Raw genomic sequence first — 390,828 nt, forward strand, 5'->3', positions numbered from 1 at the left:
TCAGCAGCGGCATCATGGCAGCCATCCCAGCCAGCGCTGGCGGATGGTGCCGAGGATGCCCTTGGGGAAGAACAGCACCAGCAGGATGAGGGCGATGCCGACGATCAGCAGATAGGCCGAGGTGTAGCCGCTGGTGATGTCGACGACATAGTACATGAACAGCGTGCCGATCAGCGGACCGAGCGTGGTCGCAGCACCGCCGAGCAGCACCCAGAGCAGCGGCAGGATGGAATATTGCACCGAGGCGAAGGTCGAGCCGACATAACCGAACAGCAGCGCGTAGGCGGCGCCCGAAGCCGCGCAGATCGTGCCGGAGACGACGACCGCGGCGAGCTTGTTGGAAAACGTGTCGTAGCCGAGCATCTTGGTCCGCTCCTCGTTTTCGCGAATGGCGACCAGCACACGGCCATACCTGGAGCGGACGATAACGAGCGCCACCAGCAGCACTATCGAGAACAGGGCGAGCGCGCTCATGTAGCGCACGGTCGGGTCGGTGAGGCCGAGCGACGCATCGCCCAAAACAAGCACACGCGCCGACTGCGGCACGACCAGGCCCTGATCGCCGCCGGTCCAGGCCGCGAAATAGAGGATTATGAGATAGAACACCTGCGCGAACATCATGGTGACGATCATGAAGGCAACGCCGGAAGTACGCAGCGCCAGCACCCCGATCACCAGCGCGAGAAGCGCGCCGCATGCAAGGCCGGCGGCGAAGGCGGCCGGCACGCTCCAGCCGAGATGGATGACGGCAAGGCCTGCGCCATAGAGCCCAGCCGAAAAGAACATGGCGTGGCCGAGGCTGAGCAACCCGACATAGCCGAACAGCATGTTGTAGCCCATGGCGAAGACCGCCAGCACCATGATGCGGGCGAGCAGCCCGTGATGATATTCCGGCAGGACGAAGCTTAGGGTGAAAAGCAGCGCGATGACGCCCAGATGCAACGTATAGGCTTTTGCCGGTGAAGCCTCCTTCATCGCGATGCCGTTCCAAACAGGCCTTGCGGCCGGAACACCAGCACCATGGCAACCAGCAGCGTGGCGATGATCTTGGCGAGCGTCGGCGAGAAGAACACCGAGATGATGCCGTCCGACAAGCCGATGAGCACGGCAGCGACGACGGTGCCGCGCAGCGAGCCGAGCCCGCCGATGATGACGACGATGAAGGACAGCAGCAGCGGGTCCTGGCCCATCAGATAGTGCGCCTGGCTGATCGGGACGATCAGCACGGCGGCCACCGCCGCCAGCATGGCGCCGAGCGCGAAGACGCCCGCATAGACGCGGTCGACCGGAATGCCGAAGGCCTGCGCCGTCTCGCGGTCATATTGCGTGGCGCGCATGACGAGGCCGATTTTCGTACGCGTCAGCACGAACCACGTCGCGACCAGCAGGAGCGCCGATGCGGCGATGACTGACAGCTTGTAGCCGGAGTAGCCGAACCACGGCAAAAGGATGCGATAGCTGAAGGGCGGCTCCACCGGCCGTGCCTCCGGACCGTAGAAGGTCAGCGCCAGTTGCTGGATGATGTAGAGTATGCCGATGGTGGCGACGATGGTGGCTTCCGGATTGTAATTCAGCCGGCGCAGCACCAGCCGTTCGGAGACGAGCGCGATCAGACCGACGATCAGCGGCGCCAGCACGAGGGCGGCCAGGAAGCCGAGCGCCGGATGGCCTGATATCGCCGTGGAGATCGCCCAGGCAAGCACCGCGCCGAGCATGAAGAACTCGCCATGGGCGACATTGACGACGCGCATGACGCCGAATACCAGCGACAGGCCGAGCGCCGTCAGCGCCAGCACGGCGGAGGTGACGAGGCCTTCGAGGGCGGCGAGGAGGAGGTGGGGTCCGAAGGCCATTATGCGCTGGCAGGTGCGAGAAGCACCGCCCTCTGTCCTGCCGGACATCTCCCCCTCAAGGGAGGAGATTGGCTGTCACCGGCCTCACGCTCCGTTCTGCGGGGCGGCAAGAAAATAGGCGTCGATGAAGGAGTGACCTCCCCCTTTGAGGGGGAGATGTCCGGCAGGACAGAGGGGGGTGGCTCGAAGCGCACCACGGCTAAAACAGCTAAGCTCACAGCGCCTGGGTCGTGTAATCCCCTTCCGGCTCATAGAGGCCGTCCTCGATCTTGGTCTTGTGGACGACGTTCAGCCGGCCGCCTTCGACCTTGGAGATGTTCTGGATGCCAAAACACTGATGGATCTTGCCGTTGAAGGTCTTCGGCCCTTGCGGATGCTCGGGGCCCTCGGCGAACTCGGTCAAGGCCTCGGTCGCCTCGACCAGCTTGGAGCGGTCTTCCGGACCCTTGTAGCCGGCATCCTCCATCGCCTTCTTGACGACATAGAGCGTTTCCCAGCAGCCGAACATGTGCGCGGCGGTGGAGACATCCTTCGGATCGCCGACGGCAGCGCCATTGTCGTCGATGCCGACGGCGGCGCGATAGGCCTTCTGCGCGGCGGAATCGTTGGGCTGCGCGTAGCGCGGCGAGCCTTCCCAGAAATGGCTGCCGTCGAGGAATTCGAGGCCGGGGCTGTTGATGTCGGTGGCTTCGAGCGAATCGATGAAGCCGAACAGCTGCGGCCGGTTGGAGCCATAGAACTCGCCGAGTTCCTTGACGAAGGTGAGCACCGCCGGACCGACCATGACGTGGTAGATCACCTCGGTCTCGGCTGGGATCTGCGGGAAGTATTTGGTGAAGGACGATTCCGTCGGCGGGATGGCGATCTGGGCAATGACTTCGGCGCCTTGCGCCTTCAGCGCCGGCGGCAGGTAGTCGCGATGGTCGTAGCCGAAGGCGAAATCTGGGAATATCTGCGTCACCTTCTTGCCGGCATTCGCCGCGATCCACGGCGCCATCGCCTGGATCTGGCTCTTCACGTCGGTGATGCCAGGCTGGAAGACGTAGCGGTTGAGCTTGGTCGAGGCGACGTGGTGGCCTTCGCTGACGACGAAATAGGGCATCTTGGCCTCGCCGGCGGCCGGCGCCGAGCCGATGACGACATGCGAAAACAGCGTGCCGTAAACGATGTCGGTCTTGTGCTGGGTGGCGAATTTGCCGACCACTTCGGCGCCGCGGCCGGGATCGGTGCCGTCATCCTCGATGACCACCTCGACCGGCCGGCCGTTGATGCCGCCGGCTTCGTTGATCGCCTTGACCGCGGCGGCGGTGGTCCTCTCGTACCAGCGACCATAGGCGGCGCCGATGCCGGTGCGGTGGGACTGGAAGCCGATCTTTATCGGCGCCGAGCTTTGCGCCTGGCTGTAACGCACGAACCCGGGCGCGACGGCAAGGCCGGCGCCCGCGGCCAACCCCTTCAGCGCCGTGCGGCGGGTGAGACCGGTGTTGGAGAGATCCAAAAACCCATTCTTGTCAGTCACGGCAGTTCCCCTTGTTTTTGAGTTTTGACCAATGGCTGTAGCGAAGCGGGCCACTCTGGTAAGAGCGCCGAAATTGCATGTGTACAAACTAAATCATCAAAGCCCTGATGTGGCAAGCGGGCTTTCCCCAAGGATCAATCGACGCCATCGAGCCGGGCTTTTGTCTCATCCGACTGAAGGCGTGGCAAGTAACCACAGGCCGAAGACCGTATAGGCGATCATCAGCACGGTGAGCGGAAACTGGCTGAGCGCGGCGCGAGCGGGAACCGGGTGCAATCGCCAGGCGAGGCCATGGGCAATGAGCACGGCGAGCATGTGGCCGGCGATGATGACGCCGGCCTGGAGATTCCACAGCCACCATGCCGAGCCGGCGCCGGCGGCCACGCCGGCTTCGATCTGCATGCCGGCGGTGCCGAGCAGGTTCCAGCCCAGCGCAAACGGGTCGGAAAGAGCGGCGATGGCGTATTGGCCATCGACCAGCAGCGCCGTCAGGTAATGCGCGACATGGTAGGCGAGCGCGATCGGCACGATCGACCAGACCAGCAGCCCTGCGGCCTGACTGAGGGAATGCGGGCTGCCGGCAAGACGCTGGCCAAGCACAATCGCAAGGATGAATGCGGCCGCAAGCAGGACGAACATCAGCACCAGCCCGAAGGTGCCGATGCCGATCACCGCCGTGCGGCCTGGAAACTCCAGCGGATTGAGGCCGAACAGGCCGAACCAGAAGAAGGTTTTCGACAGGCCATCGAAGGAGACCGACGACAGCACAAGCAGCAGGAAAGCAATGCCGCTGAGCGACAGCGGCGCGGCATCGCTGAGCTTGGCGCCCGGCCAGCACAGACTGAGCCGACCGCCTTCACTGCGCTCGACTTCATTGCGCTGAAGGAGGGCGAATCGTGCAATCATGGCGAAGAAGACGGCCAGGAACTCGCCTCGCCGGCTCCAGTCGCGGTAGCCGAACACCAGCATGGCGGCAAAACTCAGCAGCCAATAGAAGCCGGCGGCCCAGGCGAGCCGCGCCGGGTCGTCGGGCGCCGGGTCGATCAGCTCGAACCAGGCGAAGGCGAAGAACAGCACGACGGCCGGCCAGCAGCCAAGCCACGGAGGCGGGCGCCATGTCTGCCGCTTGCCGAACAGGCGGGAAATGACACGCCAAGGCCCGTACCATGGGTTCAGCCATGACCAGAGATTGCCGAGCAGCCCCTGCAGCAAAACCAGCCCAACCCAGAGCAGCGTCCAGATGGCCAGCGGCATCGGGTTGGAAAGCGGATCGCGGCTGCCGAACAAGCCGGCCGCAACAAGAATTGCAAAGCCGGCAAAGGATATCAGGCTGACGATTGCCCGTGCGCCGTCGCCGAATGCGAAAAGCGGCAGGCGCCGCCGCCAGAAGTGGGCGGGAAAGTCTGACGGCAGCAGCGCCAGGACGAGAAAGCTGGCGGCAACGGCAAGCGCGCCGCCGGCGACGTAGTAGCCCGTCGGCAGAAGCAGGACGTGGCCGCGATCGGAGGCATGGGCGAAGGCGGGGGTGGGCGGGAGGAGGATCAATGAAGCCGCAAAGGATATTGCTATTGCCAAGCGGCAGCGCTCCACGGCGAAGGAACTCATGCTATCCAAGAGTTCCCTCGCCCCTCACACCTTGACCAGTTGCTCCACGCGGTCTTTCTCGCCAAATATACGCAAATAGCGTTCGATCTCTTTCTCGTCGCCGGTGCCCTTGGCTGGATTATCCGACAGCTTGACCGCCGGGCGGCCATTGGCCTCGGTGACCTTGCAGACCAGCGAGATGGCGTCGAGCCGGTTGGTGTTGGTCGGCGCGCAGCCTTCGAAATCATTGGTCAGGTTGGTTCCCCAGCCGAAGGACATGCGCACCTTGCCGCGGAAGTGGCGGTAGGTTTCCTCGATGGTCTCGACCTCGAGCCCGTCGGAGAAGATGAGCAGCTTTTGCCTGGGGTCCTTGCCCTTTTCACGCCACCAGGAAAGGATCTTCTCGCCGCCCTCGATCGGCGGCGCGCTGTCGGGACGAAAGCCGGTCCAGTCGGCGACCCAGTCCGGCGCATCGCGCAGAAACGAAGCGGTGCCGAAAGCATCGGGCAGCACGATCAGCAGATTGCCGCCATAGTAGCGCTGCCAGTCCTGCAGCACCTTGTAGGGCGACTGCTTCAACTCCTTTTCGGAATTGGCGAGGGCGGCGAGCACCATCGGCAATTCATGCGCATTGGTGCCGAGCGCCTCGAGGTCGTTATCCATGGCCAAAAGCACGTTGGAGGTGCCGGTGAAAGCCTCGCCGATGCCTTCCTTCAGCGCTTCGACGCACCAGCGCTGCCACAGGAAGGAATGGCGGCGGCGCGTGCCGAAGTCCGAAATGCGGATATCCGGCAGCGCTTTCAGCCGCTCCGTCTTGGCCCACATTTTGGCCTTGGCGCGGGCATAGAGCACGTCGAGCGCGAACGGGCCGAACGCCCGCATGGCCGCGCGGGATCGGAGTTCATTGATAATTGCCAGCGCCGGGATCTCCCACAGCGTCGTGTACATCCACGGACCGCTGAAAGTGAGCTCGTACTGGCCATCGCGCCTGGAAAGCACGTATTCCGGCAGCTGGAAATTTTCAAGCCAGGCGAGGAATTCCGGTTCGAAGATCTGCTTGCGGCCATAGAAGGTATTGCCGCCGAGCCAGATCATCTCTTTCTTGGAGAAGCGCAAGGTGCGGGCATGGTCGAGCTGATCGCGCAGCTCCGCTTCGTCGATCTCGTCGGCAAGGCGAACCGAAGTGGTGCGGTTGATCAGCGAGAAGGTGGTGTCGATCCTGGGATACATGCCCCAGATCATCTGCAGCATCAGCAGCTTGTAGAAATCAGTGTCGAGCAGGCTGCGGACGATCGGGTCGAGCTTCCAGGTGTGGTTGTAGACGCGCCGCGCTATATCGGTCTTAGTCATGTCTCGATGCCGCCTTCACTGCTCGCTCCTAGATCGGTTCAGTTTCTGGATAGAAACGCTGAACCGCTCTAAATTTGTTTTCACGCAATTCCGAACGGAAAACCGCTGCGCACTTTTCCTGGAATTGCTTTAGCGAAATGCCTCTTAGCATTGAATTTTTGAAAGCGCCTCCCGCTTTGCGGGCTGGCCCGACAAAAAGAAAAGCCGGCGGCAAGCATGCGGCTTCGGCAATCGCGGTCTCAGGAAGCGGTCTTGGCGCCGACCACTCGGAGCGCCGGGCGCTTCCGGCGGATGCCGATGCGGCCCGCCACCGGCGCATCGGCGCGGCCGTCGGCCTGTTCTTTCTCGGCAAACAGCCAGTCGATGAACAGCTGCACGATCGGTGCCGACCTCATCTCGTTGCGACAGACGACGTAGAAATCGTCGACCGCCGGCACCGACAGGCTGAACGGCGCGACAAGCAGTCCCCTGGCGAGCAGCCCGCTTGCAGTCACAGTATCGCCAAGCGCCACGCCGTGACCATGAACCGCCGCCTCACTCGCCATGCGCGCGTCGCCGAGATGGTGCCGGCGGCCGCGCTCCAGATCGAGCGCATCGGCGGCGGCCAGCCAGGTGTGCCACTCGCGGCCGTCGTCGCCATGCAGGAAGACGTGGTCGGCGAGATCGCGCACGGTGCGGATCGGACGGTTGTTGATCAGCGTCGGGCTGACCACCGGGAACAGTTCGAGACCCGACCATTTGCGCATCCAGCAATCGGTCCAGCTGCCGTCGCCATAGTGCACGCAGACGTCGATATGTGGCGCGCGGACGTCCTTGGCGTCATTGGACGGGATCAGCGTCAGCCTGATGTCCGGATATTGCGAGGTGAAGCTGCCGAGCCGCGGGATCATCCACAGCAACAGCAGCGCCGGCACGCAGGATACCGAGAGGGCGCCGGTGCTCGCCGGCCTTGTCATGCGCTGCGTGGCGGCGGCGATGCCGTCGAAGGCGGTCGACACCGCCGGCAGCAATTCGGCCCCGTGCGGCGTCAGCTTCACCCGCTGACCGGCGCGCTCGAACAGCTTGACGCCAAGCGACTGTTCGAGCGCCTTGATCTGATGACTGATGGCGCCGTGGGTGACGTTGAGCTCAGCCGCCGCCTTGGTCAGCGAGGCATGGCGCGCTGTTGCCTCGAAGGCGCGCAGCGGATTCAGGGGAGGCAGACGCTTGGCCATCGGAGCCTCAAAGGAGCACGATCCCGAAAAATGGAACAGGTCTACGGGTACGACCTGCTCAACATAATGTGAGATTTTCTCACAGCAAAGACACTAACAATATCAATTGATTTTTCAAAGCAGCTGCAAGACACTTTGGGTCGAACAGCATCAAGACGTGAAATCCGCAGGCAGCCGGCAGGACGGCGACCGTCATTGATGGCCGCTCCGCACCAGCCATGGAGGACCGACATGGGTTATGATCGCGGCAAGCTCGAAGCCTTGCGCCGCAAATATGGCGAAAGCCATGGCGGCGAGATGTTCGACCCCAAATTCCGGCGCGTCGCCGACAAGATCTTCTCCAAGAGCGGCACGCGGCTGGCGCCCTATTCCGGCATCCCGACCTTCCTCGCCGCGCCTTACCGGGAAATTGCCGCCGACAACCCTGATTTCGGCGATCTGCAGGTGGCGATGATCGGCGTGCCGATGGACCTTGGCGTGACCAACCGGCCGGGCGCCCGCTTCGGGCCAAGGGCGCTGCGCGCCATCGAGCGCATCGGCCCCTACAACCACGTGCTGGAATGCGCGCCGACACACGAGCTGAAGGTGGCCGACATCGGCGACGTGCCATTCCAGAGCCGCTACCGGCTGGAAACCAGCCATGACGACATCGAGCGTCGCACGAACCAGATCGTCGATGCCGGCGTAATCCCGCTATCGGTCGGCGGCGATCATTCGATCAGCCATCCGATCCTGAAGGCTGTCGGCAAAAAAGCGCCGGTCGGCATGATCCATATCGACGCCCACTGCGACACCAGCGGCTTGTTCGACATGACCAAGTTCCACCATGGCGGGCCGTTCCGCAACGCGGTGCTGGACGGGGTGCTGGATCCGTCGCGGACCATCCAGATCGGCATCCGCGGCTCGGCCGAGTATCTGTGGGAGTTCACCTACGAATCCGGCATGACCGTCGTGCATGCCGAAGAGGTGACCGGCCTCGGCATGCCCGCCATCATCGCGAAGGCGCGCCAGATCGTCGGCGATGGCCCGACCTATGTGTCCTTCGACATCGACAGCATCGACCCGGCATTCGCGCCCGGCACCGGCACGCCGGAAGTCGGCGGGCTGACGACGCGGGAGGTGCTTGAACTGCTGCGCGGCCTGAAGGGCCTCAACATCGTCGGCGGCGACGTCGTCGAGGTGGCGCCGCAATATGACGCGACCACCAACACGGCCCATGCCGGCGCGCAGGTGCTGTTCGAGATCCTCAGCCTGATGGTCTTCAGCCCGGCGATCTCAGGCAAGGGGGCCTGACGCATTCAGACCATGATCCCGACGGCGGACACCGGTTTGTTGCTCCGCTGACCTACAGATCATGTCCAATCAGAAGTTCCAAGGCGAGCGCCGCGCTGGAGCCGGCGGCCGCTTTCCAAACAAACAAGCTTCCAGCAGGGGAACGACAATGGCACTTCATATGAAGCTCAAATCATCCATCGCCGGCGTGCTGATGCTCGCCGGCTTTGGTCTTGCCACCCAGGCCGCCAATGCCGACGCGGTCGACGACATCACCAAGGCCGGCGCCATCAATGTCGGCATTTTCTCCGACTTTCCGCCCTTCTCCTCGGCCAGTGCCGATATGAGCATCAAGGGCTATGACATCGACGTGGCGCAGTATATTGCCGATTCCTTGAAGGTGAAGCTCAACCTGGTCAGCGTCACCGGCCAGAACCGCATTCCGTATCTTACCGACAAGCGCGTCGATGTCCTGATGAGCGTCGGCTACTCCAAGGAGCGTGAGCAGGTGATCGATTTCGCCGCCGCCTACGCGCCCTACTATATCGCCGTGATCGGCCCGGCCGCGCTCAAGGTCGAAGACAAGGACGACCTCGCCGACAAGTCGATCGCCGTCAACCGCGGCACGCTGGAAGATACGTCGCTGACCGAGGCAGCACCCGCCTCGGCCGATATCCGCCGTTTCGACAACTACAATTCCGTCATCCAGGCCTTCATCTCGGGCCAGACCCAGTTGATGGTCGTCGGCAACGATGTCGGCGCCCAGGTGCTCGCCCGCCAGGAGGCGCTGAAGCCGGAGCAGAAATTCCAACTCCTCACCTCGCCCTCGCATATCGGCCTCAACAAGAACGAGGATCGCCTGAAGCAGGCGGTCAACGACGCGGTCGCCAAGATGCTGGCCGACGGCAAGCTGGACGAGAGCTCGCAAAGCTGGCTGAAGACTCCGCTCAATCCCGACAACCTCAAGGATTGATCTCCGGGGTAGGGACCTATCATGGGCTACAGCCTCGACTTCGGCTGGCTAGCCGATGCCACAGGCGCGATCGCGCGAGGGGCGGCCACGACGATCCTTTTGATCGCGGTGACCACACTGGCGGGAACGTTCCTCAGCATCCTCGGCGCGGCAGGGCGGCGAAACGGGCCCCTGCTGCTCAAGCGGGCGATCGGCGTCTATGTCGAAATTATCAGGAACACGCCTTTCCTGGTGCAGCTGTTCTTCATCTTCTTCGGGCTGCCCAGCATCGGCATAAGGCTCGATCCGCTGCTGGCCGCCATGCTGGCAATGACGCTCAACATGGCGGCCTACACGATCGAGATCGTCGGCGCCGGGCTCGACGCGGTGCCGCGCGGGCAGACGGAAGCAGCACTGGCGCTTGGGCTCAGGCCACGTCAGGTGTTCGTCAAGATCGTGCTGCCGCAGGCGCTCAAGGTGATCTATCCGGCGCTGACCAGCCAGATCATCATCATGATGCTGGAGTCGGCGGTGGTGTCGCAGATCGCGGTGCGCGAACTGACCTACGAGGCCGACATGCTGCAGGCGCGCACCTTCCGCGCATTCGAGACGTATTTCGTGGTGACGATCGTCTATCTCCTTCTGTCGATGGGGCTGCGCCGGCTGCTGGTCAGCGGCGGCCGCCGCGCTCTGGGAGCCGGCGTGTCATGATCGAATTCACCTTCTGGGACATCGTCCGAAACCTTGTCCTCGCCGCGCGCTGGACGGTGCTTCTGTCGCTGGCGGCTTTCGTCGGCGGCGGCGTGGTCGGGATGCTTGTGCTGTTGTTCCGGATCGCCAAGAATAAATGGGCGCGGCGGCTTGCATCGGGCTACATCGCGCTTTTTCAGGGAACGCCGCTGCTCATGCAGCTCTTCCTGATGTTCTTCGGCCTGCCGATGCTGGGCTTGCGCATTGAACCGTGGACCGCCGCAGCGCTTGGCCTCACCTTTTTCGCCAGCGCCTATCTCGCCGAGATCTGGCGCGGCGGCGTCGATGCGCTGCCGCGCGGCCAGTGGGATGCCGGCGCCAGCCTCGGCCTCCACTATCTGCAGGAACTCCGGCTGATCATCCTGCCGCAGGCGTTCTCGATCACCCGTGCGCCGACTGTCGGTTTCCTGGTGCAGCTGATCAAGTCGACGGCGCTGACCTCGATCATCGGTTTCGAGGAACTGGTCAGGACATCCAACGCGATCAACAATGCGACCTTCCAACCCTTCACCGTCTATGGGCTGGTGGCGCTGATCTTCTTCGTCATGTGTTTTCCGCTGACGCAATATGCACGCAGGCTTGAACGCGCGGCGGCCCGCTGAGTCGCACCGGTCGACCGTCGGGATTCTGCTTCAATGCCCAAAGGAGAGCGGCGGCGCGATTCTATCGCGCCGCAGCCAGCGGGCCAGAAGCAGCGCCGCCACCACCGCCAGCCCTAACGACAGGCCGATCCAGATGCCGACGCCGTCGAGGCCGGAATAGAAGGCGAGCAGCACGCCCAGCGGCAGGCCGATACCCCAATATCCGATCGCGGCATAGATCATCGGCACCTTGGTGTCGTGCAGGCCGCGCAGCATGCCGGCGGCAACCGCTTGCGCGCCGTCGAAAATCTGGAACAGCGCGGCAAAGGCCAGGAACGACACGGCAAGCCCGATCACCCTGGCATTGGCCGGTTCACCAAGATTGATGAAGGCGCTGATCAGCAGCTGCGGCCACAGGATCATCACCAGCCCCATCAGCGCCATGAACGAGACGCCGATGACAAAGGCGGTCCAGCCGGCGCGGGAAACCCCTTCCGGATTGCCGGCACCATGTGCGAGCCCGACGCGCACCGTCGCCGCCTGGTTGAGACCGAGCGGCACCATGAAGCTGACCGAGGCGATCTGGATGGCGATGGCATGCGCCGCGAGCGATGCCGCGTCGATCAGGCCCATCAGAAGGGCTGCCGCGTTGAAGATCGTCACTTCGAAGGCGAGGAGACCGGCGATCGGCAGGCCGAGCCGCAGCAGGCCCTTGAAGCGCGGCCAGTCGGCCCGCCAGAAGCGCCCGAACAGCTGATAACGGCGAAACTTCGGCTCAAGCATCACCACCGCCGCCATGCCGACGAACATCAGCGTGCTGGACAGCGTGGTGGCGAGGCCGGAGCCGGCGATGCCCATCGAAGGAGCGCCGAGATTGCCGAACATGAACACCCAGTTGAAGAAGACATTGCAGGCGACGGCAACGAAGACGATGACCAGCGCCCAACCCGGCCGCTCCAGCGCCGAGATAAACGAGCGCAGGACGATATAGCCGTAGAAGGGCAGCACCGCCCATTCGAGCCAGCGCAGGTAGATGCCGGCCTGACGTGCCAGCGCCGGTTCCTGGCCCATGGCCAGCAATACGGCCTCGCCGTACCAGAGAAATATCCAGATCGGGATTGAGATAAGGATCGCCAGCCACAGGCCCTGCCGCACGGTGCGGCGCAGATCGCGCACCGAGTGACGACGGCGGCCGAGTTCCGTGGCGATCATCGGCGAGGTCGCCAGCATCAGGCCAAGCCCGAAGATCAGCGGCATGAAATAGAGGTTGGCGCCGAGCGCACCGCTGGCCAGCGTGTCCGGACCCAGCCGCCCCATCATCATAACGTCGGTGGCGGTCATCGCGGTCTGGCCGAGATTGGTGAGCACCATCGGCCAGGCGAGCGCCAGCGTCGCCCTGATTTCCTGACGCCAAAGATTTTCCGGCGCGCGAGCGCCGGCTTCGATCGCAGACATTTTTCGCCTATCCGATTGCGGCGCGTCGGCAAAAGGCCGGAAGCCGCGTCTCAGCGCGGAAAACAGCCGTGATCGGCCCGGATTCCGCATTAACAGCCCGGCTTGTCTACGAAATGGGCAGCTATGGCAAGAGGCTGACTCAGAGGAAGAGTTGAGCCAGAGCGTACGGTCTCATTCCGCCTATTTTGGCCCGCTTGTTTGGAGAGAGCGCAGAAGCCGCTATGGTTGCGTCGCTGACCTGACGAGCAGGCAAGATATCGGATTCCATCGAAAGGCATGCGGATGAGCGCGTTTCCCGAAATCTATCTGGTTCGGCATGGCGAGACGGAATGGAGCGCGTCGGGAAAGCACACCGGCCTGACCGACATACCGCTGACGCCGGCCGGCGAGGAGGCCGCCGGGCGGGTAGCTGAGCGGTTGCAGGGCCTTTCGTTCCAGGCTGTCTGGTCGAGCCCGTCGCAGCGCGCCTTCAAGACTTGTACGCTGGCCGGCTTCGGTTCGGCCGGCGTGAAGAAGGCCGATCTGGCGGAATGGGATTACGGCGCTTACGAGGGGCTGACCACAAAGCAGATCCTCATCGAACGCCCCGGCTGGCGTCTCTTTCGTGACGGCTGCCCTGATGGCGAGGCGGCAGAGGACGTCGGCGCAAGGGCGGATCGGATCGTCGACGAGTTGCGTGGCGTCAACGGCAATGTCCTGGTGTTTTCGAGCTCTCATTTCCTGCGGGTGCTGGCTGCGCGCTGGCTCGGCCTGCCGCCGCAAAATGGCGCTCTGTTCGTGCTGGATACCGCCAGCACAAGCGTACTCGGCTATGAGCACGACCTTAGCGAACCAATTATCCGGCGATGGAACCAGAGATAGCAGACGCTTTACAGGCTTGTTCGCGTCTATCTGATCGCGTCCAGCGCCTGCCTCTGCCGGTGCATCTCCAAAAACACACGATAGTCGCGGTCGAACCGGCCGGCGGCCGCCGAATTGGGCTCTCGCGTCTTGCCGCCTTGCTGCATGGCGACGCAGGCGGCGTTCAAATCGGGAAAAAGGCCAGCGGCCGTGGCGGCGATCATGCCGGTGCCGAGCAACACGGCCTCATCGGCCAGCGGCTCGACCACCGTGCAGCCGGTGGCGTCGGCATAAAGCTCCATCAGCAGCAGGTTCTTGGTGTGGCCGCCGGTGACATGCAGCGTGTCGATCAGATAGCCGTTCTCGTTCAGGGCTTCCAGCACATGGCGCACGCCTAGCGCAATGCTTACGGCGGTGCGCCAATAGAGCTTGCACAAGCTGTCGAAGGAGGAATCCAGCGTCAGCCCGCTGATGACGCCGACGGCATGCGGGTCGGCGAGCGGCGAGCGGTTGCCGTGGAAATCCGGAAGCACATGCAGCCTTGCCGCAAGACTGTCGCCCTCGACGGTGCGCAGTTCGGCAACGCGCCGAGCGATCCTGGCGTGCATGGCGGCATCCGGCTCACCGCCGGCGCCGTGCCAGCGGATGATGTGATCGAGCAGCGCGCCGGTGGCTGACTGGCCGCCTTCCGACAGCCAAAGGCTGGGGAGCGCAGCGCCATAATACGGGCCCCAGACGCCGGCAAAGGGTTGCGGGTCGGGCGACATCGCCATGACGCAGCTCGAGGTGCCGGCGATCAGCGCCAGATGCCGGCCGATGTTGGTTTCATCGCCGGCAAAGCCGCCGAGCACGCCGAGCGCGCCGGCATAGGCGTCGATGACGCCGGCGCCGACCCGGCATTTTTCGGTCAGGCCAAGCTCAGCCGCAGCTTCCGCACCCAGCAGGCCGAGATCGGCGCCGACCGGGCTGGCCTTGTCAGGCAGATTGCCATGCTCGAAAAGATCGCCGAGCCCGACCGCTTGGAAGAAGTCGTGCCGCCAGCCGGTCTCTTCATGCGCCAGATAGGTCCATTTGGCGGTCAGCGTACATTGCGAGCGGGCGAGCGAACCGGTCGCCTTCCAACTGAGAAAGTCGGCTAGGTCGAATAGATAGCCGGCTTCGTTCCATGTTCCGGGCAGGTTGCGCTTCAGCCACATCAGCTTCGGCGTCTCCATTTCGGGCGACATGACGCCGCCGATATAGTCGAGCACGGCATGGCGGCTTTCGGTGCATTCATCGGCCTCGGCAATGGCGCGGTGATCGAGCCAGACGATGGTGTCCCAGCGCCTGTCGCCCGACACCGAGACGCTGAGCTGGCCACCATCCTTGCCCCGCACCACCAGCGAGCAGGTCGCGTCGAAGGAGATGCCGACAATGTCCTCCGCTGCCGCGCCGGCTTTTTCGCGGGCGGCGCGCACGGCTATGCAGACCGCCGACCAGATATCCTGCGAATCGTGTTCGGCCTGGTCGGCCTTCGGCCGGTTCATGGCGATCGGGTGCTCGGCGCGACCGAGCAAGGTGCCTCCGGTGTCGAGAATGCCCGCACGGGCGCTCCCGGTGCCGACATCGACCGCGCAAACGAAACTGTTCGTCAAGGTGTTCTTGCTCTCGCTCCCAGGCCTGCAATCAGATCGGGCAATTGCAGCATGTCAGCGAATATAAAGTCCGGTTCACTCGACGCAAGCCGCGCTTTCAGTGCCGGGTTGCCGGCATGCGAACCGCCGGTGAAGGCAAGGACGCGCATGCCCGCCGCCCGTGCCGCCGCGACGCCGGCGGGGCTGTCCTCGACGACGAGACAATTTTGCGGGATTGCCCCCATGTTGGCGGCTGCGTGGAGAAAAAGGTCCGGCGCCGGCTTGCCCCGCGCCACCATGGCGGCGCTGAACAGATGCGGCTCGAGCAGCCCGAGCAGCCCGGTGACGTCGAGCGCATAGCGGATGCGGTCCAGCGTGCCGGAGGAAGCAACGCAGCATGGCATGGCGAGCCTCGGCAGAACCTGCCCGATGCCGGGAATCGGTTTCAGCTCCTCGCGAAATTTGCGCATCAGCTCGACGCGCATCTCGCTCAGGTGCTGGTCGGTGATATCAAGTCCGAAGTCGCGGCCGAGGATTTCGCGGACGTTTTTCATGCTCTTGCCGAGGAAATGCTCATAGGCGGCGTCCTCGCTGACACTGCCGCCGGCGAGCGTGATCATGCTAAGCAGCGCCGAAACGGACAGCCCCTCGCTGTCGACCAGCACGCCATCGCAGTCGAAAATGACCAGGTCAGGCGTCATGGGCATTGAGCCGATCTTAGAGATTTCCGGCGAGATAGCGCGTCAGTGTCGCGCGCGCACCATCGGCCCAGAGCGCCTTGAGCGCATGGGCGAAGGCCTCGACGAACGGCGCCGAGCGTCCGACCTCGCCATAGATGTCGTCCATCGCCAGCCAGGCGGCAGGCGCATCCTTTGCCGCCCTGGCGGTCGTCTGCAGCCGGTCCCAGCTCGGATCATTGGGTTCGATGACGGCGCCGCTATCTGAGGTGCCGAAGCAGTAGCGGCACCACAGCGCCGATTCCAGCGCCAGGCCGGCGACTCCCTTGCCAGCCTTCAGCCGGTCGGCGATGGTCGGGATGATGAATTTCGGCTGCCGGTTGGAGCCGTCGAGGCAGAGCCTGCGGATGGTGTCGCCGATCTTCGGATTCGAGAAGCGGTGCTCAATGAGTTGATAATAGTCTTCCAGCACGGTGTCCGGCACCGGCGGCACGGTCGGGATGATCTCGTCGTGCTCCAGTCTGTAGAGAAAGCCGCGCACCAGCGGCTCCTGCATTGCCTCGTGGACGAAATGGATGTCCATCAGCCCGGCCGGATAGGCGATGGTCGCATGACCGCCATTGAGGATGCGGATCTTCATCAACTCGTAGGGCGCGACATCACTGACGAACTGTACGCCGACCTTTTCCAGCGGCGGGCGGCCGTTGGTGAAATGGTCCTCCAGCACCCATTGCCTGAACGGTTCGCAGAATACCGGCCAGTTGTCGTCGATCCCGAATTCGCTCGAGAGAATGCCACGCTCGCGGTCAGTGGTGGCCGGCGTGATGCGGTCGACCATGCCGTTGGGAAAGGCAACGTTATCGCTCACCCAGGTCGCCAGATTCTCGTCAATCAGCCGGGCGAGGCCGATGACGCCATCAGCGGTGACATGGCCGTTGTGAGGGATGTTGTCGCAGGACATGATTGTGAAGGGCACGATGCCGTCGTCGCGGCGGCGCATCAGCCCGGCAAGAATGATGCCGAAGACAGTCTTCGGCGTTGCTTCCGGCTGCGCATCGGCGACGATGTCGGGATGGGTCGGGTTGAACACGCCCGACGCCGGGTCGATGAAGTAGCCACCCTCGGTGATGGTCAGCGAAACGATCCTTATCGCCGGATCGGCAAGCCGTTCTATGATCGCGGCCGCGTCGCCCGGCATCAGGAAATCGATCATGACACCGGTGACGCGGGCGCTCATGTGGCCAGAATCCTGCTCGACCACGGTGGTCAGCCAGTCCTGTTCCTGCAATTTGCCGCGGCCGACCTTTTCGCCGTCGAAGACGCCGGCGCCGACAAGTGCCCAGTCGTGGCCGACGCCCGCATTGAACAGATCGTCGAGATAGACGGCCTGATGCGAGCGATGGAAGTTGCCGACCCCGAAATGGACGATACCGGCCTTGAGCGCCGCGCGATCATATTTCGGGCCGGCGACCTCAGGCGGAAGCTTGGCGAGGATGGAGGAAGAGAGTTTCACGGTCATCTGCTTTACCCTTTAGCGGGACGGCTCTTCCCCCCGGTGGAGGAGACGGGGAGAAGAGCGCCTTCGCCCCCTCAACTCATCCACTGGCCGCCATCGACATTGTAGGTCTGGGCGACGATGTATTCGGCGTCGTCGCTGGCCAGGAACACCGCCATGCCGGTGAGGTCTTGCGCAGTGCCCATGCGGCCATAGGGCACGGCTTCGCCGACCAGCCTCTTCTTTTCGCCCTTCGGCCGGTTCTCGTATTTGGCGAACAGCGCATCGACATGGTCCCAGTGCTCGCCGTCGACGACGCCCGGCGCAATAGCATTGACGTTGATGCGGTGCTTGATCAGGTCGAGCCCGGCCGACTGGGTGAGCGAGATGACGGCGGCCTTGGTGGCGCAATAGACGGCAACCAGCGCCTCGCCGCGGCGCCCGGCCTGGCTCGCCATGTTGATGATCTTGCCGCCCTGGCCAGCCGCGATCATCGAGCGGGCGCCGGCCTGCAGCATGAACAGCGTGCCGGCGACATTGACGGAAAACAATCTGTCATAGCTCGCCTTGCTGATCTCGACGATCGGCGCCAGGTCGAACAAAGCGGCGTTGTTGATCAGAATGTCCAGCCCGCCGGCCCTTGTCTCGACCGCCTTGACCGCCGCCTCGATCGAACCGAGGTCGGTGACGTCCAGTTTCACAGCGTAAGCGTTGCCGCCGATCTCCGAAGCGGTCTTTTCGGCGGCTTCGAGATTGATGTCGCCGATGGCGACCATGGCGCCCTCGCGGACATAGGCTTCGGCGAACGCCCTGCCGATGCCGCGCGCCGACCCGGTGATCAGCGCCGATTTACCCTTCAGCCTCATTGCATCATCGCCTTTCCATCGGCGCCGAAGCGGTGCAGCTTGGTCTTGTCCGGCGTCAGATAGATCGTGTCGCCGTGATGGGCGGCCAGTTCGCCGTCGGCGCGCACCGTCAGCGGCCCGACACCGTCGGCCTGCACGTGCAAAAGCGTGTCGGAGCCGAGATGCTCGGCGACGCCGACCGTGGCTTTCCATTCGCCTGACGTCTTCGAGATGTTCATATGCTCGGGACGGATGCCGACGGTCTTGGCGCCATGTTTGGCCGCCGGCGCGCCTTCGATCAGGTTCATCTTGGGCGAACCGATGAAGCCGGCGACGAACAGGTTCTTCGGCGTCTTGTAGAGTTCCATCGGCGAGCCGACCTGTTCGATGTTGCCGGCATTGAGCACGACGATCTTGTCGGCCATGGTCATCGCCTCGACCTGGTCGTGGGTGACGTAGATCATCGTCGTCTTGAGCTGATGATGCAGTTCGCTGATCTCCAGCCGCATGGTACCGCGCAGCGCAGCGTCGAGATTGGACAGAGGTTCGTCGAACAGGAAAGCCGATGGCTGGCGCACGATGGCGCGGCCGATGGCGACGCGCTGGCGCTGACCGCCGGAGAGCTGGCCGGGGCGGCGATCGAGATAGTTGGTGAGGTTCAGGATGCGCGCCGCGTCCTTCACCTTCCGATCGATGGTCGCCTGGTCCTCGCCCGCCATCTTCAGCGGGAAGGCGATGTTCTTGGCCACCGTCATGTGCGGGTAGAGCGCATAGGACTGGAACACCATGGCCAGCTTGCGCTTGGCCGGCGCCTCGCCGGTGACGTCGCGGCCGTCGATGTTGATGGTGCCGGCGGTGGTATCCTCCAACCCGGCGATCAGTCGCAGCAGCGTGGACTTGCCGCAGCCCGACGGGCCGACGAAGACGACGAACTCGCCGTTCTCGATGACCAGGTCGATGCCCGGAATGATGATCGTCGACCCGAACGACTTGGAGACGTGCTTGAGCGTGATGTTTCCCATGGTTTCCTCCCCGAGCGGTTATTTTTCGCCAGATGCTTCGAGCAAAGTCGCTACTTCACGGCACCAAATGTCAGGCCGCGCACCAGCTGCTTCTGGCTGAACCAGCCCATGATCAGGATCGGCGCGATCGCCAGCGTCGAGGCCGCCGACAGCTTGGCCCAGAACAACCCTTGAGGGCTTGAGAAGGAACTGATGAAGGCGGTGAGCGGGGCGGCCTCGGTGGTGGTCAGCCGGATCGTCCAGAACGCCTCGTTCCATGCCAGGATGATGTTGAGCAGCATTGTCGAGGCGATGCCCGGCACAGCCATCGGCGTCAGCACATAGACGATCTCGTTCCAGAGCGATGCGCCATCCATGCGCGCCGCTTCCAGGATCTCGCCCGGGATTTCGCGGAAGTAGGTGTAGAGCATCCACACCACGATCGGCAGGTTGATCAGCATCAGCATGATCATCAGACCGATGCGGCTGTCGAGCAGTCCGGTATCGCGGAAGATCAGGTAGATCGGGAACAGCACGGCAACCGCCGGCATCATTTTGGTGGAAAGCATCCACATCAGGATGTCCTTGGTCCACTTGCCCGGCGAGAACGCCATCGACCAGGCCGCCGGTATGGCGACGAGCAAAGCCAGGATAGTCGAGCCGACCGACAGGAACACGGAGTTGAGGAAGAACTTGAAGTAGCCGCTCTGCGCCTCGACCGCGGTATAGCTCTCCGTGGTTCCCGACGGAAAGAGGTTGAAGCCCTGAATGGCCTCCTGCTCCGACTTGAACGAGGTGATGATCGTATAGAGGATCGGGAAGAAGATCAGCAGGGCGACGATCCAGGCGGCCGCGGTCGCAATCGTCTTGTGCTGGGTGCTGACTGCACGTGCCATCGTTTCCTCCCTTATTTGTCCAGGTTCTTGCCGACCGCGCGCATGGCGAAGAAGGCGACGATGTTGGCGAGAATGACGGCGAGGATGCCGCCGGCGGATGCCTGGCCGATTTTGAACTCCAGCAACGCCTTCTGGTAGACGAGGAAGGGCAGGTTGGTGGAGGCGTAGCCCGGGCCGCCATTGGTGGTGACGAGGATCTCGGCATAGACCGACAGAAGGAAGATCGTCTGGATCAGGATGACGACGGTGATGGCGCGCGACATATGCGGCAGCGTCAAATAGATGAAGCGGCTGATGAAGCCGGCCCCGTCCATCTCGGCGGCTTCCTTCTGCTCGCCGTCGAGCGACTGCAGGGATGTCAAGAGGATCAATGTCGCAAACGGCAGCCACTGCCAGGCGACGATGATGATGATCGCCAGCATGGGATACTGCCCAAACCAGTCGATCGGCTGCCCGCCGAAGAAGCGCGCAATGTCGGCAAAGACGCCGTATTGCGGATGCATGATCATGTTCTTCCAGACCAGTGCGGCGACCGGCGGCATGACGAAGAACGGCGAGATGACGAGGATACGGACGATGCCCTGTCCCCACATCGGCTGATCGATCAGAAGCGCCAGCAGGATGCCGCCGATCACCGTGATCAAAAGCACGCTGCCAACGAGGATAAGCGTGTTGAGGATCGACTGCAGGAATGCCGGATTGGAATAAAAAAGCGCGTAGTTCGAGAAGCCGACGAACCCGTCGCGGATCGGGTTGAGCGGATTGTACTGCTGGAAGGAGAACCACAGGGTGAATGCCAGCGGAACGATCATCCAGACGAACAGCAGCACCACGGATGGCGCCATCATGAAGCGGGCAAGCGAACGGGTCTGCTGAGTAGCCATGACGGTCACCCTTCAAAGGTCAGCCAAATTTTCAGAGTTTGAAGGTGGCCGCCCGAACTGGGATTCGGGCGGCCCCCTGCTGGTCAAGGTGGGGGCCGGCCACAATGGGCAACCGGCGTTCGGCACCGGGAGGAGCCTACTGAATATAACCGCCCTCGGTCATCGTTGCGGTGGCAGCGTCCTGGGCCTGCGTCAAGGCGTCGTCGACACTGGTCTGGCCGGCGAGTGCCGCCGAGAACAGCTGGCCGACGGTGGTGCCAAGGCCCTGGAACTCAGGGATGGCGACGAACTGGACACCGACATAGGGTACCGGCTTGACGGTCGGGTGCGTCGGATCGGCGGCGTTGATCGAGTCCAGCGTCATCTTGGCGAAAGGCGCTGCCTTCTGGTATTCGGGGTTGGCGTAGAGCGAGGAGCGCGTTCCGGGCGGAACATTGGCCCAGCCTTCCTTCGATGCGACGAGCTCGGCATAGGCTTTGCTGGTTGCCCAGGATACGAACTTCTGAGCGGCGTCAGCCTTCTGCGTGCCGGCAGGAATGGCCAGCGACCACGCCCAGAGCCAGTTGCCGCGCTTGCCCAAGCCATTGTCGGGCGCCAGAGCATAACCGACCTTGTCGGCGACCGTGGAGTTCTTCGGGTCTGAGACGAAGGACGCAGCGACGGTGGCGTCGATCCACATGCCGCATTTGCCCTGCTGGAACAGCGCCAGGTTTTCGTTGAAGCCGTTGGAAGACGCGCCCTCCGGGCCATTGGCCTTCATCAGGTCGACATAGAACTGCAGCGTGTTCTTCCACTCGGGCTGGTCGAATTGCGGTTTCCAGTTCTCATCGAACCAGCGTGCGCCGAAGGAGTTCGACATGGCGGTCAGGAAGGCCATGTTCTCGCCCCAGCCGGCCTTGCCGCGCAGGCAGACGCCGTTCACGCCATTGGCGCGATCGGTCATCTTCTCGGCGGCCTGCTTGATGAAGTCCCAGGTCGGCGCGTCGGGCATGGTCAGCCCGGCCTTCTCCATCAGGTCCTTGCGGTACATGACGAAGGAGCTTTCGCCGTAGAACGGTGCCGCATAGAGTTTGCCGTCGACCGAGAGGCCACCGGCGATGGCCGGGATGATGTCCTTGACGTCATAGTCGTCGCCGAGCTTGTCGAGCGGCAGCAGCCAGCTCTGCTTGGCCCAGATCGGAACCTCGTAGGTGCCGATGGTCATCACGTCATACTGGCCACCCTTGGTGGCGATGTCGGTGGTGACGCGCTCGCGCAGCACGTTCTCCTCGAGCGTGACCCATTGGAGCTGGATATCGGGGTTCTTGGCGGTGAAGTCGTCGGTCAGCGTCTGCATGCGGACCATATCGCCATTGTTGACGGTGGCGATGGTGATGGATTCGGCATGCGCGGCGAACGCAAGGGTGCTGGCCGACAACAGACCCAGGGTGAGCGTGCGAAGTTTCATCAAATTCCTCCCATAGACCAAGTGAGCATTTGCCTTGGCTGTGAGCAATTACTCATTTTGCGTGATTTATGTCAAGCCGGATTCGTTGCTGCAGCGCAGCACGAAAGCTCGTGCGGCATCCGGTTCCAGACGCATTCGGGGGTATTTGAAGACAGTGGGATGGCTATCGGCGCACGCGAAATGCCGGATTTCGGCGCCCACTTGATTGGACAATTGCCGACCTACTGGCCGGCAATCTCAGCCAGGATCCATTCGCGAAAAGCGCGGATCTTCGGCACGTTGCGCCGCGCCTGGGGATAGACCAGCCAGTAGGCGTGGCCGTCGTCGCCGACCAGATCGAAAGGCTGGATCAGGCGGCCATCGGCAAGCTCGGCCCTGAAGAGAGCGGCCGTCACGATCGCCACGCCCTGCCCGGCAATCGCGGCGTTTGCCTCATAGGCCTGCGCCCCCATGCTGGAGCCGGGGCGCTTGGCCAGTTCCTCGACCGGCAGGCCGGCGGCGATAAACCAGTCCCGCCACCAGATGTCGCCGGGATCGAGGATCGGCAGGCGCAACAGGTCGGCCGGCTCCTTCACCCCGCCGATGGTCGCCGCGAGTTTCGGGCTCAGCATCGGCGTGAAGTCCGCATTGAAAAGCTTGTGCACCTCCACGCCCGGCCAGTTTCCGCCGCCCGAACGGATGGCGATGTCGATGTCCTCGCGGGCGAAATCGACGAGGCGGTTCGATGTATCGAGACGCACGGCCAGCGACGGATGCGCGACCTGGAACGAGCCGAGATGCTGCGCCAGCCAGTTCGAGGCAAAGGTCAGCAGCGTCGAGACGCAGAGCATCCCATCGGCGCCGCTGCGCGCCGCGGCATAGGCTCCACCCAACAGGGCGAACGCCTCGCTGACCGCAGGCGCCATGCGTTGCCCGGCCTCGGTCAACTCGATCTGCCTTGGCCGGCGCAGGAACAAAGGCGCCCCGACGCGCTCCTCCAGAAGCTTGATCTGATAGCTCGCCGCCGCCTGCGTCATGCCGAGCTCGCCGGCGGCCTTAGTGAAGGAAAGATGCCGCGCCACCGCCTCGAACACCCGGATCGCCTGAAGGGGAGGGAGCTGGGAGACCTGCCGTGACTTGAGTTCGGGCATAAGCCCTCCTTATGGGCCGTGATCGACGTTTGATTGGCAGCAAGGCCCGATCCAGCCGATATTTGAGGTCGACGATCACTCTCGTCCAGAAATAACGAAGGCTGACGATCATGACCATTGTACAGGAAAAGCTATTTCTGACGCCAGGCCGAGGCTGGTTTTTGCGGCTGGCGCGTGGATTGGCACGGCCCGGAGCCAGGAAACGGGCTTATCTCGACATCAGGGAATTGCCGCCGCATCTGCAGCGCGACATGGGTTTTCTCGACGGCAACGATCCTTACGGCCGGCGCAAATAGCCTTGCTGGACTTATCCCTAATCAGCTGGCCGCCAGCAAGGCGGCGGCGGTCCGTTCGTCGGTGATGAGACCGTTGACCAGCCGCCGGTTTACAGCCGCAAGGATGCCCGGCAGTTTCCGCTCGCCCATGGCGAGCGCGATCACCAGCGATTTTTCACGCGACGGCAAAGATGCCGAGGACACTCTGTCATTGGTGATGCCCTCGATCATCCGGCCTTCGCGATCGAACACCCAGCCGACGATCTCAGCGACGCCGCCCGCTTTTTGCAGCGCCTTCAGTTCACTTTGCGAAATGAAGCCGTCCTCGTAAAGCGGCGCCTTTGGGCCGAGATCGCCGATGCCGACGAAGGTGACGTCGGCCTCCGCGGCAAGTGCCAGCGTCGGTTGGATCATCGGTTGGCTGAGCAGCATCTCGCGCTCCTCCGGCGAGGAGGCGATGACCGGCAACGGCATTGGGAAGGAGCGCGCCTTGACCCTGTCGGCCATGGTGAAGATGACGTTGTAGAAAGCGGCCGAACCGTCGGGCGAGATGTTACCAGTCAGCGACACCACCTTGTGCTGCGGACATTCCATCGGCGGCAGCTGCTCGATTGCCGCCTTCAGCGTGCGGCCGGTGCCGATCGCCATGACGATCGGCACCGGCGAGCGCAACCGTCTTTCGATTTCGGCAGCCGCCGCCACGGCGACGCCGATGGTGGAGGAGGAAGCGGGATCGCTCGGCACCACCTCGACCAAATCGAGCGCGAAGCGCGATTTCAGCCGGGCCGCCAGGTCGAGGCAATTGGCGATCGGGTGGTCGACACGGACCTTGATAAGTCCTTCCGACACCGCCAGCGACACCAGCCGCTGCGCCGTCTGTCGTGAGATGCCGAGCGTCGAGGCGATCTGGTCTTGCGTGTTACCGGCGACATAATAGAGCCAGCCGGCGCGCGCCGCGTCGTCCAGCCTGTTGCTGCCGCTCTCCTGCCGGGAATTCAACTTGCTGCCTCCCTGCCCCCGAGCATCGAGGCGGGAGCGCCTTACTTTTACGGCGAAATGCGCTTGTGCGCAATTGCCTACCGCCAGAGCAATTGCTTAGATAAACGCTGATGAACCTGTGGTGCTTCGAGTGGATGAATTTAGGCAAGCAATTTTTGAAGTCGGCAATTTTTGAACTCCCGCAATGTCGGTGCAGGCAGGCGCCGCGGTTTATCTCCCGACGCAAACCCTTTAAGGGATTCGGACAAAGGAGCCTCGCATGACGCCGAAAGCGGTTTTCTGGGACATGGACGGCACGCTGGTCGACAGCGAGCCATTGCACGAGGCGGCGCTGATTGCGGCGCTGCACAGCGTCGGCATCGCGGCGCCGGCCGACCTGCATGAGCGGGTGCTCGGCATTGCCGCATGGCCGGTCTACGAGATGCTGCGCGACGAGTTCGGCCTCGACCTGCCCTTCGATGACTGGATCGTGCGCAAATACGACCACTATCTGCCGATGGCCGAGACGCTGAAGCCGCGCCCCGGCGCGATCGAGATCTTCAACGAGCTGCGCGCGCTTGGCGTGGCGCAAGCGGTGGTGTCCAATTCCGACCGGCTGGTCGTCGACGCCAATCTGCGCATGGTCGGTCTTTTCTATCCCGGCATGAAGACGGTCAGCCGCAACGACGTGCGCGAAGGCAAGCCGCATGCCGAGCCGTTCCTGCGCGCCGCATGGCTGGCCGATGTCGATCCGGCCGATGCCGTAGCCGTCGACGACAGCGTGACCGGCGTCACGGCGGGATTGGCGGCGGGGATGAGGACGATCTTCTGGCCGGAAGTGCCTATGGAAGGGCCGCCGGGCGCGATCGTCATCAACAGCGCCGACGAGTTGCGGGCTGAGCTGGGCCTTTAGGCATCAGTTCCGGTAAACCGGCTCCTGCTCGTCGAGGATCGCCTTCAATTCGGAAAGGTGCCGCTCGGCCTGGCCGGGATAATCTTCCTGCTCCGTTGCTGCCTTCTCGGCGATTTCGTCCGACAGGACCCGCAGCGGTCGGCCGGTCCACAGCGCCTTGATGTAGGTCTCGGCGGCGCGTTCGAAATAGAACATGCGGTTGAAGGTGTCGGCGACGCTATCGCCGATGACCAGCACGCCATGGTTGCCCATGACCATTACCTTGACCTTCGGATCGGTAAGCAGCTGTGAGCAGCGTTCGCCCTCTTCCTCGAAGGCGAGCCCGCCATAATGGCCATCGACGACGTGACGGTTGAAGAAGATCGCCGAGTTCTGGTCGATCGGCGGCAACGTCGAGTCGGCGAGCGAAGCGAGCACCGTGGCGTGGATCGAGTGCACATGCATGACGCAGCGCGCATGACGCACATTACGATGGATGGCGCCATGCAGGCCCCATGCCGTCGGGTCGGGTGCATTCGGGCCGGAGAGCGTATCGGGATCGTTGGCGTCGATCAGCAGCAGGTCGCTCGCCTTGATGCGTGAGAAATGCACCTGGTTGGGATTCATCAGGAATTGCGAGCCGTCATCGTTGACGGCCAGCGAGAAATGATTGGCCACGGCTTCATGCATGTTGAGCCGCGCCGTCCAGCGGAAGGCGCAAGCCAGATCGACGCGCTCTTCGTGAAATGGCAGATTGGTTAGCGGTTCCTTCTGCAGGCGGGCGATGCTCATCGAAAACCTCCGTGAAAGAAGCAAGGATGCCGCGCGCCGCAGATGCGCGCAACCGGATTCGTTTGGTGCAGACGAGAGCTTTGCCTTACGCCGCAGTGCTTCTGGCGGCACCAACGCGCAGCCCGCCATGCTCGATTATGAAATCGATCACTTCCTGGAGTCCCTTGCCGCGCGACAGATCGGTGAAGCCGAACGGCCGCTTGCCGCGCATGCGGGCGGCATCGCTCTCCATGACATCGAGGTTGACGTTCACATAAGGGGCGAGATCGCTCTTGTTGATGACCAGGAAATCGGACCGGGTGATCGCCGGCCCACCCTTGCGCGGGATTTCCTCGCCTTGGCAGACGGAGATGACGTAGAGCGTCAGATCAGCGAGGTCGGGGGAAAACGTGGCGGCAAGATTGTCGCCGCCCGATTCGATGAAGACGATATCGAGATCCGGGAATTTTTTGGTCATCTCGGCGATCGCCTGCAGATTGATCGAGGCGTCCTCGCGGATGGCGGTGTGCGGGCAGCCGCCGGTTTCGACGCCCATGATGCGATCCTCGGGTAGCGCCTGAAGCCGGGCCAGCATCATGGCATCTTCCTTGGTATAGATATCGTTGGTGACCACGGCGATGGAGAACTCGTCGCGCAGCGCCTTGCAGAGCTTTTCGGTGAGCGTCGTCTTGCCGGAGCCGACGGGGCCGCCGATGCCGATGCGAAGGGGACCATTGGCTTGTGTCATCTAGCGAACTCCGTGATGGCAAGGACGGCGAAGCCGAGCCCGATCAAAAGGCACAGCGGCGAATAATAGCTGACATCGAGCCGGGCGAAGGGCTGTTCGGGCGCCAGCCGGCGCCACCACGGTGTAAAGCCGGCAATGCCGCGCGCCAGGAAGACCAGCGCGATGAGCAGCGCTGTCGCGGCGAGCCCAGCCTTAGGAAAGGGCGTGGCAAACACGCCTTCGAGCGCCATCGGCCACAGTGTCGCCAGGCCGAGACAGGCAGCAACGGCAAAGCTGGCGAAGGGCGCTGGCATTTCGTCGACGCCACGGAAGCCGACCACCGCGCGGGCGCAGGAGGCAGCGTCCCTGCCCGGCCAGATGCCGCCAATGCCCCAATAGACATGCAGCGCGGTGATCAGCAGCAGGACCAGCGAGAGGGCGAAAGCGAGGACGATCATGAGCGGCCTGCAGCAGACAGATGGCGTTTGCCAATGTTCAAATTCCAACCTCCACCATCTTCGTCGCGGTCAGGCCAGAACCGCAGTGTCTCGCCGTTGGCAAACCGAATTTCCGCCTGTTTCCGCAATCCGCGCAGCGACACGCTGATGACGGTCTTGCCGACCGACAGTTCGATTTCCTTGGCAATCCGGCGCGGATTGTCAGACCAACGCAGACAGTAACCGTTGGTTTTGCGTAGCTCCCAACAGGCGGAGGCAAGAAAGAGATCCCATTCTGCACGTCTGAAATGGCCAACTCGACGCTTGCCGCTTAGGCGTTTTGCATAGCGGTGCGGCGTTGTCGCGCCGAAGCCGATGTTGATTGTCGATCCGATCGAGTGCCCGACCACGCTGATGGGCGACAGACGAATGCCGTTAAATCTCTTGATGAGGCAGAGCCTGTTTGCACTAAGGCTCATGACCGGAACAGCCGCGAATACTGGGTTTCGTGCTTCATCGCCATGACATCCGAGACGAACGCGCAGCCGCCGAGATCATCCAGCGTCGAGCCGGCAGCACGGGCGGCGACGCCAAGCGCCAGCGGTTCGAAGCCGGCGAGCAGCGCGGTGGCGCCGGTCTGGCCGACGACGCCGAGCCGGATCGCGGCCTGGACCAGGTTGGAGAAGAAGGTCTGCAGGAAGGCGGCTAGCGCGTCCTGCAGGGCAATGGCGTTGCCGCCAGAAACGGCGCCGACGGCGATGCAATAGGCGCACTCGGCCGGCAGACGGTCCAGCACCTGACACGGCCACGCCGATGCCGCCTTCAGGAAGGCGGCACCCTGCAGCATGGTCTCGGCATGGCGCTCGCGCGAGCCGGCCAATGCCTCGGCAAGTGCCGCGATCTCATCGAGATCGCCGCCCTCGCGGGCGCGCCGCCAGCTTTCGGCAAACAGCACCGCGTCGTTCCAGCCCGAACCAAGCTCGACCAGTGTCTCCAGCCATGCGGCGAGGTCTTTGCTATTGGCAACCAGCCCGGCATGCACGGCTTGCTCGAGACCATGGCTGTAGGAAAAACCGCCGACCGGGAAGGCAGGCGACAGCCAGGCCATCAGCCGCAACAAAGCGACGTTGGAAGGCTGGTCAGTCATGGTCGTGCGAGTGGCTGTGGGAATGCGACTCCCCATGGGCGTGGGAATGCGCTTCAGCATGGCTGTGCGCATGCGCCTCGGCATGAGCATGGCCATGGCCGCCATGCCCGGAATAGGCGCCGCGCACCGGCTTGAACGGCTCGGAAACGTCGCTCACCGTGGCGCCCAGGCCTTCCAGCATCGTCTTGATGACATGGTCGCGCAGGATCAGGATTCGTTCCGCCTCTATGGCGGCGGCAAGATGGCGGTTGCCGATATGCCAAGCGAGTTCGGTGAGATGAACCGGGCTTAAGGCACGGATATCGTAGAGCGGTTCCTCGGCCGCAATAATCTCGATCTGGCGGCCATCCTCCAGCACCAGCCGGTCGCCATCGTTCAAGGCAACCGGCTTGGGCAGGTCGACCAGCACCTTGTCGCTACGGGCCGTTTCGATGGCGCGGCGGCGCAGATGCCGCTCGTCATGGGCCAGCACGGCACGGTCAAATGGCGTGACCGCTCCCGCTTGGCCGGCGGTGAGCACCGAGACGGCACGCGGGAATTTGGTGAAATCTGTGCGGATGTCGAGCTTCACGTAAACTGCCTTTCCAAAAAGCCTAGACCATCCCGAACATCGGCCCAATGCCGGCGCATGCCCCGAATTCGAATTCGGAAAGGATCATGCGCCAAATCAAGTTTCTACAGCGTCCTTTGCGCGTCCGAAAGGACACGCGGCGCTGTGGTCAAACGATCGTGTCGAAGAGCCGCAGGATAAACGATATCTGGTAGATGAGGGCGGCGGCGACAAAGGCGATGTGGAAGCGGCGATCGCGGACCAGTATCGCGACGACGCAAAGCGCGACGAACACCGGCGTGCGGAACAAATATTCAACGCCGAAACGAGCGAAATGCTCCGGCCCTTTCAGCAGCGTATCGACCACGTCAAGCAGATAGGTCGCCGCCAGCAAGCCGAAGAACCAGGCGCGGCGCGAATAGAAAAAATCCTCGTAGCTGGTGTAGTCCAGCATCGAGTCCGGAAACAGCAGCGCGCAGAGCAGGAACAGCGTGACGGCGTAGAAGATGATGAACAGGTACTTGCCGAAGGTCCAGGTCTCGATCTGGAACAGGCCGAACTCCCACCACCAGAAATGCACCAGCATCAAGAGCACCGACACAACCCAGGCCAGATGCACCGGATAGAGCCGGTATTGGCCCGGATGCTGGACGATGCGGGCCAGCCCCGACAAAAGACGCGTGACGCCAAGGCCGATCACCATGCCCATGACGATGCGGATGTGCGGGAAGATGTCGTGGGCGTAAGGGAGTTGCTGGTTCATTAGGCCCGGTGCGGCACGTTCCACGTCAGCTATAGCGCCGATGGATCAGAACAAAAAGTACCTCTGCGCCATCGGCAGCACGGTTGCCGGTTCGCAGGTGAGCAATTCACCGTCGGCGCGGACCTCGTAGGTTTCGGGATCGACCTCGACATGCGGGGTGGCGTCGTTGAGCACCATCGAATGCTTGCCGATGCCGCCGCGGGTGTTCTCGACGGCGACCATCTGCTTGTCGACGCCGAGCCGGCCGCGAAGGCCAGCATCAAGCGCCGCCCTGGAAACGAAGGTCACCGACGAATTGGTCATCGCCTTGCCATAGGCGCCAAACATCGGCCGGTAGTGCATCGGCTGCGGTGTCGGGATCGAGGCGTTGGGATCGCCCATCGGGGCGGCGGCGATCATGCCGCCGATCAGCACCATATCCGGCTTGACGCCGAAAAAGGCAGGGTTCCACAGCACCAGGTCGGCGCGCTTGCCGACAGCCACCGAGCCGATCTCGTTCGACAGGCCGTGCGCGATGGCCGGGTTGATCGTGTATTTGGCGATGTAGCGGCGGACGCGGAAATTGTCGTTGTCGCCGGTCTCCTGCGGCAGCGGACCACGCTGGCGCTTCATCTTGTCGGCGGTCTGCCAGGTGCGGATCGCGACTTCGCCGACGCGGCCCATCGCCTGACTGTCGGACGAGATGATCGAGAAGGCGCCGAGGTCGTGCAAAATGTCTTCGGCGGCGATGGTCTCCTTGCGGATGCGGCTTTCGGCAAAGGCGATGTCTTCGGGGATCGACGGCGACAGATGATGGCAGACCATCAGCATGTCGAGATGCTCGGCCAGCGTGTTGACGGTGTAGGGCCGGGTCGGATTGGTCGAGGACGGGATGACGTTGGGCAGGCCGCAAACCTTGATGATATCGGGCGCATGGCCGCCGCCGGCGCCCTCGGTGTGGAAAGCGTGGATGGTGCGACCCTTGATCGCCGCCACCGTGTTTTCGACAAAGCCGGATTCGTTCAGCGTGTCGGTGTGGATCATCACCTGCACGTCGTAATCGTCGGCGACCGACAGGCAGCAGTCGATTGCCGCGGGCGTCGTGCCCCAGTCCTCGTGCAACTTAAGCGAGCATGCGCCGCCCAGCACCATCTCTTCAAGCGCGGCCGGCAAGGACGCGTTGCCCTTGCCCGACAGGCCGATGTTCATCGGGAAGGCGTCGAAGGACTGGATCATGCGCGCCAGATGCCACGGTCCAGGCGTGCAGGTCGTCGCCAGCGTGCCATGCGCCGGTCCGGTGCCGCCGCCGAGCATGGTGGTGATGCCTGACATCAGCGCCTCCTCGATCTGCTGCGGGCAGATGAAGTGGATATGCCCGTCGAAGCCGCCGGCGGTGAGGATCTTGCCTTCGCCGGCGATGATCTCGGTACCGGGACCAATGATGATGGTGACACCATTTTGCATGTCCGGATTGCCGGCCTTGCCGATCGCGGCGATGCGTCCGTCCTTGAGGCCGATATCGGCCTTGAAGATGCCGTCTGACGCATCGACGACCAGCGCATTGGTGATGAGAGTGTCGACCGCGCCTTGCGCGCGGGACACCTGGCTCTGGCCCATGCCGTCGCGGATGACCTTGCCGCCGCCGAATTTCACCTCTTCGCCATGAAGGGTGAAATCCTTCTCGACCTCGATGAACAGCTCGGTATCGGCAAGCCGCACCTTGTCGCCGACGGTCGGGCCGTACATCTGCGCATAGGCGGCTCGGGTGATTCTAGCCATCAGTGATTGCTCCCGAAATAAGGCCCAAAACACAGCCGGTCGAAGCCCGGCCCCACATTGTCGCCATCCTATGGTCACGCAATGACCCGCTGAGCGACACCTTCCGATCCCATTTAGCGTTTGAGGTGGCCGGGTCACCCCAAAACGACCGTTTGCCAATCGATGGAAAGGAAGATCCATGCGCAAAACGATAAGTCTCGCAGCCGCCGCCACCCTCCTGCTCGCGACCGCTGCAAGCGCCCAGCAACAGCCGGCGCCGCAACCCGGCGAGCCGCCGGCTTCGCCCGCTCCCGCGGCGCCCGGCGCTCAGCCGGAAGCGCCGGCGATTCAGACCGTGAACGTCGTCGACATTGAGGAACTGCCCAAGGAAACGCAGACAAAGGTCAACGAAGTGATCGCCAAGCGCGGCGAGGACGGCCTGCAGAAATTGCGCAGCTCGATCGACGCGACCCCCCAGGTCAAATCCGCGCTCGAAGCCAAAGGACTCACCTCGGCGCAAGTGATCGCCGCCAGCATGGACACCAATGGCGCGCTGACCTTGATCACCAAGAAAGCGAGCTGACGATACGCTGTGGCGGGCCGGCACAAGGCCGGCCTGCCGCATCGGGGAGGGAACCTTCGCAGGGCAGAATACGTTTCGACTTTTTGGCGTAGAAGCGAGTCTCGAAAGAGGCTCTGAGAGCGAGCGATGGCGATCACCACCTTCCCTGAGACCAGATGGCTGCATATGATTGCCGCTACTGCGTTTCTCGCGGCGAGCGTTCCCCAGGCCGCGCTGAATGCACAGGGTCTGGAAGCCCCGGATACGGTCAACAAGATCATCGGCTCGGAGGTCGGCCAGGAAGAGACCAACACGGCTGTGGAAGCCGGCAAAGTCACCACGGCGATCGACCGGACGCGTGAAAACATCGGTACGGTGCGCAAAACATCCAAGCTCGACAAAGTCGATATCGTGTTCCTCACCGACGCCGCGCGCACGGAAGGCGGTCTGCCGCCGGCGATAGAAAGCAAGGTCGAGCAGCATCAGGACGACATTGCGGAACTGCGCGAGGAGATCGAGGCGAACGCATTGCTGTTCAACGCAATCGACTCTCGACGCGTGCTGACCGAAGACGTTCTCGCCGTGGAATTCGATGATCCTGGAAAGGTCGTCATCTACGCGGCGGCCAAGCCGCCCAGCTGAGCCGAAACTGCTCGACGCCTTGGATCTCACAGCGCGCCCATGATCTTCTGCTGGAACCCGTAGACCTCGCGCTTGCCGCCGAGCGGCACCAAAGTGACGTCGCGCTCCTGGCCGGGCTCGAAGCGCATCGCCGTGCCGGCGGCGATGTCGAGGCGCATGCCCCGCGCCTTGTCGCGATCGAATTTCAGCCCCTCATTGGTCTCGAAGAAGTGATAGTGGCTGCCGACCTGGACCGGCCGGTCGCCGCTGTTGGCCACTTTCAAGGTGACGGTCGGCTGGCCCTTGTTGAGTTCGATCTCGCCGCCTGCCGTGATGATTTCGCCCGGGATCATCGCCAGCCTCACAAGACGCCGAAGGCGAGACCGGCACCGACGGCAGCACAGGCGCCGCCAGCGGCGCGGGCAAGGCCCGGGAATCTGATGCCGAGGCCAAGACCGGCAGCGAGGCCGGCGGCATGGAGCAGCGCGGTGGCGGCGGCAAAGCCGGCCATATAGCCGAGCCCGCCGGCGTTTTCAGGCACCTCGGTGCCATGGGCGTGACCGTGGAACAGCGCGAACAGGCCGACGATGGCGATACCGGCCGAGACCGGAAGATCGACGGCAAGGGCGACCAGCAGTCCCAGCGCCACGACCGACGCCAGTATGCCCGGTTCGACGAACGGCACCGGCACCTGCAGCATGCCGAGCGCGCCGCCTGCCAGCATGACGGTGACGAAGGCGAGCGGCCAGGCGACAACCGCCTTGCCGCCGTTGAGCGCCGCCCACAACCCGACCGCGATCATAACTGCCATGTGGTCGAGGCCAGAGAGCGGATGCATGAAGCCGGCTGACAGGGACGCGGTCGTGCCGATGCCGACATGAGCAAAGGCGGGCATTGCGGCGGCGAAAAGCAGGATCGTCGAGAGAGACGTGCGTTTGATCATTGCGGGGACCATCGATATGCCTTCCGTTGTCAGGATCGTGCCGTCACGCGGCATTGCGGGCCGGGCTACAGCCTTCGGTCTTGAGGACGCGCTTTGTCGAGGCGGGATGTTTCGTCAGCATCGCTGCCGGCCGGATCGGGCGCACTGAAAAATTGCCGCAGCAATTCGGGCAGACGCCGCCCAGCACGTTTACCGCGCAATCGGCACAGAAGGTGCACTCGAAGGTGCAGATCAGCGCATCCGTCGCCTCAGGCGGCAGGTCCTTGTCGCAGCATTCGCAGTTGGGGCGCAGTTCAAGCATTTTCTTCTCCTACCTTATCGGCCCTCACCTTATCGGCTCGTGCACGGTCACCAGCTTGGTGCCGTCGGGAAACGTCGCCTCGACCTGGACGTCGTGGATCATCTCGGCGATGCCGTCCATCACCTGTGCGCGGGTGACGACATGGGCGCCGGCCTCCATCAGCTCGGCGACCTGGCGGCCGTCGCGGGCGCCCTCGACAACGAAGTCGGTGATCAGCGCGATCGCCTCCGGGTGATTGAGCTTGACACCGCGTTCGAGCCGCTTGCGCGCCACAATCGCCGCCATGGCGATCAGCAGCTTGTCCTTTTCCCTTGGCGTCAGGTTCATGCGTATCCCAGGAGTGACATAATCAGAATCAGAGTGACCATAATTTGGGCAGACCCGCCCGTCCGTTGAGCAATTCGACGAGCGGAACCAGCCGCTTGCGGAGCTGGTAGCCGTCCTCGGCAAACAGTCTCGCAAGAAGCTTGCCAGATTTCTTCACGCTCCAGACGCTGGCATCGCCCTGTCCGGCGATGATGTCCCGGGCCGGGTCGAGCAAAGCCTCCACCCGCGGCGAGATCATCAGCACCGTCGCCAAGGCGATGGCGCCGCCGGCCACGGCGGAACGGCCCAGAATGGCGGCAATGCCGGGCCCGATGCGGAAATCCTCGGCATGAACGAGCGCTCCGTCCTGACTGACCCGCCAGCGGTCGTGGAAGCTGCCGTGCGCCGCGCGTTCGCCCATGGCGAGGCGGCCGAAGACGGTCGCCTCGAGCACCAGCGCCTCGGCACCGGCGGCAAGCTCCAGGTCGAGCGTGCGGGCAAAGGCCGATCGATCAAAGACGATGGTTTCCTGCGGCAGCCAGGCGATGCGGCCGCCGGCGCCGACCGTCAGCTTCACCCGCACCTCGGCACGATCGGATGCGGCGCGGTAAACCTTCTCGCAGGCCTGGGTGGCTATGGTGGCGGAGGCGCCGGCGCCGACATCGACCGCCCAGCCGAGGCGGTCGCCGCCGGTCAGCCCGCCGGCGGTGTTGATCAGGACGGCTTCGAGCGGATCGGCCGAGACGGCCGGCATGCGGATCTTGGCGGAACCATCCTGATAAAGCCGCCGAAGACGCGTGCGGCCGCCATCCTTGTCACACGCAAGGCGCGCCGTTCCGGCGACGCGCTGGGCCGGCGGGACAAAGGTCAGGCCACGTTCGATCATATCCATGGTGCCAAGGTTAAGCACTCCGCCGGCTTTGTCGACATATAGCTTGTTGCTTGACAACGTTTCGGTTTCCATAGAGGAGCCGTCTTGGTACGGTCACACAGCGCCTGGCTGGATAAAAGGCGACGGTGACGATTTGAGCCTGGGGAAAAAGAGGCGCTGATCAGTTGGCGTCGAGAAACGACGAGGTTGGGGAAGGAACCGAATGGCTGACCAGCTGGCAACGGAAATCATCGCGAAGATCAAAGCTCATGCCGAGCCCGGTGGTGATGAAATCACCACCAGTACCGAACTGACCTCACTTGGCATTCATTCGCTGGAACTGACGGAGATCATCTTCGACCTCGAGGAACAGTATGGCATCGAGATCGAGATGAACACGGTCGATGCCTGGAGCAACCTGAAGAACGTCGGCGACATGGTCGAGGCGGTTCGCGCGCTGATCGCGAAAAAAGCCTGACTGAATGCACAAGCGCGTCGTCATTACCGGCATCGGCGGCCTGTGCGGGCTCGGCACCAATGTGCCTGCGATCTGGGGCGAGATGCGCTCCGGCCGCTCGGCCATCGGCCCGATCGTCAATTCGGAGCTGCATGACCTGAAGATCAGGGTCGGCTGCGAAATCAGGACGCTTCCCGATCACGGCATCGACCGCAAGCAGGTCGTCTCGATGGACCGCTTCAGCCTTTTGGCGACGATCGCCGCGCGGGAGGCCGCGCAACAAGCCGGGCTGAACCCGCACGCAGCCAACACCTACCGGATGGGCGCCATCGTCGGCGTCGGCGTCTGCGGCTGGGAGGCGATCGAAGAGAGCTATCGCGCCATCCTGCTCGAAGGCAAGAACCGCGCCGGCATCTTCACCGTGCCGAAAGTGATGCCGGGCGCTGCGGCCGGCCATGTCAGCATGAATCTCGGCATGCGCGGGCCGGTCTTCGGCATCACCTCGGCCTGCTCCTCGTCCAACCACGCCATTGCCTCGGCGGTCGACCAGATCAGGCTCGGCCGCGCAGATGTCATGCTCGCCGGCGGTACCGATGCGCCGCTGGTCTGGGGCATCCTGAAAGGCTGGGAGGCGCTGAGGGTGCTGGCGCCCGACACCTGCCGGCCGTTTTCGGCCGATCGCCAGGGCCTGGTGCTCGGCGAAGGCGCCGGCATGGTTGTGCTGGAAACCTACGAGCATGCCATGGCGCGCGGCGCCACGATTCTCGCCGAAATTGCCGGCGCCGGCCTTTCCGGCGATGCCTCCGACATCGTCGCGCCGACCATCGAAGGGCCGGAGGCGGCGATGCGCTTCTGCCTCGTCGATGCCAGGCTCAACCCGGAAGACATCGACTATATCAATGCGCATGGCACCGGTACCAAGGCCAATGACCAGATCGAGACGGCGGCGATCAAGCGCGTCTTCGGCGACCATGCCTCCAGGCTTTCGATCTCCTCGACCAAATCGATGCACGCCCACTGCCTCGGCGCGTCGGGCGCGCTGGAGCTGATCGCCTGCGTGATGGCGATCCGCGAAGGCATCGTGCCGCCAACGGCCAATTTTCGCGAAACCGACGCCGATTGCGATCTCGACATCACGCCGAATGTGGCGCGCGAGCGCAAGGTGCGCGCGGCGATCAGCAACGGCTTCGCCTTCGGCGGCACCAATGCGGTGCTGGCGTTCAAGGCGGTCTGACCGCAACCGGATCATCCAGATACGGCGAGACTTCTTGCCACTCGCCGCGACCGCGCGCTTGCGCGCGAAAAATCCCGCCCAGGAGTTTCGATGACCGACCTGTCCGCCTTTCCGATCGCCACGCGCTGGCCGGCCAGCCATCCCGACCGCATCCAGCTCTATTCGTTCCCGACGCCGAACGGGGTGAAGGTGTCGATCGCGCTGGAGGAACTCGGCCTGCCATACGAGGCGCATGCGGTGAACATCGGCAAAAACGAAAGCTGGACGCCGGAATTCCTGTCGCTGAACCCCAACGGCAAGATCCCGGCGATGATCGATCCGGACGGCCCGGGCGGCAAGCCGATCGGGCTGTTCGAATCCGGCGCCATCCTGCTCTATCTCACCGACAAGAGCGGCAGGCTGATCCCGGCCGACCCGGCGCGGCGTTACGAAACGATCCAGTGGGTGTTCTTCCAGATGGCTTCGATCGGGCCGATGTTCGGGCAGGTCGGCTTCTTCCACAAATTCGCCGGACGCGAAATCACCGACAAGCGGCCGCTGGTGCGCTATCGCGACGAATCGCGGCGGCTGATCGGTGTGCTCGAAACAAGGCTGAAGGGCCGCAGCTGGATCATGGACGACGATTACACCATCGCCGATATCTCGATGCTGGGCTGGGTGCGCAATCTGATCGGTTTTTACGAGGCAAGGGAACTTGTCGGCTTCGACGACTTTCGCAGTGTCGCAGCTTGGCTGGAGCGCGGCCTTGCCCGGCCGGCAGTGCAAAGGGGTCTTAGTATCCCCGCCCGGGGTTAGCTCAATCGGCCGCAGAATCGGCTAGGCCTATTTCGCCTTGGTTTTGGGTTTTGAGCCGCCCCTGCCCATGACGGAAGCGGCAAGGGATGCAGCGCTCCTGGCGGTGGCGACGACCGCACCGGCTGCGACATTGGCCGTCGTTTTGACCGTGCGCATTGCGCTGTCCGCCATCGAGCCGCCGCTTGCCGATTTCCTGGGCTTGGCAGGTTTTGCCGTGGTCTTGGCTGCGGTCGGTGTCACTTTCTTCGGTGCTGCCTTGCCAAAACTGGGCTTTGCCGCATCCTTGGAGCGGGCGGCGACCCCCGGGCCGGCGCCCGTCTTCGATTCAGTGGCCTTTGATCGGGTTGCCCTGCCCTTGCCGGGCGCAGGCTTTCTTGCCTTGGTTGCCATCGGAGTTGCCATGGGACAGTTTTCCTCATGTCAGCATCATTGCCGTATCTGACATAACGGGCGGAAAGTCCTAAGGTTCCGGCGGGCCGTCCTGCGCATCAGGATTGCTCGCCGATCTCCAGATCGGCGGGGCGGCGGCGGGCAAGCACGCGGTCGATATTAGGCATGTCGTTGAAGGCGATCCAGGCGCGGGCGTCTTCGTCGGAGCGGCCATGCTCATGCCATCGCTCGAGCAGCCGGCGCTCGAGCTCGGCGCGCGGCACATCGACGAAGATCGAGAAATCGAACAGCGGCGCCAGTCGCGACCATGGTTCTTCGTCAAGCAAGAGATAGTTGCCTTCGACCAGGATGAACTTGGTGTCGGCGGCGATGATCGAAGCGGCGGCGCGAGACAGCTCCATGCTGCGGTCGAACACCGGAATGGCGATGTCGGGCTCGGCCGCGCGGATGCGCTTCAGCAAGGTTTCGAAACCGGCAAAGTCAAAGGTCTCCGGAGCGCCCTTTCGCGCGCGCAGGCCGCGCTGCTCGAGCACGATATCGTCGTAATGGAACCCGTCCATGGGCACGATTTCGGCCGCGCCTTCCGGCAGCAGTTCATGCAGGCGGGCCGACAGCGTCGACTTGCCGGCGCCCGGAGGACCGGCGATGGCAACGACAAAACGCTGCGCCTTGCCGGCGCGCTTGAAGATGGTGGCGGCGAGATGAGCAATCTCGGACATGAATGATTCCGCAGGTGAGTTCCAGCAGCATTCTGGCGACAGTTCGCGGAAATTTCAAACGCGGACTGGCCGTCCGTTTGCAAATCGCAGTTTTGAGATTGGCCGAGACGATCCTTCCTTCGTCATCCTGGGGCGGAGCAAGGAGCGAAGCGACGCGGCGCAGACCCCTGGATCCATGCCGTGACATCAGGGCGCCGCAGCGGTGCAGAATTCTGTTCCGCCGCATTCCTCGGCTGATGTCACGGCATGGATCCCAGGGTCTCCGCGACGTCGCTTCGCTCCTGCTCCGCCCTGGGATGACGAAGGTGGCGAGCGCTCAAGCTGGAACCGACCTGCCAATCCGCAGGAAATCGCCGTCGAACGGTACGTCCCGCATCGAACCGTCGGCAGCTGCAATGCGCATCCGCCCCTGCGCGGTGGCGATGACGCGCGGCGGCTCGCCGCCGGCTTGTTGGGGCAAGGCGCCGATGACGTGGCGGAACGAGACGCTGCGGCCTTCGCCAAGAGCAAAGGCGGTTGCCACCCCCTCCCGCTTCAGCCAGTTATCACCCAGCGACGCGGCATGGCCGAGCGCCGTGCGGCCGTCCTCGATGCCGAGCACGCCGCGATGGCGGCCGCTCCACGGCGCGTAATCGCGCCCGCCATTGCTGATCCACAGCATGGTGACCGGCAGTTCGGCCGGGTTCTTCAGCACCACAACGAGATCGGCTTCCGCTTTTCGTGCCAGTGCGGTCCAGCCCGGCCCGCCATGGTCGGCCTCGACCAGCGTGACAAAATCCTCTCGGCTCTGGTCGATGCGATAGTCGGTCAGGTCGAGCGTGCCGCCAACGGCGGCGGGAAAACGCGTCAGGTCTGCAGCGCGGGCCGGATAGGCGAGCCGAAAACGGCCGCGGGCCGGGTCAGGCTCGAGCGGGTCGTCCGGCGTTGCCGCAAATCGCTTCGGCGAAAAAGCGAGCCTGCCGCCGTCCTTCATCACCGTCATCGGATGATGCGCGACGGAAATCGCGCCCGAACCACCGGAAAAGACATGTTCCTGATAGAGAAAGGGATGATCGTCGCGCAGGGTCAGGATCTTGTCGACCGTCGCGCCCATGACCAAGTGCCGCAGCCTGAAGACCGCGCGCCAGCCGTCGGCAGTCGCCTCGGAGGCGACGACATCCCAGGGGCTGTTGGCCGGCCAGCCATGCAGGGGTGCTTCCTCGACATCGCTGCGCGAAAACGGCGCGCAGAGAAAATCGCCGGACAGGCGAAGAGTGCCGGCGGGCAGGTCTTGCGGCAGCGTCTCGCGCGGCTCGTCGATCCAGGGCGCGCGATGCAGCGGTTTTAGCCGACGCCCGTCGATATCGACCGTCATGTCGGCGAGATGGCCGACGGTGAGATCGACCGTTACCGAAATGCCCTTTGCCTTGATCGTGAGCGTATCCATGGCGCACCTGCTGATTCTGCCGGCGCCAGCAAACCCGCTCGGTGCCGGTTGCGCAAGCGCAGTCCCTGGTATTTCGGTGCAGAGACCAGCGCAGCGCAGGCTCCGTCCTGGCATCTGTGGACAGGTGATAATCCTGGGCAACACCAGTGTTAACCAAATAGACGGCGCCATTGGGTTAGGCTAGTTTCCCAGTCGTTTCAGCAACAGCTTACCTTCAGAACAGTGTCCAAACCGCGCCTCTTTCCGTTCATCTCAAGATTTGTCGCGGCGTTTGCGCTGCTGGTGCTCGTCGCCGGCTGCGCGACGACGCCGACTGAAACGATGCTGGCGGTGCCGGCGCCGGCGCAGAAATATGCAGCTGTTGTCATCGACGGCAGCAGCGGCAAGACGCTGTTCGAGGCCAATTCGACGGCGCCGCGCTATCCGGCGTCGCTGACCAAGATGATGACGCTCTACCTGCTGTTCGAGGCGCTGGATCAGGGCCGCGTCAGCAAGACGACGCTGATCCCGGTCTCGGACAACGCCGCCAGGCAGCCGCCGACCAAGCTGCGCTTCAGGCGCGGCGAGACGATCGATGTCGAATCGGCGATCCGGGCGATCACCGTCAAATCGGCCAATGACGTGGCGGTCGCCGTCGCCGAATATCTCGGCGGCAGCGAACAGGCGTTCGCCGCAATGATGACGGCCAAAGCGCGCCAGATCGGCATGCGCAGCACCGTCTTCCGCAACGCGTCGGGCCTGCCGGACGCCGGCCAACTGACGACGGCGCGCGACATGGCGGTGCTCGGCACGGCGCTGCGCGCCCGCCTCCCGCAGCATTTCCACTATTTCTCCGAAAGCGACTTCATGTTCCGGGGCAGGCTGGTGCGCGGCCACAACGACATGCTCGGCCGCGTACGCGGCGTCAACGGCATCAAGACAGGCTATATCAGGGCCTCAGGCTTCAACATCGTCACCTCCTACGATGCCGACGGCCGCCGGCTCATCCTCGTGGTGATGGGCGCCGACAGCGCGCGCCAGCGCAACGACCACGTCGAGGCGCTGATCCAGCGCAACCTGTCACCGACGTCGAACACGACGACGCGGTTGCTGTATGCCGGGGAGCAGTGAGGGGTGGACGAAAATGCCAGGGCATTTCGAATGATGCACGCCCTGAGCCGACGAACCGCGCAGCGACCGAATGCGGCGCGAACCGATAGCCCAGAGCGCCGGGACAACTTTACGGCGCCTTGCCCGTTGAAGCCTGCGCCTGCTTCCGCTAAGAAGCCGTGGCTGGCCGGTTCACCGGCTGGTTCGTTTTCCGGATCGCCGGTCCTGAAGGCACCCGTAGCTCAGCTGGATAGAGCGCTGCCCTCCGAAGGCAGAGGTCACAGGTTCGAATCCTGTCGGGTGCGCCAGTTCTGCCACATTCCACCACGCCAACACCGAAAATTGCGCCAATCGCCGCCGGAACTACGCCCGTGCGAAGAGCTGGGAATAGCCCGAAGGCGAAAAAGCCTAGTAACGGCGGTGATCGGCGGTGAAAAAGTCCGAATCGCTCACGGTCGAATGACGTATTTGATATGAACCAAGCTGCACATAACAAGCTAGTCTCCTTTATCTGGTCGATCGCAGACGACTGCCTCCGCGATGTCTACGTCCGCGGCAAGTACCGTGACGTCATTCTGCCGATGGTCGTTCTGCGCCGCCTCGATACGCTCTTGGAGCCCACGAAAAAGACCGTCCTGGAGGAGGTGCGCTTCCAGCGCGAAGAGATGAAGGCGACCGAACTAGACGATGCCCCTCTGACGGCAGCCTCGGGTTACGTGTTCTACAACACCAGCAAGTGGACGCTGAAGCAGCTCTATGCCACAGCCACCAACAACCAGCAGATCCTGCTGGCCAACGTGGAAGAATATCTCGGTGGGTTCAGCGAAAACGTCAGAGAGATCATCGGTCGCTTCAAGCTGCTTGAGCAGATGCGGCATATGGCCAACAAGCAGGTGCTGCTCGACGTCCTCGAAAAATTCATCTCGCCCTACATCAACCTGACTCCCGAGAACGTCGAAGATCCTGACGGGAACATGATGCCGGGTCTGTCGAACCTCGGCATGGGCTATGTGTTCGAAGAGCTGATCCGCAAGTTCAACGAAGAGAACAACGAAGAAGCCGGGGAGCATTTCACCCCGCGCGAGGTCATCCACCTGATGACTCATCTCATCTTCGACCCGATCAGCGGCCAGCTACCGCCGGTCATGACCATCTATGATCCAGCCTGCGGCAGCGGCGGGATGCTCACTGAAGCGCAGAACTACATCAAGGATCTCGAAGGACCCATCGCCGCCACGGGCGATGTCTACCTGTATGGCAAGGAAATCAACGACGAGACCTACGCCATCTGCAAATCTGACATGATGATCAAGGGCAACAACCCGGAGAACATCAAGGTTGGCTCCACCCTGGCCACCGACGAATTCTCGAACCATCGCTTCGACTTCATGCTCTCGAACCCGCCTTACGGCAAAAGTTGGAAGAGCGACCTGAAGTACATCAAAGACGGCAACGACGTCGTAGACCCCCGCTTCCAGGTCGAACTGACCGATTACTGGGGCAAGGCGGAAACTGTAGATGCCACTCCGCGCTCCAGCGACGGGCAGCTTCTTTTCCTGATGGAGATGGTGGGCAAAATGAAGCCCATCGCCAACAGCCCCATTGGCTCACGCATCGCCTTGGTCCACAACGGGTCCAGCCTGTTCACCGGCGACGCGGGCAGTGGCGAATCCAACATCCGTCGCTACATCATCGAGAACGACATGCTGGACACCATTATCCAGCTGCCGAACAACCTGTTCTACAATACAGGCATCACCACCTACATCTGGCTTCTGACCAATGCCAAGCCCGAAGCGCGGCGGGGCAAGGTGCAGCTGATCGACGCCAATCTGATGTTCCGCAAGCTTCGCAAGAACCTCGGCGACAAGAACTGCGAGTTCTCGCCCAAGGACATAGAAGACATCACCGCCGCCTACCTCGCCTTCCAGCCCGTCGAACGCGAACTCGATGCCAACGGCAATCCGAACGGCATCGCGGTACAGATCTTCGACAACACCGATTTTGGCTATCACAAGGTCAGCATCGAACGCCCCGACCGCCGTCGAGCCCAGTTCAGCGCCGAGCGGCTGGACCCCCTGCGCTTCGACAAATCCCTGCGTGAACCGATGGAGCATCTGTGGGCCGAGCATGGCGATAGGGTCTATGAGCCCGGCATCCTGAAATCGCAGGCCAAGGCGATCCAGGCCTGGTGCGAGGAACAGGAGATTGCGCTGAATGCCAAGCAACGCGCAAAGCTGGTCGATATCGGCCTCTGGCAGCGCCAGCGTGAGTTGATCGGGGTCGGCCACCAGCTGTTGCAGGTGGTCGGCACCGAGGAAACCGCCGATTTCAACGCCTTCCGCGACCGGGTGGGCAAGATCCTCAAGACCCGCAAGATCAAGCTGTCGGCGACCGAGAAGAACGCGATCCTGAACGCGGTCAGCTGGTATGCCGACGATGCAGAAAAGGTGATCGACAGAAACCAGCGCTTCACCAAAGTCGAGCTCGAAGCCATGGCCGCGCGGCTGGGCTGCCACATCAACGAACTGGGCGACTTCGGCCTTTATACCCAGCCCGACGGCAGCTACCTGACCTATGAATCCAGCACCGACCTGCGCGACAGCGAAGCGGTGCCGCTGAAGGACAGTATCCACCGCTATTTCAAGGCCGAGGTGCAGCCGCATGTGGCCGAGGCTTGGATCAACCTCGACACAGTCAAGATCGGCTACGAGATCAGCTTCAACAAGTATTTCTATCGCCACAAACCGCTGCGCACCCTTGATGCCGTCACGCAGGACATTCTGGCACTGGAGCAAAAGGCCGACGGCCTGATCGCCGATATCCTGAGGGTAAAGCCTGCTGACCTGTCGGAGACTGTGTGATGAACATCGCGACACAAGTCCACCTTGAGGCGTCTCGACCTAGCGGGGCAGACTGGCTTGGGAACCTCCCGAGCACTTGGGCGGTCAAGAAGATGAAGTACCTGTTTCGCGACCACTCCCAAAAAGGCAAGCAAGACGCCGAGTTGCTTTCAGTTACCCAAAACCAAGGCGTTGTTCCTAGAAGCTGGGTTGAGAACCGGATGGTGATGCCATCTGGCAATCTTGAGAGCTTCAAGTTCATCGAGAAGGGCGACTTCGCCATCAGCCTTCGCTCTTTCGAAGGCGGGCTCGAATACTGCCATCACGACGGGATAATTTCTCCTGCATACACGGTCTTGAAGACATGGCATCCGGAACTTAAGCCCGGGTTCTACCGGCACCTTTTCAAAAGCGGAGTGTTTATCTCGGAGCTCCAGACTTCGATCGTTGGCATCAGAGAGGGAAAGAACATCAGCTTTGCGGAACTCTCGCATTCGCTGATGCCAATTCCACCCGTCTCCGAACAACGCGCCATTGCAGCGTTCCTAGATGAGAAATGCGCCAAGGTGGACGAGGCGGTGCGGATCAAGGAAGAGCAGATCGCGCTTCTGCGCGAGCGGCGGCAGATCCTGATCCAGCAGGCCGTCACCCGAGGCCTGAACCCCGATGCCCCCATGAAGGACAGCGGCATCGACTGGATCGGCCAAATCCCCGCACATTGGGAGGTGGTCAGGTTCAAATACCTTTTCATGCAAAGCAGGTTGCCGGTTCGAAAAGACGATGGCGTTGTGACTTCATATCGGGACGGTCAAGTAACACTGCGGGCCAACCGGCGCATGGATGGCTACACAGAAGCCATTCTGGAAGGCGGCTACCAAGGAATCAGGGTCGGTCAATTGGTTCTGAATTCGATGGATGCCTTCGAGGGCGCGATTGGTGTCTCTGACTCGGACGGAAAATGCACCCCTGAGTATGTTATCTGCGACCCGGTAGATGACAAAATCAATCAGTATTACTTCGCCTATCTTCTCCGCGAGATGGCCTTGGCAGACTACATCGAGGTGATTTGCAACGCGGTCCGCCAAAGGGCTGTGCGGATTCGGTTCAACAACTTGGCGACACGCTTCATGGTTCTACCGCCACCGGCGGAACAGACAGAGATTGTCGCGTTCGTCGAACGTGAAAAATCAAGAATTGCCGACGCCGTCGTCATCAAGCAAGACCAGATCGCAGCGCTCAGGGAATACAAGACCAGCCTGATCAACGCGGCGGTCACGGGCAAGATCAAGGTGGCGTAAGGGGGGATCATGGTCAGCAACACCAAGGAAGTGGCTCTGGAACAGGCGATCCAGCGTCACCTGACGGGCCTGACGACCGAGGGATTGGCAGGCCAGCCCGCGCCCGAGGGCCACGGCCCCTTCCGGCTGGGTTTGCCCTCCGATTTCGACGCCGAATACGCGCTCGACGCCCGGCTATTCTGGGAGTTCCTTGAAACCACGCAAGGGAAAGAGCTGGCCAAGCTTAAGGATCGCAATCCGGGCGACTGGCAGCGCAAGATCCTTGAACGCTTCGACCGGCTGATCAAGAAGAACGGTGTGCTCCATCTGCTCAAGAAGGGCCTTGCCGTCGATGACGCCTTCTTTTCGCTGATGTATCCCGCGCCGCTGGCCAGTTCAGCGGCCAAAGTACACGAGAACTTCGCGGCTAACATCTTCAGCGTCACGCGGCAGATCCGCTATTCGCAGACCAACCCAAGCGAAGAGATCGACATGGTCCTTTTCGTCAACGGGCTGCCGCTGATCACCGTCGAGCTGAAGAATGTCTGGACCGGCCAGACCGCGCGGTACCACGGACAGAAGCAGTATCGCGACGGCCGTGACGTGACCCAACCGCTGCTGCAGTTCGGTCGCGCGCTGGTGCATATGGCGGTGGATACCGACGAGGTATTCATGACGACCAAGCTCGCCGGGCCAGCGACCTTCTTCCTGCCCCTGAACAAGGGCCACAATGAGGGCGAGGGCAACCCGCCGAACCCGAACGGCCACAGGACCGCCTATCTTTGGGAAGAGGTGTTCAACAAGGAAAGCCTGGCGGGCATCATCCAGCATTTCGTGTTGCTGGAGGGGAGAGCGACCGATCCGCTGGCCAAGAGGACACTGGTCTTCCCGCGCTATCACCAGCTTGATGTGGTGCGCCGCCTGCTGTCGCACGCCGCCACGACCGGCGTGGGGCACAGCTATTTGATCCAGCATTCGGCGGGTTCGGGGAAGTCGAACTCCATTACCTGGACGGCCTATCAGCTGATCGAAACCTATCCGGCGAGGGCGGACATTCCGGGTGCGAAGGGGGTGGACCAGCCCCTTTTCGACTCTGTCATCGTAGTCACCGACCGGCGCTTGCTAGACAAACAGCTGCGCGAAAACATCAAGGATTTCTCAGAGGTCAAGAACATCGTCGCCCCGGCCCTGCGCTCGGCCGACCTGAAATCGGCGCTGGAGAACGGCAAGAAAATCATCATCACGACCATCCAGAAGTTCCCCTTCATAATCGAAGGCATCGCCGACCTGAGCGACAAGCGGTTCGCCGTGATCATCGATGAGGCGCACAGCGGCCAGAGCGGAAGCGCGCATGACAACATGAACCGCGCGATGGGCGCGGGTGACGCGGACCCGGACGAGGATGATCCGCAGGAGCGCATCCTTGCTGCGATGCAGTCGCGCAAGATGCGCGGCAACGCCTCGTACCTCGCCTTCACGGCGACGCCGAAGAACACCACGTTGGAGAAGTTCGGCGAGCGCCAGCCCGACGGCAGCTTCAAACCCTTTCACCTCTACAGCATGAAGCAGGCCCTCGAGGAAGGCTTCATCCTGGACGTCCTGGCGAACTACACGACGTACAAGAGCTACTACGAAATCCAGAAGTCGATCGCCGACAATCCGCTGTTCGACACCAAGAAGGCCCAGAAGAAGCTGCGGGCCTATGTCGAACGCAGCCAGCAGACGATCAACACCAAGGCAGAGATCATGCTCGACCATTTTATCGAGCAGGTCGTGACGCCCAAGAAGCTGCGTGGCAAGGCCAAGGGGATGATCGTCACCCAGAATATCGAGGCGGCAATCCGGTACTACAAGGCGGTGACCAAGCTGCTGACGGATCGGGGCAATCCGTTCAAGGCGCTGATCGCGTTCTCGGGCGAGAAGGTCGTCGATGGCGTGACCTATACCGAAGCCGAGATGAACGGCTTTCCCGAAGCGGACACGCGCGATCGGTTTAGGGAGGACGACTACCGGCTGCTGGTGGTCGCGAACAAGTACCTGACGGGTTTCGACCAGCCGAAACTGACCACAATGTTTGTAGATAAGAAGCTGCAGCATGTCCTTGCCGTGCAGGCGCTGTCACGGTTGAACCGCTCTTCACCGAAGCTGGGCAAGCGCACTGAGGATCTGTTCATCCTCGACTTCTTCAACGACGTGGCAGACATCAAGGCGGCGTTCGACCCGTTCTACACGGTCACCACCCTGTCGTCGGCGACAGACGTGAATGTGCTGCATGAACTGAAGGGGTCGCTCGACCAGGTAGGCGTCTATGAATGGCAGGAGGTCGAAGACTTCGTCGCCGGCTATTTTGCGGGCGAGAACGCACAGGCGCTGAGCCCGCTTATCGATACTGCGGCGGACCGTTTCAATCAGCTGCTGGAACTGCCGGAAAAGGACAAGATCGACTTCAAGATCAAGGCTCGGCAGTTCGTGAAAATCTACGGGCAGATGGCCTCAATCATGCCCTTCGAGGTTCTCGAATGGGAGAAACTGTTCTGGTGCCTGAAGTTTCTCGTGCCGAAGCTGAAGATCAAGGACCCGGACCAGGATATGCTCGACGAACTGTTGGAAGCAGTCGACCTGGCGTCCTACGGCCTCGAGCGGACCAAACTGAGCCATCCTATCAGTCTTGACGCAACGACTACTGAACTTGAGCCTCAGAACCCGAATCCAAGGGGGCACCGTGACGGCGACTTGGAAAGAGACCCCTTGGAAGAGATCGTGCGGAGCTTCAACGAACGCTGGTTCCAGGGATGGAGTGCCACTCCGGAAGAGCAAAGGGTGAAGTTTCTCAACATCGCTCAGAGCATCAAGGGGCATCCAGACTTTGAGGAGAAGTACCAGAACAACGCCGATCCGGACAATCGGGAGCTCGCGTTCGAAAAAATCCTAAAAGATGTCATGCTGCAAAGGCGAAAAGACGAACTGGAGCTATACAAGCTCTTCGCCAACGATCCCGCATTCAAAGCCTCATGGATCCAAAGCATGGAGCGCATTGTCGCTCAGCAAGAGCAAGATGTTTCAGCAGAGATGGAGTCAAGCGTATGACGGTCACTGCGACAATGCTCTTCGGGCAGCCGCAGCGCGAGATTGCAACGCTATTAAATGATCGTCTATCCAAATCAACACTCACCAGCATTGTTACGGGGTTCGCCACACCGGGCGGCTTAAAGGCAATTACTCCGCCGTTGATCGCACAGCAGGCAAGAGTTGATGCTTTTGTGGTAGGTGCCGCTACCTACCCGGCGTTTGAGGCCTTGGACGACCTCTTGGCGGCAGGCGTTCCAAGGGATCGCTTGTTCGTTCACCTGGGGCACAGTTTTGCGACTGGCACTCCCAAGAATCCTTTCGCACGCTACCATCCGATGCTTCACAGCAAGGTTTACTTCATGGAGCTTCCCGATGCCAAAGCATGTGCATTCATTGGCTCGCACAACGTCACGTCTTTTGCTCTCGGTGGGTTGAACGGCGAGGCCGGAGTAATGCTGGAGGGGGATGCCTCAGCACGACAGTTTGACGAAATACGAGACCACATCAAAGAAGCCAGATTGCAAGCTGTCCAGTACACTCCTGATATGAAGGAAGCTTATTCTTGGTGGTGGCGCGAGTTCATTGATGGTCTGAAGTCCGAGGTGCATCTGCCTCAGGATTGGACAACAATTAGAACAATCATGATCTTTTGCGAGACTAGCCGAGGATCTTACCCAAAGCCTGGCGAGCTTCTCTATTTCGAGATCCCCGACGGTATCGAGCAGATCGAATCTCTAAAGACGGAGGTTCACCTCTTCTTGTTTGACAACCTGCCATCCGATCCTTGGGCAGCCCTACAGACATCTTCCGTCGCGCAAGTGCGCCTAAAAGGCATAACTCGTGGCGTAGACAATCGCCAGGGTAACAGAGAACTGAATGCGAATTGGCGTATTGAGTCCATCCCCACCCCGCGCCTGCAGCAGGTAGCCGGAGGCACATTTCGGCCACATACCCGAGCCGGCCTGCAGCAGGTTCGCGCGGAGATACTGGATAAGGACCTTGACAGTTTTGAGTACGTTTTCGAACGCGAGCGGGGAGGCTGGGACCCTCAGTATTCTGCCGAGGAACAAATCGAAATGGCCGGTCCGATCTCAAGCGAAGTCGTTCTTGCGGAGGGAAGAGGCAATCGCAACCTCACTGGCTCGTGGCGGCTCGTGAGGGGACTGACCCCTCGGTTAGGGGTTGCAAAAGAGTTTGACCAAGAGGCGCTAAAGCTGGCGGCACCGGACTCGGGCTCGTTCATCCTCGTATCCTTGAGGAGACGCCGGAGGTGATGACCGCCGGGCAAAAGCTTCTGGCTCATTGTTCTCTGGCCGACGCTCAATGACGAGTTTGCCATTTCTCGGTGCTACGAGCACTTGCGGCGCGACGGTGGCGGTGCAGGGATGTCCGCTCTTGGTGTCTAAAACCCGAGACCGGACAGTCCGCCTACAGCCCAACATCGTCATTTAATGCCATTAGCTTAGATGGCTGTTCGTGACCTTTTGCGGGGAGCCATGAGGCCATTCATTGACCGGCGCAGTCTCTGATAAGATGGCGGCACCTGAGACAGCCCTGCCTGGAACCCAATCGGCCTCGAATGACTTGTTCGTGGATAGACCTCGAAGGGAGAAACCATTGTCCGCACCTGAGGAAATGGATGTCGTCCTCGAAAAGCTGCCTTTGAGGATCGGCGCCTATGTACCCGACGACTTGCTGGAAGACTGGTTCGCGCCGGGAACAGGCATGAACCCGGTCAGCAAGGAAGCGCTGGCGGCGGCCAAGACTTACGGATGGCGCTTCGAATGCGAGTTCAAGCACTATCCCGAACGGATGGAGGGCGTGTTCTGGAAGTGGGTGCCGGCGATCTGATCCGCGCAATTTGCATCGGCCCCTTGGCGCTTCAGTGATGAGGTTGCCGCGAAGCGTGATCGCTGTCTTGATCGCCTCAGCCGCCGCCTGTCGGCGTCGTCACCTTTCCGGTTCCGCCGCATTCGGGGCAGGTGCGGCCGTCGATCATGCCTGTCCCGGCGCAGCGGTGACACATATGCTCGCCGGCGCCAGGAATGCCTGCCGCGTCGGCATTGGCTTGATCTTCCGCAAGTTGCGCAGGTTTGCCTTGCAGCTTGCCTCGCAACCGGGCGGCGGTCTCGTCGACTTCAAGCGACGTGCTGCCGGGCAGACCTTCGCCGGATTGGCCTATGGTTTCGTTGCGCGGCCGGTCGTTGGTGCCTGTCGTTATCTCTGGTTTCTGAGCCATTTCAGTACTCTTTGCGGATTGCAGGCAGCTCTCAGTTCCTGCGGTTCGAACGCCTCAGCTCCGCAGATGTTCCGGGTGGCAATTGTCGCCGGCAGGCTTGGACGGACGTAGCAACAGCCAAGCGCATCCAGGCTGAAACGGCACGAGGCCGAGGAGGCGCTCAAGCAGGATTCCCATCAATGGCGCCGCGCCGCCTTTGCGCCAGCGCTACGACAGCCGCTCCGACCGCACTTTCACGTCGTCGCTTAGCTGTCGCACGACCTCGGCGGTCTTGCGGATGTCGGCTTCGTCGAGAGCGACCCCCATGGTCGAGGCGATCGCCAAGAGTTGGGCGTTCAGCTCACTGTGGCGCGCGTCGCCTTTGCGCGTCAGCTGCACAAGCTTCGAGCGCCGGTGTTTTGGATTGTCGATGAATTCGACCAGCCCCTCGGCGGCGCAACCGAGAAAGGAAGTCTGATCAAGATATTCATTCTGGCAGCCCCGCCATGCGATAGCCCTTCACGAAATGTCGCCGCAGGTCTTCATCACGGAAAGGCTGCGAAGCAGACCACTGCCGGATAGTAAAGTTCGGATTGTTCATCATGAACAACTGTGCTTCGGTCCGCGCCTCCTCTAAGCGTCCCAGTTGCGCCAAGCTCGCCGCAAGCAGGCGGCGCGATGTCGCGCGATACGTTTCGGGCCGGCGCAGCGTCTGGACCGCGGACGCGTAGTCACGAATCGCATATTGGGCCTGCCCCAGCATCCAGTAATACCAGCCGGGCGGGTGGGGATTGAGCCTGAGCGCCTTGCGTACGTGTTCGATGGCGTCGGCCGGTCGGCCGTTCATCACAATCAGATCTGCACGCATCGCCCATGCATCGGCATGGTTCGGGTCCAATTTGAGGGCAGCGTCGAACTCGGCATCCGATTCCGCCCAGCGGCGTTCATGGCCCAGTATGATGCCTAGCACCCATCGGTTCCCAGCATCGTTGGGGTCAAGCGCGACGGCCTTTTGCGCTTCCGCGATGGCGCTTGCGCGGTTTGGATCCGTTGCCTGGTCCCAGAATTCCCAACTTAGCCACAGGTTCAGGGCCAGCAAGCGCCGTGCCTCCGCGTAGTCCGGGTCGAGCGCGATCGCTCGCCGCAGCAGGAATATCGCTTCTCTCGCGGCGCTGGCCGTTTGAAGGCCCAAGGCCCGCGCTCGTACACAGAGGTCATACGCCTTCAGATTCGTAGGCCTATTGCGCGCTGGTGCGGCCGTCAGACGGCCCGCCAACGCTTCGACAATCTTCGCGGTCACCTCGTCCTGTACGGCAAATATATCTTCCAAGTTGCGGTCGAACCTCTCCGCCCAAAGGTGGTCCCCTTCGATTGCATCGATCAGCTGAGCGTTGATGCGAACCCGCCCTGCAGCACGGCGAGCGCTACCCTCCAGGACATAGCGCACCCCAAGCTCGCGAGCGATGCGGCGCACGTCCACGTGCCTGCCCTTGTATGCGAAACTCGAGTTGCTTGCGATGACAAACAGGCCGCTGGTCCTCGAAAGATCGGTGATCAGGTCTTCCGTCAAACCGTCAACAAATACCTCTTGCTCCGGGTCGTTACTCATGTTGGTGAACGGAAGCACGGCGATGGAAGGCTTGATCGGCAACGGGAGCGGCGCGTTTTCTCCCGACCCGTGATGCTCCCACATTGCCGAAGATTCGACGCGATAAACAGCTACCGGCTCTGTGACATTCTTGATCGTCTGCAGACCAAGCTCCTCAAACCCGCAGTCGAGACGCCGCTTGACCTGATCGTAGACATTACCGGAGACGCAGACTTCTCCCGGTCCAGCTATTCCCTGAAGACGCACGGCGACAATGACGCCATTCCCGTAGAGATCGCCGCCTTCCACGACGACATCACCTAGATTAATTCCGACGCGCAAAAGGATTTGACGACCCTCAGCGAGACCTTTGTTCGCTGCCGCCATGCGCCTTTGGAACTCGACGGCGCAAGTCACGGCGTTCACCGCACTGGCGAACTCGACCAGAACGCCGTCACCCATCACCTTGACGATCCGGCCTTGGTGTTGGCGGACAAGAGGCTCCAGAATTTCCTTGCGCCGCTCCTTTAGCGCGGCGAGCGTACCCCGCTCGTCTAGTTCGATGAGCCGACTATAGCCGACCACATCAGCAGCCATTATGGCTGCAAGACGGCGTTGGGCGCGTTCTTCGGCCATTTCGCACGAGCGCTTTCACAGAACGCAGTGTGCTGAATTCTATGCCGCCCATTTCAAAAGTCTATCAGGCGAGATCCGAATCCTAGGCGGCAAGCCTCCGCGTGTAAGCACCAGCCGATCGTCCAATTCGATGACTGTTGCTTAATCCCGCCTGCAAGTGTCCGAAAGGGCGCCAACTCCGGATTTCCCTTTATACAGCTCATCGAATGCGCTGACTTGTCAGGATCCAGGCGAGATCCCGTCAATGCGGAGGGCCCGTACCTCGATCGGAGAGGCCCTCCCTCTGAGTTCCAGCGTGCGCTCACTGTTCGGCAAGTGACGAGGCCCGCCTCTGGTCCACGCCGCCTCGGTGACCAGAAGCTCGCCGGGGCCCGCCTGAGATGCCAAGCGCGCCGCTACATTCACCGCGTCTCCCATTGCCGTGAAATCGGCGACCAATCCGTCCCCGACGGAACCGACGTAAGCCGTACCGGAGTGAACGCCGATGCCAATGGGCAACCAAGGTCCGCCGGGCTCGCCGGGCTCGCCGTGCCCGGTAGCCGAAAGCAGGCGCCGACCTGCCTCTACAGCGGCGGCGGGATGATCGGCGACGATGGCAGGAAGGAACAGGCCGATAAGCTCGTCACCGACTTATCAGCGCATCGCAGCCGATTAAAATGTCACTACCGGACTTGAAGAATCGGTTCATGAGCGACGCGAACTCGGCAGGCATCATCCTTTCGGCCATGCTCGTAGAGCCTCGAACATCAGCGAAAAGAAGCGATAGATCGATCTCGGCGCCGCCAGGATGGGTGCGGATAAACTCTTCGCACAGGTTGCAGAAACTTGGGTTTTTTCGAGAGGGTTTCCTGCCCCATTTCGAAGAGAGCGCGCTCATGAGCACCCCACCCAAGGGGAACAGGCACGTCTTGCACCGGGGAGATCCCGGCAGCAGCTTGAACTGCATCCGATCGGCATGAAGGGGTGACTGCGGGTCGGTCAGAAGGCCGCGCCACATCTCCTCGTGGGGGTTCTTGTCGCTTGCCATCGGGTCCCACCTAAGCGGAGTTATATTAGCACGGGAAGAGACGCTGGGCTTCTGAAATGACTGCTTTGGTCCGATCGCTTGCCACCCGCGCGATCGGGCAGGCAGAAGTGGGAGCGGCGCGTACCATGATTGACAAGACCAAGGAGCGCTTCGGCCTGAAGCCAGAGTACCTAGCCGCCGACAGCGTCTAGCCGCTGGCGAACGCAGCTCTGGAGACGCGCCGGGAAAGTCGGCTCCTGGCGCAACCTCGACCTACAGCGTGGTCAACCGCAACGTCTGCTATCGGGCCGCGGCGAAGATCACCCGCAACGGCCGAAATGGGCGCAAAGCAGACTTGCAGGGTGATCCGATCAGGCGGCAGTCAGTCGAGGCGATGAATCCGAGATTGCCGCCGCCTGCGGGGTGGCCGCTGGCATAAAGCGACCTCGGATCGGATGGGTCCGGCGTGAAACCCATGAAATCCTGCACCGGCGAAATGAGCTCTGCCTGTCCGTCCGGCCCCGTGCGGAAAAGTCCGTGGTGGGTTGCCATCAGAAGTTTTTGCGAATCTTCCCTGTCGACAGCTAGCCCGTTGATGTGAGTGCGCTCTTTCAGCTGCGAAACCGAAACAGGCTCGGCCCTGCCGCCGATGCTGTCAATGCAACCGCAAGCGCAAAGGCCGATCGTCTCATCTGATCAACCTCCGGCGTCGGCCGTTGCCATTGTTCGCATGATATCAGGACTGGGACTGCAGTGCATTGGACGCCTCTATGCAGCCCGACCCGTTTCGCCCATAGTCACGACCAAGGATTGCGCGGCTTTGCTCATCCGGCTTTGACTCCAAGCTCACAGGCCGACGCAGGGCGATTCCGTTTTGGTCTTAGCTCGCCGAGAAGATAACAGCACGCCGGCAACATGCACCGCGACTCCTCGATCGCAACCGCTAGAAGCGCTGTATCAACGTCTTGGGTCCGCTTTTGCACGGATTAGCCTCGATGTCGCAACCCGGCCAGTGTTACCGCGACCAGCCGGCGGACCGCGGCCTTGGATGTCAGGCTGTTGGCTGCCGTGAGGGCGTGGAGGCAATAGGTCGCAAGTTCGTCAGGCGCGACGTCGTTCCGGAGGTCGCCCATCGCTGCGCCCTCGGCCAGCAGATCGCGGATGAGCTGGTGGAGATGGTGCTGCGCCTTGACGACGTGTTCGCCTCGATGCAGGCGTGCGGCGAGTTCGGTGCCATGGTGCTTCTGAGAAATGAACGCGTAGGCCTCAAGTACGGCCTCCAGCCGCTCACCGGCGTCGCCAGCCTGGTCCCGGATTGCAATGAGATGTTCGAGGTGACCGGCGACTTGGCGTTCGTGCCAGGCGACGAGGATCGCTTCGACGTCCGGGAAGTATTTGTACAGCGTTGCGCGACCTATCCCAGTCTCCTCGGCGATTTTCGCCATCGTCACCGACAGCAACCCATGCTTGGCCACCAGCGCCCCCGTGGCGTCCAGGCTCGCGTCGCGTACGGCGCGGCGGTGCGCATCGATGGTTTCGTTCCATAGCTTCGGCATCACTCCAAGATACCTGACGGGACGACCTTGTCGAGATAAGAGACATTGTGACTTGTTATAGACACGTCGTATCGATAAAAATCGAGCTGTCATTAAAACGGCGACACCACACGACGGAGGGAACGCACATGGGCGACCCGCCTCCCTACCCCGGCGCGCCCCGCTGGGTGAAAATCACGGGGATCATCGCGATCATCCTGGTTCTGCTGGTTATCGCTGCGCTCTTCACCGGCGTCGGCGGACCCCACGGTCCCGGTCGGCACCTGCCGTCATCCTCCAGCGTTCCAGAGCCTGGCATGCAACAGCCATGATGATGACGCCCTGGCTCCGAAAGTTCGCGCTTATCGTGCATGTCACGTCCTCGGTCGGCACTCTCGGTGCGGTCGCCGGCTTCCTGGCTCTCGCCGTCGCCGGCCTGACCAGCCCAGATCCGCAGGTGGTGCGCGCCGCCTATCTCGCGATGGAGTTGACCGTCTGGTACGCCATCGTTCCGCTGGTCCTGGCCTCATTGGTTACCGGGCTTGTCCAGTCACTGGGCACTTCATGGGGCCTGTTCCGCCACTATTGGGTCGTGGCGAAACTACTGCTGAACGTGCTTGTCACCATCGTGCTGCTGCTTCAGCTGGAGCTGATCGGCTATTTGGCAGATGTCTCTGCAGAGACGATGTTATCCAGCGCGGATCTTCGGGGGCTGAGGTTCTCCCCTGTGATCCACGCCGCTGGAGGGCTGCTCGTCTTACTCGTGCCCGTGGTTCTGTCGCTGTACAAGCCGCGAGGCCTGACCCCCTATGGGTGGCACAAGCAACATGAGGGGACCATGGCTCCGCATCCATAGAGGCAGCCCGTCTAAACCGGCGCTCCGCTACATCGGAACAAAGTTTCCACGCTTCCCGTTACGCAGCATGTCATGCGTTGCACTCGTGCAGGTTCTTCGGCGGGCGAAGGCAGCCTTTTTCAGCTGCTTCGCTGCAGGTTTGCTTCTGAAATCTCCAGTCCGCATTGAGACTGCCGGCCTGCCCGGCTCGCGGATCCCTGACCGGTTGGACCGACCTCCAAAACCGCAAACGGATTCATGCCACGAGCCGGTGCCGAGACGAGACCTTGGCGCCGCGCGTCATTGTTCAAGCATTCAGGAGACAAATCATGACCACGACTAAACTTACGATCGCCACGGCAGCGCTGCTCTCGGAATTTGCCTCGGCGGCGTTCGCTCAGCAATCCTCCGACCAGCCTATGGCTTCGACGCCCCTGCCCGAGCAATGCGGTCAGGCTGAAGGCGCATCAGCGGGGCACACCATGCCAGGAATGGCCGGCATGGACATGTCGGGCATGGATGAAGCGCACAAGGCCAACATGGCGGCGATGATGAAGATGCATCCTGCCATGATGCAGGGCATGATGGCCAAAGACCCCGACGTCGCCTTCGCTTGTGGGATGATCGCGCATCATCAGGGCGCGATCGATATGGCTGAAGTCGAACTGAAGTATGGCGACAATGATGAAGCCAAGAAAATGGCTCAGACGATCATCGACGCCCAGACCAAGGAAATCGGCGAGTTCAAGCAGTGGCTTCAAGCCAACGCAAAATGATCGTCAGGAGACGTCGAAGGCGCGCTACTAGACTCGAACAAAGGACACCTTCCATGCATCACCTTACCCCCGAAATGAAAAGCTGCATTGACGAATGCCTGCGCTGTTATTCCGTGTGCCTTTCGACCGCGATGGGCCACTGCCTGGAACTAGGCGGCCAACACACCGAAAAGCGGCACTTCACGTTGATGATGGCGTGCGCCGAGGTCTGCCGGACATCGGCGCATTTCATGCTCATCGGTTCCGAGCACCACAAGCATACCTGTGGCGAATGCGCCGAGATCTGCAACGAATGTGCGGATGACTGCGAGCGCATTGGCGACATGCAGGAATGCGTCGAGGCCTGCCGTCGCTGCGCGGAGAGCTGCCGGAAAATGGCAGCCTAGAATTTCGTCTGAGGGCGCCCGGTTCAGACCGCGCGCCCTCCTTACTCATCTGAAGAAGACGAACTTGACCAGGGCAGCGATCACCAGCACGACCAGAGCGAGGAGAATGAAGCCTGCCAAGCCCATTCCCCACATTCCGCCCGACATCACCTGATCCATCATTGTCGCTCCTATTCCGCGGCCAACTTCAGCTCAGCGTCTGCTCTTGGCTCGTCGACCACACTCCGGCTCGGCAACCGCCAGCCCTTGACGATGCCGTAGACGGCCGGAATCACGACGAGCGTCAGGAGCGTTGAAGAAATCATGCCGCCGATCATGGGCACGGCTATCCGCTGCATGACCTCCGATCCGGTGCCCGTGCTCCACAGGATCGGTAGCAGGCCCGCCATGATGGCGACGACGGTCATCATCTTCGGACGTACGCGCTCGACGGCACCGAACATGATCGCCGCGTTAAGGTCCATCTTGGTCAAACTCCGCTTCCCGGCCGCACATCTGGCCCTCGCTTCGCTCCACGCGTTGTCGAGATAGATCAGCATGATGACCCCGGTTTCGGCTGCCACGCCGGCGAGCGCAATGAAGCCCACCGCGACCGCCACCGACATGTTGAAGCCCAGCCACCACATCATCCAAATGCCGCCGACGATTGCGAAGGGCAGCGACAGCATGACGATCAGTGTCTCGGTCAGCGCGCGGAAGTTGAGGTAGAGCAGCAGGAAGATGAGCGCGAGCGTTAGCGGCACGACGATCTTCAGCCGCGCCTGGGCACGTTCGAGATATTCGAACTGCCCGCTCCAGGCGACCGAATAACCCGGCGGCAGCTTCACCTCGGCGGCGACCGCCTGCTGCGCCTCGCTGACATAGCCGCCAAGGTCGCGGCCGGCGATGTCGACGAAGATGTAGACCGCAAGTTGTCCGTTCTCGGTGCGGATCGAGGTCGCGCCGCGCGTGAGTTCGACTTTGGCGACTTCTCCGAGTGGTACGAAGCCGCCGCCAGGCAGTGCGATCTGCACTTCGCGGGCGATCGCCCCGGGATCGCTTCTAAGGGCGCGCGGATAGCGGATGGCGACGCCATAACGTTCGCGGCCCTCGACAGTGGACGTGATCGCCTTTGCGCCGAGCGCCATGGAGATCACATCCTGAACATCGCCGATCGACAGGCCATAGCGGCCCAACGCGGTCCGGTCAGGGATGATATCAAGATAGTAGCCGCCAATCACCCGCTCGGCATAGGCGCTGGACGTGCCAGGCACTGCCCTGAGCACTGCCTCGATCTGGCGTGCGACATTTTCCATCTCGCCGAGGTCGGTGCCGTAGACCTTGACCCCGACGGGCGTGCGTATGCCCGTCGACAGCATGTCGATGCGGGCGCGGATCGGCATCGTCCAGGCGTTCGACACACCCGGAAACTGCAGCGCGGCGTCCATCTCGGTTTTCAGACTTTCCGATGTTATTCCGGGCCGCCATTCGGATTTCGGCTTGAGGTTGATGATCGTCTCGAACATCTCGGTCGGCGCGGGATCGGTCGCTGTCTGAGCCCGGCCCGCCTTGCCGTAGACGGACTCTACTTCCGGGAACGATTTTATGATCCGGTCCTGCATCTGCATCAGTTCCGCGGCTTTGGTGACGGACAGGCCCGGCAGCGTCGTCGGCATGTACATCAGCGTTCCTTCGTCGAGGTTCGGCATGAACTCGCTGCCGAGCTGACGAGCGGGCCAGACGGTCACTGCAAGGGCGACAATCGCGAGCAGGATCGTGAACGTCTTTGCCCTCAGCACGCCGGCGATGACCGGCCGATAGAGCCCGATAAGCAGCCTGTTGAGCGGGTTTCTGTGCTCCGGCACGATGCGGCCGCGCACGAGCATCACCATCAGGGCTGGCACCAGTGTCACCGAGAGCAGCGCCGCCGCCGCCATGGCGAAGGTTTTGGTGAAGGCGAGCGGACCGAACAGACGGCCTTCCTGGCTTTCAAGCGTGAATATCGGCAGGAACGAGACCGTGATGATGAGCAGGCTGAAGAACAGCGCTGGCCCGACCTCGGCTGCAGCCTTGATCAAAACCTCGATGCGGGGCTTGCCTGGAGGCGCCCGTTCCAGGTGCTTGTGCGCGTTCTCGATCATGACGATCGCCGCGTCGATCATCGCCCCGATGGCGATAGCGATGCCGCCGAGGCTCATGATGTTGGAGCCGAGGCCAAGCAGCTTCATGGCGGCAAAAGCCATCAGGATGCCGACGGGCAGCATGATGATGGCGACCAATGCGCTCCTCACATGAAGCAGGAACACGATGGTGACGAGGGCTACGACGATGCTCTCCTCCACCAGCGTCGACTTCAGAGTCTCGATCGCAGCCTCGATGAGCTTTGAACGATCGTATACGGGCACGATCTCGGTACCTTCAGGCAGGCTCCTTCCGATCTCAGCGAGACTTTCCTTGGCATTCTCAATGACGGTCAGCGCGTTCGCGCCGACCCGCTGCAGCACGATACCGCTCGCGACCTCGCCCTCGCCGTTCAGTTCGGCGATGCCGCGGCGCTCGTCAGGCACAATCTCGACCTTGGCGACATCGCCGAGCCTGAGCGGCACGCCGCTGACCGACTTCAACGCGATGCTTTCGATGTCAGACACACTCTTCAGGTAGCCGCGTCCACGCACCATGAATTCGAACTCGGAGATTTCAACCGTGCGGCCGCCCGTGTCCATATTGCTGGTGCGAACCGCTTCGCCGATTTCCGAAAGCGTCACGCCCTGAGCGCGCATCCGCGACGGATCGACCACGATCGAGTACTGCTTGACGAAGCCGCCGACGCTTGCGACCTCGGACACGCCTTCCGCCTTCGAGACTGCGAAGCGCACGACCCAGTCCTGCAGGGAACGGAGTTCCGCGAGAGACAGTTCTTTGGCAACGACCGCGTACTGGTAAACCCAGCCGACGCCCGTCGCGTCCGGTCCGAGCGCCGGGGAAACGCCATCGGGCAGACGGCTTGCGGCCGCGTTCAGATATTCGAGGACTCGGCTCCGCGCCCAATAGGGATCGGTGCCGTCTTCGAAGATCACGTAGACGAAGGACACCCCGAAGAAGGAGAAGCCCCTGACCACCTTGGATCTTGGAACGGTGAGCATTGAGGTCGTCAGCGGATAAGTGACTTGATCCTCGACCACCTGGGGGGCTTGGCCCGGATAATCGGTGAAGACGATGACCTGGACGTCGGAGAGATCCGGTATGGCATCGAGCGGCAAGGTCCTGATCGAGTAGATCCCCGCAATTACCGCCAGCGCGGTCGCAAAAAAGACGAGGACGAGGTTGCGTGCCGACCAGGCGATGAGCTTGGCGATCATGGCTGCGCCTCCGCAGGCGTCAGCGCGCTGAGCGCGGCTTTCAGGTTGCTTTCGGCATCGATCAGGAAGTTGGCCGAGACGACGACCTTTTCGCCTTCGGCGAGGCCCTCCATGATCTCGACCATACCGTCGCCTTGCATGCCGATCTTCACGTCGCGCGGCTCAAAGCTGCCTTCGCCCTTGTCGACGATCACAACCTGGCGGTCCCCCGTGTCGATAATGGCGCTGTCGGGCACGGTCACGGCAGGATCAGTGCCGCCCGTCGCGATCTCCACCTCGGCATACATGTTGGCAAGCAGCAGCCCCTCGGGATTGGGGAGTTCGATGCGAATCCTCGCGGTCCGGGTCTGCCCCTGGATTTCGGGGTAGATCAGACCGACCTTGCCTTCGAACACCTTGCCCGGAAGGCTGCGGATGCGGATGGTCGCCTCGTCCCCGATACGAACCGAACTCAACTCGTATTCCGGCACATCGGCCATCACCCAGAGGGTCGAGACATCGGCGATCCGGAACAGGGTCTGGCCCGCCTCCGCCATCATGCCGTCGACGGCCATGCGCTCCAGGACAACGCCGTTGCGTGGCGCCATCAGCGTCACTGAGATCGGCACCTTCTTCGACTTCTCGATCTCAGCAATCGCTTCCGCTGGAACGCCGAGATTTTCAAGACGCTGCAAGCTGCCCGCGGCGGCGTTGCGGTCTGAGCCGCCCTTCAGGTCGGCGGCATAGAGCGCACCTGCCTGGGCAATTTCCCTGGCGTAGAAGCGCACAAGCGGGCGACCTTTCTCGATAGCCTCCCCGGTCGTGATGTCAGCCACTTCCTCGATGAAGGCCTCCGTGCGGGTTGAGACCACTGTGACGCGTCGCTCGTCCAGCGTGACCGTTCCGGGAACCCGAACCGGACGCACGACGGCGCTCTTCGTGGCGCGTACCGTCTTCACGCCTGTCCGTTGCAGCCTTCCTGCCGATACCTTGACCGTCGAGCCGTCATGCGCTTCGCCTTCGAGGACGGGAATGTAGTCCATCCCCATGGAGTCCTTCTTCGGCACAGGAGACGTGTCCGGCAGGCCCATGGGATTGCGGTAGTAGAGAATCTTCCGACCACTCAGCCCAGTTGCTTCACCGCCGGCTGCTTTGATCTCAGGGCGAACCTCGAAGCTCACGTCTTCGCTCGCCAGGACCGCGACGAAATCCCGGCCGTCCTCGGTGCGTTTCGGCGTTGACGAATAGGCGGGATCTCCGTCGGGGTGACGGTAGTAAATGATGGGACCAAAGGGAACCGGACCGGCAGTCGTCGGCATCGATTCCGCGCTGAGCGGGCGCCCGATGGCCGTCTCGATCATTTGCACGACGTCCGAGACGGACAGATCATGCTGTCCGGCCGAGTATCCGCCCGCGCCAGCCCCGGCCGCCAATACGGCGAGGGTCAGGAATGAGCCGAACCTTTTCATTGGATGGCCTTGAATTCCAGGCGGCGCTCGACCGTTTCGGTCTCGCCCTGGACCTTCGCCGCGATGGAGAAGCGCCAGCCTCCAGCCATCATGAGGTTGGTCCTGAAGCGATAGGTGCCGGCCTCCTCGGATGGCAGCGCCGCGACCGGCGCAGTCATTGCCTCCATTCCGTCCGGAGCCATGTCCATCCTGGTGGCGAATACGACGGCGTTGTTCACCGGAGCGCCTGTCCTCTTGTCGAGGAGCCTGACGGCGACGACGGCACCGTCGCCTTCCTTGATCTCGTTCTTAACGAGCTGGAATTCGTAGTCCTCTTGCGCTGCTTTGGCCGCTTGGGAAGCTACGATGAAGGACGCGAGCGCCAGCATCGCGGCGCGTGGGAAAATTTTCGATTTCATGATCAATGTTTCCGCCTGACAGTGTTCCGCGCTTGCGCACGGCGTGGGCATGACAAACGCCACGCGAACGGCCCGTGCAGCATTAGTCCGCACGGATCCCGGCGCCAAAGGCGCCTATTTGCCAGTCAGGCTTTGGGTGGTCTCGGGGGCGGTTCGCCGATCAGTGACGAGAGGACAGCTTCCCTGCCGTCGAGGAACTCCACTCCGATCGGAGCTTGGACGACGAACGTCGGCGTTTCGGGAACCTGAACGCTGACGAGGCCCGACACGCACAGGACCGCGAGCGGGCAATCCTTGCCGCAGTCCGGCACCATTGGCTTGCCGTCCGGGCAGCAGGGCATGTCGTCCTGCATGATGGATAAAGGCGACCCGGCAACAGCGCCCGAAGTCGAAGCTCCCAAAGGCGCAAAGGCCAGCCCGAACACGGCCAGCAACAACAGCACCCTTCCGAAACCGAACGAATTCGTCATCGTTTACCTTTGGCACAGGCACCCACCGCGCGATAGTGTCTCGGGTGTTTATGACCTTCTTGTGAAATCGCACACAAGCGGTCGCCACTGACGCTTTTGCGCACGCTTTGATCGATTGGAGATTCGATTCGAAAATCGATACGACAGGTGATAGTCTCGTCTTGGATCCTCGGGAGGAGGATATGCGCGCCATTGCATTTTTTGCCGGCGTGTTGGTGGCTACGCCCTCGATGGCGGAGCAACTGGTCTTTTACACTGCCGATTTTCCAGATGCTACTTCGGTCCAGCTCAGCGTGCAGAGCAATAGCGTCTCGCAAGACGGGGACTATGACTTCGACGTCGCTATTGGTTTGGTCGAGACGGACGCGAGCGGCGCTGTAAGGTATGAAGACACCGGAAAGCACCGTGCACGCGTTCGCTGCAATTATCCCGCATATGTGGGTGTGGGGGCTCGGAAGTATCCCATGGCTCTTCCTCTGAACCGCTCCACACACGATGATTGGAAAGAAAGCCTCTGGATAGCATTCTGCGCGGCTCCCTCATCGTGACACCCGTGCACGCGGCATTGCCCGATCAGACCGCGGCCGCGGGTTGATTTTGCAACCCGCGGCGCTTGTTCCTGATCACTTGATACCGGTGACCGTGATGCGTCCGTTGACACGGTCGGCTGTGAACTCGATCGCCTGACCCGCCTTAACCTTCTCGATTATGCCGTCCTCCGCGACGACGAACACCATCGTCATTGCGGGCATGTCGAGGTTTGTTAGCGGCTCATGTTTGATCGTCAGCTTTTTCTGCTTGGCGTCGACCTTGATGACTTCGCCCTTCACGTATTCCTGAGCGAGCGCGCTCCCGCCGATGGCGAGCGCGAGTGCGAGGGCTGCGAATGCCTTTGCCATTAGCTTCATGGTTGTTTCCTTTGTGGTTTGGAGTTCAGTGGGCGACGCTGATATCGCCCTTCATGCCGGAATCGTAGTGACCCGGAATCAGGCAGGCGAACCCGAATTCGCCAGCGTTTGCGAAGGTCCAGACGATCTCGCCTCTGGCGCCGGGCGCCAAGCGGATCGAGTTGGGATCGGCGTGCTCCATCTCGGGGAACTTCTCCATCAGCGCCTTGTGCTCCATGATCCCCTCATGGACGTCCATGACGAACTCGTGGTCGACCTGGCCCTTGTTGACGAACTTCAGACGAACGGTCTCGCCCTGCTTCACCTTGAGCACGGCCGGTTGGAACATCATCTTCCCGTCGTCCGTCTCCGACATCGAGATGTTGACAGTCCGCTTTGCCTTGCCGGCCTCGCCAGGGCTGCCGATCGCCATTGTGGCGGCTTTGTCGCCATGGCCTCCGGCGTGGGTTCCACCGGCAAGAGCTGCTCCCGAACTGACCGCCATCAAAACGGCCGCTGCGATTATATGTTTCATGCTGCACTTTCTCTCGTTGTTGAGGTTGAGGGTTTCGGTTCTCATCCCTGTTTGCCGTGACCGCCGTGCGCTGCCGGGGCCATCGTTTTTGCGTCGCCTGATTTCGTCGGAGCGGGGACATCCCCCTTCCACTCGTAAGCCACGGTTCCCTCCGGATGCTGGTACCATCCCGGATCGGCGTAATCGTTCGAGGCGAGCCCCTCGCGTACCTTGACGACCGAGAACATGCCGCCCATTTCGATGGCGCCGAATTGGCCCCAGCCGGTCATCATCGGGATCGTGTTGTCGGGAAGCGGCATTTCCATCTCGCCCATATCGGCCATGCCGCGGTCACCCATCGCCATGTATTCGGGCTGGACCCGGCGGATCTTGTCGGTGACCTTCGAGTTGTCGACGCCGATGAATGTGGGCACGTCGTGGCCCATGGCGTTCATCGTATGATGCGACTTGTGGCAATGGATCGCCCAGTCGCCCTCGTATTTGGCTTCGAACTCGTACGCCCGCATGGCGCCGACGGGGATGTCGATCGACACTTCCGGCCACCGCGCCTCCGGCCGGACCCAGCCGCCATCGGTGCAGGTCACCTCGAAGTCGTAGCCATGCATGTGGATCGGATGATTGGTCATGGTCAGATTGCCCACGCGGACCCTGACCCGGTCGTTTTTCGCCACCGGAAGATGACTGATCCCCGGAAATACGCGGCTGTTCCATGCCCACAGATTGAAGTCCGTCATCTCCATGATGCGCGGGACGTACGACCCGGGCTCGATGTCGAAGGCGTTCAGCAGGAAGACGAAATCGCGGTCCACCCGCATGAACTTCGGGTCCTTCGGGTGAATGACGAAGAAACCCATCATGCCCATGGCCATCTGGACCATTTCATCGGCGTGCGGGTGGTACATGAAGGTCCCGCTCTTCACGAGGTCGAACTCGTAGACGAAGGTCTTGCCGGACGGGATTCCAGGCTGGGTAAGGCCAGTCACGCCATCCATGCCGTTGGGCAGGATCATGCCGTGCCAGTGGATGGTGGTGTGCTCGGGGAGCTTGTTGGTCACGAAGATGCGGACCCGGTCGCCTTCGACCGCCTCGATCGTCGGACCGGGGGATTGACCGTTATAGCCCCACAGATACGCAGTCGAGCCCGGCGCCAGCTCCCGCTCCACCGGCTCGGCGACCAGGTGAAATTCCTTGACGCCGTTGTTCATGCGATGCGGAAGGGTCCAACCATTGAGAGTGACCACCGGCTGGTAGTCGGGTCCGCTCGTCGGGAAGATCGGCGGCTGCATGTCCGGAGACTCCATGACGGCCGCATCCGGCAAGCCCATCGCCGAGGTCTTGGTCCATGCCGTGGCCCCGGCGAGCAAGGCTCCCGCGCCCAGCAACTGACGTCTTGAAAGCATTTTTCTTCTCCTTGAGTTCAGTGGCCTTCGGCGCCCGCTTCGGCTGCGGCCGGTGCGTCGCCGCCTTCGGGCGAGTTTGCGCCGCCACCATGGATGGCGGTTCCGAGATTGACGTCGGCCAGCCAGAAATTGCGCTTGGCGTTGAGGGAAAGCATGATCGCGCTGATTTTCGCGCGGGTGTCCGCGAGAAGTTCGAACGTGTTGGTGATCATGCCGTTGTAGGTGAGGACCGACTCCGCTTCGATCTTGGTACGAAGCGGCACAACGCTGTTTCGATAATGCCGTGCGATGTCGTAGGTCGAGCGGTAAGCATCATAGGCAGACCTCGCCTCGGATCGGATGTTGACCGCCTTTTCCGCCATCCGATTGGCAGCTTGCATGTAGGCAAGTTCGGCCTTGCGCATGCGTGCCTGGCCGGTGTCGAAAATCGGAATGACGAACTCAAGCTCGAGAGTGGGTGACACACTCGTCTCGGTTCCGCCCTCCTCCGCCTCCTCCGCCTCCTCGCGTTCCACCTCCACGCCGGAAAGCAGTTCCAGATCGCTGACGTAGCGCGTCGCCTCGGTCAGTCCATAGGATTTCGCCAGCGCCTCCAGCTCAAGCTTCGCGATCTCAAGGTCGACGCGATTTCTTAACGCCTCCACCTCGATCGCGCGCTTGGCCTTGGCGCCTTTAGGCAACCCTGGAAGCGCGTTCGGGACCGAATAATCGACGTCGGGTCCCCAAAGGCCCATGAGGCGGGTGAGCTCCTCCTTGGCGGTCCGCGCGGCGAGCCGCGCCTCCGCCGCCTGACCGGTTATCACGGCATAAAAGACGTGTTCGCGGGCCTGGCCGGTCTTTGTGAAAGCGCCCGTCTCGCCAAGTTTTTGAGCGAGTTCGGAGGCAGCATCGGCGGCGGCCTGCGCCTGATTCAAGTAGGAAACGCTTTCCCAGGCCGATACGGCGTTGATCCAGGCCCGCCGCGTGTCTGCGGCGAGCCGTAGCGTTTCCTCGGCGGCGCGGAGTTGAGCCTGACGGAAGCGCGCATCCGCGACTGCGACGCGCCGGTCACGGGTCGCCAGCGCGAGGATATTGCTGACCACCGCCCCTTCAATCGTCCGCACAGGATCGACGCCGATCATGCCGACTGAAATCGTCGGATTGACCAGCATCGATTCCTGCCACATGTCGGCCGCCGACAAGCCGATCTCAGCGTAGGCGGCCTGCAGGCCCTTGTTGTTGAGCAAGGCGACCTGCACCGCGACGTCTGGGCCGATCGTCTTCTTCTGGACGAGGCGCTTCACGCGCTCTGAGACCGCGCGCGCCTCCTCGCTGGACTGCACCCACACCGTTTTCTTGCCGGTTATGGATTCGGCGCGCGCCGCGACCGTCGTGAAGCCAGCCATGGGGTCGGAAATGCCGTCAAGGACACCGATGGTGGTGCATCCCGCCGAGATCAAGGGCATGGTTGCCACGGCAGCCATGGTCAGGAACCGCCGCTTCATGATCCGGCTCCCGGGTTTGCTGGGGCGCGCTCTTCATTGAGGCGCCGCCAGTTCTGCGGATCGACCGGTTCCCGGTGGTGATAGTCGGCGATGACCGGGTGGTACTGGGCATCGCGTATGCCCAGCACGGGATCGGCCGGATTGAAGGCCGGAAGAATATCCGGCGGCATGGTTGCCGCGCATCCGGAAACGAACAGCGATGCGAGGATCGCGAGACTGGCGATTTTCATTGTGGACCTAAGCTTGACGTGTGCGTTTGGCTGCGCCGGAACGGATTCCGGACGCTGCGCGCGAACGCCCCAGAGAGGCGCGTCAGCCCAGGTGTCTGGGAGGTCTTATATGCGCTGTGTACTCGCCGCCTGCCGAGGCTTCGGCAACGACGGCCGCAAAGCAACGGGAAACAACGCGCTCGAGGTCGGGGCAATCGACAGGCACGGCATGGGCCGGCGCGCAATGGACTTCGCAGCTTTTCTCGCTGGAATTCTTGGTACCGTGATCGTGCTCTGACATGTCTGAGTCGTCGGCAGCGGCGGCGTGGTCGTGACCGCTCATCTCGTGGTCTTCGGCAGGGAGAGTCATGCCCGCGTCGCTGTGAAAACCCGTGGCATTGGCCGTGGCAAACAAACTGGGCTGAAGAGCCGACATGACCAGGAACACGACCGCCAGCAGTGCTCGGAGCGGCATGTTTCCCAAGATCGAGATTCGACCAGGTTTCCTCATCGTGCCCTTCGGACAATTGTTCGCCTGATTTGTCAAGACAACCTGCGCCCATGTTGTTGCAGTGCAACCAAAAGTGAACGCAACTGCATGTCACGATCGCTGCATGGTCAGTTACATCAGGCCCAGCACCGCTCCGGCGACAGCCAGATAACGCGAGATCTTCGCGAGGGCGACGATTGCGACAAAGCTCCACAGCGGCTCGCGCAACACCCCCGCGACCACGGTCAGCGGATCGCCGATGATCGGCATCCAGCTTAACAGGAGCGACCATCTTCCATAGCGGCGATACCAACCCGTGGCGCGGTCGAGCGCCGTGGGGCGGGCGGGAAACCAGGGACTGTCGCGAAAGCGTTCGATCCCTCGACCAAGAGCCCAGTTCACCATCGAACCAAGAATGTTTCCTATGCTGGCGACAAGAACCAGCATTGCCGGCGAGAAGGAACCCGTCGCGAGTAGCCCTGCAAGGGCAGCCTCCGACTGCGCCGGCAGGATAGTCGCCGCGGTGAAGGCAGCAGCAAACAGACCGCCGTATACGGCAAACAGATCCATCTATGTTTTCGCTTTGCGGAAAAGCTTCAGGATTGCACATCGATCACGACCATCAGTCCGCCACCGCCCTTCTCTTCGACATTGTTGTTGGTCTTGCAATTCCCGATATGGAAGTGGATGAGCCGGCTGTACGAACATTGCAGGGTTCCTGTCGGCTGGCTGTCCAACTCACCTAGTCGGCGTCATCGACGCCTGGCGCTCGGCGACGACTGGAGCGACGGCGGTCTCCGGAAGCGCCGTCCTAGCGGCGAGCCCGGCGACGACAAGGACTACTGCAATGACGGGGACGCGCCTCACTGAACCGTGCCGCTTCCCGCAAGGCCGTCGATGATCGGGCAATCGGGTCGGTCATCGCCGTTGCAATGGTCGGCGAGATGCCGAAGCATGTCCCGCAGTCCGGCGAGTTCCGCAAGCTTACGGTCGATTTCGGCGAGCTTGGCTTCCGCTATGGCCTTCACATCCGCGCTCTCGCGCTCCTTGTCGCCGTAGAGCGAAAGGAGTTGCCGGCATTCCTCCACCGAGAAGCCAAGGCTTCGCGACCGCTGCAGGAAGCGCAGGCGATGCACGTCGGCCGTCGAATAGTCCCTGTACCCGTTGCCGGCACGATCAGGCCTGAGAAGGCCGATGTCCTCGTAGTATCGGATGGTCTTTGGCGGCAGGCCGGATTTTTCTGCAGCGGTTCCTATGTTCATGATCTAACCTCAGAGCTTCAAAGAACGAAGTCGTAGCGCGTTGCCGATCACGGAAACTGACGAAAGGCTCATTGCCGCTGCCGCGATCATCGGCGACAGCAGCGTGCCGAAGACCGGGTAGAGAATACCCGCCGCTACCGGTACGCCGAGCGCGTTGTAGACGAAGGCGAAAAACAGGTTCTCCTTGATGTTGCGGATCGTCGCCTGCGACAGCCGCCGCGCCCGGACGATGCCGTTGAGGTCGCCCCTGACCAACGTGATGCCGGCGCTCTCGACCGCGACGTCGGCGCCGGTCCCCATGGCGATGCCGACATCGGCCGCCGCCAAGGCGGGTGCGTCGTTGACGCCGTCGCCAGCCATCGCGACGCCTTCGCCCTTGGCACGCAGCTCGTCGATCAGCGTCTTCTTGCTTTCGGGCAGCATATCGGCCCGCACCTCGTCGATGCCGAGCTTCGCCGCGACCGCTTTCGCAGTGCGCTCGTTGTCGCCCGTCGCCATGATGATCCGGAGCCCGCTGTCATGCAGCGCGCGGATCGCTTCCACCGTCGTCGCCTTGATCGGATCGGCGACGGCGACGAAGCCGGCAAGCCTGCCGTCGACGGCGACCAGCATCGCGGTCTTTCCTTCCGAACGCAGCGCGTCGGCGCGGTCCTTGGACGCCGCGAGGCCGATGCCTAGATCGTCCATAAGCAGCGCGTTGCCGAGCGCGACAGCGCGCCCCCTGACGCTCCCCTTGACGCCCTTGCCGGTGACGGCCTCGAAATCCGCCGCGTCTTCGACGGTCGCGCCGCGCTCCCGCGCGCCATCGACGATCGCCTCGGCAAGCGGGTGCTCGGAACCCTTCTCGAGGCTGGCGGCAAGGCCGAGCAGTTCGGCCTCGTCAAAGCCATCGATCCCGAAGACGTCGGTCAGCTTGGGCTTGCCCTCGGTCAGCGTGCCGGTCTTGTCGACGATCAGCGTGTCGACCTTGGCGAAGCGTTCAAGCGCTTCCGCCTCCTTGATCAGCACGCCGGCCTGCGCGCCGCGTCCCGTCGCGGTCATAATCGACATCGGCGTCGCCAGCCCGAGCGCGCAGGGGCAGGCAATGATCAGCACCGAAACGGCCGAGACGATGGCGAAGACCATGCTTGGCTGCGGCCCGTAGACGGCCCAGACGATGAAGGCGACGATGGCGACGAGAACGACAGTGGGCACGAAGTAGAATGAGACGCGGTCGGCAAGGCCCTGGATAGGCGCGCGCGAGCGCTGCGCCTTGGCGACCATTTCGACGATGCGCGACAGCATCGTGTCGGCGCCGACTTTCTCGGCGCCGATGACCAGCGTGCCGTTCTTGTTGAGCGTGCCGCCGGTCACCGGGTCGCCCTTTGTCTTTTCGACCGGAACGGGTTCGCCGGTCAGCATCGATTCGTCGACCGCCGAACGGCCCTCAAGCACGGTGCCGTCGACCGGCACACTGTCGCCAGGCCGCACACGCAGCCGCTCGCCGGCCTTCACCTCGTCGAGCGGCACGTCTGCCTCCGAACCGTCCGCCGCAATCCGCCTGGCCGTCTTCGGCGCGAGGTCGAGAAGCGCGCGGATGGCCGAGCCGGTGCGCTCCCTTGCCTTCAACTCCAGCACCTGGCCGAGAAAGACCAGCGCGACGATTACCGCGGCTGCCTCGAAATAGACCGGGACCGTGCCGCCATGGCCGCGGAACTGGTGTGGAAAGAGATCCGGGAAAAGCGCCCCGACAACACTGTAGACATAGGCGGTGCCGACGCCGATCGAGATCAGCGTCCACATGTTCGGGCTTTTGTTGACGATGGATTCCCAGCCGCGATGAAAGAACGGGATCGCCGCCCAGACTACGACCGGCGTCGCCAGCGCCAATTCTATCCAGGCTGCCGGCTGCTCGCCGAGCCAGTCGCGGAACGGCAGGCCCAGCATCGGTCCCATGGTGATCAGAAGCAGCGGGATCGACAGCGCGGCGCTCACCCAGAAGCGGCGGGTGAAATCGACCAGCTCCGGATTGGGGCCCTGATCGCCTGTCGGCACGCCCATCGGCTCCAGCGCCATGCCGCAGATCGGGCAGGAGCCGGGCTTGTCGCGGATGATTTCTGGATGCATCGGGCAGGTGTACTGTGTGCCCTTGGGCATCGGCTCCGGCGCCGGCTGGCCGCTCTGATATTTCTGAGGATCGGCCTCGAACTTGCCCTTGCAGCCGGCCGAGCAGAAATAAAAACCCTTGCCTTCGTGGCGCGCGAAATGCTTCGCCGTAGCGCGCTCGACGGTCATGCCGCAAACCGGATCGGTCGCCTTCAGAAAGGCCTCTGGCTCCTTCATGAACTTCGTTCGGCATCCTTCCGAACAGAAATGATAGGTGTGGCCGCCGAAGGCCGCCGAAGGCTTTCCCGCCGCCGGATCGACCGTCATGCCGCAGACCGGATCGCGCACGACCGCGGCTTCAGCCGCGACGGAGCCGTGCGAGGAACAGCACGAGCCATGCGCTACGTCGGCGTGGGTGGCGTCATCGTGACGGTCGGTCATGGGGCACTCCAAAAAGGCAACTTCCCTTCCATCTACGGCTTCCAGTTACTGGAAGGTCAAGTGGTTTTCTGCAAAACGAAGCGTGGCCCGACAGCGGCCCCTACTGCGATCACCGCTCAGAACGACTGCGAGCGTCTCTATTCAATCTCGTCCGGCCTGGAACGTGGCGCTGCTGTCTGGCCAAAATCGCGCCATGAAGTCGAGGTTATATCCTCGTCGAGATCAGTATCGCTTCAAGATTGCTTGCATCCGAGCGATTTCTTCCATCTGCGACTGCACAATCCCCTCACACAGCTCGACTATTTCACGATCAGCGAGCGACGCTTGTTCGCACATCAGGATTGCCCCGGAATGATGCGGGATCATCGAGCGCAGGAACTCCTCATCGTCGACTGCGGCCTGGCTGCGCATGGCCGCGAAGCTAGCCACGAAAATCACGGCCGTGATCGCCACGACGACAAGGTTCATGCGGCGTGACGGAAACATGGAACGCATTGCCACGAGCATGACGATAGCCATCGGCGCCACCATCATAAGCGTCATGTAGACGTTGTTGATATTGAGGTAGAAGTGATCGAGCGTCGCGATCATCGTGTACATCACCAGATACATGATAACGAAATCAACCGCGAGTTCGAGCATCAGCGCCAGGTAAGAACCCCTTGTTTCATGGTCCTGCACGTGTTTCATCTCGGACCTCCTCAATGATCGCCAAGTGAAGAGCGCCGCTAGGCTGCTGCCTTCACTGGTTCAAAGGTGATATCGAGGACCGCGTCGAGCTGCCGATCCATGAAGCGCTCCGGGATGCTCTTCACGAGGAGATTGCGCAACGGAACAATGAGCGGATTGCGCCACTGCGCGACCCGCGCATAGAGGCGTGATTCGGCGGTTATCCTGCGCGCGCGGTCGACCCGTCGCGCATTGAACTCACGCAGTGCCTCGTAGACCGGCAGCCGCCCGAGCAAGGCAGCAATCACCGCGGCATCCTCAATGGCGAGACCGGCCCCTTGTCCGAGATCCGGCGTCACGGCATGAGCCGCATCACCGAGCAGCGCTACCTTGCCTCGAGTGAAGGACGACATTGGGTCGAGGTCGAGGATATCGGTCCAGACAAGCGAGTCCGGTGGCGTGCGGGCGAGCACCTCGGGAACGGGGTCGTGGAAATCGGCGAAGACCTCTCTCACTCCGTCGAGATCGAGGTTGGCCAGTTCAGGATCGTTCATCCTCTCCGCGCCGCAGCAGCCAAACCAATAGACCCTGTCGCCCGCCACCGATGACAAGCCGATTCGCTTCCCCGCTCCCCAGCTTTCGGTGAGGCGAGCGCGGTCCATGCCATTAGGCACCCCGGCCGAGATTGCCCGCCAGCACGTATAGCGCGCGAAATGCTCGCGTGACTCGGGAAAGAGTGCCTTGCGCACGGGCGAGTGAATACCGTCACATGCGAGCACAAGCTCGGCTTCGACCGTGTCCCTGTTGGCAAAGTCCAGAACGATGCGATCGCCTTCCTCGCGAGCCCCTACGCATTCCATACCTGTCCTGATCATTCCGTCCTGCAGCTCCGAAAGAAGCGCCTTGTGCAGATCACCACGATGGAGCACGACCATCGCCAGGTGGCCGTAACGGCGGCTCAATTCCACGAAGTTCGTGGACTGGAGCACATTTCCACTCTGGTCCAGGAGATCGAGTCGGTCGATCGGCTGTGCTTCCGCGACGACTGCATCGTAAAGGCCAAGCGTCCGCAGCGCCCGCAAAGCATTAGCGCTAAGGCTCAGGCCGGCACCGATTGGCTCAAGCTTATCCGCCCGTTCGTAGATTTCGACGTCCCAGCCGAGGAGACGCAGGCCGTGCGCCGCTGCCAACCCGGCTATACCCGCGCCGACAATGGTTGCGCGCTGTTTCTTGGGTTCTCGCGATCTCATCTATAAGTAACCCTATGCGCGACCAAGAGTTCCAGCTGCGTCTTGCCATGCCCGAAGCCTCGCCGCGCCGGTTGATGCCGCGGCCGATCTCGAGTTCGCCGTGCCGGAGCCGGGTTGGGACTCTTGCGGATCGCCGCGGTCAACCGGGCGCTTGCCCATGGTAGGGACCCGCTCATATGGATCGTGCGATCTGCAATCAGTCGTTGTGGTTTCGGCTAAGATCGTGACCTCTACGCCGAGACGTTCTAGATGTATCCGGCTTACTGTCGACGTTTGTGCCCGATCAAAGAGCGCTGCGCCAAGCGCGTGTTAACATGAAATGCAGTGAGCCGTTCTGGCTGGTTAGATACGTGGTCGTGAGCAGATAAGAAGAACGGTGATGAAATCCAGCCCCTCGGAACCAGTTGACCTAATTCAACGCCCTTCCCGCTTCCAGCGCCAACGGGCTCAAAGTCTCAACCAGCACTGTTTCTGCATCAGCCTCGACGCCAGCGAGTTGGAGCGCGCGTTCGGAGCGAACCCGGAGACGCGTGACGTCTATTCTTTGATGCTCAAAAAACAGCCGCATATGTTCGCCGCCTTGCCGGTGTTTGTGTCTCGGCATCATCTGGACCGCATGGCAGCGATCGTTCAGGCAGTACAGGCAGTCGTTGCATTGCCCGCGTATCGTGATCTCGTGCTCGCCGAAGCCCCGCAAATCGCACATTTCGACGCCGGCGGCGCGCGCGGCGTGTTCATGAGCTTCGATTTCCACGTGGCTGGCGGAGAGCCGCAACTTATAGAGATAAACACGAACGCAGGAGGCGCGCTTCTCAATACTGCGCTGGCGCGCGCTCAGCGGGCTTGTTGTACGGCGGTCGCAAGCATGACTCCAGATTCTGCCGCGCTCGAAGCGACGGAGCAAACCTTCGTCGATATGTTTGTCGCCGAGTGGCGGCTGGCCCGCGGTGAGCGGGTCTTGCGGCGCTTTGCGATCGTTGACGACGATCCCCAAGAGCAGTTCCTTTACCCGGAATTTGTCCTCTTCAGGCAGCTATTCCTTCGCCACGGTATCGATGCAGTCATCGCCGCCCCGACGTCGTTTCAATTGCAGAGCGGCGTCCTTTCGCATGACGGGAAGCCCGTTGACCTCGTTTACAACAGGCTCACCGATTTCATGCTGGATCAACCCGCGCATGCCCTGTTGCGCACCGCGTATCTCGAGGGCGCCATCGTTCTGACCCCCCATCCTCATGCACATGTCCTGTACGCCAACAAACGCAATCTCGTCGTGTTCAGCGATGCTGAACGCTTGCGGTCGCTCGGTGTTTCCGAAAACATTTTGCAGACGCTGCTAGGCGGGATTCCGAAGACCGAAATTGTCGATGCTTCGAAGGCGGATTCCTTATGGTCGCGGCGGCGGGGGCTTTTTTTCAAACCTGCGTCGGGTTTTGGGGGCAGGGCTGCCTACCGCGGCGACAAATTGACCAAACGGGCGTGGGGCGAGGTCCTTGCAGGCGAGTATGTCGCCCAGGCATTGGTCGCGCCGGGAGAACGATCGCTGGAGCGCGATCAACATGTGCGTCCACTCAAATTCGACGTGCGGAACTATGTCTATGACGGCGATGTTCAATTCGTCACGGCACGGCTTTATCAGGGACAGACGACGAATTCCCGCACCCCGGGCGGCGGTTTCGCACCGGTCTTCACCGACGCCGACGCCGGTACAGATTGCACTCCGGTCTGTCACCCGGCGCGGCCATGAGCACGAGGCGGCAGACGACGCCGGCAGAGCTGGAAATGCTCCAGCGCGAGACGTTCGACTATTTCCTCAATGAGGTGAACCCGGCCAACGGCTTGATCCTTGACAAGACCGCCCCGCATTGGCCCGCCAGCATTGCCGCGACAGGCTTGGCTCTGGCCTGCTATCCTGTCGGGGTCGAGCGTGGGTTTATAGCGCGCGGGGCCGCCGCGTCTCGAACGCTCGCTACGCTGCGCTTCTTCTGGACGAGCCCGCAGGGACCCGAACCCGACGCCACGGGATATCGCGGGTTCTATTATCATTTTCTGGACATGCAGACCGGCCGACGCGCTTGGCAATGCGAACTGTCGACGATCGATACCTCGTTCCTGCTGGCGGGCGCCTTGGCGGCGGCAGCCTATTTCGACGGAGACACGACCGAGGAACAGGAAATTCGCGCGCTCGCCGACGCGCTCTATCGCCGGGCCGACTGGCAATGGGCGCGAAACCAAGACGCGACGGTGACCCACGGCTGGACACCCGAAAGCGGTTTCATCAAGTACCGCTGGGAGGGCTACGACGAGGCGCTTCTGCTTTACATTCTGGGTCTCGGCTCTCCGACACATCCGCTGCCGGAAAGCAGCTACACGGCCTGGACAGCGACCTATCGGTGGGAAAGTTGTTACGGCTACGAGTATCTCTACGCCGGCCCTCTTTTCATACATCAGCTGTCCCATGTCTGGATCGACTTTCGCGGGATCCAGGACGTCCTCCTGCGTGAAAAAGGCATCGACTATTTCGAGAACAGCCGCCGGGCGACCTATGTGCAACAATGCTATGCGATGGAAAACCCGCGCAAGTTCGCAGGCTACGGCGAGCATTGCTGGGGAATTACCGCAAGCGAGGGACCAGGCCCGGCCACGCTTAAGCTGAACGGCGTCGAGCGCGTATTCGACGACTATGTCGGGCGCGGCGTGCCCTATGGGCCGGACGATGGCACTTTGGCGCCTTGGGCAGTCGTGGCATCCTTGCCATTCGCTCCTGAAATCGTGCTCCAGGCGATCGACTTCTGTATTCATCAGGCCAAGTTGAAGAAGTACAACAGGTACGGCTTCAAAGCGTCCTTCAATCCCACCCATCCGGGTGAGCCGGGCAATCCTTATGGCTGGTGGGTATCGCCATGGCATTTTGGACTCAATCAGGGGCCAATCGTGCTGATGATCGAGAATTATCGAACGGACCTACTGTGGCAATTGATGCGTGGCTGTCCTTACATCGTAGCTGGACTGCGCCGCGCGGGGTTCAGAGGCGGTTGGCTGAAGTGAGGCAAACAGAAAATTTCGGCGACCCACAGAACAGGTGTAGTATGACGAAACCGGGCTGCCAGTGTGGATGCCCGGAGATGCGTGGGATCGGACGATGATTGTCCGAACGCTATCGATATTGGAATGCACAACGTTGCTGGCGATGCATCGCCTGGCGCACTTGGCATGCGCGAAGAACGGACAACCGTACGTCGTTCCAATCTATTATGCTTATGCGGACAGCCATCTCTATGCGTTTTCGATGGTGGGAAAGAAGGTGGAATGGATGCGAGCCAATCCACGTGTTTGTATCCAGGTCAATGAGTGGGGCAAAGGGCGCGAATGGAAAAGCGTCGTTGTTGACGGACGGTACGAAGAACTGCCGGACCGGATCGGTCACGAAGCTGTGCGGGACCATGCGTGGTCATTGTTGAGCAAGCATTTCGATTGGTGGGAACCGGGCGGCCTCAAGCCAGTCATCCCTCCAATATCGGACCACTTGCCGCATGTATTCTACCGGATCCTTGTCGACCAGATGTCCGGGCGGGAAGCAAAGGAAACGAAATGATCGTCCGGGCGGTGGATGCATCAGCCCCGAGAAGAACAGGCTAAAAGCAAGGGAAGCTCAGCGGAACCTTTCCCTACATTGACAGCCTTCATGTTTGCCGCCTCTCTTGCCTGGTACGGATAGCAAACGATCGTTGCCACCTGCCGGACTATCCGCGTTCTTACATGCGGCTCACGGCAGGTGTTGATAGGTGAAATCGACGCGCACCGGAGCCTTGCGGCCCGGGATATTGACGTCGACCGCGATTGTCATATCGGTCCTTGCCGGGCAGATCGACGAAATTGCCACAGGTTACCGTCCCAGCGATCGTCATCTGTTCGAGATCGAAGTGGTTTTATCCCACGTGACCGAGCCCTGACACGGTGACAGTCACTTTGGCGTTTTCGACCCGTTCGCCGGTGCTCGCATCGAATACCGCAATGACTATGTGGCCTTGATTTCCCTCAAAAGCAGAAGTCATTCGCGGCAGCGCGGTGCGCGTCCCCCCGCTCTTTGGTGCCTCCGCCGAAATGCCGTGGAGTTTGATCTGGAACAAACCCGATCGCCGTCCTCTTGGTATGTTCAACTATTCCGGCGCCTGCGCGACGTGAAGAGAAGGATTGGATCTTTGGATTGGAAGGCCGCCCAGTTGCGGGTCATCCGCGTATGGAAAGGCTCACCGGCCTTCGACGTGCCTCGCTGGCTCGTCCTGTTGATCGCTATCGTCTTTTCTGCTTCCACGATCCTGCATGCCGGCGGCCGCGCCGATTCAGCCATGGCTGATGCCGGTCGCTTCGCAGTTGAATTTCGCCACGCCGATGCGGCGATGGAACATGGCCACCACGCGCCATGCGATCAAAAGGATCAGAAGAGCGCCGCCGGTCACTGCTGCGTTTCGGCCTCAGGCTGTTCGCTCTGCGTGCCTGTGACCATGCAAGTCCTGGCGGGCGTGACGCCAAGCGAGCCAGTTGCCGTCGCCCCGCTTTCCGTTTCTTCGCCAGGCGACGTTTCGATGATGCTGCGACCCCCAAAGCTCTCCGTGACCGCCTGAGCGCACGCGACCCTTGCGGTTCGTGCGCTCCGCTATCGGCCGATCAGGCCTTTCGAGTCACGAACGTGAGAGCTTTTGAAATGCAACAGATTTCCCGTCGCCAGTTTCTGGCATCAACGGCGGCTGCCGGCGTCGCCGGCGCAGCCTCGTCATTAACCGGCTTTCCAGGCATTGCACGAGCCGCTACCGCAACAATCATTCGCGCCGAATCCCGCGTCATCGACGTTGCGGGGCGGGCGGCCACCGTATTCGGCCTTGTCCAGCAGGACGGCACGCACGGGCTGGTCTCGCAAGCGGGTGAGGACTTCAACGTCCGCCTCGAGAACGCGCTGGATGCACCGACGCTCATCCATTGGCATGGCCTGACGCCGCCATTCGGCCAGGACGGAGTGCCGGACCTGCCGCAGCCGCTGCTGCAATCCGGCCAGGCCTATGACTACCGCTTCCCGCTCGAAACTACCGGCACCCACTGGATGCATGCGCATACGCTGCAGGAGCAGCAGCTTCTGGCGGCGCCGCTGATCGTCAACGATCCCGCGGAGGCGGGCCTCGACGAGCAGCCCGTCGTGGTGCTCTTCCACGATTTCAGCTTCAAGACGCCGGAGGAACTGCTTGCCGGACTGACCGGCTCGACCGGGAGCATGGCGGGGCACTCGATGAGTGGCATGAGCCACGACATGAGCAACATGAATGGGATGGAGCAGGGCGCGGCGACGCAGATGGCCTCCACCATGGATATCAATGACATCGAGTACGACGCGTATCTGGCGAACGATCGCACCCTCGACGATCCGCAGGTGTTTTCCGTCGAAAAGAGCGGAACGGTTCGGCTGCGTCTCATAAACGGCGCAACTGCCACGGCCTTCTGGATCGACACCGGATCGCTCGAAGGCGAGGCGATCGCGGTCGACGGCAACCGGGTTGTCCCAGTCCGCGGCCGCCGTTTCCCTCTCGGCATGGGACAGCGCATCGATATCCGTATCCGTCTTCCGCGCGAGGAAGGCGCATGGCCGGTGCTAGCTCTCAGGGAAGGCAGTGCCGAGCGCACCGGCTTCATCCTGGCGACAAAGGGCGGCGCGATGAAACGCGTTTCCTCGAAGGGTGACAAGGCCGAGGGTCCGCTTGACCTTGCGCTGGAGGCGAGCCTTCTCGCCACGAAGCCGTTCGCCGAGAAGGCGGCGGGCGCGAGCGAACCCGTCGTGCTCGGCGGCGATATGGCAAAATACGCCTGGACCATCAACGGCAGGGGCTGGAGCGACCACAGGCCGATCGCGGTCAACAAAGGGGACCGCGTCGAACTGGCCATCCGCAACGGCAGCATGATGGGCCACCCGATGCACCTGCATGGCCATCACTTCCAGGTCGTCGGGATCGACGGCCGCCGCTTCTCGGGAGCGGTGCGCGACACCGTCTGGCTGCCGCCGCAACGCGAGGTGACCGTCGCCTTCGACGCCACCAACCCGGGGACATGGGCCTTCCACTGCCACCACCTCTACCACATGGCGACCGGCATGATGACCGTCGTCCAGTACGCCGCCTGAGCGGCGCGAAGGAGAACCGATATGAGAACCCATTCAAGGATCAATGCTGGCGCGATTGCCGTAGCGGCCCCTCAACCGCTCCATACGGACCTGATACGCATCACCCGGCGCATGACATTGCTTGCGCTCGCGGCAGCGGCCGGATTTGCCGCCGTCGTTTCCTTCTCACCTCGGGCTGGCGCCGAATCCGCCGGGGCAGGCTTCGTCTACACGGCCGACGAGCATGGCGGCTCCGTCAGCCGGATCGCCCTTGACGGTGGCAAGGTCGACATCATCCCGGTCCCCGTCATGCCGCACAACGTCCAGTTCGTGCCGGACACGGGCATCTTGCTGATGGTTGGAATGCCTATGTCGGGCATGGAAGAAGGACATGGCGGCGATGGTCACGGCGAAGGGGAGGAGGAGCCGAAGGGCAGGCTGATCGTCATCGACACCGCCGGCTTCGCCTCGGGCCAGTCGGCCTCCATCGATGTCGGCGCTCATCCGGCTCACGTCATTGCCGATGCGCAAGGCAAGCGCGCCTTCGTGTCCAATTCCGAGGACAACAGAATCTCGGTGATCGACCTAGACACTGGGACGGCCATTGGGGCGGCCAGCACCGGCGACTATCCGCATGGCCTGCGCATGAGCCCTGACGGGAAGTCGATCTACGTTGCCAATGTCAAGGACGGCACGGTTTCGGTGATCGACACGGCCACGCTCGCCGAGACGGCAACGATCAAGGTCGGATCAGCCCCGGTGCAGGTTGGCTTCGTCCCCGACGGCAGCCGCGTCTACGTCTCACTCCGCGACGACAACAAGGTGGCGGTCATCGATACCGCCACGAAGGAGGTGACCGGGCGGGTCGAGGTCGGCCGGTCGCCGATCCAAGTGCACGCGACGCCTGATGGCCGTTCCGTCTACGTCGCCAACCAGGGCACGGATGCGGAGCCGGACGACACCGTGTCGGTGATCGACGTCGCGAGCGGAACGGTCGTCGAAACGATCCGTACCGGCGCGGGAGCCCACGGCGTTGTGGTCAGCGCCGACGGGGCGTTCGTCTTCGTCACGAACATCATGGCCGGCACGGTTTCGCAAATATCGGTCGAAAGCCAGTCGGTCGTCAAAACCTACCCGGTGGGCAAGGGGCCGAACGGCATCACCTTCCAGGCGCCGAAGCCGACACCTGCCAACGCCGGATGAACCAGATACCAAACCCACAGAGGAGAATGAAGCCATGACACGCTTAAGCAGAACCATATTCGCAACCGCGATGATCCTCATCCCGGCGGCGGGTATTGCCGAAGACGCCCACCACCCCGCCGGTACCCCCGAAAAGCCCTCCACCGAAGAGATCGCGCCCGCGCCACAGGCCAATGCCCCCGGAGGCGCCATGATGGGTGGAATGATGCCCGGCATGATGTCTGGAGACATGATGCGGATGATGATGGGCATGATGGGCGGTGGCATGATGGGCGGCGCCCAGCCGATGGCCGGCCCCATGGGGCAAATGATGTCGCCTGAGCATGTCGAAGGCCGCATCGCCTTCCTTCGGACAGAACTCAAAGTGACGGAGGCGCAAGAGACGCTGTGGCAGGCCGTCGCGGACGCTTTGCGCGCCAATGCCGGCGCGGCGAAGGGCATGATGCCCGGGATGGCCGGCGGGATGATGCCCGGCGCAAACATGCAGGGCGGCGCGATGCCCTCAGACGCCGAGCCTGTGTCACCGCTCCGGAGGATCGAGCTCCAGGAGAAAGTGCTGTCGGCGAGACTCGATGGCCTGCGAAGGCTGAAGACCGCGCTGGAGCCCTTCTATGCAACGCTGGACGACGCCCAGAAGGCCGTGGCCGACAAGCTCCTCGTACCGGCTCCGATGGGCATGATGTGAAACGACTGCGGCCGCGGCGGATAGGCTGCCGCGGTCGTGATCACATTCTTGCACCCGTCCTTTTAAGATCGCGAAGCCGTATTCCGCGACCGAGGACAAATCATGAGTGTATCGATCTCATTTCTTGGCGGTGCAAGTATGAACAAAGGCCACTGCCGACAAATTCGCTAACGACAAGGGTCCCCGGGAAAATGAACAAGCGCATCAAATCAGAAAGAAAACCCGACAAGCAATCCAAACAAGAGTTGATACAGATTGATACTTACTGGCGTGCGGCGAATTATCTGACGGTTGGGCAGATTTATCTGCTCGACAATCCTCTCCTTCGCGAACCCTTGCGCCTAGAGCACGTCAAGCCGCGCCTACTCGGCCACTGGGGGACTTCGCCGGGGCTGAACTTCATCTATGCGCACCTCAACCGCATCATACGGCTGCAGGATGCGAACGTGGTCTACATTTGCGGACCCGGCCATGGCGGTCCGGCGATGGTGGCGAACACCTATCTCGAAGGGACCTACAGCGACCTGAATCCCGACATCTCGCTCGACGAGCCCGGAATGCGGAAGCTCTTCCGGCAGTTTTCCTTTCCTGGCGGCATACCGAGCCATGCCGCTCCCGAAGTGCCCGGCTCCATCAACGAAGGCGGCGAGCTCGGATACGCGCTCTCGCATGCGTTCGGCGCTGCGTTCGACAATCCGGACCTCGTCGTTGCCTGCGTCGTGGGCGATGGTGAAGCGGAAACCGGACCGCTTGCGGCCGCCTGGCATTCCAACAAGTTCCTGAACCCGGAGCACGACGGCGCCGTGCTGCCGATCCTCCATCTCAACGGCTACAAAATCGCCAACCCGACCATCCTGGCGCGTATTCCCGAGGACGAGTTGCGCTCGCTTTTCGTCGGCTACGGCTACGAGCCGTTGTTCGTCGAAGGCGACGACCCGGCAGCGATGCATGAGCGGATGGCCGCGGTTCTGGACGCGGCAATGGGGCATATCCGGGCGATCCAGCAGTCCGCGCGCAGCGGTCAGGCCCGCGACGCGGGGCGTCCGGTCTGGCCGATGATCATCCTGAGGAGCCCGAAAGGATGGACCGGGCCCAAGGAGGTCGACGGCCTGAAGACGGAAGGATTCTGGCGCTCGCACCAGGTGCCGCTCTCGGGCCTCGCCGACAATCCGGACCATCTGAAGCTGCTCGAAGAGTGGCTGCGAAGCTATCGGCCGGAGGAACTGTTCGACGCCGCCGGCGCGCCGGTCGCCGAGATCCGTGCAACGGCACCTAGTGGAACACGGCGCATGAGCGCCAACCCGCATGCCAATGGCGGCTCCTTGCGCAAATCTCTCGAAATCCCCGACATGAAGTCGCATGCGGTCGACGTCCCCAAGCCCGGCGCGGCAAGAGCCGAAGCCACCCGAGTGATGGGGAAGTTCCTGCGCGCAGTGATGCAGGCAAGCGCGGCGGACCGCAACTTCCGCATCGTCGGGGCCGACGAGACGGCGTCGAACCGCCTACAGGATGTTTTCGAGGTTACCCAGCGCGCCTGGATGGAGACGATCCTGCCGGAAGACACCCAACTCGGCCGCGATGGCCGCGTGCTTGAAATCCTTTCCGAGCACACCTGCCAAGGCTGGCTCGAAGGCTATCTCCTCACGGGAAGGCACGGACTTTTTTCCTGCTACGAGGCTTTCATTCACATCGTCGATTCAATGTTCAACCAGCATGCGAAGTGGCTGGACGCCAGCCGCGACATTTCGTGGCGGCGGCCGATCTCCTCGCTGAACTATCTGCTGACCAGCCATGTCTGGCAGCAGGACCACAATGGTTTCAGCCATCAGGATCCCGGCTTCATCGATGTCGCGCTGAACAAGAAGGCCGATATCGTCCGGGTCTACCTTCCGCCGGACGCCAATACGCTGCTGTGCGTCGCCGACCATGTGCTCCGAACGTGGGATCGCATCAACATCATCGTCGCGGGAAAGGCGCCGTCCTGGCAGTGGCTGCCGCTGGCCGACGCGAGGGTGCATTGTGACGCCGGTATCGGAATCTGGGACTGGGCTTCCCACGCAGGCGAGCCGGACGTCGTGATGGCCTGTGCCGGAGACGTCCCGACGGTCGAAACCCTGGCTGCGGTAAGCATCCTGCGGCATCATATTCCCGACCTCGCCATCCGCGTCGTCAACATTGTCGACCTGATGACGCTGCAGCCTAAGGACGCACATCCACATGGGCTTTCCGATCACGACTTCGACGCGTTGTTCACGACCGACAAGCCAGTGATCTTCGCCTACCACGGCTATCCGTGGACGATCCACAGGCTGACCTATCGCCGGACAAATCACGTCAATCTCCATGTCCGCGGCTTCAACGAGGAAGGGACGACGACCACTCCATTCGACATGACCGTTCTGAACGGCCTCGACCGCTTCCATCTGGTGCAAAGCGTCATTGACCGCACGCCAAAGGCGCAGTCCGCCGGGATCGGCCTGAGAGGGTTGATGGAAACCAAGCTGATCGAGCATCACGATTACGTGCGTGCTCACGGGCAGGACATGCCGGAGATCCGTGATTGGAAGTGGGACGCGGCAGCGGGTGGATGACGCCATGGCCGACGCAATTCTCGTGCTGAACGCAGGATCATCGAGCCTAAAGTTCGCTGCGTTCGAGCGGCTTGCGGAGTTACCCGTGTTGATGCGTGGCAGCCTTACATCGCTGCAGAGCAAACCGCGAATGAGCGTCTCCAGTGCCGAGGACGAACAGACGACGCAGACGGATTTCGCAGATCGCCCGATTGGCACCGAAGAAGCACTGGAACTCATCCTTACCGAGCTTGACAGGTGCGGGCTGCTTCAATCCGTCAGCGCGGTCGGTCACCGGATCGTTCACGGCGGACGCGATTTCACTGCCGCGACGATCCTCGACCCGCCAACACTCGAGGCACTCCGCGCGCTTGCCCCTCTGGCTCCGCTTCATCAGCCGGACAATCTCGAAATCGTCGAGTTGGCTCGCCGCTTGCTGCCGAAGGCCGCGCAGATCGGTTGCTTCGACACCGCGTTTCACGCTGATCGGCCGCGACTGGCGACGCTCTACGCACTCCCGCGGGCGCTGACGGAGTCAGGCATCACGTCCTTCGGCTTCCACGGCATATCCTACGGCCATATCGCGTCGCAACTGCGCGAGCGTTATGGGCCGACTGCCGGCGGGCGTGCTGTCGTCGCCCACCTCGGCAGCGGGGCCAGCCTTTGCGCGATGCGAGAGGGCAAGAGTGTCGCGACCACAATGGGATTTTCGCCGCTCGACGGTTTGGTCATGAGCACGCGTTCTGGCTCGCTCGATCCGGGTGTCATCCTCTATCTGTTGCAGGACCGGAAGATGTCCGCCGACGAAATCTCGCGACTTCTCTACGACCGGTCGGGCCTGCTCGGGGTTTCCGGCATTTCCGGCGACATGCAACGGCTGCTCGATTTGGACGATCCGCATGCCGCGGAAGCGGTCGATCTGTTCGTCTACCGTGCCGGTCGCGAGATCGGCTCGCTGGCCGCCGCGCTGGGTGGACTGGACACATTGGTGTTCACCGCTGGGATAGGCGAGAATTCCCCATTGATCAGAGAGAAGATTTGCGAAGCCGCTGCCTGGCTCGGCGTGACAATTGATGCGGAGCGTAACCGCGAGGGGGACGAACGCATCGGCGCATCCGGCTCTGCGGTCGACGTTCTGGTTATCCCAACCGACGAGGAGAGAGCCGTTGCGGCGCAAATGTTGTCGGTAGCGCCATTGGAAGCCATTCCGAGACAACGAAATGAACGCAACCCAGCGCAATAGCCAGCGCATTCTTTGAGAGGGATTGAGACGTTGCAGACCACCACAGTAGACGTCGGCGGAATTGCCAGTGTCCTTGACCCACTTGCTGTCGAAAGGAAGCTACGGCAACTCCCAGGCATAAGGAACGCCAATGTGAACTTCGTTTCGGGCACGGCGACTGTGACCTATGATGAGGGTCGCACCAACGTCGAATCCATCCGTGACGCCGTCCTCGAATGCGGCTTCCATTGTCGCGGTGAAGTCGTGCCCCGTCACATGTGCGAGCCGGATTCCACGACTGTGCAACCCGCAAATCCCAAGGCGCCGGCTGCCCGCCACGAGCACGCGAGAGCCCCGAAACCTCAAGGGGGCGCGACGGCGGCTCACGCTCATCACGCGCCGCAGGGAAAGCCGGTTGCCGCGTCCGCGCATGATGAGATGGCGCATGAAATGGGCCACGGATCCGGCGACATGCAGGCCATGGTGCGCGACATGCGCAATCGGTTCTGGATTGCGCTCGCGTTTACGGTGCCGATATTCATCTATTCGCCGATGGGCGGGATGTTTGCCCCGCCTGCGCCGCCTTTCGGTCTGGACCTGGAACTGTGGCTGTTTTTGCTGGCCAGCGCCGCGATCCTGTATCCGAGCTGGCCCTTCTTCGTTGCCGCATGGCGGGCGCTCAGGAACGGCGTGCTGAACATGGCGGTGCTCGTCGTGCTCTCTGTCGGCACCGGCTACGTGTTCAGCGTCGGCTCGACGTTTTTCTTCCCCGGCGTGCAGTTTTATGAAGCCGTGGCGGTGCTGCTGGTCTTCATCCTGCTCGGCCATTGGCTCGAAATGCGGGCCCGTGCGGGCGCATCCGCCGCCATCCGCGCTCTTCTGGATCTCGCCCCGCCGAAGGCGACCGTGCTGAGGGAGGGCAAGGAGATCGAGGTTCCAACGGCGGACGTCCAGGTGAACGAGACGATCGTCATTCGGCCCGGCAACAAGATCCCGGTCGACGGCGAGGTCCTCGACGGCGAATCGCTTGTCGACGAATCCATGCTCACGGGCGAGTCGATGCCGGTGAAGAAGGCGCCGGGCGACCAGGTCATCGGCGCGACCATCAACAAGAGCGGCAGCTTCAGATACCGGGCGACCAAGGTCGGCGCCGATACGGCGCTCGCGCAGATCGTCAAGCTGGTGCAGGAGGCGCAAAATTCCAAGGCGCCTGCTCAGCTCCTGGCCGACCGCGCCTCTCAGTGGCTGGTTCTGATCGCGATCGTCATCGGCTTCGCGACCTTCGCAGTATGGTTCTGGTGGCTCGGCTCGCCTCTGCTCTTTGCACTGACCCTGACCATAACGGTGTTCGTCATAGCCTGCCCCGACGCCCTCGGGCTGGCGACACCGATGGCCGTCATGGTCGGTACCGGCCTCGGCGCAATGAATGGGATCCTGTTCAAGAACGCAGGGGCACTGGAGGACGCCACCAAGCTCGACGTGATCGTCTTCGACAAGACCGGCACGTTGACGATGGGCCAGCCGCGGGTGGTGGACGTCCTGGCGGCTGAGGAAAGATCACCGGAGGACGTCCTACGGACGGCCGCGGCGGTAGAGCGCGGGTCAGATCATCCGCTGGCCGTGGCGATTGTCGAACGCAGCGCCGGTCTCGACGTTCCGCAGATGCGGGCCTTTCTCAACCTGGAGGGAAAGGGAGCCCGGGCCGAGATCGAGGGCGAGGCGGTGTTCCTCGGCAACCGCCGGCTCATGGATGAGGAGAAAATTGATCTCGGTGTCCTCGCCAAGGAGGCGGATCGCCTCAAGGGCGCCGGACGCACCGTTGTGCACGTCGCGCGCGGAGGGCGGGTCCTGGGTCTCATCGCCATAGCCGACGCGTCGCGCCCGAGCGCAAGGGCGACCGTGGCCAAACTGCGCGAGCGCGGCGTGCAGGTTGCGATGCTGACCGGCGACAACGAAGGGACGGCGAAGCGTATCGCCGCCGAGTTGGGCATTGACATCGTCCTCGCCGATGTGCTGCCGGGGCAGAAGGCCGCGAAGGTCAAGGAACTGCAGGAGCAGGGCAAACGGGTCGGCATGGTTGGCGACGGCGTCAACGATGCGCCCGCCCTCACCCAGGCCGATGTCGGCTTCGCCATCGGCGCCGGGACGGACGTGGCCATGGAGAGCGCCGACGTAGTGCTGATGAAGAGCGATCCTTACGACGTCGTCGGAGCGATCGAACTGTCGCGCGCCACGCTGCGGAAGATGCACCAAAACCTGTTCTGGGCAGTGGCGTACAATGTCGTGGCATTCCCGATGGCTGCCGGGGTGTTCTACCCTTTGGTGATCAGCCCTGAGGTGGCTGCGTTGGCGATGTCCGGCAGTTCCGCGCTTGTCGCGGTGAATGGGCTGCTTCTGAAGCGGACGCGGCTCGAAGGCATCAAGACACCAGGGGCGGCGCCGATGTCGGCCGTCGATGCCCGCGAAATGGAGTCGCCTGCGGCATGAACGAAAGCGGTGCAACGGGAATGAACCGTCGCGCAACCGTAGCACTGCTGCTTGCCGTTTTTGCTGCTGCCGTGGGATATGGAGTGGTGCTGCCCGTGCTGCCGCTCCTCCTGGAGAGCTTTCTCCCGTCAGCATCTTTCAGCAGCATAGGCTGGCATAGCGGAGCCTTGACCGCGATCTACGCCGGGGCGCCGCTGCTGTTCGCACCGCTCTGGGGCCGCTGGTCGGATCGCCGAGGCAGACGATCGATTCTTCTCCTTGGCGTCGTCGGCTTCGGTGCAACTCTGGCTGTGACCGCATTCGCCCCGAGCATTGGATGGCTCTACACGGCCCGGTTCCTGAACGGCGCCTTCGCTGCAGCGATCTTGCCCACAGCGCAAGCATTTGTGGCTGACAGGGCTGTTTCCGATGGGTGGCGCGCCGAGCGTTTCGCCTGGCTGGGTATGGCGAGCATCGCCGGGTTTTTTGTCGGACCAATGCTTGGCGGCATCGTGCTCCAGTGGGGCAGCTCGGTTTCGAGCAACACGTCGACGGCGCAACTCATCGCGCTGCCGTTTCTGATCTCGGCCGGCCTGGCGCTTTTAGGCGCAGTCGGCCTTATCACGCTCGAACGGGGCTCCGAATCTCCCGCACAGCCGTCCGACAAGAATGAGACCGTTCGGCGCCGTGCCGCCACGTTGCAACTCCTCTTCCTAGCGGGTCTTGTCGCTGCTGGCGTCGCCGCATTCGAGGTCGTGCTCGCGCTTCGGGGGCGCTCCCTCGGCATGACGCCCTACCAGGTGGGCATCATGTTCGCCGAATGCAGTATGGTCATGTTCGCCGTCCAAGGCCTAGTTTTCTCGCCGCTTGTAGCGCCTTCGTCGACCGCGAAGCTGATTACGCCCACCCTTGTGATCATGGCGACGGGACTGTTCCTCGTCCCCTATGCCGAAACCTTTGCCGCACAATTAGTTGTAATCGGCTCAGTCGCGGCGGGTGCCGGCGTCCTGACCCCCACCTTGACCTACTGGACCTCGCTTGTTTCCGGCGGCGCTCAAGGAGCGGAACTGGGTCGCCAGGCAGCGGCCGCGAGCCTCGGGCAAACGGTGGTTCAGCAGCCGGTGGGGTTCTGTATGCGGCCGGCACCGCGCCGGAAATGGGATTTCTGCTTCTTGGCGGGCTCATCCTTGCCGCTGCGGCCGCAAGTCTCCGCCTTGGGCCGCGTCTGCTGGCTGCCGGCATCGACGCCAATGAGCACTGCGGCAGCGACAAGCGGCAGCGGCAGCCATTGACCTGCGTCAAAGAGTTGCGCCTGCGAATAGGCGATAGTGGCAAAATGTGAACGACTGGAATATGCCCCGTGCTCGCGCTGTTTTGGAGACTCTGGCCGCAAAGATGCCGACGCCCGCAAAGGGCATCCGGTATTGCCGTAACGCTTGGCATCGCGCTTTTCCTGATGCTGTCGGCTTCGGGAGTCCAGGCCGGCGGGCGGCACCTCGGGACCGGCTTGAGTTTCACGACCCCAGGCGTCGCCCTGTCGACGCTCCTCGTTGAAGAACCTGTTGAGGCGTCGTCGCCCAAGCTATCTCCTTCGTCTTTTGCGTTCGCCTCCAACATCGTTGCGGACCTAGACGGCGGGTGGTGCTGCGAAGATGCCGCCTATGGGCAAAGTACGGCTTGCTCCGGTGCAAGTTGTTTCGGATGCTCGCTGGCTGAACCTGTCGCGGCGTTCGACGTCCATCCTGCGGCAGGCACCTCTGTTCATGCCATTCCGCAGCAAGCGGTCATGTTCCCGACTGACCCCGATGCGGCCTTACGACCTCCTAGCCATTTCTCTGAATACTGATCAGCGAGATCGCCCGATCTCGCTGATCGATGCGAACTGTACGCCGAGGCACCTGGCGGCATCCTCCGGCTGGCTGATCATCGAAAGGAGTGTTCCTATGTCCGTCCATCATCACGAAGACCATCAGAACGAACCGCAAGGAACCTTCCTAGCGTCGCGGGCGGGGCTTGTCCTGCTCGGATTCCTGGCAATCGGCGGCTTCCTCCTGTTCACCGAACATCGAGCGCACCTGCTCGGAGCTCTCTTCTGGCTGCTACCGTTCGCCTGCGTGTTTCTGCACATGTTCATGCACGGCGGGCATGCCGGGCACGGAAGCCACCGCGAGCCCTCCGACAGGAGCCCATCATGAGCACCGGGATGACAGACTATGGATTATGGGGCCTGGTGATCGTCAATTCGGTCATCTTCATCCTGTTCGCCTACAGCTTCTTCAAGCCGGAGACGCCGCGCGACTGGCGCTCATTTGGCGCGTTCAGCGCATTCCTGGTTGCGCTGTTCACCGAGATGTACGGTTTTCCACTCACCATCTACTTCCTGTCCGGCTGGCTGCAATCGCGCTATCCGGGGGTAGAATGGTTCTCACATGATGCCGGACATCTTCTCGAGATGATGTTTGGTTGGGAGACGAACCCCCATTTCGGACCGTTCCATGTCCTGAGCTTCGTCCTGATCGGCGGCGGATTCTGGGTGATCGCCGCGGCTTGGCGCGTACTCTACGACGCTCAACAGCGCCGCACCCTGGCAACGACCGGGCCGTACAGCTACGTCCGCCATCCGCAATATGTCGGCTTCGTTCTGGTCCTGCTCGGGTTCCTGGTTCAGTGGCCGACGCTGCTGACACTGGCGATGTTCCCGGTACTGGTCGTCATGTACATAAAGCTGGCGCGCATCGAAGAGCGGGAGGCACTGGCCACATTCGGCGATGCCTACCGATCATACATGGAAGAGGTGCCAGGATTTATTCCGCGTTGGGATCGGCTAACGGGTGCCAGTCCAGCACCCCGCCACGGCGACAGATGAGAGGCCATCATGCAACCTGATCGGGCGTCCTGGCCACTCTCCTCGATCCTGCTCGCCGCCTTCGGAGTAGCACTGATCGGCATCGGGATGTTCTTCCTGGTGCTGCGTCCGCCGCTATTGCCAGAGGACATGCGCTTCATCGGCCTGTCGCTGGAGCAGCTTCAGGCCGAACAGCCGCGCATGGCAATCTGGCTGTTGCACGTTTTTCGCGTTCTGGGGGGATATGCGACCGCTGCCGGCTTGTTGACTGTCACGATTGCTGCAACATCGTTTCGGCAACATGACGGGGTGGCGGGCTTGGGCGCGACGGTCGCCGGTGCTGCCTCGATCGGATGGATGGCGATCGTCAACTTTGTCATCGCCTCCGATTTCAGGTGGGTGCTGCTGGCCATTGCCCTGCTTTGGGCAAGCAGCATTGCCCTGTTCTGGGTCGAGCGGAAAACTGCACTCGTGGGATCTGCAAAAGGTGCGGGTCGACCATGACGATCATGCGCGACAGCGTGTTCACCGCGAGAGCCCTGACCAAGACCTACGTCTCGGGCGAGACGGAGGTGCGAGCCCTTCGTGGCGTCGACCTCGACATTCCCGCCGGGGAGGTGGTCGTGCTGCTCGGGCCTTCCGGGAGCGGGAAATCGACGCTCCTCAATATCATGGGCGGGCTCGATCACCCCACCAGCGGCCAGTTGTTTTTCAGGGAACAGGAACTGACTAACCTCGACGACCGGGTCCTGACTGCCTACCGGCGCCAACACGTCGGCTTCGTGTTCCAGTTCTACAATCTGATCCCCAGCCTGACGGCGTACGAGAACGTCGCTTTGATAACCGAGATCTCCGACCATCCGATGACGCCGGAGGAAGCTCTGGCGCTGGTGGGACTCGAGCCGCGAATGCATCATTTCCCGGCACAGTTATCGGGCGGAGAACAGCAACGCGTTGCCATCGCGCGCGCCATTGCAAAGCGCCCGGACGTGCTGCTCTGCGATGAACCGACCGGGGCACTGGACTCAAAGACGGGTATCCGGGTGATCGAGGCGTTGATGAGCATCAACGCACAACTCGGCACCACCACTTTGATCATCACGCACAACGCCGTCATCCAGGAAGTCGCGAACCGCGTCATGTTTTTCAGCGACGGGCAGATCTCCAAGGTCGAAACCAAAGAAGCCCGACGTGCCGTCGCCGAATTGCAGTGGTGATGTAGATGCGCGCGCTCGATGTCAAGCTGCTTCGCGATCTTCGCCGTCTCTGGGCGCAGGCGCTCGCGATTGCACTCGTCGTCGGCGGCGGAGTGGCGACCGTTCTGCTCGCAGTCGGCTCCTACCGCTCACTCGAGGAGACAAGGACCGCCTATTACGAGCGCTATCGTTTCGGAGACGTGTTCGCAACGGCGCGGCGCGCGCCCAACGCACTTGTCGATCGGATCGCCGAGATTCCGGGTGTGGCGGCGGTCGATACGCGCATAACAAAATTTGCCCTCCTCGACATGCCGGGCCTGATTGAACCGGTCACCAGCATGGTCATCTCGCTGCCCGAAATCGGCGAGCCAGTGCTCAACCGCCTCTACATGCGGGCCGGCCGCACGCCGGAACCCGGCCGGCAGGAAGAAGTGGTGGTCAATGAGAGTTTCGCGGAGGCACATCGCCTCACGCCGGGATCGCGCTTCGCAGCGGTCCTCAACGGCCGCAAGCGCGACTTGACGGTCGTCGGGATCGCGCTCTGTCCTGAATATATCTATGCCGTCGGGCCGGGCGACATAATTCCGGATGGCCGCCGTTTCGGTGTCATCTGGATGTCCGAACGCACTCTGGCCAGCGTTTACGATCTCGAAGACGCGTTTTCCTCCGTATCGCTGCAACTGCTTCCGGGAACGCCGGAACGCGAGACGATGACGCGCCTCGACGCCCTGCTTGACCGTTATGGTGGGCGTGCCGCCTACGGGCGCAAGGATCAGACATCGCACGCCTGGCTCGATCACGAGCTCGACATGCTCGACAACATGAGCCGCACTCTGCCGCCGATCTTCCTGCTGGTTTCGGCATTCCTGGTAAATCTGACGCTCAGCCGTCTTGTCTCGCTCGAACGCGAGCAGATCGGGCTCCTGAAGGCCATTGGTTATTCGAATGCGAGCATCGTCCTGCACTACCTCAAGTTCGTCGGCATTATTACGGCGTTGGGCATCGCCATCGGCGGCGTGGTCGGCACGTGGCTCGGCGCGTATGTCACCAACATGTTCAGCGACTTCTTCCGATTTCCCTTCCTCCTTTTCGTCAAGACGCCGGATCTCTACGTCGTTGCGGCCGCGCTGAGCCTGCTCGCTGCTACAATCGGTGCGTTGCGCGCCTTGCGCGAGGTCGTCGCCCTGGCCCCGGCGGTCGCCATGCAGCCGCCCGCGCCACCGAGCTTTCGCCGCATGCTGCCCGTGGGCTTCGGTTTGGCGGGGCTCGTTTCGCAGCCGACGCGAATGATGCTCCGAAACGTTGGCAGGCATCCGATCCGCTCGGTTTTCACTGCTCTCGGCATGGCGCTGGCGACAGCAATATTGATCGTGTCGCTCTTTACCGGCGGATCCATGGAGCAGTTGATCGACGTCATCTACTTCCTGGCGGACCGCCAGGACGCAACGGTCAGCTTCCTGGAAAAGCGTCCGCAGGACGTTGCCTTCCAGATCGCAAGATTGCCAGGTGTGCTGGCCGCCGAACCCTATCGGGAGGTCCCGGTCCGCATTCGCAGTGGTCATCTCGAGCGCCGGATCACGATCCGCGCCCGGCCTCGCGACGCCGACCTCAACCGTATCATCGATACGAACCTGCAGCCGGTGTTGCTTCCGCAATCGGGTCTCGCCATTTCGAGCATGCTCGCCCAAGTTCTCGACGTACGAGTTGGCGACGTGGTCGAGATCGACCTGCTCGATGGCGCCCGGCGGACGGTTTCGCTCCCCGTCGCCACGCTGGTCGAGGACTATCTGGGCATCCGCGGCATGATGGATCAGCAAGCGCTGGCGGCACTTCTGCGCGAGGCCCCGGCGGCGGATGGCGTCAACGTCACGCTGGACCGGGGCATGCAGGATGCGTTCTACACCTCCGTCAAGGCCATGCCGGTCGTCAGTGGCTTGGCCTTGCAGACCGCCTCCCTCGCCAATTTCCGCGAGGTCGTAGCCCTGCTCGTCACCACGATGTCCGGCATCTACACGGGACTTGCGGCCGTCATCGCTTTCGGCGTGGTCTACAACAGCGCGCGCGTGGCGCTGTCCGAGCGGGCCCGCGAGCTGGCCAGCTTGCGGGTGCTCGGCTTCACCCGCGGCGAGGTTCGACGCATCCTGCTTCTCGAACTCGGCCTGCTGACGCTGATTGCGCAGCCGCCCGGCTGGGCAATGGGCTACGGTCTTGCCTGGTTCATGAAGACCAACCTGGCCGGCGAGCTAATGCGTATTCGCCTGATCGTCGAGCCCTCCACCTATGTTTTCGCCAGCGCGATCGTGATTGCCGCGGCCATCCTCTCGGCCCTCGTCGTGGGCAGGCGAGTTGGTCGCCTGGACCTGGTCGCCGTTCTCAAGACGAGGGACTGAAAGATGCGAACACCCTGGATGAAGCGAACCGCAAGTGCCGTCGGCCTCGGCTTGCTGGCAGCGGCGGTAGTCTGGTTTGCCTGGCCGCAGCCCATCCCGGTGGATATCGCCACGGTGGCCAGGAGCGTGATGGAAGTCACGGTCGACGACGAAGCGAAGACACGCGTAAGCCACGTCTACACGGTGTCGGCGCCGGTCGCCGGAAAGGTACTCAGAATCTCGCCGCCACGTCATGTCGGTGACCAGGTGACGCAGGACGATACCGTCGTGGCGGTGATGCAGCCGACCACGCCTGGTTTTCATGACGTCCGCACACATGAGGAGTTGCTGGCATCTCTCGGCGCAGCCGAGGCGGCTGTGACATTCGCTGCAGCGGAAGTGAAACGCCTCGAGGCGGCGCTTGCATTTTCGCGCACAGGGCTCGAGCGGGCCGAGAAGCTCGCCAAGACCGGGGCGATATCGCAGAACGTTCTCGACAAGGCGAGGTTCGACGTCGACGCCAACGAGGCCGCGCTGGCTAGCACGAAGGCGCAGGTTGAAGTTCGGAGCAATGAAAAGGCGATGATCGAGGCGCGTCTCGGCCAGCCCGCTAACGCGTCCTCTCAGGCCGATCCGGCCTGCTGTATCCAGCTTCGTGCCCCGGTGAGCGGTCGCATCCTGAAGATCGTTCAGGAGAGCGAGGGCATGGTGCAGGCGGGAGCGCCGCTCGTCGAGATCGGAGATCCGCTCGACCTGCAGGTTGTGGCGGACCTTCTCTCGACTGACGCCGTACAGATAAAGCCCGGCGCATCGGTCCTCATCGACGGCTGGGGCGGGCCGACGATCCAGGGCAAGGTGACACGCATCGACCCTGCTGGCTTCCTTAAGGTCTCTGCGCTTGGCATAGAGGAGCAGCGGGTCCACACGGAGATCGACTTCGTCGATCCTCCTGAAGCCTGGGCACGGCTCGGACACGACTATCGTGTGATTGTGCATGTGACGAACTGGCGTGACGACAACGCGCTCACCGTGCCCGTGGCAGCGCTGTTTCGACAGGGTGACGACTGGGCCGCGTTCCTTGTCAAGGACGGACGCGTCCGCACGACAGTCATCAAGATCGGCCAGCGCAACGATCGAGTAGCGCAGGTCGCGTCTGGTCTATCCGAAGGCGATCGGGTCGTGCTGCACCCGAGCGACCGAATAGTGGACGGAGCGAGAGTTCAAGAGCGCGCAAATCGCTAGCTGGCAATCAGCCCGCCTGTAGGCCCGCCGCTTCTAGACGGCTGCCTCAAAAGCCGCTCAAGCTAAAGCTGACAACCATCTCAGCCGCACCCGATTCAGGGTGTGCAACCCGACCAGCTACGCCTAATCGGTGCGCGAACGGCCGGTAGTGCCCGTGGAGGGGATAGATCAAACTGGAGACGCCGGACTTCGGAAGGTTGGAGAACCTTACCCAGCACTCCCGCTTCCCGCCGCAATAGCGCCTTGTTGGCTTCACACAACTTTACATTCGCCCACAACGGCCGAAACGTTGCGCTCCTAGTCTGGCCCAGTCGCGGCAGAGTCGCCGCCTTAGCGAAAGGACCAGCATCATGGAAACGAATCATCCGGAACCGGCCGGCCTCTCCGGCAACCAGCAGAGGAAGAGCTGGGGCAAGCGCATTGCCATCGGCGGCATTGCGATAGCGACGCTTGCTGGCGTCGGGATCGCCGGCGCGCTCAGCCAGGACTACGAGCGCATGCAGCGCTTCGGCATGGGCTGGGGCGACGGCGGGCCCGGCATGCACATGCAGGCCAATTTCCGCCACGGCATGGGGTTTGGTGGCCCGGGTTTCGGCGGGCACCACTTCGAGCGCATGCTCGAGGAGATTGACGCCACACCCGAGCAGGAAGAGAAGCTGGAGGCGATCATGGACAAACTTCATGACGATGTCCGCCCGATCATGCGCGGCTTTCGTGACACACGAGACGATGTCGCCAAGCTGCTTGGCGCCGCAACCGTCGACCGCGCGGCGGCAGAGAGCCTGCGCGCAGAACGCGTCACGGCGGTCGACGAGGCCTCGCGCAAGCTGACGACCGCCCTGCTCGACGCCGCCGAGGTGCTGACGGCCGAGCAACGCGCGGAAATGCTCAAGCATTTCGAGGATCGCGGCTGGCATCGCCGCTGGTAAGCTCCGGATCGGGACAGTCGAATCGAGGCAAATAACGCGCATGGCGGACCAGATTCTCATCGTCGACGACGATATTCGCCTGTCCGCCATGCTCGCCGAATATCTGGTGGGCAACGGCTTTCGCGTCCAAGCGGCGGCGACAGCGGGCGCGGGCATTGCCGAAATCGCGCGGCTATCGCCCGATGCCGTGATCCTCGACGTCATGCTGCCGGACATGGACGGCTTCGACGCGCTCAAGCGCATTCGTGCGACGTCTGATGTGCCAGTGCTGATGCTGACGGCGCGAGGCGACGAGACCGACCGCATCGTGGGGCTGGAGATCGGCGCCGATGACTATCTGCCGAAGCCGTTCAATCCGCGCGAGTTGCTGGCGCGACTGAAGGCAGTTCTGCGCCGCCGCAACGCCGGCTCGAATGCCTCCCCTCGCATCCTGCGCTTCGGGCGGCTGGAGATAGACTCCGCGTCTCGTTCGGTCCGCGTCGATGGGCGCGATTGTCCGATGACCAGCTACCAGTTCGACCTGCTGGCAGCGCTTGCCGAAAATGCTGGGCGCACACTGTCGCGCGACCAACTCATGAACATGGTCAAGGGCGAGGAGCTGGAAGCGTTCGACCGGTCGATCGACGTGCATGTCTCGCGCATCCGCGCCGCGATCGAGACCGATCCGAAACATCCTCGCCGCATCATCACGGTGCGCGGCGCAGGCTATGTCTTTGCCCGTTTCCAGGACCGTGACAAATAGGCCATGCGCAATAGTCTTTTCGTCAAGATCTATTTCACCGTGCTGGCCAGCCTCGCGGTCGTGGCTATCGCCAGCGCGGTCTTCGTGCGCATGGGCCAGGAACGCGAACATGTCGGCTGGAGCGGCCGGCGCGACGCCTTCATCGCGGCGATGCTGCCTGAGGGCGCCGACCCAGCCTTGCTACAGGCGACGGTCCAGCGGCTCTCCGCGGCCGTCGATGCCGACATCTCGGTCTACGGCCCGCAGGGACTGCTGCTTGCGTCGGCCGGCCGGCCGATCCCCGAGCACGAGATCGGATTTCACCGCAGGATGCATCCCGGCGGGTATCATTTGCTGGTCAGCCGGCTGCCGGACGGAAGGGTTGTCGCGGCGCGACCGAGAATGCCGTTCGGCCCGGCAGGTCGCAACCCCCTTGGCTATCTCGCGCTGATCGCCGCGGTGATTGGGCTTGCCGCCTTTCCGGTCGTGCGCCACCTTACACGCCGCCTTGAAGCGTTGCGCCAGGGGGTGGATCGCTGGGGTGAAGGCGCTCTCGACACGCGCATTGCTGTGCGCGGCAGCGACGAGGTAGCGGCGGTGGCGGCGAGCTTCAACCGCGCCGCCGAGCAGATCGAGCGGCTGCTTGCCGCGCATCGCTCGCTGCTTGCCAATGCCAGCCACGAGTTGCGTTCGCCGCTTGCGCGCCTGCGTATGGCGATCGACCTCGACGCAGACGGACAAGGCGGCCCGGTGCGCGACGAGATCGTGCGCGACCTCGCCGAGCTCGACGCGCTGGTGGAGGAAATCCTGCTTGCCAGCCGGCTCGACCATATCGAGAAGCTGGAACAGGTGGAGCCGGTGGATCTGCTGGCGCTCGTGGCCGAGGAAGGCGCGCGCTCCGGCGTCGACGTCTCAGGCGAACCCGGCATGGTGTCGGGCGACCCGACACTGCTCACGCGGCTGGTTCGCAATCTCATGCAGAACGCACAGAGGCATGGCGGTCCGCCGGTCAGCGCGCATGTGGAGACCGAAGGCGGCTCGGTGGTGCTCAAGGTGCGCGATCACGGGCCGGACCTGCCGGAAGGAACCGGCGAACGCGTTTTCGAACCGTTCTTCCGGCCACAAGGCCGCAGCGAGACGGCCGGCGGCTGGGGCCTCGGCCTGTCGTTGGTGCGCCAGATCGCCTTGCATCATGGCGCAACCGTGCACCATGAGTCACCATCCGGCGGCGGCGCCTGCTTCGTCGTCACGTTTCCGGCAATATCTTGATATCGTTTGAGCAGAAGCCTGCTCGTTGTGGCTATGAATGTCTGTGCATTGATCTGACGAAATTCAAGGCGTCGCAATTGCCACGTCGCTCACGCGCGCCTCGCTGCGCTACGGTGGTCTGCCCCCATTGAAGTGGTCCTCAATTAGACATGGCTTTTGAGAACCTCGCCGAGTTTGAGGAACGAGCTATGTCCGAAAAACCGGTAGCAGGCCATTACTCGGATAGAACCTGAAGAGTTTCTCGCTTTAGTATCTTCAACGTCCTTACGCTGGCGAGCTCAATTATTCCTTGCGTTCGGAACCGCGTTAAGCCGAAGCGGGCAAGCTTGCGATGCAGGGTTGCGCGTGAAATGCCAAGATTGGCCGCTGCGGCCGAGACGTTGCCATTAGCACGGGCCAGTGCGCGTTTGATTGCGCCGCGCTCCGCCTCGTCCAGATCCTGCGCGAGGTGGGGCCGAACCGCATATCAGGTCCGAAACGGGTAGCGGCTTGGCGAGACCATTTTGCGCAATTCCCAGCGCCAACCTCGCGGCACGTGTTGCCCCGACCACTAGATCATCGGCGTCAACCGCAAGCAGCGCACCGGCGGCTCGTTCGCCAACGGGCGCAAGCAGAATGCGCTCGTTTGGGAAAGCAATACGAAAAATCTCCGCTTCGATCCGACGCACCGTATCGACGACCACCAGCGAGATCAGGGCGACAAAACTCTCGGTCAAGTCGGCGCGGCAGGAGGAGACGTCCAGCGCCGCAACCAGATTGCCTTCGTGATCGAAGATCGGCGCCGTCGTACAACTGAGATCGGTGTTGCGTGTGAGAAAGTGCTGGTCGCGGTGAATGGTCAGGGCTCGCTGCTCGGCGAGACAGGTGCCAATGCCGTTCGTCCCTTCGCTTTCTTCGCCCCATAATGTGCCGAGCCAAAGCCCCCAATCCCGGAATGTCGCATCGTCGCCGGGGGCGCCTCTGCGCTCGACGGGAACGCCGTTGCGGTTCGCCAGAATAATGCAGCAGCCGGCACCACCGACCGCCATGAAGAGGCGATACAGGCTGGACTGAGCTGTGCGGATCAGCAATTCGACGCTCTGTCGGGCGCGGTTCAGCTCGGCGCGGTGAGCCGCTTGGGAGGCTTGTTCTGGGCTGGATCGAGGCGATGCAATCCGGACGATCGATGCCACGAAGCGACCAGCGCAGACTTCGCCGCGTCGTCCGAACGTATGGCAGCCATAATCCTGTCGGCATGATGCATGTTTACGGTTCCAGCCACGCGCTCCTCCCGAGCTGACCAGTCATCTGCGGCGCTACGCACCGTTCGATCAAATATTCTCGGTGATCTTTTCGCTTCGCCAATTCGAATTCAATTCGCCAAAAGGCAAAACAGCATGCCTAAGCCGCAAGCGCCATGATCTAGGTCAAAGCCCTGATTGGCAGGAAAAGCCAGATCCGGTGCTTCAGAGCTTGTTTTTAGCGGGACATCGGGCGGCCTCACCTGTCCGGCGTCGCGATCGAGTTGACTTCGGTGCAAGGCTTGTCCGCCGGATCGCACAGCACATCGATCTCGTATTCTGATCCGGCATGCTTGTCATGACGAATCAGAGGGGAGCATTCCGGACCTTTCATGGAGGTCCATTCTGGACACATAGGTCGCTCATCTCTCGGGACGGGAACGACCTGCCGATTCCTCCATTTCGGCCACATCCTATAAAGTCGGACGTCGAAGCCAGTCCTGCCCGCCCATCATGCTCACCTTCGCTCTCACCGATAGTCTGGAACCCAATCCGCCTCGAATGACTTGTCTGTGGTTAGATCTTGAAGGGAGACCCCATTGTCCGCACCACAGGAAATGGATGTCGTCCTCGAAAAGCTGCCTTTGAGGATCGGCGCCTACATACCCGACGACTTGCTGGAAGACTGGTTTGCGCCGGGAACGGGCATGAACCCGGTCAGCCCGGAAGCGCTGGCGGCCGCCAAGACTTACGGATGGCGCTTCGAATGCGAGTTCAAGCACTATCCCGATCGGATGGAAGGCGTGTTCTGGAAGTGGGTGCCTGCGATCTGATCCGCACAGGGCAGCCTGGATAGGAACGGGCAGGCCTCCTGATCTCCTCAGCCGCCGCCTATCGGCGTCGTCACCTTTCCGGTTCCGCCGCATTCGGGGCAGGTCCGGCCGTCGATCATGCCTGTCCCGGCGCAGCGGCGACACATATTCTCGCCGGCGCCAGGAGTGCCTGCCGGAACTTCGTCGACATTGGTCTGATCCTGCGCAGCTTGCTCGGGTTTGCCCTGCAGCTTGTTCCTCAACCGGGCGACCGCGGCCTCGTCGACTTCAAGCGACGTGCTGCTGTCGTCCGGCAGGCCTTCGCCGGTTTGGCCTATGGTTTCGTTGCGCGGCCGGTCGTTCGTGCCTGTCGTTATCTTTGCTTTCTGAGCCATTGCAGTACTCTTTTGCCGATTGCAGGCGCAGCTCTCAGCTCCTGCGGTTCGAACGCCTCAGCTCCGCAGAGGTTCCGGTTGGCAATCGTTCGCCGGCGGGGCTCGGACGGAAGCGGCAACAGCCAAGCGCATCAAGGCTGAAACGGCACACGATAGGGCGCTCATCGCTCAGGCATCGGAGGACGGGAATCCGCTTCAACGGCGCCGTGCAGCCTTTGCGTCAGCACAGCCGCTCCGACCGCACTTTCACATCGTCGCTCAGCTGCCGCACGATCTCGGCGGTCTTGCGGATGTCCGCTTCGTCGAGAGCGACGCCCATGGTCGAGGCGATCTCCATGAGCTGGGCATTCAGCTCGCCGTAGCGCGCGTCGCCCTTGCGCGTCAGCTGGACAAGCTTCGAGCGCCGGTGCTTCGGATTGTCGATGAATTCGACGAGCCCCTCGGCCGCAAGCTCATCCGCCAGCCGCTGCATGCGCTGACGGCTGGTGGGCCGCATCTGGGCGATCTGCGGTACGGTGAGCGGACCAAGCAGCGCGAGGCTGCGCATGAAGCCGAACGCACCGCCGCCCCAACTGGTGATGAGCCCTGTCTTCTGGCCGAGTGCCCGTATTCTGAAGAAGCACTGGGCCACTTCGAGCATCAGCTCGGTGATCGCCTCGGCCTTGCCGTCAACGACGGAGTCCGTCCCTGTTCTTGGGCCCAACTCAGTCCCGTGTCGTGCCGGCGCCATCGCTTCCGTTCCCTTTGTCTCTGACATTTCTGTTGGGTCAAGTTCCGCGATTGACACCACAGTTGTCAACTTCTAGAATGACACCTTAGTTGTCGTTTCTAGGCGGCTGTAGGGCTTCGTAGCCTAGGCACCTGCGGGAGCAGACATGGGAATGAACCCGGCTGGGCAAACCGACACCGGAACCGCAGGCGTCATCGCGAGACCGCCGCTGCTCTTTCTCGCTGCTTTTCTGATTGGCTTCGTGCTGGATAGCCTGCTGCGCTTGCCGTTCCCGATCCCCAGGAATGACTTGGTCACCTGGATCATCGGCGGCTCGCTGATGCTGATCGGATTTGCGCTTTTCGCCGCGGGCATTCGCAACTTCTCCCGCGCCGTGACGCCGGTGCCGACGAATGAGCCGACGCGCGTTCTGGTGACGACCGGCATCCACGGCTGGACGCGCAATCCGATCTACCTCGGCATGTTCCTCATCTATGGCGGCATCGGCGTAGCCGCGCAGAATGCGTGGATCCTTGTCCTCACGTTGCCTCTCGCAATCCTGATCCGCTACGGCGTCGTCGCCCGCGAGGAGGCCTATCTCGAGCGGCGCTTCGGCGATACGTATCGCGACTACAAGCAAAGCGTGCGGCGGTGGCTCTGAGCGTCGCAAGATGCTTGATCATGTTGCTGCCTGACCCCCAAAAACATGCCGAGCTGGTACTATTTTGTCGGCTGATGACGATCCAGAACAACGCTTAGGGATACCCAATGAAACTCGGCTTCATCGGCACAGGCGCGCTCACAGCCGCGATTGTCACCGGACTTAAATCCGCCGCGGACAATTCCGTATCGGTGCTCCTGTCGCCTCGTAATCAAGAAATCGCTGCCAGCCTGGCACTTCGCTACCGCGATGTACGCATTGCACCGGATAATCAGGCCGTCCTCGACAGTTGCGAGACGATCATGCTCGCGGTTCGGCCGCAGATTGCGCATGACGTGCTAGCAGGATTGCAGTTTCGTCGGGACCATCACGTCGTCAGCTTGATCGCCACCCTGTCGCGCGAAGAAATAGCCGCCTTGACCGCTCCTGTGGAGCACGTGACGAAAGCACTTCCCATGCCGATGATCGCTCACAGGCAGGGAGCGACAATCATCTGTCCGCACGATCGGCGCATGGCGGCGTTTTTCGGCCGGCTGGGAAAGGTGATCGAGGTCGATGATCCGAGCGAGTTCGACGCGCTGAGCGTCGTTACCGCGACATTTGCCAGCTATTTCAAATATCTCGACACCATCCATGGCTGGCTGAAACAGCATGGCGTCGCAGACGCGCGGGCGCACGACTATATCGCCACCATTTTCAAAGCGCTGGCCAACGCACCGGAAACGACGCCGGATACCGGCTTCGTGGATCTGGCGCAAGACTATGCAACACGCGGCGGGATCAACGAACAGGTTTTGCGCGAGCTCACGGCCCGGAACGTCTTCGATGCCTTCGCAGAAAGCCTGGATGGCGTGCATCGGCGTATCTCGGCAGGAGCAGCGCCACGCACTGGTCCTCCATCGTGACGATGACAGCCGGCCCTAGCGTAATCCTTCACACCAACGCGCCGGCGGTGGCGATGAAGCTGTTGCGGGACAAGCATCCGGGGCTTTCGGTCTATCCTTGTGACAGCTACGCCGGTCTGGCCGCCTTGATAGAACAGACAAACGCCGAGGTCGTCTACTCGGTGCGCTTCGACGGCACAGCGCGCTTTCCGCGTTCCGCTCTCCTGGCAAGCCCGACGGTGAAATGGGTGTCGGTCGGCGGGTCGGGGACGGATCATCTGGGTCCCTGGAACCCCGCAAAGGTCACGGTGACGAACGCCGCCGGGGTCGCGGCCGATATGATGGCCGAATACGCGCTGGGGGCGATGTGGTCCTTTTCGCTCGGTCTTCGAAATTTCGCCAGGCATCAGCGCGCCCGGACATGGACCGCCGGCACGGTCGAGCCGATCCAGGGCAAGACCTTGCTGCTGCTCGGCCTCGGCAGGACCGGGCAAGCATTGGCCCGGCGTGCCAAGGCCCTGGGGCTGACGACGCTCGGCGTGCGTGCGCATCCCAGGCCAACTACAGATGTCGACGAGGTTCATGGCATCGATGCGTTGCCGGGACTTTGGCGCCGAGCCGACTTCATCGCCTGTTGCGTGCCGTTGCTGGAGGCGACGCGCGGGTTGATCGGCGCTGCGGCATTTGCCGCGATGAAGCCGACGGCGGTGCTCATCGACGTTTCGCGTGGCGGCGTCGTCGAGGAGGCCGCGCTGCTGCCGGCGCTCGATGGCGGCCGCATCAAAGGCGCCGCGCTCGATGTCTTTTCGACCGAGCCACTGCCAGCGGATCATCCACTTTGGGGATATGAGAACGTGATCGTCACGCCGCATTGCTCGTCGGTCTATGAAGGCTGGGAGGAGAAGGCCCTCGCAATGTTCGCAGACAATCTCAGCCGCTATCGGCGCGGCGAAAAGCTGCTCGGCGTTGTCGATCCAATGCGCGGTTATTAGCGATGAAGTCTCCCTTCGGCGCCTCGATACAAGAAGCCGATATCGCGATCATCGGCGGCGGCATTGCCGGAGCGAGTGCGGCCTATGAGCTGGCGGCGGTCTCGTCGGTCATCCTGCTCGAACGCGAGAGCCATTGCGATTGCCATTCCACCGGCCGGTCGGCCGCGAGTTTTACGGAGAATTACGGCAACGGTATCATCCGACGGCTAGCGATCGCCAGCCGGTCTTTTCTCGAAGCGCCGCCCGAGGGCTTTTGCGATCATCCCTTGATGCTTGCGCGTGGGATGCTGACGATCGCGCGGCAGGATCAGCTGGGCCGGCTTGAAGAGGAACTCGAAAGGGCCAGGCAATTCGTGCCGTCGATCCATCGGGTCAGCCCCGGAGAGGCGTTGGCGCGCGTGCCGGTGCTGCGATCCGATTATGTCGCCGGTGCGATCGTCGAACCGGGTTGTCGCGAGATCGACGTCAACGAACTCCATCAGGGTTTCCTGCGCAACGCGCGCAAACGTGGCGGCCGGATCGTCACCAATGCAGGCGTCGAAGCGATCGAGCGGCACAAGGATCGCTGGATCCTGCAGACGAGCCAGGGACTGTTCGCCGCGCCGATCCTCGTCAATGCGGCCGGCGCCTGGGCGGACAGGATCGCTGCGTTGGCCAAAGTTGCCCCGATCGGTCTCGTGCCGAAGCGCCGCACCGCGTTCCATGTCGCGGCACCGGATGGCCTCTCCATTGCTGGATGGCCGCTGGTCAACGATGCCGGCGAGGAATTCTACTTCAAGCCGGATGCCGGCCGGATTTTCGTCTCGCCGGCGGATGCCACACCGAGCGAGCCGACGGACGCCTATCCCGACGATTTCGATGTCGCCGTAGGGGTCGATCGCCTGCAGCGCGACGACGATCGACGTGCGCCGGATAGAGCATCAGTGGGCGGGGCTGCGCAGCTTTGTGCGCGACGCCTCGCCGGTGGTCGGCTTCGATGCCGAGGCCGAGGGCTTCTTCTGGCTGGCGGGCCAGGGCGGCTATGGCATCAAGACATCGCCGGCGCTGGCCAGGGCATGTCGCGATCTGATCCGCACCGGACGCTTGCCGGATGAACTGTTGCGTCAAGGCATCGAGGCGGGCGATCTTGCGCCCGGCCGGATCGGGGCGACATCCGCGCAGGAGGAAAAAGCACCGTGAGCAAGGATGACCGCATGACGATCGAACGCTTCGAGAATGGCCCACGCTTCTGCCGCGTGCTCAGCCACAATGGCATTGTCTATCTGGCCGGCATGACGCCCGACGATCTATCGGGCGACACCACGCAGCAGACGCGCGACGTGCTCGCCAAGATCGACACCTATCTGGCGAAGGCCGACAGCGACAAGACCAGGATCCTGAGCGCCACGGTATGGCTGCGCGACATTGCCGACTTCGACAAGATGAACGCCGTCTGGGACGCCTGGATCGACAAAAGCGCCATGCCGGTGCGGGCAACGGTCGAGGCCCGGCTCGCCGGCGACGGCTATCGCGTCGAGATCATGGTGACCGCTGCAGCCTGAACTGCGATCTATTGGGGAAACGACGCCATGGCTCGAGACCTGACCATCGCGGTCTGCCAGACCGGCCCGATACAGAAAAGCGCGCAACGGTCCGAAACAGTGGACCGGCTGGTCGCGCTTCTGGAAAGAGCGGCGGCCGCCGGCGCTGAAATCGCGGTGTTTCCCGAACTGGCGCTGACAACCTTCTTTCCGCGTTGGCGGATCGACGACCAGGCCGAGATCGAGGTGTTCTTCGAGCCGGCCATGCCGGGCCGGCAGACGCAGCGCCTTTACGACGCCGCGGCGCGGCTCAAGATAGGCTTCGCGCTCGGCTATGCCGAGCTGACGCGCGTCGACGGGGTAACGCGCCGTTTCAACACGATGGGTCTGGTCGGGCAGGACGGCAGGCTTGTCGGGCGTTACCGCAAAATCCATGTGCCGGGATCAAGTGAGCCGGAACCGGGCACGACCGTGCATCTCGAACGCCGGTATTTCGAGCCCGGCAATCTCGGCTTTCCGGTCTTCGTCTATCGCGGCGTGCGCGTCGGCATGGCCATCTGCAACGACCGGCGCTGGCCGGAGACCTTCCGCATGCTCTGTCTCAACGGCGCCGAAATTGTCCTTATCGGCTACAATACGCCGCTGCTGCTCGATGAAGCGCCGGCGCTGGCGCATCTGCGCATGTTCCACAATCATCTGCCGATGCAGGCCGGCGCCTATCAGAACACGGTCTGGGTCGCGGCAGCGGCCAAGGCCGGCGTCGAAGACGGCCAGGCCTTGATCGGCGGCTCCTGCATCATCGCCCCGACCGGCGAAATTGCGGCGCAGGCGATGTCGCTCGACGACGAGGTGATCGTCCATCGCGCCGATCTCGACCTGATCGCCGTCTGCCGCAAGGTGAATTTCGACTTCGCCAGATATCGCCGGCCCGACCAATATCGGCTGATCGCAGATCAGGTTTGAGGTGACAGCCCTCGCTGGCGTCAGGAAACAGCAACGAGATGACCGTTGCCAAGATCCTTCAGTGCCAGTTTCGGCGGCTCTTCGCCGATTTTTCGAGTCGGGCTCGGGATCTCCTGGTCGAGACGCGCAAAACGCGGCCGGCGCCTTGCCGGATCGGGCACCGGCACGGCCTCGATCAAGCGCTTCGTGTAGGGGTGGCGCGGGTTCGAAAAGACCTGATCGCGGGTGCCCATTTCGACGATCTGGCCGAGATACATGACGGCGACACGATCGGAAATGTTCTCGACCACCGCCATGTCGTGCGAGATGAACAGATAGGCGATGGCGAATTCGCGCTGCAGTTCCTTCAGCAGGTCGAGCACTCGGGCCTGCACCGACACGTCGAGCGCCGAAACGCTTTCGTCGGCGATGATGAGCTTGGGCCTGAGCGCCAGCGCGCGGGCGATGCAGATGCGCTGGCGCTGGCCGCCCGAGAATTCGTGCGGATAAAGCTCCATCTGGTCGGCCGACAGGCCGACGCGTTCGAACAATGCCGCCACAAGTTGGCTGCGCTCTTCCTTCGAGGCGATGCCATGGATCAACAGCGGCTCGGCAACGAGGTCGCCGACGCGCATGCGCGGGTCGAGCGAGGCGTAGGGATCCTGGAAAATCATCTGCACGTCGCGGCGAACCGCCTTGCGCTGGTCACGGCCAAGCCCTGCCAGATTGCGCCCGCCGATCACGATATCGCCGTGGTAGGGCACAAGCCCGGCCAGCGCCTTGGCTGTGGTGGACTTGCCGCAGCCGGATTCGCCGACCAGCGCCAGCGTCTCGTGCGGCGCGATCGAAAAGCTGACGCCTTCGACGGCGTGGACACGGCGGTTCACCCTACCGAAGAAGCCGCCGTGCAGGTCGAAATGGACATGCAGATCGTTGACCACCGCCACGCTTCCGGGCATTTCCGCTTCGACGGATTGTTGTTCGGCGGATTTTTGGCGGCCGACGCCGGTACCAATGCGCGGCACGGCAGCGAGCAGCTCGCGCGTATAGTCGGCTTGCGGGCGAGCAAAAATATCGGCGGCCATTCCCTCCTCGACCATGCGGCCGTGCCGCATGATGACGACGCGATCGGCCATTTCGGCGACCACGCCCATGTCGTGGGTGATGAGGATGATGCTGGTGCCATGCTCGCGCTGCAGATCGCGCAGCAGTTCCAGCACCTCGCCTTGCACGGTGACGTCGAGCGCCGTCGTCGGCTCGTCGGCGATCAGCACATCCGGTTTCAGCGCCAGCGCCATGGCGATCATCACGCGCTGGCGCATGCCGCCGGACAGTTCGTGTGGAAACTGCTTCAGCCGACTTTCGGCTTCCGAGATGCGGACGGCCTGCAGCGCCTCGATGGCGCGCCGGCGCGCCTCAGCGCGGGAGAGGCCGGTATGGGCCTCGATGGACTCGACCAGCTGCCGGCCGATCGACAGCACCGGATTGAGCGAGGTCATCGGCTCCTGAAAGATCATCGCGATGCGGTCGCCGCGAATGCGCCGCATCCGGCGCTCATCGAGCCCAGCCAGATCGATGTCACCTCGATCGATATCGCGAAGCCGGATCGTGCCGGATTCTATCCGGGCGGCCGGCTGCGGCAGCAACTGCATGATCGCCAGCGCCGTCATCGATTTGCCGGAACCGGATTCACCAGCAATGCAAAGCGTCTCGCCGCGCGAAAGCGAGAACGATAGCTCTGATACCACCGGCCGCTCGCCATCTTCGCCACGCACGCTGACTGTCAAGCCGGAGATTTCCAGCACCGGCCCGGCCGTGGTCGAGACGGCCGGAGCGGCAGCCCCGGTCCGCTTGCTGGTTACGCCTTTGCTCATTCGAAGACGCAGCGCGGGAAGTAGAACGACACCACCCAGTTCGGCATATCGACGATCTCGCTGATCCGGAGATCGCCGCAGACCGAAACCAGCATGTAGGCCTCGACCGGGTCCATTCCGTAGCGGCCCGCAAGCATGTCGACCATCTGGGAGACCGCTTCCCTGGCGCCCGTCATCAGGTCCGGTCCGATGCCGGTCGTCACCTCATAGCCCTTGGCGTCGAGATGGCGCGTCACCGGGCCTGGTGTGGTGAAGCGCGGCGTCTTCAGCTGTGCATTTTTGACCAGGTCGAGTTTGAGCACGACATCCATCGGGCTTTCGATCGCCGTGCCGCACACTTCGCCGTCGCCTTGCGCGGCATGCGTGTCGCCGACCGAAAACAGCGCACCGGCCACCTCCACCGGCAGATAGAGCGTGGTGCCGGCCGCGAGATCGCGGATGTCGAGATTGCCGCCGACGCGCCTTGGCGGCACCACCGAATGGAGGCCCATTTCGGCCGGCGCGTTGCCGATGGTGCCGGCAAAGGGTTTCAGCGGCACGCGGGCTTGTCTGCCGAACAGCGCCGGTTCGAGCGAGGCGGCGTCGTATGTCCAGATGTTCAGCGCCGGCTCCGGAAAATCGTCGGCGAGCAGCCCGAACCCCGGAATGTTCGCCGTCCAGCCGAAGCCGGACGGCTTGAACATCTCGATCGTCACCTTCAGTGCATCGCCCGGCTCGGCACCTTCGACATAGATGGGCCCGGTGACGGGGTTCACCTTGGCGAAGTCGAGCAAAGCGACGTCGGCAACGGTGCTGTCGGCCTGAAGCTGGCCACCCGACGAATCGAGGCACTGGAACTCGATCGTCGAACCGGGCGCCACCCGCTCAGTCGGGACAAAGGAATTGTCCCAGCCGAAATGGTGATGGCGCCCATGGATGGTGTAGTCGCAGTTATTGCACATCGGTCACATACACATTCTCATAATTGATCGGGATATGGACGGGATCGACATAGAGATTGTCGGCGCCGCCCATCCGGGCCGATTTCATGGTGAAGCGCTGCTCGTTGAACACCGGCGCCCAGGGCGCGTCTTCCATGATCTTGCCGTAGATCGCGCTCCACATCTTGGCACGTTCGCCCGATTTGGCCGGATCGACGATCGAGTCGGCCTCCGCCGCCTTGGCGTCGAGATCCTTGTTGCAGTACCACGACCAGTTCCAGCCGCCCGGAACCGCGCCGGCGCAGCCGAGGATCGGCCCGTAGAAGTTCGACGGATCGGGGAAATCGGCGATCCAGGCCATGCCGCCGGACCAGATCATCGGCGCGCCGGCCTTGTCGCCGCCGGCTGCGATGACGTTCGCTTGCGCGAGCGACTGGATGCTGGCCTTGATGCCGACGGCCGCCAGATCCTGCTGGATCGCCTGCGCGATGCGCGGGTTGGGATCGGTGTTCATGGCGAACAGCTGCGTGTTAAAACCATCGGGATGACCGGCCTCGGCAAGCAAAGCCTTGGCCTTGGCCACGTCATAGGGGTAGCCCATGAATTCCTTGTCGTAGCCGGGCATCGACGGCGGCAGCGGCTGGTTGGCCGGCACCGCACGGTTGTTGATCAGCTGGACGATACGGTCCTTGTTGATGGCCATGTTGACCGCTTGCCGCACCTTCACATTGTCGAAAGGCGCCATGGTGGTGTTCATGGTGATATAGCCGGTGTGCAACTGGCCGCCCTCGACGACGCGGGCCTTCTGCTCGGGATCGGCCATTACTTCCTGGAACTTGGCCGGCGGAATGCCATCGCCGGGAATATCGATCTCGCCTTTCTGCAGGCGCAGCAGGGCGACGATCGGCTCCTGGCCGATCTCGAAGCTGATCCTGTCGAGATACGGCAGGCCCTTATGCCAGTAATCCGGGTTGCGCTCGAAGACGACGCGCTGACCGAGCGTCCATTCGGCGAACTTGAAAGCCCCGGTGCCGACCGGATGCTTGCCGAAGTCCGCGCCGTATTTCTCGACCTCCTCCTTCGGCACGACATGCGAGAAGTTGATGGCCATGACATGCAGGAAGGTGGCGTCGGGCCGGGCCAGTTCGAACTTGATCGTGTAGGGATCGACGACGGTGACGCCTGTCAGGCTTTCCGCCTTGCCGGCAGCGACATCGTCATGCCCTTTGATCGAGCCGAAGAAGCCGGCGCCCGGGCTCTGTGTCTTCGGATTGGTGACGCGGTCGAGCGAGTATTTCACATCATCGGCGGTCATTTCGCGGCCATTGTGGAACTTCACTCCGTGGCGCAGCTTAAAGGTGAAGGTCTTGCCGTCGGGCGCAATCTCGTAGCTCTCGGCGAGGTCGGGCCGCAGATTGGTGGTGCCCGGCTCGTAGTCCATCAGCCCGTCGAACAGGCTCTTGATCATCGACCAGTTCTGCCAGTCATAGCCGATGGCCGGATCGAGCGTGGCGACGTCGTCCTTGTAGGTGATGGTGATCGCGCCGCCCTGCTTGGCGTTCGGATCGACGGCGTCCTCGGCGCGTACGCTTGTCATGCCGAGCATCAGCGCGAGCGCCGACACCGCAACGGTGGAGGTCGAGAATTTCTTCATCTCATGTTCCCTTTCTCTGGTTGTTACCGGTCTTTTTTCGTTTTCATCTAAGCTTGATGCGCGGATCGATGAACGGTGCGACGGTGTCGGCCAGGAGATTGCCGAGCACGATGGCGAAGGCCGAAACCAGGGTGACGCCCATGATGATCGGAATGTCGACGCGCTGGATGGCCTGCCAGGCAAGCTGGCCGATGCCGGGCCAGCCGAACACGCTTTCGACCACCACGATGCCGCCCATGAAAATGCCGATGTCGATGCCGATCATGGCGATGACTGGCAGGATGGCGTTGGGCAGTGCGTGGCGGAAAATGATGGCGCCGCGCGCTAGGCCCTTGGCGCGGGCGGTCCGCATATAGTCCTGGCGCAGCACGTCGATCATCGACGAGCGCATCATGCGGGCGTACCAGCCGGCGCCGAGTATCCCCATGGTCAGCGAGGGCAGCACCAAATGGCGCCAGGTGCCGTAGCCGCCGATCGGAAACCAGCCGAGCCGGACGGCGAATATATAGAGGAGCAGCAGGCCGACCACGAATTGCGGCGCCGAGACGCCGACAAAGGACGCGACCATCAGTGTCTGATCAGTGGCGGTGCCGCGCCTGACGGCGGCGAGGAGCCCCATCGTCAGGCCGATCGCCAGCTCACAAAGGATGGCGCCAACCATCAAAAGCAGGCTTGCCGGCAGCCGCGAAACGATGAGCTCCGTGACCTCGGAACGCTGGATATAGGAGCGTCCGAGATCGCCGCTGAGCAGGCTTGTCAGATAGTGCCAGTATTGGATGACGAAGGGCTGATCGAGGCCGAGCTGCCGGCGGATGTTCTCGACCGTCTCGGGCGTGGCGCTGCGGCCCGCGATCTGGCGGACGGGATCGGCGGGCAGCAGATAGAGCAGCGCAAAGGTGATCAGCGAGACGCCGAGCAGGATGAGCACGGACTGGATGACCCGGCGGCCGAGATAGGCGATCATGCCCGGCCCTTTTGCGTCGGATCGAGGATGTCGCGCAGCGCATCGCCGATGAGGTTGAAGGCCAGCGCCAGCGCCAGGATCGCCGCACCCGGAAAGAAGACCAGCCAGGGCGCTGCCTGGAAATAGGTCTGGTTCTCGAAAATGATGTTGCCCCAGGATGCGGTCGGCGGCTGCACGCCGATGCCGAGATAGCTGAGCGTCGCTTCCAGGAGCACGGTGGTCGAGATGCCGAGCGTGCCCCAGACGATGATCGTCGGCAGCAGATGCGGCAGGATATGGCGAAACAGGATGCGTGGCGCGCTTGCCCCGATCGTACGTTCGGCGTCGATGAACTCGCGCTCGGCGAGCGAGCTTGTCTCGGTGTAGATGACCCGCGCGGTCTGCACCCAGTTCACCAGTGCAATCACCATGGCGACGATCCACAGGCTCGGCTGGAGCACCGCCGCCAGGCAGATGGCGAGCAGCAGCGCCGGAAAGGCCATCATCAGATCGGTGAAGCGCATCAGCGCGCTGCCGATCCAGCCGCGGAAATAGCCTGCGGTGACGCCAACCAGTGTGCCGATCAAAAGCGCCACGCCGTTGGCGACGATGCCGATGATCAGCGAGGTACGCGCGCCGAAAAGGATGCGGGTCAGGAGATCGCGGCCGAGCAGATCCGTGCCCAGCCAGAATTTGGCGTCTGGCGGCAACGGCGCGCCTTCAAGCGTCAGTCCGTCGAACATCTGCTCGTTGGGATCGTAACCGGTCAACCACGGCGCCAGGACGGCGGCGGCCACAACGATGGCAACGATCACAAGGCCGAGCAGCGCCAGAGGGCGTTTTATAAGCCGCCGCCAGACGCCGGCGCGTGGCTTGACCGGCATGAGCCCGGTTGCGGGGAGATCAGGCGCGATGGGACTGGTCATCGCCGCCTTCTTCCGTCATCGCCACGATCCTGCGCGCAGCCTCCTCGACGCTGATCTGCCAGCTCATCGCCAGCGACCGGAGCTGCGCATAGGCGCGGCCGTCCTCGGCGCCTTTCGACAAAGCCTCCACCGCGCGCACGATGGTCTGGCGCTCCGCGACGCGCAGGCGAAGCGACGATATCTCGCTTGCCAAGAGCTTGCGCGCCTCGAAACTCTGCCGCGCGATCAACAGGGCGCTGTAGACGCCGGCGTTGCCGACCGGCTTCAGCAACTGGGCGTCGGCCTTGTGCGACAGCGCCCACTCGATGCGGCCTGGCGCTTCGGAGCCGATGAGCGCCACCAGCGGCATCGGCGCCTCACCTGGCGCCCATGGGAATTGTTCGTCGAAGCCGAGATCGGCATCGAAGAAGACGAAGTCCGCCGCCAGCGCCTTGGCCGGCAGTTCCGGCCAGCAGCCGACCGTCTCGAGGCCGATGGCCGACAATTGCCGCGTGATCGCCTGCACCGTCGGATGCGGACGATGCAGGACAAAGGCCCTGGCGCCGCCGAGATTCGGGATGCGCGGGACCTTGCTCACGAGACCACCCTCAAGCGTGAGCGGCCGAACGTCTCGGTCCGGTCATAGCGGGACAGATAGGGATCGGGCACGACGCCCTTCGTCAGCGTGACGGTCTTGAACGCGGTGCCTTCGATGCGCCCGATCTGCACCGGCAAGGTGGCGTGCTGGGTCTGCGGATCGATGGAGATGTCGCCGAGCGGGGTTTGAAACGAGGTTCCAGTAAAAGCCTGGGGAAGATCCGGCCATTGTGCGCCGGGATTGCGGGCGAGAATTTCGGCAAGCGTCCGCACCGAGGCATAGGCCGCCGCCTCGAAGGACGAGGCAGGCATGATGGAGGGCGCGGAATCGCCCTGGCGATCCGCTGCCGAGACATCGTGAAAGTACGGCCCGACGGAAAGATGGCCATTGCCCGCGTCATTGAGCGCCGGCAACTCGCATTCGGTGAGATTGCATGACAGGATCGGGCAGCGCTCCGGCCTGAAATGCGGGTCGCGTTCGGCGAGTTCGGCATAGGCCGCGATGAATGCATAGGACGACGAGCCGATCAGATTGTTCAGGATGAAATCCGGCCGGGTCGCCTGGATCTCGGCGATCAGCCTCGAGACATCGGCCTCGCCGAGCGGCAGATAGCGCTCGCCCAAAACCTTGCCGCCGGCGTCGGCGATCAGGTCGCGGGCGACACGGTTGGTCTCCCAGCCCCAGATGTAGTTCGAGCCGAGCAGGAAACCGTTGGCGCCGAAGCGCGGCACGACATGGGCCAGCAGCGGAACGAGATGCTGGTTTGGGCAAGCGTGCATGTAGACGACATGCTCGTTTGCTTCGAAGCCCTCATAGGGACAGGCATACCAGAGCGTGCCGCCGGCGCGCTCGAGGATCGGGATGACCTCCTTGCGGCTCCACGAGGTGATGCAGCCAATGATGTGACGCGCGCCGCTGTTGGCGAGAATGTCGGCGCAGCCCGTCGCGTAGCCATCGATGTTGCCTTGCGGGTCGCGCTCCACCGGAACGAATTCGATCGGGATGGCGGGATCGGCGTTGATGTCGGCGATGGCCGTCATCGCACCGGAACGGCAGGATTCGGACAGCAGGCGGTAGTTGCCCGACCGCGAGTAAAGGATGCCGATTTCGATACGCCGTCCCAAGCAAATCCCCAAAATAACAATGCCCCGCAGCCGCCGCCGCGGAAGGCGAGGCATACGAGGCATTTTTGCCGCCCGGCGGTCGGAGCCGGTATTTTCCCCATCAGCGTATTCCGTACGGCGGGTCAGTCAAGCGGGAAAGTGAAGGCCGGGAAAGTGACCTGGTTGCGTCTGGTTGCGCGAGGGGCCTCGCCGAGAATTCGTCCTATCTCAGCGGTGGGCGCGTTTCTCGTCCGTCGCCGCCCGGTCGATCGCCAGCCCATTCGTCGACAGGGAGACACCAAATTTTTCGCCAGCGTCCTCGGCTGTATAGTATCCTAGGGCCACATCCCTCAGCACCAGTTCCGGATCGCGCTGCAATGGATCGCCATAGCCGCCGCCGCCCGGCGTGCCGACGCGTACGCGGTCGCCGGCTTTCAGCGCGATGTCCTGCTCCTTGGAGAGATGCGGCGGTACATGTGCCTCGCCATTGCGGAATACGGTCACCGTGTTGGGCGCACCGTCCTTGCCGCCGAGCGCGCCCTGTGGGCCGAAGCGGCCATGGTCCATGACGAAGGAGGCGCGGGCATCGCCGCGCAGGATCTCGACCTCATAGGCGAGGCCAAAACCGCCGCGATGCTTGCCGGCGCCGCCCGAGCCCTCGCGCAAGGCATAATGGCGGTAGAGCACCGGAAAAGCCTGCTCCATGATTTCGACCGGCGGCGATTTTGAAATGCCTATGGTCGAGCAGCCATTGGTCAGGCCATCATGATCGGCATTGCCGCCATAGCCGCCGCCAGAGATCTGGTACATGACGTAATCGCGACCGCGGGCCGGATCGTTGCCGCCGAGCGCGAAATTGCCGCTGGAGCCGGCAGGAGCCGCCGTCACCTTATCCGGCAGCGCCTGCACCATTGCCGCGAACACCGCCTCGGCGATGCGTTGCGAAACCTCGGCCGCGCAGCCCGACACCGGTCGCGGATATTTGGCGTCGAGAAAAGTGCCTTCCGGCCACTTGACGATCAGCGGCTCGAAGGCGCCGGCGCTGATCGGCACGTCGGGGAAAATATGGCGCATGGCGAGATAGACCGACGACAAGGTCGTCGCCAGCACGCTGTTCATCGGCCCGGCGCAAGGCTTCGACGAGCCGGAGAAATCGAAGCTGAGCGTGTCGCCCTGTTTCTCCACCGCCAGCGCAATGGTCAGCGGCTCGTTCACCACCCCGTCGGAATCCACGAAGGCCTGCGAGCGATAAATGCCGTCAGGAATGGCTGATATGTTAGCGCGCATCTGTTCGGCAGCGCGGCGGCGCAGTTCGGCGATCGCCTCGACAACTGTTTCATCTCCGTAACGATCCAGGATTCCAAAGAGCCGGTCCTGGCCGATCAGCAGTGCCGCCGCCTGCGCGCGGATGTCGCCGATGCGCTGGTCGGCGACGCGGATGTTGGAGCAGATGATGGCGTAGATCTCCGGGTCGAGCACGCCCTTCTTGAACAGTTTCACCGGCGGCAGCCGCAGGCCCTCCTGCTCGACCGCCGTTGCCGAGGCAGAAAAACCGCCCGGCACCGAGCCGCCGATATCGGGCCAGTGGCCGGTGTTCGACAGCCAGCAGAAAATCTTGCCATCCCGGTAGACCGGCATGGCGAAGCGCACATCCATCAGATGGGTGCCGCCGAGATAGGGGTCGTTGACGATGTAGATGTCGCCGGGCTCGGGCGGCAGGCAGCGTCCGCCGGCGATCATCTCGATCACCGTCCTGGTCGAATACTGCATCACGCCGACGAATACTGGCAGGCCCTGGCTGCCTTGCGCGATCAGTGAGCCGTCGACGGCCGAGTAGATGCCGTCGGAACGGTCGTTGGCCTCGGCGATCACAGGCGAAAAGGCGGCGCGCGAAAAGGTCAGGTCCATCTCGTCGCAGACCTGCTGCAGCGCCGCCTGGATGACCGAAAGCGTAATGGTGTCGAGTTTTGCCATCTCAGGCCTCACCGATGTCGATGATGATGTTGCCGTCGGCGTCCGAGCGCGCCCGGTCGCCGGGCTCGAGCACGGTGGTCGCGTCCATCTGTTCGAGGATCGCCGGCCCGTCGATAACCGCGTCGAGCGGCAGCTTCTCCCTGCTGTAGACCGGCGTGTCGTGCCAGCGCCCGCCATACCAGACCGGCCGGATTTCGCGCCGCGCTTCGGCCAGCGTTTTGGCGCGCCCTGCCGGGTCGATCAATCGCGACAGATCGATCGCCGGCCGCACGCCGGTCACCGAGGTGTTGAGGTTGACCAGATTGGCGCGGATTTCCGGCAGCTCGACCTTGAAGCGGGCGAAATAGGCCTTTTCGAACAGTTGCTGCAATGTTTCACGTGTCACCGCGGACGAAGGCAGCGGCACGTTGATGATGTGGGTCTGGCCAACGAACTGCATGTCGGCGGAATGGGTGACGCGGATCGTCTCCGGCTTCACCGCTTCCTTGCCGATCAGCTCCTCGCCTTCGTTTCGGTGCCGTTCCAATACAGCGTGAAATTGGTCTTCACCGAGCCCTGCGACCGGCTGGTTGACCGTGTTGACGAAATCGTGCCTGAGATCGGCGACAACGCAACCGAGCGCATTGGTGATGCCCGGCCGCGCCGGCACCAGCACTTTGGGCAGACCGAGCTCGCGCGCCAGCGCCGTCGCATGCAGCGGCCCGGCGCCGCCGAAGGCGAACAGCGCGAAATCGCGCGGGTCGTGACCGCGCGACACTGAGACCATGCGGATGGCGCCGGCCATCTTGATGTTGCCGAGCCGCAGCACCGCGCCCGCCGCCTCGACGCCGGACAGGCCGGTGGGGCGGCCGATCCTGTCCTCGAATATGCCGGTGACGTGTTCGACGGTGACCGGATTTTCGACCGCAAGCAGCTTTTTCGGCGCCAGCCGGCCGAGCACCAGATTGGCATCGGTGATGGTCGGCTCGCTGCCGCCGCGCCCGTAGCAGATCGGGCCGGGATTGGCGCCGGCGCTTTCCGGGCCGATCTGGATCAGGCCGGCCGCATCGACGCGGGCTATCGAGCCGCCGCCGGCGCCGACCGTGTGCACCGCCACCATCGGCACATGGATCGGCATCGCGTATTCGATCTCGATCTCGTTCGACACCGCCGGTTCGGCATTGCGGATCAGCGCCACGTCGGTCGAGGTGCCGCCCATGTCGTAGGTGACCAGGTTTTCGAAGCCGGCGCGTTTTCCCGTATAGGCGGCGGCGATGACGCCGGAGGCCGGACCCGACATGACGGTCTTGGCCGATTCACGTGTGACAAAGCGGGCCGAGATCATGCCGCCATTGCCGTTCATGATCAGGAAGTCGCGAGCGTAGCCTTGCGATCCCAATTCCCTACGCAGCCGTTCGACATAGCGCTCGAGGATCGGCTGCACCGAGGCATTGACCGAAGCGGTGACGCCGCGCTCGAATTCGCGTGCTTCCGACAGCAGCGCATGGCCTGTCGTGATGTAGCCGTTCGGCCAGAGCTCGGACGCGATTTCGGCCGCGCGCCGCTCGTGCGCCGGATTGGCGTAAGAGTGCAGGAAATGGATGACGAGGGATTCGCAGCCGGCCTCGATCAATTCTGAAACGGCCGCGCGCATCTCGGCTTCGTCGAGCGGGATGCGCACTGCGCCCGAGGCTTCCACGCGCTCCGACACTTCGAGCCGCAGATTGCGCGGAATGATCGGGACGAAGCTGCCTGTCATGCCATAGGGCTGCGGCCGCGTTCGCCGGCCTAGCTCGATGACGTCGCGAAAGCCGCGCGTGGTGATCATGCCGGTCTTGGCCAGCCGGCGTTCGAGCACCGCGTTGGTGGTGGTGGTCGTGCCGTGCACGATGAGGTCGATGCCGCGGATGGGGAAGCCGGTGGTACTGAGCGCCGAAACGACGCCGAAGGCCTGGTTGTCGACCGTGGTCGGGGTCTTGGCTATGTGGACCCGGCCGCCGTCCCGGCCGTCGATCAGAAGCAGGTCGGTAAAGGTTCCGCCGACATCGATGCCGGCGACGACGCTGCCCAGGGAATCCAGCGTCTGCGCCGAAAAATTCTCTTTCATTGTCGAAACCCGAAATATCAGGACTACTGATATGTGTCAGTTTGGAAAGGTGTTTCACGCTGGTGTCTTGACGCAAAGATCATTTGTATACTAATAAATTCGGGAGACAAGAGCTTACCGTGCAAACGGCACGCCGGGACCTGATCGGTTCGGGCGCGCAGGAGAAGGTTTGGCGTCAGCGCCCTCGGGTTGGCCAGAAGGTTAGGTTTGATGAACACCACATCCGCGCTCAACACCGCCGGCGCCCGGCCGCTGCAGTTCCCAATTCCGGCCAATGTCTATGCCGAAACCGTCGTCTCGGTGAAGCACTATACCGACCGGCTGTTTTCGTTCCGCATCACCCGGCCGCAGTCGCTGCGTTTCCGCTCCGGCGAATTCGTCATGATCGGCCTGCCCAACGCCGAAAAGCCGGTGTTCCGCGCCTATTCGATCGCCAGCCCTGCCTGGGACGACGAACTGGAATTCTTCTCGATCAAGGTGCCGGACGGCCCGCTGACCTCGCAACTGCAGAAGATCGAGATCGGCGACACCGTCATCATGCGGCAGAAGTCGACCGGCACGCTGGTGGTCGACGCGCTGACCCCGGCCAAGCGCCTTTTCATGATCTCGACAGGCACCGGCATCGCGCCCTTCGCCAGCCTGCTGCGCGATCCAGACACCTATGAAAAATTCGAGCAGGTGATCCTGACCCACACCTGCCGCGACAATGCCGAACTCACCTACGGCCAGGAGCTGGTTGCAGAGCTGGAGAACGATCCGCTGATCGGCGAGCTGACCGGCGGCCGCGTCACGCTCTACAATTCGACGACGCGCGAAACTTCCGAGCGCATGGGCCGCATCACCGCGCTGATCGGCTCGGGCAAATTCTATGCCGATCTCGGCATCGACAAGCTCGACCCTGAGACCGACCGCATCATGATCTGCGGGTCGATACATATGCTGAAGGACGTCAAGGAACTGGCCGAAAGCCTCGGCTTCCAGGAAGGCTCGCTGCATCATCCGGCGAGCTTCGTCGTCGAGCGCGCCTTCGTCGGCTGAGACGGCGGGGCGCTTCGGCGCCCGCCTCAAGCGGGTTTGACCATACGGTCAAAAATCTGCTGCTTTCGCGGCCTTTTTCAACTATGACCGCTTGAAGGACTCGTGAAGCGCTGCTTCGCGGGCTATTCTCGGTGGACGTCGCTGAACAAAGGGGCAGGAGATGAGCAGCACAATCCGCGAGGCCGATCTCGGTGCCGACAGGTTGGGCGCGTCCAAGGTCACGCCGCTGCCGGCGCGCACCGCCGCCAACGCGCCGGTGTCGCAAGCGCACGGCATTGGCCGCAATCCCGGCATGAAACTCGATCTCGGCTTCATGGAATCGATGCGCAGCGTCAACCGCTCGGCGCTGGAACGGCGTGTCGCCAGCCTGACCAAACGACGCTCGATCAAGGCCGACAACCAGGCGGCCTGGTTGCTGCGCGCCGTCGCCTGCATGGACCTGACCACGCTGAACTCGAACGACACCGACGAGCGCGTCCGCCGGCTCTGCGCCAAGGCGGTCAATCCGTTCCGCCGCGACATCGTCGAAGGCCTCGGCATTGCAGGTGAAAGGATCCGCCCGGCGGCGGTCTGCGTCTATCATCCCTTCGTCGCCACCGCCGTCGATGCGCTGCGCGGCAGCGGCATCCATGTCGCCGCCGTTTCCACCGCTTTCCCGCACGGCCTCACCCCGCTTTCGACGCGCCTGCAGGAGATCGAAGCCTCGGTCAGCGACGGCGCCGACGAGATCGACGTGGTCATTCCGCGCGGGCTGGTCTTCGGGGCGAAATGGCAGGAACTCTATAACGAGATCGTCTCGATGCGGGCCGCCTGCGGCGAGGCGCATCTCAAGGTCATCCTCGGCACCGGCGACCTCGCCACGCTGCGCAATGTCATGCTGGCGTCGATGGTGGCGATGATGGCGGGCGCCGATTTCATCAAGACCTCGACCGGCAAGGAAAGCGTCAACGCGACGCTGCCGGTCGGCCTTGCCATGGTGCGCGCCATCCGCGCCTATTTCAAGGAAACCGGCTACCTCATCGGCTTCAAGCCTGCCGGCGGCATTTCCACGGCAAAAGCCTCGCTCGACTGGCTGGTGCTGATGAAGGAAGAGCTTGGCCGGCGATGGCTGGAGCCAGACCTGTTCCGCTTCGGTGCGTCGAGCCTTTTGACCGACATCGAGCGCCAGCTCGAACACCATCTGACCGGTCACTATTCGGCCAATCATCGCCACGCGATGGCGTAGGGCGGACCTAGCTTTGAACGTAGAGTTCCGTCGCGCCCCCTCTGTCCTCCCCACTCGTGGGGAGATTGGCTGTCATCGGCGATTTCGCCAACTGCTGACGTTGCAGAATGGCCGCAGCCAAACATGAAGTCCGATCTCCCGCATTGTGGGGGAGATGTCCGGCAGGACAGAGGGGGGCGCGAAGGATCGCCTGCCTCGCTGAAGAGGAGCGCTCCATGAACATTCTCGAACACTATCACGCCATGGACTACGGCCCGGCGCCGGAAGCCCGCAACGAGGCCGACGCGTGGCTCGCCGCGCGCGATTTTTCCAAAGCGCTGTTCATCGGCGGCGACTGGAAGGCAGCCAGCGGCGGCAACACCTTCGACACCAGCGATCCCGCCTCCGGCAAATTGCTGGCCAAGGTCTCGGATGCCGGTGCTGCCGATATCGATGCGGCGGTTTCGGCCGCCACAAAAGCGCTGCCTAGATGGAGCGCCAGTTCCGGCTACAGTCGAGCCAAAGCGCTCTACGCGATCGGCCGCGCTATGCAGCGCCACCAGCGGCTGTTCGCGGTGCTGGAATCGATCGACAACGGCAAGCCGATCCGCGAAAGCCGCGACATCGACGTGCCGCTGGCTATCCGCCATTTCATCCATCATGCCGGTTGGGCGCAGGCGCTTTACAAGGATTTTCCGGATCAGAAGGGCGTCGGTGTCGTCGGCCAGATCATCCCTTGGAACTTCCCGCTCTTGATGCTGGCCTGGAAGATCGCGCCGGCGCTCGCCGCGGGCTGCACCGTGGTGCTCAAACCGGCTGAGTTCACGCCACTTACCGCCATCCTGTTCGCCGAGATATGTGAGCGCGCCGGCGTGCCGAAAGGCGTCGTCAACATCGTCCAGGGCGGGCCGGAGGCAGGTGCGGCCATCGTCAATCATCCCGGCGTCCAGAAGATCGCGTTCACCGGTTCGTCCGAGGTCGGCAAGATCATCCGCAAAGCCACTGCCGGGTCGGGCAAGAAACTATCGCTGGAACTTGGCGGCAAGTCGGCCTTCGTCGTCTTCGAGGACGCCGATCTCGACAGCGCCGTCGAGGGACTGGTCGACGGCATCTGGTTCAATCAGGGCCAGGTCTGCTGCGCCGGCTCGCGCCTGCTGGTCCAGGAAGGCATCGCCGAGGCCTTCATCGCCAAGGTCAAGACGCGGATGAGCCGGTTGCGTGTCGGCAGCCCGCTCGACAAGAACACCGATATCGGCCCGCTGGTCGACCTGACCCAGCTCGATCGCGTCAAGGGCCTGGTCGCCGAAGGCGCCAAGCAGGGCGCCGTCTGCTGGCAGCCGGACGTGGCTCTGCCGTCCTCCGGCTATTACCATCTGCCGACGTTGGCGACAGGCGTTTCGCCGGCCAACATCCTGGCGCAGGAGGAGGTGTTCGGCCCGGTGCTGGCGACCATGACCTTCCGCAACACTGAGGAAGCAATCGAGCTCGCCAACAACACGCGCTACGGCCTGGCCGCCTCGGTGTGGAGCGAGAACGTCAACCTTGCGCTGCACGTCGCGCCGCAATTGAAGGCCGGCGTCGTCTGGGTCAACGGCACCAATATGTTCGACGCCGCCTGCGGCTTCGGCGGCTACCGCGAAAGTGGTTTTGGCCGCGAAGGCGGGCGCGAGGGCATGTTCGAATACCTCTCGGCAAAACTGCCGGTCGGCCCGGTCGTCAAGCGGGCAACGGCTACGACCCAGCCTGTCGAGCGATCGGAAGGCGACGCCATCGACCGCACGGCAAAGCTGTTTATCGGCGGCAAGCAGGTCAGGCCGGACGGCAATTATTCGCTGGCGACAGCCAGTGCCAAGGGCAAGCTTGCCGGTGAGGTCGGTCTCGGCAGCCGCAAGGATATCCGCGACGCCGTCGCGGCTGCACGTGGCTGTAAGGGCTGGGCGGAGGCAACCGCCTACAATCGCAGCCAGGTGCTCTACTATCTGGCCGAGAACCTGTCCGGTCGTGCCGACGAGTTTGCCGCGCGTCTCACAGAGCTTACTGGCGCCACCGCCAAGGCCGCGCGCGAAGAGGTCGACCAGTCGATCGAGCGGCTGTTCCTCTATGCCGGCCTGGCCGACAAGTTCGAGGGCCGCGTCCACCAGCCGCCGGCCCGCGCCGTCACGCTGGCGCTGCACGAGCCGGTCGGTGTCGTCGGCATCGTGGCATCCGACAACGCGCCCTTGCTTGGCCTGATCTCGCTGCTCGCGCCGGCGCTCGCCATGGGCAACACTGTGGTCGCGGTGCCTTCGGAAAAATATCCGCTGCTCGCCACCGATCTCTATCAGGTCATCGAATATTCCGACATTCCGGACGGCGCCATCAACATCGTCACCGGCCGCAGCGCCGAGCTCGCCGGCGTGCTGGCGAGGCATGACGATGTCGACGGGCTCTGGGTATTCGCCGATGCCGAGACCTGCGCCAAGGCCGAAGCCGACTCTGTCGGCAATCTCAAGCGCGTCTGGACAGGCAACGGTCGCAGCCTCGACTGGGCGTCGGTAGAGGCCGCCGGCGATGCCCTCCTGCGCCGTGCCATCGAGGTCAAGAACGTCTGGGTGCCCTACGGCGATTGAACGGTCGCCTTGCGCGCTGCGTCGGACGAGAAGCATTCGGGCTTGACGGGCCAAAAGATGTTCATTACCGAGAAAAAACATTTGGCCTGCAGACGAACATCCGAATAGGCGGCATGTTTAGCGTCCGTCTGGCACATTGCGCCTTGGCCTTGAGCCGGTAAACCGGGCGATCGCGGACAGGCGAGGAGAAAAGCATGGCGGATCTGGCAGGCAAGATCGTTGTCGTCACAGCGGCGGCACAAGGCATCGGCCGTGCGAGCGCGCTGGCTTTCGCCAGGGCGGGCGCTGTCGTCCATGCCACCGACATCAACGAGGTGCTGCTCGCCGACTTAGGCAAGACGGCTGGCATCAAGACCCGCAAGCTCGACGTGCTGAACGACGAGGCCGTGACGTCGGCCTTCGCCGAGATCGGGGCCGTCGATGTGCTGTTCAACTGCGCCGGCTTCGTCCATTCGGGCTCGATCCTCGAGATGAAGGACGCCGATCTCGACTTTGCTTTGGATCTCAACGTTCGCTCGATGATCCGCACCATACGCGCCGTGCTGCCCGGCATGCTCGAGCGCGGCGACGGCTCGATCATCAACATGGCGTCGCTGGCGGGCTCGACCAAGGGCGTGCCCAACCGCTTCGTCTATGGGCTGACCAAGGCGGCCGTCATCGGCCTGACCAAATCGGTCGCCGCCGATTATGTCGGCAAGGGCATACGCTGCAGCGCCATCTGCCCGGGCACGGTCGAAAGCCCGTCTCTGGAGGACCGCATGCATGCGCAGGGCGACTACGAGGCAGCCCGCGCTGCCTTCATCGCCCGCCAGCCGATGGGCCGCCTCGGCACGCCCGAGGAAATCGCCGATCTCGCCGTCTATCTGGCCGGCGCCACCTATACGTCGGGGCAGGCTTATAATATCGACGGTGGCTGGTCGATTTAAGCTCACCTCAATCAAGGAGAGAATTCTATGAAACTGCTGCGCTATGGCGAGGCGGGGAGCGAACGCCCCGGCCTGCTCGATGCGGATGGGACGATCCGCGACCTCTCCGCCCATGTCACCGACATTGCCGGCAAGGCGCTCGACCCGGCATCGCTTGAGACATTGTCGAAGCTCGATCCGAAATCGCTGCCGGCGGTTTCCGGCAAGCCGCGCATCGGCGCCTGCGTCGCCGGCACCGGCAAGTTCATCTGCATCGGCCTGAACTATTCCGACCATGCCGCCGAGACCGGCGCCACGGTGCCGCCGGAGCCGATCATCTTCATGAAGGCGAGCTCGGCCATCGTCGGGCCTGATGACGACGTGCTGATCCCTCGCGGCTCTGTGAAGACCGATTGGGAGGTCGAGCTTGGCGTGGTTATCGGCAAGACCGCGAAATATGTTACCGAGGCCGAGGCGCTGGATTATGTCGCCGGCTATTGCGTCGCACACGACGTGTCCGAACGCGCCTTCCAGGCCGAACGGCAGGGCCAGTGGACCAAGGGCAAAAGCTGCGACACATTCGGGCCGATCGGCCCGTGGCTGGTCACCAAGGACGAGGTGAAAGACCCGCAGAACATCCCGATGTGGCTGAAGGTCAACGGCAAGACGATGCAGAACGGCTCGACCAAGACCATGGTCTATGGCGTCGCCTACCTGGTTTCCTATCTCAGCCAGTTCATGTCGCTGCATCCGGGCGACATCATCTCGACCGGCACGCCGCCCGGCGTCGGCCTCGGCATGAAGCCGCCAGTGTTCCTGAAGCCCGGCGACATCGTCGAGCTCGGCATCGAAGGGCTGGGCATGCAGAAGCAGACGTTCAAGGCGGATTTATAAGCGCTCTTCCTTCTCCCCTTGTGGGAGAAGGTGGATCGGCGCGTAGCGCCGAGACAGATGAGGGGTGCTGGAAGAAACGCGGCGAGAAAACATCGAAGGATTTTAGTCGCTTACGCCTTCAGTGTAGCGATCCTTCCAACACCCCTCATCCGACCGAGCTTCGCTCGGCCACCTTCTCACACAAGGGGAGAAGGGAAGTCGGCACCAGCTACTTCAGCACCTTCCCGTCGGCCGCAAACCGGTAGGTCTTTGCCGGATCCGGCGTCGCATAAAGCGTGGCTCCCGGTTCGGCGTTGTAGACGCCAAAAATGCGCACGGTGATCAGCCCGGCCTTCTCGCAGTCGAGATAGAGGTTGGTGTCGGCGCCGAGATGCTCGGCATGGACGACCGTGCCTTTCCAGGCGCCGGATTTCGCATCGACCGTCAGGTGCTCGGGACGGACGCCGATGGTCTTGGCCGTCTCACCAAGCTTGGCGCCGTCGACGAAATTCATCTTCGGTGAGCCGATGAAGCCGGCGACAAACTCATTCGCCGGCGAATTATAAAGCTCCATCGGTCCGCCGATCTGCTCGATCTTTCCGGCGTTGAGCACGACGATCTTGTCGGCCAGCGTCATCGCCTCGACCTGGTCGTGGGTGACATAGATCATCGTCGCCTTCAGCCGGCGGTGCAATTGGGCAATCTCCAGCCTGGTGTTGACGCGCAGTGCTGCATCGAGGTTCGACAAAGGCTCGTCGAACAGGAAAAGCTTGGGCTCGCGCACCACGGCGCGGCCGATGGCGACGCGCTGGCGCTGGCCGCCTGACAGCTCGGCCGGCCGCCTCGAGAGATAGGGTTCCAGCGACAGCATCGAGGAGGCGATGCCGATGCGGCGGTCGATCTCGGCCGCCGGCGTGCCCGCCTGCTTGAGGCCGAGGCCCATATTGTTCTTCACCGTCAGATGCGGGTAGAGCGCGTAGGTCTGGAACACCATGGCGATGCCGCGTTTGGCCGGCGGGGTTGCGGAGACGTCCGCCCCGTCGATCACCACGCGCCCCGACGTCGAATCCTCCAGCCCGGCGATGACCCTGAGCAGCGTCGATTTTCCGCAGCCGGAGGGGCCGACGAAGACGACGAATTCTCCGTCGGTCACTTCGAGGTTGATGCCCTTCAGCACCTCGACCGGCCCAAAGGCCTTCTTCACATTCTCGATGTTCAGTGAGCCCACGGCTTCGTCCCTGTTCTAGAGTTTGACTGGTCTAGAGTCTGATTGGGGCGCCGCTGCGCACGCTCTCGTCGGCGGCAAGGCAGACGGCGAGCGACTTCACCGCGTCGTCCATATGGCGGGTTAGATCAATATCCTCGCGGATCGCCTTGAGCAGAAAGGCCTGTTCGCGGTCGCAGAGATCCTGATGGCCGGGCTCACCTTCCATCGACAGCATCTCATCCGGCTTGGCGAACTTGCCGTCCGCGCCGGTCTGCGCACTGTGCAGGCGGATGGTCGAGGTCTTGGTGTGGGTGTCGATGTCGTCGGATTTGACGCCCTCCTTCATGACGATCGACACGCAGCCATTGGGCGAGATCACGTCCTTCACGAAGAAGGCGGTTTCCGAGATCATCGGCCCCCAGCCGGCCTCGTACCAGCCGACCGAACCATCGTCGAACAGCACCTGCAGGTGACCGTAATTGTACATTGTGGGCGCTATCTCGTCGGTCAGCCTCAGCCCCATGCCGCGCACCTCGACCGGCCGGGCGTCGGTGATCTGCAGCATGACGTCGAGATAATGCACGCCGCAATCGACGATCGGCGATGTCGTCTGCATCAACTGCTTGTGCGTCTGCCAGCTATGGCCGGAGGATTGCTGGTTGAGATTCATGCGGAACACGTAAGGGCCGCCGAGCTTCCGCGCCTCGGCGATCAACCTGATCCAGGACGGGTGATGGCGCAGGATGTAGCCGATCACCAGTTTTCTGCCGTTGGCCTTGGCCGCGGCGACGACGCGTTTGGCATCCGCGACCGTCGTCGCCAGCGGCTTTTCGACGAAGACATCGCAGCCGGCCTCCAACGCCCTCACCGCATAGTCGGCATGGCTGTCGGAATAGGTGGCGATGCAGGCGACATCGGGCCTTTCGTCGTGCAGCGCCTCGTCGAAGGAACGCCTGATGCCATAGCCTGAAAGCCCGGCCGGCAACGGCACGTCGGAACGGTTGACCAGAGCCGCGATCTCAAAGCCCGGATTGGTGTGATAGGCAAGCGCATGGCTGCGGCCCATATTGCCGAGGCCGCCGACGACGACGCGAAGAGGTTTTTCGGCGCTCACTTGACCGCTCCCGAAGTAATGCCGCGGATCAGTTGCCGCGAGAAGATGACGTAGAGGATCAGCACCGGCATGATCGCCAGCGACAGTGCGGCCAGGATAGCGTTCCAGTTGGTGACGAACTGGCCGAGGAACAGCTGGGCGCCGAGCGTCACCGTCTTGGTCTCCTCCGACGGCGCCAGGATCAGCGGGAACCACAGATCGTTCCAGATCGGGATCATGGTGAAGACCGCGACCGTCGCCATCGATGGCCGGACCAGCGGCAGCACCAGCCGGAAGAAGATGGTGTATTCTGACAGGCCGTCGATGCGCCCGGCATTCTTCAGATCGTCGGACACCTGCCTCATGAATTCCGACAGGATGAAGACGGCCAGCGGCAGGCCTTGCGCCGTATAAACCAGGATCAGCGCCGTCAGCGTGTTGACCAGCCCGCTCGCCACCATCAGCTGCAGGATGGCGACGGTGCCTAGGCGGATCGGGATCATGATGCCGAGCGCCAGGTAAAGCCCCATCAGCGAATTGCCGCGGAAGCGGTATTCCGACAGCGCGAATGCGGTCATCGCGCCGAACAGCAGCACGAAGAACAGCGAAGCGACGGTGACGACAAGGCTGTTCTGGAAATAGTGGATGAAATCGCCCTGCCCGATCACGGTGGTGTAGCCGATGAGGTCGAAGGTTTTCGGGGTCGGCGGCGCCAGCGGTGTACCGAAGATCGCGCCGCGCGACTTGAACGAATTGACGATGACGATGATCACCGGAAACAGCGCGATCACCGTGTAGGTCAACAGCACCGCATGGGCGCCGATGGTGCGGGGCAGGGACCTGGTTGCCGTGCTCATGTCTGGCGCCTCAGAACTGGTAGCGACGCAGGCGCGTCTGGACGAGGAACAGGTAGACGCAGACGCCGCCAAGGATGATCAGGAACATCATCGTGGCGATCGCCGCACCCATATTGGGATCGCCGACCTGCAGCTGGAAACCGAAGAAGGCGCGGTAGAGGAAGGTGCCGAGGATATCGGTCGAATAGTTCGGCCCGGCCAGCGCGCCTTGCGCGGTGTAGATCAGGTCGAAGGCGTTGAAATTGCCGACGAAGGTCAGGATCGAGATGATGCCGATCGACGGCAGGATCAGCGGCAGCTTGATCTTCCAGAACTGAGACATGCCGGTGACGCCGTCGCATTCGGCCGCTTCGATCACCTCCTCGGGGATCGACAGCAATGCCGCATAGATCAGCATCATCGGGATGCCGACGAACTGCCACACCGAGATCAGGCTGAGCGTGGTCAGCGCATATTGCTCCTTGCCCAGCCACGGCGTGAACAGGCTTTTGAGGCCGACAAGATCCATCAGATCCGGCGCCACGCCCCACAACGGCGACAGGATCAGCTTCCAGGCGAAGCCGACGATGACGAAGGAGAGGATCGTCGGCACGAAGATGGCTGTGCGGTAGAAGGCGGAGAATTTCAGCCGCGGGCTGGACAGCAGTGCGGCCAGCAGGACGCCGATCGGATTCTGCACGACCATGTGGATGATGAAGAACCAGACGTTATTCCGCAGTGCGTTCCAAAAATTGATCGACCAGTTGGGATCGCCGAACAGCCTGCGGAAATTTTCGAACCCGACGAAGACCTGAGCCTGGTCGATGTTGCGAAACAGCGAGAGCTGCAGCGTACCGGCCAGCGGCAGGATCATGATCGCCGTATAGACCAGCACCGCCGGCGCCAGGAAGACGACGATATGCCAGCGGAACGGTCGTTTCGGTGCTGCGGCCATGCGTTCGGTCCCCGCCGATCAGGTTCTTGCGATTGCTTTCAACGGCCGCGCTGCCCCTCGCTCTTACCCTCTCCCCGTGAAAGACGGGGAGAGGGGGGCGTCAGCGCCGGAGCTTCTCCCTTCTCCCCGACTCTATACGGAGAGAAGGTGCCGGCAGGCGGATGAGGGCGGCGCCGTCGGTCGCAGTCGATGCTATCAACAAAGCAGAGCCGTCCACTTGCAACGGCACTGCTTCCTACCCGAGCTCTTACTTCGCCGGCTTATACCAGCTGTCGAGGCCGTCCTGCAGCTTCTTGGCGGCAGCTTCCGGCGTGACGGTGCCGTTGATGACGTTGGCCGATTCAACCCACGTCTCGTTCTCGAGGTTCGGCGTGCCGCGCGACAGGATCTGGTAGGTCGAGCGGATCGTCGACTTGCACTTGTCGCGCCAGGAGACGAATTCCTGGGCAAGCGGGTCTTCCATCTTCACCGGGGTGGAGTTCAGGCTGAAGAAGCCCGGCAGCGCGTTGGCGTAGATGGTGGCGAAGTCAGGCGAAGCGACCCAGGACAGGAAGGTCTTGGCCGCATCGGCATTCTTCGAGGCTGCATTGAGGCCCATGCCGATGTCGGTGTGGTCGGAGATGTAGCAGGTGTCGCCGGCCTTCTCGACCGGCGGCGGAAAGGCGCCCATCTTGAACTGCGCCTGCGTGTTGAACAGGCCGATTTCCCACGAGCCGGCCGGGTAGATGGCGGCGCGGCCGAGCGTGAACAGGTTCTGGCTGTCCGGATAGGTTTGCGCCTCGAAGCCGTCGCCAAGATAGGGCTTCCACTTGGCAAGCTCTTCATACGGGGCGACCCACTGCGGGTCGGTCAGCTTCTGTTCGCCCTTGATCAGCGCTGTCCGGCCATCCTCGCCTTTCCAGTAGTTCGGGCCGATGTTCTGGTAGCCCATGGTCGCTGCTTCCCAGAGATCCTTGGTGCCCATCGCCATCGGGATGTAGGTGCCGTCGGCCTTGATCTTGTCGAGCGCGGCGAAGAATTCGTCGCGGGTCTCCGGCACCTTGATGCCGAGCTGGTCGAAGGCGTCCTTGTTGTAGATGAAGCCGTGGATGACCGAGGCCATCGGCACGCAGAACGTCGCCTTGCCGTCGTCGGTCTGCCAAGCTGACTTGGCCACCGGAGAGAAGTTCTCCATGCCAGGCAGCGCCGACAGATCGGCGAGATTGCCCTTCTTGAAGAGTTCCAGCGACTTGTCGAACGGGCGGCAGGTGATGAGGTCGCCCGCCGAGCCGGCGGCGAGCTTGGCGCCGAGTGCGGCGTCATATTCGGTCGGCGCCGACGGCGCGAACACCACCTTGATGCCCGGGTTCTTGGCCTCAAAAGCCGGAATCAGCTTGTCCTTCCAGATGGCAAGGTCGTCGCCGCGCCAGCTTTCGATGTTGAGCGTTGCGTCCTGGGCGTAGGCCATTCCGGCGGAGCCGAGAATGCTGGTGCCGAGAAGAAGTGCCGTCAGTAGTTTCGTTGTCATGCTCAGTCTCCCTGTTGACCTTTTTCAGGTTCGGTTTTGAGAACGGAGGCTTTCTGCCCCATGCTCCCCTCGATCGCGGAAAGCGCCGGGCGCAGCTTCTGGCCGGTTCCTTCCAGTATCTTCTCGGCCGCATCGGCGCTGGCGGCGCCGGCGGCGAGCAGAATGGCAGTCTTGACGCCGCCGCCGCTCTTCTCGAGCAGGCGCGCCGCATCGTCCCTGTCGCGCCCGCTGATGGCGGCGACGATGCGTGCGGCGCGGTCGCGCAGCTTGATGTTGTCGGCCATGAGGTTGACCATGTAGCCGTCATGCACATGGCCAAGATGGATGGCGGCCAGCGTCGACAGCATGTTGAGCGCGATCTTCTGGGCGGTGCCGGCGCCCATGCGCGTCGAGCCGGCGATCAGCTCGGGCGGCGTTTCGAGCAATATGGCGATATGGGCCAGCCGAAGCAGCGGCGCATCCTTGTTGTTGGCAATGGCGATGGTCGCCGCGCCGCGGCGCCTGGCGTCCCCGATCGCCCTGACGGCATAGGGCGTCGAGCCGCTGGCCGAGACCGCGATCAGGCAGTCGCCCTCGCCCAGGCCGGCAGCGGCAACCGCGGCCGAGGCTTCATCGGTGTCGTCCTCCGGCCCGCCGGCCAGTGTCTGGAACGCATCGTCGCCACCGGCGACCAGGATGGCGATACGGTCGCGCTGAATGCCGAAGGTGCCAGGCAGTTCCAGCGCATCGGCCAGCGCCATCAGGCCCGAGCTGCCGGCCGCCGCGTAAGCGAGCTTGCCGCCGCTCTTCAGCCGGCTGGCGATGATTTCGGCCGCTTTGGCGATGGCGGGAACGGCGCCGTGCACCGCCTTGGCGGCCTCGATCTGCGCGTTGGCCAAAGAGGAAAGGATGGCGTCAGGAGCCTGGATGTCCAGCCCCTCGGCATTCTGGTGAAGCGCTTCGGTGCGCGTTTCGGCCATCCGCTTTCCCTCCAATCCAGAAAACAATACCAAAAAAATACCACTTGTCCACATGCATTAGCGATTTCCCTGCCTCGGAACTGGCTTTCTGGCAAATTGCGCAGGTTTTTCAATCAACTACGGCTTAATCTTTTTGAAACGGAAATTAACCCTTGGCTATTGGTATTTTATTGGTATTATCCGCCCGGAGGAGAAATCGTGTGAATCTCGTGCTTGGCATCGATGGTGGCGGCACCAGCTGCAGGGCGGCCCTGGCTACAGTGGACGGCACCGTTGTCGGCCGCGCCAAGAGCGGTGCGGCCAACATTCGTACCGATCTAACCGGCGCCAGGGCCAACATCGTCGAGGCGGCAAAACAGGCCTTTATCGCCGCCGGACAAGACCCCGAAATGATCCCGCAGACCCCGGCCATCCTCGGCCTTGCCGGCGCCAATGTCGGAACCTACAGGCAGCAGCTCGAAGCAATCCTGCCGTTCAGTATCAGCCGTGTCGAGACCGACGCCGAGATCGCCCTGGAAGGCGCGGTCGGCTCCGGTGACGGCGCCATGGCCATCCTCGGCACCGGCACCGCCTATATGGCGCGCAGACAAGGCAAGTCGCGCGCCATCGGCGGCTGGGGATTCCAGGTCGGCGACCAGGGCAGCGGCGCCCGCATCGGCCGCGACCTGCTCGAACAGACACTGCTCGCCTATGACGGCATTCGCCAGGGATCGCCGATGACACAGGCCATACTCGCCATCTTCCGCGACAATCCCGAGGATTTGGTCGAGTTCACCACCAACGCCAAGCCCGGCGATTTCGGCGGCTTCGCGCCCAAGGTCTTCGAGCATGCCGAAAAGGGCGATGTCGTCGCCAACTGGATCCTCGACAAGGCGGTCGCCGATGTCGAGGCCGCACTTGGCGTGCTCGATCTCGGCAGCAACGATCCGCTCTGCTTGCTCGGCGGACTGGCGCCGCTCTATGCACCACGTCTGTCGGCGCGCTACCGGGCGCTGCTGAAGCCGCCGCTCGACGATGCGCTGGGCGGCGCGGTGCAGATGGCGGTTCGTGTATTCTCGAGGACTGCGGAGGCGGCACGATGAGCGAAGCCGCCGACCAGATCTTCGCGACCCTGAAACACTCGGCGCAAAGCGGCGCACCGCTCTATCTGCAGCTCAGGAAGAGCATCGAGGAGGCGGTCAATCGCGGCCTGATCGGACCGGGCGACGCGCTGCCTTCCGAGCGCGACATCGCCAGCAAGGCGGACATTTCGCGCGTCACCGTGCGCAAGGCGGTTCAGGACCTGGTCAAGGGCGGCATACTCGTCCAGCGCCACGGCTCCGGCACCTTCGTCGCGCCGCGCATGGAGCGCGTCGAGCAGTCGCTGTCGCGGCTGACGTCCTTCACCGAGGACATGGCGCGGCGCGGCATGGCTGTCCGTTCGGCCTGGCTCGATCGCGGCCTCTATGCGCCCTCGCCGGACGAGATGATGGTGCTTGGCCTGTCGTCGAACGAGCTGGTGGCACGCGTAGCGCGCCTGCGCATCGCCAACGATACGCCGTTGGCGATCGAACGCGCCGCACTGTCGGCCAGCGTGCTGCCGGACCCGGCAGGAATTGGGTCGTCGCTCTACGCTGCGCTGGAAACAACCGGCAATCGACCGGTTCGGGCGGTGCAGCGCATCTCCGCCGCCAATCTCGGCGACGATGACGCGCGCCTGCTCGAAGTGCCGCAAGGCATTGCCGGGCTGCACATCGAGCGAATTTCCTATCTGGCGAGCGGCAAGGTTATCGAATTCACCCGCTCCATCTACAGAGGTGACGCCTATGATTTCGTCGCCGAACTCCGGCTGAGCGGGCCGGGCGAAGAGGGCCGGCCATGAGCGCGACGAGCAGCCAAAAGGGTGACACCCATATGCGGCGCGAGATCGAGGAGATCCCGGAGGCCACCGCGCGCCTGCTCGACGGCTCGGCAGCGGTGCTGACGGAGGCCGGGCGCGGCATTCGCGAGCGCGATCCGCAGTTCGTCGTCACGGTGGCGCGCGGCTCCTCCGACCATGCCGCCACCTTCATGAAGTATGCGGTGGAGCTGACCGCCGGCCTCGCCGTCGCTTCGGTCGGCCCATCGATCGCCTCGATCTATGGCGCCAAGCTCAAGCTCGGCGGCTCGGCTTGCCTGGCGATCTCGCAGTCGGGCAAGAGTCCGGACATCGTCGCCATGGCGCAAGCCGCGAGAGCCGGCGGTTCGCTGACCGTCGCCATCACCAACACCGCCGATTCGCCGCTGGCGCGGGCCTCCGATTATGCGATCGACATTCTGGCCGGCCCGGAACGCAGCGTCGCGGCGACGAAGACCTTCGTCAATTCGGCCGTCGCCGGCCTCGCTTTGATGGCGCATAGCACCGGCGACGACAAGTTGCTGGCGGCGCTCGCCCGTTTGCCGGAACATTTCCGCAAGGCGATCGCCTGCGACTGGATGGCGCTGGCCAGCGCCCTTGAGACGCCGAAATCGCTGTTCATCCTAGGTCGCGGTCCGTCCGCTGCGATCGCCAATGAAGCGGCGCTTAAGTTCAAGGAAACCTGTGCCATGCACGCCGAGGCCTATAGTGCTGCCGAAGTGATGCATGGCCCGCTGGCACTGGTCGGGCCTGATTTCCCGGTGCTGGCGCTCGCCGCCCGCGATGCTTCCGAGCCGTCGATTGCCGAGGCCGCCGACAGCCTGGCGGCCAAGGGCGCGGCCGTCTTTGTGACCTCGAACAAGGCGAAAAGCGCTCAGCACCTGCCGCATGTCGCCACCGGCCATCCGCTGACCGACCCGCTGGCGCTGATCGTGTCCTTCTATGGCTTCGTCGAGGCCTTTGCCCGCCATCGCGGCCTCGATCCGGACACGCCGCCCAATCTGCGCAAGGTGACGGAAACCATATGAGCGACCGTTTTGCCCTGACTGGGGCGCGGATATTCGACGGCGAGGACTGGCACGACGATGCCGCGCTTGTCGTGCGTGACGGCCTCGTCGAAGCCATCGTTGCCGTCGGCGCCGTTCCATCCGGTGTCGAGCGTATCGAGACCGGCGGCGGCATGCTTGCGCCGGGCTTCGTCGACCTGCAGGTCAATGGCGGCGGCGGGGTCATGCTCAACGACCATCCTGATGTCGCCTCGATCGAAACCATCTGCCGGGCGCACGCGCCGTTCGGTACGACCGCGCTGTTGCCGACGCTGATCACCGACACGCCTGCCATCACCGCAGCGGCGGTTGCCGCCGGAGCCGAGGCCGCACGGCAAAAGGTGCCGGGTTTTTTGGGGCTGCATCTCGAAGGCCCGCATCTGTCGATCGCCCGCAAGGGCGCGCATGACCCGGCGCTGATCCGGCCGATGCTGGATGCCGACCAGGCGATGCTGATTGCGACGCGAAGAACTCTGCCGGTGCTGCTGACCACGATCGCGCCGGAATCCGCCGACACCGTGCGCGTTTCGGCGCTCGCCGAGGCCGGCATCGTCGTCAGCCTCGGCCATTCCGACACCGGCTATGCCAAGGCGCGCGCGTTCGCCGATGCCGGCGCAACAATGGTCACCCATCTGTTCAACGCCATGAGCCAGATCGGCAATCGTGAGCCGGGGTTGGCGGGTGCCGCCATCGATACGGACACATTGTTTGCCGGCATCATCGCCGACGGCATCCATGTCGATCCCGCCACCATGGCCATCGCGCTGCGCGCCAAGCAGGGTCCGGCAAAAATTTTCCTGGTCACCGACGCCATGGCGACGATCGGCACCGATATGACCTCGTTCACTCTGAACGGCCGCACCATCTACCGCAAGGACGGTAGCCTGCGGCTAGCCGACGGGACACTGGCGGGCGCCGATCTCGACATGATCTCCGCGGTGCGCTTCGTCCACCGCGTCGTCGGACTGGACCTGTCGGAGGCGCTGCGCACGGCTTCGCTCTATCCGGCGCAGGCGATCGGCCAGTCGCACCGGCTCGGGCGTTTTGCCAACGGCACCGCCGCCGATATCGTTGCGCTGTCGGACGAATTGGACGTCAAGGGCGTCTGGATAGAAGGCGACAGGGTTTTCGGGGTCGGCGCCAACTGGGTGTAACCTTAACGTCAGCCGGCTTTGGCCGGAGCGTAGAGGTCCTTGTAGGTTTCGCGCAGCAGGTTCTTCTGCACCTTGCCCATCGTGTTGCGCGGCAGTTCGTCGACGAAGATCACCTGCTTCGGGTGCTTGAATTTCGCCAGCCGCCCGGCGATGGCGCCGACGATCTCGGCAGCGGTGATGGTCGAGGCCGGCGTCCGCACCACGATCGCGGTGACGCCTTCGCCGAAATCCGGATGGGCAACGCCGATGACAGCGCTTTCGGCGACGCCGGGCAGCGCGTCGATTTCGCTCTCGACCTCCTTCGGATAGATGTTGTAGCCGCCGGAAATGATCAGATCCTTGCCGCGCCCGACGATGTGGACATAGCCGTCGGCGTCGATCAGGCCGAGATCCCCGGTGATGAAGAAACTGTCTTCGCGGAATTCCGCCTTGGTCTTTTCCGGCATGCGCCAATAGCCGCCGAAGACATTGGGGCCCTGCACCTCGATCATGCCGACCTCGCCCTGGGCAAGTGTTTCGCCGCTCTCGGGGTCGGCGATGCGCAGCGCGACGCCGGGTAAGGGGAAGCCGACCGTGCCGGCGCGCCGCTCGCCATCATAGGGGTTCGACGTGTTCATGTTGGTCTCGGTCATGCCGTAGCGCTCGATGATCGAATGGCCGGTGCGCTCGCGCCAGGCCTTGTGCGTCTCGGCCAGCAGCGGCGCCGATCCGGAAACGAACAGGCGGATGTTTTTCGCCGCTTGCCGATTCAAGCCGTCCTGCTGCAACAGGCGCACATAAAAGGTCGGCACGCCCATCAGCGCCGTGGCCCGCGGCAGCAGCGAGACGATGCGGGCCGGGTCGAACCTGGTTTCGAACAGCATCGAAGCGCCGGCCATCAGAATGACGTTGGTGGCGACGAACAGGCCATGCGTGTGGAAGATCGGCAGCGCGTGGATCAAGACGTCTGTGGCGGTGAAGCGCCACTGGTCGACCAGAACCCGCGCATTCGAGGCGAGGTTCTCATGGCTGAGCATGGCGCCTTTCGAGCGGCCGGTGGTCCCCGACGTGTACAGGATCGCCGCAAGATCGTCCGGCCCGCGCACCACGTCGCGGAAATCCGAAGACCGCCGCGAGGCCTGATCCAGCAACGAGCCTTCGCCATTGCCGCCGAGCGTGACTGCGACAGCGCCCGATCTCTCCGCCAAGGTCCCGATATCGGCTGCCCGTGCCGGATCGCAGACGACCAGCCGCGGCTCGGCATCGCCGAAGAAGTATTCGAGCTCGGTCAGCGTGTAGGCGGGGTTGAGCGGTAGGAAGACCGCACCGGCACGCAGGCAGGCGAGATAGAGCAGGAGCGCCTCGGGGCTCTTCTCGACCTGGACGGCGACGCGGTCGCCGGGTTCGATGCCCAATTGCAGAAGCGCATGTGCCAGTTGCGCGGACTGCGCCAGCATATCGCCATAGGTGATCGAGCGCCCGTCATCCGTCTCCATCAACAGACGCTCGGGTTCCGGCATGCGGGCGCGGAAAGCGTCGAACAAATGGTTGCTCACGCATCCCTCCGAGGCTGGGCAAGCGCCGGAAGCGGCGGTGCGGCCGGTCTCGCCGGTTTCGGCATCAGGCGGCGCACAGCGGGCGCGGCCGCCACATCGTTCCTGGCGGCGAACAGCTCGTGGTTCTTCTCGATATCGTCGAGCTTGTAGCGATAATTGACCATCAGGCCATGCGCCTGACGTAATGCGCGGGGCGACAGGTCGCCGAAAAGGTCGATGCGCTCCAGCCGCGCGCCATTGCCGAGATGGAACCGGGCGACCGGATCGATCACCTTGCCGGAGGCGGTGCGCGCTTCGAGGAAATACTGTGCCGCAAGAGGAAGCAGGGTCTGGCCCACGCGGTCGCGCACGGCAGCATCCGCGTGCCAACCCTGGTTGGCGACGAGGTCCAGCACTTCGGCGGCGGAGGGGATGGTTTCGGCCTGCTCGGCCAGCCAGCGGGCAAAGCCCGGCACCGGGGACAGTGTGACGAAATCGGTCAGGCCGGGAAGGTCGCGGCGCAGGTCCTCGACCACCTGCTTGATCAGGAAGTTGCCGAACGAGATGCCGCGCAAGCCCTCCTGGCAGTTGGAGATGGAATAGAACACTGCCGTCGTGGCCTGCCGTGGCTGCACAAGCGGCCGCTCGTCGGCAAGCAGCTCGGCGATTGTCGTCGGCATCGCCCGGGTGAGCGCGACCTCGACGAAGATCAGCGGCTCGTCACCGAGCTGCGGATGAAAGAACGCATAGCAGAGCCGGTCGTCGGGTTCGATCCGGCGGCGCAGATCGTCCCAGGTGTGGATGGCGTGCACCGCCTCGTAGCGGATGATTTTTTCCAGAATGTTGGCTGGCGTCGACCAGTCGATCCGCCGCAGCACCAGGAAGCCGCGGTTGAACCATGACGACAGGAGGTGCGTGAAGTCGGCATCGACGATGGCGAGATCGGGCGATGTGGGCAGCCGGGCAAGCAGATCCTGGCGCATGCGCACCAGCGTCTCGATGCCGCCGGGCGCCAGGTTCAGGCGGCGCAGAAGCTCCTGTCTTGCCGGTTCGGCGGCATCGTGCAGGGTAAGTGCCGAGCGATCGTCGGGCGCGGCGCGATAGGCATCCACCGCGGCGGCAAGCTTGGCATGATCGGTGCCGAAACGATCGCGCAGCACATGCAGGAAAGCCAGCCTTCCGTCGGCGCCGAGGGTGCGCCAGCGCTCAAGAATTTCCCGGGCATAGGCGACGCCCGATGCCTCGCCCTGGCTGGAAAGCAGACGGGCGCACAGACGCCCCAGGCTGTCGGCCGAGACCGGCTCGTCACCGCGAACGAGGTTCAGCATCATCCGGCCGCGATCGGCGATGGTGTTCAGCAGGTCAGCGAAGAAAGGGCTGCGGTTCATCGATCCGACCGTCGAAGAGGAGCCCTGCGGGAACGTCCGAAGAGGCATGAGGGTGAGACAGAGAATATGGATGTAGTTTCTGTTATGCCAATAAAATTGCCAAAAATGGACAAAGACATTTTTGGCTGGGGGACCGTATGTCACGAGCACAAGCGCACCGGCGTCGGCCAACGAATTCCTGACCGGCTGACGAGACGGCGCGTTCTGGTAACCACGCCGGCAGCGTCAGCCGGCCGCCCGGTCGGCCGCTGTCCTGATCGCCTCGATGTTCCCCCGATAGGCTTCAACGCTGCCGCCCTTGAAGATGGCTGCACCGGCGACCAGCACGCTGGCGCCGGCGGCGGTGACCAAAGGTGCCGTTTGCGGCGAGATGCCGCCGTCGATCTCGATCCGGATCGGCCGATTGCCGATCAGCGCCTTCACCCGCTTCACCTTGTCGACGACCCCCGGAATAAAGGCTTGGCCGCCAAAACCCGGATTGACGGTCATGATCAGGATCAGATCGAGCCGGTCGAGCACATATTCGACCGCCGATTCCGGCGTCGCCGGATTGAGCGACACGCCGGCCTTCTTGCCGAGGTTCCTGATCGTCTGCAGCGAACGGTCGAGATGCGGCCCGGCCTCGGCATGCACTGTAATGCCGTCGCAGCCGGCTTCGGCGAAAGCCCCCAGATAGGGGTCGGCCGGCGCGATCATCAGATGGCAGTCGAAGAAGGCCTTGGTGCGGTTGCGGATCGCCTTGATCACCGGTGGGCCGAAAGTGATGTTGGGCACGAAATGCCCGTCCATGACGTCGAGATGGATCCAGTCGGCGCCGGCCGCCGCCACCGCCTCGACCTCGTCGCCGAGCTTCGAAAAATCCGACGCAAGCACCGATGGCGCGATCAGGGTTTTTTTGCTCATGATCCGGCCTTTCCAGGCGCCCGTGGTTGCGGGCGCATCGTCTGGGTCGACTGCTAGACCATGATCCCGAAAAGGGGAAGCCGGTTTGTTCCTGGCGCGATGGCGTCAGATGTCGGCGCCAAGGCCCCGCCGGATTGCGCCGGCGGGGCCTTGTGGGTGCGAATGGTTAGTTCAATATGCTGTTGCGCGCCGGATTCTGCTGTCGTGGAATCCGTTGCTTTTGCCTCGGCACAAGCTGTTGCAGGATGTCCGGGTTCAAGAGGTTCGGATTGATCTCCAACCCCGGCCTTCTGCGGATCGGGGTGCATTCCGGAAACTGGCCGACCGTCCCGACCGGGCAGCGCCGGTTGATGATCGGTTGGCACCGGCCGTTGATCAGCCGTGAGCCAGGCGCACACTCCACCTGCGGCCGGCGGCATGCGCCTCTGATCACCTCGGTCCCGCGCGGGCAGACACAAGCGCCGCGCTTGTTGTGGACCTGGCCCCGGATGGTGCACTGTTCAACGGTCGGCTTCTTGACGATCGGCACGCAGGCCCTGCCCTGCAGTTCCGTCCGTCTCGGGCAGACGCAGTCGCCGTTCTTGGTGCGGATCTGACCGGGCAGCAGCTTGCACAGGCGTGCCGGCGGCTCGTCGGTCGACACGCACCTGCGGTTCTCCAGCTTGGTTCCGCGCGGGCAGACACAACGCCCGTCGGAGGTCCGGATCTGGCCCTTGAGCAGCAGGCAGCGCTCGTTCGGCTTCGGTATGATGACCGTGCCGTCACCCGACGAGCACTCGCCGTTGCGGAAAGTGGTGCCTTCCGGGCAGACGCACCGGCCGGCGTCGTTCATGACGAGGCCAGCCGAGCACTCCTTCTTCACCTCACGCTTGATGGTGAAGGGATGGCAGGCATAGGCCTTGCGATCGCCCTGCACATTGGCCGGGTCGCGGGAGAGCACTTCGCCCGCACCTCGCACCGGCGTGTCGGGGGACAACACGCCGACGCAGTTCTGGCCGCTGACGGTGCCCTGCAGATTGGCCAGGCGGCCGTCGTCGGGAATGATTACGGTCACACGGTGAACGTGGCTTTCCCCGGCGCCGAGCGTCAAATTGGCGATGCAGGACGCAGGCAAGGTCGCCGGTTCCGGATCGCAGCCGAAGGGCGGGTCGATCGATGTGATGGCAATGCGTTCCAGCCGGCCGAGGCCTTCGACGCCGATCGCATCACCGATGCGAACCGGACCGGAGAAGGCGTTTTGCCCATCGTTCGCGATGGTGATCTCGAACGAGCAGGGCCGGCCGATCCGGCACTCGGCATCACCGGTCTTCTCGACACGGATGGTCGAGACGCCGCCACCCTTGGCGCAGGCCCTGCCGATCGGATAGATGATGTCGTCTCCCGGCGCCGGGCCGTAGAAGCCGCGTGCGCAGTTCTCGAACGCGCCGTTGCCGGCAACCGTCACATCGAAGTGGCGGCTGGTTCCGGGCGACATGACGGCGCCAGGAATCTGGCACGACAGCGTATTGGCCGGAATCGGTCCGCACGCCCATTGCGCGCCGTCAGGGATGACGGTCTGGATCTGCACGGGCGCTCCGCCGGCGACCAGCGTCGCGGCATCGTTGACCCGCACCGGGCCGGTGGGGGGAGCGGTGCCGCTGCTGATGACGGTGATGCGGCATGTGACGGCCGCAGCACCGGCCAGCGCTCCGCCGCACACCTTGGTGATGCGCATGGCCGGCTTGCCGCCAGCGGGATGACGGATGCGTTGCTTGGCGCAGGCCCGGTTGTTGGTGAGGTCGCTCTCACCGGGGATGGCCTTAACCTCAGCGCAGTTCTCGACGGTGTCCGGACGGTAACCGGCCGGCATCGCCGCCTTGACGAAGATCGGCGTCGACGCGCCCGGCGGGAGCACGGTGCCGACATTGTCGCAACGGAACTGGCCGGGGCCGTTCGGTCCGCATGTCCAAGGCGGGGTAGGGCCGAAGCTCGATGATGCCGGCGCGCCGCCCAAATAGGTGTCGGTGACCGTCAGCGGCCCGTCATAGAGCACGCTGCTGTTGTTGATGATGTCGATCACGAAGGTGCAGACACCATCGGCCGTGCAGACCGGGGTGCGGGCACGCTTCTTCAGGATCAGATCGACCTTCTTTTCCACCGGTGGCCGGCAGTCGCGGTCACTGTCGCCACGCCGGCAGATCGGGATCGAGGCGCAGCCGCGGTCGTTTTGCTGGCTGCCGAACAGCGGCTTGCCGCTGGCCCCATAATTGTAGGCGGCACAGTTGCGCAAGACGCGGCCTTGCCAACCTGAGGCCGGCTTGAAGCCGAGCTTGAGGTCGACGGAGGCACCCGGGTTGAGCGTGGTCGCTGGATGGGTGCAGGTCATCGGGGTGGCCGCCGGCGCACAGGCCCAGGGCGCATTCGGTCCTGAATCGAGCGTGGAGCCGGCCGGCAAGATTACTTCGTCGAGAACGATCTTGCCGTGATACGGCCCGGCGCCGACATTGGTGATCCTGATGGTGAAGCCGCAGCCGCCACCGATCGTACAACGCGGGACATCGGCGCGTTTTTCGACTTTCAGATCCGGTTCCTTGTCCTTGGGCGGGCACCTCTTGTCACGTGGAATGACGATTTCGATCGTCTGCGTGCAGCACAGGCCCCAGCCCTCCTCCGGGCCGGCGTAGGTTTCGATGCCGGTGACGACGAGGTGGATGACGTCGCCGGGTGAGGCACCGACGATCTTCCAGTCGAGCACACCGCCGCCCGCCGGCACCAATTGCGTGTCGGGGATGATGGTGATCCCGGGTGTCGTCGTCCAAAGCTGCACCCATTTGCCACCCATCTCGGCGCCGACCGGCATGTGATAGATGAGGGCGCCGCCGCCGGGTACGCAATCGACCGTGCCTCGTTCCACCTTGAAGCAATCCTTGCCGGGAGGTGGTGGCGGCGGGTTGCATTTGGTCAAGTCGATCTTGATCGAGGTTTTTTCGCCGGTGAGGAAATTGCCGTCGTCCGGCTTGGCCGGGTCCTGCGACGGGATGATGGACCCGGTGCCGGGTCCGACAGTCATCTCGATCACGCCCTGATTGTCGGTGGTCGCCGGCGAGGCAAACGCCGCATGGTCGATCCTGGCGGTGATCTGTAAGGTAATGATGCGCTCGTTGGGGGCGCCGACGCCGTCGAGATCGGAGGCGGAGATCCGGAAATCGGAAACGTCAGCCGTATCGTTCGGGTTTGCCGACGTGCTGATCGAGGCACCGGGCAGCGGTCCGCCCGACGCATCCGTGCCGTCGCCGGACACATGCACACCGACGATCCGCAGGCCATGCGGAAGCTGGTCCTTGAAGTCGATCCTGGCCTTTTCCAGAGCGGCCGCGAGGCCTGGGTTGGCAAAAGCTTGCGGCTTGCCGCGCAGGCCGAAGCTCAGGGAATATACGACATAGTCGCAGCCTCGTTGTCTGCCTTTCTTGGTGAAGAAAGGCACGACCTGGCCGGGCCGCGGATTGACGATACGCGGATTGTCGAGGTCGAGCCCGAAATCCGGACTGGCGGTTTCGAGCGGACCGGGACGGGCGGGCTTGTCGATGTCGGTCTGGCTGGTCTGGACCGGAACCACGTCCTGGGCGAAGCCTTGCGCCGGGGCCAGCATGGCGACCGCGATCCCCGCTGCCATCAGCCAGCGCGCACCGCGCCTGGCGAGTGACGGCGGTTTCATGATCGTCGCAAGCGGGGAAATTGAAATGCTCATCTCCCCCTCCTCAACGTTCGCAGCTGACGGCTGGGGTTCTGAGCGGCACGGTCATCTTGCAGCAAGGGAAGTAGCCGCCCTTATCGCGGTCTGACTGCCTGTAGAAGCAGAGCCCGACGTCGACCGTGTCGCCAGGATAATGGCCGGTGATGCCGATCGTGTAGGGCGTGCCGGGAGCGTGCGATTGGGGTGAAATCACCCCGACGTGTGATGTCCTGGACAAAGCCTTGATCGAATCGCCGCCAAAGCCGGCAGGGTCGCGGAGATGGAGCTCGGCCTCGAGGCCGGAGGGCGTGCAGAAGTACCTGACATCCTCGACGTCGAGGCAAGGAGGCACGCCACCGGGGGGCGGAAAGTCGGGCGGATAGAAAGGCGATAGGTAACCGCCGCCCGGTATCCGCTCGTAATAGCCGGCACGGCCCTCGCACGGGTGCCAGACCTCGACGTCGCCGACATGAGCTTCAACCTCGGGGTCTTCGAAATAGCCGTCGAAGTCGACGAACCATGAGCCGAAGGGCGGGACGTTGGCCGGCCTGACCAGCGCCGTCGGCGTGATCTGCACGCCGTGCACGGCGAGCGGCCCGCCGCCGGCAAGCTGTTCGGCAAGTGCCGGGTTATCACGCAATTTGTCGCCGGTCTTGACCAGTATCTCAGTGCAGACTGAAGTGTCGAGATTGCCGTCAGCGTCATAGCCATATTGCAGGTCGAGGCCGCCGGCCGACTGCTGATTGTCCTTGGGGAAGCCGACCGCATAGTCCTGCGGAATTTTCACCCAGATTGATTCCGTCGCCGGATCGTCCGGGTTTTCGCGCCAATAGCGGATGACCTCCCCTTCGCCGGAATCGGCGAACCGCCTGTAGTCGTAGCGGTTTTCCACCGGGCCGCGCTTGGCCAGGTACATCAAGCCGCTGATATCGAAAGCGATGTCGGTGACGACGTGGTCCTTGTCGGCCTTGACCGTCAGTTCCCAGCGCGGGTCGCCGGCAAAGCTGCCGTCGCGGGCGATACCCACCGACCAGATCTCGGCCTTTTCACCAACCGAATAATAGAGCCGGGCGCCATGATAGGCGACGGACCAGACGCGGCGCTCATCCTGCGTATAGCCCCAGCTGTCGGGGTCTTCGCTGTCGAAGGCAGCGCCCTCGATGTCCATTGCCGAGCCGTCGTCGGCAAGCGGGGCTAGCCCGTGCGCCGGGCGCCCGGCAACGCCGTGGTCGAACGTGTCGACCAGGGTTCCGTTGGCATCGATGCGATGGATGAGACCGGTGTCGAGGTCGCTGGTGAAGAACTGGCGGTGGATATTGTCGAAGGTGACGTCGCCAATGCCGGGACCGCTGTTGGTGTCGATGTCGGCGAATTTGCTCACTTGGCCGGTAATGCCGTCGATCTTCCAGATCGTGCCCGGTCCGCCGCCGTTCTCAGTGCCGAACTGGCCGTCCATGAAGGTGGCGCCGGCAGCACCGCGACGCTGCCGCTCTGGGCGCCCGTCCGCATCTTCGTCTGACGTGACGATGCGGATGCCGTGCAGCGAGGTGGCGCCGGCATAGAGATTCGGATTGCCTGAGGGAGCGCCGTCGCGGACACCGTCGTCATAGGTGATGGCGAACACCTGGCCGATCTGCCCGGCCGTCACTTCGAAGGGCGGCGGCGTGAAGACGAGCTGGCCGGAAGCCGGCCCGCCCAGTCTTGAAACGTCGAAAACGCGCAAGGTTGCACGCATCGTGTCGATGAAGATTTCGTCGACCGGGTCGACGCCCGGCGGCAGGCCTTCTTCGAAATTGGGATCCTGTTCGAAATTGGGAATGACGGTGCCGGAAAATCCGGTCACCGCCATCGAGCCTGGATGGATGATCCGCGTTTCCTGCGCCTGGACGGCACCGCCAAGCCACAGGGTGGTAGCGAGCGCCAGCGCCAGAAAGCCGCTGGCTAGTTGCATCGCACGGCGCAAAAGGCCGGCACGAGTGCGCACGAACGCGCTTTGGTCGCCAGACATGGAGTTCCCCCCGCGGGCTACGGGAGTAACATCCGGAATCTCCGCGCAAATCAGGGCAAGGCGCGGCGTTCCGGCACGTTTTTCCCTGATCGAATTGTCTGCTTTCCTCATAATCACGATACGTCGGCTCTTATGTTGGGTCAACGGAATCAGCGGAAAGCCAGGCGTATCGACCCCGTCGTGAAAGCGGTGGTCGCGCCGAGTTCCCGGAGACCGCGAAGGCTCTCGATATCCAGTCATAGGGCTTTCCCTTCCAGGGCCGCACCATGCGGCGCACCTTGGTGTCAGTCGCGAACGGATGCGGAAAGGTTCATGGGAGCCATGGCCGGAGAACCCCGGCCGGCCCAAGAAAAGGATGTTGGATGCCTTGCGCAGAATGCTTGCGCGCCGCGCAGCCTGTTCTTATATACGCGCCAAGCCGTTCGGCGCCGGAATGCCGGTTGCCGAAGCGGAATTTCTTGTGAACAGGGGCTTTCGTCGGAACGCCTGTACGGGTCCTGAGAGCCTGCTTAGCGGAGAGATTAGAAAAATGGCAAAAGTAATCGGTATCGATCTGGGGACCACCAACTCCTGCGTCGCCATCATGGACGGCAAGGAATCGAAGGTCATCGAGAATGCGGAAGGCGCGCGCACGACCCCTTCCATCGTCGCCATCAACAGCGACGGCGAGCGCCTCGTCGGCCAGCCGGCCAAGCGCCAGGCGGTCACCAATCCCGAAAACACCATCTTCGCGGTCAAGCGCCTGATCGGCCGCCGCTATGACGATCCGGTGACGGAAAAGGACAAGAAGCTTGTCCCCTACAAGATCGTCAAGGGCGACAATGGCGATGCCTGGGTCGAGGCCGGTGGCAAGAAGCAGTCGCCCAGCCAGATCTCGGCAATGATCCTGCAGAAGATGAAGGAGACGGCGGAAGCCTATCTCGGCGAGAAGGTCGAGAAGGCGGTCATCACCGTTCCGGCCTATTTCAACGACGCCCAGCGCCAGGCCACCAAGGATGCCGGCAAGATCGCCGGCCTGGAAGTGCTGCGCATCATCAACGAGCCGACCGCGGCCGCACTTGCCTACGGCCTCGACAAGAAGGAAGGCAAGACTATTGCCGTCTATGACCTTGGCGGCGGCACGTTCGACATTTCGGTGCTCGAAATCGGCGACGGCGTCTTCGAGGTGAAGTCGACCAATGGCGACACCTTCCTCGGCGGCGAGGATTTCGACATGCGTCTGGTCGAATATCTGGCGGCCGAGTTCAAGAAGGAACAGGGCATCGACCTGCGCAGCGACAAGCTCGCCCTTCAGCGCCTCAAGGAAGCGGCCGAAAAGGCCAAGATCGAGCTGTCGTCGACGACGCAGACCGAGATCAACCTGCCCTTCATCACTGCCGATGCCACCGGTCCCAAGCACCTGACGCTGAAGCTGACGCGGGCGAAGTTCGAGAGCCTGGTCGAGGATCTCGTCCAGCGCACGATCGATCCCTGCAAGGCGGCACTCAAGGATGCCGGCCTCAAGGCCGGCGAAATCGACGAGGTCGTCCTGGTCGGCGGCATGACCCGCATGCCCAAGATCCAGGAGATCGTGAAGCAGTTCTTCGGCAAGGAGCCGCACAAGGGCGTCAATCCGGATGAGGTCGTCGCATTGGGCGCCGCCATCCAGGCCGGCGTGCTGCAGGGCGACGTCAAGGACGTGCTGCTGCTCGACGTGACGCCGCTGTCGCTTGGCATCGAGACGCTGGGTGGCGTGTTCACGCGGCTGATCGAACGCAACACGACGATCCCGACGAAGAAGAGCCAGGTGTTCTCGACGGCCGAGGATTCACAGTCGGCCGTGACCATCCGCGTCTTCCAAGGCGAGCGTGAAATGGCCGCCGACAACAAGGCGCTCGGCCAGTTCGACCTGGTCGGCATTCCGCCGGCGCCGCGTGGCGTGCCGCAGATCGAGGTCACGTTCGACATCGACGCCAACGGCATCGTCAACGTCTCGGCCAAGGACAAGGGCACCGGCAAAGAGCACCAGATCCGCATCCAGGCGTCTGGCGGCCTTTCGGACGCCGACATCGAGAAGATGGTGAAGGACGCCGAAGCCAATGCCGAGGCCGATAAGAAGCGGCGCGCACTGGTCGAGGCCCGCAACCAGGCCGAGGCGCTGGTGCATTCCTCGGAGAAGTCGCTGAAGGAGTATGGCGAGAAGGTTTCCGAGGCCGACCGCACGGCGATCGCCGATGCGATCGCGGCGCTGAAGACCGCTGCCGAAGGCGACGACGCGGCCGAGATCGAAGCCAAGACCCAGGCGCTCGCCGAAACCTCGATGAAGCTCGGCCAAGCCATGTACGAAGCTTCGCAGAAGGAAGCCGCGGAGGCTGACGCCAAGGCGGATGCCGCCAAGGACAGCGACGTGGTGGATGCCGATTTCGAGGAAATCAACGAGGACGACGACAAGAAGAAGTCGGCCTGAGCGGCCTGACGACAGATTATCGCAGAAAGCCCGGCGCAAAGCCGGGCTTTTTTGCAACTCTGGCCCGAAAAAGTGCGGGCCTGATCGAAAAAATGCGAGCAAGCCTGCGTCGACACTGGCATCCAGGCGCCATCGCACCTAAATCGGAACAGCGTGCCGGCAAACGACGCAACAAGGCTTCAAGACGTTGAATATCCGGACTGCAGGAAAAGATGAAAGCTGATTTCTACGAAACGTTGGGTGTGCAAAAGGGGGCCGACGAGAAGGAGCTCAAGAGCGCTTTCCGCAAGCTCGCTATGCAGTTCCACCCCGATCGCAATCCCGGCGACCATTCCTGCGAGCACAAGTTCAAGGAAATCAACGAAGCCTACGAGACGCTGAAGGACCCGCAGAAACGCGCGGCCTATGATCGTTTCGGCCACGCTGCCTTCGAACAGGGCGGCATGAATGGCGGCGCACAAGGCTTCGGCGCCGGCGGCTTCGCCGACATCTTCGAGGATATTTTCGGCGACATGATGGGCGGGCGCCAGCGCCGATCCTCAGGCGGGCGCGAGCGCGGCGCCGACCTGCGCTACAATATGGAAATCACGCTGGAGGAGGCGTTTACCGGCAAGACAGCGCAGATTCACGTGCCGGCGTCGATCTCCTGCACGGAATGCTCCGGCAGCGGCGCCAAGCCCGGCACACAGCCCGTCACCTGCTCGATGTGCAATGGCCATGGCAAGGTGCGCGCCACGCAAGGATTCTTCTCGATCGAGCGCACCTGTCCGCAATGCCAGGGGCGTGGCCAGACCATCAAGGAGCCGTGCCCGAAATGCGCCGGCCAGGGCCGCGTCACCGAGGAGCGCTCGCTGTCGGTCAACATCCCGGCCGGTATCGAGGACGGCACCCGCATCCGCCTTGCCAATGAGGGCGAGGCTGGCCTACGCGGCGGCCCGTCGGGCGATCTCTATATTTTCCTGGCAGTCAAGCCGCACGAATTCTTCCAGCGCGACGGCGCCGATCTGTACTGCAAGGTGCCGATCTCGATGACGACGGCAGCGCTTGGCGGTTCCTTCGAGGTGGCGACGCTGGACGGCACCCAGACGAAAGTGAAGGTGCCGGAGGGTACCCAGAACGGCCGCCAGTTCCGCCTCAAGGGCAAGGGCATGCCGGTGCTGCGCCAGCACAATGTCGGCGATCTCTATATTCAGACCGCGGTCGAGACGCCGCAGAACCTTTCCCGCCGGCAGCGCGAGTTGCTGGAGGAGTTCGAGCAGCTTTCCTCGAAGGATAATTCGCCGCAGTCGAGCGGCTTTTTCGCCCGCATGAAGGACTTTTTCGAAACCTTCGGCGAGCGCTGATGCCTATTCTCGCCAATCCGGTGTAGAGTGCAATCAAGGCGAGGCTTCCCTAGCGTCATCAACATCTTATACCGGCGTCCGCCTTGCCTTGAACCCCGTAGCTGCTAAGTAGCCTCTCGGGGGAGCGTTCAGGAGAACTTGCATGGCACATGGTCCCGGACTGCGAAAGGCGCTGGCGGAAAAGTTCGACGACGAACTGAAGTTCTTCAAGGGCTGGATCGACAAGCCGAAGGCGGTCGGTTCGATCGTGCCGACCAGTTCCATCACGGCCCGCAAGATGGCCTCCGTCGTCAACCCGAACTCGGGCCTGCCGGTGCTCGAAGTCGGGCCTGGCACCGGCGTCATCACCCGAGCCATCCTCGCCCAGGGCGTAAAGCCTGAAAATCTCTACGCTGTCGAATACTCCCCCGATTTCGTGCGCCATCTGCGCCAGCTCTATCCCGGCGTCAACGTCATCGAGGGCGACGCCTTCAATCTCGATGCGACACTCGGCGACAAGAGCGGCCTGACCTTCGATTCGGTCGTCTCCGGCGTGCCATTGCTCAATTTCCCGGTCGCCCAGCGCATCGCCTATGTCGAAAGCCTTCTCGACCGCATCCCGACAGGCCGCCCGATAGTGCAGCTGACCTACGGCCCGCTGTCGCCGATCCCGCCCGGCCGCGGCGACTACACGGTCGAGCATTTCCATTTCGTCATCCGCAACATCCCGCCTACGCAACTGTGGATCTACCGGCGCGCGGCGCATTGATCAGTATTTGGGATTTGAGACGTGCCTGGCCTATACCTGTCGGCTGACAATGGGGGCCAATGGCAGTGATCCCGAAAATTCTCGTCTTCGCCGGCTCGATTCGCGCTGGCGCCTACAGCGGCAGGACCGCCGATGTGGCGCAGAAGGAACTCGCACTGCAGGGTGCCGAGGTAACCCGCATCTCGCTTGCCGACTATCCGCTGCCGATCCTCGACGAGGATTTGGAAAAGGAGGAAGGCATTCCCGAAAACGCCATCAAGCTTGCCCAGCAGATCGCCGGCCATGACGGGCTGCTGATCGCGACGCCCGAATATAACGGCTCGATTCCGCCGCTGCTCAAGAATACCATCGACTGGGTGAGCCGGGTGCGCACAGATGGCGGGCGGTCGTTCAGGCCGTTCACCGGCAAGCCCGCCGGCCTTTGTTCGTCTTCCAAAGGACATTTCGCCGGGGTACGCTGCATCAACCATCTGCGCGCCGTGCTGGTGCGCTGCCAGATGGAGGTGGTGACGCCGGAGTGCTCTGTGCCGGAGGGCGGCAATGCCTTCGACGAGGACGGGAATTTCAGGGACGAGAGACTGCACAGATCGATGGAGCATCTATGCCGCACGCTGATCGAAACCTCGCGCATGCTGTCGACGCGGATCGAGGCGTGATCCAGCAACGCGCCAGCACCATGCAAGACAGGCTGATCGTCGGCCTCGACGTGCCGACGCTGAAGGAAGCCGAAAAGGCGGTGCGCGAGCTCGACGGGATCGTCTCCTTCTACAAGATCGGCTATCAGCTCGCCTTCGCCGGCGGCCTCGACTTCGCCCGCGAGCTCGCCAGCGGCGGCACCAGGATCTTCCTCGACATGAAGCTGCTCGACATCGACAACACGGTGGCCAAGGGCGTCGAGGCCATTGCCAGGATGGGCATGACCATGCTGACGCTGCACGCCTATCCGAAGACGATGAAGGCAGCGGTCGAGGCCGCCAGGGGCAGCGATCTCTGCCTGCTTGGCGTCACCGTGCTGACCTCGATGGACGAGCAGGACGTGATCGACGCCGGCTATGAACATGACCCGCATACGCTGGTGCTGAGGCGCTCCGAACAGGCGCTGCATGCCGGCATGGGCGGCATCGTCTGCTCGGCCGAAGAAGCTGAAGCGGCGCGCCGGATCGTCGGGCCCAACATGGCCGTCGTCACGCCGGGGATACGCCCCAAGGGCAGCGACCATGGCGACCAGAAACGCGTGGTGACGCCGGCGCAAGCGATCCGCAACGGCTCCAGCCATCTCGTCGTCGGCCGGCCGATCGTCGGCGCTGCCGACAGGCGGGCGGTGGCGGAAGCGATCCTTGACGAAATGCGCTCGGCCTGACAATTCGGAGAAGAAGCATGCCCAAGGGATACTGGATCGCCCGCGTCGATGTGCGCGATGCGGAAGGCTACAAGGACTATGTCACTGCCGCCAAACCGGCTTTCGATCGCTTCGGCGCCATTTTCCTGGCACGAGGCGGTGCGCATGAAAAGGCAGAAGGGCCTGGCCGCGACCGCAACGTAATCATCGAGTTTCCGTCATTGGCTGCGGCGCACGATTGCTATCACTCGCCGGAGTATCAACGCGCCGTGACGATCCGCCAGAAAGTAGCCGACGGCGAGATCGTGCTGGTCGAAGGGGTTTAGTTCGACCGCCGTGGCGCGCGTGGTCTCATCGGAAATGCAGGCGAGCATGCACCTGCAGCGATCAAACCGAATGCAGGATGTAGAGCTTGCGCGTTTTCTCGTGGATGGTCCATTCGCCCTGCCAGCCAAGCGGCAGAACAAGCAATTCGCCGGGTCCGACATTTTTGGCCGCGCCCTCGGGACCGTGCAGCGTCACGCGGCCTGAGACGATGTGGCAAATCTCGGAATTCGTGTCGCGGCGCGCGGTGAACCGGCCCTGCGAACATTCCCAGACACCGACCTCGATCTTGCCATCATCCGAAACCCAGAGGGTGTTGGCTGCTTCCAGCTGATCGCCTTCCACCGAGGTCGGTTTCGGCTGAGGCTCACCGAGGTCGATATGCGCAAGGTGGGCGAAGGTCTTGAAGTCGATCATGCTGTATATCCTCGAGGTGACGCGGTTCAATGCCCGGTGATGCGGTCTGCCAGGGCCGCTAGCCGCGATGTGCGCGGCAGCCCCTTTGCTTCCCGCGCGTCGGCAATCCGATAGAGCTGATACATGGAATGGACGCCCAGCCAGCGCAGCGGCTCCGGCTCCCACTTGCGCACGGTTCGATTGACCCAGGGAAGCCGGGTCAGCTCGGTGTCGTTGTCCAGCAGAAGATCCCTCAATGTGCGTCCCGAGAGGTTCGAGGTGGAAACGCCGAGGCCGACGTAGCCGCCTGCCCAGCCTATTCCGGTCTGCTTGTCAAAGCCCACTGTCGTGCACCAGTCCCGCGGCACGCCGAGCGTTCCACACCACGCATGGTCGAGCTTGAGCCCCTTGGTCTGCGGCAGAAGCGTCGTCAGTATCTTGTGCAGCTTGTCGATCGTCGCCTGCTGGGTGACGCCTCGAAGGTCGGTCTTCGAGCCGAACCGATAGGGCACCCCGCGCCCGCCCATGGCAATGCGTCCTTCACGAGTGCGCTGGGCGTAGCAGTATGTGTGTGCGGCGTCGCCGAGCACCTCGTATCCATCCCAGCCGATTTCGCTCCACAGCTTGTCGGACAACGGCTCGGTGACCACGATGGCGCTGTTGAGCGCCAACCAAAGTCTCTCGTGGCCGGCAATTCCCGCAGTGAAACCCTCGGTCGCCCGCACGATCTTTTCCGCGCGCACCACGCCTCGGCTGGTTGTGACCTTGCCTTTTTCGATCGACAGCACGGTTGTCTGTTCATAGATCGGCACACCGAGGCGCTCCACTGCCTTGGCGAGCCCCTGCACCAGCTTTGCGGGCTGAACCCGCGCAACCTTCTTGATGACGAAGGCGCCGCGCGCGTCGTGCACCGCTATGCGCCGACGCATCTCGGCTGCATCGATATACCTCACACGTTCGTCAGTCAGCTCCCAGGATCTGGCATGGGCATACATCGCCTTGGCGCGCTGCTCCTGCGCCTCGTTGGTAGCGACCAGCAGTTCGTCGGTACGGCGAATGTCGGCGTCGATGCCTTCGGTTTCCGCAACCGATATGACCTCGTTCACCGTGCCCGTCATTGCCGCCTGCATGGCGATGACTCCAGCGCGCGAGGTTGCCTTCTCATATTTTTCGCGCGACCATGAGAATCCGCCGGACAGCCAGCCGCCATTGCGTCCCGAAGCACCGAAGCCGGCGAACTCCTTCTCGACGATGACAATGTTGAGGTGGGGCGCTGCCTGCTTCAGATAGTAGGCGGTCCAGAGGCCAGTGTAGCCAGCGCCGACGATGCAGACGTCGGCCACGATATCGCCCTGCAGCGGCGGCCGATAGTCGGGCACGCCGCCGATGTCGGCATACCAGAATGAAACGTCGCCGTTCTTCTTCACGTCCATTGTCGAGATTTTCCCAGATAGGATTCAGGTCAGCGTGAAATCGGCGTTTTCGTCGTCCGCCAACAGCTTCACGTCGCTGCCCGCGAATACGAGATCAACCTCGTCGCCGATGGCGAAGGTCTCGGCGTCCAGCGTAGAGCGCACGATCGCCTTGGAGGTGTCGGCCAGCACGACCTCGTATTTGGAGCCCGATCCGAGATAGATGGCCTCGCCGATGCGCCCGGGCAGGGTGTTTCGATCCTGTCCGCCCTTCCCCCGCCTGGCGAGGCTCAGCTTCTCCGGCCGCAGCAGCATCACGGGTTTGGCGCCATCGGAAAGGCGTTTGGCGGCGGCCACTTTTCGTCCGGCTATGTCGATGGCGGTCTCGTCGCTGGAGGTGGAGGCCGCGCCACGCAGTATCGTCGAGTCGCCGACGAACTTTCCGACAAACAAGGTCTCGGGCTCGTCGTAGAGTTGGCGGCCGGTGCCGATCTGCTCGATGCGCCCCTGGTTGAACACGGCGATGCGGTCCGAGAGGACCAGAGCCTCCTCCTGGTCGTGCGTGACGTAAACGAAGGTGGTGCCCAATTCGCGGTGGATCCGTTTGATCTCGAGCTGCAGCCATTCACGCAGCTTCTTGTCGAGCGCGCCGAGCGGCTCGTCCATCAGGAGCAGCGGTGGGTCGAATACGATGGCACGCGCCAGCGCGACGCGCTGCTGCTGTCCGCCGGAGAGCTCGCTGGGGAAGCGGTGGCCGAAATCCGCCATCTTCACCATGTCCAGGGCCTTGCGCACCCGGGCCTCGCGATCGGGATTGGCGATGCCGCGCAGGGTCAGCGGATACGCGACGTTCCTGCTCACCGTCATGTGCGGGAACAGCGCGTAGTGCTGGAAGACCACGCCGATGTTGCGTTTGTGCGCCGGTACGCCGATGACGCTCTTGCCGCCGACATCAAGCGAACCCGAACTGACTTCGGTGAAGCCGGCGATGACGTTGAGCGTGGTCGTCTTGCCCGAACCGCTGGGCCCGAGCAGCGTCATGAACTCTCCCGGTTCGATGCGCAGCGAGACCTTATCGAGAGCGATGAAGCTGCCATAGTGTTTGCTGACGGATTTGAGATCGATGGCTGCGCCGCGGGTCGATGGTGAGGCCATGTCAACGTTTTCCCTGTCTCGAACCGATCAGCAGCCCCGCCCCGATCACCAGCGACGTCGTGATGAAGAGCAGCGTGCCCACCGCCGCAACGGTGGGATCGGCGTCCCGGGTGATGCTCGAGAAGATCTGGACCGGCAGTGTCTTCAGGTAAGGGCTGGTGATGAACAGCGCGACGATGATCTCGTCGAATGAGGTTACGAATGCAAACAGCAGGCCCGACAAAATGCCCGGTGCGATCAGCGGCAACGTCACCGTCCTGAACGCCGTCAGCCGGGTCGCGCCGAGGCTGGCCGCAGCAGTCTCCAGCCGTTTGTCGAAGACTTCCAGGCTGGCGGAGACGGCGATGATGACGAACGGAACGGCGAGCATGGTGTGGGCCAGCACGAAGCCGGTCATGGTGCCGACCAACCGCGTATCGAGATAAACCGCGTAGATGCCGACGGCGAGCACCACCCCCGGCACGACCATTGGCGTGATCAGCAGCGCGCGCAGCACGCCGCTGACGCGGCTTTTCATGCGATCGAGGCCGAATGCCGCCAGCGTGCCGATGACGGTGGCGAACACCGCCGTGACGACGGCGACCTTGAGCGAACCGACCAGGCTCGCCGACCATTCGGGGTTGGTGAAAAAGTTCTGGTACCACTGCCAGGAAAAGCCGGATGGCGGAAAGGCCAGCGACTTCTTGTCGTTGAACGACATCGGCACGACGACGATTGTCGGTGCGACCAGCCAGACCGCGACCAGCAGGCAGAACAGACCGAGCAGGATTCGACCGGGCCGTTTCATCAGCGTCTCGAGCCCGTCTTGTGCGGTTGCCGCGACAGCGGTGCTGCAAGCGCGAGCAGGACGAAGGTCGCGATCAACAGCACCACGCCCATCGCACCGCCGCGACCCCAGTTGAGCAGGCTGAGCACCTGGTTCTGGATCAGGGTCGAGAGCATGGTCGAACGCGGACCGCCGAGCAGCGCGGGCGTGATGTAGAACCCGAGCGCAAGAATGAACACGATGATGGCGCCTGCGTAGACGCCCGGAAGCGAGAGCGGCAGATAGACCTGGGCAAAGGCGCGCGCCGGGCTCGCGCCGAGGCTTCGTGCCGCCTGCATGAGCCGCAGGTCGATCGTCTTCATCACCGAATAGAGCGGCAGGATCATGAACGGCAACAGCACCTGCGCCATGCCGATCACCACGCCTGTCTGCGTGCGGATCAGCTTGACCGGCCTGAGGCCGACTGCCCGGATGACGGAGTTGATCACGCCGGAATCCTGCAAAAGGATGACCCATGCGAGGGTGCGCACCACGCCGCTCACCCAGAACGGCACCAGCACGCAGAGGATGAGGACGAGCCGCATCTTGGGTCCGACTGCGGTCATCACATAGGCATAGGGATAACCGGCAATGAGACATACCAGCGTCACCCAGGCGGAGATCGCGAAGGTCCGCTGAAGTACGGTCAGATTGACCGGTGTGCCGAAGAACCAGGCATAGTTCTGCCATCCCCATTGCGGCTCGGAAAAGCTCCGCGAGGTGACGATGGCCAGCGGCAGGCCCAAGGAGACCACGAGCAGCAGCAGCGCCGGCGCGACGAGCCAGAAAGCCTGTCCACGAAACCAGCGCCGCCGGTCGTCTGCGGCGACAGCCGGAACAGTGTTCCGGCTGTCGATTGCTCTCGTTGCCACGGTGGCGGACCTAGTTGCCCGCCATCAAGGCGTTCCACTTTTCGTTCGCCACCTGGAAGTTCTCCACCCAGAACTTGATGTTCTGCTGGTAACCGAGCTTCAGCTTGTCCGGCGTGTTGGTCATGAACGCCGCGGTGATCTCGTCCACTTCGGGCTTCGCGTCCTTGTGGATCGGCGTATACGAGGTGGTTTTTGCAAGCGTCTCCTGCGCGCTCTTGCCGACATAGGCGTTGATCAGCGCATGCGCCGCGTCGGGGTCCTTGACGCCCATCGGAATGGTCATCTGGTCCATGACGACCAGCCAGTCCTGCCACGCCGGCGTGTACTTCGCGCCGTTCTTCACCGCAGTCATGGCACGTCCGGTCCACATCGCGATCATGTCGGCTTCGCCGGATTCGGCGAGCTGCTGGGAATCGGCGCCGGTCTTCCAGAAGATCGTGTCCGGACCGAGCGACCTCACCTTCTCGATAGCCTTGTCGATGTCGGCCACCGTCATGTTTTCCACTGAGCCGCCGGCTGCGAGCAGCGCCTGCTCGATGATACCGCCGGAGAGATCGCCGCTGCCCTCCAGGGCGCGCGAGCCCGGGAACTTCTCGACGTCGAAGAAATCTCTCCAGCTCTTGGGCGGATTATCCTTGTACTTCTCGGTGTTGTACATCAGCACCACGCCATAGTTCATGGCCGGCACACTGCATTCGCTGATCTGGCCCTGTGGAATGTTGGACGTGTCGATCTTCGAGAGGTCCAGCTTCTGGAACAGCTTGCCGCAATAAACATAGGGCGCGAAATCGCCGGTATCGACAACATCCCAGGTCACATTGCCGGACTCGACCTGCGCCTGCAGTTTCGAGATTTCGGTTGGCCCGTCGCTGAGCAGCGTCACACCAGACTTGTCGACGAACTCTTTTAGCGCGGCGATCTGACCATCCTGATAAATGCCTCCATACGAGACGAAGGTAAGCGTCTTGCCCTTCAGTGAACCCTCGGCCACCTCGCCCGCCACGGGCTTGCTCTGTGCAAGCGCTGCGGTGGTGATCATCAACAGCCCGAGTGCGGCCACCTGTCCGATCTTGGTCTTCATAGTTTTATCTCCCATTTATGTGCACCCGCATTAGTTCGGTTCGCCCGGCTGCGAGCCTTGTCCGGACGTGTATCGATTGAGTTCCGCGGCGCCGCTGGTCGGGGGCGCAATGATCCAGAGCACCTGCGCCGGCGTCTTGCCGATGTTCACCGTGCGGTGCGGGGTCGAGGTTGCATACTCGATGCTGTCGCCCTCGTTCATGACGAAGCGCTCGTCTGCCAGCGTCAGCTCGACTGTTCCCTTCAGGACGACGAACATTTCGTGCTTGCCGCCATGCGTGTAAGCGTCGTTGCCGGTCGAGCCACCGACGTCGAAATCCCCTGAGTAAACTTCGAATTCATGGATCGGCCGCCGCGACAGCAATGTCTTTCGACAACCGTGGCTTATCGGCAGCAGGGGGCGGTCGCCTCTGGTGAGCACCTTGTGGAACCCACCTTCGGTCTGCTCGAACAGGTCGTTGATGCCGAGATCCAACGCAGCCGCGATCCGCATCAGGGTGCTGGCGCTGGCGCCGCTCAGATTGCGCTCGAGCTGGCTGATGAAGCTCGCCGTCGTGCCGACCATGTCGGCCAGCTGCCGAAGCGAAATGCGTCGGGCCGTGCGAATGGCCTTGATCCGCCCACCGACATGCTTCGCTTTGTCCGCGTCCGCCGCTGCCAGCGCGGCCACGTCCGGGGATGTCGCAAGGTCGACTTTCACCGAGTGCCTCCTTCACTTAACACCCTATTAAGTGAAGTGCCGGAACGCAAGCGATTTGTCGAGAGACGATACGACCCTGGGTCGCCGGGGGCAGCTTCACGCAGGATTTCTGCTCAGGACGCGGCCATTCGGTTAAAACGGTTCGCCGCGGTCTCGGCCATCGCATCGGCGAGGCCCATCTCCCATTGCGTGCGGCAATAGGCGCGGAAATCGAAGCAGGGCAGGCCGGGGCAGACCTCGAACTCGATAAGATGGACGCTGTCGTCGGCTTCGACCCGGAAATCGATGGAAAATACATCTCGCAGGCCGAGCCCGGTCATAAGGCTTTGCGCGATCCGTCGGATCTTTGCATCGGCTCGCGGCTGGCTAGTGGCGACCGGCAGCAGCTCGGGCTCGGCGTATGTCCCTGCCTCCCTGGCAGCCTCGCCGGTGTCGCCATAGAGCGCCAGGCTGTCCGCCATGGTCTGGAAATCACCGCCCGAATCGACAAAAGCGATGCCCAGCGCCCCGATGCCGGCGTCGGGCTTCAGACCCAGAAAACTCGCGCGCGCGTTGCGCCCGGCGACATAGGGCTGCACGACGACGTCGTCGCGATAGGCGGCGAACACACGCCGGCTAAGTTCCAGCGCATGGCCGAGATCGGCACAGCGCGAGTCCGGCCAGATGCCGATCTTGGCGCCGAGCCGGTTCGGCTTGACAAACCAGCCTGCCGGCGAAGCCGGTGGCTCGACCAGCCAATGACCGTCGCGGGCCAGACCGGATTGCGGCACCGGCAGGCCGAGTGCACCGAGCACGGCGCCGGAGCGGAACTTGTTCTGGCACAGCGCAAACAGCGCGTCATCGGCACCGATCACCTTCAGGCCATTCAGCCGTGCCAAAGCAGGTGCGGCGCCACCGCGGAAATAGGCGACGCCGTCGGTCAGCGTCCAGACAAGCGTGGACTTTGGGCCCTCGACGGCGAGAGCGCTCGCGGCATCGTCGAGCGCCACTGGAACAAAGGACAGGCCGCGTGTCAGGCAGGCTGCGGCCAGCGCATCGAACTCAGAGGCGATGTCGGTCGATTGCGCCAGATAGGAGGCGATTTCGGCGGCGCGCGCCGCCACGTGGCCATCGGCGACCAGCCGGTCGAAGCAGGCCTTTTCCGGCTCATAGACAAGGATCAGCTTCGGCTTGCGGCTTGACATGAGATGAACGATTCCCGGGATGAACGGGTTCTGGCAGCGCGATTGCCTACCATCGCACGGCGAATGTATCAGGCCTTCGCGGAAAACCGACGTCAGCCGGACGCCTGCGCGACAGTGCCATGATCTTTTCCGAACCGAAGGTTCGCGATCATTGGTCTAGGCGATCAGCACGCGCGGCTCGAAGCGGCCGTTGACTGGAATGTCGAGCAGAAATGTCATGCCGGCTTGCGGGTCCAGCAGGCGCTGCTTCTCATCCTTGCCCGACCAGGCTGAAGTCACCGCCAGCCGGTCGGCCTTCCTGCCGACAAAGGCCGGGCAAGACGGTTGCGTCACCGGCATCGCGACCGAACGGATGAGCTTGCCATCAGGCCCGTAGGCTTCGATGACGCTGCCGCCCCAGCAGGCATTCCAAAGAACACCGTCGCGATCGAGCACCGAACCGTCGATATAGCCCTTGGCCTTGCGGTGATCGACGAAGATCTTCGGTTCGCCGACCGGCAGGCCGGTCGCTGGATTGCAGGCGACGCGCATCAACAGGCCGGTGCTGGTATCGGTGTAACAGGCGACCGTTCCGTCCTCGGAAAAGCAGATCGAGTTCGACACGGTGATGTCCGAATAGAGCCGACGCAGCTCCCCCTTGAAGAACCAATAGATCGAGCCGGCGGCCTTTTCCTCACCCTTGCCCATCGTGCCGACCCAGAAGGCGCCGCAGGGATGGACGCGCGAATCATTCGAGCGCGTCATCGGATTGTCGGCCTCGATCGCCGTGTGCAGCGTCATCTTGCCGGTCGCGACGTCGCGGACATGCAGGCCGGTTTCGGTAGCGATCAGTTGTCTGTTGTCATCGATCACGGCGATGGCGCTGGCCATCTGGCCAAGCTCGTGGATTTTGACCGCACCGCCGGAAAGGCGCTTCTCCAGAAGCTGGCCGTTGACGATGTCGAACCAGTAGAGCGTATCGGTGGCGGGGTCATAGCTCGGGCCTTCGCCGAGCTGGCAGACATGGTCGGAAAGAACAGAAACGATGGCTTCGTTCATCGCACTGCTCCAAACGCCGCATCCCAGGCGACGACTGCGGCCTGTGCTCGCGTTGCCACCTCATCCACGTTCATACCAGGCTTGAACAGGCTTGAGCCGAGGCCGAAGACGCTGACGCCAGCGGCTTTGTAGCCGGCAAAGTCCTTTTCTGACACACCGCCGACCGCGCCGACCAGCATATCGGAAGGCAAAACCGCGCGCATCGCAGCGATACCGGCGGCGCCAAGCACGCTGGCCGGGAAGAATTTCAGCGCCGAAGCGCCGAGCCGGATCGCCTGGAAGGCTTCGGTCGGCGTGAACACGCCGGGCATCGTCACCATGCCGTGATTCATCGCGCGACCCATGACCTCGGCATCGATGTTGGGGCTGACCAGCAGCCGCCCGCCGGCCTTTTGCAATCCGTCGACATCGGCCGGGGTCAGCACAGTCCCGGCGCCGACCAGTGCCGTCGCCGGCAGCGCCTCGACAATCCTCGCGATCGAGGAAAACGGGTCCGGCGAATTGAGCGGCACTTCGATCGCTTCGACACCGGCCTCGAAAATCGCCCGGCCAATGGCCACCGCCTCGTCCGGCCTGAGGCCGCGCAGGATAGCGACGAGGCCGCGCCCGAGCCTGGGAAAGGGTACGGTCTCGGTCATGCGGCAACTCCGCTTCCAGCAATCATGCCATTTTCGCGCGCCGCCTCGATCAGGCCGGCACGCACCGCCTCGTCGGCATCGATGGCTCTCACCGCAAGTCCGGCAAGGCCGAGCGCCTCCGTGTACAGCGCGCCGAGCGCGCCGGAAGCGACCAGCACGACCGACCCGCCTTTCCCATAGCGGCGGCTGGCCGAGGCGATCTCGCCGCCGATCAGCAGGCCGGACAGGCAAGCAGCGGCATCGTCGGGCTTCAGGTCCTGCAGCAGGCCTGCGGCGCGGATCGAGAACAGTCTCGACGTGACATCGCCGACGTCGGCAAGCGCTTGCTCGCACCAGCGCCGGAAAAACGGATTGCCTGGTGCAACCGGCTGAGGCTGCTCGCCCACCGAATGGCGCAGGATCGAATGCGCCGCCAGCACCGAAAACAGCTCGCCGGTCGGCCACGTGCCGAAACCGGCAACAGCGCCGTCCTCGACCAGAACCCATTTCGAATGGGTCCCGGGCATGCAGACGAGATGGCGGCCCTTTGCCGGCAAACCAGCGCCGGCAAGCTGCGTTTCCTCACCGCGCATGACGTCGGGTGCGTCGGCCTGGCGCTGGGCAAGCCCCGGCACGATGCGGATGTCGCGGCGCTGGCCGGGGATGCGCGCAGCGCCGGCAAGGATGGCGCCGATCGGCGCCGGCACGGTGACATAGGGCGCCTCCAGCCAGCCCTGGCGCGAGCCGGCCATGCCGCAGATGATGACAGGCATCGCTTCCGGCGCGCCCATCGCCGCCAGATGTCCTTCGAGGATGGTCGAAAACCCGGCGGCCTGCGCGGTAATCAGCCCGTCGTCGCCGCGACGCTCGGCAAGGACGTCTCCGGCCTCATCGACCAGCCAGACCCTGAGACGGGTGGTGCCCCAATCGACGGCGGCGACAGAAGGCGCCTTGCTCGGGAATCCTGGGCTCACAGGAGGCCCCCGTCGACGATCAGCATTTGCGCCGTCAGCATGCGCGAAGCGTCCGACGCGAGGAACAGCACCGTGCCGACAATGTCTTCCGGCTGCATCACCTGCTTGATGCATTGCTTGGCAACGTGGGCGGCGAGCGCCTGTTCGGTGACCCAGAGCTCCTTCTGCCGCTCGGTGATCACCCAGCCGGGTGCGATCGCATTGACGCGAATGCCGTCGGCGCCGAGCTTACCGGCAAGCCCCTTGGTCAGGCCGACAATCCCTGCCTTGGCGGCGGTATAGGCCGGCATATCGGGGTGATTGATGAGAAACGACGTGGACGTGAAGTTGATGATCGAGCCGCCGCCGGCGCGCTTCATGCCCGGCGCTACCGCCTGAGCGGAGAAGAAATGCGGACGCAGGTTGACCGCCTGGTTGTTGTCCCAGAATTCCACGGTGACGTCTTCCACTGCGTGGCGATCATCAAGTGCCGCATTGTTGACCAGCACCGTGACGTCGCCATGCGCTTCGGCCGCCTTGGCGGCTGAAGCCCGCAGCGCCTCGATATCGCGTATGTCTGTCTTGAGATAAAGGGGCCGGCGGCCGAGATCCTTCTCGATGCGATCGGCCAGCGCCAGGCTCGGGCGGTCGGCGATGTCGATGAAGGCGACCTTCGCTCCCTGGCGGGCAAAGCCCTCGCTCAGCGCCGCGCCGATGCCGGAGCCGCCGCCGGTGATCAGCACCGAGGCGCCTTCAAGGTCGGCAAAGCGTGCCGATGGCAGCATGATTTCTTCTCCGCAAAGTCAAAGTGCCATAGCGTCCCTTGCGAGTCCCAAAAGGACGCGCGGCGCTGTGGTCTGGCCGGCGCGCATCCTAGCCAGCCCGGTCGGGGGAGCAAGGGAGAAAAACCGATTCCCGAGGCTTATGTCAGACAAAAAGACGATCACGCCCCACTACGCGTCCTTGCAGCGGCGGCCAACCCCACGAAGGCATCGAGCGCACGCACAGCTCGCTTGGTCTGCAACTGACCGACAGACGCCCAGCTTGCAGCAGGCAATCATCAAAATGTCGCGATTGGCAGATGACCGGCGAGGTTGTACACGCAAGCACAGCTGCCCATCCGATCCGCCGGAGATCCGCCATGCCTCTGAAAATCGCCGTCCAGATGGACCACATCTCCACCGTCTCGATTGCCGGCGACACGTCTTTTGCGCTGTCGCTCGAAGCGCAGCGGCGCGGCCACCGGCTGTTTCATTATACGCCCGACCGGCTGTTGCTGTGCGGTGGCAAGGTGTTTGCCCGCATCGAGGAAATGCAAGTCCGCGATGAGAAGGACAATCACTATTCGCTCGGTGAAGAAGTCCGCACCGACCTGTCGGAGATGGACATCGTCCTGCTGAGGCAGGATCCGCCATTCGACATGAACTACATCACCACGACGCACATACTCGAGCGCATCCATCCCAAGACACTGGTGGTCAACGACCCGGCGTGGGTGCGCAACAGCCCGGAAAAGATCTTCGTCACCGAATTTCCCGACCTGATGCCGGAAACGCTGATCACCAAGGACCCGCTGGAGGTCGCCGCCTTCCGCAAGGAGTTCGGCGACATCATCGTCAAGCCGCTCTACGGCAATGGCGGCGCCGGCATCTTCCACCTGCACGAGGCCGACCGCAACCTTGCCTCGCTGCTCGAGATGTTCGGCCAGATGTTCCGCGAGCCCTATATCGTGCAGCGCTACCTGATGGAGGTGCGCAAGGGTGACAAGCGCATCATCCTGATCGACGGCGAGCCGGTCGGCGCCATCAACCGGGTGCCGGCCGAGCATGATTCACGCTCCAACATGCATGTCGGCGGCCGCGCCGAAAAAACCGAACTGACGGCGCGCGAACGCGAGATCTGCGCCCGCATCGGCCCGTCGCTGAAGGAGCGCGGTTTTATCCTCGTCGGTATCGACGTTATCGGCGACTACATGACCGAGATCAACGTGACGTCGCCGACCGGCATTCGCGAGGTGAAACGCTTCGGTGGCGCCGACATCGCCAGCCTGTTCTGGGACGCGGTTGAGAACAAACTCAAGTAGCGGCCATTGCTTGGCGAACAGCGTTTTTCCGACCGATAGCCGATGCAGCGCTATCGGAACGTAGCGTTCCATTGTTCCCGTAATGTTCTTGCCTTCGCCCAAAATCTATGGTTGTCTCTGGTAACGCCGTTCGCGGCATGATCGCATGGGCTTCGGGCGAGCTCATATCCGGGGGCAGAGAAATGGTTGCGCGGGTTCGTACGGTCGCTTTCCAGGGCATCGAGGCCGTGCCGGTCGACGTTCAGGTAATGATCGCGCCTGGCAAGGTCAACATGCATATCGTCGGCCTCGGCGACAAGGCGGTGGCTGAAAGCCGCGAGCGGGTGCAGGCGGCGCTGCATGCGTCGGGCCTGTCGATGCCGTCGAAGAAGGTTACCGTCAATCTGGCGCCGGCCGACCTGCCCAAGGAAGGCAGCCATTACGATTTGCCGATCGCGCTCGGTCTGATGGCGGCATTGGGGGCCATTCCGGGCGACATGCTGGCCGGCTATGTCGTGCTTGGCGAGCTGTCGCTCGACGGCACCATCGCCGCGGTGGCCGGCGCGCTGCCGGCGGCGATCGGCGCCAATGCCGAAGGCAAGGGCTTGATCTGTCCTTTCGCCTGCGGGCCGGAAGCGGCGTGGGCCGGCAAGGATTTCGACATTCTGGCGCCGCGCAGCCTGATCGCCATCGCCAATCATTTTCGCGGCACGCAGGTCCTGTCACGGCCGCAGGCCGGCATCCATGCCTCGGCGCGTGACCTGCCGGATCTGGCCGACATCAAGGGCCAGGAGACCGCCAAGCGGGCACTCGAAGTGGCGGCGGCCGGCGGTCACAATCTGCTGATGGTCGGACCGCCGGGTTCGGGAAAATCGATGCTGGCGCAGCGGCTGCCGTCGATCCTGCCGCCGCTGGCGCCGAGGGAATTGCTCGAAGTCTCGATGATCGCGTCGGTGGCCGGCGAACTCGGCGAAGGCAAGCTGACCGACCGGCGGCCGTTCCGCGCCCCGCACCATTCGGCCTCGATGGCGGCGATGGTCGGCGGCGGCCTGCGGGTGCGGCCGGGCGAGGCGTCGCTTGCCCATCACGGCGTGCTGTTCCTCGACGAGTTTCCCGAATTCTCGCCGCAGGCGCTCGACGCGCTGCGCCAGCCGCTGGAGACCGGCGACTGCATGATCGCCCGCGCCAACCATCGCGTCACCTATCCGGCGCGCATCCAGCTGGTCGCGGCGATGAACCCGTGCCGCTGCGGCATGGCCGGCGAGCCGGGCTATCGCTGCCTGCGCGGCGACCGTTGCCGCACCGACTACCAGGCGCGCATTTCCGGCCCGCTGCTCGACCGCATCGATCTCCGGATCGAGGTGCCGGCGGTCTCGGCCAGCGATCTGATCCGGCCGGACCGGGCGGAGAAAAGTGCCGCGGTGGCGCTGCGCGTCGCGCGCGCCCGGACAATCCAGCGCGAACGTTTCGAGCGGCTCGGCGCGACCACTGCCACCACCAACGCGCATTGCTCGCCCTCGGTCATCGAGGAGATCGCGATGCCGGATGCATCAGGCCTGTCGCTGCTCAGGGACGCCAGCGAAAAACTCGGCTTTTCCGCGCGCGCCTACCACCGGGTGCTGAAAGTGGCGCGAACGCTGGCCGATCTCGAGGCCAGCGAGACGGTCGGCCGCATCCATCTGGCCGAGGCGATTTCCTACCGCATGAGCTCGGAGCGAATGGCGCAGGCGGCGTAGAGTGCAATGTTCGGCGCCGGAAAGCTTGCCCGCCGAGCAGCCAGCAAGCCTATACATCGGTTCTGGGCTGCCGGGTCATCTCAAGGAGCTCGACGCGCAGTTGCTGCCTTCGGGAAGAGCGATCGTCGCCAGGTCGGCCAACCAGACGCCGTCGGCCGCCAGCCTGGCGATTTGCGCAGCGCATGTCGCCATCGGTTGCGCGGTGCCGCCGCTCGAAGCGGGTCTGTAACCAGCTGACCCACAATACGCGCGGATCGGCGTCGGTCAGCCTGCGGGCCGGAAGCGGCCCGGGCCGGCAAGGTATTCGACATTCCGGTGCTATGCAGCCTGACCGCAATCGCCAGTCATTTCCGCGGCGGCTACTTAACCGGGATCATGAGATGTGCGTAGGGAGTGCCCGCCCACATCACATATGGCCTGGACGTGTCAGGTTTGGGGTCAGCCGGATAGCCCTGCATCATGTCCGTTGCGTTGACGATCATCACGTGCGGTCCAGTCTCCACCCAATTGTTGCCTTCCTCAGGCTTCGTCGCATAAGGATCGGTGTTGCTGCCGTCGGTGCCACCGGCCAGCATATACATGAAGCCGACTTTGCCCTTGGGCGGTTCCTTTTTTCCCATCCACGCCATCGCCCATTCCATCGAGTTGGCATCGCCACACATTGGATCCGGGCCAGGCGTGGCCGGATTGTCCGGCATGCACCAGAAGCCGTTTGTGCCCTCGCGCAGCTTGCGCATTACGCCCTTCTCATCCATGGCGTGGATCGTAGCGCCGCTTGCTACAGCCGGGGGTGCGGCGGATTCAGCGCTCTTGATCATCGCAGCGTCGTCGGCGGCTGCGCCTTGCATCGCAAACAAACTGCCCGCCGCCAAAAGGGCGGCGACCGTCAGAAGCCGTTTCATGGCCATTCTCCGGTTTTTTGAGTTGATCTTGTGCATGATGTCGGACGCACGGCCTCCCAGAGCCGTTTGTCGGTGGTTAAATCGTAGCAGATCGCAGGCACCGGGACAACGGCGCGTTAGCGTCTACTAATATATGCCTACGACGTGCCTTCGGCCTGAGCACGGATAGGCGCACAATTTCTGCCCCACCTGGAAACATCCGAATGAGGTTAACCGTCAGTGGCGCATCTCAAACATGCAGCAGCACGGGACGATCTTCTATTTCGCGCCTCGTATCTTGAGACTGCGCCTTTGCAACGGCGGCCTGCTATCCAGCCCTTTCCTTCGCCTTCAGCTCCAGCCGCCGTGCATGCAGCACCGGCTCGGTGTAGCCGTTGGGCTGGACACGGCCCTTGAAGACCAGGTCGCAGGCGGCGAGGAAGGCGATCGACCTGTCGAAGTCGGGCGCCATCGGCTGATAGAGCGGATCGCCTGCGTTCTGGCGGTCGACGACGCCAGCCATGCGCTTCATCGTCTCCATCACCTGGTCTGAGGTGCACACGCCATGGTGCAGCCAGTTGGCGATATGCTGCGAGGAGATACGCAGCGTGGCGCGGTCCTCCATCAGGCCAACGTCATTGATGTCAGGCACTTTCGAGCAGCCGACGCCTTGGTCGATCCAACGAACGACATAGCCCAGAATGCCTTGCGCGTTGTTGTCGAGCTCCTTCTGGATTTCTTCTTGAGACCAGTTCGGCCGCGCCGCGACCAGCACCGACAGGATGTCATCGAGCTTTGCCTTCGGCCGGCTCTTCAGCGCCACTTGGACGGCGTGGACATCGACCTTGTGATAATGGGTGGCGTGCAGCGTCGCAGCCGTCGGCGACGGCACCCAGGCGGTGCTGGCGCCGGCCTTGGGGTGGGCGATCTTCTCCGCCAGCATCGCCGCCATAAGATCGGGCATCGCCCACATGCCCTTGCCGATCTGGGCGTGGCCGGCCAGTCCGCATTCCAGCCCGGTGTCGACGTTCCAGGCCTCATAAGCGGCAATCCAGGCGGCCTGCTTCATGTCGCCCTTGCGGATCATCGGGCCGGCTTCCATCGAGGTGTGGATCTCGTCGCCGGTGCGGTCAAGGAAGCCGGTGTTGATGAAGACGACGCGGTCTTTGGCGGCGCGGATCGCCTCCTTGAGGTTGACGGTGGTGCGCCGCTCCTCATCCATGATGCCCATCTTGATGGTATTTTTCGCCATGCCGAGCAGCGCTTCGACGCGGTCAAAGATCTCGACGGCGAAAGCGACTTCCTCCGGCCCGTGCATCTTGGGTTTTACGACGTACATCGAGCCGGCGCGGGAATTGGCGCGTCGTCCATTCGGCCCAACATCGTGCAGCGCGATCAGCGCCGTCATCGCTGCGTCCATGATACCTTCCGGCACCTCGTTGCCGTCGCGGTCCGTTATCGCCGGATTGGTCATGAGGTGGCCGACATTCCTGACCAGCATCAGCGAGCGGCCGGGCAGCGTAAGCGTACCGCCGCCGCGCGAAGTGTAGCTGCGATCCGGATTGAGCTTTCGGGTAAACGTCTTGCCGCCCTTGGTGATCTCTTCCGCCAGGTCGCCTTTCATCAGGCCGAGCCAGTTGCGGTAGACGATGACCTTGTCCTCGGCATCGACCGCTGCGACCGAATCCTCGCAGTCCTGAATGGTGGTCAGCGCCGATTCCAGGACGACGTTGGAGATGCCGGCTGCATCGGTCCGGCCGATCTGATTGGCGCGGTCGACAAGGATTTCGATATGCAGGCCGTTCTTGACCAGCAGAACGGCCTCGGGATCGGTGGCATCGCCGCGATAACCGACGAACTGTCTTGGATCGGCGAGCGTGGTGACACCGGCGCCCTCGCCCAGCCGCAGCATACCATTGGCGAACGAAAGCCCATTCACCCCAGCCCATTTGCCTGTCGTGAGCGGCACCGCCTCATCGAGGAAATTCTTGGCCCAGGCGATCACCTTGGCGCCACGCACCGGGTTGAATTTCCCGCCCTTCTCGGCGCCGTCCGTCTCGGGAATGGCGTCGGTGCCGTAGAGCGCGTCATAGAGCGAGCCCCAGCGCGCATTGGCGGCGTTGAGCGCGTAGCGCGCGTTCATCACCGGCACCACCAATTGCGGCCCGGCAACCACCGAGATCTCCGGGTCGATATTTTCCGTCGCGACCGAGAAGGCCGGCCCTTCCGGCACGAGATAGCCGATCTCCTTGAGGAAATCCTTGTAGGCTTCCATGTCGCTGGGCGCGCCATTGTCGCGATACCAGCGGTCGAGCTTGTCCTGCAGGGCGTCGCGCTTTTCGAGCAGCGCCCGGTTCTTCGGCGAAAGCTCGTGCACGATGGCCGAAAAGCCGGTCCAGAACGCGTCGGCTGCAATGCCGGTGCCCCGCAGTGCCTCGTTCACGACGAAATCATAGAACCCGCGGGCAATCCGCAATCCGGCGATTTCGACGCGATCGGTCATCGGAGGTTCTCCAGACGAAAGGCTAGGCCTTTGGCATGTCAGGGTGGCACGGTCAATTCAGCTTAGGGTGAAGGGGGTTGTTTTAGGCGTCGAGGGCTCGGACGGCAATGCGCTGAGGGCCCATGCCGCGCTGGCGGTTGGCGAAACAGGCGATGAGAGCGTCCTTCTCCCCGTTTACGGGGAGAAGATGGCGGCAGCCAGATGAGGGGCGGGCGCGACGTTCCGAGATCACGGCACATGATCTCGTATACCATCACTCCTATTCGTTAGCGCTGCCCCTCATCCCCCTGCCGGGACCTTCTCCCCGTGAACGGGGAGAAGGGGGCCTACACCGCAATCCTTGGCCTGCCGGACGCCACCGCCACCACATGCGCCTCGATGAACATGCGCTGACCCTCGACGGTGGAGACGCGGAATTCGCTGGCGATTTCGATCTCGGCGCTGTCGGTGCCGGCGTCCCTGGCCCGCCCGGCGGCTATCGCCCGCACATCGGTTTCCGCCGCGGCGATCGCCGCCGCCTCGTCGACAAAATCGCGCACGGTTTCGCCTGACGCGACGCGAAACAGCCCCTCCTTGGGCTGGCTGACCCGCGCCTCCGCCGAGACCCTGACCTGACCGACGACGGCGCCGAGCGCATTGGCGACGTCGGTATCCTCAGGCACTACGCAGCCATTGCCGACCAGCTCGGCCAGGCCGGCATAGTGCAGCGGCGCCGAGGCGCCGAGGCCGATCACCGGGCGGTCGAGCGCGACACTGAGCCGTGCGATGCCGGGATGCGCGTCGACGGCGCGCTGCACCAGCGCGTGCGCCACGGTCGCGGCGCCGTCGAGCCCGTCCTCGGCGAAGGCCGTTTCAAGAATGACTTCCGCCGACCAGCGCGTCAGCGTCACCAGCACCCGTTCCGAGATTGCCTCCGGCGTGGCGGCGATGAACTGGCCGCGCCCGTCGCGCTTGCGGGCAAACAGCTCGGCGCCGAGACGGGCTGTTGCCGCATCCCAATTGGCCTGCTTGCCCAGCACATGGGCGGCATCCGACGGCGTGAAGCCCGAAATATGCACCAGGCCGCGCGACACCAGCCGGTTCAAGGTGGCGTTCTGGGCGTTCGAGGTGAGCAGCCTGTCGAGGGCGAGCGGCACGCTGCCGATCGCCTCGTACAGCCTCGCTTCCGGAGCGGTGAGGCCGGCGGCGAGCCGCTCCGGCACGCCGGTGCGCACGGCGAAACGGCCATCCATGCGGCCGGGGTTCGGCGCCCGCAGCTGGCGCTCCAATTCTGAGGTGACGGCTTCGCCATGCACCATGCCGGCCAGCGCTAGCGGCACCAAGCGGCGCGGCCCGAGCAGGACTTTTGGGCTGAGCACGCCGTCCTCCAGCGCCACTTCGGAATCGCCGCCGAGCCCAAAAGTGCGCATGGCGACCGCCTCGACCATGGTGCGGAAGCCGCCGACGGTGGCGCCTTCCGGATCGAGCCTGGGACGGCCCTTGTCGAGCACCGCGACGTCGGTGGTGGTGCCGCCGATGTCCGATACCACGGCATCGTCGAGGCCGGTCATGTGGCGGGCGCCGACAAGGCTGGCGGCCGGGCCTGAAAGAATCGTCTCGATCGGCCGCTGGCGGGCGAAGGCGGCAGAGACCAGGGCGCCATCGCCGCGCACCACCATCAGCGGGGCGGCGATGCCGCGCGCGGCCAAAAACCCTTCGGTCGCCGCCACCAGCCGGTCGATCATTGAGATCAGCCGGGCGTTGAGCAGCGTGGTGAGCGCCCGGCGCGGGCCGCCGAGCTTGGCTGACAATTCGTGGCTGGCGGTGACCGGCAGGCCGGTTTTTTCGCGGATGAGTTCGCGGGCGGCGAGCTCATGCGCCGGATTGCGGGTGGCGAAATAGGCGCAGACGGCAAAGCCGGACACCGAGGCGCCGAGTTCCGGCAGCACCGCCTCCAGCCCGGACAGGTCGAGCTTGGCCGCATTGCCGTGGACATCGTGGCCACCGGGGCAGAACACGACAGGATCGGTGCCGAGCGCCGCCTTCAGCCCGTCGCGCGCAAGATCGCCTTCGGAAAAGCCGATCATCACCAGCGCCACGCGGCCGCCCTGACCCTCGACCAGCGCGTTGGTGGCAAGCGTCGTCGACATCGACACCAGTTTTATCGCTGCAGGGTCGGTGCCGGATTTTTCCAGCACCGCACCGACCGCGCCCGATATGCCGACCGCCAGATCGTGGCGGGTGGTCAGCGCCTTGGCCTTGGCCAGCACTTTGCTGCTTGGCCCGCCGGCTTCCGACCATAGCACGGCGTCGGTATAGGTGCCGCCGGTGTCTATGCCGAGGAACAGGGGTTTGGTCTTGGCGGTCATTGGCGGGTCCGGAAATTTTGCTCCCCGCCCTTAGCCGATACCGGCCGGCGGATAAAGGCGCGAGCGCTGGGCCAAGGCGCCTAATCCCCCCTTGAGGGGAAGATGTCGCCGAAGGCGACAGGGCCTCGCATGGAGCGCCAACCTCCATCTGGTGCAGCAGGGTGAGCCCGGTCGGACCAACCTCCTCTGGCCTACCGGCTATCTCCCCTCGAGGAGGGAGATCGGCAGTTTCGCCGCTCGGCGCCCTGTTCCCAGTGCTGATCCTACGCCGGCGGCTCACGGCACCAAGTCAATCTCCTCGGTCTCGCCGCCGCTGCAGGTGTAGCAGCAATCGTCGCATTGTTCCTTGTTGCCGGGGCCGACGCCCCAATAGGTGCCCTCGTCGCCGTCGACCCAGGCGCCGTAGCAGATCGATTCGCCATCGTTGCAGGCCAGCGGAATCGACTTGATCTCGCCGTCGTTGAGATAATAATCCTGATTGTTGCCCGGCCAGATATGGTCGCGGTCCTGGCTGTAGAGCTCGACGCGCATGGCGTTGGGATGGCCGTTCCTGATCTCGAAAGTGACGTCGCCGGCATGGGCGGCGGGCGCAAACAAGGCGGCAAGAAAAAACGCGACGGCGATGCGCCGCGCGGAAGTGTAGGCCAACATGAATGATTCCCCCCGGAATTAAACGGCCTGCCCGGCCGCGAGGAGCGCGTCAACCCTCCACCGCAACATGCGGCGCCAGCCGCCGGATCGCCTCGATCATGTCCTGCCCCTGGACGTCGAGCGAGGAGATTTCCATGTGCACGATGTTCTTGCCGAAGGGCAGCATCCGGCTGAGCGCATTGACGGCTGAGTATTTGATCTCGTCGGGCGGCTCCCCGGTCAGCTCGAAATTGAGCATCGCCGCACCCTTGCCGCCGGAGGCGAGGCGCACGCTGCGCACGTTCTGCCAAGGCACCAGCACGTCGCCGGCGCGGCGGTCGCGAAAACCATTATCGTCGAGCACCACCTTGACCGAGGTGTCGAAGGCGCCGCGCGCGATGAAGAAGCCAAGCGCCAGGCAGGCCAAGGCCAACAGCGCGATTACCAGCACATGCACGCTATTCGCCCCCGAGGCCAGGCCGCGCAGCGCGCCGAAGCCGAACATCACGCCGATGATCAACGGCCCGATGGCCGGGAAGATTTTTCCGGTGGCGCTGTTGCGGATTTCGAGCGGCGCGGCCATCGGAAGAGAGTGGAGCGGAAAGCGGCGAGAGTCGATAGCAGCAAGGACCGTGGTCTACCTGTCCCGTTTGCAGGGCTGCAGTCTACTATATTCCTGGGCCAAGAGGTGGAGGAACTTTTTTTGAATGTCTCGGTCCACCTTGGACACTGCATCCCTGCACCAATAAGCGGCTCAAGTATTCGCTGTTTGGTCGTTCCGGCAAACCGAAACTTACTCTGCGTAAAACCAAACTGCAGGAGGAAGGCTTCTTGCCGCTAGTCGTGAGGAGGAGGCTTCATTCTGCATGGCGCTGTGTGGGATGCGCCCACTGTCCTACATCTTGGAACGATGATGGCGCTAAGTATGGATACGGGCAGGCCCGTCTACGTCCGGCGGGATGGTTCGGGCTGGGCCACCGTAAATTACTTTCCGACGAATGGGTCCGTCTCGACTCACATCAAAATGCGAGAGGACACGTTGGGGCCCTTGGATCTATTTGTGGAGCCTCCGAAACGGGTCGGCTAATCTCCCCATCCCTGCAGCCCGCTGCCTCCGGCAGCTCCCCCGTTTTCGAAGCCTGCCATCGATCTACCGGATCGACGTCTTGGCGCGCTCGGCGCACCAACCGGCTCCTCAATCCCCCATCTTCAGCGCCTGGATAAACGCCTCCTGCGGGATATCGACCTTGCCGAACTGCCGCATGCGCTTCTTGCCCTCTTTCTGCTTGTCGAGCAGCTTGCGCTTGCGCGAGACGTCGCCGCCGTAGCATTTGGCGGTGACGTCCTTGCGCAGCGCCGAGATCGTCTCGCGGGCGATGACCTTGCCGCCTATCGCAGCCTGGATCGGGATCTTGAACAGGTGGTGTGGGATCAGCTCCTTCAGCTTCTCGCACATCTGCCGGCCGCGCTTTTCCGCCGCCGTGCGGTGCACCAGCATCGACAGCGCGTCGACCGGCTCCTCATTGACCAGGATCGACATTTTGACCAGGTCGCCCTCGCGGTAGTCGGTCAGGTGATAGTCGAAGGAGGCGTAGCCCTTGGAGATCGATTTTAGGCGATCATAAAAGTCGAAGACGACCTCGTTGAGCGGCAGGTCGTAGGTCAGCATGGCGCGTTTGCCGACATAGGACAAATCGGCCTGGATGCCGCGCCGGTCCTGACAGAGTTTCAGGATGCCGCCGAGATACTCGTCCGGGGTGAGGATGGTGGCGCGGATCCATGGCTCCTCGATGGCCGATATCTTGACCACGTCGGGCATGTCGGCCGGGTTGTGTAGTTCCTTGACCGTACCGTCGTTGAGAGCCAAGCGGTAGACGACGCTGGGCGCCGTGGCGATGAGGTCGAGATTGAACTCGCGCTCCAGCCGCTCCTGGATGATCTCCAGATGCAAGAGGCCGAGGAAGCCGCAGCGGTAGCCGAAGCCAAGTGCTGCACTGGTTTCCATTTCGTAGGAGAAAGAAGCGTCGTTGAGGCGCAGCTTGCCGACCGCGGCGCGCAGATCCTCGAAATCGGCGGCGTCGACCGGGAACAGGCCGCAGAACACCACCGGCTGCGCCGGCTTGAAGCCGGGCAAAGCGTGCGCCGTCTGGCGCTTGTCCTCGGTGATGGTGTCGCCGACGCGAGTGTCGGCGACTTCCTTGATCGAGCCGGTGAAGAAGCCGAACTCGCCGGGGCCGAGCTCGTCGACGTTGATGCGGGCAGGGGTGAAGACGCCGGTGCGCTCGACCAGGTACTTGGCGCCGGTGCCCATCATGCGGATGGTCTGGCCCTTCTTCAGCACGCCGTCGATGATGCGGACCAGCACGATGACGCCGAGATACGCGTCGTACCAGCTGTCGACCAGCATCGCCTTGAGCGGTGCCGCGATGTCGCCCTCGCGCGGCGGCGGCAGATCGTTGACGATCGCCTCCAGCACGTCCGGAATGCCAAGCCCGGTCTTGGCCGAGATCAGCACGGCGTTGGAGGCGTCGATGCCGATCACCTCCTCGACCTGCTCGCGGATGCGCTCGGGCTCGGCCGCCGGCAGGTCGACCTTGTTCAGCACCACGACGATCTCGTGGTTGTTGTCGATGGCCTGGTAGACATTGGCCAGCGTCTGCGCCTCGACCCCTTGAGAGGCGTCGACGACCAGCAGCGAGCCCTCGCAGGCGGCGAGCGACCGCGACACTTCGTAGGCGAAGTCGACATGGCCGGGGGTGTCGATCAAATTGAGGATATAGTCCTCGCCATTGTTGGCGCGGTATTTCAACCGCACGGTCTGCGCCTTGATGGTGATGCCGCGCTCGCGCTCGATATCCATCGAGTCCAGCACCTGCTCTTTCATGTCGCGCAGCTCCAGCCCGCCGGTCAGCTGGATCAGCCGGTCGGCAAGCGTGGATTTGCCATGGTCGATATGGGCGACGATGGAGAAATTGCGGATGTTCTTGATCGGCGTGGTCATGCGGCGCGCTTTAGCAGGGGCAGCTTGCCCGGGCAAGCGGCCGGGCGTGCGGCCAAAGCAATCGCTGAGGTTTGCGCTGCCGGACGGGGGGCGCAACACCGTTAAGCTTTGATCCACCGGATTAATGCATAGTCCGCGCCCTGCGTGACAGGCAACGACCTGTCACCGTTTGGGGGCCAAGCAATGCCACAGTCTGGAAGCCATTTTCTCCGTTCCGAGAGCGGCTCCTTAGCGCCGATACTCGCCATCATGCTTATCCCGATGTGTGCCGCTCTGGGCTTTTCAATCGACTACAACTCAGCCGTTGCGACCAAGGGATCGATGCAGAATGCGCTCGATGCCGCGACCCTGTCGATCACGACGCTGCCAACCAGCACGTCACTGGCGGACCGTCAGGTGAAACTGCAGGAGTCGTTTACGGCCAATAGCGGGCCAGGCACCGCCAAGCTAGACAGCTTCGTCGTCGCTGCCGACGGCACCGCCAGCATCAATGCTTCGGCCAGCTTTGCCATGCCGACGAACTTCATGCAGATCGCCCACGTCGACACAGTGCAGATCGGCGTCGCGTCGGCGGTGCGCAAGCGGCCGGCGCTGGTGCAGACCACGTTCAAGGTCGACAAGGTGTCGGGCTATTGGAACAAGACGATGACGCTCTACGGCACGAAATTCGGCGAGACGGCGCTCAACCCGTTGATGAAGATCAACTATGTCTACAACAACTTTGGCGATCCGAAAGGCTACGGCACGTCGACAGTGAATACGGTCAATGGAGCGACGAGCACGAAGGTCCAGGAACAAAAATGCACGACCAAGACGGTGCAGAATTTCAATAGCCTGCCTGCCGGCGCGATTACACAAACGAGCGGCAACAAGAAATACCTGACCACCTGCACCAACACCATGTATCCCGCGAACGGCGCCGGCGCGGTGATCGACGTCAGCCTGATGGATGTGCTGTATCTGCAGATGGATGTGCCGTCGGCCCAAATACCCAAGCTCAAGTCGAACGACGCGAACACATCGAACCGGTTGTACATCGACGGCGTTGAAGTCGCGAACGGCGAAACGGTGGACATCTTCACCGCGGTGCCGTGCGGCCAACCCAGCCAGCAGGCCTGGGAGGACGGCGGCAATGCCGTACCGGCTCCGGTGTCCAACGCCGATTTCTTCTACACCGTGACCGGCAAGTGCGACTTCAACCAGCGGCCTTCGCAAACAGTGCTTACGCAATAGGCCGACAGCTGCGGCGCGGCCAGAGAGGACGCGCGCCCGCAGCATCTCATTTCAACGCCGTCCGGTCGCCACCGGGCGGCGTTTTCGTTGCGGGCGACCGTGGCGAGTTCGAAGCGCGCGGAGGTGACACTTGCCTTCTCCCTTGTGGATGAAGGGAAAGAATGATCACGAAGCGGTGATGGCTGTAACGAAGGCCCAGGCGGCGGCGAAGAGCTGATGTGATCGCCATTCCGGCGCGCCACCAACCTGGGAGACTATCATGACCAACCGCCCGACCTTGCCGGCACTTGCCTTCGCGCTTTGCTCGACCGCGCTTTTTGCCGGCGGCGTTGCGCGCGCCGAAGATGCGATGAAGCCGGCCGATGCGATGGCGACTGACGCCATGAAGCCGGCGACCGATGCGATGAAGCCCGTGGATCCGATGGCGGCCGAAAAGATGAAGGACTGCATGGACAAGGCTGCCATGGAAACCGACGCGATGAAAAAGGACGCTGCGACCAAGACCTGCAACGAAATGGGGACGGCCAAGTAGGCCGCGTCCGGAACGGGCGCCGCCGATGCACGCGCCGCACGGCAATGTGAAACCGCGACGGACCTATCTGTCGTATAGTCTTAAACTCATGCAGGGAGATCAGAGATGACCGGCATTGAAAAAACCGCCGCGAAACGATTGACGAACGTCGCCAGGGGCGCCCTTGCGGCGCTGATGCTCGCGGCGGCCGGCGCCGCCTTGTGGCAGACGCCGGCAATCTCGGCCGAGAAGGCGGTGGTGATCCCACCGCCGGCGATGGACGAAAAACCTGCCGCCGACACCGCCAAGGCGATCTTCGCCGGCGGCTGTTTCTGGGGTGTGCAAGGCGTGTTCCAGCACGTCAAGGGCGTGACCAGCGCCGTGTCCGGCTATTCCGGCGGCGACAAGGACACCGCCGTCTACGAGACGGTCGGCACCGGTCGGACCGGGCACGCCGAAGCCGTCGAGATCACCTACGAGCCGTCCAAAGTCACTTACGGCCAGTTGCTGCGGGTGTATTTCTCGGTCGCGCACAACCCGACGCAGCTGAATTACCAGGGTCCGGACCGCGGCCCCCAATACCGTTCGACGATCTTTGCCGAAAACGATTCACAGAAGAAAATCGCCGAGAGCTATATCGCCCAGCTCGACAAGGCCAAGGTGTTTCCAGAGCCGATCGTGACCACGCTGGAGACCGGGAAAACCTTCTATCCGGCCGAGGACTATCACCAGGATTTTTTGACGCTGAACCCGACCTACCCCTATATCGTCTACAACGACCTGCCCAAAATCGAGAACTTGAAGACGCTCTTCCCAGACCTTTACAGCGAAAAACCGGTGCTGGTGCTGGCCGCCAATAAGAGCTGATCTTCTGCGACGCGCTTAGAGCAGCGAGCGGGCCAGCAATGCCCGCCTACTGCACGCCTAGAAACTGCCTGAGCTCAGGCGTCCTGGGATTGGCGAAGACTTCCTCGGGGGCGCCGATCTCGTGGACGCGGCCCTGATGCATGAACACGACGCGCGAGCAGACGTCGCGGGCGAAGCGCATCTCATGGGTGACCATCACCAGCGTCATCCCTTCCGCGGCCAATTCCCTGACGACAGCCAGCACTTCGGCAACGAGTTCGGGGTCGAGCGCCGAGGTGATCTCGTCGCATAGCAGCGCGATGGGCTGCATGGCGAGCGCCCGGGCGATGGCCACGCGCTGCTGCTGGCCGCCGGACAATTCGTCCGGCAAGGCGTCGAACTTGTGGGCGAGACCGACGCGGTCGAGCATTTTTCGCGCGACCGCTTCGGCGTCCTTTTTCGGCGTCTTCTTCACCACCATCTGCGACAGCATGACGTTGCCGCCAGCGGTGAGATGCGGGAACAGATTGAACTGCTGAAAAATCATGCCGACCTTCAGGCGCAGCGCCTTGAGATGCACCTCGTCGGGCAGGAACTGGGCGCCGGCGACGACGATCGAGCCTTCGTCGATGGTCTCCAGCCCGTTGATGCAGCGCAGCAGCGTCGACTTGCCCGAGCCGCTCTTGCCGATGATGGCGACGACCTCGCCCGACGCGATGTCGATGGAAATCCCCTTCAGCACCTCGTTATCGCCGAAGCGCTTCTTCACCTCAGTGATTGCGATGAGCGACATTGAGCTTCCTTTCCAGGAGCTGGCTCGATTTCGACAGCGGCCAGCACAAAGCGAAGTAGATGAGCGCGACCAGTCCATAGACGGTGAACGGCTGGAATGTGGCGTTGGTGACGATCGAACCGGCCTTCGATAATTCGACGAAGCCGATGATGGATGTGAGCGCGGTGCCCTTCACCACCTGCACCGAGAAGCCGACGGTCGGCGGCACCGCCACTTTCAGCGCCTGCGGCAGGATGATGTAGCGCATCTGCTGGAGATAACCCATGCCGAGGCTGGCGGACGCCTCCCATTGACCTTTGGCGATGCTCTCGACGCAGCCGCGCCAGATTTCGGCGAGGAAGGCGGCGGTCCACAGGATGAGCGCGACACAGGCGGCAAGCCAGGCGGGAACGTCGATGCCGAACAGGCCAAGGCCGAAGAAAGCGAGAAAAAGCTGCATCAGGAGCGGGGTGCCCTGGAACAGCTGGATGTAGCCGCGTGACAGCAGCCGCAGCCACTGCCGGCCGCCGATGCGCAGGAAAAGCAGGGCCGCACCGACAATGCCGCCACCGATGAAGGAAACCAGCGAGAGGACAACGGTCCAGCGGGCGGCCAGAAGCAGGTTGCGCAGGATGTCCCAGAAGCTGAACTCGGTCATGGCGCCTGTCTCATCGCGACGCCTTCCTTGGAAACAGCATCCAGCCCAGGCCGGCCAGCAGCTGGCGCAGCAGGATGGCGAGGGCCAGGTAGATCAGGGTCGAGACGATGTAGGTTTCGAAGGCCCTGAAGTTGCGCGACTGGATAAAGTTGGCTGCAAAGGTCAGGTCCTCGGCGGCAATCTGCGAAACGACGGCCGAACCCAGCATGACGATGACGATCTGCGATGACAGCGCAGGCCAGATGCGCTGCAGCGCCGGGACCAGAACCACATACCAGAAGCTCTGGAACGGCGTCATGGCCAGGCTCGCGCCGGCTTCGAACTGGCCGCGTGGCGTGGCCTGGATGCCGGCGCGGATGATTTCGCAGCTGTAGGCGCCGAGATTGACGATCATGGCGAGGTTGGCGGCGGTCAGTTCCGACATCCTGATGCCAAGCGACGGCAGCCCGAAGAAGATGAAGAACAGCTGGATGAGGAAGGGCGTGTTGCGGATCAGCTCGACATAGGTCGCGACGACGGGTTTTAGCCATTTCGGCCCCAGCGCCCGCACCCAGGCGCAGGCAATGCCCAAGGCCACGCCGAACACCGCGCCGATCACGATGAGCTGCACGGTGATCCGGATGCCCTTCAGCAGCACCGGCAGAGAACCGATCAGCCAGCCGAAATCGAACTGATAGGTCATGGCTTGCTATCTGACCTAGAGCGGTTCCGGTTCTCTTGGAACCGGTAACTCGCTCTAACTGTTTGTTTTGCCGCATTTATGCGGACGCCAAATGGTTCCATTTGGCTGCAAAATGCTCTAAGCCACACGCGGCGGGCGGCGATCACAGGTCAGCCGGCAGGTCGACCTTCAGCCATTTTTGCGAAATTGCGTTGAGGGCGCCATCGGACCTGGCAGCGGCGATGATGCCGTTGATCTTGGTCATCAACGCCGGCTCTTCCTTGTTCATGCCGATGTAGCAAGGCGAATTCTTGATCAGGAATTTGAGCTCCGGCCGCTTGGGCGGGTTCTTTTCGAGGATGGCGGCGGCGACGACATTCCCGGTCGCGATCACCTCGACCTGGCCCGAAAGGAAAGCGGAAATAGTGCCGTTATTGTCCTCGTAGCGCTTGATCTCGACGCTCGCGGGCACGACCTTGGTCAGTTCGAGATCTTCGATCGCGCCGCGGGTGACGCCGACGGTCTTGCCGGCGAGGTCTTCCGCCTTCGCGACCGCGACATCTGCCGGAGCGAACACGCCATTGTAGAAGGGGGCGTAGGCTTCGGAAAAGTCGATGACCTTCTCGCGATCGGGATTCTTGCCGAGGCTGGAAATGACCAGGTCCACCTTGTTGGTCTGAAGATAGGGAATGCGGTTGGCGCTGGTGACCGGGACGATCTCGACCTTGGCGCCGAGCTTTTCGCCAATCAGATTGGCGATATCGATGTCGTAGCCTTGCGGCGTCATGTCGGCACCGACACTGCCGAAGGGCGGGAAATCCTGTGGCACCGCGATGCGGATGGTGCCCCGCGTCCCGATGTCGCTCAAGGCGTCAGCCCGCGCCTGCGGAAGCGGAGCCATGGCGATTCCAGCCACGGCGGCGAAGGCCAGCATGCACAAATTGCGACGGTTCATTATTTTTCCTTTGACTGAGCAAAACCAATTGGTCGTCAGGGCAAAGCAACAGGCATGCCAAACCATCGAAATCGGCGCGAATCGGGCTTTCTCAATAGGATCGGGGAAGGCTTTTTCACGACCCAATGCCGCTCGACTGGCAGGCCGCCTAAATATTGTGCAGTGCGGCGGTTGCCTGTCAGTCGTAGGTCAGATCCGTCGCCTTGCCGCCGAAAACGCGGTAGGCATAAAACGAATAGAAAATGATGATCGGCAGCACGACCACCGTGCCGGCCAGGATGATGGCGAGGCTTTCCGGCGCGGACGCCGCCTGCCAGATGGTCAGCCTGTCGGGCACGACGAAGGGATAGAACGACCAGGCGAGCCCGGCAAAGCCCAGCGTGAAGATGGCGGCCAGTGTCAAGAACGGCGTCAGCGCGTGGCGGTCGTCCGCTTTAGGCAGATGGAAGGTCTGCCGCCAGAGCCAGGCGAACAGCACCGCCGACAGGATCGGCAGCGGCGACAAATAGAGCATGGCGGGCCAGACGAACCATTTGTCGAAGATGCGCGGACTGGCGAGCGGCGTGGCCAGCGAGACGGCGACCATGCCGAGCGCGGTCAGCACCAGCGCCCGGCGCAGCCATAGCACCGCCTTCTTCTGCAATTCGCCTTCCGTCTTGTAGATGACCCAGGCCGCGCCCATCGCCGCATAGGCGGCGGCAAGGCAGAGCGCCACAAGCGCGCCGAAGGCCATGCCGCCGAGGCCGACATCCAGGCCCAGCACATAAATCCCCAGCATGTAGCCCTGCGCCAACGAGGCGATGACAGAGCCCAGGAAGAAGATGCGGTTCCAGCGATGCTTCCGGCCGGCCGGTACCTTGGCACGGAAATCAAAGGCAACGCCGCGCAGGATCAGGCCGACAAGGAGCAGGAAGACCGGAATGTAGAGCGCGGTGAGGATGGTGCCGTGCGCCAGCGGGAAGGCAACCAGCAGCAGGCCGACCGCCAGCACCAGCCAGGTCTCGTTGGCGTCCCAGAACGGGCCTATTGCCGCAATCATCGTGTCCTGCTCGGCGTCTTCAGCGGCCGCGAACAGGATGCCGATGCCGAGATCGAAGCCGTCGAGAATAACGTAGATCAGAATGGCAAGGCCCATCAGGCCGGCGAAGATGAGGGGGAGCAATGTCGGCCAGGGAAGCGTCATCACCGTTCTCCCTATTTTGCCGCCGGTTGCGACAGCGGCGCGTCGAGAACGCCCGGCAGCGGCGAGGTATCGCCGTCCTTCGCCGCCTTCAGCGCCAGATAGACCAGCACGCCGAGATAGGCGATCAGAAGCAGCGCGTAGAGGATGAGATAGACCGCAAGCGAGAGCGCGACCTGGCTGCCGGCGACCGGGCCGACCGCATCGACGGTCTTGAGCACACCGGTGACCAGCCAGGGCTGGCGGCCGATCTCGGTGGTGTACCAGCCGGCCAGCGTCGCCAGCCAGCCGGACAGCGCCATCGGCACCATAACCAGCGCCAGCGGTTTCGGCAGGGTGTGGCGGCGCTTGAGGAAAAAGGCGGCCGACCAGGAGACGACGAGCATCAGGACGCCGGTGCCGACCATGATGCGAAAAGCCCAGAACACCGGGAAGACCGGCGGATGGTTGCCGGCATAGTCGTTCAGCCCCGGCACGACGCCACTGGCGCTGTGCCTGAGGATGAGGCTGGCGCCGTCGGGGATGGCGACTTCGAATTTGTTCTCCCTTGCCGCCTCGTCGGGAAGCGCGAAAAGGACCAGCGGCACATTGGGGCCGGTGTTCCAGTTGGCCTCCATCGCGGCGATCTTCTGCGGCTGATGCTCGAGCGTGTTGAGGCCATGCTGGTCGCCGGCGAAGATCTGAATGGGGATCAGGATTGCCGCGGTGAAGACACCGGTGCGCAAGGCCTTCCACATCGATTCCGAGCGGTCGCCATAGAGATAGCGCAGCGCCGACAGGCCAGCGATCAGGAACGAAACCGTCAGGCCGGAGGCAAGCAGCATGTGGACGAGCCGGTAGGGCATCGACGGGTTGAAGACGATCGTCCACCAGTCGGTAGCGTGGGCTACGCCGTTGCGCATCTCAAAGCCGACCGGCGTCTGCATCCAGGAATTGAGCGCGATGATCCAGAAGGCCGACAGGGTGGTGCCGCCGGCCACCAGCACGGTTGCCAGCGTGTGGATGCGGTTGGAGACGCGGCGGAAGCCGAACAGCATGATGCCGAGGAACGCCGCCTCGAGGAAGAACGCGGTGAGTATCTCATAGGCGAGCAGCGGGCCGGCTATGTTGCCGACGGTCTCCATGTAACCCGGCCAGTTGGTGCCGAACTGGAAGCTCATGGTGACGCCCGAAACCACGCCCATGGCAAAGGACAGCGCGAACACCTTCACCCAGGTGAAATAGGCGCGCATCCAGGCGGTATCGCCTGTGGCGTTGTAGCGAAGCTTGAAGAACAGCAGCATCCAGCCAAGCGCGATGGTGATAGCCGGAAACAGGATATGGAACGAGATGTTCGCGCCGAACTGGATGCGCGAAAGGATGAGCGGGTCCATGGCGGCTCCGGCTGCTGCTTATGTCGAAGAAGATAGGCCGGATGCGCTAAGCGGTCAAAGCGGCGTGGCGTCACGCGAGGCGGAACGCCGCAGGACTGCGTCAGCGGTGGATGCGTTTTTCGCACGCACTGTCCAGAACTGTCAGGAGTGCCATTGACTTCCGGCAGCGCGCACCGACATTCAGCGGACTAAAATCAACAGTTCTCCTTTCAAGCAGCCGTTTTTTTCAGCCATGCCATCCATCATTTCCATTTCCGGGGTCACCAAGACCTACGCCACCGGTTTCAAGGCCCTGAAGGAGATCAACCTCGATATCGAGCGCGGCGAGATTTTTGCGCTGCTCGGGCCGAACGGCGCCGGCAAGACGACACTGATCTCGATCGTCTGCGGTATCGTCAACCGCTCGTCGGGCGCAGTCACCGTGGACGGCCACGACATCAGCCGGGATTATCGCACCGCGCGCAGCCTGATCGGGCTGGTGCCGCAGGAACTGACCATCGACGCGTTCGAGAGCGTGTGGGCGACGGTCAACTACAGCCGCGGCCTGTTCGGCAAGCCGGCCAACCATGCCTTCGTCGAGAAAGTGCTGCGCGACCTGTCGTTGTGGGACAAGAAGGACGCCAAGGCGATCACGCTATCGGGCGGCATGAAGCGGCGGCTGATGATCGCCAAGGCGCTGTCGCACGAACCGAGGGTGCTGTTCCTCGACGAGCCGACAGCCGGGGTCGACGTCGAGCTGCGCCAGGACATGTGGGCGATGGTGCGCCGGCTGCGCGAGGATGGCGTCACCATCATCCTGACCACACACTATATCGAGGAGGCCGAGGCGATGGCCGACCGCGTCGGCGTCATCAATCGCGGCGAAATCGTGCTGGTCGAGGGCAAGGCCGAACTGATGCGCACGCTCGGCCGCAAAAGGCTGTTGCTGGAACTGCGCAGTCCGCTCGCCACCATACCCGAGACGTTTTCGCGCTACGCGCTGGAGCTTTCGCCGGACGGCGATCGACTGACTTATACGTATGACAACCAGAGCGAACGGCCGGGCGTCGCCTCGCTGCTCCGCGACCTTGAGACGGCCGGCATCCAGTTTCGCGATATCGATACGCAAAACAGCTCGCTCGAAGAGATCTTCGTCAATCTGGTGAGGAGGGACGCATGAACCTGCGAGCAGTCTGGGCGATCTACAAGATGGAGATGGCGCGCGCCTTTCGGACCGTGCTGCAGAGCATCGTCTCGCCGGTCATCTCGACATCGCTCTATTTCGTCGTCTTCGGCTCGGCCATCGGCTCGCGCATCACCGAGATCGACGGCATCAGCTACGGCGCCTTCATCGTGCCGGGGCTGATCATGCTGTCGCTGCTGACGCAGTCGATCTCCAACGCCTCCTTCGCCATCTATTTCCCGAAATTCGTCGGCTCGATCTACGAGCTGCTGTCGGCGCCGGTGTCCTATCTGGAGATCATCATTGCCTATGTCGGGGGTGCGGCGACCAAGTCGATCATACTCGGCCTGATCATCCTGGGGACCGCATCGCTGTTCGTGCCGCTGACTATCGAGCATCCATTCTGGATGCTATCCTTCCTGGTGCTGACGGCGGTGACCTTCAGCCTTTTCGGTTTCATCATCGGCATCTGGGCGAGAAGCTTCGAGCAATTGCAGCTCGTGCCGTTGCTGATCATCACGCCGCTGACCTTCCTTGGCGGCAGCTTCTATTCGATCGACATGCTGCCCGGCATCTGGCGCACGGTGACGCTGTTCAACCCCGTCCTCTATCTGGTCAGCGGTTTTCGCTGGAGTTTCTACGGCAAATCCGACGTCTCGATCGGCATCAGCCTCGGCATGACCGTCGTCTTCCTGCTTGTCTGCATAGCGATCGTCGCGTGGATCTTCAGGACCGGCTACCGGCTGCGGAACTGATCGGCCTTCACGAATGTCGACCCCCTCCCGTCCCGACTTCGTCGGGCCACCTCTCCCCGCTCCGCGGGAGCTAGGAACCGAGATCCTGCAAACCGTGTCCGATTTGCCATGCAGTGCGGTGCCGAAGGTAATTGACTGTGCGGCTGCCTCAAATCGCCTTGACCAGGCGGAGCAATCCCAGCATGGAGGCCAGCCCAGGGCCTCGAATCAGTTGCCTTGGCGCAATTGATTACCGATCATATCGCGCAAGCGCCATATTGGATGCAATCGGCGCCGACTGAAGGGAAATCTCCGCCAAATGGCCGGCTAATGGCAGCGGCTCCATCCCGATGTCACCAGCCGGATTGGGCCGCGCCTCATGGATCGCCCCTCATGGGTCGCGCACTTTGACTTTCTATGCATTGTTATATACTATGTTATAGATTGGTAAGGACGAGTTGATTATGGAAGACGTCATACGGTCTCTTGGTTTCCTGTGCCTGGGCAGCAGGTTCAAGCGTATAGGCGAGCAATTGCAGGCGGATACGCAGCGAGTTCTCGATCGCCTGGATGTCCCGGTTCAATCGAGCCAGTATCCACTCCTAGCCGCGCTCGACAGGCTGGGGCCCCTGCCCGTCGGTGAACTGGCCCAGGCTCTTGGGATTGCGCAGCCGGGCGTCACACGAAGCGTGGCTCTTCTGGCCGAGCTGGGATTGGTCGAAGTCAGCCCGTCGAACAATGACCAAAGGCGCAGGATTGTCGCCCTCACGCGGAATGGTCGACGGCTGGTCGATGTTGCGAAGCGCGACGTCTGGCCACGTATCGAGAAGGCCGTCGCGAATTTGTGCGTAGACCTTTCGGGGCCGCTTCTCGATCAACTGGCTGCAATCGAGGACGGCCTCGCTGCGGCTCCCCTCCACCGTCGTGCAGGAAGGGCCGTGGGTTCCGTGCAATGAAACATGTCCTCGACCGCCCGATCTGGAGCGCGCTCGCGACACGACATCAGGCCTTCGCGCAAGGTGACAACCTTGCCAAGCGATACCGGCCGTCAATTGTTTCTTTTGCAGCCACCGCCGCCGATGACCCGGAAAGCCTGCAAGCGCTCGGCAGGCTTATTCCACCGTATGAGAGCGCCATCCTGGTTCAGGCGGACGCCATTGCCCTGCCGGCGAGGTTTTCTGTGATTTCCACTGCTGCCCTGGTCCAGATGATTGCCGAGCCGCCATTGCAGATCGTGTCCGACGAGCGCGTGCAACGCATGACGCGCGACGATGCCGCCGAGATGCTCGCCTTGGCGTCGATCACCAAGCCCGGGCCATTCACGCTCGAGGCTTTGAACCTGGGCGATTTCTGGGGTGTGAGAATCGGAGGCAGACTGGTGGCGATGGCCGGCGAACGCATGAAGCAGCCCGGCTACACCGAGCTTAGCGGGGTGTGCTCACATCCGGAGTTTCGCGGCGGCGGCCTAGGCAGGCTGCTGTCCCTGTTCGTGGCAAGCCAGATCATGGCGCGCGGCGAAATACCATACCTTCACGCCTATGCCAGCAACGCAGCGGCCATAGGCTTGTACGAATCCATTGGCTTCAGATTGAGAAGCACGATGAATATGGCCGTGGTTCAACGCGATGGATAATTGCCAAGAGCGTGGTTGGTGGCCGGATCGCGTTTGACGATCTCGACGATGATGTGGGCCCTCTCCCCTTTTCTCAAACACCTTTTAAGGGAGAGAAGGGATTTCGTATCAGCGAAATCCCCCTCTGAGGCCGCAAGCCCTGGTCAGACCGCGATCTTGCCGCCGCCCTGTTTGGTGATGGCGACGACCGACGGCCGCACCGGCATATCGGGCTTGAAGTCAGGCCAGCGGGTCGACGGGTCCTCGTAGTAAGAGGGACGGCCAAAAGCCTCCCAGTCTTCGCCGCCATCGGCCGGATGCTGAACCGCGACGAAGGCGGTCTGGTCGTCGGGCGTGAATAGCGGGCCGCACATTTCGGCGCCGATCGGCACGCGGAAGAACAGCTTTGATGTCGCCCGTGCCTCGCCTTCGGTGTCGACCGCCCACAGGCCATCGGTGCGGCCGGTGGCCTTCGGGCCCTGGCCATCGGTGGCGACCCAAAGCCGGCCGGCCGAATCGATGGCGCAATTGTCCGGCATGCCGAACCAGCCATTGGCGGTCGTTGCGGTCGAGAAGGTGGCGCCGACTTCGGCCACTGAGGGATCGCCGCATTTCAAGAGCACTTCCCACTTGCCCTTGGCAGCAGTGAAATCGCCACCGTCCTCGACGATCTCGATAATGTGGCCGAAAGCGTTTTCGGCGCGCGGATTGGCGGCATCAACCTGGTCCGTCTTGCGTTTAGAATTGTTGGTCAGCATGACGTAGACTTTGCCAGTCGTCGGATGGGGCTGGATATCCTCGGGGCGGTCCATCTTGGTGGCGCCGAGCAGATCGGCGGCACGGCGCGTCTCGATGAGCACGTCGGCTTGGCTGGCAAAGCCGTTCTCCGCCGTCAGCGGGCCCTGGCCGAAGACGATGGGCAGCCATTCGATCGACCCGTCCTCGGCGAATTTGGCGACATAGAGCGTGCCGTCGTCGAGAAGATTCATGTTGGCGGCGCGGTCCTCGGCGTTGAACTTGCCGGCCGTGACGAATTTATAGACATAGTCGAAGCGCTCGTCGTCGCCGAGATAGAAGACGACACGGCCATCCTTGGCGACGATCGATTCAGCACCCTCATGCTTGAAGCGGCCCATGGCAGTGCGCTTCCGTGGCACCGAGGTCGGATCGTTGACGTCGACCTCAACGATCCAGCCGAAGCGATTAGGCTCGTTCGGCTCCTTGCCGATGTCGAAGCGGTCGTAATGCGCACCCCATTCATAGGCGCCCTCGGGAATCCCCAGGCGCTTGTAGTTGGCGGCCTCCTTGTGGCCTGCCTGCAGCTCGCCCGAGAAATAGCCGTGTATGTTTTCCTCGGCCATGACGTAGGTGCCCCAGGGCGTGACGCCGCCGGCACAGTTGTTGACGGTGCCGAAGACCTTTATGCCGGTCGGATCGGCACTGGTCTTGACGCGGTCGTGGCCGGCGACGGGGCCGGACAGTGCCATCTCGGTATTGGAGGTGATGCGGCGGTTGAGCTTGCCGTCGCGCACCACCTGCCATTTGCCTGATACTTTGCGGATCTCGACGATGGTGCCGCCATGCGCGGCCATCTCGATATCGACCTGTTCCTTGCTCAGCGGCGCCTGCTTGGCCTCGCCCTCGACGATGGTGACGAGGCCCGGGAACATCAGATGCGGATTGGTGTATTCGTGGTTGACCACCAGCAGACCATGCTCGGCCGAGCCGTCGATCGGGATATAGCCGACATAGTCGTTGTTGTAGCCGAACTGTCTTTCCTGGGCCTGCGCCGACTGTTTTGTTGGATCGAATTCCGGCGAATCGGCAAACAGCGGATCGCCCCAGCGCAACAGCACGTCGGCGTCATAGCCGGCGGCGACATGATGCTTGTCGTCCACGCCTGCCTCGACCTCGTCGAAGCTGAAGGCCGAGCCGCCGGCGGCGCGGGCATCGTCGGCGAGGATCAGCGCCAGCGGGCTGACGGTGGCGGCGATGGCGGTTGCCGCGAGCGATCCCTGCAGGAAACCACGGCGCGAGAACCGCGCGGCGATGATCTCGCCCATCGTCTGGTTGTCGGTGGGATTGGCTCCCGGCCCACCGTTTTCCTCGAGCAGGCTGGTGCGGAAATGGGCGTTTGGGGAGCGATGTTCTGTCATGGGCTTGCCCTCTGGCTTTCTTTGGGATGGCTTGAGCGTGCTGCTTGACTGACCGCGTATCGCCGGCAGATCACAGTTTGATGACATTGCCGGCCAATTTCCAGCCCCGATTTCGTGTCCATGATCAGCCTCGCTTGACCGCGACCCGAGCTTCGGAAACAACATCTGCGGCAAGCGTGGAAGGACCGCGTCGAGAGGGAAAAAAGTGAGTTTCTGGGGACTGGGGCAGCTCGGCATTTCGACGGTGATCTTCCTGCTGGCGGCGACGGCGGCCAAGCAATGGGGACTGGCGCCGAGCCTCGGCAAGATCGTTCTGACGCTGGCGCTCTATTCGGCGGGCAATCTGATCATGCTGAGGCTGATCCGTGAATTCGGCATGTCGGTGTCGTTCAGCCTGTCGGCGGTGATCCAGCTGGTATCGGTGAACGTGGTGGCACTGGTGTTCTTCGGCGAGCGCGTCAATCCGTTGCAGGGCACTGGCATCGTGCTCGCCGTCGCAGCGGTGGCGCTGATCACGCTCGGTCCCTATCTGCAAAGGCCGTAACTGCGAGGGCCGATGAAGAATACCGCAAGCAAGCTGTTCAACTGGCTCGAATTCCCGGTGCTGCTGGCCGGACTGGTCCTCGCCGGCGGACTTTGGGGATTCGAGGAACTGATGGAGGTGGCGCGAGACACCACGCCGCACGCCTTCGATACGGAAATCCTGCTCGCCTTCCGTGAAGCGGGCCAGCCCGACAATCCGATCGGACCGCTATGGCTGGAAGGGGCGATGCGCGACATCACCAGCCTCGGCAGCGCCAGCGTGCTCGTGCTGATCACGGCCGCCGTGATCGTCTATCTGCTGCTGATCCACAGGCCGGGACCGGCGTTTCTCGTCCTCGTCGCGGTGGCGGGCGGGCAGGCCCTGTCGAGCACGCTGAAGCTCGGAATCGACCGGCCGCGCCCCGATCTGGTCTCGCATCTCGCCGACGTGGCATCGCTTTCTTTTCCGAGCGGCCACGCGATGCTGTCGGCGGTGACATATTTGACGCTGGGCAGCATGGCGTCGCGCTTCCTGCCTGGACGAACGACGAAGATTTACGTGCTGTCGCTGGCGGTGCTGACGACACTGCTGGTCGGCATTAGCCGCATCTATCTCGGCGTTCATTGGCCATCGGACGTGCTGGCCGGCTGGTGCGCCGGCTTCGCCTGGGCGATGCTGTGCTGGTTGGCCGCATGGGCGCTACAGCGACGGCGTGGGCGGACCGACGGCGCCTGAACCGGCCGTTCAGAACGAAGCTGTGCTAATTCTCCTCGAAGTTGCAGCAGCTGGGGCCTGCTATCCTAGCTGGCGCGCAGGCTCTGCAGGACGCAAAATGGTATGGCGCGCATGTCTGACATGTGCATCGTGACGCTTGAACCATCACAATGATGATATTATACATGGGCTGGAGACTCAGACGGGGTTTTTAGCCGATGATCACTGCCGCGCAGATGCGCGCCGCAAGGGCGCTGGCCGGCATCGATCAGAAGACGCTCGCCGAGCGCGCCGGGGTTTCGCTTCCAACCATCCAGCGCATGGAAGCGAGCGACGGCGTCGTCAGGGGCGTAGTCGACACGCTGATGAAGGTCATCCAGGCCCTCGATGAGGCCGGCGTGGAACTGATCGGCGAGAACCAGGCCAGCGAGCGCGGCGGCAGGGGCGTGCGCCTCAAGCCGATCGTGCCGAAGAACCCCCCAGGCTGAGTCGATAAAAGTCGCGACGGCGACCGCCGACAGTCCTGCCGACGATCTCGCCGCCTTGGTTTTTATGCATGTCGTTGCCCCACTTTGAGCGACCTGCATCAGGAGCGGAAGGCAGTCCATGGATCGGCGGGCAATTCATCAACCGGCGCGGCCAACATTTTCCGAACTGTTCACGCCGAAACTGGTGACGGTGCTGCGCGAGGGCTACACCTCAGAGCATTTCAAGGCCGATGCCATCGCCGGACTGACCGTGGCCATCGTCGCGCTGCCGCTGTCGATGGCGATCGCGATCGCGTCGGGCGTGACGCCGGAGCGCGGGCTCTACACCTCCATCATCGGCGGCTTCCTCGTCTCGGCGCTCGGCGGCAGCCGCTTCCAGATCGGCGGGCCGGCCGGCGCCTTCATCGTGCTGGTGGCGGCAACGGTGGCGCGGGTCGGTGTCGACGGGTTGCTGCTGGCGACGATGATGGCCGGCATCTTCCTGCTCGCCATCGGCTATCTCAGGCTTGGCACCTACATCAAGTTCATTCCCTATCCGGTGACCGTCGGCTTCACCGCCGGCATCGCCATCATTATCTTCTCCGGCCAGATCGTCGAGCTGTTCGGGCTGAAGCTCGCCGGCAAAGAGCCTGGACCGCTGGTGCCGAAGCTGATGGCTATCGGCGAGGCGGCCGGCACGATCAATGTCGCCGCCACCTTCGTGGCCGTACTGACCATCGTCGCCATCGCCCTGATGAAGCGGTGGCGGCCGAAATGGCCCGCCATGCTGATCGCCATAGGTCTGGCTTCGCTCGTCGTAGCGCTGTTTTCCCTGCCCGCCGAAACGATCGGTACACGCTTCGGCGGCATCCCGCGCAGCCTGCAAATGCCGGCCTTTCCGCCAATCAGCTTCGATAGGGCGATCGACGTCCTGCCGGACGCCATAGCCTTTGCGCTGCTCGGCGCGATCGAATCGCTGTTGTCGGCGGTTGTCGCCGATGGCATGACTGGAAGGCGGCACCGCTCCAATTGCGAACTCGTGGCGCAGGGCTTTGCCAACATCGCGTCCGCCCTGTTCGGCGGCATCTGCACCACCGGCACTATTGCCCGCACGGCGACCAATGTGCGAGCCGGCGCGCATGGACCGGTTTCGGGCATGATCCACTCGGTCCTCCTGCTTGCCCTGATGCTGGTCGCGGCGCCGCTGGCCAGCTACATCCCGCTTGCAGCCCTTGCCGGCGTGCTGGCGGTGGTGTGCTGGAACATGTTCGAGAAGCAGGCCTTTGCCACGTTGCTGCGTGCCTCACGCGGCGATGCGCTGGTGCTGATGGCGACATTCCTGATCGTCATCTTCCGCGACCTCACCGAAGGCATCGTCGTCGGCTTCGCGCTGGGCTCGATCCTGTTCATCGACCGCATGGCCAAGAGCATTGCGGTTGAGCCGGACCAGAGACTGGTGCAGGACGATGTCGCCGACAGAACCGGCGCTGCTAACGCATACGATTCGAGCGAAGCGAGCGAGGCCGACACCGTCGTTTACCGGATTTCGGGCGCCTTCTTCTTCGGCGCCGCCTCGACCGTCGCCACGGTGCTGGACCGCATCGCCGACCAGCGCAAGAACTTCATCCTCGACTGCTCGGAGGTGCCGTTCTTCGATTCGACGGCGGCCAACGTCATCGAGGGCGCTGCTTACAAGGCGAGGCGCGCCGGCGTGCGCTTCATTATATCAGGCGCTTCGCCGCAGACACGTCGCATGCTTATCAATCATGGCGTCAAGCGGCCGCTGGTGACCTATGCCGCATCGATCAGGGATGCGCGGGCGCAACTGAAAAAAGCCCCCCCGGGAGAGGTCTAAACCTCCTCCTCATTTGTCAACGATGTCGGGACGGACACCGACGCAAGGACCGAGTCAGCCTGCGGCGCCCGGCGCACTGGCGTCTTCGTGCGGCGCACCGGCCAGATCGTCGCGCACTTTGCGCGCGAGTTTCCTTGTCGAGCGCCTGGGGCTGTCGCCGAACAGATCGGCTGCCGCGGCGAGACAGGTCTTTTTCAGGCTTTTCTCCGAGCGCTTCAACAGCTTGCTCAGGAGCCGCGTTTCTTGAGGAGAGCCGAGCGGCCGGTCGTCGGCTTCGAGAAGCGTACGCAGGACGAACACATCATGCAGTTCGCCCAGCATTTCGCCGAGTTCGTCGACCGCCTTGCGCCGGGCCTTGATCGGCGTCGGCCACAGCCTCCCGAGCAGCGACAGATGCATGCCGTGAGTCTTTGCCGCCTTACGCAGATCGTGGAAATCGTCGGCCTCACCCCGGGAGCCAGCCTTGTCCAGCGCCTTTCTGGCGCGACGCAGAGTGATGCGGGCGCCTTCGGCAAGCACATCGGCGGCCTGTTCGGGCTGGTCGGGCAAGGCCAGCGCATCGATCCGGCCGATGCCCTCCTCGCAGGCGGCAATCGCTGCACCTATCGCGGCGCCGAGGCCAGCGCCGCCATGCAAATCCTGCTGGCGGGCGACAAGCCTGTCGCGGACCTCATCGAGACCGCCGCCTGCACCGTGTTCGGGAAAGCTTGCCGCCAGCCGGTCGATGGTCTCGACCAGCGCGGTTGCCTCGCGCGGGCCTGCCAGCAGAGCCGACACCTGGCGGTAACACTGGTTCTCGGTCCGGCAGAATGTTTCGTCTCCGGAACGGACCAAGCGCAGCAAGGCACGAACGTTCTTCAGCCGTTTGCGGCATTTGTGCAGCGCCTGCTCCGGCCTGTCATGCGCCGCGTCCAGATGGACGAGCGCCTTGCCGATCTCCTCAGCGAGGATGCGCCTGACCTCGCCGGTCAACGGCAGGCGCGGATCGATGCGATAGCTCATGCGGCGATCTCCGGAATCCCCTCGAGGGCGAGCGACGCGTTGTAGAACCTGTGCTCGCCGGTGACTTCGCGGCCGAGCCAATCTGGCAGCATTTCGTCCTGCACGTCCTGCGGCGTCTCAAGCTCGGCGACCACCAGACCGCTAAGCATCCCGCCGAAGACATCGACTTCATAGAGAAGGCCGCGATGCCTAACATGGTGGCGTGTCTTCTCGATGACACGTCCGATGGCGAAGGCCAGCATCTGTTCCGCATCCGCCAGAGGGATCGGATATTCGAATTCGTCGCGTTCGCGGGCCTTGCTGCCGAATTTGAGCGTCAGCTTTGCCGAGGCGCCTTCGCTGATGCGCACGCGGACCGAGCGGTCGGGTGCGGCGGCGAGATAGAACTGGCGAATGCGGATGTCCGCCTCGACCAGATCCCGCCACTGCGCGCCGGAGACCAGGAACTTGCGCTCGATTTCCTTGACCATGGCTTCGCACTAAAGCGCGTGCGGCTGGAGATGGCAAGATGGACATAGGCGAGTTGACATTAATCATTCGATTGATTAAATTGTCCGTTATGAGTAAGCCAACAAACGCCAAAATCCTGCGTCGCGAGGCATCTCCCGCCGACATGACGCGCGCGGCACTTGTCCGCGCGGCGCTGAAGTTGTTCGGACGCCAGGGTTTCGACGGCACATCGACGCGGGAGATCGCGGCTGAGGCCAAGGCCAATATCGGCTCGATCGCCTATCATTTCGGCGGCAAGGAAGGGCTTCGCGCGGCAGCGGCCGATTATATCGTCGACACCATCCAGACCATTGCCGGCCAGGCGATCGGCAATCTGCAGGCGCCGAGCGCTTCAGAAGCGGGCGACCCCGAAGCGGCGCGGGCACAACTGTTCACCGCATTGGAGCGGATGGTGGCCTTCATCGTGGCAAGGCCGGAGGCCGGTGAGATCGTGCAGTTCGTCCTGCGTGAACTTTCGCATCCGACGGCGGCACTCGACCGCATCTATGACGGCGTGTTCGAGCCGACGCATCGCCGGCTCTGCCTGATTTGGGAGCAGGCGACGGGCGAGCCGGCCGAAAGCGAGGCTACCCGACTCACCGTGTTCACGCTGATCGGCCAGGTCGTCTATTTCCGCATCGGTCGCGAGGCGGTGATGCGCCGCATGGGCTGGCGCGCGATCGGCGACGCCGAGGCCACCAAGATCGCGGCGGCGGTGACGGATAACCTAGGGGCCATATTGGCCGCCCGGAAGGATCGTAGGTCATGAGTTTCCTCTGCTCTCTGCCGCTCGCCGCCCTGCTTTTCAGCGCCTGCGCACCGGCGGCGCCGCTCGCCGTCGGCTATGTCGAGGGCGACTATGTGCTGCTCGCGCCGATCGAGGTGGCGCAGGTGGAGACGATTTCGGTCAAGCGCGGCGACCGTGTCGTGCCGGGCACGCCAGTGGTGACGCTGGAAAGCGCCGACGCAAGAATAGCTGTCGCGCAAGCCGAGGCGGCCCTTGCCCAGGCCCAGGCGCAACTTGCCGACCTGCAGGTCGGCAAACGGCCGGAAGAGATTGAGGTGCTCAAGGCGCAGGTCGACATGGCCAAGGCGCAGGCCGCAGACGCCAAACGCAGATACACCCGCGCCAGCGACCTGTTCAAACGCGGCACCGGCACGCAGGCCGATTTTGACACCGCCTCGGCCACGCTGGAGACAGCCAATGCGCAGGTCGGCCAGGCGGAAGCCAATCTCGCCGTCGGCGGCCTGCCGGCACGGCCCGAAACGATCAAGGCGGCCGAGAATCAGGTCAGCCAAGCGCAATCGACGCTGGAGCAAGCGCGCTGGCGGCTGTCGAAGCGCGTACTGGCGGCGCCGTCGCCCGGTCGCGTCAACGACGTGATCCGCAATCCGGGCGACACGGCCGGCCCGACCGCGCCGGTCATTTCGATACTGCCGGACGGCGCCGTGAAGCTCAGCGTCTATGTGCCGGAAAGTGCGTTCTCGTCGGTGAAAGTCGGCACGCTGCTCAATGTTCATTGCGACGGCTGCGGGCCGGACGTGAAGGCTCGCGTCAGCTACGTGTCGCCGGATCCGGAATTCACGCCACCGGTGATCTACTCACTCGAGACCCGGCAGAAGCTGGTCTATCTGGTCGAGGCACGGCCGGAGGGCGATGCCAGCGCGCTGCAACCGGGGCAGATCGTCGATGTCGATCTGGGAGATATCGGCAAATGAACGCCATCGATGTCCATGGCTTGGTCAAGCGTTTTGGTGACAAGACCGTCGTAGACCATGTGACGATGACGGTGGCTGAAGGCGAGATCGTCGGCTTCCTCGGCCCGAACGGCTCGGGCAAGACGACGACCATCCGCATCATGTGCGGCCTGCTGACGCCGGACGAGGGCGAAGGCACGGTGCTCGGCTTCGATATTCGCACCGACAGTCTGAGGATCAAGCGCGAAGTCGGCTACATGACGCAGAAATTCTCGTTCTACGAGGATTTGACCATCGCCGAGAACCTTGAATTCGTGGCGCGGCTCTATGGGTTGAAGCCGCTCGACGAGCATGTCGGCAGGACTCTGGAAGATCTTGGCCTCACCTCGCGCAAGGACCAGTTGGCCGGCACGCTGTCCGGTGGCTGGAAGCAGCGGCTGGCACTGGCCGCCTGCATCATGCACAACCCCAGATTGCTGTTGCTCGATGAGCCGACGGCGGGCGTCGACCCGAAGGCGCGGCGTGAATTCTGGGACGAGATCCATCGGCTGGCCAGCGGGGGGCTGACCGTGCTGGTCTCCACGCATTACATGGACGAGGCCGAGCGCTGCCACCGCATCAGCTACATCTCCTACGGCAAGATGCTGGCCACCGGCACGGTCGACGAGGTGGTCAGGAATGCCGGGCTGACGACCTTCGTCGTGCAGGGTCCGCGGCTTGACCAGGTTGCTGCCGCACTCAGCGATCGCCCCGGCGTCGACCAGGTGGCGCCGTTCGGTGCGACGCTGCACGTTGTCGGCTCCGACAAGAGCACGCTTCAGGCAGCGCTCGCCGATGTCGAGAAAGAGCACAAGGGCGTCACGGTGACGCCGGGCGAGACCAGCCTGGAGGATGTGTTCATCCAGTTCATGTCCGGCTCGAAGGACAACATGGGATGAGAAACGGGATAAACAGCGTCTTTTCCTTCGCCAGGCTCGGCGCGCTGCTGACCAAGGAGTTCATCCAGATGCGGCGCGACCGCATCACCTTCGCCATGATGCTGGGCGTGCCGCTGATGCAGCTCGTGCTGTTTGGCTATGCCATCAACAACGATCCGAAGAGCCTGCCGGCAGCCCTGGTGGCGACGAGCAGCGATCCTTACACGCGGGCCATGGTTTCGGCGCTGCAGACCACCGGCTATTACAGGTTCGACCGTGTCGCGCAAAGTGCCGCCGAGGCGGAATTCCTGATGGCGCGTGGCGACGTCGCCTTCGTCGTCACCATCCCCGCCGATTTTGCGCGGCGGGTCGAGCGCGGCGACCAGCCGCAGATTCTGATCGAAGCGGACGCGACCGACCCGGCCGCCGCCAGCGGCGCCATCTCGACGCTCGGCACCGTCGCCAACCAGGCGCTGCTCCGAGCACGCGGCATGCAGCAGACAGCCGCCGAGGCTGCCCGGGGCCAACTCGAAGTGGTGGTCCACCGGCGCTACAATCCGGAAGGCATCTCGCAATACAACATCGTGCCCGGCCTGCTTGGCGTCATCCTGCAGATGACGATGGTGATGATGACCTCGATCGCGCTGACACGCGAGACCGAGCGCGGCACGATGGAGAATCTTCTGGCGATGCCCTCCAGCCCGCTCGAGATCATGCTGGGCAAGGTGCTGCCCTATCTGGTGGTCGGCGCCGTTCAAGTGGTGGTGGTGCTGGCGGCGGCCAAGCTGCTGTTTGGCGTTCCCTTCACCGGGTCGTTGTCACTGCTGCTATCGGCGGTTCTGGTCTTCGTGCTGGCGCTGGTGCTGCTCGGCTACACCATCTCGACGATGGCGCGCACGCAGATGCAGGCACTGCAGCTCACCTTCTTCTTCTTCCTGCCGTCGATCCTTTTGTCGGGCTTCATGTTCCCCTATCGCGGCATGCCTGGCTGGGCGCAGATCTTCGGCGAGATTCTGCCGCTGACGCATTTCCTTCGCATCATCCGCGCGGTGATGCTGAAAGGCGCCGACCTGCCGGCGGTCGCAACCGAAATCGGCTGGCTCGTCGTGTTCGTGGCGCTATTTGCCGGCGTGGCGCTGGTGCGGTTCCGCCGCACTCTGGACTAGTCCAGCTCAAGCAGCCTACGCAAATGGCCGAGATGGGTGGAGTGCGGAGTTCCGACGTGAACAGCAGCTCAGCTCACTTGGATGCATGATCATTCGGGTCGAGATTTATGCGGGTCTGGCCTAACCCGGGACCGGCGGCAATTCAGGCGCGTCCAGTCCTTGGAAAGGATTGCGCCAGGCGTCGATTTCTTCAAACTGACGATACCAGCGGCTGACAGAAGGATAATCGTCGAGCGGCAATCTGGCGACATCGTTGAAGGGCAGAAACGTCGCCATTCGAAAGTCGGCATAGGAAACCGAATCTTCGACCAGCCATACTCGCTCGGAAAGCTCGGCCTCAAGTGTTGCAGCGGCCGTGCGGAAGTCTCTCAGCCCCTCTTCAACCCGGTGCTGATCAATCGGGCCGAGCCCAAACCGCTGTTTGGTCCCGCGTTCGAAATGCACGACGTCGCAAGCTCTGGCGAAGTTCTCCTTACCCCAACTGAGCCATCGGATCATCTCGGGTTCATCGTCGCCGGTGCGCCAGAGATCCGAATGCGCGTCGCGTGAAAGCCGGCAGGCTATGGCATCGGCCTCCCAGAGGCTTTTTCCCGAGCCTACGAGTATGGGCAGTGAAAGATTTGGATTTAGCAGGCGATATCGCTCAGCCTGCCCGGGAGCGAAGGGGGAGGCGAATTCAAACTCGACCTTATAGCGCGCTACCGCGACCGCGAGGCGGGGATTGGGATTGCGGCTGAAGTACAGCTTCATTGCATGTCAGTCCTTGAATGGTTCGACTGGACGCGCAGGAGCGCTATGACGCTTGGCATCGGAGCGAAGCCGGAACCGCTTTCCACCCTATGCCGACGCCATGATCTCAGCATAGGTGCTGAAATCGACATTGCCGCCGGACAGCACCACGGCGACGCATTTGGCTGATAGCTCGATCTCGCCCGATGACAGCGCGGCCAGCCCGACGCTGCCGCCGGGCTCGACCACCAGCTTGAGATGGGCCATGGCGTCGCGCATCGCCTGTGCCGCGGCACTGTCGGAAACGGCAATGCCGCCGGCGAGATTCCTGCGGTTGATCTCGAAGGTGATCGCGCCCGGCTCGGTGGTGAGGAGCGCGTCGCAGATCGAAGTGTGGCCGGGTTCGATCGAAACCCGGGCACCTTTGGCCAGTGAGCGACAGGTGTCGTCGAAATGCTCGGGCTCCACCGCCCAGACGGCCGTGCCCGGCGAGGCATCCTTGACCGCAATGGAGATGCCGCTGCTCAAGCCGCCGCCGCCGCAGGGAATGACGACGGCGTCGAGGCTCACCCCGAGCGCTTTCGCCTGCGCCATCAGTTCGAGGCCGATCGTGCCCTGGCCGGCGATTATGGCGGGATCGTCGAATGGCGGGACCAGGATCATGCCCCTTTCCACGTACGGGCGAACCACCGTCATGCGGTCATCGCGGAAACGATCGAACGGCACCACTTCCGCACCCATTTTCCTGACTTTGCCGACCTTCATCGCCGGCGCATCGGTGGGCATGGCGATGACCGCCTTGACGCCGAACATCGCCGCCGACGCGGCGACGCCTTGCGCGTGATTGCCCGACGAAAAGGCGACGACACCACGGCTGCGCTCCTCGTCGCTCAGCGACGACAGTTTGTTATAGGCGCCGCGGAACTTGAAAGAGCCGGTGCGCTGCAGCGTCTCCGGCTTGAACAGGATCCTGGCACCGAAGCGCTTGTTCAGCTCCGGCGATTCGATCAGCGGCGTTTCGACAATCAAGCCGGACAATCGCAATGCTGCGGCGCGGATATCGGCGATGCCGGGAGGGGTGGTCATGGGGAGGTCCTGCAGAATGAGATCGCCCATGGTGCACGGAAAACCAGGCCGCGCACCACTGTAAAAATGTGACCGTTACAATTCGCCTTTGGGCAGGAAGGGGGCGTGCTCATCGGCAGCCGGCCACTCTGACAACATCGTGGCGGCGCACATGGTTTGTGGCGGGGCAAGAAGTGCTTGGCGCGCAATGTGGTTGAAGCGCGTCATGAGGCCCGGTCCAGTGCCTACCCGGCCGCACGCCGAACTCGCCAAGGCCGCCGCCTTCGCCACCCCCGCACGCGCAGTCAGCGGCGCCATCATGAACCTCACTTGTGATTCATGATGGATGTTATTGATCTGCGCCTACCAGTAACCCGCTGTTCTGTACGCGAGTTGCAACTACAACGATAAATACACGCCACTCTGTTGCTTGTGACAATATTAACTGACATCCTCCGTCTCAGAAGAGTCTGTCGTCCTCAAAATATTCGACAGGGCGGATGCGATGAGTGACAGTTGGCAGAACGTTGTGCTGCGGAACCAGCATCCGAAATTGCGGATGTTCGCAAATTGTGACGCAGACGTCAGTTCCGCGAAATCTGAAGTGCAGCCGGCGCTGCGCGTGACCACCGAGGAGCTTGCGGCCTCCACTCCACCGCTCGCTACCGCCATCGCACCCGAGGACGCCCCGGTCAGCGGCACCGCCAAGAAGCACGGGGTCGACGTGCAGGCGCAGCGGGCGGCCGTCGAGGTCAGCGTTTTCGTCCGCTCCACCGATTCACTGCCACCGGTGGCTGGCCAGCAGACCTTGCGCGGTATGGCGACCCGCCGGATGACCCTCGATGAAGTGTACGACCTCGCGCGCGACGCCGGCACCATCTTTATCGAACCGGCCGATGCCCTGAAGCTGCCGCGTCCGATCAAGGGCAGCGCCGGCGGCACCGCTCCAGCCCGCCGGGTCCCGGGCGTCACTCCGGCCCAACTCGGCGACGGCAAGGGCATGCTGATCGGCATCATCGATGTCGAAGGCTTCGACTGGGCCCATACCGATTTCCTCGTCGGCGGCAAATCGCGCTTCGTCAGCATCTGGGATCAGGGTGCCAAGGTCGGCCGCAATCGCAAGGGCCTCAAGCGCGGTCGGGTGATCTCCGCCGCCGACATGCAAACCGCACTGACGGACGCCGCCAAGATTCACGTCTCGCCGCACGATCTCGAGCCGCAATCGCAGATGGTGGTGGGCTCGCACGGCACCCATGTCGCCTCCATCGCCGCCGGCAATAGCGGTCTCTGCAGCGCAGCCGAAATCGCCGCGGTGCTGATCGCGCTGCCGGAAGACGAAATCGACCGGCGCACGTCGTTCTACGATTCCACCTGCCTGCTCGACGCCGTCTACTACCTGCTCGATCTCGCCGGTGAGCGCCCCATCTCGATCAACATCAGCCTCGGGACCAACGGCCACGCCCATGACGGTTCAAGCATCCTCGACCGCTGGATCGACGCGTTGCTATCGGAGCCCGGCCGTTCGATCTGCATTGCCGCCGGCAACGCCGGCCAGGAACGACCCGAGGCTCCGGACGATCTCGGCTACATGATGGGCCGCATTCATGCGAGCGGCAAAATCGATGCCCAGGGCCTCGACCACATCCTCGAGTGGCAGGTCGTCGGCGACAAGATCAAGGATGCATCGGAGAACGAGCTCGAGATCTGGTACGAGCCGCAGGATCGCCTCGCCATCAGCATCCGCCCGCCTGATGGCGACTGGATCGGCCCGATCCAGCCCGGTGAGTTCCTCGAGAACCACCAGCTACCCGACCGCACACTGATCAGCGTCTACAACGAGTTGCACCACCCGACCAACGGCGCCAACTACATCGCCACCTACCTGACGCCGTTCTTCGGCAGCAACCTGATCATCGGCATCCCCGCCGGCGTCTGGCAAGTCCGGCTGCACGGCCTCGTCATCCGCGACGGCGCCTTCCACGCTTGGATCGAGCGCGACGACCCGGCCGACTTGGGCGACGGCAGCTACTTCTGGCCGTCGTTCTTCACCGAGGCCTCGCATGTCGACACCTCCTCGGTCAGCGCCCTGGCCTGCGGCCAACGCATCATCTCCGTCGCCAATCTCGATGAACTGAAGCGCCGCGCTCACATCACCTCGAGCCAGGGTCCGACCCGTGACGGCCGGCTGAAGCCCGACATCACTGCGCCCGGCACCGGCATCGTCGCGGCCAACGGCTTCGGCGGTCCGGATGACCCCTGGATCGAAATGACCGGCACCAGCATGGCGAGCCCCTATGTGGCCGGCGTCATCGGCCTGATGCTGGCGGCCGAGCCGACGCTCACCGCTGCCCAGATCCTCGGCATCATTAAGGCCACCGCCCGGCCCCTCCCCGGCGCCACCTACCAGTGGACGAACGACCTCGGCTTCGGTGTCATCTCTCCTGCCGCCTGCGTCGCCGAAGCCTCCCACGCGCTGGCCCGTACCGAGCTGAAGAAAACCACGCCGCCCGCTACCGCTCCCACCGTCACCGCCGCGGCCCCGCCGGGCCGTCCCGCCAGTCGCCGTGCCGCGAAGCCTGCAACCCGCCGCCCGCCGCCCGAGGCCGCATCATGAAAATCACCCTGCTGCCCTCCGACAAGGGCGATTGCCTGCTGATCGAGGCCGGTTCCGTCACCATCCTCGCCGATGGCGGTATGCCCGGCTCCTATGCCTCCGAGGTGCGCGGCTATCTCGGCAAATGGGCCGAGGACACCGGCAAGCAACTAGACCTCGTCTATGTCTCGCACGTCGATCAGGATCACATCGCCGGCGTACTGCAGCTGCTCGAGGACACAGTGCAATGGCGCGTTTTCGACCACAAGCACGCCAGCGGCCAGTCCTCCGGCAAGCCACCGTTCAGGAGACCGCCCAGGGTCAAGCGTATCTGGCACAACGCCTTCAAGCTCATGGTGGATGAGTCCGAGGCGATCGGCACTGTCCTCGCCGCCCGCGCTAACACGCTGTCCAGTTCGGCCAACCCGTCACTGCTTCGGCTCGCCGACGCCTTCCGCAGCATCGCCAACTCGATCCCCGAGGCGATCAAGGTGTCCCGCCGCATCGCCGCCGACCAGTTGAACATCCCTCTCAATGGCGAGTTCGGCAAGCTCCTCGCCATGGTCCGCGGCCACGAGGTGATCAGCCTCGCGGCTAACAGCTCCCTCGCCATCCGCGTCATCGGCCCGTTCGAGAAGGATCTCGAAGTCCTCCGCAAATACTGGAAGAACTGGCTCAGCAACCCCAAGAAGGCGGGCTCGCTGCGGGACCTCGAGGAGTGGCTGGAAGAAAACGACGGTCCGATCCCGCCCGGCTTCGGCGTGTCCATCGACGACGAACTGGGCCACCGCAAGGACGTCACCGAGCCCAACCTCGCCTCGCTCATGCTGCTGCTCGAGGAGCCGAAGGCTAGCGGCGGTGTCACCCGCGTCATCATGACCGGCGATGGCCATGCCGACGATATCCTCGCCGGCCTCACCCATCACGGCCGCCTCGCCGACGGCGCCGGGCTGCATGTCGACGTGCTGAAGCTCCAGCACCACGGTTCCGAGCACAATCTGCACCGCGCCTTCGCCAGGCGCATCACCGCCGATCACTACCTGATCTGCGCCAACGGCAAGGACAAAAACCCCGACCTGCGTGTCCTCGAGGTGCTGCTCGATTCCCGGCTGGGCGTTGCCGACAAGCTCTCCCCGAACGCGGAAGCCGGCCAGCCCTTCACCATATGGCTCAACTGCAGCACCCACTATCTCGACAAGCAGCAGGCCGCCTACATTGCGAAGAAGGGCACGCGCTCCACCGAACTCGACAAGAACATCGCTCATATGAAGGCGGTCGAGGCTCTCCTCGCCGAGGCCAAACAGCAGAACCCCGGCAGGCTGAAGCTCAAATCCCTCAAAGCCTCGCCGCTCGAACTCGAGGTCTGAACCGATAACGCGTCGAAGTCAGTCCGCGCATCACCAGCGCCACCACGCCCTCGCGCCTGCATGGACTGCTTGGGAGGCTCCAAAGTATGGCGACCGCCATGGGGTCTGCGGCCTGTGGCGAACTGGCCGCTCCGGCCCTCCGCTATGGCTTCGGGCGTTCGTCGATTCAATCGACGAATGGCTGTCGATTGCCCCGGCCTGGCAGCTGATTTGCCTCAGCCGGGGGCCGCTGCCGGCGGCAGCTCCCCGGTTCGAATCCTTTGAAAGGTCCCCTGGACCTTTCAATTCGCCTGCGGCGAACCGGGTTCTCACCCCAAAAGCGTCCTTTTCCGTTTGGCGCCGCCCATCTTGCGCCAGGTGTTGAAACGATGGGTGGCGGCGGCGAAGGAGATCTTCATCTGCTGGGCAACCGAATAGCGCGATTTGCCCTCGTCGAACATGCGGTAGCAGCACTCGACGCCCTCCTCTGTCAGCTTGCCGTCGGGTGCTTTGTTGTGCGGATTGGCCGGATCGAATTTTTCGACCTGCTGCTCGACCAAGCCTTTGAGGCGCTGCAGGTCCCCCTCGATGCTGGCGATGAGGTCGAGAACGGGTTTCGGGTCAAATGCATGGGTGGGCAATTTTGCCGGCATTTACGGTTTCCTTTCTCTTGGCTTAAGTTCGGCTATATAGGTGAACATTCGCCAATGAAGAAGAGGTGGCGGAAGAATCCCGGAGACGCTGATTTTGAACGTCCGGCCGACGGGCGCGATTGACCAAGAGCGCACCAAACCCTAGTTTAGAATTATTCTAAACTAGGGTGTATTTCTCATGCTTTCTCGTGTTTTCGGTTTTGGCCGCCGTCCTTTCGAGTCGCTCTCGGAGCAAGAGATCCTGGCGCTCGCCATTTCTTCCGAGGAGGATGACGGGCGCATCTACCGCGCCTTTGCCGACGGGCTGGCGGGTAGCTTTCCGCATTCGGCCAAAGTGTTCGAGGAGATGGCCGAGGAAGAGGACGGCCATCGCGACTCGCTGATTGAGCTTCACCGCGAACGTTTCGGCGAACGCATTCCGCTGATCCGGCGCGAGCATGTGAAGGGCTATTACGAGCGCAGGCCCGACTGGCTGGTCAGGCCGCTCGGCATCGAGCATGTGCGCCAACAGGTTGAGACGATGGAGCGGCAAGCCTATCTGTTTTATGTCGAGGCGGCGAAACGCACCAGCGATGCCTCGACGCGAAAGCTGCTCGACGATCTGGCGGTCGCCGAACAGGGCCACGAGACGTTGGCGCAGCGGCTGGAGAAAGAGCATGTGCCGGGTGCGGTGAAGGATGAGGAAGCCGCGGCCGAGCAGCGCCAGTTCATCCTGACCTATGTGCAGCCGGGACTGGCCGGGCTGATGGACGGATCGGTGTCGACGCTGGCGCCGATCTTCGCCGCCGCCTTCGCCACGCACGACACGTTCCAGACCTTCCTGGTCGGGCTTGCCGCCTCGATCGGCGCCGGCATCTCGATGGGCTTCACCGAGGTCGCCTCCGACGACGGCAAGCTGTCGGGGCGCGGCTCGCCGGTTAAACGCGGCATCACCACAGGCGTCATGACGGCGCTGGGCGGTCTCGGTCACGCCTTGCCCTACCTCATTCCGTATTTCTGGACCGCGACAATTCTCGCGATCGTGGTGGTGTTCTTCGAGCTGTGGGCGATCGCCTTTGTGCAGAACCGTTACATGCAGACGCCATTCTGGCGCGCCGCCTTCCAGGTGGTGCTGGGTGGCGCGCTGGTGTTTGCGGCTGGAGTGCTGATCGGGAATGCTTAGAAAGCCCTACCCATTCACCGCCCGGCTGTCCTCAGGCGCCTCGGCGCGTTCGGTCAGGCCGTAGTCGCGCACGACATGGGCGATGCGCAGACGATAGCCGGCAAAGATGCCGCCACGGCCGGCCTTCTGCGCCTGCCTATGTTCCTCCGTGTTTCGCCAAGCCTTCACCGCCTCCTCGTCGCGCCAGAACGACAGCGACAGGATGCGGTTCGGGTCGGTGAGGCTCTGAAAGCGCTCGATGGTGAGAAACCCGTCTATGCCGTCGAGCAGCGGACGCAGGTCGGCGGCGAGGCCGATATAGGCGTCGCGCTTGCCCGCTGCCGGCTCGACTTCGAAGATGACGGCGATCATAGTTTCACCTTTCCTTCAGGCATGATCTCGGTCTGAAAAGTCTGCAACTTCTGGGGATCATGCCTCGGTGCGTGCGGCCCGGACGCGAGTTTCAGAAACGTCCGATCCTCCTTCAGGATGAATCTTTTACGCCGGGCGAATTCGTAATTCGCCCTGCCGACCGGGTCGGCGGCGAGCCTGATGCGGTAGGCCTCGTAAGCCGCCAGGCTGTCGATGTTGTAGGCGGCATAGGCAGTCGTGGCCGAGCCTTCATGCGGCGCAAAGTAGCCGATCAGATCGGCGCCGCAGCGCGGGATGGCCTGGCCCCAGTTGCGGGCATATTCCTCGAATGCAGCCTTGCCGAACGGGTCGATCTCGTAGCGGATGAAGCAGGTGATGGTCATCTTTTGTCTCCTTGCTGAATTTGGTTCGTTGCGGCGACAGTTCGAGCGGGGTCGAAACGTTCGGCGGACCGATGTGCTAGGCAACTTTCTCCGGTGGTCACGCTTGCCAGAAGGACTTCGCGCATTCGCGGCGAACGTCTTCTGGCGTCAGGCCAACATCGCGCAAAAGGTGCTCGTCAATCTCGGCGAGGTCGAGGCGCTGCAGATGGCGGTCGTACCACCGCGCCAGGAGCCGCAGATGCAACCTGCGCAAGATAATGAACGGAAACGGCCGACGGCCGAAGCGCCTGACAAGCACGGTGTGGGGAACGGTTCTTGCGGTCATGGTTGTCTCCTTGATCTCGGCGGAGGATAGTGGTTATCTGACGACAATGCTTCGATGAAGGACGAACTATGCGTGAAGGACCGGACATAGCCCGCATCGCCAGCCTGGTCGGAGATCCGGCGCGGGCTAACATGCTGACTGCATTGATGGGCGGCACGGCACTGACAGCGAGCGAACTGGCGCTCGAGGCCGGCGTTTCGCTGCCGACTGCCAGCTCGCATCTGTCGAAACTGATGGAGGGAGGGCTGCTGACGCTGGCAAGCCAGGGGCGGCATCGCTACTACGGCCTCGCCGGGCCGCTGGTGGCGGGCATGATCGAGGCGATCACCGGTGTCGCCGCCGCGGTCGGGCCGCAACGGGTGCGGCCGGGTCCGCGTGATGCGGCCATGCGCGCGGCACGGGTTTGCTACGACCACCTCGCCGGAGAACAGGCAGTGGCGATGCTGGATCGTCTTGTCGGCAAAAAAGTCCTCATCCGCGATGATAAGGAGATCAGGCTTGGGCCGTCAGCCGCCGCGCACTTCGCCGAGATCGGCATCGATGTCGAGAGCAAGGCGCGGCGACCCGTGTGCCGGGCCTGCCTCGACTGGAGCGTGCGGCGCTCGCATCTGGCCGGCACGCTGGGCGCGGCCATTCTCGACAAGATCCTTTTGGAAAAATGGGCGCGGCGCGAAAAGGACAGCCGCGCGGTGATCTTTTCGCCGATGGGCAAGCAGGCCTTCGAGACGGTTTTTCTCGGCTGAAAGATGATCAGCCGCGCCTGAGCGGCTTGCCCTGCTTGAAAAAATCCGCCCAGGGATCGGCTTTCGCCAACTGCTTCAGCGTCGTCTTGTTGCCGACCGGAAAGGCGTTCGGCGCCAACCCGGCCTCGATCTCCGCCCAGGTCGCCGGCATCGAGACCGTAGCGCCTTTCTTGGCCCGCGACGAATAGGGTGCCACCGTGGTCGAGCCGCGGCCATTGCGCAGATAGTCGACGAAGATCTTGCCGGTGCGCGCCTTCTTCGACAGCGTCGCTGTATACCGATCAGGGGCGGCCTGCTCGAGGGCGCGGGCGAAATCGTGAGCGAAGTCCTTCACCTCATCCCAATCCACCGACGGTTTCAGCGGCACGACGACATGATAGCCCTTGCCACCCGAGGTCTTAACGAAATGCGGCAATGACAGCTCATCGAGCTGGCCTCGGATTTGGAGCGCCGCCGCGCGCACCGCTTTCACGTCGACGCCCTCGTCGGGATCGAGATCGAAGATGATCTGGTCCGGCTTGTCCAGTTCGTCGATGGTGCAGCCCCAGATATGGATCTCGACCACGCCGAGCTGGACCAAGGCAGCGATACCGTCGAAATCGCGGATGAACAATATCTCCTCGCCGTCCAACGGATCCTTCATCCTGGCGATTTTTTCGTGCATGCCCGCGGACGCATGCTTCTGGAAGAAGCGTTGGCCGCCGACGCCGTCCGGCGCCCGTACAAGGCTGAGCGGCCGATTGACGACGAATTGTTGCATGCGCGGCCAGACCAAAGCGTAATGATCGAGCAGACCCTGCTTAGATATCTTCTCCTGCGGCCACAGAAGCTTGTCGGGATGAGAAAGCTTTACGGCGGTTTTTGCCCCCCCGGCGGATTTGACAGAGGTCTCGCCCTTGCCCCTGGCAGGCTTTGCCTTGGTGTCGGCCTTGCCTGCGGGTGCCTTCGGCTTTTCCTGCACGACTTCCTCCGCCGGTTTGTCCTCGCGCAATCTGGAACGAGGCGTGGCGCATTATACGGTCGACGTCCAGGTACGGAAAGTGAGGCAAAGCCGGGTTGTCCGGCCTTGCCTCGATCGCGAGTGCTATTCCGCGGCCTGAAGGTTGACCTTGGCTTCCGCAATCTCGGTAAGCTTGCGGTCGGTCGCCTGCTCTTCCTTGATGTTGTTGGCGAGGACGTTGGCACAGTCGGTGCGGCCAAGCTGCTTGGCCCAGGCGATCAGCGTGCCGTAACGGGTTATCTCGTAGTGCTCGACCGCTTGCGCGGATGCGATCAGGGCGGCGTCGAGAACGTCCTTGTCGTCGATGTCGCCGCTGACTTCATCGGCTTCCTCGAGAATGCCGTCGATAGCCGGACAGTTGACCGTCTTGGCCTTCACGCCATGCAGTTCGAACACCTTCTCGACCCGCTCGATATGGCCTTTGGTCTGGCCGAGGTGCTTCTCCAGGCCGGCTTTCAGCTGCGGATCGGTCGCCTTGTCGATCATCTTCGGCAGCGACTTCTCGATCTGTTTTTCGGCGTAATAGATGTCGCGCAGCGTGTGGACGAAAAGGTCGTCCAGCGTCTTGATGTCTTTCGAAAAGAAACCCATGGCTTTGCCTTTCCATTGTTCTTGCTGTGTCGGGGTCCTGGCGGCGGTTCCGCACGGAAGCCGCTACCTGCTGGGCCGGTGGGTCCCGGCTCTTAGCGTCAACGTGCGGCTATCGGACGGGTTCCTGGCTTTCCCCGAGCACGCACGGAAATTTCGCGGCGCCGGCCAAAGTTGAAACACAAGCGCGCCGCAGCGACATCCAAACGAAACATATGTGATGCAAAAGTCACACTAGCCGGAATGCCGACGAACTGCATGGAAAGACCCCGAATCAGCCGCATTCCGGCCACGAACCAAGGTGTTTTTGACCAAAGATTAACATCGTGTTCACCGACTATTCACGCCTCGACGCTATGATCCCCACAATTCGGAAGGGACATCCGAAATCGGGACAGGGACAGGGAAAATGAACTTCTTGACGCACCTCATCGGCTACGCTGCCGCCATCCGCGAATTCGTCGCGCCGACCTACCGGCCGGAGCGCTATTACATGCGCGGCCCCGGCCCCGCTTGCGCACGCCGCGGCAACAGGCTCGGCATCAGCGCGCACTGATGACGACCATGGAAGGCCATCACGACAGCCGGATCTGCAGGCCGGCCGCCGATCACCGTGCGACGACCTATCGCGCGGAACGTCCTGGGCTCGCCGACAGGCGGCGTGCGACAACGCCAAGGTTCTGAGATTCTAGGGCTTTGAGATTCAGGGGCTTTGATCTCGCCGCCGGCAAGCTTAGTGTCGTTTGACACCAAGCAGCCGGGACTCGCGTGACCGCCCAGCCAAACCATCCTCCCGAAAAGCCAGCCTTCGATGCAAGCCAGCCGCTGATCGTGTTCGACGGCGTCTGCGTGCTGTGCTCTGGCTTTGTGCGCATGGTGGTCAGGCTCGACCGCAAAGGCCGCTTCCGTTTCGCCACGGCGCAGTCGCCGCTCGGCGAAGCGCTGTTCCGAAAATACGGGCTGCGGACGGACAGCTACGAGACCAATCTGACCCTCATCGACGGTGCCGCCTTCACGCGGCTGGACAGTTTCATTGCCGTCATGGCGGAACTGGGCTGGCCGTGGCGGGCGGCGAGATCTTTACTCCTGCTGCCGCGCCCGCTTCGCGACTGGCTCTACGATCGCGTTGCGAAGAATCGTTACGCGCTGTTCGGCAGGAAAGAGAGCTGCGAGATCCCGTCCGCCGAGTTGAAAGGGCGGCTGATTGGCTAGGCCGGCCACTGCAAGGCTTCTATCCTGCCCGATACCGCGGGCGGATCGGCACCCCCTTTGCCGTAATCATCCGTTATCGCGGCTGGCTCGAACCTTCGCAAGGCTCCAGCAAGATCGCGTCGCCTGCCGCCCTGACGAGTTCGCGGCAGCCCTGAATCGTGCACAGCGTCCAGCCTTCACCCGTCGCGCCAGAGGCCGCGAGCACAAGGCGCCGCTGCGGCGCCATCTTGGGTTTATAGACCCACCAACCGTCCCGCAGCACCGAGCCTTCCGGCGGTTCCATGCCGGCGCCCGAGCCCTTGATCCGCGCCTCGGCGATCTGCAAGCCGGAAGGCATCACTTTCCAGTCTTCCTGCCAACGCGTCTTTTCCACCGAATGCGTCCAGGCGAGCGTGAACGCAGCCACAGTGAGCGTCACCGTCTTGCCGGCGGCGAGGATACAGAGGCTCATGCGGTGCCGGTGGCCTGCCGGGCACGCCAGCAGTGCCAACTGATCCAGACAAGAGAGAGCGCCCAGCCGGCTTCGTCGGTGAGCGGCAGCGCGGCAACCAGCAGCGCTCCGGCAGCGAAGGCGACGAGACGTTCCCACCATGCCATGCGCCGGGCGAGGAACCCCACGGCGGCTGCGCCCCACAAGGCAATGCCCATGCAAGCCTTGGCGACGATATAAGCGACCTCGATGGGATAGCCGAACTGGGCGGCGATCGGGCCGGGGTCCTGCAACATCAGCGCCGGGGTGTAGACCGCCATGAACGGCACGACGAAGCCGGCGACGGCAAGCTTGGTGGCCTGGATGCCGATCTTGAGGCCGCTCTCCTTGGCCATGGGCGCGGCGGCGAAGGCGGCCAGCGCCACCGGCGGTGTGAGGTCGGCCATGATGCCGAAATAAAAGACGAACATATGGCTGACCACCAGCGGCACGCCGAGCGACAGCAATGCCGGTCCGGCCAGAGACGAGGTGATGATGTAGTTGGGGATCGTCGGTATGCCCATGCCGAGCACCAGGCAGGTCAGCATGGTCAGCACCAGTGACAGGAACAGGTTGTTCTCGCCGATGGAGATGATCCAGCCGATGAAAGTCGAGGCGATGCCGGTGAGCGTCAAAGTGCCGATGACGACGCCGACGATGGCGCAGGCGATGCCGACCGGCAGCGCGTTCTTTGCTCCCTCGGCAAGCGAATCTACGCATATCTGCAGCGTCTCGCGACCGCCCTTGAAGGTGACGCAGGCGACAATTAGCCCGGCGATCACAAGACTGAGGATGTTGACGCCGAACTCTAGGAAAGAGGCGGCGGCAAGCCCCAGCGCCAGCCAGAAGACGATGCGAAAGGCAAGGGGCCCGATCAAAGCCGCCAGCGGTGTGCCGAGGATGAGCACGATGGTCAGCGCCAGACCCATGGTGCCGGCAAAGATCGGCGTATAGCCGGCAAACAGCAGATAGATGAGCGCGGCCAGCGGCAGCACCAGCGGCCAATGTCTTCTCACCGCGTCCCACGGATTGGGCAGGTCCGCCTTGGCCATGCCCTGCAGGCCGGCCTTGCCGGCTTCCAGGTACACCTGCCAGAAGCAGGCGCCGAAGTAGAGCAGCGCTGGGATGATCGCCGCCTTGACCACCTCGGCATAGGGGATGTTCAGCGTCTCGGCCATGATGAAGGCGACCGCGCCCATCACTGGCGGCATGATCTGGCCGCCCATCGACGAGGTCGCCTCGACGGCGCCGGCGAAGGCGGAACGGAAGCCGAAGCGCTTCATCAGCGGGATGGTGAACTGGCCGCTGGCCACCACATTGGCGACGCCGGAGCCGGAAATGGTGCCCATCAGCGCCGAGGACAGAACGCAGACCTGGGCCGGGCCGCCGCGCCACGTGCCGACCAGGCCAAGGGCGAAATCGTTGAACAGCGCGATCATGCCGGCGCGTTCGAGAAAGGCGGCGAAGACGACGAAGATGAAAATATAGGCGGCCGAGACGTAGACCGGCGTGCCGTATATGCCTTCGGTGCCAAAGGCGAAGGTGTCGATGAGCTGGGCGAAATCATAGCCGCGATGGATGAAGGGCGCAGGCAGATGATTGCCGGCGAATGCGTAGGCGAGGAAGATGAAGGCGATCAGGGCAAGCGGCAGCCCCATCAGCCGCCGCGCAGCCTCGAAAACCAGCACGATCAGCACCGCGCCGACGATCAGGTCCGGCGTGGTGAGGAAGCCGGAGCGGCGGATGAGGTCGGCATAGAACACCCAATTGTAGAGGCCGGTGGCGAAGCCGAGCACGCCGAGCGCCCAGAATGCTGCTTTCGCCAGTGTGCTTGTGGCGCGCAGATTGGCGATCAGGGCAAAGCAGAGCAGCAGCAAGAAGCCGACATGCATGGCGCGCACCACCTGGCTCGGAAGGCTGCCATACGCGGCGATGTAGATCTGGAAGATAGAAAAGGCGATGGCGATGAGAAAGGCGGCCTTGCCGGCGATGCCTTCGCCGAAACCCGGCGGCAGGCCTTCGACCGAGGCTTCGGCGGTGGGGGAGAGAATGGTCGGGGTTTCGCGATGGGCGTCGGTCATTGGCCGGGTTCCTAGCGGGGCGCTCCCCTCCCCCTCGAGGGGAGGGTGCCGAGCGAAGCGAGGCGGGTGGGGTCGCCTCAACTGCCTCGACCTTTGACTGAGAAAGTTGGAGCGCGTCGCCGAGGACCCCACCCGTCCATCCGCCTTCGGCGGCTGTCCACCCTCCCCTCGAGGTGGAGGGAGTGCCCTACTTCACCAGCCCCTTTTCCTTGTAGTACCGCTCGGCGCCGGGATGCAGCGGCACCGGCATGCCGTCGAGCGCCTTGGCCATGTCGATCGCCTTGGCGGCGGCGTGGGCGGCGGCGAGCTGGTCGAGATTTTCGAACAGCAGCTTGGTCATCTGATAGGCGGTCTCGTCGGAGACGTCGGCATGGGTGATGAGGAAATTACCGACGGCGGCGGTCGCGACATCCTCGGTCTGGCCTTCATAGGTGCCCTTGGGAATGGCTACCGAAAGATAGGGCGAGCCGATCTTGGCGACGTCCTCCGCCGGTACTGCAACAACGTTGATCGGCACGGAGGTGGCGAGGTCGCGGATCGATGCGACGCCGAGGCCGGCCGATTGCAGCGTGGCGTCGAGCTGGCGGTTCTTGATGAGCTCGACCGATTCGGCGAAGGGCAGATACTCGACCCGTCCAAGGTCTTCGTATTTCAGCCCGGCGGCCGCGAAGATGGCGCGGGCGTTGAGCTCGGTGCCGGAGGCCGGCGCGCCGACAGACAGGCTCTTGCCCTTGAGGTCGGCAAGCGTCTTGATGCCGGACTCCTTGCTGGCAACGATCTGGATGTAGTTGGGATAGATGGCGGCGATGCCGCGCAGCTTGTCGAGCTTGCCCGGATAGCCGGCTTCGGTGTTGCCCTCGGCGGCCAGTTTGACGGCATCTCCGAGCGCGAAGGCGATCTCGCCTTTGCCCTGCTGCAGCAGGTTGAGGTTCTCGACCGAAGCTTTCGTCGCCTGCACCTGGGTGCGGGCGCCTTCGATGCCCTTGCCGTAGATTTCCGACAGCGCAACGCCGAGCGGATAATAGACGCCCGACGTGCCGCCAGTCAGCACGTTGATGAATTCCTGCGCCTTGGCCGAAACCGCTCCAATGCCCAGCGACAGCGCCAGCGCGCCGGCGGCAACAAACTTCGTCCTGAAATTGAGCATCTGATTTCCTCCCTGAAATATTTGCCACCGCGCGACCCGCGGCGAGTTTAGACAGCGGGCGGGAAATGCCAACCCGCAATTGCGCCGATTAGACCAACGGTCGATGCCGCTGGACATGCAGGCTTGCGCCAGATGCCATCCGGGCCGAAAGATTTTTGCAGCGCCTGTCGAAACCGGACGAGGACGCGCGACATTGGTTCGGCCGGCAACGAAGCGGCCTTCGAACTACGGGAGAAGACCCATGCGATACATGCTTTTGATCTACAATGACGAAGCCGCAATGGCGAATGCGCCACGCGAGAGCACGGAGCAGACCCTCGCGGCCTACGGCGCTTATACCGAAGCGTTGAAGAAATCAGGCGCATGGTTGGCCGGCGACCGGCTGCGCCCGACCCAGGCGGCCACCTCTGTGCGGATGGCCAACGGCAAGACCAACGTGCTCGACGGGCCGTATGCCGACACCAAGGAGCAGCTTGCCGGCTTCTACATGATCGAGGCGACGGACATCGACACGGCCATCGAATGGGCTGCGCGCTGTCCGGCAGCCAGCACCGGCACGGTCGAGGTGCGACCGATCTGGGAAATGACGGAGTACTTATCTGAGAAATGACCATGTGATGGACAGTCGTCCGGAGATCGCGCGGGCGGCGGCGGAAGCGGCCGCCCGGCAAAGTTACGGCAAGCTGGTCGCCTATCTGGCCGCGCGCATGCGCGACGTGGCCGGCGCCGAGGACGCGCTGGCCGATGCCTTTGCGGCGGCGCTCGAACGCTGGCCGCAAACCGGCGTGCCTGAGAAGCCGGAAGCCTGGCTGCTGGCGGTGGCGCGCAGACGCAGCGTCGACGTGATCCGGCGGCGGCTGACCAGCGAGGCGGGCCGCGACCATCTCAGGCTGATCGCCGAGGAGATCGAGGCCCGCATGGCCGACGAAGACCTGCCCGACGAGCGGCTGCGCCTGATGTTTGCCTGCGCCCATCCGGCGATCGAGGCCGGCGTGCGCGCGCCGCTGATCCTGCAGACCATTTTAGGCTTCGACGCGGCGACGATCGCCTCGGCCTTCCTGGTGTCACCGGCAACGATGGGTCAGCGCCTGGTGCGCGCCAAAAGCCGCATCCGCGAGACCGGCATTCCGTTCCGGGTGCCGGAGCGGGCCGAGCTCGGCGAGCGGCTGGATGCGGTGCTTGAAGCGATCTACGCCGCGTTCGCCGAAGGCTGGTCCGACCCGGCCGGCACCGAAACCCGGCGCCGCAATCTCGCGACCGAGGGCATCTGGCTCGGCCGGCTGGTGGCGTCGTTGATGCCGGATGAGCCGGAAGCGCTCGGCCTGCTGGCGCTGATGCTGTTTGCCGAGGCGCGGCGTGTGGCGCGGCGAAACGCCGCCGGAGACTATGTGCCATTGGCCGAGCAGGAGCTTGCGCTGTGGGACGGCGCCTTGATCGACGAAGCGGAGACGCTGCTCAGGCGCGCCGCGGCCAAGGGCGTCGTCGGTCGCTACCAGCTCGAGGCGGCCGTGCAATCCGCCCATACGACGCGGCGGCTGACCGGCCGGACCGATTGGGTCGCGATCAGACATCTCTACGACGCGCTGTCGGTGATTGCCGCCTCGCCGGTGATTTCGATCAACCGCGCTGTGGCCATTGCCGAGGCCGACGGCGCCGCGGCGGGATTGAGTGCGCTTGATGAGCTTGGCGACGACAAACGGCTGCATGATTATCAGCCTTATTGGGCCGCCCGCGCGGGCCTTCTGGCCAGGCTCGGCAAAACCCGGGAAGCGGCCGCAGCCTATGACCGGGCGATCGGCCTCGAACGCGACCCGGCCGTGCGCCGGTTCCTGCAGGAACGACGGGCGGGGCTCGGTCGCGCGGAAGCAGACTGAGACAAGGCGATCGGTTCAGGCCGGCCACATGGCGTGGGAGGCGTTCAGCTTCCTCATCACCTGATGCTCCCGCAATTTGGCCCACAGGCGTTCGATGTTCGGCCAGGCGGTGCGGACTTTTCCGACCTCGGGATGCCAGGCCACCAGCATGACGAGATAGATGTCGGCCAGCGAGAGCTGGTCGCCGACCAGCCAGTCGCGGCCTTCGAGGGCAGCATCGAGAATGGCCAAGCCGCGATCCATTTCCGAGATCGCCGCCTGCTTGACCGCGTCCACGCCGCCGGGATCGGCTGTGTAGCGATGAGCATAGAAGAACCGCAGGTCAGCCTGATAGATGACCGACGACATGAACGTCATCCAGCGCAGGAAGTCGGCGCGGTCAGGCGAGTTCGCTGGCGGCGCCAAGTTCGCTTCCGGGTGGCGCTCGGCAAGCAGGATGCAGATCGCCGCCGATTCGGTCATCGAGCTTCCGTCCGGCAAGATCAGGACTGGCACCTGGTTCAAGGGGCTGGTGTCGAGGAAGGCCTGGTCGGGCGAGGCGGACTTCGGAACGTCGATCTGGTCGAAAGGCACGCCCGCCAAAGCGAGCGCCGCCTCGACGACAAAGCCGCCGGTATTGGCACGGGTATAGAGCTTGTACATGAAATCCTCCGCCAGCCGGTGCAAGGCCGGCAACGATCTGAACCGGAAGCGCCGCTCCACTCAAGCGAGCGACGGCCGCCACAGGTGTTTTTTCAGCGGTCCAGCGCTGCCATCTGGGTCCTCGGCGCACGGGTTGGAGCCTGTCGCTCCTTAGGTGGACTAGCGCAACTTTCGAGATTAGCTGAAGCCCACCTATCTTCGTCGAGGGACCTAAGCCCCCAGCCCTTCGAACAAGATCGTCGACAGATAGCGCTCGGCGAAGGACGGGATGACCACCACGAGACTCTTGCCATTGTTCTCCGGCCGCGAGCCGACGACGATCGCCGCCTGCAGGGCAGCGCCCGACGAGATGCCGACCGGCACGCCTTCGAGGCGCGCGACGAGCCGCGCATTGGCGACCGAATCCTCGTTGGAGACCTTGACGATCTCGTCATAAATCGTCGTGTCGAGTATCTTCGGCGCGAAGCCGGCGCCGATGCCCTGGATCTTGTGCGGACCGGGCTGGCCGCCCGACAGCACCGGCGAGGCTTCCGGCTCGACGGCGACGACATGCACGGAGGGCTTGCGCTGCTTCAGCACCTGGCCGACGCCGGTAATGGTGCCACCGGTGCCGATGCCGGCCACGAAGATGTCGACCTCGCCATGGGTGTCGTTCCAGATTTCCTCGGCCGTGGTGCGGCGGTGGATCTCCGGGTTGGCCGGATTTTCGAACTGCTGCGGAATAATGGCGTCGGGCAGCGTCGCGGCCAGCTCGTCGGCCTTGGCGATCGCGCCCTTCATGCCTTTCGGCCCTTCGGTCAGCACCAGTTCGGCGCCGAGCAGCGCCAGCATTTTCCTGCGCTCGACCGACATGGTTTCCGGCATCGTCAGGATCAGTTTGTAGCCCTTGGCGGCAGCGGCAAAGGCGAGCGCGATGCCGGTGTTGCCCGAGGTCGGCTCGATCAGCGTCGTCCTGCCGGGTGCAATCCTGCCCGATGCCTCCAGCGCCTCGATCATCGAGACGCCGATGCGGTCCTTGACCGAGGCGATCGGGTTGAAGAATTCGAGCTTGGCCAGCAGATTGGCAACGACGCCCTTTTCATTGGCGAATTTGTCGAGCCGTACCAGCGGCGTGTCGCCGATCGTCTCGGTGATCGAATTGTAGATGCGGCCGCGGCCCGGCGCGTGCGCGGTGGTGGCGGGCTTGTTCATTGGTTTCGCTCCCAAGAGTTAGGCGGGCAAGAGGCAGACGGGCAAGACGCAGGCAAACAAGTTTCGACAAGGCAGGATAAAGCCTTCGGCCGCGCAAGATAGTCTGCCGTTTGAAAATATGGAACGCATTCTGAAAACACCCTCGCCCCGGAAAAGCATTCAGGCGTGGCCAAAAATTGGCCTATTGCCGGGCGGCGATCGCAGCCGCCGCCCCGACCATGAAGGCGGCGGCGGTGCGGTTCAGCGCCCTCAGCGCGCGCGGCGACTTCAGAAGCCCGCGCGCCTTGGCCGCCAGCGCCAGAAAGGGCACCAGCACCACCAGCAACACGACGAGCGTCAGCGCGACGAGGATGCCGTAGTCGGCGAGCGTAATGGTCTTCAGATCGACGATGGTCGGCGTGATGGCGAGATAGAAGATCATCGTCTTCGGATTGCCGAGCGTGACGGCGAGGCCGGCAATAAAGCTCGACACCAGCCCGCCCCTGCCTTTCTTCGCCTCCACCGTTTCGGGCGTGATGCCGCTCGTCCAAAAGCGCCAGCCCAGGAAAGCGAGATAGGCGACGCCCAGCCATTTGATCGCCAGGAAGGCCATGCCGAAGGTCTGCGCGACGAGAGCGAGGCCGAGCACCACGGCGGTGAGGTAGATGAGATCGCCGAGCATCAGCCCAAAGGACATGGCGAGCGCCGAGCGAAAGCCGGACCCAAGCGCACGCGCAATAAGCGCGGTGAGCCCCGGGCCGGGGATGGCAGCGGCGATGCCGAGGGCCGCGCTATAAGCGAGGAATCCGGTCAGGGTCATGGTTTCGGCCTTATCGCATGACCCCGAAAAACGGGATCGATCTTTAGACTGAGCCTTTTAAGACCGGGGCCTTGTCGCACAAAGGTGGGCAGGCGTGTACTCCCTGATGGACGGTTTCGATTGCACCAGCGCCGCCGGCCAAGGCGAACGCGCCGATCATGACGGGCTTTGCCGTAAGTGACGCGCCGGCAAATCGACAGTATGGTTTTTCGGGCTCAGTTTCCGGCTGCGTAGAAATCGTCGTCGAGGCGCTTTTCCAGCGCGACGAGATCGGCCGGCAGCGGCAGGCCCATGGCGCGCATCTCCCTCAGCTTTTCGCGCAGCTGTTCCTGCACTTCATGCTGATCCTCGGGCTGGTTGATCATCTGCTCGAGCAACAGGCTGATCTGGGCTTTGAATGATTCCAGCGCCATTTTTTTCTCCTTGAGGTCCCCGAAAGCGTGTCGCGTTTGAAGGGATTCGTGCGACGCGCTCTGGTTTTGGGCGACATGCATTACCGCAGCATGCGGGAAATAAGCTGCGCGGTATAGTCGACCATCGGCACGATGCGTGCGTAGTTCAGCCGGGTCGGGCCGATGACGCCGAGCGCGCCGATGACGCGGGCGTCCTTGTCGCGATAGGGCGCCACCACCAGCGATGAGCCCGACAGCGAAAACAGCTTGTTTTCCGAGCCGATGAAGATGCGCACGCCGGAGCCTTGCTCGGCGAGGTCGAGAAGCTGGATCAGCCCGTCCTGCGTCTCCAGATCCTCGAACAAATGCCGCAGCAGCTCGATGTCGGCTTGCGCGGTGACATTTTCCAGCAGATTGGCGCGGCCGCGCACGATGAGACGCGCCGGCAGGCCGCTCTCGGCGCCCGCCCAGACCGCAAGGCCCTTCTCGACCAGATCCTGCGACAGCGTGTCGAGGGCGGCCTTGGTCTCTTCCTTGATGCGGGCGATCTCGATCCGCGCCTCGGCCAGCGTGCGGCCACGGATATGGGCATTGAGGAAGTTCGAGGCTTCATGCAATTGCGAGACGGTGATGCCGGCCGGCAGGTCGACGACGCGATTTTCGACGTCGCCGTTCTGCGACACCAGCACGGCCAGCGCCTTGTTTGGCTCGAGCTGGATGAATTCGATGTGCTTGAGCGCCACCTCGTTCTTGGCGGCAAGCACGAGGCCGGCGCCGCGCGACATGCCGGACAGCATCTGGCTGGCCTCGGTGAGCATATGCTCCAGCGTCGCACCAGAGCCGGAGGCGCGCACCTGCGCCTCGATGGTGCGGCGCTCCTCGTCGGAGAGATCGCCAAGCTCCATGAAGGCATCGACGAAGAAGCGCAGGCCGGCCTGGGTCGGCAGCCGGCCGGCCGAGATATGCGGCGCATAGATCAGGCCGAGATGCTCGAGATCACTCATCACGTTGCGGATGGTGGCGGGCGACAGCGAAGACGGCAGGATACGCGACAGGCTGCGTGAGCCGACCGGCTCGCCGTCCTTCAGATAGGAATCGACAATGCGCCGAAAGATGTCGCGCGAGCGCATGTCGAGCGACTGGAGTGCGGGCGTTTGAAGCGCAGGCGACTGGAGCACTGCCGCCGACTGGGAATTGGGATCGACTGCCTTGGTCATTTCGAGCCAAATACCTCCGGCCCAAAGATATAGACTTCGGCCACGCCGGCGCAACTGGTCCATTTTCCTTTGCGCCTCTCGTCGCGTGCGGCTACAAGCCGGCCACGATTCCGAAAAATAGGATAAAAGCCTGAATGCGCCCTTCTAAACGCCAATTCGACGAAATGCGCGCCATCTCCTTCGAACGCGGCGTCTCCAAGCACGCGGAAGGTTCGTGCCTGGTGAAGTTCGGCGACACGCATGTGCTGTGCACGGCCAGCCTCGAGGAAAAAGTGCCGGGCTGGATGCGCAATTCCGGCAAGGGCTGGGTGACGGCGGAATACGGCATGCTGCCGCGCTCGACCGGCGAGCGCATGCGCCGTGAAGCTTCGGCCGGCAAGCAAGGCGGCCGCACGCTGGAAATCCAGCGGCTGATCGGCCGTTCCCTGCGCGCCGTGGTCGACCTGCAGGCGCTCGGCGAGCAGCAGATCACCGTCGATTGCGATGTGATCCAGGCCGACGGCGGCACGCGCACCGCCTCGATCACCGGCGGCTGGGTGGCGCTCCATGATTGCCTGCGCTGGATGGAGGCCCGGCAGATGGCCAGCGTCGCCAAGGTGCTGAAGGATCATGTCGCGGCTGTCTCCTGCGGCATCCATGACGGCCAGCCGGTCATCGACCTCGACTATCTCGAGGATTCCTCGGCCGGCACCGACGCCAACTTCGTCATGACCGGCAAGGGCGGCATCGTCGAGATCCAGGGCACGGCCGAGGGCGAGCCTTTCTCAGAAGAGCAGTTCACGGCGCTGATGGAATTGGCCAAGAAAGGCATCCAGCGACTGGTCAGCCTGCAACAGATGGCTGTAGCTTAACTCTGTCATGACTCCTTCCGCCATCCTCGAATCAGCCCTCTACGTGACCGACCTCGATGCCGCGGAAGACTTCTATTCCGGCGTGCTCGGGCTCGATCTGCTGGGCAAGGTCGACGGCAGGCATCTTTTCTTCCGTTGCGGGGACGGCGTGCTGCTCGTCTTCAACGCCGAGGCGACCAAGGTGCCGCCGGCGCCCGATGCCAAGCTGAAAGTGCCGCCGCACGGCGCTGTCGGCGACGGCCATCTCTGCTTTGCGGCAAGCGCGGACGAGATCGTGCGCTGGAAAGCACATCTTGAGCAGAAGAAGATCGCCATCGAGAGCGAGTTCGAATGGCCGCAGGGTGGACGCTCGATCTATGTTCGCGACCCCTCCGGCAATTCGATCGAATTCGCCGAGCCAAGAATCTGGGGCATCTGATGCATTCGCTTGATGGACATGAGATCGTCGTCGCCAGCCACAATGCCGGCAAATTACGCGAGTTCGCCGATCTGATGGCGCCATTCGGCATAGAAGCGAAGTCGGCCAAGGAATACGGCCTGCCGGAGCCGGACGAGACCGGCACCACCTTCGAGGAGAACGCCTATCTCAAGGCTTTTGCCGCCGCCAAGGCGACAGGCCTGCCCGCATTGTCGGACGATTCCGGCCTGTGTGTCGATGCTCTGGGCGGGGCGCCCGGCGTCTATACCGCCAATTGGGCCGAGGCGCCGGACGGGTCCCGCGATTTCGGCATGGCGATGCAGCGAGCGGAAGTGGCGTTGCAGGAAGTCGGCGCGGTTGCGCCTGCGCAGCGTAAGGGCCGCTTCGTCGCCGTCATCTGCCTGGCCTTTCCCGACGGCGCGGCCGAATATTTCCGCGGCGAGGTCGAGGGCACGCTGGTATGGCCGCCGCGCGGCGAACTCGGCTTCGGCTACGACCCGGTGTTCGTGCCGGACGGTTTCGAAAAGACCTTCGGCGAGATGACCGCAGAGGAAAAGCATGGCTGGAAGCCCGGCCAGCCGACGGCATTGTCGCATCGCGCCCGCGCCTTCCAGAAATTCGCGCAAGCCAGACTGGATTTGGCACGATCGGCCGTGAAATGACCATGCTGCTCGACCGCAGCCCCGGCTTCGGCGTCTATATCCACTGGCCGTTCTGCGCGGCCAAGTGCCCCTATTGCGACTTCAACAGCCATGTCCGCCACCAGCCGGTCGACCAGGAGCGTTTTGCGCGCGCCTTCGAGACCGAGCTTGCGACAATGCGCCACCGCACCGGACCGCGCGAGGTGACCAGCATTTTCCTCGGCGGCGGCACGCCATCGCTGATGAAGCCGGAAACCGTGGCGACGGTGCTGGACGCCGTGGCGAAGAACTGGACGGTGCCCGCCGGCATCGAGGTGACGCTGGAAGCCAACCCCTCCTCGGTCGAGTCCGTGCGCTTTCGCGGCTACCGGGCGGCAGGCGTCAACCGCGTGTCGCTCGGCGTCCAGGCGCTGAACGACAAGGATCTGCGCTTCCTCGGCCGCTTGCACAATGTCGATGAAGCGCTGCAGGCGATCGGCCTGGCGCGTGAGATCTTTCCGCGGCTGTCCTTCGACCTGATCTACGCACGGCCCGGCCAGACACCTGAGGCGTGGCAGGCCGAGCTCGAACAGGCTATCGGCCGCGCCGCCGACCACCTGTCGCTCTACCAGCTTACCATCGAGGAAGGCACGCCGTTCCACGCGCTGCATGCGGCCAAGAAATTCGCTATTCCCGACAATGACCATGCCGCCGATCTCTATGCGCTGACGCAGGAGATCACCGCCCGACATGGGCTGCCGGCCTACGAGATTTCCAACCACGCCAGATCAGGCGCCGAAAGCCGGCACAATCTCACCTATTGGCGCTATGGCGAATATGTCGGCGTCGGTCCCGGCGCGCATGGCCGCTTCGTCGAGAATGGCCGCCGCGTGGTGACGATCGCCGAAAGAATGCCGGAAACCTGGGCCAATCTGGTCGAGGCCAAGGGCCATGGCGTCACCGGCGGTGAGACCCTGACGCGCTCGGAAGAGGCCGACGAGTTTCTCTTGATGGGGCTTAGGCTGGCCGAGGGCATCGATCTCTCGCGCTACGAAGCGTTTTCCGGGCGCGGCCTGTCGACGGCGCGGCTGTCGATGCTTCAGGGCGAGGGGCTGTTGGCGCCGATCGGCAATGCCCGCCTGCGCGCCACCCCGGCCGGCATGATCGTGCTCGACGCCGTGGTGGCGGACCTGGCGCGGTAAAGCATAGGCCAGGAGCTGAACTGTCACAGACAATTTATCGACTTACGCGCGAGCTTGGCCGCGTTGGGTGTAATCCGGGAAACCCAGAGGGCATCTGGGGTGGAAGAACCCGGGAGGCGTTGCGCCGTTTCGCTCGATACTCCGGCGCTGAGATCGACATGGCGAAACCGACAACAATTGCTTTGAAGAAATTGGAAGAAAGCACAGCTCGCGTGTGTCCGGTGGTTGCCCGGCCGAATTCGATAGAAGCACCCCGCCATGCGAACAACCCGAACACCCGGCCACGACCAATAGCGGAACAGAAGCGTGCCGCCGCTACTCCGAGCGCGAGCAGGCCAGCTCGCGTTTGCAGCGCCGGGGCTCGCCGGGGCAGCGGCTTCTGCCGCGATCCAATTACAATTTGCGAGTGATGTGTCGGCAGAGGTTGCCGATCTGGCGTCGCTCAGCGGCCACGAGCCGTGTTGAAGCCGGTGAGAACCGGTAAGCGGCGCGCTCCCATCTTCCACCTCGTCCTATCGAAACTCAATAATGTAGCCGTGCGAGCTGTTTTGCGGACCCATATCGTCCCACGTGCTCGCCTTGAGGTCGGCCGTGTCCCGGTTGCCGTCCAGATGAGCATAAAACATCGCAAAATCATCACCCTGCTTGTGCTCGTTGGGGTGGTTGGGAAGCCAATTGTTGTAAGTCATTGCCTTCGCCGGTCAGCCATCGCCAGCCGCCACGAGGCTCGCGTCCCCCCGGATCCTGCTCAAGGCCGATCCACGGACCCATCTTGTAGGACACATTTCCGTCGAAGCCAGTTTCGAACATCCGGTCATCAGCCTCGAACAGTCCGTAAACAAAGTCGTTCTCCGCCTTTGACGAGATCGACGCCAGATGCGCTTTACACCGCTGGGCAGCAGATTTGGCGGTCTGCCAAGACGAGTGGCGATCGTAAACCGCCACATAGAGGCGGCTCCCAAACTCGCCGTAGATGATTTCTTTGCCCCTGAGGCATTGCGCGGCGCGAATAATGCGCTCATCGGTTTCGAGCCCTTTCAAATCCTCGGGTTCGAAGTGCCGCGCCTCGTCGGCAGATACGACGGAATCCGTGCTCGTGACGCCAACCAGTTCCAGCCTGTTGGCGACGACGCTATTGATATATCCGGTCTCGGTGAGCCCCAGCGCCTTCTGGTATCGAGAGATCGCCCTGCGAGTCTTTTGACCGAAATTCCCGTCCACCGCGCCTATGTCATATCCGAGGTCGGAAAGCGTCAGCTGGATTTCCTTGCGTTGAGACTGCGTCAGCCTCATACGGCTTTCAGCTTCCTGCGGCGACACGAGGCCATCGCCGCCACCTTCGAGCAGGCGCAGCGCAGCGCGCGCGCTGTCGGAGAAAGAGCCGGATTGGTGCTTGGCCAAGTAAAGCTGCCAGCCGCGTGCAGTGGCAATGCGCTCGGCTTTTTCGAAATCTATCTGGGCGAGAAAATCGGATGCGGCGACAGCGGTCGCCGGCGCGCTGGCGTTGAAGTAAAATTCAGCGGCAATGTTCGAGACAATCTGCGGCGATTGGACGTTGTTCGTCTTTATCCGGACATCGCGGATCACACGCTTGAAAGCCGTACCTACCTCTAGCGAAGGGCTGGCCAGATGTTCAACTAAGGCCGTCGTGAAAGGCGAGTTCTCACCGACTCCATCGTAGGCGACCTGGCCAGGCGAAGCGGAGAAGGCGATCATCGTTCCCGAGCCGGTGGAACTCACCGGCGCCAGCCCCTTCAACGCAGCGCCGCGGGTGACGCCTTCGACGCTTGCATTCAGCCGGTCGGCGATCGGATTATTGCGACAGGCATCGACGAAAAGAAGCGAGAGCGAGGCTTTCCGCTCCATAATGCTTATAATGGAATTCAGCGCGATGGCTTCGGCGTCGACATCAAACTCCGACAGCAGCTCGGCATCGAGCCCGAGCAGAAAATTTTCGCCTTTCAGCTGCATCCCGTGGCCAGCGAAGTAGAACAAGGCGGTGTCGGCTGGCCCGATCTTCTTTGAAAAATTAGAGAGTCCTCTCGCGAAACCGGCCCGGTCGACATTGATCAGACTGTCTACCTCGAAGCCGTTTTCCTTCAGGAACGCTGTAAAGGCACGGGCGTCGGCGGCGGCGTTCGCCAACGGCGTTGTCGCCGTGTAGGCAGAATTCCCGACTACCAACGCAAGGCGCTTACCTTCCGCAGCGCTTAGCGGCGCTGAAAGGCCCAGCACCATCAGAAGCAGAAAAAATAGAAATGTCTGAAGATTTCTGAGCCCCATGGCTGCCTCTCTGCCCTAGCAAAGCCTGAGCAGGAAAAGCATTGGTGTCAACATGGGAATAGGTGTTAGGCGTGTGAGCTGCGTTTCGAAAATCCAACTGCTGGCGCGCCTATTTTAGGCTGAATACCTCGATCATCTCGGCGCGCCCTTTGACCTCGTGATAGCCGCAGGACTTGAAATATTGTCTACCTTCAGGCCAGTGCTCGACGAATTGGGCGCTGACCAACAGCGGCTTGTCCAGTTTTCGCGTCAATCCCTCAATACGAAAGGCCAAATTCACGGCATCGCCCAGCGCGGTGTTGATGCCTTTGCCCATCGCGCCGATAGCAACTTCACCCACATGAAGGCCAATGCGGCAGTCGAGCACGATGTCTTGTTGTTCCCTGACCAGTACTCGGGTTGGCGACGTAGCCGCGTCTTCCGCAGCGCGGAGTGCCTGGGCAGCCTGAACCGCAGAGACACAGACATCCGCTGCGGTCCCGTGCCAATAAGCAAATACACAATCACCGATGAATTTGTCGATCGAGGCACCGTAGCGCTTCAAAATCACATTGCAGTCCATATACCACTCGGCCAAGAGGGCCGCCACCTGTTCCGGGGATAGCCTTGCGCTAATTCCGGTAAACTCCTTCAAATCAGCAACGAACAGGGTGGCCGGCCGGCTCGTAGGGGCTGCCGGCTTGCCCCATTGAGTTTTTGTGTTCGCCACTTGCGAATCTAGATCGGGGGCAGTCGTGCCCTGGTCGAAAAGAAAAATCGATCTGCCGAACTGGACGCGATCGCCGGTGTGCAGCATACGCGCGGTTGTGAGCGCCACGTCGTTCACATAACTGCCATTGGCACTGCCGACATCAACAACCCAGTAGTTCGCGCCGTCGCGCCGGATCGTTGCATGCTGGCGCGAAACTTCCCCGTCTGCCAAGCTTATGGTGGCATGTTCGCCACGACCAATCAGGTTGAAATCTCCCAGCTTATAGGCCTCTCTGTTGCTCAGTGCGGTTAAGGTTGCCGACATAATCCTCTCCCGTACGCTCAAGCGCCCACGCAGGTACAATCTTAACACGGAGCGTTAGGGATATCGAAGTCGCATCGGCCGGCACCAACCACGATGCCGACACCCCGTTGACGCACGACCTCGTCTCCTGGGCCGACATCATCTTCGTGATGGAAAGGCGCACCGCGCCAAACTGCAGAAGAAATTCAAGGCCAGCCTGAAGACGGCCCGCGTGATCTGCCTCGACAGTCCGGACGACTAATGAGTCCATGGACCCAGGTCTGGTGCGTCTGCTGGAAGCGCGCGTCTCGAAGTATCTGGGTTGAATAATGTGGCCGAGCGTTTCCCCCCACGCTTTAGAGAAAAAGTGTCTCGGCCAATCGAGAAGGTTGCGGTAGTCAGGCGTCGTGCTTGGGGCGGCGCTTGGCGTGGCCTTTCTCGGCGTCCGCCTCACCGTCGCGAGCCGGCTTGGCGTCGCCCTTGTCGGGGCGGGCGCGGTATCGATCGCTTGTCGGATGTGGGGGCGCTCCGTTGCGGGAGCTTTTGGTTTCAAGGCGGGTGATGAAAATGTCGAAGCGATTGGGCATCGTCTGGTCAGTGCTCCATCGTGCTGCCGGTGCCGGTCGAGGGCTCGATTTTCAGCTTGGTTGCCTTTGACGGACGACGCTTTCGCGGCTTTTTAGCCAAGCTGGCGCCGGCTTTGGCAGGCAGGCTCTTGTCCGTTCGCGCGGCAAAGCGCTTGCGCCCTTCATAGTAGGGTTCGAAAACGTCCTGTATCTTGAGGCTGTCCATCCTGCTCCTCCCGAGATCAGGCATAAATCCGCCGGGCACGGTTTCGTTCCGTACTGTGGCAAAGGCATGGCCGCCACCTCACTTCGGCATGGGTTTTGCCACCGGGCGTGAGCCGTGCCAAACAGAGTAGAACGCATTCATGGTCAGAGCCTGACGGGGAACACCGGTGACCGGCGAGTTGACAAGACGCAGCTACGTGATCGGCCAGACCGAGATATCGGCCCGGCCGCTCGAGCCGGCGCTCTACCTGGTTGCGACGCCGATCGGCAATCTCGCCGACATCACATTACGCGCACTTGAAACGCTCGCCGCCGCCGACATCGTCGCCTGCGAGGACACGCGTGTCAGCCGCGTGCTGCTCGACCGCTACGGGATTCGCCGCCGCACCACAGCCTATCACGAGCACAATGCCGGCGAGGCCGGCCCAAAACTGATCGCAGCCTTGCTGGCCGGGCAGAGCGTGGCGCTGATCTCGGACGCCGGCACGCCGCTGATCTCCGACCCCGGCTACCGACTGGTCGGCGAAGCGCTCGACCAGGGCATTCGCGTCGTGCCGATCCCCGGCCCGTCGGCGCCACTCGCTGCGTTGACGGCCTCCGGCCTACCATCCGACGCCTTCCTGTTCGCCGGCTTCCTGCCGATTAAGACCGGCCAGCGGCTGACGCGGCTGGAAGCGCTGAAGACCGTGCCGGCGACGCTGATCTTCTTCGAATCGCCGCGCCGGCTGGCCGAAACCCTCGGTGCCATGGTCGAAGCGCTGGGTGGCGCCCGCAAGGCCGCGATCGGCCGCGAGCTGACCAAGACCTTCGAGGAGATACGGACCGGCACCTTAGAGTCGCTCGCCGATCATTACGCGGCGGCCGACACGCCGAAGGGTGAGATCGTCATCTGCGTCAGCCCGTCGGAAGCAACGGCAGACGAACCGGCCGATATCGACCGGCTTCTGCTTTCGCTTGCCGCCGAGATGCCGGCCTCCAAGGCGGCGGCGGAAGCCGCCAAGATGACCGGCAGCCAGAAGCAGGCGCTTTACCGGCGGCTGCTCGAACTCAAAGACACCGAACGCAAGGACGCCGGGAAGGGCGGGAAAGACGGCGATGGCTGAACGCCCGGTCGCCAGCCGCCAGCGGGCCTATCGGCGCGGCCACCGCAGCGAGTGGCTGGCGGCTGCGGCATTGATGGTGAAGGGCTATCGGATCCTGGCGCGCCGCCACCGCACGCGGTTCGGCGAGATCGACTTGATCGCGCGCCGCGGCGACCTAGTGCTGATCGTCGAGGTGAAGGCGCGCCGCACACTGATGGAAGCCATGGAGGCTGTTCGCTACGAATCGGAGCGTCGCATCGAAAGCGCCGCCGATCTCTGGCTGTCGCGACAGTCCGACTATGGACGATTGTCGGTGCGTTTCGACATGGTCGCGGTGCTGCCGTGGCGCTGGCCGGTGCATGTCGAGAATGTTTTCTACGGGCGAGACTAGACCATGCCCTGCCGCAAATGGCCGAGATAGGTGGATGTATCATCGTCTCGTCCATCGGGAACGGGCAAGCAGTGCCAATAGCCGAAACTGCAGCTAAATCTACGTCAGAGTTTGCTTGCGATCGCGATATGCGCCTCCTGTGGGAACGAGAAGCGCCCATCGACCATCATGCTCGGATCAAGGCGCAACCGAGTGGCGGAGGCGACCGCCTCTATCACGCTGTCGCGCTCGGACGCCTGGTAATCGGCCAAGAGGCCAGCCATGGGTGTAGCGATCAGCTGAAAACGTACATAGTCGAGAACAGATGGAAAGCTAATCGTTTTCGTGACGGTGTAGAGTTCGACGTCATCCAGCCCCTCTTTCCTCAACAGATCGCCGACCTCATTCGCGTCAGCAAAAATATGCTCGGCACGTTTGATCTTCGACGCGTCCGGTCCTAGCCGCTCATCGAGAGCACTTGCAAACGCCTCTGCGCCGGGTGTGCGTTCGATGGCGCTATAGACGCTGAGCGCAACCCTGCCCGAAGATACCAGCACCCGCTTCATCTCGCGGACAGCGCAGGCTCGATCCGGGAAGAACTGGAGACCGAGTTGGCAAAGAACGAGGTCGATCGCGCCGTCATTAACCGGGAGTGCGAGGGCACTGCCTTGCAGCCATTCAATTGGCACACCTGTGTGCGGCACGGACCGCGCGACGGTGAGCATACCCTCATTCAAATCAAGCCCGATGACACGTCCCGTCGTGACCCGTTCGGCAGCCAGGCGCGTCACCACGCCAGTTCCGCAAGCAACGTCGAGTACGGCTTCTCCGCGCTTTGGCTGCACGCGATCGATAAGATCGGCTGCCCATATCGAAGTGATCGCCGGTACGAGGTAGCGCTGGTAAAGCTCGGGCGCGCTGCCATCGAGTTGCCAATGCTCGTGCCCTGACATGGCGCACCTGCAAGATATCGCCTGTTAGCAACGGTACCATGCCACGCCACTGGTGTCTGCTCAGATGCGACGTTCCCTCCGGAATTGTGGTGAGGTGAACGTCCAGGAAGGGTTGAGCTCGGTCGTTCAGAGTGATTGGTCCGACCCTAGGGCGACCGTCCCAAATTAACTGTGCCGCCTTACCCCCAGACGAACAGCGCCGCCAGGCCGACCGTGCCGATGACCAGCCGCCACCAGCCGAACAGCGAATAGCCGTGGCGCGAGACGTAGTTGAGCAGGAAGCGCACGACGATAAGCGCCGCGACGAAGGCCGCGATGAAGCCGGCGGCGATGACGGGCAGATCGGCGCTGGTCAGCACGTTGCGGTTCTTGAAGAGGTCGAAGGCGAAGGCGCCGACCATTGTCGGCATGGCGAGGAAGAAGGAGAATTCTGCAGCCGCGCGTTTGTCGACGCCCAGAAGCAGCGCGCCGACGATCGTCGAGCCGGAGCGCGACGTGCCGGGGATCAGCGAAAGGCACTGGAACAGTCCGATCTGCAGATAGAGCCTGAGCGGAAACCGCTCGACGTCATGGTAGAGCGGCTTCGGCTTGAAGCGATCCACCCACAGCAGGACGACGCCGCCGATGATCAGCATGATACAAATCAGCCTCGGCGATTCAAACAGCACCGTCTTGATGAAGCCATGCCCCAGGGCGCCGATGACAGCCGCCGGCAGGAAGGCGACGAGGATGCCGAGGACGAAATGCCGCGTCACCCGATCACGCGGCAGATCGACCAGCATCTGCCACAGACGATGGAAATAGACGCTGAGGATTGCCAGTATGGCGCCGAGCTGGATCAGGATCTCAAAGGCCTTGCCGGTTGAATGGAAGCCGAGAAAATGGCCCGCAAGCAGGATATGGCCAGTCGACGACACCGGAATGAACTCGGTCATGCCTTCGATCATGCCGAGCAGCAGCGCTTCGACGATGGTCTGGCTTTCCATGGAAACCTCGGCGTTCGAGTGAGGGCTTTGAAGAACGGTTTGCTTGTCATGGCGCGGAACTCCTCCTATAGGTCGCAGCACCCTGACGGCCACCTGAATCGGGGCGGCCAAGACTTACCGGCGCAGCCGGCGATTTGCCAGTGCGCTCTATTATCGCGGGACCATGCTGACGCTTTTCCACCACCCGATGTTCGCCACCTGCCGCTTCGTTCGCCTCGCTTTCGGCGAGTATGGCGAGGAGCTGGCGCTGATCGAGGAAAAGCCGTGGATGCGGCGCAAGGAATTCCTGGCGCTGAACCCGGCCGGCACGCTGCCGATCCTGCTTGCCGAGGGCGACGTGCCGATCGTCGGCGCCATGGTCATCGCCGAATATCTCGACGAGACGCGCGGCGTGCTCAAGCGCGACAAGCGGCTGTTCGCCGAGGACCCGATGGGGCGCGCCGAAATCCGCCGGCTGACCGACTGGTATCTCAACAAGGCCGATAGCGAGGTGACCCGGCATCTGGTGCGCGAGCGCGTGCTGAAGCCGGTCATGCCGGAAACGGCGGGCGGCGGTTCGCCCGATTCGGCAGCGATCCGTGCCGCCCGCGCCAACATCCGCCAGCACATGAAATACACTAACTGGCTGGCCGGCACACGCCAATGGCTGGCCGGCAACAAGGTCACCTATGCCGACCTCGCGGCGGCGGCTGCGCTGTCGGTGCTCGACTATCTCGGCGAGATCGACTGGCGCGAACACGCTGCCGCGCGCGAATGGTATGCACGGGTGAAATCACGGCCATCGTTCCGGCCGCTTTTGTCCGACCGGGTGCGCGGCCTGTCGCCGGTGTCACATTATGCGGACCTCGATTTCTAGAGCGCAAAAGCTGCGCGCGCTGATCGACCGCGAGGCACGGCGCGCCGGTTTCGATGCCGTTGCCGTCACCACGCCCGATGCCATCCCGCTGGCGCCGGCCCGGCTTGCCGAATTCGTCGCCGACGGCTTCCACGGTTCGATGGGCTGGATCGCCGATACTCTCGAGCGCCGCGGCGAGCCGACGGCTCTTTGGCCTGAGGTTCGCTCGATCATTGTGCTGGCGATGAACTACGGCCCCGACCACGACCCGCGCGAGATCCTTGCAAAGCGCGACCGTGGCGCGATCTCGGCCTATGCGCAGAACCGCGACTATCATGACGTCATGAAAGGCCGGCTGAAGGAGATCGCCGGCAAGATCGTTGCGCGCGCCGGCGGCGACGTGAAAGTGTTCGTCGATACTGCTCCGGTGATGGAAAAGCCGCTGGCGGAAGCCGCCGGCCTCGGCTGGCAAGGCAAGCACACCAATCTGGTCAGCCGCGAGCACGGCTCCTGGCTGTTCCTCGGCACCATCTTCACGACGGCCGAGCTTGCGCCCGATACGCCCGAGGACGACCATTGCGGCTCGTGCCGCGCCTGTCTCGACGTCTGCCCGACCGACGCCTTTCCGGCTCCCTACCGGCTCGATGCGCGACGCTGCATCTCCTATCTCACCATCGAGAACAAGGGACCGATCCCGCATGAGTTCCGGGAAAACATCGGCAACCGCATCTATGGCTGCGACGACTGCCTGGCCGCCTGCCCGTGGAACAAGTTTGCTCGGGCGGCATCCGAGGCAAAGCTCGTCGCCCGCGCGGACTTGCGCGAACCGCCGCTCGCCGATCTCTTGGAACTCGACGACGCTGCCTTCCGGTCGTTCTTTAGCGGTTCGCCGATCAAACGCATCGGTCGCGACCGCTTTGTCCGCAATGTGCTGATCGCCGCCGGCAATTCCGGCGAACCCTCGCTCGGCAATGCCGTGCGCGCGCTGCTCGGCGATGCCTCGCCGCTGGTGCGCGGCGCGGCGGTATGGGCGCTGTCGCGGCTTGTGCCAGAGACCGAATTTGCCAAATGTGCCACCGCTGCACTGGAAGCGGAAGGCGACGAGGCCGTGCAACGCGAATGGCGCCTGGCGCTGGCAGACAAAATCGAGGCGCATGCATGAGCGAGAAGCAGATCTTTATTTTCGGCGCCGGCTATTCAGGCAAGGCATTTGCCCGAGCCAACAAGGATGCCGGCCCAATCCTTGGGACGACACGCGCAGCGGAGAAATTCAAAGCGCTGCGGCAAGCTGGAATCCAGCCGCTGCTTTTCGATGGCGCGCTGACACCCGACGCGCTGAAGAAAACAACCCATCTCGTCGTCTCGGTGGCGCCGGAAGAGGCCGGCGACCCGGTGCTGAATGCGGCGCGCGGGACAATCGCGGCAGAGATGCCGGCGCTCGAATGGATCGCCTATCTCTCCACCGTCGGCGTCTATGGCGACCATGGCGGCGGCTGGGTGGACGAGACCGCCGAATGCCGGCCGCTGTCGAAGCGCTCGATGCTGCGTGTCGCCGCTGAGCAGGACTGGCTGAAACTGGGTCGGGATATCGGCCGGCCGGTGGCGATCCTGCGGCTTTCCGGCATTTACGGGCCGGGCCGCAATGCCCTGGTCAATCTGGAAAACGGCACCGCGCGGCGGCTGGTCAAGCCGGGCCAGGTGTTCAACCGCATCCATTGCGACGACATTGCGGGGGCGCTCTGGCATCTGCTCAAGGACAATCGCGGCGGTATCTTCAACGTCACCGACGACCTGCCGGCGCCGCCGCAGGACGTCGTCGCCTATGCCGCGGGGCTGATGGGCGTCACACCGCCGCCCGAGATTCCGTTCGAGACCGCCCAACTTTCGCCCATGGCGCGGTCCTTCTATGGCGAAAACAAGCGTGTCGCCAACACAGCGCTCAAGGCGGCCGGCTATCGCTTCCGCTTTCCCGACTACCGGGCGGCCTTCGACCATATGTGGGCTGACGGCAACTGGCGCGACGGCGAGGCGCGCAGCCCGATGAAACGGTCGTGATCGAAACCGCGCGCCGGGCGTGATATGATTCGACTTAATTCGCAGAGGGGTTCTGCTTCATGAAAACGTTGAAGCGATCATTACCCGGTAGAACGCTGCTGCTGACCGCAGCGCTCGCCGTTCTCGCCCTGACGGGGCTTGCAGCGCGACCCGCAGCGGCCGAGGAACTGGCAAAAAACCTGTTCGGCGCCAAAAAACTGCCGGCCGTGGCTGCGCCGCAGTCGATCGGCTTCTATTCCAAGGGCTGCTTTGCCGGCGGCGTCGCCATTCCCCTGGACGGCCCGAAATGGGAGGTTATGCGGCCTTCGCGCAACCGCCGCTGGGGCCATCCGACAATGATCGCGCTGATCGAGAAACTGTCGCGCGACGCCGCGGCCGACGGCTGGCCCGGCCTGTTGGTCGGCGACATTTCGCAGCCGCGCGGCGGCCCGATGCTGAGCGGCCATGCATCGCACCAGATCGGCCTCGACGCCGACATCTGGCTGACGCCGATGCCCGACCGCAAGCTTTCGATCGAGCAGCGCGAAAACATGAGCGCCACCTTGCTTGTCGACGAAAAGACCCACCTGGTGAAAGATGCGCTCTGGGTTCCGGCGCATATGCGGCTCCTGAAGCGCGCGGCAAGCTACGCGGATGTCGAGCGCATCCTGGTCAATCCGGGCATCAAGAAGAAGCTCTGCGACACGGTGAAAGGCGACCGCGCATGGCTGCGCAAGGTCAGGCCGTTCTGGGGCCACGACTATCACTTCCACATTCGCATCGGCTGCCAGCCCGGCTCGCCCAATTGCAAAGCGCAGGAAAACACGGCGCCCGGCGAGGGCTGCGACCAGTCGCTGGCATGGTGGTTCACCGAGGAACCGTGGCGTCCCAACAAGAACCCGGATAGACCGAAAGCGCGCGACGTGATGACCATGGCGAGCCTGCCCGCAGCATGTCAGGCCGTGCTCGATGGGCCAGATCCGGCTTCGGCGGAGGCGGTCACCTATTATGGCGACGGCGTGCCGGTCGCGACTGCACCCGTTCTCACAAAGGCTCCATCGCCGGCGCGGGCATCCGCAAGCGGCGCGGCGGCGCTCCCGGCCTCAGTCAGCGCCTTCGCGGCAACGCCCGAGATCGGCATTCCGCTGCCTCGGCCGCGGCCGGGGAACTGACGCGATATTAGGAAAGGCGGTCGATCGATCGTCTGGAATCCTGCTCTGCGAAGGCGTTCAACGCAGCAGCGCTCGAAGATCGCGGCATGGATACTAGGGTCTCCGCGACGTCGCTTCGCTCCTGCTCCGCCCTAGGATCCATGCCGATACAGTGGTCGAGGAGTGCAGCGATCCGGGTTGCCCGCAGGCATGCCTTCGTACCCGGTTCGGCCTGACCTGAGGCCACATCCGACCCATCCTGCTCCGAATCCTGGCCGCCTCATTTCGAAAACCGATTTCCCTTTCCCGGGTCATGCGCTAGTCAACGAAAGAACGGCGGAACGCCACTTGAACCGGGACGGACGAGAGCATGCCAGGCGACGACGACACAGCGCTGCAGTTTCCGGTCCTGATCGGCGACATTGGCGGCACCAATGCGCGCTTTTCGATCGTGCTCGACGCGAACTCGGAACCAACCGAACCACAGATCGTCCAGACCGCCAATTTCAAGACGATCGACGAGGCGATCCAGACGGCGGTGCTCGACCGCTCGCCGGTCCGACCCAACTCCGCCGTGCTGGCGGTGGCCGGCCCGGTCGACAGCGACGAGATCCCGCTCACCAATTGCCCATGGATCGTCAAACCGAGACAGATGTTCGCCAGCCTCGGCGTCAGCGACGTCGTGGTGCTCAATGATTTCGAGGCACAGGCGCTGGCTGTCGTCGCGCTCGGCGAAGAGCATATGGAGAAGATCGGCGGCGACGCGCCGGAACCGAATTCGGGGCGGGTGGTGCTCGGTCCGGGGACCGGGCTCGGCGTAGCTGGGCTCGTCTATGCGCTGGATCACTGGATACCGGTGCCCGGCGAGGGCGGCCATATGGATATCGGACCGCGCTCGCCGCGCGATTTCGAGGTCTTTGTTCATATCGAGAAACTCGACGGCCGCATCTCCGGCGAACAGATCCTGTCCGGCCGCGGCCTGGTCAATGCCTATCGGGCGGTCGCCAAGGCGGACGGCAAGCCGGCCCCCTTCACCACGCCGGCCGAGGTCACCGCCGCGGCATTGGCCAAGTCAGATCCAGTGGCCGAGGAAGCGCTGTCGATGTTCGTTACCTGCCTCGGGCGCACCGCCGGCGACCTTGCGCTGGTGTTCATGAGCCGCGGCGGCGTCTTCCTGACCGGCGGCATTGCGCAGAAAATCCTGCCGGCGCTGAAAACCGGCAATTTCCGCACCGCCTTCGAGGATAAGGCGCCGCACAGCGAGCTGATGCGCACCATGCCCGTCTATGTGATCACCCATCCGCTGGCAGCGCTTTCCGGCCTTGCCGCCTATGCCAGAAACCCGTCGCTGTTCGGCGTCCAGACGGCAGGACGGCGCTGGCGGGCCTGACCCCACGAAGTTTTGCCGGCCTCTGCCATAGGCAAGCCGCCACTAGGGCGCTAAGAGGATTGCCGAATGATGCCTGTCGCGCAAAAGTGTGTAGCGGTTTTGCGATCACGACATGCATAAAACATAACCTAAAGCGCGTCGCATGAGGCCGGCCGAACGCGACGCGCTTTAGCCCGGCCGCGGAGCCGAACCGACATCACGGAACGATCCCGACTTGAACCAGTCGCCAAACCACCAAGCCAAAGCCCGGCCCGGCGAGATCGTGGCGGTGATCCGCCGCATCATCGCCGAGAACAGCCGCGACTATCGCTGGTATTATGTTCTGGCCGTTCTCTGCCTGGTGACGGTTGCCGTCACGACCGCCTTCACCGCCTGGATCATGAAGGATGTCGTCGACCAGATCTTCTACGAGCAGCGCGGCGATCTCATCGCGCTGATCTGCGTGTCAATCCTGGGCGCCTTCATGCTGCGCGGGCTGGCCACCTACGGCCAGGCCGTGACACTGGCCAGAATCGGCAACAATCTGGTGGCGCGCTACCAGCGCCGCATCTTCGCTCATCTGATGAAGCTCGGCATCGGTTTCTTCAACGACACGCGCTCGGGACGGCTGGCCGCCCAGATCAACGAGAACGTCAACGGCATCCGCGACCTGCTGTCGATGACGCTGACATCCGTGGCACGCGACGCCGTATCGCTGATCGCGCTGATCGGCGTCATGATCTGGCAGGATCCGATGCTGTCCCTGATGTCGCTGCTGATCGGGCCGCCGCTGATCTACACCGTCGTCTACCTGACCCGCAGAATAAGGCGCGCCACGCGCGAAGCCGTGCAGATCAACTCGCGGCTGATCGGCGCCATGCAGGAAGCGACGCAAGGCATCGCCATCGTCAAGGCCTTTACGCTGGAGGACGAGCTGTCGCGCCGCATCAGCGGCCTTGTCGACGGTGCCGAGCAGCGGGCAAACCGCATCGCCCGCGTCTCGGAACGATTGACGCCGATCTCCGAAATGCTGGCCGGCTTCGCCGTCGCCGGCGTCATTGCCTATTCCGGCTACCGGGCAGCCGTCGGCGGCCAGCCGCCTGGCGCGGTCTTTGCCTTCATCACCGCCCTGCTGCTCGCTTACGATCCGGCCCGGCGGCTGGCGCGCATGCAGGTCGGCATGGAACGGGCGCTGGTCAATGCCCGCATGATCTACGAGCTGCTCGACCTCGAGCCGCAGCAAGGCGACGCGCCCGGAGCGGCCGAAGCGAAGATCCCCAGGGGCGAGGTGCGCTTCAACAACGTGTCGTTCGGCTATGTCGCCGACGCACCAGTGCTGCAGGACCTTAGCTTCATTGCCGCCGCCGGCAAGATGACGGCCATCGTCGGCGCCTCGGGCGCCGGCAAGTCGACGCTGGTGGCGCTTCTGCAGCGTTTCCACGATGTCGAGGCGGGCAGCATCGAGGTCGACGGCCAGGACATTTTAGAGGTGACCAAGCAGTCGCTGCGCCGCTCTATCGCCTATGTCTCGCAGCAGCCCTATCTGTTCGAAGGCACTATTCGTGACAACATCCGCTACGGGCGGCTGAGCGCCAGCGACGCCGAGATCGAACTGGCGGCACAACAGGCCGAGGCCGATGGCTTCATCCGCCAGCAGCCGCTAGGCTATGACACCCCTGTCGGTGAGGGCGGCGTGACGCTGTCGGGCGGCCAGCGCCAGCGCCTGTCGATCGCCCGCGCCATCGTCCGGCAGGCGCCGATCCTGCTGCTCGACGAGGCGACCTCGGCGCTCGACAACGAGGCCGAAGCGCGCGTCCAGCAGGCGCTGACCAAGGTGATGCAAGGGCGCACGACCATCGTCATCGCGCACCGGCTGTCGACGGTGGTCAATGCCGACCACATCATCGTGCTGGAACAGGGCCGGATGGTCGAGCAAGGCGCGCATGCCTCGCTGATGGCAGACCCGCACAGCGTATATGCCCGGTTCCACCGGGTGCAGGGCAACAAGGGGCTGGGGCTTGTCGACGACGGCAAGCCAATCCAAACTCCGCTGCGGCGCGCGAAAAAAGCGGTTGGGAGAAATTTATGAGCGGTACGGCCACAAACGACCCCCCCGTCAATGAAATGGGCCTGGTGGTGGTCGGCGCGGCCGGCCGGATGGGCCAGGCGCTGATCCGCGCCATCCACACCATCCCGGGCGCCCGCGTCGCGGGCGCGATCGAGCGGGCCGGCTCGCCGCATCTCGGCAAGGATGCCGGCGAGCTTGCCGGCATCGGCAATATCGGCGTGACGATCGGCGACGATCCGCTGCCGGCCTTCGCCAAGGCCGACGGCGTGCTCGATTTCACGAGCCCGGCAGCGACGGTCGAATTCGCCGGCTATGCGGCGCAGGCGCGCATCGCCCATGTCATCGGCACCACCGGCTGCTCGGCGGACGACAATGCCAAAATCGCGGCGGCGGCGCGCCACGCGACGGTGGTCAAGTCAGGCAATATGAGCCTCGGCGTCAATCTGCTGGCGGTGCTGGTCGAGCAGGCGGCGCGCGCGCTCGATGCCGACGATTTCGACATCGAGATCCTGGAAATGCATCACCGGCACAAGGTCGACGCACCCTCGGGCACCGCGCTGCTGCTCGGCGAAGCCGCCGCCACTGGGCGCGCCATCGACCTCGACGGGAACAGCGTGCGGTCTCGCGACGGCCATACCGGCGTGCGAAAAACGGGCTCGATCGGCTTCGCCACGCTGCGCGGCGGCTCGGTGGTCGGCGACCACTCCGTGATGCTGGCCGGCACCGGCGAGCGCATCACGCTCGCCCATCACGCCGAGGACCGGGCGATCTTTGCCCGCGGCGCGGTCAAGGCCGCACTGTGGGCGCGCGGCAGGAAGCCGGGACTGTATTCGATGCGCGACGTGCTCGGACTCGCCTGAGACGATCTGATCCACAAACTGAAGGAGCAAAAATGTCGGGAACTCTCGTGCTCGTACGCCATGGCCAGAGCGAATGGAATCTGAAGAATCTTTTCACCGGCTGGCGCGACGTCGACCTGACCGAGCTGGGCCACGCCGAGGCCAAGGCGGCGGGAGCCAAGCTGAAGGCGCGCGGCATGAAATTCGACGTCGCCTTCACGTCGTCGCTGATCAGGGCGCAGAAGACCTGCCAGCACATCCTCGACGCGGTCGGCCAGAGCGATCTCGAGACCATTCGCGACCAGGCGCTGAACGAGCGCGACTATGGCGACCTCTCCGGCCTCAACAAGGACGATGCGCGCAAGAAATGGGGCGAGGACCAGGTGCATGTCTGGCGCCGCTCCTACGACGTGCCGCCGCCGGGCGGCGAAAGCCTGAAGGACACCGGCGCGCGCGTCTGGCCCTATTATCTGCACGACCTGCAGCCGCATGTGTTGCGCGGCGGCACCGTGCTGGTGGCGGCGCACGGCAATTCGCTGCGCGCGCTGATCATGGCGCTGGACGGCAAGTCGGGCGAGGAGATTGTCAGACTGGAGCTCGGCACCGGCGTCCCGGTCATCTATAAGCTCAACGCCGATTCCACCGTGGCTTCGAAGGAAGTGCTGGAGGACTGAGTCGGCGAGCGGGTTTCAAAAAGCGCGTTGACACTCACCCCTTGCCCGCCTAAAGAGCCCGCACCAGCCCAGATGGCGGAATTGGTAGACGCGCACGGTTCAGGTCCGTGTTCCGCAAGGAGTGGAGGTTCGAGTCCTCTTCTGGGCACCAAATTGCTGTTTCGAACTGTTTGACATGGTTCAGAGACCCTCAGAAAAAGCCCGGTTTGTCCGGGCTTTTTTGTTGTCTGGTTGTCCGTCGGCGTCCAATGGGGTTTGTTTCGTCCGACATGATCGTAAAAACGGTGGCCCTGCTGACCGGGAAGGCTGCCTGATGGCGATGCGCCGGCGCGTTTCGCATTCTTCTGTTGCCAGTCGCCCGCCTGGCTGTGGCGATCAGCCTGATTCAGAAGCTCCGAGAAAAGCCCGGCCGACCACAGCTTGCCTCAACCAAGCGCCATCATCGTGATTGGCACATTCGGGTGTTAGCTGTACCATTCCTACGCCGGTCGTCGACGTGGCGTGTTCCGGCGAGGGAGAAATGTCCATGTTACGATCAATTTCGCTTGCAGTTTTCCTGGCGGTCGTTCCTGCGACAGCCTTTGCAAATTCATGCCCGACCACTATGGCCGCGATCGACGCGGCGTTGCCGACCGCGACGCTAGCCGAGGCCGATAAGACCAAAGTCAAGGAACTGCGCGCCCAGGGCGAGAAATTGCACGCCGCCGGCGATCACGCAGGATCAGAGGCTGCCCTCAACCAAGCCAAGACGATGCTCGGCATATAGCTGCGATCAACGCGGCTTTCCTGGCCGATTTTCTTGGCTGATTGCCGGGCTTTTGTTCGGTTGTCGGCCGTTGAGGATCGCGGCCTTGACCGGTTGAAGCAGGCCCGGGCTGGGTTGGATCAGCCCAGGCCGATGCGCTTGGCACCTAGCCGGAACATGGCCTCGGCGTCCGGCTCGAAGCGGAAGGTGCCGATGAAATCGTCGGCGCAGTAGTTCGGCAGCGTCTTGCGCAGCGCGGCGGAAAAGTTTCGCGCTTCGTCGATCCGCCCCGCCAGCGCAAGGCAGTGGGCGGCGATCGCCAGGATGATGGCATGGGCGTTGGGACGGGCGGCTGCCTTCAGCGCCCATTCGGCAGCCTCGTCGAACTGGCCGAGGCGGACATGCGCCATCGCCCTGGCGCCAAGCATGCCGAACAGCAGCGGATCGAACGGGCTCAGATGGCGCGAGTGATCGGATGAACCGATCGCCGCGTTCGGATCACCCGACTGCGAGTGTACAAACGAAAGCGCGTAGTGGCCGAGCGCAAAATTCGGGCTGAGGTCGACGGCCCGTTCCAGCTCGAGCAGGGATCCGTCCTGCTCGCCGCGCAGCCACAGCGCCCGGCCCATGGCCCAGTGGGCGGCCGGATTGTGATCGTCGACCAGAAGACTTTGGCCGGCCGCCTCGAAGGCGAGCGCGCTTTCCCTGTCGCGGTCTCCCCAGCGCTGAAAGGCGTTCTGCCAATGGGTGAACGACAGGCCGGCATAGGCACGGGCGAAGGTCGGATCCAGCTTCAGGGCCATGTCGAAGAAATGCCGGGCCTGTTCGTTTTCCGTGCGGGTGAAGCGATACATATGCCAGAGGCCGCGATGGTAGGCCTCCCAGGCATTCAGCGAGTTGGGCGCTTTCAGCATGGCGCGGTTGCGCTCGACCATCTCGATCTCGGCCGAGATCGACGAGACTATGCTGTTGCCGATCTCGTCGAGGACGGCAAAGATGTCGTCCGGCCTGCGTTCGAACGTCTCGGCCCAGACGATCCTGGCCGTGCGCACGTCGACAAGTTCGACGCTGACGACGACGGGGCCTGCCTGGCTGCGCACGGTGCCGGTGGCGACATAGTCGACGTTGAGCCGCCGGCCGGCATCTTCCGGCGCGATGTTTTTTTCCGCCAGCGCAAAGACCGAGCCGCGGGCGATGACGAAGAAATCCCTGAGCTTGGCCAAGCGGGTGATGATGTCGTGGGTGAGGCCGTCAGCCAATCCACCGCGAGGGCCGCCACGAGGGTCGCCGACAGCCGCCTCCTCGACAAACGGCATTATCGCGAGCGAGGCCTTGCACGATGCAGCAACTCCGGAATCGGGCAGCACAATTGACGCTTGCGGGGCCGCGGGCACGAGTGCCAGTCGCGCCCGGAGTGTCGCAGCAGTTCGTTCGCTGCGGATCGTTCGCCATGCCTCACGAACGGGTCCAAAATCCAGATCTTCCGAAGCAAACAGCTGCGCCGCAGAAGCGAGATGCTCCTCACAGGCGGCGATCTGGCCGCGCCGTGCGAGCCCTGCCAGAAGAGCCACATGCGCGCGCCCGTCGAAGGGAGCGAGTTCCACCCACCTTTCCAGATGCGCGGACATTTCGTCGGCATCCGCCGGGAGCTTGCTGACGAGATGTTCCAGAATGGCGGCGTGCCACGAGCTGAAGCGGCGGCGTTGCGCGATCAGCCAGCTGTTGAAATGCGGGCTGCGGTCGATCTCCAGCCCGTCGAGGAAATCGCCGACGAATAGTCCGGACAAGGCCTGCAGCCGCTCCAGATCAAGCGTCTCGATTCCTCTAGCGGCGGCCGAGGCGATGTCGATCGCGTCGACGGAAACGCCTTTCAGATCAAGGGCGATCATGTCGCCAGGCGTTTCGATCCTGTGGCGATCCGGTTCGTCGAGAACGCCCCTGAGCTTGCTGAGGCACCAGCGAAGCTCGCCCCTCGGATCGTTCGGAACATCCCACAAAAGCTCGCACAAACGGCTGCGACCGACGGCATGCGGCGCAAGCGCCAGATAGGCGAAGAGCGCGCGCAACTTGCGCGATGCCGGTAGCTGCACCGTGGCGCCGTCGCGGATGACCGTCAGCGGTCCGAGCAGCCGCACGGACAGCCCGGCCGTTGCGCTGTCGAGGCTCGATCGAGCGGATTCCACGTGCGTTTCCACGCTTGCTCCCACGCTGGCCAGTTGTCCTCTGTTCTACCATCGAAAGCGATAGAGTGCATCCGGCAACGAATTTCCGCGCCGGCTGCCGGCATTGCCCTTTTCCGGGCCACATGCCGGCAAGGCAACCGTACCGCGGCAAGGTCTCGAAACCTCGCCGCCCAAGCCGCCGGTTTGTAACCGGTTCGTGACGACGACAACTCGCGACAACAAAAAGAGGAGAACAGACATGTTGCAGCAACGGAAAATCAGGACCACGGCTGGCCGTGGCCGCCTGTTCGACAGCATTGTCGACACGGTCGGCGATACGCCGGTGATCAGGGTCAACAATCTCGGCCCCGACCACGTGACGATCTATGTGAAGGCCGAGTTCTTCAATCCGGCGGCGTCGGTGAAGGACCGGCTGGCGCTCAACATCATCGAGGAGGGCGAGCGCAGCGGCGCCTTGAAGCCGGGCCAGACCGTCGTCGAGGCGACCAGCGGCAACACCGGCATCGGGCTGGCGATGGTCTGTGCGCAGAAGGGCTATCCGCTGGTGGTGACGATGGCCGACAGTTTCTCCATTGAGCGCCGCAAGCTGATGCGCATGCTAGGCGCCAAGGTGGTGCTGACGCCGCGCGCCCAGAAGGGTTTTGGCATGTACAACAAGGCGGTCGAGCTCGCCGAGGCCAACGGCTGGTTCCTGGCCCGCCAGTTCGAGACCAAGGCCAATGCCGCCATTCACGAGGCGACGACGGCGCGAGAGATCATCAACGACTTCGCCGGATCGCGGCTCGACTGCTTCGTCACCGGCTACGGAACGGGCGGCACCGTCGTCGGTGTCGGGCGCGTGCTGCGCCGTGAGCGTCCCGAAACCCGGATCGTGCTGGCCGAACCCGCCAACGCCCAGCTCATCGGCAGCGGCAAGGCGCAGGAGCGCGGCGCCGACGGCGCGCCGGCCGCCAGCCATCCGGCGTTCGAGCCGCACCCGATCCAGGGCTGGACGCCGGATTTCATTCCCAACGTGTTGCAGGAGGCGGTCGACGCCAGCCTCTATGACGAGGTGGTGCCTGTTCCCGGGCCCGAGGGCATCAAATGGGCCAAGGCGCTGGCGCAAAAGGAAGGGATTTTCACCGGCATCTCCGGCGGAGCCACTTTTGCGGTGGCGCGCCAGATCGCGGAAAAAGCCGCACCCGGCTCGGTGATCCTATGCATGCTTCCCGACACCGGCGAACGCTACATGACGACGCCGCTGTTCGACGGCATCGAAGCCGAGATGGACGCGGAGGAGATCGCGCTGTCGCGGTCGACGCCGGGCTGCCAGTTCCCGGCCGAATGATTGCGCATCGGGAGCGACGCGGATGGACGCCATGCTGAAGGCCGCCGGCACTGCCGGTATGGTTGCCGAAGAAACGCTCGACCCGGTCGACTGGGCCGATGTGCAGGCGCTGTCGCACCGGATCGTCGACGATGCCGTCGACTATCTGCGCGATGTCCGGGAACGCCCGGTGTGGCGGGACATGCCGGCGGAGGTGAGGGAATTCTTCGCGGCACCGCTGCCGCGGTCGCCTCAGCCGCTCGCCCAAGTCTATGGCGAGGTCACCGACAAGGTGATGGTCTATCCGATGGGCAACATCCATCCGCGCTTCTGGTCCTGGTATATGGGATCGAGCAATTTCACCGGGGCGCTCGGTGATTTCCTGGCGGCGATTCAGGGCTCCAACCTTGGCGGCGGCAACCATGCCGCCGCGCTGATGGACAGCCAGGTCGTCGACTGGTGCAAGCAGATGATGGGCTTTCCCCAATCGGCCAGCGGCACGCTGGTCAGCGGCGGCTCGATGGCCAACATCATCGGCCTGACGGTGGCACGCAACACCAAGGCGGGCATCGACGTGCGCGAGCATGGCGTTGCCGCCATCGAGAAGCCGCTGCGTTTCTATGGCTCGGATCAGCTTCACTCCTGCCACCGCAAGGCGATGGAAGCACTCGGCCTTGGCAACAATGCGCTGCGCCGTATCCCGACCGACGCCGGATTGCGGATCGACATCGAGGCCCTGCGGGCGGCGATCACCGAAGATCGTGCGGCCGGGTTCAAGCCGGCGTGCATCATCGGCAATGCCGGCACGGTGAACACCGGAGCGATCGACAATCTGCAGGCGCTTGCAAAGCTGGCGCATGAGGAAGACGTCTGGTTCCATGTCGACGGCTGCATCGGCGCGTTGATCGCCATCGCGCCAGAGAATGCTCATCGCGTCGCCGGTATCGAATGGGCCGATTCGGTCGCACTCGATCCGCACAAATGGCTGCATGCGCCGTTCGAGGTGGGCTGCGCGCTGGTGCGGGATGCTTCAGCGCATCGCAAAACCTTCGCGGTCACGCCGGAATATCTGGAATCGACGCCGCGCGGCCTCGCCTCCGGACACTGGCTGCATGATTACGGCCTGCAGACGTCACGTGGTTTTCGCGCGCTGAAAGTGTGGATGGCGCTGAAGGAGCACGGCATCGAGAAGTTCGGCCGCCTGATCGACCAGAACATCGCGCAGGGACATTATCTCGGCACGCTGATCGAGGCCGAGCCGCTGCTGGAACTCGTCGCGCCACCGAGCATCAACATCGTCTGTTTCCGCTACCGCGGCGACGGGCTGGCCAGCAAGGCCCTGAAGGCGGTCAACACCGAGATCATGCTGAGGCTGCAGGAGGAAGGCATCGCCGCCCTTTCGGATACGACGGTGCACGGCCAGCATTGCCTCAGGGTAGCGATCAACAACTACCGCACCCGGCGCGAGGACCTGGACCTGCTGGTGCGGGAAATAGTGCGGCTTGGGCAGGAGATACTAAGGCTTGGCGTCGCCGGCTAAGGGCCGTCAAACAAAGGCAATCGCTTCAGACAAATCACAGCGCCCAATTCGTGTGGATGATCGACTGTTGATGTCGGCGCTGCCCCTCACCTGCCTGCCGGCAGGTGAGGGGCAGCGCAAACCTGAAACCACTTTCCCTGTGCCCCGCAACGAGGATCACGCGTCAAGCCAGACCTTCTCGAAATGCTGCTCGAGCGACTGGTGCTGCTCGCAGCCGTGCACGCCTTTGCGGAACGTGCGGTAGACCGAGCGCCAGTAGGGCTGGATGATGACGCCGGAGTCGCGCAAATTCTGTTCAATCTTGGCCATGATCTCCTTGCGGGCGCCCGCGTCGGGTGTGGCCAGCGACTTGTCGAGCAAGGCGTCGAACTCCGGATTGGCGTAGGCGGTCTCGTTCCACGCGGCGCCGGATCTGTAGGCCAGCGCCAGCACCTGGACGCCCAGCGGCCGGCCGAGCCACTCGGTGCAGGAGAAAGGATATTTGCTCCAGTCGTTCCAGAACGTCGCCGCCGGCAACACGGTGCGTTTGACCTTCAGCCCAGCGTCGCGCATCTGCGCGGCGATGGCGTCGCCGGTGTTCTTCTGCCAGTCGACATCGACGGAGATGAGCTCGAATTCGTGGTCTGACTTGCCGGCCTCGGCAAGCAACGCCTTGGCTTGATCGACATTGCGGACGGCCGGGCCGATATCGGCGTATTCGGCATGCATCGGCCCAACATGGTGGTTCTCGGCCGGCTTGCCCCTGTCGTCCATGCCGATCTTCAGGATTGCGGCATTGTCGACCGCGAGCTGGGCGGCGCGCCGCACCCTGATGTCGTCATAGGGTGGATTTCCGACGTTGAAGCGCGCGACGATGGTCGAGCCGGTGGCAAGCTCCGAATTGCTCAGATCCATGGCGTCGGTTTGCGACACCGTATCGGCGGCGGTTTCGTGGTTGGTGTCGATCTCGCCCGATTCGAAGGCCGAGAACATCGCATTGGGATCGGAGCCGTAGTCGACCCATTGGATACCGTCGAGCCAGAAGTCGCCTTTCCACCATGGCTTGTCCTTGCGGCGGACCTCGGCGCCAACCTCGGCGTCCCACGCCACCAATTCGCAAGGTCCAGTGGTGATCGCCAGCGCCTTCAGCGGATCGCCTTCGCCATCGTAGCTGCGATGCATGATCAGCGCCGGATAGTCGGTCAAGCCGGCAATCAGCGAAATGTCGGGCTTCGGCAGATTGAGCCGGACGGTAAAGTCGTCGACACGCTCGATGCCGCCGTCGATCGGTTTCTTGGTGGCGGCGTCGACCAGCGCGCCCATGCGCTCGGCGACCGAATTGCCGGCAACGCTCGCATCGCACCAGCGCGTCAGGTTGTGGACGACGTCGTCGGCGTTGAAGGGGTCGCCGTTCGACCAGGTGATGCCCTTGCGGACATGCAGCGTCAGCACGCGGGCGTCGTCACTGGTCTCCCAGCTCTCGAGCAACCACGGCTCGAAGGTGAAATCGCGATTCCAGCGCACCAGATATTCGTTGCACTGGCGGGCGACGTTGGACATCTCGACGCCGTCGAAGGTGCGCGGATCCTTCCAGCCCTTGACGTTCATGGCGACGCGCAGGACGCCGCCGCGCCTCGGCTCTTCGGCCGCCCTGGCAGGCGAGGGCGCAAGGCCGCCGAGCGCCAGCGCGCCGGCGGCGCTGACGCCAAGTGCGGCCATGGTGGCAAGATACTCGCGCCGGTTCATGCCGCCCTTCTTGAAGCCGTCGGCGACGGGCTCGGCCTGCGGATGCAACGCTCTGTCGGTCAGCATGAACTTCATCGTCGAATCCTCCCTGTCGGCGCCCGGTCGACCGCGTCGCGGGGGCGGATGCGGTCGGCCGGCGCGCCTTTGGCCATGGGGCAATGATAGTGCGGGCTTGAGTGGGGAAGTGTTCGGGTTTCCGCAGTTGTTGTGCGCTGTTCCGCAGGGGCAATGAAACAGAGAGGGTCAATATGAGGCAGTTGAGTCAGACAAAAGTGGGCATCGACTCATATTGGAAATGATCAACTGTTGATTTCGGCGCTGCTCCTCAACCCCCTGCCGGGACCTTCTCCCCGTGAAGGAGGGGGAGAGGGGGCTTGGCCGCAACGTTGGCGATCCTCTCTCCCCGTTGTTCACGGGGAGAGGGTAAGGGGTGAGGGGCAGCGCCAACGCTCCGGTAAGGGCGAAGGGGGAAATCACACCAGCCTTGTCACTACAACCACTCGCCCTTGCCAAGCGTGGCGATGGCGGCGACGATGCGGGTGAACGCCTCGCGGGCCCGCGGCACGGTTTTGCGGGCGCGCAGGAAACTGTGCACGAGGCGCGGCTCTTCGCACCACCAGGCGCGACCGCCGGCGGCAAGGATGCGGTCGCGATAGGCTTCGCCGTCCGACGACAGCGGGTCGTATTGCGCGGTGACGACGACCGTCGGCGGCAGGCCGGAGAAATCGCAGTCGCGCAGCGGCAGGAAGGTCGGGTCGGCCGGTGACTGTGTCTTGCCGGAGCGGACCTGCCTGTAAAATTCGATGTCGCTGAGCGTCAGCAGCGGCGCCTCGGCGTGCTCGACATAGGAGCCGGCGCTGTCTTTGCCGCCTGGCTCCTGACCGCCCAGATCGGGATAGATCAGCACCTGGCCGATTGCGGGGCGAGGATGATGGCGCGTCGCATGCGCCACCCCAGCGGCAAGATTGCCGCCGGCGCTCTCGCCGCACAGCACGATGGGCAGGCCGGCTGTCGCCGCCGCCCATTCGAACACCGCCAGCGCATCTTCGAAGGCGGCCGGATGCAGATGTTCGGGTGCCAGCCGGTAGTCGGCGGACAGCACGGCAAAGCCGGTGTCACCGCAGATCTCGGCGCAGATGTCGTCATGGCTGTCGAGCCCGCCAAGCACGAAGCCGCCGCCGTGATAATAGACGACCATCGCTTGCGGCGCCTTGCCCGCGAGCTGGTAGCGCCGGATCGGGATCGCATGGCTGCCGGCGGCAACCGTGCCGTCGCTGGCTTCGACACCTGCGGGAAAGCCTGCGTGGAACGCCCGGCACATCGCGTCATAGACCGACCGCTGCTTGTCGACCGGCAGGTCCATGCCGGGCGGATACCATGCATTGACCCGGTCGATATAGGTCCACAGCGCCGGGTCGAGCAGCGTCGCGTATTTTCCGCGCTTTGCTGTTTCGGGCTCATCGACAGTCGTGGCCATCCTTCCGGACCCTTGTTTCTGGACCCTGGAAGCGTCAGAGTTCGTCGTAGAGCCGGGCCGCATTTTCGTAGGTGAAGCGTAAAGGCACCGAACCCTGGACCTGCCATGCATCGACCATCTGGCCTGCCATCAATCGACAGGCGCCGTCGGTGGTGGTGACGGCGCCGCCGTAGAGCCGGTTGGCAAGGTTGAGGATGGCGGTCTGGTGCATTGCCGTGCTGCCGCTGCCGCAGGCATCTTTGACCAAAAGCACGCGAAACCCGAGTGAGACCGCATCCCAGACGGTGGCGTCGATGCAGGCCTCGGTCCATACGCCGGCAACGACCAGCCACTCGATCCCTTTGGCCTTGAGCCGACCGGCTGCAGGGCCCGCACCGAAGGCGCTGGCCTCAGTCTTGACCAGCATCATCTCGCCGGCGACCGGCGCCACTTCCGGACAGATCGCCGTCAGCGGATCGTCCTTGTCGGAGAAAGCCGACCTGCCATTCGCATCGACTGGATGGAACCGCCGCGCCTCCCTGGTGAGATCGACTATATAGGCCGAATGATAAAGCAGCACATCATTGGCCCGCGCCGTTGCCTGCAGGCGCTGGACGTTGGCGAGAATGTCGCCAAAACCCTCGACCAGATAGCGCTTGTCCTGCCGATGCTCCTCCTGGAGATCGACGAAAACCGCGGCCGCCGTGCCGCGTTCGATGGAAATGGCCGTTTTCATGGGGATGCGTTCTCGCAAGCGGTGGAGACTAGCCGAAGCCTCCCCAGCTTCGTCATCCCAGGGCGAAGCAGGAGCGAAGCTCCGTCGCGGAGACCCTGGGATCCATGCCGTGACGGCTGCCGAGGAGTGCGGCGGAACAGAATTCCGCACCGCAGCAGCGCTCTGCAGTCACGGCATGGATCCTGGGGTCTGCGCCGCGTCGCTGCGCTCCTTGCTCCGCCCCAGGATGACGACGCGGAGGGTGTTTGCGACAGTCGCCAAGGCCTGCGACCGGTCAAACGCGTCCGAACATCAAAACTTCTGCGTGAGGGAACGAGCGTCAAACTTGTTCCTCCAGGAAATCGTCCTCATAGGGAAAGCGCGACAGTAGCTCGGTGCCGGTCTCGGTGACCAGGATCTCGTCCTCGAGCTTGACACCCTCGCGTCCGCCTTTCTCGCCGATATAACTCTCGACGCTCACCACCATGCCGGGCACGACAAAACCGTCGCGGCCATAGGTCTCGTAGTCCATCGCATGCGCAATGAACGGCGTCTCGCCATGCATGCCGACGCCGTGCATGACAGACGTATAGCGCTGGTCGACGAAGCGGTCCGGTATCTTCCAGGCCTTCTCGGCGATCTCGCGAAACGCCATGCCGGGTTTCACGATCGAGATATTGTGCTGAACCTGGTCGTGGGCCATGCGGTAGAGCGATTTCTGATAATCCGTCGGCTTGCCCGGCCCGCAGCGGAAGGTGCGCGAGAAGTCCGAATAGTAGCCGTAACAGCCGATCGTATCGGTATCCAGCGCCAAAAGTTCGCCCGGCCTGATCTTGCGGCCGCTGGCTTCGTTGAACCACGGGTTGGTGCGCTGGCCGGAGGTCAAGAGGCGGGTTTCGATGAACTCGCCGCCTTGCCGGATCACTTCGTGATACATGATGGCGAACAGATCGTTTTCGGAAACGCCGGGTTTGATCGCCTCACGCACTGCATAGACGGCGGCCTCGGCGCCGGCCATCGACACCTGCAGGCATTTTACTTCCTCCGGCGTCTTCACTGCCCGCACGGCGAGAATTTCACCTTGGCAATCCCTGACCTCGCAGCCGCGCTTTTCCAGCGCCAGCGCCTGCAGATGGCCGCAGCGGTCGAGGCCGAGCTTCATCGAGCCGCCGCCATGCGCCTTGAGCAGTTCGGCGATCTCGTCGGCGAATGGACCTGCGGTTTCGTCGTCGCGGCCCGACACCGAAGACCACACCAGCTTGGACGGCCGCGCCTCGTCGATCGTTTCGAGCACCATCGAGACATGGTAGCTCTGAGGGTACTCGAACAGCACAATCGGCCCCGATGCCGGAATGAAGAAGTAGCGCGTCGAGTTACGCAGGAAATAGCCGAACATGTTGCGCGAGCCGGTGGCGTAGCGCTGGTTGTAGGGATCGAACAGCACCACGCCGCCATAGCCGGCCTCGCGCATCCAGGCGCGCAGCTTGCCAAGCCGCCCCTTGCGCAGCGCATCCGCGTCGATGAAGGAAGGCTCGGTGTCGGACAGCCACATGCCGCCGGCCGGGTCGGCCGCCGCCGGGTGGCGCATGCGGTCCTTGAAGTCGACGTCCTCGGTGCTGTCGGGGTCGAAAACGACGATGCTCATGGGGTGCCTCCTGGAGGTGGAGAAGATGAGCCATGCGCCGCGCAGAGGCTGTGCGGGATGCCGCAGATCTTGTGCCGGATGCCGCTTGAAGTCGTTCCGTAGCGCTCTACGAAGCCCCCTGTCCCGCCAACGTCTCGCAAGACCTAATGCCTGCGCGCCACCTTCGGCGCATGCCCATGCTCCTCCCGAAATGCCCGCGCAAAACTCGACATCGAAGCAAAACCGCAGGCGAGCGCCACGTCGCGCACCATCAGCGTCGAATGCGCCAGGAGATCGGCGGCGCGCTTCAGCCGCAGACGGCGGTAATAGCCGTTGGGCGAGATGCTTAGCTCGGAGCGGAAGTTTCGTTCGAGCTTGTCGGAGGAGACGCCGAGCTTTTCCGCCAGATCCGCCATGCCGAGCCGCTCCTCCACCGCATCCTCCATGATGGCGATGGCCGACAGCACCAGTTCGTTCTGGACGCCGGTGCGTAACCGCAGCGGCATCAGCTTGCGGTCGACGCTGGAGCGCAGCGGGCTGTGCACGAACCATTCGGCGACGCCGGCCGCGAGTTCGGTGCCAAAATCGTTGGTGATGATCTCCAGCATCATGTCTAGGCTGCCGACGCCGCCGGCCGAGGTGAAGCGCTTGCGGTCGATGACGTAGAGATCGCGCCTCAGCTCGATGTCCGGAAACGCCTCGGTGAACGCCGCCTGGCTCGTCCAGTGCAAGGTGCAGGCATGGCCGTCGACCAGGCCGGCCCGCGCCAGAAAGAAGGCGGCATCCGCCACCGCGCCGATATGGGCGCCGTTGCGCAGGCTCCTGCGGATCCAGCTCACGGCATCGTCGGCGACAAGATGATCGGCATTGCCGCCCGAGCAGACGACGACTCGGTCGACCTTCGGCGCATCGCCGGCGAAAAAGCCCGGCTGGATGACGACGCCGTTCGAAGCCTCGACCGGCCCTTTGGCGGCGCCGACGATGATCCAGCGGTAGCATTCTCGCTTGGCCAGGACGTTAGCCGCACGCAGCGGCTCGATCACCGAACTGAACGCCATCATCGGAAAACCGGGGAAGACCAGCACCGCGAAGGTGAGGGGAGTGTCGGCTGCCATCGGCTGGTGGCGCTCGCGAATGGTCATGGCTTCAACCGGCCTCCCGGCAATTGCAGGAAGGTCACAATTTCGCCAGATGCAGCGGAGGTCAACGGGGGTCAGTTTGAAAATTCCATCGCGCCTAGGTGTTGTCGCCTATCGGGCCGAACTCCTAAATGCTTGCCGAGCATTGGAGATAGTGGTGGGGGCGCTGCGCGGCCCGTGCAAGCAGCGGATTCAGGTAGCTACAATCAGCTTCATGACCTGTTTACGGTCTTCCGGCGACCATTGCTTCGGGTCTTCCCCGTGAGCGATCGCGCCATGAAGCTCGACATGCTTCATCACTTCCGCCTCAGTCTCTGCCGTGAACATCGCTGGACAGGCCTCGTTTCCCGGATAGTCCCTGCAACGATACGAGTAAGCCATGACTTTCCCTCCAGGTTGACCCGATAGCAAAGCGAGGGTACGTCGCCTTGTCAATTCACAGTTGGATGCGCCATTCAGCCGGGAAGTTTCAAACTGACCTCACTACCCAACGGGCATGGGCCCCGCTCAACTCGCTAGCGCCTGATCCAGATCCGCGATCAAATCATCGCCGTCCTCGATGCCAGCCGACAAGCGCACCAGCGAATCGGAAATCCCAATCTCGGCCCGCTTCCCGGCCGGGATCGAGCCGTGCGTCATCAGCGCCGGGTGCTCGATCAAGCTTTCAACGCCGCCGAGGCTTTCGGCCAGCGTGAACAGTTGCGTGTGCTCGAGGAAGCGTTTTGTGCCGGCGAGGTCGCGGTCGAGCTCGACTGTGATCATGCCGCCGAAGGCATGCATCTGCCGCCTGGCGATGGCGTGCTGCGGGTGGCTGGCGAGGCCGGGATAGATGACGCGGCGAATGTCGGGGCGGCTTTCCAGCCAGTGCGCGATCTTCTGGCCGTTCGAGGAATGGCGTTCCATCCTCAGCGCCAGCGTCTTCAGGCCACGCAGCGCCAGAAAGCTGTCGAACGGCCCGGAAATGGCGCCAATGGCGTTCTGCAGGAATTTCAGCCGGTCGGCGAGATCCTTGTTGTCGCCGACCACGGCGACGCCGCCGACCATGTCGGAATGGCCGTTGAGGTATTTCGTCGTCGAATGGACTGATATGTCGATGCCGAGCTCCAGCGGCCGCTGCAGATAGGGGCTGCAGAAGGTGTTGTCCGCGACCGAGAGCACGCCCTTGCGCCTCGCCAGTGCTGCGACCGCTTCGAGATCGACGACGCGCAGCAGCGGATTGGTCGGCGTCTCGACCCACAGCAGTTTGGTTTCCGGGCGGATCGCCGCTTCGACCGCGTCAAGATCGGTGAAGTCGACGAAGTCGACCTGGAGGTTGGCCGAGCGTTTGCGCACCCGCTCCAGCAGCCGGAAGGTGCCGCCATAGATGTCGTCGGTGGCGACGACATGGGCGCCGGAATCGAGCAGTTCGAAAATGGTGGCGATCGCCGCCAGACCCGAGGCGAAAGCGAAGGCGGCTGCGCCGCTTTCGAGATCGGCCACCGCGCGCTCGAAGGCAAAGCGGGTCGGGTTTTGGCTGCGGGCATATTCAAAACCCTTGTGCACGCCCGGGCTCTGCTGGCCATAGGTCGAGGTCGCATAGATCGGCACCATCACCGCGCCGGTCGTCGGGTCATGGCTCTGGCCGCCATGGATCGTGCGCGTCGAGAAGGCCAGCCGGTTCCTGCCCGATAAGGTTGCTTTGATGGTCATCTTGCGCGGCGCCTCAGATGGTTGATCAGGTCGATGCGGGTTATCAGGCCGATGAACTCGTCGCCGTCGAAGACGATCGCAACTTCGTTGCGGTCGAAGACCGGCAGCAGCGCGTCGAGCGTCTGGCTGGCCTGCAGCGTGTGCAAATTGGCGGTCATGGCCGTGCGCACCGGGGCTTTGAAGCGGTCCCAGCGGCTGTCATAGGGGCCTTCGACGTGGGCGAGGATATCGCTTTCGTCGACGATGCCGACCAGCTTGCCGTCGTCCAGCACCGGCAATTGCGAGACATCCGAGCGGCGCATGCGGCCATAGGCGTTGAGCAGGCTTTCGTCCGGGCCGACAGACACGATGTCGCCGGTGCGGTGCGTGCGCATCACCAGATCGCGCAGGTCGCCATGCTGCTCGTGCTCGGCGAGGCCCTGCTCGATCAGCCAGAAGTCGTCGAACACTTTCGACAGATATTTGTTGCCGCTGTCGCAGACGAAGGTGACGACCCGCTTCGGCACGGTCTGCTCGCGGCAATAGCGAAGCGCCGTCGAAAGCAGGGTGCCGGACGACGAGCCGGCGAGGATGCCCTCCTTGGACAGCAGGTCGCGCACCGCCAGCATGCTCTGCTTGTCGGTGATCGAGTAGGCCTTCTTGACCAGCGACAGATCGGCATTGGGCGGCACAAAATCCTCGCCGATGCCTTCCACGGTCCAGCTTCCGGCCTCTTGCATCTTGCCGGTCTTGATCAACGGCGCCAGCACCGAGCCGACCGGATCGGCGAGAATCATCTCGGTCTTCGGCGAGACCTTTGCGAAGTAGCGGCCAAGCCCGGTCAGCGTGCCGCCCGAACCGACGCCGACGACCACGGCGTCGACGTCGCCGTCGAGCTGCGAATAAATCTCGGGACCGGTCGTGGTTTCATGGGCGTCCGGATTGGCCGGATTGGCGAACTGGTTGGCATAGAAGGCGCCGGGCAGCTCGGCGGCGATCTTTTCGGCCATGTCCTGATAGTATTCGGCGTGACCCTTGCCGACATCGGAACGGGTCATGCGCACTTCCGCGCCGAGCGCCCGCAAATGCTGGATTTTTTCGCGCGACATCTTGTCGGGCACGACCAAGATGATGCGGTAGCCCTTGGGGATGCCGACCTGGGCGAGGCCAAGACCGGTGTTGCCGGCGGTCGCCTCGACGATGGTGCCGCCGCGCTTCAGCTTGCCCTGTTTTTCGGCGGCGGCAATCATCGACAGCGCGATGCGGTCCTTGATCGAGCCGCCGGGATTCTGGCTTTCGAGCTTGATGAACAGCCGGCACTTGCCGGTGTCGAATTTGGTCAGCTCGACGACCGGCGTCTGCCCGATCAGGTCGAGAACCGATGCATAGGGCGGACGCAGGCGAGACGGTTCATCATCCCGTGCCACGATCTTATGCTTGCTCATAACAGATGCTCCATGGTCAAGCGACCGCCTTGGGCAGGCTGTCAGCCTACCGTCTTTTCCAGCCGTTTGCAGTCTGAAAGAAGATAGATCGTGCCAATCAACCGGCCAGATGGGGAATGGGATTCCGGTCCTAAACCTTCTACGCCGGCGGGACAGCGCCGACCTCAACAGCCTAACCCAGCAACCGCTTACTCAGCCGCGCGCACTGGACGCGGATGTCCGGAATGGCGTCGATCTCGAAGAAGGTGCCGCGCGTCAGCGGCCCGACCGCCAGAATCTTGGCCGATACGGTGCCGTCGCTGGCGATGACCTCGCAATTGTCTGATACGTCGAGGCCAAGGCGCAGCGGATCCGGCCGGGCCAGCCCGCGCTCGACCAGCGACCGCACCACGCTGTTCGAGGTGGTCGAGATGTCCCTGGCGATGCCGGTGCAGTCGTAGATGCGGGCGATTTCAAGTGTTTCTCGACGCTGCGTGTGGCGTGAGTGGACCTGCACGGTGAATTCGTCACCCGCCGTGATGCCAACGACGCGCCCAGCTACAAGTCGGATGCGGCCCGATTGAACCGCCTCGGTGACGCGGGCGTAAACCTGTGGCGCCATGCGATGGCGGTGGATGTCCCACCATGCCTTGGTGTGCTCGACAAAGCGGCGCTTGGCCGAAGACGGCCAGTTCTGCCAGATCTTCTGGTTGAATGGCCTGAGACCATCGACGACGTCGCGCCAGTCGATGCCGGCCTTCTGGTTTTCCCGGATCAGGTCGCGAAACCAGCCGACAAAATAAGAAAGCTGGGTGCCGAGCGGAATGTCGGCGACGTCGAGCTTGATCGGATTGCCCTTGCGGTGCGGCGAAGGCAGCAGGCCGCGCCGTGACACCGCAATAATCTCACCGCGATGGCCGCGCTGTTCGAGCGACAGGAACGCATCGACCATGCCCAAGCCGGTGCCCAGCACCAGGACTCGGGCTTCCGGGTCGAGCGCGGTGTCGGCTTCCGATCCCATCCTGATCGCATGGCCCTGGCCGGCGCCCGGCTCCTCGTCGTGCCCTGTCGCCAGCACGGCAAGGTGGGCGACGACGCTGGTGCCGTTGGCCAGCGTCACCTCGGCCCCGGACCCGGTCGGCGAGATCGTCAGGCTTTCTTCGCGGATCAGGCGAAGACGCCCCGTCTCGCGAGCCTCGAGCTCGTCCAGCAGCTCCTTCAGGTAACGGGCATAGACGCTGCGCGGCGCGTAGACCGGCGCCTGCTCTGGGGTTGCCAGGCCGCGTTCAAGCAGCCAGCGCCAGAAATTGCCGGGATCGTCGGCATAGACGCTCATGCCGGCCGCGCTGACATTCAGCACATGCGCCGACAGCAGCGTGGAATAGGCGATGCCCTGGCCGAAATGCGGGCGCTTTTCGATCAGCGTGACGCGGAGATCGGGATTGAGCGATTTCAAGAGATGCGCGGCAAGGACGACGCCGCTGGCGCCGCCGCCGACAATAACGATCGAATTCGGGACGGTCGAATTCGCGCGGCCGGTCATGCGCGCACCAATTGTCTCGGGAGCCGTCGATTCCGGCTCAGGCCTGGATTTTCAATGCGGCCGAAAGGTCGTCGTCGCCGGCGATATCGAGCATCTCGGAGAGGCTGCGCTGATCCAGCACCTCGGCGATCGCTTGCCGGACCTCGAGCATCAGATGTCGGACTTGGCATGTCGCCTCGTTGCAGTCTTCACAGCGCTGATACCGGGTGCGGCTGGCGCAGGGAATGGGGGCAAGCGGCCCGTCGAGCACGCGCACGACGTGGCCGATCTTGATTTCATCCGCCGGCCGCGCCAGGCGATAGCCGCCCTCCTTGCCCTTGCGGCTCTGGACGAAACCGGCGTTGCGCAGCTCGACCAGGATGGCATCGAGAAATTTCTTCGGGATGTTGTTTCCGGTGGCGATATCGCCAACAAAGGCGAGCTGTCCAACCGGCAGCCGCGCAAGATGGACGAGCGCCTTGAGGCCGTACTTGCCCTTTTTCGTGAGCATAGACCGAACGTTTTCCTGTCGTGCGATGGCGAAGGGGCACCGGTTGCAAAGCGCCTAGCGTGCGTCCCCCCCGCGTCCAAGCCTGTATGACACATAAATTCTAGTAACATGATATACAAGCCGGCACCGTTGATTTTGCTTCGTTTTCAGCCGTTGCGGCTATTTGCCGGACGTTCTTCCTCCTGAAGCCGCGAGAACGCCAATTGGACAGCCAGCGCTCGACACTCATGCTGCAGGCGATCGCCGCGATATGGACATCGCTAATCGTTCTCTCAACTTCCGCAATTTCTATAAAACTACTATACTAACCCCGAATACAGGGACCGGTTTTCAAATCATCGGCGATTCGCAGCATTGATTTGCCTAAGGAGGGCGCAAAACAGGAAATGCTTGTTTGTGGCGGGCGTACGTTCGCCGGTCGACCGAAACGCCACCAAGCCCTGAGGTGGTTCGAGTGTCAGGGGCGCGAACGGTTCGCCCACACCAGGCCGCCCAGGCCGACCAGAGCAGTGATGATACCGATATAGAGCCATTGCGGCTGGCCGGTCATGAAGCTGCCGCCGACGAGGCCGACGCCTTGCAGCGACCAGAGCACGCCGATGGCGAGCGCAATCAACGCCAGCAGATTTTTGATAAATCTCATCGCAGAAATTTCCTTCCCAAGTCGATCGTCAATTCAGCCATGACCGCGGTGACAAAGCGAAAGGAAGCGACCCGATCGCTCTCACATCTACATGCATAGTAAGCCCAGGTCATGGCGGAAACACCCCCGGTGCTGGTTCGAAGACCACCAGACATACATCGTCGCAGTCACAACACTCCCTGACAGACTGTTTCCCGCCGACTCCAAACGTGTACTGTAGTCATGGAACCGTCAGATGATTGCCGCATTTCGTGCCAGATTCGATCCGTAACGGCCGGGGCCTGTCAAACGGAGGCACTTGCCACAGATGAATAAACCCCACCGGACCGCGCTTGTCGCGGTGACGATCGCGGCTGGCCTGATGGTCGGCGCATCCACCTCCCCTGCCGCCGCGCAATGCGGCCGCGCCTCTTGGTACGCGCTGTACTCGAAGACCGCTTCCGGCGAGCGGATGAACCCGTCGGCGCTGACCGCCGCGCACCGCACCTTGCCTTTTGGCACAAAGCTGAAGGTGACCAACCGCATCAACGGCCGCAGCGTCGTCGTGCGGATCAACGACCGCGGCCCGTTCATCAAGGGGCGCGTGATCGACCTGTCGAAGGGCGCCGCCAGGCGGCTCGGCTTCATCAGTTCGGGCCATACTTCCGTGTGCACCGACCGCATCTGATGTTTCTTGTGCCCGGCCCTGAGCCGGGCACGCCTTGCCTCGTTACGCTTTCGCAACCGCACAATAAGCCGGCTGCCGCCGTTCAAGCCGGTTTTCAACAACTTAGACGAAAGTATCAGCATAAATCACGGTACTTGACGTATTGCATCGCAGCAGTTTGTTGCTAACCTCCCCGCGAGAGATTCAAGGCTCGGCACTGCTGTCGTCCCTTCGGTCGCAGCAGCGGGGTTCTCGATGTTCTACCAGTTCTACGAATTGAACCACGCCGCCGTGCAACCGGCCCGCCTTTATGCCGATGCCGTGCGGATGTTCTACACCAATCCGCTCAATCCATTCACGCACACGTCCTGGGGCCGCTCGATCGCGGCAACGGCCGAATTGTTCGAGCGCACGACGCGCCGCTACAGCAAGCCGCAATTCGGCCTGACCAAGACGGTGGTCGACTGGAAAGGCGTCGATGTCACCGAAAGGACGGTGTGGTCGCGGCCGTTTTGCAATCTCCTCCGTTTCGAACGGGCGGTTCCCGCCGGCCGGCGGCCCGATCCGAAGCTGCTGATCGTGGCGCCGATGTCCGGCCACTATGCGACGCTGCTGCGCGGCACGGTCGAGGCGATGCTGCCCCATGCCGACGTGCACATCACCGACTGGGTCGACGCCCGCATGGTGCCGCTGGCGGATGGCAGTTTCGACCTCGACGACTACATCGACTACATCGTCGACATGCTGCATGCGCTGGGACCCGATACCCATGTCATGGCGGTATGCCAGCCTTCGGTGCCGGTGCTGGCGGCGGTGGCGCTGATGGAAACGCGCGGCGACCCGTTCGTTCCCTCGACGATGACACTGATGGGCGGGCCGATCGATACCCGCCGCAATCCGACCGCGGTCAACCTTCTGGCCGAGGAAAAAGGCATCGACTGGTTCCGCGACAACGTCATCATGCAGGCGCCGTGGCCGGTGCCCGGCTTCGGCCGTGAGGTCTATCCCGGCTTCCTGCAGCTTTCGGGATTCATGAGCATGAACCTCGACCGCCACATCATCGCGCACAAGGACTTCTTCATGCATCTGGTGAAGCATGATGGCGACAATGCCGAGAAGCACCGCGACTTCTATGACGAATATATGGCGGTGATGGATCTGACGGCGGAGTTCTATCTGCAGACGGTCGACACCGTGTTTGTCCGCCATGCTTTGCCCAAGGGCGAAATGATGCATCGCGGCGTCGCCATCGACCCCTCCGATATCCGCAATGTCGCCCTGTTCACGGTCGAGGGCGAGAACGACGACATTTCCGGTCTCGGCCAGACCCAGGCCGCGCACGACCTCTGCATCAACATCCCCGCGGACAGGCACGCTCACTACATGCAGCCGGCGGTCGGCCATTACGGCGTCTTCAACGGCTCGCGCTTCCGCTCCGAAATCGTGCCGCGCATCGTCGACTTCATCACCAGCTATGGCCGCCAGACCCGCGTTGCGGTGAGGCCGAAGCTGGTTCGCACCGCCAAAAAGTAAAGATGTAGCCTTGTGAGGCCCGGATTGCAGCCGGTTCAAGTCGACCTGTTGCACAATAGCCGCTGTTTCGGCCGCGCGGGTAACCATGTCGCAAATCTGGCCGTTGGTATAATTGACAGGGACTGTAGATCGCCCTTAACCTTTCATTAACAACAAGGGACGAGGGGGACGATGATTTCCTCACCAATGGCGAGAAGACTGCGCGCGTGCGCCCTGTTAGGACTGGCACTTGCGGCAGGCTGGTCTACGGCGGCTTCGGCGGGACCAATGGCAACCGGCGGGCCGACATCGCAGCCGATCGGCCATTACGATTTCTGCAAGACCAGTCCGGCCGAATGCTCGATCCATCCGGGCAATCTCGCCCCGGCCACCATGAGCGGTGCGCTCTGGCGCAAGATGCTCAGCGTCAACGCCAGGGTCAACGCCGCCGTCAAGCCGATAAGCGACATCGACATTTATGGCAAGGACGAGGTCTGGGCCTATCCCGTCAAGGGTGTTGGCGACTGTGAGGACTATGTCCTGGAAAAACGCCGCGAATTGAACCGCTTGGGCGTGTCCTACGCCAATCTTCTGATGACCGTCGTGCGCAAGCCGGACGGCGAGGGCCATGCCGTGCTGACGGTGCGCACAAGCAAGGGCGACTACGTCCTCGACAATCTGGACGGAAAGGTCCGCTCGTGGGATCGGACCGGCTACCGCTTCCTCAAGCGGCAGGCGATCGACAATACCGGCCGCTGGGTCTCGATCCGTGATGGCCAGCCGGTTCTGGTCGGCGCGGTTCAGTAGCAGGCCGTCACTTTGGCTGCTTCAGCGCGGCGCGGATCGATGCGGTGATGCGGCGAAGCTCCGCTTCGTCGAGCTTTTCAATATTTTCGGCCAGAACATTGGCAAGCTCGGTGGCGGCGGGGCTGAGGCCCGACGTGTCGAGCTTCACCCGTGGGTGCGAGGTGTCGGCCAGTCGCTCGAGTTCTTCGGCATCGTCCCATATGACATTGAAATAGCCGATGATCTTCTGGATCAGCGTCCAGGTCGGCGCGCCACGGCGGCCATGCTCCAGCGCCGACAGATAGGCGGCGCTGACGCCGATCGCCTCGGCCATGGCCTTCTGACTGACACCGCGTTGGCTTCGCAGGGCGCGAAGCTTTTCGCCGAACGGGGTCACAAGTGCATCCTCATGGGCTGCATCCTCATTAGCGCGCACGCCGCAGGCGGACATAGAGCGCGCCCGCGCCGCCATGGTTGCGGGCAGCATGGTCGTGGCTGGAGACGAGCGGCCTGAAAGCGGGTGTCGACAGCCAGGCGGGCACGGCGCGCCGCAACACGCCGTCGCCGCCCGACGACGATCCCTTGCCGGTGATGACCAGCACATAACGGATGCCGCCGGCATGCGCCCGGTGCAGGAACGAAAACAGCAGCGAATAGGCTTCGTCCTGGCTCAAGCCATGCAGGTCGACGCGGCCTTCGATCGGCAATCGGCCCTTCGACAGTCTTTCCAGCGTCGGTTCGTCGAGCGCATGCGAGACATACTGCGCCTTTGCTTTCGTGGCCGCAGCAGGAGCCATCGCCTGGACACGCGGCGGTAGCTTCGTGTCATCGCCGACGTCCGGGCCGATATCCGGGATGTTGCTGGCGGACTTGCCCTTCAGCGGCTTGGCGGTGCGCGCCACCAGGTTCCACAGGACCCGATCGTCCTCGCTCAGCCTGTCGATACGCCGGGTCATCGCCCCGCTCCCGGTACAAGCGGTTGCGGTATCAGCGCGTAGAAATCGGCAGAGTTGCGGACAACGCCGGCGATCTCGCCGGCCGCATCTCCCGTTCCGGCGAACAGGTCGCCGCGCGCCGGCCCGGTAATGGCCGAGCCGGTATCCTGCGCGATCATCAGCCGCCGGAACGGTTTTCTGTCGAAAGCGGTCAGCGATGGCCCATCAATATAGAACGGCGTGCCGAATGTATGGAGCAGTCGGTCGACAGCGAGGGAGCGGCCCGGCGTCAGCGGCACTTTTGCGGCTGCGATGGGCCCGAGTTCCGGGTCATCGAACCCCGGCTCGCCAAGGGAAATCTCGCGGAAAAAAATATAGGAGCGGTTGCGCCACAGGATCTCGTCGATGCGATCCGGATGCGCCTTGAACCAGGCGCGGATCGACTGCATGGTCACCGCTTGCAGCGGGATCTCGCCTAGCTCACTCAGGATCTTGCCCGGTCCGGTAAAGCGCTGGCCGGATTTGGCGGCATAGGTGACGCGGCAAAACCGGCCGTCGGTCATGGTGAGCCTGGCTGCACCTTGCACGTGAATGAAGAAGGCGTCGACCTTGTCGGCGAGCCAGGCGATTTCCAGGCCCTTACTGTCCACAGTCTTGCCTATGAGCGCGCCGCGCTCGATCTCGCCACGGTCGAAATACTCGACCGGTCCGTTCGGCGTGGCGCGGCCGAAGGCGAGGTAAGGGTCCATGCCGGGCGGCCGGTTGGCGTCGTCGATGTCGACGAGATCGGCCGGGCGCGACAGCAGCGGCACCGTAAATCGTTCGGTTCGCACCGGTGAAGCGTCGACAACGGGTTCATAGAAGCCGGTGACAAGGCCGGCGCCGCCGCTGTCCGCCCTTATCTGTGCCGGGATGAACTGACGCTCGAAGAAGGCGCGGGCTTCGCGCCGGTCGGTTGGCAAAACGGTTCGGGCTGCAGCATAGGCGTCGGTGAAGGCATTGAAGTCGACACCTAGCCCGCCGGAGCGATAGGGTTTCGTCAGGACATGAAAAGCCGAGCGCCGGAAAGCCGCGAACGCGGCCAGATGGTCGTCCTCGTCCCAGCCGGGCAGATCGTCGAAGGATTTTTCGCGGAACGCCTGAGATAGCGACACCGGAGCCTCGCCGTGGTCCGGGCTCAGTCTTCTTCTTCGGTGGCGACGAGCTTCCAGTTCGGGTCGCGCGAGCGCGTATCGCGGGCGAAGGTCCAGACATCCTTGACCTCGGCGACGGTTTCGGGATCGCCGTCGATGACGGCGCCGGCCTTGTCGCGCGTCGCCGAAATCAGCTCGCTGACGATGCGCAGCGTGATATGCGCCTCGCTGCCCTTCATCTCGGCGGAAACGATGTCGGCCTTGTCGATGCCGACGAAGGAGGACTGGATCTTTTCCGATTTCGCCTCGCGGTCGCCGATGGCCGCGACAAAGCCGTCATAGACCTCACGCGACAACAGGTTCTTCAGCGTCTTGCGGTCGCCATCGGCATAGGCCATGACGATCATTTCATAGGCCATCTTGGCGCCATCGACGAAGGTCTTCGGGTCGAATGCCGGATCATTGTCCTTGATCGCGCGCAGGCCCTTGTTGAGATCGGTGTCAGGCTTGGCGAAGGCGTCGATCGCCGCATAAGCGTCGATTGCCGGCTCTCCCGGCGCTCGCTTGCGCGGCAGCGAGACCACATTCTCGGGCTTCTGGGTGTCGTCGCGCGTCCGGCCCGCCGAATAGGGATCGAAGGGCGGGCGCTCACTGCCGGTGCGGCGGCCGAGCACATTGCGCAGCTGGAAAAAGATCACAACCGCCGCAACCAGAAAGAAAATCGTGCCGAAGTCGAAGAATCCCATATCTTCCGCCAATCAATCCCTACTCCGGCCGGACCGCCCGGCCAGGCAATGGCTGCGGTCGCATAGCGTTCAACATCCAAAGCATATAGAACGCAAGGTGCAATCATTCAAATTAAAGGCAGGCATACCTATCTAAAAGAGCCAGTGCCAGCGGCGATTGCCTGCAGGCCGGCAAAACATGGAAACGATCGGTCAAGATTTGCGCATTTCGCTGCTTCCCCTGTTCACCCTCGCGCTTCCGCTGCTGGAGATCGCTGGTTTCGTCGTTGTCGGCCGCCAGGTCGGCGCCCTGGCGACGGTCGGCCTGGTGCTGGCTTCGAGCATCGCCGGCGCGCTGTTGTTGCGATACCAGGGTTTCGGCGTCATGACCCGGGTCCGGGCCGAGATGGACGCCGGCCGTGATCCAAGCCGCCAGCTCGCGCATGGCGCCATGATCGTGCTGGCCGCGATCCTGCTCATCATTCCCGGCTTCATCACTGACATTTTCGGCATTCTGCTGTTCCTGCCGCCGGTTCGCGACCTCGCCTGGCGCCTGCTGAAAGGCCGCATCGTTTTGGCCACAAATTTCGGCACCGGCGGATTTCGGGCACGGCAACGCGACAAGACCATCGACCTTGACGACAGCGACTATTCGCGCGGCGACGACTACAAGCGCGGCCCGGATCACAATTCTCCCTGGCGCCGCCTCAAGGACGAATAGGTCGGCAACGCCTCAGGGACGTGTAGGTCGGGGCAATCGGGCGAAGGAAGAAAGTGCTGTATCCGGCCTCGCGCCGGCAGTGGAAACCATTTTCGCTTGCGCGAAAATGGCAAGGCCGACCGGCCGTCGCGCCTGTTGGCGCGCAAGCCAAGGTCGCGGATGCGACCGCCGGCGCTTGAGGCAGGAAAAAGACGAAGGGCAATCGGGTGACCCGATTGCCCTGACGAGTAGGTCGGCAAACCTTGTCTTGTCATGCTGACCATGGTAGCGAACGCCCGATTTCAATCCGGTCAGCAACGCTGCCCAGGCAAAAGGACAAAGGCTTATGGCCAGCAAAGACGACGCGCCGACCGGCGCGGCCAGTGGCAACGGCGACGCGACGCAGCCCTCGCTCAATGTGCTTGCCCAATATGTGAAGGACCTTTCGTTCGAAAGCCCCGGCGCGCCGAACTCGCTGCGCGGCCGCGACAAGGCCCCCGGCATCGCCATCAACGTCAATGTCAACGCCAACCCGCTTTCGGACAAGCAGTTCGACGTCAATCTGACGCTGAACGCCAAAGCGTCCTTCGATAAGGAGGTGCTGTTCAACGTCGAGCTGGTCTATGGCGGCGTGTTCGCCATCAGCGGCTTCCCGCAGGAGCACATGCTGCCGCTGCTGTTCATCGAATGCCCGCGGCTGCTGTTTCCGTTCGCCAGGCAAATCATCGCCGAGGCGACGCGCAATGGCGGCTTCCCGCCGCTGATGCTCGACCCGATCGATTTCGCCCAAATGTTCCAGCAGAAGCTGGCTGAGGATCAGGCCGCCGGCAAGGTCAAGGTGAGCTGAGGCTGGTGTTGCGCAGCCTTTGAAGAACCCGGCCTCGCGCCGGGTTTTTTTGTTTTGAGACGAGCTCCTCGATCCTGACAGGTCGGAAGCCGATCCGCAGCAACCGTCGATAGTTACTGTCCGCGGCCAATCTCAATGGCAGGTCGCCTTCGAGATTAGCCGAAACACCCCTCCCTTCGTCATCCCAGGGCGGAGCAAGGAGCGAAGCGACGCGGCGCAGACCCTGGGATCCATGCCGCTACCTCGCGACAGTGCTCCTGCGGACCAGAACCGAACGCTATCACCCCGTTCCGCGAAGGAGCTCGAACCAATCCGGATTGGTCTTCTCGATCAAGTCGATCTTCCACTGGCGCGGCCAGCGCTTCAGCGACTTCTCGCGCTGGATGGCGTCACGAATGTCGAAATGTTCTTCGTACCAGACCAGACGCTGCACGCCGTAGCGGCTGGTGAAGCGCGAGCCTTGGCCGGATTTGTGCTCCGGCATGCGACGGCCGAGATCGTTGGTGACACCGATGTAGATCGTGCCACGCTTCTGGCTCGCGGTCATGTAGGCATAGCCGGTCATGATTGAAGGGTAACGAGCGCAGTGGCGGATACAAGCGCCGTTCTGAGCCGCTGCATTCTTCGGCTGATGTCACGGCATGGATCCCAGGGTCTGCGCGACGTCGCTTCGCTCCTGCTCCGCCCTGGGATGACGAAGGGAGGGATGCTTCGGCTGCGACCTGCCACTGAGATTGCCACGGAACGGAACAATCGACGTTCGTTGCCGATCGCCTTCCTACCCGTCAAAATCGCTATGCCGCGGAACTTGCTTCCGCGGCGACGCGCAGCCAAAGCGCGTTTTCGCCTAATGTGCCGACCATGCTCGCGTGCGCGCTACGCTCTGCGGCGGTCAGGCGAGACGGCAGTGCAATCGGCCGCGCGCCGATGCTGATATCGATGTCGTCGACGTTTCTCCTGCCGCCGGCCGGCGCGGTGGCGCTGTCGAGGATAAGCGCCGCCTGCTTGCCGCCGATGAGCTCGATATAGACTTCGGCCAGCAATTCCGAATCGAGCAGCGCGCCGTGCTTGGTGCGACGGGCATTGTCGATGCCGTAGCGCCGGCACAGCGCGTCAAGCGAATTGGGTCCCATCGGATGCTTGCGGCGCGCCAGCGCCAGCGTGTCGACGACCAGTCCGGGGTCAACGAGCGGATGGCCAAGCCGGCCGAATTCGACATTGAGAAAAGCGATATCGAACGTCGCATTGTGGGCGACCAGCTTGGCGCCGTCGATGAAGGCAAGAAACTCCTCGGCGATGTCGCTGAAGGTCGGCTTTCCCATGAGATCGGCGGCGCTGATGCCATGAACGGCCTGCGCCTCCGCATGAATCGGTCGTCCTTGCGGATTGATGTAATGGTGGAAGGTGCGGCCGGTCGGGAACCGATTGACCAGCTCGATGCAGCCAAGCTCGATGACGCGGTCATCGCGGAAATCGAGCCCGGTGGTTTCCGTGTCGAAGATGATCTCGCGCATCGAATCATTCCGTTGGATCCGGCGTCATTCCAGCCGAATCATGATGGGAACAAATTGGCAACATATTACGCCGGATGCAAGCGCGTTAAGCAGGCTTGCCGGCCTTATCCCCGACCAGTTCAGCTACAATCGCATTGACTGCCGCGCGCGCCGCATCGAAGCCCTGTCCGGTGTCGATGACGAAATCGGCTTGGCTGCGCTTTTCGGCGTCGGGAACCTGCCTGGCCAGGATTGACGCCAGCTTCTCTTCGCTCATGCCCGGCCGCGCCAGCACGCGGGCGCGCTGGATTTCGGCCGAGGCGGTGACGACCACGACCTTGTCGACGCGGTCGCGGCCGCCGGTTTCGAACAGCAGCGGGATATCGAGAACGACAAGCGGCGCGCCGGCGGCACGGTTCCTGGCCAGGAAGGCGTCGGCGGCGGCGCGGACCAGCGGGTGGATGATCGCTTCCAGCCGTTTCAGCGCGGCGGCATCGCCGAGCACCCGCTCGGCCAGCTTGGTGCGATCGACCGAGCCGGATCTGGTGGTTCCGGGAAAAGCCGCCTCGACCAGCGGAGCCGCCTTGCCGGCGTAGAGGCGGTGCACCGCCTCGTCCGAATCGTGGACGGGCACGCCGGCTTCGGCAAACATCCTGGCCGTAGTCGACTTGCCCATGCCGATCGATCCGGTGAGGCCGAGCACGATCATGCCTTTCACTCCTAAGTCATTCCTTGGGCACCGAGATCGGCGACTATCATCTGCCGCAATTCGGCAGTGACCTCCGGCCTGATGCCGAACCAGCGCTCGAAGCCGGGCACCGCCTGGTGCAGCAGCATGCCGAGGCCGTCGACGGTCTTCAGGCCCCGCGCTTTGGCTGCGGCCAGCAACGGCGTTTCCAGCGGCACATAGACAATGTCGGTGACGATTGCGTGGTCCGGCAGCCTGCCGGGATCGGCGGACAGGCCTTCATGGCCATGCATGCCGAGCGCTGACGTGTTGACCAGCAGGCCGGCATCGGCAAGCAGCTCGCCGGTCGCGTGCGTGCCATGGGCCGAGACGCCGGTGCCGAAGCGGTGGCGCAATTCCTCGGCTCGGGCGAGCGTTCGGTTGACGATGCGGATGTCACTGATGCCGCGTTCAATCAGCGCATGGATGACCGCGCGGGCGGCGCCGCCCGCACCGAGCACCACGGCCGGGGTATTTGCGGCCCAGCCCGGCGCATGCTCGTCGAGATTGGCGGCAAAGCCATAGGCGTCGGTGTTGCCGCCGCACAGACTTCCGCCCTCGAACCACAGCGTGTTGACGGCACCGATCTGTTCGGCCGCATCGTCGCGGTGCGTCGCCAGCGCGAAGGCGGCCTCCTTGTGCGGGATGGTGACGTTGCCGCCACGGTAGCCGGTCGCCTCGAGCGTTCTCACGAATTCAGCAAAATCGGCCGGCGCGACGTCGATGGCCCGGTAGCTGCCGTCGATACCGTATTTCGCCAGCCAATAGGAGTGGATCTTCGGCGACCGGGAATGCGCGACCGGGTGGCCGGCGACGAAGGCCTTTTTCGCAGCCTCAGCCATCGATGGCGCCGAGGTCACGCAGCTTGGCCAGAGCGGGCAGAAGCGGCACGCCGACGATGGTGAAGTAGTCGCCTTCTATTCTTTCGAACAGCTGGATGCCTTCGCCTTCGATCTGGTAGGCGCCGACGCTGGACAGCGCCTTGGCGCCGACCCGCGCCAAGTGGCGGCCGATGAAGGCCGGATCGAGCTTTCGCATGGTCAGGCTGGCGATGCCGACATGCCGCCACAGAACTGCGCCGTCGCGGGCCAGCACCACGGCGCTGTTGAGTTGATGGGTCTTTCCCGACAGCGCCAAGAGATGGCGGCGCGCGCCTTCCATGTCGGCCGGCTTGTGGAACAGTTCGTCGCCGAGCGACAGCGTCTGGTCGCAGCCGAGCACCAGGGCGCCGGGCTTTCGCTCGCTAACCTCGGTGGCCTTGGCCTCGGCCAGCACCAGGGCGACGTCCTCCGGCGAGATACCGCTGTCTTTTAGTGGCGCCTCAAGCGCGCGCTCGTCGACTTCCGCCGGAACCGCCTCGACCGCCACGCCGGCATTGACAAGCAGCGCCTTGCGGAACGGGCTGCCCGAGGCAAGGATGATTTTTTCGGCCATTTTTTATCGCCCGATTCCTGACCGCCGTTTGCAGGCCGGCATCACCTGAATATCACACGCCCTAGCGCGTCTTGCCGCGCAGGGCAACGATAGCCGCCGCCGTCTCCTCGATCGAGCGGCGGCTGACGTCGATCATCGGCCAGCCATGCCGGGTGCAGATCTGGCGGGCATAGGCGAGCTCTTCGGCGATCGCGGCGCGGTCGACATAGTCGGTCGGCTCGTAGGCGCTGGTGTTGCCGAGGATGCGGTTCTGGCGGACCTGAGAGATGCGCTCGGCGGTGGCGATCAGCCCGACGATCAGCGGTTTCGTGGCGTTGACCAGGCTTTCCGGTACCGGCACGCCGAGCACGATCGGGATGTTGGCGGTCTTGATGCCCCGATTGGCGAGATAGATGCTGGTCGGCGTCTTCGAGGTGCGCGAAATGCCAACGAGCACGATGTCGGCGTCGTCCATATTGGCGGGCAGCTGGCCGTCATCATGCTCCATGGTGAAATTGAGCGCGTCGATGCGGCGAAAATATTCGGCGTCGAGAACATGCTGGGCGCCGACGCGGCGGCCGGCCGGCGTGCCGAGATAGGACTGGAACACAGTCAGCACCGGTTCCAGCACGGAGACGCAAGGCAGGCCCATGGCGGCGCAGCGTTCGTCGATACCGCGGGCGAGCTTCTGGTCGACGACCGTATAGAGGATGATGCCTGGCTCCTCCTCGATGTCCTCGAACACTTTCGTCACCTGCTTTTCGGTGCGGATGAGCGGGTAGATATGCTCGATGGCGCGCGCATCCTTATATTGCGCGGAGGCCGCGCGGCCGGCCGCAAGCAGCGTTTCACCGGTGGCATCGGAAATCAGGTGAAGGTGAAAGAAGCTCTGAGGTTTGTTCACAGGGGTTAGTTCCAAGCTGTGGGCCGATGTGGATAAGGTCGGTCGGAAAGATTGGCCGGTTCGGGGCGACTGTATCAGATGCCAGTTTGTCCACAATTCGATGCGCTGTCGGCTTCGTCGGGCGGCTGGGGACAAGTCCGGGGACGGGCTTTTTTGACTCTGCCTCATCCACAGGCCCGTTTTCTTTATGCGGGCCATAAGGCATTGACTCTAGTCCGAAATTTCCAACTGTCCCCAATCCCCTCCTATCCGGCAGAAGAAGCACGCGACAATATGCTGGCTGGCATTTTCCGGGGCAAAGCGGGACAGGAGACAAGCACCGATACCAACAGACTCTTAGAATCATAAGATTCCTAGAAATAGGATATTTAATTATAGACAAGCCTGGAGAGGCGAGCGCTGAATGTCCGAAAACCGGATCATGCTGGACGTGTTGAAGGGCGAAGCGGTGTTTCCGCCGCCGCTCTGGATGATGCGCCAGGCCGGCCGTTATCTGCCGGAGTATCGGGAGACACGCAGGCGGGCCGGGTCGTTCCTCGATCTTTGCTACGATCCAGACCTGGCGGTAGAGGTGACACTGCAGCCGATCGAACGCTTCGGCTTCGATGCATCCATCCTGTTTTCCGATATCCTTGTTGTGCCGCATGCGCTGGGCCGCGACGTGCGCTTCGAAGAGGGGCGCGGGCCGCTGCTGACGCCGATCTCGGCCACGGAGATTGCGGCTCTCGATGGCGAAACGTTTCACGTGAATCTCGAACCGGTCTATGAGACGGTGCGTCGATTGCGGACAAAACTGCCTGATGAAACGACGCTGATCGGCTTCTGCGGCGCGCCGTGGACGGTGGCGACCTATATGATCGCCGGCCATGGCACCTCAGACCAGGCGCCGGCGCGGCTGTTCGCCTATCGCGAGCCGGCGGCTTTCCTGCAGCTGCTGAACGTACTTGTCGATCACTCGGCCGCCTATCTCATCCGCCAGATCGAAGCAGGCGCCGATGTGGTGCAGGTTTTTGACTCGTGGTCCGGCGTGCTCGACGAAGTGTCTTTCGAGGCTTTTTGTGTCAGGCCGATGGCGGAGATCGTCAGGCAGGTACGGGCCGTGCATCCCAACGTTCCGATCATCGGGTTTCCCAAGGGCGCCGGCGCCCACTACCGGAGCTATCGCCAGAAGACCGGCGTGACGGGGCTGGGGCTCGACTGGACCGTGCCGTTGACGACGGCAAGGGAACTGCAGCGCGACGGCGCCGTACAGGGCAATCTCGATCCGTTACGGCTGGTGGCCGGCGGCAAGGCTCTAGCCGACGGCATCGACGCTATCTTGAAAGCACTGGGCGATGGACCGCTGATCTTCAATCTCGGGCACGGCATCACGCCGGAAACGCCGATCGCGCATGTCGAGGCGATGGTGAAACTGGTGCGGAGCGCATCATGACGATGATGGGGAATGGCACCGCGGAAGGTGGTGCTGGCGCGATGCGCCGCGCGGCGATTGCGATTGCGGTTTTCCTCGTGTTGGTTGGGCTTCTGTTCCAGTTTGGGCCAGATGATTTCTATCCCTGGGCAAAGGCGATCCATGTCATCGCCGTCATCTCCTGGATGGCGGGCATGCTCTATCTGCCGCGGCTGCTGGTCTATCACGCCGATGCGGAGAAAGGCTCCGTCCAGTCGGAAACCTTCAAGGTGATGGAGCGCCGGCTGCTGCGCGGCATCATCAATCCGGCCATGATCATCACCTGGGTATTCGGGCTCTGGCTGGCCTGGAAAGGCTTTGGTTTTCAGGGCGGATGGCTGCATGCCAAGATCGCCGCGGTGCTCGGGCTCTCGGCCGTTCATGGCTATCTGGCCGGCGCGGTGCGCAAATTCGCCGAGGACCGCAATGAAAAACCGGCGAGGCACTGGCGGATCGTCAACGAGTTCCCCACATTGCTGATGATCGTCATCGTCGTGCTGGTCATCGTGAAGCCGTTTTGATGCCACCGCATCGACCCGAAAATTGGGATCGATTTTCGGAAAGGACGATGCGGAACTCAAAAAGTCTTACAGCGTCCTTTGCGCGTCGAGAGAGACGCGCGGCGCTCACAAAAGGCGGCTTGCTCTTTTAGTCGACCGACGATAAAAGACGGGTCTTCCTTCCCGTCATGCGCCGCCCCATTCATCGCTTCGGCCGCGCCCGGCATTTGTCGCATCCCGCCGATATTTTCCCCATGCTTAGTCACTCAGAGTCCGTCTAATGATGCAAGAAATGAAACTCACCGAGTTCAAGAACAAGAAACCGCCAGAGCTGATCGCTTATGCCGAATCGCTCGAGGTCGAGAACGCCAGTGTGATGCGCAAGCAGGAGCTGATGTTCGCGATCCTGAAGCGGCTGGCGACCCAGGATATCGAGATCATCGGCGACGGTGTGGTCGAAGTGCTGCAGGACGGTTTTGGCTTCCTGCGCTCGGCCAATGCCAATTACCTGCCGGGCCCCGACGATATCTATATTTCGCCGTCGCAGATCCGCCGGTTCTCGCTGAAGACCGGCGATACCGTCGAAGGCCCGATCCGTAGCCCGAAGGAAGGCGAGCGCTATTTCGCGCTGCTCAAGGTCAACACGATCAATTTCGACGACCCCGAAAAGATCCGCCACAAGATCCATTTCGACAATCTGACGCCGCTTTATCCGACCTCGCGGCTGAAGATGGAAATGGACGTTCCGACCTCGAAGGACATCTCGGCGCGCGTCATCGACCTCGTGGCGCCGCTCGGCAAAGGCCAGCGCGCCCTGATCGTGGCGCAGCCGCGAACCGGCAAGACGGTGCTGTTGCAGAACATCGCCCATTCGATCACCACCAATCATCCGGAATGCTATTTGATCGTGCTGCTGATCGACGAGCGGCCGGAGGAAGTCACCGATATGCAGCGCTCGGTGAAGGGCGAGGTCGTCTCCTCGACCTTCGACGAGCCGGCGGTGCGCCACGTCCAGGTCGCCGAAATGGTGATCGAGAAGGCCAAGCGCCTGGTCGAGCACGGGCGCGATGTCGTCATCCTGCTGGACTCGATCACCCGCCTTGGCCGCGCCTACAACACCGTGGTGCCGTCATCCGGCAAGGTGCTGACCGGCGGCGTCGACGCCAATGCGCTGCAGCGGCCGAAGCGCTTCTTCGGTGCCGCCCGCAACATCGAGGAAGGCGGCTCGCTGACCATCATCGCCACCGCGCTGATCGACACCGGCAGCCGCATGGACGAGGTCATCTTCGAAGAGTTCAAGGGCACCGGCAATTCGGAGATCGTGCTCGACCGCAAGGTGGCGGACAAGCGCATCTACCCAGCCATGGACATCCTCAAGTCCGGCACCCGCAAGGAAGACCTTCTGGTCGCCCGCCAGGACCTGCAGAAGATCTTCGTGCTGCGCCGCATCCTGGCGCCGATGGGCACAACCGACGCCATTGAGTTCCTGATCGACAAGCTCAAGCAGACCAAGACGAATGCGGATTTCTTCGATTCTATGAATACGTAAGCGATTGGAGCGGGGAGCACCCTCGCCTCGTCATCCTCGGGCTTAACCCGAGGATCCATGCCGCGACGTCGGCTGGATGATGCGACGAAGCGGAACCTGCACCGTGGCAACGCTCGAAAGTAGCGGCATGGATCCCAGGGTCTTCGCGACGTCGCTTCGGTCCTGCTCCGGCCTGGGATGACGAACTTCCTACTGCTGCCTCAACTGCCGCTCGAGCTCCTCAGCGTCCGTTATCACCGGCAAGCAGACCTGCCCGGTGCACAGCCAGGCGCCGGGCTCGATCGTAGGCGGCAAAACGCCGCCTGGCAGCGTCGGCAGGTTTGTTGCCGAGCCGACCGGCACGATTGTGTCGATCCGGCGCGGGTCCGGATTTCGATTCGCAACCGGAACAAGCTGTGGGTTTTCCGGCTTGTCCACCAGCACCAGTTTCAACGGCTCGATCGCCAAAGCGCAGGCGTTGACGATGCCCGCCTGGCCATAGGCCTGGTGCTGCGCCCGGCCGGCTGCGTGTTCGGCTACGTTCCAGGTCTTTTCCTGCAGATCAAGATCGCCGGAAAGCGAGGACAATCGGACCATGGCTTCGATGATTTGGCCGGTGGCTGAAGGAATGGCTTCGTCGACATCGCCCCTGATGCGGATCGGCACGTCGCTGCTGTCCGACGCGGTGAGATAGTAGCCGGTGTTGTCATCGTCGCGGTGCCATTGGTCGAGTTGCGCTAGGAATTGGCCGGCCAGTTCGGCATAGCTCGATGTGCCGGTAGCCTCGAACAATGAGATCGCAGCGTTAGCCATGGCGGCGTAGTCGCTCGACAGCGCAGGAAAGAGCTTCTTTGCGCCAAGCATCGAATGCGGCAAGCGGCTGTCTCGACCAGCGCTGGCAATGGCAGCAAAGGCCTGTTCCGCCGCCTCGATCCAATCGATCCGTTTCAGGGAGCGCCCGGCTTCGGCGAGAGCCGCGATCACCAGGCCGTTCCAGTCGGTCAGGATTTTTCCGTCACGCCCGGGTCTGACGCGCTGCTCCCTGGCTGTCAGCAATTTTTCTGTCAATGGAATGAGCCGGTCGCGATCGGCCACGCTTTGCGTTTGCTGGGCTTCGGTCTGGTGGATGATCGGCTTGCCCTCCCAGCCATGCGGGGCAACAATTGTGAAGTGATTGAAAAATAACGCTGATTCGTCGCCAAGAGCGGTTTCTATCTCATCCCTGCTCCAGGTGTAGAACAGTCCCTCCTCGCCTTCGCTGTCGGCGTCGAGGCTGGCAGCGAATGCACTGCCGTCGACGCGCATCTCGCGCAAGAGCCAGTCAATCGTCTCTTCGATTCGTACCCGGAACAATTCGTTGCCGGTCGCGGCATATGCCCAATTGCACAGCCGAATGAGCTGCGCGTTGTCGTAAAGCATTTTTTCGAAATGCGGCACCAGCCACTCGGCATCGGTCGAGTAGCGGCTCAACCCGCCGCCGATATGGTCATAGATGCCGCCCGCCAACATCTTTTCGAGGCTAAGCAGGACCGCGTCGCGATGGGCTGTGTGGCGATCGCGCCGCCAGGATAGCCAGAGCGTCTGCATGAACGGCGCATTGGGGAATTTGGGCGCGCCGCGCAGGCCGCCCAAATCCCTGTCGATCATGCCGTCGATGCCGTTGGCGAGCGCGGCGAGCGTGTCGCGATCAAGGACGGCTTTGGCATGCGTGCCCGCCAGCCGCGCCTCGACATGCGTGGTCAGGCCGTCGGCGCTTTGGTTAACGCTTCCTTTCTTCTCCCGCCACGCCTTGTCGACCGCCTCCAGCACCTGGACAAAGCCCGGCCGGCCGTATCGGGCTTCGCGGGGAAAATAGGTGCCGCCCCAGAAAGGCTTTCCGTCCGGCGTCAAAAACATGGTCAGCGGCCATCCGCCTTGCTCGCCCATCGAGGACAGTGCTGCCATATAGATCTGGTCGATGTCCGGCCGCTCCTCGCGATCCACCTTGATATTGACGAAGAGACGGTTCATGACGGCGGCGACATCTTCGTTCTCGAAACTTTCGTGCGCCATCACGTGGCACCAGTGGCAGGCGGCGTAACCGACCGAGAGCAGAATCGGCCGCTTCAGCGACCTTGCTTCGGCGAGCGACGTCGGCGACCATGGCCGCCAATGCACAGGGTTGCCGCTATGCTGCTGCAGATAGGGGCTGGCCTCTTCGGCAAGCAGATTTTGCGCGGGCAATGTCACGGTCGATAACTCGGCAATTGTCGATGAATAAGCGAAGCTAGGGCGGTTGTGCAGGGTCGGCAAATGATTTCAGGTGATTCCATTGTTGCGCTGTCGAGCGGTCGCCTGCCCGCCGGCGTTGCCGTGGTCCGGATTTCGGGCCCGCAGAGTCGATTCGTCGTCGAAATGATTGCCGGTTCGATGGTTAAGAACCGTGTTGCCGCCTATCGCAAGTTCAAGGCGCCCGACGGATCGGTGCTCGACAGCGGGCTGGTCGTTTTCTTTGCCGGCCCTAGCAGCTTCACTGGCGAAGATATCGCCGAGTTCCATGTCCATGGCGGGCGCGCCGTCGTGGCGAAGATGCTGGAGACGATCGCCGGCTTCGACGGTGTCAGGCATGCCGAGCCGGGCGAGTTCACCCGGCGCGCCTTTCTCAACGGCAAGGTCGATCTGGTCGAGACCGAGGCGCTGGCCGATCTCGTCAACGCCGAAACCGAGGCGCAGCGGCGCTTTGCCGTGCAGAATGCCGAGGGTGCACAGAGCCAGCTTTATCTCGGCTGGCGCCGTCAGCTCATTCATGCCCGGGCTATGATCGAAGCGGAAATCGATTTTGCCGACGAGGACGATGTGCCGGGTTCGGATGCGGAGACGGTCTGGTCGGATGTCCGCGCGATGGTCGACGAGATCGAACGTCATGTCCAAGGGTTCCGGGCCGCCGAGATCATCCGCGACGGGTTCGAGGTCGTCATCCTCGGCGCGCCAAATGCCGGCAAGTCAAGCCTGTTCAATGCGCTGGCCCGGCGCGAAGCGGCGATCGTCACGGAAGAGCCGGGCACGACCCGCGATCTGCTCGAAGTGGTGCTGGACCTGGAGGGGATGCGGGTAAGAGTGACTGATACCGCCGGCCTGCGCGAGACACCCGGCAGGATCGAGGCGATCGGCATCGAACGGGCGAGGAGCAAGGCCGGGACTGCCGATCTGTTGCTCGTGCTGGAGGATATGGTGGACCCGGTCCCGATCGGTGCAATTCCGGCCGATGTTCCGTCGTTGAGGATCGGGACTAAGGCCGATCTGCTGCAGGATAAATCGCCCGCGACTCGCTACGATGCGGTTATCTCGACCAGGGACGGCGCCGGGCTGGCGGAGTTGCTGGCGGAGATCGGTCATCGCGCCGCAGCGCAGATCGGCCAGGCCGGCGATATCCTGCCGTCGCGGCTGCGGCACGTCGAGCTTCTCAACGAGACGAAGCGCTTCCTGCTCGCGGCAGGGACTGAGGATGAGCGCGGGCAGGAGCTGCGGGCAGAAGAATTGCGGCTGGCAGCAGATAGGCTTGGCCGGATCGTCGGGGCTGTCGACGTCGAGGAAATGCTCGACGTTATCTTTTCGCAGTTCTGCATTGGCAAATGACTCACGTGAAACATCGCAGGCTCGCCGGCCTCGTTTGATTCACGTGAAACGCTGAGCGTTGACGGCCAGGATGAGCCCCGGCCTCAACCGCAATCTCGAACGTCTGTGATTGGCGTAGGCGGTGAGGGTAACACCCCGTTCTGGTCCGACGGAGCACTGCCGTGAGGTAACGGCATGCCCAGTGTCTCCGCGACGTCGCTCCGCCCTAAGATGACGAAGGGAGAAATGCTTTGGCCAATCTCGAACGCTTCGCGATACTCTGCGATGAACTTTGGTTGCCACTCGCCAAATCACGGTGCCAACGCATCGGTTAGCATTGTTTCACGTGAAACGATTCATCGAGCGTCCTTGACAGCGAAGGCTCTCGGCGACATGTGTCGGTCGACTTGAATTCGGGATTCTGAAATGACCGATCACTATGATGTGGTTGTGGTGGGCGGCGGCCATGCTGGTTGCGAGGCGGCCAGCGCTGCCGCGCGCGCCGGCGCGAAAACGGCTTTGGTGACGCTGCGCTTCGAGACGATCGGCGTCATGTCCTGCAATCCGGCAATCGGTGGGCTCGGCAAGGGACATCTGGTTCGCGAGATCGACGCCATGGACGGGCTGATGGGCCGCGTCGCCGATGCGGCCGGCATCCAGTTCCGTCTGCTCAATCGTCGTAAGGGACCGGCGGTTCGCGGGCCGCGGACGCAGGCGGATAGAAAACTGTATCGGCTCGCCATGCAGGCGGCGATTCGCGAGCAGGCCGGTCTCGATGTGGTCGAGGGCGAGGTTCTGGATTTCGAAATCGACAATGGGCGCATCGCGGCCGTGCTGCTGGCGGGTGGTCGCAGGCTTGCCTGTGGCGCCGTGGTGCTGACCACCGGCACCTTTCTGCGCGGGCTGATCCATATCGGTGAGAAGAAGATCGTCGCCGGCCGCATGAACGAGCAGGCCAGCCTCGGCCTGTCGGCGACAATGAGCCGTGCCGGCTTCAAGCTCGGGCGGCTGAAGACCGGCACGCCGCCACGGCTGGATGGACGGACCATCGATTGGGCGTCGCTGGAGAGCCAGGCGGCGGATGAGCATCCGGTGCCGTTCTCGCTGATGACCGACCGCATCGACAACCCGCAGATCCACTGCGGCATCACGCGCACGACTGCGGCGACGCATGAGCTGATCCGCGCCAATCTGAGCCGTTCCGCCATGTATTCCGGCTCGATCGAAGGGGTAGGGCCGCGTTACTGCCCGTCCATTGAGGACAAGATCGTTAAGTTCGGCGACCGCGAGGGCCACCAGATTTTCCTCGAGCCGGAAGGGCTGGATGACGACACCGTCTACCCGAACGGCATTTCGACCTCGCTGCCCGAGGACGTGCAGCTCGACATTCTGAAGACCATTCCCGGCCTTGAGCGTGCCACCATGCTGCAGCCTGGCTATGCCATCGAGTACGACCATGTCGATCCGCGCGAGCTCAAGCCGACGCTGGAAACCAAGCGGATTGGTGGTCTTTTCCTGGCTGGACAGATCAACGGCACTACCGGCTACGAGGAGGCCGGGGCGCAGGGGCTGCTCGCCGGCCTCAACGCCGCGAGGCAGGCATCGACGAGCGATCAGATCGTGCTCAGCCGCACCGAGGCCTATATCGGGGTGATGGTCGACGATTTGACCAGCCGCGGCATCGCCGAACCCTACCGCATGTTCACCTCGCGGGCCGAGTTCCGGCTGTCGCTGCGGGCTGACAACGCCGATGAGCGGCTGACGCCGGTGGCCACGAAGCTCGGGATCGCCTCTCGGCAACGGATGCATCGGTTTAACGATGTCGTGCAGGACCTTGAAAAGGCGCGCAAGGTTGCGCTTGGCGCAACCATGACCCCCAACGAGGCGGCGCGTCATGGGCTCGAGATCAACAGGGATGGTGTGCGCCGCTCCGCTTACGAGTTGCTGGCGTATCCGGGCGTCGATGTCGCCTGGCTGGCCCGAATCGCTCCGCAGTTTGCGGCAATCGACGCCAAAACAGCCGAGCGTCTCGAAACGGAAGCGAAATATTCAGTCTATCTCGACCGCCAGCAGGCCGATGTCTCGCAGATCAGACATGAGGAGAGCCGATTGATTCCCGCGTCGCTCGACTTTGCCTCGGTTCCGGGCCTGTCCAACGAGCTGAAGCAGAAGATGCTGGCGCGCCAGCCGCGCTCCATCGCCGATGCGCAACGCATGGAAGGCATGACGCCAGCGGCGCTGGCGATCATCGTCGCGCATGTCCGCAACGCCGAGGCCGCCGCGCGAAGGAATGTTGCGTGAGCGCTGCCTCATGGGCGAGCCTGCAAGAGGTTGCCGGCCCGGTTTCACGTGAAACATTCGACCGCCTGGTCGACTTCGAGACCGTTTTCCAGAAATGGAACCGCCGAATAAACCTGGCTGCGCAATCGACGCAGGACGATGTCTGGCGCCGGCACATCCTTGACAGCGCGCAGCTTGCGCGAATCAAACCGGAGGCGAAGCGCTGGGTCGATCTCGGCTCGGGCGGCGGTTTTCCCGGCTTGGTCCTTGCCTTTCTGCTCGCCGAGCGTGCCGGCGCCAGCATCGATCTGGTTGAAAGCAATCGGAAAAAGGCATCGTTCCTGCAAGCGGTCGTCGGCCGATTCAACCTGCCCGCCAGGATCATCGCGCGGCGCATCGACGACGCCTATCCGCTTGTTTCGACACCCCAAATCGTTACGGCCAGGGCGCTGGCGTCGCTTCCGGTCCTGCTGGAGCTGTCGGCGCCGTGGCTGACGGCGGGCGCGTGCGGCCTGTTCCACAAAGGCCGGGATTACCGCGCCGAAGTGGCAGAAAGCGCTCAACGATGGTCATTCGATCTGGTAGAACATGCCAGCGCGACCGACGCTCATGGGGTCATCCTCGAACTGTCTGATTTGCGCCAACTGTCTTAGATCGGCGACCTCGGAATGAATTTCTGGCATAGATCCATGATGAAGAATGGCCCCCGAATCATCACCGTAGCCAACCAGAAGGGCGGCGTCGGCAAGACGACGACGGCCATCAATCTCGCCACGGCGCTGGCGGCGATCGGCGAGCGGGTGCTGATCGTCGATCTCGATCCGCAGGGCAATGCCAGCACCGGCCTCGGCATCGACCGGCGCGACCGCACCGTTTCCTCCTATGACGTGCTGACCGGCGAGCTCGATCTGGAGGCGGCGGCGATCCCGACGGCAGTGCCGGGCCTGTCGATCGTGCCGTCAACGCTCGATCTGCTCGGCATCGAAATGGAGATCGCGTCGGCGCCGGACCGGGTGCTGCGGCTGCGCAACGCCTTGCGCGCCTCGGCCGAGCGCTCGGCGAATTTCGGCTATGTGCTGATCGATTGTCCGCCGTCGCTCAATCTTCTGACTCTGAACTCGATGGCGGCGGCCGATTCGGTGCTGGTGCCGCTGCAGTGCGAGTTCTTCGCGCTTGAAGGCTTGAGCCAGTTGCTGGAGACGGTCGAGCAGGTCCGCCGCTCGATCAATCCCGACCTGACGATCCAAGGCATCGTGCTGACCATGTTCGACGGGCGCAACAACCTTGCCAACCAGGTGGTGCAGGATGTGCGCGCGCATATGGGCGACAAGGTCTACGAAACCATCATCCCGCGCAATGTGCGGGTCTCCGAGGCGCCGTCCTATGGCAAGCCGGCGATCCTCTACGACCTCAAGTGCTCCGGCAGCCAGGCCTATCTGCAGCTTGCCTCCGAGGTGATCCGCCGCGAGCGCAAACTGCGCGCCGCCTAATGCTGCCGCCAAAGAAGCTGATTCGATAGCGAAACGATCTGGACAGACGATGAGTGAAGACCTTTCGAGAAAAAGACTGGGCCGTGGACTGGCCGCGCTGATCGGCGAAATCGATCGCCCGGCAGCAGTGGAAAAGCAGAGCATGAATGCCGACGGCAAGGTCCCGATCGAGTTCCTGAGCCCGAATCCAAAGAATCCGCGCCGGCATTTTGGTGACGCCGACTTGACCGATCTTGCCCAGTCGATCCGTGAACATGGCGTGGTGCAGCCGGTGGTGGCACGGCCGTCGCCGGCCCAGCCCGGCCACTACGAGATCATCGCCGGCGAGCGGCGCTGGCGCGCGGCGCAGCGCGCCGGGCTGGTCGAGATCCCGATCATCGTGCGCGATGTCAACGACCGCACCGCGCTCGAACTGGCGATCATCGAAAACGTCCAGCGCACCGACCTCAACCCGGTCGAGGAGGCGATGGGCTACCAGCAGCTGATCGACGATCACGGCTACACCCAGGCCGATCTCGGCCAGGTGATCGGCAAGAGCCGCAGCCATGTCGCTAATACGCTGAGGCTCTTGAAGCTGCCCGACGTGATTCGCGACATGCTGGTCGATGGCGCGCTGTCGGCCGGCCACGCCCGCACATTGGTGACGGCGGAAGATCCGGCGGGCCTGGCCAAGCGGATCGTCAAGGACGGGCTTTCGGTGCGCCAGGCCGAAGCGCTGGCGCAGATGCCGGCCGGCGCTCCAACGGTAAAGCGACAGCCTGCAGCACCGGCACAGAAGGATGCCGATACGCTGGCGCTGGAAAAGCTGATGACCGGCACGATCGGCATGATCGTCACGATCGAGCACAAGGAACGCGGCGGGGTGATCAGCGTCGCTTACCGGACGCTGGAGCAGCTCGACGAGCTCTGCCGTCGGCTGAAGCAGGAGCGGTAGGTGCTTGAGGTACCCGTGTTTTTAGCCGGCAAATAATCTTCTGGCTCAAGATTAAGCACGGCCTAGGTTGACATCTTCGTCCTGGCAACACAACGGGGGCTGGCGATTGCCAGTCCTTGCTTTTCAGCGCTGGTGATTGGCGAAATCGCCCAGGCTGCTGATCTCCCCCTTGAGCGGGAGATGGCCGGCAGGCCAGAAGGCGTCGTCTCACATCAAGCGCCGGCCTTTCGGAAGCGAAGAAGATGTCGGCGTTCCAAGCGCTGCGACCCCCTCTGTCGCCTTCGGCGACATCTCCCCCTCAAGGGGGGAGATCAGCTACGCTGCGCCAGCCGGGCGCTTTCCACGGCAATGCCGAGCAGCGCCTGCCGTGCCAGCGCGACTGAAAGATCCGGCCGCCGGCGGGTCTGCAGGACCGCTGCCTGCAATCGGGTCAAGGCGCGGGCAAGCGCCTCGCTGTTCCAGCGTTCGAGGGCTTTCTCCACCAGCTTGCGCCGCGAGAAAAAAACCGGCGGGCGCGCCGCTGCAACGACTGACGCGGCGTTGCGGCCGCCGGTGTCCATCAGGCCGCGCATCGCCTGGATCGCCTGCAGCTGCCGCATCGCCGAGGAAAGCACCAGAAAAGCTTGGCCGCCGGACTGGCAGTGGCGGGTGAAGGCCATGTCGAAATCGCCGACCTTGCCCTCGAGCAAGGCATCGACGGCGTCGTCGAAGGACAGACCGGAGACGTCGCCCGAAGTCGCCTTGACGTCGTCGAGGCCGATTTCGGTCTGGCCGTGGGCGTAGAGCACCAGCTTCTCGATCTCGCCGCGCGAGGCCAGCCGGTCGCCGCCGAGGTTGCGGCGCAGCGCCTGACGGGCCTCCAGCGTCATCGACATGCCGGCCTTGCGCAATTCGTCGTCGATGACCGTGTCGATGTCCCGGGCCTCGTCGGCATAGCACGGCAAGGCCATGGCAATGTCCGCCGCCTCGACGATGGCGCGCAGCCCGACGCCCTTCTTCAGGTCGCCGGCCTCGATCAGGATGATGGCATCGCGCGGCGGCTCCGCGGTCAGCGCCTTGACGTCGTCGGCAAGCGCCTTCTGGCCGGAGGCATTGCGCACCCAGAGCAGGCGCCGGTCCGAAAACATCGGCACGGTGCGAGCCTCGTCGAGCAGGCGGCCTTCGTCGCGATCGACTTCCGAACCGTCCAGCCTGACCACCGAGAACGGATCGTCGAGCGGCAGGCCGGTTTTGCCGGCAAAGGCCTTTGCCCGCTCGGCGACGAGCCCACGATCGGGACCATAGAGCAGGACCACCGAGATGCGCGGATCCGGCCGCGCCAGCCACGAATCGACCTCATAACCCTTCTTCTGTGCCATGGGCTCTGGTTAGCATGAATGCGGGCGCGGGGTGAACAAAAGGACGCCGCTATCTTCCGAAACACCTATAGGACAGCGCTCTGTCTGTCCCGCCGACATCTCCCCGGGGTATTGGAATTTCGAGAGGTTTGCCGATCTTGCAGGACCAGGTTTCCTCGCCCCCGCAAAGCGGGGGAGAGCTGGCCGCGGAGCGGCCGGAGAGGGGGCAACCACGCTGGCGAGCCTCTGAATCATTCAGGTCGCGCCTTCCCCCTCTCCGTCTCGGCTTTGCCGAGCCACCTCTCCCCATTTCATGGGGCGAGGAACCCAAGCCTTGTTTAGGTTGCAAGCCCAAAAATACCGGCTCTTGCGCCAAATCAGGCCGGACCATTCGCCTAGTTGCGCGCGGCACCAGAAGATCGACAAGAAATTTCGCCGACATATCTGCATCTTGGCTGGCGGTATCGGGAGGCGGCTTTCTGTGGTCGTTCCGGTTGAAGCACCAGCCGACGAATTGGCACTGGTCTGGCGGTGTGCAAATATCGCACCGGGCAACATTGGAGGACGAAGGTCATGGCTGATGCAGGACTATTGCGCTTCCATGTGCCGGAACCGGAGGTGCGGCCGGGCGGGACGCCTGACTTTTCCAATGTGACCATCCCCAAGGCCGGCTCGGTGCCGCGTCCCGAGATCGACGTCGATCCGCGCACCATCCGCGACATGGCCTTCTCGATCATCCGCGTGCTCAACCGCGCCGGCGAGGCGGTCGGACCCTGGGCTGGCCTGCTTTCCGACGACGAATTGCTGGAAGGACTGCGCCACATGATGACGCTGCGCAGCTTCGATGCGCGCATGCAGATGGCGCAGCGGCAGGGCAAGACCTCCTTCTACATGCAGCATCTGGGCGAGGAGGCGGTGAGCTGCGCCTTCCGCAAGGCGCTGGCGCCGGGCGACATGAATTTTCCGACCTATCGTCAGGCAGGCCTGCTCATCGCCGACGGCTATCCGATGGTCACGATGATGAACCAGATCTATTCGAACGAGGCCGACCCGCTGAAGGGCCGGCAGCTGCCGATCATGTATTCGTCGAAGGAGCATGGCTTCTTCTCGATCTCCGGCAATCTGGCGACGCAATATATCCAGGCGGTCGGCTGGGCGATGGCTTCGGCGATCAGCAATGATTCTAAGATCGCCGCCGCCTGGATCGGCGACGGTTCGACGGCCGAATCCGACTTCCATTCGGCGCTGGTGTTCGCCTCGACCTACAAGGCGCCCGTCGTGCTCAATGTCGTCAACAACCAGTGGGCGATCTCGACCTTCCAGGGCATCGCCCGCGGCGGCTCCGGCACTTTCGCCGCCCGCGGTCTCGGTTTCGGCATTCCGTCGCTGCGGGTCGATGGCAACGACTATCTCGCCGTCCATGCGGTGGCGAAATGGGCGGCCGAGCGCGCGCGGAAAAATCTCGGCCCGACGCTGGTCGAATATGTCACCTACCGTGTCGGCGCGCATTCGAGCTCCGACGATCCATCGGCTTATCGGCCGAAGGCCGAGTCCGACGCGTGGCCGCTCGGCGATCCGATCGTCAGGCTGAAGAACCATCTCATCCAGCGCGACGTCTGGTCGGACGAGCGCCACACCCAGGCCGAAGCAGAAATCCTCGAAACAGTGATCGCGGCGCAAAGGGAGGCCGAGCGCCATGGCACGCTGCATGCCGGCGGCAAGCCTTCGGCGCGCGACATGTTCGAGGGCGTCTATGCCGAGATGCCGCCGCATCTCAGGCGCCAGCGCCAGCAGGCCGGGGTCTAATCATGCCAAGACGGACAATGATCGAGGCGATCCGCGACGCTATGGACGTGTCGATGGCCCGCGACGAACGCGTCATCGTGTTCGGCGAGGATGTCGGCTTTTTCGGCGGCGTCTTCCGCTGCACGCAAGGCCTGCAGGCCAAATACGGCAAGAGCCGCTGCTTCGATGCGCCGATCAGCGAATCCGGCATCGTCGGCTCGGCCATCGGCATGGCAGCTTACGGCCTGAAACCTTGCGTCGAAGTGCAGTTCGCCGACTATGTCTATCCGGCCTATGACCAGATTGTCTCGGAAGCGGCGCGGCTGCGCTACCGGTCGAATGGCGACTTTACCTGTCCGATCGTGGTCAGGATGCCGACCGGCGGCGGCATTTTTGGCGGCCAGACCCACAGCCAGAGTCCGGAGGCGCTGTTCACCCATGTCTCCGGCCTGAAGGTCGTGGTGCCGTCCAATCCGCATGACGCCAAGGGTCTCTTGATTGCGGCGATCGAGGATCCCGACCCGGTGATCTTCCTGGAGCCGAAGCGGCTCTACAACGGTCCCTTTGACGGCCACCACGAGCGCCCGGTGACGCCGTGGTCGAAGCATGAACTCGGCGAGGTCGCCGACGGCCACTACACGGTCCCGCTCGGCAAGGCGGTAATCCGCCGGCCGGGTGCCGCTGTCACCGTGCTCGCCTATGGCACCATGGTTTATGTCGCCGAGGCGGCGGCCGAGGAGACCGGCATCGACGCCGAGATCATCGATCTGAGGACGCTGCTGCCGCTCGATCTCGAGACGATCGTCGGCTCGGTGAAAAAGACGGGCCGCTGCGTGATCGTGCACGAGGCGACGCTGACATCCGGGTTCGGCGCCGAGCTGTCGGCCTTGGTGCAGGAGAACTGCTTCTACCATCTGGAAGCGCCGGTGGCGCGGGTCGCCGGCTGGGACACGCCCTATCCGCACGCGCAGGAGTGGGACTATTTTCCCGGTCCCGCTAGGCTCGGCCGCGCGCTCGTTGAAACGATGGAAGCCTAAAGGGGGAGGCCTGACGACGATGGGCGAATATGTGATCAAGCTGCCCGATGTCGGCGAAGGCGTCGCCGAGGCCGAGCTGGTCGAATGGCAGGTCAAGGTCGGCGATCTCGTGCGCGAGGACGCGGTGCTGGCCGCCGTCATGACCGACAAGGCGACGGTCGAGATTCCCTCGCCCGTTGACGGCGAGATCGTCTGGCTCGGTGCGGAGATCGGCGACACGGTGGCGATCGGCTCCCCCATCGTCAGATTGAAGGTGGCCGGCGAAGGCAATGTGAAGGCCGCTGCGGAATCGTGGGGAGGTGAGGCGAAAGCCACCGAGGCTACCCCCACCCCGGGGCCCTCCCCACAAGGGGGAGGGGGACGAGCTTCGGCCGCCAAAGCCGATGCCAAATCGATCGCGCGCCCGTCCGCAAAAGTTTCCGCGCGTGAGGATGAACCGGCGCCGGAATCCGCCTCCCCCTTGTGGGGAGGGGTTGGGGGTACTGCGGTCGGTGGGGGTCTCGCGACCGTCTCCGGCGCGCCACGCCTCGAAGGCGAAAAGCCGCTGGCGTCGCCGGCCATTCGGCTCAGGGCGAAAGAGGCCGGCATCGATCTGCGTCAGGTCACAGGAAGCGGCCCGGCCGGCCGTATCCAGCATGAGGACATCGAGGCGTTTCTGGCGCGCGGGCCGCAGCTCGCGAAAATCTCCGGCCTCGCCCGTAACGAGACGATAGAGGACATCAAAATCATCGGGCTCAGGCGAAAAATCGCCGAGAAGATGACGCTGGCCAAGTCGCGCATTCCGCACATCACCTATGTCGAGGAGATCGATGTTACCGCGCTCGAGGATTTGCGCGCCGCGCTCAACAAGGAGAAGCGAACCGGCGCGGAAAGGCCGAAGCTGACGCTGCTGCCGTTCCTGATGCGGGCGATGGTCAGGGCGATTGCCGACCAGCCCAACCTCAACGCGCTGTTCGACGACGAAGCCGGCATCATCCACCAGCATGGCGGCGTCCATATCGGCATTGCCGCGCAGACGCCTTCGGGGCTGGTGGTGCCGGTGGTCAAACACGCCGAGGCGCGCGACATCTGGGACTGCGCCGCCGAGCTCAACAGACTCGCCGAGGCGGCCAAATCAGGTACGGCGACGCGCGACGAGCTCTCGGGTTCGACCATCACCATCACCTCGCTCGGCGCCATGGGCGGTGTCGCGACGACGCCGGTGATCAATCATCCGGAAGTGGCGATCCTCGGCGTCAACAAAATGATGGTGCGGCCGGTGTGGGACGGCACCCAGTTCATCCCGCGCAAGATGATGAACCTGTCCTCCAGCTTCGACCACCGGGTCATCGACGGCTGGGACGCCGCGGTGTTTATTCAACGGATCAAGGCGCTGCTGGAGACCCCGGCGCTGATTTTTGTGGATTGAGGCTGTGGTGCAAGAAATGAGAGCGGCAGCGATCCTTCCCACCCCCCTCTGTCCTGGCAGGACAGAGGGGGTGCTGTCCCTCCGGCAGGAAAAATTTTGCACCGCTGCGGCGCCTTGAGAGGAACCCCATGAAGGAAATCTCCTGCAAGCTGCTCGTTATCGGTGCTGGCCCCGGTGGCTATGTCTGTGCCATCCGCGCCGGCCAGCTTGGCATCGACACGGTTATCGTCGAGTTCGGCAAGCCGGGCGGCACTTGTCTCAATGTCGGCTGCATTCCGTCCAAGGCGCTGATCCATGCGGCCGAGGAGTTCGAGAAAATCTCGCATATGGCGGGCGGCAAGAGTCCGCTCGGCATTTCAATTGGAACAGCATCCATTGATCTCGAAACGACCATCGCCTGGAAGGATGGTATTGTTAGCCGGCTGAATAGCGGCGTCGCTGGCCTGCTGAAGAAGGCCGGGGTCAAGACCGTGCACGGCTGGGCGAAATTCCGTGACGGCAAGACCGTCGAAGTCCAGACCGAGACCGGAATGCAGGTGGTCCGTGCCGAGACGGTGGTCATCGCGACCGGCTCGGCGCCAGTCGAGCTGCCGTCGCTGCCGTTCGGTGGACCGGTGATCTCGTCGACCGAAGCGCTGGGGCTGAGCGAAGTGCCGGAAAGGCTTGCCGTCGTCGGCGGCGGCTATATCGGGCTGGAGCTCGGCATCGCCTTCGCCAAGATGGGCGCCAAGGTGACCGTGGTCGAGGCTTTGCCGCGCGTACTGGCGCAATATGATGACGAACTGACTCGGCCGGTGGTGAAGCGGCTCGCCGAGCTCGGTATCGAGGTGCTTGTGGGCGCCAAGGCCAAGGGGTTGTCGACCAAGGGGGATGCGCTGCTGGTCGAGACGAAGGACGGCAAGAATAGCAAGATCGTTGCCGACAGGATTCTGGTCACTGTCGGGCGCAAGCCGGTGGTCGAAGACTGGGGGCTGGAGCAGATCGACCTCGACATGGCGGGAAAATTCATCCGCATCGACGACAAGTGCCGTACCTCGATGCGCGGCATCTTTGCCGTTGGCGACGTCACCGGCGAGCCGATGCTGGCGCACCGGGCGATGGCGCAAGGCGAAATGGTCGCCGAGATCGTCGCCGGCCACAAGCGCGGCTGGGACAAACGCTGCATTCCCGCTATCTGCTTCACCGATCCGGAGCTGGTCACCGCAGGTCTGTCGCCGGAGGAGGCAAAGGGGCTCGGCGGCGACATCAAGGTCGGATTGTTCCCCTTCGCCGCCAATGGCCGGGCGATGACGAAGATGGGTGAGGAGGGGTTTGTCCGGATCGTTGCCCGCGCGGACAACCATCTGGTGCTCGGCATCCAGGCGGTCGGTCACGGCGTGTCGGAACTGTCGACGGCTTTCGGCCTGGCACTGGAAATGGGCGCGCGGCTGGAGGATATAGCCGGCACCATCCATGCCCACCCGACACAAGGTGAGGGTTTTCAGGAAGCGGCGCTGAAGGCGCTCGGGCATGCGCTGCATGTTTAGGGCCCGCCGGCCTCGCGCGCTCTCCCTTCTCCCCCTGTGGGAGAAGGTGGCCGAGCGAAGCTCGGTCGGATGAGGGGTGTTCCAGCTTGGCACAGACGGAGCGCCGTCCAGCACCCCTCAACCGTCTTGGCGCTGTGCGCCAATCCACCTTCTCCCACGAGGGGAGAAGGAAAGAAGCTCCTCAACCAGCCAACCGGCTCACCATCTCATGCTGCGCATAGGCGTGGCCGAAGCGGTTGGCTAGGAAGGCGTCGAGCGCGATGTCTTCCTGCTTGATGAAGCCCTTCGCCGGCAAGGTGCCGTCGGCCAGCATGTCAAGGACCGCGCAAATGGCTGACGCGGTGGTGATCTGGATGGCGCTGCGCACCATGTCGCCGACGCGCTTGGCGTAGATCTTGTTGGCGTAGGTTTCCTGCAGCAGGCGGCCGTTCTTGCGGCCGCTGACGGTGACGAAGACGATGACCACGTCCTGCAGCGTCGCCGGCAGGGCGCTCTCGAAAATGTCCTTCAGCACGTCGCGTCGGTGGCGCAGGCCGAGATCGTTGAGCAACGCCTTCATGATCGCGGCGTGGCCGGGGTAGCGGATGGTGCGATAGTTCAGCGTGCGCACCTTGCCCTTCAGCGTTTCGGCCAGCGTGCCGAGCCCGCCGGATGTGTTGAACGCCTCGTAGGTGACACCGTCGAGCGAGAATTCCTCGCGCTCCTCCAACGGCGGCACCTCGATCAGCTCGCCTTCGACGATCGCCTCGCAAGGCTCGCAATATTCATTGATAACGCCGTCCGTGCTCCAGGTCAGATTGTAGTTCAGTGCATTCGACGGGTACTGCGGCAGCGCCCCGACCCGCATGCGCACGCTTTCCAGGGTGTCGAAGCGGCTGGCGAGATCGTTGGCGACGATCGAGATGAAGCCCGGCGCCAGCCCGCATTGTGGGATGAAGGCGCTGTTGGCGGAGCGCGCCAATTTCTTGACGCGCCTGGTGCTGACGACGTCCTCGGTCAGGTCGAGATAGTGGACGCCGGCGCTGGCTGCCGCTTCGGCGATGCGCGTGGTCAGGTGGAAGGGGGCGGCGCTGAGCACAGCAAATTTGCCGGCCAAAGCGGCTTCGAGCGTGCCTGATGCTTCGATGTCGAGTTCCAGCGTCTTGACCGTTTCAGGCAGTTCGGCCGCGCCGAGCTGTGCCGCCGAGCGGTCGACGAGGGTGACGTGGTAGTCGCCTGTGGAAGCCAGCATCTCGGCGATGGTCGAGCCGATCTTGCCGGCGCCGACAACTATGATTTTCTTCATAACCAGTTCCCTCGCCCTACCTTTGCTCAAGACGATAGAATCGCAGCTTGCCTGTCGAAAGGAAGCGTGGAATTGTGCGAAACGAAGCATCTTGGTGATCAAAATGCCGATGAGGTTCGTCGAAAGTGCTTAGCAACGCCGAACAGGCCCTGCTTTCCCTGCTGCGGGCGAATGCGCGCGCCTCGACGGCCGAACTGGCGCGGCGGCTCGGCGTGTCGCGGACGACCGTGCAGAGCCGGATCGAGCGACTGGAACAGCGCGGCATCATCACCGGCTATGGCGTCAGGCTTTCGCCCGACTACGAACAGGGGCTGGTGCGGGCGCATGTCCTGCTCACCGTCACGCCCAAGCTTGCCGACAAGGTGGTGCGCAGCCTGCAGGCGCTGCCGCCGGTGCGGACGCTGCATTCGGTGAGCGGCAATTTCGACATGATCGTCATCGTCGATGCGCCGTCGATTAGGGATCTCGACACGCTTCTCGACGAGATCGGCGCGATGGACGGGGTCGAGCGGACATCGTCCTCGATCATCCTGTCGACGCGGATCGATCGCTGACGGACCTTCAGCCGACATGCCGTCGCAAAACAATGTTCGAGAGAGCGGGTGTCCGCTCCTTTGATCACTGGTGCCGCGCGGCGCGGCGGACACTCTGCACCGGGATGGCGAGGCAGCCGATTAGCAGCAGGATGCCGCCAAGGGCGGCGGCAGCGCCAGAAACTTCACCGCCGCCGTGATCGCCGCGATCAGCAGCAGGGCGAGCAGCGCCAGATTGCCGTCGTCGACGAACATGCCGATGAATTCCTTCACAGCAAGACGAACGAGGTTCATCGGGCCAACCCTCCGATGGCTGCGGGATAGGCGCTGCGCAGCCAGCGCACGACGGCAAAGGACGCCAGCGCGACGATCGCGAAGATCGCGAGCAAGGCCAGATCGTCGCCCGGCCAGTGCGCATCCATGCCTTCGCCGGTCCAGAAGATGCCGAAGCTGGTCAGCATCAGCCCGACGACGAATTTGAGCGCATTTTCCGGGACGCGCGCCAGCGGCCGATGCAAAGCGAGGCCGATGAGCATCACCAGGACGAACGCCGCCAGGGCGCCGAGGCTCGCATAGAGCGTCTGCCCGTGTGCGGCGCCGACTGCGATGACGATGAATACCACTTCGACACCTTCGAGCAGCACCGACTTGAACGCCGCCACTCCCGCCAGATAATCGGCCCGCCGATCATTGACCTGCCGATGCAGCACCGCGGTTTCCCTGGAAAAGGCCGCCTCCTCGTCATGCAGGGCGATGACACCGCCGGCGCGCAGGATGGCCTTACGCAGCCAGCGCATGCCGAACAGGATCAACAGGACACCGACGACAAATTGCATGATGGTGATGGGAACGAGCGCCAGCAGCGGCCGAACGTCATGACCAGTGCGGCGAGCAGCGCCAGCGCCAGTGTCGCGCCGATCAGCGCCGGTCGCCAACTACGCGTTACGCCGACCGCGAGCACGATGGTGAGAGCTTCGACGACCTCGACAAAGGAAGCGAGAAAAGCGGCTGTGATGGTCGAGAAGATGGGTGTGAAGCCGGTAATTTTTTTCCGTCCTCGGGGGCTATGACCGTTTTCTTAGCATGGACGCGGGGGCGGCATCCGACCCCGATTCTCACAAATTTGTATGCCATTTGAGCTTGTCGGCGCTGCCTCTGCCTTGGCGACCGAACCGTTGAACGTCTCTTGGCGCTCAACCGCCGATCAGATCCAGAAACGGAAGATTGCTGGCCATCAGGCCGGCGTCGACATTCAAGGTGGTGCCGGTAATGCCGCTGGCAAAGGGCGACGCCAGGAATGCCGCGGCGCGGGCGACCTCGACGGGCTCGACCAGCCTGCCGAGCGGATAGAGCTTGCCGACGGCTGCGAGGATCTCCGGCTTGTGGGCGAGGCGATGCTCCCAGGCTCCGGTGCGGATCGAGCCGGGAATGACGGCGTTGGCGCGGATGCCGTTGCGGCCTTCCTCGGTTGCGATGGCGCGCATCCAGGCGTTGAGTGCTGCCTTGGCGGCGGCGTAGGCGGGATTGCCGAAATGGGCTTGCGCATTGACCGAGGAGATGAACACGAAGGCGGCGCCTTGCGGCTGGTTGCGCATCACGGGAAGCAATGCCTGCGACAGCAGGGCGGCGCTGCGGAAATTCAGATTCATTTCGCGGTCGAGGGCGGTCGTCGAGACATCGGCGAGCGTTTCCGCCCGCGTCCAGCCGGCGTTGGAGATGACCGCCGCCGGTGCCGCGCTTTCCCCGATGCGCTTGGCAAATGCCGCCACGGCGCCGTCATCGAGCAAGTCAAAATAGTGCGCTTCTTCAATTCCGGCGCCGGTCAGGCCGGTGCCCTCGCGATCGCAGGCGACCACCCTTGCCCTGCATGCGGACAGGACGGCGACCAGCGCGCTGCCGACGCCGCCAGCCGCACCTGTCACAACCACGCTGCGGCCACTGAAATCGATCATGCGGCTCCTCGCTTTTCCCTGGCCAATCCTCGCTTGCCGGATGACTTGACGCAACCACCTGCCACGCAGGATGCTGGTGCTCTTGTAATAAAGCAACATGAATTCCAAAAAATGTTGCTTTCCAACACGGCCTGTATGAGAATCGCCGGGGTCGGCGTAGACCTTGCGGCAGGAAACCGGGAAACCGGCGCAGAGAAAGAGCCCGAACCGCGCGGACTCTGCGCCGATTGCCGCCAATGTTTTGAACAGGAGACTTTTCCTTGCCCAAGCAGTGTTTTGGAACATCCCACGTGCCGCTGTCGCCGGCGGTCCGGGCCGGCGACATGGTCTATGTCTCCGGCCAGGTGCCGGTCGGCAGCGACGGCACCGTGGTTGTGGGCGGCATCGCCGAGCAGACCGAGCAGGTGCTTTCGAACGTCAAGGCGGCCCTGGCGCTGGCCGGCTGCAGCATGGACGACGTGGTCAAGACGACAGTCTGGCTCGAGGACGCGCGCGACTTCAGCGCTTTCAATGCCGTCTATGCCAGGCATTTCCCAAAGGAGCCGCCGGCCCGCACCACGGTGGAGTCACGGCTAATGATCGACATCAAGATCGAGGTCGAGGCTGTCGCCTACAGACCGATTTAACCAGAAGACGGGAACGGAGCCGGACGCCGATGCAATTTGATCTTCTCCTGAAGGGCGGCCGCCTTATCGATCCGGCGTCCGGCCTCGACGCGCAACGCGATCTGGCCATCGCCGGTGGCCGCATCGCCGCGATTGATTCCGACATTCCGTTCGAGCGTGCCGCACGCGTTATCGACGCCACCGGTTCCATCGTCGCGCCCGGCCTCATCGACCTGCACAGCCACGTCTATTGGGGCGGCACTTCGCTCGGCGTCGATGCCGACCGCCTCGCCGCAAAAAGCGGCACCACCACCTTCATCGATGCCGGAAGTGCTGGCGCCGGCAACTTCCTCGGCTTTCGCCGCCATGTCATCGAGCGCTCGAAGGTCCGCATCCTGGCCTATGTCAACATTTCCTTTGCCGGCATTTTCGGCTTCTCGCAGTCCGTTTCGGTCGGCGAGTGCAGCGATCTCCGACTCTGCGAACCGCGCGAGACGGTGGCGGCGGTGCGCGAGCACTCAGACGTGATCGTCGGCGTAAAAGTCCGCTCGGGTCGCCATGCCGGCGGCAGCAGCGGCATCGCGCCGGTCGATCTGGCGCTCGAGGCCGCCGACCAGGCCGGCCTGCCGCTGATGGCGCATATCGACGAGCCGCCGCCGGGCCGCTCGGAAGTGCTGCCGCGGCTGCGCAAGGGCGACATCCTCACCCACTGCTTCCGGCCGTTTCCCAACGCGCCGATCTTCGCCTCCGGCGCGGTGCGGCCCGACATGCGGCTGGCGCGCGAGCGCGGCGTCATCTTCGATATCGGCCACGGCATGGGCTCATTCGACTTCGAGGTCGCCAAGGCGATGCTCGGCGAGGGGCTGGCGCCTGATGTGATCAGCAGCGACGTGCATCTCTACTGCGTCGACGGTCCCGCCTTCGACATTCTGGTCTGCATGTCAAAACTGCTGGCGCTCGGCATGCCGCTCGTCGAGGTGCTGCGCGCCGCAACGCAGCGGCCGGCCGAGGCGATCGCAAGGCCCGAGCTTGGCACGCTGGCGGTCGGTGCCATCGGCGACGTCGCAGTGCTGCGGCTGCGTCCGGGCCCCTTCACCTTTGCCGACGCCGTCGGCGCGTCGCTGATCGCCGAGCAGAGGCTGGTCTCGGATGGTATCGTGGTCGGCGGCACCTGGTGGCCGAACGAGGCCGTGGACGATCTGAGCGATATCGAGCGCTTCGAAGCACATGCCCACGACACGCATGTCGATGTCGTGGCCAGGCATTTCGGGCATGGGCACGGGTGAGGCTGTGCGCTCTCCCCTTCTCCCCCTTGTGGGAGAAGGTGTCGCCGAAGGCGACGGATGAGGGGTGTTCCAGAGAGCACCAGCGCCTCATTCCGTCCAGCACCCCTCAACCGTCTTGGTGCTGCGCGCCAATCCACCTTCTCCCACAAGGGGAGAAGGGAAGGCCTGGAGCTACCGCCCCGACGCCCCATAAACCGGCGTCGGAACTCCTTCCATCCGCGCCTTGATCTGCAGCGCGACGAACTTCGAATAGAAGCGCGATAGCGCCAAATTGCCGCCGTGGAACCATAGCGCTTCCTGCGCCGTCGGCTTCCACATGTTGCGCAATTCGCCTTGCCATGGTCCGGGGTCGCCTTTCACGCCCGAGCCAATCCCCCAGCACGGCCCGACCTTGTCGGCGACCTGGCGCGAGACGATCGCCGCCACGGTCTCGTTCATCGATTGATAGCCGGTGCAGGAGATGACCGCATCGGCCGCCAGTTCGGTGCCGTCGTCGAACAGGATGCCTGTCGGCGTCAGCGACTTGATCTCGACGCCACTGCGGATGCCGATCTCGCCGTCGATGATCAGATCGGAAGCGCCGACGTCGATGTAATACCCCGAGCCCGTGCGGTAGGCCTTCATCAGCAGCCCGGTCTCGTCGTCGCCGAAATCGATGGCGAAGCCGGCGTTGCGTAAGCGGTCGTAGAAGGCCGCGTCGCGCGCCTTGATGATGTCGTAGAGCGCCCGCTGGTTTTGCGGCAGCAGCGCGAACGGCGTCGAGGCGACGATCATGTCCGCTTTTTCGGTGGTGATGCCGCGCGCTAGCGCTTTTTCCGAAAAGATCTCGAACCCGACCTCCATCAGCGTGTCTGATTTGACCACCGTCGTCGGCGAGCGCTGGATCATGGTGACCTCAGCACCGCTTTCCCAGAGGTCGACCGCGACATCGTGCCCCGAACTCGCCGCGCCGAGGACCGCGACGCGTCTGCCCCGGAAATTCTCGCCACTGGAATACTGGCTGGAGTGCAGGACCTCGCCCTGGAAAACATCGGCGCCGGGGAGGTCGATCTGCCTCGGTGGGCCATAAGCGCCGGTTGCGAAGACAATGTGCTTCGGCTTCAGCGTGATGCGCTCGCCGGCGCGATCGACCTCGACCGTCCAGACCTTTTCGGCCTCGTCATAGCTGGCGCTGACGCATTTCGTAGAGGTCCAGTAATTGAGCTCCATGACGCGCGTGTACATTTCCAGCCAGTCGCCCATCTTGTCCTTGGGCGTGAACACCGGCCAGTTTTCCGGAAACGGGATGTAGGGCAGATGGTCGTACCAGACCGGGTCGTGCAGCACGAGCGAGCGATAGCGGTTGCGCCAGGAATCGCCGGCCCGCGCATTCTTCTCGATGATGACGGCCGGCACGCCGAGCTGCCTGAGCCGTGCCCCCAGCATGATGCCGCCCTGGCCGCCGCCGATGACCAGACAGTAGGGCTGCTCAATGGCGCCGAGATCACGCGCCTCGCGCGCTCTCGCCTCTGCCCAAGTCTCGCGGTCCGGGTCGGCCTTGTGGCGTACACCCAAAGGCCGCGCCGGCCCTTTGCGCTCCTCAAAGCCCTTGAGGTCGCTCATCGCCGTGAACAGCGTTCGGCATCGGCCGTCCTGCAGGCGCATGATGCCTTGGCCCCACGCCGATGATGTCTCGAAGGTGAACCAGGCCTCGACGATGCCTTCGTCGGAGCCCGCCGCGCCACTAAGCTGCCAGGCTGTCGGCTTTGTCGTCGACAGCGTGGCTTCCAGCATGTCGCGGACCGCCGCACGGCCTTCCATCGTCTTAATGTTCCAGGTGAAGGTCAGCAGATCGCGCCAGTAGCAGTCCTCGACGAACAGATTGACCGCGGCCTCGGCATCGCCCGCGTCGAGCGACCGGGCGAGGGAGGAAAACCAGGTGGCCGCCTGTTTCGATGGTGCCATGTCGAGCATTTGTGGTCCTTCTACCTTTCCAAGTCGGCGCCGCCGCGTCTTTCCTTCTTCCACAACAGGGGGAAAAGGAGAAGCCGCGCCCCTCAATCCCCCAGCGGTTCCATCTCCTTGCCCGTCCTGTGGATCTGGGCGTTGTATTTGATGCGGCGGACCGTTTCGCGGGCCGAGCCGTCGAGCTTGTAGGCGGCCGCCACGGCCATCAGGTCGATCGCGGCGAGGAAAGCAAAACGCGAGGCGGTCGGCTTCAGCGTGTCGGGATATTCGGGAACCGCTACCGTCAGCCTGACGTCGCAGGCGCGGGCAAGGTCGGTGTCGGGCGCGGTCACGCCGATCGCGTTGGCGCGGTAATGCTTAGCGAGCTCGACGGCCTCGATCACCTCGCGCGTGCGTCCGGTCGCCGAGATGGCGATCACCAGATCGCTGGGCTTCAAGGTCGAGGCGGTCATCCGCATCAGATACGGATCGCATTGGGCGCTGACGGTGATGCCGTAGCGGAACAGCCGGTACTGGGTCTCCTGCGCCAGCGCCGACGAGCTGCCGCCAAGGCCGAACACCGTGACCTGGCGCGCCTTGGCGATGAACTCGGCGGCCTTCACCAGCTGCGCCGGATCAAGCTGCCGTTCGGCCTCCTGCAGCGCCCGGCGGGCCTCGCCGAACACGGCATTCCAGAACGGCATTCCATTGTCGCTGCTGGGCGGCGGCTTGCTCAGATAGAGCGCGCCGACGACGAGACTCTGCGCCAGCTTCAGCTTGAAGTCGCGCACGCCCTCGCAGCCGATGGCGCGGCAGAACCGGGTTACCGTGGGTTCGCTGACCTGGGCGCGCTGGGCGAGGACGGCATTGGAGGCGTCGACCGCGAACCTGACGTCGTCGAGCACGACATCGGCGACGCGCCGCTCAGCCGGGCGCAATTCACCGTAAGAGTCCTTCACCAGCGAAATGATGTCGGGGATGCGCCTGACATGATCGCGCCCATCCGGGTCGCCGTCCGAGGTCGGCCGCCCCTGGCCGTCAGCTTCGGTCATGAGTCATCCCTGCCGTTCGTGGAACTCGACCTCTACCATGTTTGCGCACCGCTTGCCTGCTTCGCCTCACGCGGTCGCTGTCCGAAGTATGTAGGAAAGCTACAAGCTTTTCAAGAAAAAGAAAAGGCAATCTAAACAATAATGTAACCGTGGTACAAACGATCTCTCTGACTAGAGCAGCGGTCGCCGCTTGACAGTAAAGTAGGATAGTTACAGACTGATTTTTACGGACGGATGACCCAATGGATCATCGCGCAACCTGCGAGGGGCGCATGAACGCGGGCAGTGCAAGAACCCCGAAGCTTGGCGTGCAGGCCGCGACCAAGATCTATCATATGGCTTCCGGCGACCTCCTGGCGCTGGATCGCTGCAGCCTCGACGTTCACGCCAATGAGATCGTCTCGATCGTCGGCCCCTCCGGCTGCGGCAAGACCACGCTTTTGTGGGCGATGTCCGGCCTGCATCGCCTGTCCAGCGGGACAATCCGGCTCGACGGCAGAGAGATCACCGGGCCGCATCCGGATATCGGCATCGTCTTCCAGGAGGCAAACCTGCTGCCCTGGCGCAATCTTGACGCCAACATCCATTTTCCCTTCGAGATCAAGGGCGAGAAGCCGGATCGCGCCTGGATCGCCCACCTCGTCAATCGTGTTGGGCTCGACGGCTTCGGCGGCAAGTTTCCGCGCGAGCTTTCGGGCGGCATGCAGCAGCGAGCGGCAATCGTGCGGGCGCTGGCGCTGAAGCCCTCGGTGCTTTTGATGGACGAGCCGTTCGGTGCACTCGACAGTTTCACCCGCGAGGAGATGAACCGTCTCGTCGAGGAGATCTGGCTCGACACCAAAACCACCATCGTCTTCATCACCCACAGCATCGAGGAGGCGATCTTCCTGTCCGACAGAGTGGTGGTGCTGAGCGCGCGGCCGGGGCGCGTTGCCCAGGAATATCGCGTGCCGTTTGCGCGCCCGCGCTCGCTGGAGATCATGGCGACGAAAGAAGTCTTCGACCTCACCAACACGATCAAGATGGACATTGTCGGCGAACGCGTACGACCGAAGGCGCGGGAGCGCGGCACCGCCGAAATTGTGAGGATCAGACCGTGAGCGAAGGCGACGCGATACCGGAGTTCTCCAAAACCAAGGCCGGCGAAGGTCACGACGTCAGCCTGACCAATCTTTCGGCGTTTGCCGGCGGGCCCGGCATCAGGTCGGGCGCCGAGGTCGCGGCCATCATCGCTGTCGCGGTGGTCATCATCGGCGGCATCGAGCTGGCGCTTCGGCTGTTCAATGTGCCCCACTACATCATGCCGGGGCCAAGCGCGATCGCCTACGCGCTGTACGACGAGTTCCCGCTGATCGCGCCGCATCTCGGCTACACGCTGGTCGAACTGGTCTCCGGCTTCTCGATCGGCGCCATTATCGGCCTGGTGATGGCCGCGGTGATCACGCAATTCCCGTTCGCCGAAAAGATCGTCGCGCCCTACATCCTGATCCTGGTCACCACGCCGATGCTGGCGCTGGTGCCGCTTCTTATCCTGCGCTTCGGCTTCGGTTACACGCCGCGCATCATCGCGGTCGCGCTTGCCGCCGGGCCGATGGTGATGATCAATGCGGCGACGGGCTTTCGCCGCGTCGACAGCGCCAAGATCGCGCTGGCGCGTTCCTATGGCGCCAGCACCTTGCAGATATTCTGGAAGATCCGCGCGCCGATGGCGCTGCCGATGATCCTTGTTGGCCTGATGATCGGCGCGATCTTCGGGCTGCTGACCGCGGTGGGCGCCGAGATGGTCGGCGGCGGCTTCGGCCTCGGCAACCGGCTGACCACCTATTCGTCGATGATCCAGATGCCGCAATTCTTCGCGGTGGTTCTGATCCTCTCGACCCTCGGCATCCTGATCTACGTGCTGTTCTTCCTGATCGGCAAGAAGTGGGCGAGCTGGGAGGCGTAGTGCATGTCGCCCAAAAGTGCGCAGCGGTTTTGGGTTACGACGTAAAACGAGGACTTAGCGCGCGGGGCAATGATGGCGCCTGGGAGGCGGGCGACAGGTAAGAAACTATCGGCCAACAAAAAGGGGAAATGCCATGACCAAGGAAAGTCACATCAGTTTCAAGGCGGGGATCAGCCGCCGCTATTTTCTGCAAGTCACCGGAGCAGGCGTGGTGACCGCCACCGCGCTCGGCGCCTCGGCGTTCAGGGCACAGGCCGAGCCATACGGCAAGTTCACCTGGATTTCGCCGCGCGGCACGCTCGAAGTGCTCGACGACTATCCCTATTGGGCGGCCAAGAAGGCAGGCTATTTCGGCGACCTCGACACCGACATGCAGCCGGGCCCGTCGGACGGCACCGCGACGGTGAAGTTCGTCGATGTCGGCCAGGCTGACATGGGCTTTCCCTCGCCCGGCGTCTTCTCCTTCGCCATCCAGAACGGCATGAAGCTCAAATCCGTGTTTCACATGGGGGCGCGCGACACGTTCAGCTTCGCCTTCCGCAAGGGCGAGGGAACGAACGACCTGAAGACGCTCGAGGGCAAGACTATCCTGCTCGGCTCCGCCGCATGGCAGTCGATCACCGATCCGCTGCTGGCCTCGCAAGGCGTCGACATCAAGAAAGTCAAGTATGTCGAGGCCGGCTGGCCGACCTGGGGCACCGCACTGGCCGGCGGCCAAGGCGATGCGGCGCTGTCGTGGGAAGGGCTGCGGGCCGAATGGATCGCCAAGAACCTCGACTTCGAATACTGGCTCGGCGTGCAGAACTCGAAGCTGCCGGCGAACACTTTCGTAGTGCGGTCGGCCGATCTCGATGATCCCGACCGCAAGGCGTTCCTGGAGAAATACCTGCGCGGCTGGGCGATGGGCCTGGAATTCGGCTACCAGAATCCGCGCGCGGCCGTCGAAGCGGTGTTCGAGCAGTTCCCGACGCTGGCCAAGAATCTCGGGCCTGAGCTCGGCACCACCTCGATCCTGCAGCAGATCAACGTCTTCCGTGGCGACATGGATAAGCGCGAAGGCTGGGGTTCGCACGACATGGCGAGCTGGCAGGGCTTCTTCGACCAGATCCACAAGATCGGCCAGATCACCAGTCCGGTGAAGGCCGAGGACGTCTGCACCAACGAACTGATCGGCCCGGCCAATGATTTCGACAAGGCCAAGGTCAAGGCCGATGCCGACGGCGCCAAGCTGTCGGAGGGCTTTGCTGCGCTCGACGTCGAGAAGATCAAGGGGCATCTGTTCGACTCAGCGGTCAAGTAGGCCACTTGGTGACGATAAGGGCGGCGACTGGGTCGCCGCCCCAACTAAACAAAAAAGGGAGGTGGCTTTGACCGAGAAGGTGAAAGTGCTGGTGATTGGTCTCGGCAATATGGGCGCGTCGCATGCCAGCGCCTATCACAGGCTCGACGGTTTTGAGATCGTCGGCATCATGAGCCGCACGATCAAGAGCAACACAAAGATTCCGGCGGAATTAGCCGGCTATCCGCTCTACGAGGATTTCGACCAGGCGCTGAACGAGACCAGGCCGGATGCCGTTTCAATCAACAGCTGGCCCAACACGCATGCCGAATATGCGCTGAAGTCGATTGCCGCGGGCTGCCACGTGTTTATGGAAAAGCCGCTCGCCACCAATATCGAAGATGCCGAAAAGGTCGTCGCTGCGGCCCGCGCCAGGAACCGCAAACTGGTGCTCGGTTATATCCTGCGCGTCCACCCGTCATGGATCAAGTTCATCGAAGTCGGCAAGACGCTCGGCAAGCCGCTGGTCATGCGCCTCAACCTCAACCAGCAGAGCAGCGGCAGCGCTTGGCACTGGCACAAGAACCTGATCGATTCGCTGATCCCGATTGTCGATTGCGGCGTGCACTATGTCGATGTGATGTGCCAGATGACCGGCGCCAAACCGGTCCGCGTTCACGGCATCGGCGCGAAATTGTGGGCCGATGCCGCCAAGCAGAATTATGGCCATCTGCACGTCACCTTCGATGACGGTTCGGTCGGCTGGTATGAGGCGGGCTGGGGCCCGATGATGAGCGAGACGGCCTATTTCGTGAAGGACGTGGTCGGCCCCAACGGCGCGGTCTCCATCGTCGCCGGCCAGACGGCAAGCAGCGCGGCTGAACTTGCCGAGGTGTCGAACTCAGCCGATATCGACCGGCACACCAAGACCGATGCGCTCAAGATCCACTATGCCGAGGTCGACGGCGACAAGAATTTCAAGAAGCCCGACGAGATCGTCAGCATGGAGGACGAGCCCGGCCACCAGGAGCTTTGCGACCGCGAGCAGGCATTCTTCCTGCGCGCTATCCGCGAGGATCTTGATCTGACCGAGCAAATGGATGCCGCGGTCAGCAGCTTGCGCATCGTGCTTGCCGCCGAGCAGAGCATCGCGGAAGGGCGGACGGTCGAGTTGGTGTAAGGCCATCTGCGGCAATCGCTCAGGTTTGCGCTGCCCCTTCTTTCCTTCTCCCCTTGTGGGAGAAGGTGGATTGGCGCGCAGCGCCAAGACGGTTGAGGGGTGCTGGACGGAGCGCGGTCGATGCCAAGCTGGAACACCCCTCATCCGACCGAGCTTCGCTCGGCTCCCCTTCTCCCACAAGGGGAGAAGGGGAGCCGCGTAAGGGTGAGGGTCAGCGCCACGATCCGGCAATTGGTCTGAAGCGATTGCCACTGGGCGCCGTTCGGGCAGAGCGAGGGAGAGAGGCATGGCCGAAATCACCGACAACTTCCTGGAAACCTACGCAGAGTCAGACGCGCTGGATCTGGCCGCGCTGGTGAAGTGCGGCGAGGTTGCGCCGGCCGAGCTTGTCGAGGCGGCCATCATTATGATCGAACGGCTGAACCCGGCGCTGAACGCGGTGATCCACCGCCTGTACGACATGGCGCGCGTCGCAACTGAAATGGTGGAAGACAGAAACGCACCCTTTGCCGGCGTACCATTCTTGCTAAAGGAGCTGGCCTCGTCCTGGACCGGAGCTCCGAACACCAACGCCTGTTCTTTCCTCAGAGATGTCGTCGCGGACTTGGACACCGAGGTCGTGCGCCGCATGAAGGCGGCGGGCCTGGTGCTGGTCGGCAAATCCAATGCGCCCGAAAATGGCTGGTCGATCAGCACCGAACCAAAGCTTTACGGCGCGACGAAGAACCCGTGGAAGGAAGGCATCACGCCGGGCGGTTCGAGCGGCGGCGCGGCTGCGGCCGTTGCCGCGCGCATGGTGCCGATCGCCGAGGCCAGCGATGGCGCCGGCTCGATCCGCATCCCGGCTTCCTGCTGCGGCATCGTCGGCCTAAAACCGTCGCGCGGCCGCGTCAGCCTGGCGCCGTTCGGCGACTATTGGTATGGCGGCGCTTATTTCCTGTGCTGCTCGCGGACGGTGCGCGACACAGCAGCCTATCTGGATGCCGTCGCCGGCGCGCTGCCGGGCGATCCCTATACGCCGCCGGTTCCGGACGACAGCTGGCTCAGCCTCTCGTCGCGCGCGCCGGATAGGCTGCGCATCGGCTTCACCGTAACGCCGCCAAACGGCACGGCCATCGATCCAGAGGTCAAGGCCACGGTGCTGGCGACGGTGGCTGCGCTCGAGCGCCTCGGGCACTGTGTCGAGGAGCACGATATGCCGTTCGACGCCAACGCGGTGTGGAAGACCTACACTAACATGACCTGCGTGCAGACGGCGGCGACGTTTGGCTATCATGAAACGGTCATCGGCAGGCCGGTGACGCCAAGCGATGTCGAGGCCGTGACTTGGGCGATCATCGAGCGCGGCCGCGCGACGAGCGGCATCCGTCACATCGCCGATGTCGAGACGATCCGGCAGGTCGGCCGCGACATCGTCGGCGATCTCGCGCCCTACGATCTGTTCATCACCCCGACTTTGACGCAGCTGCCGAGGCCTTTGGGCTATTACGACATGTCGGAACCGGACATCGACCGCTACAATGCGAAGTGGACGGACGCCGTCTTCGCCTTCCCCTTCAACATTTCGGGACAGCCGGCGATTTCGCTGCCGCTCGGCTGGTCCGCCGCCGGCGTGCCGATCGGCGTGCAGCTGGTCGGCCGCTATGGCGACGAAGCGACCGTGCTCGCCGTCTCCACGCAGCTGGAACGAGAGATGCAGTGGAAGCATCGGCGGCCGAAGGTGAGCGGTAGGTAGGGCAGAGCCGCAGCTTGGCGCCTCGCGCGGCTTGCTTCTCTCCTTGTGGGAGAAGGTGTCGCCGAAGGCGACGGATGAGGGTGTTGCAGCTTGGCGCCTCGCATTCCGTCCAACACCCCTCATCCGTCTTAGCGCTGCGCGCCAATCCACCTTCTCCCACAAGGGGAGAAGGCAAGGTAGTCAGCCTGTGCGTCGCGCGGGGTGCTGATCCGAACCGCCATCCAGCCACGCAATGTCGTCGGGCGAAAGCGCAATGTCGAGCGCCTGCAGACTGTCGTCCAGCTCGTCGAGCGTGCGCGGGCCAATCAGCGGGACGGACGGGAACGGCTGGGCCAGGACATAGGCGAGCGCGACATGGATCGGGCTCTTGCCCAGCCTGTTGGCGAGCTCGATCGCCCGGTCGCGACGGCCGAAGTTTTTCTCCGAGTACCAGACCCGGACCAGCTCTTCATTGTCACGCTGATCACGCCCGGCGCGGCCGGTGAAGAAGCCGCGCCCCTGGCTCGACCAGGCAAAATTGGGCATCTGCCGCGCGGTCAGCCAAGCCTTCCATTCATCGCTCGACGATGTGACGCAACCCGGCCAGATCGGGACCAGCATTTCGGCCAGCGAAAAATTGTTCGAAAGCGCGCCCGGCTTTTGCTTGCCGGTCCGCTCGGCATAGGCAATCGCCTCGTCCATGCGTTCCCTCGTCCAGTTCGAGCCGCCGAACGGACCGCGAATGCGGCCAGCCCTGACCTCGCGATCCATGGCGTCGACGAATTCGTCGACCGGCACGTCCGGATCGTCGCGGTGCATGAAGTAGACATCGACATGATCGGCCTGCAACCGGTCGAGCGACTGGGTGAGCTGCTTGCCGATAACATCGGGATAGCAGAGCGGGGTGTGCGCGCCCTTTCCGATGACCACCGCTTGCTCACGCACACCGCGGTTTTTCAGCCATTGGCCGAGCAGCGTTTCGGTGTAGCCGCTGCCATAGATATAGGCCGTGTCGAAGACGTTGCCGCCGGCTTCGAAATAGGCATCGAGCAGGATCATGCCCGAGGAGAACGTTCGAAAATCCTCGAAGCCGAGCGCCAGGCACGAGGCCGGCCGCGGCAGGCCGGGAATTTCGCGCTTCGGGATGGTGGTGCCGCCGGAGCGCAGCCGCCGGCCGGAGATTGTGTTGACGCGTCGTTCGGGCTTCTCGATCCCGTATTCGAGGCCGATGGCGGCACGCCATTTGTCGAGCACGCGCAGATTGCCGAGGCTGTCGGCCCAGCCCATGCCCGGCCAGGCGAACTCCTGCTTTCCGGCCAGGATCGCCTCACCGGCGGCGTCGGCCTCGAAAGCGTAAAGCCAGCGGTCCTCCCTGACCTCGACCACCTCCTCCCCGCCCGGTCGGATGATGCGGATTTGGCCGGTGCCGCCTTCCCTACCGGCCGCATACCAGAAATCCGTGACCTCGATGCGGCGGCCCTTGGTGCCGAGGATGCGCAGGACGTTGTCCTGCGCCAGCGAGATGCCGCAGGAGACTTCGGCGACGATGCCGCTGGGAAAGTGCAGCAGCGCCGAGGCCCATTCGTCGACGCCGGACTGGCCGAGATGGGCTGCGCCGACCACCTTGTCCGGCTCGGCGAAGGGTTTTCCCAATGCTGCCCCGGCAATCAGCCGCGCCATCGAAACGGGATAACCGCCGACGTCGAGAATGCCGCCGCCGGCAAGATCGTTGGCATAAAGCCGGTGCTCCGGCATGAAATCAGGCATGGCGAAGCCGAAGCTCGACTTCACCATGCGGACCTCGCCGATCGCGCCGGACCTGACCAGCTCGACCAGTTTTGCCGTCTGCGGATGCAGCCGGTACATAAAGGCCTCGCCAAGAAAGGTGCCGGCCTTGCGCGCCGCATGGATCATCGCGTCGGCTTCGAAGGCGGTCAGCCCCATCGGCTTTTCGCAAAGCACATGCTTTCCGGCCTCGGCCGCCTTGATCGCCCATTCGGCGTGGCTGGGATGCGGCGTCGAAATGTAAACCGCATCGACGTTCGGGTCGGCAAGCAGAGCCTCGTAGCCGTCGAGGATGCGGGCGCCGGGGAAGTTTTCAGCGAGGCCTGATTTGCCGGGATTGCGTGCGCCAATGGCGACCAAAGTGCCGGTATGCGAATGGGCGACGCCGCCGGCAAACGCCTTGGCGATGGTGCCGGGCCCGAGAATGCCCCAGCGGATTTTTCGTGATTCGGACGTCATTTCAAATCTCCTTGGGGTCGCCTCGGCGTCGCGAGATGGTAAAAGAAAATTGCGTGTCTTCGTGTGCATGTCGTTGTCCCAAACCGCTGCGCACCCTCGGTTTGCCCGAGGGCACGCTTTTGGGCGACATGCCTTAGCGAATGCGTGCACCTGACTTGTCGAAGAGAAGCGACCGGCCGGCCTTGATCGACACCACCATGTGGTCGCCGTTCGCCCGCTGTCGCGATGCCTCGCGCTCGATGATCAGTTCCTCTGGTCCGGCATTGGCATTGGTCCCGGCACTGGCATAGACATAGCTCACCGAGCCGAGGTGCTCGGCGACATCGGCCTTGACGGCGATGTCGCAATCACCTTCGCCGGCCTCGAAGAAATGCTCCGGCCGGACGCCGAGCACGACCTCGCTGCCGACTGCAGGTGGGGCACCCGAAAGCGGCTTCCGTAGTTTGGCGCCACAATGGTTGGCGAGTTCGACGGTTACGGCGACGTCGTCGTTCCCGACCACTTTTGCCGCCATGAAATTCATCTTCGGCGAGCCGACAAAGCCGGCGACGAAGCGGTTGGCCGGGTTATCATAGAGATCGAGCGGCGCGCCGATCTGCTCGATATTGCCGGCGCTGAGCACGACGATCCTGTCGGCCAGCGTCATCGCTTCGGTCTGGTCATGCGTCACATAGACCATGGTGACGCCGAGCTCCTTGTGCAGGCGCGATATCTCGACTCGCATCTGCACCCTGAGCTCGGCATCGAGATTGCTGAGCGGTTCGTCGAACAGGAACACTTGCGGCTCGCGCACTATGGCGCGACCGATGGCGACGCGCTGGCGCTGGCCGCCCGACAATTGCCGCGGGCGCCGCTTCATCAGTTCGGCGATGCGGAGGATTTCGGCGGCCCGCTTCACCCGCCGCTCGGTGTCGGGTTTCGGGTTGCCGTTCATCCTGAGCCCGAAGCTCAGATTCTGCTCGACGCTCATATGCGGATAGAGCGCGTAGGACTGGAAGACCATGGCGATGCCGCGGTCGGCCGGCTCGACGTCGTTCACCACCTTGCCGCCGATGGCGATCTCGCCGCCGCTGATGTCCTCGAGCCCGGCGATCATCCTGAGCAGCGTGGACTTGCCGCAGCCGGAGGGACCGACGAAGACGACGAATTCGCCGTCGTCGACGTCGATGTTCGCGCCGTGAATGATCTCAAAGCCGCCGAAGCGCTTGACGACATTTTTGAGTGTGACCGCTGCCATGCTGATCCTATTTGATGGCGCCGGCGGCAATGCCGGCGACGAAATGGCGCTGCAAGAGCACGAACACGACGAGCATCGGCACGGTGAGCATCACGGCGCCCGCCATGATGCCGCCCCACGACACTTTGGTGAGGCCGATCAGCGTGCCGAGCGCCACCGGTGCCGTCATGGCGCCGGGCTTGGAATTGATCAGCAGTGGCCAGAGGTAGTTGTTCCAGGAGGCAAGGAACAGGATGATGGCGAGAGCCGCCAGCATCGGCCGCGCCAGCGGTAGTGCTACGAACAGGAAGACCCGCCATTCCTTGACCCCCTCGACCCGAGCGGCGTCGAACAGATCGCCCGGCATCATCGAGAAGCTCTGTCGCATGAACAGCACGCCGAGCGAATTGAAGAGCGGCGGCACGATCAGCGCCACCCAGGTGTTGGCGAGCTTGAAGTCGCGCGCCACCATGATGAATTGCGGGATCAGCACGACAGCATAGGGAAGCGTGATGGTGCCGAGGATGATCGCGACGACCACGCCCTTGCCGAAGAACTGGTAGCGCGCCAGCGCCCAGCCGGCCATCGACGTGAGCAGCACCGACAGGAACGTATAGGTCACCGCCACCGAGACGGAGATGCCGATGGCGCCGATGAAATTCGTGTCGCGCTGCAAATTGTTGACATTGTCGAGGAAACTGCCATGCGGCAAAAGCTCGATGCTGGGGCTGAAGATGCCTCTGTCGGGCATGGTCGAAAAGATCACCATCATCCACAGCGGAAACAGCCAGATCAGCGCCAGCGGGGTCAGGAAGAGATGCAGCGCGATGCTGCGTCCCAATCTGGCGGAGGAGCGACGGGAAGAGGAATGCGAGCTCATTTCGGATCCCTCGTCAGCCACAGTTGCACCAGCGAGATGGCGATCGCCAGCCCGGCCATGGTGTAGGCGATGGCCGAGGCGTAACCGAAATTGAGCGACCTGAAGCCCTGGCGGTAAAGCAGCAGCCCGAGCGTTTCGGTGCCGCCGCCCGGTCCACCGCGCTCGGTGATCAGGAACGGCTCGGTGAACAGCTGCATGGTGCCGATGATCGACAGCACGGCGCAGAACACGATGATCGGCTTGAGCAGCGGCAGGGTGATGTAGAAGAACTGCTTGAGCTTGCTGACGCGGTCCAGCGTCGCCGCCTCGTAGACATCCTGGGGGATCGATTGCAGGCCGGCGAGCAGGATGATGGCGTTGTAGCCGGCCCAGCGCCAAGTCACCGCGATCATGATGACCGCCATCGCCGGCGTGACGTTGGAAAACCAGTCGATGCGGGGCAGGCCAACGCTGTTCAGCAGCTTGTTGATGATGCCGTAATCGAGGTTGAACATCAGCCGGAACACCGCGGAATAGGCGACTTCGCCGACCACGACCGGGGCGAAGAAGGCGAAGCGGAACAGGCCACGGGCCTTCAGCAGCGGCGAATTGAGCAGCACGGCCATCACGATCGCCAAAGTGATCATCACCGGCACCTGGATGACGAGGATAAGCAAAGTGTTCTTCAACGCGTTGAAGAAGGCCGGATCGCCGATCAGCCGGCCCCAGTTGAAGGTCGGCGCGAACCGCCACGGCACCGTCCGCGTCGCCTGGAAGGAGATCAGGAAGGAACTGATGATCGGCCACAGCCAGAAGATCGAGAAGATCAGCAGATAGGGCGCGAGGAAGCGGTAAGCCGTGGCGTTCTGATAGCGCATCGTTGCCCTCCTTTGCCTCTCGTTTCTAGGTTTACCGGCCTGCTGTCGAGGTCGGCGCCGGCCTTGTCTTGCCTTCTCCCCTTGGGGGGAAGGTGGATTGTCGCGCAGCGCCAAGACGGTTGAGGGGTGTTGGGAGGAGCGCCGTCGGCGCCAAGCTGGACCACCCCTCATGCGTCGCCTTCGGCGACACCTTCTCCCACAAGGGGAGAAGGAAGGCCCGCGTTCAGCTCACTCTTCGACCGGCAGGCCGGTCGCCGAGGCGATCTGGCTTGCGGCATCGTCGAGCGCCGCCTTCGCGTCGGGGTAGCCACCGCCCAGATATTTGGTCTGGACTGCGCGGACGATGATTTCCGCGTCGCTCTGGAACGGCGTGCCGCGGCTGGGGACGACCTTGGGCAAGGTGCCGAGGATATCCTTCCACACCGCCTGGCCGCCCCAATAGGGCTGGCCTTCGGAGACATAGGGATCATCGAGCGCCGAGATCAGCGACGGCACCAGGCCAAAACCCTTCAGCATCGCTATCTGGCCCTCATTGGTGGCGAGCGAGTATTTCAGATAGGCGAAAGCGGCCTCCTTGTTGTTGGACACCGAGGTGATGGCGAGCGACGAACCGCCGAGATTGGCGGCGCGTGGGCCGTCGGCAGTTAGGCTCGGCATCAGGTAGACGCCCCATTTGCCGCTGCCGTCGGGCGATTCGGTGCGTATGGTGCCCTCGAACCAGCCGCCATACATCTGGCTGGCGACCTTGCCGGCGGTGTTGTTGGTGATCTTGGTGCTCCAGTCGGCCGAGGAGATGATGCCGGCGTCCTTCATCTCCTTGATCTTGGTCATCGACGCCACACAGCCCGGCTGGTTGACCGTGATCGATTGGCCGTCGGCGGCGAAATAGGCGCAACCCTGCTCGTTGGCAATCATACGGAAAAATTCGGAGTCGCCGTTGAAATCGGCGTTGGTCATCGTCACGCCGGGATTGGCGGCCTGGATCTTCTTGCCGGCGGCAATGAAATCGTCCCAGGTCTTGATCGAGGCGGGATCGACGCCGGCCTTCTCGTAGAAGTCGCGGCGGTAGTACATCGCGACCGGGCCCGAATCCCACGGCATCGCATAGGCCTTGTCTTCCACTTCGAGCTCGGTGCGTTTGAAATCGGGGAATTTTGCCTGGTCTTCGGCCGTATAGCCCAGCGTGTGAAGGTCGACGAAACAGTCCGGGAACTGGCTCCAGTAGTTCTCGGCCTCGCCGTTCTCGATCGTCACGATGTCAGGCAGCCCCTCGCCGCCGGCAGCGCAGCCGGCGATCGACTTGTCATACGTCGGCTGGTTGCCGAGATCCTGGACCGTGACCTTGATGTCGGGGAACTGCTTGTTGAAGCCTTCTATGGTGGCCTTCAGCGATGAAGCGGCGACGTTCCAGCTCCAGATCGTGATTTCGCCGGATTGCGCAAAGGCCGGGGCTGAGCCCAGGGCAAGCGCGAGCGCGGCGCAGGTCAGTATGGTGCGCATTGAAATCCTCCCATTTCATTTGCTCTCTCTTCGCGAGCATGGCTAGACTAGGCGCTGGCGAAGGCTTGTCCGCGACAAAGGGAATAAAAAATTGGCGGAAAGTAAGATGCCGGAAAGGCCGTTTTACCAGCCTGGCGCCAGCAGCGTGGAGGGCTTGCCGCTGCTGCTGCAGATGTTTCACACCCAGCCTCTGGTGATGCTGAAGCCGCATTGGCATGCCCAGGTCGAGGTGAATTTCATCGTCCGCGGCAACGTGCACTACCGCATGGATGAGCACGAGATCTCGCTTTCGGCGGGCGACATGTGCCTGTTCTGGGGCGGCCTGCCGCACCAGATGGACGACGCATCGGACGATGCCGTCTATGCCGGTGCGCACCTGCCGCTGGTGCATTTCTTCCGGCTGCATCTTCCCGCCGACGTCCGCAACCGGCTGATGACAGGCGCGACACTAGTGACCGGCGCCACCGACCGGTCGGACGACCACAATTTCGAGCGCTGGAACCGCTATGTCCGCTCGGGCGATCCGGGCAAGGCCGAACATGCCGTCAACGAGCTGTTGCTGCGGCTGGAGCGGGTGCGCTTCGAGCCTTACCGGCTGGTTCCCGAAACCCCGATCGAGCAGGAGCCGGGCAGCCCCTTCGATCAGCAATCCCTGCGCAATGTCGGGCGCATGTGCGACTTCATCGCCGAGAATTTTCTCTACGACATCGATTGCGTAGATATCGCGGCGGCGGCCGACATCCATCCCAAATACGCGATGAGCATCTTTAAGAAATCGACCGGCATGACGCTCAACGAATATGTCAACCTGTTGCGGCTCAGCTACGCCCAGGCGCTGCTGATGCATCAGGACGCCAATGTGCTGCGCGTCGCCATGGACTCCGGTTTCGGCTCGCTCAGCGCCTTCAACAAGTCGTTTCGCAAGCTGGCCGGCATGTCGCCGTCCGATTTTCGCAGAGGCGCTGGCGCCAGGTAGTTCCCAGCCAGGTCGCCCCGGAACCAAAACGGCCGCGGTTAGGTGGCCAATTGAGCGCCCACGCAAAGACGCACCACCGGCCCGAAGCCGGTGGTGCTCTCTGGACAGTCTGTAGGGGCAGGACCGTTCCAGGGATCCCTTAGGATCGGGCTCAAATATCGGCTTTTCCTTGACCCATGGCATCGGCCGAACAGATGAAGGACCCTGCCAACTGGCTAAAAATCTCGACAGTGCGATGCGCCGCCGAGCAGCGCATGATTTGCAATATTATTCGGCTGCGTCAGGAATTTCGCCGGAGGTGTCGTCGGAAGTCTCTGCCGGATCGGCCTTTCTTGCCAGGAACTTGTCCAAAGCTGCCTGCAAGGACAAAGTGGCCTGCGGTGAGGCCGGCGTCGTCGAAACGACAGCCATCGCATGGGCAATTCCCCGAGTGGACTTGTCCTTGGCCGCCGCAGACGTTGCGGCTCCGTGTCCCTGCGATCCAGCCCCAGCCGAATTTCCGCCATTGCCGTTGCTTGCGCCGTTACCCTTCCCGCCGCCATTGCCGCCGGGTCCGGCGAGGACTGGAGACGCGACAAGGGCGAGAGCGGCGACCGTTGCGAACAGACTGGTTCGAGTTTTCATAAGTTCCTCCTTCGAGCCGCCCTCCCGCCAGGATGGTTCCGGACTATGAATATGAGGACTCTCTAATATGAAAGGTCCACTATCGGCCAGTGTGATTCAAATGCACCTGTCCGCAAGGGACCTTGGTCCGAAATTGAAAGGCAAAGGTCCTAGACTATACTTGGGGACGTATTTGGCGCGGCGAACAAAGCGCCTGCAGGCCACAACGCAGCCGGAAAGGACAAGCTCGCCCCGTCTTCTGGGTGATGCCGTGCTGCCGCCAAACACGATCGAAGCTTGATTCCCTGGAAGGAAACTGGAGCGGGTGAAGCGATTCGAACGCTCGACCCCAACCTTTGATGGAGTATGCTGGAGCTGATCGGCCCGCCGAGCATTCAGATCTCCAACCTTAAAGTCAAACGCTCCGCTCCCTGGTTGTTGCCGGGCACACTATCCCTTCCGAGCTCCGGCGGCTGGTCGAGAAACTCGTAGACAAGCCAAAAGAGGCACAGTAGTAGCGACCACCGCTGCTATCGGCAGCACAAAGCGAGCAGCCGTGCTCTTTTAGGAAAAAGGGCTGCCGGTCCGCATGCTTGTTAGGAACGAATCGACATTGCACAATTGGATGCGCTGGCTTTAGCTCGCGGGCGCTTCCTTGTGACCCGATTACAAGGTAGAGCGATGCCATTCCTCTCGAGCCGCCCTCCCGCCAGGATGGAATGTGAGGACTCTCCAATATGAAAGGTTCACTATCAGCCAGTTTGGTGCTGCCCCAAAAACCAAAAAGCCGCGGCGAACCGCGGCTTGCCGATTTTTGATTCCCTGGAAGGAAACTGGAGCGGGGTGAAGTGATTCGAACGCTCGACCCCAACCTTGGAAGCGTCAATTTCTGCCAACGCCGCTCTATCCGAATCTCCGCCACCAGAATCCGAGATGATCAATACCAATGAAATGATGCAGGTTCTTCTGACCACGTGGCAAGCCGGCAGCTGAGCAGACGCAGCTTCCTGGCTTCAGCATATGGACCCTCTTGGGTAATACGAATTGAAAATTGCGCTCTCATGTTTCAAAACAGGTCGGTAGACCCGCGAGGATTGTTTCGTGCGGGGTCGTCCACGGTCCTCAAGCCGAGAATTCTAAAAGACGTTCAACAATGACCCAGCACGCACAAAATGCTCGAATTCTCATGTACAGCCACGACACGTTCGGGCTTGGCCATTTGCAGCGCTGCCGGACGATCGCGCATTCGCTGGTCGAGGATTTCCGCGGACTTCAGGTGCTTATCATTTCGGGTGCGACTATCGCTGGCGCCTTCGACTACCGCGCCCGTGTCGACTTCGTGAAGATCCCCAGCGTCATCAAGTTGCGCAACGGCGAATACACCTCGCTGGAAAAGGATATCGATCTGCATGAGACGCTAAGAATGCGCCAGTCGATCATCCGCCACACAGCCGAGACCTTCCGGCCGGATATCTTCATCGTCGACAAGGAACCGCTCGGCCTGCGCGGTGAGATCGAGGACACGCTGTCCTACCTGAAGACGCGGGGCACCACGCTCGTGCTTGGCCTGCGCGAGGTGATGGACGCCCCGCATCTGCTTGAAGCAGAGTGGGCACGCAAGGATGTGATGCGCAAGATAGGCCTGTTTTACGACAAGGTCTGGGTCTATGGTCCGCCGGATTTCTACGATCCGTTGACCGGTTTGGATGTGCCGCCGGCTGTCAGGGCAAAGATGAAGTTCGTCGGTTTCCTGCAACGGAGCCTGCAGAAGAACGAGTTGCCCGGCCACCGGCCCGAGGGTGATTATATCCTCGTTACCACCGGTGGCGGCGGTGACGGCGCCGAACTGATCCACAGCGTCATCGATGCCTATCAGCAGGATCCGCAATTGCAGCATAGGGCACTGATCGTGCTTGGGCCTTACATGCCGGCGCGCAAGCGCAACAAGCTGCTCAAGAAGGGATCCAAAATTCCCTATATCAAGATCATCGAGTTCGACAACCGCATGGAAGAGCTGATTGCCGGCGCCAAGGCAGTCGTGGCGATGGGCGGTTACAACACCTATTGCGAGATACTGTCTTTCGACAAGCCGGCCCTGATCGTGCCGCGCGTCAAGCCCCGCGAGGAACAACTGATCCGAGCACGGCGCGCAGCCGAACTCGGCCTCATCGAGATGCTTTTGCCGGAAGAAGCCGAGGATTCCCAGCGGTTTGCCGATGCACTGGAGGTGCTGCCGGACCGGCCCGGCCCATCGCAGAGCCATCCGCATCTGACGCTGGAAGGCCTGCCTCACATTTCCGAAATCGTCTCGGAACTGCTCGACCGGCGGGGCGGCCATCACCTTTCGGTCATTGAAGGCGTGAACTGAGTTGCAACATCGCAAGATCGTCGTGGTTCTTAAGGGCTATCCGCGGCTGTCGGAAACCTTCATCGCGCAGGAACTGCTCGGTCTGGAGCGTGCGGGGTTCGACCTGATACTCGTCGCGCTGAGGCGGCCGACCGACGCAAAACGCCACCCCGTGCATGACGAGATCAAAGCGCCCGTCCATTATTTGCCGGAATATCTGCATGAAGAGCCGCTGCGCGTGGTTCGCTCGCTGTTTGCTTACCTGCTGCGGCCGGGCTTCTGGCGCGCGCTCGGATCGCTGGCTACCGATATCCGCCGCGACTTTACGCGCAATCGCGCGCGCCGCTTCGGGCAAGCGCTCGTGCTGGCGGCCGAATGGCCGGAAGGCGCGGGCTGGCTGCATGCACATTTCGCGCACACACCGGCATCGGTAACGCGCTATGCCAGCCAGCTTCGCGGCCTGCCCTGGAGCTGCTCGGCCCATGCCAAGGACATCTGGACTTCGGCGGACTGGGATCTGGCTGGCAAGCTCTCCTCGGCGCGCTGGACGGTCACTTGCACGAAAACCGGCTTCGACCGTCTGAAAAAACTCGCTAACGGCAACTCGTCTGTGCATCTGAGCTATCATGGGCTCGACCTTGATCGCTTCGGCAGTTTCGGCGAGGCGCGAAAACACCATGACGGCTCGGCGCCGGACGAACCGGTTATCGTTCTGAGTGTCGGGCGCGCCGTTGAAAAGAAAGGTTACGATACGTTGCTGGAGGCGCTTGCCCTCTTGCCTGGTGATTTGGCGTGGCGTTTCGAGCATATCGGCGGCGGCGAGGAACTGGAACGGTTCAGGGCGCTGGCGCAAAAGCTCGGACTGGATGGTCGCGTCTCCTGGAAAGGCGCGCTTGCGCAGGAGGAGGTGCTTGAGCACTACCGCTGCGCCGACATCTTCGCCCTGGCCTGCAGGATCACCGCAAATGGCGACCGGGACGGTCTGCCGAATGTTCTGGTGGAGGCGGCTAGCCAGCGCCTTGCCTGCGTGTCGACCGATATTTCCGGCGTGCCGGAGCTTTTATCGCCGGATGAAACCGGGCTGCTGGTTCCGACGGAAAACCCAATTGCCCTGGCACAGGCGCTGGAGCGGCTGATCCGTGATCCCGTGCTGCGCGCCCGCCTCGGCGACGCCGCAGAGCGGCGCGTGCGCGGTGATTTCGATCATATGGCCAGTATTGGACAGCTCAAGGAACTGTTCGAGCGGGAGTGGCGGGCCGCCGAATGAAGCGGCTGCGCGCTTTCTTCTATGTCCAGCACTTGCTCGGTATCGGCCATCTCGCGCGGGCCAGCCGCATTGCGGCGGCTATGGTCGATGACGGGTTCGACGTAACCGTCGTGACCGGCGGAGCGCCGATCGCGGGGTTTCCGGGACCGGGTGTAACATCGGTAGCCCTGCCACCGGTCACCTCCGGTGATGAAGGATTTTCCGGACTTGTCGACCTGCAGGGCAAACCCATCGACGATGATTTCAAGAAATTGCGTTCAGAGATGCTGCTGCAGGCATTCCGGGATTGCAGGCCTGATATCGTCATTGTCGAGGCGTTTCCATTTGGACGCCGGCAGATGCGTTTCGAACTCCTGCCGCTGATCGAGGCCATCGACGCGACGTCACCCAGACCGCTGCTGGCGACGTCCGTCCGTGATATCCTTCAGGAGCGCGTCAAGCCGGGCCGAAACGAGGAAACGGTGGATCTCATCAACAGGCATTTCGACCTTGTCATGATCCACGGTGATCCGGCTTTCGCAACCATCGACAAGACATTTCCACTGGCTGGGGCGATCAAAGCCGAGGTCACCTACACAGGGCTCGTTGCCGCGCCGCCATCGCCCGCGGCCTCCGAGCGCTTCGACATTGTGGTGTCGGTCGGCGGCGGGGCTGCCGGAAAGAACCTTGTCAGCTCCACCATCGCAGCGGCGCGGCATGCCAGCAACGCTTGGAAATGGTGTTTGATCACCGGCCCAAACCTGCCGAAAGACCAGTTTGACGCGATCGCACGCGATGCCACGCCGGTGCTGTCCATCTTCCGGTTCCGCGAGGATTTCGCCAGCCTGCTCACCGGCGCCCGCCTGTCGGTCTCGCAGGCGGGTTACAACACGGCCTGCGATGTCCTGCGCGCGGGTTGTCGCTCCCTGCTCGTTCCATTTGCAGCCGGCGGGGAAACCGAACAGACGGTTCGCAGTCTGATGCTCGAAGAACTCGGTCTTGCGACCATGCTGATGGAAAAGGACCTAACGCCTGAAGGTTTGGCGCAAGCGATCGAACAGGCGCTTGTGGGACCGACGCCGTCCTCGCACCGTCTCGATCTGGAAGGCGCGCGTCGGTCGGCTAAAATTCTGCGCGAGCGGTATCGAACAATGGTCCCTAAAAATGGGGCCCGGTTTCGGAAAAGTTCATGATCAAGCAGACGTACGCGCGTCGCGTCTGGTGAGCTTCGCGCGACGCGCTTCAAGTCGATGTCGTTGTCGTCCCAACCGCTACGCACCTTTGGGCGAAATGCTTTAAACAGTTCCAATCAGCATGAAGCGAGTATAATTTTTTGTCGGCAGCTCGCCGGAGAACCGCACCTCCCGTAGCGCCGCCATTGCTTCGAAGGCTGCTAGTGAAGCCACGCAGTTGATGTGCGTCGGCTCGCTGAAATAATCGTTCGATTGCAGCAGTACAGTCATGCCCCGCGGAAGCAGAGCAAGCCAGGCGCGCAGATCGGCTATGTGTTCGCAGCTCGTATTGACCATCAGGTCGGGCCGCACGGCCGCATAGTCGAGTGAATACATATCTGCCGTCAGCGCCCGAAACCGGTCGCCGGCTTCCCGGTTGAGGGTCCGGGCGACCGGCGCGACTTCGGGATCGATGTCGATGCTATCGACCGCCGTGATGTCGAAGCGGGCGTCGTTGAAAAGCATTGCCGGCAATACGCCGTACCATCCACCCACAACCCATACGCGCCCGAACCGGCCGCCGCAGCTTTCGAACAGCCTGTCGAGCGCCCACATCTTGCAGGCGACCTGCTTGTGGTTGAAGGCGTTTGCGATATCGGCCTTCGGATGCTTGGTGATGACGCGCGCCAGCCCTGCCACGAGAGGGCAGTTGACGTAGGCAGCAATTCCCCGCGTGAGGTCCAAGGCTTGCTCGTGCCAGCTGATGCCGGCATTGCGTGGTTGCGTGACATCCATCATATTTGTCTTGTATGTTGGGATTTCGGGCGACACAACGCAATCTTGCCTCCCACAAGGCTGTTTGATTCGCGGACGTGATTATGCAGCAAGCCGCTTCGCCATTGCCCGGTGCCGGAGAGAGCCTGTTGCATCTGCCCGGACCATCGGCGTCCATCCGCGAGCACCAGCGGCGCAGCTGCGGCCTCGTGCTGCGCGGCTATTCGCCAAAACCCTACGGAAGCCGCGAACCGTTTGGCCAGCTGCTTTCTTCGCCGATCAACAATGCCGATCGCGTTGTCATCGACCATTCGCCGGAACTGGATCGCGCCGCCTCGCAGGTTCCTTCCATCGTTGAGCGCAGAACAATTTCCTTGCGCTGCAGCTTCGAGCTTTTCGTTGACGACGAAAAAATGGCCGATACGCCATTCGCCAGCAGGTGCTTTTACCTCCTGCATCCTTCCAACTGAAGAAGGGTCCACAGCCGCATATGGAACCCAGCCTAGCCCGCTATATCTGGACGCACACCAAGAAGCAGCAGCTCTGGATATTGATGATCGTCGTGCTTTCGATGATCCCGTATTTCATGTCCTTCGACCTGCCGAAGCTGATCATCAACGGCCCGATCCAAGGTAGCGGCTTCGAGCAACCGGGCGCGACCCAGCCATTCATGAGGTTACACTATAACCTGCCGTTCATCGGAGAGGTCCAGTTCTTCTCCGGTTTTCAGCTCGACCGCAAGGCGACGCTGTTTGCCCTGAGCCTTGTGTTCCTCTTGCTAGTCGTCATCAACGGCCTGTTCAAACTCTACATCAACACCTATAAGGGCCGCCTCGGCGAACGCATGCTGCGGCGTATCCGATTCGATCTGGTCGATCGTGTGCTGCGGTTTCCACCGTTTTACTTCAAGCGAGTGAAATCCGCCGAAGTGGCGACCATGGTGAAGGACGAGGTGGAGCCGCTGGGCGGCTTCATCGGCGATGCCTTCGTGCAGCCGGTGCTGCTCGGCGGCCAGGCGCTGACGGCCATGCTGTTCATCGTGGTCCAGAACTTCTGGCTCGGAATGATAGCGGTCGTGATCGTGGTGATCCAGATCGTGCTCATCCCGCGAATGCGGCGGCGGCTGATCGTGCTCGGGCGCGAACGGCAGTTGACGGCGCGCGCGCTTTCGGGCCGGGTTGGCGAAATCGTCGACGGGATCGGCGCGGTTCACGTCCACGACACATCAAACTACGAGCGCGCCGACATAGCTGCCCGGCTCGGGCAAATCTTCAAGATCCGCTTCGATCTTTACCAATGGAAATTCATGGTGAAGTTCCTCAATAATTTTCTCGCGCAGGTCACGCCCTTTCTGTTCTACATGATCGGCGGGTATCTGGTCATCCAGGGGCGGCTGGACGTCGGTCAGCTCGTGGCCGTGATCAGCGCCTACAAGGAGCTGCCCGGACCGATGAAAGAACTGATCGACTGGGATCAGGCGCGACAGGATATCCAGGTCAAATATCAGCAGGTCGTTGAACAATTCACCGTCGATGGTCTCATTGCGCCGAGAATCGGCGCATTGACGATCGACGATCCCGATCCGATGACCAAACCACTGTCGGCGATCAGTCTGTCCATAGCAGACGATGGCGGTGGAATGGTCCTCGACCGTGTCTCCCTCCAGGTCAAGCCGGGTGAGACGGTGGCGCTGGTCAGTACCGCAACAGGTGGAGCCGAGGCGCTTGCAGAAGCCTTCGCGCGGCTGAATCGGCCGGACAGCGGAAGGGTCGCTTCGGGCGCCGACGATCTGCTTGAACTCCCCGAAGCAGTGACCGGCCGGCGCATGTCCTATGCCTCGTCGGATGTTTTCCTGTTCCAAGCAAGCCTCCGCGATAACCTGCTCTACGGGTTGAAGCATGCGCCGCTGACATCGGTGACTTATGACGGTGCTGCGGCAAACCAGCACCGCTGGAACATCCACGAGGCGCGCCGGTCGGGCAATCCGGATCTTGATATCCACAGCGACTGGATCAACTATGCTTCCGCTGGCGCTACCGGCCCGCACGACCTCTTTGAAGCCGTGCGCCGGGCGCTCGACGCGGTTGTTCTGTCGCGCGATATTCTGGATCTTGGCTTGCGCTCTTCGGCCGACCTGACGCGTCACACGGAGCTTGCGAGGCGGATCGTCGAACTGCGGGCGGCGCTGCGAACCCGGCTGGAACACGAAGGGCTGAGCGAACTGGTGGTTCCTTTCGAACCGGGCGCCTACAACAAGGAAGCAACGATCGGCCAAAACCTGCTCTTCGGCGCTGCCGCCGGGCCCGAACTGGCCGACAGGGCTCTGGCGGCCAATCCCTATTTTGCTTCTGTGCTGAGGCAAGCCGGCCTCGACCGCACGCTCTACGAAATGGGCATGGAGATCGCCGAACAGGCGATCGAGCTGTTTGCCGACCTGCCGCCCGATCACCAGTTCTTCCAGCAGCTCGCCTTCATGAGCGCCGAGGAGATACCCGCCTACGAAACCTTGCTGCAACGGCTCAAGAACCGTCCCCACGAGGCGGTTTCGGAGAGCGACCGCGCCATGATCGTCACCTTGAGCTTTGCCTATATCGAGCCCCGGCACCGCTTCGGCCTGCTGAGCGACGAGCTGATGAGCAAGATCGTCGCTGCACGCAACCTGTTCTATGAAAACCTGCCGCCCGAGCTGCAAAATGCGATCGAACGGTATGATCCTGCCAAATACATAGCCGCGGCCACCGTCATGGATAATGTCCTGTTCGGGCGTGTGGGCAACAACCATCCCGACGCGCCGGACCGCATACGCTCCATCGTCTATGACATTCTTGACGAACTTGGGCTTTATGCCGAACTTCTGGATGTCGGCCTGGACTTCAATGTCGGCTCCGGCGGCAGGCGGCTGACCGGTGGACAGCGACAGAAGCTCGATGTTGCCCGGGCCCTGCTCAAGCGTCCTGATTTTCTCATTCTCAACCGGCCGCTGTCGGCGCTCGACCAGCGCATGCAGGATAAGGTGCTGCGAAACGTGCTCGAGGATGCCAGGCGCGACGGCCATTCGCCGGCAATTGTGTGGGTCGTGACGAATCCGGCGATGGGGATGATGTTCGATCGCGTTATCGTCTTCGACTCGGGCAAATTGGTGGAAGACGGAACACCCGAGACACTTTTGGCAGGGAACGGTATATTCAAGGAACTGCTGTCATAGAGCAACGGACATTCAGATGGGATCATTCTGCCGGTGCGAATTTGATGCAAGATCATGGCATTCGGCAAAGGGCGTAGCGGGACTGCATCCGCGCCGAAAACCGAAGGATTTGCCGCAAATTCACCCGGCTCTTCGGGTTCCGGCTGGCGAAGCCTATTTTTGTCAGGCGGCATCGCCCGATCGCCCGGCATCGGGCTTGCCACCTTTCGCGTGGTTCGTCCCGCCATCCCGGAAACAGAATTGATTCCATCTGGGCGACCGTTGCTCTAGTCTGGCACACGCGAATTTGGGAAGGTTTGCGACAATGCTGCTCAAGGACGAAGTTGGAATGCTGCAACGCGTTCCCTTGTTCTCTGCCATCGAGCCGACAAAGCTCAAGCTGCTTGCGTTCACATCCGATCGTGTGAGCTACAGCGCCGGCCAGATCCTTTTCCGGCAGGGCGACGAGGGAGACGCCGCCTATGTCATCCTTTCAGGCAGGGCGGATATTCTGGTCGATTCCGACAGCGGACCGATAAAAGTTGCCGAACTGGAGCCAAATTCGATTGTTGGCGAGATCGCCATATTGTGCAACAGCTCCCGCACGGCCACCGTCAGAGCGGCAAGTCCGCTGGAAGCGTTGAGAATCAGCAAGGATCATTTCCTGAGGCTTATGAAGGAGTTCCCGGAAATGACCATCGAGATATTGCGGGTTCTTGCCGATCGCCTAAGCCATACGACCGCGGATCTGATCGATGCACGAAGCGCCAAATAACGGATGACGTGCGCTCGATCCTCGCCGTCGTGATGGCACTGTCCTCTTGCTGAGAAGGTCACCCGGGAAAACCTGTCTCGCCTAGCAGCAGTTGTTTGGCTACGATGGGCGACGGGGACTGCGAAGGGGTAGCATGGACGACGACGTTTTTCTGGTCAGATTTTGGGGCGTGCGCGGCAGCATTTCGGTATCGGGGCCAGAATTCTCTCGCTATGGCGGCAACACGATCTGCATTGAGATGCGATGCGGTAAGCATACGCTTCTATTCGACGCAGGCTCTGGCCTACGACCTGCCGGCGGGGCGCTTCAGGCTTTGGGCGTGACCGATTTCGACCTGCTTTTCACCCATTGCCATTATGATCACATCATCGGGTTGCCGTCTTTTGCGCCGATCTATGACCGGAGCGTTAAGGTTACGCTTTGGTCCGGGCATCTTGCAGGACACATGACGACCCGGCAGATGGTCGATAAGTTCATGCGGCCGCCGTGGTTTCCGATGAAGCTGGAGTTCTGCAAGGCAAGGCTCGACTATCGCGATTTCGTATCCGGGGACGTGCTTCGGCCGCGCGAAGGGGTGGTGGTCAAAACCGGCAGTCTTATCCATCCGGGCGGCTGCATAGGCTACCGGGTCGAATGGGGCGGCCGCGTCGTGGCGATGATCACAGACACTGAGCACGAGCCGGACAAACTCGATCACGCGGTGCTCGGCCTGATCGAAGATGCCGACCTCGTCATTTACGATTGCACCTACACCGAGGAGGAAATGGAGCGCCGCCGCGGATACGGGCACTCGACATGGCAACAGGGCGCCAAGCTCTGTGAGGCGGCCGGTGCGCGCGGGCTTGCGCTGTTTCACCACGATCCGACACGCACCGACGAGGAAGTGGACGAGATCGAGAAACTGGCCAAAGACAGATTTGCCGGCGCTTTTGCCGCGCGGGATGGCCAGACGCTCACATTTCCAGTCTCATTGCACAAAAAGAGCTGAGCTATTTTCCTCTACCGGCGCTGCGCCCGATCAGTGTCCTGATCGGAAGCCATGCGCAGGCTTCAGTCTGTGCGGTGACTTTGAACAGCCGTTCGAGGAAAAGCCAGGCCGATTCATCATGTACGAGATGGTGGGTGAGCAGGCCGACCGGTTCGCCGCCGTCGAATGCATGCTGCAATTGCGCGATGATAGCCTGAACCAATAGGCCGTGATCGCGGCAGCCGCGCGTGCCATGCCAATCCATGATGTCGACATTGCTGTTGATGACCGCCAGTGAAGCCGGCTTCGGCGGCCCATAGACCGACAATGCCGCAAATCCTATCGGACCAAGGTCGGATACCAAGCCGGCGTCGATCCTGTTCCAGGGTGGCACCAGCATCGGAACGGCACGTGCGCCGTGCAGGCCGGTTACGTGCGACAGCCCGCGAGCCAGATCATCGAGCACCACCTCGCGTGGCCGATGCGCGCCTAGCTCCTGCTTTTTCTGGTCCTCGGGCGCATGATTTCGGTGCGTCCAACCATGGATGGCGACCGTGGCATGCGGCGCCTCGTCAAGCCGGGCGACAAGCTTCTCATCAGTCAGGGCCGGGATGACGGCCAGAGTGACCGGAACCGCGAATTCACCGGTGAGGTCGAGCAGCCGATCAAGCGCCGGCGTCGGATCCACGGCGTCATCGTCACGCAGCCAGAACTCTGCCTTACGGTCCGCCCGTTGCCGGCACGCCAGTTCTTCCACCAAGGGCTGCCAGATCTGATCCGATGTCATGAAACCGGGATCTTCGCAAGAAGTTCGGCCAGACGCGCCGCTGCAACACCGAGGGAGCGTTCTTCGAGGATGAAACGTCTGGCTTCCGCGGCCATGGTGGTTCTTTCGTCGTTACGGGCCAGAAGCCTTTCAATGGCAGAAGCGAACGCCGCCACATCGCCCGCCGGGGTGAGAAACCCGGTCTGGCCATCCCGCACGACCTCCGGCACGCCGGCGATGTCCTGAGCCACCACCGGAAGGCCGGCGGCCTGTGCTTCAAGATAGGCAACGCCATAGGCCTCGCCGTAACCCGGCCAGACGTAAATTCCCCCAGTGTAGAGGACATCCGGCACGGCGGCTGGCTCAATCGCGCCAAGCCATTCGATACGGTCGGCGGGCAAGCCGGCGAATTGCGCTTTGACCTCGTCATGGGCAGGCCCATCCCCGACCACCGACATGGTCCAGGGCAGGTGGCCGATCGGACCGAGCGCCTGCGCCAGCATGCGATAGCTTTCGACTTTGTCGCCCGGGCGCATCATGGCGACGGTAACGAGGCGCGTCGGACAACCTCGTGCCGGCATTTCCCGGAATATCGATGTGTCGATGAAGGGCGAAAGCATACCGAGAGCGGCGTCGGGAATCGCGTCTGTCAGTCCCTGACGATCCCTTTGCGTGAAGCAGATGTTCAGCGCTGCCTGTTCGACGGCTCGCGCCACCAACGCTTGCGTATCGGCCCACAAACCGACGTTGCGCCGCCTTGAATAGGAGGCTTCCGCTGTCACATAGGGTATAGCAAAGGCCGACGCCAGTTCGGGTCCGATCAGGTCGGGCGCCTTGTAATAGGGATGATAGGAGAACCAGAGATCGGGCTTGCCGTCACGATCCCAAAGCCTTGTCAGCCGCGCGGCTTCCTCTCGGGCCCCGATCTTGAGCGCAGCGAAACTTTTCGACTCCGGTTCGCGTAGATAGAAGCGCAATTCGGATGCTAGTTCGACGCTATGCCCTCCGTGCTCCAGCGCCTTGACCAGCATCCGTGCCATCTGGCGGTCGCCGGAGGCAACGGGATGATTGGGCGACTTCAGCGGCGCGTGGAAGGCAATTCGCATCGCCGGACCCTATCATCGGAAAGCCTGTGCAAGTCAATTTCGAAGCATGATCGACTTCACCCTCAAGCAGTGGAATGTGCTATCTGATGCTCATGGAAACAGCTGCCGCGTCCGACCCGTTTGTCGCTTCTTTGCCGGTCTTCGCAAAGTTCGAAAGCGTTGCCGATATCGATAACTATCGGCCTCTCCCGGATGGCTGGGCGCTGGCCACCGCCGACATCGTCGGCTCGACCAAGGCGATCGGGGCTGGGCGCTATAAAACGGTCAATATGGCCGGCGCCAGCGTCATTTCGGCGCTGCTCAATGCGCTGGGTCGGCAAGATCTTCCCTTTGTCTTCGGCGGCGACGGCGCGCTCGTGGCGTTTCCCGGCTCGGCTCTGGAGATCACCCGCAACGCGCTGGCGGTTGTCCAGAGATGGGTGGCGGACGAGCTGGACCTGACCTTGCGTGCCGCAATCGTGCCGATAAAGGATATAAGAGCGCAAGGCCTCGACGTTCGCGTGGCGAGGTTCCGGGCCTCCGAAGCGGTCTTCTATGCCATGTTCGCCGGCGGTGGCGGCAGTTGGGCGGAAGCCGAGATGAAAGCGGGGCGCTACCGCATCGATCCTGCGCCAGCCGGCGCGCGGCCGGATCTGACCGGCCTCTCCTGCCGCTGGGACCCGATCGAAGCCCGGCATGGCGAAATCGTCTCGATCATAGCCGTACCGGGAGCGTCGCGCGACTTGCGCGGTTTTCAGTTTCTGGCTTCCGACATCATCGCCCTTGCCGGCAGGCAGGAACGCGATGGCCACCCGGTGCCGGTGAACGGGCCGGGCTTCAGTTTTCCGCCCGCCGGCCTCGATATCGAGGCGCGGGCCATGGCGCCGGCAGGATGGCGATGGCTGTCGAAGCTGTGGATATTGTTTCTGATGACGCTTACGGCTGTCACCGACAGGTATGGCTGGACGATCGGCAGTTTCGATCCGAAGGTCTACAAACGCGACGTGGCCAGCAATTCGGATTTCCGGAAGTTCGACGACGGCTTGAAGATGACCATCGACGTTGACGCGGATGTGTTGCAACGGATCGAGAAGCGGCTGAAACAGGCGGAAGAGGCGGGCATCTGCAACTATGGCCTGCACCGCCAGAAATCGGCCTTGATGACATGCCTGGTCGCCTCGCCGCTGCAGCGCGACCACGTTCATTTCATCGATGGCGCCGCCGGCGGCTATGCGATGGCCGCCGCAAGCCTGAAGGCGAAGGTGCCGGTCTGACGACGGCTTGCGGAAATCGATTTTCCGCAATATGCCTCGGGGTTCTTGGGGAACCAGGTGAGCCTCGCCATGGGAGCGGACGGCCTGTCCGAATTGACGGAAAGCAAATTTTTGGACGCCTCACGATCGACATATGACCGTCTTCTGAACCGGATTTCGACGCGCGCCGCGCAAGTCGGCGTGATTGGACTGGGCTATGTCGGGTTGCCGCTGGCGGTTGCGATCGCACGCGCCGGCTTCCCGGTTTCCGGCTTCGACATCGAAGCCCAGAAGGTCGAGAACCTGAACAACGGCCAATCCTACATTGAGGCGGTGGCATCGACAGCCCTTGCCGGCCAGGTGGCGAACGGACGGTTCCGCGCCACTGCGGATTTTGCCGAACTGGCCGTCTGCGATGTCATCATCATCTGCGTTCCGACACCGCTGACGAAAAACCGTGAGCCGGACCTCTCCTTTGTCAGGAACACGGCAGGCACCATCGCGAAGCATCTGCGTCTCGGCCAACTGATCGTGCTGGAATCGACCACCTATCCCGGCACCACCGACGACGTGATCAAGCCCATACTGGAAGAAACCGGCTTGCAGTCGAAGATAGACTTCTTCCTCGGCTTCTCGCCCGAACGCGAGGATCCCGGCAATCGTAGCTTTGAAGTCGCGACGATCCCCAAGATCGTGGCAGGCGACGGCATTGAAGCGGCGACGCTCGTGCAGGCTTTCTACCAGGGCGTGGTCAAGACCGTCGTTCCGGTTTCCACCACGGCGACCGCCGAGGCGGTCAAGCTGACGGAAAACATCTTCCGCTCGGTCAACATAGCCCTGGTCAACGAGTTGAAGGTCGTGCTCGGTGCGATGGGCATCGACATCTGGGAGGTGATCGAGGCGGCAAAGAGCAAGCCCTTCGGCTACATGCCTTTCTATCCTGGCCCCGGACTTGGCGGGCACTGCGTTCCGATCGATCCCTTCTACTTGACGTGGAAAGCGCGCGAATACGAACTGCCGACCCGCTTCATCGAACTGGCGGCAGAGATCAACACGGCCATGCCGCGCCATGTGGTCGATGAACTGGCGAAGGCGCTGGACCGGCGCTGCGGCAAGGCGCTCAGCCGCTCGCGCATTCTCATCATCGGGCTCGCCTATAAGAAGAATGTGCCCGACATCCGCGAAAGCCCCTCATTGCGGCTCATTGAACTCATCGAGGAATGGGGCGGCAAGGCGGAATTCCACGATCCGCATGTTACCGAGATCCCGACCACACGGGAGCATATGGCGATCAAGGGGCGGCGCTCGGTCGAATTGACCGAGGCGGCCTTGAAGGATTTCGACGCTGTCGTCATTGCAACCGACCACGACGCGATCGACTATCAGGCGATCGCTGATCACGCTCTTCTGATCGTCGACACACGCAATGTTTTTGGCCGCCTCGGGCTAGCCCGAGAGACTGTGGTGAAGGCCTGACGGCGTCTGAGCCGGCGAATTTTTTACCTGATGGCAGGATCATGATTGCACTCCGCCGGCAGCCTCGCCACATAATGCCCCTTCGACGGCTTTTGCTGACAAGGGCATTATTGACTTCGAGGGTCTTATCTTCGGGTCGTTAGAAAGGAGAATGGCTCGTCTTCGACGGGTCTCAAGATAGCATGAGCACAGCGCAAGCAGAAATTTCCACCATTCTCATGGATAAGGTTGCCGATTGGCTGACCCAATCGGCGCTGGCGGGCGACGACCTGGAAACATTGGTAAAGGGCTTTTGTGAACGGCTGGCTGCTGCCGGCCTGCCGTTGAAGCGGGTGCATTTGAGCTTTTCGATGCTTCATCCGCTTTATGACGCGCTTGGCTTCACCTGGCTTCGCGGCCAGGGCATGGAAGTGGAAGGCTTCCGCAAAAAGGACGGCGTTCATTCTGACAGATTCCTGACCAGCCCATACTACCATCTGCTCAGCCACAAGCTCGACCATCTGAGGCGCCGGCTCGACCCGTCGGTGCCGTCGGAATTTCCTATTTTCGATGAACTCAGGCTTATGGGCGTGACCGATTACATGGCTTTCGTCCATCCCTTCAACGGCAATACCAGTCAGGGCATGATTGGGTCCTGGTCCACCGACAGCGCTTCAGGCTTCAGCGACAGCATGATTTCAGCGCTGCTGCGCATCCAGAACCATCTCGCTATCGCAACCAAGATGGCGGTGCTCACCAAGCTGGCCGACAACATGATGACCACTTATCTCGGCGGCGACGCCGGCAGGCGCGTGCTGGACGGCCAGATCAAGCGCGGCGAGGGCGATACAATCCGGGCCGCACTGGTCATGGCCGATATGCGCGGGTCGACAAGGCTTGCCGAAACTGCCGGCCGCGAAATCTACATCGATACGCTGAACCAGTTTTTCGATGCCATTGCTGCACCTTTCAATCGCAGAGGCGGGCAGATCATGAGTTTCATAGGTGATGGCTTTATTGCCGTCTTCCCTTGCGAAAGGCACCGTGCGCAGTCCGAGACCGCCTGCCAGGCTGCTCTTGCGGCAACGCACAAGGCCACCGCTCGCATGATGGATCTCAATCTGCGAAGAAAGGAGCAGGGATTGGGCGACATAAAATTTGGCATCGGCCTGCATGTCGGCAATGTGATGTTCGGCAATGTCGGACTTACCGACCGACTAACATTCTCTGTCTTCGGCTCGGCTGTAAACGAGGTCCAGCGCCTCCAGACCCTGACCAAGAAATATCCGCACAGCATTCTCGCCAGTAAGGACTTCGCCGGCTATTGCGGCGCCAACAGCTGGCTGACGCTCGGCAAGGAGGGACTGGCGGGTATCAAACAGAAGCTGACGGTGCTTTCACCCGATCTGTCGGGTGCTCTCGCACTCGATGAGGACGGCACGCTGGAGCCGATTTACGACCGAATGTCCGACGCCGAGCAGGTCATGCTGCTTCATCGCGATGCAGCGCGGCTGTCGGTGGGCGCCCCGAGGAAGCTCCAGTAACCGCCCCGATCTGATCCGAACGCCTTTGGCATGCAGTCCGGTCGCAGTTCCGCCATGGAACTGGCGATTGTTTCGAATCCAAGTTGCTCTAGGCTGGCAATGCGCTAGTCTCGCCTTATGGACCTGCCAGAGTGGGGCTGGTGTGAGAATGAATTCGGGCGTTGATCTGCTGCGGATCGAGGACGTTGGCATCTCTTTTGCCATTATCGGGGGACCGTTGCATGCCGTCAGGCGTGCAAATCTTCGCGTCCTCCCCGGCAAGGTTACCGCGCTTGTGGGCGAGTCCGGTTCCGGAAAATCGGTTATCAGCCAGGCAGTGATGGGCATTTTGCCGCACACAGCCCATGTTCGCGGCCGTATCCTGTTTTCCGATCCTGAAAAGCCCGGCACGACGCAGGATATCCTGCAGATGCCGCGTGACGGACCCGATATCCGGGCGTTGAGAGGCAGCCGCATCGGCAAGATCTTTCAGGAGCCGATGACATCGCTGTCGCCGCTGCATACGATCGGCAACCAGGTCAGCGAATCACTGCAGATTCATACGCCCATGGATCGAGCAGAGCGCAAGGCGCGGACCGAGGAAATGCTCGGCCTTGTCGGTTTTCCCAATCCCAAGCGCGCCTATGACATGTATCCCTTTGAACTTTCGGGAGGATTGCGTCAACGCGCCATGATCGCGATGGCGCTTATCTGCCGGCCCGCCTTGTTGATCGCCGACGAGCCGACGACGGCGCTGGACGTCACCATCCAGGCGCAAATCCTGCAATTGCTGCGCGGCCTTCAGACCAAGCTGAACATGGCGATGCTGCTGATCACGCACGACCTCGGCGTGGTCGCCAATGTCGCCGACGAGGTGGTGGTCATCTACCATGGCGAGATCATGGAAGCGGGACCTGTCGAGGCGATATTCCGCCGGCCAGGTCACCCTTACCTGAAGGGCCTGATGGCAGCCGTTCCGCATTTCGATCTGAAGCCTGGCGAAAGGCTAAAAGCGCTCCGCAAGGTGCCGGTGAATGTCGAGAACCTGCTCGGCAAGCAGACGGCGCCGGCGTCGAACGGGCCGGACGACGTCCTGCTGTCGGTCAGGGATCTCAAAAAGACCTTCACCACCCGCAAGTCCGAATGGTTCGGAGCGGGTCATCAAACTTCTGTTCGCGCCGTGGACAGCGTGAGCTTCGATATCAGGCGGGGTGAGTGCCTGGGTCTGGTCGGCGAAAGCGGCTCCGGCAAAACCACCGTCAGCAAGATCCTCATGCGGGCTGTCACCCCTAGCGGCGGCTCTGTGATTTTCAACGGCCGCGACGGACCGATCGACGTCTTGGAAGCCGAGGGAGACGCCCTGCGCATGCTGCGCGCGAAAATCCAGATGGTCTTCCAGGATCCGGTTTCGTCGCTTTCACCTCGCATGACGGTGGAGAACATCTTGAGCGAGCCGCTGGAAATCCATCAACGCGGCAATGCCGCGTCCCGACTCGCCACGGTCAAGAGCCTGATGCAGGCAATCGGGCTCGATCCGCGCTTCATCAAGCGTTATCCGCACAGTTTCTCCGGCGGGCAGCGTCAGCGTATCGGCATCGCGCGCGCGTTGGCGCTGGGGCCTGAACTCCTGATCTGCGACGAGCCGGTTTCGGCACTCGATGTCTCTGTCCAGGCGCAGATCCTGAACCTTCTGAAGGACCTGCAGAAGGAACTGGGCCTGACCTACCTGTTCATATCCCACAACCTGGCGGTGGTGGACTACATGGCAGACCGCATCGCGGTGATGTGCGGCGGGCGTATCGTCGAGCTCGCGCCGCGCGAAATCCTGCTTAGGAAACCGGTCCACCCCTACACCCGCTCACTGGTTGCCGCAGTACCTTTCCCCGATCTCGACAGGCCGATGGATTTCAAGACGCTGAAGCTCAGCGGCGCTTCAGACACCAGCGCATGGGGACCGCAATTCCGCGACGAGGGCGACGAGGATATGCTGTCGCCCCTCGATCTTGGCGGCGGCCACCTCGTGCTGGCCCGACGTTCGGCCGATGTCAGCGAGCTACGCCATTGATCAGCCGGCGCACCGTCCTTGGACTTATGGCTTCGGCATTTCTGCCGGGCACGTCGCGCGCCGGCGATCTGGAGCCGGAATTTCTTCAGCCACAGCTGAAGGCCAAGGCGCTGCCGGCACTCGCCGAACGCCTGCCCAAGAGCCCGCGCGCATTGAACCTCGCCGCGATGGGCCGGCAGCCCGGCCAGTATGGCGGCACGCTGCGCACGATCATAGGCAGCCAGAAAGATATCCGAATGATGACGATCTACGGGTATGCTCGCCTGGTCGGCTATGACGAAAAGCTTAACTTGCAACCCGACATCCTCGAAAGTTTCGACGTAGCGGATGATCGCGTCTTCACTTTCAAGATTCGGGAAGGGCATAAATGGTCTGACGGTAGCCTGCTGACGCCGGAGGATTTCCGCTATTGCTGGGAAGATGTCTGGCTGAACGATGAGCTCTCGCAAGGCGGGCTTGCCCCGGCCCTGCTGGCGGACGGCAAGCCGCCACGCTTCGAGATCGTCGATCCGTCGACGGTCCGCTATAGTTGGGATGCGCCCAATCCCGACTTCCTGCCCAAGCTTGCTGCTGCTTCGCCGCTATCGCTTGTTCTGCCGGCCGCCTATCTCAAGCAGTTCCACAAGAAATACCAGGATCCATTCCGGCTCGCCGGCCTAATGAAGGAGAACCGAGCCAAGAAATGGACGCTCCTGCATATCCGCATGTCGCGGCAGTATCGCCCGGAGAACCCGGAACTGCCGACGCTCGATCCCTGGCGGAACCGGACCAAGCCGCCGGCCGAGCAATTCGTCTTCGAGCGCAACCCGTTCTTTCATCGAATAGACGAGAATGGCCGGCAACTGCCCTATGTTGACCGGATCGTCTTGAATGTCAGCTCGTCGGCGATCATCTCCGCTAAGACCGGTGCGGGCGAGAGCGACCTGCAAAGCATGGGGATTGACTTCAGCGATTACGCCTTCCTGAAGGACGCGGAGAAGCGCTACCCGGTGAAGATGCATCTCTGGAAACGCACACAGGGTTCGCGGCTGGCGCTGCTGCCCAATCTGAATTGTGCCGACCGGACGTGGCGTGGCCTTTTGCGTGACGTGCGCGTGCGCCGCGCCCTTTCGCTCGCTGTCGACAGGCGCGAGATCAATATGGCCGTGTTCTACGGACTGGCGCAGGAAAGTGCCGATACCGTCCTGCCGGAGAGCCCGCTCTACCGGCCGGAATTCGCGAAAGCTTGGGTCGCCCATGATCCCGACCAGGCCAATGCCTTGCTCGACGAGGTCGGGCTTCAGACGCGTGACGATGACGGCCTGCGGATACTTCCCGATGGGCGCCCTGCGCAGATCGTAGTGGAAACGGCCGGCGAAAGCACGCTGGAAACCGACGCGCTCGAACTCATCACCGATCACTGGCGCAAGATCGGGATCGCCCTGTTCATCCGGACTTCGCAGCGCGATATCTTCCGCAGCCGCGCACTTGGCGGCCAGATCATGATGTCGATGTGGTCGGGCATCGACAATGGCGTGCCGACCGCCGACATGAACCCGTACCAGCTGGCGCCCACCATCGACGACCAGCTGCAATGGCCGCTCTGGGGTGCTCACTACTTGTCTCATGGCAAGGTCGGTGAGGCGCCCGATCTTCCGCCTGTGGTCGAGCTGATGGTTTTGCTCAAACGCTGGAACGCATCGACCGAAGCCACAGAGCGCGCCGAAATCTGGAATTCGATGCTGTCGATCTACACCGATCAGGTGTTTTCGATCGGCACCGTGAACGGAACGCATCAGCCGGTCCTGGCGTCCTCGCGGCTGCGCAATCTGCCTGACAAGGCGCTCTACGGCTATGACCCGACCGCCTATTTCGGTGTCTACATGCCGGATACATTCTGGCTTGGAGAGTCCTGAGCGTGCTTCGATATTTTGTCTGGCGCATCGCCGTAATGGTTCCAACGCTGCTGGTCATATCGGCACTGGTGTTCACGATCATCGAACTTCCACCAGGCGACTATTTCGACAGCCATGTTGCCGAGCTTCGGGCTCTGGGCGAAGCGGTGGATTCCGATCGCATCGAGATGATGCGCAAGGACTATGGTTTCGACCAGCCACCGGTCATTCGCTACTTCTACTGGGTCGGCGGGATGCTACGCGGCGATTTCGGCTATTCCTTCGAATATGAGATGCCGGTTCGCGACGTCGTCGGGGACCGAATGTGGCTGACCGTGCTGGTTTCCTTCGTCACGATCATCTTCACCTGGCTCATCGCCTTTCCGATCGGCATGTACTCCGCCACGCATCAATACAGCTGGGGCGACTACGGCCTGACTTTCTTCGGCCTTCTCGGCATTGCCATTCCGAACTTCATGCTGGCGCTGATCCTGATGTATTTCGCCAACATCTGGTTCGGCACATCCATCGGCCATCTCATGGACCAGCAATATCTCGGCGAGCCGATGAGCTGGGCCAAGGCGAAGTCGATCCTCGCCCATCTCTGGATTCCGGTCTTGATCATCGGCACCGGGGGCACGGCAAGCATGATCAGGCGGCTGCGCGCCAATCTTCTCGACGAGCTACACAAGCAATATGTCGTGACCGCGCGTGCCAAAGGACTTCATCCGTTCAAGGCGCTGGTCAAATATCCGCTGCGCATGGCGCTCAATTTCTTCATTTCCGACATCGGCTCTATCCTGCCGGCCATTATTTCCGGCGCCGAAATCACGGCGATCGTGCTGTCTTTGGAAACGACCGGGCCGATGCTGATCAAGGCGCTGCAAAGCCAGGACATGTATCTGGCAGGGTCGTTCCTGATGTTTCTCGCCTTCCTGACGGTCATCGGTGTCCTGATTTCCGACCTGGCGCTGGCGCTGCTTGATCCACGAATTCGTTTGCAGGGCGGCAGCACCAAATGAAAACGCTTTCGCCGCTGCCCGCTCCAGGTGCTCCACTGCAACACTACGTTTCCATCGCGCCCATTGACCTGCAGTCGGTCGAGGCAATGACGCCGGAGCAGTCGAAGGTCTTTCAGGCGTCGCAGTTGCGGCTGATGTGGTGGAAATTCCGAAAGCACCGGCTTGCCGTTGTATCCGGCATATTCCTGGCAGCGCTTTATTTCGGGATATTGATCTGCGAGTTCCTGGCGCCCTACGATCTGCACACACGCAACATGGACTACATCTATTCGCCGCCGCAGCGGGTGCACCTGTTCCACAACGGCCAGTTCGTTGGGCCGTTCGTCTATGGCCGCCAGATGACGCTGGATATGGACACGCTCAAGCGGAACTACATCGAGAAACAGGATGATGTTCAGCGGATCCGTTTCTTCTGCAAGGGCGACAGTTACCGGTTCTGGGGCCTGATGGAAGGTGACAGGCATTTTGTCTGCCCTGCCGAAAACGGCCAGCTCTTTCTGGCCGGCACTGACAGGCTGGGGCGCGATGTGCTCTCGCGCATCATATATGGCGCACGCATTTCACTGACAATCGGCCTCGTCGGCATCAGTTTCAGCTTCCTGCTCGGCATTGTGATCGGCGGACTGGCCGGCTATCACGGCGGTATCTTCGACCTGATCGTTCAACGGATAATCGAAGTTCTGCAATCGATCCCCAGCATTCCGCTATGGCTGGCTCTGGCGGCGATCATGCCGATAACCTGGAGTCCGATCCTGATCTATTTCGGCATCACCGTCATTCTCGGGCTGCTCGACTGGACCGGACTGGCGCGGGCCGTGCGTTCAAAGCTTCTAGCCTTGCGCGAGGAGGATTACGTTCTGGCCGCGCAATTGATGGGCGCCAAAAGCAGCCGCATTATCGGGCGGCATCTCATTCCCGGCTTCATGTCGCATCTGATCGCGACGGCGACGATCTCCATACCCGGCATGATCCTGGGCGAGACGGCGCTGAGCTTCCTCGGGCTCGGCCTGAGGGCGCCGATAACCAGCTGGGGCATCCTGCTCACCGAGGCGCGCAGCGTCAGCGTCATCGCGTTCTATCCATGGCTGCTTTTGCCGATGCTCCCCGTCATTCTCGTCATCTTGGCGTTCAACTTCCTCGGCGACGGCCTGCGGGACGCCGCAGACCCCTACAAGTGAGATCGCGCGCCGGGCCGCCGACTCCACCCGGTATGATCCTTGTCGGCAGCCTGTTCGGTTATTGCAGCGTTCACCGTTCGCCTCTATATGTGCCGAGACGCGATCGGGGTTTAACACGTCGGCCTCGGGTTTCACCCGTGAAACCGTTCTGGTCGCGGGCATTGCCGATCTCTTGAGCTGGTTTCAGGACACACAAACGCATATGACTCGCCTCGAGAATTTCATCAGCAGGATGACCGCACAGCGCGACATTCTCGATCAAGTTTGCCCCGAGGTGGCGAAGATGGAAGGGCTGGTGCTCGAGCTCGGCCTCGGCAATGGCCGGACGTTCCACCATCTGCGCGAGCGCCTGCCCGGACGCCGGATCGTGGTGTTCGACCGCGAACTTGGCGCACACGCCAGCTCAATTCCCGAACCTGAAAACCTCGTGCTCGGCGAAATACGCGAGACGGCGAGCAGGTTCATTGGCATCGACGCGGCTCTTGTTCATGCCGACATCGGCACCGGCTATGACGATCGCGATGCAGTGACCTCTACCTGGCTTCCCGATCTGATCGCGCGCCTGCTTCGCGTGGGTGGCATAGCGGTCAGCGGCACGCCGCTCGATCACCCGCTGTTGCAGCCCCTCCCGCCACCGCCTTCGGTGCCCCCCGATCGGTATTTTGTCTGCAGGCGCGTGTGAGGGGCCGAGACGACCCAAATCGTCGGGGGCCAAATCTTCAGGGGATCGTATACACTGCTATCTCCCGCTCAATGCCGCGTAGCGAGACCTCGTGGGGCACGGGCGTCAGCGCGTTCCTGTGCAACAGATCGGCGGTGAGATTGTCGTCGACCACCGCACGAGTGGCGAAGATCGCCTGTGCGTTGGCAAGGTTCTGGACCCGCGAAGCAATGTTGACCGTCTGGCCGAAATAGTCCTGCCGCTCGTTCATAGACACCGCGATGCAGGGGCCGGCATGGACTCCGATCTTGAGCAGCAGATCCTCGCGCCCGCTCTTGTCGTTGAGCGCACGCATGGCATCGCGCATCCTGAGGGCCGCAGCAATCGCACGATCAGGTGTCGCGAAGGTCGCCATCACCGCATCACCGATCGTCTTCACCACCGCGCCTGCCTCCGCCGCGACGATCTCGTGCAGAACCTGGAAATGCACGCGCACGAGATCGAAGGCTGAAAGGTCGCCCACCCGCTCGTAAAGCTCGGTCGATCCGCGAAGGTCGGTGAACAGGAAGGTCAGGCTGGTGATCTTCAGGCGCTGGTTGATGTCGAGTGTATCCGTGCGATAGAGATCGCGGAACGTCTGGTTGGTGAGCAGGCGCTTGGCGGTCAGGAAGGGCCGGCGTTTGCCCAGGAAATCATGCAATAGCTGGCCGGCGATGAAGACCGTCGGCAGCACGCGGGCGTCGGTCCTGTTCTCCAGCGAAATGCGCAACGGGCCAGGTTGCATCTCCAGCGTCTGGTTCTGGACATGGTCGCGGTCGAAGAGCAAAGAGAGGCTTCGGCGCTCTTTTGTTGGTTCGCCCTTCCCGTCGATGAACTGCACTGAATGGGTGACCGGCTCGAAGACGATGACGAATTCGGACGGAAGCTGTATGGGCAGAACCGCCTTTTCACCGGGGGCAAGCTCGATATCCTCCAGCGAGAACGCTTCTATCTTTTTCGCGAAATCCTCTTCCGGCAGATCGACGCCGGACCCCCAGTAGATCTGGCGGAAATATTCCATCAACGGCAGTTCGTGTGGATTGTGGGCGGCAATCCTGCGCACGCGGGGACTGACGGTGAATGTCACCTCGACCATCTCGTCAAGGGTCGGCGAATAGCCCTCGGAGCACAGCGCGCAGGTGTATTCGTCCTTCTGCAGGGTTTTCAGCGTGGCGTTGGTGTCGAGCACGCCGCCACAGCCGGGGCACAGAACATTCCAGGAAATATCGAAGATGCCCACCCGCGCTGCATGGAGAAAGGCGCTTATGGCGCGTTCCTCGTCGAGGCCATGCTTGCTGGCGAAGGCTGGCGCATTGATGCGGCAAAGTTCGCGGTCCTTGCCCTCCGCGATGGTTCGCCTGATCGCGTCGATTGCCTGTGGATCGACATCGGTCGATTGCCGCAGAAGCGAGAACAGATCCTGAGATTCGTTCATCGTGCAGGCTCCGGAAAATGCGCCCCGAGGCGTCTTGGCCGGACCGGTCTTTGGTCCGAGTACTCCATCTTACTTCGAAACGGACCGTACGGCCATTCGAATGGCCAAGCCTGGTGACAGTTCAATTTCCATTCGGCGGATTTTCACCGGCCGCAAGCGGCACTATGATGGTCCATGGGGCCATTCATCGTTGGGGCTTTCCCCCATGCCGACATCCAACAACCCGCCATTTCCCGCGGCCCTGCGCCTTTTCTCTGGGGTGGTCATCATCGTCCTGATCGTCGGCGCCGGCCTGTTTTTCGCGCCTGTGCTGGTCAAGCCGCGCTGGCCTTGGGCCGTCACGCCGTTCAATGCCCGCTTCCTCGGCGGCTTCTACACCGCCGAAATGGTCGTCATGGCGGCGCTGCTGGTCTGGAATCGCTGGTCGCCCGGCAGGCTCGTGCTCGTCATGGCCTTCATCTTCACCGTCATCGTGTCGGTGGCTTCGTTCATCAATCTCGGCTATTTCAACTTCGAGCGCAAACCGCCCTGGCTCTGGTTTTTGGTCTATCTTGCTTCGGTCGCGGTATCCGCGCTGTTCCTGTGGCGGGCCAGGGCCCGTCCGTCTGCAAAAGGCGTGACCTTGAATCCTGCATGGCGAGGCTGCATGCCGGTGGAATCGGCGATCCTTGGGCTCTATGGCGTCGGCCTGTTGCTGTTTCCCCTGACATTCGGCAGCATCTGGCCATGGCCGATCGATGCCTTCCACGCTCAGGTCTACAGCGCCATCTTCCTCGCCGGTGCGGGCGGCATATATCTCGTCTGGAGAAGCGCGCCGCGCGAGGAACTGCTGGTGCTCGGCTTGGCGCAGTTCCTGATTGGCCTGCTTGCCATCCTTGGCATCGTCATCACCGACGCTGCGGTGCACCGGATCGACTGGACGGCGACCCGGACATTGTGCTGGCTCACCCTTTTCGGCTGGATCGGCATCAGCGGCGTCTTCAAACTCTTCGCCGCCTCCCGGTATTTTAGCTCATAATCGGCATCATAGGTTGCAGAGACGGCTGGATTTTCAGGTGACGTCCGGTGCATCGTGCCGGGCCGATTGCCCTCGCCGGGAAACGCCATGACCAGCACGACCTCGCCATCCTCCAAGAAAATCCAGCCGCAGCTCCGGTCCGTCCGGCCAAGCGATGCGGAGGCGCTTTGCGCTATCTTCAACATGCCGGGCTTCCGCTGGGGCACGCTCAGGATGCCCTTCGAAATGGTGGAGCAGGTGGAACGGCGCATCACCAAGTCCGGCCAGGAAACCACCTGGATCGTTGCCGAGTTGGACGGCAAGGTCGTCGGCCATGGCAGACTGGTCGTGCAGGGTTCGCCGCGCCGTTCGCATATCGGCGAGATCAATATCGGTCTTGACGATGCCTTTGTCGGCAAGGGCATCGGCTCTGCCATACTTGGCGCGCTGCTTGACGTGGCCGACAACTGGCGCGCCCTGAAGCGGGTCGAATTGACCGTCTATGCCGACAACGAACCGGCCATTCGTCTCTACACAAGCCACGGCTTTGAGGTCGAAGGTCGGCATGTGAAGGCCGGTTTTACCGACGGGCAGTACCACGACCTGCTAAGCATGGCCCGGCTGCGGTTCTGAGATCCGCTGTTTGGCCTTAACTGTCTAGCCAATCTAACAATTCGTGCCGAGTCGGCGAACAGATGAGTACTCATGGAGAACCCTGCAGGATGCGGTCAATTTCGCCTCACCACTTTGATCGAGTTGACGATCTATGTGTGGGCCGGCCGCATCCAGCAAGTCTGGTCTCCCTTGGCGTTTGCACCGCAAGCCGCTAGACGGGACCAATGACCGCCGTAGTTGACCCAACCCCTACGCCTCCGGTGGAAATTCTGGCTGTGCTGTCGCTGCTCTGCCCGGAAGTCGTGCGTGACATCGAGCAGAACTGGAATGCACCGGTTTCCGATTATGCCCGCCATCTGTGGCGACCGGTGGCAAGGCCTGCATCGGGCCCGGCGATCGCTGCCCGCTCGATCCTGCGCGAAGTCCTGCATCAGCGCCTTGGTGCGATCATGCAGCCTGAAGAGATCGGCAAGGCCCTCGACGAGTTCGAGCACAGACCGGTGATTCAGTCTGGCCTGCACTGCCTGCTTCTGATGGACCGGATCACCTTCGACGCCCTCCTGCTTGCCTGGCTCGGGGCGGTCGAAAACGGGCTGTCGGCCTTCTTCGGCTTCATGGGATCGACGATGACCATGGAGACAATAGGCCGGGAGGGGCCGGGATGGCTCGATGTCGGCGACGACAAGATCAACCTGTTTGGCATGGGGCGCCACAAACTGTGCCGCAAGAGCGCCTGCGTGGCCGGTCCCGTCACCCTCAACAAGCGCGCGCTCGAAGCGGTGGGCGACGAAACGGATGCCAGCCGCTGGCTGGGCACACTGCTTGCCAGCCAGGACAAGGTTTTTGGAACTGCCGCCGATGCGCTGACAGCCCTCAACGAGGATCTGGTCGCCGATTGGGATCGTTCCGGTAGGGCCCAGCCGGTTTTCATCGATGATCGGCTCGCCGCGGCTGCTATGGCTCGGCATCTAGAATATGACAGCAGCCTTCTTTCCAGGCTGCTCTTTGAGCCCGCAAGGCGCCAGCGTCTCGAACGTGCCTTGCAAGAGACAGCATCGAGCCCATTTGGCAGATTCCTGCCCAATTCCACGGCCTATTTTTGGGGCATCCGCGAGGAGCGCGTGCGCAAGCTCGTCCTCGAGGACGGGCACCTGATCGAGCCTAACAGGCCACATGGTCTTTCCATCCCGTTCGAGCGGCCGCATCTCAAGCAGGCGCTGCTGGACGGCGTACTGCTGCCGAATTTGTTCCTGATGTTCCTCGTTCTTGCCATATTGCCGCGCGTGCGGGTTGTGGGCGGCCTGAGACAGATTGGCTATGTAGCGCTTTTCCACTCGATCCTGCTGGCTGTGCTAGACGAAAACGCGCCGGAAGAGCGCGATCTGGCTGCGGAGCTGCAGGTTCGGGAAAATGCCTGGGGCATGCGGGTCATCGATGAAAAGATCTCGGTCCGCGAGCAGCTTGCCGGCCTGCCGGAAGGGGCGCTCTTCCCGGACCTGCTCCGGCAATACCGTTTGCGGACATTTGCCGAGACGACCGACGACCTGAAACTGGTTCGCGAAAACGCCCGATGGCGCAAGATCGGCCAGGCAGAGGTCAAGGCGACCTGAGCCTCACTTCAGGCCTTATTTCAGGTTGATTTTCTAGAACGGTCACCGTTTCACGGAAACGCAGAACTGCTTTATCTCTTCGTTTGACGCAATTTCCTGACGGAAAACGGTACGCACTTCCCCTGGAATTGCTCTAGTGCGCAACCGCAAGCGACGGCGATCTATGGGTGAGCCTCTGGCGTCTGATCCGGCCGCATAGGCCACACCTGTCATTGCACGACACCGGCCTTGCGGAGCCCATCCACCACGTGTTCGAATTCGGCAGGGTTCTTGTAGGGCAAAACTTTGCGACGGTATTCCAGCGAATAGTCGGGATTGACGCGAAGCACCTCCTGCCATGCCGCGCGGGCCTCGGCGAAACGGCCCAGATGGTCGCGGCCAGAAGCGCGCGCGAGACGTCGGTGACAGCGTTGCGAGCCAGCCGGTGCATCAAGAGGTCAACGGCCTCTTCGTACCTTCCTAGTTGAAACGAGGCCAAAGCCTGGAAGTGCAGAAGCACATCCGGAAAGTATGGATTCGATTCTCGCTCATGGGTCCGTGTCCTCATCTCCACAATAGCAGGAAGACGGAGGGTAAGAGGGAACTTTCGCAAACGACGGCCACGCAGCCGCCCCAATCGGCAGCGCTCTGCCACCGGACCCACACGGATCGCTCGATGACCATTTGGGCTGCCGCTTGCCGGTCGACGGCTATCGGTGCATCCTTGTGAATAGCCTGGCCGTGAAGTGCGTGGCGAGATCACGGCGTCACGGCCTCTAGTGAGGTCTTGTTCGATGGACTGCTCGGGCTGCGGTTTCGAGGTTGAGGGCGGTTACGCCTTCTGTCCGAGGTGTGGCAGGCGCCAGCCCGTGCCATGCGCCAGTTGCGGCTACCCCTGCGCACCTGATTTCGAGTTCTGTCCGAAATGTGGGGCAAGCGTCGGTGCGCCCGCAAAAGCCGTCGAACGGACTGCTCCGACGCCAAGCCGGACCATTGTGCCGCCTTCTCGAACTCCGTCGCTGCTTCCGAACATCGAAAGCGAAGATGGGCTGCATCCCGTCTCCGAGGCCGATCGACGGACGGTAACCGTCCTGTTCGCAGACCTTTGCGGATTCACGACGCTCAGCGAGCAGCTCGACCCCGAGGTCATGCAAGCGCTGCAGAACCAACTGTTCAAGGAATTGACGGCGGCCGTGCGAAACTTTGGTGGTTTCGTCGACAAATTCATCGGCGATGCACTGCTCGCTTTGTTCGGTGCGCCGGTCGCGCATGAGGACGATCCGGAACGTGCGCTTCGCGCCGCTCTCGACATGATCGCCCGGACGGCGCGGCTCGGCGAAAGCACCCCCCACTCCGGCTCGCCTCTGTTACTCCACATCGGCATAAACACTGGTCCGGTCGTTACTGGCGGATTGGGCATCGGCACCGCCAAATCCTATTCGGTGACCGGCGACACAGTGAATACGGCGCAACGCCTGCAATCGCTGGCCGCACCGGGTGAGGTGCTGGTAGGCGAGCTCACTCACAGGCTGACCCGGCATGCCTTCTCGTACGAATCGCTGGGTGATGTCGTGTTTCGCGGCAAGGCTGGCAGTGTGCTCGTCCATCGACTGGATGCACCGCTCGCGAGGCCGCGTGCAGCGCGTGGGCTTGAGGCGCTCGGCCTCAGTGCGCCGATAGTAGGTCGTGGTGCGGAGCTCAATAGAATGATGGCGAGCCTTGACCAGGCGTGCAGCGGCTCGGCCCAACTTGTCCGCCTCGTCGGAGAAGCCGGTATCGGGAAATCGCGGCTGGTGAAGGAGTTCGTCGCCCGCGTCGGCGACGAGGATCGTTTTCGCAAGGTCGCCGTGCGGCTGGCCACGTGCTCACCGCTGGGCGAACAATCATTTGGCGCCTTGGGCGCAGTGGTGCGCAGCGCTGCCGGGATGATGCAAAACGACAGTGGGGACGAAGTGCGGGGGAAGCTCGCAGGCTTGCTTGCCGATCTCGGCCTGGAGGGCGAGGCGGCGAAGCGGCTGATGCCTTTGCTTTACCATGTGCTCGGCCTTGGCGACCCCGATGCCACCTTGCAGCATGTCGAGCCCGAGCAGCTGCGGCGGCAAATTCTCTACGCAGTCCGCACAATCGTCGAACGGCGGCTTGCGCTGTCGCCGCTGTTGATTGTCGTCGAAGACCTGCACTGGGCCGACGCCGTGTCGCTCGAGGCACTACGTTTCGTGATGGACAGGTTGGAACGCACGCGGTTGATGTTGCTGGTCACGCATCGTCCTGCGCCGGACAACGGCCAGCTCGACTCAAGTCGGGTCAGTCACACAGCGCTCAGGCTTTCGCCGCTCAACAATGATGACGGACGCAGCCTGCTGGCGGCGCTTTTCGGCGAGAGCTGGGTAAACTCCGCAGGAGGGCTTCTCGACCAGATCCTCGAGCGCGCGGGCGGCAACCCCCTTTTTGTAGAAGAAATCGTTCGCGGCCTTATCGATCGCGGTGTGCTGATGCGCGAGGGCCAGCGATGGCGGACTGTGGCAGGCGAAGTCGCAACCGGCATTCCCGCCACTATCCAGGCAATGTTGCTTGCCCGCGTCGACCGGCTGCCCCAAGAGGTGCGCCGGCTGGCCCAGGAAGCCGCGGTAATCGGCCCGCGCTTCGATGCCACACTTCTGAAAGCCGTGACAGCCGACCCCGACCGGCTAGAAGCCGGCTGCGAACTGCTTTGCGATGCGGAAATCATCGAGGAAGTTGCCGGATCAGGCTCGGTCTCGTCGCAAAACTACCGCTTTACGCAAACATTGCTGCAGGACGTGATCTACCAGAATATGCTCCTGCAACGCCGGACCGACATCCACGGGCGGGTCGGTGCTGCCTTGGAGCAACTGTGCGGCGGCAAGCCGGAACGGCTCGAGGACTTGACCGTACTCGGTCATCATTTCGCACAGAGCGCCGAGCGGGAGAGGGGCGCGCATTACCTGCAGGCGGCGGGCGATCGCGCTCGCATGATATACGCCAACGACGACGCCCTTCGCTTCTACGAGCGAGCACTGGCTGCGTTGGGCGCGACCGGGCAAACACCGCTCAAACTGGCAATTGCAGAGCGCATTGCCGATTTGAGCGGCCCGGTAGGCCGCCGCGAGATCGCGCACCACCACTACGAGACGGTGTTGCAGGCATACCGCGAGTCAGCCAATCGTGTCGCATCGGCGCGAGTTTTGCGTAAGATCGGTCGGCTGCTCTGGGACGTCGGCAAGCGGGACAGCGCAGAATCCCGCTATGCTGAAGCGGCAGCGCTCCTCGATGGAGCGGATGCCCCGATCGAGCAAGCGCATCTCTGGCAAGAACGTGGCCGACAGGCGTTCCGTAGCGGAGATCACGCTCTCGCGGCAAAATGGGCAGACGCGGCGCTGGATTGCGTAGGCACTCTTACAACGGAGGATGTCTCCGAGGCGGGGTGTGATGCCACTCTTGTGACCGCCGAGGCACTTAATACCAAGGCTGTTGCGTTGGCTCGCCTTGGGCGAAACCGTGAAGCCGTGCGTCAGGTTGAGCATAGCATTGAATTGGCCGAAGCCGCCGGCCTACTGGGTGCGGCCTGCCGCGGCTACACCAATCTCGGCGTGCTTTATACGACCATCGATCCGGCACAGGCGATGGAGGTCTGTCGGCGCGGCCTTGAAGTGGCGCGCCATATTGGTGATTTAGGCTTCCAGGCGCGCCTCCTCGCCAATCTGGCGGTTGCTTGCTGTACTTTCACGGATCGCTGTCCAACGGAGGGCGTGCCTGCTGCCGAGAAGGCCATCGAGATCGACCGGGCACTCGACCAGCGCGAGCACCTGCCGGTGCCGTTGATCGTGCTTGGGCAGATCCACCAGTGCAACGGCCGTCCGGAACTGGCGGTTGGCTTGTTCAACGAAGCACTGGACGTAGCCCGAGAAACGGGCGAACCCCAACTGCTGTTTCCGTGCTATGATGGTCTTGCAACGCTCAATCTCGACCTCGACAATCTGGACGAGGCCGAACGCTACTTTTCCCTGGCGCAGGATATATGCGCCCAGCACGGGCTCGACCCGGAAGCGCTTGTGGTGCTGCCTTTTCTCGACTAGCCGGGGTTGGAGGTTGGAAATGTCCGCGCCTAGTGACTTGGTACCGCTTCAACCGGGCGACCGTGCGCCGAACGTGGTACTCGACGCCATTACCCAGGAAGGCAAGATCGCGCTTGACGACTTTCGCGGACAAAAACCGGTGCTGGTCGGCTTGTTTCGAGGTCTGCATTGTGCGTTTTGCCGGCGCCATATCGCCGCCCAGGCGCGGCTTGCTCCGGAGCTGCGCGAAAAGGGCGTGGGGAGCCTGACGGTGGTCAACACGCCGATCGAGCGGGCGCGTCTCTATTTCCGCTACCACCCGATGCCGAATCTGCTTGCGGCCTCCGACCCTGAACGCGCTTCACATCGTGCTTTTGGACTGCCCAATCTCGAATTCACCCAAAACGAGACGAACTGGCCGTACAAGGTCTCGATGGCAGCGGTGAAGGATATGCGGGTCGATATTCCAAGCGAGTTGCCCGGTCCAATGGATCCTATTGCGGCCGGCGAAATCCTCGACAAAAGGGACCATTACGAACTGACCGAAGCCGACGAGCAGATGATGGCAACGGGACTCGGACAACTGATCGGTCAGTTCCTACTGGACCGGCAGGGGATCGTCCGCTGGAGCTTCACGGAGGTTCCAGAGGGTGGGCGATACATGTTTAGGGTGCCAAACCCGCAGGAGCTGATGTCAGCCGTGTCCCAAGTCGCCCAATAGACTTGCGAACGAGGTAAACGGGCGGGACACTGAACAAAAAGCGGAACCAATTTGTTACAAATCTAGACATTGGCCTCGGCGAGCCAGAATGTACGGTTCTGGCAATGACCCGCACGCTCGTGGCAGCCACGCACCCGGCTGACAAGTTCACCGTTCATCCGAGCACCGCCTCGACACGGGCAACAAAGTCATCGAGCGAGCGATCCCCGCGAATCTCGATGCGCGGAAGGTCGATGGGATCGCAATCGAGGCCCGCCGGCCCATGTCTGCCGCCGAAGCCGATCCGATAGCCGCACTCCTTGGCCAGCCGGCCAAGCCGTCGGTCGGTGACAGAGAAGGGTGCAGCGAACGCCGTGGTTGGCCGACCGGTCCACCGTTCGATGAACATACGAGAGCGCAGCAGCTCGGCGGCCAAGTCAGAGCTCGACAGACCATCGATCGCGCGATGCGTCGCCAGATGGCTTCCGAAGAACGCACCTTCGCCGGCGAGGCGTCGCACCGTCCCGGCGTCCATAAGCTGCGTTGGCGGACCGCTGTCGGCGTCCCACAGTGCACTTTCACCCACCAGGTCCGTCACCAGGAACACTTCCGCGGTCAGGTCGTTCGCGCGCAAGATCGGCCAGGCATGGTCGGCAAAGTTCTGGAAGCCGTCGTCGAAGGTGATGAGCACTGGGCGGCCAACGAAAGGTTGACGGTTGGCGATGAACCATTCCAGCTGCTCGGACCTAATCGAGTGAAAGCCATTGGCGCGCAGCCATGCCATCTGGCTGTGGAATGCGGCGGGCGTGAGCCGAAAACGGGCGAGCGCGGCCGGACCTTCATCGGAGACGCTGTGATACATGAGGACAGGGATACGCTGTCGCCGCTCGCTCCGCGCAACGTCGCGGCGCAAGGCCCGCGCCCCGCCCCAAACGATATTTCGCGCGACCCCGATTTCGAGGGGCGCGCGGATTGGCACTTGATCAATCGTCGGTTCCGTCGCCACGTCGTCCGGTGACAGGCGGCGGAAGCGGTCTATGCGATAGAGCTCGGTCTGGATCGATTGATCGAGGACGAGGCCTTCGGTTCCTGCCAGCGTCTCTGAGATCGCTTGTGCACCGAATGTGTTCCAGTCGAAGCCGGTCCTTTCAACATTGTCACGTAACACGAATGCGTGTGCATTGATGAAACTGCCGCCAGGCGCCAATGCCTCGACGATTTTTTTGGCGATGCGCCGCAATTCGGCGAGATCATCCAGATAGTAGAGCACTTCCGAACAGACGATCAGGTCCATCTCACCCGGCAGCGTGTCCGCGCAGAAATCCAGTACGCCGAACTCAACATTCGGCTGATCGCTGCATCGCGCGCGCGCTCGCCCGATGGCTACGGCGGAGATGTCGGTTGCGGTCAAATGGCCCACTCGCGGCGCCAGCTGCCGCGTGAAGTGCCCCTCCGCGCAGGCCAGCTCAAGCGCCCGTCCGATCGGACCGGCAGGCAGAATTTCGAGCTGCCGCTCATATTTTTCCTGCTCATAGGACGAACCGTAGTTCCAGGGATCCTCGGTCGCGAAACGGCGATTCCAGAACGACGTGCGATCATTGTCGTGCCCATCCGCGGCCGATGCACGGCGTGGCGCGGCAAGCGGCTCTGTAGCTTCGGCGCTCGACCGAACCAGCCCCCGCGCTTCTGCGGCCAACCGCGCGAGTTTGCCGAAGTGGCTGTCCCGATCAGACCGGCGTCCCGCGATGGACAACAATGCCTCGGCTGCAAACATGTTTGACTTGTCGGCACCGGCGCCCTGTTGCGGGGCATGTACAGGCGATCGCCTCGCAAGCCGCGCGGCACTGTGTATAAGCCGCTCAGGGGGCACGAAATTTCGGATCAATTCAATCCAATTGCGCCTTGTCACTTTCCCGAGTACGCCGAACTGCACGACAGCTTCGATCTGGCCATCCATCATCAGATAGGCATAAATTTGATCGATTCCTTCCGGCAATTCGATCGAGGCCGGATTTCGAATATCGACGCGAATTCCGAGTGTCCGCGCCAGTATGCGCGGCGCGGCAAGATCGTCGAAGTCGAGAAGCATTTGCTCAAGCTGATACTGGACGCGGCGACCCGCGACGGGATCGTCCCAGACCTTGCCGAGTTCGGTGATCAACTCGGTGAGGGAGCCGCCGAACCTGTCCCACCTGGCAGCCAATTGCGCTGGCACCGATAGGCTTCCTACCATAAGGCCATCGAACGCCACCTTGGCGATGTCACGCGCCCACTTACGTCCTGCCGGGAGCGCCCGCAGGGACTGCGGGTCGATCGATCGCGAGCCGCAGCCGCAATCCGACGCGGCGTTCCACAATGCGAACCACGCGAGTGCTTCGGACGCGGTGCGGCCGTTAGCCCCGATCGCTCCATTGGCGTGAGCCGATGCTGGGTGTTTGACCCTGGGATCAGGAGAAAAGCCGCGGGCGATCACGATTTCCGCATCCACCAGCATCTGCGTCGAATTGCGGGAGAGCGAGTTGGGGCTGGTCCGATAGAACGCGAGCGGCTCGTCGACCATCACCCAACGTTTGCCTAGACGTGCGAGGCGCTGCCACAGATCCCAGTCCTCGCAGGTGCGCAGCGACACATCGAAACCGCCCAACTCGACAATTGACTTCCGGTCGACCAGCAGCGCGTGACTGCAAATCGCACACCGGCGGGCGAATGTCTCGAAGGGCTGGATCGCAACCTCCGTTGTGATGCTCGACGGGGTGAGTTCGGCATCGGGCATCACGCGCCGGGAACCGCAATAGGCGGCGACCGCATCGGGCGCGGCTTCAAGTGCGGCCAGCATCTTCGCAAGGAAGCTGGCGTCCACCCAATCGTCCGCATCCAGGAACATGAGCCAGCGGCCGCGCGCTGTCGAGATTCCGCTATTGCGCGCGCCGGCGGCGCTATGCGCGCAAGAGCTCAACGTCCGAAACCGGGCATCGCGCTCCACATAACCGGCGACAATCGCGGCGGTGGCGTCCGTGGAGGCGTCGACGACGACGATCGTCTCCCAGTCCATTATTTCCTGATCGAGAAGGCAATCGAGTGCGCGCGCCAGCGTTACCCCAGCGTTGTGCGCAGGAACCACGATTGAAACCAAGGGATTATGCACCACGCCGTCTTACCCGTGCCTGGTTCGAAGGTAGAACAAGAGTCCGCCGCGACGCCGCCATTTGGCTGCAGAGCGAACTTGCTCCTGTCGTGCTACCGATGCTGGAAGCCTGGCGCAGCATTCGCATCCGTGCCGCCGAGCTTGGGCGCCAGCTGTCGCAGATGCACGTCAAAGCCAAGCATGCCGCATACTCATGTCGATCACCGGAGTCGGCTCCGTGACCACAAGCTATGGTCCCTGGCACCGTATGAGTGAACAGCTACGGCAGACTGACGTCTTTTGCAATCGGGGGCGCCGTAAATGCAAGCCCACTGAAGCTTTGGTGTGAATGACTGCCGTTATTGGGACGATTGCTCCCCTCCTGTCGACCGAAACGCCCCGATTCCGAGGGTAATCTCGAACAGCCATTCTCCGTGCGAAAGAGGACCTCCCTTCTACCGTTGGGCCCGCATCGGAAGCGGATCGTCGCAGTATACAGCCGGGTGCGAGACAGTATGTGCGCCGCTAGACCAGCTAATTTAGATACTTCTAATGAGTCAGCGCTACTTAATTGCGCTCCAGTAGCTATAGCCGGAACATTGTATTACTCATTTCGATAGTAGATTGCGTCCAATGGTCGATTAGATTAGCCGGTTATGGCTGCTATCACAAAGAGATCGAGAGCGACACCAATCGGAACTCGTGCATTTGCTGCTAGTCGAAGAGATGTAAAAGGGGCGCACGAATTGGCTTACGTCAAGAAGATTCCGGCTTGCGAGCCGGGTATTTTGCTGACATGCTTGGGTGTTTTTGAGTTTGCACTGTGGCAGGTGTTCAAATGAAGGGGCATAAGGATGGCTAAGGAATCTTCGAATACCGCTTCTTCAGCAAATAAAGCGGACGAAAATCTGATAAGTAATGCAGATGGAAACGGGCTGGCCTTCATGGGGGTCCAGGCTCGCGAGAGCGGGGTCTCCGGCGACGCTGTAGGTGTCGACAAGATACGTGATCTGCTGTTCGGCAACCAGATGCAGGACTACGACCGCCGTTTTTCCAAGCTTGAAGAACGGTTCTTGCAGCGCTTCAAGGATGTCGAATCCGAGGCCAAGCGCAATCTTGAGATGTACGAGTCAAATGCAAAGAAGCAGGTCGAATCGCTCGCGGCGCAATTGCGGAACGAAAAAGATGCACGAGCCGAGGCCGACAAGGAGATTGACCGGAATCTTCGTGAGCAAAATCAGGCGCTTGAAAAGCAGGTGCGCGCGTTGTCGGATCAATTGAGCGAGCTTGAGCGCGAAGTCGCGGACCGGATAAATCGAAGCGATCAATTGCTGCGTGAGGAAATCAAGCAAAAGAATGAAAGCATGCAGATGCTAATGGAAAAGATGTTTTCGGATCTCAGCAACGTCAAGACCGACCGAAATCTTTTGGCTGGCCTGTTTGTCGAGGTTGCAAAATGTCTAAATCAGGATCCCGTCGGCAGCAAGAGCAACTCGGAACGTAGCTGGAAAGTGAGTTGATCGGAACTTGACGTCGACCGTCGACCCAATCAGCCTTCCTCAAAGAGCAGCTTCGAACGATACAGAGATTGATCGCGAGGCTCTGGCTAATCTTTTGGTCGAAATTGCCCGGAACGTTGATCCGGACTATCGTGCGCGTCTCGACGGAGTTCCCACCGCCGATCCTCGCATGGAAACGCTGCGCCAGTTGCTGGTCGGCCGCGAAATTTCGGAGCTTTCACGAGTTACGCACCTGCTCGACGAACCTGAGCAGCTTGCGTCTGCAGTGGGGGGTGTTCTCCCCAGTGCAGCCGCACGTGCGCCTCATGCGCAACTCGGCGAGGCACTTGCGCCAGCTGTCGAGAGGGCCGTGCAACGGTCCATCCAGAAGAGCCCGCGTACGCTTACGGATATACTATACCCCGTGTTTCTGCCGGCAATTCGCAAGTCGATCGGGGAAAAGATCGATCAGACCTTTCAGTCGCTGAATGAAACCTTAAGACATATATTTACCTGGCATGGGCTTAAGTGGAGATTTGAAGCTTGGAGAACGGGCGCAAGCTTCTCAGAAGTTGTTCTTAAGCATTCGCTTGTCTATCGTGTAGAGCATGTCTTTCTGATTAACCGCAATTCCGGGCTTTTGATAGCGCATGTAACTGCCGATAATGCAACGAGCGAAGATCCTCAACTCATTTCTTCGATGCTTAGTGCAATTCAAGATTTTGTGAAAGACTCATTTAACGAGAAAGAACAGAGCGGCCTGGACACTATCCGTTTTGGGGAGCTTCGTCTCTGGTCGGAAGTTGGACCGTTTGCGACCTTGGTTGCGGTGATCCGGGGAAATCCGCCAGAGGAATTACATGAAATATTTCGCGATGTGTTGCTTCGCATCCATGATGAATGCTCACAGGCTTTAGAGCAGTTTGACGGCGACAGTTCGCAGTTGGTCGGCGTAGAGACGCTGTTGCAGACCTGCGTTGAACTAAAGCAGGAGGACTCTAACCAGGGATTTCCTTGGCTGGTGGTGGCTGCAGTCCTGCTGGTTTTGATTCCGGCAGGCGGTTGGTTCCTTCTTTCCTGGCAATCCGGGCAACGCTGGCAGGCCTATGTGTCGCGGCTGAGTACCCAGCCGGGCATCATCGTTGCCGAACAAAAGGTGCGCGATGGCCAATTCTATATTGCCGGCCTGAGAGATCCGCTTGCCGCCGACCCGCAGGCTTTGCTGTCCGGAACGCAGGTCGATCCCGCCCGCGTTCATTCGCAGTGGCAATTCTATCAGAGCCTTGAGCCGGAGTTCGTGTTGAAGCGGCTTACGGCGTCGCTGGCTCCGCCGGATTCAGTACGACTTTCGATCGTCAATGATCGCATCGTTGCCGAGGGTGAGGCTCCCGACACCTGGATAGATCGGGCACGCGCAGCGGCCCGACAGCTTTCGGCAGGCGGACCGGTATTCGACATCTCCAGGGTTCGTGATGTGAGCCCCGAAGCACGCGCGGCGGAGCACTGGCAGGCCTATGTGTCGCGACTTGAGGTCCAGCCGGGCATCATCGTTGCCGAACAAAAGGTGCACGATGGCCAATTCTATATTGCCGGCCTGAGAGACCCGCTTGCCGCCGACCCGCAGTCGCTGCTGTCCGGAACGAAGGTCGATCCCGCCCGCGTTCATTCACAGTGGCAATTCTATCAGAGCCTTGAGCCGGAGTTCGTGCTGAAGCGGCTGGTGGCGTCGCTGGCTCCGCCGGATTCAGTACGACTTTCGATCGTCAATAATCGCATCGTTGCCGAGGGTGAGGCTCCCGACACCTGGATAGATCGGGCACACGCAGCGGCCCGACAGCTTTCGGCAGGCGGACCGGCATTCGACATCTCCAAGGTTCGTGATGTGAGCCCCGAAGCACGCGCGGCGGAGCACTGGCAGGCCTATGTGTCGCGACTGGAGACCCAGCCGGGCATCATCGTTGCCGAACAAAAGATGCGCGATGGCCAATTCTATATTGCCGGCCTGAGAGACCCGCTTGCCGCTGACCCGCAGGCTTTGCTGTCCGGAACGCAGATTGATCCTGCCCGCGTTCATTCGCAGTGGCAATTCTATCAGAGCCTTGATCCGAAGTTCGTGCTGAAGCGGCTAACCGCGTCGCTGACCCCACCGAAATCGGTTCGGCTTTCGATCGTCGAGGATCGCATCGTTGCCGAGGGTGAGGCTCCCGACACCTGGATAGATCGGGCGCGCGCAGCGGCCCGACAGCTTTCGGCAGGCGGACCGGTATTCGACATCTCCAAGGTTCGTGATGTGAGCCCCGAAGCACGCGCGGCGGAGCACTGGCAGACTTATGTGTCGCGACTTGAGGCTCAACCGGGGATCATCGTCGCCCAACAAAGGGCGAGGGGTGGACACTTCTATATTTCCGGCCTGAGAGACCCGCAGGCCGCCGACCCGCAGGCTCTGCTGTCCGGAACAGGGGTTGATCCGGCTCGCGTTCATTCGCAGTGGCAATTCTATCAGAGCCTCGATCCGAAGTTCGTACTGAAGCGGCTGGTGGCGTCGCTTGCTCCGCCGAAATCGGTTCGGCTTATGACCATCCAGGATCGCATCGTTGCCGTGGGTGAGGCTCCTGCCGCCTGGATAAACCGGGCGCGGGTCGCCTCCCAACAGCTGTCCGCGGACGGACTCTCTCTAGATATCTCCGAGCTGCGTGAGTCGACCCCTCAGGAACTCACGCATTTGAGGGACGCTATTCAAGCGGTCGACATTTTCTTCGATTCTGGCAAGGCTGTACCGGGACCAGAGCAATTGCCGGTTCTCGACAAATTGGCGAATCAGTTGAAGGAATTGGCCAAGGATGCCCGCGAGGCAGGCGTAACAGCCCAGTTCATGTTGACCGGCCATTCGGACGCGACGGGCCGTGAAACGGCCAAGGTGTCGATCAGCGCCGCCCGCGCGGAGACAGTTCGTGCGCTTCTCAAGAAGCGCGGCGTCGATCCGGAATTGCTCTTGGTTCGCGGCGCGGGCACCTTTGAGCCAGCGGAGGCTGAAGATAGCCGAACCGGGAGCTCCGCCAATCGCAGAGTTTCGGTTACGGTAAATTTCCACTAGGGCGGAGCCCGGGATATTGCAAAAGAAGATCTGCATGTTGGGCGGGTTCGCTGTCGGAAAGACAAGTCTGGTTCGCAGGTTTGTGCAAAGCATCTTTTCAGAAACCTACTTGACCACGGTGGGAGTGAAAATCGACAAGAAGAGTGTTGTATTGCCCGATAAAACCGTGGATCTGATTTTGTGGGATTTGGCCGGCGAAGACGATATCGGCTCATTCCGCGTCAGCTATGTGCGAGGTGCGAGCGGGCTCGTGCTGGTCGTCGATGGAACCCGCGCCGCTACTCTTGCCGTGGCGCTCACGCTGCGCGAGCGGGCCGAGGCCGAATTCGGCCCTATGCCTTTCGTATTGCTGTTCAACAAATCCGATCTGGCCGATCGCTGGGCAATATCGGATAGTGAGATTAACGAACTGAGGCAACTTGGATGGCAAATCTATCTAACAAGTGCGCTTTCGGGTGAATGTGTTGATGATGCGTTTCGTCAGCTTGCTTCGATGGTTGCCAAATAGACCATGCATGGATTTCCACGAGAAGTCAGAAGCTGGATTTACGATTTCTTCTACCACGAGCACTCTGTCGCATATCTGAAAATTGACGCCCAGCTTTGCATCGCAGCGATGGGCGGTAGTGTTGAACACTACGGACTCTCATCACTTCGCATTGGCGAGCCTGTTGCCGAGCAGCTTGAATTCATGGAAGGTTTGCTGCCTTGTCCGGAGCTGCCATATCATATGGCCATGGTCGAACTGCCCAGCGGGCGTGTCGCGGACCTTCATCTTTTTGCTGACAATGCCAGCGTGTGGCTGCTCTTTCTTGACGCCACTGCCGAACGCGACAATAGGCAGCGGCTTCAACAGAAGGCTTATGAAATGACACTCCTGCAAGAGAGGGAGCGTCAACTCAACGAAAAATTACAATTGACGAACGAGGCGTTGAGGCAGAGCCAAGAGGGATTGTCGCGTGAATACCAGCGCGCCGAAAGCCTACTCCTCAACATTCTTCCGGCGTCGATCGCCGAGCGGTTAAAAGCGGACGAACAAATTGCAGACAACCATGCCGACGTGAGTGTGCTTTTTGCCGACATCGTCGGCTTTACGGAAAGAGCGCGGAGCGTCGGAGCCGAGACAACGCTCGCTATTTTAAATTACTTCTTCAAGGCGGCGGATCTGCTCTCGGAACAATACGGCTGCGAAAAGATCAAGACAATCGGCGATTGTGTGATGGTGGTCGCTGGCCTGCCCGCCGCGCGATCCGATCATGCAGAAGCCCTTGCGCACTATGCACTTGAACTGCGGAAGGCAGTTAAGCACGAACGCTTCGCAGGAGAACCGATAAGACTCAGAATTGGAATTCACTCAGGACCAATCGTCGCGGGCGTCATAGGCAAGAGGCGGTTCGCCTATGACCTGTGGGGCGAGACCGTTAATCTCGCCGCACGTATTCAAACGTCAGCGGAGCCCGATGAAATCCGTATTTCGGATGCAACTCGCAAACTGCTTGGACCAAATTTTCCTTGCGACCCACTCGAGGAAACGGAATTGCGTGGTACAGGTCGTGTGCGAATGTGGCGGCTCCCGGCCTGATTTGCCGCTTGGCAGTGCCGACCCTGGAGCGCATTGCAGCTCAAGCAACATCATGGTTTCGAATGTCCGCAGAGGTGCAGTCGACCACCGAGCGGGGTCGCGTCCCCACAGGTTGTGTGGAGTTGGAGGTTGGTGGCCGCCACCGGCGCCGCCTATGGCGAGAAGAACCCGTTGCGCACGGCCCAGCGCAAACGCTGGGAGACCCGAGCCGCTGCAACGCCATGTAAGCAAAAGGCGCCCCGAAAGGCGCCTCTTAATCGCTCGATTTCCGAGAGGAAACTGGAGCGGGTGAAGCGATTCGAACGCTCGACCCCAACCTTGGCAAGGTTGTGCTCTACCCCTGAGCTACACCCGCTCGCGCGGCTTTTGGACCGCAAGCCGCGCCTATATGGCTGAAGGGCGCGGCGATTGCAACAGGGAAATCGCAGGTTTTTTTGGCCGCACCCGGCGACGTAAACGAGCCTTCCGTGGCGTGGATCGCACGGAATCAGCGCGTCGCCGCGCAACGGTCTTGTCTCGGCCGCGTCATTGGCCGTAAACGGCATGATCCAAACCGCGACAACAAGAAAGTCCCACAAGAAACAACATGCCGAAAACCGAATCCGAGCTTTTTGCCTTTCTCGCCGATCTTGGAATCGAGGTCTCGACGCTGCGCCATCCGCCGCTGTTCACTGTCGCCGATTCGCAGGCGCTGCGTGGAGAAATTGTCGGCGGGCACACCAAGAACCTGTTCCTCAAGGACAAGAAGGACAATTTCTTCCTGGTCAGCGTCGACGAGGAGGCGGTGGTCGATCTCAAGCAGATCCATCACGTCATCGGCGCCGCCGGGCGCGTTTCCTTCGGCAAGCCGGAGATGCTGATGGAGCTTCTCGGCGTCGTACCGGGCGCGGTGACGGTTTTCGGCGTGATCAACGATACGGCGCGGCGGGTCAAGGTCGTTCTCGACCAGGAGTTGATGCGCCATGCCGTCATCAATGCCCATCCGCTGACCAATGAGGCAACGACATCAATCGCCGCCGCCGACCTCGTCAAATTCGTCGAGGCAACCGGGCATGATGCTGTTATCTTGAAAGTCACGGGATGATCGCCACATGGGTGACGATAAACCGATTTCTGAGTGAGAATTAACGACGTTGCACCGGGCCGGTTGGCCGGCAGCGCGACCGAAAGGGCGACGAGATGAGCGACAACAATCAATTTGGCGGCCCATTTGGCAGCAATGGCGGACAGTATGCCACCACAGGGCAGTATGGCGGCACTGAGGCCACTCCCGCGAAAGTCGCGCTTGGCGAGCCGCCTGTCGCCGTCGACGTCATCAAGGACACAACGACCGCCACATTTGCCGCCGACGTCATCCAGGAATCGCGCCGCCAGCCGGTGCTGGTCGATTTCTGGGCGCCATGGTGCGGGCCCTGCAAGCAACTGACGCCGCTGCTGGAAAAGGCGGTCACGGCCGCCGGCGGCAAGGTCAAGCTGGTCAAGATGAACATCGACGACCATCCTTCGATCGCCGGCCAGCTCGGCATTCAGTCGATACCGGCAGTCATCGCCTTTAGGGATGGCCAGCCGGTCGACGGCTTCATGGGCGCCATCCCCGAGAGCCAGATCGCCGCGTTCATCCAGAAGGTCGGCGGCAAGAATAATGGTGCGCCGCAGGTGGCCGAGGCGCTTGCCGCGGCCGCGGAGGCGCGCGCCGCCGGCGATGTGCAGACCGCGGCGGACATCTATGACGCCGTGCTGGAACAGGCGCCGGACACGATCGAGGCGATTGCCGGGCTTGGCGATCTGCTGTTCGAGGCCGGCGATGCCGAGGGCGCCGAAGCGGTGCTGGCGCGGGCGCCGGAAGCCAAGAAGGATGCGCCGCCACTCGCCGCCGTACGCGCCAAGATGGCGCTTGCCGCGCAGGCAGCAGCACTTGGCAATCCGGCCGAACTCCAGCGGCGCCTGGCTCAGAACCCCGGGGACCACCAGGCACGTTTCGATCTTGCGATGATCCAGAACGCCAACGGCGAGCGCATGGCCGCGGCCGACAATCTGCTGGCGATCGTCAAGGCCGATCGCTCGTGGAACGACGACGGCGCCAAGACGCAGTTGCTGCAGTTCTTCGAGGCATGGGGCATGACCGACGAGGCAACGCTGGCGGCGCGGCGCAAATTGTCGTCGCTGCTGTTTTCCTGAGCGCGCATCAAGCTGTTTTTTCCTGATGGCCTTGCGGTCGACGACGGCTGCGCCAGATTAGGAGGCCTGACCGATCCGTTCTTCGCTTCGTGACGATTACGCGTCAGGTTGCGATGGGATGGGCGGGCGGGCTTGATGCGCTTCTTGAGGGAAGCGAGCGGAGGTTTGAAGTGCAGGCGGGAAACGCGCATTACCGGCTCGATACGGATTTGCCGTCGACGGTGCCGATCTTCCCGCTTGAAGGCGCATTGCTGCTACCGGGCGGCCGCATGCCGCTCAACATTTTTGAGCCGCGCTATCTCGAGATGGTGGATGAGGCGATCGCCGGATCGCGGCTGATCGGCGTCATACAGCCCAGCCTCGATGGTGCGCGGCGTGGCGATGGCGAGCCGGAACTCTGCAACGTCGGCTGCGCCGGACGTATCATCGCACTGTCCGAGAGCGGCGATGGCCGCTACCTGATTTCGCTGCAAGGTGTGTGCCGGTTCCGCATCGTGCAGGAGCTCGCGGTCAAGACGCCCTTCCGCCAGTGCCGGTTTGCGCCCTTTCTCACCGATCTCGACGAAGATCAGGCAGAGGCCGAGATCGACCGGCCGGCGCTGCTCAAGGCATTTCGCGCCTATTTGCAGGCCAACGATCTTGAAGCCGACTGGGAAAGCGTCAGCCGCGCCGAAAATGCCATGCTGGTCAATGCGCTGTCGATGATGGCTCCCTACGGGCCGGCCGAGAAACAGGCGCTGCTCGAAGCGGCGGACCTGAAGACACGCGCTGAAACGCTGATCGCCATCACCGAAATGGCGCTGGCACGCGAAAACGAGGATTTCGGGTCGAGCCTGCAATAGGGGCTCTTCCTTCTCCCTTGTGGGAGAAGGAAGATTGGCGCGCAGCGCCAAGACGGTTGAGGGGTGCTGGACGGAGCGCCGTTGGTGCCAAGCTGGCACACCCCTCATCCGTCGCCCTTCGGCGACACCTTCTCCCACAAGAGGAGAAGGGAGAGCCGCGCGAAACCTAAAGTGACCCCAGAGAAGGACAGACCGAATGGTGGACGGGCGTGATGGAAAGAAGGCCAATGTCGACCCCAAACTGCTGGAATTGCTGGCCTGCCCGCTGACCAAGGGCCCGCTTACCTGGGATCCGGAGCGAGGCGAGCTCATCTCGAGGGTCGCACGGCTTGCCTATCCGGTGCGTGACGGCATCCCGATCATGCTGCCTTCGGAGGCGCGCTCGCTCCCCTTCGAGGACGGATTGCCGCCGCGCCTGGGCGGACCGTCCTGAACGGTGTAAGGCCTATTGAAAATTGCGCCCCTTTGGCATGACCTTCTCCGCCTTTCCCGACAGCGCCGCGAGATCCCGCTGGACCGGCGCGGCTTGTGGGGCATGTGCGTCTGCAACGCCCTCTTCGCGGTTGTCATTCTCCATGCGCCCACTGGCCGAAGGCTCATTGACAGGCTGGCCGGTGCCGGCCTCCTCCAAAAGCACGGACAGCCACGGCGTCAGATCCTCGACCTTCTCGGCAACGATATGGATAACGTCCGATTCCGACTGCAGTTTGCCGGTGACACGGATTAACCGCGCGCCCATGACAATGGGCCGGTAGCGGTTGAAGGTTCTTTCCCAGAAAATGACGTTGGCCACCGCCTGCTCGTCTTCCAGCGTCAGGAAAATCGCTTTGGCGTTACCCGGCCGCTGCCGCACCAGGACAAGGCCGGCGACCGAAACCCGCTTGCCGTCCCGAACCTGGCCGAGGCGCGCATTGGGCGTGACGCCGGAATGGTCCAGCCGCTGACGCAGAAAGGCAAGCGGGTGCGCCTTCAGCGACAGGCCGAGCGAACGATAGTCGTGGATGACATGCTCGCCGAGCGGCATTGTCGGCAGCCTGGTCGCGGGCTCAAGATCGCGCAAGCGGATCGCCGGCTGGTCGAACAGCGGCAGGGTCTCGGCGGCACTCTTGCCGTCGAGCGCGCGGACCGCCCACAGGGCGTCGCGGCGGTCGAGGACGAGCGAACGGAAAGCGTCGGCTTGCGCCAGCTTCTCGATCTCATCGACGTAGAGGCCTGAGCGAAGCCAGACATCGCGAACGGATTCGTAGCCGTCGCCGCGTCTGGCGACAAACACCTCCATGCGCTCCTTTGACAGGCCCTTGACCTGGCGAAAACCCAACCGGACGGCATGATTGGTCCGGATGACACCGCGCATTTCGGCATGGCGGCCGAGGATGCGGGCCGGGTCGAAGGGTGCGTCCTCCAATGCGCAGTCCCAACCGGAAAAATTGACGTCGACCTCGCGGATTTCGACGCCATGGTCGCGCGCGTCGCGGACAAGCTGAGCCGGCTGATAAAATCCCATCGGCTGGGAATTCAGGATCGCGGCGCAGAACACGTCTGGATAAAATGTCTTGAACCAGCAGGAGGCATAGACCAGCAGGGCGAAGGAGGCGGCATGGCTTTCGGGAAAGCCGTATTCGCCAAAACCCTCGATCTGCTTGAAGCAACGCTCGGCGAAGTCCTTTTCGTAACCCCGCAAAACCATGCCATCGACCATCCGCTTGCGATAATTGCCGATCGTGCCGGTGCGCTTGAAGGTGGCCATGGCGCGGCGCAGTTCATCGGCCTCGCCTGGCCTGAAGCCCCCGGCGACGATGGCGATCTTCATCGCCTGTTCCTGGAACAGCGGAACGCCCAGTGTCCTGCCGAGTATTTCTTCCAGTTCCGGCTTGGGATATTCGGGCTTTTCCTTGCCCTGCCGGCGGCGCAGATAGGGGTGGACCATGTCACCCTGGATCGGGCCTGGTCGCACGATCGCCACCTCGATGACCAGGTCATAGAATGTTTTCGGCCTGAGGCGCGGCAGCATCGACATCTGGGCGCGGGATTCGATCTGGAAGACGCCGATCGTGTCGGCGCGGCAGATCATGTCGTAGACATGTTTGTCCTCGGCAGGGAGGGTGGCCAGCACATAGGGTTGCCCATAGCCATCCCGCGCCTCAGGATAATAATCCCTAAGCAGGGTGAAGGCGCGCTGCAGGCAGGTCAGCATGCCGAGCGCCAACACGTCCACTTTAAGGATTTTCACCGCGTCGAGATCGTCCTTGTCCCACTCGACCATCTTGCGTTCGTCCATCGCCGTCTTGATGATGGGCACGATCTCGTCGAGCCGGTCCCTGGTGATGACGAAGCCACCGACATGCTGCGACAGATGACGGGGAAAGCCCATGATCTCATTGGCGCATTCGATCACATGCCTTGTCGATTGGTCGGTCTGGTCGAGGCCGCCGGCCCTGGTCTCCTTTTCGCCGAGCTCCGAGGTCGACCAACCCCAGATCGAGCTGGACAACGCGCTCCTGACATCGTCCGACAGGCCCATCGCCTTGGCCACTTCGCGCATCGCCGAGCGGCCCCGGTAGCTGACGACGGCTGCGGCAAGCGCAGTGCGCTTGGCACTGTATTTCTCGTAGATGTACTGGATGACCTCTTCGCGCTTTTCATGCTCGAAATCGACATCGATGTCGGGCGGCTCGTTTCTTTCCTCGGAAATGAAACGCTCGAAAAGCGAGTCGATCCGCTCGGGTCCCACTTCGGTGATGCCGATGCAATAGCAGACCACCGAGTTAGCCGCGGAGCCACGCCCCTGGCAGAGTATGCCCTGGCTGCGGGCGAATTTGACGATATCGTAGACAGTCAGGAAATAGCGCGCATAGTTCAGGCGCTCGATCAAAGCGAGCTCTTCCCGGATCCGCCTAGTCACATCGGCGGGAACGCCTGAGGGGTAGCGTATCGCGGCTCCCTCTCGAGCCAGCCTTTCCAGTTCGGCCTGTGGCCCGAGGCCCGATTCCGTCGGTTCATCGGGATAATTGTATTGGAGGTCACTGAGAGAGAAGCTCAATTCGCCAGCAAAGCGCAGCGTTTCCGCCAGTGCTTGCGGATGCCGCCGGAACAGCCGCGCCATCTCCATTGGCGGCTTCAAATGGCGCTCGGCATTGGCCGCAAGTTCCAGCCCCGCTTCGGCAACAGGTATGTTGAGGCGGATCGCCGTCAGCACATCCTGCAACCGGCGCCGTTCGGACGTATGGTAAAGAACGTCGTTGGTCGCCATCAGCGGAAGGCCTGATGCCTCAGCCATGGCAGCTGCCTGCTCGATACGGTAGCGGTCGTTGCCGCGATAATCCGGGGAAACGGCAAGCCGCAGATTCTTGCCGAAGCGGTCTTTGAGCTGGCTAACCAGCTTGAGATCATCCTCCGCCGGCGTCGACAGATCCGGCAGGATCGCCAGAGACATGAGATCGCCCCATTCAAAAAAGTCGTCGCGATAGAGAAGCGGTGCGCCCTTTTCGCTATCGTCGCGCATATTGGCTTGCGTCAGCATGCGGCACAGATGGCCCCAGCCCTTGCGGTCCTGCGGATAGGCGAGAACGTCGGGCGTGCCATCGCAAAAAACCAGGCGGCAGCCGGGATGATAGGAAAGACCTTCCACCTTGGCCTGCTGCCAAGCGCGCACGACACCGGCCACCGTGTTGCGGTCGGCAAGCCCGATCGACGAAAATCCGAGGAACTTTGCCGCGACCACCAGTTCCTCCGGTTTCGAGGCGCCGCGCAGGAACGAGAAATTCGACTGAATGCCGAATTCGGCATAGGGAACGACCGTCAGCGCGTTCATGCGAAGACCCCATGCATGAACCAGCGCGGCGGGACTTGAGAGGCGCCGTAGAGACCCTGGCGGTAGAGCCAGTAACGGCGGCCGTCGCTATCCTCGATGCGGAAATAATCCCGGGTCGGCGCGTCTTCCGGCCCCGACGTCTCCCGCCACCATTCCGGGGCGATGCGTTCCGGCCCTTCGGCGCGCGCGACCCGGTACAGCGCGCGCCGCCAGCGGAAGTTCATCGGCGGTCCCTCAGGCATTTCGGTGGCCGGCACCTCGATCGGTTCGGGCGAACGGAACAGCCGGATCGGCCGTTCCGGCTGAAAGACAGGCGTGGATGAAGTGTCTTGTATCTTGTCCGGCTTCTTCGGCGGATAGACCCTTTGCGGCGCCTCCGCATAGGGAAGCGTGGCGACGGCGCGCTCCGGCAGATGACTCTCGACGGCAACCGGTTTCAAAACCGCGCTTTCGCCGAGCCGGGCGCGGATGCGGTCGGCGAAAAGGGCGATGTCGGCGCCGTCATCGTGCGTTTCGCCAGCGAGATCCGCCTGCTGCATGTCGAAGGCCGCGGCCGACAGGACCGAGAGGCGCACGAGATCGAAGCCATAGCCGGCATCGATGTCCTGTTCGAGCGCGGCAAGCCTTTCGTGAAACAATTTCTGGATCAGCAACGGCTCGCGCAAGGGCCGCGAGGTGCCGACGGTGATGCGGCTGACGGCGCCGTCGACGCGGAAAAGCAGCAGCGCCAGCCTTCGTGCGCCCTCGCCGCGGCGCTCGAGGTCCACCTTCAGCGTCGTCGCCAGCATTTTCACCAGCCGCTCTATTTCGTCGGTCAGCATGATGGGTTCTGCGAGATGGCGTTCGACCGAAAGCGGCGCGACCGGCAGGCGCGGCGACACCGCCTCGTCGAGGCGGCCGAGCGCCTGGTCGAGGCGCAGAAGCAGCGATGTGCCGAAGCGGCGGGCGAGCGGCGCGCGCGGTGCTGCCATGACGGCGCCCGCCGTGCGCAGGCCGACGCTTTCCAGGCTGGCGCGGATATCAGGCTCGATGCGCAGCGCCGCCAGCGGCAAGGGTGCGAGGAGCGCTTCCTCCTCGCCACCGGGGACGATGCGGTCATTGGCAAACCGCGCTGCCGCCCAAGCAGCACCAGGTGTGGCGGCAAGGCCGGCGCGGACATCGAAACCCTGATGGAAAAAGCGCGACAGAATGTCGTCCAGCATCGCCCGTTCGCCGCCGAAAAGGTGGGTGCAGCCGGTGACGTCGAGAAACAGGCCGTCGGCTGCGTCGATCGCCACCAGCGGAGTGTAGCGGTCGCACCAGTCGGCGAGGCTTTCGAGCAGGCGGCGGTCGGCCTCGGGATCGGCTTCCACTACGTCGATCGATGGGTGCATGGTGCGCGCGTCGGCTATGCCCATGCCGCGCTTCAGATGAAGCGCCTCAGCCCGCTCGTCGAGGGCGGCGATGCGCTGCGCGTTCCCCTGGCGATGGCTGATCACCAGGGGCAGGTGATCCGACGGCCGCGAACGCCAGGACCGCCCCAGACGCTGCCGCAGGATCCTTTCCGCGGCGAGGTGCGGAAACCACAGGGACAGGATTCGCTGCCCGTTCTTCCCCGGCCCTTCTTTCCTCGAAATTGCGTTCATCGGGGTTCCACTCCAGTGTGAATTGTCCCGGCAAGCCCGTGCGGCTCTTGCCGATGCTGACGGTGAAGGCGGGGCGGCCGATCGAGCCGGCGAGCGGCCCGGCGAACGTCTGGCGTGGTGCCGACGGCGCAGCCGACAGGACGAGGCGGACGGATGCCGCCGTCGGTTCGGCCTCGCCGGCCTGGCGCAGCAGGAACACCGGCCGGCCGGCGCTCTGTGCCCGGGCGTGCAGCCGCCGCGTCGCGGTGAGGTCCAGCCGCTGCGGGCTGCCGCGGATTTCGAGGATGACGGCGGCGAGCGCCGTCATCCGGGCGGCTTCCTCGGCGACCCACAGCCCATCGAGGAGCCTTGGCGCCTCGGAAAACAGCAATTGCTCCGGCTCGATGCCGAAAAGGCCATGAAGCCCTCTGGCATAGGGGAAGCCGGCCTCGCGGAAGACCTCCGCGGTGCCGATCCACAGGACCGGCAGTCGCGGCGGCTCCTGTTTGAGGATCAGGCTGACAAGCGACAGGGCGAAACCGGCGACGACCCCGGCATCACGTGTCGCGGCGCCATGGATCTCGCTCAGCGCCGCCTTCGGCAGGCCGCCGCTGAGCGCAGTATCGAGACCCTCGGCGCCGGTGCGCAGAAACGCATCGGGCGGCGCCACGGCGAGGCCGCGGCGGACGATTGTTAGATCCCGGGGCGTGACATCCGCATCAACGGGAGCTGCGCCGGCCGGCGCCTCCAGACGCTCGGGCAGCGTTCCCTCGATCTTCGCGATCTGTCGGCGCAGGGCAAAAACAGTCTCCCGCGCCACGGCGCTTGTCGCCATGACGGTCAGCTTCCACTCACAATTGTTCCTGTTATGTTCTCTAGGATTCCAGAGGGCGCCCGAAGAGTCAAGCGGAGTCATGGGGAATTTATTCCTGCCCGCGTCGGGACGGCAAACCGGCCATTTGCCGAGTCCGGCTCGAAAGCCTATATGCCGGGATCAGAAGGACAAAGCATGGCCCGCATCTACAAGACCCGTACCTGGCACGACGAGCTTTCGCCGTCGATGGAGGAAATGGAGTTCCTGGCCTTAGAGGCTTACGCCCATCTGCCGGAGGAATTTCGCAAGCTGACCGGCGAGATTATCATCCAGATCGCCGAATTTCCGACCGACGAGATCATGGACGATCTGTCGCTGGAAACGCCTTTCGACCTGCTCGGCCTGTTTGAGGGGCGCGGCATCGCCGAGCGCTGGAATCCGCAGACCGGCGAGGGGCCGAACCGCGTCACGCTCTACCGCCGCGCCATCCTCGACTACTGGGCCGAGAACGAGGAGACGCTTGGCGATATCGTCACTCATGTGCTGATCCACGAGATCGGCCACCATTTCGGCCTGTCGGACGACGATATGGAGCGGATCGAAGAGGCAGCGGAGTAGGCTGTGCCGATATTCAGGTGATGCCGGCCTGCGAACGGCAGTTCCCTGCGCTTCCGGTGCTCACGTACCAAAGTACGCTCCGCTCCGGTTCTCGGAAACCACCATTCTCGGCGCGGCCTGACCTGAATCTCAACACACCCTCGTCGGAGCTTTGCAAACTCTACCAATCGCTGAGCTTGGTGCTGGGCCCGTATTCCTGGCCCTCGACATCCTTCACCACGGCCTGGCCGCAGCGCATGCTCTTGGTCTGTTTGTCGTAGGAATAGGTCGGCGAGCCGAACAGGTGCCAGCCCTTGTTCAGCGCCGCTGTCACCTTGTGGCAGAAGCTGGAATCGTCCGGAGCGGACAGAAAGCGGTAGAGTTTCATTTTCATTCCTGTGGTGGGTTGCCAATCATGCCCCGATGGCGGCCGCCTTCGCCAGCAGTTTTTCGGCCTGCGCCAGATGCAGCCGCTCGACCATTTTTCCATTCAGTGCGATGACGCCCTTGCCGGCATTTTCGGCAAGCGCGAAGGCAGCTTTCACCAAGCGCGCCTCGGCCACGGCTTCGGCAGATGGCGCGAAGGCCCGGTTCGCGGCATCGATCTGGGCCGGGTGGATCAGCGACTTGCCGTCAAACCCCATGGCGGCGGCTTCCGTGCATTCGCGCGCAAACGCGTCCAGATCGCGAAAATCATTGAAGACCCCTCGAGTAGGTCGAGGCCACCGGCGCGCGCGGCGAGCACCATCTGCATCAGCCACGGTGTGAGATAGCGCCGGTCGGGCGTGGCGCGAATGCCGGTGTCCTTGACCAGGTCGTTCGTTCCGGCAACGAAACAGACCAGCCGCGAGGCCGGATCCCGGCCAAGCTCGGCAATCGGTCCGATGTTGAGCAGAGCCTTGGGCGTTTCGATCATCGCCCATAGTTTCACCGCGTCGGGTGCGAAATTGTCGTCGAGGACGTCGCCGGCCTCAAGGACGTCGCGCGGCGTGTCGACCTTGGGCAGCAGGATGGCGTCGGGCTCGCAGCGTAACGCGGACAGCAAATCGTCGGCGCCCCATTTGCCGGAGAGCGGGTTGATGCGCACGACCATCTCGCAGCGCCGGCCGGGGCGATTGGCGAAGATGCCGGCCAGTTTTTCGCGCGCAGAAACCTTATCGGCCGGGGCTACCGCATCTTCGAGATCGATGATGACGGCGTCGCAGGCCAGCGGTGAGATCTTGGCCAGCGCCTTGTCGTTCGAGGCAGGGACGTAGAGCACTGAGCGGCGCGGGCGGTAGGTTTCGGTCGTCATGTCCGATCTATGCCGTCTGCGGCCGGTCGAGGCAAGCGGTCTTCGCCTGCACGAAAACTGCATAAAACTCCCGAAAATCTCCTCGGACCCGCCCTGCCGCCTGCATTTCGGCCGGCGAAAAGGCAGTATGCAAGAGCGAGAAAAACCCCGTTGGTCCCTGCCTTACCGGCTCCGCAATGAGGGCTGGTGGCTTGTCGATCCACTCCGGACGCACCGTTCGGCGACCCTACTCCCCTTCATCCGCAAATCTCCGCCCCGGTATGCCGGTCGGATCAAAGCCGCTGAGAAATCCGATCGTGACATCGTTGCTTAAGGCCGCTCCGAGCTATTGCGCGCGATTCGGCGTTGCGGTCCTGCTTGCCGCGCTGGCCGATTTCTTCTTCTACGGGCAGCCCGTCGGCATCACGCTTTTCCTGTTCGGCACTACGCTTGCCGCCGCAGTCACGGCCATCCATCCCTCGGCGCTCCGCGCCCGCGGCCTGTGGCTCGGACTCGCCGCCCTGCTTGTCGGGCTGCTGCCGCTCATTGAAAATGTCAGTGCGCTGTCCGCCGCGATCGGGCCGGCGGCGATGGTCGTCTTCGCGCTTTGGCTGGTCGGCCGGCTGCGGCGTGGGCTTGCCCGCATTGCCGGCCAGGTCGCGCTCTTCCTGCTCGCGGCACCATTCCGGTTCGTCCACGATTTCTTCCGCTGGCGCAAGGCGGCGTGGCGGCTTGGCCAGCGGCCTATCCGCCTTGCGGCGATCGGCGTCTGGATAATGCCGCTGACCCTGGGCGCAGTGTTTCTCGCGCTGTTCGGCGCCGCCAATCCGGTTATTGAATACTGGCTGTCGCTGATCGATCTCCACGCACTGCTCGACCTCATCCAGCTGCCGCGGCTGGCGTTCTGGCTGGTCGTGCTTGCCGGCGTCTGGGTCTTTCTGCGCCCGCGCCTGCCGCGCTTTTTCCGCCGCATTGCACATCTCGAGTTGCCTATCCCCCTCGGGGTGACGACGACAAAATCCGCCAAGGCGATCGAGGACATCGTCTTCGGCAAGGCCGCCATTCTTCGCGCCTTGGTCGTCTTCAACATCCTGTTCGCGGTGCAGACCGCACTCGACGCCACCTATCTGTGGGGCGGCATCGCGCTGCCCGACGGGCTGACCTATGCCGCCTACGCGCATCGCGGCGCCTATCCCCTGATCGTCACGGCGCTGCTCGCCGCCGGTTTCGTCCTGGCGGCGTTGCGGCCGGGAAGTGCTACCTCCGGCGATCCGCTCATCCGTCGGCTGGTCTATGTCTGGGTGGCGCAGAACATCATTCTGGTCATCTCGTCGATCCTGCGGCTCGACCTCTATATCGGCGTCTATGCGCTGACCTACTGGCGCGTCGCCGCCTTCGTCTGGATGGGGCTGGTGGCGGCGGGCCTTGCTCTGATCATCGCCCGCATCGCGCTCGAAAAATCCAATGAATGGCTGCTTTCCGCCAATCTTCTGACGCTTTCGGTGACGCTCTATGCCTGCTCCTTCATCAACTTCGCGGCGCTGATCGCCAACTACAATGTCGAGCACTCCTTTGAAATGACCGGCCGAGGCACTAAGCTCGACTTCTGGTACCTGCGTTCGCTCGGTCCCAGCGCCTGGCCGGCGCTTGATCGCTTCCTCGAGCATCAGGGCAGGACGAGTGCGGCCAGCATTCCCTCCCACCGCGAACTCGTCCGTTTGCTTGGGCAGGACGAGATCCGCTACCGCGCCGGCCAAGAAAACTGGCGCGCCTGGAGCTTTCGCGACTGGCGGCTCCTTCGCACTCTCGACACATATATCCCGTTCGTGGTTCCTCAGGGCTCCGAACCCTTCGTGCCGGGCCGCTGATCCATGCCGCATCACATCCTGGTCGCCGACGATGATCCGCATATCCGCGAAATCATCTGCTTTGCGCTCGAAAAGGCGGGGATGAAGACGGTTGCAGTATCAGACGGCGCAGCCGCCTTGCAGGCGATCGAGCGCCGCGCGCCCGATCTTGTCGTGCTCGACATCGGCATGCCGGAGATGGATGGGCTGGAGGTCTGCCGGCGGCTGCGGCACACATCGGATGTGCCGGTGCTGTTCCTGTCCGCGCGTGATGAAGAAATCGACCGCATCCTCGGGCTCGAAATGGGTGGCGACGACTATGTCACCAAACCTTTCAGCCCGCGCGAACTGGTCGCCCGCGTCAATGTCATCCTGCGGCGCGCCCGCCCGGCAAAGGCGGAACAGACCGACGACCGGCAATTCTCGCACGGCAGACTGGCTTTGCTGCCGGCCAGCCACGCGGCCAGCTTCGACGGCAGGCCGCTTGTACTGACCTCGATCGAATTCGCGATCCTGAAAGGGTTTCTGGCGCGCCCAGCACATGTGCTCGGCCGCGACATGGTGATGGCCAATGCCTATGCCGCCAACATCCATGTCGCCGACCGCACTGTCGACAGCCATATCCGCAACATCCGCGCCAAGCTGGCGGCGGCCGGCTGCACGGACGCAATCGAGACCGTGCACGGCGTCGGCTTCCGGCTGGGCCGGTGCGGCGCGTGAGCACCCAAAAATGGATTGGCAGCAAATGGCGGCCCCGCCTCGCCACCGTCGTTGTTGCCATCCTGATCATGGTGATGGCGCTGCCGCTGGTCGGCCTGTTCTTCTTCCGGCTCTACGAAAACCAGCTGATCCGCCAGACCGAGGCGGAGCTGATCGCGCAAGGTGCGGCCCTTGCCGCCATCTATGCGCAAGAGGTCCGAGACGCCGGCATCGCCATCGAAAAGCTCGGCGCGGCCGTGCCTGCCGAGAGAGACAACCCGGACTCTCCCTACCGGCCGATCGAGCCAAGCCTCGATCTTGCCTCCGACAGGGTTCTACCGACCCGACCTGCGGCGACGGCCGCCACCGTCGATCCAGCCTTCGCGGCGATCGGCGCGCGGCTGTCGGGCATTCTTGCCGAGACGCAGAAAACCACGCTTGCCGGCTTTCGGCTGCTCGACCCCAACGGCGTCGTCATCGCCGGGCGCGAGGAGATCGGCCTGTCGCTCGGCGCTGTTGCAGAGGTTCGCGCAGCACTTGCCGGCCGCTACGCCAGCGCGCTCCGGCAGAGGATCTCCGACGAGCCGCCACCATCGCTCTATTCGGTCAGCCGCGGCACGAGAGTCCGCATCTTCGTCGCCATGCCGGTCGCGGTCGACGGCAAGGTCGCCGGCGTGGTCTATCTGTCGCGAACGCCGAACAACATCGTCAAGCACCTCTATGGTGAGCGCGGCAAAGTGGGGCTGGCGGCGATCGCCATCCTCGGCGGCACGCTGCTTATCGGCCTGGTCTTCCTGCGCACCGTCAGCCGGCCGATCTACGCGCTGATGGAACGGACAAAGCGCATCGCCGCCGGCGATCGCGAAGCGATCAGGCCGCTTGATCATCACGGCACGCGCGAGATGGCGGCGCTTTCCGACGCCTTCCTCGACATGGCCGAAAAGCTGCATGCGCGCTCGGACAGCATCCAGACCTTCGCCACGCATGTCTCGCACGAGCTCAAATCGCCGCTGACGGCGATCCAGGGGGCGGCCGAACTGCTGCGCGATTCGGGTAGCGCAATGGACGAGGCCGAGCGGCGGCGGTTTTCGAACAATATCGTCACCGACGCCGGGCGGCTTAATCTGCTCGTGCGCCGTCTGCTCGACCTGGCACGCGCCGAAAATCTCGCGCCAAGCGGCGAAAGCACATCGCTCAGTGCCGCACTGGCGCTGCTGCCGGCCGAGGCCAGGCTGGCGGTCCGTGTCGAGGAAGGCGGCGATATCCGCCTGCGCATGTCGGCCGAGAACGCGGCCATCGTGCTCGCCAATCTCATCGACAATTCGGCGCGCCATGGCGCAACGCTCGTTTCGATCGCGGCGGCGAGCGCGGACGGCAAGGCGACGATCCTGGTGAGCGACGACGGCGCCGGCATTTCGCCCAGCAACCGGGGGCGGATATTCGAGCCGTTCTTCACCACGCGCCGCGATGCAGGCGGCACCGGCATGGGCCTCGGCATCGTGCTGGCCCTCCTGAAAGCGCATGATGGCACGATCCGGCTGGTTGACTCCGAGCGCGGCACGCGCTTCGAGATCATCCTGCCGACTGTATGAATTGGAACCTGATTCCGAAAACCGGCTTTCGGGATCATGCTCTAGAACTTTCGGGATCATGCTCTAGAACTGGAGACGCAAAAAAGTGCGCTACGACGTCGTTATCATCGGCGGAGCCATCGTCGGATCCTCGATCGCCTATTATCTGCGCGAGGAAGGCTTTTCGGGCACGATCGCGCTGGTCGAGCGCGACCCGCAATTCGCCCATGCGGCAACGACGCTGTCCTGTGCTTCCATTCGCCAGCAGTTTTCAATTCCCGAGAACATCCGCCTGTCGCAGTTCACGCTGAAACTGTTCCGGCGGCTGACGGAAGAGTTTGGAGCCGACGCCGATATCGGCTTTCGCGAAGGCGGTTATCTCATCCTCGCCGGCGAGAACGGACTGCCGATCCTCAAGGCGAACCACGAGGCGCAGATCGCCGAAGGCGCTGACATCGTCCTTGAGGATGCGGATGCGTTGGTGCGTCGCTTCCCATGGCTATCGGCCGAAGGCATCACCGCGGGCGCCTATGGCCGCAGCGGCGAGGGCTGGTTCGACGCGCATGCGATGCTGATGCTTTTCCGCAAGGCGCTGCGCGAGAAAAACATCGATTTCGTCACCGCTGATGTGACCGGCATCGAGCGGCAGGGCGACCGCGTCACCAGCGTCAACCTCGACAATGGCGAGCGGCTCGAGGCCGGCATCGTCGTCAACGCCGCCGGGCCGAATGCCGGCAAGGTTTCTGCAATGGCCGGACTGGTGCTGCCGGTGGAACCGCGCAAGCGCAATGTCTTCATCTTCGAGGCGCGCGAGAAATATGCCGACATGCCGCTGCTGGTCGATCCGAGCGGCATTTATGTCAGGCCGGAAGGCTCGGTTTACATCACCGGCGGCGCCGAGCCGCAAGAGGGCGACGGCCCCGCCGATCCCGGCGATTTCGAGCCCGACTGGCCGCTGTTCGAAGAGGTGATTTGGCCAGTGCTGGCGACCCGCATTCCCGCCTTCGAAGCGATCAAGCCGACGCGCGCCTGGGCCGGCCATTACGACTACAACACGCTCGACCAGAACGCGGTGATCGGCCCGCATCCGCAGGTCAGGAATTTCTTCTTCGCCAACGGTTTTTCCGGCCACGGCCTGCAGCAGGCGCCGGCGGTCGGCAAGGCGCTGGCCGAGCTGATCGTGCATGGCGGCTACCGCACGGTGGATTGCGCGGCGTTTGGGTACACCCGTGTCGCTGAAGGCCGGGCGTTTCGCGAGCTGAACGTGATCTGAGGCGCCATCGCGTCTACGGCAAGGGCGTTGCCGAGCGCATGGCCCTTAACCGTGTTGTCGAAAATGCACCAGGCCTCAGCGCCCGCCGCACTCGCCGCATCCAGCCGCTGCCTGATCGCGATCAGGCTGTCAGTGTCATAGTCCGAGTAATAAATACGCGGCGCGCCATGCAGGCGGAAATAGACGAGGCCCGGCCAGCCGGATGGCGTGGCTGCAGCGGGAACGCGAGCCGGATCGGCTGCGACACGCGCTACACGGAAACCGGTCAGAAGCGCATCGGCGTCCTGTTCGAACCAGCTCGCATGACGAGGTTCGCAAGCTATTTTCGAGCCGGTTTGCTTTCGCAATAAACCGAAGAACTCCTCGGTGACACGCGGCTCGAAGGACAGGCTGGGTGGCAACTGCACTAGCAGCACAGCGAGCTTCCGGCCTAGGCCTCCGGCCTGCCCGAGGAATGCCTCGATCAGGTCTTCGCAGTCGGCAAGCCGATGCTTGTGTGTCACGGTCCTGGGGATCTTCACGCAGAAGCGGAAATCTTCCGGGACCGAATGCGTCCAACGCTCATAGGTCTCACGGCGGTGCGGCTTATAAAAGGATGAATTGATTTCGACGCCGGCAAGACGGCCGGAGTAACGCTCGAGATGCGCCCCGGATCTCGGGAACAGATCCTTGTAACGCGACGGGATGCCCCAACCGGCCGTGCCCACGAAGCATTGATGCTTTTCCATGCCGGAGATGTGGACAGGGCGCTGCGCAGGTCAAGGGAGCGGTACTAGGCCGAGACCATGCGGCCGGCGCTCACCTGTCAGCACTATTCCGAGTGCTCGGCCGCTGCTGGCTCCCGCCGGCAGAAAAATGCGTCCGTCAGCGCTCGCGGCCAAACCAGAACGCGTCCGCCATGCGCGTCATGCCTATCCGTTCGTAGAAGCCGACGGCGTCGGGCACGGAAATCAGTGACATGGCGACGGATGGCCCGAGCTGCCGCCGCGCTTCGTCGAGCAGGCCCTTGCCGATGCCGAGCCCTTGCGCCGATTTGCAGACGGCGAGCTCGGAAATATAGCACACCCACGAGAAGTCGGTGATGCCTCGGGCGAGGCCAATCAGCGGCTTGCCAGGCGTATCGAGCCGCGCCGTCAACACCAGATCGGCATTGGCAAGCATCGCCTTCAGACGGAGGTCGTCATCGATAGGCCGAGTGACGCCGAGGCCGGATTCCACCAGCACGCGGCGGAACTCGGCTGCGTCGAGGGTCGGTTCGCTGGCGTAGAGAACTTTGGGACGTGTTGTCATGCCGGCCAAGGTGCACCATAGGGCGGCGGTTTTGAAGCGGTCTGTGCTCCAGGACCAAGGCCAGCCGAAAACAGCCGCCTTTTATTTGCCCGCAGCTTTGTGTAAACCGGGCGCCAACACATTCCCCGCAGAGAAAAAGAAGACGGGCAAAGACCATGGAAAAATTCACCAAGCTCACCGGCGTTGCCGCGCCGATGCCGATCGTCAATGTCGACACCGACATGATCATTCCCAAGGATTATCTCAAGACGATCAAGCGCACCGGGCTCGGCAGCGGGCTGTTTGCCGAAATGCGCTACAAGGACGACGGTTCGGAAAACCCCGACTTCGTGCTCAACAAGCCGGCCTATCGCAAGGCGCAGATCCTGGTCGCCGGCGACAATTTCGGCTGCGGCTCGTCGCGCGAACATGCGCCGTGGGCGCTGCTCGATTTCGGCATACGCTGCGTCATCTCGACCTCGTTCGCCGACATTTTCTACAACAACTGCTTCAAAAACGGCATCCTGCCGATCACCGTCAGCCCCGAGGATCTGGAGAAGCTGATGGACGACGCCTCGCGCGGTTCCAACGCAACGCTGTCGGTCGACCTCGAAGCAAAGGAAATCCGCGGACCGGACGGCGGCGTGGTCAAGTTCGACCTCGACGACTTCAAGCGGCACTGCCTGCTCAACGGGCTCGACGATATCGGCCTGACCATGGAGAAGGCCGACGCCATCGCCTCGTTCGAGAAGAAGAACGCCGAGTTGCGCCCCTGGGCCTGAGCGGTACGATGACCCGCCGCGACAGGCCGGGTTCGTGGCGGCTGAACGAGGGACAGTCATGACACGTTCGCTTCTTGCCGGCGCCTGCGCGCTGGCGTGGATTCTGATGCCGGTGACTGGCGCGCCTGCACAGACCGACATGGTGCTTGTGCCGGCTGACGATGCGTCCGGCGGGGCCGCCGACCTGGGCGCGTCGAGCAATGCGGCCCTAGCCGACGATGACAGCCAAGCACCGGTCCCGTTCGAGAGTGGGCAGCTGACCATCACCCAGCAGGAAGAGTATGGCGAGAAGGTGCTGGCCTATGACGGCAAGCAGCTGGCCAGCAATTACGAGGTGTCGTTCGACAAGATCGTCAAGGTCGGCGGGGTCAACGTCGCGCTGGTCGATGTCGGCGATGGCGGCAACCAGTGCGGCCCGGCCACGGTGATCGTCTGGAAGCCAGAAGGCGGCACCATCCAGAGCATCACGGTCGAGCAGGATGAATGTGGCGCACCGCCGGCTGCGATCTCCGACAGCGCCATCTATTTCGTGCCCTACCTGCTGCCGGGCGTTTCCAAGCCGGCGCTGCAATGGTCGCCGACGGACGGGCTGACGACTTCCGGCAATCTCATCTATATGCCGGAGCCCGGCACTGACTGGAAAGACGTCGATCCGTCGAAATACGACAACGTCGTCGACGCTTTCCACAACGAGGCCGTCTACAGGCTGGCCGAGACGCTGCTCGGCAAGGAGATGCCCGAGATGGCGACCAGCCTGCTGGTCGGCGGCGGCACCGAGAAAACCGCCTCGGGCGCCTTCTATGCCAGCGGCTGCGTGCCGCACGATTGCGGCGGCAATGACGGCTTCATGGCGGTCGATCCGGCCAACAACAAGCTCTATTTCGCCCGCCGGGGCGACAAGCCCGAGCCGGACGCGTGGCCAGCTGTGAACACGTGGCCCGCCGAGGTCAGGGAAGCGATGGACAAGGCGCTCGGCTCGCCGAATTAGCTTCTTGCTTCGCGCCTTCGTTTCCGAGGCGGGGCCGAGCGGCGGCTGTCGTAACCTTAGAGCATCACAAAAAAGCCCGGCGCATGGCCGGGCTTTCCGTCGAATAGATTCTATCAATCGCCATCGATCGCCGTGGCCATGCGGGCGATGGCCTGTTGATAGACGCTCGCGGAATTCCAGCCAGCAATTGCGCCCATATTCGCCTGCGCGCTCGCGCCGGCCCGCCAACCATGACCTCTGAGGAAGTTGGCGGTGGAAGCCAACGCAGTGGCCTTGTCGCGCAGATTTTTGTTGCCAACTCCATACGTCAAAACATTCCCCGGCAGGAACTGCGTGTGGCCGATCTCGCCATGCGCGGCACCGACCGACGAGGCGCTCAAAGCGCCGCTATCAACCAGCTTCAGGGCTGCAACAGCATGCGGGTAGAAGAACTCCGGGCGGCGGCAATCATAGGCAAGCGTTAAAATGGCGGAGACCGTATTCTGCTTGCCCAAGTAGGAACCGAAGCCGGTTTCCATACCCCAGATGGCGAGCAACACACCCGGCGACACGCCATAGGTCCGTTCGATCTTGCCGAACAGCGCCGCGTTCGACTTCTTCAGTGAACGGCCCTTGGAAATGATGGTGGACGCGCCACGGCGCTTCATGAAATTTTCCACCGAGCCGCTGAAAGCCTTATGGATGGCGCGGTCGACGCCGATCGTCTTTGTTGCGTAGGTCGCGCGTGCCAGAGCGGCCAGACCCTTCGAGCCTACACCGCTGGCCTTTGCTTCCTGCGCGAACTCCGCCTTCCACGCTTCGAAGCCCGCGCCCGTATTGCCGCATTGGGCGGCCTGTGCGCCTGTTGCCACCGCAAGCATCATCGATGCCGCCGCCGCGAAAATCTTTCCCTTGGCAAAAAATGCCATGTTTCTCTCCTGGTTGCCTGGATCTTGTCCCGAATACGAATTTGCCAGCGAAACGCCCGCTTGTCACGGTTGGAGTGACGTGCGCCCGCTTGGACGCCAGTACGCTCCAGCACTTTACAATCTGCGCATCGTGCTTTCCGAGAATCGGAACCGATTTTCGAGCCGCCGCGCTAAGAACTCGTTTACGCATCCTCGCCGCAGCGCTGGCGAATGCCGGAGAACTTGCTTACGATCAAGTAATTATTGTGGCGGGGGCTAAAATATTCATGGAAGACGTTGACGTCGTGGTCATCGGCGCCGGTTCGGCGGGACTTTCCGCTGCCAAGACCCTGCGTGGGGCCGGCCTTTCCTTCAAGCTGTTCGAAGCGATGAACCGTATCGGCGGCCGCGCCTGGACCAGCGACCAGCACTTCGGCGTCCCTTTCGACATCGGCTGCGCCTGGCTGCACGCGGCTGATCGCAATCCCTATTTTCCTGAGGCGCAAGCCGCCCGCTGGACGCTTCACCATCACGACATGAATATCGATCATCTCTATTATCGCAACCGAAAGGCGAGCGAGGACGAAGAGGCCGCGATGAAGGCGGCCGATATCAGGCTTTTCGAGCTGCTGGCGGCGCATGAGGTCAAGGTTGGCGACGACGACCGTCTTTCGGCGTTGCTCGCCAAAGGCCATGCGCCGCGCGCCGCGGCCACCTTTGCCGGGCCGATGGACTTCGGCGCCGACGAGGACGAGATATCGATTCGCGACTTTCAGGGCGCCGCCGATCTTGATCCGAACTATTTCACCAAGGAGGGGTTCGGCGCACTGGTCGCCCGTTTCGGCGCCGACGTGCCCGTCGAACTATCGACGCCGGTGCGGAAAATCCTCTGGGACGTGCCTGGCGTCGCCTGCGTCACCGATCGCGGCACCATCCGCGCCAAGGCGGCCATCGTCACTGCCTCGCCGGCGGTGCTCGCCTTCGAGGAGATCGAATTCTCGCCGGCGCTGCCCGAGACACATTTCGATGCCTTCTTCGACCTGCCGATGGGCATGCTGACCAAGCTGCCGGTCGAAATCAGGGGCACAAGGCTCGGGCTGGCGCCCTTCGACGACCTGCTGATCGAGCGGCTGGCCAGGCACGACATCTACTTCCTTTGCTTTCCCTTCGACCTCGACCTGATGGTCGGCTTCGTCGGCGGCGATTTCGCCTGGGAGATGTCGGCGGCGGGCGAGGCGGCGGGCGTCGACTTCGTCGTCGACCGGCTGTGCGCCATATTCGGCGGGGACGTGCGAAAACATGTCGGGCGCGCCATGATGACCAATTGGGGCGGCGAGCGGTTCGTGCGCGGCGCCTATGCGGCGGCCCGCCCCGGCCGTTCGCGGGCGCGCGCCACGCTGATGCAGCCGGTGGCGGAAAAAATCTTCTTCGCCGGCGAGCATCTGGCCGGTCCGCTGATGCAGACCTGCGGCGGCGCCAGGCTGTCGGGCGAGGCGGTGGCGAGAACGGTCGCCGCCCAGCTTGCGGCAAAATAGCATTGGCAGGAACGCCGGCCGCCGACAGGCGTTTGGGCGATATGCCGGTCCGCACTACATCCGGACCTGATGATTTGAGACCTGATGATTTGAGATTGGGATGAAGCTCTTCGCTTGCCCGCATTGCGGCCACCGCCTCTATTTCGAGAACGCCCAGTGCCTGAACTGCGCCAGCCCCGTGCTGTACGATCCCGAGCATGCGCGCTTCGTGTTGTCCGGCGCCGGCGGCGTTTTCCAGTGCACCAATGCCGACGAGTGCGCCTGCAACTGGATGGCGGAACCTGGCCATGCCTTCTGCCGCGCCTGCGAGCTGAACCAATTGATCCCGGACCTTTCGGTCGACGGCAACCGCCGTCGCTGGATCCGCGTCGAAGCGGCTAAGAAGCGGGCAATCTATTCGCTGCTCGCCGCCGGACTGCCGGTCGTGCCCAAGCGGAACGCCGGCGACGAGGCCGGCCTCGCCTTCGACTTCCTCGCCGATCCGATCGGCGGCCCAGGAGGCGCGCGCATCCTGACCGGCCATGACAACGGCCTGATCACACTGAATGTCGCCGAGGCGGACTCGGCCGAGCGCGAAAGACGGCGCGTCGAGATGGGCGAGAACTACCGTACGTTGCTCGGCCATTTCCGCCACGAGCTCGGCCACTATTACTGGGACCGCCTGATCCGCGACGACCCGCAACGGCTTGCCGCCTTCCGCGCATTGTTCGGCGACGAGCGCATCGATTACGAGCAGGCGCTGAAGACCTACCATGCCGAAGGTGCTGCGCCCGACTGGCAGCAGGACCACATTTCCGCCTATGCCACGTCTCATCCCTGGGAGGACTGGGCCGAGACATGGGCACACCACCTGCACATCACCGATACGCTGGAGATGGTGCATGCGCTGAATTTCCCGCTCGGCCGACTGGAAACGGTAGAGGCCAACGAGCTGTCGCGCAGCGACACCGGCGGCGAGCTGCAACCGGCGCCGTCGGAACCTGCCGCCGTTCCCGAACCGTTCGAAAAGATCCTGGCCCGCTGGCTGGTGCTGTCGGAAGCGTCCAACTCGATCAACCGCTGCATGGGCCTGCCGGACCTTTATCCCTTTGTCATCTCGGAGGTGACCGCACGGAAGCTGGCCTTCGTCCATGAACTGCTGGCTGACGTGAAAGAAACCGGAACAAAACGTGAGCCGGCCGAGGCGTTTTAGCCGGAACGCATGAAGCCCTGTTTCGTTTTCGTTCGTGAGGGACCATCAAAACGGAGCGAAACCATGAACCGCATACTGTTTCCTGCTGTCGCCGGAGCGCTTGTCGCCATGTCGGGTACAGCCTTGGCCGATACCGCTGTCTCGGCTGTCGCCGATCTCAACATTCGAGCCGGCCCCGGCCCGCAATACCCGGTCATCGGCGTGCTCGCCGCCGGCCAGTCGGCAACGCTTGATGGCTGCATCCAAAACAGCAAATGGTGCACCATAGCCGAGGCCAATGGCCAGGGCTGGATTTATTCCGACTATGTGACGGCCGATTTCGGCGGCAACGAGGTCGTCCTGACCCGGCGCCCGGCCGACGCAGACATTACCATCGTCGAAGCGCCCGCCGACGTCGACGATCCCGACATCTATACCGGAGCGATCGTCGCTGGCGAGCCGATCGAGCCGATCAGGCGGCCTCCGGCCGAGGTCCGCACCTACATCGAGACCAACCGGGTCGACCCGGTCTATCTCGAGGGCGAGGTGGTTACCGGCGCGACCTTGCCCGATACCGTCGAGTTGCGCGAGATTCCGGACTACGACTACCGCTATGTCTATGTGAATGGTCAGCCGGCACTGGTCGATCCCGGCACCCGACGCATCATGTACGTCGAGCGCTGACATCAGCGAGCAATCAGGCGGCCGCCCGGCACGAGCCGACGGCGGCCGCCTCTGTCCGATATCGTTAACCTGAGCTTCGTGCCGGAGCGGCGTGCCCGCCGTTCCAGCCTTCTGTTCGAACATCGGATTTCCCAAAACCGGTTCCACTTTTAGGTCCGATGCTCTAGACCATGCGACCCCATGCATCAGGCAAGGAACCCGCGTGATATCAGACCCTGCCGCCTTCGAGCGCTACCGGCATACTCCCAACGCCAAGACGACCCTGCCGCGGCTCTTGCTCGGAACGGCAATTGTCGTCCTGTTCTGGGTCGCGACAACCATCGCCGTGCTGTTCGGCGGCGCCTATGTTTTCGTTATCTGGCAGGCATCGTCTGGCGCCCCGATGGAAGGAGGGGCGGTGCAGAATTTCATGGCTTCGCCCGCCGGGATCCTCGCCGCGCTCGCCTCCTTTGCCGGGATCTGGCTCGGCCTGTGGGCTGCCATGCGCTGGGTCCATCGCGAGCCGCTGATGGCGCTGATCGGCACCAGCCGCCGCGTTTCGCGCTCGGGATTTCTTAGGGGATTGGCCGCGGTGTTGCTCACATCGCTGCTCTCCGAGATACTGCTCTATCTCCTGCAGCCCGAGATTGCGCGCGGCGCGATCGGCCTGTCGTCCTGGCTGCTGTTCCTGATCCCGATCGCTGCGCTGACCCTGCTGCAGACCTCGTCCGAGGAGGTGCTGTTTCGCGGCTATCTTCTCAGGGGCCTGGCCAACCGGTTTCAAAACCCCTTCATCTGGGCGCTGCTGCCAGGACTTCTGTTCACTGCGATGCATTGGAGCCCAAGCTCGACGGCCGCCATCAACGCCTGCGTGCTGGCCTCGATCGCCGCTTTTGCGCTGCTGCTGACGCTTGTGGTCTATGCCACGGGCAACCTCGGCGCGGCGTTCGGCGCCCACCTCGGCAACAATCTGACCGGCTTCCTGCTGATTTCGCATCAGCAAAGCTACAATTCGTTCGCCCTGTTCAACGCCAAGCCGCTCGAAGGGCCCGGCTGGACGACGCTTGATGCCGTCCTCATCGCGGCGATCGGCATCGTCTGCAGCCTGTTGACTGTTCTGCTGCTGCTGCATCCGCGCTCGCCGCTCAAGGTCGGGCCGGATATTTCGCACCCGGGCGGCCCAAGCTGATGCGCATCACGCTGGTGGTGCTGCGATAAACCGAACCGGCCCGGTTCGCGTATTCGGCCCGCACCTTGACTCCGCGGCCGATTTCCTGTCTACACCCCGCGAATTCCGCGACGAGTATCCCTCCGAGCAAGCCGACCGGGACGCCGAAGCCTCTTTGAGGTAACGTGCTGTAAATCGATCCTGGAGGCCAACATCCGGCAGCGCTGTGCGCCCCCGGGTGCTTTTTGGCTTTGGGCTTTACTTGGACACTGGGCGCGAACGCATTACCTCTCGGGCATCATCCGGGTGCCAGGGAAAGGACAAAGAATGTTTGAATCGCTTCAGGAGCGCCTTGGCTCCATCCTGAACGGCCTTACTGGCCGCGGTGCCCTGTCCGAGGCCGATGTCTCGGCGGCGCTGCGCGAGGTGCGCCGTGCGCTGCTCGAGGCCGACGTGGCGCTGGAAGTGGTGCGTTCCTTCACCGACAAGGTGCGCGAGAAAGCCGTCGGCGCCGCCGTGCTGAAGTCGATCAAGCCCGGCCAGATGGTCGTCAAGATCGTCCATGACGAGCTGGTCGAGATGCTGGGCGCCGAGGGCGTCGCCATCGACCTCAATGCGCCGGCTCCGGTCGTCATCATGATGGTCGGCCTGCAGGGCTCCGGCAAGACCACGACATCGGCCAAGATCGCCAAGCGCCTCGGCGAGCGCCAGAACAAGAAGGTTCTGATGGCCTCGCTCGACACGCGGCGTCCCGCCGCGCAGGAGCAGCTTCGTCAACTCGGCGAACAGGTCAAGGTCGCCACGCTGCCGATCGTCGAGGGCCAGACGCCGGTCGACATCGCCCGCCGCGCCGTGCAGGCGGCAAAGCTCGGCGGCCATGACGTCGTCATCCTCGATACCGCCGGCCGCACCCATATCGACGAGCCGTTGATGGTCGAGATGGCCGACATCAAGAAGGTGTCGTCGCCGCACGAAATCCTTTTGGTCGCCGATTCGCTGACCGGCCAGGACGCCGTCAATCTGGCGAAAAGCTTCGATGAGCGCGTCGGCATCACCGGGCTGGTGCTGACCCGCATGGACGGTGATGGCCGTGGTGGTGCAGCACTTTCCATGCGCGCCGTCACCGGCAAACCGATCAAGCTGATCGGCACCGGCGAGAAAATGGACGGGCTGGAGGAATTCCATCCCAAGCGCATCGCCGACCGCATCCTCGGCATGGGCGACATCATCAGCCTCGTCGAAAAGGCTGCCGAAAACATCGACGCCGAGCAGGCGGCGGCGATGGCCAAGAAGATGCAGTCGGGCAAATTCGACCTGAACGACCTTGCCGGCCAGCTTCAGCAGATGTCGAAGATGGGCGGCATGGGCGGCATCATGGGGATGATGCCGGGCATGGGCAAGATGAAGGACCAGATGGCCGCCGCCGGTCTCGACGACAAGATGTTCGGCCGCCAGCTCGCCATCATATCATCGATGACCAAGGCCGAGCGCGCCAACCCCGATATTCTGAAGCACTCGCGCAAGAAGCGCATCGCCGCCGGCTCCGGCACCGATGCGGCCGAGATCAACAAGCTCCTGAAGATGCACCGCGGCATGGCCGACATGATGAAGGCGATGGGCGGCAAGGGCAAAGGCGGTGGCCTGATGCGCGGCATGATGGGCGGTCTGGCGCAGAAGATGGGCCTCGGCGGCATGATGCCAGGGGGTATGGGAGGCATGGGTGGCCCAGGCGGCATGATGGGCGGCGGCATGCCGGATCTGTCCAAGATGGACCCCAAGCAGCTCGAAGCCTTGCAGAAGCAGGCGCAGGCAGCCGGTCTCGGCGGCATGAAGGGCCTGCCCGGTGGCCTTCCCAGTGGGGGTGGCGGCCTGCCTGGGCTGCCCGGCGGCATGAAGCTTCCTGGCTTGGGCGGTGGCGGGCTTCCCGGCCTTGGCAAGAAGAAGTGAGGGCGCCATGAACGAAGAAAAGGACATGGCCGACGCACGTGCGGCGCTGGTCGACTACCGCGCCTCGATCGACAACATCGACGCAGCGCTCATCTACATGCTGGCCGAGCGTTTCCGCTGCACCAAGGCGGTCGGCGAGCTGAAGGCGTCGCATGGCCTGCCGCCGGCCGATCCGGCACGCGAGCAGCAGCAGATCGCCCGCCTTCGCCAACTGGCGAAGGATGCCCATCTCGACCCGGATTTCGCGGAGAAATTCCTGAACTTCGTTGTCCGCGAAGTGATCCGACATCATGAGCACATCGCCGCATCCAACGGCGTAACGAAAACCGGCTGAGGACCAGCCGTAAACCCGAAAATCAGAGTTTTAGGAGAAAAGAAATGCCATTGAAAATCCGGCTGGCCCGTGCGGGCTCGAAGAAGCGCCCCTATTACCACGTCGTCGTCGCCGACGCCCGTTCGCCGCGCGACGGCCGTTTCATCGAGTCGCTCGGCTCGTGGAACCCGCTGCTGCCCAAGGACGGCGAGCGCGTCAAGGTCGACGCCGACCGCGTCAAGCATTGGCTCTCGCACGGCGCCCAGCCGACCGACCGCGTGCTGCGCTTCCTCGACGAGGCCGGCATTGCCAAGCGTGAGGCCCGCTCCAATCCGAAGAAGGCCGAGCCTGGCAAGAAGGCGCAGGAACGCGCCGCACTTCTGAAGAAGGCGCAGGACGATGCAGCCGCCGCTGTTGCCGCCGCGGCAGCCGCGCCGGCCGAGGCGGAAGCCGCGACCGCCGAATAATTCGCTTTCTATCCCCTATGAACGGCGGGCGCTTTGTCCGCCGTTTTGCTGTTCCGTCCGACTTATGATCAATAGCCTTCAGGGCAGCGGGCGATGTAGACGCGCCCATCGCGACCGCGATAGCGGCACCGTCCGGGTTCGGTAGCACGACCGATCAGTGCGCCGGCGAGGGCGCCGACAGCACCACCGATCACCGCCCCTTCAACGTCGTCATCGGCCACTGCAGCGCCGACAGCAGCGCCACCCAAGCCACCGACCGCCGCGCCCTGTTCGGTCCGGGAACAGGCTGCGAGCGAGGTTGCCAATATCATCAGGACTACCAGTTTCTTCATTGTCGTTCCTCTCAAACGGGTTTTTCCGTCCTCGCCGCCACATCTTCTAACTCGCAACCAGGCGATTTGATCCGAAGACAAAGGAGAAGGGCGGCGGCAGACCGCGCCCTCTCCGGCGACGCGACCGCCATCGAACGGCTTTTGAAGCCGCCACTATCGGCTGAACGGGATCAGCGCGCGCACCCTGGGATTGCGCAGGAAAAGGCCGCCCCACAAGATGAAACCGAGATAGACGCCGAACAGTGTGTGCGAAAACAGCGGGCTGCCGATACGTATATGCGTCGCGATGGCGCCACCGAGGTAGGCGGTGAGCAGGATGGCGCCAAGCACCGAGGTGCGCGGCACCGCATAGAGCGCGGTCGAGACCAGTCCGATGATGCCGAGCATGCGCGAGGCATCGGGATCGGCCGGCCAGCCGAGCTGCACCATGGTCTGGGTAACGATATCGAGCGGCGGCAGCTTGATGACGCCGTCGAAGATCATGAACAGCACGATGAGGGCGCTGAGCCCGCGGCCGGTCCACAGCGCGCCCGGCGTGACGGATGCAGTTTGAGACATGGTCATTGGTCCTCCGGTTGTTTCAGGCGCTGGCCGCTCTTCGCCAGGGTCGAACCAAGGACGCGGCGTGAGACGACGATCCGACACGCCTACGATCTTTTGAGCGCATGGTGCTGCGATGAGCGCCGGAACAAACCCTTAAGAAAAATAGAACTTTTCGGCAGTGATCATTTTCGGCGGCGGCTCGCCGAGCGATTCGAACACCGAGATTTCACAGACGCGGCACAGGCCGTCGAGGGCGAGATCGTTGGCCTCGGTGCCGAACGGGTCCTCGAGTTCTTCCGAAAGCGCGTCGAGGCCGAAGAAGGTGTAGGCGATCAGCGCCGTGAATAGCGGCGTCGCCCAGCCGGCAGTCGATGCCAGCCCAAACGGCAGCAGCAGGCAGAAGATATAGGCGGTGCGCTGCAAGAGCAGCGTGTAGGCAAACGGAAGCGGTGTCCCCATAATGCGCTCGCAGCCGGCTTGCGCTGCGGCGATTTCCGACAGGCGCTCGTCGAGGATGCGGTAGCCCATGACATCGATCGCCCCGGCCCTGTATAGCGCGGCGGCTCGCTCGCCCATACGCCGCACCATGGCGTCGGGCGGGTTGGCCAGCTTGGCGGCACTTTCGGCCCCTTCGCCGATGAACGTGCGTGCTTCGGTCGTGGCATCTACCCGCCGAAGCAGGCCGCGCAGGAAATGGCAGAAGGCGATCGCCTCCATCAACAGCCCGCGCAGTTCGATGCGATCCTCGATCAGCCCGGTGCTGGCGCGCGCCAGATTGCGAATGTCGAAGACAAGCTGGCCCCACAGCTTGCGCGCTTCCCACCAGCGGTCATAGGCGGCATTGTTGCGGAAACCGAGATAGATCGACAGCGCCACACCGAGCAAGGCGAACGGCGCGGGGCCGGCATCGCCGAAGTCGAGCTTCAGCGCCGTGACCGCCAGCACCACCAGCGCGCCATAGACACCGAAGCCGAAGATCTGCGGCAGGATGCGCGGCACCACCGAGCCGCGCATGATGAAGAACAGATGCAAGAATCCAGGGCGCGGGCGAACGATCATCGAAACCCCTTTCACGGACCGGCAATGATCCTGATCGGTTCCATTGTGCGATGCAATACACGCATAAGCCCAGCCGTCAGCGACATGGCGGCGTCGCCTTGCCGGCCTGGGGCCGAGCACGTTATCGAAAATCCGCAAGACATTCGGGAGCAATCGATGGCCGGCGAGACCGATCTGAAGAAACTGCTGGCAACGATGACGCCGGAATTGCGTCCCGGCATCCATGTCTTCGCCACACTGCCGCCCGATGCGCCCGTGCCGGACAGCCTCGAGACGGTGATGCTGTTTCGCGAGCGCGAGGGGACGACGGTGATCGCGCTAGAGGAGAAAGCCAATGCCGCTGGCCTGGCGACCGTCTTCCACTGCCGGATGGTGACGCTGAACATCCATTCGTCGCTGGAGGCGGTCGGCTTCCTCGCCGCCATCACCACGCGTCTGGCCGCCGCCGGCATCGGCGTCAATCCGGTCTCGGCCTTCTACCACGACCATTTGTTCGTGCCCGCCGACCGGGCGGAAGACGCGATGGCGATACTAAGGAGGCTGGCGGAGGAGAATCGGCTGTAAGCTGTATCGGCCAAGGGCCGAGCCCGTGACTGCGGGCCGCCGGCTTTCCGGCGCCCCGCGGAGGGCCCGCCGCGGCAGCGGCGATACGGCCCGTGAGCGAAAACTAAACCGGCCGAAGGCCGAGCCCGTGAGCGAGAATCAAGCCGCCTTTTTCTTCGGCTGGATCAGCCCGCGCTCGATCAGCAGCTCCGCGATCTGCACGGCGTTGAGTGCCGCGCCCTTGCGCAGATTGTCGGAGACGATCCACATCGACAGGCCGTTGTCGACGGTCGAATCCTCGCGGATGCGCGAAATGAATGTGGCATCTTCGCCGGCCGAGTCCAGCGGCGTGATGTAGCCGCCGTCCTCGCGCTTGTCGAGAACCTGGCAGCCGGGGGCATCCCGGAGAATTTCCCGCGCGTCGTCGGCGGTGATCGGCTTTTCGAACTCGATGTTGACCGCTTCCGAATGGCCAATGAACACCGGCACGCGCACGCAGGTCGCCGTCAGTTTGATCTTGGGGTCGAGCATCTTCTTGGTCTCGGCGACCATCTTCCACTCTTCCTTGGTGAAGCCGTCGTCGAGGAAGACGTCGATATGCGGGATGACGTTGAAGGCAATGCGCTTGGTGAATTTCTTGACGTCGACCTGGTCGGCGACGAACACGGCCCGGGTCTGCGTGAACAATTCGTCCATGCCTTCCTTGCCGGCGCCGGATACCGACTGGTAGGTGGCGACGACGATGCGCTTGATGGTGGCGAAGTCGTGCAGCGGCTTTAGCGCCACGACCAGTTGCGCCGTCGAGCAGTTCGGATTGGCGATGATGTTCTTGCGCGTGAACAGCGAAATCGCGTCCGGGTTCACCTCCGGCACGATCAGCGGCACGTCCTGATCGTAGCGGAAGGCCGACGAATTATCGATGACGACGCAGCCCTGCTTGCCGATCTTCGGCGACCATTCCTTCGAGACGTTGCCGCCGGCCGACATGATGCAGATGTCGGTGTCGGAAAAATCGTATTGGTCGAGCGCCCTGACCTTCAGTGTGCGGTCGCCGAACGACACTTCCGTGCCCTGGCTGCGCCGCGAGGCCAGCGCCACCACCTCGCTCACCGGAAAGCCGCGCTCTTCCAGTATGTTGAGCATTTCCCGGCCCACATTGCCCGTGGCGCCGACGATTGCAACCTTGAAACTCATCGAAATCTCCTGTCCTCTCCGCTCGGTTTTTGGAGAAAACCCGCCGACCGATGCGGGTTTCAACCCCCGGGCCGGCCCGGGAGAGGGTGGTTAGGCCAAGGGAATCAGACCGTTTTAGTGGTCGTTTTAGCCGTAGTTTTGCTGGAACGAGGAAACGCGCCGACACGCCCGGCCCAATGGTTCGCATTGCGGCCGGGGAAGTCGAATGCAAGAAGCGCCATCAAAAGGCCGCGCATCGAAACTATCCCGTTCGGTGCCGGCTTTTACGCGGTTTGCGCAAAGAGTCAATCGCGACCCGGCGAGGCGGCTTGCCCTGTACAATGGCGGCGGCGCGAAGTACGAACGATTGGATCGTTTGGCTCGTGGCGCTCCTGGCGCTCGCCGACGGATGACCCGTTACGGGCACAAAAGAATCCGAATTCCGAAAGAAGCATATGTCCAATTTCGAAGCTATTGTCCCCGCGCTTGCAAAGGCGCTGGAAAAACGCGGCTATGTCGAGCTGACGCCGGTGCAGAAGGCGGTTCTCGATCTCGGGCAGGCCGATGCGCTGGTTTCGGCGCAGACCGGCTCTGGCAAGACCGTTGCCTTCGGGCTGGCTCTGGCGCCGACTCTTCTCGACGGCGCGGAGCGCTTTTCCCATGCCGCAGCACCGCTGGCGCTGGCCATCGCGCCGACGCGGGAGCTCGCTTTGCAGGTGACGCGCGAGCTCGAATGGCTCTACGAACTGACCGGCGCAGCGATAGCGTCCTGCGTTGGCGGCATGGACATGCGAACCGAGCGGCGCGTGCTGGAGCGCGGCGCCCATATCGTTGTCGGCACGCCCGGCCGGCTGCGCGACCACATCACCCGCAACTCGCTCGACATGTCTGAACTGAAGGTAGTGGTGCTCGACGAGGCCGACGAGATGCTCGATCTCGGCTTTCGTGAGGATCTCGAATTCATCCTGGATGCCGCCCCTGCCGAGCGCCGCACGCTGATGTTTTCGGCTACCGTCCCGCGCGCCATTGCCACACTGGCCAAAGGCTACCAGCGCGATGCGGTGCGCATCTCGGCCTCCGGCGAGGAGAAGCAGCATCTCGACATCGAATACCGGGCGCTGAGCGTAGCTCAGCCCGATCGGGAAAACGCCATCATCAACGTGCTGCGCTATTACGAGGCGAAGAACGCACTGGTGTTCTGCAACACGCGCGCCGCCGTCAATCACCTGACCGCGCGCTTCAACAACCGCAACTTTTCCGTCGTGGCGCTTTCGGGCGAGCTGAGTCAGAACGAGCGCAGCCACGCGCTGCAGTCGATGCGCGACGGCCGCGCCAAGGTCTGCATCGCCACCGACGTGGCGGCACGCGGCATCGACCTGCCCAACCTTGAACTGGTGATCCATGCCGACCTGCCGACCAATCCGGAGACGCTGCTGCACCGAAGCGGGCGGACGGGACGGGCGGGACGCAAAGGTGTCAGCGCGCTGATCGTGCCCAACAGTGCCCGCAGGCGCACCGAACGGCTGCTGCGAAGTGCCGGCCTTGCGGCGACATGGGCAAGCCCGCCTTCGGCCGACGACGTGCGGCGTCGCGACGACGAGCGCATCCTCGCCGACCCGGTCTTCAGCGAACCGGTGAAGGAAGAGGAGCGCGGCTTCATCAATGCGCTTCTCGAGCAGCACGGCCCCGAACAGGTGGCCGCCGCGTTCGTGCGCTTGTGCCGCTCCAGCCGCTCGGCGCCCGAGGATCTTCTTGACGTCGTGCCGTTCACGCCGTCGGGCGACAAGTTTGCGCGCAGGGACGAGGCGCCCAGCCGCCGCGACGATTTCGGCGACAGCGTCTGGTTCTCGCTGTCGGTGGGACGCCGGCAGAATGCCGAGCCGCGCTGGCTGATCCCGATGCTGTGCCGGACCGGCGGTATCAGCAAGCGCGAGATCGGTGCCATCAAGATGCAGCCTGAGGAAACCTTCGTGCAGATCGCGGCGGATTGGGCTGACCGGTTTCTCCAGGCGATCGGCCCCGACCGCAAGCTGCAGAACAACATCGCGGTAAAGCGGCTGGGCGGCACGCCCGACCTGTCGCGGGCCGGCTATCAGGAACCGCGACCCGACAAGAAGCCGCACCGCGGCAAGCGGACGTTCGACCAGAATGCGCCCAAATTCGAGAAGCGCGCACCATCAGCCGATCAGCGCCCTGCCGCGTTCGAGGCAAAGCCTTGGGCCGGTAAGGTAGGCAAGCCGAAATTCGACAAGGCCGGACCCGCCAAGAACAAGAAATCGAAGAAGCGGCCGGCTTAGTTCCTCGACACGGTAATCTTAACAGGTCGGAGGCCGGCCGAGTGAACGTCGATTGCTGCGTTCCGTGTCAAATCGCAAACCTCTAGGATTGACCGGAACGTCCCTCGCTTCGTCATTCCCAGGGTCTGCGCTCCGCTTCGCGTTCGCTCCGCCCGGGGATGATGAAAGCATGGGCGACCTGCTCATAGCCGATGCACGGCGTCTTCGCACGCACCCCTTGCGGTCTGCCGCAACTTTGAACAGTCTGGCCAGCGGGACGAGGGGCAGGACATGCGCGGCGAAGTGCTTCATTATGACGAGGACCAGGGTTTTGGTTTCATCGCCGGAGCCGACGGCAACCGCTACACATTCGCGCGCGAGGATCTGCGCCGAGAGGCGACGATAGGCAGGGGCACGGCCATCGAGTTCCAGCCGGCTGGCGGACGGGCACGCGACGTTTTTTCGATCCGTGCCCAGGCTGCCAGTCCGCCTGCCGCAACCGCCGCCCCGACTCAAACCGGCAATGCGCCCGGGGCGCCGCAACATTTCGGCCGGTCCGCTGAAAGGCGTCCCGCCTCGGCTACCGGATTGTGGGATTATTTCTGGCGGGGCCTGACTGAAAATTACTTCAACTTCGCCGGCCGTGCCCGCCGCAAGGAATATTGGGGCTTTTGCCTGTTCTGGACGATCGCGCTGATTGTGGTCGTCGGCATCGGCCTCTTCCTCGACGATGCCATGGGTCATCTTGACGAATTGCCGGCAGTGGCGGTCGGTCTTTGCGGCGTGTTTGTGCTGGCGACAATCCCGCCATGGATCGGACTGAACGTGCGTCGCCTGCACGATATCGGCTTGACCGGCTGGCTTTTTCTGGTGGTGTTCATCCCGACTATCGGCTGGCTGATCATCCTGGTCTTCGCGCTGATCCCGACGCAGGCTCGTGAAAACCAGTGGGGCCCGGTGCCGGCGGGGGTGAAGACCAGTTAGTCCTGACCTGAGTTAGTCTGCCAAGGCTGCTCGCTCAAGGCGACTCGCTCGACGAGCTGGAAGTCTTTCAGAGCACGACCACGAAGCGCTTTCTTGTGGGCCGCGATTGCGCGTGTTGCAACAATTTCAAACTTCGATCCGTCATAGGCAGTTTCGCAGTCAACCACCTCATCCGGCCAAAGCCAGATCGAGAGAAGCATCTCGCTCTGCTCAGAAATGCTGCCGATCAGATAGAGTTTGCCTCTCTCGGCTGAATGTCGTTCGCAACTAGCTGCAGCAACGATGCGAGGTGCTGGGCGCCGCGAAAGTCCGCTTGGCGTTTGTGCTCGCCAAGAACATCCCTTTCGATGGCGCGTCGTACCTCGCCCATATGTCTGTCAGCCCAGGAACTTGGCGATGATCGCATCGCCCATCTCAGTGGTGCCGACCTCGGTCATGCCTGGCGAATGAATATCCCTGGTGCGCAGGCCGTCGTCGAGCACGGCGGCGATGGCGCTTTCCAGGCGATCGGCTTCAGCCACCATGCCGAAGGAATAGCGCATGCACATGGCGAAGGAGGCGATCATGGCGATCGGGTTGGCGATGCCCTTGCCCGCGATGTCGGGCGCCGAACCGTGTACCGGTTCGTACAGCGCCTTGCGCTTTTTCGTCTTGGCATCCGGCGCGCCGAGCGACGCCGAAGGCAGCATGCCGATCGAGCCGGTCAGCATGGCGGCGATGTCGGACAGCATGTCGCCGAACAGATTGTCGGTGACGATGACGTCGAACTGCTTGGGCCAGCGCACCAGCTGCATGCCGCCGGCATCGGCCAGCATGTGGTCGAGCTTGACGTCGGCATATCTAGCCTTGTGGGTCTGGGTGACGACCTCGTTCCACAGAACGCCTGATTTCATCACATTGCGCTTTTCCATCGAAGTAACGTGGTTCTTGCGTGTCCGCGCCAGCTCGAAGGCGACGCCCGAAATGCGCTCGATCTCGAACGTGTCGTAGACCTGCGTGTCGATGCCGCGCTTCTGGCCGTTGCCGAGATCGATGATCTGCTTGGGCTCGCCGAAATAGACGCCGCCGGTGAGCTCGCGCACGATCAGAATGTCGAGCCCTTCGACCACTTCCTGCTTGAGCGAGGAGGACGCCGCCAGCGCCGGATAGCAGATGGCCGGCCTGAGATTGGCGAACAGCTCCATGTCCTTGCGCAGCCGCAGCAACCCGGCTTCCGGGCGCACTTCATACGGCACCGCATCCCATTTCGGCCCGCCGACGGCGCCGAACAGCACCGCGTCGGCGGCCATCGCCTTGGCCATGTCGGCATCGGAAATCGCTGCGCCATGCGCGTCATAGGCGCAGCCGCCGACCAGCCCCTCATCGGTGACGAAACCGCTGCCGAGCTTGACGTTCATGGCGGCGATCAGCTTCTTCACCTCGGCCATCGCCTCGGGGCCGATGCCGTCGCCGGCGAGCAGGAGAAGATTTTTCGAAGCCATCAGAACCGTCCTAAACTGTGGCGCATGACGCCGAAATCGGAATCGATTTCGGGAAGGATCATGCGCAGAACCAAAATTCTACAGCGTCCTTTGCGCGTCCAAAAGGACGCGCGGCGCTGTCGTGAGCCGCGGTCTTGCTAAACGCCAAGCGGGCTATGCGCAAGCTTTGGTTCAGAGCATCTTTAGCGATCCTCGCGCTCCCATCAGTCCTGCCGGACAGAGGGGACGCTGTCCCGCCGACGTCGCGCAAGCTTCTGCACCGCCGCTCGGTCAGGCCGTGCGCTTGAGTGCCGTCACTTCGATCTCGATCTTCATTTCCGGCTTGTTGAGCTGGCAGACGATCATCGTCGCCGCCGGCCTGATGTCGCCAAAGGCTTCGCCGAGGATCGGAAAGACGATGTCGACGAAAGCTGCGTCGGTGACGTAGTAATGCGCCCGCACCACATCGGCCATCTCGAAGCCGCCGTCCTGCAGCGCTTTGGCGATCGTCGCCAGGCAATTGCGCGTCTGCGCCTCGACCGTCTCCGGCATCGACATGGTCGCATAGTCGTAGCCGGTCGTTCCGGAAACGAAACACCAGTCGCCCTGTACCACGGCACGCGAATAACCGGCGGTCTTTTCGAAGGGCGAGCCGGTCGAGATCAGTTTTCGCATGATTCCCTCGCATATTCCTTAGACAATGTTGAGTTGAGCTGAAGAAGTGTCGTCCTGCCATGGGCCAGACGGTGCGGATCGACAGTGCAAAAACCCTGATAGGCATCGGGCCGACGCAGTTGGAAGCCGACCGGCAGCGAACGTCGATAGTTTTTCGGCGGCCAATTTCAGTGGCAAATCGCAAACTTTCGAGATTAGCCGAAACACCCCTCCGTTCGTCATCCCAGGGCGGAGCAAGGAGCGAAGCGACGCGGCGCAGACCCTGGGATCCATGCCGTTACCTCGCGGCAGTGCTCCTGCGGACCAGAACCGAAGCTACCACCCCGTTCCGCGAAAAAGCTCGAACCACTCCGGATTGGTCTTCTCGATTAGGTCGATCTTCCACTGGCGCGGCCAGCGCTTCAGCGACTTCTCGCGCTGGATGGCGTCACGAATGTCGAAACGTTCTTCGTACCAGACCAGACGCTGCACGCCGTAGCGGCTGGTGAAGCGCGAGCCTTGGCCGGATTTGTGCTCCGGCATGCGACGGCCGAGATCGTTGGTGACACCGATGTAGATCGTGCCACGCTTCTGGCTCGCGGTCATGTAGGCATAGCCGGTCATCA

Annotated in this window: 359 protein-coding genes, 3 tRNA genes and 10 pseudogenes (1 of these 372 only partly in view); 185 read left to right on the plus strand and 187 right to left on the minus strand. The window is 62.9% G+C overall.

What is annotated here, in order from left to right; translation table 11 throughout:
- The 7 genes from EN807_RS03245 to gcvA (EN807_RS03280) form a co-directional block, all read right to left on the minus strand.
- Positions 1 to 16 carry the start of an ABC transporter ATP-binding protein gene (locus EN807_RS03245; RefSeq protein WP_135933862.1) on the minus strand. It extends 710 nt beyond the left edge of the window, so only the first 16 of its 726 coding nucleotides appear in the window; it begins with the start codon at positions 14 to 16; its stop codon lies off the left edge, out of view.
- On the minus strand, positions 13 to 975 hold the full coding sequence (locus tag EN807_RS03250) for a branched-chain amino acid ABC transporter permease (RefSeq protein WP_127315494.1): 963 nt from the start codon (positions 973 to 975) through the stop codon (positions 13 to 15). Before EN807_RS03250 ends, EN807_RS03245 begins: the two co-directional genes overlap by 4 nt.
- Positions 972 to 1,853, minus strand: coding sequence for a branched-chain amino acid ABC transporter permease (locus EN807_RS03255; protein WP_135933863.1), 882 nt, complete (start codon positions 1,851 to 1,853; stop codon positions 972 to 974). The genes EN807_RS03250 and EN807_RS03255 overlap by 4 nt, the downstream gene beginning before the upstream one ends.
- A gap of 214 nt (positions 1,854 to 2,067) precedes the next feature.
- Positions 2,068 to 3,372, minus strand: a complete 1,305-nt coding sequence (locus tag EN807_RS03265) for an ABC transporter substrate-binding protein (protein WP_135933864.1) — start codon at positions 3,370 to 3,372, stop codon at positions 2,068 to 2,070.
- A 165-nt stretch (positions 3,373 to 3,537) separates the two neighbouring features.
- On the minus strand, positions 3,538 to 4,947 hold the full coding sequence (locus EN807_RS03270; RefSeq protein ID WP_246684006.1) for a hypothetical protein: 1,410 nt from the start codon (positions 4,945 to 4,947) through the stop codon (positions 3,538 to 3,540).
- A 54-nt stretch (positions 4,948 to 5,001) separates the two neighbouring features.
- Positions 5,002 to 6,306 (minus strand): nicotinate phosphoribosyltransferase, encoded by a 1,305-nt coding sequence (pncB, locus tag EN807_RS03275; RefSeq protein WP_135933866.1) that lies wholly within the window; start codon positions 6,304 to 6,306, stop codon positions 5,002 to 5,004.
- A 239-nt stretch (positions 6,307 to 6,545) separates the two neighbouring features.
- Positions 6,546 to 7,520 (minus strand): transcriptional regulator GcvA, encoded by a 975-nt coding sequence (gene gcvA, locus EN807_RS03280; RefSeq protein ID WP_128344525.1) that lies wholly within the window; start codon positions 7,518 to 7,520, stop codon positions 6,546 to 6,548.
- Positions 7,521 to 7,751: 231 nt separating this feature from the next.
- Here gcvA (EN807_RS03280) and speB point away from each other — a divergent pair, with 231 nt between their 5' ends.
- The 4 genes from speB (at position 7,752) to EN807_RS03300 (ending at position 11,096) form a co-directional block, all read left to right on the plus strand.
- Positions 7,752 to 8,813: an agmatinase gene (gene speB / locus EN807_RS03285; protein ID WP_065011701.1), complete on the plus strand. Its 1,062-nt coding sequence runs from the start codon at positions 7,752 to 7,754 to the stop codon at positions 8,811 to 8,813.
- 148 nt (positions 8,814 to 8,961) lie between these two features.
- Positions 8,962 to 9,765 carry a transporter substrate-binding domain-containing protein gene (locus EN807_RS03290; protein WP_135933867.1) on the plus strand — a complete coding sequence of 268 codons (804 nt, stop codon included), beginning with the start codon at positions 8,962 to 8,964 and terminating at the stop codon, positions 9,763 to 9,765.
- 21 nt (positions 9,766 to 9,786) lie between these two features.
- Complete coding sequence (locus EN807_RS03295; protein WP_135933868.1) at positions 9,787 to 10,455, plus strand: amino acid ABC transporter permease; 669 nt, start codon at positions 9,787 to 9,789, stop codon at positions 10,453 to 10,455.
- Complete coding sequence (locus tag EN807_RS03300) at positions 10,452 to 11,096, plus strand: amino acid ABC transporter permease (RefSeq protein ID WP_135933869.1); 645 nt, start codon at positions 10,452 to 10,454, stop codon at positions 11,094 to 11,096. The genes EN807_RS03295 and EN807_RS03300 overlap by 4 nt, the downstream gene beginning before the upstream one ends.
- Before the next feature lie 30 nt (positions 11,097 to 11,126).
- On the opposite strand, the gene EN807_RS03305 is transcribed toward EN807_RS03300, so the two are convergent.
- On the minus strand, positions 11,127 to 12,530 hold the full coding sequence (locus EN807_RS03305) for an MATE family efflux transporter (protein WP_135933870.1): 1,404 nt from the start codon (positions 12,528 to 12,530) through the stop codon (positions 11,127 to 11,129).
- 282 nt (positions 12,531 to 12,812) lie between these two features.
- Here EN807_RS03305 and EN807_RS03310 point away from each other — a divergent pair, with 282 nt between their 5' ends.
- Positions 12,813 to 13,391 carry a histidine phosphatase family protein gene (locus EN807_RS03310; protein WP_135933871.1) on the plus strand — a complete coding sequence of 193 codons (579 nt, stop codon included), beginning with the start codon at positions 12,813 to 12,815 and terminating at the stop codon, positions 13,389 to 13,391.
- Positions 13,392 to 13,417: 26 nt separating this feature from the next.
- Here EN807_RS03310 and EN807_RS03315 read toward each other — a convergent pair whose 3' ends face one another.
- The 9 genes from EN807_RS03315 to gcvA (EN807_RS03355) all read right to left on the minus strand — a co-directional run bounded on the left by EN807_RS03315 (position 13,418) and on the right by gcvA (EN807_RS03355) (position 23,358).
- The gene (locus EN807_RS03315) at positions 13,418 to 15,004 is read right to left on the minus strand and encodes an FGGY-family carbohydrate kinase (RefSeq protein ID WP_135933872.1); all 1,587 of its coding nucleotides are present in this window, start codon (positions 15,002 to 15,004) and stop codon (positions 13,418 to 13,420) included.
- Positions 15,001 to 15,684, minus strand: a complete 684-nt coding sequence (locus tag EN807_RS03320; RefSeq protein ID WP_065011644.1) for an HAD-IA family hydrolase — start codon at positions 15,682 to 15,684, stop codon at positions 15,001 to 15,003. The genes EN807_RS03315 and EN807_RS03320 overlap by 4 nt, the downstream gene beginning before the upstream one ends.
- Before the next feature lie 16 nt (positions 15,685 to 15,700).
- Positions 15,701 to 17,179, minus strand: a complete 1,479-nt coding sequence (locus EN807_RS03325) for a mannitol dehydrogenase family protein (protein ID WP_135933873.1) — start codon at positions 17,177 to 17,179, stop codon at positions 15,701 to 15,703.
- A 71-nt stretch (positions 17,180 to 17,250) separates the two neighbouring features.
- Positions 17,251 to 18,021 (minus strand): L-iditol 2-dehydrogenase, encoded by a 771-nt coding sequence (locus EN807_RS03330; RefSeq protein ID WP_135933874.1) that lies wholly within the window; start codon positions 18,019 to 18,021, stop codon positions 17,251 to 17,253.
- On the minus strand, positions 18,018 to 19,022 hold the full coding sequence (locus EN807_RS03335; protein WP_065011647.1) for an ABC transporter ATP-binding protein: 1,005 nt from the start codon (positions 19,020 to 19,022) through the stop codon (positions 18,018 to 18,020). The genes EN807_RS03330 and EN807_RS03335 overlap by 4 nt, the downstream gene beginning before the upstream one ends.
- Before the next feature lie 50 nt (positions 19,023 to 19,072).
- Positions 19,073 to 19,897 (minus strand): carbohydrate ABC transporter permease, encoded by an 825-nt coding sequence (locus tag EN807_RS03340; protein WP_023801521.1) that lies wholly within the window; start codon positions 19,895 to 19,897, stop codon positions 19,073 to 19,075.
- 11 nt (positions 19,898 to 19,908) lie between these two features.
- Positions 19,909 to 20,781 (minus strand): sugar ABC transporter permease, encoded by an 873-nt coding sequence (locus EN807_RS03345; RefSeq protein WP_127317752.1) that lies wholly within the window; start codon positions 20,779 to 20,781, stop codon positions 19,909 to 19,911.
- 136 nt (positions 20,782 to 20,917) lie between these two features.
- Positions 20,918 to 22,228: a sugar ABC transporter substrate-binding protein gene (locus tag EN807_RS03350; protein WP_135933875.1), complete on the minus strand. Its 1,311-nt coding sequence runs from the start codon at positions 22,226 to 22,228 to the stop codon at positions 20,918 to 20,920.
- A 221-nt stretch (positions 22,229 to 22,449) separates the two neighbouring features.
- Positions 22,450 to 23,358: a transcriptional regulator GcvA gene (gcvA, locus tag EN807_RS03355; RefSeq protein WP_135933876.1), complete on the minus strand. Its 909-nt coding sequence runs from the start codon at positions 23,356 to 23,358 to the stop codon at positions 22,450 to 22,452.
- A 110-nt stretch (positions 23,359 to 23,468) separates the two neighbouring features.
- On the opposite strand from gcvA (EN807_RS03355), the gene EN807_RS03360 reads away from it, so the two are divergent.
- Entirely contained in the window at positions 23,469 to 23,654 is a 186-nt protein-coding gene (locus tag EN807_RS03360) for a hypothetical protein (RefSeq protein ID WP_135933877.1), read from the plus strand.
- 21 nt (positions 23,655 to 23,675) lie between these two features.
- Here EN807_RS03360 and EN807_RS03365 read toward each other — a convergent pair whose 3' ends face one another.
- On the minus strand, positions 23,676 to 24,632 hold the full coding sequence (locus tag EN807_RS03365) for a sugar-binding transcriptional regulator (RefSeq protein ID WP_135933878.1): 957 nt from the start codon (positions 24,630 to 24,632) through the stop codon (positions 23,676 to 23,678).
- Positions 24,633 to 24,891: 259 nt separating this feature from the next.
- On the opposite strand from EN807_RS03365, the gene EN807_RS03370 reads away from it, so the two are divergent.
- A complete protein-coding gene (locus EN807_RS03370) occupies positions 24,892 to 25,524 on the plus strand; it encodes an HAD family phosphatase (RefSeq protein ID WP_095517549.1) in 633 nt (210 codons plus the stop codon).
- 3 nt (positions 25,525 to 25,527) lie between these two features.
- Here EN807_RS03370 and EN807_RS03375 read toward each other — a convergent pair whose 3' ends face one another.
- The 8 genes from EN807_RS03375 to ureC all read right to left on the minus strand — a co-directional run bounded on the left by EN807_RS03375 (position 25,528) and on the right by ureC (position 31,659).
- Positions 25,528 to 26,295, minus strand: a complete 768-nt coding sequence (locus EN807_RS03375) for a class II aldolase and adducin N-terminal domain-containing protein (RefSeq protein ID WP_135933879.1) — start codon at positions 26,293 to 26,295, stop codon at positions 25,528 to 25,530.
- An 85-nt stretch (positions 26,296 to 26,380) separates the two neighbouring features.
- Positions 26,381 to 27,022, minus strand: coding sequence for an urease accessory protein UreG (ureG, locus tag EN807_RS03380; RefSeq protein ID WP_135933880.1), 642 nt, complete (start codon positions 27,020 to 27,022; stop codon positions 26,381 to 26,383).
- Positions 27,019 to 27,459 (minus strand): DUF3995 domain-containing protein, encoded by a 441-nt coding sequence (locus EN807_RS03385; protein ID WP_127207938.1) that lies wholly within the window; start codon positions 27,457 to 27,459, stop codon positions 27,019 to 27,021. The genes ureG and EN807_RS03385 overlap by 4 nt, the downstream gene beginning before the upstream one ends.
- A complete protein-coding gene (locus EN807_RS03390; RefSeq protein WP_135933881.1) occupies positions 27,456 to 27,917 on the minus strand; it encodes a hypothetical protein in 462 nt (153 codons plus the stop codon). The genes EN807_RS03385 and EN807_RS03390 overlap by 4 nt, the downstream gene beginning before the upstream one ends.
- Complete coding sequence (locus EN807_RS03395) at positions 27,914 to 28,585, minus strand: urease accessory protein UreF (protein ID WP_135933882.1); 672 nt, start codon at positions 28,583 to 28,585, stop codon at positions 27,914 to 27,916. Before EN807_RS03395 ends, EN807_RS03390 begins: the two co-directional genes overlap by 4 nt.
- On the minus strand, positions 28,578 to 29,156 hold the full coding sequence (gene ureE / locus EN807_RS03400) for an urease accessory protein UreE (protein WP_135933883.1): 579 nt from the start codon (positions 29,154 to 29,156) through the stop codon (positions 28,578 to 28,580). The genes EN807_RS03395 and ureE overlap by 8 nt, the downstream gene beginning before the upstream one ends.
- Before the next feature lie 148 nt (positions 29,157 to 29,304).
- Positions 29,305 to 29,898, minus strand: coding sequence for a hypothetical protein (locus EN807_RS03405; protein ID WP_135933884.1), 594 nt, complete (start codon positions 29,896 to 29,898; stop codon positions 29,305 to 29,307).
- 45 nt (positions 29,899 to 29,943) lie between these two features.
- Positions 29,944 to 31,659 (minus strand): urease subunit alpha, encoded by a 1,716-nt coding sequence (gene ureC / locus EN807_RS03410; protein ID WP_189522448.1) that lies wholly within the window; start codon positions 31,657 to 31,659, stop codon positions 29,944 to 29,946.
- 175 nt (positions 31,660 to 31,834) lie between these two features.
- Between ureC and EN807_RS03415 the strand changes: the two genes are divergently transcribed.
- Both EN807_RS03415 and EN807_RS03420 read left to right on the plus strand, forming a co-directional pair.
- Positions 31,835 to 32,218 (plus strand): hypothetical protein, encoded by a 384-nt coding sequence (locus EN807_RS03415; protein WP_127207942.1) that lies wholly within the window; start codon positions 31,835 to 31,837, stop codon positions 32,216 to 32,218.
- Positions 32,219 to 32,344: 126 nt separating this feature from the next.
- Complete coding sequence (locus tag EN807_RS03420) at positions 32,345 to 32,839, plus strand: hypothetical protein (protein WP_135933886.1); 495 nt, start codon at positions 32,345 to 32,347, stop codon at positions 32,837 to 32,839.
- Between the two features lie 26 nt (positions 32,840 to 32,865).
- On the opposite strand, the gene EN807_RS03425 is transcribed toward EN807_RS03420, so the two are convergent.
- The 5 genes from EN807_RS03425 to EN807_RS03445 are packed head-to-tail and all read right to left on the minus strand — an operon-like array spanning position 32,866 to position 35,260.
- On the minus strand, positions 32,866 to 33,171 hold the full coding sequence (locus EN807_RS03425; protein WP_127317537.1) for an urease subunit beta: 306 nt from the start codon (positions 33,169 to 33,171) through the stop codon (positions 32,866 to 32,868).
- Between the two features lie 8 nt (positions 33,172 to 33,179).
- A complete protein-coding gene (locus tag EN807_RS03430) occupies positions 33,180 to 33,773 on the minus strand; it encodes a HupE/UreJ family protein (protein WP_135933887.1) in 594 nt (197 codons plus the stop codon).
- A gap of 31 nt (positions 33,774 to 33,804) precedes the next feature.
- Positions 33,805 to 34,062: a DUF1272 domain-containing protein gene (locus EN807_RS03435; protein ID WP_135933888.1), complete on the minus strand. Its 258-nt coding sequence runs from the start codon at positions 34,060 to 34,062 to the stop codon at positions 33,805 to 33,807.
- Between the two features lie 24 nt (positions 34,063 to 34,086).
- A complete protein-coding gene (locus EN807_RS03440; protein ID WP_077374462.1) occupies positions 34,087 to 34,389 on the minus strand; it encodes an urease subunit gamma in 303 nt (100 codons plus the stop codon).
- Between the two features lie 28 nt (positions 34,390 to 34,417).
- Entirely contained in the window at positions 34,418 to 35,260 is an 843-nt protein-coding gene (locus EN807_RS03445) for an urease accessory protein UreD (RefSeq protein WP_135935766.1), read from the minus strand.
- A gap of 202 nt (positions 35,261 to 35,462) precedes the next feature.
- Between EN807_RS03445 and EN807_RS03450 the strand changes: the two genes are divergently transcribed.
- The 3 genes from EN807_RS03450 to EN807_RS03460 all read left to right on the plus strand — a co-directional run bounded on the left by EN807_RS03450 (position 35,463) and on the right by EN807_RS03460 (position 37,725).
- Positions 35,463 to 35,717 (plus strand): acyl carrier protein, encoded by a 255-nt coding sequence (locus EN807_RS03450; RefSeq protein ID WP_135933889.1) that lies wholly within the window; start codon positions 35,463 to 35,465, stop codon positions 35,715 to 35,717.
- A 4-nt stretch (positions 35,718 to 35,721) separates the two neighbouring features.
- Complete coding sequence (locus EN807_RS03455) at positions 35,722 to 36,930, plus strand: beta-ketoacyl-[acyl-carrier-protein] synthase family protein (RefSeq protein ID WP_135933890.1); 1,209 nt, start codon at positions 35,722 to 35,724, stop codon at positions 36,928 to 36,930.
- A gap of 90 nt (positions 36,931 to 37,020) precedes the next feature.
- Positions 37,021 to 37,725, plus strand: a complete 705-nt coding sequence (locus EN807_RS03460) for a glutathione S-transferase N-terminal domain-containing protein (protein WP_135933891.1) — start codon at positions 37,021 to 37,023, stop codon at positions 37,723 to 37,725.
- 27 nt (positions 37,726 to 37,752) lie between these two features.
- Here the strand turns inward: EN807_RS03460 and EN807_RS03465 are convergent, their stop codons facing one another.
- From EN807_RS03465 to EN807_RS03475, 3 genes are all read right to left on the minus strand, one after another.
- Positions 37,753 to 38,127, minus strand: a complete 375-nt coding sequence (locus EN807_RS03465) for a hypothetical protein (RefSeq protein WP_348640227.1) — start codon at positions 38,125 to 38,127, stop codon at positions 37,753 to 37,755.
- An 86-nt stretch (positions 38,128 to 38,213) separates the two neighbouring features.
- Complete coding sequence (locus EN807_RS03470; RefSeq protein WP_135933892.1) at positions 38,214 to 38,834, minus strand: nucleoside triphosphate hydrolase; 621 nt, start codon at positions 38,832 to 38,834, stop codon at positions 38,214 to 38,216.
- Positions 38,835 to 39,150: 316 nt separating this feature from the next.
- Positions 39,151 to 40,260, minus strand: a complete 1,110-nt coding sequence (locus tag EN807_RS03475) for a hypothetical protein (RefSeq protein ID WP_135933893.1) — start codon at positions 40,258 to 40,260, stop codon at positions 39,151 to 39,153.
- Between the two features lie 222 nt (positions 40,261 to 40,482).
- Here EN807_RS03475 and EN807_RS03480 point away from each other — a divergent pair, with 222 nt between their 5' ends.
- The 8 genes and pseudogenes from EN807_RS03480 (at position 40,483) to EN807_RS03510 (ending at position 50,389) form a co-directional block, all read left to right on the plus strand.
- Positions 40,483 to 41,370 carry a D-alanyl-D-alanine carboxypeptidase family protein gene (locus EN807_RS03480; protein ID WP_189522335.1) on the plus strand — a complete coding sequence of 296 codons (888 nt, stop codon included), beginning with the start codon at positions 40,483 to 40,485 and terminating at the stop codon, positions 41,368 to 41,370.
- A gap of 210 nt (positions 41,371 to 41,580) precedes the next feature.
- Positions 41,581 to 41,657 (plus strand) — tRNA-Arg (locus EN807_RS03485).
- A 165-nt stretch (positions 41,658 to 41,822) separates the two neighbouring features.
- Positions 41,823 to 42,257: pseudogene (locus EN807_RS36345) on the plus strand (type I restriction-modification system subunit M N-terminal domain-containing protein); the annotation flags it as partial.
- Between the two features lie 93 nt (positions 42,258 to 42,350).
- The gene (locus tag EN807_RS03490) at positions 42,351 to 44,213 is read left to right on the plus strand and encodes a class I SAM-dependent DNA methyltransferase (RefSeq protein ID WP_246684130.1); all 1,863 of its coding nucleotides are present in this window, start codon (positions 42,351 to 42,353) and stop codon (positions 44,211 to 44,213) included.
- On the plus strand, positions 44,213 to 45,490 hold the full coding sequence (locus EN807_RS03495) for a restriction endonuclease subunit S (protein ID WP_135933895.1): 1,278 nt from the start codon (positions 44,213 to 44,215) through the stop codon (positions 45,488 to 45,490). The genes EN807_RS03490 and EN807_RS03495 overlap by 1 nt, the downstream gene beginning before the upstream one ends.
- Before the next feature lie 9 nt (positions 45,491 to 45,499).
- A complete protein-coding gene (locus EN807_RS03500) occupies positions 45,500 to 48,556 on the plus strand; it encodes a type I restriction endonuclease subunit R (RefSeq protein ID WP_135933896.1) in 3,057 nt (1,018 codons plus the stop codon).
- Positions 48,553 to 49,812, plus strand: coding sequence for a hypothetical protein (locus tag EN807_RS03505; RefSeq protein ID WP_135933897.1), 1,260 nt, complete (start codon positions 48,553 to 48,555; stop codon positions 49,810 to 49,812). The genes EN807_RS03500 and EN807_RS03505 overlap by 4 nt, the downstream gene beginning before the upstream one ends.
- 343 nt (positions 49,813 to 50,155) lie before the next feature.
- Positions 50,156 to 50,389: a hypothetical protein gene (locus tag EN807_RS03510; protein ID WP_065009975.1), complete on the plus strand. Its 234-nt coding sequence runs from the start codon at positions 50,156 to 50,158 to the stop codon at positions 50,387 to 50,389.
- A gap of 76 nt (positions 50,390 to 50,465) precedes the next feature.
- Here EN807_RS03510 and EN807_RS03515 read toward each other — a convergent pair whose 3' ends face one another.
- The 4 genes from EN807_RS03515 to EN807_RS03530 form a co-directional block, all read right to left on the minus strand.
- Positions 50,466 to 50,777 (minus strand): hypothetical protein, encoded by a 312-nt coding sequence (locus EN807_RS03515; protein WP_135933898.1) that lies wholly within the window; start codon positions 50,775 to 50,777, stop codon positions 50,466 to 50,468.
- Positions 50,778 to 50,984: 207 nt separating this feature from the next.
- Positions 50,985 to 51,155 (minus strand): hypothetical protein, encoded by a 171-nt coding sequence (locus EN807_RS35395; protein WP_189522336.1) that lies wholly within the window; start codon positions 51,153 to 51,155, stop codon positions 50,985 to 50,987.
- Positions 51,156 to 51,243: 88 nt separating this feature from the next.
- Positions 51,244 to 52,980: an adenylate/guanylate cyclase domain-containing protein gene (locus EN807_RS03520; protein WP_135933899.1), complete on the minus strand. Its 1,737-nt coding sequence runs from the start codon at positions 52,978 to 52,980 to the stop codon at positions 51,244 to 51,246.
- A gap of 622 nt (positions 52,981 to 53,602) precedes the next feature.
- Positions 53,603 to 54,007, minus strand: a complete 405-nt coding sequence (locus EN807_RS03530) for a hypothetical protein (RefSeq protein ID WP_135933900.1) — start codon at positions 54,005 to 54,007, stop codon at positions 53,603 to 53,605.
- A 56-nt stretch (positions 54,008 to 54,063) separates the two neighbouring features.
- Between EN807_RS03530 and EN807_RS37365 the strand changes: the two genes are divergently transcribed.
- Positions 54,064 to 54,198: a hypothetical protein gene (locus EN807_RS37365; RefSeq protein WP_281405207.1), complete on the plus strand. Its 135-nt coding sequence runs from the start codon at positions 54,064 to 54,066 to the stop codon at positions 54,196 to 54,198.
- Positions 54,199 to 54,972: 774 nt separating this feature from the next.
- On the opposite strand, the gene EN807_RS03535 is transcribed toward EN807_RS37365, so the two are convergent.
- A complete protein-coding gene (locus EN807_RS03535; RefSeq protein WP_065012387.1) occupies positions 54,973 to 55,542 on the minus strand; it encodes a TetR/AcrR family transcriptional regulator in 570 nt (189 codons plus the stop codon).
- 307 nt (positions 55,543 to 55,849) lie between these two features.
- Here EN807_RS03535 and EN807_RS03545 point away from each other — a divergent pair, with 307 nt between their 5' ends.
- The 3 genes from EN807_RS03545 (at position 55,850) to EN807_RS36350 (ending at position 57,518) form a co-directional block, all read left to right on the plus strand.
- Positions 55,850 to 56,377, plus strand: a complete 528-nt coding sequence (locus EN807_RS03545) for a hypothetical protein (RefSeq protein WP_135933902.1) — start codon at positions 55,850 to 55,852, stop codon at positions 56,375 to 56,377.
- 266 nt (positions 56,378 to 56,643) lie between these two features.
- Entirely contained in the window at positions 56,644 to 57,132 is a 489-nt protein-coding gene (locus EN807_RS03550; protein WP_246684007.1) for a DUF305 domain-containing protein, read from the plus strand.
- Positions 57,133 to 57,185: 53 nt separating this feature from the next.
- Positions 57,186 to 57,518 carry a four-helix bundle copper-binding protein gene (locus EN807_RS36350; RefSeq protein WP_135933903.1) on the plus strand — a complete coding sequence of 111 codons (333 nt, stop codon included), beginning with the start codon at positions 57,186 to 57,188 and terminating at the stop codon, positions 57,516 to 57,518.
- A 170-nt stretch (positions 57,519 to 57,688) separates the two neighbouring features.
- Here the strand turns inward: EN807_RS36350 and EN807_RS03560 are convergent, their stop codons facing one another.
- From EN807_RS03560 to EN807_RS03575, 4 genes are all read right to left on the minus strand, one after another.
- Positions 57,689 to 60,856 (minus strand): CusA/CzcA family heavy metal efflux RND transporter, encoded by a 3,168-nt coding sequence (locus EN807_RS03560; RefSeq protein ID WP_135933904.1) that lies wholly within the window; start codon positions 60,854 to 60,856, stop codon positions 57,689 to 57,691.
- A complete protein-coding gene (locus EN807_RS03565; RefSeq protein WP_135933905.1) occupies positions 60,853 to 62,304 on the minus strand; it encodes an efflux RND transporter periplasmic adaptor subunit in 1,452 nt (483 codons plus the stop codon). The genes EN807_RS03560 and EN807_RS03565 overlap by 4 nt, the downstream gene beginning before the upstream one ends.
- Positions 62,301 to 62,702 (minus strand): FixH family protein, encoded by a 402-nt coding sequence (locus EN807_RS03570; RefSeq protein ID WP_135933906.1) that lies wholly within the window; start codon positions 62,700 to 62,702, stop codon positions 62,301 to 62,303. Before EN807_RS03570 ends, EN807_RS03565 begins: the two co-directional genes overlap by 4 nt.
- A 125-nt stretch (positions 62,703 to 62,827) precedes the next feature.
- On the minus strand, positions 62,828 to 63,139 hold the full coding sequence (locus EN807_RS03575; RefSeq protein WP_135933907.1) for a hypothetical protein: 312 nt from the start codon (positions 63,137 to 63,139) through the stop codon (positions 62,828 to 62,830).
- Positions 63,140 to 63,354: 215 nt separating this feature from the next.
- On the opposite strand from EN807_RS03575, the gene EN807_RS03580 reads away from it, so the two are divergent.
- Positions 63,355 to 63,720, plus strand: a complete 366-nt coding sequence (locus tag EN807_RS03580; RefSeq protein ID WP_127317558.1) for a hypothetical protein — start codon at positions 63,355 to 63,357, stop codon at positions 63,718 to 63,720.
- A 75-nt stretch (positions 63,721 to 63,795) separates the two neighbouring features.
- Here EN807_RS03580 and EN807_RS03585 read toward each other — a convergent pair whose 3' ends face one another.
- The 11 genes from EN807_RS03585 to EN807_RS03635 form a co-directional block, all read right to left on the minus strand.
- Entirely contained in the window at positions 63,796 to 64,080 is a 285-nt protein-coding gene (locus EN807_RS03585; protein ID WP_135933908.1) for a copper-binding protein, read from the minus strand.
- 25 nt (positions 64,081 to 64,105) lie between these two features.
- On the minus strand, positions 64,106 to 64,594 hold the full coding sequence (locus EN807_RS03590) for a cupredoxin family protein (RefSeq protein ID WP_135933909.1): 489 nt from the start codon (positions 64,592 to 64,594) through the stop codon (positions 64,106 to 64,108).
- Between the two features lie 41 nt (positions 64,595 to 64,635).
- Positions 64,636 to 65,994, minus strand: coding sequence for a copper oxidase (locus EN807_RS03595; protein WP_127317561.1), 1,359 nt, complete (start codon positions 65,992 to 65,994; stop codon positions 64,636 to 64,638).
- Positions 65,995 to 66,011: 17 nt separating this feature from the next.
- Complete coding sequence (locus EN807_RS03600; protein ID WP_135933910.1) at positions 66,012 to 67,478, minus strand: TolC family protein; 1,467 nt, start codon at positions 67,476 to 67,478, stop codon at positions 66,012 to 66,014.
- Positions 67,475 to 67,708 carry a hypothetical protein gene (locus EN807_RS03605; RefSeq protein WP_135933911.1) on the minus strand — a complete coding sequence of 78 codons (234 nt, stop codon included), beginning with the start codon at positions 67,706 to 67,708 and terminating at the stop codon, positions 67,475 to 67,477. The genes EN807_RS03600 and EN807_RS03605 overlap by 4 nt, the downstream gene beginning before the upstream one ends.
- Before the next feature lie 82 nt (positions 67,709 to 67,790).
- Entirely contained in the window at positions 67,791 to 68,234 is a 444-nt protein-coding gene (locus EN807_RS03610; protein WP_135933912.1) for a hypothetical protein, read from the minus strand.
- 75 nt (positions 68,235 to 68,309) lie between these two features.
- Positions 68,310 to 68,747, minus strand: a complete 438-nt coding sequence (locus EN807_RS03615; RefSeq protein WP_128238978.1) for a YqaA family protein — start codon at positions 68,745 to 68,747, stop codon at positions 68,310 to 68,312.
- Positions 68,748 to 69,040: 293 nt separating this feature from the next.
- Positions 69,041 to 69,439, minus strand: a complete 399-nt coding sequence (gene cueR / locus EN807_RS03620) for a Cu(I)-responsive transcriptional regulator (protein WP_135933913.1) — start codon at positions 69,437 to 69,439, stop codon at positions 69,041 to 69,043.
- 9 nt (positions 69,440 to 69,448) lie between these two features.
- The gene (locus EN807_RS03625) at positions 69,449 to 71,965 is read right to left on the minus strand and encodes a heavy metal translocating P-type ATPase (protein WP_135933914.1); all 2,517 of its coding nucleotides are present in this window, start codon (positions 71,963 to 71,965) and stop codon (positions 69,449 to 69,451) included.
- 222 nt (positions 71,966 to 72,187) lie between these two features.
- Entirely contained in the window at positions 72,188 to 72,655 is a 468-nt protein-coding gene (locus EN807_RS03630; protein WP_135933915.1) for a DUF305 domain-containing protein, read from the minus strand.
- A gap of 38 nt (positions 72,656 to 72,693) precedes the next feature.
- Complete coding sequence (locus tag EN807_RS03635; protein WP_135933916.1) at positions 72,694 to 73,884, minus strand: FAD-dependent monooxygenase; 1,191 nt, start codon at positions 73,882 to 73,884, stop codon at positions 72,694 to 72,696.
- Between the two features lie 379 nt (positions 73,885 to 74,263).
- Between EN807_RS03635 and EN807_RS03640 the strand changes: the two genes are divergently transcribed.
- From EN807_RS03640 to EN807_RS03735, 21 genes are all read left to right on the plus strand, one after another.
- Positions 74,264 to 75,628, plus strand: coding sequence for a hypothetical protein (locus EN807_RS03640; protein ID WP_246684008.1), 1,365 nt, complete (start codon positions 74,264 to 74,266; stop codon positions 75,626 to 75,628).
- 35 nt (positions 75,629 to 75,663) lie between these two features.
- Positions 75,664 to 76,929: a glucoamylase family protein gene (locus EN807_RS03645; protein WP_246684131.1), complete on the plus strand. Its 1,266-nt coding sequence runs from the start codon at positions 75,664 to 75,666 to the stop codon at positions 76,927 to 76,929.
- Between the two features lie 94 nt (positions 76,930 to 77,023).
- Positions 77,024 to 77,476, plus strand: coding sequence for a pyridoxamine 5'-phosphate oxidase family protein (locus EN807_RS03650; protein WP_135933918.1), 453 nt, complete (start codon positions 77,024 to 77,026; stop codon positions 77,474 to 77,476).
- 190 nt (positions 77,477 to 77,666) lie between these two features.
- A complete protein-coding gene (locus tag EN807_RS35400) occupies positions 77,667 to 77,834 on the plus strand; it encodes a hypothetical protein (RefSeq protein ID WP_189522339.1) in 168 nt (55 codons plus the stop codon).
- Positions 77,835 to 77,903: 69 nt separating this feature from the next.
- Positions 77,904 to 78,506, plus strand: a complete 603-nt coding sequence (locus EN807_RS03655; protein WP_189522340.1) for a hypothetical protein — start codon at positions 77,904 to 77,906, stop codon at positions 78,504 to 78,506.
- 80 nt (positions 78,507 to 78,586) lie between these two features.
- A complete protein-coding gene (locus EN807_RS03660) occupies positions 78,587 to 80,047 on the plus strand; it encodes a multicopper oxidase family protein (RefSeq protein ID WP_135933920.1) in 1,461 nt (486 codons plus the stop codon).
- A 21-nt stretch (positions 80,048 to 80,068) separates the two neighbouring features.
- Entirely contained in the window at positions 80,069 to 81,229 is a 1,161-nt protein-coding gene (locus tag EN807_RS03665) for a YncE family protein (protein WP_135933921.1), read from the plus strand.
- A 70-nt stretch (positions 81,230 to 81,299) separates the two neighbouring features.
- Entirely contained in the window at positions 81,300 to 81,914 is a 615-nt protein-coding gene (locus EN807_RS03670) for a Spy/CpxP family protein refolding chaperone (protein WP_246684009.1), read from the plus strand.
- Positions 81,915 to 82,105: 191 nt separating this feature from the next.
- Entirely contained in the window at positions 82,106 to 84,505 is a 2,400-nt protein-coding gene (locus tag EN807_RS03675) for a phosphoketolase family protein (RefSeq protein ID WP_135933923.1), read from the plus strand.
- Positions 84,506 to 84,509: 4 nt separating this feature from the next.
- Positions 84,510 to 85,727 carry an acetate/propionate family kinase gene (locus EN807_RS03680; RefSeq protein ID WP_135933924.1) on the plus strand — a complete coding sequence of 406 codons (1,218 nt, stop codon included), beginning with the start codon at positions 84,510 to 84,512 and terminating at the stop codon, positions 85,725 to 85,727.
- Between the two features lie 30 nt (positions 85,728 to 85,757).
- Positions 85,758 to 88,193, plus strand: coding sequence for a heavy metal translocating P-type ATPase (locus EN807_RS03685; RefSeq protein ID WP_135933925.1), 2,436 nt, complete (start codon positions 85,758 to 85,760; stop codon positions 88,191 to 88,193).
- Between the two features lie 20 nt (positions 88,194 to 88,213).
- Entirely contained in the window at positions 88,214 to 89,464 is a 1,251-nt protein-coding gene (locus EN807_RS03690) for an MFS transporter (protein ID WP_246684132.1), read from the plus strand.
- A 369-nt stretch (positions 89,465 to 89,833) separates the two neighbouring features.
- Positions 89,834 to 90,367, plus strand: a complete 534-nt coding sequence (locus EN807_RS37590; RefSeq protein WP_348640228.1) for a DUF2933 domain-containing protein — start codon at positions 89,834 to 89,836, stop codon at positions 90,365 to 90,367.
- Entirely contained in the window at positions 90,364 to 91,038 is a 675-nt protein-coding gene (locus tag EN807_RS03700) for an isoprenylcysteine carboxylmethyltransferase family protein (protein WP_135933927.1), read from the plus strand. Before EN807_RS37590 ends, EN807_RS03700 begins: the two co-directional genes overlap by 4 nt.
- A 9-nt stretch (positions 91,039 to 91,047) precedes the next feature.
- Positions 91,048 to 91,521, plus strand: a complete 474-nt coding sequence (locus EN807_RS03705; protein ID WP_065010743.1) for a hypothetical protein — start codon at positions 91,048 to 91,050, stop codon at positions 91,519 to 91,521.
- Between the two features lie 5 nt (positions 91,522 to 91,526).
- Positions 91,527 to 92,234: an ABC transporter ATP-binding protein gene (locus EN807_RS03710; protein ID WP_135935773.1), complete on the plus strand. Its 708-nt coding sequence runs from the start codon at positions 91,527 to 91,529 to the stop codon at positions 92,232 to 92,234.
- A gap of 5 nt (positions 92,235 to 92,239) precedes the next feature.
- On the plus strand, positions 92,240 to 94,603 hold the full coding sequence (locus EN807_RS03715; RefSeq protein WP_135933928.1) for an ABC transporter permease: 2,364 nt from the start codon (positions 92,240 to 92,242) through the stop codon (positions 94,601 to 94,603).
- A 51-nt stretch (positions 94,604 to 94,654) separates the two neighbouring features.
- Entirely contained in the window at positions 94,655 to 95,824 is a 1,170-nt protein-coding gene (locus EN807_RS03720) for an efflux RND transporter periplasmic adaptor subunit (RefSeq protein WP_348640229.1), read from the plus strand.
- 350 nt (positions 95,825 to 96,174) lie between these two features.
- On the plus strand, positions 96,175 to 96,753 hold the full coding sequence (locus tag EN807_RS03725) for a Spy/CpxP family protein refolding chaperone (protein ID WP_135933929.1): 579 nt from the start codon (positions 96,175 to 96,177) through the stop codon (positions 96,751 to 96,753).
- A 40-nt stretch (positions 96,754 to 96,793) separates the two neighbouring features.
- The gene (locus tag EN807_RS03730) at positions 96,794 to 97,495 is read left to right on the plus strand and encodes a response regulator (RefSeq protein WP_065010069.1); all 702 of its coding nucleotides are present in this window, start codon (positions 96,794 to 96,796) and stop codon (positions 97,493 to 97,495) included.
- 3 nt (positions 97,496 to 97,498) lie between these two features.
- A complete protein-coding gene (locus EN807_RS03735) occupies positions 97,499 to 98,743 on the plus strand; it encodes an ATP-binding protein (RefSeq protein ID WP_135933930.1) in 1,245 nt (414 codons plus the stop codon).
- Between the two features lie 307 nt (positions 98,744 to 99,050).
- On the opposite strand, the pseudogene EN807_RS03740 reads toward EN807_RS03735, so the two are convergent.
- Positions 99,051 to 99,986: pseudogene (locus EN807_RS03740) on the minus strand (helix-turn-helix domain-containing protein); the annotation flags it as partial.
- 576 nt (positions 99,987 to 100,562) lie between these two features.
- Between EN807_RS03740 and EN807_RS03745 the strand changes: the two are divergent.
- A complete protein-coding gene (locus EN807_RS03745) occupies positions 100,563 to 100,796 on the plus strand; it encodes a hypothetical protein (protein WP_135933931.1) in 234 nt (77 codons plus the stop codon).
- Positions 100,797 to 100,843: 47 nt separating this feature from the next.
- Here EN807_RS03745 and EN807_RS03750 read toward each other — a convergent pair whose 3' ends face one another.
- Together EN807_RS03750 and EN807_RS03755 are read right to left on the minus strand one after the other, a co-directional pair.
- Positions 100,844 to 101,026, minus strand: coding sequence for a hypothetical protein (locus EN807_RS03750; RefSeq protein ID WP_127315429.1), 183 nt, complete (start codon positions 101,024 to 101,026; stop codon positions 100,844 to 100,846).
- A gap of 364 nt (positions 101,027 to 101,390) precedes the next feature.
- Positions 101,391 to 101,900: a MarR family transcriptional regulator gene (locus EN807_RS03755; protein WP_189522341.1), complete on the minus strand. Its 510-nt coding sequence runs from the start codon at positions 101,898 to 101,900 to the stop codon at positions 101,391 to 101,393.
- Between the two features lie 145 nt (positions 101,901 to 102,045).
- Here EN807_RS03755 and EN807_RS03760 point away from each other — a divergent pair, with 145 nt between their 5' ends.
- From EN807_RS03760 to EN807_RS03785, 7 genes and pseudogenes are all read left to right on the plus strand, one after another.
- Positions 102,046 to 102,540: an isoprenylcysteine carboxylmethyltransferase family protein gene (locus EN807_RS03760; RefSeq protein WP_135933933.1), complete on the plus strand. Its 495-nt coding sequence runs from the start codon at positions 102,046 to 102,048 to the stop codon at positions 102,538 to 102,540.
- 107 nt (positions 102,541 to 102,647) lie between these two features.
- Positions 102,648 to 103,445: a pyrroline-5-carboxylate reductase gene (locus EN807_RS03765; protein ID WP_135933934.1), complete on the plus strand. Its 798-nt coding sequence runs from the start codon at positions 102,648 to 102,650 to the stop codon at positions 103,443 to 103,445.
- A 53-nt stretch (positions 103,446 to 103,498) separates the two neighbouring features.
- Positions 103,499 to 104,416, plus strand: coding sequence for a D-2-hydroxyacid dehydrogenase (locus EN807_RS03770; protein ID WP_246684010.1), 918 nt, complete (start codon positions 103,499 to 103,501; stop codon positions 104,414 to 104,416).
- A 2-nt stretch (positions 104,417 to 104,418) separates the two neighbouring features.
- Positions 104,419 to 105,216, plus strand: a pseudogene (locus EN807_RS03775) (FAD-dependent oxidoreductase); the annotation flags it as partial.
- 163 nt (positions 105,217 to 105,379) lie between these two features.
- Positions 105,380 to 105,595 (plus strand): hypothetical protein, encoded by a 216-nt coding sequence (locus tag EN807_RS37595; protein WP_348640230.1) that lies wholly within the window; start codon positions 105,380 to 105,382, stop codon positions 105,593 to 105,595.
- Positions 105,596 to 105,609: 14 nt separating this feature from the next.
- On the plus strand, positions 105,610 to 105,957 hold the full coding sequence (locus EN807_RS03780; protein WP_135935775.1) for a RidA family protein: 348 nt from the start codon (positions 105,610 to 105,612) through the stop codon (positions 105,955 to 105,957).
- A 27-nt stretch (positions 105,958 to 105,984) separates the two neighbouring features.
- Entirely contained in the window at positions 105,985 to 106,899 is a 915-nt protein-coding gene (locus EN807_RS03785) for a nitrilase-related carbon-nitrogen hydrolase (RefSeq protein WP_135933935.1), read from the plus strand.
- A gap of 20 nt (positions 106,900 to 106,919) precedes the next feature.
- Here the strand turns inward: EN807_RS03785 and EN807_RS03790 are convergent, their stop codons facing one another.
- The 9 genes from EN807_RS03790 to EN807_RS03830 form a co-directional block, all read right to left on the minus strand.
- On the minus strand, positions 106,920 to 108,752 hold the full coding sequence (locus tag EN807_RS03790; RefSeq protein WP_135933936.1) for an ABC transporter ATP-binding protein: 1,833 nt from the start codon (positions 108,750 to 108,752) through the stop codon (positions 106,920 to 106,922).
- On the minus strand, positions 108,749 to 109,693 hold the full coding sequence (locus EN807_RS03795; RefSeq protein ID WP_135933937.1) for an acetamidase/formamidase family protein: 945 nt from the start codon (positions 109,691 to 109,693) through the stop codon (positions 108,749 to 108,751). Before EN807_RS03795 ends, EN807_RS03790 begins: the two co-directional genes overlap by 4 nt.
- A complete protein-coding gene (locus EN807_RS03800) occupies positions 109,683 to 111,326 on the minus strand; it encodes an ABC transporter substrate-binding protein (RefSeq protein WP_135933938.1) in 1,644 nt (547 codons plus the stop codon). Before EN807_RS03800 ends, EN807_RS03795 begins: the two co-directional genes overlap by 11 nt.
- A gap of 43 nt (positions 111,327 to 111,369) precedes the next feature.
- The gene (locus tag EN807_RS03805; RefSeq protein ID WP_135933939.1) at positions 111,370 to 112,290 is read right to left on the minus strand and encodes an ABC transporter permease; all 921 of its coding nucleotides are present in this window, start codon (positions 112,288 to 112,290) and stop codon (positions 111,370 to 111,372) included.
- Positions 112,287 to 113,153, minus strand: a complete 867-nt coding sequence (locus EN807_RS03810) for an ABC transporter permease (RefSeq protein WP_189522449.1) — start codon at positions 113,151 to 113,153, stop codon at positions 112,287 to 112,289. Before EN807_RS03810 ends, EN807_RS03805 begins: the two co-directional genes overlap by 4 nt.
- Before the next feature lie 19 nt (positions 113,154 to 113,172).
- Positions 113,173 to 113,772 (minus strand): transcriptional antiterminator, encoded by a 600-nt coding sequence (locus EN807_RS03815; protein ID WP_127315417.1) that lies wholly within the window; start codon positions 113,770 to 113,772, stop codon positions 113,173 to 113,175.
- Positions 113,769 to 114,896, minus strand: coding sequence for a transporter substrate-binding protein (locus tag EN807_RS03820; protein WP_135933941.1), 1,128 nt, complete (start codon positions 114,894 to 114,896; stop codon positions 113,769 to 113,771). The genes EN807_RS03815 and EN807_RS03820 overlap by 4 nt, the downstream gene beginning before the upstream one ends.
- 207 nt (positions 114,897 to 115,103) lie before the next feature.
- On the minus strand, positions 115,104 to 116,849 hold the full coding sequence (locus EN807_RS03825; protein ID WP_135933942.1) for a hydantoinase B/oxoprolinase family protein: 1,746 nt from the start codon (positions 116,847 to 116,849) through the stop codon (positions 115,104 to 115,106).
- 1 nt (position 116,850) lies between these two features.
- Positions 116,851 to 118,935, minus strand: a complete 2,085-nt coding sequence (locus EN807_RS03830) for a hydantoinase/oxoprolinase family protein (RefSeq protein ID WP_135933943.1) — start codon at positions 118,933 to 118,935, stop codon at positions 116,851 to 116,853.
- A gap of 210 nt (positions 118,936 to 119,145) precedes the next feature.
- Between EN807_RS03830 and EN807_RS03835 the strand changes: the two genes are divergently transcribed.
- From EN807_RS03835 to EN807_RS03855, 5 genes are all read left to right on the plus strand, one after another.
- A complete protein-coding gene (locus EN807_RS03835; protein ID WP_135933944.1) occupies positions 119,146 to 119,973 on the plus strand; it encodes a ferredoxin--NADP reductase in 828 nt (275 codons plus the stop codon).
- A gap of 160 nt (positions 119,974 to 120,133) precedes the next feature.
- Positions 120,134 to 121,198 (plus strand): deoxyribose-phosphate aldolase, encoded by a 1,065-nt coding sequence (gene deoC, locus EN807_RS03840; RefSeq protein WP_135933945.1) that lies wholly within the window; start codon positions 120,134 to 120,136, stop codon positions 121,196 to 121,198.
- Between the two features lie 215 nt (positions 121,199 to 121,413).
- Positions 121,414 to 123,786, plus strand: a complete 2,373-nt coding sequence (locus EN807_RS03845) for an aldehyde dehydrogenase family protein (RefSeq protein ID WP_135933946.1) — start codon at positions 121,414 to 121,416, stop codon at positions 123,784 to 123,786.
- Between the two features lie 194 nt (positions 123,787 to 123,980).
- Complete coding sequence (locus EN807_RS03850; RefSeq protein ID WP_135933947.1) at positions 123,981 to 124,712, plus strand: SDR family oxidoreductase; 732 nt, start codon at positions 123,981 to 123,983, stop codon at positions 124,710 to 124,712.
- Positions 124,713 to 124,739: 27 nt separating this feature from the next.
- On the plus strand, positions 124,740 to 125,585 hold the full coding sequence (locus EN807_RS03855) for a fumarylacetoacetate hydrolase family protein (protein WP_127320292.1): 846 nt from the start codon (positions 124,740 to 124,742) through the stop codon (positions 125,583 to 125,585).
- 208 nt (positions 125,586 to 125,793) lie between these two features.
- On the opposite strand, the gene EN807_RS03860 is transcribed toward EN807_RS03855, so the two are convergent.
- The 6 genes from EN807_RS03860 to EN807_RS03885 all read right to left on the minus strand — a co-directional run bounded on the left by EN807_RS03860 (position 125,794) and on the right by EN807_RS03885 (position 132,121).
- Entirely contained in the window at positions 125,794 to 126,792 is a 999-nt protein-coding gene (locus EN807_RS03860) for an ABC transporter ATP-binding protein (RefSeq protein WP_135933948.1), read from the minus strand.
- A 31-nt stretch (positions 126,793 to 126,823) separates the two neighbouring features.
- Positions 126,824 to 127,885, minus strand: a complete 1,062-nt coding sequence (locus EN807_RS03865; protein ID WP_135933949.1) for a Gfo/Idh/MocA family oxidoreductase — start codon at positions 127,883 to 127,885, stop codon at positions 126,824 to 126,826.
- A complete protein-coding gene (locus EN807_RS03870; protein ID WP_135933950.1) occupies positions 127,882 to 128,721 on the minus strand; it encodes a carbohydrate ABC transporter permease in 840 nt (279 codons plus the stop codon). Before EN807_RS03870 ends, EN807_RS03865 begins: the two co-directional genes overlap by 4 nt.
- Positions 128,722 to 128,731: 10 nt before the next feature.
- The gene (locus EN807_RS03875) at positions 128,732 to 129,655 is read right to left on the minus strand and encodes a sugar ABC transporter permease (RefSeq protein WP_135933951.1); all 924 of its coding nucleotides are present in this window, start codon (positions 129,653 to 129,655) and stop codon (positions 128,732 to 128,734) included.
- 247 nt (positions 129,656 to 129,902) lie between these two features.
- Positions 129,903 to 131,162, minus strand: coding sequence for an ABC transporter substrate-binding protein (locus EN807_RS03880; protein WP_135933952.1), 1,260 nt, complete (start codon positions 131,160 to 131,162; stop codon positions 129,903 to 129,905).
- Positions 131,163 to 131,164: 2 nt separating this feature from the next.
- A complete protein-coding gene (locus EN807_RS03885) occupies positions 131,165 to 132,121 on the minus strand; it encodes an N-acetylmuramic acid 6-phosphate etherase (protein WP_135933953.1) in 957 nt (318 codons plus the stop codon).
- A gap of 200 nt (positions 132,122 to 132,321) precedes the next feature.
- Between EN807_RS03885 and EN807_RS03890 the strand changes: the two genes are divergently transcribed.
- The 4 genes from EN807_RS03890 to nagA are packed head-to-tail and all read left to right on the plus strand — an operon-like array spanning position 132,322 to position 136,197.
- Positions 132,322 to 133,203, plus strand: a complete 882-nt coding sequence (locus EN807_RS03890) for an N-acetylglucosamine kinase (RefSeq protein WP_135933954.1) — start codon at positions 132,322 to 132,324, stop codon at positions 133,201 to 133,203.
- Positions 133,200 to 133,982, plus strand: a complete 783-nt coding sequence (locus EN807_RS03895) for a GntR family transcriptional regulator (protein ID WP_135933955.1) — start codon at positions 133,200 to 133,202, stop codon at positions 133,980 to 133,982. The genes EN807_RS03890 and EN807_RS03895 overlap by 4 nt, the downstream gene beginning before the upstream one ends.
- Positions 133,979 to 135,025, plus strand: coding sequence for an SIS domain-containing protein (locus EN807_RS03900; protein ID WP_135933956.1), 1,047 nt, complete (start codon positions 133,979 to 133,981; stop codon positions 135,023 to 135,025). The genes EN807_RS03895 and EN807_RS03900 overlap by 4 nt, the downstream gene beginning before the upstream one ends.
- Positions 135,022 to 136,197 (plus strand): N-acetylglucosamine-6-phosphate deacetylase, encoded by a 1,176-nt coding sequence (nagA, locus tag EN807_RS03905; RefSeq protein WP_135933957.1) that lies wholly within the window; start codon positions 135,022 to 135,024, stop codon positions 136,195 to 136,197. Before EN807_RS03900 ends, nagA begins: the two co-directional genes overlap by 4 nt.
- A gap of 8 nt (positions 136,198 to 136,205) precedes the next feature.
- Here nagA and EN807_RS03910 read toward each other — a convergent pair whose 3' ends face one another.
- From EN807_RS03910 to EN807_RS03930, 5 genes are all read right to left on the minus strand, one after another.
- Positions 136,206 to 137,732 (minus strand): malonyl-CoA synthase, encoded by a 1,527-nt coding sequence (locus EN807_RS03910; protein WP_135933958.1) that lies wholly within the window; start codon positions 137,730 to 137,732, stop codon positions 136,206 to 136,208.
- The gene (locus tag EN807_RS03915) at positions 137,729 to 139,099 is read right to left on the minus strand and encodes a malonyl-CoA decarboxylase (protein ID WP_135933959.1); all 1,371 of its coding nucleotides are present in this window, start codon (positions 139,097 to 139,099) and stop codon (positions 137,729 to 137,731) included. The genes EN807_RS03910 and EN807_RS03915 overlap by 4 nt, the downstream gene beginning before the upstream one ends.
- Before the next feature lie 225 nt (positions 139,100 to 139,324).
- Positions 139,325 to 140,002, minus strand: a complete 678-nt coding sequence (rpe, locus tag EN807_RS03920) for a ribulose-phosphate 3-epimerase (RefSeq protein ID WP_135933960.1) — start codon at positions 140,000 to 140,002, stop codon at positions 139,325 to 139,327.
- A gap of 166 nt (positions 140,003 to 140,168) precedes the next feature.
- Positions 140,169 to 143,729, minus strand: coding sequence for a hypothetical protein (locus EN807_RS03925; RefSeq protein ID WP_135933961.1), 3,561 nt, complete (start codon positions 143,727 to 143,729; stop codon positions 140,169 to 140,171).
- 10 nt (positions 143,730 to 143,739) lie between these two features.
- Positions 143,740 to 145,722 carry a hypothetical protein gene (locus tag EN807_RS03930; protein WP_135933962.1) on the minus strand — a complete coding sequence of 661 codons (1,983 nt, stop codon included), beginning with the start codon at positions 145,720 to 145,722 and terminating at the stop codon, positions 143,740 to 143,742.
- 529 nt (positions 145,723 to 146,251) lie between these two features.
- On the opposite strand from EN807_RS03930, the gene dnaK reads away from it, so the two are divergent.
- From dnaK to EN807_RS03960, 6 genes are all read left to right on the plus strand, one after another.
- Positions 146,252 to 148,168 (plus strand): molecular chaperone DnaK, encoded by a 1,917-nt coding sequence (dnaK, locus tag EN807_RS03935; protein WP_127316951.1) that lies wholly within the window; start codon positions 146,252 to 146,254, stop codon positions 148,166 to 148,168.
- 212 nt (positions 148,169 to 148,380) lie between these two features.
- Positions 148,381 to 149,511: a molecular chaperone DnaJ gene (gene dnaJ / locus EN807_RS03940; RefSeq protein ID WP_135933963.1), complete on the plus strand. Its 1,131-nt coding sequence runs from the start codon at positions 148,381 to 148,383 to the stop codon at positions 149,509 to 149,511.
- A gap of 142 nt (positions 149,512 to 149,653) precedes the next feature.
- Positions 149,654 to 150,259 (plus strand): phospholipid N-methyltransferase PmtA, encoded by a 606-nt coding sequence (gene pmtA, locus EN807_RS03945; protein ID WP_127316953.1) that lies wholly within the window; start codon positions 149,654 to 149,656, stop codon positions 150,257 to 150,259.
- Between the two features lie 59 nt (positions 150,260 to 150,318).
- Positions 150,319 to 150,915: an NADPH-dependent FMN reductase gene (locus EN807_RS03950; RefSeq protein ID WP_127316954.1), complete on the plus strand. Its 597-nt coding sequence runs from the start codon at positions 150,319 to 150,321 to the stop codon at positions 150,913 to 150,915.
- 20 nt (positions 150,916 to 150,935) lie between these two features.
- Positions 150,936 to 151,619 carry an orotidine-5'-phosphate decarboxylase gene (gene pyrF / locus EN807_RS03955; protein ID WP_135935776.1) on the plus strand — a complete coding sequence of 228 codons (684 nt, stop codon included), beginning with the start codon at positions 150,936 to 150,938 and terminating at the stop codon, positions 151,617 to 151,619.
- A gap of 17 nt (positions 151,620 to 151,636) precedes the next feature.
- Positions 151,637 to 151,924 (plus strand): DUF1330 domain-containing protein, encoded by a 288-nt coding sequence (locus tag EN807_RS03960; RefSeq protein ID WP_127316955.1) that lies wholly within the window; start codon positions 151,637 to 151,639, stop codon positions 151,922 to 151,924.
- A 61-nt stretch (positions 151,925 to 151,985) separates the two neighbouring features.
- Here EN807_RS03960 and EN807_RS03965 read toward each other — a convergent pair whose 3' ends face one another.
- The 12 genes from EN807_RS03965 to EN807_RS04020 form a co-directional block, all read right to left on the minus strand.
- Positions 151,986 to 152,339 (minus strand): cupin domain-containing protein, encoded by a 354-nt coding sequence (locus EN807_RS03965; protein ID WP_029347843.1) that lies wholly within the window; start codon positions 152,337 to 152,339, stop codon positions 151,986 to 151,988.
- Positions 152,340 to 152,365: 26 nt separating this feature from the next.
- Positions 152,366 to 153,751, minus strand: coding sequence for an FAD-binding oxidoreductase (locus EN807_RS03970; RefSeq protein WP_135933964.1), 1,386 nt, complete (start codon positions 153,749 to 153,751; stop codon positions 152,366 to 152,368).
- Positions 153,752 to 153,775: 24 nt separating this feature from the next.
- A complete protein-coding gene (locus EN807_RS03975; protein WP_127316958.1) occupies positions 153,776 to 154,885 on the minus strand; it encodes an ABC transporter ATP-binding protein in 1,110 nt (369 codons plus the stop codon).
- A gap of 1 nt (position 154,886) precedes the next feature.
- Positions 154,887 to 155,672, minus strand: a complete 786-nt coding sequence (locus tag EN807_RS03980) for an ABC transporter permease (RefSeq protein ID WP_127316959.1) — start codon at positions 155,670 to 155,672, stop codon at positions 154,887 to 154,889.
- On the minus strand, positions 155,672 to 156,562 hold the full coding sequence (locus EN807_RS03985) for an ABC transporter permease (RefSeq protein WP_135933965.1): 891 nt from the start codon (positions 156,560 to 156,562) through the stop codon (positions 155,672 to 155,674). Before EN807_RS03985 ends, EN807_RS03980 begins: the two co-directional genes overlap by 1 nt.
- 10 nt (positions 156,563 to 156,572) lie before the next feature.
- Positions 156,573 to 157,643 (minus strand): extracellular solute-binding protein, encoded by a 1,071-nt coding sequence (locus EN807_RS03990; protein ID WP_135933966.1) that lies wholly within the window; start codon positions 157,641 to 157,643, stop codon positions 156,573 to 156,575.
- Positions 157,644 to 157,673: 30 nt separating this feature from the next.
- Positions 157,674 to 158,342, minus strand: a complete 669-nt coding sequence (locus EN807_RS03995) for an XRE family transcriptional regulator (protein WP_135933967.1) — start codon at positions 158,340 to 158,342, stop codon at positions 157,674 to 157,676.
- Positions 158,343 to 158,455: 113 nt separating this feature from the next.
- A complete protein-coding gene (locus EN807_RS04000) occupies positions 158,456 to 159,526 on the minus strand; it encodes a D-alanine:D-lactate ligase-like protein (RefSeq protein WP_135933968.1) in 1,071 nt (356 codons plus the stop codon).
- A gap of 156 nt (positions 159,527 to 159,682) precedes the next feature.
- Positions 159,683 to 160,564, minus strand: coding sequence for an SMP-30/gluconolactonase/LRE family protein (locus tag EN807_RS04005; protein WP_135933969.1), 882 nt, complete (start codon positions 160,562 to 160,564; stop codon positions 159,683 to 159,685).
- On the minus strand, positions 160,561 to 161,202 hold the full coding sequence (locus EN807_RS04010; protein WP_135933970.1) for a 2-dehydro-3-deoxy-6-phosphogalactonate aldolase: 642 nt from the start codon (positions 161,200 to 161,202) through the stop codon (positions 160,561 to 160,563). The genes EN807_RS04005 and EN807_RS04010 overlap by 4 nt, the downstream gene beginning before the upstream one ends.
- Entirely contained in the window at positions 161,199 to 162,155 is a 957-nt protein-coding gene (locus EN807_RS04015) for a 2-dehydro-3-deoxygalactonokinase (RefSeq protein ID WP_189522343.1), read from the minus strand. The genes EN807_RS04010 and EN807_RS04015 overlap by 4 nt, the downstream gene beginning before the upstream one ends.
- Positions 162,152 to 162,919, minus strand: coding sequence for an SDR family oxidoreductase (locus tag EN807_RS04020; protein WP_135933972.1), 768 nt, complete (start codon positions 162,917 to 162,919; stop codon positions 162,152 to 162,154). The genes EN807_RS04015 and EN807_RS04020 overlap by 4 nt, the downstream gene beginning before the upstream one ends.
- A gap of 356 nt (positions 162,920 to 163,275) precedes the next feature.
- Here EN807_RS04020 and gshB point away from each other — a divergent pair, with 356 nt between their 5' ends.
- The 3 genes from gshB to EN807_RS04035 all read left to right on the plus strand — a co-directional run bounded on the left by gshB (position 163,276) and on the right by EN807_RS04035 (position 166,161).
- Positions 163,276 to 164,217: a glutathione synthase gene (gene gshB / locus EN807_RS04025; protein WP_135933973.1), complete on the plus strand. Its 942-nt coding sequence runs from the start codon at positions 163,276 to 163,278 to the stop codon at positions 164,215 to 164,217.
- 182 nt (positions 164,218 to 164,399) lie between these two features.
- Positions 164,400 to 165,932 carry a YifB family Mg chelatase-like AAA ATPase gene (locus EN807_RS04030; RefSeq protein WP_135933974.1) on the plus strand — a complete coding sequence of 511 codons (1,533 nt, stop codon included), beginning with the start codon at positions 164,400 to 164,402 and terminating at the stop codon, positions 165,930 to 165,932.
- A 1-nt stretch (position 165,933) separates the two neighbouring features.
- A complete protein-coding gene (locus tag EN807_RS04035) occupies positions 165,934 to 166,161 on the plus strand; it encodes a hypothetical protein (protein ID WP_135933975.1) in 228 nt (75 codons plus the stop codon).
- A 130-nt stretch (positions 166,162 to 166,291) separates the two neighbouring features.
- On the opposite strand, the gene EN807_RS04045 is transcribed toward EN807_RS04035, so the two are convergent.
- From EN807_RS04045 to lepA, 6 genes are all read right to left on the minus strand, one after another.
- Positions 166,292 to 166,834 carry a hypothetical protein gene (locus EN807_RS04045; RefSeq protein ID WP_095517734.1) on the minus strand — a complete coding sequence of 181 codons (543 nt, stop codon included), beginning with the start codon at positions 166,832 to 166,834 and terminating at the stop codon, positions 166,292 to 166,294.
- Between the two features lie 307 nt (positions 166,835 to 167,141).
- A complete protein-coding gene (locus tag EN807_RS04050; protein WP_135933976.1) occupies positions 167,142 to 169,316 on the minus strand; it encodes a malate synthase G in 2,175 nt (724 codons plus the stop codon).
- A gap of 326 nt (positions 169,317 to 169,642) precedes the next feature.
- Positions 169,643 to 171,664: a hydantoinase/oxoprolinase family protein gene (locus EN807_RS04055; RefSeq protein WP_135933977.1), complete on the minus strand. Its 2,022-nt coding sequence runs from the start codon at positions 171,662 to 171,664 to the stop codon at positions 169,643 to 169,645.
- Between the two features lie 276 nt (positions 171,665 to 171,940).
- Positions 171,941 to 172,312, minus strand: a complete 372-nt coding sequence (locus EN807_RS04060; RefSeq protein ID WP_135935777.1) for a hypothetical protein — start codon at positions 172,310 to 172,312, stop codon at positions 171,941 to 171,943.
- 52 nt (positions 172,313 to 172,364) lie between these two features.
- Positions 172,365 to 172,877, minus strand: a complete 513-nt coding sequence (locus tag EN807_RS04065) for a hypothetical protein (protein ID WP_135933978.1) — start codon at positions 172,875 to 172,877, stop codon at positions 172,365 to 172,367.
- A 612-nt stretch (positions 172,878 to 173,489) separates the two neighbouring features.
- Positions 173,490 to 175,295 (minus strand): translation elongation factor 4, encoded by a 1,806-nt coding sequence (gene lepA, locus EN807_RS04070; protein WP_135933979.1) that lies wholly within the window; start codon positions 175,293 to 175,295, stop codon positions 173,490 to 173,492.
- A gap of 183 nt (positions 175,296 to 175,478) precedes the next feature.
- Between lepA and EN807_RS04075 the strand changes: the two genes are divergently transcribed.
- The 3 genes from EN807_RS04075 (at position 175,479) to msrA (ending at position 177,906) form a co-directional block, all read left to right on the plus strand.
- A complete protein-coding gene (locus tag EN807_RS04075) occupies positions 175,479 to 176,528 on the plus strand; it encodes a TadE/TadG family type IV pilus assembly protein (protein WP_135933980.1) in 1,050 nt (349 codons plus the stop codon).
- 259 nt (positions 176,529 to 176,787) lie between these two features.
- Positions 176,788 to 177,060 carry a hypothetical protein gene (locus EN807_RS04080; RefSeq protein WP_135933981.1) on the plus strand — a complete coding sequence of 91 codons (273 nt, stop codon included), beginning with the start codon at positions 176,788 to 176,790 and terminating at the stop codon, positions 177,058 to 177,060.
- A gap of 105 nt (positions 177,061 to 177,165) precedes the next feature.
- A complete protein-coding gene (msrA, locus tag EN807_RS04085; RefSeq protein WP_135933982.1) occupies positions 177,166 to 177,906 on the plus strand; it encodes a peptide-methionine (S)-S-oxide reductase MsrA in 741 nt (246 codons plus the stop codon).
- A 46-nt stretch (positions 177,907 to 177,952) separates the two neighbouring features.
- Here the strand turns inward: msrA and EN807_RS04090 are convergent, their stop codons facing one another.
- The 6 genes from EN807_RS04090 to EN807_RS04115 all read right to left on the minus strand — a co-directional run bounded on the left by EN807_RS04090 (position 177,953) and on the right by EN807_RS04115 (position 183,484).
- Entirely contained in the window at positions 177,953 to 178,678 is a 726-nt protein-coding gene (locus EN807_RS04090) for an amino acid ABC transporter ATP-binding protein (protein WP_135933983.1), read from the minus strand.
- Positions 178,656 to 179,315 carry an amino acid ABC transporter permease gene (locus EN807_RS04095; RefSeq protein WP_065007966.1) on the minus strand — a complete coding sequence of 220 codons (660 nt, stop codon included), beginning with the start codon at positions 179,313 to 179,315 and terminating at the stop codon, positions 178,656 to 178,658. Before EN807_RS04095 ends, EN807_RS04090 begins: the two co-directional genes overlap by 23 nt.
- A gap of 10 nt (positions 179,316 to 179,325) precedes the next feature.
- Positions 179,326 to 179,997, minus strand: a complete 672-nt coding sequence (locus EN807_RS04100; RefSeq protein WP_127314159.1) for an amino acid ABC transporter permease — start codon at positions 179,995 to 179,997, stop codon at positions 179,326 to 179,328.
- A 142-nt stretch (positions 179,998 to 180,139) separates the two neighbouring features.
- Positions 180,140 to 180,910 carry a transporter substrate-binding domain-containing protein gene (locus EN807_RS04105; protein WP_135935778.1) on the minus strand — a complete coding sequence of 257 codons (771 nt, stop codon included), beginning with the start codon at positions 180,908 to 180,910 and terminating at the stop codon, positions 180,140 to 180,142.
- Positions 180,911 to 181,109: 199 nt separating this feature from the next.
- A complete protein-coding gene (locus EN807_RS04110; protein WP_135933984.1) occupies positions 181,110 to 182,114 on the minus strand; it encodes a cytochrome d ubiquinol oxidase subunit II in 1,005 nt (334 codons plus the stop codon).
- Between the two features lie 11 nt (positions 182,115 to 182,125).
- Positions 182,126 to 183,484 (minus strand): cytochrome ubiquinol oxidase subunit I, encoded by a 1,359-nt coding sequence (locus EN807_RS04115; protein ID WP_135933985.1) that lies wholly within the window; start codon positions 183,482 to 183,484, stop codon positions 182,126 to 182,128.
- A gap of 232 nt (positions 183,485 to 183,716) precedes the next feature.
- Here EN807_RS04115 and EN807_RS04120 point away from each other — a divergent pair, with 232 nt between their 5' ends.
- Together EN807_RS04120 and EN807_RS04125 are read left to right on the plus strand one after the other, a co-directional pair.
- Entirely contained in the window at positions 183,717 to 184,643 is a 927-nt protein-coding gene (locus tag EN807_RS04120) for an ABC transporter ATP-binding protein (protein ID WP_135933986.1), read from the plus strand.
- On the plus strand, positions 184,640 to 185,401 hold the full coding sequence (locus EN807_RS04125; protein ID WP_135933987.1) for an ABC transporter permease: 762 nt from the start codon (positions 184,640 to 184,642) through the stop codon (positions 185,399 to 185,401). Before EN807_RS04120 ends, EN807_RS04125 begins: the two co-directional genes overlap by 4 nt.
- Positions 185,402 to 185,817: 416 nt before the next feature.
- Here EN807_RS04125 and EN807_RS36355 read toward each other — a convergent pair whose 3' ends face one another.
- Positions 185,818 to 185,964, minus strand: coding sequence for a hypothetical protein (locus EN807_RS36355; protein ID WP_246684161.1), 147 nt, complete (start codon positions 185,962 to 185,964; stop codon positions 185,818 to 185,820).
- On the opposite strand from EN807_RS36355, the gene EN807_RS04130 reads away from it, so the two are divergent.
- Together EN807_RS04130 and EN807_RS04135 are read left to right on the plus strand one after the other, a co-directional pair.
- Entirely contained in the window at positions 185,902 to 186,336 is a 435-nt protein-coding gene (locus tag EN807_RS04130) for a MarR family transcriptional regulator (RefSeq protein WP_246684135.1), read from the plus strand. The genes EN807_RS36355 and EN807_RS04130 overlap by 63 nt on opposite strands.
- The gene (locus tag EN807_RS04135; RefSeq protein WP_135933989.1) at positions 186,333 to 187,013 is read left to right on the plus strand and encodes a GNAT family N-acetyltransferase; all 681 of its coding nucleotides are present in this window, start codon (positions 186,333 to 186,335) and stop codon (positions 187,011 to 187,013) included. Before EN807_RS04130 ends, EN807_RS04135 begins: the two co-directional genes overlap by 4 nt.
- Before the next feature lie 143 nt (positions 187,014 to 187,156).
- Here EN807_RS04135 and EN807_RS04140 read toward each other — a convergent pair whose 3' ends face one another.
- On the minus strand, positions 187,157 to 189,148 hold the full coding sequence (locus tag EN807_RS04140) for a PhoX family phosphatase (protein WP_135933990.1): 1,992 nt from the start codon (positions 189,146 to 189,148) through the stop codon (positions 187,157 to 187,159).
- A gap of 205 nt (positions 189,149 to 189,353) precedes the next feature.
- Here EN807_RS04140 and EN807_RS04145 point away from each other — a divergent pair, with 205 nt between their 5' ends.
- The 4 genes from EN807_RS04145 to EN807_RS04160 all read left to right on the plus strand — a co-directional run bounded on the left by EN807_RS04145 (position 189,354) and on the right by EN807_RS04160 (position 192,707).
- The gene (locus tag EN807_RS04145; protein WP_135933991.1) at positions 189,354 to 189,692 is read left to right on the plus strand and encodes a hypothetical protein; all 339 of its coding nucleotides are present in this window, start codon (positions 189,354 to 189,356) and stop codon (positions 189,690 to 189,692) included.
- A gap of 12 nt (positions 189,693 to 189,704) precedes the next feature.
- The gene (locus EN807_RS04150) at positions 189,705 to 190,406 is read left to right on the plus strand and encodes a phosphatase PAP2 family protein (protein ID WP_135933992.1); all 702 of its coding nucleotides are present in this window, start codon (positions 189,705 to 189,707) and stop codon (positions 190,404 to 190,406) included.
- Between the two features lie 197 nt (positions 190,407 to 190,603).
- Positions 190,604 to 190,873: a helix-turn-helix transcriptional regulator gene (locus tag EN807_RS04155; protein WP_029347895.1), complete on the plus strand. Its 270-nt coding sequence runs from the start codon at positions 190,604 to 190,606 to the stop codon at positions 190,871 to 190,873.
- Positions 190,874 to 190,991: 118 nt separating this feature from the next.
- The gene (locus tag EN807_RS04160) at positions 190,992 to 192,707 is read left to right on the plus strand and encodes a SulP family inorganic anion transporter (protein ID WP_135933993.1); all 1,716 of its coding nucleotides are present in this window, start codon (positions 190,992 to 190,994) and stop codon (positions 192,705 to 192,707) included.
- A 54-nt stretch (positions 192,708 to 192,761) separates the two neighbouring features.
- On the opposite strand, the gene EN807_RS04165 is transcribed toward EN807_RS04160, so the two are convergent.
- Together EN807_RS04165 and EN807_RS04170 are read right to left on the minus strand one after the other, a co-directional pair.
- Positions 192,762 to 193,709 carry a CHAD domain-containing protein gene (locus EN807_RS04165; protein ID WP_135933994.1) on the minus strand — a complete coding sequence of 316 codons (948 nt, stop codon included), beginning with the start codon at positions 193,707 to 193,709 and terminating at the stop codon, positions 192,762 to 192,764.
- Positions 193,706 to 194,179, minus strand: coding sequence for a CYTH domain-containing protein (locus tag EN807_RS04170; protein WP_135933995.1), 474 nt, complete (start codon positions 194,177 to 194,179; stop codon positions 193,706 to 193,708). Before EN807_RS04170 ends, EN807_RS04165 begins: the two co-directional genes overlap by 4 nt.
- Positions 194,180 to 194,268: 89 nt before the next feature.
- On the opposite strand from EN807_RS04170, the gene EN807_RS04175 reads away from it, so the two are divergent.
- Genes EN807_RS04175 through EN807_RS04190 form a run of 4 tightly spaced genes read left to right on the plus strand, consistent with a single transcriptional unit; the run spans position 194,269 to position 197,979 of the window.
- Positions 194,269 to 194,967, plus strand: coding sequence for a CerR family C-terminal domain-containing protein (locus EN807_RS04175; RefSeq protein WP_135933996.1), 699 nt, complete (start codon positions 194,269 to 194,271; stop codon positions 194,965 to 194,967).
- Positions 194,964 to 195,917, plus strand: coding sequence for an HlyD family efflux transporter periplasmic adaptor subunit (locus EN807_RS04180; protein WP_135933997.1), 954 nt, complete (start codon positions 194,964 to 194,966; stop codon positions 195,915 to 195,917). The genes EN807_RS04175 and EN807_RS04180 overlap by 4 nt, the downstream gene beginning before the upstream one ends.
- Positions 195,914 to 196,834 carry an ABC transporter ATP-binding protein gene (locus tag EN807_RS04185; RefSeq protein ID WP_135933998.1) on the plus strand — a complete coding sequence of 307 codons (921 nt, stop codon included), beginning with the start codon at positions 195,914 to 195,916 and terminating at the stop codon, positions 196,832 to 196,834. The genes EN807_RS04180 and EN807_RS04185 overlap by 4 nt, the downstream gene beginning before the upstream one ends.
- An 8-nt stretch (positions 196,835 to 196,842) precedes the next feature.
- A complete protein-coding gene (locus tag EN807_RS04190) occupies positions 196,843 to 197,979 on the plus strand; it encodes an ABC transporter permease (RefSeq protein WP_135935779.1) in 1,137 nt (378 codons plus the stop codon).
- A 120-nt stretch (positions 197,980 to 198,099) separates the two neighbouring features.
- Here EN807_RS04190 and EN807_RS04195 read toward each other — a convergent pair whose 3' ends face one another.
- Both EN807_RS04195 and EN807_RS04200 read right to left on the minus strand, forming a co-directional pair.
- Positions 198,100 to 198,729: a glutathione S-transferase family protein gene (locus EN807_RS04195; protein ID WP_135933999.1), complete on the minus strand. Its 630-nt coding sequence runs from the start codon at positions 198,727 to 198,729 to the stop codon at positions 198,100 to 198,102.
- A gap of 87 nt (positions 198,730 to 198,816) precedes the next feature.
- Positions 198,817 to 199,794 (minus strand): threonine/serine dehydratase, encoded by a 978-nt coding sequence (locus EN807_RS04200; RefSeq protein ID WP_135934000.1) that lies wholly within the window; start codon positions 199,792 to 199,794, stop codon positions 198,817 to 198,819.
- A 484-nt stretch (positions 199,795 to 200,278) separates the two neighbouring features.
- Between EN807_RS04200 and EN807_RS04205 the strand changes: the two genes are divergently transcribed.
- Together EN807_RS04205 and EN807_RS04210 are read left to right on the plus strand one after the other, a co-directional pair.
- The gene (locus EN807_RS04205) at positions 200,279 to 202,387 is read left to right on the plus strand and encodes a S8 family serine peptidase (protein ID WP_135934001.1); all 2,109 of its coding nucleotides are present in this window, start codon (positions 200,279 to 200,281) and stop codon (positions 202,385 to 202,387) included.
- The gene (locus EN807_RS04210; RefSeq protein WP_135934002.1) at positions 202,384 to 203,733 is read left to right on the plus strand and encodes an MBL fold metallo-hydrolase; all 1,350 of its coding nucleotides are present in this window, start codon (positions 202,384 to 202,386) and stop codon (positions 203,731 to 203,733) included. The genes EN807_RS04205 and EN807_RS04210 overlap by 4 nt, the downstream gene beginning before the upstream one ends.
- A 308-nt stretch (positions 203,734 to 204,041) precedes the next feature.
- Here EN807_RS04210 and EN807_RS04215 read toward each other — a convergent pair whose 3' ends face one another.
- Positions 204,042 to 204,365 (minus strand): hypothetical protein, encoded by a 324-nt coding sequence (locus tag EN807_RS04215; RefSeq protein WP_029347916.1) that lies wholly within the window; start codon positions 204,363 to 204,365, stop codon positions 204,042 to 204,044.
- A 178-nt stretch (positions 204,366 to 204,543) separates the two neighbouring features.
- Here EN807_RS04215 and mbfA point away from each other — a divergent pair, with 178 nt between their 5' ends.
- Positions 204,544 to 205,527, plus strand: coding sequence for an iron exporter MbfA (gene mbfA / locus EN807_RS04220; protein ID WP_135934003.1), 984 nt, complete (start codon positions 204,544 to 204,546; stop codon positions 205,525 to 205,527).
- A gap of 6 nt (positions 205,528 to 205,533) precedes the next feature.
- On the opposite strand, the gene EN807_RS04225 is transcribed toward mbfA, so the two are convergent.
- From EN807_RS04225 to EN807_RS04235, 3 genes are all read right to left on the minus strand, one after another.
- Positions 205,534 to 205,878, minus strand: coding sequence for an antibiotic biosynthesis monooxygenase (locus EN807_RS04225; RefSeq protein WP_135934004.1), 345 nt, complete (start codon positions 205,876 to 205,878; stop codon positions 205,534 to 205,536).
- Positions 205,875 to 206,261, minus strand: a complete 387-nt coding sequence (locus EN807_RS04230) for an NIPSNAP family protein (RefSeq protein WP_135934005.1) — start codon at positions 206,259 to 206,261, stop codon at positions 205,875 to 205,877. Before EN807_RS04230 ends, EN807_RS04225 begins: the two co-directional genes overlap by 4 nt.
- A 97-nt stretch (positions 206,262 to 206,358) precedes the next feature.
- Positions 206,359 to 206,586, minus strand: coding sequence for a DUF1127 domain-containing protein (locus EN807_RS04235; protein WP_135934006.1), 228 nt, complete (start codon positions 206,584 to 206,586; stop codon positions 206,359 to 206,361).
- Positions 206,587 to 206,654: 68 nt separating this feature from the next.
- Between EN807_RS04235 and EN807_RS04240 the strand changes: the two genes are divergently transcribed.
- Complete coding sequence (locus EN807_RS04240; RefSeq protein ID WP_135934007.1) at positions 206,655 to 207,329, plus strand: winged helix-turn-helix domain-containing protein; 675 nt, start codon at positions 206,655 to 206,657, stop codon at positions 207,327 to 207,329.
- A 7-nt stretch (positions 207,330 to 207,336) separates the two neighbouring features.
- Here the strand turns inward: EN807_RS04240 and ligD are convergent.
- A pseudogene (ligD, locus tag EN807_RS04245) lies at positions 207,337 to 208,351 on the minus strand (DNA ligase D); the annotation flags it as partial.
- 62 nt (positions 208,352 to 208,413) lie between these two features.
- Complete coding sequence (locus EN807_RS04250) at positions 208,414 to 208,920, minus strand: ferritin-like domain-containing protein (RefSeq protein WP_027154740.1); 507 nt, start codon at positions 208,918 to 208,920, stop codon at positions 208,414 to 208,416.
- 406 nt (positions 208,921 to 209,326) lie between these two features.
- Here EN807_RS04250 and EN807_RS04255 point away from each other — a divergent pair, with 406 nt between their 5' ends.
- Complete coding sequence (locus EN807_RS04255; RefSeq protein WP_127314186.1) at positions 209,327 to 209,473, plus strand: hypothetical protein; 147 nt, start codon at positions 209,327 to 209,329, stop codon at positions 209,471 to 209,473.
- A 212-nt stretch (positions 209,474 to 209,685) separates the two neighbouring features.
- Positions 209,686 to 210,129 (plus strand): DCC1-like thiol-disulfide oxidoreductase family protein, encoded by a 444-nt coding sequence (locus EN807_RS04260; protein ID WP_135934008.1) that lies wholly within the window; start codon positions 209,686 to 209,688, stop codon positions 210,127 to 210,129.
- Between the two features lie 73 nt (positions 210,130 to 210,202).
- Here EN807_RS04260 and EN807_RS04265 read toward each other — a convergent pair whose 3' ends face one another.
- The 3 genes from EN807_RS04265 to EN807_RS04275 form a co-directional block, all read right to left on the minus strand.
- Complete coding sequence (locus tag EN807_RS04265) at positions 210,203 to 210,580, minus strand: DUF1850 domain-containing protein (RefSeq protein WP_127314188.1); 378 nt, start codon at positions 210,578 to 210,580, stop codon at positions 210,203 to 210,205.
- Entirely contained in the window at positions 210,577 to 212,679 is a 2,103-nt protein-coding gene (locus tag EN807_RS04270) for a TRAP transporter permease (protein ID WP_135934009.1), read from the minus strand. The genes EN807_RS04265 and EN807_RS04270 overlap by 4 nt, the downstream gene beginning before the upstream one ends.
- Positions 212,680 to 212,866: 187 nt before the next feature.
- On the minus strand, positions 212,867 to 213,826 hold the full coding sequence (locus tag EN807_RS04275; protein ID WP_127313976.1) for a TAXI family TRAP transporter solute-binding subunit: 960 nt from the start codon (positions 213,824 to 213,826) through the stop codon (positions 212,867 to 212,869).
- A gap of 241 nt (positions 213,827 to 214,067) precedes the next feature.
- Between EN807_RS04275 and EN807_RS04280 the strand changes: the two genes are divergently transcribed.
- Both EN807_RS04280 and EN807_RS04285 read left to right on the plus strand, forming a co-directional pair.
- The gene (locus EN807_RS04280) at positions 214,068 to 214,436 is read left to right on the plus strand and encodes a YciI family protein (RefSeq protein WP_127313977.1); all 369 of its coding nucleotides are present in this window, start codon (positions 214,068 to 214,070) and stop codon (positions 214,434 to 214,436) included.
- Positions 214,437 to 214,443: 7 nt separating this feature from the next.
- Entirely contained in the window at positions 214,444 to 215,700 is a 1,257-nt protein-coding gene (locus EN807_RS04285) for an RNA polymerase sigma factor (protein WP_135934010.1), read from the plus strand.
- Positions 215,701 to 215,715: 15 nt separating this feature from the next.
- Here EN807_RS04285 and EN807_RS04290 read toward each other — a convergent pair whose 3' ends face one another.
- From EN807_RS04290 to hrcA, 5 genes are all read right to left on the minus strand, one after another.
- Positions 215,716 to 216,342, minus strand: coding sequence for a glutathione S-transferase family protein (locus tag EN807_RS04290; protein WP_135934011.1), 627 nt, complete (start codon positions 216,340 to 216,342; stop codon positions 215,716 to 215,718).
- 210 nt (positions 216,343 to 216,552) lie between these two features.
- Positions 216,553 to 217,533 (minus strand): cysteine synthase A, encoded by a 981-nt coding sequence (cysK, locus tag EN807_RS04295; protein WP_135934012.1) that lies wholly within the window; start codon positions 217,531 to 217,533, stop codon positions 216,553 to 216,555.
- Between the two features lie 181 nt (positions 217,534 to 217,714).
- Positions 217,715 to 218,332 carry a LysE family translocator gene (locus EN807_RS04300; protein WP_135934013.1) on the minus strand — a complete coding sequence of 206 codons (618 nt, stop codon included), beginning with the start codon at positions 218,330 to 218,332 and terminating at the stop codon, positions 217,715 to 217,717.
- A gap of 215 nt (positions 218,333 to 218,547) precedes the next feature.
- Complete coding sequence (locus EN807_RS04305) at positions 218,548 to 218,745, minus strand: hypothetical protein (protein ID WP_029347942.1); 198 nt, start codon at positions 218,743 to 218,745, stop codon at positions 218,548 to 218,550.
- A gap of 80 nt (positions 218,746 to 218,825) precedes the next feature.
- Positions 218,826 to 219,854: a heat-inducible transcriptional repressor HrcA gene (hrcA, locus tag EN807_RS04310; protein ID WP_246684136.1), complete on the minus strand. Its 1,029-nt coding sequence runs from the start codon at positions 219,852 to 219,854 to the stop codon at positions 218,826 to 218,828.
- Between the two features lie 221 nt (positions 219,855 to 220,075).
- On the opposite strand from hrcA, the gene rph reads away from it, so the two are divergent.
- Genes rph through hemW form a run of 4 tightly spaced genes read left to right on the plus strand, consistent with a single transcriptional unit; the run spans position 220,076 to position 223,032 of the window.
- Entirely contained in the window at positions 220,076 to 220,792 is a 717-nt protein-coding gene (rph, locus tag EN807_RS04315) for a ribonuclease PH (RefSeq protein ID WP_127208646.1), read from the plus strand.
- A 7-nt stretch (positions 220,793 to 220,799) separates the two neighbouring features.
- The gene (locus tag EN807_RS04320; RefSeq protein ID WP_135934015.1) at positions 220,800 to 221,210 is read left to right on the plus strand and encodes a VOC family protein; all 411 of its coding nucleotides are present in this window, start codon (positions 220,800 to 220,802) and stop codon (positions 221,208 to 221,210) included.
- Complete coding sequence (gene rdgB / locus EN807_RS04325) at positions 221,210 to 221,872, plus strand: RdgB/HAM1 family non-canonical purine NTP pyrophosphatase (protein WP_135934016.1); 663 nt, start codon at positions 221,210 to 221,212, stop codon at positions 221,870 to 221,872. The genes EN807_RS04320 and rdgB overlap by 1 nt, the downstream gene beginning before the upstream one ends.
- The gene (hemW, locus tag EN807_RS04330) at positions 221,869 to 223,032 is read left to right on the plus strand and encodes a radical SAM family heme chaperone HemW (protein WP_135934017.1); all 1,164 of its coding nucleotides are present in this window, start codon (positions 221,869 to 221,871) and stop codon (positions 223,030 to 223,032) included. Before rdgB ends, hemW begins: the two co-directional genes overlap by 4 nt.
- A gap of 636 nt (positions 223,033 to 223,668) precedes the next feature.
- Here hemW and EN807_RS04335 read toward each other — a convergent pair.
- Positions 223,669 to 225,315 (minus strand): caspase family protein, encoded by a 1,647-nt coding sequence (locus EN807_RS04335; protein ID WP_135934018.1) that lies wholly within the window; start codon positions 225,313 to 225,315, stop codon positions 223,669 to 223,671.
- A gap of 109 nt (positions 225,316 to 225,424) precedes the next feature.
- A complete protein-coding gene (locus tag EN807_RS04340; protein WP_189522345.1) occupies positions 225,425 to 226,330 on the minus strand; it encodes an adenylate/guanylate cyclase domain-containing protein in 906 nt (301 codons plus the stop codon).
- Between the two features lie 38 nt (positions 226,331 to 226,368).
- On the opposite strand from EN807_RS04340, the pseudogene EN807_RS36360 reads away from it, so the two are divergent.
- Positions 226,369 to 226,635, plus strand: a pseudogene (locus EN807_RS36360) (protein tyrosine phosphatase).
- 72 nt (positions 226,636 to 226,707) lie between these two features.
- Here the strand turns inward: EN807_RS36360 and EN807_RS04350 are convergent.
- Both EN807_RS04350 and EN807_RS04355 read right to left on the minus strand, forming a co-directional pair.
- Complete coding sequence (locus EN807_RS04350) at positions 226,708 to 226,896, minus strand: hypothetical protein (RefSeq protein ID WP_095517666.1); 189 nt, start codon at positions 226,894 to 226,896, stop codon at positions 226,708 to 226,710.
- Between the two features lie 7 nt (positions 226,897 to 226,903).
- Entirely contained in the window at positions 226,904 to 227,101 is a 198-nt protein-coding gene (locus EN807_RS04355; protein ID WP_095517667.1) for a hypothetical protein, read from the minus strand.
- A 166-nt stretch (positions 227,102 to 227,267) separates the two neighbouring features.
- On the opposite strand from EN807_RS04355, the gene rsmI reads away from it, so the two are divergent.
- Together rsmI and EN807_RS04365 are read left to right on the plus strand one after the other, a co-directional pair.
- Positions 227,268 to 228,203: a 16S rRNA (cytidine(1402)-2'-O)-methyltransferase gene (rsmI, locus tag EN807_RS04360; RefSeq protein ID WP_135934019.1), complete on the plus strand. Its 936-nt coding sequence runs from the start codon at positions 227,268 to 227,270 to the stop codon at positions 228,201 to 228,203.
- Entirely contained in the window at positions 228,196 to 228,573 is a 378-nt protein-coding gene (locus EN807_RS04365) for a YraN family protein (RefSeq protein WP_135934020.1), read from the plus strand. Before rsmI ends, EN807_RS04365 begins: the two co-directional genes overlap by 8 nt.
- 104 nt (positions 228,574 to 228,677) lie before the next feature.
- Here EN807_RS04365 and EN807_RS04370 read toward each other — a convergent pair whose 3' ends face one another.
- Both EN807_RS04370 and EN807_RS04375 read right to left on the minus strand, forming a co-directional pair.
- Positions 228,678 to 229,505: a class I SAM-dependent methyltransferase gene (locus tag EN807_RS04370; RefSeq protein ID WP_135934021.1), complete on the minus strand. Its 828-nt coding sequence runs from the start codon at positions 229,503 to 229,505 to the stop codon at positions 228,678 to 228,680.
- Between the two features lie 179 nt (positions 229,506 to 229,684).
- Positions 229,685 to 230,491 (minus strand): undecaprenyl-diphosphate phosphatase, encoded by an 807-nt coding sequence (locus EN807_RS04375; protein WP_135934022.1) that lies wholly within the window; start codon positions 230,489 to 230,491, stop codon positions 229,685 to 229,687.
- Positions 230,492 to 230,654: 163 nt separating this feature from the next.
- Here EN807_RS04375 and EN807_RS04380 point away from each other — a divergent pair, with 163 nt between their 5' ends.
- From EN807_RS04380 to EN807_RS04425, 10 genes are all read left to right on the plus strand, one after another.
- Complete coding sequence (locus tag EN807_RS04380) at positions 230,655 to 231,347, plus strand: glutathione S-transferase family protein (protein WP_127313993.1); 693 nt, start codon at positions 230,655 to 230,657, stop codon at positions 231,345 to 231,347.
- Positions 231,328 to 232,488, plus strand: a complete 1,161-nt coding sequence (queG, locus tag EN807_RS04385; RefSeq protein ID WP_135934023.1) for a tRNA epoxyqueuosine(34) reductase QueG — start codon at positions 231,328 to 231,330, stop codon at positions 232,486 to 232,488. Before EN807_RS04380 ends, queG begins: the two co-directional genes overlap by 20 nt.
- Positions 232,485 to 233,381 carry an SDR family oxidoreductase gene (locus EN807_RS04390; RefSeq protein WP_135934024.1) on the plus strand — a complete coding sequence of 299 codons (897 nt, stop codon included), beginning with the start codon at positions 232,485 to 232,487 and terminating at the stop codon, positions 233,379 to 233,381. The genes queG and EN807_RS04390 overlap by 4 nt, the downstream gene beginning before the upstream one ends.
- Before the next feature lie 59 nt (positions 233,382 to 233,440).
- Complete coding sequence (mepA, locus tag EN807_RS04395) at positions 233,441 to 234,532, plus strand: penicillin-insensitive murein endopeptidase (protein ID WP_135934025.1); 1,092 nt, start codon at positions 233,441 to 233,443, stop codon at positions 234,530 to 234,532.
- Positions 234,533 to 234,881: 349 nt separating this feature from the next.
- Positions 234,882 to 235,901: a glucokinase gene (locus EN807_RS04400; RefSeq protein ID WP_135934026.1), complete on the plus strand. Its 1,020-nt coding sequence runs from the start codon at positions 234,882 to 234,884 to the stop codon at positions 235,899 to 235,901.
- A gap of 214 nt (positions 235,902 to 236,115) precedes the next feature.
- On the plus strand, positions 236,116 to 237,969 hold the full coding sequence (locus EN807_RS04405) for an ABC transporter ATP-binding protein (RefSeq protein WP_135934027.1): 1,854 nt from the start codon (positions 236,116 to 236,118) through the stop codon (positions 237,967 to 237,969).
- Positions 237,966 to 238,808, plus strand: a complete 843-nt coding sequence (gene dapB, locus EN807_RS04410) for a 4-hydroxy-tetrahydrodipicolinate reductase (RefSeq protein WP_135934028.1) — start codon at positions 237,966 to 237,968, stop codon at positions 238,806 to 238,808. Before EN807_RS04405 ends, dapB begins: the two co-directional genes overlap by 4 nt.
- Positions 238,809 to 238,840: 32 nt before the next feature.
- Positions 238,841 to 239,461, plus strand: a complete 621-nt coding sequence (locus EN807_RS04415) for a 2,3-bisphosphoglycerate-dependent phosphoglycerate mutase (RefSeq protein WP_065006477.1) — start codon at positions 238,841 to 238,843, stop codon at positions 239,459 to 239,461.
- Positions 239,462 to 239,527: 66 nt separating this feature from the next.
- A tRNA-Leu gene (locus EN807_RS04420) sits at positions 239,528 to 239,612 on the plus strand.
- A gap of 375 nt (positions 239,613 to 239,987) precedes the next feature.
- Positions 239,988 to 240,227, plus strand: coding sequence for a hypothetical protein (locus tag EN807_RS04425; protein ID WP_127313999.1), 240 nt, complete (start codon positions 239,988 to 239,990; stop codon positions 240,225 to 240,227).
- A gap of 119 nt (positions 240,228 to 240,346) precedes the next feature.
- Here EN807_RS04425 and EN807_RS04430 read toward each other — a convergent pair whose 3' ends face one another.
- A complete protein-coding gene (locus tag EN807_RS04430) occupies positions 240,347 to 242,389 on the minus strand; it encodes a BTAD domain-containing putative transcriptional regulator (RefSeq protein ID WP_189522346.1) in 2,043 nt (680 codons plus the stop codon).
- Between the two features lie 238 nt (positions 242,390 to 242,627).
- Between EN807_RS04430 and EN807_RS04435 the strand changes: the two genes are divergently transcribed.
- On the plus strand, positions 242,628 to 243,716 hold the full coding sequence (locus EN807_RS04435) for a pyridoxal-phosphate dependent enzyme (protein ID WP_135934029.1): 1,089 nt from the start codon (positions 242,628 to 242,630) through the stop codon (positions 243,714 to 243,716).
- Positions 243,717 to 243,738: 22 nt separating this feature from the next.
- Positions 243,739 to 245,235, plus strand: coding sequence for an aspartate aminotransferase family protein (locus EN807_RS04440; protein ID WP_189522347.1), 1,497 nt, complete (start codon positions 243,739 to 243,741; stop codon positions 245,233 to 245,235).
- Positions 245,236 to 245,391: 156 nt separating this feature from the next.
- Here EN807_RS04440 and EN807_RS04445 read toward each other — a convergent pair whose 3' ends face one another.
- From EN807_RS04445 to EN807_RS04495, 11 genes are all read right to left on the minus strand, one after another.
- Positions 245,392 to 247,035, minus strand: coding sequence for an ABC transporter substrate-binding protein (locus EN807_RS04445; protein ID WP_135934030.1), 1,644 nt, complete (start codon positions 247,033 to 247,035; stop codon positions 245,392 to 245,394).
- A gap of 415 nt (positions 247,036 to 247,450) precedes the next feature.
- Positions 247,451 to 248,437: an alpha/beta hydrolase gene (locus EN807_RS04450; protein WP_135934031.1), complete on the minus strand. Its 987-nt coding sequence runs from the start codon at positions 248,435 to 248,437 to the stop codon at positions 247,451 to 247,453.
- A gap of 34 nt (positions 248,438 to 248,471) precedes the next feature.
- Entirely contained in the window at positions 248,472 to 249,152 is a 681-nt protein-coding gene (locus EN807_RS04455; RefSeq protein ID WP_135934032.1) for an isochorismatase family protein, read from the minus strand.
- Between the two features lie 319 nt (positions 249,153 to 249,471).
- Entirely contained in the window at positions 249,472 to 250,776 is a 1,305-nt protein-coding gene (locus EN807_RS04460) for a Xaa-Pro peptidase family protein (RefSeq protein WP_135934033.1), read from the minus strand.
- Positions 250,777 to 250,919: 143 nt separating this feature from the next.
- Positions 250,920 to 251,897, minus strand: a complete 978-nt coding sequence (locus EN807_RS04465) for a GlxA family transcriptional regulator (protein ID WP_189522348.1) — start codon at positions 251,895 to 251,897, stop codon at positions 250,920 to 250,922.
- A gap of 189 nt (positions 251,898 to 252,086) precedes the next feature.
- Complete coding sequence (locus EN807_RS04470; RefSeq protein ID WP_065006484.1) at positions 252,087 to 252,275, minus strand: DUF1059 domain-containing protein; 189 nt, start codon at positions 252,273 to 252,275, stop codon at positions 252,087 to 252,089.
- A 126-nt stretch (positions 252,276 to 252,401) separates the two neighbouring features.
- Complete coding sequence (locus EN807_RS04475; protein ID WP_135934034.1) at positions 252,402 to 253,583, minus strand: cystathionine gamma-synthase; 1,182 nt, start codon at positions 253,581 to 253,583, stop codon at positions 252,402 to 252,404.
- Complete coding sequence (locus EN807_RS04480; protein WP_135934035.1) at positions 253,580 to 255,007, minus strand: pyridoxal-phosphate dependent enzyme; 1,428 nt, start codon at positions 255,005 to 255,007, stop codon at positions 253,580 to 253,582. Before EN807_RS04480 ends, EN807_RS04475 begins: the two co-directional genes overlap by 4 nt.
- Before the next feature lie 172 nt (positions 255,008 to 255,179).
- Positions 255,180 to 256,529: an FAD/NAD(P)-binding protein gene (locus EN807_RS04485; RefSeq protein WP_135934036.1), complete on the minus strand. Its 1,350-nt coding sequence runs from the start codon at positions 256,527 to 256,529 to the stop codon at positions 255,180 to 255,182.
- Positions 256,530 to 256,566: 37 nt separating this feature from the next.
- Entirely contained in the window at positions 256,567 to 257,019 is a 453-nt protein-coding gene (locus EN807_RS04490) for an Rrf2 family transcriptional regulator (RefSeq protein WP_135934037.1), read from the minus strand.
- A gap of 457 nt (positions 257,020 to 257,476) precedes the next feature.
- Complete coding sequence (locus tag EN807_RS04495) at positions 257,477 to 257,662, minus strand: hypothetical protein (protein WP_135934038.1); 186 nt, start codon at positions 257,660 to 257,662, stop codon at positions 257,477 to 257,479.
- Positions 257,663 to 257,969: 307 nt separating this feature from the next.
- Here EN807_RS04495 and EN807_RS04500 point away from each other — a divergent pair, with 307 nt between their 5' ends.
- From EN807_RS04500 to EN807_RS04510, 3 genes are all read left to right on the plus strand, one after another.
- Positions 257,970 to 258,329, plus strand: coding sequence for a septal ring lytic transglycosylase RlpA family protein (locus EN807_RS04500; protein ID WP_135934039.1), 360 nt, complete (start codon positions 257,970 to 257,972; stop codon positions 258,327 to 258,329).
- A 234-nt stretch (positions 258,330 to 258,563) separates the two neighbouring features.
- Positions 258,564 to 259,841 carry a polyhydroxyalkanoate depolymerase gene (locus EN807_RS04505; protein ID WP_135934040.1) on the plus strand — a complete coding sequence of 426 codons (1,278 nt, stop codon included), beginning with the start codon at positions 258,564 to 258,566 and terminating at the stop codon, positions 259,839 to 259,841.
- A gap of 171 nt (positions 259,842 to 260,012) precedes the next feature.
- Positions 260,013 to 260,627, plus strand: coding sequence for a transglutaminase-like cysteine peptidase (locus EN807_RS04510; RefSeq protein ID WP_127314014.1), 615 nt, complete (start codon positions 260,013 to 260,015; stop codon positions 260,625 to 260,627).
- Between the two features lie 7 nt (positions 260,628 to 260,634).
- Here EN807_RS04510 and EN807_RS04515 read toward each other — a convergent pair whose 3' ends face one another.
- Genes EN807_RS04515 through EN807_RS04530 form a run of 4 tightly spaced genes read right to left on the minus strand, consistent with a single transcriptional unit; the run spans position 260,635 to position 263,420 of the window.
- On the minus strand, positions 260,635 to 261,003 hold the full coding sequence (locus EN807_RS04515; protein WP_095520159.1) for a helix-turn-helix transcriptional regulator: 369 nt from the start codon (positions 261,001 to 261,003) through the stop codon (positions 260,635 to 260,637).
- A 28-nt stretch (positions 261,004 to 261,031) separates the two neighbouring features.
- Positions 261,032 to 261,562, minus strand: coding sequence for a Smr/MutS family protein (locus EN807_RS04520; RefSeq protein ID WP_135934041.1), 531 nt, complete (start codon positions 261,560 to 261,562; stop codon positions 261,032 to 261,034).
- Positions 261,559 to 262,695, minus strand: a complete 1,137-nt coding sequence (locus EN807_RS04525) for a murein transglycosylase A (protein WP_135934042.1) — start codon at positions 262,693 to 262,695, stop codon at positions 261,559 to 261,561. Before EN807_RS04525 ends, EN807_RS04520 begins: the two co-directional genes overlap by 4 nt.
- Before the next feature lie 23 nt (positions 262,696 to 262,718).
- Complete coding sequence (locus tag EN807_RS04530) at positions 262,719 to 263,420, minus strand: Tim44/TimA family putative adaptor protein (protein WP_127314017.1); 702 nt, start codon at positions 263,418 to 263,420, stop codon at positions 262,719 to 262,721.
- A gap of 199 nt (positions 263,421 to 263,619) precedes the next feature.
- Here EN807_RS04530 and EN807_RS04535 point away from each other — a divergent pair, with 199 nt between their 5' ends.
- Both EN807_RS04535 and secB read left to right on the plus strand, forming a co-directional pair.
- Positions 263,620 to 264,120, plus strand: coding sequence for an FxsA family protein (locus tag EN807_RS04535; protein ID WP_135935784.1), 501 nt, complete (start codon positions 263,620 to 263,622; stop codon positions 264,118 to 264,120).
- A gap of 325 nt (positions 264,121 to 264,445) precedes the next feature.
- Positions 264,446 to 264,946 (plus strand): protein-export chaperone SecB, encoded by a 501-nt coding sequence (secB, locus tag EN807_RS04540; protein WP_029348040.1) that lies wholly within the window; start codon positions 264,446 to 264,448, stop codon positions 264,944 to 264,946.
- Between the two features lie 280 nt (positions 264,947 to 265,226).
- Here the strand turns inward: secB and EN807_RS04545 are convergent, their stop codons facing one another.
- The 6 genes from EN807_RS04545 to EN807_RS04570 form a co-directional block, all read right to left on the minus strand.
- The gene (locus tag EN807_RS04545) at positions 265,227 to 265,511 is read right to left on the minus strand and encodes a GIY-YIG nuclease family protein (RefSeq protein WP_135934043.1); all 285 of its coding nucleotides are present in this window, start codon (positions 265,509 to 265,511) and stop codon (positions 265,227 to 265,229) included.
- Between the two features lie 229 nt (positions 265,512 to 265,740).
- On the minus strand, positions 265,741 to 266,460 hold the full coding sequence (gene dnaQ, locus EN807_RS04550; RefSeq protein WP_127314020.1) for a DNA polymerase III subunit epsilon: 720 nt from the start codon (positions 266,458 to 266,460) through the stop codon (positions 265,741 to 265,743).
- A gap of 85 nt (positions 266,461 to 266,545) precedes the next feature.
- A complete protein-coding gene (gene coaE, locus EN807_RS04555) occupies positions 266,546 to 267,148 on the minus strand; it encodes a dephospho-CoA kinase (RefSeq protein WP_135934044.1) in 603 nt (200 codons plus the stop codon).
- An 11-nt stretch (positions 267,149 to 267,159) separates the two neighbouring features.
- Positions 267,160 to 268,008: a shikimate dehydrogenase gene (locus EN807_RS04560; RefSeq protein ID WP_135934045.1), complete on the minus strand. Its 849-nt coding sequence runs from the start codon at positions 268,006 to 268,008 to the stop codon at positions 267,160 to 267,162.
- A complete protein-coding gene (locus tag EN807_RS04565; protein ID WP_135934046.1) occupies positions 268,001 to 268,600 on the minus strand; it encodes a Maf-like protein in 600 nt (199 codons plus the stop codon). The genes EN807_RS04560 and EN807_RS04565 overlap by 8 nt, the downstream gene beginning before the upstream one ends.
- 61 nt (positions 268,601 to 268,661) lie before the next feature.
- Positions 268,662 to 269,483 (minus strand): pyruvate, water dikinase regulatory protein, encoded by an 822-nt coding sequence (locus EN807_RS04570; protein ID WP_029348035.1) that lies wholly within the window; start codon positions 269,481 to 269,483, stop codon positions 268,662 to 268,664.
- A 403-nt stretch (positions 269,484 to 269,886) separates the two neighbouring features.
- On the opposite strand from EN807_RS04570, the gene hemE reads away from it, so the two are divergent.
- From hemE to rho, 3 genes are all read left to right on the plus strand, one after another.
- Positions 269,887 to 270,915 carry a uroporphyrinogen decarboxylase gene (hemE, locus tag EN807_RS04575; RefSeq protein WP_135934047.1) on the plus strand — a complete coding sequence of 343 codons (1,029 nt, stop codon included), beginning with the start codon at positions 269,887 to 269,889 and terminating at the stop codon, positions 270,913 to 270,915.
- Entirely contained in the window at positions 270,912 to 271,454 is a 543-nt protein-coding gene (gene hemJ, locus EN807_RS04580) for a protoporphyrinogen oxidase HemJ (RefSeq protein WP_135934048.1), read from the plus strand. The genes hemE and hemJ overlap by 4 nt, the downstream gene beginning before the upstream one ends.
- 262 nt (positions 271,455 to 271,716) lie before the next feature.
- Positions 271,717 to 272,982, plus strand: a complete 1,266-nt coding sequence (gene rho / locus EN807_RS04585; protein WP_027153631.1) for a transcription termination factor Rho — start codon at positions 271,717 to 271,719, stop codon at positions 272,980 to 272,982.
- A gap of 189 nt (positions 272,983 to 273,171) precedes the next feature.
- Here the strand turns inward: rho and EN807_RS04590 are convergent, their stop codons facing one another.
- A complete protein-coding gene (locus EN807_RS04590) occupies positions 273,172 to 275,190 on the minus strand; it encodes a thioredoxin domain-containing protein (protein ID WP_135934049.1) in 2,019 nt (672 codons plus the stop codon).
- Positions 275,191 to 275,253: 63 nt separating this feature from the next.
- Between EN807_RS04590 and mnmE the strand changes: the two genes are divergently transcribed.
- From mnmE to EN807_RS04615, 5 genes are all read left to right on the plus strand, one after another.
- Positions 275,254 to 276,576, plus strand: a complete 1,323-nt coding sequence (mnmE, locus tag EN807_RS04595) for a tRNA uridine-5-carboxymethylaminomethyl(34) synthesis GTPase MnmE (RefSeq protein WP_135934050.1) — start codon at positions 275,254 to 275,256, stop codon at positions 276,574 to 276,576.
- A gap of 405 nt (positions 276,577 to 276,981) precedes the next feature.
- Complete coding sequence (gene mnmG / locus EN807_RS04600) at positions 276,982 to 278,856, plus strand: tRNA uridine-5-carboxymethylaminomethyl(34) synthesis enzyme MnmG (RefSeq protein ID WP_135934051.1); 1,875 nt, start codon at positions 276,982 to 276,984, stop codon at positions 278,854 to 278,856.
- Positions 278,853 to 279,488, plus strand: coding sequence for a 16S rRNA (guanine(527)-N(7))-methyltransferase RsmG (gene rsmG, locus EN807_RS04605; protein ID WP_135934052.1), 636 nt, complete (start codon positions 278,853 to 278,855; stop codon positions 279,486 to 279,488). The genes mnmG and rsmG overlap by 4 nt, the downstream gene beginning before the upstream one ends.
- Before the next feature lie 36 nt (positions 279,489 to 279,524).
- A complete protein-coding gene (locus EN807_RS04610; protein WP_127314030.1) occupies positions 279,525 to 280,325 on the plus strand; it encodes a ParA family protein in 801 nt (266 codons plus the stop codon).
- Between the two features lie 49 nt (positions 280,326 to 280,374).
- Positions 280,375 to 281,259 (plus strand): ParB/RepB/Spo0J family partition protein, encoded by an 885-nt coding sequence (locus EN807_RS04615; protein WP_135934053.1) that lies wholly within the window; start codon positions 280,375 to 280,377, stop codon positions 281,257 to 281,259.
- Between the two features lie 311 nt (positions 281,260 to 281,570).
- Here EN807_RS04615 and holA read toward each other — a convergent pair whose 3' ends face one another.
- Positions 281,571 to 282,617: a DNA polymerase III subunit delta gene (gene holA / locus EN807_RS04620; RefSeq protein WP_135934054.1), complete on the minus strand. Its 1,047-nt coding sequence runs from the start codon at positions 282,615 to 282,617 to the stop codon at positions 281,571 to 281,573.
- A gap of 552 nt (positions 282,618 to 283,169) precedes the next feature.
- Between holA and EN807_RS04625 the strand changes: the two genes are divergently transcribed.
- From EN807_RS04625 to lpdA, 4 genes are all read left to right on the plus strand, one after another.
- Positions 283,170 to 284,402, plus strand: a complete 1,233-nt coding sequence (locus tag EN807_RS04625; protein WP_135934055.1) for a 3-methyl-2-oxobutanoate dehydrogenase (2-methylpropanoyl-transferring) subunit alpha — start codon at positions 283,170 to 283,172, stop codon at positions 284,400 to 284,402.
- A 2-nt stretch (positions 284,403 to 284,404) separates the two neighbouring features.
- Positions 284,405 to 285,418: an alpha-ketoacid dehydrogenase subunit beta gene (locus EN807_RS04630; RefSeq protein WP_135934056.1), complete on the plus strand. Its 1,014-nt coding sequence runs from the start codon at positions 284,405 to 284,407 to the stop codon at positions 285,416 to 285,418.
- A 19-nt stretch (positions 285,419 to 285,437) separates the two neighbouring features.
- Positions 285,438 to 286,826, plus strand: coding sequence for a dihydrolipoamide acetyltransferase family protein (locus EN807_RS04635; protein ID WP_135934057.1), 1,389 nt, complete (start codon positions 285,438 to 285,440; stop codon positions 286,824 to 286,826).
- Positions 286,827 to 286,954: 128 nt separating this feature from the next.
- The gene (lpdA, locus tag EN807_RS04640; protein WP_135934058.1) at positions 286,955 to 288,352 is read left to right on the plus strand and encodes a dihydrolipoyl dehydrogenase; all 1,398 of its coding nucleotides are present in this window, start codon (positions 286,955 to 286,957) and stop codon (positions 288,350 to 288,352) included.
- 181 nt (positions 288,353 to 288,533) lie between these two features.
- Here lpdA and EN807_RS04650 read toward each other — a convergent pair whose 3' ends face one another.
- Positions 288,534 to 289,727 (minus strand): saccharopine dehydrogenase family protein, encoded by a 1,194-nt coding sequence (locus tag EN807_RS04650; RefSeq protein WP_281405189.1) that lies wholly within the window; start codon positions 289,725 to 289,727, stop codon positions 288,534 to 288,536.
- A 35-nt stretch (positions 289,728 to 289,762) separates the two neighbouring features.
- Here EN807_RS04650 and EN807_RS04655 point away from each other — a divergent pair, with 35 nt between their 5' ends.
- Entirely contained in the window at positions 289,763 to 290,191 is a 429-nt protein-coding gene (locus tag EN807_RS04655) for an Lrp/AsnC family transcriptional regulator (RefSeq protein WP_127314038.1), read from the plus strand.
- Between the two features lie 64 nt (positions 290,192 to 290,255).
- Here the strand turns inward: EN807_RS04655 and EN807_RS04660 are convergent.
- The 3 genes and pseudogenes from EN807_RS04660 to EN807_RS04670 all read right to left on the minus strand — a co-directional run bounded on the left by EN807_RS04660 (position 290,256) and on the right by EN807_RS04670 (position 292,122).
- Positions 290,256 to 290,464, minus strand: a pseudogene (locus EN807_RS04660) (hypothetical protein).
- A pseudogene (locus EN807_RS04665) lies at positions 290,461 to 291,215 on the minus strand (COG4280 domain-containing protein). The pseudogenes EN807_RS04660 and EN807_RS04665 overlap by 4 nt, the downstream one beginning before the upstream one ends.
- A gap of 148 nt (positions 291,216 to 291,363) precedes the next feature.
- A complete protein-coding gene (locus tag EN807_RS04670; protein WP_135934061.1) occupies positions 291,364 to 292,122 on the minus strand; it encodes an SDR family oxidoreductase in 759 nt (252 codons plus the stop codon).
- Positions 292,123 to 292,382: 260 nt separating this feature from the next.
- Here EN807_RS04670 and EN807_RS04675 point away from each other — a divergent pair, with 260 nt between their 5' ends.
- Both EN807_RS04675 and EN807_RS04680 read left to right on the plus strand, forming a co-directional pair.
- Positions 292,383 to 292,748, plus strand: a complete 366-nt coding sequence (locus EN807_RS04675; protein ID WP_127314041.1) for a RidA family protein — start codon at positions 292,383 to 292,385, stop codon at positions 292,746 to 292,748.
- Positions 292,749 to 292,777: 29 nt separating this feature from the next.
- Positions 292,778 to 294,013 (plus strand): amidohydrolase/deacetylase family metallohydrolase, encoded by a 1,236-nt coding sequence (locus EN807_RS04680; RefSeq protein WP_135934062.1) that lies wholly within the window; start codon positions 292,778 to 292,780, stop codon positions 294,011 to 294,013.
- Positions 294,014 to 294,184: 171 nt separating this feature from the next.
- On the opposite strand, the gene EN807_RS04685 is transcribed toward EN807_RS04680, so the two are convergent.
- On the minus strand, positions 294,185 to 295,966 hold the full coding sequence (locus EN807_RS04685; protein ID WP_135934063.1) for an NAD(P)/FAD-dependent oxidoreductase: 1,782 nt from the start codon (positions 295,964 to 295,966) through the stop codon (positions 294,185 to 294,187).
- Between the two features lie 83 nt (positions 295,967 to 296,049).
- Positions 296,050 to 296,991 (minus strand): MurR/RpiR family transcriptional regulator, encoded by a 942-nt coding sequence (locus EN807_RS04690; RefSeq protein WP_135934064.1) that lies wholly within the window; start codon positions 296,989 to 296,991, stop codon positions 296,050 to 296,052.
- Between the two features lie 272 nt (positions 296,992 to 297,263).
- Between EN807_RS04690 and EN807_RS04695 the strand changes: the two genes are divergently transcribed.
- From EN807_RS04695 to EN807_RS04715, 5 genes are all read left to right on the plus strand, one after another.
- Positions 297,264 to 298,091 carry an ABC transporter ATP-binding protein gene (locus EN807_RS04695; RefSeq protein ID WP_135935785.1) on the plus strand — a complete coding sequence of 276 codons (828 nt, stop codon included), beginning with the start codon at positions 297,264 to 297,266 and terminating at the stop codon, positions 298,089 to 298,091.
- The gene (locus tag EN807_RS04700) at positions 298,088 to 298,936 is read left to right on the plus strand and encodes an ABC transporter permease (RefSeq protein WP_135934065.1); all 849 of its coding nucleotides are present in this window, start codon (positions 298,088 to 298,090) and stop codon (positions 298,934 to 298,936) included. Before EN807_RS04695 ends, EN807_RS04700 begins: the two co-directional genes overlap by 4 nt.
- A 133-nt stretch (positions 298,937 to 299,069) precedes the next feature.
- The gene (locus tag EN807_RS04705) at positions 299,070 to 300,236 is read left to right on the plus strand and encodes an ABC transporter substrate-binding protein (RefSeq protein ID WP_135934066.1); all 1,167 of its coding nucleotides are present in this window, start codon (positions 299,070 to 299,072) and stop codon (positions 300,234 to 300,236) included.
- Between the two features lie 67 nt (positions 300,237 to 300,303).
- Positions 300,304 to 301,395, plus strand: coding sequence for a Gfo/Idh/MocA family oxidoreductase (locus EN807_RS04710; RefSeq protein WP_135934067.1), 1,092 nt, complete (start codon positions 300,304 to 300,306; stop codon positions 301,393 to 301,395).
- Positions 301,396 to 301,681: 286 nt separating this feature from the next.
- Positions 301,682 to 303,130, plus strand: coding sequence for an amidase (locus EN807_RS04715; protein ID WP_135934068.1), 1,449 nt, complete (start codon positions 301,682 to 301,684; stop codon positions 303,128 to 303,130).
- 180 nt (positions 303,131 to 303,310) lie between these two features.
- On the opposite strand, the gene EN807_RS04720 is transcribed toward EN807_RS04715, so the two are convergent.
- The 5 genes from EN807_RS04720 to EN807_RS04740 all read right to left on the minus strand — a co-directional run bounded on the left by EN807_RS04720 (position 303,311) and on the right by EN807_RS04740 (position 309,806).
- Positions 303,311 to 305,353 carry an aldo/keto reductase gene (locus tag EN807_RS04720; protein ID WP_135934069.1) on the minus strand — a complete coding sequence of 681 codons (2,043 nt, stop codon included), beginning with the start codon at positions 305,351 to 305,353 and terminating at the stop codon, positions 303,311 to 303,313.
- 133 nt (positions 305,354 to 305,486) lie between these two features.
- Positions 305,487 to 306,590, minus strand: a complete 1,104-nt coding sequence (gene ugpC, locus EN807_RS04725) for a sn-glycerol-3-phosphate ABC transporter ATP-binding protein UgpC (RefSeq protein ID WP_135934070.1) — start codon at positions 306,588 to 306,590, stop codon at positions 305,487 to 305,489.
- A 7-nt stretch (positions 306,591 to 306,597) separates the two neighbouring features.
- Positions 306,598 to 307,449, minus strand: a complete 852-nt coding sequence (locus tag EN807_RS04730) for a carbohydrate ABC transporter permease (RefSeq protein WP_135934071.1) — start codon at positions 307,447 to 307,449, stop codon at positions 306,598 to 306,600.
- Entirely contained in the window at positions 307,446 to 308,306 is an 861-nt protein-coding gene (locus tag EN807_RS04735) for a sugar ABC transporter permease (protein ID WP_095495801.1), read from the minus strand. The genes EN807_RS04730 and EN807_RS04735 overlap by 4 nt, the downstream gene beginning before the upstream one ends.
- 228 nt (positions 308,307 to 308,534) lie before the next feature.
- The gene (locus EN807_RS04740; protein WP_065007663.1) at positions 308,535 to 309,806 is read right to left on the minus strand and encodes an ABC transporter substrate-binding protein; all 1,272 of its coding nucleotides are present in this window, start codon (positions 309,804 to 309,806) and stop codon (positions 308,535 to 308,537) included.
- Between the two features lie 106 nt (positions 309,807 to 309,912).
- On the opposite strand from EN807_RS04740, the gene EN807_RS04745 reads away from it, so the two are divergent.
- Entirely contained in the window at positions 309,913 to 310,782 is an 870-nt protein-coding gene (locus EN807_RS04745) for a helix-turn-helix domain-containing protein (protein ID WP_065007664.1), read from the plus strand.
- A 267-nt stretch (positions 310,783 to 311,049) separates the two neighbouring features.
- Here EN807_RS04745 and EN807_RS04750 read toward each other — a convergent pair whose 3' ends face one another.
- Complete coding sequence (locus tag EN807_RS04750) at positions 311,050 to 311,406, minus strand: hypothetical protein (protein WP_065006520.1); 357 nt, start codon at positions 311,404 to 311,406, stop codon at positions 311,050 to 311,052.
- A gap of 1,132 nt (positions 311,407 to 312,538) precedes the next feature.
- On the opposite strand from EN807_RS04750, the gene EN807_RS04755 reads away from it, so the two are divergent.
- From EN807_RS04755 to EN807_RS04765, 3 genes are read left to right on the plus strand one after another with little or no spacing between them, the layout of a single operon-like run.
- On the plus strand, positions 312,539 to 313,753 hold the full coding sequence (locus tag EN807_RS04755; protein WP_135934072.1) for a glycosyltransferase family protein: 1,215 nt from the start codon (positions 312,539 to 312,541) through the stop codon (positions 313,751 to 313,753).
- A 1-nt stretch (position 313,754) separates the two neighbouring features.
- Positions 313,755 to 314,999, plus strand: a complete 1,245-nt coding sequence (locus tag EN807_RS04760) for a glycosyltransferase (protein ID WP_135934073.1) — start codon at positions 313,755 to 313,757, stop codon at positions 314,997 to 314,999.
- On the plus strand, positions 314,996 to 316,171 hold the full coding sequence (locus EN807_RS04765) for a glycosyltransferase family protein (RefSeq protein WP_135934074.1): 1,176 nt from the start codon (positions 314,996 to 314,998) through the stop codon (positions 316,169 to 316,171). The genes EN807_RS04760 and EN807_RS04765 overlap by 4 nt, the downstream gene beginning before the upstream one ends.
- 102 nt (positions 316,172 to 316,273) lie before the next feature.
- Here the strand turns inward: EN807_RS04765 and EN807_RS04770 are convergent, their stop codons facing one another.
- Together EN807_RS04770 and EN807_RS35405 are read right to left on the minus strand one after the other, a co-directional pair.
- Entirely contained in the window at positions 316,274 to 316,945 is a 672-nt protein-coding gene (locus EN807_RS04770) for a class I SAM-dependent methyltransferase (RefSeq protein WP_135935786.1), read from the minus strand.
- Positions 316,945 to 317,382, minus strand: a complete 438-nt coding sequence (locus tag EN807_RS35405) for a hypothetical protein (protein ID WP_189522350.1) — start codon at positions 317,380 to 317,382, stop codon at positions 316,945 to 316,947. The genes EN807_RS04770 and EN807_RS35405 overlap by 1 nt, the downstream gene beginning before the upstream one ends.
- Before the next feature lie 32 nt (positions 317,383 to 317,414).
- Between EN807_RS35405 and EN807_RS04780 the strand changes: the two genes are divergently transcribed.
- From EN807_RS04780 to EN807_RS04790, 3 genes are all read left to right on the plus strand, one after another.
- Complete coding sequence (locus EN807_RS04780; RefSeq protein WP_135934076.1) at positions 317,415 to 320,129, plus strand: ABC transporter ATP-binding protein; 2,715 nt, start codon at positions 317,415 to 317,417, stop codon at positions 320,127 to 320,129.
- A 304-nt stretch (positions 320,130 to 320,433) separates the two neighbouring features.
- A complete protein-coding gene (locus EN807_RS04785; protein ID WP_029349567.1) occupies positions 320,434 to 320,883 on the plus strand; it encodes a cyclic nucleotide-binding domain-containing protein in 450 nt (149 codons plus the stop codon).
- A 133-nt stretch (positions 320,884 to 321,016) separates the two neighbouring features.
- The gene (locus EN807_RS04790) at positions 321,017 to 321,871 is read left to right on the plus strand and encodes an MBL fold metallo-hydrolase (protein WP_135934077.1); all 855 of its coding nucleotides are present in this window, start codon (positions 321,017 to 321,019) and stop codon (positions 321,869 to 321,871) included.
- A 1-nt stretch (position 321,872) separates the two neighbouring features.
- Here EN807_RS04790 and EN807_RS04795 read toward each other — a convergent pair whose 3' ends face one another.
- Positions 321,873 to 322,637 carry a polysaccharide deacetylase family protein gene (locus EN807_RS04795; RefSeq protein WP_135934078.1) on the minus strand — a complete coding sequence of 255 codons (765 nt, stop codon included), beginning with the start codon at positions 322,635 to 322,637 and terminating at the stop codon, positions 321,873 to 321,875.
- Positions 322,634 to 323,722, minus strand: coding sequence for a glycosyltransferase family 4 protein (locus tag EN807_RS04800; protein ID WP_135934079.1), 1,089 nt, complete (start codon positions 323,720 to 323,722; stop codon positions 322,634 to 322,636). The genes EN807_RS04795 and EN807_RS04800 overlap by 4 nt, the downstream gene beginning before the upstream one ends.
- A gap of 92 nt (positions 323,723 to 323,814) precedes the next feature.
- Here EN807_RS04800 and EN807_RS04805 point away from each other — a divergent pair, with 92 nt between their 5' ends.
- The 8 genes from EN807_RS04805 to EN807_RS04840 all read left to right on the plus strand — a co-directional run bounded on the left by EN807_RS04805 (position 323,815) and on the right by EN807_RS04840 (position 334,753).
- The gene (locus EN807_RS04805) at positions 323,815 to 324,975 is read left to right on the plus strand and encodes a DUF3095 domain-containing protein (protein ID WP_135935787.1); all 1,161 of its coding nucleotides are present in this window, start codon (positions 323,815 to 323,817) and stop codon (positions 324,973 to 324,975) included.
- 111 nt (positions 324,976 to 325,086) lie between these two features.
- Positions 325,087 to 326,430: a nucleotide sugar dehydrogenase gene (locus EN807_RS04810; protein WP_127314061.1), complete on the plus strand. Its 1,344-nt coding sequence runs from the start codon at positions 325,087 to 325,089 to the stop codon at positions 326,428 to 326,430.
- Between the two features lie 182 nt (positions 326,431 to 326,612).
- Positions 326,613 to 327,953, plus strand: a complete 1,341-nt coding sequence (locus EN807_RS04815; protein ID WP_127314062.1) for an adenylate/guanylate cyclase domain-containing protein — start codon at positions 326,613 to 326,615, stop codon at positions 327,951 to 327,953.
- A 148-nt stretch (positions 327,954 to 328,101) separates the two neighbouring features.
- Positions 328,102 to 329,997 (plus strand): ABC transporter ATP-binding protein, encoded by a 1,896-nt coding sequence (locus EN807_RS04820; RefSeq protein WP_135934080.1) that lies wholly within the window; start codon positions 328,102 to 328,104, stop codon positions 329,995 to 329,997.
- On the plus strand, positions 329,994 to 331,892 hold the full coding sequence (locus EN807_RS04825; protein WP_135934081.1) for an ABC transporter substrate-binding protein: 1,899 nt from the start codon (positions 329,994 to 329,996) through the stop codon (positions 331,890 to 331,892). Before EN807_RS04820 ends, EN807_RS04825 begins: the two co-directional genes overlap by 4 nt.
- A gap of 2 nt (positions 331,893 to 331,894) precedes the next feature.
- Complete coding sequence (locus tag EN807_RS04830) at positions 331,895 to 332,893, plus strand: ABC transporter permease (RefSeq protein ID WP_135934082.1); 999 nt, start codon at positions 331,895 to 331,897, stop codon at positions 332,891 to 332,893.
- Positions 332,890 to 334,071: an ABC transporter permease gene (locus EN807_RS04835; protein ID WP_135934083.1), complete on the plus strand. Its 1,182-nt coding sequence runs from the start codon at positions 332,890 to 332,892 to the stop codon at positions 334,069 to 334,071. The genes EN807_RS04830 and EN807_RS04835 overlap by 4 nt, the downstream gene beginning before the upstream one ends.
- A 202-nt stretch (positions 334,072 to 334,273) precedes the next feature.
- Positions 334,274 to 334,753, plus strand: coding sequence for a class I SAM-dependent methyltransferase (locus EN807_RS04840; protein ID WP_127314067.1), 480 nt, complete (start codon positions 334,274 to 334,276; stop codon positions 334,751 to 334,753).
- A gap of 37 nt (positions 334,754 to 334,790) precedes the next feature.
- Here EN807_RS04840 and EN807_RS04845 read toward each other — a convergent pair whose 3' ends face one another.
- The gene (locus tag EN807_RS04845; protein ID WP_135934084.1) at positions 334,791 to 336,206 is read right to left on the minus strand and encodes an adenylate/guanylate cyclase domain-containing protein; all 1,416 of its coding nucleotides are present in this window, start codon (positions 336,204 to 336,206) and stop codon (positions 334,791 to 334,793) included.
- A gap of 205 nt (positions 336,207 to 336,411) precedes the next feature.
- Between EN807_RS04845 and EN807_RS04850 the strand changes: the two genes are divergently transcribed.
- From EN807_RS04850 to EN807_RS04860, 3 genes are all read left to right on the plus strand, one after another.
- Positions 336,412 to 337,224 (plus strand): hypothetical protein, encoded by an 813-nt coding sequence (locus EN807_RS04850; protein ID WP_135934085.1) that lies wholly within the window; start codon positions 336,412 to 336,414, stop codon positions 337,222 to 337,224.
- Between the two features lie 87 nt (positions 337,225 to 337,311).
- A complete protein-coding gene (locus tag EN807_RS04855) occupies positions 337,312 to 337,836 on the plus strand; it encodes a GNAT family N-acetyltransferase (protein ID WP_135934086.1) in 525 nt (174 codons plus the stop codon).
- 206 nt (positions 337,837 to 338,042) lie between these two features.
- Positions 338,043 to 339,428, plus strand: a complete 1,386-nt coding sequence (locus EN807_RS04860) for a hypothetical protein (RefSeq protein WP_135934087.1) — start codon at positions 338,043 to 338,045, stop codon at positions 339,426 to 339,428.
- A gap of 209 nt (positions 339,429 to 339,637) precedes the next feature.
- Here the strand turns inward: EN807_RS04860 and EN807_RS36365 are convergent.
- A pseudogene (locus EN807_RS36365) lies at positions 339,638 to 339,957 on the minus strand (adenylate/guanylate cyclase domain-containing protein); the annotation flags it as partial.
- 244 nt (positions 339,958 to 340,201) lie between these two features.
- Here EN807_RS36365 and EN807_RS04870 point away from each other — a divergent pair.
- Positions 340,202 to 343,501 carry an adenylate/guanylate cyclase domain-containing protein gene (locus EN807_RS04870; protein ID WP_135934088.1) on the plus strand — a complete coding sequence of 1,100 codons (3,300 nt, stop codon included), beginning with the start codon at positions 340,202 to 340,204 and terminating at the stop codon, positions 343,499 to 343,501.
- A 19-nt stretch (positions 343,502 to 343,520) separates the two neighbouring features.
- The gene (locus EN807_RS04875; protein WP_135935788.1) at positions 343,521 to 344,201 is read left to right on the plus strand and encodes a peroxiredoxin-like family protein; all 681 of its coding nucleotides are present in this window, start codon (positions 343,521 to 343,523) and stop codon (positions 344,199 to 344,201) included.
- A gap of 154 nt (positions 344,202 to 344,355) precedes the next feature.
- Here the strand turns inward: EN807_RS04875 and EN807_RS04880 are convergent, their stop codons facing one another.
- Positions 344,356 to 347,328 carry a trifunctional glycosyltransferase/class I SAM-dependent methyltransferase/polysaccharide deacetylase gene (locus EN807_RS04880; protein ID WP_135934089.1) on the minus strand — a complete coding sequence of 991 codons (2,973 nt, stop codon included), beginning with the start codon at positions 347,326 to 347,328 and terminating at the stop codon, positions 344,356 to 344,358.
- Between the two features lie 74 nt (positions 347,329 to 347,402).
- Here EN807_RS04880 and EN807_RS36370 point away from each other — a divergent pair.
- From EN807_RS36370 to EN807_RS04905, 5 genes and pseudogenes are all read left to right on the plus strand, one after another.
- Positions 347,403 to 347,548 (plus strand): annotated as a pseudogene (locus EN807_RS36370) (IS110 family transposase); the annotation flags it as partial.
- Between the two features lie 610 nt (positions 347,549 to 348,158).
- Positions 348,159 to 348,824 (plus strand): hypothetical protein, encoded by a 666-nt coding sequence (locus tag EN807_RS04890; protein ID WP_095520020.1) that lies wholly within the window; start codon positions 348,159 to 348,161, stop codon positions 348,822 to 348,824.
- 7 nt (positions 348,825 to 348,831) lie between these two features.
- On the plus strand, positions 348,832 to 351,897 hold the full coding sequence (locus tag EN807_RS04895) for an OmpA family protein (protein WP_135934090.1): 3,066 nt from the start codon (positions 348,832 to 348,834) through the stop codon (positions 351,895 to 351,897).
- 16 nt (positions 351,898 to 351,913) lie between these two features.
- Complete coding sequence (locus tag EN807_RS04900) at positions 351,914 to 352,405, plus strand: Rab family GTPase (protein WP_245477437.1); 492 nt, start codon at positions 351,914 to 351,916, stop codon at positions 352,403 to 352,405.
- A gap of 3 nt (positions 352,406 to 352,408) precedes the next feature.
- Positions 352,409 to 353,479, plus strand: a complete 1,071-nt coding sequence (locus EN807_RS04905; protein ID WP_135934091.1) for an adenylate/guanylate cyclase domain-containing protein — start codon at positions 352,409 to 352,411, stop codon at positions 353,477 to 353,479.
- Positions 353,480 to 353,759: 280 nt separating this feature from the next.
- Here the strand turns inward: EN807_RS04905 and EN807_RS04910 are convergent.
- Positions 353,760 to 353,834, minus strand: a tRNA-Gly gene (locus tag EN807_RS04910).
- 231 nt (positions 353,835 to 354,065) lie between these two features.
- Here EN807_RS04910 and EN807_RS04915 point away from each other — a divergent pair.
- From EN807_RS04915 to EN807_RS04930, 4 genes are all read left to right on the plus strand, one after another.
- The gene (locus tag EN807_RS04915) at positions 354,066 to 354,563 is read left to right on the plus strand and encodes a prolyl-tRNA synthetase associated domain-containing protein (RefSeq protein WP_135934092.1); all 498 of its coding nucleotides are present in this window, start codon (positions 354,066 to 354,068) and stop codon (positions 354,561 to 354,563) included.
- Positions 354,564 to 354,658: 95 nt separating this feature from the next.
- Entirely contained in the window at positions 354,659 to 355,657 is a 999-nt protein-coding gene (trxA, locus tag EN807_RS04920; protein WP_135934093.1) for a thioredoxin, read from the plus strand.
- Between the two features lie 170 nt (positions 355,658 to 355,827).
- Positions 355,828 to 356,499, plus strand: coding sequence for an LON peptidase substrate-binding domain-containing protein (locus EN807_RS04925; RefSeq protein WP_029349515.1), 672 nt, complete (start codon positions 355,828 to 355,830; stop codon positions 356,497 to 356,499).
- Between the two features lie 196 nt (positions 356,500 to 356,695).
- Positions 356,696 to 356,932 carry a Trm112 family protein gene (locus EN807_RS04930; protein ID WP_095520024.1) on the plus strand — a complete coding sequence of 79 codons (237 nt, stop codon included), beginning with the start codon at positions 356,696 to 356,698 and terminating at the stop codon, positions 356,930 to 356,932.
- Between the two features lie 12 nt (positions 356,933 to 356,944).
- On the opposite strand, the gene EN807_RS04935 is transcribed toward EN807_RS04930, so the two are convergent.
- The 3 genes from EN807_RS04935 to EN807_RS36375 are packed head-to-tail and all read right to left on the minus strand — an operon-like array spanning position 356,945 to position 362,749.
- A complete protein-coding gene (locus EN807_RS04935; RefSeq protein ID WP_135934094.1) occupies positions 356,945 to 360,310 on the minus strand; it encodes an error-prone DNA polymerase in 3,366 nt (1,121 codons plus the stop codon).
- Positions 360,307 to 361,788: a DUF6504 family protein gene (locus EN807_RS04940; protein WP_135934095.1), complete on the minus strand. Its 1,482-nt coding sequence runs from the start codon at positions 361,786 to 361,788 to the stop codon at positions 360,307 to 360,309. The genes EN807_RS04935 and EN807_RS04940 overlap by 4 nt, the downstream gene beginning before the upstream one ends.
- Entirely contained in the window at positions 361,730 to 362,749 is a 1,020-nt protein-coding gene (locus EN807_RS36375; protein ID WP_135934096.1) for a hypothetical protein, read from the minus strand. Before EN807_RS36375 ends, EN807_RS04940 begins: the two co-directional genes overlap by 59 nt.
- 174 nt (positions 362,750 to 362,923) lie before the next feature.
- On the opposite strand from EN807_RS36375, the gene EN807_RS04950 reads away from it, so the two are divergent.
- Entirely contained in the window at positions 362,924 to 363,346 is a 423-nt protein-coding gene (locus tag EN807_RS04950) for a metallopeptidase family protein (protein WP_127314839.1), read from the plus strand.
- Between the two features lie 160 nt (positions 363,347 to 363,506).
- Here EN807_RS04950 and EN807_RS04955 read toward each other — a convergent pair whose 3' ends face one another.
- Positions 363,507 to 363,713, minus strand: coding sequence for a DUF1737 domain-containing protein (locus tag EN807_RS04955; protein ID WP_135934097.1), 207 nt, complete (start codon positions 363,711 to 363,713; stop codon positions 363,507 to 363,509).
- A 25-nt stretch (positions 363,714 to 363,738) separates the two neighbouring features.
- Positions 363,739 to 364,619: pseudogene (locus EN807_RS04960) on the minus strand (CoA ester lyase).
- Between the two features lie 296 nt (positions 364,620 to 364,915).
- Between EN807_RS04960 and EN807_RS04970 the strand changes: the two are divergent.
- The 4 genes from EN807_RS04970 (at position 364,916) to EN807_RS04985 (ending at position 369,988) form a co-directional block, all read left to right on the plus strand.
- Positions 364,916 to 366,466, plus strand: coding sequence for a DUF4173 domain-containing protein (locus EN807_RS04970; RefSeq protein ID WP_135934099.1), 1,551 nt, complete (start codon positions 364,916 to 364,918; stop codon positions 366,464 to 366,466).
- A 3-nt stretch (positions 366,467 to 366,469) separates the two neighbouring features.
- Entirely contained in the window at positions 366,470 to 367,165 is a 696-nt protein-coding gene (locus EN807_RS04975) for a response regulator transcription factor (protein ID WP_127314833.1), read from the plus strand.
- Positions 367,153 to 368,736: an ATP-binding protein gene (locus EN807_RS04980; protein WP_135934100.1), complete on the plus strand. Its 1,584-nt coding sequence runs from the start codon at positions 367,153 to 367,155 to the stop codon at positions 368,734 to 368,736. Before EN807_RS04975 ends, EN807_RS04980 begins: the two co-directional genes overlap by 13 nt.
- Positions 368,737 to 368,821: 85 nt before the next feature.
- Positions 368,822 to 369,988, plus strand: a complete 1,167-nt coding sequence (locus EN807_RS04985; protein WP_135934101.1) for an FAD-binding oxidoreductase — start codon at positions 368,822 to 368,824, stop codon at positions 369,986 to 369,988.
- Here the strand turns inward: EN807_RS04985 and EN807_RS04990 are convergent.
- Both EN807_RS04990 and EN807_RS04995 read right to left on the minus strand, forming a co-directional pair.
- Positions 369,907 to 370,695 (minus strand): DUF72 domain-containing protein, encoded by a 789-nt coding sequence (locus tag EN807_RS04990; protein WP_348640232.1) that lies wholly within the window; start codon positions 370,693 to 370,695, stop codon positions 369,907 to 369,909. The two genes, EN807_RS04985 and EN807_RS04990, sit on opposite strands and share 82 nt — an antisense overlap.
- 157 nt (positions 370,696 to 370,852) lie before the next feature.
- Complete coding sequence (locus EN807_RS04995; protein ID WP_127314827.1) at positions 370,853 to 371,278, minus strand: GNAT family N-acetyltransferase; 426 nt, start codon at positions 371,276 to 371,278, stop codon at positions 370,853 to 370,855.
- 155 nt (positions 371,279 to 371,433) lie between these two features.
- Here EN807_RS04995 and leuD point away from each other — a divergent pair, with 155 nt between their 5' ends.
- Positions 371,434 to 372,039: a 3-isopropylmalate dehydratase small subunit gene (leuD, locus tag EN807_RS05000; RefSeq protein WP_065007311.1), complete on the plus strand. Its 606-nt coding sequence runs from the start codon at positions 371,434 to 371,436 to the stop codon at positions 372,037 to 372,039.
- 58 nt (positions 372,040 to 372,097) lie between these two features.
- On the plus strand, positions 372,098 to 373,027 hold the full coding sequence (locus tag EN807_RS05005) for a hypothetical protein (protein WP_135934103.1): 930 nt from the start codon (positions 372,098 to 372,100) through the stop codon (positions 373,025 to 373,027).
- 113 nt (positions 373,028 to 373,140) lie between these two features.
- Here the strand turns inward: EN807_RS05005 and EN807_RS05010 are convergent, their stop codons facing one another.
- Entirely contained in the window at positions 373,141 to 373,935 is a 795-nt protein-coding gene (locus tag EN807_RS05010; protein WP_135934104.1) for a lytic transglycosylase domain-containing protein, read from the minus strand.
- Positions 373,936 to 374,201: 266 nt separating this feature from the next.
- Here EN807_RS05010 and EN807_RS05015 point away from each other — a divergent pair, with 266 nt between their 5' ends.
- The 7 genes from EN807_RS05015 to rpsP all read left to right on the plus strand — a co-directional run bounded on the left by EN807_RS05015 (position 374,202) and on the right by rpsP (position 381,178).
- Positions 374,202 to 375,449, plus strand: coding sequence for an NAD(P)/FAD-dependent oxidoreductase (locus EN807_RS05015; RefSeq protein ID WP_135934105.1), 1,248 nt, complete (start codon positions 374,202 to 374,204; stop codon positions 375,447 to 375,449).
- A gap of 100 nt (positions 375,450 to 375,549) precedes the next feature.
- Entirely contained in the window at positions 375,550 to 376,641 is a 1,092-nt protein-coding gene (locus EN807_RS05020) for a putative zinc-binding metallopeptidase (RefSeq protein ID WP_135934106.1), read from the plus strand.
- Positions 376,642 to 376,704: 63 nt separating this feature from the next.
- Positions 376,705 to 377,304 carry a DUF1236 domain-containing protein gene (locus tag EN807_RS05025; protein ID WP_127314821.1) on the plus strand — a complete coding sequence of 200 codons (600 nt, stop codon included), beginning with the start codon at positions 376,705 to 376,707 and terminating at the stop codon, positions 377,302 to 377,304.
- Between the two features lie 202 nt (positions 377,305 to 377,506).
- Complete coding sequence (locus tag EN807_RS05030) at positions 377,507 to 378,472, plus strand: type II CAAX endopeptidase family protein (RefSeq protein WP_135934107.1); 966 nt, start codon at positions 377,507 to 377,509, stop codon at positions 378,470 to 378,472.
- 306 nt (positions 378,473 to 378,778) lie between these two features.
- Entirely contained in the window at positions 378,779 to 380,398 is a 1,620-nt protein-coding gene (ffh, locus tag EN807_RS05035) for a signal recognition particle protein (RefSeq protein ID WP_135934108.1), read from the plus strand.
- A 7-nt stretch (positions 380,399 to 380,405) separates the two neighbouring features.
- Entirely contained in the window at positions 380,406 to 380,732 is a 327-nt protein-coding gene (locus EN807_RS05040; RefSeq protein WP_065007303.1) for a chorismate mutase, read from the plus strand.
- 44 nt (positions 380,733 to 380,776) lie between these two features.
- Positions 380,777 to 381,178: a 30S ribosomal protein S16 gene (gene rpsP, locus EN807_RS05045; RefSeq protein WP_027153676.1), complete on the plus strand. Its 402-nt coding sequence runs from the start codon at positions 380,777 to 380,779 to the stop codon at positions 381,176 to 381,178.
- A gap of 68 nt (positions 381,179 to 381,246) precedes the next feature.
- On the opposite strand, the gene EN807_RS05050 is transcribed toward rpsP, so the two are convergent.
- The 3 genes from EN807_RS05050 to EN807_RS05060 all read right to left on the minus strand — a co-directional run bounded on the left by EN807_RS05050 (position 381,247) and on the right by EN807_RS05060 (position 383,112).
- Complete coding sequence (locus EN807_RS05050) at positions 381,247 to 381,510, minus strand: YMGG-like glycine zipper-containing protein (protein ID WP_065007301.1); 264 nt, start codon at positions 381,508 to 381,510, stop codon at positions 381,247 to 381,249.
- Positions 381,511 to 381,663: 153 nt separating this feature from the next.
- Positions 381,664 to 382,074: a DoxX family protein gene (locus EN807_RS05055; RefSeq protein ID WP_135934109.1), complete on the minus strand. Its 411-nt coding sequence runs from the start codon at positions 382,072 to 382,074 to the stop codon at positions 381,664 to 381,666.
- Positions 382,075 to 382,206: 132 nt separating this feature from the next.
- Positions 382,207 to 383,112 carry a bestrophin family ion channel gene (locus tag EN807_RS05060; RefSeq protein ID WP_135934110.1) on the minus strand — a complete coding sequence of 302 codons (906 nt, stop codon included), beginning with the start codon at positions 383,110 to 383,112 and terminating at the stop codon, positions 382,207 to 382,209.
- Positions 383,113 to 383,268: 156 nt separating this feature from the next.
- On the opposite strand from EN807_RS05060, the gene EN807_RS05065 reads away from it, so the two are divergent.
- Positions 383,269 to 383,676: an ACT domain-containing protein gene (locus EN807_RS05065; protein ID WP_135934111.1), complete on the plus strand. Its 408-nt coding sequence runs from the start codon at positions 383,269 to 383,271 to the stop codon at positions 383,674 to 383,676.
- Between the two features lie 138 nt (positions 383,677 to 383,814).
- Here EN807_RS05065 and EN807_RS05070 read toward each other — a convergent pair whose 3' ends face one another.
- Entirely contained in the window at positions 383,815 to 384,849 is a 1,035-nt protein-coding gene (locus tag EN807_RS05070; RefSeq protein WP_127314815.1) for an aspartate-semialdehyde dehydrogenase, read from the minus strand.
- Positions 384,850 to 385,283: 434 nt separating this feature from the next.
- On the opposite strand from EN807_RS05070, the gene EN807_RS05075 reads away from it, so the two are divergent.
- Together EN807_RS05075 and EN807_RS05080 are read left to right on the plus strand one after the other, a co-directional pair.
- Positions 385,284 to 387,125 carry a DEAD/DEAH box helicase gene (locus tag EN807_RS05075; RefSeq protein ID WP_135934112.1) on the plus strand — a complete coding sequence of 614 codons (1,842 nt, stop codon included), beginning with the start codon at positions 385,284 to 385,286 and terminating at the stop codon, positions 387,123 to 387,125.
- A 270-nt stretch (positions 387,126 to 387,395) separates the two neighbouring features.
- Positions 387,396 to 388,088 (plus strand): DUF805 domain-containing protein, encoded by a 693-nt coding sequence (locus EN807_RS05080; RefSeq protein WP_135934113.1) that lies wholly within the window; start codon positions 387,396 to 387,398, stop codon positions 388,086 to 388,088.
- Here EN807_RS05080 and EN807_RS05085 read toward each other — a convergent pair.
- The 4 genes from EN807_RS05085 to EN807_RS05100 all read right to left on the minus strand — a co-directional run bounded on the left by EN807_RS05085 (position 388,085) and on the right by EN807_RS05100 (position 390,826).
- The gene (locus EN807_RS05085) at positions 388,085 to 388,288 is read right to left on the minus strand and encodes a hypothetical protein (protein ID WP_135934114.1); all 204 of its coding nucleotides are present in this window, start codon (positions 388,286 to 388,288) and stop codon (positions 388,085 to 388,087) included. The two genes, EN807_RS05080 and EN807_RS05085, sit on opposite strands and share 4 nt — an antisense overlap.
- A gap of 177 nt (positions 388,289 to 388,465) precedes the next feature.
- Positions 388,466 to 389,569 (minus strand): 3-isopropylmalate dehydrogenase, encoded by a 1,104-nt coding sequence (gene leuB, locus EN807_RS05090; RefSeq protein ID WP_135934115.1) that lies wholly within the window; start codon positions 389,567 to 389,569, stop codon positions 388,466 to 388,468.
- A 270-nt stretch (positions 389,570 to 389,839) separates the two neighbouring features.
- Positions 389,840 to 390,223, minus strand: coding sequence for a RidA family protein (locus EN807_RS05095; protein WP_135934116.1), 384 nt, complete (start codon positions 390,221 to 390,223; stop codon positions 389,840 to 389,842).
- Between the two features lie 315 nt (positions 390,224 to 390,538).
- Positions 390,539 to 390,826 carry a GIY-YIG nuclease family protein gene (locus EN807_RS05100; protein ID WP_135934117.1) on the minus strand — a complete coding sequence of 96 codons (288 nt, stop codon included), beginning with the start codon at positions 390,824 to 390,826 and terminating at the stop codon, positions 390,539 to 390,541.
- Positions 390,827 to 390,828 lie beyond the last annotated feature (2 nt).

Source organism: Mesorhizobium sp. M5C.F.Ca.ET.164.01.1.1 (genome assembly GCF_004792125.1).
Lineage (GTDB): Bacteria > Pseudomonadota > Alphaproteobacteria > Rhizobiales > Rhizobiaceae > Mesorhizobium > Mesorhizobium wenxiniae.

Excerpts from the sequence above, each read along its gene's own strand:
- EN807_RS04565 (WP_135934046.1), bottom strand. The coding sequence starts at position 268,600 with ATGGCCGAAAAAATCATCCTTGCCTCGGGCAGCCCGTTCCGCAAGGCG.
- EN807_RS03320 (WP_065011644.1), bottom strand. The coding sequence starts at position 15,684 with ATGACGCCTGACCTGGTCATTTTCGACTGCGATGGCGTGCTGGTCGAC.
- EN807_RS04355 (WP_095517667.1), bottom strand. The coding sequence starts at position 227,101 with ATGGACAGCCTCAAGATACAGGACGTTTTCGAACCCTACTATGAAGGG.
- EN807_RS36375 (WP_135934096.1), bottom strand. The coding sequence starts at position 362,749 with ATGGCGACAAGCGCCGTGGCGCGGGAGACTGTTTTTGCCCTGCGCCGA.
- EN807_RS03765 (WP_135933934.1), top strand. The coding sequence starts at position 102,648 with ATGAAACTCGGCTTCATCGGCACAGGCGCGCTCACAGCCGCGATTGTC.
- EN807_RS04250 (WP_027154740.1), bottom strand. The coding sequence starts at position 208,920 with ATGGGTTTCTTTTCGAAAGACATCAAGACGCTGGACGACCTTTTCGTC.
- EN807_RS04365 (WP_135934020.1), top strand. The coding sequence starts at position 228,196 with ATGGCTGAACGCCCGGTCGCCAGCCGCCAGCGGGCCTATCGGCGCGGC.
- EN807_RS03520 (WP_135933899.1), bottom strand. The coding sequence starts at position 52,980 with ATGGCCGAAGAACGCGCCCAACGCCGTCTTGCAGCCATAATGGCTGCT.
- EN807_RS04255 (WP_127314186.1), top strand. The coding sequence starts at position 209,327 with ATGAACTTCTTGACGCACCTCATCGGCTACGCTGCCGCCATCCGCGAA.
- EN807_RS03725 (WP_135933929.1), top strand. The coding sequence starts at position 96,175 with ATGGAAACGAATCATCCGGAACCGGCCGGCCTCTCCGGCAACCAGCAG.
- pyrF (WP_135935776.1), top strand. The coding sequence starts at position 150,936 with ATGCAAGACAGGCTGATCGTCGGCCTCGACGTGCCGACGCTGAAGGAA.
- EN807_RS04785 (WP_029349567.1), top strand. The coding sequence starts at position 320,434 with ATGCTGCTCAAGGACGAAGTTGGAATGCTGCAACGCGTTCCCTTGTTC.
- EN807_RS03425 (WP_127317537.1), bottom strand. The coding sequence starts at position 33,171 with ATGATCCCGGGCGAAATCATCACGGCAGGCGGCGAGATCGAACTCAAC.
- EN807_RS04465 (WP_189522348.1), bottom strand. The coding sequence starts at position 251,897 with ATGACCATTCGCGAGCGCCACCAGCCGATGGCAGCCGACACTCCCCTC.
- EN807_RS03930 (WP_135933962.1), bottom strand. The coding sequence starts at position 145,722 with ATGTCTGGCGACCAAAGCGCGTTCGTGCGCACTCGTGCCGGCCTTTTG.
- EN807_RS05080 (WP_135934113.1), top strand. The coding sequence starts at position 387,396 with ATGCGCGGCGAAGTGCTTCATTATGACGAGGACCAGGGTTTTGGTTTC.
- EN807_RS03670 (WP_246684009.1), top strand. The coding sequence starts at position 81,300 with ATGATCCTCATCCCGGCGGCGGGTATTGCCGAAGACGCCCACCACCCC.
- EN807_RS03455 (WP_135933890.1), top strand. The coding sequence starts at position 35,722 with ATGCACAAGCGCGTCGTCATTACCGGCATCGGCGGCCTGTGCGGGCTC.
- pmtA (WP_127316953.1), top strand. The coding sequence starts at position 149,654 with ATGGCACATGGTCCCGGACTGCGAAAGGCGCTGGCGGAAAAGTTCGAC.
- EN807_RS04935 (WP_135934094.1), bottom strand. The coding sequence starts at position 360,310 with ATGAACGCGCTGACGGTCGTTCCCTATGCCGAATTCGGCATTCAGTCG.
- EN807_RS04120 (WP_135933986.1), top strand. The coding sequence starts at position 183,717 with ATGCCATCCATCATTTCCATTTCCGGGGTCACCAAGACCTACGCCACC.
- EN807_RS05015 (WP_135934105.1), top strand. The coding sequence starts at position 374,202 with ATGGAAGACGTTGACGTCGTGGTCATCGGCGCCGGTTCGGCGGGACTT.
- EN807_RS03625 (WP_135933914.1), bottom strand. The coding sequence starts at position 71,965 with ATGACCGACCGTCACGATGACGCCACCCACGCCGACGTAGCGCATGGC.
- cueR (WP_135933913.1), bottom strand. The coding sequence starts at position 69,439 with ATGAACATAGGAACCGCTGCAGAAAAATCCGGCCTGCCGCCAAAGACC.
- EN807_RS04460 (WP_135934033.1), bottom strand. The coding sequence starts at position 250,776 with ATGAGCATCGTCGTTTTCGACCCCGACAGCACCGAGGACGTCGACTTC.
- rho (WP_027153631.1), top strand. The coding sequence starts at position 271,717 with ATGCAAGAAATGAAACTCACCGAGTTCAAGAACAAGAAACCGCCAGAG.
- EN807_RS04000 (WP_135933968.1), bottom strand. The coding sequence starts at position 159,526 with ATGTCAAGCCGCAAGCCGAAGCTGATCCTTGTCTATGAGCCGGAAAAG.
- EN807_RS04735 (WP_095495801.1), bottom strand. The coding sequence starts at position 308,306 with ATGCGCTATCAGAACGCCACGGCTTACCGCTTCCTCGCGCCCTATCTG.
- EN807_RS04265 (WP_127314188.1), bottom strand. The coding sequence starts at position 210,580 with ATGAGCCTCTGTATCCTCGCCGCCGGCAAGACGGTGACGCTCACTGTG.
- EN807_RS05025 (WP_127314821.1), top strand. The coding sequence starts at position 376,705 with ATGAACCGCATACTGTTTCCTGCTGTCGCCGGAGCGCTTGTCGCCATG.
- EN807_RS04055 (WP_135933977.1), bottom strand. The coding sequence starts at position 171,664 with ATGACCGCCAAGACCAAACCCCTGTTCCTCGGCATAGACACCGGCGGC.
- EN807_RS03490 (WP_246684130.1), top strand. The coding sequence starts at position 42,351 with ATGGGCTATGTGTTCGAAGAGCTGATCCGCAAGTTCAACGAAGAGAAC.
- ffh (WP_135934108.1), top strand. The coding sequence starts at position 378,779 with ATGTTTGAATCGCTTCAGGAGCGCCTTGGCTCCATCCTGAACGGCCTT.
- EN807_RS04480 (WP_135934035.1), bottom strand. The coding sequence starts at position 255,007 with ATGAGCAAGCATAAGATCGTGGCACGGGATGATGAACCGTCTCGCCTG.
- EN807_RS04740 (WP_065007663.1), bottom strand. The coding sequence starts at position 309,806 with ATGCGCACCATACTGACCTGCGCCGCGCTCGCGCTTGCCCTGGGCTCA.
- nagA (WP_135933957.1), top strand. The coding sequence starts at position 135,022 with ATGAGCGACCGTTTTGCCCTGACTGGGGCGCGGATATTCGACGGCGAG.
- EN807_RS04165 (WP_135933994.1), bottom strand. The coding sequence starts at position 193,709 with ATGAGCTATCGCATCGATCCGCGCCTGCCGTTGACCGGCGAGGTCAGG.
- EN807_RS03530 (WP_135933900.1), bottom strand. The coding sequence starts at position 54,007 with ATGGCAAGCGACAAGAACCCCCACGAGGAGATGTGGCGCGGCCTTCTG.
- EN807_RS03650 (WP_135933918.1), top strand. The coding sequence starts at position 77,024 with ATGATTGTCCGAACGCTATCGATATTGGAATGCACAACGTTGCTGGCG.
- EN807_RS03290 (WP_135933867.1), top strand. The coding sequence starts at position 8,962 with ATGGCACTTCATATGAAGCTCAAATCATCCATCGCCGGCGTGCTGATG.
- EN807_RS04185 (WP_135933998.1), top strand. The coding sequence starts at position 195,914 with ATGAACGCCATCGATGTCCATGGCTTGGTCAAGCGTTTTGGTGACAAG.
- leuB (WP_135934115.1), bottom strand. The coding sequence starts at position 389,569 with ATGGCTTCGAAAAATCTTCTCCTGCTCGCCGGCGACGGCATCGGCCCC.
- EN807_RS05085 (WP_135934114.1), bottom strand. The coding sequence starts at position 388,288 with ATGCTTCTCTCGATCTGGCTTTGGCCGGATGAGGTGGTTGACTGCGAA.
- EN807_RS03875 (WP_135933951.1), bottom strand. The coding sequence starts at position 129,655 with ATGGCCGCAGCACCGAAACGACCGTTCCGCTGGCATATCGTCGTCTTC.
- EN807_RS03495 (WP_135933895.1), top strand. The coding sequence starts at position 44,213 with ATGAACATCGCGACACAAGTCCACCTTGAGGCGTCTCGACCTAGCGGG.
- EN807_RS03630 (WP_135933915.1), bottom strand. The coding sequence starts at position 72,655 with ATGAAACACGTGCAGGACCATGAAACAAGGGGTTCTTACCTGGCGCTG.
- ureG (WP_135933880.1), bottom strand. The coding sequence starts at position 27,022 with ATGACACAAGCCAATGGTCCCCTTCGCATCGGCATCGGCGGCCCCGTC.
- EN807_RS04435 (WP_135934029.1), top strand. The coding sequence starts at position 242,628 with ATGTTGCAGCAACGGAAAATCAGGACCACGGCTGGCCGTGGCCGCCTG.
- EN807_RS04930 (WP_095520024.1), top strand. The coding sequence starts at position 356,696 with ATGGTGGACGGGCGTGATGGAAAGAAGGCCAATGTCGACCCCAAACTG.
- EN807_RS03615 (WP_128238978.1), bottom strand. The coding sequence starts at position 68,747 with ATGGATCTGTTTGCCGTATACGGCGGTCTGTTTGCTGCTGCCTTCACC.
- EN807_RS04195 (WP_135933999.1), bottom strand. The coding sequence starts at position 198,729 with ATGAAGCTGTACTTCAGCCGCAATCCCAATCCCCGCCTCGCGGTCGCG.
- EN807_RS04745 (WP_065007664.1), top strand. The coding sequence starts at position 309,913 with ATGCCGGAAAGGCCGTTTTACCAGCCTGGCGCCAGCAGCGTGGAGGGC.
- EN807_RS03300 (WP_135933869.1), top strand. The coding sequence starts at position 10,452 with ATGATCGAATTCACCTTCTGGGACATCGTCCGAAACCTTGTCCTCGCC.
- EN807_RS04995 (WP_127314827.1), bottom strand. The coding sequence starts at position 371,278 with ATGACAACACGTCCCAAAGTTCTCTACGCCAGCGAACCGACCCTCGAC.
- EN807_RS04630 (WP_135934056.1), top strand. The coding sequence starts at position 284,405 with ATGCCAAGACGGACAATGATCGAGGCGATCCGCGACGCTATGGACGTG.
- EN807_RS04530 (WP_127314017.1), bottom strand. The coding sequence starts at position 263,420 with ATGGGATTCTTCGACTTCGGCACGATTTTCTTTCTGGTTGCGGCGGTT.
- EN807_RS03660 (WP_135933920.1), top strand. The coding sequence starts at position 78,587 with ATGCAACAGATTTCCCGTCGCCAGTTTCTGGCATCAACGGCGGCTGCC.
- EN807_RS04615 (WP_135934053.1), top strand. The coding sequence starts at position 280,375 with ATGAGTGAAGACCTTTCGAGAAAAAGACTGGGCCGTGGACTGGCCGCG.
- EN807_RS03360 (WP_135933877.1), top strand. The coding sequence starts at position 23,469 with ATGACCATTGTACAGGAAAAGCTATTTCTGACGCCAGGCCGAGGCTGG.
- EN807_RS04890 (WP_095520020.1), top strand. The coding sequence starts at position 348,159 with ATGGCTAAGGAATCTTCGAATACCGCTTCTTCAGCAAATAAAGCGGAC.
- EN807_RS03880 (WP_135933952.1), bottom strand. The coding sequence starts at position 131,162 with ATGACAACGAAACTACTGACGGCACTTCTTCTCGGCACCAGCATTCTC.
- EN807_RS05050 (WP_065007301.1), bottom strand. The coding sequence starts at position 381,510 with ATGAAGAAACTGGTAGTCCTGATGATATTGGCAACCTCGCTCGCAGCC.
- EN807_RS04835 (WP_135934083.1), top strand. The coding sequence starts at position 332,890 with ATGAAAACGCTTTCGCCGCTGCCCGCTCCAGGTGCTCCACTGCAACAC.
- EN807_RS03350 (WP_135933875.1), bottom strand. The coding sequence starts at position 22,228 with ATGAAACTTCGCACGCTCACCCTGGGTCTGTTGTCGGCCAGCACCCTT.
- EN807_RS35405 (WP_189522350.1), bottom strand. The coding sequence starts at position 317,382 with ATGCAGGAGGTAAAAGCACCTGCTGGCGAATGGCGTATCGGCCATTTT.
- EN807_RS03850 (WP_135933947.1), top strand. The coding sequence starts at position 123,981 with ATGGCGGATCTGGCAGGCAAGATCGTTGTCGTCACAGCGGCGGCACAA.
- EN807_RS04730 (WP_135934071.1), bottom strand. The coding sequence starts at position 307,449 with ATGAGCTCGCATTCCTCTTCCCGTCGCTCCTCCGCCAGATTGGGACGC.
- EN807_RS03430 (WP_135933887.1), bottom strand. The coding sequence starts at position 33,773 with ATGGTCCCCGCAATGATCAAACGCACGTCTCTCTCGACGATCCTGCTT.
- EN807_RS04045 (WP_095517734.1), bottom strand. The coding sequence starts at position 166,834 with ATGAAACGGCTTCTGACGGTCGCCGCCCTTTTGGCGGCGGGCAGTTTG.
- EN807_RS03330 (WP_135933874.1), bottom strand. The coding sequence starts at position 18,021 with ATGAGGCTGAAGGGTAAATCGGCGCTGATCACCGGGTCGGCGCGCGGC.
- EN807_RS04235 (WP_135934006.1), bottom strand. The coding sequence starts at position 206,586 with ATGACCGCAAGAACCGTTCCCCACACCGTGCTTGTCAGGCGCTTCGGC.
- hemE (WP_135934047.1), top strand. The coding sequence starts at position 269,887 with ATGTCCGAAAACCGGATCATGCTGGACGTGTTGAAGGGCGAAGCGGTG.
- EN807_RS03565 (WP_135933905.1), bottom strand. The coding sequence starts at position 62,304 with ATGAAAAGGTTCGGCTCATTCCTGACCCTCGCCGTATTGGCGGCCGGG.
- EN807_RS04505 (WP_135934040.1), top strand. The coding sequence starts at position 258,564 with ATGTTCTACCAGTTCTACGAATTGAACCACGCCGCCGTGCAACCGGCC.
- EN807_RS03715 (WP_135933928.1), top strand. The coding sequence starts at position 92,240 with ATGCGCGCGCTCGATGTCAAGCTGCTTCGCGATCTTCGCCGTCTCTGG.
- EN807_RS04100 (WP_127314159.1), bottom strand. The coding sequence starts at position 179,997 with ATGACCTATCAGTTCGATTTCGGCTGGCTGATCGGTTCTCTGCCGGTG.
- rpsP (WP_027153676.1), top strand. The coding sequence starts at position 380,777 with ATGCCATTGAAAATCCGGCTGGCCCGTGCGGGCTCGAAGAAGCGCCCC.
- EN807_RS03960 (WP_127316955.1), top strand. The coding sequence starts at position 151,637 with ATGCCCAAGGGATACTGGATCGCCCGCGTCGATGTGCGCGATGCGGAA.
- EN807_RS03370 (WP_095517549.1), top strand. The coding sequence starts at position 24,892 with ATGACGCCGAAAGCGGTTTTCTGGGACATGGACGGCACGCTGGTCGAC.
- EN807_RS03340 (WP_023801521.1), bottom strand. The coding sequence starts at position 19,897 with ATGGCACGTGCAGTCAGCACCCAGCACAAGACGATTGCGACCGCGGCC.
- EN807_RS03335 (WP_065011647.1), bottom strand. The coding sequence starts at position 19,022 with ATGGGAAACATCACGCTCAAGCACGTCTCCAAGTCGTTCGGGTCGACG.
- EN807_RS04320 (WP_135934015.1), top strand. The coding sequence starts at position 220,800 with ATGACTCCTTCCGCCATCCTCGAATCAGCCCTCTACGTGACCGACCTC.
- EN807_RS04860 (WP_135934087.1), top strand. The coding sequence starts at position 338,043 with ATGACCGCCGTAGTTGACCCAACCCCTACGCCTCCGGTGGAAATTCTG.
- EN807_RS03700 (WP_135933927.1), top strand. The coding sequence starts at position 90,364 with ATGAGCACCGGGATGACAGACTATGGATTATGGGGCCTGGTGATCGTC.
- EN807_RS04850 (WP_135934085.1), top strand. The coding sequence starts at position 336,412 with ATGCCGACATCCAACAACCCGCCATTTCCCGCGGCCCTGCGCCTTTTC.
- EN807_RS03645 (WP_246684131.1), top strand. The coding sequence starts at position 75,664 with ATGCTCCAGCGCGAGACGTTCGACTATTTCCTCAATGAGGTGAACCCG.
- EN807_RS04230 (WP_135934005.1), bottom strand. The coding sequence starts at position 206,261 with ATGACCATCACCTGCTTCATCCGCTACGAGATCGACCCGTTCGGCAAG.
- hrcA (WP_246684136.1), bottom strand. The coding sequence starts at position 219,854 with ATGCGCTCGCGCGACATCTTTCGGCGCATTGTCGATTCCTATCTGAAG.
- EN807_RS03760 (WP_135933933.1), top strand. The coding sequence starts at position 102,046 with ATGGGAATGAACCCGGCTGGGCAAACCGACACCGGAACCGCAGGCGTC.
- EN807_RS04110 (WP_135933984.1), bottom strand. The coding sequence starts at position 182,114 with ATGACGCTTCCCTGGCCGACATTGCTCCCCCTCATCTTCGCCGGCCTG.
- dapB (WP_135934028.1), top strand. The coding sequence starts at position 237,966 with ATGAGCGGTACGGCCACAAACGACCCCCCCGTCAATGAAATGGGCCTG.
- EN807_RS04400 (WP_135934026.1), top strand. The coding sequence starts at position 234,882 with ATGCCAGGCGACGACGACACAGCGCTGCAGTTTCCGGTCCTGATCGGC.
- EN807_RS03770 (WP_246684010.1), top strand. The coding sequence starts at position 103,499 with ATGAAGCTGTTGCGGGACAAGCATCCGGGGCTTTCGGTCTATCCTTGT.
- EN807_RS03690 (WP_246684132.1), top strand. The coding sequence starts at position 88,214 with ATGAACCGTCGCGCAACCGTAGCACTGCTGCTTGCCGTTTTTGCTGCT.
- EN807_RS04415 (WP_065006477.1), top strand. The coding sequence starts at position 238,841 with ATGTCGGGAACTCTCGTGCTCGTACGCCATGGCCAGAGCGAATGGAAT.
- EN807_RS04560 (WP_135934045.1), bottom strand. The coding sequence starts at position 268,008 with ATGGCTGAGGCTGCGAAAAAGGCCTTCGTCGCCGGCCACCCGGTCGCG.
- EN807_RS03635 (WP_135933916.1), bottom strand. The coding sequence starts at position 73,884 with ATGAGATCGCGAGAACCCAAGAAACAGCGCGCAACCATTGTCGGCGCG.
- EN807_RS03950 (WP_127316954.1), top strand. The coding sequence starts at position 150,319 with ATGGCAGTGATCCCGAAAATTCTCGTCTTCGCCGGCTCGATTCGCGCT.
- EN807_RS03595 (WP_127317561.1), bottom strand. The coding sequence starts at position 65,994 with ATGCTTTCAAGACGTCAGTTGCTGGGCGCGGGAGCCTTGCTCGCCGGG.
- EN807_RS03900 (WP_135933956.1), top strand. The coding sequence starts at position 133,979 with ATGAGCGCGACGAGCAGCCAAAAGGGTGACACCCATATGCGGCGCGAG.
- EN807_RS04455 (WP_135934032.1), bottom strand. The coding sequence starts at position 249,152 with ATGAAAACGGCCATTTCCATCGAACGCGGCACGGCGGCCGCGGTTTTC.
- EN807_RS03375 (WP_135933879.1), bottom strand. The coding sequence starts at position 26,295 with ATGAGCATCGCCCGCCTGCAGAAGGAACCGCTAACCAATCTGCCATTT.
- EN807_RS03970 (WP_135933964.1), bottom strand. The coding sequence starts at position 153,751 with ATGGACGTGAAGAAGAACGGCGACGTTTCATTCTGGTATGCCGACATC.
- EN807_RS03845 (WP_135933946.1), top strand. The coding sequence starts at position 121,414 with ATGAACATTCTCGAACACTATCACGCCATGGACTACGGCCCGGCGCCG.
- EN807_RS04950 (WP_127314839.1), top strand. The coding sequence starts at position 362,924 with ATGGCCCGCATCTACAAGACCCGTACCTGGCACGACGAGCTTTCGCCG.
- EN807_RS04625 (WP_135934055.1), top strand. The coding sequence starts at position 283,170 with ATGGCTGATGCAGGACTATTGCGCTTCCATGTGCCGGAACCGGAGGTG.
- hemJ (WP_135934048.1), top strand. The coding sequence starts at position 270,912 with ATGACGATGATGGGGAATGGCACCGCGGAAGGTGGTGCTGGCGCGATG.
- EN807_RS04470 (WP_065006484.1), bottom strand. The coding sequence starts at position 252,275 with ATGGCTTACTCGTATCGTTGCAGGGACTATCCGGGAAACGAGGCCTGT.
- pncB (WP_135933866.1), bottom strand. The coding sequence starts at position 6,306 with ATGACTAAGACCGATATAGCGCGGCGCGTCTACAACCACACCTGGAAG.
- dnaJ (WP_135933963.1), top strand. The coding sequence starts at position 148,381 with ATGAAAGCTGATTTCTACGAAACGTTGGGTGTGCAAAAGGGGGCCGAC.
- EN807_RS04240 (WP_135934007.1), top strand. The coding sequence starts at position 206,655 with ATGCGTGAAGGACCGGACATAGCCCGCATCGCCAGCCTGGTCGGAGAT.
- EN807_RS03640 (WP_246684008.1), top strand. The coding sequence starts at position 74,264 with ATGAAATCCAGCCCCTCGGAACCAGTTGACCTAATTCAACGCCCTTCC.
- EN807_RS04020 (WP_135933972.1), bottom strand. The coding sequence starts at position 162,919 with ATGCTGCCATCGGCACGCTTTGCCGACCTTGAAGGCGCCTCGGTGCTG.
- EN807_RS03325 (WP_135933873.1), bottom strand. The coding sequence starts at position 17,179 with ATGACCGTGAAACTCTCTTCCTCCATCCTCGCCAAGCTTCCGCCTGAG.
- EN807_RS04800 (WP_135934079.1), bottom strand. The coding sequence starts at position 323,722 with ATGCGAATTGCCTTCCACGCGCCGCTGAAGTCGCCCAATCATCCCGTT.
- EN807_RS04090 (WP_135933983.1), bottom strand. The coding sequence starts at position 178,678 with ATGTCGCTCATCGCAATCACTGAGGTGAAGAAGCGCTTCGGCGATAAC.
- EN807_RS03560 (WP_135933904.1), bottom strand. The coding sequence starts at position 60,856 with ATGATCGCCAAGCTCATCGCCTGGTCGGCACGCAACCTCGTCCTCGTC.
- EN807_RS04340 (WP_189522345.1), bottom strand. The coding sequence starts at position 226,330 with ATGTCGGCAACCTTAACCGCACTGAGCAACAGAGAGGCCTATAAGCTG.
- EN807_RS04030 (WP_135933974.1), top strand. The coding sequence starts at position 164,400 with ATGGTTGCGCGGGTTCGTACGGTCGCTTTCCAGGGCATCGAGGCCGTG.
- EN807_RS03915 (WP_135933959.1), bottom strand. The coding sequence starts at position 139,099 with ATGAACCGCAGCCCTTTCTTCGCTGACCTGCTGAACACCATCGCCGAT.
- rpe (WP_135933960.1), bottom strand. The coding sequence starts at position 140,002 with ATGAGCAAAAAAACCCTGATCGCGCCATCGGTGCTTGCGTCGGATTTT.
- dnaK (WP_127316951.1), top strand. The coding sequence starts at position 146,252 with ATGGCAAAAGTAATCGGTATCGATCTGGGGACCACCAACTCCTGCGTC.
- EN807_RS03975 (WP_127316958.1), bottom strand. The coding sequence starts at position 154,885 with ATGGCCTCACCATCGACCCGCGGCGCAGCCATCGATCTCAAATCCGTC.
- EN807_RS04755 (WP_135934072.1), top strand. The coding sequence starts at position 312,539 with ATGACCCAGCACGCACAAAATGCTCGAATTCTCATGTACAGCCACGAC.
- speB (WP_065011701.1), top strand. The coding sequence starts at position 7,752 with ATGGGTTATGATCGCGGCAAGCTCGAAGCCTTGCGCCGCAAATATGGC.
- EN807_RS04290 (WP_135934011.1), bottom strand. The coding sequence starts at position 216,342 with ATGTACAAGCTCTATACCCGTGCCAATACCGGCGGCTTTGTCGTCGAG.
- EN807_RS36350 (WP_135933903.1), top strand. The coding sequence starts at position 57,186 with ATGCATCACCTTACCCCCGAAATGAAAAGCTGCATTGACGAATGCCTG.
- EN807_RS04280 (WP_127313977.1), top strand. The coding sequence starts at position 214,068 with ATGCGATACATGCTTTTGATCTACAATGACGAAGCCGCAATGGCGAAT.
- EN807_RS03310 (WP_135933871.1), top strand. The coding sequence starts at position 12,813 with ATGAGCGCGTTTCCCGAAATCTATCTGGTTCGGCATGGCGAGACGGAA.
- EN807_RS04335 (WP_135934018.1), bottom strand. The coding sequence starts at position 225,315 with ATGGGGCTCAGAAATCTTCAGACATTTCTATTTTTTCTGCTTCTGATG.
- EN807_RS04390 (WP_135934024.1), top strand. The coding sequence starts at position 232,485 with ATGAGCGAGAAGCAGATCTTTATTTTCGGCGCCGGCTATTCAGGCAAG.
- EN807_RS03800 (WP_135933938.1), bottom strand. The coding sequence starts at position 111,326 with ATGAAGAAATTCTCGACCTCCACCGTTGCGGTGTCGGCGCTCGCGCTG.
- EN807_RS04440 (WP_189522347.1), top strand. The coding sequence starts at position 243,739 with ATGGACGCCATGCTGAAGGCCGCCGGCACTGCCGGTATGGTTGCCGAA.
- EN807_RS05010 (WP_135934104.1), bottom strand. The coding sequence starts at position 373,935 with ATGGCATTTTTTGCCAAGGGAAAGATTTTCGCGGCGGCGGCATCGATG.
- EN807_RS03250 (WP_127315494.1), bottom strand. The coding sequence starts at position 975 with ATGAAGGAGGCTTCACCGGCAAAAGCCTATACGTTGCATCTGGGCGTC.
- EN807_RS03735 (WP_135933930.1), top strand. The coding sequence starts at position 97,499 with ATGCGCAATAGTCTTTTCGTCAAGATCTATTTCACCGTGCTGGCCAGC.
- EN807_RS03965 (WP_029347843.1), bottom strand. The coding sequence starts at position 152,339 with ATGATCGACTTCAAGACCTTCGCCCACCTTGCGCATATCGACCTCGGT.
- EN807_RS04105 (WP_135935778.1), bottom strand. The coding sequence starts at position 180,910 with ATGCTGGCCTTCGCCGCCGTGGCTGGAATCGCCATGGCTCCGCTTCCG.
- EN807_RS04670 (WP_135934061.1), bottom strand. The coding sequence starts at position 292,122 with ATGATCGATTTCAGTGGCCGCAGCGTGGTTGTGACAGGTGCGGCTGGC.
- mnmG (WP_135934051.1), top strand. The coding sequence starts at position 276,982 with ATGACCGATCACTATGATGTGGTTGTGGTGGGCGGCGGCCATGCTGGT.
- EN807_RS04720 (WP_135934069.1), bottom strand. The coding sequence starts at position 305,353 with ATGACGTCCGAATCACGAAAAATCCGCTGGGGCATTCTCGGGCCCGGC.
- EN807_RS03450 (WP_135933889.1), top strand. The coding sequence starts at position 35,463 with ATGGCTGACCAGCTGGCAACGGAAATCATCGCGAAGATCAAAGCTCAT.
- EN807_RS03440 (WP_077374462.1), bottom strand. The coding sequence starts at position 34,389 with ATGAACCTGACGCCAAGGGAAAAGGACAAGCTGCTGATCGCCATGGCG.
- EN807_RS04095 (WP_065007966.1), bottom strand. The coding sequence starts at position 179,315 with ATGACCGAGTTCAGCTTCTGGGACATCCTGCGCAACCTGCTTCTGGCC.
- EN807_RS04685 (WP_135934063.1), bottom strand. The coding sequence starts at position 295,966 with ATGCTCGACATGGCACCATCGAAACAGGCGGCCACCTGGTTTTCCTCC.
- deoC (WP_135933945.1), top strand. The coding sequence starts at position 120,134 with ATGAGCAGCACAATCCGCGAGGCCGATCTCGGTGCCGACAGGTTGGGC.
- EN807_RS04905 (WP_135934091.1), top strand. The coding sequence starts at position 352,409 with ATGCATGGATTTCCACGAGAAGTCAGAAGCTGGATTTACGATTTCTTC.
- EN807_RS03830 (WP_135933943.1), bottom strand. The coding sequence starts at position 118,935 with ATGAAAGAGAATTTTTCGGCGCAGACGCTGGATTCCCTGGGCAGCGTC.
- EN807_RS03870 (WP_135933950.1), bottom strand. The coding sequence starts at position 128,721 with ATGAGCACGGCAACCAGGTCCCTGCCCCGCACCATCGGCGCCCATGCG.
- EN807_RS03665 (WP_135933921.1), top strand. The coding sequence starts at position 80,069 with ATGAGAACCCATTCAAGGATCAATGCTGGCGCGATTGCCGTAGCGGCC.
- EN807_RS03600 (WP_135933910.1), bottom strand. The coding sequence starts at position 67,478 with ATGAAGCGGCGGTTCCTGACCATGGCTGCCGTGGCAACCATGCCCTTG.
- EN807_RS04545 (WP_135934043.1), bottom strand. The coding sequence starts at position 265,511 with ATGACCGGCTATGCCTACATGACCGCGAGCCAGAAGCGTGGCACGATC.
- EN807_RS04795 (WP_135934078.1), bottom strand. The coding sequence starts at position 322,637 with ATGACATCGGATCAGATCTGGCAGCCCTTGGTGGAAGAACTGGCGTGC.
- EN807_RS04820 (WP_135934080.1), top strand. The coding sequence starts at position 328,102 with ATGAATTCGGGCGTTGATCTGCTGCGGATCGAGGACGTTGGCATCTCT.
- EN807_RS04750 (WP_065006520.1), bottom strand. The coding sequence starts at position 311,406 with ATGAAAACTCGAACCAGTCTGTTCGCAACGGTCGCCGCTCTCGCCCTT.
- mnmE (WP_135934050.1), top strand. The coding sequence starts at position 275,254 with ATGATTTCAGGTGATTCCATTGTTGCGCTGTCGAGCGGTCGCCTGCCC.
- EN807_RS05005 (WP_135934103.1), top strand. The coding sequence starts at position 372,098 with ATGACACGTTCGCTTCTTGCCGGCGCCTGCGCGCTGGCGTGGATTCTG.
- EN807_RS04490 (WP_135934037.1), bottom strand. The coding sequence starts at position 257,019 with ATGCTCACGAAAAAGGGCAAGTACGGCCTCAAGGCGCTCGTCCATCTT.
- EN807_RS04695 (WP_135935785.1), top strand. The coding sequence starts at position 297,264 with ATGAACGCGGGCAGTGCAAGAACCCCGAAGCTTGGCGTGCAGGCCGCG.
- leuD (WP_065007311.1), top strand. The coding sequence starts at position 371,434 with ATGGAAAAATTCACCAAGCTCACCGGCGTTGCCGCGCCGATGCCGATC.
- EN807_RS04520 (WP_135934041.1), bottom strand. The coding sequence starts at position 261,562 with ATGACCCGGCGTATCGACAGGCTGAGCGAGGACGATCGGGTCCTGTGG.
- EN807_RS04690 (WP_135934064.1), bottom strand. The coding sequence starts at position 296,991 with ATGACCGAAGCTGACGGCCAGGGGCGGCCGACCTCGGACGGCGACCCG.
- lpdA (WP_135934058.1), top strand. The coding sequence starts at position 286,955 with ATGAAGGAAATCTCCTGCAAGCTGCTCGTTATCGGTGCTGGCCCCGGT.
- EN807_RS37365 (WP_281405207.1), top strand. The coding sequence starts at position 54,064 with ATGACTGCTTTGGTCCGATCGCTTGCCACCCGCGCGATCGGGCAGGCA.
- EN807_RS04080 (WP_135933981.1), top strand. The coding sequence starts at position 176,788 with ATGACCAACCGCCCGACCTTGCCGGCACTTGCCTTCGCGCTTTGCTCG.
- EN807_RS03475 (WP_135933893.1), bottom strand. The coding sequence starts at position 40,260 with ATGGATACGCTCACGATCAAGGCAAAGGGCATTTCGGTAACGGTCGAT.
- cysK (WP_135934012.1), bottom strand. The coding sequence starts at position 217,533 with ATGAACAAGCCCGCCACCACCGCGCACGCGCCGGGCCGCGGCCGCATC.
- gshB (WP_135933973.1), top strand. The coding sequence starts at position 163,276 with ATGCCTCTGAAAATCGCCGTCCAGATGGACCACATCTCCACCGTCTCG.
- lepA (WP_135933979.1), bottom strand. The coding sequence starts at position 175,295 with ATGACCACGCCGATCAAGAACATCCGCAATTTCTCCATCGTCGCCCAT.
- EN807_RS04650 (WP_281405189.1), bottom strand. The coding sequence starts at position 289,727 with ATGCTTCGTTTCGCACAATTCCACGCTTCCTTTCGACAGGCAAGCTGC.
- EN807_RS03435 (WP_135933888.1), bottom strand. The coding sequence starts at position 34,062 with ATGCTTGAACTGCGCCCCAACTGCGAATGCTGCGACAAGGACCTGCCG.
- trxA (WP_135934093.1), top strand. The coding sequence starts at position 354,659 with ATGAGCGACAACAATCAATTTGGCGGCCCATTTGGCAGCAATGGCGGA.
- EN807_RS03675 (WP_135933923.1), top strand. The coding sequence starts at position 82,106 with ATGAACAAGCGCATCAAATCAGAAAGAAAACCCGACAAGCAATCCAAA.
- EN807_RS04075 (WP_135933980.1), top strand. The coding sequence starts at position 175,479 with ATGCCACAGTCTGGAAGCCATTTTCTCCGTTCCGAGAGCGGCTCCTTA.
- EN807_RS03445 (WP_135935766.1), bottom strand. The coding sequence starts at position 35,260 with ATGGATATGATCGAACGTGGCCTGACCTTTGTCCCGCCGGCCCAGCGC.
- coaE (WP_135934044.1), bottom strand. The coding sequence starts at position 267,148 with ATGATCGTGCTCGGCCTCACCGGATCGATCGGCATGGGCAAGTCGACT.
- EN807_RS04375 (WP_135934022.1), bottom strand. The coding sequence starts at position 230,491 with ATGGAAAGCCAGACCATCGTCGAAGCGCTGCTGCTCGGCATGATCGAA.
- EN807_RS04175 (WP_135933996.1), top strand. The coding sequence starts at position 194,269 with ATGAGTAAGCCAACAAACGCCAAAATCCTGCGTCGCGAGGCATCTCCC.
- msrA (WP_135933982.1), top strand. The coding sequence starts at position 177,166 with ATGACCGGCATTGAAAAAACCGCCGCGAAACGATTGACGAACGTCGCC.
- EN807_RS04125 (WP_135933987.1), top strand. The coding sequence starts at position 184,640 with ATGAACCTGCGAGCAGTCTGGGCGATCTACAAGATGGAGATGGCGCGC.
- EN807_RS04610 (WP_127314030.1), top strand. The coding sequence starts at position 279,525 with ATGATGAAGAATGGCCCCCGAATCATCACCGTAGCCAACCAGAAGGGC.
- EN807_RS04140 (WP_135933990.1), bottom strand. The coding sequence starts at position 189,148 with ATGACAGAACATCGCTCCCCAAACGCCCATTTCCGCACCAGCCTGCTC.
- EN807_RS03295 (WP_135933868.1), top strand. The coding sequence starts at position 9,787 with ATGGGCTACAGCCTCGACTTCGGCTGGCTAGCCGATGCCACAGGCGCG.
- EN807_RS03825 (WP_135933942.1), bottom strand. The coding sequence starts at position 116,849 with ATGGCAAAACTCGACACCATTACGCTTTCGGTCATCCAGGCGGCGCTG.
- EN807_RS03505 (WP_135933897.1), top strand. The coding sequence starts at position 48,553 with ATGACGGTCACTGCGACAATGCTCTTCGGGCAGCCGCAGCGCGAGATT.
- EN807_RS03835 (WP_135933944.1), top strand. The coding sequence starts at position 119,146 with ATGAACACCACATCCGCGCTCAACACCGCCGGCGCCCGGCCGCTGCAG.
- EN807_RS04215 (WP_029347916.1), bottom strand. The coding sequence starts at position 204,365 with ATGCCGGCAAAATTGCCCACCCATGCATTTGACCCGAAACCCGTTCTC.
- EN807_RS05095 (WP_135934116.1), bottom strand. The coding sequence starts at position 390,223 with ATGCGAAAACTGATCTCGACCGGCTCGCCCTTCGAAAAGACCGCCGGT.
- EN807_RS04115 (WP_135933985.1), bottom strand. The coding sequence starts at position 183,484 with ATGGACCCGCTCATCCTTTCGCGCATCCAGTTCGGCGCGAACATCTCG.
- EN807_RS04155 (WP_029347895.1), top strand. The coding sequence starts at position 190,604 with ATGATCACTGCCGCGCAGATGCGCGCCGCAAGGGCGCTGGCCGGCATC.
- EN807_RS04845 (WP_135934084.1), bottom strand. The coding sequence starts at position 336,206 with ATGAACGAATCTCAGGATCTGTTCTCGCTTCTGCGGCAATCGACCGAT.
- EN807_RS03580 (WP_127317558.1), top strand. The coding sequence starts at position 63,355 with ATGCGCGCCATTGCATTTTTTGCCGGCGTGTTGGTGGCTACGCCCTCG.
- EN807_RS03810 (WP_189522449.1), bottom strand. The coding sequence starts at position 113,153 with ATGCCGGTCAAGCCACGCGCCGGCGTCTGGCGGCGGCTTATAAAACGC.
- EN807_RS05055 (WP_135934109.1), bottom strand. The coding sequence starts at position 382,074 with ATGACCATGTCTCAAACTGCATCCGTCACGCCGGGCGCGCTGTGGACC.
- EN807_RS04275 (WP_127313976.1), bottom strand. The coding sequence starts at position 213,826 with ATGCTCAATTTCAGGACGAAGTTTGTTGCCGCCGGCGCGCTGGCGCTG.
- EN807_RS03790 (WP_135933936.1), bottom strand. The coding sequence starts at position 108,752 with ATGAGCAAAGGCGTAACCAGCAAGCGGACCGGGGCTGCCGCTCCGGCC.
- EN807_RS04715 (WP_135934068.1), top strand. The coding sequence starts at position 301,682 with ATGGCCGAAATCACCGACAACTTCCTGGAAACCTACGCAGAGTCAGAC.
- EN807_RS03395 (WP_135933882.1), bottom strand. The coding sequence starts at position 28,585 with ATGACTGACCAGCCTTCCAACGTCGCTTTGTTGCGGCTGATGGCCTGG.
- EN807_RS04370 (WP_135934021.1), bottom strand. The coding sequence starts at position 229,505 with ATGTCAGGGCACGAGCATTGGCAACTCGATGGCAGCGCGCCCGAGCTT.
- EN807_RS04765 (WP_135934074.1), top strand. The coding sequence starts at position 314,996 with ATGAAGCGGCTGCGCGCTTTCTTCTATGTCCAGCACTTGCTCGGTATC.
- EN807_RS03535 (WP_065012387.1), bottom strand. The coding sequence starts at position 55,542 with ATGCCGAAGCTATGGAACGAAACCATCGATGCGCACCGCCGCGCCGTA.
- EN807_RS04500 (WP_135934039.1), top strand. The coding sequence starts at position 257,970 with ATGAATAAACCCCACCGGACCGCGCTTGTCGCGGTGACGATCGCGGCT.
- EN807_RS04475 (WP_135934034.1), bottom strand. The coding sequence starts at position 253,583 with ATGACCATCAAAGCAACCTTATCGGGCAGGAACCGGCTGGCCTTCTCG.
- EN807_RS04485 (WP_135934036.1), bottom strand. The coding sequence starts at position 256,529 with ATGACCGGCCGCGCGAATTCGACCGTCCCGAATTCGATCGTTATTGTC.
- EN807_RS03780 (WP_135935775.1), top strand. The coding sequence starts at position 105,610 with ATGACGATCGAACGCTTCGAGAATGGCCCACGCTTCTGCCGCGTGCTC.
- EN807_RS03500 (WP_135933896.1), top strand. The coding sequence starts at position 45,500 with ATGGTCAGCAACACCAAGGAAGTGGCTCTGGAACAGGCGATCCAGCGT.
- EN807_RS04680 (WP_135934062.1), top strand. The coding sequence starts at position 292,778 with ATGCAATTTGATCTTCTCCTGAAGGGCGGCCGCCTTATCGATCCGGCG.
- EN807_RS05100 (WP_135934117.1), bottom strand. The coding sequence starts at position 390,826 with ATGACCGGCTATGCCTACATGACCGCGAGCCAGAAGCGTGGCACGATC.
- EN807_RS04635 (WP_135934057.1), top strand. The coding sequence starts at position 285,438 with ATGGGCGAATATGTGATCAAGCTGCCCGATGTCGGCGAAGGCGTCGCC.
- EN807_RS03885 (WP_135933953.1), bottom strand. The coding sequence starts at position 132,121 with ATGGCCGAAACGCGCACCGAAGCGCTTCACCAGAATGCCGAGGGGCTG.
- EN807_RS04815 (WP_127314062.1), top strand. The coding sequence starts at position 326,613 with ATGAGCACAGCGCAAGCAGAAATTTCCACCATTCTCATGGATAAGGTT.
- holA (WP_135934054.1), bottom strand. The coding sequence starts at position 282,617 with ATGGCACAGAAGAAGGGTTATGAGGTCGATTCGTGGCTGGCGCGGCCG.
- EN807_RS04300 (WP_135934013.1), bottom strand. The coding sequence starts at position 218,332 with ATGACCCTGACCGGATTCCTCGCTTATAGCGCGGCCCTCGGCATCGCC.
- EN807_RS04160 (WP_135933993.1), top strand. The coding sequence starts at position 190,992 with ATGGATCGGCGGGCAATTCATCAACCGGCGCGGCCAACATTTTCCGAA.
- EN807_RS04955 (WP_135934097.1), bottom strand. The coding sequence starts at position 363,713 with ATGAAACTCTACCGCTTTCTGTCCGCTCCGGACGATTCCAGCTTCTGC.
- EN807_RS04790 (WP_135934077.1), top strand. The coding sequence starts at position 321,017 with ATGGACGACGACGTTTTTCTGGTCAGATTTTGGGGCGTGCGCGGCAGC.
- EN807_RS04135 (WP_135933989.1), top strand. The coding sequence starts at position 186,333 with ATGAAACATGTCCTCGACCGCCCGATCTGGAGCGCGCTCGCGACACGA.
- EN807_RS04285 (WP_135934010.1), top strand. The coding sequence starts at position 214,444 with ATGGACAGTCGTCCGGAGATCGCGCGGGCGGCGGCGGAAGCGGCCGCC.
- EN807_RS05075 (WP_135934112.1), top strand. The coding sequence starts at position 385,284 with ATGTCCAATTTCGAAGCTATTGTCCCCGCGCTTGCAAAGGCGCTGGAA.
- EN807_RS05040 (WP_065007303.1), top strand. The coding sequence starts at position 380,406 with ATGAACGAAGAAAAGGACATGGCCGACGCACGTGCGGCGCTGGTCGAC.
- gcvA (WP_128344525.1), bottom strand. The coding sequence starts at position 7,520 with ATGGCCAAGCGTCTGCCTCCCCTGAATCCGCTGCGCGCCTTCGAGGCA.
- EN807_RS03255 (WP_135933863.1), bottom strand. The coding sequence starts at position 1,853 with ATGGCCTTCGGACCCCACCTCCTCCTCGCCGCCCTCGAAGGCCTCGTC.
- EN807_RS04170 (WP_135933995.1), bottom strand. The coding sequence starts at position 194,179 with ATGGTCAAGGAAATCGAGCGCAAGTTCCTGGTCTCCGGCGCGCAGTGG.
- EN807_RS03415 (WP_127207942.1), top strand. The coding sequence starts at position 31,835 with ATGCGCAAAACGATAAGTCTCGCAGCCGCCGCCACCCTCCTGCTCGCG.
- ugpC (WP_135934070.1), bottom strand. The coding sequence starts at position 306,590 with ATGGCAGCGGTCACACTCAAAAATGTCGTCAAGCGCTTCGGCGGCTTT.
- EN807_RS03925 (WP_135933961.1), bottom strand. The coding sequence starts at position 143,729 with ATGAGCATTTCAATTTCCCCGCTTGCGACGATCATGAAACCGCCGTCA.
- EN807_RS04510 (WP_127314014.1), top strand. The coding sequence starts at position 260,013 with ATGATTTCCTCACCAATGGCGAGAAGACTGCGCGCGTGCGCCCTGTTA.
- EN807_RS03980 (WP_127316959.1), bottom strand. The coding sequence starts at position 155,672 with ATGAAACGGCCCGGTCGAATCCTGCTCGGTCTGTTCTGCCTGCTGGTC.
- EN807_RS04205 (WP_135934001.1), top strand. The coding sequence starts at position 200,279 with ATGAGTGACAGTTGGCAGAACGTTGTGCTGCGGAACCAGCATCCGAAA.
- EN807_RS04050 (WP_135933976.1), bottom strand. The coding sequence starts at position 169,316 with ATGACCGATCGCGTCGAAATCGCCGGATTGCGGATTGCCCGCGGGTTC.
- EN807_RS04870 (WP_135934088.1), top strand. The coding sequence starts at position 340,202 with ATGGACTGCTCGGGCTGCGGTTTCGAGGTTGAGGGCGGTTACGCCTTC.
- EN807_RS03345 (WP_127317752.1), bottom strand. The coding sequence starts at position 20,781 with ATGGCTACTCAGCAGACCCGTTCGCTTGCCCGCTTCATGATGGCGCCA.
- EN807_RS04425 (WP_127313999.1), top strand. The coding sequence starts at position 239,988 with ATGTTACGATCAATTTCGCTTGCAGTTTTCCTGGCGGTCGTTCCTGCG.
- EN807_RS04225 (WP_135934004.1), bottom strand. The coding sequence starts at position 205,878 with ATGATCGCCGTCATCTTCGAAGTCGAGCCGGCAGCGGGCAAGCGCGAC.
- EN807_RS03465 (WP_348640227.1), bottom strand. The coding sequence starts at position 38,127 with ATGGCAACTCCGATGGCAACCAAGGCAAGAAAGCCTGCGCCCGGCAAG.
- EN807_RS03680 (WP_135933924.1), top strand. The coding sequence starts at position 84,510 with ATGGCCGACGCAATTCTCGTGCTGAACGCAGGATCATCGAGCCTAAAG.
- queG (WP_135934023.1), top strand. The coding sequence starts at position 231,328 with ATGCGGACCTCGATTTCTAGAGCGCAAAAGCTGCGCGCGCTGATCGAC.
- EN807_RS03570 (WP_135933906.1), bottom strand. The coding sequence starts at position 62,702 with ATGAAATCGAAAATTTTCCCACGCGCCGCGATGCTGGCGCTCGCGTCC.
- EN807_RS03605 (WP_135933911.1), bottom strand. The coding sequence starts at position 67,708 with ATGAAAATCGCCAGTCTCGCGATCCTCGCATCGCTGTTCGTTTCCGGA.
- rph (WP_127208646.1), top strand. The coding sequence starts at position 220,076 with ATGCGCCCTTCTAAACGCCAATTCGACGAAATGCGCGCCATCTCCTTC.
- mbfA (WP_135934003.1), top strand. The coding sequence starts at position 204,544 with ATGCTTTCTCGTGTTTTCGGTTTTGGCCGCCGTCCTTTCGAGTCGCTC.
- EN807_RS04705 (WP_135934066.1), top strand. The coding sequence starts at position 299,070 with ATGACCAAGGAAAGTCACATCAGTTTCAAGGCGGGGATCAGCCGCCGC.
- EN807_RS03705 (WP_065010743.1), top strand. The coding sequence starts at position 91,048 with ATGCAACCTGATCGGGCGTCCTGGCCACTCTCCTCGATCCTGCTCGCC.
- EN807_RS03405 (WP_135933884.1), bottom strand. The coding sequence starts at position 29,898 with ATGAACCAGCAACTCCCTTACGCCCACGACATCTTCCCGCACATCCGC.
- EN807_RS05020 (WP_135934106.1), top strand. The coding sequence starts at position 375,550 with ATGAAGCTCTTCGCTTGCCCGCATTGCGGCCACCGCCTCTATTTCGAG.
- hemW (WP_135934017.1), top strand. The coding sequence starts at position 221,869 with ATGACCATGCTGCTCGACCGCAGCCCCGGCTTCGGCGTCTATATCCAC.
- EN807_RS04915 (WP_135934092.1), top strand. The coding sequence starts at position 354,066 with ATGCCGAAAACCGAATCCGAGCTTTTTGCCTTTCTCGCCGATCTTGGA.
- EN807_RS03420 (WP_135933886.1), top strand. The coding sequence starts at position 32,345 with ATGGCGATCACCACCTTCCCTGAGACCAGATGGCTGCATATGATTGCC.
- dnaQ (WP_127314020.1), bottom strand. The coding sequence starts at position 266,460 with ATGCGCGAGATCATCTTCGACACGGAAACCACCGGGCTCGATTTCCGC.
- EN807_RS03305 (WP_135933870.1), bottom strand. The coding sequence starts at position 12,530 with ATGTCTGCGATCGAAGCCGGCGCTCGCGCGCCGGAAAATCTTTGGCGT.
- EN807_RS04380 (WP_127313993.1), top strand. The coding sequence starts at position 230,655 with ATGCTGACGCTTTTCCACCACCCGATGTTCGCCACCTGCCGCTTCGTT.
- EN807_RS04350 (WP_095517666.1), bottom strand. The coding sequence starts at position 226,896 with ATGCCCAATCGCTTCGACATTTTCATCACCCGCCTTGAAACCAAAAGC.
- EN807_RS04450 (WP_135934031.1), bottom strand. The coding sequence starts at position 248,437 with ATGGCCACGACTGTCGATGAGCCCGAAACAGCAAAGCGCGGAAAATAC.
- EN807_RS04840 (WP_127314067.1), top strand. The coding sequence starts at position 334,274 with ATGACTCGCCTCGAGAATTTCATCAGCAGGATGACCGCACAGCGCGAC.
- EN807_RS05060 (WP_135934110.1), bottom strand. The coding sequence starts at position 383,112 with ATGATCGTTCGCCCGCGCCCTGGATTCTTGCATCTGTTCTTCATCATG.
- EN807_RS03710 (WP_135935773.1), top strand. The coding sequence starts at position 91,527 with ATGCGCGACAGCGTGTTCACCGCGAGAGCCCTGACCAAGACCTACGTC.
- EN807_RS04855 (WP_135934086.1), top strand. The coding sequence starts at position 337,312 with ATGACCAGCACGACCTCGCCATCCTCCAAGAAAATCCAGCCGCAGCTC.
- EN807_RS04805 (WP_135935787.1), top strand. The coding sequence starts at position 323,815 with ATGGAAACAGCTGCCGCGTCCGACCCGTTTGTCGCTTCTTTGCCGGTC.
- EN807_RS03390 (WP_135933881.1), bottom strand. The coding sequence starts at position 27,917 with ATGAGCCTTAGTGCAAACAGGCTCTGCCTCATCAAGAGATTTAACGGC.
- mepA (WP_135934025.1), top strand. The coding sequence starts at position 233,441 with ATGAAAACGTTGAAGCGATCATTACCCGGTAGAACGCTGCTGCTGACC.
- EN807_RS03805 (WP_135933939.1), bottom strand. The coding sequence starts at position 112,290 with ATGATCGCCTATCTCGGCCGCCGGGTCATCCAGTCCGTGCTCATCCTG.
- EN807_RS04305 (WP_029347942.1), bottom strand. The coding sequence starts at position 218,745 with ATGGCGCTGGAATCATTCAAAGCCCAGATCAGCCTGTTGCTCGAGCAG.
- EN807_RS04770 (WP_135935786.1), bottom strand. The coding sequence starts at position 316,945 with ATGGATGTCACGCAACCACGCAATGCCGGCATCAGCTGGCACGAGCAA.
- EN807_RS04445 (WP_135934030.1), bottom strand. The coding sequence starts at position 247,035 with ATGAAGTTCATGCTGACCGACAGAGCGTTGCATCCGCAGGCCGAGCCC.
- EN807_RS04495 (WP_135934038.1), bottom strand. The coding sequence starts at position 257,662 with ATGAGATTTATCAAAAATCTGCTGGCGTTGATTGCGCTCGCCATCGGC.
- EN807_RS03990 (WP_135933966.1), bottom strand. The coding sequence starts at position 157,643 with ATGAAGACCAAGATCGGACAGGTGGCCGCACTCGGGCTGTTGATGATC.
- EN807_RS05070 (WP_127314815.1), bottom strand. The coding sequence starts at position 384,849 with ATGAGTTTCAAGGTTGCAATCGTCGGCGCCACGGGCAATGTGGGCCGG.
- EN807_RS03590 (WP_135933909.1), bottom strand. The coding sequence starts at position 64,594 with ATGAAACATATAATCGCAGCGGCCGTTTTGATGGCGGTCAGTTCGGGA.
- EN807_RS03895 (WP_135933955.1), top strand. The coding sequence starts at position 133,200 with ATGAGCGAAGCCGCCGACCAGATCTTCGCGACCCTGAAACACTCGGCG.
- secB (WP_029348040.1), top strand. The coding sequence starts at position 264,446 with ATGGCCAGCAAAGACGACGCGCCGACCGGCGCGGCCAGTGGCAACGGC.
- EN807_RS03585 (WP_135933908.1), bottom strand. The coding sequence starts at position 64,080 with ATGAAGCTAATGGCAAAGGCATTCGCAGCCCTCGCACTCGCGCTCGCC.
- EN807_RS03855 (WP_127320292.1), top strand. The coding sequence starts at position 124,740 with ATGAAACTGCTGCGCTATGGCGAGGCGGGGAGCGAACGCCCCGGCCTG.
- EN807_RS03460 (WP_135933891.1), top strand. The coding sequence starts at position 37,021 with ATGACCGACCTGTCCGCCTTTCCGATCGCCACGCGCTGGCCGGCCAGC.
- EN807_RS04210 (WP_135934002.1), top strand. The coding sequence starts at position 202,384 with ATGAAAATCACCCTGCTGCCCTCCGACAAGGGCGATTGCCTGCTGATC.
- EN807_RS04975 (WP_127314833.1), top strand. The coding sequence starts at position 366,470 with ATGCCGCATCACATCCTGGTCGCCGACGATGATCCGCATATCCGCGAA.
- EN807_RS37590 (WP_348640228.1), top strand. The coding sequence starts at position 89,834 with ATGGGCAAAGTACGGCTTGCTCCGGTGCAAGTTGTTTCGGATGCTCGC.
- EN807_RS03755 (WP_189522341.1), bottom strand. The coding sequence starts at position 101,900 with ATGGCGCCGGCACGACACGGGACTGAGTTGGGCCCAAGAACAGGGACG.
- EN807_RS03545 (WP_135933902.1), top strand. The coding sequence starts at position 55,850 with ATGATGATGACGCCCTGGCTCCGAAAGTTCGCGCTTATCGTGCATGTC.
- EN807_RS04780 (WP_135934076.1), top strand. The coding sequence starts at position 317,415 with ATGGAACCCAGCCTAGCCCGCTATATCTGGACGCACACCAAGAAGCAG.
- EN807_RS04065 (WP_135933978.1), bottom strand. The coding sequence starts at position 172,877 with ATGGCCGCGCCGCTCGAAATCCGCAACAGCGCCACCGGAAAAATCTTC.
- EN807_RS03470 (WP_135933892.1), bottom strand. The coding sequence starts at position 38,834 with ATGTCCGAGATTGCTCATCTCGCCGCCACCATCTTCAAGCGCGCCGGC.
- EN807_RS04010 (WP_135933970.1), bottom strand. The coding sequence starts at position 161,202 with ATGACCGAGACCGTACCCTTTCCCAGGCTCGGGCGCGGCCTCGTCGCT.
- EN807_RS04180 (WP_135933997.1), top strand. The coding sequence starts at position 194,964 with ATGAGTTTCCTCTGCTCTCTGCCGCTCGCCGCCCTGCTTTTCAGCGCC.
- EN807_RS04270 (WP_135934009.1), bottom strand. The coding sequence starts at position 212,679 with ATGACCGACGCCCATCGCGAAACCCCGACCATTCTCTCCCCCACCGCC.
- rdgB (WP_135934016.1), top strand. The coding sequence starts at position 221,210 with ATGCATTCGCTTGATGGACATGAGATCGTCGTCGCCAGCCACAATGCC.
- EN807_RS04150 (WP_135933992.1), top strand. The coding sequence starts at position 189,705 with ATGAAGAATACCGCAAGCAAGCTGTTCAACTGGCTCGAATTCCCGGTG.
- EN807_RS03730 (WP_065010069.1), top strand. The coding sequence starts at position 96,794 with ATGGCGGACCAGATTCTCATCGTCGACGACGATATTCGCCTGTCCGCC.
- gcvA (WP_135933876.1), bottom strand. The coding sequence starts at position 23,358 with ATGCCCGAACTCAAGTCACGGCAGGTCTCCCAGCTCCCTCCCCTTCAG.
- EN807_RS05065 (WP_135934111.1), top strand. The coding sequence starts at position 383,269 with ATGGCCGGCGAGACCGATCTGAAGAAACTGCTGGCAACGATGACGCCG.
- EN807_RS04875 (WP_135935788.1), top strand. The coding sequence starts at position 343,521 with ATGTCCGCGCCTAGTGACTTGGTACCGCTTCAACCGGGCGACCGTGCG.
- EN807_RS03385 (WP_127207938.1), bottom strand. The coding sequence starts at position 27,459 with ATGATCGTCCTCGCTTTCGCCCTCTCGCTGGTCCTGCTGCTGATCACC.
- EN807_RS03515 (WP_135933898.1), bottom strand. The coding sequence starts at position 50,777 with ATGGCTCAGAAACCAGAGATAACGACAGGCACCAACGACCGGCCGCGC.
- EN807_RS04200 (WP_135934000.1), bottom strand. The coding sequence starts at position 199,794 with ATGACCACCCCTCCCGGCATCGCCGATATCCGCGCCGCAGCATTGCGA.
- EN807_RS03785 (WP_135933935.1), top strand. The coding sequence starts at position 105,985 with ATGGCTCGAGACCTGACCATCGCGGTCTGCCAGACCGGCCCGATACAG.
- EN807_RS03795 (WP_135933937.1), bottom strand. The coding sequence starts at position 109,693 with ATGTGCAATAACTGCGACTACACCATCCATGGGCGCCATCACCATTTC.
- EN807_RS04005 (WP_135933969.1), bottom strand. The coding sequence starts at position 160,564 with ATGAACGAAGCCATCGTTTCTGTTCTTTCCGACCATGTCTGCCAGCTC.